This is a genomic window from Bradyrhizobium sp. USDA 3311, assembly GCF_054062495.1.
This window is the reverse complement of the sequence record NZ_JBSSFI010000001.1, coordinates 4304833-4757290: the sequence shown is the minus strand read 5'-3', so window position 1 is coordinate 4757290 and position 452458 is coordinate 4304833. Positions and strand designations below refer to the sequence as shown.

425 protein-coding genes, 14 pseudogenes and 1 riboswitch (2 of these 440 running past the window's edge) are annotated in these 452458 nt (G+C 63.9%); of the genes and pseudogenes, 176 read left to right on the top strand and 263 right to left on the bottom strand.

The annotated features are described in order from the left end of the window. Both recA and ACVWW6_RS22530 read right to left on the bottom strand, forming a co-directional pair. Nucleotides 1–702, bottom strand: the 5' portion of a protein-coding gene (recA, locus tag ACVWW6_RS22535; RefSeq protein ID WP_011088499.1) for a recombinase RecA. It extends 387 nt beyond the left edge of the window; only the first 702 of its 1089 coding nucleotides appear in the window; its start codon is at nt 700–702; the stop codon falls past the left edge of the window. Between the two features lie 620 nt (nt 703–1322). Further along, nucleotides 1323–1532 (bottom strand): hypothetical protein, encoded by a 210-nt coding sequence (locus ACVWW6_RS22530; RefSeq protein WP_011088501.1) that lies wholly within the window; start codon nt 1530–1532, stop codon nt 1323–1325. Between the two features lie 1260 nt (nt 1533–2792). Here ACVWW6_RS22530 and ACVWW6_RS22525 point away from each other — a divergent pair. Beyond that, entirely contained in the window at nt 2793–3035 is a 243-nt protein-coding gene (locus tag ACVWW6_RS22525) for a DUF6894 family protein (RefSeq protein ID WP_456681394.1), read from the top strand. 11 nt (nt 3036–3046) lie between these two features. Here the strand turns inward: ACVWW6_RS22525 and ACVWW6_RS22520 are convergent, their stop codons facing one another. After that, on the bottom strand, nt 3047–3280 hold the full coding sequence (locus tag ACVWW6_RS22520) for a hypothetical protein (protein ID WP_456681393.1): 234 nt from the start codon (nt 3278–3280) through the stop codon (nt 3047–3049). A 330-nt stretch (nt 3281–3610) separates the two neighbouring features. Between ACVWW6_RS22520 and ACVWW6_RS22515 the strand changes: the two genes are divergently transcribed. Then, nucleotides 3611–3778, top strand: a complete 168-nt coding sequence (locus ACVWW6_RS22515; RefSeq protein WP_053815136.1) for a hypothetical protein — start codon at nt 3611–3613, stop codon at nt 3776–3778. 752 nt (nt 3779–4530) lie between these two features. Here ACVWW6_RS22515 and ACVWW6_RS22510 read toward each other — a convergent pair. Together ACVWW6_RS22510 and ACVWW6_RS22505 are read right to left on the bottom strand one after the other, a co-directional pair. Then, entirely contained in the window at nt 4531–4770 is a 240-nt protein-coding gene (locus ACVWW6_RS22510) for a DUF2798 domain-containing protein (protein WP_028173338.1), read from the bottom strand. A gap of 101 nt (nt 4771–4871) precedes the next feature. Further along, nucleotides 4872–5123 carry a hypothetical protein gene (locus ACVWW6_RS22505; RefSeq protein WP_162185873.1) on the bottom strand — a complete coding sequence of 84 codons (252 nt, stop codon included), beginning with the start codon at nt 5121–5123 and terminating at the stop codon, nt 4872–4874. 520 nt (nt 5124–5643) lie between these two features. On the opposite strand from ACVWW6_RS22505, the gene ACVWW6_RS22500 reads away from it, so the two are divergent. Next, on the top strand, nt 5644–5832 hold the full coding sequence (locus ACVWW6_RS22500; RefSeq protein WP_060908170.1) for a hypothetical protein: 189 nt from the start codon (nt 5644–5646) through the stop codon (nt 5830–5832). 142 nt (nt 5833–5974) lie between these two features. After that, complete coding sequence (locus ACVWW6_RS22495; RefSeq protein WP_011088507.1) at nt 5975–6208, top strand: DUF6894 family protein; 234 nt, start codon at nt 5975–5977, stop codon at nt 6206–6208. Nucleotides 6209–6217: 9 nt separating this feature from the next. On the opposite strand, the gene ACVWW6_RS22490 is transcribed toward ACVWW6_RS22495, so the two are convergent. Both ACVWW6_RS22490 and ACVWW6_RS22485 read right to left on the bottom strand, forming a co-directional pair. Then, nucleotides 6218–6472, bottom strand: coding sequence for a hypothetical protein (locus tag ACVWW6_RS22490; RefSeq protein WP_038967182.1), 255 nt, complete (start codon nt 6470–6472; stop codon nt 6218–6220). Between the two features lie 95 nt (nt 6473–6567). Next, nucleotides 6568–6867: a hypothetical protein gene (locus ACVWW6_RS22485; RefSeq protein ID WP_028173335.1), complete on the bottom strand. Its 300-nt coding sequence runs from the start codon at nt 6865–6867 to the stop codon at nt 6568–6570. 355 nt (nt 6868–7222) lie between these two features. On the opposite strand from ACVWW6_RS22485, the gene ACVWW6_RS22480 reads away from it, so the two are divergent. Further along, entirely contained in the window at nt 7223–7687 is a 465-nt protein-coding gene (locus tag ACVWW6_RS22480) for a PaaI family thioesterase (RefSeq protein WP_027548603.1), read from the top strand. A gap of 120 nt (nt 7688–7807) precedes the next feature. Here the strand turns inward: ACVWW6_RS22480 and ACVWW6_RS22475 are convergent, their stop codons facing one another. Further along, entirely contained in the window at nt 7808–8101 is a 294-nt protein-coding gene (locus ACVWW6_RS22475; protein ID WP_028173333.1) for an HdeA family protein, read from the bottom strand. A 184-nt stretch (nt 8102–8285) separates the two neighbouring features. Between ACVWW6_RS22475 and ACVWW6_RS22470 the strand changes: the two genes are divergently transcribed. Then, on the top strand, nt 8286–8528 hold the full coding sequence (locus tag ACVWW6_RS22470) for a PilZ domain-containing protein (protein WP_404521858.1): 243 nt from the start codon (nt 8286–8288) through the stop codon (nt 8526–8528). 57 nt (nt 8529–8585) lie between these two features. Here ACVWW6_RS22470 and ACVWW6_RS22465 read toward each other — a convergent pair. Both ACVWW6_RS22465 and ACVWW6_RS22460 read right to left on the bottom strand, forming a co-directional pair. After that, a pseudogene (locus tag ACVWW6_RS22465) lies at nt 8586–8828 on the bottom strand (hypothetical protein); the annotation flags it as partial. 155 nt (nt 8829–8983) lie between these two features. Next, nucleotides 8984–9217 (bottom strand): hypothetical protein, encoded by a 234-nt coding sequence (locus tag ACVWW6_RS22460; RefSeq protein ID WP_028173331.1) that lies wholly within the window; start codon nt 9215–9217, stop codon nt 8984–8986. 152 nt (nt 9218–9369) lie between these two features. On the opposite strand from ACVWW6_RS22460, the gene ACVWW6_RS22455 reads away from it, so the two are divergent. Together ACVWW6_RS22455 and ACVWW6_RS22450 are read left to right on the top strand one after the other, a co-directional pair. Further along, nucleotides 9370–9774 (top strand): hypothetical protein, encoded by a 405-nt coding sequence (locus ACVWW6_RS22455; protein ID WP_038967179.1) that lies wholly within the window; start codon nt 9370–9372, stop codon nt 9772–9774. Between the two features lie 385 nt (nt 9775–10159). Next, complete coding sequence (locus ACVWW6_RS22450; protein ID WP_038967178.1) at nt 10160–10492, top strand: hypothetical protein; 333 nt, start codon at nt 10160–10162, stop codon at nt 10490–10492. 80 nt (nt 10493–10572) lie between these two features. Here ACVWW6_RS22450 and ACVWW6_RS22445 read toward each other — a convergent pair whose 3' ends face one another. The 4 genes from ACVWW6_RS22445 to ACVWW6_RS22430 all read right to left on the bottom strand — a co-directional run bounded on the left by ACVWW6_RS22445 (nt 10573) and on the right by ACVWW6_RS22430 (nt 15579). Beyond that, nucleotides 10573–10929 carry a carboxymuconolactone decarboxylase family protein gene (locus ACVWW6_RS22445; RefSeq protein ID WP_011088514.1) on the bottom strand — a complete coding sequence of 119 codons (357 nt, stop codon included), beginning with the start codon at nt 10927–10929 and terminating at the stop codon, nt 10573–10575. Between the two features lie 10 nt (nt 10930–10939). After that, entirely contained in the window at nt 10940–14164 is a 3225-nt protein-coding gene (locus tag ACVWW6_RS22440; RefSeq protein ID WP_456681392.1) for an efflux RND transporter permease subunit, read from the bottom strand. Further along, nucleotides 14161–15150 (bottom strand): efflux RND transporter periplasmic adaptor subunit, encoded by a 990-nt coding sequence (locus ACVWW6_RS22435; protein ID WP_038967177.1) that lies wholly within the window; start codon nt 15148–15150, stop codon nt 14161–14163. Before ACVWW6_RS22435 ends, ACVWW6_RS22440 begins: the two co-directional genes overlap by 4 nt. A gap of 129 nt (nt 15151–15279) precedes the next feature. Then, nucleotides 15280–15579: an ArsR/SmtB family transcription factor gene (locus ACVWW6_RS22430; protein WP_236842090.1), complete on the bottom strand. Its 300-nt coding sequence runs from the start codon at nt 15577–15579 to the stop codon at nt 15280–15282. Nucleotides 15580–15696: 117 nt separating this feature from the next. Here ACVWW6_RS22430 and ACVWW6_RS22425 point away from each other — a divergent pair, with 117 nt between their 5' ends. From ACVWW6_RS22425 to ACVWW6_RS22400, 6 genes and pseudogenes are all read left to right on the top strand, one after another. Continuing rightward, entirely contained in the window at nt 15697–16983 is a 1287-nt protein-coding gene (locus tag ACVWW6_RS22425) for an NAD(P)/FAD-dependent oxidoreductase (RefSeq protein ID WP_456681391.1), read from the top strand. Then, a complete protein-coding gene (gene trxC, locus ACVWW6_RS22420; RefSeq protein ID WP_011088519.1) occupies nt 16980–17423 on the top strand; it encodes a thioredoxin TrxC in 444 nt (147 codons plus the stop codon). The genes ACVWW6_RS22425 and trxC overlap by 4 nt, the downstream gene beginning before the upstream one ends. Nucleotides 17424–17451: 28 nt before the next feature. Beyond that, a complete protein-coding gene (locus ACVWW6_RS22415; protein WP_011088520.1) occupies nt 17452–17655 on the top strand; it encodes a YgaP family membrane protein in 204 nt (67 codons plus the stop codon). Nucleotides 17656–17697: 42 nt separating this feature from the next. Beyond that, nucleotides 17698–18087, top strand: coding sequence for a DUF302 domain-containing protein (locus tag ACVWW6_RS22410; protein WP_011088521.1), 390 nt, complete (start codon nt 17698–17700; stop codon nt 18085–18087). A gap of 28 nt (nt 18088–18115) precedes the next feature. Beyond that, nucleotides 18116–19557: pseudogene (ccoG, locus tag ACVWW6_RS22405) on the top strand (cytochrome c oxidase accessory protein CcoG). A gap of 163 nt (nt 19558–19720) precedes the next feature. Further along, complete coding sequence (locus tag ACVWW6_RS22400; protein ID WP_456681390.1) at nt 19721–20890, top strand: GNAT family N-acetyltransferase; 1170 nt, start codon at nt 19721–19723, stop codon at nt 20888–20890. A gap of 7 nt (nt 20891–20897) precedes the next feature. Here ACVWW6_RS22400 and ACVWW6_RS22395 read toward each other — a convergent pair whose 3' ends face one another. The 6 genes from ACVWW6_RS22395 to xylB all read right to left on the bottom strand — a co-directional run bounded on the left by ACVWW6_RS22395 (nt 20898) and on the right by xylB (nt 27875). Beyond that, on the bottom strand, nt 20898–21563 hold the full coding sequence (locus tag ACVWW6_RS22395; RefSeq protein WP_456681389.1) for a DsbA family oxidoreductase: 666 nt from the start codon (nt 21561–21563) through the stop codon (nt 20898–20900). A 71-nt stretch (nt 21564–21634) separates the two neighbouring features. Then, a complete protein-coding gene (locus ACVWW6_RS22390; RefSeq protein WP_028173321.1) occupies nt 21635–22456 on the bottom strand; it encodes a helix-turn-helix domain-containing protein in 822 nt (273 codons plus the stop codon). A gap of 241 nt (nt 22457–22697) precedes the next feature. Further along, entirely contained in the window at nt 22698–23645 is a 948-nt protein-coding gene (locus ACVWW6_RS22385; RefSeq protein WP_028173320.1) for an ABC transporter substrate-binding protein, read from the bottom strand. A gap of 101 nt (nt 23646–23746) precedes the next feature. Beyond that, complete coding sequence (locus ACVWW6_RS22380; RefSeq protein ID WP_011088527.1) at nt 23747–24787, bottom strand: ABC transporter permease; 1041 nt, start codon at nt 24785–24787, stop codon at nt 23747–23749. Next, nucleotides 24780–26303, bottom strand: a complete 1524-nt coding sequence (locus ACVWW6_RS22375; protein ID WP_028173319.1) for a sugar ABC transporter ATP-binding protein — start codon at nt 26301–26303, stop codon at nt 24780–24782. Before ACVWW6_RS22375 ends, ACVWW6_RS22380 begins: the two co-directional genes overlap by 8 nt. Before the next feature lie 126 nt (nt 26304–26429). Beyond that, entirely contained in the window at nt 26430–27875 is a 1446-nt protein-coding gene (xylB, locus tag ACVWW6_RS22370) for a xylulokinase (RefSeq protein WP_028173318.1), read from the bottom strand. Between the two features lie 199 nt (nt 27876–28074). Here xylB and ACVWW6_RS22365 point away from each other — a divergent pair, with 199 nt between their 5' ends. Together ACVWW6_RS22365 and ACVWW6_RS22360 are read left to right on the top strand one after the other, a co-directional pair. Next, nucleotides 28075–28305: a hypothetical protein gene (locus tag ACVWW6_RS22365; RefSeq protein WP_182872579.1), complete on the top strand. Its 231-nt coding sequence runs from the start codon at nt 28075–28077 to the stop codon at nt 28303–28305. A gap of 52 nt (nt 28306–28357) precedes the next feature. Next, nucleotides 28358–28626: pseudogene (locus ACVWW6_RS22360) on the top strand (hypothetical protein). 131 nt (nt 28627–28757) lie between these two features. Here ACVWW6_RS22360 and ACVWW6_RS22355 read toward each other — a convergent pair. Next, complete coding sequence (locus ACVWW6_RS22355; RefSeq protein WP_011088531.1) at nt 28758–29318, bottom strand: SET domain-containing protein; 561 nt, start codon at nt 29316–29318, stop codon at nt 28758–28760. Nucleotides 29319–29481: 163 nt separating this feature from the next. Between ACVWW6_RS22355 and ACVWW6_RS22350 the strand changes: the two genes are divergently transcribed. Further along, on the top strand, nt 29482–30087 hold the full coding sequence (locus tag ACVWW6_RS22350; protein WP_430640428.1) for a hypothetical protein: 606 nt from the start codon (nt 29482–29484) through the stop codon (nt 30085–30087). A gap of 22 nt (nt 30088–30109) precedes the next feature. On the opposite strand, the gene ACVWW6_RS22345 is transcribed toward ACVWW6_RS22350, so the two are convergent. Further along, the gene (locus tag ACVWW6_RS22345; protein ID WP_028173314.1) at nt 30110–30838 is read right to left on the bottom strand and encodes a TetR/AcrR family transcriptional regulator; all 729 of its coding nucleotides are present in this window, start codon (nt 30836–30838) and stop codon (nt 30110–30112) included. Between the two features lie 104 nt (nt 30839–30942). On the opposite strand from ACVWW6_RS22345, the gene ACVWW6_RS22340 reads away from it, so the two are divergent. From ACVWW6_RS22340 to ACVWW6_RS22315, 6 genes and pseudogenes are all read left to right on the top strand, one after another. Then, on the top strand, nt 30943–32340 hold the full coding sequence (locus tag ACVWW6_RS22340) for a carotenoid oxygenase family protein (protein WP_182872086.1): 1398 nt from the start codon (nt 30943–30945) through the stop codon (nt 32338–32340). Between the two features lie 144 nt (nt 32341–32484). Beyond that, nucleotides 32485–32748 carry a hypothetical protein gene (locus tag ACVWW6_RS22335; RefSeq protein ID WP_161534343.1) on the top strand — a complete coding sequence of 88 codons (264 nt, stop codon included), beginning with the start codon at nt 32485–32487 and terminating at the stop codon, nt 32746–32748. A gap of 76 nt (nt 32749–32824) precedes the next feature. Beyond that, a pseudogene (locus ACVWW6_RS22330) lies at nt 32825–33401 on the top strand (hypothetical protein). A gap of 12 nt (nt 33402–33413) precedes the next feature. Continuing rightward, the gene (locus ACVWW6_RS22325) at nt 33414–33968 is read left to right on the top strand and encodes an inner membrane-spanning protein YciB (protein WP_011088537.1); all 555 of its coding nucleotides are present in this window, start codon (nt 33414–33416) and stop codon (nt 33966–33968) included. A 106-nt stretch (nt 33969–34074) separates the two neighbouring features. After that, nucleotides 34075–34371 carry a hypothetical protein gene (locus ACVWW6_RS22320; RefSeq protein WP_011088538.1) on the top strand — a complete coding sequence of 99 codons (297 nt, stop codon included), beginning with the start codon at nt 34075–34077 and terminating at the stop codon, nt 34369–34371. 12 nt (nt 34372–34383) lie between these two features. Further along, nucleotides 34384–35304: an SH3 domain-containing protein gene (locus ACVWW6_RS22315; RefSeq protein ID WP_060908191.1), complete on the top strand. Its 921-nt coding sequence runs from the start codon at nt 34384–34386 to the stop codon at nt 35302–35304. A gap of 181 nt (nt 35305–35485) precedes the next feature. On the opposite strand, the gene ACVWW6_RS22310 is transcribed toward ACVWW6_RS22315, so the two are convergent. After that, nucleotides 35486–37141, bottom strand: coding sequence for a fumarate hydratase (locus ACVWW6_RS22310; protein WP_060908192.1), 1656 nt, complete (start codon nt 37139–37141; stop codon nt 35486–35488). A 247-nt stretch (nt 37142–37388) separates the two neighbouring features. Between ACVWW6_RS22310 and ACVWW6_RS22305 the strand changes: the two genes are divergently transcribed. The 3 genes from ACVWW6_RS22305 to ACVWW6_RS22295 all read left to right on the top strand — a co-directional run bounded on the left by ACVWW6_RS22305 (nt 37389) and on the right by ACVWW6_RS22295 (nt 39124). Further along, complete coding sequence (locus tag ACVWW6_RS22305) at nt 37389–37868, top strand: hypothetical protein (protein WP_182872088.1); 480 nt, start codon at nt 37389–37391, stop codon at nt 37866–37868. A 291-nt stretch (nt 37869–38159) separates the two neighbouring features. Next, a complete protein-coding gene (locus tag ACVWW6_RS22300; protein ID WP_165448166.1) occupies nt 38160–38333 on the top strand; it encodes a hypothetical protein in 174 nt (57 codons plus the stop codon). Nucleotides 38334–38449: 116 nt separating this feature from the next. Then, nucleotides 38450–39124, top strand: coding sequence for a methyltransferase family protein (locus tag ACVWW6_RS22295; protein WP_011088543.1), 675 nt, complete (start codon nt 38450–38452; stop codon nt 39122–39124). A 312-nt stretch (nt 39125–39436) separates the two neighbouring features. Here ACVWW6_RS22295 and ACVWW6_RS22290 read toward each other — a convergent pair whose 3' ends face one another. Together ACVWW6_RS22290 and ACVWW6_RS22285 are read right to left on the bottom strand one after the other, a co-directional pair. Further along, nucleotides 39437–40144 carry a glutathione S-transferase gene (locus ACVWW6_RS22290; protein WP_182872089.1) on the bottom strand — a complete coding sequence of 236 codons (708 nt, stop codon included), beginning with the start codon at nt 40142–40144 and terminating at the stop codon, nt 39437–39439. Nucleotides 40145–40222: 78 nt separating this feature from the next. Beyond that, complete coding sequence (locus ACVWW6_RS22285; protein ID WP_456681388.1) at nt 40223–40897, bottom strand: lectin; 675 nt, start codon at nt 40895–40897, stop codon at nt 40223–40225. A gap of 316 nt (nt 40898–41213) precedes the next feature. On the opposite strand from ACVWW6_RS22285, the gene ACVWW6_RS22280 reads away from it, so the two are divergent. The 4 genes from ACVWW6_RS22280 to ACVWW6_RS22265 all read left to right on the top strand — a co-directional run bounded on the left by ACVWW6_RS22280 (nt 41214) and on the right by ACVWW6_RS22265 (nt 44730). Next, nucleotides 41214–42215: an NrtA/SsuA/CpmA family ABC transporter substrate-binding protein gene (locus ACVWW6_RS22280; RefSeq protein ID WP_182872091.1), complete on the top strand. Its 1002-nt coding sequence runs from the start codon at nt 41214–41216 to the stop codon at nt 42213–42215. A gap of 14 nt (nt 42216–42229) precedes the next feature. After that, nucleotides 42230–43054 (top strand): ABC transporter permease, encoded by an 825-nt coding sequence (locus tag ACVWW6_RS22275; RefSeq protein ID WP_456681387.1) that lies wholly within the window; start codon nt 42230–42232, stop codon nt 43052–43054. 20 nt (nt 43055–43074) lie between these two features. Further along, complete coding sequence (locus ACVWW6_RS22270) at nt 43075–43914, top strand: ABC transporter ATP-binding protein (RefSeq protein ID WP_179883755.1); 840 nt, start codon at nt 43075–43077, stop codon at nt 43912–43914. Between the two features lie 90 nt (nt 43915–44004). After that, entirely contained in the window at nt 44005–44730 is a 726-nt protein-coding gene (locus ACVWW6_RS22265) for a Crp/Fnr family transcriptional regulator (protein ID WP_028173302.1), read from the top strand. Nucleotides 44731–44740: 10 nt separating this feature from the next. On the opposite strand, the gene atzF is transcribed toward ACVWW6_RS22265, so the two are convergent. From atzF to flgB, 9 genes and pseudogenes are all read right to left on the bottom strand, one after another. Then, nucleotides 44741–46126 (bottom strand): allophanate hydrolase, encoded by a 1386-nt coding sequence (atzF, locus tag ACVWW6_RS22260; protein ID WP_182872093.1) that lies wholly within the window; start codon nt 46124–46126, stop codon nt 44741–44743. 169 nt (nt 46127–46295) lie between these two features. Further along, nucleotides 46296–47285 (bottom strand): Tim44 domain-containing protein, encoded by a 990-nt coding sequence (locus tag ACVWW6_RS22255; RefSeq protein WP_182872094.1) that lies wholly within the window; start codon nt 47283–47285, stop codon nt 46296–46298. A 471-nt stretch (nt 47286–47756) separates the two neighbouring features. Continuing rightward, nucleotides 47757–50342 (bottom strand): cell cycle histidine kinase CckA, encoded by a 2586-nt coding sequence (gene cckA, locus ACVWW6_RS22250; RefSeq protein WP_182872095.1) that lies wholly within the window; start codon nt 50340–50342, stop codon nt 47757–47759. Between the two features lie 154 nt (nt 50343–50496). Further along, a complete protein-coding gene (gene flhB / locus ACVWW6_RS22245) occupies nt 50497–51576 on the bottom strand; it encodes a flagellar biosynthesis protein FlhB (protein ID WP_182872096.1) in 1080 nt (359 codons plus the stop codon). A gap of 7 nt (nt 51577–51583) precedes the next feature. Continuing rightward, a pseudogene (gene fliR / locus ACVWW6_RS22240) lies at nt 51584–52355 on the bottom strand (flagellar biosynthetic protein FliR). A 17-nt stretch (nt 52356–52372) separates the two neighbouring features. Then, nucleotides 52373–52636 (bottom strand): flagellar biosynthesis protein FliQ, encoded by a 264-nt coding sequence (gene fliQ / locus ACVWW6_RS22235; RefSeq protein ID WP_011088555.1) that lies wholly within the window; start codon nt 52634–52636, stop codon nt 52373–52375. Nucleotides 52637–52754: 118 nt separating this feature from the next. Beyond that, complete coding sequence (gene fliE, locus ACVWW6_RS22230; RefSeq protein WP_011088556.1) at nt 52755–53063, bottom strand: flagellar hook-basal body complex protein FliE; 309 nt, start codon at nt 53061–53063, stop codon at nt 52755–52757. A 16-nt stretch (nt 53064–53079) separates the two neighbouring features. Beyond that, the gene (flgC, locus tag ACVWW6_RS22225; protein ID WP_007602149.1) at nt 53080–53505 is read right to left on the bottom strand and encodes a flagellar basal body rod protein FlgC; all 426 of its coding nucleotides are present in this window, start codon (nt 53503–53505) and stop codon (nt 53080–53082) included. A gap of 39 nt (nt 53506–53544) precedes the next feature. Next, on the bottom strand, nt 53545–53949 hold the full coding sequence (flgB, locus tag ACVWW6_RS22220; RefSeq protein WP_011088557.1) for a flagellar basal body rod protein FlgB: 405 nt from the start codon (nt 53947–53949) through the stop codon (nt 53545–53547). A gap of 351 nt (nt 53950–54300) precedes the next feature. Here flgB and ACVWW6_RS22215 point away from each other — a divergent pair, with 351 nt between their 5' ends. Then, nucleotides 54301–55281, top strand: coding sequence for a flagellar biosynthetic protein FliO (locus tag ACVWW6_RS22215; protein ID WP_456681386.1), 981 nt, complete (start codon nt 54301–54303; stop codon nt 55279–55281). Continuing rightward, nucleotides 55278–56030: a flagellar type III secretion system pore protein FliP gene (gene fliP, locus ACVWW6_RS22210; protein ID WP_028173298.1), complete on the top strand. Its 753-nt coding sequence runs from the start codon at nt 55278–55280 to the stop codon at nt 56028–56030. The genes ACVWW6_RS22215 and fliP overlap by 4 nt, the downstream gene beginning before the upstream one ends. A gap of 54 nt (nt 56031–56084) precedes the next feature. Here fliP and ACVWW6_RS22205 read toward each other — a convergent pair whose 3' ends face one another. The 3 genes from ACVWW6_RS22205 to ACVWW6_RS22195 form a co-directional block, all read right to left on the bottom strand. Beyond that, entirely contained in the window at nt 56085–59840 is a 3756-nt protein-coding gene (locus tag ACVWW6_RS22205) for a tetratricopeptide repeat protein (RefSeq protein WP_456683172.1), read from the bottom strand. Nucleotides 59841–60146: 306 nt separating this feature from the next. Beyond that, the gene (locus tag ACVWW6_RS22200) at nt 60147–61010 is read right to left on the bottom strand and encodes a tetratricopeptide repeat protein (protein WP_038967162.1); all 864 of its coding nucleotides are present in this window, start codon (nt 61008–61010) and stop codon (nt 60147–60149) included. 53 nt (nt 61011–61063) lie between these two features. After that, on the bottom strand, nt 61064–61720 hold the full coding sequence (locus ACVWW6_RS22195) for a FecR family protein (RefSeq protein WP_097532197.1): 657 nt from the start codon (nt 61718–61720) through the stop codon (nt 61064–61066). A 381-nt stretch (nt 61721–62101) separates the two neighbouring features. Between ACVWW6_RS22195 and ACVWW6_RS22190 the strand changes: the two genes are divergently transcribed. Continuing rightward, a complete protein-coding gene (locus tag ACVWW6_RS22190; protein ID WP_456681385.1) occupies nt 62102–67372 on the top strand; it encodes a DUF5801 repeats-in-toxin domain-containing protein in 5271 nt (1756 codons plus the stop codon). A 22-nt stretch (nt 67373–67394) separates the two neighbouring features. Here the strand turns inward: ACVWW6_RS22190 and ACVWW6_RS22185 are convergent, their stop codons facing one another. The 5 genes from ACVWW6_RS22185 to fliL form a co-directional block, all read right to left on the bottom strand. Then, nucleotides 67395–67595, bottom strand: a complete 201-nt coding sequence (locus ACVWW6_RS22185) for a hypothetical protein (RefSeq protein WP_039185590.1) — start codon at nt 67593–67595, stop codon at nt 67395–67397. A gap of 662 nt (nt 67596–68257) precedes the next feature. Further along, nucleotides 68258–69019 carry a MotE family protein gene (locus tag ACVWW6_RS22180; protein WP_011088566.1) on the bottom strand — a complete coding sequence of 254 codons (762 nt, stop codon included), beginning with the start codon at nt 69017–69019 and terminating at the stop codon, nt 68258–68260. A gap of 10 nt (nt 69020–69029) precedes the next feature. Further along, the gene (locus ACVWW6_RS22175; RefSeq protein ID WP_028173291.1) at nt 69030–69476 is read right to left on the bottom strand and encodes a DUF6468 domain-containing protein; all 447 of its coding nucleotides are present in this window, start codon (nt 69474–69476) and stop codon (nt 69030–69032) included. Beyond that, nucleotides 69473–70675 carry a flagellar motor switch protein FliM gene (gene fliM, locus ACVWW6_RS22170; RefSeq protein ID WP_011088568.1) on the bottom strand — a complete coding sequence of 401 codons (1203 nt, stop codon included), beginning with the start codon at nt 70673–70675 and terminating at the stop codon, nt 69473–69475. The genes ACVWW6_RS22175 and fliM overlap by 4 nt, the downstream gene beginning before the upstream one ends. A 29-nt stretch (nt 70676–70704) precedes the next feature. After that, nucleotides 70705–71205: a flagellar basal body-associated protein FliL gene (gene fliL, locus ACVWW6_RS22165; protein ID WP_182872099.1), complete on the bottom strand. Its 501-nt coding sequence runs from the start codon at nt 71203–71205 to the stop codon at nt 70705–70707. 385 nt (nt 71206–71590) lie between these two features. Between fliL and flgF the strand changes: the two genes are divergently transcribed. From flgF to flgH, 4 genes are read left to right on the top strand one after another with little or no spacing between them, the layout of a single operon-like run. After that, the gene (gene flgF / locus ACVWW6_RS22160) at nt 71591–72352 is read left to right on the top strand and encodes a flagellar basal-body rod protein FlgF (protein WP_182872100.1); all 762 of its coding nucleotides are present in this window, start codon (nt 71591–71593) and stop codon (nt 72350–72352) included. Between the two features lie 16 nt (nt 72353–72368). Then, complete coding sequence (flgG, locus tag ACVWW6_RS22155) at nt 72369–73157, top strand: flagellar basal-body rod protein FlgG (RefSeq protein WP_011088571.1); 789 nt, start codon at nt 72369–72371, stop codon at nt 73155–73157. A gap of 10 nt (nt 73158–73167) precedes the next feature. Beyond that, nucleotides 73168–74310 carry a flagellar basal body P-ring formation chaperone FlgA gene (gene flgA, locus ACVWW6_RS22150; protein WP_182872101.1) on the top strand — a complete coding sequence of 381 codons (1143 nt, stop codon included), beginning with the start codon at nt 73168–73170 and terminating at the stop codon, nt 74308–74310. Nucleotides 74311–74313: 3 nt separating this feature from the next. Further along, on the top strand, nt 74314–75078 hold the full coding sequence (gene flgH / locus ACVWW6_RS22145) for a flagellar basal body L-ring protein FlgH (RefSeq protein ID WP_011088573.1): 765 nt from the start codon (nt 74314–74316) through the stop codon (nt 75076–75078). Between the two features lie 275 nt (nt 75079–75353). On the opposite strand, the gene ACVWW6_RS22140 is transcribed toward flgH, so the two are convergent. Continuing rightward, nucleotides 75354–76133 carry a 2-keto-4-pentenoate hydratase gene (locus ACVWW6_RS22140; protein WP_028173289.1) on the bottom strand — a complete coding sequence of 260 codons (780 nt, stop codon included), beginning with the start codon at nt 76131–76133 and terminating at the stop codon, nt 75354–75356. A gap of 108 nt (nt 76134–76241) precedes the next feature. Continuing rightward, nucleotides 76242–77270, bottom strand: coding sequence for an SDR family oxidoreductase (locus tag ACVWW6_RS22135; RefSeq protein WP_182872103.1), 1029 nt, complete (start codon nt 77268–77270; stop codon nt 76242–76244). Nucleotides 77271–77366: 96 nt separating this feature from the next. Between ACVWW6_RS22135 and ACVWW6_RS22130 the strand changes: the two genes are divergently transcribed. After that, on the top strand, nt 77367–77765 hold the full coding sequence (locus ACVWW6_RS22130; protein ID WP_171901106.1) for a winged helix-turn-helix transcriptional regulator: 399 nt from the start codon (nt 77367–77369) through the stop codon (nt 77763–77765). Between the two features lie 486 nt (nt 77766–78251). On the opposite strand, the gene ACVWW6_RS22125 is transcribed toward ACVWW6_RS22130, so the two are convergent. From ACVWW6_RS22125 to ACVWW6_RS22115, 3 genes are all read right to left on the bottom strand, one after another. Then, entirely contained in the window at nt 78252–80666 is a 2415-nt protein-coding gene (locus tag ACVWW6_RS22125; protein ID WP_430640422.1) for a cytochrome c3 family protein, read from the bottom strand. Between the two features lie 75 nt (nt 80667–80741). After that, entirely contained in the window at nt 80742–81011 is a 270-nt protein-coding gene (locus ACVWW6_RS22120; protein ID WP_110117331.1) for a hypothetical protein, read from the bottom strand. A 370-nt stretch (nt 81012–81381) separates the two neighbouring features. After that, nucleotides 81382–84063, bottom strand: coding sequence for an arylsulfatase (locus tag ACVWW6_RS22115; protein WP_456681384.1), 2682 nt, complete (start codon nt 84061–84063; stop codon nt 81382–81384). Nucleotides 84064–84465: 402 nt separating this feature from the next. On the opposite strand from ACVWW6_RS22115, the gene ACVWW6_RS22110 reads away from it, so the two are divergent. Next, nucleotides 84466–85515 carry a SphA family protein gene (locus ACVWW6_RS22110; RefSeq protein WP_182872582.1) on the top strand — a complete coding sequence of 350 codons (1050 nt, stop codon included), beginning with the start codon at nt 84466–84468 and terminating at the stop codon, nt 85513–85515. 482 nt (nt 85516–85997) lie between these two features. On the opposite strand, the gene ACVWW6_RS22105 is transcribed toward ACVWW6_RS22110, so the two are convergent. The 9 genes from ACVWW6_RS22105 to ACVWW6_RS22065 all read right to left on the bottom strand — a co-directional run bounded on the left by ACVWW6_RS22105 (nt 85998) and on the right by ACVWW6_RS22065 (nt 95010). Beyond that, nucleotides 85998–86981: a SphA family protein gene (locus ACVWW6_RS22105; RefSeq protein ID WP_182872583.1), complete on the bottom strand. Its 984-nt coding sequence runs from the start codon at nt 86979–86981 to the stop codon at nt 85998–86000. A 42-nt stretch (nt 86982–87023) separates the two neighbouring features. After that, entirely contained in the window at nt 87024–87965 is a 942-nt protein-coding gene (locus ACVWW6_RS22100; protein WP_182872105.1) for an HlyD family secretion protein, read from the bottom strand. After that, nucleotides 87962–88207, bottom strand: coding sequence for a DUF3302 domain-containing protein (locus tag ACVWW6_RS22095; protein ID WP_182872106.1), 246 nt, complete (start codon nt 88205–88207; stop codon nt 87962–87964). The genes ACVWW6_RS22100 and ACVWW6_RS22095 overlap by 4 nt, the downstream gene beginning before the upstream one ends. Beyond that, entirely contained in the window at nt 88204–89607 is a 1404-nt protein-coding gene (locus tag ACVWW6_RS22090; RefSeq protein ID WP_182872107.1) for a DUF1254 domain-containing protein, read from the bottom strand. The genes ACVWW6_RS22095 and ACVWW6_RS22090 overlap by 4 nt, the downstream gene beginning before the upstream one ends. Nucleotides 89608–89618: 11 nt before the next feature. Continuing rightward, the gene (locus ACVWW6_RS22085) at nt 89619–90617 is read right to left on the bottom strand and encodes an HAD family hydrolase (RefSeq protein WP_182872108.1); all 999 of its coding nucleotides are present in this window, start codon (nt 90615–90617) and stop codon (nt 89619–89621) included. Nucleotides 90618–90674: 57 nt separating this feature from the next. Further along, entirely contained in the window at nt 90675–92351 is a 1677-nt protein-coding gene (locus ACVWW6_RS22080) for an arylsulfatase (RefSeq protein ID WP_182872109.1), read from the bottom strand. Then, entirely contained in the window at nt 92348–93325 is a 978-nt protein-coding gene (locus ACVWW6_RS22075; RefSeq protein ID WP_182872110.1) for a formylglycine-generating enzyme family protein, read from the bottom strand. Before ACVWW6_RS22075 ends, ACVWW6_RS22080 begins: the two co-directional genes overlap by 4 nt. 20 nt (nt 93326–93345) lie before the next feature. Further along, nucleotides 93346–93576, bottom strand: coding sequence for a hypothetical protein (locus tag ACVWW6_RS22070; protein ID WP_182872111.1), 231 nt, complete (start codon nt 93574–93576; stop codon nt 93346–93348). Nucleotides 93577–93981: 405 nt separating this feature from the next. Continuing rightward, on the bottom strand, nt 93982–95010 hold the full coding sequence (locus tag ACVWW6_RS22065; protein WP_182872112.1) for a helix-turn-helix domain-containing protein: 1029 nt from the start codon (nt 95008–95010) through the stop codon (nt 93982–93984). An 834-nt stretch (nt 95011–95844) separates the two neighbouring features. On the opposite strand from ACVWW6_RS22065, the gene ACVWW6_RS22060 reads away from it, so the two are divergent. Next, nucleotides 95845–96114 carry a hypothetical protein gene (locus tag ACVWW6_RS22060; RefSeq protein ID WP_456681383.1) on the top strand — a complete coding sequence of 90 codons (270 nt, stop codon included), beginning with the start codon at nt 95845–95847 and terminating at the stop codon, nt 96112–96114. Here the strand turns inward: ACVWW6_RS22060 and ACVWW6_RS22055 are convergent. From ACVWW6_RS22055 to ku, 4 genes are all read right to left on the bottom strand, one after another. Then, complete coding sequence (locus ACVWW6_RS22055) at nt 96111–96275, bottom strand: hypothetical protein (protein WP_182872114.1); 165 nt, start codon at nt 96273–96275, stop codon at nt 96111–96113. The two genes, ACVWW6_RS22060 and ACVWW6_RS22055, sit on opposite strands and share 4 nt — an antisense overlap. A gap of 190 nt (nt 96276–96465) precedes the next feature. After that, on the bottom strand, nt 96466–96762 hold the full coding sequence (locus ACVWW6_RS22050) for a hypothetical protein (RefSeq protein WP_182872116.1): 297 nt from the start codon (nt 96760–96762) through the stop codon (nt 96466–96468). A 237-nt stretch (nt 96763–96999) separates the two neighbouring features. After that, on the bottom strand, nt 97000–97728 hold the full coding sequence (locus ACVWW6_RS22045; protein WP_182872117.1) for a DUF72 domain-containing protein: 729 nt from the start codon (nt 97726–97728) through the stop codon (nt 97000–97002). A 45-nt stretch (nt 97729–97773) separates the two neighbouring features. Beyond that, nucleotides 97774–98700 (bottom strand): non-homologous end joining protein Ku, encoded by a 927-nt coding sequence (gene ku / locus ACVWW6_RS22040; RefSeq protein WP_182872118.1) that lies wholly within the window; start codon nt 98698–98700, stop codon nt 97774–97776. A 166-nt stretch (nt 98701–98866) separates the two neighbouring features. Between ku and ACVWW6_RS22035 the strand changes: the two genes are divergently transcribed. Beyond that, entirely contained in the window at nt 98867–99085 is a 219-nt protein-coding gene (locus tag ACVWW6_RS22035; RefSeq protein ID WP_182872119.1) for a hypothetical protein, read from the top strand. Between the two features lie 140 nt (nt 99086–99225). Here the strand turns inward: ACVWW6_RS22035 and ACVWW6_RS22030 are convergent, their stop codons facing one another. Further along, the gene (locus tag ACVWW6_RS22030; protein WP_182872120.1) at nt 99226–99393 is read right to left on the bottom strand and encodes a hypothetical protein; all 168 of its coding nucleotides are present in this window, start codon (nt 99391–99393) and stop codon (nt 99226–99228) included. Between the two features lie 412 nt (nt 99394–99805). Here ACVWW6_RS22030 and ACVWW6_RS22025 point away from each other — a divergent pair, with 412 nt between their 5' ends. After that, on the top strand, nt 99806–100006 hold the full coding sequence (locus ACVWW6_RS22025; protein ID WP_092088362.1) for a hypothetical protein: 201 nt from the start codon (nt 99806–99808) through the stop codon (nt 100004–100006). A 53-nt stretch (nt 100007–100059) separates the two neighbouring features. Here the strand turns inward: ACVWW6_RS22025 and ACVWW6_RS22020 are convergent, their stop codons facing one another. Both ACVWW6_RS22020 and ACVWW6_RS22015 read right to left on the bottom strand, forming a co-directional pair. Then, nucleotides 100060–100446, bottom strand: coding sequence for a response regulator (locus ACVWW6_RS22020; protein WP_018643616.1), 387 nt, complete (start codon nt 100444–100446; stop codon nt 100060–100062). A gap of 117 nt (nt 100447–100563) precedes the next feature. Then, entirely contained in the window at nt 100564–100929 is a 366-nt protein-coding gene (locus tag ACVWW6_RS22015) for a PRC-barrel domain-containing protein (protein WP_018643617.1), read from the bottom strand. A 158-nt stretch (nt 100930–101087) separates the two neighbouring features. Between ACVWW6_RS22015 and ACVWW6_RS22010 the strand changes: the two genes are divergently transcribed. Continuing rightward, nucleotides 101088–101279: a hypothetical protein gene (locus tag ACVWW6_RS22010; RefSeq protein WP_182872121.1), complete on the top strand. Its 192-nt coding sequence runs from the start codon at nt 101088–101090 to the stop codon at nt 101277–101279. Nucleotides 101280–101472: 193 nt separating this feature from the next. On the opposite strand, the gene ACVWW6_RS22005 is transcribed toward ACVWW6_RS22010, so the two are convergent. From ACVWW6_RS22005 to hspD, 4 genes are all read right to left on the bottom strand, one after another. After that, nucleotides 101473–102705 carry a glycosyltransferase family 4 protein gene (locus ACVWW6_RS22005; RefSeq protein WP_011087973.1) on the bottom strand — a complete coding sequence of 411 codons (1233 nt, stop codon included), beginning with the start codon at nt 102703–102705 and terminating at the stop codon, nt 101473–101475. Continuing rightward, nucleotides 102702–102923, bottom strand: a complete 222-nt coding sequence (locus ACVWW6_RS22000; protein ID WP_456681382.1) for a hypothetical protein — start codon at nt 102921–102923, stop codon at nt 102702–102704. Before ACVWW6_RS22000 ends, ACVWW6_RS22005 begins: the two co-directional genes overlap by 4 nt. 10 nt (nt 102924–102933) lie before the next feature. Continuing rightward, on the bottom strand, nt 102934–103263 hold the full coding sequence (locus ACVWW6_RS21995) for a hypothetical protein (protein WP_011087974.1): 330 nt from the start codon (nt 103261–103263) through the stop codon (nt 102934–102936). A gap of 67 nt (nt 103264–103330) precedes the next feature. Continuing rightward, the gene (gene hspD / locus ACVWW6_RS21990; RefSeq protein WP_028160472.1) at nt 103331–103786 is read right to left on the bottom strand and encodes a small heat shock protein HspD; all 456 of its coding nucleotides are present in this window, start codon (nt 103784–103786) and stop codon (nt 103331–103333) included. A 481-nt stretch (nt 103787–104267) separates the two neighbouring features. On the opposite strand from hspD, the gene hspE reads away from it, so the two are divergent. From hspE to ACVWW6_RS21970, 4 genes are all read left to right on the top strand, one after another. Further along, on the top strand, nt 104268–104720 hold the full coding sequence (gene hspE / locus ACVWW6_RS21985; RefSeq protein ID WP_028160471.1) for a small heat shock protein HspE: 453 nt from the start codon (nt 104268–104270) through the stop codon (nt 104718–104720). A gap of 93 nt (nt 104721–104813) precedes the next feature. Continuing rightward, on the top strand, nt 104814–105305 hold the full coding sequence (locus ACVWW6_RS21980) for an Hsp20/alpha crystallin family protein (protein WP_182872123.1): 492 nt from the start codon (nt 104814–104816) through the stop codon (nt 105303–105305). Between the two features lie 53 nt (nt 105306–105358). After that, a complete protein-coding gene (locus ACVWW6_RS21975; protein WP_011087978.1) occupies nt 105359–106075 on the top strand; it encodes an ETC complex I subunit in 717 nt (238 codons plus the stop codon). 44 nt (nt 106076–106119) lie between these two features. Continuing rightward, nucleotides 106120–106443, top strand: a complete 324-nt coding sequence (locus ACVWW6_RS21970) for a DUF2905 domain-containing protein (RefSeq protein WP_231166505.1) — start codon at nt 106120–106122, stop codon at nt 106441–106443. Between the two features lie 79 nt (nt 106444–106522). On the opposite strand, the gene ACVWW6_RS21965 is transcribed toward ACVWW6_RS21970, so the two are convergent. Next, the gene (locus ACVWW6_RS21965) at nt 106523–106726 is read right to left on the bottom strand and encodes a hypothetical protein (RefSeq protein ID WP_011087980.1); all 204 of its coding nucleotides are present in this window, start codon (nt 106724–106726) and stop codon (nt 106523–106525) included. A 273-nt stretch (nt 106727–106999) separates the two neighbouring features. On the opposite strand from ACVWW6_RS21965, the gene groES reads away from it, so the two are divergent. The 9 genes from groES (at nt 107000) to ACVWW6_RS21920 (ending at nt 114966) form a co-directional block, all read left to right on the top strand. Next, nucleotides 107000–107314 (top strand): co-chaperone GroES, encoded by a 315-nt coding sequence (gene groES / locus ACVWW6_RS21960; RefSeq protein ID WP_028171493.1) that lies wholly within the window; start codon nt 107000–107002, stop codon nt 107312–107314. A gap of 48 nt (nt 107315–107362) precedes the next feature. After that, nucleotides 107363–108985 (top strand): chaperonin GroEL, encoded by a 1623-nt coding sequence (groL, locus tag ACVWW6_RS21955; RefSeq protein WP_011087983.1) that lies wholly within the window; start codon nt 107363–107365, stop codon nt 108983–108985. A gap of 202 nt (nt 108986–109187) precedes the next feature. Beyond that, nucleotides 109188–109535: a hypothetical protein gene (locus ACVWW6_RS21950; RefSeq protein WP_011087984.1), complete on the top strand. Its 348-nt coding sequence runs from the start codon at nt 109188–109190 to the stop codon at nt 109533–109535. A gap of 592 nt (nt 109536–110127) precedes the next feature. Further along, nucleotides 110128–110586 carry a small heat shock protein HspA gene (gene hspA / locus ACVWW6_RS21945; protein WP_011087986.1) on the top strand — a complete coding sequence of 153 codons (459 nt, stop codon included), beginning with the start codon at nt 110128–110130 and terminating at the stop codon, nt 110584–110586. 166 nt (nt 110587–110752) lie between these two features. Next, nucleotides 110753–111679: an RNA polymerase sigma factor RpoH gene (rpoH, locus tag ACVWW6_RS21940; RefSeq protein WP_456681381.1), complete on the top strand. Its 927-nt coding sequence runs from the start codon at nt 110753–110755 to the stop codon at nt 111677–111679. 525 nt (nt 111680–112204) lie between these two features. Next, nucleotides 112205–112666, top strand: a complete 462-nt coding sequence (gene hspB, locus ACVWW6_RS21935; protein ID WP_456680111.1) for a small heat shock protein HspB — start codon at nt 112205–112207, stop codon at nt 112664–112666. A gap of 84 nt (nt 112667–112750) precedes the next feature. Next, nucleotides 112751–113251 carry an Hsp20/alpha crystallin family protein gene (locus ACVWW6_RS21930; RefSeq protein WP_011087990.1) on the top strand — a complete coding sequence of 167 codons (501 nt, stop codon included), beginning with the start codon at nt 112751–112753 and terminating at the stop codon, nt 113249–113251. Between the two features lie 72 nt (nt 113252–113323). Beyond that, nucleotides 113324–114439: a trypsin-like peptidase domain-containing protein gene (locus ACVWW6_RS21925; RefSeq protein WP_011087991.1), complete on the top strand. Its 1116-nt coding sequence runs from the start codon at nt 113324–113326 to the stop codon at nt 114437–114439. Between the two features lie 62 nt (nt 114440–114501). After that, nucleotides 114502–114966 carry a hypothetical protein gene (locus tag ACVWW6_RS21920; RefSeq protein WP_011087992.1) on the top strand — a complete coding sequence of 155 codons (465 nt, stop codon included), beginning with the start codon at nt 114502–114504 and terminating at the stop codon, nt 114964–114966. A 224-nt stretch (nt 114967–115190) separates the two neighbouring features. Here ACVWW6_RS21920 and ACVWW6_RS21915 read toward each other — a convergent pair whose 3' ends face one another. The 3 genes and pseudogenes from ACVWW6_RS21915 to ACVWW6_RS21905 form a co-directional block, all read right to left on the bottom strand. Further along, nucleotides 115191–115607 carry a hypothetical protein gene (locus tag ACVWW6_RS21915; RefSeq protein WP_011087993.1) on the bottom strand — a complete coding sequence of 139 codons (417 nt, stop codon included), beginning with the start codon at nt 115605–115607 and terminating at the stop codon, nt 115191–115193. A 15-nt stretch (nt 115608–115622) separates the two neighbouring features. Continuing rightward, a pseudogene (locus ACVWW6_RS21910) lies at nt 115623–115818 on the bottom strand (hypothetical protein). An 11-nt stretch (nt 115819–115829) separates the two neighbouring features. Continuing rightward, nucleotides 115830–116183: a nuclear transport factor 2 family protein gene (locus ACVWW6_RS21905; RefSeq protein WP_283815072.1), complete on the bottom strand. Its 354-nt coding sequence runs from the start codon at nt 116181–116183 to the stop codon at nt 115830–115832. A gap of 240 nt (nt 116184–116423) precedes the next feature. Here ACVWW6_RS21905 and ACVWW6_RS21900 point away from each other — a divergent pair, with 240 nt between their 5' ends. Next, on the top strand, nt 116424–116819 hold the full coding sequence (locus ACVWW6_RS21900) for a hypothetical protein (RefSeq protein WP_182872124.1): 396 nt from the start codon (nt 116424–116426) through the stop codon (nt 116817–116819). A 71-nt stretch (nt 116820–116890) separates the two neighbouring features. After that, complete coding sequence (locus ACVWW6_RS21895; RefSeq protein WP_182872125.1) at nt 116891–117235, top strand: hypothetical protein; 345 nt, start codon at nt 116891–116893, stop codon at nt 117233–117235. A gap of 241 nt (nt 117236–117476) precedes the next feature. Here ACVWW6_RS21895 and dksA read toward each other — a convergent pair whose 3' ends face one another. Together dksA and ACVWW6_RS21885 are read right to left on the bottom strand one after the other, a co-directional pair. Then, nucleotides 117477–117842 carry an RNA polymerase-binding protein DksA gene (dksA, locus tag ACVWW6_RS21890; protein ID WP_008554760.1) on the bottom strand — a complete coding sequence of 122 codons (366 nt, stop codon included), beginning with the start codon at nt 117840–117842 and terminating at the stop codon, nt 117477–117479. A 215-nt stretch (nt 117843–118057) separates the two neighbouring features. Continuing rightward, nucleotides 118058–118669: an NAD(P)-dependent oxidoreductase gene (locus ACVWW6_RS21885; protein ID WP_182872126.1), complete on the bottom strand. Its 612-nt coding sequence runs from the start codon at nt 118667–118669 to the stop codon at nt 118058–118060. A gap of 149 nt (nt 118670–118818) precedes the next feature. Here ACVWW6_RS21885 and ACVWW6_RS21880 point away from each other — a divergent pair, with 149 nt between their 5' ends. After that, nucleotides 118819–119190, top strand: coding sequence for a winged helix-turn-helix transcriptional regulator (locus ACVWW6_RS21880; protein ID WP_028173285.1), 372 nt, complete (start codon nt 118819–118821; stop codon nt 119188–119190). A gap of 157 nt (nt 119191–119347) precedes the next feature. Here the strand turns inward: ACVWW6_RS21880 and ACVWW6_RS21875 are convergent, their stop codons facing one another. Next, the gene (locus tag ACVWW6_RS21875) at nt 119348–119761 is read right to left on the bottom strand and encodes a flagellar assembly protein FliX (RefSeq protein ID WP_028173284.1); all 414 of its coding nucleotides are present in this window, start codon (nt 119759–119761) and stop codon (nt 119348–119350) included. A 269-nt stretch (nt 119762–120030) separates the two neighbouring features. Between ACVWW6_RS21875 and ACVWW6_RS21870 the strand changes: the two genes are divergently transcribed. From ACVWW6_RS21870 to ACVWW6_RS21855, 4 genes are all read left to right on the top strand, one after another. After that, a complete protein-coding gene (locus tag ACVWW6_RS21870; RefSeq protein WP_028173283.1) occupies nt 120031–121155 on the top strand; it encodes a flagellar basal body P-ring protein FlgI in 1125 nt (374 codons plus the stop codon). Further along, complete coding sequence (flgJ, locus tag ACVWW6_RS21865; RefSeq protein WP_182872127.1) at nt 121155–121523, top strand: flagellar assembly peptidoglycan hydrolase FlgJ; 369 nt, start codon at nt 121155–121157, stop codon at nt 121521–121523. Before ACVWW6_RS21870 ends, flgJ begins: the two co-directional genes overlap by 1 nt. Before the next feature lie 11 nt (nt 121524–121534). Continuing rightward, nucleotides 121535–122032, top strand: a complete 498-nt coding sequence (locus tag ACVWW6_RS21860) for a hypothetical protein (protein ID WP_011088582.1) — start codon at nt 121535–121537, stop codon at nt 122030–122032. Nucleotides 122033–122192: 160 nt separating this feature from the next. After that, nucleotides 122193–122552 (top strand): hypothetical protein, encoded by a 360-nt coding sequence (locus ACVWW6_RS21855; RefSeq protein WP_060908205.1) that lies wholly within the window; start codon nt 122193–122195, stop codon nt 122550–122552. A gap of 222 nt (nt 122553–122774) precedes the next feature. Here ACVWW6_RS21855 and flaF read toward each other — a convergent pair whose 3' ends face one another. The 5 genes from flaF to ACVWW6_RS21830 all read right to left on the bottom strand — a co-directional run bounded on the left by flaF (nt 122775) and on the right by ACVWW6_RS21830 (nt 133451). Continuing rightward, complete coding sequence (flaF, locus tag ACVWW6_RS21850) at nt 122775–123143, bottom strand: flagellar biosynthesis regulator FlaF (protein WP_008554779.1); 369 nt, start codon at nt 123141–123143, stop codon at nt 122775–122777. Nucleotides 123144–123437: 294 nt separating this feature from the next. Next, the gene (locus ACVWW6_RS21845) at nt 123438–125729 is read right to left on the bottom strand and encodes a DUF1522 domain-containing protein (RefSeq protein WP_456681380.1); all 2292 of its coding nucleotides are present in this window, start codon (nt 125727–125729) and stop codon (nt 123438–123440) included. A 217-nt stretch (nt 125730–125946) separates the two neighbouring features. After that, nucleotides 125947–128220 carry a DUF1522 domain-containing protein gene (locus ACVWW6_RS21840; protein WP_456681379.1) on the bottom strand — a complete coding sequence of 758 codons (2274 nt, stop codon included), beginning with the start codon at nt 128218–128220 and terminating at the stop codon, nt 125947–125949. A 325-nt stretch (nt 128221–128545) separates the two neighbouring features. Next, nucleotides 128546–130819, bottom strand: a complete 2274-nt coding sequence (locus ACVWW6_RS21835) for a DUF1522 domain-containing protein (protein ID WP_182872129.1) — start codon at nt 130817–130819, stop codon at nt 128546–128548. 358 nt (nt 130820–131177) lie between these two features. Then, nucleotides 131178–133451, bottom strand: coding sequence for a DUF1522 domain-containing protein (locus ACVWW6_RS21830; RefSeq protein WP_182872130.1), 2274 nt, complete (start codon nt 133449–133451; stop codon nt 131178–131180). A 321-nt stretch (nt 133452–133772) separates the two neighbouring features. On the opposite strand from ACVWW6_RS21830, the gene flbT reads away from it, so the two are divergent. Beyond that, nucleotides 133773–134213: a flagellar biosynthesis repressor FlbT gene (gene flbT, locus ACVWW6_RS21825; protein WP_027548407.1), complete on the top strand. Its 441-nt coding sequence runs from the start codon at nt 133773–133775 to the stop codon at nt 134211–134213. A 103-nt stretch (nt 134214–134316) separates the two neighbouring features. Here flbT and ACVWW6_RS21820 read toward each other — a convergent pair whose 3' ends face one another. From ACVWW6_RS21820 to ACVWW6_RS21780, 9 genes are all read right to left on the bottom strand, one after another. Beyond that, nucleotides 134317–135816 carry a pyridoxal phosphate-dependent decarboxylase family protein gene (locus ACVWW6_RS21820; protein ID WP_182872131.1) on the bottom strand — a complete coding sequence of 500 codons (1500 nt, stop codon included), beginning with the start codon at nt 135814–135816 and terminating at the stop codon, nt 134317–134319. Beyond that, a complete protein-coding gene (locus ACVWW6_RS21815; protein WP_182872132.1) occupies nt 135813–137066 on the bottom strand; it encodes an ATP-grasp domain-containing protein in 1254 nt (417 codons plus the stop codon). Before ACVWW6_RS21815 ends, ACVWW6_RS21820 begins: the two co-directional genes overlap by 4 nt. A 1-nt stretch (nt 137067) precedes the next feature. Then, nucleotides 137068–138711, bottom strand: a complete 1644-nt coding sequence (locus ACVWW6_RS21810; RefSeq protein ID WP_182872133.1) for a hypothetical protein — start codon at nt 138709–138711, stop codon at nt 137068–137070. After that, the gene (locus ACVWW6_RS21805; RefSeq protein ID WP_182872134.1) at nt 138701–139483 is read right to left on the bottom strand and encodes a hypothetical protein; all 783 of its coding nucleotides are present in this window, start codon (nt 139481–139483) and stop codon (nt 138701–138703) included. The genes ACVWW6_RS21810 and ACVWW6_RS21805 overlap by 11 nt, the downstream gene beginning before the upstream one ends. Before the next feature lie 71 nt (nt 139484–139554). After that, entirely contained in the window at nt 139555–141438 is a 1884-nt protein-coding gene (locus ACVWW6_RS21800; protein WP_182872135.1) for a flagellar protein, read from the bottom strand. A gap of 21 nt (nt 141439–141459) precedes the next feature. Continuing rightward, a complete protein-coding gene (flgK, locus tag ACVWW6_RS21795; RefSeq protein WP_060908213.1) occupies nt 141460–143343 on the bottom strand; it encodes a flagellar hook-associated protein FlgK in 1884 nt (627 codons plus the stop codon). Nucleotides 143344–143377: 34 nt separating this feature from the next. Then, a complete protein-coding gene (locus tag ACVWW6_RS21790; protein WP_456681378.1) occupies nt 143378–145642 on the bottom strand; it encodes a flagellar hook-basal body complex protein in 2265 nt (754 codons plus the stop codon). 270 nt (nt 145643–145912) lie between these two features. Further along, the gene (gene msrB / locus ACVWW6_RS21785) at nt 145913–146425 is read right to left on the bottom strand and encodes a peptide-methionine (R)-S-oxide reductase MsrB (RefSeq protein WP_038967753.1); all 513 of its coding nucleotides are present in this window, start codon (nt 146423–146425) and stop codon (nt 145913–145915) included. Nucleotides 146426–146508: 83 nt separating this feature from the next. After that, a complete protein-coding gene (locus tag ACVWW6_RS21780; protein WP_182872138.1) occupies nt 146509–147966 on the bottom strand; it encodes an NAD(P)/FAD-dependent oxidoreductase in 1458 nt (485 codons plus the stop codon). 195 nt (nt 147967–148161) lie between these two features. Between ACVWW6_RS21780 and ACVWW6_RS21775 the strand changes: the two genes are divergently transcribed. Both ACVWW6_RS21775 and ACVWW6_RS21770 read left to right on the top strand, forming a co-directional pair. After that, the gene (locus tag ACVWW6_RS21775; RefSeq protein WP_028173270.1) at nt 148162–148698 is read left to right on the top strand and encodes a SixA phosphatase family protein; all 537 of its coding nucleotides are present in this window, start codon (nt 148162–148164) and stop codon (nt 148696–148698) included. Between the two features lie 65 nt (nt 148699–148763). Beyond that, nucleotides 148764–149189 carry a universal stress protein gene (locus tag ACVWW6_RS21770; RefSeq protein WP_011088599.1) on the top strand — a complete coding sequence of 142 codons (426 nt, stop codon included), beginning with the start codon at nt 148764–148766 and terminating at the stop codon, nt 149187–149189. 738 nt (nt 149190–149927) lie between these two features. On the opposite strand, the gene ACVWW6_RS21765 is transcribed toward ACVWW6_RS21770, so the two are convergent. After that, entirely contained in the window at nt 149928–150164 is a 237-nt protein-coding gene (locus ACVWW6_RS21765) for a DUF1127 domain-containing protein (protein ID WP_028173269.1), read from the bottom strand. 183 nt (nt 150165–150347) lie between these two features. Here ACVWW6_RS21765 and ACVWW6_RS21760 point away from each other — a divergent pair, with 183 nt between their 5' ends. Continuing rightward, entirely contained in the window at nt 150348–151691 is a 1344-nt protein-coding gene (locus ACVWW6_RS21760) for an aminotransferase-like domain-containing protein (RefSeq protein WP_028173267.1), read from the top strand. 71 nt (nt 151692–151762) lie between these two features. Here ACVWW6_RS21760 and ACVWW6_RS21755 read toward each other — a convergent pair whose 3' ends face one another. Then, nucleotides 151763–152362: a YdcF family protein gene (locus tag ACVWW6_RS21755; protein WP_182872139.1), complete on the bottom strand. Its 600-nt coding sequence runs from the start codon at nt 152360–152362 to the stop codon at nt 151763–151765. A gap of 62 nt (nt 152363–152424) precedes the next feature. Next, nucleotides 152425–153012, bottom strand: a complete 588-nt coding sequence (locus tag ACVWW6_RS21750) for a hypothetical protein (RefSeq protein ID WP_011088603.1) — start codon at nt 153010–153012, stop codon at nt 152425–152427. Between the two features lie 91 nt (nt 153013–153103). Here ACVWW6_RS21750 and ACVWW6_RS21745 point away from each other — a divergent pair, with 91 nt between their 5' ends. After that, nucleotides 153104–153538, top strand: a complete 435-nt coding sequence (locus ACVWW6_RS21745; protein ID WP_011088604.1) for a hypothetical protein — start codon at nt 153104–153106, stop codon at nt 153536–153538. A 5-nt stretch (nt 153539–153543) separates the two neighbouring features. Here ACVWW6_RS21745 and ACVWW6_RS21740 read toward each other — a convergent pair whose 3' ends face one another. The 3 genes from ACVWW6_RS21740 to ACVWW6_RS21730 form a co-directional block, all read right to left on the bottom strand. Then, a complete protein-coding gene (locus ACVWW6_RS21740; protein WP_097532209.1) occupies nt 153544–155943 on the bottom strand; it encodes a bifunctional diguanylate cyclase/phosphodiesterase in 2400 nt (799 codons plus the stop codon). A 113-nt stretch (nt 155944–156056) separates the two neighbouring features. Next, a complete protein-coding gene (locus ACVWW6_RS21735; RefSeq protein WP_182872140.1) occupies nt 156057–157466 on the bottom strand; it encodes an MFS transporter in 1410 nt (469 codons plus the stop codon). 236 nt (nt 157467–157702) lie between these two features. Next, nucleotides 157703–158209, bottom strand: a complete 507-nt coding sequence (locus tag ACVWW6_RS21730) for a YciE/YciF ferroxidase family protein (protein WP_011088607.1) — start codon at nt 158207–158209, stop codon at nt 157703–157705. Between the two features lie 429 nt (nt 158210–158638). On the opposite strand from ACVWW6_RS21730, the gene ACVWW6_RS21725 reads away from it, so the two are divergent. The 8 genes from ACVWW6_RS21725 to garD all read left to right on the top strand — a co-directional run bounded on the left by ACVWW6_RS21725 (nt 158639) and on the right by garD (nt 170051). Next, nucleotides 158639–159721 carry a lysylphosphatidylglycerol synthase transmembrane domain-containing protein gene (locus ACVWW6_RS21725; RefSeq protein ID WP_097532212.1) on the top strand — a complete coding sequence of 361 codons (1083 nt, stop codon included), beginning with the start codon at nt 158639–158641 and terminating at the stop codon, nt 159719–159721. 101 nt (nt 159722–159822) lie between these two features. Beyond that, the gene (locus ACVWW6_RS21720) at nt 159823–161775 is read left to right on the top strand and encodes an SGNH/GDSL hydrolase family protein (RefSeq protein WP_028173262.1); all 1953 of its coding nucleotides are present in this window, start codon (nt 159823–159825) and stop codon (nt 161773–161775) included. 328 nt (nt 161776–162103) lie between these two features. Continuing rightward, a complete protein-coding gene (locus ACVWW6_RS21715; RefSeq protein ID WP_028173261.1) occupies nt 162104–163444 on the top strand; it encodes an MFS transporter in 1341 nt (446 codons plus the stop codon). A 123-nt stretch (nt 163445–163567) separates the two neighbouring features. Then, nucleotides 163568–164473 carry a LysR substrate-binding domain-containing protein gene (locus tag ACVWW6_RS21710; RefSeq protein ID WP_011088611.1) on the top strand — a complete coding sequence of 302 codons (906 nt, stop codon included), beginning with the start codon at nt 163568–163570 and terminating at the stop codon, nt 164471–164473. 123 nt (nt 164474–164596) lie between these two features. Continuing rightward, complete coding sequence (kdgD, locus tag ACVWW6_RS21705; RefSeq protein ID WP_011088612.1) at nt 164597–165541, top strand: 5-dehydro-4-deoxyglucarate dehydratase; 945 nt, start codon at nt 164597–164599, stop codon at nt 165539–165541. Between the two features lie 24 nt (nt 165542–165565). Beyond that, nucleotides 165566–166924, top strand: coding sequence for a glucarate dehydratase (gudD, locus tag ACVWW6_RS21700; RefSeq protein WP_011088613.1), 1359 nt, complete (start codon nt 165566–165568; stop codon nt 166922–166924). Nucleotides 166925–166947: 23 nt separating this feature from the next. Beyond that, complete coding sequence (locus ACVWW6_RS21695; RefSeq protein WP_011088614.1) at nt 166948–168396, top strand: aldehyde dehydrogenase family protein; 1449 nt, start codon at nt 166948–166950, stop codon at nt 168394–168396. Between the two features lie 113 nt (nt 168397–168509). Next, entirely contained in the window at nt 168510–170051 is a 1542-nt protein-coding gene (gene garD, locus ACVWW6_RS21690) for a galactarate dehydratase (RefSeq protein ID WP_011088615.1), read from the top strand. A gap of 3 nt (nt 170052–170054) precedes the next feature. Here the strand turns inward: garD and ACVWW6_RS21685 are convergent, their stop codons facing one another. Together ACVWW6_RS21685 and ACVWW6_RS21680 are read right to left on the bottom strand one after the other, a co-directional pair. Beyond that, the gene (locus tag ACVWW6_RS21685) at nt 170055–170795 is read right to left on the bottom strand and encodes a hypothetical protein (protein ID WP_011088616.1); all 741 of its coding nucleotides are present in this window, start codon (nt 170793–170795) and stop codon (nt 170055–170057) included. A 5-nt stretch (nt 170796–170800) separates the two neighbouring features. Then, a complete protein-coding gene (locus ACVWW6_RS21680) occupies nt 170801–171691 on the bottom strand; it encodes a MipA/OmpV family protein (RefSeq protein WP_038967744.1) in 891 nt (296 codons plus the stop codon). A 340-nt stretch (nt 171692–172031) separates the two neighbouring features. Here ACVWW6_RS21680 and ACVWW6_RS21675 point away from each other — a divergent pair, with 340 nt between their 5' ends. The 3 genes from ACVWW6_RS21675 (at nt 172032) to ACVWW6_RS21665 (ending at nt 174533) form a co-directional block, all read left to right on the top strand. Beyond that, complete coding sequence (locus ACVWW6_RS21675; protein WP_028173254.1) at nt 172032–172712, top strand: response regulator transcription factor; 681 nt, start codon at nt 172032–172034, stop codon at nt 172710–172712. Next, nucleotides 172709–174073, top strand: a complete 1365-nt coding sequence (locus ACVWW6_RS21670) for a sensor histidine kinase (RefSeq protein WP_456681377.1) — start codon at nt 172709–172711, stop codon at nt 174071–174073. The genes ACVWW6_RS21675 and ACVWW6_RS21670 overlap by 4 nt, the downstream gene beginning before the upstream one ends. 190 nt (nt 174074–174263) lie before the next feature. Further along, nucleotides 174264–174533, top strand: coding sequence for a hypothetical protein (locus tag ACVWW6_RS21665; protein WP_179883758.1), 270 nt, complete (start codon nt 174264–174266; stop codon nt 174531–174533). Between the two features lie 176 nt (nt 174534–174709). On the opposite strand, the gene ACVWW6_RS21660 is transcribed toward ACVWW6_RS21665, so the two are convergent. After that, entirely contained in the window at nt 174710–175066 is a 357-nt protein-coding gene (locus tag ACVWW6_RS21660) for a hypothetical protein (RefSeq protein ID WP_028173251.1), read from the bottom strand. 401 nt (nt 175067–175467) lie between these two features. Here ACVWW6_RS21660 and ACVWW6_RS21655 point away from each other — a divergent pair, with 401 nt between their 5' ends. After that, nucleotides 175468–176568, top strand: a complete 1101-nt coding sequence (locus ACVWW6_RS21655) for a hypothetical protein (RefSeq protein WP_271553913.1) — start codon at nt 175468–175470, stop codon at nt 176566–176568. A 115-nt stretch (nt 176569–176683) separates the two neighbouring features. On the opposite strand, the gene ACVWW6_RS21650 is transcribed toward ACVWW6_RS21655, so the two are convergent. Next, entirely contained in the window at nt 176684–177298 is a 615-nt protein-coding gene (locus ACVWW6_RS21650) for a DUF2147 domain-containing protein (RefSeq protein ID WP_028173249.1), read from the bottom strand. 106 nt (nt 177299–177404) lie between these two features. Continuing rightward, a complete protein-coding gene (locus tag ACVWW6_RS21645) occupies nt 177405–178433 on the bottom strand; it encodes an NAD(P)/FAD-dependent oxidoreductase (RefSeq protein ID WP_011088624.1) in 1029 nt (342 codons plus the stop codon). Nucleotides 178434–178611: 178 nt separating this feature from the next. Here ACVWW6_RS21645 and ACVWW6_RS21640 point away from each other — a divergent pair, with 178 nt between their 5' ends. After that, nucleotides 178612–179079: an acyl-CoA thioesterase gene (locus ACVWW6_RS21640; protein WP_060908223.1), complete on the top strand. Its 468-nt coding sequence runs from the start codon at nt 178612–178614 to the stop codon at nt 179077–179079. 18 nt (nt 179080–179097) lie between these two features. Here the strand turns inward: ACVWW6_RS21640 and ACVWW6_RS21635 are convergent, their stop codons facing one another. After that, nucleotides 179098–179418: a 2Fe-2S iron-sulfur cluster-binding protein gene (locus ACVWW6_RS21635; RefSeq protein WP_011088626.1), complete on the bottom strand. Its 321-nt coding sequence runs from the start codon at nt 179416–179418 to the stop codon at nt 179098–179100. A 170-nt stretch (nt 179419–179588) separates the two neighbouring features. After that, nucleotides 179589–179963, bottom strand: coding sequence for an Hpt domain-containing protein (locus ACVWW6_RS21630; RefSeq protein ID WP_028173247.1), 375 nt, complete (start codon nt 179961–179963; stop codon nt 179589–179591). Here ACVWW6_RS21630 and ACVWW6_RS21625 point away from each other — a divergent pair. Beyond that, the gene (locus ACVWW6_RS21625; protein ID WP_456681376.1) at nt 179962–180219 is read left to right on the top strand and encodes a hypothetical protein; all 258 of its coding nucleotides are present in this window, start codon (nt 179962–179964) and stop codon (nt 180217–180219) included. The two genes, ACVWW6_RS21630 and ACVWW6_RS21625, sit on opposite strands and share 2 nt — an antisense overlap. 143 nt (nt 180220–180362) lie before the next feature. After that, complete coding sequence (locus ACVWW6_RS21620; RefSeq protein WP_028173246.1) at nt 180363–186074, top strand: apolipoprotein A-IV repeat region-like domain-containing protein; 5712 nt, start codon at nt 180363–180365, stop codon at nt 186072–186074. A 68-nt stretch (nt 186075–186142) separates the two neighbouring features. Here ACVWW6_RS21620 and ACVWW6_RS21615 read toward each other — a convergent pair whose 3' ends face one another. From ACVWW6_RS21615 to ACVWW6_RS21585, 7 genes are all read right to left on the bottom strand, one after another. Next, on the bottom strand, nt 186143–186796 hold the full coding sequence (locus ACVWW6_RS21615) for a response regulator transcription factor (protein WP_011088629.1): 654 nt from the start codon (nt 186794–186796) through the stop codon (nt 186143–186145). Then, nucleotides 186793–190365, bottom strand: a complete 3573-nt coding sequence (locus ACVWW6_RS21610; protein WP_456681375.1) for a hybrid sensor histidine kinase/response regulator — start codon at nt 190363–190365, stop codon at nt 186793–186795. Before ACVWW6_RS21610 ends, ACVWW6_RS21615 begins: the two co-directional genes overlap by 4 nt. Nucleotides 190366–190491: 126 nt before the next feature. After that, nucleotides 190492–191982, bottom strand: a complete 1491-nt coding sequence (gene mctP, locus ACVWW6_RS21605) for a monocarboxylate uptake permease MctP (RefSeq protein WP_456681374.1) — start codon at nt 191980–191982, stop codon at nt 190492–190494. Next, nucleotides 191972–192148, bottom strand: a complete 177-nt coding sequence (locus ACVWW6_RS21600) for a DUF3311 domain-containing protein (RefSeq protein WP_011088632.1) — start codon at nt 192146–192148, stop codon at nt 191972–191974. Before ACVWW6_RS21600 ends, mctP begins: the two co-directional genes overlap by 11 nt. A 225-nt stretch (nt 192149–192373) precedes the next feature. Beyond that, complete coding sequence (locus tag ACVWW6_RS21595; RefSeq protein ID WP_182868907.1) at nt 192374–193252, bottom strand: MlaD family protein; 879 nt, start codon at nt 193250–193252, stop codon at nt 192374–192376. Between the two features lie 19 nt (nt 193253–193271). Then, nucleotides 193272–194054, bottom strand: a complete 783-nt coding sequence (locus tag ACVWW6_RS21590; protein WP_028173242.1) for an ABC transporter ATP-binding protein — start codon at nt 194052–194054, stop codon at nt 193272–193274. A 2-nt stretch (nt 194055–194056) separates the two neighbouring features. Continuing rightward, nucleotides 194057–195190 (bottom strand): MlaE family ABC transporter permease, encoded by a 1134-nt coding sequence (locus tag ACVWW6_RS21585; RefSeq protein WP_060908225.1) that lies wholly within the window; start codon nt 195188–195190, stop codon nt 194057–194059. Nucleotides 195191–195324: 134 nt separating this feature from the next. Between ACVWW6_RS21585 and dgcA the strand changes: the two genes are divergently transcribed. After that, a complete protein-coding gene (gene dgcA, locus ACVWW6_RS21580; RefSeq protein ID WP_161534305.1) occupies nt 195325–196320 on the top strand; it encodes an N-acetyl-D-Glu racemase DgcA in 996 nt (331 codons plus the stop codon). Here the strand turns inward: dgcA and ACVWW6_RS21575 are convergent. After that, nucleotides 196290–197486: an MFS transporter gene (locus ACVWW6_RS21575; protein WP_456681373.1), complete on the bottom strand. Its 1197-nt coding sequence runs from the start codon at nt 197484–197486 to the stop codon at nt 196290–196292. The two genes, dgcA and ACVWW6_RS21575, sit on opposite strands and share 31 nt — an antisense overlap. Before the next feature lie 75 nt (nt 197487–197561). On the opposite strand from ACVWW6_RS21575, the gene ACVWW6_RS21570 reads away from it, so the two are divergent. Then, complete coding sequence (locus tag ACVWW6_RS21570; protein WP_456681372.1) at nt 197562–198971, top strand: hypothetical protein; 1410 nt, start codon at nt 197562–197564, stop codon at nt 198969–198971. Nucleotides 198972–199253: 282 nt separating this feature from the next. Here ACVWW6_RS21570 and ACVWW6_RS21565 read toward each other — a convergent pair whose 3' ends face one another. Further along, entirely contained in the window at nt 199254–199613 is a 360-nt protein-coding gene (locus ACVWW6_RS21565; RefSeq protein ID WP_456681371.1) for a hypothetical protein, read from the bottom strand. A 147-nt stretch (nt 199614–199760) separates the two neighbouring features. Continuing rightward, complete coding sequence (locus ACVWW6_RS21560) at nt 199761–200204, bottom strand: RbsD/FucU family protein (protein ID WP_060908228.1); 444 nt, start codon at nt 200202–200204, stop codon at nt 199761–199763. Nucleotides 200205–200391: 187 nt separating this feature from the next. Between ACVWW6_RS21560 and ACVWW6_RS21555 the strand changes: the two genes are divergently transcribed. Then, the gene (locus tag ACVWW6_RS21555; protein WP_456681370.1) at nt 200392–202185 is read left to right on the top strand and encodes a caspase family protein; all 1794 of its coding nucleotides are present in this window, start codon (nt 200392–200394) and stop codon (nt 202183–202185) included. Nucleotides 202186–202267: 82 nt separating this feature from the next. Here ACVWW6_RS21555 and ACVWW6_RS21550 read toward each other — a convergent pair whose 3' ends face one another. From ACVWW6_RS21550 to thiD, 4 genes are all read right to left on the bottom strand, one after another. Then, nucleotides 202268–203251, bottom strand: coding sequence for a threonine/serine dehydratase (locus ACVWW6_RS21550; RefSeq protein ID WP_097532231.1), 984 nt, complete (start codon nt 203249–203251; stop codon nt 202268–202270). 63 nt (nt 203252–203314) lie between these two features. Further along, nucleotides 203315–204388 (bottom strand): glycosyltransferase family 4 protein, encoded by a 1074-nt coding sequence (locus tag ACVWW6_RS21545; RefSeq protein WP_456681369.1) that lies wholly within the window; start codon nt 204386–204388, stop codon nt 203315–203317. Beyond that, complete coding sequence (locus ACVWW6_RS21540; RefSeq protein WP_456681368.1) at nt 204388–205200, bottom strand: UDP-2,3-diacylglucosamine diphosphatase; 813 nt, start codon at nt 205198–205200, stop codon at nt 204388–204390. The genes ACVWW6_RS21545 and ACVWW6_RS21540 overlap by 1 nt, the downstream gene beginning before the upstream one ends. A gap of 216 nt (nt 205201–205416) precedes the next feature. After that, entirely contained in the window at nt 205417–206217 is an 801-nt protein-coding gene (gene thiD / locus ACVWW6_RS21535; protein WP_011088646.1) for a bifunctional hydroxymethylpyrimidine kinase/phosphomethylpyrimidine kinase, read from the bottom strand. Between the two features lie 309 nt (nt 206218–206526). Between thiD and ACVWW6_RS21530 the strand changes: the two genes are divergently transcribed. Both ACVWW6_RS21530 and ACVWW6_RS21525 read left to right on the top strand, forming a co-directional pair. Then, nucleotides 206527–208506 (top strand): hybrid sensor histidine kinase/response regulator, encoded by a 1980-nt coding sequence (locus tag ACVWW6_RS21530; RefSeq protein WP_244651813.1) that lies wholly within the window; start codon nt 206527–206529, stop codon nt 208504–208506. A 124-nt stretch (nt 208507–208630) separates the two neighbouring features. Further along, the gene (locus tag ACVWW6_RS21525; RefSeq protein ID WP_014493934.1) at nt 208631–208876 is read left to right on the top strand and encodes an Lrp/AsnC ligand binding domain-containing protein; all 246 of its coding nucleotides are present in this window, start codon (nt 208631–208633) and stop codon (nt 208874–208876) included. A gap of 3 nt (nt 208877–208879) precedes the next feature. Here the strand turns inward: ACVWW6_RS21525 and ACVWW6_RS21520 are convergent, their stop codons facing one another. Continuing rightward, on the bottom strand, nt 208880–209803 hold the full coding sequence (locus ACVWW6_RS21520) for a c-type cytochrome (RefSeq protein ID WP_456681367.1): 924 nt from the start codon (nt 209801–209803) through the stop codon (nt 208880–208882). A 154-nt stretch (nt 209804–209957) separates the two neighbouring features. On the opposite strand from ACVWW6_RS21520, the gene ACVWW6_RS21515 reads away from it, so the two are divergent. After that, on the top strand, nt 209958–210377 hold the full coding sequence (locus ACVWW6_RS21515; protein WP_011088650.1) for a CHRD domain-containing protein: 420 nt from the start codon (nt 209958–209960) through the stop codon (nt 210375–210377). A 76-nt stretch (nt 210378–210453) separates the two neighbouring features. On the opposite strand, the gene ACVWW6_RS21510 is transcribed toward ACVWW6_RS21515, so the two are convergent. After that, nucleotides 210454–210705, bottom strand: a complete 252-nt coding sequence (locus tag ACVWW6_RS21510; RefSeq protein WP_171901080.1) for a hypothetical protein — start codon at nt 210703–210705, stop codon at nt 210454–210456. Between ACVWW6_RS21510 and ACVWW6_RS21505 the strand changes: the two genes are divergently transcribed. Continuing rightward, entirely contained in the window at nt 210688–210918 is a 231-nt protein-coding gene (locus tag ACVWW6_RS21505; RefSeq protein WP_231166541.1) for a VF_A0006 family four-cysteine protein, read from the top strand. The two genes, ACVWW6_RS21510 and ACVWW6_RS21505, sit on opposite strands and share 18 nt — an antisense overlap. 9 nt (nt 210919–210927) lie before the next feature. On the opposite strand, the gene ACVWW6_RS21500 is transcribed toward ACVWW6_RS21505, so the two are convergent. From ACVWW6_RS21500 to ACVWW6_RS21450, 11 genes are all read right to left on the bottom strand, one after another. Then, nucleotides 210928–212211: a cystathionine gamma-synthase family protein gene (locus tag ACVWW6_RS21500; RefSeq protein WP_110116661.1), complete on the bottom strand. Its 1284-nt coding sequence runs from the start codon at nt 212209–212211 to the stop codon at nt 210928–210930. 148 nt (nt 212212–212359) lie between these two features. Further along, nucleotides 212360–213649 carry a serine hydroxymethyltransferase gene (locus ACVWW6_RS21495; protein WP_456681366.1) on the bottom strand — a complete coding sequence of 430 codons (1290 nt, stop codon included), beginning with the start codon at nt 213647–213649 and terminating at the stop codon, nt 212360–212362. 33 nt (nt 213650–213682) lie between these two features. Then, a riboswitch (ZMP/ZTP riboswitch) is annotated at nt 213683–213768 on the bottom strand. A gap of 196 nt (nt 213769–213964) precedes the next feature. Continuing rightward, on the bottom strand, nt 213965–214414 hold the full coding sequence (locus ACVWW6_RS21490; protein WP_028173227.1) for a cytochrome c: 450 nt from the start codon (nt 214412–214414) through the stop codon (nt 213965–213967). Between the two features lie 125 nt (nt 214415–214539). Then, on the bottom strand, nt 214540–216849 hold the full coding sequence (locus tag ACVWW6_RS21485; RefSeq protein ID WP_182868931.1) for a xanthine dehydrogenase family protein molybdopterin-binding subunit: 2310 nt from the start codon (nt 216847–216849) through the stop codon (nt 214540–214542). A 229-nt stretch (nt 216850–217078) separates the two neighbouring features. Then, entirely contained in the window at nt 217079–217603 is a 525-nt protein-coding gene (locus tag ACVWW6_RS21480) for a GNAT family N-acetyltransferase (RefSeq protein ID WP_271553938.1), read from the bottom strand. Between the two features lie 58 nt (nt 217604–217661). Then, complete coding sequence (locus ACVWW6_RS21475; protein WP_456683171.1) at nt 217662–217796, bottom strand: DUF1127 domain-containing protein; 135 nt, start codon at nt 217794–217796, stop codon at nt 217662–217664. Between the two features lie 405 nt (nt 217797–218201). After that, nucleotides 218202–219731, bottom strand: coding sequence for a murein biosynthesis integral membrane protein MurJ (murJ, locus tag ACVWW6_RS21470; protein ID WP_456681365.1), 1530 nt, complete (start codon nt 219729–219731; stop codon nt 218202–218204). A 187-nt stretch (nt 219732–219918) separates the two neighbouring features. Beyond that, nucleotides 219919–221070: a DegT/DnrJ/EryC1/StrS family aminotransferase gene (locus tag ACVWW6_RS21465; RefSeq protein ID WP_039185625.1), complete on the bottom strand. Its 1152-nt coding sequence runs from the start codon at nt 221068–221070 to the stop codon at nt 219919–219921. A 51-nt stretch (nt 221071–221121) separates the two neighbouring features. Further along, nucleotides 221122–222126, bottom strand: coding sequence for a Gfo/Idh/MocA family oxidoreductase (locus ACVWW6_RS21460; protein WP_456681364.1), 1005 nt, complete (start codon nt 222124–222126; stop codon nt 221122–221124). Between the two features lie 185 nt (nt 222127–222311). After that, complete coding sequence (locus ACVWW6_RS21455; RefSeq protein ID WP_271553943.1) at nt 222312–223724, bottom strand: mannose-1-phosphate guanylyltransferase/mannose-6-phosphate isomerase; 1413 nt, start codon at nt 223722–223724, stop codon at nt 222312–222314. Nucleotides 223725–223731: 7 nt separating this feature from the next. Continuing rightward, the gene (locus ACVWW6_RS21450; RefSeq protein ID WP_271553944.1) at nt 223732–224721 is read right to left on the bottom strand and encodes an SDR family NAD(P)-dependent oxidoreductase; all 990 of its coding nucleotides are present in this window, start codon (nt 224719–224721) and stop codon (nt 223732–223734) included. 221 nt (nt 224722–224942) lie between these two features. Here ACVWW6_RS21450 and ACVWW6_RS21445 point away from each other — a divergent pair, with 221 nt between their 5' ends. Beyond that, the gene (locus ACVWW6_RS21445) at nt 224943–225902 is read left to right on the top strand and encodes a lysylphosphatidylglycerol synthase transmembrane domain-containing protein (RefSeq protein WP_271553945.1); all 960 of its coding nucleotides are present in this window, start codon (nt 224943–224945) and stop codon (nt 225900–225902) included. Nucleotides 225903–225937: 35 nt separating this feature from the next. Then, nucleotides 225938–226933, top strand: a complete 996-nt coding sequence (locus tag ACVWW6_RS21440) for an MraY family glycosyltransferase (RefSeq protein ID WP_439711373.1) — start codon at nt 225938–225940, stop codon at nt 226931–226933. Here the strand turns inward: ACVWW6_RS21440 and ACVWW6_RS21435 are convergent. From ACVWW6_RS21435 to rfaD, 6 genes and pseudogenes are all read right to left on the bottom strand, one after another. After that, nucleotides 226921–227810 (bottom strand): annotated as a pseudogene (locus ACVWW6_RS21435) (NAD-dependent epimerase/dehydratase family protein). The gene ACVWW6_RS21440 and the pseudogene ACVWW6_RS21435 overlap by 13 nt on opposite strands. Then, entirely contained in the window at nt 227807–229027 is a 1221-nt protein-coding gene (locus ACVWW6_RS21430) for a glycosyltransferase family 4 protein (RefSeq protein ID WP_456681358.1), read from the bottom strand. Before ACVWW6_RS21430 ends, ACVWW6_RS21435 begins: the two are co-directional and overlap by 4 nt. 2 nt (nt 229028–229029) lie before the next feature. Continuing rightward, a complete protein-coding gene (locus tag ACVWW6_RS21425; RefSeq protein WP_271552924.1) occupies nt 229030–230940 on the bottom strand; it encodes an SDR family NAD(P)-dependent oxidoreductase in 1911 nt (636 codons plus the stop codon). Between the two features lie 84 nt (nt 230941–231024). Next, on the bottom strand, nt 231025–232311 hold the full coding sequence (locus ACVWW6_RS21420; protein WP_271553665.1) for an O-antigen ligase family protein: 1287 nt from the start codon (nt 232309–232311) through the stop codon (nt 231025–231027). Then, entirely contained in the window at nt 232308–233792 is a 1485-nt protein-coding gene (rfaE1, locus tag ACVWW6_RS21415) for a D-glycero-beta-D-manno-heptose-7-phosphate kinase (protein WP_271553667.1), read from the bottom strand. Before rfaE1 ends, ACVWW6_RS21420 begins: the two co-directional genes overlap by 4 nt. 12 nt (nt 233793–233804) lie before the next feature. Further along, nucleotides 233805–234785, bottom strand: a complete 981-nt coding sequence (gene rfaD / locus ACVWW6_RS21410) for an ADP-glyceromanno-heptose 6-epimerase (protein WP_271553669.1) — start codon at nt 234783–234785, stop codon at nt 233805–233807. 159 nt (nt 234786–234944) lie between these two features. Here rfaD and waaF point away from each other — a divergent pair, with 159 nt between their 5' ends. Further along, nucleotides 234945–236015, top strand: coding sequence for a lipopolysaccharide heptosyltransferase II (waaF, locus tag ACVWW6_RS21405; protein ID WP_271553671.1), 1071 nt, complete (start codon nt 234945–234947; stop codon nt 236013–236015). Nucleotides 236016–236193: 178 nt separating this feature from the next. On the opposite strand, the gene ACVWW6_RS21400 is transcribed toward waaF, so the two are convergent. Next, entirely contained in the window at nt 236194–237231 is a 1038-nt protein-coding gene (locus tag ACVWW6_RS21400; RefSeq protein WP_271553673.1) for a glycosyltransferase family 4 protein, read from the bottom strand. Nucleotides 237232–237358: 127 nt separating this feature from the next. Here ACVWW6_RS21400 and galE point away from each other — a divergent pair, with 127 nt between their 5' ends. The 3 genes from galE (at nt 237359) to ACVWW6_RS21385 (ending at nt 241030) form a co-directional block, all read left to right on the top strand. After that, nucleotides 237359–238372 carry a UDP-glucose 4-epimerase GalE gene (gene galE / locus ACVWW6_RS21395; RefSeq protein ID WP_028173210.1) on the top strand — a complete coding sequence of 338 codons (1014 nt, stop codon included), beginning with the start codon at nt 237359–237361 and terminating at the stop codon, nt 238370–238372. Nucleotides 238373–238490: 118 nt separating this feature from the next. Further along, nucleotides 238491–240293 (top strand): ABC transporter ATP-binding protein, encoded by a 1803-nt coding sequence (locus tag ACVWW6_RS21390; protein ID WP_271553676.1) that lies wholly within the window; start codon nt 238491–238493, stop codon nt 240291–240293. A 35-nt stretch (nt 240294–240328) separates the two neighbouring features. Further along, nucleotides 240329–241030 (top strand): fumarylacetoacetate hydrolase family protein, encoded by a 702-nt coding sequence (locus tag ACVWW6_RS21385; protein WP_110116673.1) that lies wholly within the window; start codon nt 240329–240331, stop codon nt 241028–241030. 67 nt (nt 241031–241097) lie between these two features. Here the strand turns inward: ACVWW6_RS21385 and ACVWW6_RS21380 are convergent, their stop codons facing one another. The 4 genes from ACVWW6_RS21380 to ACVWW6_RS21365 form a co-directional block, all read right to left on the bottom strand. Beyond that, nucleotides 241098–241556 (bottom strand): YybH family protein, encoded by a 459-nt coding sequence (locus ACVWW6_RS21380; protein WP_162603656.1) that lies wholly within the window; start codon nt 241554–241556, stop codon nt 241098–241100. Between the two features lie 12 nt (nt 241557–241568). After that, complete coding sequence (locus ACVWW6_RS21375) at nt 241569–242498, bottom strand: aspartyl/asparaginyl beta-hydroxylase domain-containing protein (RefSeq protein ID WP_456681363.1); 930 nt, start codon at nt 242496–242498, stop codon at nt 241569–241571. Between the two features lie 145 nt (nt 242499–242643). Further along, nucleotides 242644–242799, bottom strand: coding sequence for a hypothetical protein (locus ACVWW6_RS21370; RefSeq protein WP_165448167.1), 156 nt, complete (start codon nt 242797–242799; stop codon nt 242644–242646). 145 nt (nt 242800–242944) lie between these two features. After that, on the bottom strand, nt 242945–243868 hold the full coding sequence (locus tag ACVWW6_RS21365; protein WP_271553681.1) for a LysR family transcriptional regulator: 924 nt from the start codon (nt 243866–243868) through the stop codon (nt 242945–242947). A 213-nt stretch (nt 243869–244081) separates the two neighbouring features. Here ACVWW6_RS21365 and ACVWW6_RS21360 point away from each other — a divergent pair, with 213 nt between their 5' ends. From ACVWW6_RS21360 to ACVWW6_RS21350, 3 genes are read left to right on the top strand one after another with little or no spacing between them, the layout of a single operon-like run. Continuing rightward, on the top strand, nt 244082–244792 hold the full coding sequence (locus ACVWW6_RS21360; protein WP_110116677.1) for an SDR family NAD(P)-dependent oxidoreductase: 711 nt from the start codon (nt 244082–244084) through the stop codon (nt 244790–244792). A gap of 19 nt (nt 244793–244811) precedes the next feature. Continuing rightward, nucleotides 244812–245048 carry a tautomerase family protein gene (locus ACVWW6_RS21355; RefSeq protein WP_028173203.1) on the top strand — a complete coding sequence of 79 codons (237 nt, stop codon included), beginning with the start codon at nt 244812–244814 and terminating at the stop codon, nt 245046–245048. 32 nt (nt 245049–245080) lie between these two features. Then, nucleotides 245081–246313 carry an MFS transporter gene (locus ACVWW6_RS21350; protein WP_271553685.1) on the top strand — a complete coding sequence of 411 codons (1233 nt, stop codon included), beginning with the start codon at nt 245081–245083 and terminating at the stop codon, nt 246311–246313. Nucleotides 246314–246338: 25 nt separating this feature from the next. On the opposite strand, the gene ACVWW6_RS21345 is transcribed toward ACVWW6_RS21350, so the two are convergent. The 7 genes from ACVWW6_RS21345 to ACVWW6_RS21315 all read right to left on the bottom strand — a co-directional run bounded on the left by ACVWW6_RS21345 (nt 246339) and on the right by ACVWW6_RS21315 (nt 254021). Further along, nucleotides 246339–246980, bottom strand: a complete 642-nt coding sequence (locus ACVWW6_RS21345) for a phasin family protein (RefSeq protein WP_231166542.1) — start codon at nt 246978–246980, stop codon at nt 246339–246341. Continuing rightward, nucleotides 246949–247611, bottom strand: coding sequence for a nucleotide-binding protein (locus tag ACVWW6_RS21340; protein ID WP_271553687.1), 663 nt, complete (start codon nt 247609–247611; stop codon nt 246949–246951). Before ACVWW6_RS21340 ends, ACVWW6_RS21345 begins: the two co-directional genes overlap by 32 nt. A 142-nt stretch (nt 247612–247753) precedes the next feature. After that, entirely contained in the window at nt 247754–249220 is a 1467-nt protein-coding gene (locus ACVWW6_RS21335; RefSeq protein ID WP_271553688.1) for a flavin-containing monooxygenase, read from the bottom strand. Between the two features lie 51 nt (nt 249221–249271). After that, entirely contained in the window at nt 249272–249691 is a 420-nt protein-coding gene (locus ACVWW6_RS21330) for a nuclear transport factor 2 family protein (RefSeq protein WP_011088684.1), read from the bottom strand. A 169-nt stretch (nt 249692–249860) separates the two neighbouring features. After that, nucleotides 249861–251282, bottom strand: coding sequence for an adenosylhomocysteinase (ahcY, locus tag ACVWW6_RS21325; protein ID WP_011088685.1), 1422 nt, complete (start codon nt 251280–251282; stop codon nt 249861–249863). A 123-nt stretch (nt 251283–251405) separates the two neighbouring features. Then, nucleotides 251406–252602, bottom strand: coding sequence for a methionine adenosyltransferase (gene metK, locus ACVWW6_RS21320; RefSeq protein WP_011088686.1), 1197 nt, complete (start codon nt 252600–252602; stop codon nt 251406–251408). A 63-nt stretch (nt 252603–252665) separates the two neighbouring features. Continuing rightward, nucleotides 252666–254021, bottom strand: coding sequence for a hypothetical protein (locus tag ACVWW6_RS21315; RefSeq protein ID WP_028173200.1), 1356 nt, complete (start codon nt 254019–254021; stop codon nt 252666–252668). Nucleotides 254022–254187: 166 nt separating this feature from the next. Here ACVWW6_RS21315 and ACVWW6_RS21310 point away from each other — a divergent pair, with 166 nt between their 5' ends. Next, a complete protein-coding gene (locus ACVWW6_RS21310) occupies nt 254188–255906 on the top strand; it encodes a caspase family protein (protein WP_456681362.1) in 1719 nt (572 codons plus the stop codon). 125 nt (nt 255907–256031) lie between these two features. On the opposite strand, the gene ACVWW6_RS21305 is transcribed toward ACVWW6_RS21310, so the two are convergent. From ACVWW6_RS21305 to ACVWW6_RS21280, 6 genes are all read right to left on the bottom strand, one after another. Then, nucleotides 256032–257150, bottom strand: a complete 1119-nt coding sequence (locus ACVWW6_RS21305; RefSeq protein ID WP_011088689.1) for a cobalamin-independent methionine synthase II family protein — start codon at nt 257148–257150, stop codon at nt 256032–256034. A gap of 21 nt (nt 257151–257171) precedes the next feature. Then, on the bottom strand, nt 257172–257888 hold the full coding sequence (locus ACVWW6_RS21300) for an ABC transporter ATP-binding protein (RefSeq protein ID WP_110116682.1): 717 nt from the start codon (nt 257886–257888) through the stop codon (nt 257172–257174). Further along, nucleotides 257881–258636, bottom strand: coding sequence for an ABC transporter ATP-binding protein (locus ACVWW6_RS21295; protein ID WP_271553694.1), 756 nt, complete (start codon nt 258634–258636; stop codon nt 257881–257883). Before ACVWW6_RS21295 ends, ACVWW6_RS21300 begins: the two co-directional genes overlap by 8 nt. After that, complete coding sequence (locus ACVWW6_RS21290; RefSeq protein ID WP_271553695.1) at nt 258633–259661, bottom strand: branched-chain amino acid ABC transporter permease; 1029 nt, start codon at nt 259659–259661, stop codon at nt 258633–258635. The genes ACVWW6_RS21295 and ACVWW6_RS21290 overlap by 4 nt, the downstream gene beginning before the upstream one ends. 8 nt (nt 259662–259669) lie before the next feature. Then, entirely contained in the window at nt 259670–260539 is an 870-nt protein-coding gene (locus tag ACVWW6_RS21285) for a branched-chain amino acid ABC transporter permease (protein WP_011088693.1), read from the bottom strand. A gap of 192 nt (nt 260540–260731) precedes the next feature. Further along, a complete protein-coding gene (locus ACVWW6_RS21280; RefSeq protein ID WP_271553698.1) occupies nt 260732–261910 on the bottom strand; it encodes an ABC transporter substrate-binding protein in 1179 nt (392 codons plus the stop codon). 528 nt (nt 261911–262438) lie between these two features. Between ACVWW6_RS21280 and ACVWW6_RS21275 the strand changes: the two genes are divergently transcribed. After that, complete coding sequence (locus ACVWW6_RS21275) at nt 262439–262723, top strand: hypothetical protein (protein WP_271553699.1); 285 nt, start codon at nt 262439–262441, stop codon at nt 262721–262723. A 160-nt stretch (nt 262724–262883) separates the two neighbouring features. Here ACVWW6_RS21275 and purU read toward each other — a convergent pair whose 3' ends face one another. Continuing rightward, nucleotides 262884–263747, bottom strand: coding sequence for a formyltetrahydrofolate deformylase (purU, locus tag ACVWW6_RS21270; protein WP_271553700.1), 864 nt, complete (start codon nt 263745–263747; stop codon nt 262884–262886). A gap of 159 nt (nt 263748–263906) precedes the next feature. On the opposite strand from purU, the gene ACVWW6_RS21265 reads away from it, so the two are divergent. Continuing rightward, nucleotides 263907–264746, top strand: a complete 840-nt coding sequence (locus ACVWW6_RS21265) for a uroporphyrinogen-III synthase (RefSeq protein WP_011088697.1) — start codon at nt 263907–263909, stop codon at nt 264744–264746. A 17-nt stretch (nt 264747–264763) separates the two neighbouring features. On the opposite strand, the gene ACVWW6_RS21260 is transcribed toward ACVWW6_RS21265, so the two are convergent. Further along, nucleotides 264764–265444 carry a redoxin domain-containing protein gene (locus tag ACVWW6_RS21260; protein WP_028173193.1) on the bottom strand — a complete coding sequence of 227 codons (681 nt, stop codon included), beginning with the start codon at nt 265442–265444 and terminating at the stop codon, nt 264764–264766. A 21-nt stretch (nt 265445–265465) separates the two neighbouring features. Next, nucleotides 265466–268786, bottom strand: coding sequence for an adenylate/guanylate cyclase domain-containing protein (locus ACVWW6_RS21255; protein ID WP_456681361.1), 3321 nt, complete (start codon nt 268784–268786; stop codon nt 265466–265468). A gap of 505 nt (nt 268787–269291) precedes the next feature. Here ACVWW6_RS21255 and ACVWW6_RS21250 point away from each other — a divergent pair. Further along, a complete protein-coding gene (locus ACVWW6_RS21250; protein WP_271553702.1) occupies nt 269292–270542 on the top strand; it encodes an MFS transporter in 1251 nt (416 codons plus the stop codon). A gap of 9 nt (nt 270543–270551) precedes the next feature. On the opposite strand, the gene ACVWW6_RS21245 is transcribed toward ACVWW6_RS21250, so the two are convergent. Continuing rightward, nucleotides 270552–271226, bottom strand: coding sequence for a Crp/Fnr family transcriptional regulator (locus ACVWW6_RS21245; protein WP_011088702.1), 675 nt, complete (start codon nt 271224–271226; stop codon nt 270552–270554). Nucleotides 271227–271563: 337 nt separating this feature from the next. Here ACVWW6_RS21245 and ACVWW6_RS21240 point away from each other — a divergent pair, with 337 nt between their 5' ends. The 6 genes from ACVWW6_RS21240 (at nt 271564) to ACVWW6_RS21215 (ending at nt 278681) form a co-directional block, all read left to right on the top strand. Further along, on the top strand, nt 271564–272385 hold the full coding sequence (locus tag ACVWW6_RS21240; protein WP_011088703.1) for an ABC transporter ATP-binding protein: 822 nt from the start codon (nt 271564–271566) through the stop codon (nt 272383–272385). Beyond that, nucleotides 272382–274313 carry a long-chain fatty acid--CoA ligase gene (locus tag ACVWW6_RS21235; protein ID WP_271553703.1) on the top strand — a complete coding sequence of 644 codons (1932 nt, stop codon included), beginning with the start codon at nt 272382–272384 and terminating at the stop codon, nt 274311–274313. The genes ACVWW6_RS21240 and ACVWW6_RS21235 overlap by 4 nt, the downstream gene beginning before the upstream one ends. A gap of 79 nt (nt 274314–274392) precedes the next feature. Further along, nucleotides 274393–275286 carry a branched-chain amino acid ABC transporter permease gene (locus tag ACVWW6_RS21230; protein WP_011088705.1) on the top strand — a complete coding sequence of 298 codons (894 nt, stop codon included), beginning with the start codon at nt 274393–274395 and terminating at the stop codon, nt 275284–275286. Nucleotides 275287–275289: 3 nt separating this feature from the next. Next, on the top strand, nt 275290–276363 hold the full coding sequence (locus ACVWW6_RS21225) for a branched-chain amino acid ABC transporter permease (protein ID WP_011088706.1): 1074 nt from the start codon (nt 275290–275292) through the stop codon (nt 276361–276363). Nucleotides 276364–276409: 46 nt separating this feature from the next. Next, nucleotides 276410–277690 carry an ABC transporter substrate-binding protein gene (locus ACVWW6_RS21220; RefSeq protein ID WP_271553705.1) on the top strand — a complete coding sequence of 427 codons (1281 nt, stop codon included), beginning with the start codon at nt 276410–276412 and terminating at the stop codon, nt 277688–277690. Between the two features lie 151 nt (nt 277691–277841). Continuing rightward, complete coding sequence (locus tag ACVWW6_RS21215) at nt 277842–278681, top strand: ABC transporter ATP-binding protein (protein ID WP_271553706.1); 840 nt, start codon at nt 277842–277844, stop codon at nt 278679–278681. A 65-nt stretch (nt 278682–278746) separates the two neighbouring features. Here the strand turns inward: ACVWW6_RS21215 and ACVWW6_RS21210 are convergent, their stop codons facing one another. Next, complete coding sequence (locus ACVWW6_RS21210) at nt 278747–279898, bottom strand: AGE family epimerase/isomerase (protein WP_271553707.1); 1152 nt, start codon at nt 279896–279898, stop codon at nt 278747–278749. 86 nt (nt 279899–279984) lie between these two features. Between ACVWW6_RS21210 and ACVWW6_RS21205 the strand changes: the two genes are divergently transcribed. Further along, nucleotides 279985–281208 carry a phenylacetate--CoA ligase family protein gene (locus ACVWW6_RS21205; protein WP_271553708.1) on the top strand — a complete coding sequence of 408 codons (1224 nt, stop codon included), beginning with the start codon at nt 279985–279987 and terminating at the stop codon, nt 281206–281208. A gap of 486 nt (nt 281209–281694) precedes the next feature. Here ACVWW6_RS21205 and ACVWW6_RS21200 read toward each other — a convergent pair whose 3' ends face one another. From ACVWW6_RS21200 to ACVWW6_RS21190, 3 genes are all read right to left on the bottom strand, one after another. After that, nucleotides 281695–282081, bottom strand: coding sequence for a hypothetical protein (locus ACVWW6_RS21200; protein WP_456681360.1), 387 nt, complete (start codon nt 282079–282081; stop codon nt 281695–281697). A gap of 441 nt (nt 282082–282522) precedes the next feature. Continuing rightward, the gene (locus ACVWW6_RS21195) at nt 282523–282660 is read right to left on the bottom strand and encodes a hypothetical protein (RefSeq protein ID WP_271553712.1); all 138 of its coding nucleotides are present in this window, start codon (nt 282658–282660) and stop codon (nt 282523–282525) included. 370 nt (nt 282661–283030) lie between these two features. Continuing rightward, the gene (locus ACVWW6_RS21190) at nt 283031–283582 is read right to left on the bottom strand and encodes a D-glycero-alpha-D-manno-heptose-1,7-bisphosphate 7-phosphatase (protein WP_271553715.1); all 552 of its coding nucleotides are present in this window, start codon (nt 283580–283582) and stop codon (nt 283031–283033) included. A 232-nt stretch (nt 283583–283814) separates the two neighbouring features. Between ACVWW6_RS21190 and ACVWW6_RS21185 the strand changes: the two genes are divergently transcribed. Beyond that, nucleotides 283815–284084, top strand: coding sequence for a hypothetical protein (locus tag ACVWW6_RS21185; RefSeq protein ID WP_456681359.1), 270 nt, complete (start codon nt 283815–283817; stop codon nt 284082–284084). A 298-nt stretch (nt 284085–284382) separates the two neighbouring features. On the opposite strand, the gene fcl (ACVWW6_RS21180) is transcribed toward ACVWW6_RS21185, so the two are convergent. After that, entirely contained in the window at nt 284383–285324 is a 942-nt protein-coding gene (fcl, locus tag ACVWW6_RS21180) for a GDP-L-fucose synthase (RefSeq protein ID WP_271553717.1), read from the bottom strand. After that, nucleotides 285305–286375, bottom strand: a complete 1071-nt coding sequence (gene gmd, locus ACVWW6_RS21175; protein WP_271553718.1) for a GDP-mannose 4,6-dehydratase — start codon at nt 286373–286375, stop codon at nt 285305–285307. Before gmd (ACVWW6_RS21175) ends, fcl (ACVWW6_RS21180) begins: the two co-directional genes overlap by 20 nt. A gap of 521 nt (nt 286376–286896) precedes the next feature. Here gmd (ACVWW6_RS21175) and ACVWW6_RS21170 point away from each other — a divergent pair. Together ACVWW6_RS21170 and ACVWW6_RS21165 are read left to right on the top strand one after the other, a co-directional pair. Beyond that, on the top strand, nt 286897–288807 hold the full coding sequence (locus ACVWW6_RS21170; RefSeq protein ID WP_271552924.1) for an SDR family NAD(P)-dependent oxidoreductase: 1911 nt from the start codon (nt 286897–286899) through the stop codon (nt 288805–288807). A gap of 2 nt (nt 288808–288809) precedes the next feature. Further along, nucleotides 288810–290030 (top strand): glycosyltransferase family 4 protein, encoded by a 1221-nt coding sequence (locus tag ACVWW6_RS21165; RefSeq protein WP_456681358.1) that lies wholly within the window; start codon nt 288810–288812, stop codon nt 290028–290030. Nucleotides 290031–290094: 64 nt separating this feature from the next. On the opposite strand, the gene ACVWW6_RS21160 is transcribed toward ACVWW6_RS21165, so the two are convergent. From ACVWW6_RS21160 to ACVWW6_RS21120, 9 genes and pseudogenes are all read right to left on the bottom strand, one after another. Continuing rightward, nucleotides 290095–291033 (bottom strand): NAD-dependent epimerase/dehydratase family protein, encoded by a 939-nt coding sequence (locus tag ACVWW6_RS21160; RefSeq protein WP_271551628.1) that lies wholly within the window; start codon nt 291031–291033, stop codon nt 290095–290097. Between the two features lie 30 nt (nt 291034–291063). Then, the gene (locus tag ACVWW6_RS21155; protein WP_271551630.1) at nt 291064–292227 is read right to left on the bottom strand and encodes a glycosyltransferase family 4 protein; all 1164 of its coding nucleotides are present in this window, start codon (nt 292225–292227) and stop codon (nt 291064–291066) included. After that, nucleotides 292224–293150: an NAD-dependent epimerase/dehydratase family protein gene (locus ACVWW6_RS21150; RefSeq protein WP_271551632.1), complete on the bottom strand. Its 927-nt coding sequence runs from the start codon at nt 293148–293150 to the stop codon at nt 292224–292226. Before ACVWW6_RS21150 ends, ACVWW6_RS21155 begins: the two co-directional genes overlap by 4 nt. Before the next feature lie 42 nt (nt 293151–293192). Beyond that, the gene (locus ACVWW6_RS21145) at nt 293193–293762 is read right to left on the bottom strand and encodes an acyltransferase (RefSeq protein WP_271551634.1); all 570 of its coding nucleotides are present in this window, start codon (nt 293760–293762) and stop codon (nt 293193–293195) included. Next, on the bottom strand, nt 293759–294610 hold the full coding sequence (locus ACVWW6_RS21140) for a methyltransferase domain-containing protein (RefSeq protein WP_271551636.1): 852 nt from the start codon (nt 294608–294610) through the stop codon (nt 293759–293761). Before ACVWW6_RS21140 ends, ACVWW6_RS21145 begins: the two co-directional genes overlap by 4 nt. Nucleotides 294611–294890: 280 nt before the next feature. Beyond that, nucleotides 294891–295127, bottom strand: a pseudogene (locus ACVWW6_RS21135) (glycosyltransferase family protein); the annotation flags it as partial. Continuing rightward, nucleotides 295124–295363 carry a hypothetical protein gene (locus ACVWW6_RS21130; protein WP_271551638.1) on the bottom strand — a complete coding sequence of 80 codons (240 nt, stop codon included), beginning with the start codon at nt 295361–295363 and terminating at the stop codon, nt 295124–295126. The gene ACVWW6_RS21130 and the pseudogene ACVWW6_RS21135, both read right to left, overlap by 4 nt. Before the next feature lie 14 nt (nt 295364–295377). Next, entirely contained in the window at nt 295378–295770 is a 393-nt protein-coding gene (locus ACVWW6_RS21125; protein ID WP_456681357.1) for a hypothetical protein, read from the bottom strand. 29 nt (nt 295771–295799) lie between these two features. After that, nucleotides 295800–296045: a hypothetical protein gene (locus ACVWW6_RS21120; protein ID WP_271551642.1), complete on the bottom strand. Its 246-nt coding sequence runs from the start codon at nt 296043–296045 to the stop codon at nt 295800–295802. Between the two features lie 11 nt (nt 296046–296056). Here ACVWW6_RS21120 and ACVWW6_RS21115 point away from each other — a divergent pair. From ACVWW6_RS21115 to ACVWW6_RS21105, 3 genes and pseudogenes are all read left to right on the top strand, one after another. After that, nucleotides 296057–296217, top strand: a pseudogene (locus tag ACVWW6_RS21115) (phenylacetate--CoA ligase family protein); the annotation flags it as partial. 539 nt (nt 296218–296756) lie between these two features. Continuing rightward, a complete protein-coding gene (locus ACVWW6_RS21110; RefSeq protein WP_442870049.1) occupies nt 296757–297011 on the top strand; it encodes a hypothetical protein in 255 nt (84 codons plus the stop codon). Between the two features lie 63 nt (nt 297012–297074). Continuing rightward, nucleotides 297075–297500, top strand: coding sequence for a hypothetical protein (locus tag ACVWW6_RS21105; RefSeq protein ID WP_456681356.1), 426 nt, complete (start codon nt 297075–297077; stop codon nt 297498–297500). A 13-nt stretch (nt 297501–297513) separates the two neighbouring features. Here ACVWW6_RS21105 and fcl (ACVWW6_RS21100) read toward each other — a convergent pair whose 3' ends face one another. From fcl (ACVWW6_RS21100) to ACVWW6_RS21065, 8 genes are all read right to left on the bottom strand, one after another. Beyond that, nucleotides 297514–298455, bottom strand: a complete 942-nt coding sequence (gene fcl / locus ACVWW6_RS21100) for a GDP-L-fucose synthase (RefSeq protein ID WP_271551648.1) — start codon at nt 298453–298455, stop codon at nt 297514–297516. Beyond that, a complete protein-coding gene (gmd, locus tag ACVWW6_RS21095; protein ID WP_271551650.1) occupies nt 298436–299506 on the bottom strand; it encodes a GDP-mannose 4,6-dehydratase in 1071 nt (356 codons plus the stop codon). Before gmd (ACVWW6_RS21095) ends, fcl (ACVWW6_RS21100) begins: the two co-directional genes overlap by 20 nt. 741 nt (nt 299507–300247) lie before the next feature. Beyond that, on the bottom strand, nt 300248–300574 hold the full coding sequence (locus tag ACVWW6_RS21090; RefSeq protein ID WP_456681355.1) for a hypothetical protein: 327 nt from the start codon (nt 300572–300574) through the stop codon (nt 300248–300250). A gap of 35 nt (nt 300575–300609) precedes the next feature. Next, a complete protein-coding gene (locus ACVWW6_RS21085; protein ID WP_271551655.1) occupies nt 300610–300852 on the bottom strand; it encodes a glycosyltransferase in 243 nt (80 codons plus the stop codon). A 584-nt stretch (nt 300853–301436) separates the two neighbouring features. Then, the gene (asnB, locus tag ACVWW6_RS21080; RefSeq protein ID WP_271551659.1) at nt 301437–303335 is read right to left on the bottom strand and encodes an asparagine synthase (glutamine-hydrolyzing); all 1899 of its coding nucleotides are present in this window, start codon (nt 303333–303335) and stop codon (nt 301437–301439) included. Nucleotides 303336–303426: 91 nt separating this feature from the next. Next, nucleotides 303427–304140 carry an FkbM family methyltransferase gene (locus tag ACVWW6_RS21075; RefSeq protein ID WP_271551661.1) on the bottom strand — a complete coding sequence of 238 codons (714 nt, stop codon included), beginning with the start codon at nt 304138–304140 and terminating at the stop codon, nt 303427–303429. 2 nt (nt 304141–304142) lie between these two features. Further along, a complete protein-coding gene (locus ACVWW6_RS21070) occupies nt 304143–305651 on the bottom strand; it encodes an oligosaccharide flippase family protein (RefSeq protein WP_271551663.1) in 1509 nt (502 codons plus the stop codon). Then, the gene (locus ACVWW6_RS21065; protein ID WP_271551665.1) at nt 305632–306546 is read right to left on the bottom strand and encodes an FkbM family methyltransferase; all 915 of its coding nucleotides are present in this window, start codon (nt 306544–306546) and stop codon (nt 305632–305634) included. The genes ACVWW6_RS21070 and ACVWW6_RS21065 overlap by 20 nt, the downstream gene beginning before the upstream one ends. Before the next feature lie 587 nt (nt 306547–307133). Between ACVWW6_RS21065 and ACVWW6_RS21060 the strand changes: the two genes are divergently transcribed. From ACVWW6_RS21060 to ACVWW6_RS21050, 3 genes are read left to right on the top strand one after another with little or no spacing between them, the layout of a single operon-like run. Beyond that, entirely contained in the window at nt 307134–308072 is a 939-nt protein-coding gene (locus ACVWW6_RS21060) for a glycosyltransferase family protein (RefSeq protein WP_271551667.1), read from the top strand. 17 nt (nt 308073–308089) lie between these two features. Then, a complete protein-coding gene (locus tag ACVWW6_RS21055) occupies nt 308090–309421 on the top strand; it encodes an O-antigen ligase family protein (RefSeq protein WP_271551669.1) in 1332 nt (443 codons plus the stop codon). A gap of 4 nt (nt 309422–309425) precedes the next feature. Continuing rightward, nucleotides 309426–310259, top strand: a complete 834-nt coding sequence (locus ACVWW6_RS21050) for a glycosyltransferase family 2 protein (protein WP_271551671.1) — start codon at nt 309426–309428, stop codon at nt 310257–310259. 589 nt (nt 310260–310848) lie between these two features. Here ACVWW6_RS21050 and ACVWW6_RS21045 read toward each other — a convergent pair. Continuing rightward, nucleotides 310849–313410 (bottom strand): M10 family metallopeptidase C-terminal domain-containing protein, encoded by a 2562-nt coding sequence (locus ACVWW6_RS21045; protein ID WP_456681354.1) that lies wholly within the window; start codon nt 313408–313410, stop codon nt 310849–310851. A 200-nt stretch (nt 313411–313610) separates the two neighbouring features. On the opposite strand from ACVWW6_RS21045, the gene ACVWW6_RS21040 reads away from it, so the two are divergent. Together ACVWW6_RS21040 and ACVWW6_RS21035 are read left to right on the top strand one after the other, a co-directional pair. After that, nucleotides 313611–313913, top strand: coding sequence for a hypothetical protein (locus ACVWW6_RS21040; RefSeq protein ID WP_271551677.1), 303 nt, complete (start codon nt 313611–313613; stop codon nt 313911–313913). Between the two features lie 161 nt (nt 313914–314074). Next, nucleotides 314075–315268, top strand: coding sequence for a CaiB/BaiF CoA transferase family protein (locus ACVWW6_RS21035; RefSeq protein ID WP_271551680.1), 1194 nt, complete (start codon nt 314075–314077; stop codon nt 315266–315268). Between the two features lie 94 nt (nt 315269–315362). Here ACVWW6_RS21035 and ACVWW6_RS21030 read toward each other — a convergent pair whose 3' ends face one another. The 4 genes from ACVWW6_RS21030 to ACVWW6_RS21015 all read right to left on the bottom strand — a co-directional run bounded on the left by ACVWW6_RS21030 (nt 315363) and on the right by ACVWW6_RS21015 (nt 319631). Continuing rightward, nucleotides 315363–316271: an outer membrane protein gene (locus tag ACVWW6_RS21030; protein WP_244647611.1), complete on the bottom strand. Its 909-nt coding sequence runs from the start codon at nt 316269–316271 to the stop codon at nt 315363–315365. Between the two features lie 87 nt (nt 316272–316358). After that, nucleotides 316359–317876 carry a tripartite tricarboxylate transporter permease gene (locus tag ACVWW6_RS21025; protein ID WP_028173162.1) on the bottom strand — a complete coding sequence of 506 codons (1518 nt, stop codon included), beginning with the start codon at nt 317874–317876 and terminating at the stop codon, nt 316359–316361. A gap of 12 nt (nt 317877–317888) precedes the next feature. Continuing rightward, nucleotides 317889–318431: a tripartite tricarboxylate transporter TctB family protein gene (locus tag ACVWW6_RS21020; RefSeq protein ID WP_097532284.1), complete on the bottom strand. Its 543-nt coding sequence runs from the start codon at nt 318429–318431 to the stop codon at nt 317889–317891. A 225-nt stretch (nt 318432–318656) separates the two neighbouring features. Further along, nucleotides 318657–319631, bottom strand: coding sequence for a Bug family tripartite tricarboxylate transporter substrate binding protein (locus ACVWW6_RS21015; protein ID WP_271553551.1), 975 nt, complete (start codon nt 319629–319631; stop codon nt 318657–318659). A 1147-nt stretch (nt 319632–320778) separates the two neighbouring features. On the opposite strand from ACVWW6_RS21015, the gene ACVWW6_RS21010 reads away from it, so the two are divergent. After that, on the top strand, nt 320779–321048 hold the full coding sequence (locus tag ACVWW6_RS21010) for a hypothetical protein (protein WP_456681353.1): 270 nt from the start codon (nt 320779–320781) through the stop codon (nt 321046–321048). Nucleotides 321049–321416: 368 nt separating this feature from the next. Here the strand turns inward: ACVWW6_RS21010 and ACVWW6_RS21005 are convergent, their stop codons facing one another. The 4 genes from ACVWW6_RS21005 to ACVWW6_RS20990 all read right to left on the bottom strand — a co-directional run bounded on the left by ACVWW6_RS21005 (nt 321417) and on the right by ACVWW6_RS20990 (nt 326112). After that, nucleotides 321417–322214 carry an enoyl-CoA hydratase/isomerase family protein gene (locus tag ACVWW6_RS21005; protein ID WP_271553554.1) on the bottom strand — a complete coding sequence of 266 codons (798 nt, stop codon included), beginning with the start codon at nt 322212–322214 and terminating at the stop codon, nt 321417–321419. 42 nt (nt 322215–322256) lie between these two features. After that, nucleotides 322257–323456: a pyridoxal-phosphate-dependent aminotransferase family protein gene (locus ACVWW6_RS21000; RefSeq protein WP_028173158.1), complete on the bottom strand. Its 1200-nt coding sequence runs from the start codon at nt 323454–323456 to the stop codon at nt 322257–322259. A gap of 117 nt (nt 323457–323573) precedes the next feature. Continuing rightward, complete coding sequence (locus ACVWW6_RS20995) at nt 323574–324857, bottom strand: MFS transporter (RefSeq protein WP_271553555.1); 1284 nt, start codon at nt 324855–324857, stop codon at nt 323574–323576. 52 nt (nt 324858–324909) lie between these two features. Further along, entirely contained in the window at nt 324910–326112 is a 1203-nt protein-coding gene (locus ACVWW6_RS20990; protein WP_456681352.1) for a pyridoxal-phosphate-dependent aminotransferase family protein, read from the bottom strand. Nucleotides 326113–326243: 131 nt separating this feature from the next. Between ACVWW6_RS20990 and ACVWW6_RS20985 the strand changes: the two genes are divergently transcribed. From ACVWW6_RS20985 to gspG, 5 genes and pseudogenes are all read left to right on the top strand, one after another. Then, nucleotides 326244–326981: a GntR family transcriptional regulator gene (locus ACVWW6_RS20985; protein WP_271553557.1), complete on the top strand. Its 738-nt coding sequence runs from the start codon at nt 326244–326246 to the stop codon at nt 326979–326981. 104 nt (nt 326982–327085) lie between these two features. Then, complete coding sequence (locus ACVWW6_RS20980) at nt 327086–330061, top strand: FAD-binding and (Fe-S)-binding domain-containing protein (RefSeq protein WP_456681351.1); 2976 nt, start codon at nt 327086–327088, stop codon at nt 330059–330061. Continuing rightward, nucleotides 330054–330482 carry a GlcG/HbpS family heme-binding protein gene (locus ACVWW6_RS20975; protein WP_271553559.1) on the top strand — a complete coding sequence of 143 codons (429 nt, stop codon included), beginning with the start codon at nt 330054–330056 and terminating at the stop codon, nt 330480–330482. The genes ACVWW6_RS20980 and ACVWW6_RS20975 overlap by 8 nt, the downstream gene beginning before the upstream one ends. 1894 nt (nt 330483–332376) lie before the next feature. After that, complete coding sequence (locus ACVWW6_RS20970; protein ID WP_271553560.1) at nt 332377–332775, top strand: MarR family winged helix-turn-helix transcriptional regulator; 399 nt, start codon at nt 332377–332379, stop codon at nt 332773–332775. A gap of 200 nt (nt 332776–332975) precedes the next feature. After that, nucleotides 332976–333439, top strand: a pseudogene (gene gspG / locus ACVWW6_RS20965) (type II secretion system major pseudopilin GspG). Nucleotides 333440–334416: 977 nt separating this feature from the next. Here the strand turns inward: gspG and ACVWW6_RS20960 are convergent. The 3 genes from ACVWW6_RS20960 to ACVWW6_RS20950 all read right to left on the bottom strand — a co-directional run bounded on the left by ACVWW6_RS20960 (nt 334417) and on the right by ACVWW6_RS20950 (nt 335481). Beyond that, complete coding sequence (locus ACVWW6_RS20960) at nt 334417–334761, bottom strand: hypothetical protein (RefSeq protein WP_271553561.1); 345 nt, start codon at nt 334759–334761, stop codon at nt 334417–334419. Nucleotides 334762–334919: 158 nt separating this feature from the next. After that, a complete protein-coding gene (locus tag ACVWW6_RS20955) occupies nt 334920–335147 on the bottom strand; it encodes a hypothetical protein (protein ID WP_271553562.1) in 228 nt (75 codons plus the stop codon). Then, on the bottom strand, nt 335101–335481 hold the full coding sequence (locus tag ACVWW6_RS20950; RefSeq protein WP_271553564.1) for a hypothetical protein: 381 nt from the start codon (nt 335479–335481) through the stop codon (nt 335101–335103). The genes ACVWW6_RS20955 and ACVWW6_RS20950 overlap by 47 nt, the downstream gene beginning before the upstream one ends. Before the next feature lie 452 nt (nt 335482–335933). On the opposite strand from ACVWW6_RS20950, the gene ACVWW6_RS20945 reads away from it, so the two are divergent. Further along, nucleotides 335934–336074, top strand: coding sequence for a hypothetical protein (locus tag ACVWW6_RS20945; protein ID WP_271553565.1), 141 nt, complete (start codon nt 335934–335936; stop codon nt 336072–336074). Between the two features lie 270 nt (nt 336075–336344). On the opposite strand, the gene ACVWW6_RS20940 is transcribed toward ACVWW6_RS20945, so the two are convergent. From ACVWW6_RS20940 to ACVWW6_RS20920, 5 genes are all read right to left on the bottom strand, one after another. Beyond that, nucleotides 336345–336809, bottom strand: a complete 465-nt coding sequence (locus ACVWW6_RS20940; RefSeq protein WP_271553566.1) for a DUF433 domain-containing protein — start codon at nt 336807–336809, stop codon at nt 336345–336347. A 163-nt stretch (nt 336810–336972) separates the two neighbouring features. Next, nucleotides 336973–338526: an AAA family ATPase gene (locus tag ACVWW6_RS20935; RefSeq protein WP_271553567.1), complete on the bottom strand. Its 1554-nt coding sequence runs from the start codon at nt 338524–338526 to the stop codon at nt 336973–336975. After that, nucleotides 338523–339122, bottom strand: coding sequence for a hypothetical protein (locus ACVWW6_RS20930; RefSeq protein ID WP_271553569.1), 600 nt, complete (start codon nt 339120–339122; stop codon nt 338523–338525). Before ACVWW6_RS20930 ends, ACVWW6_RS20935 begins: the two co-directional genes overlap by 4 nt. A 91-nt stretch (nt 339123–339213) precedes the next feature. Continuing rightward, nucleotides 339214–340065 carry a metallophosphoesterase gene (locus ACVWW6_RS20925; RefSeq protein WP_271553570.1) on the bottom strand — a complete coding sequence of 284 codons (852 nt, stop codon included), beginning with the start codon at nt 340063–340065 and terminating at the stop codon, nt 339214–339216. 258 nt (nt 340066–340323) lie between these two features. Next, nucleotides 340324–341205, bottom strand: coding sequence for a hypothetical protein (locus ACVWW6_RS20920; RefSeq protein WP_271553571.1), 882 nt, complete (start codon nt 341203–341205; stop codon nt 340324–340326). Nucleotides 341206–341425: 220 nt separating this feature from the next. Between ACVWW6_RS20920 and ACVWW6_RS20915 the strand changes: the two genes are divergently transcribed. Continuing rightward, the gene (locus ACVWW6_RS20915) at nt 341426–341632 is read left to right on the top strand and encodes a hypothetical protein (protein WP_271553572.1); all 207 of its coding nucleotides are present in this window, start codon (nt 341426–341428) and stop codon (nt 341630–341632) included. A gap of 191 nt (nt 341633–341823) precedes the next feature. Here ACVWW6_RS20915 and ACVWW6_RS20910 read toward each other — a convergent pair whose 3' ends face one another. The 7 genes from ACVWW6_RS20910 to ACVWW6_RS20880 form a co-directional block, all read right to left on the bottom strand. Beyond that, nucleotides 341824–342249, bottom strand: coding sequence for a hypothetical protein (locus ACVWW6_RS20910; protein ID WP_271553573.1), 426 nt, complete (start codon nt 342247–342249; stop codon nt 341824–341826). Nucleotides 342250–342482: 233 nt separating this feature from the next. Next, the gene (locus ACVWW6_RS20905; protein ID WP_456681350.1) at nt 342483–342962 is read right to left on the bottom strand and encodes a hypothetical protein; all 480 of its coding nucleotides are present in this window, start codon (nt 342960–342962) and stop codon (nt 342483–342485) included. An 89-nt stretch (nt 342963–343051) separates the two neighbouring features. Then, a complete protein-coding gene (locus ACVWW6_RS20900; RefSeq protein ID WP_456681349.1) occupies nt 343052–343414 on the bottom strand; it encodes a hypothetical protein in 363 nt (120 codons plus the stop codon). Between the two features lie 244 nt (nt 343415–343658). Further along, a complete protein-coding gene (locus ACVWW6_RS20895) occupies nt 343659–343820 on the bottom strand; it encodes a hypothetical protein (RefSeq protein ID WP_271553577.1) in 162 nt (53 codons plus the stop codon). A 231-nt stretch (nt 343821–344051) separates the two neighbouring features. Further along, on the bottom strand, nt 344052–346160 hold the full coding sequence (locus tag ACVWW6_RS20890) for a MobA/MobL family protein (protein ID WP_456681348.1): 2109 nt from the start codon (nt 346158–346160) through the stop codon (nt 344052–344054). A gap of 1940 nt (nt 346161–348100) precedes the next feature. Continuing rightward, nucleotides 348101–348883 (bottom strand): enoyl-CoA hydratase/isomerase family protein, encoded by a 783-nt coding sequence (locus ACVWW6_RS20885; protein WP_028173134.1) that lies wholly within the window; start codon nt 348881–348883, stop codon nt 348101–348103. Nucleotides 348884–349013: 130 nt separating this feature from the next. Further along, complete coding sequence (locus ACVWW6_RS20880; protein ID WP_271553579.1) at nt 349014–351101, bottom strand: molybdopterin-dependent oxidoreductase; 2088 nt, start codon at nt 351099–351101, stop codon at nt 349014–349016. 251 nt (nt 351102–351352) lie between these two features. Here ACVWW6_RS20880 and ACVWW6_RS20875 point away from each other — a divergent pair, with 251 nt between their 5' ends. The 6 genes and pseudogenes from ACVWW6_RS20875 to ACVWW6_RS20850 all read left to right on the top strand — a co-directional run bounded on the left by ACVWW6_RS20875 (nt 351353) and on the right by ACVWW6_RS20850 (nt 357635). Then, the gene (locus ACVWW6_RS20875; protein ID WP_271553585.1) at nt 351353–352309 is read left to right on the top strand and encodes a tripartite tricarboxylate transporter substrate binding protein; all 957 of its coding nucleotides are present in this window, start codon (nt 351353–351355) and stop codon (nt 352307–352309) included. Between the two features lie 15 nt (nt 352310–352324). Then, nucleotides 352325–352792 carry a (2Fe-2S)-binding protein gene (locus tag ACVWW6_RS20870; protein ID WP_271553580.1) on the top strand — a complete coding sequence of 156 codons (468 nt, stop codon included), beginning with the start codon at nt 352325–352327 and terminating at the stop codon, nt 352790–352792. Next, the gene (locus tag ACVWW6_RS20865; protein ID WP_271553582.1) at nt 352789–354915 is read left to right on the top strand and encodes a xanthine dehydrogenase family protein molybdopterin-binding subunit; all 2127 of its coding nucleotides are present in this window, start codon (nt 352789–352791) and stop codon (nt 354913–354915) included. Before ACVWW6_RS20870 ends, ACVWW6_RS20865 begins: the two co-directional genes overlap by 4 nt. Continuing rightward, entirely contained in the window at nt 354912–355610 is a 699-nt protein-coding gene (locus ACVWW6_RS20860) for a molybdate ABC transporter substrate-binding protein (protein WP_060908297.1), read from the top strand. Before ACVWW6_RS20865 ends, ACVWW6_RS20860 begins: the two co-directional genes overlap by 4 nt. 324 nt (nt 355611–355934) lie before the next feature. Continuing rightward, on the top strand, nt 355935–356360 hold the full coding sequence (locus ACVWW6_RS20855) for a CBS domain-containing protein (protein ID WP_110116746.1): 426 nt from the start codon (nt 355935–355937) through the stop codon (nt 356358–356360). A gap of 211 nt (nt 356361–356571) precedes the next feature. Then, nucleotides 356572–357635, top strand: a pseudogene (locus ACVWW6_RS20850) (IS110-like element ISBj4 family transposase). A 559-nt stretch (nt 357636–358194) separates the two neighbouring features. Here ACVWW6_RS20850 and ACVWW6_RS20845 read toward each other — a convergent pair. The 6 genes from ACVWW6_RS20845 to ACVWW6_RS20820 all read right to left on the bottom strand — a co-directional run bounded on the left by ACVWW6_RS20845 (nt 358195) and on the right by ACVWW6_RS20820 (nt 363666). After that, complete coding sequence (locus ACVWW6_RS20845; protein ID WP_456680778.1) at nt 358195–359544, bottom strand: IS701 family transposase; 1350 nt, start codon at nt 359542–359544, stop codon at nt 358195–358197. 85 nt (nt 359545–359629) lie between these two features. Beyond that, nucleotides 359630–360436 carry an SDR family NAD(P)-dependent oxidoreductase gene (locus ACVWW6_RS20840; protein WP_011088796.1) on the bottom strand — a complete coding sequence of 269 codons (807 nt, stop codon included), beginning with the start codon at nt 360434–360436 and terminating at the stop codon, nt 359630–359632. A 78-nt stretch (nt 360437–360514) separates the two neighbouring features. Beyond that, nucleotides 360515–361807 carry a TRAP transporter large permease gene (locus ACVWW6_RS20835; RefSeq protein ID WP_011088797.1) on the bottom strand — a complete coding sequence of 431 codons (1293 nt, stop codon included), beginning with the start codon at nt 361805–361807 and terminating at the stop codon, nt 360515–360517. After that, entirely contained in the window at nt 361798–362346 is a 549-nt protein-coding gene (locus ACVWW6_RS20830; RefSeq protein ID WP_182869048.1) for a TRAP transporter small permease, read from the bottom strand. Before ACVWW6_RS20830 ends, ACVWW6_RS20835 begins: the two co-directional genes overlap by 10 nt. Nucleotides 362347–362412: 66 nt before the next feature. After that, a complete protein-coding gene (locus ACVWW6_RS20825; protein WP_182869050.1) occupies nt 362413–363384 on the bottom strand; it encodes a TRAP transporter substrate-binding protein in 972 nt (323 codons plus the stop codon). A 21-nt stretch (nt 363385–363405) separates the two neighbouring features. Further along, the gene (locus ACVWW6_RS20820; protein WP_182869052.1) at nt 363406–363666 is read right to left on the bottom strand and encodes a response regulator; all 261 of its coding nucleotides are present in this window, start codon (nt 363664–363666) and stop codon (nt 363406–363408) included. Between the two features lie 356 nt (nt 363667–364022). On the opposite strand from ACVWW6_RS20820, the gene ACVWW6_RS20815 reads away from it, so the two are divergent. Then, nucleotides 364023–364799 (top strand): cyclase family protein, encoded by a 777-nt coding sequence (locus tag ACVWW6_RS20815; RefSeq protein ID WP_182869054.1) that lies wholly within the window; start codon nt 364023–364025, stop codon nt 364797–364799. A 10-nt stretch (nt 364800–364809) separates the two neighbouring features. Here the strand turns inward: ACVWW6_RS20815 and ACVWW6_RS20810 are convergent, their stop codons facing one another. Both ACVWW6_RS20810 and ACVWW6_RS20805 read right to left on the bottom strand, forming a co-directional pair. Beyond that, a complete protein-coding gene (locus tag ACVWW6_RS20810) occupies nt 364810–365538 on the bottom strand; it encodes a Crp/Fnr family transcriptional regulator (protein WP_011088801.1) in 729 nt (242 codons plus the stop codon). Between the two features lie 502 nt (nt 365539–366040). Next, on the bottom strand, nt 366041–366754 hold the full coding sequence (locus ACVWW6_RS20805; protein ID WP_456681347.1) for a helix-turn-helix domain-containing protein: 714 nt from the start codon (nt 366752–366754) through the stop codon (nt 366041–366043). 149 nt (nt 366755–366903) lie between these two features. Between ACVWW6_RS20805 and ACVWW6_RS20800 the strand changes: the two genes are divergently transcribed. Beyond that, nucleotides 366904–367221: a c-type cytochrome gene (locus ACVWW6_RS20800; RefSeq protein WP_011088803.1), complete on the top strand. Its 318-nt coding sequence runs from the start codon at nt 366904–366906 to the stop codon at nt 367219–367221. Nucleotides 367222–367227: 6 nt separating this feature from the next. On the opposite strand, the gene ACVWW6_RS20795 is transcribed toward ACVWW6_RS20800, so the two are convergent. Genes ACVWW6_RS20795 through ACVWW6_RS20785 form a run of 3 tightly spaced genes read right to left on the bottom strand, consistent with a single transcriptional unit; the run spans nt 367228 to nt 370253 of the window. After that, the gene (locus tag ACVWW6_RS20795) at nt 367228–368331 is read right to left on the bottom strand and encodes an ABC-type transport auxiliary lipoprotein family protein (protein WP_011088804.1); all 1104 of its coding nucleotides are present in this window, start codon (nt 368329–368331) and stop codon (nt 367228–367230) included. 3 nt (nt 368332–368334) lie between these two features. After that, nucleotides 368335–369114 (bottom strand): ABC transporter ATP-binding protein, encoded by a 780-nt coding sequence (locus tag ACVWW6_RS20790; RefSeq protein ID WP_028174476.1) that lies wholly within the window; start codon nt 369112–369114, stop codon nt 368335–368337. A 2-nt stretch (nt 369115–369116) separates the two neighbouring features. Beyond that, nucleotides 369117–370253 carry an ABC transporter permease gene (locus tag ACVWW6_RS20785; RefSeq protein ID WP_182869056.1) on the bottom strand — a complete coding sequence of 379 codons (1137 nt, stop codon included), beginning with the start codon at nt 370251–370253 and terminating at the stop codon, nt 369117–369119. 174 nt (nt 370254–370427) lie between these two features. Here ACVWW6_RS20785 and ACVWW6_RS20780 point away from each other — a divergent pair, with 174 nt between their 5' ends. Further along, nucleotides 370428–370703, top strand: a complete 276-nt coding sequence (locus tag ACVWW6_RS20780; protein WP_011088807.1) for a hypothetical protein — start codon at nt 370428–370430, stop codon at nt 370701–370703. Further along, complete coding sequence (locus ACVWW6_RS20775) at nt 370704–371192, top strand: phage holin family protein (protein WP_028174474.1); 489 nt, start codon at nt 370704–370706, stop codon at nt 371190–371192. Between the two features lie 110 nt (nt 371193–371302). Here ACVWW6_RS20775 and ACVWW6_RS20770 read toward each other — a convergent pair whose 3' ends face one another. Both ACVWW6_RS20770 and ACVWW6_RS20765 read right to left on the bottom strand, forming a co-directional pair. Next, entirely contained in the window at nt 371303–373996 is a 2694-nt protein-coding gene (locus tag ACVWW6_RS20770; protein ID WP_456681346.1) for a bifunctional acetate--CoA ligase family protein/GNAT family N-acetyltransferase, read from the bottom strand. Nucleotides 373997–374066: 70 nt separating this feature from the next. Then, nucleotides 374067–374906, bottom strand: a complete 840-nt coding sequence (locus ACVWW6_RS20765; protein WP_182869060.1) for a universal stress protein — start codon at nt 374904–374906, stop codon at nt 374067–374069. 193 nt (nt 374907–375099) lie between these two features. Between ACVWW6_RS20765 and ACVWW6_RS20760 the strand changes: the two genes are divergently transcribed. The 3 genes from ACVWW6_RS20760 to ACVWW6_RS20750 are packed head-to-tail and all read left to right on the top strand — an operon-like array spanning nt 375100 to nt 378630. Continuing rightward, on the top strand, nt 375100–376083 hold the full coding sequence (locus ACVWW6_RS20760) for a zinc-dependent alcohol dehydrogenase family protein (protein ID WP_182869062.1): 984 nt from the start codon (nt 375100–375102) through the stop codon (nt 376081–376083). A gap of 24 nt (nt 376084–376107) precedes the next feature. Then, on the top strand, nt 376108–377640 hold the full coding sequence (locus ACVWW6_RS20755; RefSeq protein ID WP_182869064.1) for a bifunctional aminoglycoside phosphotransferase/ATP-binding protein: 1533 nt from the start codon (nt 376108–376110) through the stop codon (nt 377638–377640). A 15-nt stretch (nt 377641–377655) separates the two neighbouring features. Beyond that, complete coding sequence (locus ACVWW6_RS20750; protein WP_304564204.1) at nt 377656–378630, top strand: CHAD domain-containing protein; 975 nt, start codon at nt 377656–377658, stop codon at nt 378628–378630. Here the strand turns inward: ACVWW6_RS20750 and ACVWW6_RS20745 are convergent. Continuing rightward, nucleotides 378627–380468 (bottom strand): PHA/PHB synthase family protein, encoded by a 1842-nt coding sequence (locus ACVWW6_RS20745; protein ID WP_456681345.1) that lies wholly within the window; start codon nt 380466–380468, stop codon nt 378627–378629. The two genes, ACVWW6_RS20750 and ACVWW6_RS20745, sit on opposite strands and share 4 nt — an antisense overlap. A gap of 210 nt (nt 380469–380678) precedes the next feature. Here ACVWW6_RS20745 and ACVWW6_RS20740 point away from each other — a divergent pair, with 210 nt between their 5' ends. After that, complete coding sequence (locus ACVWW6_RS20740; RefSeq protein WP_060912623.1) at nt 380679–381407, top strand: CBS domain-containing protein; 729 nt, start codon at nt 380679–380681, stop codon at nt 381405–381407. Nucleotides 381408–381435: 28 nt separating this feature from the next. On the opposite strand, the gene ACVWW6_RS20735 is transcribed toward ACVWW6_RS20740, so the two are convergent. The 3 genes from ACVWW6_RS20735 to ACVWW6_RS20725 all read right to left on the bottom strand — a co-directional run bounded on the left by ACVWW6_RS20735 (nt 381436) and on the right by ACVWW6_RS20725 (nt 384250). Beyond that, entirely contained in the window at nt 381436–381894 is a 459-nt protein-coding gene (locus ACVWW6_RS20735; RefSeq protein WP_370204556.1) for a RidA family protein, read from the bottom strand. Nucleotides 381895–381916: 22 nt separating this feature from the next. Beyond that, nucleotides 381917–383608 carry a benzoate-CoA ligase family protein gene (locus ACVWW6_RS20730; protein WP_456681344.1) on the bottom strand — a complete coding sequence of 564 codons (1692 nt, stop codon included), beginning with the start codon at nt 383606–383608 and terminating at the stop codon, nt 381917–381919. A gap of 150 nt (nt 383609–383758) precedes the next feature. After that, nucleotides 383759–384250: a MarR family winged helix-turn-helix transcriptional regulator gene (locus ACVWW6_RS20725; protein WP_011088818.1), complete on the bottom strand. Its 492-nt coding sequence runs from the start codon at nt 384248–384250 to the stop codon at nt 383759–383761. A 277-nt stretch (nt 384251–384527) separates the two neighbouring features. Here ACVWW6_RS20725 and ACVWW6_RS20720 point away from each other — a divergent pair, with 277 nt between their 5' ends. Further along, nucleotides 384528–385703 (top strand): ABC transporter substrate-binding protein, encoded by a 1176-nt coding sequence (locus ACVWW6_RS20720; RefSeq protein WP_028174465.1) that lies wholly within the window; start codon nt 384528–384530, stop codon nt 385701–385703. A 27-nt stretch (nt 385704–385730) separates the two neighbouring features. Then, on the top strand, nt 385731–386186 hold the full coding sequence (locus ACVWW6_RS20715) for a cupin domain-containing protein (protein ID WP_456681343.1): 456 nt from the start codon (nt 385731–385733) through the stop codon (nt 386184–386186). Nucleotides 386187–386281: 95 nt separating this feature from the next. Here the strand turns inward: ACVWW6_RS20715 and ACVWW6_RS20710 are convergent, their stop codons facing one another. From ACVWW6_RS20710 to ACVWW6_RS20700, 3 genes are all read right to left on the bottom strand, one after another. After that, a complete protein-coding gene (locus ACVWW6_RS20710; protein WP_161534088.1) occupies nt 386282–387532 on the bottom strand; it encodes a flavin-dependent oxidoreductase in 1251 nt (416 codons plus the stop codon). A gap of 187 nt (nt 387533–387719) precedes the next feature. Then, on the bottom strand, nt 387720–388556 hold the full coding sequence (locus ACVWW6_RS20705) for an enoyl-CoA hydratase family protein (RefSeq protein ID WP_011088822.1): 837 nt from the start codon (nt 388554–388556) through the stop codon (nt 387720–387722). A gap of 43 nt (nt 388557–388599) precedes the next feature. Next, the gene (locus ACVWW6_RS20700; RefSeq protein WP_110116760.1) at nt 388600–389361 is read right to left on the bottom strand and encodes an SDR family NAD(P)-dependent oxidoreductase; all 762 of its coding nucleotides are present in this window, start codon (nt 389359–389361) and stop codon (nt 388600–388602) included. A 196-nt stretch (nt 389362–389557) separates the two neighbouring features. On the opposite strand from ACVWW6_RS20700, the gene ACVWW6_RS20695 reads away from it, so the two are divergent. The 5 genes from ACVWW6_RS20695 to ACVWW6_RS20675 are packed head-to-tail and all read left to right on the top strand — an operon-like array spanning nt 389558 to nt 395289. Continuing rightward, nucleotides 389558–390376 (top strand): alpha/beta fold hydrolase, encoded by an 819-nt coding sequence (locus ACVWW6_RS20695; protein ID WP_182869074.1) that lies wholly within the window; start codon nt 389558–389560, stop codon nt 390374–390376. Between the two features lie 7 nt (nt 390377–390383). Continuing rightward, nucleotides 390384–391673 carry an acyl-CoA dehydrogenase family protein gene (locus tag ACVWW6_RS20690; RefSeq protein ID WP_110116762.1) on the top strand — a complete coding sequence of 430 codons (1290 nt, stop codon included), beginning with the start codon at nt 390384–390386 and terminating at the stop codon, nt 391671–391673. 2 nt (nt 391674–391675) lie between these two features. Beyond that, complete coding sequence (locus ACVWW6_RS20685) at nt 391676–393211, top strand: class I adenylate-forming enzyme family protein (protein WP_161534085.1); 1536 nt, start codon at nt 391676–391678, stop codon at nt 393209–393211. Further along, nucleotides 393208–394293, top strand: a complete 1086-nt coding sequence (locus tag ACVWW6_RS20680) for an NAD/NADP octopine/nopaline dehydrogenase family protein (RefSeq protein WP_456681342.1) — start codon at nt 393208–393210, stop codon at nt 394291–394293. The genes ACVWW6_RS20685 and ACVWW6_RS20680 overlap by 4 nt, the downstream gene beginning before the upstream one ends. 3 nt (nt 394294–394296) lie before the next feature. Next, complete coding sequence (locus tag ACVWW6_RS20675; RefSeq protein WP_028174457.1) at nt 394297–395289, top strand: 3-hydroxybutyryl-CoA dehydrogenase; 993 nt, start codon at nt 394297–394299, stop codon at nt 395287–395289. Here the strand turns inward: ACVWW6_RS20675 and ACVWW6_RS20670 are convergent. The 6 genes from ACVWW6_RS20670 to ACVWW6_RS20645 form a co-directional block, all read right to left on the bottom strand. Next, nucleotides 395286–396332 carry a M29 family metallopeptidase gene (locus ACVWW6_RS20670; protein ID WP_028174456.1) on the bottom strand — a complete coding sequence of 349 codons (1047 nt, stop codon included), beginning with the start codon at nt 396330–396332 and terminating at the stop codon, nt 395286–395288. The two genes, ACVWW6_RS20675 and ACVWW6_RS20670, sit on opposite strands and share 4 nt — an antisense overlap. 38 nt (nt 396333–396370) lie before the next feature. Continuing rightward, the gene (locus ACVWW6_RS20665; protein WP_011088830.1) at nt 396371–397138 is read right to left on the bottom strand and encodes an ABC transporter permease; all 768 of its coding nucleotides are present in this window, start codon (nt 397136–397138) and stop codon (nt 396371–396373) included. Beyond that, complete coding sequence (locus ACVWW6_RS20660; RefSeq protein ID WP_028174454.1) at nt 397135–397920, bottom strand: ABC transporter permease; 786 nt, start codon at nt 397918–397920, stop codon at nt 397135–397137. The genes ACVWW6_RS20665 and ACVWW6_RS20660 overlap by 4 nt, the downstream gene beginning before the upstream one ends. Then, complete coding sequence (locus ACVWW6_RS20655) at nt 397917–398762, bottom strand: ABC transporter ATP-binding protein (RefSeq protein WP_028174453.1); 846 nt, start codon at nt 398760–398762, stop codon at nt 397917–397919. Before ACVWW6_RS20655 ends, ACVWW6_RS20660 begins: the two co-directional genes overlap by 4 nt. A gap of 125 nt (nt 398763–398887) precedes the next feature. Then, nucleotides 398888–400582, bottom strand: a complete 1695-nt coding sequence (ilvD, locus tag ACVWW6_RS20650) for a dihydroxy-acid dehydratase (RefSeq protein WP_182869080.1) — start codon at nt 400580–400582, stop codon at nt 398888–398890. 77 nt (nt 400583–400659) lie between these two features. Further along, on the bottom strand, nt 400660–401643 hold the full coding sequence (locus tag ACVWW6_RS20645) for an ABC transporter substrate-binding protein (protein ID WP_179883816.1): 984 nt from the start codon (nt 401641–401643) through the stop codon (nt 400660–400662). A 177-nt stretch (nt 401644–401820) separates the two neighbouring features. Here ACVWW6_RS20645 and ACVWW6_RS20640 point away from each other — a divergent pair, with 177 nt between their 5' ends. Continuing rightward, a complete protein-coding gene (locus ACVWW6_RS20640; protein WP_179883811.1) occupies nt 401821–402729 on the top strand; it encodes an NAD(P)-dependent oxidoreductase in 909 nt (302 codons plus the stop codon). A gap of 25 nt (nt 402730–402754) precedes the next feature. Here the strand turns inward: ACVWW6_RS20640 and ACVWW6_RS20635 are convergent, their stop codons facing one another. The 5 genes from ACVWW6_RS20635 to ACVWW6_RS20615 all read right to left on the bottom strand — a co-directional run bounded on the left by ACVWW6_RS20635 (nt 402755) and on the right by ACVWW6_RS20615 (nt 407029). After that, nucleotides 402755–403318 (bottom strand): flavin reductase family protein, encoded by a 564-nt coding sequence (locus tag ACVWW6_RS20635; RefSeq protein ID WP_011088836.1) that lies wholly within the window; start codon nt 403316–403318, stop codon nt 402755–402757. A gap of 9 nt (nt 403319–403327) precedes the next feature. Continuing rightward, nucleotides 403328–404557 carry an acyl-CoA dehydrogenase family protein gene (locus tag ACVWW6_RS20630; protein WP_161537024.1) on the bottom strand — a complete coding sequence of 410 codons (1230 nt, stop codon included), beginning with the start codon at nt 404555–404557 and terminating at the stop codon, nt 403328–403330. A gap of 185 nt (nt 404558–404742) precedes the next feature. Continuing rightward, nucleotides 404743–406005 (bottom strand): CaiB/BaiF CoA transferase family protein, encoded by a 1263-nt coding sequence (locus ACVWW6_RS20625; protein ID WP_271553660.1) that lies wholly within the window; start codon nt 406003–406005, stop codon nt 404743–404745. A 246-nt stretch (nt 406006–406251) separates the two neighbouring features. Further along, complete coding sequence (locus tag ACVWW6_RS20620) at nt 406252–406650, bottom strand: GNAT family N-acetyltransferase (RefSeq protein ID WP_456681341.1); 399 nt, start codon at nt 406648–406650, stop codon at nt 406252–406254. 79 nt (nt 406651–406729) lie between these two features. Next, nucleotides 406730–407029 carry a hypothetical protein gene (locus ACVWW6_RS20615; RefSeq protein WP_456681340.1) on the bottom strand — a complete coding sequence of 100 codons (300 nt, stop codon included), beginning with the start codon at nt 407027–407029 and terminating at the stop codon, nt 406730–406732. A 581-nt stretch (nt 407030–407610) separates the two neighbouring features. On the opposite strand from ACVWW6_RS20615, the gene ACVWW6_RS20610 reads away from it, so the two are divergent. Continuing rightward, a complete protein-coding gene (locus ACVWW6_RS20610) occupies nt 407611–409146 on the top strand; it encodes an FAD-dependent monooxygenase (RefSeq protein ID WP_456681339.1) in 1536 nt (511 codons plus the stop codon). 150 nt (nt 409147–409296) lie between these two features. On the opposite strand, the gene ACVWW6_RS20605 is transcribed toward ACVWW6_RS20610, so the two are convergent. Continuing rightward, nucleotides 409297–409638 carry a hypothetical protein gene (locus ACVWW6_RS20605; protein WP_456681338.1) on the bottom strand — a complete coding sequence of 114 codons (342 nt, stop codon included), beginning with the start codon at nt 409636–409638 and terminating at the stop codon, nt 409297–409299. A 908-nt stretch (nt 409639–410546) separates the two neighbouring features. On the opposite strand from ACVWW6_RS20605, the gene ACVWW6_RS20600 reads away from it, so the two are divergent. Continuing rightward, nucleotides 410547–411029, top strand: coding sequence for a pilus assembly protein N-terminal domain-containing protein (locus tag ACVWW6_RS20600; RefSeq protein ID WP_456681337.1), 483 nt, complete (start codon nt 410547–410549; stop codon nt 411027–411029). Nucleotides 411030–411250: 221 nt separating this feature from the next. Here ACVWW6_RS20600 and ACVWW6_RS20595 read toward each other — a convergent pair. Together ACVWW6_RS20595 and ACVWW6_RS20590 are read right to left on the bottom strand one after the other, a co-directional pair. Next, a pseudogene (locus tag ACVWW6_RS20595) lies at nt 411251–412599 on the bottom strand (transposase). A gap of 494 nt (nt 412600–413093) precedes the next feature. Continuing rightward, nucleotides 413094–414032 (bottom strand): metallophosphoesterase, encoded by a 939-nt coding sequence (locus ACVWW6_RS20590; RefSeq protein ID WP_456681336.1) that lies wholly within the window; start codon nt 414030–414032, stop codon nt 413094–413096. Nucleotides 414033–414246: 214 nt separating this feature from the next. Here ACVWW6_RS20590 and ACVWW6_RS20585 point away from each other — a divergent pair, with 214 nt between their 5' ends. Then, complete coding sequence (locus tag ACVWW6_RS20585; protein WP_097532615.1) at nt 414247–414735, top strand: CDP-archaeol synthase; 489 nt, start codon at nt 414247–414249, stop codon at nt 414733–414735. Between the two features lie 6 nt (nt 414736–414741). On the opposite strand, the gene ACVWW6_RS20580 is transcribed toward ACVWW6_RS20585, so the two are convergent. Continuing rightward, nucleotides 414742–415680 (bottom strand): metallophosphoesterase, encoded by a 939-nt coding sequence (locus ACVWW6_RS20580; RefSeq protein WP_456681335.1) that lies wholly within the window; start codon nt 415678–415680, stop codon nt 414742–414744. A gap of 275 nt (nt 415681–415955) precedes the next feature. Between ACVWW6_RS20580 and ACVWW6_RS20575 the strand changes: the two genes are divergently transcribed. From ACVWW6_RS20575 to ACVWW6_RS20565, 3 genes are all read left to right on the top strand, one after another. After that, nucleotides 415956–416162, top strand: coding sequence for a hypothetical protein (locus ACVWW6_RS20575; RefSeq protein ID WP_060908345.1), 207 nt, complete (start codon nt 415956–415958; stop codon nt 416160–416162). 163 nt (nt 416163–416325) lie between these two features. Next, nucleotides 416326–416517 (top strand): hypothetical protein, encoded by a 192-nt coding sequence (locus ACVWW6_RS20570; RefSeq protein ID WP_456681334.1) that lies wholly within the window; start codon nt 416326–416328, stop codon nt 416515–416517. Nucleotides 416518–417049: 532 nt separating this feature from the next. Next, nucleotides 417050–417352: a hypothetical protein gene (locus ACVWW6_RS20565; RefSeq protein ID WP_456681333.1), complete on the top strand. Its 303-nt coding sequence runs from the start codon at nt 417050–417052 to the stop codon at nt 417350–417352. A 139-nt stretch (nt 417353–417491) separates the two neighbouring features. Here the strand turns inward: ACVWW6_RS20565 and ACVWW6_RS20560 are convergent, their stop codons facing one another. After that, a complete protein-coding gene (locus tag ACVWW6_RS20560) occupies nt 417492–418235 on the bottom strand; it encodes a choice-of-anchor tandem repeat GloVer-containing protein (RefSeq protein WP_456681332.1) in 744 nt (247 codons plus the stop codon). A gap of 199 nt (nt 418236–418434) precedes the next feature. On the opposite strand from ACVWW6_RS20560, the pseudogene ACVWW6_RS20555 reads away from it, so the two are divergent. Next, nucleotides 418435–419103 (top strand): annotated as a pseudogene (locus tag ACVWW6_RS20555) (SOS response-associated peptidase). Nucleotides 419104–419201: 98 nt separating this feature from the next. Here ACVWW6_RS20555 and ACVWW6_RS20550 read toward each other — a convergent pair. Further along, entirely contained in the window at nt 419202–419450 is a 249-nt protein-coding gene (locus ACVWW6_RS20550) for a hypothetical protein (RefSeq protein WP_027545907.1), read from the bottom strand. Between the two features lie 353 nt (nt 419451–419803). Here ACVWW6_RS20550 and ACVWW6_RS20545 point away from each other — a divergent pair, with 353 nt between their 5' ends. Then, a complete protein-coding gene (locus ACVWW6_RS20545; protein ID WP_060908348.1) occupies nt 419804–420826 on the top strand; it encodes a methyltransferase in 1023 nt (340 codons plus the stop codon). A gap of 147 nt (nt 420827–420973) precedes the next feature. Here the strand turns inward: ACVWW6_RS20545 and ACVWW6_RS20540 are convergent. Then, a pseudogene (locus ACVWW6_RS20540) lies at nt 420974–422358 on the bottom strand (IS1182 family transposase). Between the two features lie 144 nt (nt 422359–422502). Between ACVWW6_RS20540 and ACVWW6_RS20535 the strand changes: the two are divergent. After that, nucleotides 422503–422736: an integrase core domain-containing protein gene (locus tag ACVWW6_RS20535; RefSeq protein WP_060908349.1), complete on the top strand. Its 234-nt coding sequence runs from the start codon at nt 422503–422505 to the stop codon at nt 422734–422736. A gap of 201 nt (nt 422737–422937) precedes the next feature. Here ACVWW6_RS20535 and ACVWW6_RS20530 read toward each other — a convergent pair whose 3' ends face one another. Then, the gene (locus ACVWW6_RS20530; RefSeq protein ID WP_097532620.1) at nt 422938–423504 is read right to left on the bottom strand and encodes a hypothetical protein; all 567 of its coding nucleotides are present in this window, start codon (nt 423502–423504) and stop codon (nt 422938–422940) included. Nucleotides 423505–424058: 554 nt separating this feature from the next. Here ACVWW6_RS20530 and ACVWW6_RS20525 point away from each other — a divergent pair. Beyond that, a complete protein-coding gene (locus ACVWW6_RS20525) occupies nt 424059–425123 on the top strand; it encodes an IS110-like element ISBj4 family transposase (protein WP_370204754.1) in 1065 nt (354 codons plus the stop codon). Nucleotides 425124–425651: 528 nt separating this feature from the next. Here the strand turns inward: ACVWW6_RS20525 and ACVWW6_RS20520 are convergent. Then, complete coding sequence (locus ACVWW6_RS20520) at nt 425652–426125, bottom strand: GNAT family N-acetyltransferase (protein ID WP_162603689.1); 474 nt, start codon at nt 426123–426125, stop codon at nt 425652–425654. Between the two features lie 309 nt (nt 426126–426434). Further along, nucleotides 426435–426629, bottom strand: coding sequence for a hypothetical protein (locus ACVWW6_RS20515; RefSeq protein WP_161534046.1), 195 nt, complete (start codon nt 426627–426629; stop codon nt 426435–426437). Between the two features lie 331 nt (nt 426630–426960). Between ACVWW6_RS20515 and ACVWW6_RS20510 the strand changes: the two genes are divergently transcribed. After that, entirely contained in the window at nt 426961–427146 is a 186-nt protein-coding gene (locus ACVWW6_RS20510) for a hypothetical protein (RefSeq protein WP_028174439.1), read from the top strand. Nucleotides 427147–427212: 66 nt separating this feature from the next. Here ACVWW6_RS20510 and ACVWW6_RS20505 read toward each other — a convergent pair whose 3' ends face one another. From ACVWW6_RS20505 to ACVWW6_RS20490, 4 genes are all read right to left on the bottom strand, one after another. Continuing rightward, nucleotides 427213–427386, bottom strand: a complete 174-nt coding sequence (locus ACVWW6_RS20505; RefSeq protein ID WP_456681331.1) for a DUF3606 domain-containing protein — start codon at nt 427384–427386, stop codon at nt 427213–427215. Between the two features lie 97 nt (nt 427387–427483). Further along, nucleotides 427484–427675: a DUF3606 domain-containing protein gene (locus ACVWW6_RS20500; protein WP_161534044.1), complete on the bottom strand. Its 192-nt coding sequence runs from the start codon at nt 427673–427675 to the stop codon at nt 427484–427486. A gap of 159 nt (nt 427676–427834) precedes the next feature. Further along, nucleotides 427835–428083, bottom strand: a complete 249-nt coding sequence (locus ACVWW6_RS20495; RefSeq protein WP_236842103.1) for a phytanoyl-CoA dioxygenase family protein — start codon at nt 428081–428083, stop codon at nt 427835–427837. 58 nt (nt 428084–428141) lie between these two features. Next, a complete protein-coding gene (locus ACVWW6_RS20490) occupies nt 428142–428435 on the bottom strand; it encodes a hypothetical protein (protein WP_456681330.1) in 294 nt (97 codons plus the stop codon). A gap of 94 nt (nt 428436–428529) precedes the next feature. Between ACVWW6_RS20490 and ACVWW6_RS20485 the strand changes: the two genes are divergently transcribed. Then, nucleotides 428530–429882 (top strand): NRAMP family divalent metal transporter, encoded by a 1353-nt coding sequence (locus ACVWW6_RS20485; protein WP_456681329.1) that lies wholly within the window; start codon nt 428530–428532, stop codon nt 429880–429882. 153 nt (nt 429883–430035) lie between these two features. Here ACVWW6_RS20485 and ACVWW6_RS20480 read toward each other — a convergent pair whose 3' ends face one another. Further along, on the bottom strand, nt 430036–430224 hold the full coding sequence (locus tag ACVWW6_RS20480; RefSeq protein ID WP_028174437.1) for a hypothetical protein: 189 nt from the start codon (nt 430222–430224) through the stop codon (nt 430036–430038). Nucleotides 430225–430400: 176 nt separating this feature from the next. On the opposite strand from ACVWW6_RS20480, the gene ACVWW6_RS20475 reads away from it, so the two are divergent. Continuing rightward, the gene (locus tag ACVWW6_RS20475) at nt 430401–431615 is read left to right on the top strand and encodes a mandelate racemase/muconate lactonizing enzyme family protein (protein WP_456681328.1); all 1215 of its coding nucleotides are present in this window, start codon (nt 430401–430403) and stop codon (nt 431613–431615) included. Between the two features lie 6 nt (nt 431616–431621). Here ACVWW6_RS20475 and ACVWW6_RS20470 read toward each other — a convergent pair whose 3' ends face one another. The 4 genes from ACVWW6_RS20470 to rocF all read right to left on the bottom strand — a co-directional run bounded on the left by ACVWW6_RS20470 (nt 431622) and on the right by rocF (nt 434960). After that, complete coding sequence (locus ACVWW6_RS20470) at nt 431622–431906, bottom strand: hypothetical protein (protein WP_011088860.1); 285 nt, start codon at nt 431904–431906, stop codon at nt 431622–431624. Nucleotides 431907–432020: 114 nt separating this feature from the next. Beyond that, entirely contained in the window at nt 432021–432563 is a 543-nt protein-coding gene (locus ACVWW6_RS20465; protein ID WP_456681327.1) for a c-type cytochrome, read from the bottom strand. Then, on the bottom strand, nt 432550–433818 hold the full coding sequence (soxC, locus tag ACVWW6_RS20460; protein WP_456681326.1) for a sulfite dehydrogenase: 1269 nt from the start codon (nt 433816–433818) through the stop codon (nt 432550–432552). Before soxC ends, ACVWW6_RS20465 begins: the two co-directional genes overlap by 14 nt. Nucleotides 433819–433982: 164 nt before the next feature. Beyond that, nucleotides 433983–434960, bottom strand: a complete 978-nt coding sequence (gene rocF / locus ACVWW6_RS20455; protein ID WP_028174433.1) for an arginase — start codon at nt 434958–434960, stop codon at nt 433983–433985. Between the two features lie 276 nt (nt 434961–435236). Here rocF and ACVWW6_RS20450 point away from each other — a divergent pair, with 276 nt between their 5' ends. Further along, nucleotides 435237–435497 carry a hypothetical protein gene (locus ACVWW6_RS20450; protein ID WP_097532407.1) on the top strand — a complete coding sequence of 87 codons (261 nt, stop codon included), beginning with the start codon at nt 435237–435239 and terminating at the stop codon, nt 435495–435497. A 27-nt stretch (nt 435498–435524) separates the two neighbouring features. Here the strand turns inward: ACVWW6_RS20450 and ACVWW6_RS20445 are convergent, their stop codons facing one another. Both ACVWW6_RS20445 and ACVWW6_RS20440 read right to left on the bottom strand, forming a co-directional pair. Next, on the bottom strand, nt 435525–438263 hold the full coding sequence (locus tag ACVWW6_RS20445; protein ID WP_404521577.1) for an EAL domain-containing protein: 2739 nt from the start codon (nt 438261–438263) through the stop codon (nt 435525–435527). A 61-nt stretch (nt 438264–438324) separates the two neighbouring features. Beyond that, on the bottom strand, nt 438325–439542 hold the full coding sequence (locus ACVWW6_RS20440; protein ID WP_456681325.1) for a FecR family protein: 1218 nt from the start codon (nt 439540–439542) through the stop codon (nt 438325–438327). 130 nt (nt 439543–439672) lie between these two features. Between ACVWW6_RS20440 and ACVWW6_RS20435 the strand changes: the two genes are divergently transcribed. The 4 genes from ACVWW6_RS20435 to ACVWW6_RS20420 all read left to right on the top strand — a co-directional run bounded on the left by ACVWW6_RS20435 (nt 439673) and on the right by ACVWW6_RS20420 (nt 443044). Continuing rightward, entirely contained in the window at nt 439673–441469 is a 1797-nt protein-coding gene (locus tag ACVWW6_RS20435) for a ShlB/FhaC/HecB family hemolysin secretion/activation protein (RefSeq protein ID WP_456681324.1), read from the top strand. 152 nt (nt 441470–441621) lie between these two features. Then, complete coding sequence (locus tag ACVWW6_RS20430) at nt 441622–442452, top strand: alpha/beta fold hydrolase (protein ID WP_011088868.1); 831 nt, start codon at nt 441622–441624, stop codon at nt 442450–442452. A gap of 78 nt (nt 442453–442530) precedes the next feature. Continuing rightward, nucleotides 442531–442692 carry a hypothetical protein gene (locus ACVWW6_RS20425; RefSeq protein ID WP_456681323.1) on the top strand — a complete coding sequence of 54 codons (162 nt, stop codon included), beginning with the start codon at nt 442531–442533 and terminating at the stop codon, nt 442690–442692. Between the two features lie 37 nt (nt 442693–442729). Next, on the top strand, nt 442730–443044 hold the full coding sequence (locus ACVWW6_RS20420; RefSeq protein ID WP_097532413.1) for a c-type cytochrome: 315 nt from the start codon (nt 442730–442732) through the stop codon (nt 443042–443044). A gap of 194 nt (nt 443045–443238) precedes the next feature. Here ACVWW6_RS20420 and ACVWW6_RS20415 read toward each other — a convergent pair whose 3' ends face one another. From ACVWW6_RS20415 to ACVWW6_RS20405, 3 genes are all read right to left on the bottom strand, one after another. Then, nucleotides 443239–443580 (bottom strand): phasin, encoded by a 342-nt coding sequence (locus ACVWW6_RS20415; protein WP_011088870.1) that lies wholly within the window; start codon nt 443578–443580, stop codon nt 443239–443241. A gap of 138 nt (nt 443581–443718) precedes the next feature. Then, on the bottom strand, nt 443719–443904 hold the full coding sequence (locus ACVWW6_RS20410) for a hypothetical protein (RefSeq protein ID WP_028174427.1): 186 nt from the start codon (nt 443902–443904) through the stop codon (nt 443719–443721). Between the two features lie 387 nt (nt 443905–444291). After that, nucleotides 444292–444756 (bottom strand): hypothetical protein, encoded by a 465-nt coding sequence (locus ACVWW6_RS20405; RefSeq protein WP_456681322.1) that lies wholly within the window; start codon nt 444754–444756, stop codon nt 444292–444294. Nucleotides 444757–444952: 196 nt separating this feature from the next. On the opposite strand from ACVWW6_RS20405, the gene ACVWW6_RS20400 reads away from it, so the two are divergent. Next, nucleotides 444953–445309 (top strand): hypothetical protein, encoded by a 357-nt coding sequence (locus ACVWW6_RS20400; RefSeq protein WP_028174425.1) that lies wholly within the window; start codon nt 444953–444955, stop codon nt 445307–445309. A 50-nt stretch (nt 445310–445359) separates the two neighbouring features. On the opposite strand, the gene ACVWW6_RS20395 is transcribed toward ACVWW6_RS20400, so the two are convergent. Both ACVWW6_RS20395 and ACVWW6_RS20390 read right to left on the bottom strand, forming a co-directional pair. Beyond that, entirely contained in the window at nt 445360–445935 is a 576-nt protein-coding gene (locus ACVWW6_RS20395) for a hypothetical protein (RefSeq protein ID WP_279081811.1), read from the bottom strand. A 46-nt stretch (nt 445936–445981) separates the two neighbouring features. Continuing rightward, on the bottom strand, nt 445982–446509 hold the full coding sequence (locus ACVWW6_RS20390) for a GcrA family cell cycle regulator (RefSeq protein WP_038966712.1): 528 nt from the start codon (nt 446507–446509) through the stop codon (nt 445982–445984). A gap of 166 nt (nt 446510–446675) precedes the next feature. On the opposite strand from ACVWW6_RS20390, the gene ACVWW6_RS20385 reads away from it, so the two are divergent. Both ACVWW6_RS20385 and ACVWW6_RS20380 read left to right on the top strand, forming a co-directional pair. Continuing rightward, nucleotides 446676–447284 carry a S24 family peptidase gene (locus ACVWW6_RS20385; RefSeq protein ID WP_011088876.1) on the top strand — a complete coding sequence of 203 codons (609 nt, stop codon included), beginning with the start codon at nt 446676–446678 and terminating at the stop codon, nt 447282–447284. Between the two features lie 101 nt (nt 447285–447385). Continuing rightward, a complete protein-coding gene (locus ACVWW6_RS20380) occupies nt 447386–447661 on the top strand; it encodes a hypothetical protein (protein ID WP_038966713.1) in 276 nt (91 codons plus the stop codon). A 39-nt stretch (nt 447662–447700) separates the two neighbouring features. On the opposite strand, the gene ACVWW6_RS20375 is transcribed toward ACVWW6_RS20380, so the two are convergent. Continuing rightward, the gene (locus ACVWW6_RS20375; RefSeq protein ID WP_011088878.1) at nt 447701–448675 is read right to left on the bottom strand and encodes a quinone oxidoreductase family protein; all 975 of its coding nucleotides are present in this window, start codon (nt 448673–448675) and stop codon (nt 447701–447703) included. A 223-nt stretch (nt 448676–448898) separates the two neighbouring features. Between ACVWW6_RS20375 and ACVWW6_RS20370 the strand changes: the two genes are divergently transcribed. From ACVWW6_RS20370 to ACVWW6_RS20360, 3 genes are all read left to right on the top strand, one after another. Then, nucleotides 448899–449099: a hypothetical protein gene (locus ACVWW6_RS20370; protein ID WP_028174421.1), complete on the top strand. Its 201-nt coding sequence runs from the start codon at nt 448899–448901 to the stop codon at nt 449097–449099. 147 nt (nt 449100–449246) lie between these two features. Next, nucleotides 449247–450194 (top strand): AAA family ATPase, encoded by a 948-nt coding sequence (locus ACVWW6_RS20365; protein WP_027545880.1) that lies wholly within the window; start codon nt 449247–449249, stop codon nt 450192–450194. A gap of 5 nt (nt 450195–450199) precedes the next feature. Then, a complete protein-coding gene (locus ACVWW6_RS20360) occupies nt 450200–451576 on the top strand; it encodes a vWA domain-containing protein (protein WP_456681321.1) in 1377 nt (458 codons plus the stop codon). A gap of 26 nt (nt 451577–451602) precedes the next feature. On the opposite strand, the gene ACVWW6_RS20355 is transcribed toward ACVWW6_RS20360, so the two are convergent. Further along, nucleotides 451603–451785 carry a hypothetical protein gene (locus tag ACVWW6_RS20355; protein ID WP_025576443.1) on the bottom strand — a complete coding sequence of 61 codons (183 nt, stop codon included), beginning with the start codon at nt 451783–451785 and terminating at the stop codon, nt 451603–451605. Between the two features lie 353 nt (nt 451786–452138). Here ACVWW6_RS20355 and ACVWW6_RS20350 point away from each other — a divergent pair, with 353 nt between their 5' ends. Continuing rightward, nucleotides 452139–452360, top strand: coding sequence for a hypothetical protein (locus tag ACVWW6_RS20350; protein WP_038966715.1), 222 nt, complete (start codon nt 452139–452141; stop codon nt 452358–452360). Nucleotides 452361–452367: 7 nt separating this feature from the next. Here ACVWW6_RS20350 and ACVWW6_RS20345 read toward each other — a convergent pair whose 3' ends face one another. Then, nucleotides 452368–452458, bottom strand: partial view of an NCS2 family permease gene (locus ACVWW6_RS20345; protein ID WP_011088882.1) — the 3' portion only. Its footprint extends 1301 nt past the window's final position; 91 of the gene's 1392 nt are visible here — the last part of the coding sequence; its start codon lies beyond the right edge, outside the window; its stop codon occupies nt 452368–452370.

Below are 452458 nucleotides of genomic sequence, written 5' to 3'. Positions count from 1 at the left end.
GAGGCGGACGGAGGCGTAGAACTTCAGCGCGTTGCCGCCGGTGGTGGTCTCCGGTGAGCCATACATCACACCGATCTTCATGCGGATCTGGTTGATGAAGATCACCATGGTGTGGGACTTGTTGATGGACGCCGTCAGCTTGCGCAGCGCCTGGCTCATCAACCGCGCTTGAAGTCCCGGCAGCGCATCGCCCATCTCGCCCTCGAGCTCGGCCTTCGGCACCAGCGCCGCGACCGAATCGACCACCAGAACGTCCACCGCACCCGAGCGCACCAGCGTGTCGCAGATTTCCAGCGCCTGCTCGCCGGTGTCCGGCTGCGAAATCAGCAGCTCGTCGATGTTGACGCCCAGCTTGCGCGCATAGACCGGGTCGAGCGCGTGCTCGGCGTCGATGAAGGCACAGATGCCGCCCTTCTTCTGCGCTTCCGCCACCGTGTGCAGCGCCAGCGTGGTCTTGCCCGAGGATTCCGGCCCGTAGATTTCCACGACGCGCCCCTTCGGCAGGCCGCCGATGCCGAGCGCAATGTCGAGCCCGAGGGAACCGGAGGACACCGCCTCGACATCCATCGACCGGTCGTTCTTGCCGAGCTTCATCACCGAGCCCTTGCCGAACTGGCGCTCGATCTGGGAGAGCGCGGCGGCCAGAGCTTTACTCTTGTCCATGGAAGATCCTTCGACGATACGCAGGGCAGTTGCGGACATTGGGTCGTGCTCCTTATGGCGAGGATTCGCTAGGGGGACAAACGATTGGCGAGGCGGGCCGGCGATAAAAGCAATGTACCCTATTTGTTCCTGGTTCGCAATATGTTCTTTTGCGGACTTCGGTACTGTCCGTATTTAACCCCCAGTGTCCTAAGCTGAATTCGGAAATGTCCTAATTTGTTCTTGATCGGACACAACCTGTTCATGCGCGTTTAGGATTAACTCGTTATGGGTGTAGCGTATAAGGGCCGGGGCGTTCCGCCAGAAGAACACCCTGGCCACCAGAAGAACACCCTGAAACGTTCACTTTGGAACAGAAGGCAGGCTGACTGCATATTAAGCTCGCAAGAACTCAAACCCTGCGGTTAGGACCCGTAGAGACCAAGACGAGGTTGTGTCATGAGGCAGCGCCGTCGTTTCACGCAAACCGTCCCTCTTGAGGAGCGACTTTCCGAAGAAGCGAAACGTCTCCGCGAACGGGCCAAAGCCCTCCCCCATGGTCCTCAACGAGAGGACCTCCTGCGCAAAGCCCGCCAAGCCGAGATCGGCTCGCACATGAGCGAGTGGCTCACATCGCCGGGGCTTCAACCGCCAAAGCCAGCGTAGGCGCAAGGCACGCCTCAGGTATCGAGTTGCCCGGCATAGATCCGGATTCGTCCCGGCGTGGTCATTCGCAGCCTGCCCTGAAGAAAGACCATGTAGCCTAGCGCGATCAATCGGGCGCGATGTTTGGCAGGGATCGCAGGCGCAGCGCTATTTGCAGCCGCATGACCGACCGCGAGCAAAGAGGCGAACTCTTCATGGGTGAGCTTTTTCGCTTTTGCGGTCATGACCTCAGCATGAACCGTTTCGGCGATCCTGCATGTTCGGTTTTGCTCAGATCCCTAGAAATAAAGGCCGCCTCAGCTGGCGGCCAGTAGCCCTGTTTGTCGGCGGCTTCTTCGCTGATTCACAGTGTCCCGGGCTGAATGACGTTGGGGTCCTTCTGGAGTTCGATCGCCATTAAACCGAATTGGGTCCTGATTCCCCCTCCGCTGGTGTCCTGCTCCGGCACAATGAACCTTGGCATAGGGTGTGCAGACGAAGGATTACCGGGGTTTTGCATCATCCCCCCTGGGGCTGGAAAGCCGCCGCCCGCGCCATATTTGAGCGGGCGGCGTTTTTATTTGCGGACAGCAAAAGGCCCCAACTCAAGGGGAACGGGGAGCTGGGGCCAAGGTACCGGGCCAGCCAAGGCTACCGCCGGCCCAGGCGCATCAACATGCACCAGGGCGCCATCCCCGGGCGATGGGGCAATCGGCTTAGTCAGGATTTGCAAGCGAGTGCCCCACATGCAGCGGCCCCGCCTCGCTGGATGCGCGGTGGGGCCGCCTGCTCTCCGGACTGGGGCTGGATCCGTCCGGTGGGCCAATTCAGCCTATGCCCGTTAGCGGGAAGTCGTGACTGCTCAAAAGGGGCATCCCTCGAGTGTCCCAATTCGGTATTGCGGGTGTCCCAATTGGACAGCACCCGGATTTTGGTACTGGCAGGAGCGGCAAGGAACCGTCCAAGCCACTCGCCTCGAGTTAAGGCCGTGGCAGTGGCCGGCGTCAGCGGCCGGTTTGAAGATCGCGGAGGCTGATTTGCTTTCGTTGACTTTTCCCGAGGTGGTCAAGATTGACCATGTGTCCGGCAGAGGACATGTCAGACTGTGCCGTCACCGCGCGCCCCCTGGCTTTGATCGGTGATGAGAACGCCACCAGCGCTCCCGTCTCCTCCGGAAAGGAGCAGCGCCATGCAGCGACGCCATGTCAAGCACACCACGTCCCTTGAAGAGCGCCTTGCCGAACAAGCGCAACGACTCCATGCGGAAGCCAGATCGCTTCCACCAGGCATCGAGCGTGAGCGTACAATCCGCAAAGCCCGGCAAGCCGAGATCGGCGCTCACATCAGCGAGTGGCTGAGATCGCCCGGACTGCAACCGCCGGATTGAAGGCTGCAACCAACTGGCAGCCAACTCATTGTCCCCCATCACCGGCCGGGGCTCTGCCGTAGGCGCCGGTGACTGAGAGAGATGCGCGCTCCCGCCTGCATTCTGGAGAGCGCCTGCGATGGCCATCTATTACTTCGACCTGCGCGACGGGGACGAGATTGTTCCCGACGAAGAAGGTGTAGAATTGCGAGACCTGCTCGCGGTGCAGGAAGAAGCCGCCCGCGCGCTCGCCGGCCTCTCGTGGGACTCCGTGCAAAACTTCAAAGGCGCGCAAAGTCACAGGATGTCGATTGAAGTCAGGGACACGCATGGCCCTGTGATGCAGGTCAGGTTCGTCTTCGATATCAGCAGGCGGCAGTGAGACCGCTTCGGTCAGATCTCTTCAACCCGAAGAGGAACGACCACGTCCAACGGCCTGCCTTCATTGTGGCCCGGCCAGTTGCCCCAGATAACCCTCGCGTCGAATGAACGGCCGCGGCACATGACCTTGATCGTGTCGCCAACGACGGGTGCCTCGCCCTGGAACAGATTTTCGTCGACCCGAAGCTCGCGCTCCGTCACCAGTTCTCCGCTCTTGAGACAAATGCGCTTCACCCAGTACGCCATTGGAAGATCGACTCCATCTTGAAGGCTCCCTCGGTTGGCGGCCTTCCAGGTTTCACACGGGCCTAATTTGGTTCTGCCGCTTCGTCGCCGCGCTCCCTCAAGGCGGCCTTTTCGAAATGGGCGAGCGAGGCAGCCAGCGCAATCCGTTCGCGATCTCATCGTACTGCACCAGCCCGGAGCTGGAGCAAGAGCGTCCTTTTTCGACTCAAGCTGACGTGCATCAAAGGCGCATGAGCAGGGCGCCGTCATGCTTCCGCAATCTTGCGGCATCGAACCTTTTCGCGGTCTGCGGCTTCTCTGGATTGGACCGCAACAGTGGGGATCTCGGTCATGACGGAAAACGCGCACCAGGATGCAACCAGGCGCAATCATCTGCTCGAGGCGGCGCATGAGGAGATGGTCAAGTTCGAGCGGAAGGAAAACGAGTTCCGCAAGAGGGATCGCCAGGAGCGTGCCGCCGAGCTCCACCTGCCCCTGGACGTGATCAAGGTTCATTAGCGAGCCCGGCATCACGCGTCGGCCATGCCCGCCTCACGGCCGATTGCGCGCGAAAGGTACCTAGATACTACTTCTAAATCATTGATCGAACAGCGAAATCCCCAGCCCGCCTACTGTGCATGGGGTTGTTTTCCAATTTCTTGAAAGACAGTGCCAGCCGCCGGCGCATGCCGGCCTTGCCCCGCTGCCATCTCCCCACCCGCGCATGCCGGCCGGACCTACATCAGCGCCAGCAGCCCGATGCCGATCACCAGCACGACGAAGCCAATCGCCGTCGCGGCGGCGAACGACCGCTCTACGTTATCCATGATGCCACCCCGTTGCCGGCGTGCCACGTTTCCCCCATGGCAGCACCGGACCTTGCGGAATCTCGCTTGCGGCTGTGGCTCGAGTGTTGCGATCGGGTGACCAAATTGGGACCGGTGCGGGGCCAGTCTGCGGCTCTCTCCCGCGCGGGCCTCGATGCCGCCGTCAGGCACCCGTAAGCCTGATCGCCTAATGTCGTCCCGCCCGGTGGACCAACACCGGGCCTCCATACCCAACCGACGACCCCGCTCACCCCCGAGCGGGGTTTTCTGTTTGCGGGCATGGGTGGGCGCCGGCCAGGATTCGATTCGCGGACTTGTCAGGCTGTCGTAAGCTCAGCCCGCTAGGGTCGTCGGGCTTATGGTGTTGCAGCCCAGCACCTCAGCCTCCAATAACCTCTGACCCGCCTGGCTCTCCCCGGGCGGGTTTTTTTCACGCCGGCCGGTTCACGAGCCCCTCTCCTCCCGCGTCAGCCGCAGCGAGAAGGCGCGGATCGCGGGCGCCGCCAGCAGCACCACGGGCAGCATCGCGGCCCATGCAATCAGCCATGACACCATCCAGTGCCGGGCGAACAGCATCGCGCCGTCAGCGGGCAGGCTGGCGATCCCCGCCGCGATCAGCGAGGTCAGTCCGGACTGGAGGACACCGAAGACGAAATGACTGTAGCGGCGGGGAATGCCGAGCATGACGCGCCCATGTTGCTTGCCGTCACGAGGCCAAGCAAGGCACATGCCGGGGCCCGCATCGCGGCGGGCCTGGACTCTTCCCGTTCGATCGGGATCGTCAGTCAGTGCCGCGCGTTGGACAGCGGCGCGCCCCGCATCGGCTCGGTGCGATCGGAGCAGCACGACAATCCTTCGAAGCGCCAGAAGGTGACGAGGCTGGCCTCGCCGCACTCTTCGCAGACGAGCGTCTCGTCACCGAGCATGAAGCGGCCGCGCCTGAATGTCGGGGACGACGCCGGATGCCGGCAATGCGGACAGACCAGCGAGAACTTCCGTACACCCCAACGTAACGCAAGACGCCTCAGCCAGTTCACGCGGTCCTCTTCGCTGACGGCGTGCTCGTGCCGTGCTTCGATGTCAGCACAGCATAGGTGCCCGGCACGCAAAAGTGGAAATGCTTCAAGCGCACATGCTCGCTTCGAATAGCCGCGCCCGCACAGTTGCGGTTCCTCACATCTGCGATGGAGCGCAGGATGTCTCGCCGCTCCCGCGTTCAACCTGGCATGTCGCCTGCGGCCATCGACGCGACGATTCCCGGCGCTGAGTCCTGGAGCAACCCATCGTTAACCGATGGCCATCGAATGGCCCCGTGGTTCTCCGACCATGAACAGAGTTCCTGAGCCGCGCTCAGCTGCATCAGCGCAGCGGGCGATGGACTTGCACCGCTTGGCGGGCTGGCATCTTTCGGAATGCGATTTCGTTTGCTTCGGAGCGCGCGCGCTTTCGAAATTTCCGTGAACTGTCCAAGGCTTAACAGCGGATTTTGCTTGTCCCGGGAATATAATCACGCTCACCATGTTAGAGTGATCGAAGGTAAATCGTGGGGAGGTAACCATGAATCACAGGGGCATCGAGTTCACCGTCGCCAAGACGGCCATTCCTGGAATCTGGCAATGGCAGTTCCGAATCGGCGAGCAGGTCAAGACCGGCAAGACCGAGACCAAGATCGACCAGCTGGCGATCCGGCGGGTGCAGCTGCGCATCGATCGGGAACTGAAGGCCATCGGGCGCAAGACAGCCTGAACAACACGGCCTGAACCGGACGCACCAGATCGGCGGCGCCCCGGCGCATCCCGTAGCCGCCCGGAATTGATCTGCCTGTGGTTTGGGATTGCACTGCGCGCCACGGCCTTGGGGGCGGGGCCGTCACGCGATCGGGCCAGCCATGCCGCTCTATTTCTTTCGAATCCGAAACGGCCGCTATTCCGGCTGTGCGGACCAGGCGTCGGAATTTGCCGATCGCGATTTGGCCTGGAAGGAGATGACCAGCGCCTGCGCCGACATGGCCGCTGGCATCGCCCGCAAGCTCCAGGAAAACTCCGAATGGCACATGGAGCTCCTGGACGAGGCCAAGGAGCCGGTGTTCCGCATCCGCATCGTCGCCGAGACGCTCGACTAGACGCGGACCTCAATCTGCGCTGGGCAGCCGCCGCATGGTGAATTCGATGTCGCCGCCGGGCAGCTCGCGCCAGGTCTCGACCGCGCTCATATAGCCGGCCTTGGGGTAGCGGGCGAAGAAAGCCTGCGCCCTCGCCCGCGCCGCCGCGCGCGGCAGCGTGAAAGTCTCGCGCAGATAGCCGTCGCCGGTGCGCTCGCCCGGCTTGCCGCCGATCCTGCGCCGGCGCGCCATCCGCTCGGCGAGATCTCGCGGACGATCGGCCATGACCTGTCCTCCTCTACGCAACACCTAATGTAGGGAGCGGGCCGGACGATGAGGAGTCCCGGCCGAAAGGCGCATGCCGCCTCCGGCCGCCAGCTTCAGTTGGCGGCCGTGCCGGTCTTGGTCTTCTTCGGCGCGCCGGTGGTTGCGGCGGACGCCTTCGGCGCAGCCTGCTTCGGCGGATCGGAGCGCATGCCGCCCCAGGGGTCGTTGGACGCCTTGGCGTCCGGAATCTTCTTCAGCGTTTCCTTGTAGGCCTTGTCACGCTCGGCTTCCGCGGCCTTCTCCTCCGGGGTCTTGCCCGGGCCCTCCTGCAGCAAATTGAGATTGGGCATTTGCGCGTAGGCCGGTCCCGCCAGCACGGCCAGCAGCACCGCCGCCATACGGAAAAGCTTCATCTTTGACTCCTTAGACCATTCATGGAGGCGCGGATCGCCCGTGCCTTGTCATCCCAGTGCGGCCGCTGAGGGGCCGCAGGAACCGCTACGATCGGCACGATTTCGGCGCGTGCAGCCAGTCGTCCCAGATCGGGCCGCACCTGGTGCACCCGTTCAGCGCCAGACCAAGCGCAAGCAGACAAAAGACGAGGACATACCGACGCAACATAACCCACCCTTACCCAACCAAGGCATCATATCGGGCGAAGTCGGGCATTTTCAAGCCGACCGGACCGGCATCAGACCGGGTGACTTTGCCGCGCCGATCCGCGCAGAATGGCCGAAACATCCGGCAACAATGGAGGACACGACAGCAATGCCATCGCAGCCAGAAGCCGAGTTCGGCATCACCGAGGCCAGACGCATCCTCGGCGAGGTCTTTGCACCCTGGGTCCAGGATCTCAACCTCTCGGTCGAGCGCATCGAGCACGCGCAGCCCGCGGATGCGCCGGACTGGCAGCCGGGCGCGCTGCTCCGGATGGCATTTTCGGAGCGGCTGTGCCGGAACGGCGGCGTGGTCTGCGGCCAGGCGCTGATGGCCCTCGCCGACACCGCGATGGTGATCGCAATCCTCGCCGCCAATCGCGGCTACCGTCCGATGACCACGGTCGACCAGACAACGCATTTCATGCGCGCCGCCACCTCGTCGGACGTGCTCGCAGACGCCCGCGTGGTGCGGCTCGGGCGCACCATGAGCTTTGGCCGCGTCACGCTGCTCTCGGCCGCCGACAACAAGCCGGTGGCGATGGTGTCGAGCGCGTTCGCGATGTTGCCGGGATGAGCCCCACGAAAAATGAAGAGAGCCGCGTGAACGCAAGGCGCATCGCGGCTCTCCATCACGTTCGCATCGAAGCGAGAGGCCGAAGCGCGATTGCGTCCGCACTTCAGTCCGCTTCAAGAGTTACTTGCCGAGGATCTCGTCCGCCGCGGTGACGACGCTGACGGTCGGATTCTTTCCGCAATAGGCACCGAACTTCTTGGCGTTCTCGATGAACACCTCGGTGTCGATGATCGCGTTGTCCTCGTCGCCCTTGTACCAGCCGTCCATCCAGGTCAGCACGACCGCGATGTTGTCTTCGCCGCTCTCGAGGAACTGCTTGCAGGTCATGGTCGAGAGGTCCCACTTGACGGCGTGGGCGGGCATCGACGACAGCGAGAGCGCTGCGGCGAACAGGATCGAAAGCATGGTCTTCATCGGAATCTCCATCGGCGCGTAAGGCCACAAAGGAAAGGCTTGTGAGGAAAGTCGTCGGGACGTGACTGACCGCTTCAACGTCGTAAACGAAGTCTGAAGCGCTGTGCAAATAGCGCCAGTATTGAGTTTAGTTCAACGTAATTTCTATGCACTACTTCACAATCATCATTGTGGATTAACGCAGATGACCGAGAAGCGTGCAGCCCAACGTTACCGTGTTTTCAAGGGTGGAACGATCACCTTTGAAAACAACGGCATCGCGTGCACCGTGCGAAACATGTCCGCGGGCGGCGCGGCGATCGACCTCGAGACCCCCGTCACATTGCCGCAATCGTTCACACTCTCGATCGCGCGCGACAATTTCGTGCGGACTTGCCGCCCCGTATGGCGCAGCGACAGGCGCGTCGGTCTCGCTTTCGTGCAATAGCGCGCACGATGTGAACGACTGTTCGTATCGCATCCACAATGCGGTTATGAGTGCCTGCTACGATGGCAGCGGCGCAAGGCGCAGGCCCGCCATCGCGCGTGCGATCGCCGACGATGCCGCAAACTCTTGCACTGGGACGTTCGAGATCATCGGCGGCGCCGAGCGCCGGAGAATCCTGCCGGCCGTCAGATCGACTGCGACCATCTCGCTCTCGACCGGCCACATCGGCTCGCCGGTGTCCGGGTCGAGCACGACGACAAGACCCTGCCTGGTCGGCCGGATCACGGCGTCGCGCCGACTGTCGCCAGTATCGAGGCGTGCCCGCTATCGTTCGGGCGCTTGTCGCCCCATCGCCACCCCGACGCTTCTCACGCGTTGCCCGGCCGCGACGACGACAAGAACAGCGCGATGCGAGCGGTCAAACGGCACAGGCGTGTCGCCAGTGCCCATCGCGCTCATTTGGGCTTCTTGGCAGGTTCAGGCGGACGGGCTCCGCTCCACGGATCGTACTTCTCCTTGGGCTCCGGAATGCGCTCAAGCGCGGCCTTGTAGGCCTTCTCGTCGACCTTGGGCTTGTTGTCCGTCTTCTGGGCGCCTTCGTTCGGCTGGCGTCTGCCGCCACCCATCTGCGCCTGCGCCGAGGCAACCGTCAGCGCCAGCACCGCCGCCGCTATGACCAAAATCCTCATCGGTGCAATCCCCCTCGTCTGGGATACAAACTAGCCCGCAATCCCGTAATAGCAAATGCCGGGGGTTCCAGGCCTTCAGCAAATCTTGATCGGCCGGGATTTTGCCAGATCGCATTCGTGCCTATCTGTTGGCCCGCGGGGGACCTTCACGGATGTTGCGGATCATTGCTCATGCGGCGCTGCTGGCCGGCGCGCTCGCGCTCGGTGCCTGCGGCTTTGCCGACAGCCGCGCGCCGGTGCCCGAGTTCATGCGCATGAAGGAAACCGAGCAGCCACCGCCCGAGCCGCCCCCCGACGTCAAGCGCGTGGTGCGCGAGCAGATCGATGTCGTCTTCGTCAACACGTCCTATCCGCGCGAGGTGCACGTCGCCCCGCCGCATCGTGAGGTGCGAGGACCCGGCTGGACGGCCTGCGTCCGCGCGCAGCTCACCTCCGCAACCGGCTCCGCGCTCGGCGCCCAGACCTACATCGTGACCATCAGCGGCGGAAAGGTCGTCGATCGCCGGCGCGCGGAAGCCGACGACATCTGCGGGACCGAGACCTACGAGCCGATCTAGAAACAAGCGGCGCCGTCAGCTCTGTGTAAGGTGGAATATCCTGAGGGCATCCCAGACCAGATCGGCCTTTCCGCTCGCTCAAGCTGCATCATGAAGAGCAATCGCGATACCGGCAGTTGAGGGTGAATGTCATTTGGACGTGCGCCGTTAAGGCAGGCTTGGACGATCATGGCGGCCGTCGGCATCCAGTAGCGCTTCAGCCTCCCCCAGAAAGGAAATCGGCAAACGGCTCCAAGCAATCATGATGATTCGCCGGATTGATGGGTTTCGCCCCCGGGAACATTGCCGACGTGCCAAATCCAGTTCCGGGAAAATCCTGCATTTGGGCCGGAACGATCGCCGCCTCCCATTCTTGTTACCGCAGTGGGCAGTTTCGGAGGAGGATATGATGCGGACATTTTCGATTGCACTGCTGGCGGGCGTCGCGGCCCTCGCTGCGGCGAGCGGCGCGAAGGCTGCCGACATCTACACGACCAGCGAATACGCCAACCCCGATCTCATCCAGGAAGTCCGGCTCGTCTGCGATGACGCCGGCAATTGCTATCGTACCCGCGGCGGGGCGCGCGTGATCGTGCGCGACTCCTACAACACCATGCCGCGCGAGCGCTATTATGAGCGCCGCACCTATCGCGACTGGGACGACGGCCCGCGAGGCGGCGTCGGCATTCGCGCGCCCGGTGTCAGCGTGGGCGTCGGTGTCGGCGGCGACCGCTGGTAATCATTAGAACCAAGACGGATGGGACCGGACGAGGCAACTCGCCCGGTCCCATCACATATGATTGCATCCGGTCACAGGCGTCAGGCGGCAACCGATTGCTGCTGAAATTGCTCGTAGGCTGCGATCGCATCGGCGGCGTACATCAGCGACGGCCCGCCGCCCATATAGACCGCCATGCCGAGCGTCTCCTCGATCTCCTCGCGCGTTGCACCGAGCTTGACAAGGGCCTCTGTATGAAAGCCGATGCAGCCGTCGCAATGCGCCGCGACGCCGAGCGCCAGCGCCATCAGCTCTTTGGTCTTCTTGTCCAGCGCGCCGTCACGCGTCGCGGCCTGGGCGAGCGCGGCAAATCCCTTCATGGTGTCGGGAATGTCACTCCGCAGCTTGCGCAGATTGGCGGAGATATTCCGGGTGATATCAACGTAGTTCTTGTCCATCAAATCCTCGCTAGCTGAATTTAGTCGTCGTGGAAGCCGCCTTGTGCGGCGTGCGCAGGGCGACGTAGATCGCAGGGATGACGAGCACGGTGAGCAGCGTCGAGGACGCGAGCCCGAAGAGAAGCGAGATCGCCAATCCCTGGAAGATCGGATCGAGCAGGATGGTCGCGGCGCCGATCATGGCGGCAAGTGCGGTCAGCAAGATCGGCTTGAAACGAACGGCGCCGGCTTCAAGCACGACCTCACGAAGCGACTTGCCTTCCCCGCCACTGTGCCGGATGAAATCGACAAGCAGAATCGAGTTGCGCACGATGATGCCGGCAAGCGCGATGAAGCCGATCATCGAGGTGGCCGTGAACGGCGCGCCCAGCAGCCAATGTCCCACCAGGATGCCGATCAGCGTCAGCGGGATCGGCGTCAGGATCACGAGCGGCAGGCGGAAGCTCTTGAACTGAGCGACGACCAGCACGTAAATGCCGAGAATGGCTGCACCGAAGGCGGCACCCATATCGCGGAACGTCACCCATGTGATCTCCCATTCGCCGTCCCACAGCAAAGTGGGACGGGATTCATCGGTCGGCTGACCGTGCAGGCTGATCGCAGGCTTCGGCAGATTGCCCCAATCATGCGCATCCACGCGATCCGCAACAGCCAGCATGCCGTAGAGTGGCGCTTCAAAACGCCCGGCAAGCTCAGCCATCACCATGTCGGCGAAGCGCCCGTCGCGGCGGAAGATCGTCGGCGAGCCCTCCTCCATGGTCGCCTTCACGACCTGGCCCAGCTCGACGACCGTCTTGCTGCCGGGCAGCGTGTTGGCCGGCACCGGTGTCGAGGCCAGAGCCTCGTCCCAGACCAAGTGGCGCTTGCCGAGATGCACCGCGATCTCGATCGGGTTGCGATCCTCGCCACGATGCGAGTAGCCGATCGAGATGCCGCCGAACAATGCCTGGATCGTGTCATAGACATCGCGCTGCTCGACGCCGAAAAACTCGAGCCGGTCCTGGTCGATCGACAGCCGCAGCCGCGGCCGCTTCTCGCCGATGGAATCGTCCACATCGACGATGAAGGGGACCTCGGCAAAGACCTTCTTCAGCTCGGCCGTCACAGCGCGGCGCGTCGCGGCGTCGGGACCGTAGATTTCGGCCAACAGCGTCGCCAGCACCGGCGGCCCGGGCGGCACTTCGACCACCTTGATGCTGGTGCCCTTCGGGATGTCAAGCGCCTTCAGCCTTTGCCGCAGCTCCAGAGCGATATCATGGCTTGCCCGATTGCGCTCGCCGCGGGCAGCCAGGTTGACCTGCAGCTCGCCCATCTCTGGCTTCTCGCGCAGATAATAGTGCCGCACCAGGCCGTTGAAATTGAACGGCGCCGGCGTGCCGGCATAGGATTGTAGCGAGGTTGCCTCCGGCAATTGCCGCGCGATCTCCGCCGCGCCGAACAGCGTGCGCTCGGTCGCCTCCAGGCTCGCCCCTTCCGGAAGGTCGACCACAACGGCGATTTCCGACTTGTTGTCGAACGGCAGCAGCTTCACCGTGACCGACTTGGTCGCGAACAGCATCATTGACAGCAGAGTCGCTATGCCGACGCCGAGCAGGAATGTCCAGGCGGCGCGCTTACTCCGAACGATGGGAGTGGCAAAACGCCGATAGAGCCGCCCCAGCCGCCCTTCCTGGTGGCCGGCCTCGATCCCTGCAACCTCAGTTTTCGGCGCCAGCTTGAGCATGAGCCAAGGTGCTACGACCATCGCTACAAAGAAGGAGAACAGCATCGCCGCCGAGGCATTCGCCGGGATCGGCGCCATGTAAGGGCCCATCAATCCAGAGACGAACAGCATCGGCAACAGCGCAGCGACCACCGTGAGCGTGGCAACGATAGTCGGGTTACCGACCTCCGCCACCGCCTCGATCGTCGCCTGCAATCTCGGCCGGCCGTCGCGCATGCCCCAATGCCTCGCGATATTCTCAACCACGACGATGGCGTCATCGACCAGGATGCCTATCGAGAAGATCAGCGCGAACAGACTGACCCGGTTGATGGTGTAACCCATCAGATTGGCCGCGAACATCGTGAGCAGGATGGTCGTAGGAATGACGACGAAGGTCACAACCGCCTCGCGCCATCCGATCGCGATCGCAATCAGCACTACGATCGAGACCGTGGCGAGCCCAAGGTGGAATAGGAGTTCGTTGGCCTTCTCGTTGGCAGTCTCGCCATAGTCGCGCGTCACCGTTACCTGAACGTCGTCGGGAATGAGGCGCCCCTTCAATCCCTCGAGGCGCCGGCCGATGTCGGCCGAGACCACGACTGCATTGGCGCCGGCGCGCTTGGCGAGCGCCAGGCTGACCGCGGGTACACGCGTCCACTGTCCCTTCTCGTCGCGCGCGTCGTTCCAGACCCGATGCTCGGCCGTATTTGGTCCGATGATGACGGAAGCGACGTCCTTGACATAGACCGGCCGACCGTCGCGCGTCGAGATCAAGAGCAATCCAATGTCGGGAATGCCCGCGAGCGTCTGGCCGGCCGCGACATTGCGCACGACGCCGGCATCGCGGACCTGGCCAGCCAGGAACGAGCGATTGGCGTCCTTCACCTTGGCCACGAGCTGCTGCAGCGTGACGCCGAACAGCGACAATTTTTCCGGATCTGGCTCGACCCTGATCTGCTGCGCCGCGCCGCCAGAGATGTAGGTCAGTCCGATGCTGTCGATCTTTATGAGCTCCGAGCGCAGCTTGTCGGCGAGCTCGAACAGGTCCTTGTCCGTCCAGCGCCCGGCCGCCTCTGGCTTCGGCGCCAGTGTCAATACCGTCACCGCGACATCATTGATGCCACGACCGACGATCAGCGGTTCGGGGATGCCGACTGGGATGCGATCGATATTGGCGCGGATCTTCTCATGGACGCGGAGGATCGCATCCTCCGACTTCGTTCCGACCAGGAACCGCGCGGTGACCATCACGCGGTCGTCCTCGGTCTGGCTGTAGACATGCTCGACGCCGTCGATGCCCTTGACGATCGCTTCCAGCGGCTTCGTGACGAGTTCAACTGCGTCGGGACCGCGCAAGCCATCGGCATTGACGCGGATATCGACCATTGGCACGCTGATCTGCGGCTCTTCCTCACGCGGGATCACCACGACGGCGATGATGCCGACCACGAGCGCCGCGAGCAGGAACAACGGTGTCAACGGCGAGGCGATCGTCGCCTTGGTAAGCCGGCCCGAGAGTCCGAGATTCACGGCCGCACCAATTGGTCGCCGGCACGGATGCCGGACAGGATCTCAAGCCCATCGGGAAGCGCGGGCGTCGGCAGCTCGCGACCGCGCTGCACCGGCACGTCGACAACCCCGCCCGCCTTCTGAAGCCGCACGTAGTCGATGCCGAACCGGGTCGTCACATAGCCTGCCGGAATGACGAATGCCTGCCGCAGGCCGCCGGAGATCCACACCCGCAGCCGATCCCCGACGAAGTATTCGCCGAGACCCTGGACGCTGGCGTCTGCAATGACACGACCTTCTTCGATCTGCGGGTAGACGAGATCGATAACGCCCCATTTGGATGCATCCTCGCCAAGCTCGGCGCCGTCGACCCGAATCCTGTCGCCGGCCTTGAGCAGACGCGCGTGCCGCTCCGGCACCCGCAACCGCAACTTGAAGTGCTGTTGCGCGACGGTGACGATCGCGTCGCCGGACATCACCACAGAGCCAACAGTCACGAGCTTTCTCAACACCCGGCCACCGGAAGGCGCCAGCACCTGACCCTCGCTGAGCTGCTGCGCGATCACGGCGCGCTCGGCGGTCTTCGCGCGCAGCCCGTTCTCGGCGACGTTCAGCGCGGTCCTCGCCTCGTCAAGCTTGACGCGCGGGAGGGTGCCGCGTTCGACAAGGCCTTCGATCCGCGAGAAATCGATCTGCGCCTGATTGGCTTGAGCCTGGAGCGCCTCGATCTGCGCATCGAGGGCCTTCATCTGAAGGGCCAGCTTCTCGTCACCAATGATCGCGATCGCCTGGCCGGCAGTAACAGGATCCCCTTCCCTGACATTGAGCTGGACCACAATTCCGCCGATACGTCCGCGCGCGGGCACCACGCTGACACTCTCCACCGTTGCAAACACGGCCTTTTCGTCTGCGACGGGGTGCTGTGTCACGGTGAACGCTTCCGCAGCGGCGAGACCGGTCTGCAGGGCGGTGGCCGCAAGAACCGCCAACAATCCTAGGAGTCGCATGGGGCGTGTCCGGGCGATCATGGAACCATTACACCGCGGCGCGGTGTCCTTGTGTGTGATTTCGTTCAGCTTTATCGGGGTCGCGCGTTGATCTTGCTCAACGCGCCGCAACTTGAGCGCTCGTAGATTTCACTTCGACCTTGCGGATTTGGGTGCACAAAACACCTGATAGAGCGTCTTCAGGATCTCGCGGGCCGGCTCGCTCGCGATCGAATAGAAAATCGTCTGCGCGTCGCGACGTGATGACACAAGGCCATCCTTGCGGAGGAGCGCAAGATGCTGAGAGACCGTGGAGTCTCGCAGGTTCAGGAACTCGGCGAGTTCGCCGACCGAGCGCTCACCCTCGATGAGCTGGCAGATGATGAGAAGCCGGTGGCGGTTGGAAAGCGCCTTCAACAGGTCGCTCGCCTGGTCGGCCGCCCGCTCCATGGTTTCGCTATCTATTTTCATACTTGCGTATATACGAATTTATGAATATCTTGTCAAGCGTCGCGGCAGAACAGCCAGGCCCAACTGGCGGAGCCGCTTATCCAACGGAGGTAACCCATGGCGGAAGTTGTCGTAATTGGAGCCGGTCTTAGCGGGACGCTGATGGCCTATGAATTGCTGCCCCAGCTCGGAAAGGACGATCGTCTGAGCGTGATCTCGCAGGGCGCTATCTATCACTTCGTCCCATCGAACCCCTGGGTCGCGGTCGGCTGGCGAAAGCGCGATGAGATCGAGATCGATCTCGTTGACATCATGAAGCGCAAGGGCGTGCGGCTGCTGACGCAGGGCGCCAAGCGCCTGCACCCGACCGAGAACCGCGTCGAACTCGGCGATGGCACGTCGATCAACTACGACTATCTGGTCGTCGCGACGGGGCCCGAGCTTGCCTTCGACGAGATTCCCGGCCTGGGCCCGCAAGGCCACACGCAATCAATCTGCCACGTCGATCACGCCTCGCACGCCAAGGACGCATTCGAAAAGCTCGCAGCCCGTCCCGGCCCGGTCGTGATCGGCGCGGTCCAAGGGGCCTCCTGCTTCGGCCCGGCGTACGAATTCCTGTTCATCCTGGAAACCGAGTTGCGCCGGCGCAAGCTACGCGATCAAGTCCCCATGACGTTCGTCACCTCGGAGCCCTATGTCGGCCACCTCGGCCTGGACGGCGTCGGCGACACCAAGGGCCTTCTCGAAGGCGAGATGCGCGAGAAGCACGTCAAGTGGATTACAAACGCACGCGTCAAGGGCGTCGAGGCGGGCAAGATGGTCGTCGAAGAGCTCGGCGAGGGCGGCGCGGTGCACAAGACACACGAGCTGCCCTTTGCATATTCCATGATGCTGCCCGCGTTCCGCGGCGTCGAGGCGGTTCGCGGCATCGACAAGCTGACCAACCCGCGCGGCTTCGTAATAGTCGACAAGCACCAGCGCAACCCCGCCTTCCCAAATGTCTTTGCCGTCGGCGTCTGCGTGGCAATCGCGCCGGTCGGTGCAACGCCGGTGTCGGTAGGCGTGCCGAAAACCGGCTTCATGATCGAATCCATGGTGACCGCGACTGCGCTGAATATCGGCGCCCTGCTCCGGGGCAAGGAGCCGAGCGCACAGCCGACCTGGAATGCGATCTGCCTTGCCGATTTCGGCGATTCCGGCGTCGCCTTCCTGGCGCAACCGCAGATTCCGCCGCGTAACGTCAACTGGTCGTCCAAGGGCGAGTGGGTGCACTACGCCAAGGTCGCCTTCGAGAAATATTTCCTCCGCAAGATGCGACGCGGCGAGAGCGAACCGTTCTATGAACGCTTCCTGCTCGACAAGCTGAACATCGCCAAGATCAAGGAGGTCCGGACGGGCACATGAGCGAGACACGCCAGATCGTCTGTGGGCATTGCGGGCGGACCAACCGCCTGCCAGCCGAGCGTACGCCGGAAGGCGCGCGCTGCGGCGCCTGCCACCAGCCGATGTTTACCGGCCATCCCATCGAGGTGGACGAGGAAGCCTTTGGACGTCATGTCGTCAACAGCGACATTCCCGTTCTGGTCGACGTCTGGGCGCCCTGGTGCGGGCCATGCCGCGCCATGGCGCCGATGTTCGAACGCGCCGCGCAGCAACTGGAGCCGCAGATCCGGCTGTTGAAGCTCAATTCGGACAACGCTCCTGCGTTGTCGTCGCGCCTCAACATCACCGGCATCCCGACCTTGCTGCTGATGCGCGGCGGACGCGAGATCGCCCGCCACGCCGGCGCGATGGATGCACGCAGCATTGTGGCTTGGACTCAAGCCAGCCTGACCCGTTCGTAACGCCAACATAGTCAAAGAGGAGCATGCCATGAATGTCGACAAAGCCGTTCTCGCCTTCGCAGGTTTCGTCGTCCTGCTTGGACTCGCACTGGGCACCTACGTGAATGCGTACTGGTATCTGCTGACGGCGTTCGCCGGGCTGAACATGCTGCAGGCCTCGTTCACGGGCTTCTGCCCCGCTGCGATCGTGTTCAAGAAGCTCGGCCTGAGCAGCGGCTGCGCGTTCTCTTGAGCGCGACGCGGCGAAGACAGCCCAATTCCACGGAGACAGTCCATGACCTATCACTTCTCGAAAACGGTCGACCTGCCGTTCGACGCAGCGGTTGCGGCCACGACCGCAGCGCTGAAGCACCATGGCTTCGGCGTGCTCACCCAAATCGACGTCAAGGATACCCTGAACAAGAAACTCGGGGCCGAGTTTCGACCCTACCTCATCCTCGGAGCATGCAATCCCAAGCTCGCCTATGAGGCGCTGACCCTCGAGGACAAGATCGGTACGATGCTTCCCTGCAACGTCGTAGTTCAGCAGCGGGAGGGCGGCAAGGTCGAGATTTCGGCAGTGGATCCTGTCGCCTCGATGGCGGCGATCGAGAATCCGAAGCTCGGCGCCGTCGCCGGACAGGTTCGCGAGCTGCTGAAGCAAGTCGTCGCCGAGATTGCGTGAAACCATTCGCAGATTGCAGAGGCCGACCATGAGCGACGACACCTTCATCGAGGGACCTCTCTACGAGAAGCGGAAGAAGGTCTATCCGCAATCCGTCCAGGGCCCTTTCCGCCGCATCAAATGGGCGATCCTCTGCGTCACGCTCGGGACCTACTATCTCCTGCCCTTCGTGCGCTGGAATCGCGGACCCGGCCTGCCGGACCAGGCGGTGCTGATCGATCTTCCGCATCGGCGCTTCTACTTCTTCTTCATCGAGCTGTGGCCGCAGGAGGTCTACTATTTCACCGGGCTCTTGATCATCGCGGCGATGACGCTGTTTTTGATGAACGCGGTCGCCGGCCGGCTGTGGTGCGGCTACATGTGCCCGCAGACGGTGTGGACCGACCTGTTCTACGCGGTCGAGCGCTGGGTCGAGGGCGACCGGCGCGAGCGCATGCAGGGCGACAAGCGCTACTGGACGTTCGATCACATCCGGAAGGTCGTGCTGAAGCACTTTCTCTGGATCATGATCGCCTGGTGGACCGGCGGCGCCTGGGTGCTGTATTTTTCCGACGCGCCGACGCTGGTGAAGGAGCTCGCCACCTTCCAGGCCCCGTTCATCGCCTATCTCTGGATCGGCATCCTCACCGCCACGACCTATGTCTTTGCCGGTCACGCCCGCGAGCAGATGTGCATCTACATGTGTCCGTGGCCGCGCATCCAGGCGGCGCTGACCGACGAATGGGCGCTCAACGTCACCTATCGCCGCGACCGCGGCGAGCCGCGCATGTCGGTGAAGAAGGCGGACGCGGCCCGCGCGCATGGCGATCGCGCCGGTGACTGCGTCGATTGCCATCAGTGCATAAATGTCTGCCCGACCGGCGTCGACATCCGCAACGGAATCCAGCTCGGCTGCATCCAGTGCGGCCTGTGCATCGACGCCTGCGACAACGTGATGCGCGAGATCGGCCGGCCCGCCGGCCTGATCGGCTACGATACCGACATCAACATGCAGCGCCGGCGAGAGGGCAAGGCGCCGCTCTACCGCATCATCCGTCCGCGCACGCTGACCTATGCCGCGGCCATCGCCATCGTCGGTGGCATCATGCTCTATGCCCTCGCGACGCGTACGACGATGGACGTCAACGTGCTGCATGAGCGCAATCCCCTCTTCGTCCAGCTCTCGGATGGCGGGGTGTGCGCAACGACTACACCGTCCGTATCCTCAACAAGGGCGCGCAGCGATCGTTTGCGCTCGAGGTCTCCGGTCTGCCCGGCGCCACCGTTCGCATCGCCGGCATCGAAGCCGGCTCCGACGGCAAGCCCGTCATCGAGGTCGGGCAGGATCAGACCCGCGAGGTCAGGCTGTCGGTGCAGGTCGGTCCCGGCGACCTGCCGAAGACCTCCCGCGACGTCGGCATCGCCATCACCGACACCGCCGGTGGCGGACGCGCAAGCGCCCGCGATCATTTCGTGCCGGGCGAGCAGTAGCTCCCACATGCCATGGCGCATCCGGCGGCTGCCGCCGGATGCTGAACGAGACGTTAACACTACCGCTCGAATTGAAGCGGTATCCCAACGGGATTTTCCAATCTTTGCGCTAAGGATGACCGCGTAACCCGGGCTCAGCCCGCGTGAACGGGGACGACGGGACGTGGTCGACATCGCGCACCAGGCAGCGATCAATCCGGCATCGGCAAAGCATGCCACGACGACGCGCGCGCTCGTCCCGCTTGATGCAATTGAAGCCGGCCAATGGCGCGCGCTTGCGCAGCGGGCGGTCGAGCCGAACGGATATTACCTGCCCGCCTGGGAACTCGCCGTCAGCGCGACCGCGCGCGGCCGCACGGGGGCCTCGGCACTGCCCGCATTCGACGGATCTTCGACGCGACTGATCGGGCTGATGCCGGTGATCTCGCTGTGGCGGGCATGGAAGATTCCCCTGCCCGCGTTGGTGAGCGCGCATCCCTATGGCACGCTGTGCAGCCCGCTGATCGACCGCGACGCGCCGATCGAGGCGGCGACGCGTCTGCTGCAGCAGGCGCGAGAGACCGGCGCGCATGCGCTCGTGCTGAACGACGTCGCGCTCGACGGCGCGGCCATGGCGTCGCTCAAACAGGCTCTCAATCGCGACGGCCTGAAGCCGCGTGTTCTCAGCTCCTACATCCGCGCCAGCCTCGATGCGACGCAGGACGGCGAGACGCTGCTGCGCGAGGCGCTCGGCGCCAGGAAGCTCAAGGAGCTGCGTCGCCAGCGCCATCGTCTCGAAGAGCACGGCCCCGTCGTGTTCGAGGTCGCGCGCCGGCCTGACGAGATCGGGCCCGCACTCGAAGCATTCTTGCAGCTCGAAGCCAGCGGCTGGAAGGGCAAGCGCGGCACCGCGCTGATCCAGCATGCGGGCGATGCGACCTTCATCCGCCGCGCGGTGCCGGCGCTGGCAGAGACCGCGCAGTGCGAGATCGTCACGCTGCGCGTCGGCACGATTCCGGTCGCCGCCGGCATCGTGCTGCGCCATCAGGACCGCGCCTTCTTCTTCAAGCTCGGCATCGACGAACGCTTTGCAAGATATTCGCCGGGCGTGCAGCTCACGCTCGACCTCACCCGTCGCCTCTGCGCCGACCCCGCCATCGCCAGCGCGGATTCCACCGCGAGCGCCGACCACCCCATGATCAACCCGATCTGGCGCGGGCGCTTTGCGATCGGTGACGTGCTGATTCCGCTGCGGCGGAACGATCCGGTCGTGCCGCTCGTTCACGCAGCACTGGTCGGCCTCAACGCCGCGCACGAGGCCGCGCGACGCGTGGTCCGCCGCCTCCGCAAATAAGCGAAACCTACTCCGCCGCCTGCGCGTTGATCTCCGCCGAGACCTGGCGGATGGCGCGGGCGAGCAGGTTCGGGTCCTGCGCACCGGAGACGGCGTATTTCTGCGCGAAGACGTAGGTCGGCACGCCGGAGATGCCCTTCTCGGCGGCTTCCTGCGCGTCGGCCGAGACGCGCGCGACGTCCTCGTCGGTGGCAAGGCGCTTGCGCACGTCGTCGGCATCGAGGCCGACATCGGCGGCCGCCTGCACCAGCACGTTGACGTCGGTGAGGTCGCCGCCATCGCGGAAGTAGAGCTCCATCAGGCGCTGCTTCATCTCGGGCGCCTTGCCGATCGCTTCCGCCCAGAGGATCAGGCGGTGACAGTCGGTCGTGTTGGGCTGACGTGCGACCAGCTCCGGCTTGTAGACGAGGCCCTCTTCGCTCGCGGCCGCGACGACGCGCCCCGCAATGCCCTTATAGGCCTCGACCGAGCCGAACTTCTGGGTGAGATAGTCCTCGCGGCTGATGCCCTCGCGCGGCACCCACGGATTGAGGAAAAAGGGGCGGAAATTCAGCCTGACCGGAACGTCGGGCACGAGCGCCAGCGCGCTTTCGATGCGATGCTTGCCGATATAGCACCACGGGCACACCACGTCGGAGACGACGTCGATCTGGAGCGGTTTCAGCGTGCTCATGTCAGGCGCCTCCTTCGGGCACTTTAAGGGTTCGCCCAAAGATAGGCCGAACCCGGCCCGAGGCAAGAGCGCTATGTCATAGCTGCTGCCATCTGCTTCAGCCGCTCCGCGGTACGCTCGTCGGCCGGAAAGAACGTCTCCAGCGCAAGCTCCGACAGGGTGATGTCCACGGGCGTGCCGAACACCATGGTGGTGGAGAAGAAACTTAGTATCTCGCCGTTGTGGCGCAGCTTGAAGGGGATGGCGACATTGTCGCTCGACAGCGGCGCCGAGCGTGCCGGGATCGGGTAGCTCTTCAGGTCGTTGTAGAGCTTGATCAGCTCCGGATCGGCCGTTGCCTCGCATTGCCGGTGCAGCCGCTCCAGCAGATGCCCGCACCACTCCGCGAGATTGACCGTGCGCGGCGCCAGCGCCTCGGGATGAAACGCGAGCCGCAGCACGTTGAACGGTTGGCCGAGCAGCCGCTGCGGAATGCCGTCGAGCAACGGCGCCACCATGCGGTTTGCGGAGACCAGGTTCCAGTGCCGGTCCACCGCGAGCGCCGGATTGGGCTCGTGAGCCTTGAGGACGAGGTCGATCGCCTGGCGGGCTGATTTCAAGGCGGGATCCTCCAGCGCGCGCTGCGGAAACGCCGGCGCAAAGCCGGCGGCGACCAGCAGCACGTTGCGTTCGCGCAAGGGCACGTCGAGACGTTCGGCGAGCCTCAGCACCATGTCGCGCGAGGGCGCGGCGCGGCCGGTCTCGACGAAGCTCAGATGCCGCGCGGAAATCTCCGCCTCGCCCGCCAGATCGAGCTGGCTCATCCGGCGGCGCTGACGCCATTCGCGCAAATGGTCACCGATATGGATCGGCTGGCTGCGTTCGGCGTGCGCCGTGGATGCATGTGCGTTCATGGTCGAAAACCTAGCACGCGGATTTCAGCCCTTCCATTACCCGCGAGGTAATCGAATTGGCGCTTGAGTTCCTGAAATCGCTGGATTGCCGACGCGCGTCGATGTCCGCGCAATGGTCATGCAAGACCATTGCCGGGCATTTCCTGGGCCGTCTTCCGGCGCGCCCACGGCGGCCTCGAACGCGCAGCCTGCACCGTCCGAGCGCCACCGGCCGATAAGTCCCGCGACAGGTGCAGAATGACTACTGCGACCGATCCGACGTCCACCCCTTGTACTCGGCGACATTGTCCCGGGTCACAAGTTTCGACGGCAGGAGTTCGACGGTCGATGCCGGCTTCTGGCCATTGAGAATACCGACACCGACCTGCACGGCGCGCCGCGCCATGAAGAACGGATCCTGTGACGCGGAAGCCTGGATCTGTAGCGATGCGGGATCCTTCAGCGCGGCCTCGATGTCGGGCGCGCCGTCCACCGCGGTGATGACGATGCCGGTGCGGTTTTGCTGGCGCGCTGCGAGGTCGGTGCCGATCGCCTGCGGATCGTTGATGGCGAAGATGGCGTCGATCTTGGGGAAGCGGGTCAGGTAACCCTGCGCAACGGTGAGGCCGCCCTCGCGCGAGCCCTTGCCGTCCTGGTCGTTGGACAGCACCTTGATGCCGGGATTCTTCGAGAAGACGTTCTTGCAGCCGACGACGCGGTCGATCACGGCGGAAACCTGCGGCCCGTTCTCGATGATGACGTCGCCCTTGCCTCCCAGCTTGTCGACGATGTACTGGCAGGAAATCTCGCCGGCCTGGACGTTGTTCGTGGTCACGGTGGCATCGGCGCCTTCGGCCGCGGTGTCGACCGCGACGACGACGATACCCGCCGCCTGTGCCTTCTTGATTGCCGGTCCGATCGCCTTGGGGTCGCCGGGGTTCAACAGGATCAGGTCGACGCCGGCGGCGATGAAATTGTCGATCTGGGTGACCTGCTTGCCGAGGTCGTATTCGAAGCCGACCGTGGTGACCTTCACATTGGGATTGGCCTTCTTGGCCTCGAACTCGGCGCCCTTCGACAGCGCGACGAAGAACGGGTTGCCCAGCGAGCCGAGCGAAACGCCGATCGACTTGAGCTCCTTGGCGAAGGACGGCGCGGTGCTTAGGGCAAGCACCGTCGCGGCGCCGGCAAGCGTGATCGTCTTCAACATTGGCTTCCTCCCTGGTCTGTCTTCATCTCCGGCACGGCTGACCAGTTGCCGTACCGGAATCTCATATCGAACCACCCGCGCTCAGCTGCGCGCCGCACCTTTCAGGTTCTGGCCGAGCCTTGCAACCGGTAGCGGTCCAGCGCCACGGCGCCGATGATCACCAGGCCCTTGATCACATATTGCCAAATGTCCGAGACGCCGGTGAGGATCAGGCCATTCGACAGGACCGCGATGATCAACGCGCCGACCAGCGTGCCCCAGATCGAGCCGATACCGCCGACGAAAGAGGTGCCGCCGAGGATCACGGCGGTGATGGCGTCGAGTTCATAGGACTGGCCGAGTTGAAGACCGTTGGCCGCATAGAGCCGCGCCGCCTGCATGGCGCCGCCAAGTCCGGCCAGCAGCCCCGACGCGCCGTAAACGAAGATCAGCACGGCCCAGACCTTGATGCCGGCAAGCCGCGCCGCGCTCTCGTTGCCGCCCACCGCGTAGATGTGCACGCCGAGCACGGTCCGGCGTAGCACCAGCCACGAGACGAGGATGACGAGCAAAGCGATCACCGAGAGCCACGGGATCGAAGCAACGCCCGGAACGAGCGTCAGCGAGCCGTTGCCGATGAAAGCGTAGGGAATGGAAGGATTGAACACCGTGGTGTCGGCGCCGAGCAGCCGCGCCAGACCGCGCACGGCGGTGAGCGAGCCCAGCGTCACGATGAACGGCGGCAGGCGCAACAGCGCGATCAGCGCGCCATTGACGACACCGAAGCCGAGGCCGGTGAGAACGGCGGCAGGCAGCCACAGCGCCCCGAGCTCCGGCAGTTTCGAGATCGTCAGGCCGGCCATCGCGGACGCCGCCAGGATCGAGCCGACCGAGAGATCGATGCCGCCGGTCAGGATGACGAAGGTCATGCCCGCGGCAAGCACGGTGTTGACGGCGGCCTGCTGCAAGACGATGCCGAGATTCTGTCCGGTGAAGAAACGGCCATCCGACAGGTAATGAAAGCCGGCGCATAGCAGCAGCAGCACCGGCAGCATGCCGGCCGCGCGGATCAGAAGCCTGATGCGCTGACGCCTGGTCTCCTGGGCGGCGGCCAGGCCGTTTGCCGTGGCGGCCTTCGCCTGCGTCGATCCGTTATCAGGCATCGAGATGCTCCATCCCCGTAGCAAGTGCCATGATATCCTCCTGATTGAGCGGCGCCGTCTCGGTTCGGCTGACCTCGCCTGCGATATGTCCCGACCGCATCACGATGACGCGGTCGCAGATGCCGATGATCTCAGGCAGGTCGGACGAGATGACGAGGATCGCGGTGCCGGCCTTGGCGAGATTGTCGATGATCGAATAGATTTCCGACTTGGCGCCGACATCGACGCCGCGCGTCGGCTCGTCGAGGATCAGGATCTTTGGCGCGATGGCGAGAAGCCGCGACAAGAGCACCTTCTGCTGGTTGCCGCCGGACAGGCCCCCGGCCGGCACGCCGACATTGGCCGCGCGGATGCTGAGCCCCGCGAAGGCCCTGTCGGCGCGCTCGCGCGCCTTGTCACCATCCAGGAACCAGCCAAGCTTCGCATCGCGCCCGAGCACCGCGAGATTGATGTTGTCCAGGCATGACATGTCGAGAAACAGGCCGAGCGCCTTCCTGTCCTCCGTCAGATAGGCGATGCCGGCCTCGAGCGCCTCGCCGGGCGTGCGGATGTCGATCGGGCGGCCTTCGAGTTCGAGACGGCCCGACGTTTTTGCCGCCGCGCCGATGATGAGATGCGCAAGCTCCGTGCGTCCGGCACCGATCAGGCCGGCAAGCCCCACTACCTCGCCGGCATGCACGGTGAGCGAGCAGCCCTTGACGCGCCGGCCGTCAGACATGTCGATCGCACTGAGCACAGGGTGTCCCCGCCCCGCCTCCGGGTCATGGTCCTTCTTGTAGAAAGAGGAGACGTCGCGCCCCACCATCAGCCGCACGATGGTATCGGCCCGGATTTCCGGCTTGTCGAGCGAGCCCACGAGACGGCCATCGCGCAAGACGGTGACGCGGTCGCCGAGCGCGTAGACCTCGTCCATGCGATGCGAGATGTAGATGATGGCGAGCCCCTCGGCGCGGAGCTGACGGATCAGCGCGAACAGCCGTTCGCTCTCGCCGGCCGACAGCGCAGTGGTCGGCTCGTCCATGATCAGGATTTTCGACCTCGCGTGCAGCGCACGCGCGATCTCGACGAGCTGGCGCTGGCCCATCGACAGATGCGCCACCAATGTCGATGGCTGGAAGTCCGCGCCCAGCCGTTCCAGGATGGGGCCGACGCCCTGGCGCATGGCGCCGCGCGCCAGCAAGCCCGAGCGCGAGATCTCGCGGCCGAGATAAATATTCTCCGCGACACTGAGATTGGGAGCCAAAGACAGCTCCTGATAGATGATGGAGATGCCCGCGGCGCGGCCGCCGAGCGGGCCTTCGATCCGCACCGGCCTGCCTTCGATGCGGATCTCTCCGCCCGGATCGGGCCGGTAGGCGCCGGACAATATCTTCATCAGAGTCGATTTGCCGGCGCCATTCTCGCCCATCAGGGCATGGATTTCGCCGGGATAGACGGTGAGATCGACGGCACGCAGCGCCTTGATGCCGAAGAAGCTTTTCGAGACCCCGCGCATCTCGAGGATCGGATCGTTCATCGTGCCTCCCGACGCACAATGCGTTTCCCACCCGCGTCTCGTTTTCTCAGCGCGGTTCGCGCATTAAACAAAACGCCGCGGCACAGGGCAATACCGAACAGACGGGAAAGCGAAATCGAAACGGCGCTAGCGGCGTGGCCGATACAGTTCGCGCCAGGCGGGAAGCCGATCGGCATAGGCATCGACGAGCACGCGATCAGGCTCGAACGTCTCGACGCGTCGCGGCGGCGTGCAGACGGCGTCGATTGCCTCACCCGTGACAGCAAGACGCCCCAATCTTGCCGCACCGAACGCCGCGCCGGTTTCACCTTCGGCAAAGCGATGGATCGGAACATTCAGAACGCTTGCCAGCACCGACAACCAGAACCGGGACCGTGAACCGCCTCCGATGGCATCGGCTTCCGCGACCGCAATGCCGGCATCCGCGAGCACGTCGCGGCAATCCGCGAGCGCGAAGGCAACGCCCTCGAGCACGGCCTGCACGATCGCCTCGCGATCGGTGCCGTGGCTCAAGCCATCGAGCATGCCGCGCACGGCAGGATCGTCGTGCGGTGTCCGCTCACCCGCCAGGTAAGGCAGGAAGCTCACCGGCGAGGGCATCTGCGGGCGCGACCCAAGCGGTGCCAGCAATTCCGCCTCGGCAATGCCGAACAAGCGCGAAATCCAGGCAAGACAGGAGGCCGCGGAGAGAATCGCGCCAGCCTGAATCCACATTGCGGGAATGGCGTGGCAGAACGTATGCACCCCGCGATCCGGGTTGGCGGCGATCCTGCTCGTCGGCACCAGCAAGGCGCCCGAGGTTCCCAGCGAGATGAACGCGGTTCCCGCCCTGATCGCGCCAATGCCGACGGCACCCGCCGGATTGTCACCCGCACCGCCCGCGAAGGTCGGCCGTCTGACCATGCCCCAGCGTTGCGCGAGCTCGCTGCGCAATGTTGCCGCGGGCGCGCAGCCCTCGACCAGTCGCGGCATGTGATCGCGCGACAGGCCGGTCGCGGCCAGTGCTGCATCCGACCAGTCCCTGCGCGCGGCGTCGAGCCACAGCGAGCCCGATGCGTCCGAGACATCCTCGACGGCTTCGCCCGTCAGGACCAGGCGCAAATAGGCCTTCGGAAGCAGGACGCGTTTCGTCGCGGCAAAAACCTCGGGCTCGTGCGTCGCAATCCAGAGCAGCTTTGGCGCGGTGAATCCGGGCATCGCCTTGTTGCCCGTCGTCGCGCGCAAGGCGGGCCAGCGTTGCTCCAGGATGCGGCACTCGGCGACGGACCGCCCGTCGTTCCAGAGGATACAAGGCCGCAGCGGTCTTGCGCTCGCGTCGAGCAGCGTGGCGCCATGCATCTGGCCCGACAGTCCGATGCCTTCGACCACGGCCAACGCGCCGGCATGCGTCGCCTTCAAGGCATCCAGCGTGGCGAAGGTCGCCTCGACCCACTGCGCGGGATCCTGCTCGGAGTAGCCGGGCCGCGGCGAAGCGGTCGCGAGCGGCCGGCTTTCGCTGGCAATCACGCGCTGCGCGGAGTCGACGAGAACGGTCTTGACCGCCGAGGTGCCGAGATCGATGCCGAGATACATGGATGCGTACAATTGCCGACGCCGGATGGACGACGGCGGTCGGATGGCCCAATCAATCCAAGAAGCCTGATCGCGTCAAGGCAGGCTCTGCCATTCGTCGATCTCCAGGCCGAAAGAGCCGCAGAGCCGCCCCGCTTACCTGCGAGGTAATCGAATTCGGCGTCGCTGCGGCGCATCTTCCCTAGCACAGGAGATGACCATGATCGCGCTGCTGCTCTACCGGACCGTTGCAGACCACCTTGTTCCCTGGGCCATGGCGCTCGCCACCCGCATGCTGGCGCGCAGCCTCAACATGCCCGAGCCGCTGGTGCATTCGACCGGCGACTATGTGGTCGCACAGGTGCTCGCCTTCGAGCACGGCGTCGGCAGGAGCCTCTGCCCGTTCCGCATCGCCCGCCTGCTCCGCGCCTGGTGGCGCGGACTGCGCTGAATTCCCCCCCAAGATTCCACCCCCAAGCCCAACCCAAGCAAGGAGACCTACGATGATTGACGCATCCACCTTCCTGCGCCGCGCCCTGCTCGCCGACGTGATCTTCAGCGGCGCGGCCGCCCTTGGCTTCACTTTCGGCGCAGGCGCCTTCGCAACGTTGTTCAACCTGCCCGAAGCGCTGCTGCGCGAGACCGGCCTGTTCCTGATCGCCTACACCGCGCTGGTCGGCTGGCTTGCCGTGCCCAGGCGATCGCCACCGGTGTGTTCGCCGAGCTGCAATATGTGGGATTGCGGAAGAGCGGGCGCGTCGTGGCGGCGTGAGGCCGCATCCGCTGCTGTCGTCGCCCGGTTTAGCCGGGCGACCCAGTATTCCAGAGACGCCTGAGGGATACGGAGAAGCCGCGGCGTACTGGATGCCCCGCTTTCGCGGGGCATGACACCGCGATGAACGGCTACGCCCGCGCGCTGCCGTTGGCCTTGCCGACGGCGTGGCCGTTGAGCTTCTTCTTTTTGACGGCCTTGGCGCCTGCCTTCTTGGCCTTGGCTTCCGTGCGCGCCTTCACCTTGGCGCGTTCGGCCCGCTCCTCGGCGCGCAGCTTCTTGCGCTTGGTCTCGCAGGAGGCGCATTTGCAGCCGATCGGCTTCAGATAGGCTTTGAAGTAGTCGGTGCCGTAATCGTAGTTGATCTCGTCGCCCGGCTCGATGTTCTTGATGGCGCGGATGAAGACCTTGCGCTCGCGCGGGCGAACGTCGGACTCGGCGTTGGGCCGGCAGGAATGGTTGATGTAGCGGGCGAGGTTCTTGCGCACCGAGCCGTCGATGGTCCAGCGGCCGTTGAGCTCGAACAGATATTTGTTCTCGATCTCGTCGTGCGCAGGGATCCGCGAGTCCAGGATCGGTCCGAAATAACGGATGATCCGGGTCCCCTTCTTGATCGGTTTGGTGGCGAAGAGGCCGAGCCCGGTCTTGGAGCGGCCGACGCGATAAGGTTTGTTCGACGAAATGGCTGGCATGATCTGGAGAACGAGGACGCGAACAAGGCCGGACGGGCCCAAGCGAAGCCGCTCTTCTAGAACGATTCCGCGCCGCTGTCAGGTCTCAGGTAGGCCTGTTTGAACCTTGCCCACAATCAAGACGTCTGATGGTACGGAGTTCCCGATGCATCAAAGCCTCATGATGACCCGCATCACCACAACGTGCCTGGCCGTGTTGCTGATGTGCACCGTCCTTGGTGGCGCAAACGCCCAATCCGTGGGCAGCACGTACACTTCGACGGCGCCCAAGGACTGCCGCCAGCTCGGAAAGCCCAGCGAGCTCGACGGCAGCACGACGCGTATGTGTCCCGGCAAAGATGGCCTGATGGTGCTGATCGCCGAGGACGATCTTCGCGAGATCGTCTCGGTCGGGCGCAATCGCAAGGAAGCGGCCGAGGAACCGGCGGCCAAGATCTGGTTCGCCCCGTTCAATTCATCCGAGACCACCGTCGAGTGGCGCGCCGCCGGCCAAAAGCCGTTTGCGATCATCCAGCGCTGGCACATCGCCGACGGCAGCGATCCCGACAAGCAGGGACGGCCGAACACCAAGGCCATGCTGGTCGTGACACGGCTGCCGCCGGGCCCGGTCTGCCATGTCGCCTATGTCGATGCGATCGCCAACCCGAACGCCAATGAGCTCGCGCGCAAGGCCGCGGACGATTTCGCCCGCGGCTTCACCTGCGGCAAGGACGAGGTGAAGGTCATCGGCACGCGCGGCCGCGCCGTCGAGCTCGCGACGATGCGGTAGGGGCTGCGCCCGATCGAAGGCGCTATGTCGGCAACTTCGCTGTAATCGGCGCCGTCAGCATCACCTCAAGCAGCCGTTCGGCCGTCGTCCCCTCGGGCAGCCGCTCCAAAATATCCTTGAGCCGCCCGTCGAGCAGCAGCGTGGTGAAGCCGTGCACCATCGACCAAGCGCGCGCGATCGCGGCGCCCTGGTCGAGCGTCAGCGCGTCGCCGCTGATCTGCTCCTGCCGCATCGCGCCGATGGCGTTGGCAAGTCCGGCGAAGGAGGCTTCGGCAGCCTCGTGCAGCGAGGGCCTGGAATAGTCGAGCCGCTCGGTGCGGAACATGATGCCGTACATGCCGGGATGGGCCTGCGCATAGGCGACATAGGCTTTCGGCCGCGCCAGCGCGCGCGCGAGCGGCGTGGTCGCGGTGTCGCAGGCTGACGCCATCGCCGCGTTGAACTGGCGGAAGCCGACGGCCGCGAGCTCGCTGAGAAGGCCGGTGAGATCGCCGAAATGATGGGTCGGCGCAGCATGCGATACACCCGCCTCGCGCGCCACCGCGCGCAACGTCAGGCCCGCAAGCCCGTCGCGCTCCAGCACCCGTTCGGCGGCCTGGAGCAGCGCCTCGCGCAGCGCGCCGTGATGATACGGCGCCTCCGTCTTCGCACTCGCCGCACGGCGCACCGGGCGCGATGCCGCGGTCGACGTCGTTCTTCTGGGGGCACGCGAGCTTCGCGCCGTTTCGCCTTTGGTGTCGGTCTTGGCCATTTGCAAGCTATATGACGCAATATTGACAGTGTAAAGATTTCACTTGACCAGAACTGCCGACGCGGCTAATTGATCTTTACGATGTAAAGATAAGGGGGCACGCCGTGCAGCACGACGCCATCGCCGAGCGCCGCAACAATATCGCGCCGATTCCATTCGAGGCCGACGCGCCCTTCCTCAAGATCATCGGCGAATTGCCGCGCGAGCTGAACGGCACGCTCTTTCGCAACGGCCCCAATCCGCAATTCGACGCGCCCGGCGCGCACTGGTTCGTCGGCGACGGCATGCTGCACGCCTTCCACCTCGAGAATGGCCGCGCCAGCTACCGCAACCGCTGGGTCCGCACGCCGAAATGGCTCGCCGAGCACGACGCGGGCCGCGCTTTGTTCGGCGGCTTCGGCCGCAAGCTGCCGGATGCCCCGGCTGATCTCACCGACGGCGGCGTCGCCAACACCAACATCATCTTCCACGCCGGCAAGCTGCTGGCGCTGGAAGAAGCGCATCTGCCGACCGAGATCGAGCCGGGCACGCTGGCCACGCGCGGCTATCACAATTATCGGGGCCGCATCGCCGGCAGCTTCACGGCGCATCCGAAGGTCGATCCCGTCACCGGCGAGATGCTGTTCTTCGGTTACAACGCCGCGGGACCGCTGACGCCTGCCCTCTCCTACGGATCGATCGATGCCGCCGGCAAGGCGACGCGCTTCGAGCGGTTCGAGGCGCCCTATGCCAGCATGGTGCACGACTTCATCGTCACCGCGAACCATGTGCTGTTTCCGATCCTTCCCATCGCCGGCAGCATGGAGCGCGCGATGAGCGGACGGCCGCCCTATGCCTGGGAGCCGGACAAGGGCGCCTATGTCGGCGTGATGAAGCGCAACGGCACGGCCAAGGACATCGTCTGGTTTCGCGGCGAAGCCTGCTACGTCTTCCACGTCATGAACGCGTGGGAGGACAATGGCCGCATCATCGCCGACGTCATGCAGTTCGAGGAGGCGCCGCTGTTCCCGCATCCCGACGGCCGGCCGACCGATCCGGAGAAATCGCGCGCCCGCCATTGCCGCTGGACCTTCGATCTCTCGGGGAATACCGATCGCTTCCAGCAGACGTACCTGGACGACCTCACCGGCGAATTCCCGCGCATCGACGATCGCCGCGCCGGGCTGAAGAGCCGTCACGGCTGGTACGCCTGCGCCAATCCAAAACTACCGATGTTCGGCGCGCTGTCCGGCATCGTCCATGTCGACGGCAATGGCCGGCGGCTCGGCCACTATCTGCTGCCGGCCGGCGACACCATCTCCGAGCCGGTCTTCGTCGAACGGTCGAGCGATGCAGCCGAAGGCGACGGCTGGCTGCTCGCCGTGGTGTGGCGCGCGCGGGAGAACCGCAGCGACCTCGCCGTGTTCAACGCCACCGACATCGAGGCCGGCCCCGCCGCATTGGTGCAGCTCGGTCACCGCGTACCCGACGGCTTTCACGGCAATTGGGTGGGAGCGGCGTAGCCGTCATTCCGGGGTGCGACGAAGTCGCGAACCCGGAATCCATTTCACCGCGTGCTCTGCGGCTCGACGGATCCTCAAACACGCAATTGCGCACCGTAGCTCGACGCTTCGCGTGCCCCGGAATGACGGAAAGAGGAGTTTCCCATGCACATGCCCTCGATCACCGCCGACTGTCTCGCCGTCCTCGCCCTGGCCTGCGCCGCGCTCGCACTCTGGATGACCTGGCTGTGGCGGGGCAGCCATGGCACCTTCAACGGCGGCATCTTGCTCTCCGCCGGCTTCATGACCGGCTGCGCGCTGCCGCTCCTGTCGCGCCTGCCCTGGGCGGAATTGGCCGCGGAGGCATCGGACCAAGTCGTTGCAGGCCTTCATCTTTTGGAGGTCGCCTACGTGATTTTGACACTGTAAAGATATTGCTTGACCCACGCGCACCCCTGAAGTAGGAATCTTTCCATTGTAAAGATCGGCTCGACCGAGGCGGCCCATGACGATTTTCCTGATCCTCGCGCCCTACGGCGCCTACACCTTCCTGATGCTGGTGACGTCGGCCACGGTCAGCGTCTTCGCGGCCTCCGCGATCTGCCTCGCCACCGTGGCCATCGACGTGGCGCAGGGCCGCTCGGTGAAGATCCTGGCTGCGGGCTCGGCGATCGAGTTCGCCGCGATCGGCCTCTACCTCGCGCTGCTCGACCCCACGCTCGGCACGCTCGGCATCAAGCTGTCGGTCGATGTCGGCATCTTCGTCATCTCGCTCGGCTCGATGCTGGTCCGCCGTCCCTTCACCCTGCAATATGCGATTGAATCGGTCCCGGCCGAGACCGCGGCGATGCCCGGCTTTCTCTATGCCAATTACGTCATCACCGGCGCTTGGACCGCGGCGGCGCTGCTGATGGCGGCCGCCAATCTCGTGCTGCTCTACGTCCCCGGGCCTGCCGCTCTGGTCGAGCCTTGCGGTCGCCTTCGCCGCCCGCAACAGCGCGATCTACTTCACAAAATGGTATCCCGAGTATCGCCAGATCAAGTACGGTACGCCGGCCGCCGCGCTGCCCAACGCCCGCTGAACAGGATCGACGATGAAGGACGTATTCGCCCGCCTCGCCTCCGACTTCCTCTCCGCCATCGTCTTCCTTGTCGTCTACCTCATCACCGACAACGTCGTCCTGGCAACGTCGGTGGCGATTGCCGGTGCGATCGCGCAGGTGATCTACGCCCGCGTCAAGGGGCAGCAGCTCAACTACATGACCTATGCAAGCCTCGCGCTCGTCGTCGTGCTGGGCACGGTCACGCTACTGACCAATGATCCCCGCTTCATGCTGGCAAAGCCCTCGATCGCGCATTTCGCGATCGGCGCCATCATGCTCAAGCGCGGCTGGATGCTGCGCTACATGCCGCCGATCGTCGCTGAGACCGTTCCGGAATATGTCACCGCTGCGGGCTATGCCTGGGCGGCGCTGATGTTCGTGATCGGCGCCGGCATGATCGCGGTCGCCGCTACGGGCGATCTGAAGCTGTGGGCGTTCTACATCACGGTGGTCGCGGGCGGCGCCAAGATCCTCGCCTTTGCCGTGCAGTATGTCGTGCTCCGGCTCATCGTCACCAGCCGCCGGCGCGCCGCGGCCCGCGCCTAAATGCCTCCAATGCAGCGTTAGGCAGGCGCGCCGAGTTGGGTTATAGGCTCGCTCAGGACTGGCCGCGGATCGTCGCGGCCCGCCGGGATTTGTTCGGGAGACGGGAATGGCCGTAGACGGCAACTGGAATCTGACCATGACGACGCCGATGGGCGAGCGCAACTCGACGCTCAGCCTGAAGGCCGCGGGCGGCACGCTCACGGGCGCGCAGGTTGCGGAAGGTAACTCCGCCGAGATCTTCGACGGCAGCGTCTCTGGCGACAACGTCTCCTGGAAAGTCTCGATCGACAAACCGATGCCGCTCACGCTCGAATTCAGCGGCACCGTCTCCGGCGACAGCATCAGCGGCGAGATGGGCATCGGCCCGATGGGCAGCTTCCCGTTCACGGGCGCGCGGGCGTAAGGCCACGCAGCCATGCGCGTGCTCCGTTTCATCGCGGCGGCGATGCTGTGCGTCGTCACACAAGCAGCGCGCGCGGATGACACCGAACCGGCGTGGCGCGCAAGCGCGCTCGCCATGGTGCCGGCGGGCTTTGTGGCCGGCACCGCCTATCGGACCGACGGCTCGACCGGTTACCTCGCCGTTTATCCCGCGACATCGAATGATCCGAAGACGCCCGCAAGCGTGTTCGCCGCACGCCAGGCGCTCGTGGTCACACTGACGCCGGATGCGACGCGCGCCGTCTCAGCCGAGCTGAAGCCGCGCACCGGGCCGGACCCGGACAACGACGACACCGATTTCGCAAAACTGCACGCCGATCTCGCCGCCAAGCGTTCGTCGCTGCTCGACGGCACCGAGCCCTGCGATCTCGGCGCCTGGTCGATCGACAAGGACCCGAGCGGTCTCAACGTGCGCGCCGAGCCGTCAGTGAAGGCGCGCGTGCTCGGCACGCTGCCGCCGCCCTACCGGCTCAAGCTCGGTGGCAGCGAGAACACGCCCGACGGCGGCTGGCTGACCGAATTCCGCATCATCGGATTCAAGGACGGCTGGTTTCTGATCGAAGGCGCCAAGCCGCCGGGCAAGGACTACGAGGACGACAAGAGATATCCGCGCAGCGCGCCAAAGCCCTATGCCGGGCGCGGCTGGGTAGCCTCCAACAAGGTCGGCGCCGCCTATGCCAACGGCGCCACGCGCATGGGCGGACTGTTCCAGGCGCCCTTCGTCGATGCCAAATGGATGCCCGCCCAGCGCGAGCTCGGCGGCGCGATCGATACCGACGGCGGCCCCAAGCGCCTGCTCGCTTGCAGCGGTCTCTGGGGCCTCGTCGAGAGCCACGACGGCGTCCGCGGCTGGTGGCGCTCGCTGTGCTCCAACCAGGTCACGAATTGCAGTTGAACTCTTCCCCCTCGCTGCGCTTGCGGGGACGCGACGAGCTTCGCTCGCGCTGAGAGGGTTGGAGTGAGGGGGAGTCTCCGCGAGGACGGTGACAGTTGGACTCGTGGAGAGTCCCCGTCACCCGGACTTTGCGCGACGCGCAAAGTCCGACCTCTCCCCGCAAGCGGGGAGAGGTGAAGAGCTAGCCCAAATTCAACTCCTTGAAGAAATCATTCCCCTTGTCATCGATGATGATGAACGCCGGGAAATCCACGACTTCGATGCGCCAGATCGCTTCCATGCCGAGCTCGGGATATTCGAGCACCTCGACCTTCTTGATGCAATGCTCGGCGAGGTTCGCCGCGGCGCCGCCGATCGAGCCGAGATAGAAGCCGCCATATTTCTTGCAGGCCTCGCGCACGGCCGGCGCGCGGTTGCCCTTGGCCACCATCACCATGGAGCCGCCCGCGGCCTGGAACTGGTCCACGAAGGAATCCATGCGGCCCGCGGTGGTCGGACCGAACGCACCGGAGGCATAGCCCTCCGGCGTCTTGGCGGGGCCGGCGTAGTAGACCGGATGGTTCTTGAAGTAGTCCGGCAGCGGCTCGCCCTTCTCCAGCCGCTCGCGCAGCTTGGCATGGGCCGAGTCGCGCGCCACGATCATGGTGCCGGTCATCGAGACGCGGGTCTTGATCGGATATTTCGAGAACGTCGCCAGGATGTCCTTCATCGGCTGGTTGAGGTCGATCTTGACGACCTCGCCGCCGAGCGCCTCTTCGACCTGCGGCAGATATTGCGCCGGGTTGTGCTCGAGCTCCTCGAGATAGACGCCGTCCCTGGTGATCTTGCCGAGCACCTGGCGATCGGCCGAGCAGGACACGCCAAGCCCGATCGGGAGCGAGGCGCCATGGCGCGGCATGCGGATCACGCGCACGTCGTGGCAGAAATACTTGCCGCCGAACTGCGCGCCGACGCCGAGCGACTGCGTCATCTTGTGGATCTCTTTCTCCATCTCGACGTCGCGGAAGGCGTTGCCGTCGGGCGAGCCGTGGGTCGGCAGCGCGTCGAGATAGCGGGCCGACGCAAGCTTCACCGTCTTCATGCAGAGCTCGGCCGAAGTGCCGCCGATCACGATGGCGAGGTGATAGGGCGGGCACGCCGCGGTGCCGAGCGTGAGGATCTTTTCCTTCAGGAACGCGAGCAGGCGGTCCTTGGTCAGGACGGAAGGCGTCGCCTGGAACAGGAAGCTCTTGTTGGCGGAGCCGCCGCCCTTCGCCATGAACATGAACTTGTAGGCGTCGTCGCCCTCGGCGTAGATCTCGCACTGCGCCGGCATGTTATTGGCGGTGTTCTTCTCCTCGTACATCGAGAGCGGCGCGACCTGCGAGTAGCGCAGGTTGCGGCGCAGGTACGCATCGCGCGCGCCTTCCGACAGCGCCGCCTCGTCGTCACCGTCGGTGATGACGTTGCAGCCCTTCTTGCCCATGATGATCGCGGTGCCGGTGTCCTGGCACATCGGCAGCACGCCGCCGGCCGCGATGTTGGCGTTCTTCAAGAAGTCGAGCGCGACGAACTTGTCGTTCGGGCTCGCCTCGCCGTCCTCCAGGATCGCGCGGAGCTGCTTCAAATGGCCGGGGCGCAGGTAATGGTTGATGTCGCCGAAAGCCGCCTCCGACAGCGCCCGCAGCGCCTCGCGCGACACCACCAGCATGTCCTTGCCCAGGACCTTCTCGACCCGGATACCCTCGGACGAAATCTTCTTGTAGGGCGTCTCGTCCTTGCCCAACGGGAACAGCGGGGTGTGCTTGTAGGGCGGAACGGGCTTTGCGGGGTCGGGGAAGGCGGTGGGAGCGTTCATGGAGCGAATCTCGGGGTTTTGGAGCCCTCGCGCGGGCCCCTGGCATAGAAGCGTTCTAAGCTTTTTTGCCGTAAAGGGAAGGCGTTCCGGCGCGGTCGGGGCATCCCATTCGACGTCATGACGGCCCTTTTTCGGTCACCGTCGGCCGCCCGCAGGCGGTGATGATCGTGCCCGGCAGGCCTTGCGTCCACCCCTTGCGCTCGGCGCGCGACGAAGGTTGAATGCGCGCCCTAAGGGGCTTTTCATCATGATTTTCGAACCGAACTTCCGCGGCGCGATCCTGGTCGCCGCCGCCATCACCGGCCTTGTGACCCTCGCCTCGCCTGCCCGCGCGGACCAGTGCGATGACATCGCAAAGCAGCTTGCGAGCGGCATCGACAGGCTGAAGGTCAACTTCAAGGCCGCCAACATCATCTACCTCACCCACCCGGCGGCGAAGGAGCTCTCGCTCGGCTGCCGCGCGCAGGGGCAAAACTATTCCAACGAGCTCTATGCCAAGGGCGACCGCAAGCCGACGCCGCAGTTCTATGACCTCGTCGCGTCCGCGGCCGCGATCATCTTCACGGTGCCGAAGGACGACACCGCGAAAGGCGCGACGCGCTGCCTGAAGCGCATGGGCCTGCTCCGTGGCGACAAGGTGTCGATGCGCTTCAAGCGCCTCAACATGGATTGCTCGCGCACCAAGACGGAAGCCTCGATCGCGATCACGCGTCCGAAGGACGAGTAGGCCGGCGCGTCTGCCGCAGGCCTCGCGCTTTCCGCAGGCGCGACTCGCGTGTGTCGTAACGTCGCCCGCTGCATACTCCGTCATTGCGAGTCCCTCCGCGGAGACAGACTGGATTGCTTCGCTGCGCTCGCAATGACGGATGAGAGAGTTGGCGCCCGTTGAAATTGCACAATGACAGGCGCGAAGACGCCTCCCACCGCACCAGATCCCTCGCATTTTAACGATTGGCTTGAGGGAAATTTCGCTCCTCGCAGGACAGACTCAATTGTTTCCATGTGTGAGGATTTGTGGATGAGCGTTTCTACCGTTGCGCCGCCGCCGATCGCGATCGTGGTCCCGAGCTACGACACGACCAAGCAGCAGGACGATCAGGCCAAGACCAAGGACACCGACCCGACCTACAAGCCGCAGCCGCCCGTGCCGCTGCCGCCGGGTCAGGGCACGCGGATCGATCAGCTCGCCTGATCCGGCCTGCCGAAGTTGAAGCGCCCGATCCGGTCGATCGGGCTTTTCGCGTGTCCGGCCGCATCTTTGCCGGATAGCCGGGTTAATATGGCGCGGGATTGCCCCGGGACCTGCGCATGATCGCACGGCTCTTGTTGCAGAACACGGTCTTCGTCGTCGCGACGGGCGCGCTGCTGTTCGCGTCCGCCGGCACGCTGCAGTGGCCCGGCGCCTGGGTGATGCTGATCGCCTCCGCGCTACTCGGCCCGCTCTGCGGCTGGTGGCTCTACCGGCTTGATCCGGCGCTGCTCGCCGAGCGTCTCCGTCCGGTCATCCAGAAAGACCAGCCGCCCGCCGACAAGGCGTTCATCGCCGTGTTCGTGCTCGCGATACTGGCCTGGCTGGTCGCGATGGGCCTCGACCGGCGCCAGCTTGCCTCCGGCATGCCGCTCGCTTTGCAGGTCCTCGGCCTCGTGCTGTTCCTCGCCTCGACGCTGTTCACGATGTGGGTGTTCCGCGAAAACTCGTTCGCCGCGCCGGTGGTGAAGCTGCAAGCCGAACGCGCGCAGCACGTGATCTCGACGGGGCCCTACGCGCATGTGCGCCATCCCATGTACAGCGGCATGATCCTGTTCTTCGCCGGCGTCCCGCTGCTGCTGGGCTCGTGGTGGGGTCTTGCGATGGAGCCGCTCTTCCTCGCGCTGCTAGCAGTCCGAATCCGCATCGAGGAGCGCACGCTGCGCGAGGGCCTGCCGGGCTATGCCGACTATGCGATGCGGGTGCGCTACCGTCTGCTACCCGGCGTGTGGTGAGCGCGCATCACTGTCCCGTGCAGGAGTCGAAACTCCTAGGAAAGCGCCTGCCCTCCTCCGATCGACTGACGTCGCCGCAACCGAAGCCCGCTAGAGGGAGCCCGCACCCACGTGAACGGGAGACGCGACGATGTTCTGCAAGCCCCCCTGCCCTGACGAGCATGACCTCGCTCCCGCCCCCGATGATTCAAACGATCGATCTGGTCCGGAGCGTTCACGGGCGCTCGGGAGCCACGACGCGTTCGGGCGATTGATCGCGCCCGATACGGCCGGTCCGGAACGGGGGCTGCCGCCAGCCTCCCTCCGGACCGGCTAACTATCGAGCTCCTTGTAGCGCCGGAATATGCCCTGCTCGTTGAAGGCAATGCGACGCTCGCTCGCAAGATAGGCCTTGATGTTCGGCCGCGCGGCGACGCGGTCGTGCAGGCCGACGAGGCCCGGGATGTCTGCCTCGAACGCCTTCATGCGCCTGGGGAAGGCATAGCGCAGCCCGGCGACGATCTGGAACAGCGAGAGGTCGACATAGGTCAGCCGGCGGCCGGTGACGTAAGTGCCGCCATTGCCGGCGAGCAGCTGTTCGAAATAGCCGAGATATTTCGGCACGCGCTCGCTCCAGAACTCGGCCGTGCGCTTCTTCGCCGCAGGCCGCGCGTCCTCGTAATAGAGCGAGGGCCCAAGTGGATGATGGGTGTCGTGAACCTCCAGCACGAGATCGGCGATGGTGAGCTGGAGCTGGTGCACCCAGAGTTTGCCTGCATCCGTCTTCGGCGCAAGGGCGTGGCGGGCGCCGAGATAGAGCAGGATGTTGGCGGTCTGGCCGATGACGAGCCTGCCGGCCTTGAGGAATGGCGGCGCGAAGGGCGGTGTGCCCTCATGCGCGTCCATCATCTTCATCATCGCAGCTGTTCCGCGCGGGCCGCGCGCAACGTCGACGTAGGCCGCACCCGCCTCCTCCAGCGCCAGCCGCACATATTCGCCGCGGCCCTGAATCTCGGGCCAGTAGTAGAGCTCGTACTTCATGGAAACAGTCCGTGATTGCGTTGCGGCAAGTGTAGCACGCAACCACGAACTCGATGACGGTGGACGGTGTTCCGCGCCTCAATTCGCCGCGAAGCAATACAGCAGCCCGTCGCCACCCGTGCTCTTCAAATCGGCCTGCGAGCAGCCGCCATCGGGACCGCGCGAGGGGTGCGAGCTGTTCCACGATTTCGACGGCTCGTCGTCACGCAGGCCCCGCCGGTCGGCATGGCCGACCACCGCAGTACCTTGCGTGCTGGACGACCAGTTCTTGCAGGTCTTGTCGTCGCCGGCGGCAAATGCGGTGCCGTCGGGTTGCGTCCCCGTGAGAATGTCGTGGCGGTTCGGCGTATCGCCGACTCCGTTGGAGACCTCACCCTTCTCGCTGAGCGCCGTCTGCTTGGTCAGGTTGTTGGCGGGGCCATGAAGCTCGGCAACATCCTTGGCGATGACCGCGCCCTTCGCATTCTGCCACGGCCCCTTGCCGATGCGGTCGCGCGCGTTGACGGCCGGCTTGCCGTCGGCGGCCTGGGTCGAGAGATAGGCGCGCCAGGTTTTGGCGCCGGCGCCGACGGCCTGAGCGAGCTTCTGGCAGTGCGCATCGGCCCCTTCCAGGCCGCCGAGATCGGCACCCTTGCCCGGCCCGCTCGAGGTCACGAAGAAGGTTATATCGGCTGACTGCGCCAGCACCGATGGACTTGCGAAGACCGCGAGCGCAGCGCCCGTTGGTACGATGACCCTGGCAATAAAGTTCATCCTATCCTCCCGTTTGGTCCTGCGATTGCTCTTGGCTGGCCCGTCTTTGACCCTCTGACACGAACCCGTCACGACGGACATTATTCCGGCCGCCCACCGCGCGTCACCTCGAGCGGAGGCGCGGGACCGGCCGCCCCCGAAGGCCGTGTCGATTAATTGCTTCCCGGGACCGTAGCGCCGGGTGAGCATACCAACAGAGGCCGATCCTCAAGCGATCGCCCAGGGGAGGACGCGGGAGTCCGTTGCGGGGCCGTTCAGGGCGGCATCCGCGAGCACATCGGGGCTGCCGCCGGGCGCGGCGCGAGGGGAGATCGTCATGCACTGGAACACCGTCCGCCCAATCGCGGCAATTACCGGCTATGCCGCGCTTTGCTGCCTTGCCATCGGTCCGGGCTGCGCCTCGGCCGCGGAATTGCTCAAAGCCCGGCTGGCGCAGAACCTCGGACCGATCTCCGGCCTTGCGATCGTCGCCAAATCGAAGGGGATTTTCGAAAAGAACGGACTGGACATCACGGTCTCGAACTTCACGTCCGGCAAGCAGTGCCTGGACACCGTGATCGGGGGCGGCGCCGACATCGCGACGACGGCGGAGGCGCCGGTCACCGCTTCGGCGATGGCAAACCAACCCATCGCCTTCGTCGCCGGCATGGAATATTCCGACCTCAAGACGGTCGTCGCGGCCAAGGCCGGCGTCAAGACCAAGCCAGACCTTCGCGGCAAGCGAATCGGATTCACGGCCGGCACCGGCAGCGAGGTCTACACGGCGACTTTGCTGAAGTCGGCGGGGTTGACGCCCAAGGATGTCACCCTCGTCAACCTGCGGCCGCAGGAAATGCTGCCGGCACTGGCAGCCGGAAGCATCGACGCGATCGACACTTGGGAACCCCACATCGCCAACGCGAAGAAGGCCCTGGGCGAAGCCGTCGCTGAGCTCGATACAACGGGCACCTACTCCGAGACGTTCAACATCGTCGTCATGAGGACCTATCTGGATGCCAACCCGGCGGTGGTCGAGAAGTTCATCGCCGCACTGATCGATGCCGAGGTCTGGGTGAAGGCACATCAGGACGAAGCGATCACGGTGGTGGCGGACGCGGTCGGCATGAAGCGTGACGACCTCGCTCCGATCTGGGCCGACTATGTCTACCGGGTGCGTCTCGACGATCGGCTGATCGAGATTCTCAAGACTCACTCCGCATGGCGCCTCGAGAGCGGCAACCATCCTCCGGGAGCGGCGATGCCCGACTTCAGCAAGGTCGTCGTCGCCGAGCCACTGAAGAAGGTCGACCCCGCACGCGTCACCCTCTCGTGGAAATAGGCACCCGCACAGCCATGCAGGACGGCACTTCAGCACGACAGGAGATTGCTCTCCGGACCGACGGTCGCGGTCGGCGGCCGGATTCAGCCCGTCTTCGCCGCCTCAACATTCTGATCGGGGCGCTTTCGCTTCCCTTGTTCGTCGGCCTTTGGGAACTGGTCTCTCGTTCCGGGGCCGTCAACATGGTGCTGTTTCCGCCGCCGACGGTGGTTACTGCGGCGGTCCTCGAGTGGATACGAAGCGGACAGTTCCTTGGCGATCTGCTGGCCAGCCTCTTTCGCGTCACCACGGGGTTCATCGTGGGCGGCGCGCTCGGCATCCTGCTCGGCATCCTCACCGGCCAATTCCCTGTCATCTCGAGCTTGCTGTCCCCGCTATTCCATATCCTCCGGCCAATTCCGCCGATTGCCTTCGTGCCGATCGTCATCCTCTGGTTCGGCCTGTCGGAAGCGGGAAAACTGTTCCTCGTCGTATGGGGCGTGTTCTTCACGGTTTGGCTTTCGACCCACATCGGCGTGCAAAAGGTCGACCGCGGCCTCATTCGGGCGGCGTTGATGCTCGGCACGCCACGGCGGCAGATGCTTCAGGAGATCGTCCTGCTGGGCGCGCTTCCCTACATCGTGGTCGGGTTGCGCACCGCCGTCAGCATCTCCTTCTACACGCTTGTCGCGGCCGAACTTGCCGGCGCTTTCGCCGGCATTGTCTACAGGATCGAGATTGCGCAGCAGAATTTGCAAACGGGCCAGGTCATGGGCGGGCTCGCAGCGCTCGGGTTGATTTCGTTCATTGCCGACCGGCTGTTTTCGGCGCTTGCAGAACGTACTGTCTGGTGGCGCTGATGTCGGGACCTCGATCGATCATAAAACTGGCTCTGGCAAGTTCGCCGGCCTCCGTCGAATCGGCGCGGAAACAACCGGCCATTCAAGTCTCAAGCCTGAGCATCGTATTTGACACCAATCGCGGGCAGACCATCGCGGTGGATCGCGTTTCCTTTGACGTGGCGCCTGGCGAGTTCGTTTGCATCGTCGGGCCCTCCGGCTGCGGCAAGTCGACGGTGCTCAATACGATCGCCGGACTGGAAGTGCCGTTTGAAGGCGACATCCTGGTCGAGGGCTCGCGTGTCTACAGCCCGCGCCCCGATGTCGGCATGGTGTTCCAGCAGCCGCATCTTTTCCCCTGGAAGTCTGTCCGCAGGAACATCGCCCACGGCCCCAGGATGCTTGGGAAGTCCAGGACGGAAGCGAATGCCATCGCCGACGATCTGATCGCGATGATCGGTCTCAAGCGTTTCGCCGACGCCTATCCGAACACGCTGTCCGGCGGCATGCAACAGCGCGTGGCGATCGCGCGAGCGTTGGCCAATCAGCCCCGCGTGTTGCTGATGGACGAGCCCTTCGGAGCCCTCGACGCCCAGACCCGGGCGGTGATGCAAGACAATCTGCTGGAGCTGCGCGACCGGATCAAGGCGACGATCGTGTTCGTCACCCATGACATCGATGAAGCCATCGTGCTGGCCGACCGCGTTCTCATCATGAGCGCGGGACCCGGCCGCATCCTGCGCGAAGTCGCGGTCAAGCTGCCGCGCCCGCGGTCGAGTGCCGTCATGGTCGAGCCAACCTATCTTTCCCTCAAGAAGGATTGTCTCGACGTCATCCGCGCAGAAGGGCTGCGGGCGTTCAATCAGTCGGACGCGAGCTGATCGCCCAGAACTCGGAAATCGAGCAGCAGCCGGCAGCGCGCTGGCATGGTTCTTGAATAATCGATGCCGGGTCTCACAGTGGAGCCGGCGATGCACAGGGCGAATAGCGCGATAGCGGCAGGCGTGATGCTGGCCGAGTCGGACAATCTCGTCAGGCCGCTGCCCGGCTTGCTGGACGGTCTCAGCCGGGCCGATTGCAATCGGCTGCGTGCGATCGGACGCGAGAAGGCCCTGGAAGCCGGCCAACTCGTTTGGTCTCAGGGCGACACACAGGCCGGGATCTACCTGATCAGCGAGGGACGCATCCGCAGCTACTATGCGGCGCCGTCGGGGCGCGAGGTCACGCTCGCCTACTGGTTTCCCGGCAACTTCGTCGGCGGCCCCGATATATTCGGAACGGGCCCGCACATGTGGACATCGGTTGCGGCCGAACGCAGCCGGTTGACGTTCATGCCCGGACCGGCGCTGCGGCGGCTTGCGCTCGAATCGCCGACGATCGCCGTCGCCTTGCTGGATGCCCTGGCATTCAAGGCGCGATGCTATTCGGCGATGGCCCAGATGCTCGGGACGCGCTCGGTGACCGAGCGGCTGCACAGCCTGTTGATCTTCCTGTCGCACGTCTACGGCGTGAAGCGCGGCGGCGAGATCGTCGTCGGGATGCCGTTTACCCACGGCGATCTCGCCAATCTCATCGGCTCCACCCGCCAATGGGTAACAGTACAACTCGCGCGGCTCCAGGAGGAAGGCGTGATCAGGTACGACAGATCCGTGATTTCGATCCTGGATCTTTCGACGCTCGGGCAAGGGATGGAATAATATCCGCCCTTCAGCCGCCAGACTTCAATTCGAAAGCCGCTCGGCCTGCACTGGCCTCGAACCGCCGCGCCAGTCCGATCAGCGCGCGATCATGCCAGGCCGGCGCCAGCAGGGTCACGCCCATGGGCATGCCGTTCGGCAATGTCGCGTTCGGAACCGCCACGCCGCAGAGATCGAGCAGATTGGCGAAGTACGAGTAGTAGCCGAGGCGATTGTTGAGCGTGATCGGATCGCGATCCATCTCCTCCAGCGTGAACGGCCGCGGTGCGGTCGGGACCACCAGCGCATCGATACCCGCAAAGATCGCCTCGGCGTCGCGGCGAAGTCGGTGCAACCGGTGAATGGCACCAAACGTGTCGATCGCTGAATAGCCGGCGGCTGAGCCCAGCACGGTCCTCGTGACGTCAAGCAGGGAGCCGGAATCGATGTCCATCAGCGAAGCGATGGCCGAGTGCCGCTCCGCGACCCAGGGCCCGCTGAACATCAACTCCCCGGCCTGGCGGAACGGGGCGAAGTCCACCTCGATCGCCGTTCCTCCGATCTGCGTGAAACGCTCGCAGGCGCGCTCATAGAGCTCGCCGCATTCCGGCATGCCGAAGCATTCGAGATCGGCGGACGCGATGCGGCCGAACCGGAACGATGGCACTGTCCCTGTGGCGAAAGAAAAGGCCCTGGGCACGCGGCTGTAGGGATCTTCGAAATCGAACCCCTCGATAATTTCGATGATCGCCTCGCCGTCGCTGACGGTATTGCAGAACACCGAGACGCAATCGATCGTCGGGCAATTCGGCACCAGCCCGCGTGATGACACCAGCCCAACGGTCGGCTTGATTCCGACGATGTTGTTGAAGCCGGCAGGTATGCGGCCGGATCCGCCGGTATCGGTGCCGAGCGCGAACGCGACGTGCCCGGCCGCCACGGCGACCGCGGAGCCGGAACTGGAGCCGCCCGAAACATAGCGCGCGTCGGCAACCGACGCGCAGGGGCCATAGGGCGAACGCGCGCCAGACAGGCCTGTGGCGAACTGATCGAGATTGGTCTTTCCGAGGCAAATTGCGCCGGCCGCGGTGAGGCGTTCGACGCTGTGCGCGGAATGCCAAGGCGTGTAGCTGAACGCCGGGCATGCGGCAGTGGTCGGCATCCCCTCGACATCGATATTGTCCTTCACACCAAACGGAATGCCGAGGAGCGGAAGATTTTCGCCCGTCCGCGCGCGCGCCACCAGCTTGCGGCATTCTTCCAGTGCCTCCTCCCGCGGGCGGAGATAGATCCAGCAATTGCGGTCGCGCTCGGCCTCGATCCGGTCATACGCCGTTTCGATCGCCTCCAGCGCCGATGACGAATTCCTGGCGATGGTTTCGTGATTTGTCCTGGAGCGCGCGACAGACTGACTCACCGAATATCTCCTTCGCTGACCGGCAGGCGCGAAATTGCGGGAGCAGCGCGCGGGCAACAAGCAATTAAGTGCTTCGCCCAAATGGTCGGCCGGATCGGGGATAAATGCGGCTCAAAGAAAAAGGCGCCGTGCCGAAGCACGACGCCCTGATTGTTCAATTCGCTCGCGATCAGTTGGTCTGCTGGATCGCCGACAATTCCCAGGCGCCGCCCGGGCGTCGGGCGAAGGTCCAGACTTCGGTGACCTCACCCGGCTGCTCGCTGCCGGCAACCACAGCGCCGGTGTTGCGGTCAAGCGTCTTGTCGGTGAGCGCGAAGCGCAGCGCCACCGTGGCGTAGTCGGTCTCGCCCTCGCGCCAGGCTTCAGCGAGGTCGCCCTGCAACAGCTTCACGTTCGTGACCTTGTTGACGACGTTGCGCGCGCGGTTCTGGCCGAGGTCCTGCTCGAAATAGGAGACCATTTCCGGTGTCGCGAGCGTGTGCAGCTTGGCCACGTCCTCGTTCGACCATGCGGTCTGGACATCGCCGAGCAGGCGCTCGAACGCCTCATAGTCGACCGGCTTGATCTCGAGCGGCGCGTTGTTGGCGCCGAAACCGAAGCCGCCGAGGCCGCTGCGATAGCTCGTCTGCGGTCCCGGACCGCTACCTGCATCAGCGTTGGCATAGGCCGCCTGCGGCGTGTGGCGGCGCTGCCACCACGACATCGCCAGCCGCACCACGAACACCACGAGCACGATCTGGATGATCAGGCCCAGGATCGACGACAGGCCGCCGAGGCCGCCGAACAGGCCGCCGCCGAACAGCATGCCCAAGAGGCCTGCGCCGAGGAAGCCGGCCGCAAGGCCGCCCAGGAAACCGCCGCCGCGGCCGAACAGGCCGCCGCGCGCGGGCGCGGTCGCGGCCGAATTCATGCCTGCGCCCGGCTGGGTGTAGGTGCGGTTGAACTGCGAGGTCGAGCCCGGCGCGGTCGTGGTTGACGGCGGCGCCGAATAGGTCCGCGAGCCGCGCGAACCCGACGACATGCCGCCACCGACGCGCGCGTCGGCGGACGAGATCGCCAGCGCTGTCGGCAGCGCAAGCGCCAGCACGACGGCGATCGTCTTGAAGAGACTGCGGGAGCGTTGCGAGAAATTCATGTTCGTTTCCCAAATCCCCGGCATGGGGACGTGCCCCTAAGATGGGCAGCCGGAGCGAAAAGTGAAGCCGGTTTCGGAACTTGTAGCTGCGGCCCTCAGTCGCGGGGATGTGGCAAAAGCCCATATTCGGCGGGGGTTTGGCCGGGCCGCGCGCAAAGGGCCATGGTCGCCCGTTACCGGCGGCCTTTAGGGCTAAGGCTCCGCTTTTTCCTCGTCATTGAGCCCTTGGGACAAGGCAATCCAGTCTGGTTCCGCGGAGACAGTCTGGATTGCTTCGCCACGTTCGCAATGACGGTGTTGGGACAATTGCGCGCGGCCTCCTCGATGTCGTCCTGGCGAACGCCAGGACCCATTACCCCAAGAGGCGGTTTGGCGAAGACTGGTCGTTCGGGATTGGCAGCGCGCGCAATCGATGGATCACGCGGTATGGGTCCTGGCGTTCGCCAGGACGACGGCGGAGATTGCCGCGCGGTGTGTGCATCCCACGCGCAGCGCTCACCCCTGCTTCGTCATCGTCTCCTTCACCGCCGCCACGAGCTGGCTGAGCGTGAACGGCTTTGGCAGGAAGTCGAACTGCTGGCCCTCGGGCAAGCTCTTCTCGAACGCGTCCTCGGCGTAGCCGGAGACGAAGATGAACTTGATATCAGGGTTCTTCTCGCGCATCGCCTTTAGCAGCGTCGGGCCGTCCATCTCCGGCATCACCACGTCGGAGACGACGAGATCGATCGCACCGCTCTGCTCCTCCAGCATCTCCATTGCCTCGACGCCGTTCTCGGCCTCGACCACGGTGTAGCCGCGCGAGCGCAGGCCGCGTGCGTTGAGGGCGCGCAGGCCTTCTTCATCCTCGACGAGAAGGATCGTGCCTTGTCCGGTCAGATCGGTGCGCGGCTTCGCTTCGGCCGTGGCGGGAACGGCTTCCTTCGCGGCGCCATTGGCCGTGCTGACCACTGCCGCGGGCTGCTCGACCTGCACTTCCGGCTCGGCATGGTGGCGCGGCAGGAAGATGTGGAACGAGGTACCCTGCCCCGGCTCGGAGTCGACATAGATGAAGCCGCCGGTCTGCTTGACGATGCCGTAGACGGTGGAGAGGCCGAGGCCGGTGCCCTTGCCGACTTCCTTGGTCGAGAAGAACGGCTCGAAGATCTTGTCGCGGATGTCGGCGGGGATGCCGGTGCCGGTGTCGGCGACCTCGATCCGCACATAGTCCGCCGCCGGCATGCCCTTGTAGGCGAGCTTGCCCGCATCCTCGGTGGCGACGTTGGCGGTGCGGATGATCAGCTTGCCGCCATCGGGCATGGCGTCGCGCGCGTTCACCGCGAGGTTGACGATCACCTGCTCGAACTGGGAGACGTCGACCTTCACCGGCCAGAGGTCGCGGCCGTGGATCAGGTCGAGCTTGACCTTCTCGCCGATCAGCCGGCGCAGCAGCATGGTGAGGTCGGAAAGCGCATCGCCGAGATCCAGCACCTGCGGGCGCAGCGTCTGCCGCCGCGAGAACGCGAGCAGCTGCCGCACCAGCGTCGCGGCGCGCGTCGCGTTCTGCTTGATCTGCATGATGTCCTGGAACGACGGATCGGTCGGCTTGTGCGCGTTCAGCAGGAAGTCGTTCGCCATCATGATGGCGGACAGCACGTTGTTGAAGTCGTGGGCGATGCCGCCGGCGAGCTGGCCGACCGTCTCCATCTTCTGCGACTGGTTGATCTGGTTCTCCAGCGCGCGCCGCTCGGTGGTCTCGAGCATGTGCACGATGGCGGCTTCCGCGTCGTTCTCGGCCGCGTCGACCGGCGTGACGAAGAACTGGCCCCAGCGCTCCTTGGTTCCTTCCAGCGCCACCTCGACCGGCGCGATGTCGGCCTTGCCTTCCGCGGCCTGGTTGATGGCCGTGATCACCAGGTGGCGGTCACGTGAATTGATGGCGCGGAAGATCGACTTGCTGGCGCTGTCGAGGCCGAGGCCCTGCGCGAGCTTGGCGTAGCGCGCGTTCGCGCGCACGACGTTGCCGCCGCGGTCGACGGTGGCGATCGCCATCGGCGTGTGGTCGAAGAAGCGCATGAAACGCACTTCGGCGGCGCGGTCCGGATCGCTGCGCTCGTCGCGGGCGCGGCTGATCACGAGCGTGCGCGACGGCCCCGGCGCGCCGTCGGCGCCGAAGGCGAGCTTGTGATAGAGCCGCACCGGCATGGTCTTGCCGGTGCGCATGCGCAGGTCGATGTCGAAGACCTCGGTCTTCACCTCGCCCGGCACCGCCACGATGGAGCTGAGCAGCGAAGCGCCGTCGCCGGAAACGATGTCGGCGAGCTTCAGCCCGCCCGAGCCGATCTCGGCGAGGTCGTAATCGAGCCAGTTCGCCAGCGTCGCGTTGACGTAAGCGAGCTCGCCGGCCGGATTGACCGAGAAGAAGCCGCAAGGCGCGTGATCGAGATATTCGATCGCATGCTGGAGCTCCTGGAACACGTCCTCCTGGCGCTCGCGGTCGCGGGTGATGTCGGCGATCGACCACACCGCGTATTTCGCCTCGCGCTTCCCGGTGCCGAGCGGGCGCACCCGCATGCGCAGCCAGCGGCCCTGGCTGCCGTCATGGCCGGAGATGCGCACCTCTTCCTGCTGCCGCTTGCCCTCTCGGGCGGCCTTCAGCAGCCGGAACACGGCTTCGGAGACGTCGGGATTGCCGATGAAGACGCGCTCGACGGGGCGCACGTCCTGCGGGCCGCTAGCGCCGGTCAGGGTCAGATAGGCCGCGTTGGAATAGACCACATGGCCGCGCGGATCGGTCACGGCCAGCCCGTCGAAGCCATGATCGGCGATACGACCCACGACTGGATCGTCGAGACTGCGGTCGGCGAAGCGGATGATGCCGGCGGCGAAGGCGAACAGGTTGAACAGGCCGACCATCGCCAGCACGGCGAGGATGCCGAGGATATAGGGCTGCGCCTGCGCGCGGCCGAGCGTCATCAGCCCGACGGCGACCGCGACCAGGCCGGCGGCCACCAGCAGCACCAGCGCAATGCTGCCCGAGCGCGGCGAAGGCTCGTGCGCCGCAACGGGCTCGCGTGTGAGGTCGTGGTCGGTCTCAGCAGTCATCTCGAGCTGGCGCAGCCTGTCGGCAGAGAATCAACGCGCTGCGGCGCGCGTGGGGTCCTCCCTGCCTGAATCGGACCCGCAGGCGCAAGGGCAGCAAGGGCGAAAGGTACGCTGATTCCCAGATTACGGCCATTTCCGGTACTTTTTGGGTATTTTATCCCCGCCCGGCGCCGAATCCGCGCTTCAGCCGCATGACGTAGCCGATGACCTCGGCGACCGCATGGTAGTGCTCGGTCGGGATTTCCTGGTCGATCTCGACGGTGGCGTAGAGCGCGCGGGCGAGCGGCACGTTCTCGACGATGGGGATGTCGTGCTCGCGCGCGATCTCCCTGATCTTGAAGGCGAGATTGTCGACGCCCTTGGCGACGCAGATCGGTGCCTGCATGCCGCGCTCGTAGGACAGCGCCACCGAATAGTGGGTCGGGTTGGTGATGATCACGGAGGCCTTGGGAACCGCCGCCATCATGCGCTTCTTGGCGCGCTGCTGCCGCAGCTGCCTGATCTTGCCCTTGATGTGCGGGTCGCCTTCGGACTGCTTGAACTCTTCCTTGATCTCCTGGAGCGACATCTTTTGCCGCTGGAACCAGCTTCGATACTGGAAGAAGTAGTCGCCTATGGCGATGATCGCGAGCGCCGCGACCACCGCGCCGAGCAGATGAATGGTCAAGCTGGTGGTGGCGCCGAGCATGGCAGCCGGATCGAGCCTGACCATCGCCTCCATGCGATGCCGCTCCGGCCACAGGATCGTGCCCATGACCACGCCGAGCACGATCAGCTTGCCGAGGCCTTTCAGGAAGTTCGCGGCCGCCTGCTTGCCGAAGATGCGCTTGAAACCGGCCGCGGGCGAGAGCTTGCTGAATTTCGGCTTGAGGGATTCGGCCGACCAGACCAGGCGGTGCTGAAGCATGTTGCCGGCGACGGCCGCCAGCACCAGCATCAGCAGGGGCACCCCGATCGCCGCAAGCACGGCGAATTCGATCTGCTGCATCAGCGCCAGCAGGGCCCGGCCGTCGGTCTTGATCATCCAGGAATTGGCGAGCAGGTTGCGCATCGGCGTCACCAGCCCGCTGCCCACCGAGCCCGAGAAGGTCGAGACCACGAGCGTGCCGCCCGCGATCATGAACCAGGTGTTGATCTCCTGGCTCTTGGCGACATCGCCGCGTTCGAGCGCCTCGTCGAGGCGTTTTTGCGTCGGGTCTTCTGTTTGGCTCTCTGGATCGTTGTCTTCCGCCATCGATCACCTACTTGAGCGGCATCATCTGGTGCATGACACCGATGAAGTAGTCCAGGAAAGTGCCCATCATCGCGGTGAGCACCACGGCCAGCACCAGGAAGCCGGCGAAGATCGACAGCGGCACGCCGACGAAATAGACCTGCATCTGCGGCATCAGCCGCGCCAGCACCCCGAGCCCGATGTTGAAGACGGAGGCCGAACACCAGGAACGGTCCGGAGAGCTGCAGGCCGAGGCGGAACGCGGCGGCGAAGGCGCGCGTTGCAAGCGAGGCGACGTCGCCGCTCGACACGGTCTCGCCCGGCGAGAAGATCGCATAGCTGTCGTTCAGCGCCGCGATCACCAGATGATGGCTGTCGGTGGCGAACAGCAGCGTCACCCCGAGCATGGTCAGGAAGTTGCCGACCAGCACGCCCTGCTGTCCCTGCGTCGGATCGACCGAGGTGACGAAGCCGAGCCCCATCTGCTGCGCGATCACGGAACCCGCAACCTGGAGCGCCGACAGCGTCACGCGCGCGGTTGCCCCCAGCACGATGCCGATCGCGATCTCATGCAACATCAGCACCAGAAGCGGCGCCAGCGAGCCCATGTCGACGTGATAGGCGCTGCGATGCAGCGGCAGGATGATCAGCGTGAGCAGGAGCGCGATCGACAGCTTCACCCGCGTCGGGATGTTGGTCTCGCCCAGGCCCGGCAACAGCATCACCATCGCGCCGACCCGGGCGAAGACGAGCATGAAGGCCGCCGCAAGCGCCGGCAGCAGCGAGACGTCGATGCGCATAATCTACGCATCTTGCCTCAGCCGCCGATGATTCGCGACGATATCCGCAGCATGTGGGCGTGGAGCGAGTCGGCCATGAACGGCAGCGCCAACAGCATTGTGGCGAAGATGGCCAGAATCTTCGGCACGTAGATCAGCGTCTGCTCCTGGATCTGCGTCAGCGCCTGGAACAGCGACACGATCACGCCGACCACAAGGCCGACCACCATCAGGGGCGACGACACGATCACGATCGTCCAGATTGCATCGCGCGCGACGTCGAGGGTCTCGGGTCCGGTCATTTTCGATTTCTCACTTTGAATTGTTTGTCGTCATTCCGGGGCTCGCGAAGCGAGAACCCGGAATCTCGGGATTCCGGGTTCGGTGCTTCGCACCGCCCCGGAATGACGTGCCTAAAAATCAGATCGGCATCTTCATGATGTCTTCATACGCCGAGATCACGCGGTCGCGGACCGAGACCAGCGTGGAGACGGCAACGTCGGTGTCAGCGACCGCCGTCACCACGTCCATCACGTTGGCCTTGCCGGCGGCCATCGCCACGGTCTGCGCGTCGGATTTGCGCCCGGACTCCATGACGCTGCCGACGGCGTCCTTCAGGAGCGAGGCGAAGGACTGCCCGCTTGCTTCGCTGCCCTTGCCGGCGCCGCTGTTCTCCAGCACGCGGGCAAGGTTGGCATAGGCGTTGGCGGCGATTGTCGGTGATGCCATGGCTCAAATGTCCTGTTCAGCTCTTGAGGATGTCGAGCGTGCGCTGGATCATCCGGCGCGTCGCACTGATGATGTTGAGATTGGCCTCGTAGGACCGCTGCGCGTCGCGCATGTCGGTCATCTCGACCACCGAGTTCACGTTGGGATATTTGACGTTGCCGGTCGCATCGGCGGCCGGATTGTTCGGTTCGTATTTGGTGCGGAAGTTCGACTGGTCCGGCTTGATCCTGCCGAGGGTGACGACCTGCGCGTCGAGCGTGCGGTCGAGCGCGGAGGAGAAGGTCGGCACCTTGCGCCGGTAGGGATCGCCGCCTGCGGTCTGCGACGTCGAATCCGCGTTCGCGATGTTCTCTGAGATCACCCGCATGCGCCCGGCCTGCGCGCGCAGGCCGGAGGTCGCGATCGCCATCGAGCGGGCAAAGTCGCTGCTGTCATTGGCCATGATGCGCCTCCTCTAGCTCTTCTGTTCCGGGATCATGCTCTAGCCCTTGCCGATCGCGGTCTTGAGCAGACGCAGGCTTTTCGAATAGAGCGAGGTCGCCGCCGCGTAATCCATCTGGTTGCTGGCGGCCTTCATCATCTCCTCTTCGAGATTGACGGCGTTGCCCGCAGGGCGGGTCTCGAAGCCGGCATTCCTGTTCTGGTCGAAACCCGAGGCCGCGCCCGACGGCGTCATGTGAGACGCGCTGGTGACGGTCATTGCCAGCGGGCCCATCGACCCCGTGACCGCGCCAGCCCTGTCGAGCTTCGGCTCGACCAGGTCGCGCGGCCGGAATTTGGGCGTGTCGGAATTGGAGACGTTCTCGGACAGGACGCGCTGGCGTTCCTGATGCCACTGCATCTTGGTGCGAAGCGCCGACAGCACCGGGAGGTCGTTGATGGACATCGTCGCGGCTCCTTCCGCCTCTTCCGGACCCAGGGTCCGAAGCTAGGCAGAATTTGCCGCCTGTATGGTTAACAGGTGGTTAAGGATGTCACAGATGCATGTCCCGGGCCGGGACACGGATTCGTTCCCCCGTGATTCTACGCCTCCAAAAGTGGCATTAACCCAACCGCTTGGCGGCGCATGCACAGGCCAAGAAGTCGTTTTGGATCGGGCGATTCATAGGTTATTAAGAGTTGGGGACGGCAAAACTTGCCGTGGGACGTTAAGAGATCGCAGTTTGGGGCATCGTAGGCCGGTGGTTGGCGCGTCTGACCATTGGCACGAGAAGAGCGCCATTTCTCGGGGACAAGTATGCAAGGCAGCCCTATCACCTTCATCGTCGCGTTCATCGTCGTTCTGGCGTTGATCGGCGTCGCTGCATGGCTGGTTCGCCGATTCGCCAGCAGCCGGCTCGGCGCCAACACCCAGCGCGGCCGGATGCCCCGGCTCGCCGTGATCGATGCTGCCGCCGTCGACGGCCGGCGCCGCCTGGTGCTGGTCCGGCGCGACAATGTCGAACACCTCCTGATGATCGGCGGCCCGACCGACATCGTCGTCGAGCCCAACATCGTGCGCGCCGCGCCCGGCCGCGACCAGCTTCCGCAGCGTCCCAACGCCGCCGAACCGCCGCGCCTTGCCCCGATGCCCGATGCCGGCAGCTGGGCCGACGAAGTGCCGCGGCCCGAGATGCTCGATCATCCCGAGCCGCAAATGCCCGAGCCGCCGCCGCGGCCCGCGCGCCCGTCCTTCGCCGACGAAGTCCGCCGGCCCGCGCCCGCACTGGCCGAACGCCGCAGCGAGCCGCCGCTGGCGGGCTTTCCGCCCGAGCCGATCGCGCCGCGTCCCGAGCGCGAGCCGCGGCCTGAGCCGCTGCCGCTACCACCGCGCGTTGCCCGCAGCGAGCCGCCGCTGATGCCGCGTCCGCCGCGCCAAAGCGAGCCGGCGAAGGTGCCGCCCGTGCGCGCCGAGCGCGCGGTTGCGCCGCCGCCTCCGCCCGTGCCGCAGGCTCCGCCCGTTCCGCCGCCGCCCCCCGCTCCTGCTGCGCCCTCAAGCGCCGAACAGAATCTGGCCGAAATGGCGCAGCGGTTAGAGGCTGCGCTGCGCCGCCCGGCCTGCGAGACGGTCGCGCCTCCGGTTGCGCCGGAGCCGCCGGCCGCTCCCCCGCGCGCCGCACGCAGCGAGCCGCCGGCACCCCCGGCCCCGCCGCCGAAGCCTGCCCCGGAAAAGACCAGCTTTGAGAATCTCGAAGACGAGATGGCCTCCCTGCTCGGCCGTCCGAAGCCGTCTTCGTGAGGCTGCCGGCCCTCCCGCGTAGAGTTCTTTTTCTTTCTGTCCTGATCGGCGCGGCTTCGCTCGCAAGCCTGGCGCATGCGCAGGACATCAGCATCAATCTCGGCGGCCAGGGCGGCGGCGTCACCGAGCGCGCGATTCAGCTCATCGCGCTGCTCACGGTGCTGTCGATCGCGCCGTCGATCCTGATCATGATGACGTCGTTCACGCGCATCGTGGTCGTGCTGTCGCTCCTGCGCACCGCGATGGGCACGGCGACCGCGCCGCCGAACTCGGTGATCATCGCGCTCGCGATGTTCCTCACCTTCTTCGTGATGGGGCCGGTCCTGCAAAAATCCTACGACGAAGGCATCCGTCCGCTCGTCGCCAACCAGATCGGCGTCGAGGATGCGCTCCAGCGCGCCTCGGTCCCGTTGCGCGGCTTCATGCAGAAGAACGTGCGCGAGAAGGATCTCAAGCTGTTCCTCGACCTCTCCGGCGAGCCGCCGCCGGCCACCCCCGACGAGCTCGCGCTCCGCATCCTCATCCCCGCCTTCATGATCTCCGAGCTGAAGCGCGCCTTCGAGATCGGCTTCCTGCTGTTCCTGCCCTTCCTGATCATCGACCTCGTCGTCGCCTCCGTGCTGATGTCGATGGGCATGATGATGCTGCCGCCGGCAACGATATCGCTGCCGTTCAAGCTGATCTTCTTCGTTCTGGTCGACGGCTGGTCGCTGGTGGCTGGGAGCTTGGTGCAGAGCTACGGGGGATGAGGCGACAGCCGTCCTCAGGCGACGAAGCCGGACCTGTCTCGCGTCGCGAGATTGCTACCGCGTCATCTTGATCTGCCGCAGCGCGGGGATCTTCGGCAGCGAGCCGGTGTGGTCGGTCTCTTCCTTGGCCTGCGGCCCGGCTGGCGCGCGGGCGGTGGCGTCGGGGAAGCGCTGCTTCATCTCGCGTAGGAAGCCGTCGAGCGTGTCGACGCTCGCAGCCAGCTTGGCGATCTCGGCGAATTCGGCGCTGGAGGCCGCGGCCGGCTTGCTGGCGATGTCGAAGGCGACACGGTCGGCGCTCTCGCTCATCAGCGGCGCGTATTTCTCGCGAAAGCGCGACAGGCCAATCGAATCGTCGGCGAGCGCGTAGCCGACGGCGGCGCGGATGATGTCGCTCTTCTCCACCGCATTGAGCGGCTTGAAGTCGCGGAAGCGCTCGCCGTAATAGAGCTCGATCTGCTCGGCGGACTCGCGCCAGCGCCGCGCCGCCCAGAAGATGTCGGAGCGCAGGCGGAGCACCTCGCGTCCGGAGACGTTGGAGACGATGTCGAGCGCGAGATCGTGCCGGCCGACGTCGCTCTGCGCCCGCGCCTCCAGCAGCAGACGCTGCTGCCTGAGCTCGCCGGAGAGATCGCTGATGCGGCTCGCGCGCAGCGCCGAGATCGCCATGTCCGGCCTGCGGTTGGCGAGATAGATCATGGAAAGACGCGCGGCGACCTGGGCACGCGCGGCGCCTTCGAGGCGGTGGTCGACCTGGTATTGCAAGAGCTCGGCGGCCTGATCGAGCAGATCGATCGAGGCGAGACGGTCGGCGAGACGGCGGATCAGCTCGTCGCCGCGGCGGCCGATCGGCGTCAGCTCGCGGAACTCGTAGAACATCCCGAGCGCCTCGACCGGCGGCAGCTCGTCACCCTTGGGCCCCAGGAAGATCTGCGTGAACAGGTCGGAGGCGAGATCCTGCGCCTGGCGCGAGGCTTCCGCATTCGGCTGCAGCTTCGTCGCGGTGCGCGCCGCCGTGAGCGCGTCCCGGTAGCGCCCGTTCTCGGCATACATCTGCGACAGCATCTGGAGCGTCTTGACCTCGATCGCGTCGCCGCGCCAGGTCATCGACAGCGTCTCGAGCTCGCGCAGCGCGTCTTCCTTGCTGATCTCGTCGCGCTTCTGCCGCAACGCGATCTCGAGCTGCTTGGCCTCGGCCGCGGCCGGCCGGTCGCTCGAGGCGACCGCGAACTTGTAGTCGTCGAGCGCATCCTTGTCGTGGCCGAGCGCCTCGGCGAGCCTGCCGCGCAAAACGGCGAAGCCGGGCGCAGCCTCGGGCGATACGCCGACGATCTCGAGCTCGCTGCGCCGCTTGGAGGCGCCGGCATAGTCCTTCACCTCGAGCGAGGCGCGCATCGCGTCCATCGTCACGATGCGCTGGATGTCGAGCGGTAGCGAGGCGATCGCGAATTCGACGTTCTTGAACTTCTCGCGCGCGTCTGCCCATTTGCCCTGACGCGCATGGGCGAGCGCCTTCCAGAGCTGGGAGTCGTGGCTGTTGCCGATCACGGGATTGGCGAGGTCCTTCAGGCCCTGCGCCGGCCGGCCGATCAGGATGCTCGCGATCGCGTGCATGATCAGCGCGCCGCTCTCCTCCTTGTTGAGCGGATCGCTCAGCATCAATTCGGTCACGGCCTTGGCCTCGTGATACATCGCGCGTGACATGTAGAACTGCGCGAGGTCGAGCCGCGGCAGCGAGCGCAGCGCAGGCTCGACGGCCGAGATCGCCATGATCAGATCGCTCTGGCGCGTTATGAAGTTTTCCGACTGCCCCTTGCGCCAGGCTTCGGGGCTGAAGATCGGGCGCACCGCGGTCGGGGCGCGCTCGGCGGAGATGTCGACCGGCGACAACGTCAGTCCGCCCTTCTTGCCGAGAATGACCTTGTCGGATCCGACCTCGACGCCGACCTCGTCGGAGTTCGGCCGGATCGCGATGCCATGGGCGGATTCCAGCAGCGAGAGATCGACGAGGTCCTGACGCTTGATGAAGCCGCGCACCGGCCGCTGCGCGGTGACGACATAGAGCATGTCGCCGGCGTCGGGATCGGTGAGCTTGTGCAGCAGGCCCGGATTGGCGAAGGGAATCGCGATGTTGGCGAGCGCGGGATCGGTGATGTTGCGCGACATCATCAGCGGCAGCGGCGTCGCCTGGATCTTGTCGGCGAGCGTCAGCAGCCAGTTGGTCTCCTTGCCGACCTCCTCGCTCGTCAGCGAGTAGACCAGCGGCCGGGTGAGACGGATGCGTACCGCCTGCCCCTTGTCGAGGGGGATGCGGCCGACCTCGCCGATCATCGCCCCGCCCTTGGTCCGGATCGCCTCGACGTCGATCGGCTTCGGCGTGTCGAACACCAGCCAGACGGTATCGCCGCGGCGGAACGCCGCCGCAGGCGTTGTGACCTGAAGCGGGAACGTCACGCGCAAGCCGTCGCTGTCGCGGCGCGCATCGACGCTTGGTGCGGCCGGCTGCGGCGCGGCCGGCGCCTCGGCGGGCGCAGCTTTGGCTGCTTCCTTGACCGGCTCCTTCGCCGCTTCCTTCACGACCTCCTTGGGCGCCTCGACCATTGCCGGCTTGGCAGCCGCGGCCGGAGCTTCGGCAACAGGCGGGGTCGGCTTCGCGGCTTCCTTCGTCGCTTCCTTCGCCGCTTCCTTGGGCGCTTCCGCAGCGTGCGCACCTTCGGCCGCGGGAGCCGCCGCCGGTTTCGGCGCTTCGGCGGCGGGCATCGCGGCAGGCGCTTCCGGCTTCACCTCGGGCTTGATATCGATCTTGGCTTCGCGCGCGATCGTCTCGGAGGTCGGCGGTGCGATCTCGCGATGGGCGTCCTTCTTCTCGGCCGCCGGCTTTTCCGCGGCCGGTGCCGGTCCATGGCCTTGGCTGGCAGGCTTGGCCTGCGCAATCGCGGCCTCCGGCGTCGCAGCCGTCTTGCCCTTGTCCGGCTGGAAGGAGACGTCAACGACGTAGTTCTTCTCGTCGCGGAAGGAGTGCACGTCGGAATCGCCGATCAGCGCGATCTCGACATTGGTCTGGTCGATGTCGGCCTCCTGCTTGATCGAGGCAACGTTCGGCGGCGCGGCGACCACCGCGTCGGCGAGGTCGAAACTGAGGTTGGCGTTGAAGGCGAGCGTGAGCTTCTGCTCGTTGAGCACGGAAGACACGCCGACGCCGTCGGGCATCTCGAACACGAAGCGTACGAAGGTCGGCTGCACCGAAGCGCGCACACGGATCTGCGGACGCTTCCTGGTCTCGGCTGCGGCGCGCTGCGCACGCAGCGCCCGTTCGGCGACGCGCGCACGCTCGGCGAGTTCCTTGACCACGTCCATGGGCAGGCTCGGCGGCGGCCCCTTCCAGCCCTCGGGCAAGAGGTCGATGAAGGTGCGCTCGCCGGCATTCATGGTGTTGACGGTGACGCGCCGCGCCAGCGAGAGGCGGATGGCGCCGCCGTCGGGATCGCGGCGGGCGGAGTTGACGTAGTCGGGCGCCCCCTCCGGAACCCGGTCGACGGGCACGTCGACCGGCCGGTCGAAACGGATGATGAGAATGGAGCCGGCCGTCGTGACCTCGGAGGGAACATCCTCGCCGAGCCTGATCACGAGACGCGCGAAGCCGCCGGCGGCCGAAAAACTGGCCTCGCCCCGGATCGAGTCCGCCCGCGCCGGGCTTGCGGCGATCAGGAGGATGGTTGCCAGCGCAGGTGCGTTGCGGACATGACGCGACAGCCCCCACGCCAGGGCGCGGGCTCGCGACACAAATCCAGCGGCAGCCTTCTGCGCCATTGGCGGCATTTCTTCCGGTTCGACGACCCATACCGGCACATGGCGCCGGCACATGGCGTCGAATGTAGGTTTTGCCAATTAAGGACTTGTTAATGCTGTAAGGGCGACTTGATCCGGCTCAGCGCGTCGCGACGCCTCGCGTGTGGGCTTAGGCGTTCGCGCTCCAAATCTGGAGAGCAAGTGGTTAAGGAGACGTTAACACCACGTCGTCACCGGCGCCGGGCGGGACCGGCGCGGCCCGGGCCGCAGCCTGCCGTCTCGACAAAATCCTCCACGATGATCGACGAGCCAGATCCAGTCGTGAACTCAGTCGCGACCGACGCCATAATGCGCGAACTCGTCGCCGATGTTGCCCTGAATCGTCTTTGCAGCCGAAATGTCGGAATCTCCGCCAATCGCGTCGCCCTGCTTCAGCTTGGCAAGCCCGCGGCCAAAAAGCGCGCTCGCCAATTCCGGGGCGGCTCGCAAGGCAGAATTGTAGTCGGCGATCGCCGCACCGAACTCACCCATCTTCAGGTGAATCAGCCCGCGCGAGTCGTACACGGCAGCACTGGTCGATCCGGATTGAAGCGCTCTGTCGCAGTCCTCCAGCGCGGCCTGCCAGGCACCAAGCACCGCCCGGGTCCAGCATCGTCCGCTCCGTGCGGCCTGCGAATCCGGCTGGAGACGAATGGCCTCGTCGTAGTCATGCGCCGCGCGCTGGTGGTCATTCTTCTTCAGATAGGCTCCGGCGCGGTTGACGAAGGCAGCGACATAGTCGGGATCGAGCTTGATCGCATCATCAAAGGCTTCGATCGCGAGCTCATACTCGCCTTTCCTCAAGTAAGCCACACCGCGGTTGTTGAAGGCCTTTGCGTATGTCGGCTTGAGCGCGATCGACTGATCGAAATCGCGGATGGCTTTGTCGTAGTCGCCCTTTGCGGTGTAGGCATTGCCGCGATTGTTATAGGCGATAGCCAGAGCTGCTGTCGTACCCTGACTCGCCTCTATGAAAGCCGTGCAGGCATCGATCCGGACATCGAGCGGGGTGGCACCCACCCCGTTGCACGGTTCAATATGACTGAGATAGTTGGTCTTCACCTTGGAATTCTGGGCCGCGACTGGCAAGCCAATCAACAGCAGGACGCCAAGCGCCACTCCGCTTTTTGCGACGGACGATCTTGGTTCCATGTCAGGCCCCCGTCCCCTGAGATCTGGCGATTGCGCGGAGGCTAGAACCAGCGTTAGCACCCGCGGCAGATGTTCAGATTGAGCTTGTGCTCGGCCCTTTGCTCGGGTCGCGGCGCCCCCGTGCCGCCGGACTTCTTCAGATATTTGTTCTTGCCCTCTTCGATAAGAGTGGAAAACCTGGTGGTTCCGTCATCTGAGATTTCGACATGAGGTGTCGTGCCTCGAACGCCCATCGTGGCGACCGGCGTTTCGATCCTCATGTCGCCGGTCTTCGCAACCTGGCCGGCAACAAAGACGAACGTCCCCTTGGTCAGATTGAAGCTCGTCGAATTGGACTTTCCAGCCGGCTCGTAGACATATTCGTCCAATTTCATGCGGGCGTTGCTCGACAAGTTGAACGAAGTTCCGTCCACGAAGTTGATGCCGACCCGACTGTCGGCATCGGTTCGAACCACATCGCCCAAATAGACCGGATCGCCAATCTTGGTCTGGATGGATTCGCCCGGGACTTTTGCCTGGACAATGACAGCTCCCACATGCTCGATGATGACCGAGCCCTCGGCTGCCACAACTTTCCCGATTGGCTTTGACGACGAATCCAGGACGGCCCGCCGCGGAGAATCGCTCTGCGCCTGGACTGGGTGGGGTGACGAGGCGGCCAGCGCAAGGGCGATACCTGTCACGAGAACAGTCGCTGCGTGAGTGCGCATGGCTCACCCCTTTTTTAAGATGTTGTTTTGAGCATCCGAACGGCTCCGACGGTGTCGGCACCACCGGGCATCATGGCAGACCAGCGGCAACAAACCACGACAGGCAAACTGGTTATTCCGGATTAATCCGAACGGCTGATCGCCGTGCCCGAAAGAGCCACTATCCGTGCCGGGCAATTTCAACGAGCTTTTCCCCCGTGCCGTCAGGCGAAGCGACAGCAATTCTGCCGTGACTGGCCTGGGCGGAATTCTCGGAAACAACGACCTTCAGCGGGCCTGGCCAAGGTTGCCGGCGCAAAATTGCTCCCGATCGCGTGACGCGGCAAGCCAGCAAAGCTACGGCGATGTCTGAGGTCGACGCTGGGCAATCGAGGTCGAACAATGTCCGTCACGCCCGCTGGAAGGCCCGGGGACGAGCGCGAAGCCGCTGCGATCAGGCGTCACCGAGTGAACGCGGCCAAGAGCGGCCCTCTTGATGGACCCGTTGCGCAGATTCGCGAGCGGGCCTCTGCCGGCGGCTTCGGGATGCTGTCGCTCACGGCAATGCTCTTCTCGATGATCAAACAGGTCAAGGCCGCAGACCCGAACGTAACGTTCCTGGATGACGACGCCATCACTTACAAGGACCTTGCGCACGGTGCATACGAGCTTGTGACCAAGGAGCCGATCCCGCGGCACATCATCGTCGAGGATCCCGGCGAAACGATCGTCGTCAAAAAGGTCGGCTCCTCGGTCAGCGTGAACCAGGTCACGAACACGGCTGCTCGCATGGAGGAGTTGCGGGCGGCACAGCAGGACGCGCTTGCCAATCTGGAAGGGCGAGACCCCCACGGGTCGGGCACACCTCCTTTCGTCAAATCCCAGCCGCTACAGCCGATCAATTTCATTCCGCCCGAGGCTCCCGCGGCGCAAGATTTGCTGGCGCCTGTCTCACCGTTTTTCCTCCCTCCGCCTCTGATCATACATCCGCCGCCGACGCTGAACACCGGAGCCGGCCCGGCCGAACTCGATACCGTGGTGTTTGACACATTCACGGCGACGAGCGGGACGTTCACCGCAAGCAGCAGCAACAGTGATGCCACACTGACCTTCGGTATCAGCGGCGGCACCAACGGCAACACGGTGTTGGGCGGGGTGACGTATGATGTATCGCAAACCGGCCCCTATGGCACCCTTTACCTCAACAGCGGGAGCGGCGCCTACACCTTCGTCCCAAACAGTGATGCGATCAATGCGCTGAAGGCGCCAACGACCACAAGCTTCATTATCACGGTGGCGGATGGCTCGCTCTTGGTCAGTCAGCCCTTCCCGATCACCCTCAACGGCGTCGAAGATGCAGCCCTCATTTCCGGTACGACGACCGGCTCAGCGATAGCGGCCGGTGGCGTGGTCAATGCCTCGCCCGGCACGCTGATCGCGACCGGAACGCTCACTGATACCGATCCCGACGACCCGCCCAATACCTTTACGGCGATCGGCTCGCCGGCCGCGAGCAAGTACGGCACCTTCACGATGACAACGGCCGGCGTGTGGACCTATACGCTCGACAAGGCCAACAGTCAGGTGCAAGCGCTCCATGTAGGCGACAGTCTGACCGACAGCTTCACGGTGACCAGCATCGACGGCACCGCGCAGGTGGTCACGATCACCATCCACGGCCCGTTGGTTGAGGTGACGGACACGGCGCCCTCGCTGACGCTCAGCGAGACGCATCTGCCCGCGACGTCCCTGGACGACAACATCGCTGGCTCGGCGCCGGACACGACGCTGACGACGACGTCAGGCGACTTCTCGACGGCGTTCACCTCGGTTCAGGGGGCGGACGGTGCGACGATCAGCTACGCGCTGTCGATCACCGGTGGCAACGGCACGACATCGGGCCTGATCGACTCGCACACCGGCCAGGCCGACGTGCTGGTCCTGAACGGCAACACCATCGAAGGCCATGTTGGCACTACCGGCGGGACGCTGGCATTCACCATCACGCTTGATCCGACGACGGGGCTCGTGACCTTCACCGAATTCCGCGCAGTGACGGAGCCTTCCGGCACCAACCCGGACGGCGGGGAAGGCGTGTCGCTGACCGAAGGGACTGTGACCCTGTCGGCGACGATCACCGAAAAGGACGGCAACTTCCAGACCGCGAGCCGTGATCTCGGCAGCCGGCTGATCATCACCGACGACGGCCCGACGATTGCGGCGACGGGGACGGCTCCGTCGTTGACGCTGAGCGAGACGCATCTGACAGCTACGGCGCTGGACGACAGCATCGCCGGCTCGACGCCGGACGCGACGCTGACGACGACGTCAGGCAACTTCTCGACAGCGTTCACGTCGATCCAGGGGGCGGACGGTGCGACGATCGGCTATGCGCTGTCTGTCACCGGCGGCAACGGCATGGCGTCGGGTCTGCTCGACTCGCACACTGGCCAGGCCGATGTGCTGGTGCAAAAAGGCAATACCATTGAAGGCCATGTTGGCACCGTCGGCGGCACGCTGGCGTTCACCATCACGCTCGATCCGGCGACAGGAATCGTGACCTTCACCGAGTACCGTGCGGTGACGCAGCCTTTCGGTACCAACCCCGACGCCGGGGAAGGCGTCTCGCTGACCGCCGGGATTGTGAACCTGACGGCGACAATCACTGACAAGGACGGTGACTTCCAGACGGCGAGCCTTGATCTCGGCAGCCGGCTGACCATCACCGACGACGGCCCGACGATTGGAGGTTTTGGCATCGCAACCATCGTCGCCAAGGACGATCAAGTTGCGAACGGCACCTACAACGTGAGCTTCGGTGCGGATGGCGAGGGCGCGATGCGCGTGGCCGTCCACAATGGCACTGTTAATGGGTACGATCTGGCGACAACGGATCTGGGCGGCGGCATCACGTCGGTACACGTGACCGGGAATGGTGATGACTACACCTTCTATTATACGACCAAGGCGGTGAGCGGCGGCGTGGAGCTGGATGCGTTCTTCACCGATACAAGCGGGACGCTGAGCGATCCTTATTTTAGGCTGCTGATCAATCCAGACGGAACCTACACGTTTGACATCGAGACCGTCGGCTTCTTGCAGCAGACGACGGTGACCGGCTCCGATTTCGGAGCATCCGGCAGTGGCCAGCCGTCACTCACCGCTCCGGACGGTCTGCTCGTCATCACCGGCGATTTCAATGGTGCCCCTGCTGACGTCAAAGCGTCGAGCAACGGCATCGCGGTCGGCGACACCGGACTGCAAATGGATCAACACGAAACCTTGAATCTGGCCTTCACGCCGGTGCAAACGGACGTCAGTTTCGCGCTGACGCAGTGGCAAGGAAACGGAGCTGCGGACGTCGTCTTCAAGGTCTTTGATGGCACCAACGACATCCACGACTTCAGCATAAACATTCCAAAGCCATCGGGTGACGCCCACGTCGTGGTGAAAGAGACTTCGAATCTCGCGCTTGTAAACACTTACTCGTTTGATGGCGCAACTTCGACCTATACGCTCTACGTTGGATCGGAATTCAACCGAATAGAGGTGTCGTACGATCACGCGGTAGCCGGCAACGCTACGTTTACCGTCAACAACATCACATACAGCGAGGGATCCAGGATCCCCAGCACCGATCTGCTGTTTGACGTGACGGCCGTCGACCGTGACGGCGATGCGTCAACGACCGGCCTGCAAGTAGACCTTCTGGGCAGCACTAACGTTGCGAGTGGTGTCACCTTGAGCGATCCCCCACAGCCGGTGACGACTGCCGTCAACGGCACCAACGATGGGGCCACTCTCTCCGGGACCGCGACCGGCTCCATGATCGAGGCTGCGGGCGGCGCGCCTGGCACGCCGACCGCTTCCGGTGCGCTCACCAACACCGACGTCAATCTGCCCAACACTTTCACAGCGGTGCGCTCGCCAACGGCGAGCGACGGCGGCTACGGTATGTTCACGATGACCGCGGCGGGCCTGTGGACCTACACGCTGGACAACAACAATAGTGTGGTGCAGGCGCTCGATGTTGGCGACACGCCGACCGACACGTTCACCGTGACCAGCATCGACGGGACGACGCAGGTCGTGACCATCGCCGCCCATGGCGCCGGCGACGCCCCCAACGGTTTCGATAACCTGGCCGCTGGACCGGCCGTGACGAGCGATCCTCCCTTCGCCCCTGTGACTCACGGAAGTGAAACCATCGCGGCCGGTGGCGATGTGGGCCAGATCATCTCCACGGGCGCCGGCAAAGATACCGTCAACGGCACTGGCCAGGCTGACATTCTTCATGGCGGCTCCGGCAACGACACGATCAAAGGCAATGACGGCGATGACACGACGCACGGTGGCGCGGGAATCGATGCGGTCAACGGCAACAAGGGCAATGAAACGATCATCGGCGGATTTGGCGCCGACCAATTGACCGGCGGCACCGGGAACGACCGTTTCGTCCATTTGTCCGCGGCGGATTCCAAGGCCGGCCAGTTCGGCACCATCACCGATCTCAACCCGGGATCCGACAAGATCGACTTGACGGCTCTCGGCGGGCTTGGCTTCGTTCTCCTGGCCTTGAGCTCGGCAAGCACGTCCGTGCCGGCGCACACGATCGCCTGGCTCTACGACAGCGCGGCCAATGAAACGATCGTGTATGTCAATCCGAGCGACCAGACCCTGCACATTGGCGATTCCGGCCTGATCGAAATCCATCTGCAGGGCATTGCGACCATCGACGCGTCGGATTTCACCCTGACGCCGGCGGCGGCAGCCGTGCTGGCGGCCGGCAGCGACCCGCTCGATCTCAGCGCAACGACACAAAGCGACGCCACCGCCGTGACGACGACCAGTTCGTCCGAGACCACACTCAGCGACGGCACGCTCCTCGCTGACTGGAACGCGACGGACAGATCAACCGACCAGGCCCACAGCGTCTTTGCCAGTTCGGACCAGTTTGCATGGACCGAACATCCCAGCTTCGCCAGCTCAGACGGGGTGCAGCCGCACGCTGCAGAGATTACCAGCAGTGACGCGGCAACGCCCGCACCGAGCGGGCTGTCCACGATCTTGCACGACGAGGCCGCACCGACGGCGACCAGCTTTGTCTTCGATCAGCTAACGCTGCCCGACAGCACCGATACGACGATCGGAAACAATGACGCGATCGCCGGAAGTGCCCCCATGCCTGAGATTGCTTTCGCGGCGCTCCAAGATGCGGCCGAACAGCTCGCCCGGCACGGGCGTACGCTGGAGAAGGGCAACGAGGACCACGGTGCATCGGCTCCAGACAGCGCCCACAATGCTGCTCATGCCCACGGCGGCGCCAGTCATTCGCTTCCAAGCGAGGCAGCCGGACAGCACGATGCGCCGAAGCACGGCCCGGTGGATGTCGATCCGCCCTCTGCCGGTCATGCAGCGCACGGCTCTGCGCCTGCCGGTTCGCACCAGGTCGGCGACTCCTTTGACTTCAAGGATGGCGCTTCGCATGGCCAGGGTCCGGAGCACGGCGTCCAATTGGATGATCCCTCAGACCCGTCCGGTCATCACGAGCACGCCGAGAAAGCCCACGAATCCGAGGCGGCGTCAATGCACGAACTGTCCCCGTCGCATATTGATCCGGCTCACGGGGCAGGCACAACTGGCGCTCACGTGCTGCACGATCTGATCGTGTGACGCACACAAGGCGACCGTCTCTTCAGTGTTGCGGTCCCGCGCAATCCGGCGCGGAGGAGTTCTCTCGCTCGAGACCAGCGTCATCTTCAGCGTCGCCATCTTCCCCCTGCGGCGGCCATGCATGCTGATGGTCCAGCGCGGATGTCCAGGCGAACGTCATCGCCGCGATGAGCAGCCGATTGACGGCTTCGATTGCGCGTTCTGCTACGGACGAGTAGTTCATAGCTTCCTCCCGCGCTGCGGATTGCGAATGGCGGGAGCCTAGGACGAACTCTGCGGCGCCACTGTACTCCACTTCACATTTGTACGCGTCAACTCATCGCAGCCTCAGAAGATGCCTCTTGCTTCGGCTGCATCCGCAACGCGAGTCGACGTGCCTCGTGCGGCAAGGACGTCAAACTCGCGGCGATCACCCCACTCCCCGGCGCGTTTGACCTGCGTGCTCGGTTGCCGAACAGGCGCGCACAACCTCAGGGGTGTTGCGGTCCATCAACGACTCTGAATCAGATGTGATCATTGCGATGCGAATTCGATTGGTCAACTTTTTGGGGGAGCAATCAATGAGCGAAGAAGCCAACTGCATTGTATGTAGCCAGGCAAGAGCGGTCGTAGCCGTCTTTCCAATCGCGCGGGGTTATGCACTGAAGGTATACGAGTGCTCCTGCTGCCACAGCACCCTTCATCTCGTGACTCGAATGACGAAGGCTGCGCTGATCAAGCAGCACTGCGAGACCCTCCTTCCCGTCGAGAAACCGCTGAGCTCGGCAGGTCGCAGGGTTCAGCAGCGGTTCGCGAGCTAGACACGCAAGGCGTCTAGCCGCGTGCAGGCCGAACGACCGCGCGATTGCGCGCAGGTTGCCGTAACGCGCCGCGGCTCTCGAGCCCTCAATTCGGCTTTTGCGTCGGCTTGCCGTCGATCTTGGGCAGGTCGCCGGCCGAGGCGGATTGATCGCCGCCGCCATTAGCCCGGCGGGCCATTTCGACGGTCAGCCGCTCGGCGGCCTCCGGTGACATCAGCCCCAGGATGTCCGACATCTTTCGCGGCGCGATGGCCGAGGCGATCTCGATCAGCACGCCCATCTCGAGGCGGTCGAACACCCGCGCGGCGTCCTTCGGCTTCATGCCCTCATACATGGTGACGAGGCCCTTCATGCGCTGGGCTTCGGCGGCCTTCTGCTCGGCCTGGGTCGCGGAGATGCGGGATTCCACCGCCTTCATCTCCTCGACCTTGTTCTCGATGCGCTTCTCGGCCGATTTCAGCAGGCTCTCGCGGATGTCGATCTCGCGCTGGCGAGCCTCGATCTCCTGGCGGCGCGACTGCAACCGCTCCAGGATCGCGCGCTCCGAGGCCGAGACCTGCGGCTGGGCTTCCTCCACCTTGACCACGGTGCCTTCGGCCTTGGTCTCGGGCGCGGCCGGCTTCGGCGCCTCCTTCGGCGCGCCATGGGTCGAGCCGGTGATGTCGGGGTCTTCCCGTCCCGTCGGAAAGTTCAGATTCTCCTGCGCCCAGGACTTCTTGGCCTGGTTCGGCTGGTAGTCGAAGACATAGCCGCCATTGATCACGAGGCCCGCGACCTTGAGCGTGGCGAGACCTGCGACGGCAACCAGGACGACCGGAATGACGCGGATGTTACGAAAGGACTTCATACCCCTGACTTCATGCGGCAAGGCCGTTGGATCGTCGGCGCTCGGAGAAGGCTTCGGCCGCAGCCGCCACCGCCTTCGCCGACGAGGGCTTGGCCACGGGTACGGCAACCGTTTCCGGACTGGTCACGGGGCGCGCGGCGATCGCGATCTTGGACAGGCGCCGCACCACGTTGTCGGCTTCGCCCAGCTGCTTGTAGAGCTGGTCCGACATCTGGGTCGCCGCCGCGAGCTGGCTGCCGAGGTTCTCGTTGACGTCGCGCACGGCGAGCTTCAGCCCGCCGATCGCGCGCTCGGCGATCTCGGTCGCGGTGATCAGCTCGGCAATGACCGCCTTCAGCGAATGCTCGTCCGCCTTCAGCCGCGTCAGCCGCTTGTTCAGCAGGATGCAGTAACCGATCGTGAGCATCAGCAAGATAGCCACCAGCGTCTCGATCGCCATTCCAAGGGAGTGGTTCATGGGGCCTCCATCATCTTGTTCTGCTCGTCCACCTTCTCGAACATCGCAAGTGTCGTACTTGGCTTGCGCAGGGGTTTCGTCACCCTGATCGCGACGCGGTCGCCGACCCGGCCCATGCGTCCTTCGGTGATTGTGACGTCGCCGCAGCGCACGGTGACATTGGCATCCGCGCGCATGTCCAGCGGCAGCGTGTCGCCGACCTTCAGCCGCATCAGCTGCTTGAGCGGGATGTCGGCCTCGTAGAGCACTGCATCGACGGAGATCTCGGCCTGGCCGATCTCGGTGGCGAAATGGCCTTCCCAGACCGGGTCGCGGCCGAACTTTTCGCCCATGAACATCTGGAGCAGGACGCCCCGGATCGGTTCGATGGTCGCGTAAGGCAGCAAGAGCTCGATATTGCCGCCGCGGTCTTCCATGTCGATGCGCAGGCGCACCAGGATCGCGGCGTTGGCGGGACGGCTGATCGCGGCGAAGCGCGGGTTGGTCTCGAGCCGGTCGATCGTGAAGGTCACCGGCGACAGCGGCCGGAACGCCTGCTCGGCGTCGGCCAGCACCACCTCGACAAGCCGCTTGACCAGCTCGGTCTCGATCGTGGTGTAGGGCCGGCCCTCGATGCGGAGCTGGCTGGTGCCGCGGCGGCCGCCGAGCAGCACGTCGATCATCGAGTAGATCAGGTTGGAATCGACCGTCGCCATGCCGAAATTGTCCCACTCCTCGGCCTTGAACACCGAGAGCACGGCCGGCAGCGGGATCGAGTTCATGTAGTCGCCGAAGCGCACCGAGGTGATGCGGTCGAGCGAGACTTCGACGTTGTCCGAGGTGAAATTGCGCAAAGACGTCGTCAACAGCCGCACCAGGCGGTCGAAGACGATTTCGAGCATCGGCAGACGCTCGTAGGAGACCATCGCCGAATCGATGATCGCGCGAATGCCGGAGTGGTCGTCGAGCGTGACGTCGCCGACGGTGAAGCCGAGGAGGTTGTCGATCTCCTCCTGCGACAGCACCCGCTCGCCGGAGTTCTTGCCGGAGCCGAGGTCGCGGCTGCCGTCCTCGACCATGGCCGCCCATTGCAGGGCCATGGTCTCGGAGAGTTCGTTTTCGGCAGCGGCCTTCGCGGCCTCCGCGGGATCCTCGGAATCGAGCGAAGCCTCCCATTGGGCGGCAATCGCATCCTGGTCCATCTGCTCGTTGCCGGCCATGACGCTAGCCCATTACCTTCCCTGAGCCGTCACTGGATCACGACTTCCTTGAACAGCACAGCGCTGACCTGGACCGGCGCGACCGCCGCGTTGACACGCTTGGTCAGCTCTTCCTTGAGGCGGAAGATGCCGGCGGAGCCGTTGAGGTCGGAGGAGCGCAGCTCGCGCACATAGGTCTGGAAGATGTCGGTGACGCGCGGCATCGCCGGCTTGATCGCCTCGATCTGCTTCTCTTCCTTCAGCTCCAGCACGATCTTCAGCTTCAGATATTGCACGCGCTCGCCCGGAGCGCCGGCGAGGTTGACCATCATGTCGGGCACCTCGACGAAGGCCGGCGGCTTCGGCGGGGGCGCCGCCTCGGCATGGTGCTCGTCGTCGCCGTGGCGGAAGAAGAAGAACCAGGTCGCCGCGCCGCCGCCGAGGACGGCAAGCAGGCCGACGGTCATGATGATGAGCTTGAGCTTGTTCTTCGGGGGAGCGGCTTCCGCGCCTTCGGCGGCTGCGCCGCCTTCCGCTTCATTCTCTGCCATGGTCGCCCGGCTCGCTCATCTCTTATAGGAATCGAAAGAGCGAAGCCCCCTGGCAGACAATGACGCGATACAAATGCCCCAGCGCAATGCGCTCCTCTTGCACGCAAACGCTACGGTAATAATGGTTAACGGAACCTTTCGATTGGGCCGCCACTAGGAAAAATCTGCCGGGCAAACATGGCTAACAGAACCTTTCTGCCGCCCTTCCGCACCCTCGAAAAATCAACAAGACATTGATATTTAACAATTTTCTACGTTGGCACGGCTTTCGCTGAGAAGGGACCGAGGCCCGGGGGTTTGGGAGAACCTGACGGTCTCGTTCACGGGGTCCGCCAACGCGCTTGGGAGAGCGAGGAGGCAGATCTCACTCAGGGGAGATCTTCCGATGCAGAACGCGCTTCTGATCGGCTTGTCACGACAGATGACGTTGGAACGGCAGATGGATGTCATCGCCAACAACGTCGCCAATGCCAACACCAACGGCTTCAAGGCCGACCATTCGCTGTTCGAGGAGTTTCTCAACTCGAACGCGCGTGAGGACAATTTCGTCGGTTCCGACCGCCGGGTCTCCTATGTGCAGGACCGCGGCACCTTCCGCGACGTCGGCCAGGGGCCGATGGAGGCGACCAACAACCCGCTCGACATGGCGATCAACGGCAACGCCTTTTTCGCCGTGCAGGCCAATGGCGCCGAGCGTTACACCCGCGACGGCAAGTTCACGCTCAGCAGCACCGGCCAGCTCGTCACCTCCGACGGCAACCTCGTGCTCGGCACCGCCGGCCCGATCACCTTCCAGCCGACCGACCACGACATCAATATCGCCCCCGACGGCACCGTCACGGTGCTCGAGGGCACGGCCAAGACCGACTCGATCCGCGGCAAGATCCGCATGGTGACCTTCGACGATCCGGCCAAGCTCACCAAGCTCGGCACCAACCTCTACAGCGCCGGCTCGGCCAACCAGCAGGTCGACACCAAGTCCACCGTGCAACAGGGCTACATCGAGAAGTCGAACGTCAACTCGGTCGGCGAGATGAGCCGCATGGTCGAAGTCATGCGCAGCTACACCGCCATCGCCAATCTGCTCCAGCAGCAGAGCGACCTCCACAAATCGGCGATCGAGAAGCTCGCCGACGTTCCGGCCTGATTAGGAGATCACTGACATGCAAGCGCTCCACACCGCTGCGACCGGAATGGCGGCCCAGGAACTCAACGTCCAGGTCATCTCCAACAACATCGCGAACCTGCGCACCACCGGCTTCAAGAAGCAGACCGCGGCGTTCCAGGACCTGATCTACGAGCACGTCCGCCGCGTCGGCGCGCAGGCCTCGGACCAGGGCACCATCGTGCCTGTCGGCGTCGACATCGGCGGCGGCGTCAAGACCGTCGGCACGCCGCGCAGCATGACGCAGGGCACGCTGTCGCAGACCGGCAACGACCTCGACCTCGCGATCTCGGGCGAAGGCTTCTTCAAGATCCTGATGCCGGACGGCACCTTCCAGTACACCCGCGACGGCACCTTCCAGATGGACAACCAGGGCCGCGTCGTCACCGCGCAGGGCAACCCGGTGCAACCGACCATCACCATCCCGAACAACGCCTCCGGCCTCACCGTCAACGAGCAGGGCCAGGTCTCGGTGACGCTGCCGGGTTCCTCGACGTCGGCCGTTCAGGGCCAGCTCGGCCTGACCCGCTTCATCAACAAGGCGGGCCTCCAGCCCGTCGGCAACAATCAGTTCACCGAGACGCCCTCTTCCGGCCCGCCGCAGGACGGCACCGCGAACACCGAAGGCTACGGCAAGATCACGCAGGGCAGCCTGGAGCAGGCCAATGTCGACGTCGTCTCGGAGATGAGCGACCTGATCGCCGCGCAGCGCGCCTACGAAATGAACGCCAAGGTCATCAGCGCCGCCGACCAGATGATGCAATCGACCACGGCGCTGTTCCGCTGAGGCAATGACGATGATCCGCACCACCCTCGCCACGATCTCCGCTCTCCTGCTGCTGGCACTGCCGGCGCAGGCCGCCGACGACGTCATCGCGGCGCCGACGCTGCGCGCGAGCGTCACCGTGACCTCCGACGTGGTGCGGGTCGGCGATCTCATCGACAATGCCGGCTCGGCCGCGCTGATCCCGGTCTACCGCTCGCCCGATCTCGGCACCACCGGCGCGCTGCCGGTCGCGCATGTCCTGTCGGTGTTGCGCGCAAAGCAGGTGATCGGCGTGATGACCGGCGACATCAGGGAAGTCCAGGTCACCCGCCTCGCCCGCACCCTCGCCAACAAGGACCTCGAAAACGCGGTGGCTTCCGCGCTCGAGCGCCGCTTCGGCCTTGGCGATGCCGCCAACATCACCGTCACCTTCGACCGCGGCGTCGCCGACATGCGGCTGGACGCCTCCAACACCGGCGCGCTCCAGCCGGTCGCGACGCGTTACGACGCCCGCGGCGGCCGTTTCGACATCGCCTTCGAGATCAACAACGACAACAATCCGGCGCCGACCAAGCTGCGCTTCACCGGCACCGCGATCGAGACCGTGGAAGTGGCCGTGCTGACGCGCGACATCGACCGCGCCGACCTCCTGAAATCCTCCGACGTCGCGCTGGAGCGCCGGCCCAAGGCCGAGGTCACCGGCGAGGCCGCCTCGCGCGACCGCACCATCGGCATGCAGCTGCGCCGGCCGATGCGGGCGGGCACGCCGATCCGCGTCGCGGACATCGTCAAGCCCGACTTCGTGCAGCGCGACCAGAACGTCACCATCATCTACCAGGTGCCCGGGCTCTACCTCACCACGCGCGGCAAGGCGATCGAGAGCGGCGCCGAGGGTGACACCGTCAGCGTGCTCAACCTGCAATCCAAGCGCACGCTAACCGGCGTCGTCACCGGCCGCGGCCAGATCACGGTCCAGGGCGCGAGCCAGTCGCCGCCGATGGCGCCTGCAGTCGAGCGGACCTCCTCGCTCAAGCGTGACGAAACGCCTGCCCCTGCGGCTGCGGCCGCAGCGCTCGCCCAAAGCCTGATCCAGGCGCCCACGTCTCCGGCCCAGATCGCACAAGCCCAGATCCCGCAAGCCCGCGTCTCGCAAGCTCCAGGCAAGTCAGAGTAAGTCATGTCCCCGTTCAGTTCGGCTTTCCGTCCTCGTCGCATCGCGATCTCTGCCCTGCTGCTGGCCATTGGCGCGCTGGCAAGCGGCTGCTCCTCGATCGACCGCCTGTCGCAGATCGGCGAGCAACCGAAACTGTCCGCGATCGACAATCCGACGGCGCAGCCCGGCTACAAGCCGGTGCAGATGCCGATGCCGAAGCCGGAAGTCGCCTCCTACAATCCGAACTCGCTGTGGCGCAGCGGCAGCCGCGCCTTCTTCAAGGACCAGCGCGCCCACCAGATCGGCGACCTGCTCACCGTGACCGTGAACATCACCGACAAGGCCAACATCGCCAACGAAACCCAGCGCAGCCGCACCGCCAAGGAAGATTCGGGAATTACCGACTTTATCGGCAGCCAGACGGTCACGCAGCCGCTCAAGGTCCTGCCCGGCCGCCTTCTCACCACCGACTCGACATCCTCCGCCGACGGCAAGGGTTCGGTCAATCGCCAGGAAGCGTTGCAGACCAACGTCGCCGCGGTGGTCACGCAGGTGCTGCCGAACGGCAACCTCGTGGTCGAAGGCAAGCAGGAGATCCGGGTCAACTACGAGATCCGCGAGCTCGTGGTCGCCGGCATCGTCCGCCCCGAAGACATCCAGAGCGACAACACCATCGACTCCAGCAAGATCGCGCAGGCCCGCATCGCCTATGGCGGCCGCGGCCAGATCATGGACGTGCAGCAGCCGCGCTACGGCCAGCAGGTCATGGACGTGCTGCTGCCCTTCTAAGCCTCTTTAAGAGCTCCCACATCGTGTTCGCGAACCTAGGCGCGAACGACGATGTACTACGCGGCCTCCGGTAGCTCCCCTGCCGGAGGCCGCATGTATTTTGGCGTGGTGCGCCACACTCAACCAGGCCGGTCGTGCGATTATAGCGGCGCAGTTGCCTCAAATTCCGTCATTGCGAGCGTAGCGAAGCAATCCAGAAATGCGCCCGCGGAAGGATTCTGGATTGCTTCGTCGCAAGAGCTCCTCGCAATGACGGAGAAGCGCGGTTGCGCCCCTCACTTGAACTCCGCCTCCACCACGCCCAGCCCGTCCAGCTCCATCCGCACCTTGTCGCCGGCCTTCAGCCACAGCGTCTTCACCAGGCTCCCGGTGAGCACGAGCTGCCCCGCGTGAAGACCCTTGCCCTCGGCGGCGAGATGGTTGGCGAGCCAGGCGAGCGCGTTGTGGGGGTGGCCGAGCACGTCGGCGCCGGTGCCGTGGCCGACCTCCTCGCCGTTGACGATGGCGCGGCCTTTGACCGCCTTCAGGTCCGGCACCGACGAGCGCGGAACCGACGGCCCCAGCACGCAGCCGGCGGCGAAGAAATCGTCGGCGATCAGCGTCGGCGCGCCCATCGTCTCCCACTTCACATAGCGGTCGTCGACGATCTCGATCGCGGGATGATAGGCATCGACGGCCTCGCCGACCCATTCGGCCGTGAACGGCGCCTCGCCGGCGGCAAGGTCACGCTGCAGCCGCACCGCGATCTCGCATTCGACGCCGACCCGGACATATTTGGAAGCCGCGAGCTTCACCCCGCTATCGTGCACGCCCTTCTGGAACACGCCGCCGGCGCAGGGATGCGGGATGCCGATATAGTCCTGCATCACCTGGCTGGTGCAGCCGATCTTGTAGCCGACGAGCGGCCCGGCATGCGGCAGCAGGAGATCGTGCAGCGCACGCTGGACCTGGTAGCCCTCGGCCTCGTCGGCTGGCGGAAACTCGAGCGCCGCAAGCGGCGCATGGTTGCGGCGCGCCAGCGCGATCGCCTTTGCGGCTTCGAGAATGTTGTCCATCGGCGCCGCCTCCCACGCTACGCATTCGAGGGCGGCACTTCAGCATCCCCGCTGCGGCCTGACAAGCGCGGCCCAAAGAACGGTCCTAAGGTCGGCCAAACAGCGGCTTCACGCCCTGACCAGGCCAAGCCGGATCAGGCTCTCGGCCGTCGCGAGGATCGCCTCATCGTTGGAGCGCGGCTGCCAGCCGAGCAGCGACCGAGCCTTGGCGCTGGTGGAATGCCGCACCCTTCCGAGCATCGGCACGACCGCACGCAGCAGCGGAATCCGGTTGGCGGCCAGGCGCACCAGCCAGTCCGGCGCCTGGAGCCGTGGAACCCGGCGTGCCCTCGGTCCGAGTTCCCGCCGCAGCACCCTGGCGATATCGAGGATCGACATCGCCTCGCCGGAGACCGCGATGAAGCGCTCGCCTTTCGCCTCAGGCGCGGTCATCGCCCGCAGATGCAGGTCGGCCACGTCGCGCACGTCAACCACGCCGAAATAGACCCGCGGCACCGCCGGCATGGCGCCGTCGAGCAGCGATTTGACGATCTCGATCGAGCCGGAGAAGTCCGGCCCCAGCACGGGACCGAAAATGCCGGCTGGGTTCACGACCGAGAGCTCGAGCCCGCCGCCTTCGCGCGCCACGAAATCCCAGGCCGCCCGCTCGGCCAGCGTCTTGGATTTGATGTAAGCCTGCACGTCGGCACCTCCGAGATTGGTCCAGTCGGTCTCGTCGAACGGTTTTTCCCGCGGCTTGTGGCCATACCCGATCGCACCCAGCGACGAGGTGATCGCCACGCGCCTGACGCCGGCCTCGCGCGCGGCCCGCAGCACCCGCAGCGTGCCGTCGCGCGCCGGGATGATCATCTCGTCCTCATCCTTGGGAACACTGGTCGAGAGCGGCGAGGCAACATGGAGAACGTAGTCGCAGCCCGCGACGGCCTCACGCCACCCCTCGTCCCGGACGAGGTCGGCGGTGAAGAAGGACAGGCTCTCGGGCGATGCCGCCCCGCCCTCGCGCAGCATGGCCAGCACGTCGGCCTGCCGCTCCGGCCGGCGCACCGTTGTCCGCACCGTGTGGCCGGCGGCCAGAAGTTGCAGGACGACGTGGATGCCGACGAAACCCGACCCGCCCGTGACCAGAACAATGCTCATTGCCAAATTCCCCTCGCTGCACGGGCCGGCGAATTGGTTCCATCAAGGCCCTGCTCAAGGCGGCATCTGGTCACTATGTGCTTGCGAACAAGTAGAATGGATTTCGAGACCGGTATGGAAAACCTGACCAGTGCCTGCGACGGCGACTGCGATTGCAGCCCCGACCCTGCCGTGCTCGCCGACTTCAAGCGGGCCATCCACGCGCTCGGCGGCAAGTGGAAGCTGGAGATCCTGTTCGCGCTGATGAACGGCGCGGTCCGTTTCGGCGCATTACGGCGATCGATCGGCGGCATCACCCAGCACATGCTGACCACGCAGCTGCGCGAGCTCGAGCAGGACGGACTGGTGTCGCGAACCGTCTTCGCGGAGAAGCCCTTGAGGGTCGAGTACGAGCTGACGGATGCGGCCTACGGCCTGTTGCCGGCGTTTAAGGAAATATTGAGCTGGTCCAGGCTTTATGGGGCCGCGCGCCTCGTGGCGTCGCACCAGGCCTGATTGCAGCGATGCTTGATGCAGCTGGATCGGTGTCTCAGCGTTCGAGTCGATCCCGTTGATGCGAATCGCAAAATCTCCCGCACCTGAAGTGAAGGCTGTTTCTCATCCGAACTCACGTGAGCTCGGAGGATGTGACTCTAGCTCATTGATCGCGATTCATTTTTCGCGATTGCGGTCGCGCGTTGAAGCGCGACGGCAAGCGACGGGCAATATCCTGACCGCGGCGCGAAATGGCGCCTTGCGTCCATATGCCTCCACATTAACACTGAGTCTCCTAAACCATTGAACTTGCTTGATGTCGCCAAGAGTGAACGAGTCGGCTTTGACTTTAGGAACGGGACGATCAGCAGCTTCGGACGATTAGATCGAGTCGCCCGGTGCAACCCCTTGAAATCGTTACTTCCGGAGGACTGGCTTGCTTGCCGGCTCCGGCGGCCCTACGGGAACAGCGCGCGTCGTGCCCGGTGCGCGCGCCTACGTGCACGATCATGGAACCCAACGCTTTAGTTCCCCGATTAAGGCGGCCATGCGTGCATCGTTGGGCACCAGCTGCGCCAGTCGCTCGGCATATTCCAGCGCCGCCGTCTTGTCCCCCTTCTCTCGGCTGAACGAAATCCCTGCCGAGAGCAGCTCAAGATTATTGGGGTGGGTACGGAGGCTCTCTTTCAGTACCGCCAGGGCATCGTCGCGACGACCGGCCGAGTTGAGCCCGACCGCGTAGACGTAGGCGTAACGGGCCTGCTGAGGCTCGAGAACGGTCGCTTGCTGCAGTTCATCGAGCGCCGCTTCGTTGCGTTTCTGGCGCACCAGCGTCAAGCCTAGGGCGTGATGGAGCGCAGCGTCCTGCGCCGATGCCACTACAGCCCCACGCAGGACCTGCTCGCCGTCATTGTCCCGTCCGAGCTCTCGGTATAGGTCGGACAGGTTGATGGCGGCGCCGGCGAACGAAGGATCGAGCCGGAGCGCGGCCCGAAACTCGATCTCCGCCTGGCCCACATTAGCCTGGCGCGCGAAGAAGCTGCCGAGGGCGGTCCGCGCATCCGGCCGATCGGCGTTCAGCCTCTGCGCGGCCACGAACTCGGCCGCAGCCCGCGCGAATTTGTCCCGATCGGCCGCCGGCTGGCGAGCCGGAGGCACGGCCGCGAGCAGCTCGGCAGCGCGGATGCGCACGCCACGAACCGGATCGCCAAGTTGGGACGAGGCGAGCGGCCAAAGTTGATCGATCGCCGCTCCTTCCAATCCATCGAGCGCTCCGAGCCTCACGACCGGATCCGGATCGGAAAGGCCGCGGCGGATCAAACCGAGATCGGGCGCCTGGAGCTCGGCCAGCGCACTGGCGCGGACGAAGCCCGGTGCGTCGCCCGATCTGGCGATCGCCGCCAGCAGTGCTTGTCCGTCGGCGGCTTCGCTCCAGGCCGCATGGAATGCGGGCGCATAGGTCTGATAGCCCTGTCGCTGCGGTCCGAACCAGGTTTCGACCTGCTGCGCGGCCCATGCGGAGGACCGGTCGCGGTGGCAATCGTTGCACGCATTCGGGGTCCCTAGCTGCACCGACAGGTCCGGGCGGGGGATGCGGAATCCATGGTCGTGGCGGCGGTCGACGACCATGTAGCGGCGCTCCGGCATGTGACAGGCGGCGCAGCTTGGCGGCGGCGAGACATCGGCGTGGTGCCGGTGGGTGGGCGATTCATACCGGGCGGGTGCGTGGCACTGCGCGCAGACGACATCGCCGGGCGCCTTCAAGGAGGCACTGTGCGGGTCGTGGCAATCGCTGCAGGTCACGCCCTTGGCGAACATCTTGCTCTGCTTGAACGGGGCGTAGTTATAGGTCTCCTCATCGTCGAGCATCTGGCCGTCGGCGTGGAAGCGCTGCCGGTCGAGCAACGAGACCCGGTGAGTTTCCGAGAGCGGCCGTCCTGGCGTCCAGCCTTCCGAAAGCTGGCCGCGGCGCGCATGGCAGCGTCCGCAGGTCTCGACCTCCTTGCGCAGCGCCGGCGCGGGCACGCTACGTACCGGACTCGATGTCCCGGTGTCAGCCGACCAGGTGATGCCCGTGCGCTCATCGAACCTGACGAGGAGGCCGTTGTCGCCCTCGCGGGCTGCGGACTTCCGGTGCGCCCAGGCAACATGCCGCGACCCAGCGCCGTGGCAAGCCTCGCAGCCGACGCGGATCTCCGAGAACGTGGTCGCGAAGCTGTTCTTGTCCGGATCATAGTTCTTGTGCACGTCGGTCGAGTGGCACTCGGCGCACATGAAATTCCAGTTCTGGTTCAGCTTCGTCCAGTGCAGGGGATCGGCACGCGTGACGGCGCCCTCGGGATAAAGATGAAACCAGCGCTGGCCGCCCTGCTCTTTTGGCCGAGTATCCCAGGCAATCGACAGGGCCTGGATCCGACCGTCTGGAAACTCGATCAGATATTGCTGCAGCGGGTCGACGCCGAGCGTGTACTTCGCTTCGAAGACGGCGAGCTTGCCGTCGGCCCCGTCGGTCTCGACGAGGAATTTGTCGTCCTTACGAAAGAAGCGCGAGCGTGTGCCTGCGTAGTCGATGGTCGCATCGTTGAAGTCGCCGCGCACGGTCTGTGCGGTCGCATGATCCATGGCGTGGCGGTGCTGGGAGCCTTGCCAAAGCTTCGCTTCCGTCGCGTGGCAGCCGCTACAGGTCTGGCTGCCGACGAAGCTCGGCGCCGCCGCCGCGTGCGGCTCGATCGGAGAATCCGGTCGCGCGAAAAAGTAGAGCGCGCCGGCAGCCACAAGAGCCAACAGGCCGAAACCGATCGCCGGTCCGAGGCCGCGCTTCCGTGAGACGGGTTGAGGCCGTTGCGGCGCCTCGGGCGACAACGCCCGCTTCGCGCTCGCCTGGATCCGACGCTTGCGGTTCTTTCCGAAGCCTTTTGCCACGTCCGCCTGCCGATTCGAGTGCCTTACCTTGCATGCGCGGTCTTGGTCGGGAAAGAAGTTTGACGTGCCGTCGCATTATCGAATCGGCTCGACCTTGGCCGCCATGTCCGGCGCGCGGCTGATCCTGTAGGTCGCGTTGCTGCACTTGAGCACCCAAACCCCGTGATCGGGCTTTGATCGTCGCCGGTCGACGGTTGTACTGAGCGCCTTGTCACAGACGAAGCCTTGCGAGCGGATCTGTACCGCGAGCATGGACTGCAAGGTTTCCTGAACGGTCTCGGCACGGGAAGTCGTCGATCCAACCATCGTGCCTGCCAGCACCAGCAAACTGAGTGTCTTGTACATGTCGCTTTCCAATATCACGAGGGACCTGCAGTCGTGCAGGAACAACCGTCAAGCTCTAGTTCAACCGCTAAATCGAGAAGTCCTCGCCGTCTCCCAGTCTCCCACGCCATGAGCGACCGAGGAGGAAGAAGAATATCGCGTGCAGCGCGACCGCCGGCCACAGCAGTATGCCCGTCAACTGGCCCCCGATGCCAACATAAGCAAGGTAGATCGCCGCCAGCACGTTGTAGAGCAGCAGCGCACGATTGGATGACGTAAGGCTGCTCGCAGTGGCCGATGGCCAGGTAGCGAGCGTCAATCCTAGTAAAGCAAATCATGTGAAGTCTATTATGTGGCGGGACCGCCCGAGGCGGCCCCGCGGCATACGGCATCACTGCTTGACGCATTCCTGGACGAACTTGATACGCTCCACCATGCCGAGATCCTTCGCCTCGGCCTGCTTGCGGCAGCCTTCGCGCTTGTCGATCCGCAACTGGATCTTGTCGACGAGGCTCAGGCCGACGGTGCCGACTTGCGGCTCGGCGGAGGCCGTCTTGCCGGGATCGGCCGAAGGGCCATCGCCAGCCGCGCGCGCGGCCTCCTGCAACCGCTTGACGTCGTCCGGGCTCAGCTTCGGCCGGTCGATGTCCAGCGTGAGCTTGTTGAGCTTGCCGGTAAAGGCGAACGGCGTCTGATAGTCGTTGTCGTCAACCGGGGTGCCGGTGTCGGAGCCGATGTCGAACGCCTCGTCCCATTGCAGGATGAAAGGAAGCGTATGCTCCATCTTCTCCGTCGCCACGACGTTCCCGTCGACCTTCAGCGTTCCCGTGCCGCCCTGTCCGATGCCGGTGTAGTTCCCGAACACCATGGTGCCCGCACCGAGACCATCATACTTGAATGCGAACTCGATCACGTGCTTGCCGGGCGTCAGTTCGGCGCCCTCCCAGCGCACTCGCTTGAGATCGACTAGGTTCCAGGTGAAGACGGGCTTGTTCTTCAGGACATAGAATCCGTAGCCGCCGAAACGGCCGCCCTGGGTCACCAGCATACCCTCGGCGCCGCCCTCGGGAATCTCCACGTCGGCCTTGAAGACATAGGACGCGTTGAGCAGGCTAGGCGCATCGCCGTTCGGCAATCCGGTCATCGGACGCGACCAGGCAAAGCTGGTGCGGCCGGCACTGAGGCTCGGGCGCGGCGTGATCATACGAGTCGCTACCGACGAGTCGAGCGGCAGCACCTGGTATTTGTCCGCCTCCTTCCAGAACAGTGCCTGAAGCTCCTTCAGCTTGTCCGGATATTTGGCCGCGACGTCCTCATACTGCGTCCAGTCGTTGCGCAGATCGTACAGCTCCCAGGGATAGTCGCCGGGAGCCGGCAGCTTCGCGATCGTCACCCACGGCGGCCGCAGGACCTTGGTGCTCGCGATCCAGCCGTCATTGTAGATTGCGCGATCAGCAAACATCTCGAAATATTGCGTCGTGTGCGTCGTTGCCACATTCGCGTTCCTGGCATCGAACGTGTACATCATGCTGACGCCCTCGATCGGGCTTTGCTTGATGCCGTCGACGATGTCCGGCTGCTTGATCTGCGCGGCCTCAAGAATGGTCGGCACGATGTCGATGACGTGATGGAATTGGGCGCGGATGCCGCCCTTGTCCTTGATGACGTCAGGCCAGGACACCGCCATGCCCTGCCGCGTGCCGCCGAAATGGGAGACGATCTGCTTGGTCCAGGAGAACGGCGTGTCGAACGCCCAGGCCCAGCCGATCGACATGTGGTTGTAGGTGCGGTCGGTGCCCCAGACGTCGTAGAAATACTTGAGCTGATCTTCGACCGATGGGGTGATTTGGTTGAACATCGCCACCTCGTTGGGCGTGCCGGTCGGCTGCCCTTCCGCGCTGGTGCCGTTGTCGCCCTCGATGTAGATGACCAGGGTGTTGTCGAGTTTGCCGAGGTCGTCGATCGACTGGATCACCCGGCCGATCTCGCTGTCGGCATAGGCGACGAAGGCGGCGAAGACGTCCGCCTGGCGAATGAACAGCTTCTTCTCGTCGGCCGAAAGCTGATCCCATTCCTTGATCAGGTCCTTTGGCCACGGGGTCAACTTCGCATTTTGTGGGATGACGCCAAGCTTTTTCTGATTCTCGAAGATGGTGTCCCGCAGCTTGTTCCAGCCCTGGTCGAACAGGTGCAAGTCGCTGATCTTCTTCACCCACTCCGGCGTTGGATGGTGCGGGGCGTGCGTCGCACCGGGCGCAAACTTGATGAAGAACGGCGTATCGGGCGACAGCGCATTCATGCGGTTGACGTAGTCAATCGCTTCATCGGCCATCGCCGTCATCAGGTTCCAGCCGGGCTTGCCGACATAGGGATGGATCGGCGTTGTGTTGCGGACGAGGTTGCCGGGCTCCCATTGATTGGTGTCGCCGCCCATGAAGCCGTAGAAATATTCGAAACCCATTCCGGTCGGCCACTGATCGAACGGGCCGGCCTGGCTTGCCTGATACTCGGGTGTGTTGTGGTTCTTGCCGAACCAGGCGGTGTGATAGCCGTTGTCGGTCAGGATCCGGCCGATGGTCGCCTTGTCCTTGGTGATAATGCTGTCGTAGCCGGGATAGCCGGTCGCCTGTTCCGCGATCACGCCATAGCCGACCGAGTGATGATTGCGCCCCGTGATCAGCGCCGCGCGCGTCGGCGAGCACAGTGCGGTCGAGTGGAAGTTGGTGTAGCGCAAGCCATTCTGCGCGATGCGATCAAGGGCGGGCGTTGGAATCACCCCGCCGAACGTGCTCGGCACGCCATAGCCGGCATCGTCGGTGATGATTAGCAGGACGTTCGGTGCGCCTTTCGGCGGCACCACACGCGACGGCCAATAGGATTTTGCGTCCTTGGCATCGCGTTCGATCTTGCCGCCGAACTTTTGGGGCGGCGGCGGAAGCTGATCGCCGGGAATGGTGATGGTTGCGGCCGGCGAGCCCGGCGCAGGCGTGGTCGTTTGTGTTTGCTGTCCGATTGCGGGCGCTGACAAAGCTGACGTCAGGATCAGCACGGCAAAGGTCTTGCGAAAATTCATTGCAAAATTCCTCCGTGATGCGTGCACGCGAGAGCTGCCATTTGAAGCGCAGCAAAGTTCGCGGGCGTTGATTCAGATCAAGAAGGCCACGGCGATCTGTTCGCTTGCAGGACGGTGGATGCGCAAGCGTGATGAGGTTCATCTGCGTTGTGCAACGGAGTGGCTCGACTGATCGACGGCGCCGTCGTTGCTTCTTGTGCGGCACACAGGATCGACGAAACCGGGTGCGACGATACCGCCGCCCGCAACGTTAGTGTCGTTTCAGTTACACTACGGTGTGAACCGTCGCGACTACCACGATCGAGGTATGGCACCGCGCGACGCGCTTGCTAGGCTGCGGCCCATTCTGCGCTCAATCTCGCTGTTGGGCTGCTTCGTGGATCACCGGAGGGCACCATGAGAATGACAAAAGCCTTTGTCGCCATTGCCTTTGCCGCCATTGCGTCTGCGCCGACAGTCGCCACAGCCGACGAAGGCGGCATCAGCTTCTGGTTGCCTGGATTCTTCGGCAGCCTCGCGGCCGCCCCCGCCCAGGCGCCGGGCTGGTCGGTGACCTCGATCTATTGGCACGATTCGGTTTCCGCCGGTGGCGGCGTGGCGCGCGCACGCGAGATCGAAATCGGTCGCATCCCTGCGAACGTGACCGCCAACGTGAGCGCCAATCTCAATGCCAATCTGAATCTCGGCTTCCTGATCGGGACGTACACCTTTGCGACCCCGGTGCTGGGCGCTCAGGCCTCGGCCAGCCTGATGGGAATCTACGGCTCCAATTCCACGTCGCTGGCGGGATCGCTCACCGGGACGGTGACGGGACCTGGCGGCGGCACATTCCCGTTCTCGCGCTTCGACAGCATCGACAGCTCGCTCACGGCGTTCGGCGATTTGTACCCGACGTTCATGCTGAAATGGAACGCCGGGGTGAACAACTTCATGACCTATGTCACCGGGGACATCCCGGCCGGAGCCTATCAATCGACCCGCCTCGCCAACATTGGCATCGGGCACGGCGCGATCGACGCCGGCGGTGGCTACACATATTTCAACCCGCAGACGGGACATGAATTGTCCGCGGTGCTCGGATTCACCTACAATTTCAAGAATACCGACACGCAATATCAGAATGGCGTCGACATGCACCTCGACTGGGGCGCGTCGCAGTTCCTGACCAAGCAGTGGCAGGTCGGCATGGTGGGCTACCTCTATCAGCAGATCGGCTGCGACAGCGGCTCCGGCGACCGTGTCGGCTGCTTCCGGTCGCGCGTGGCCGGCGTCGGCCCGCAGGTCGGCTACATTTTCCCGGTCGGAGACATGCAGGGATACCTGAATCTCAAAGCCTACGGAGAATTCGCCAACGAAAATCGGCCGGCGGGCTGGAACCTCTGGCTGACGTTCAATCTGTCGCCCGCGGCGGCAACCCCGACCGCGACACCGAAGCGGATGATCACGAAGTAATGGCAACACGAATCCGTTCTTGAAGCGGACCGTCAGATCTTCTGCAAAGTGTCGGCAGACGCATTGCGCGGCGGGCGCCTATTTCCGATCGTTTCAGAATGCAGGAACGGCGTCATCGCCTCACGAGCCGCCTGGTTTCCTGATCGCGAGCAAACCCTAGTTCGCTGATGAACTTCGAAAAGCAGGTATAGGCCATGCTGGGAGTGCCGAACCGCGCGGCATCGAGAACGTTTTTCTAGTCACGCGCAGACCATCGGTTGTAGACGTGCCTTCGCACCGACCGACTCGTTCTTAAACCGCGATCGACCCGTTCTTTGGGTGGCGGCATACGAGTATGCCGCCACGTTAACAGCGGGGCGCCTAAGTGATTGAATTCGCTCGATGCCACGACGAATATACGAGTCGCCTTTGACTTTAAGAGCGGGGCGATCGAGCGCCTTTGACAATAGGATCGGGTCGCACCGTTCAACCCATTGAGATTCTTACTTGCGCAGCTTGGGCTTGTTCGCCGGCTCCGGCGGTGCCGCGGAAACCGCAAAGGTCACCCAGGTGCTCCAGGTCGAAGCCCGGTTCTCAACCTCGATATCCTTGTAGCCTTTGATGTTGAGATATCCCTGGTAGCCATCTGACATCGGAATGATGAAGCCGACCTGAGGCCCAATCCCAATCGCGCGCCCCCGGAAGCCGCCGAGCTTGGCGCCCGGGCCACTGTCGTCGGTGAGCTGCTGGTAAAAATAACCGGCAACGCCGATCTGGAAGTTCTTGCTCAGGAACTGTGAGGCCGCCCAGTCGACATGGAAGTCGATGCCGTTCTGATACTGCAAATACGGGTTCATCAGATTGTAGGTGACGCCTGCGACCGCCGAGAATTCGTGGCCGGTCTTGGGGTCGAAATACGTGTAGCCTGCGCCGAGGTCCCAAGCGACAAAGCCCAGATTGAGGTTGGCGAGGCGGTTCGGATCGTAGGTGCCGCTCGGGATGTTGCTGGTGATGTAGACCATCTCGCTGTGCACGCCCTGGTTCCACTTCAGGGAGCCCTGGTAATAGACGTCCGACAGCGTCGTCCGGTTGTCCGTCACGGCCCCGGAGATGGCGTTACCGCGTGGCCCGGTCAGCGTGGCATCGACGCCAAGCCCGACATTGCCGGGGGCGGTGACGATCCCGAAGGATGCCTGGCCGCCGAGAACCGGCGTCGGCGAGACGTAGGTAATTCCCAGCGCCAAGGCATCGCCATGCGCGTTCAAGCCCGCGACGACCGAGCCGCGCGCGCCGTTGCTGGTGACGAAGTTCTGCGAGGCGCCGGCATTGGCTTGCAGATGCAGATAGATCGACGCGTAGGCCCAGCCCGGCACGGTCGGCGTCGCGGCGAGGCTGCCGAATATCCCGGGAAGCCAGAACCCGACGCCGCCCGCATCGGCAAAAGCGGGGGAGGGAATGGCGGCGACGGCCCAGCCGAGGGTCGCCATCAGCGCGCAACGTGCCCTTTTGCTCATGATGCTCTCCCCTGCTTAGAACGGATTGACGTAGTCGATGATCGAGATCTGCCGCAGCAGAACGCGGCGGATCACGTGGCTGACCTTGACGTGGTCGGTGAAAATGGCTGCGGTCCCGGTGGCGCCCGCGGGGAGTACCTTCGCGAGTTCGGCGTCGTCGAGCGCCACCCGCACAACGAACGGGACGGTTTCGATGCCCTTGGGCGCGACCGCGGCGCCCGAGACCTGGGTCTGTCCCGTGGCGACGGCCTGCAGCACGCTCTCGACTTTTCCTGAGAGCACGCGCCCCGGAACGTATTTGAACGCGATCTCCACTGCGTCGCCCGGTGCGACGTAGCGGGCATTGATCTGGTCGATCTCGACCGCGACCTGGGTGGCGGACGTATCGATGAAGGCCATCACGGGCGCGGCTGAAAGATTTCCGACGCGGGCGCCCTTGCGCAGCGCGACGTTGGTGACGTAGCCGTCGGCCGGCGCGCGCACCACGGTCTTGTCGAGATTCCACTGGGCGTTCTGAAGCTGGGCCTTGAGCTGGTCGACCTCGGATTGCCGCTGCTCGACGTCGAAGCCGCGGCCTGCGTCCCGTTCGTACAGCGACGTCATCTGGGTCAGGCGCGTGCTCGACAGCTTGAGCTGGGCCTCGATCGCCTTTACCTGGGCGTCGTAGGGCGTGGGGTCGATCCTGAAGAGGACATCGCCCTGCTTCAGGGGCGCATTCGGCCGAACCGGAACGTCCATGACCTCGCCGGCGACGTCCGGAACGATCGAGACGGCATTGCGGTAGACCAGGGCCTTGCCTTGCGGAGCACCCCATCCCATCGGGATGAACAGGCCGATGTTCAGAAGAAGCAGCACGACAAGCGGCGAGGCCTTCCAGAACGCGTTGAACCGGATCGCGCCGACCCAGACCAGCGTGAACAGCAGCGCCAGATAGAGCGCCATGAGGGCGATCATCATGGCCGGGGCTCCACTGCCCGCTTCGCCGGGACGTCGACATAGGCCCAGATCATCGCGACGGGCCACAGCACGAAGCCGAAGATCAGCGTGATCCAGCCGGCGACTGCCACCGCTTCGGCCCATGGATGGCCGCGGCGCCGCGCGATATGCCCGGGAGTGGATCCCATTAGCCAGAAGACAAGCCCGATCACGGCGAGCACGATGATCAGCACGACCCAGGCGAAGAGATCGAGACCGCTCATTGTGCGGCGATCCTCTCGATATCGGGCAAGCGCCAGGTCTTGTCGAAGAGAGCCTTCTGCGGGCCGTAGAAGCGGAAGATGATTTCCCATCCTCCGCCGGCCTTCGTCGGCACCCAATTGGACTGCTTGCCGTCAGGAGCCTTCGGGCCGAAGAAGATGTCGGCCGAACCATCCGCATTGGTCTGCAGGCCTGGCGTGTTCGAGCCCCGGCTCGACCACTTGGTGTCCCTGATGAGACCGTGCGTGTCGCGATCGTAGACCGTGCCGGACCAGTAGAGCGACACCGGCGCGTTGGTCGGCACCGTCAGCCGGTACGTGCTGCCTCCTTCGAGCGGCCTGCCCTCCTTGTCCCGGATCGTGACGAGATAGAATTGGCCGCTGCCGAGGTGCTTCACGCTCGAGAATGCAAACGAATAGAACGCACCGCGGTCGTCGACCGGGTAGACGTTCGGCTTGGCGAAGCGATTAGCCAGCCCCTCGGTGACGTCGTGGGCAACCGGCAGCGCCCATTGTCCGCCTTCATAGAAGGGTGGCCTGAAGAGGCCTTCATACCGATGATCGAGCCACAAGCGGGCGTCCCGGGCCGCTTCCTCGAGCATCTTCTGCGCTTGAGGACCGGGATCGAACGGTTTGCCCTTTTCGATGCCGATCGCCTTGATCTGATCGATCATGGCCTTGTCGCGTTCGAGCCACGGCTCCCGCTGGATGAAGCGGTCGAGCGACCGGAAAAAGCGGACGTCGTAGGGGATCGTGCTGTCGTACGTGACGTCGACCACGTCGACAAAGGCCGTCGGCGGCGGAGCGGCCGCCTGTGACAGCGGGTAAAGTTTGATCTGCTTCGCGTAAGCGACCGCCTTTGCGACATCGGCCTCGCTGCCGCTGCCGACGTTCGAGCGCAGCAGCGCGTAACCCATGTCCGTGTCGGATGCGAGCGCGATGTAGCCGTCGAGGGTCTTCTCGGCGTAGCCGGGCGGGAGGATGAGATACTTTCCGCCCTTGCCCTTGTCCGCTCCCGCCGGTCCCACGTCATCGAGCGCGGCTTGCCAGGCATCCATGATCGTTCCGGTGATCTCGCCTCCGCTCGCCGGCGGAATTTCGAGCACCATCGGGCCGTTGCTCTTCGTGTCGATGAAAGGCATCAGGTAGACCGTGCTGGGATTGGGCGTGAGCGTCTGATTTTTCCAATCCGGAATTCGCGACCAGAATACGATCTGGTTTTCCCTGGCTCCGGCCTTCAGCGCGGCCTGCAGCATCAGGTCGAAGTTGACGGCGGGCATGCCCCAGATCACGGCTTGGATGGCGCGGCTGTGCACGAGGCTGTCGTCGGCAGAGGGGGCTTGCGCGAAGGCGGTGCTCGAAGGGCAGAGTAGTGAGAGCGTGACAAGCAGTTCTTTTCTCATGGTGAAACTCTTCAAGGCTTCTCACGAAAGATGGTCTTCCAATCCTGTTTCATATCCACGATGGTCCAGCCCTTCGCCCTGGCTTCGTCCCAGGCCTTGTCAAGCTTGCCGACCTTCGATTGCCGGTCGTAGGCGTATTCGCGCACCTCGTCAGTGTGATGCACGATGCCGGCAAAGCGCGCGCCTGATCCCGCCATGGTCCATTGCAGCATCTGATGATCGCCGTCGGAGTTGCCGAAGGCGAGGATCGGGCGACGACCGATCATCATATTGATGCCGGAGGGCTTGCCCGGGCCATCGTCGATGAACTGCACATTGGCAGTCTTCAGCAGCGACGGTTTTCCCGCGGCATCGAGCTGGTATTGCGTGACGCCGGAGGAGCCGACGACTTGCTCAGGCGGAATCCCGTAGGCCTTCTCGGCCCACACCCGCATGAACTCGACGCCGCCACCTGATACGATGAAGGTCTTGAAGCCACTGACGCGCAGATACGCCAATAGCTCGACCATCGGCTGGTAGACGAGCTCGTTGTAGGGGCGGTTGAAGCGCGGATGCCGTGCGGTCGAAAACCAGTCGGCAACGGATTTTGAGAACTCATCCGTGGGTATGCCGCTATGCGCGGCGGTCACCAGCGTCAGCAGGGCCTGCTCGCCCTGTTCGGCCAGCGCTGTCCTGTCGCCGGCGAGAAACGACTTGAATGGTTCCTGCTGCTTCCATTCGGGGTGTTTTGGCGCCATTGCCTTGACGCTGTCGAGCGCGAAGGCGGCCTGGAAATATTCAGGCTGCTCGCACCACAACGTGCCGTCATTGTCGAACACGGCGATGCGCTCTGGCACGGGCACGAAGTCCGGGTTGCCTTCGCGCGTGACCCGCCCGACAAAATCGACAATGGCCTGCCTTGCGGAACCGCTATTCCACGACGGCAACGGATCGACCTGAGCGACCGTCGCCGAAACAGGCAGAAGCACGGCCAGCAGCGCAGCGAGCGTGAAGCGGCGAGTGAAATTCATGGACTAGCTCCTCGATGCCGAGGGACGGCCGGTCCGCCGACCGTCCGACGTCCAATGCTAATGTGCGGGCTCCAGGCTCCTCTGCATCTTTTCGATAAGCTGATCGATAGAGAAACTCGACGGCCGCTGGCTCGGGGGGTATTCCTTGAAGGTCGCGAGAAAAGGTCCGACGATGGCCTGTGACGCCAGGAAAGGCGCGGGATTCGAAGTAAACCAGTCGTAGTAGGAGTTCGACGTTAGGTCGGCGCGTTCGTAGGGATCGGAGCGCAGGTCGAACATCTTCGGTACCCGCAACTTTGTGAACGGCTCAGCCCATATCCGCAGCGTACCGCTGGCGCGCTGCTCTTCGAATACGATTTTCCAGTTTTCGTAGCGCATGGCGACCAGGTCGCCGTCGTCGTTGAAGTAGACGAACTCCTTGCGTGCGCTGTTCGCCTGCTGACCCGTGAGATACGGAAGCTGATTGTATCCGTCGAGGTGCACCTTGAACGTCTTGCCACCGACCTGATGCCCCTTGAGCAGCTTGCTCTTGATCTCGGGATCGCCAGCTGCGGCAAGGAGCGTCGGCAGCCAATCCAAGCCGCTCACGATGTCATTCGATATCGAGCCGGGCTGAATTCGACCCGGCCAGCGGATCATACACGGGACGCGGAATGCGCCCTCCCAGTTGGTGTTCTTCTCGCTGCGGAAAGGGGTGGTTCCGGCATCGGGCCAGGAGTTCTGATGAGGGCCGTTGTCCGTCGTATAGAGGACGATGGTGTCGTTCGCGATGCCGAGATCGTCGAGTGCCTTCAGGACGGCTCCGACGGTCGCATCCGTTTCGATCATGCCGTCGGCGTATTCGGTTCTGGATGTCAGACCCGGCTGGTCGCGATGCGAATCTCGCACGTGTGTACGGAAGTGCATGCGGGTCGTATTGAACCAGCAGAAGAAGGGCGTGTTCGCCCGCGCCTGCCGCTGCATGAAATCGATCGCGGCCGCCGACGTTTCGTCGTCGATGGTCTCCATCCGCTTTTTGGTGAGGGGGCCGGTATCTTCGATGGTCTGCTTACCGACCCGGCCCCAGCGCGGGTGCTCGGTCGGATCGTCCCGGTCGGTCGCCTTGCAGCGCAGAACGCCGCGCGGACCGAGCGTGTCGCGGAAGCGCGTGTCGCGCGGATACGTGCGCGATTCCGGATCTTCTTCGGCGTTAAGGTGGTAGAGGTTGCCGAAGAACTCGTCGAAACCGTGCACAGTCGGAAGATATTCGTTCCTGTCTCCGAGATGGTTCTTGCCGAACTGGCCGGTGGCATAGCCCATTGGCTTGAGCAGTTCGGCGATGGTGGCGTCGTTGGCTTGCAGACCGACTGATGCACCGGGCATACCGACCTTCGACAGCCCGGTGCGAAGCGTGCACTGGCCGGTAATGAACGATGAGCGCCCCGCCGTGCAGCTCTGCTCCGCGTAATAGTCGGTGAACATCATGCCTTCCTTGGCGATCCGGTCGATGTTGGGCGTGCGATAGCCCATCAGTCCGAAGGAATAGGCGCTGATGTTGGTCTGGCCGATGTCATCTCCGAAGATGACCAGGATGTTAGGCCTGCGACTGGACGGAGCGGGACCCGCGGCCGGAGAGCCCGGTGCGGCCTTCTGCGCCTGCGCGAACGCGTCGGTTGCAATCGACGCTGCGACGAGCGCCGTTCCGCTCAGAAGGATGCTGCGGCGATTGGGATTTGACTGCTTCTTTTCGCTCATCGTTCACTCCCCTTTCTAACGACGCATCGGAAACCGACGTGACTGGTCGAAGTATCGACAGGCTCGGCGTGGCGCGCTGCAGGCCTGTAGCGACGGCAGTAATTGGGCGCGCAAAGATGCGAGCCTCCCTTCAAGACTTTCCTTGGGATCCTGATGTGAGGCTGGCAGGAATCGAAGCTGGCGCTCTCGGGACCTCCGAGCGGATTTTGCGGGATGCAACAAGGCTTCTGCGCATCGGCGTCATGCCGGGCCGACCACCAATCGGCAGTCCATTCCCAAACGTTGCCGATCATGTCGTGGACGCCGTATCCGTTGGGCGGGAAAGCCGTCACCGGCGAGGTGCGCGCGAAGCCGTCCTCGCAGCGGTTCTCCAGCGGGAAGATACCCTGCCAGGTGTTGGCCATGTGCCGACCGCCCGGATTGAACGCGTTGCCCCAGGCGAAATCTTCGCCGTCGAGTCCGCCGCGCGCGGCGAATTCCCACTCGGCTTCAGTCGGCAAATCCTTGCCGGCCCAATTCGCGTAGGCCAGCGCGTCGCTGTAGGACACATGGACGACCGGATGGTCGTCCAGATCTTTGATGTTGCTCTTGGGACCGTAAGGGCGACGCCAGGTCGCGCCCTTCATGAAAGTCCACCACTGGCTCCAATCGTTGAGATCGGTCACCCGCGAGGGCGGCGAGAACACAAGCGAGCCCGCATAGATCATCTCCGGCCGGGCGCCGGGATAGTCCTTCGGATCCGGAACGATCTGCGCCGTGGTGACGTGGCCGGTCGCGTTGACGAACGCCTTGAACTGCCGGTTGGTTACCGGCGTGCGATCGATCCAGAAGCCGTCCACGACGGCCCTGTGGCTCGGAGCCTCTTCGGGATAGTGATGGTCGGACCCCATTCGGAACATGCCGCCGGGAATCCAGATCATGTCGTCGGTCGATGCCTCACCTTGACGATCATGATCGCTCTCTGCCTGCAACATGTGGCGCCCATCCGCTGCGGCTACTGGCAATAATCCCAGAAGCCCTGCGTGCGGGAGGGATCCGTGTAGTACCAGCACATGCCGGGCGCCGGCGCAGCACCGGCCCACGCCGCTGCGGTCGCAGCGGTCACGACGCCGATCGCGGCTCCTGCCGCAATCGCGCCACCGGCGGGCCACCGATACCAGCCGGGGCGCGCCCAACGGACACCGCCGCCATTAAAGCCCGGCCGAACGACCGTCGTTCGTCGCACCGCCACGTTGCCGCGTGGCCCGACTACCGCCGTGCGGCCGCGGTATGCCGCTCCTCGGGGTCCGACGACGGCGCCGCCTCGGTGTACCACCGCACCGCCTCGCGGCCCGACGACTGCACGCCCTCCCCGTGCGGCGGCTCGTACCTCGATGGCAGCGGAACTTGTATTTGGCGCCTGGATGGCCGTTGGCGGAGGCAGGGGAGCCGCCGCGACCTTATCCAGCGATGAAACGGTCAGTGAGATTGTGAAGAGTGAGATCGAGACTGAACGACGGACAGTGCCGCAAACAATGTCACGCATGCTTCCAATTCCCTCCGGGGTCGCCCCGGGCCGAAATAAGAATTCTGGTGCGCATAGTTACGCAAACTACGTGGGCGTAGCTTAAACTCGGACGCGATCGCGGCGTTATGCGAATCGTGCCAAATCGTCAGGGGAAGAGGACGTTTTTAGATCGGGCCGCTTCTTGCGAGCGTTGCGGTGAAGCGTCTCGCGAGGGTATTCGCCGAAGAGCGCCCGATACTGCTGCGCAAAGCGACCGAATTCGAGGAAGCCGAGCTCGGTCGCGACATCGAGGACGCCGGTCTCATCGGGACTTGCCTGTCGCAGGCGGAGATGGACCATGGACAGCCGCTTCGCCCTCAGAAATTCGATCGGTCCGATCCCGAGGGCCTCGTCGAAGGCGCGATACAGGGTTCGTCGCTTGAGCTTGAGCTTCTCGCAGATCTCGGAGACGTGGACGGCCCGATTACCGTTTTTCTGGAGGTATCTTTCGACGTCGTGCACGATCCTCGTCGACGACGCGACGGGCCGCTCCCTGCCGGCCCCCGGCTCCATCGCGACGGGACCGATGAAGGCGTCGAGGACCGAGCGCTTCCAATACTCCGCGGCCGCCCCTTGAGGGATGCCGCCATGTTGCAGCCGGCCCGCAAGCAGCGCCAATAACGCGCCGAGCGCGCCAGTACGGCGATCCGTGAAGCGGAAGTGCCGGCGTTTGGTCCAGAACTCCGGATCCGAGACCTGCTGCTCGGCCGCGAACAGATCCAAGATCGCGGCCGGGTCGCACATCACGCCTGCGAAGCGTGCAGCTCCCTCGTAGAGTCTGTCATGCTCGGCTCCGGGCGGATGCATGAGGACGTCCCCAGGGAGGACGGGGTCGCCGAGGCTGCGGGATTCTCCTGAGCAGGCCAGAAGGGTCCCAACGACGATCTTGTCCGGGCTGAATACGCCGGTGGCGCGTACGCTGAGGGAAAACTGTCCGCGACTGAAAGCGACGTCCTCGATCCGTCCATGCAGGAGCTCGCCAGAAAGCCTTCCCCGCCCGAGTTGAACGATTTCGATCTGGGAGTTGCCGATCGGGTTCTTCAGAGTTTCGATGCTGTTGATGCGCTCGGAGCGCAACCGAACGTCGTCTTGCGTAGTCCAGGCCCGTCCCACCTCGCCTCTCCCTACCGATAGGTCGCGTCGTGTCGTGGCGAACCCGCGCACGGCGAGCTCGCTCGTCCTGAAGTCTCGAATTCTCCGTTCTGGAGGTGGGGGCAGCAGCCAAAGCCTGGCCCCTCGCCGAAGCGCTACGGTGCGGCGTCTGCCGGCGGCATGAGCATCTCCCTCGCAGGGGATTCCCCTGCGACACGTATTCGTTGTTCTCGCTGGCGGGGTAGACCTTAGGGGGATTAACCTGTGTTGGCAATAAGCCCGTTGGTCGCAGCATCGGCGGGGTTTGTGCGCAAAAGATACGTTGACGGAACTGGTTTCGTCGGGCGCGGCGTCATCAAACCCGCTCGTCACCGTCTCTTCAGACGTCGGGTGTCCGCGTCCCGGGCAAATCCAAGTTCGGCAACGAATGCCGAAAAGCGAGTGTAGGAGACCTTCATCTTCTGGCGGCTCATGAACTCCGCGTATAGCCGCCATCTGGTTCTTGATGGAGTAGCGCTGGAGCTCCCTCGACATCCGTACGTATTGCGCCGCGCGGCGCTCTCGCGTCCGCCTCGCCGGGCTTGTGCCCTTGGGAACCACGAGCCAGTTACCCATGCACCCCCTCCTGTTACGTCAGAGGTATTCGTCCCGCGGATACACCTTTCGCGTTTGGAAAGACAAGTTCGATCAAACAGGAGAGGGCCTCGGGCCTTTTCTGCGCCTTATGCCGTTGTGCACAGCGCCGCGGAACAAGGGGACAAGCCCCAGCCCTGCCGATTGCGAATCCCTGACCCGTGGTAACCGCTCGGAACGAGCAGGCGGGCGGAAGGATTCGTCCGGGCAGGAGCGATTCCGATGCTGATGACGAAGCAAAGACGGCCGGCGATCCGCACGCTACGCGGCTGGGCAATCAGCGTGCTGCAGGAAACAGGTGCGATTCACGAATGCGAAGAGCACGGTTGGGCGAAGGATCGCGCCGACCCTCATGCGCGCGAGCACGCATTGGACATCGCCAGGCAGGAGCCGCCAGAGGGCTTGTCTCCGGACCAGGCCGCCGCGGAATTGCGCGACGTCTTGAATTCTATCGGCGATACGTGCCCCGAGTGCCTTCCAAGTCCCGATTAGTTCGGCTGCGCTGTCGCGCCGCTCGGGCGGCAACGGATGCGGGCGAGTTCGAGCCAAGCCTGCGCGAGCTGGAGCCAGCGCTGCCGCTCGGAGCCATCTGCCAGGACGGCTTCCTTCACTGCCTCTTCCGCACGGTCCTTAGGATCGAAGTCGTCACCCATGATGCGGAACGTCGAGCCTACTAAGGTAAACGGCCAGTGGCGCTCAGCTCCGTACGAATCCGGGGGGCGGCCTCGCACGCCGCCGCCTCCGGCACCGCACTGCGGCGCATCCCGTGCGCGGCAACGTATCGAGACCATCGGACGAGATCGTCCGGATTGTACGCGCCCCTAGGCCGACCGGGCCCCCACGTCACTTGCTATCGGGCTTCTTGGCCGGCGGGCCGCTCTTGTTGCCCGGCAAACCCTTGATGTTGGAGGTGTCCTGCTGCTGCGCCGTCGGATTCTGTTGGTTCAGCGTGGTGCTGGAGCCGACCGTCTCGCTGGGCTTGGCCGCAGGACCATTTTTGTTGCCGGGTTGACCCGCGATGCCAGCGCCGGAGTTCTGGGCGCTCGGCGCGGTCGAGACGTCGGGCGTCATGGTTTGGGCAATTGCGGCCGGCGCCGAAAGCGTCAGAGCGAAGACGAGTGCGCTCGCGATAGACCTCATGACCGATCTCCTTTTTGATGCTTCGGAATCGCGTTTTGCGGCTCCGATCAGTTCGAACGTGCGGTTGCCACGCGCGTTCCTCCTATTCTCGCCCGCCTTGGAGCGCCCAGCACCTTCCTCCCCGCTGCGCGGTATTCGACGTGCAAGAAGCACTGAGCAAGATGGCTGGCAGGAAGACGCGACGAAATCGGGAAGGTCAGGCCTAGCCAAAGGCCTTCGGCAAAGACCGAAAGCCCCTCAAGCGAGCAAGTCGAGTGCGTTGTCGAGCGCTGCGCCGGCGGCCGTGTTGTCGAAGATGCACCAGGTCTCAGTAGACGACGACGCAGCACCGAGCCGCGGCTTCAGCCTCCGAAGGAACGCTCCGTCGTAGGCGGAGTAGTAAATGCGCGGCGCTCCATGCAGTCGAAAATAGCGCAGGCCTGGCCACCCGCCCGGCAGGTCGGCATCCGGCACCCGCGCGGGGTCCGCACCGACGCGGCCAAGCCGACGCTCCTTAAGCCAAGCACCGACCTCGGGCGTGAACCAACTGGCATGACGCGGCTCGCAAGCGAGAGCGGCTGATGTCCTTTCCCGCAGTGCGCCGAACAGTAATTCCGCATCGGACTTCACGAACATTTTGCGCGGGGCAAACTGAACAAGCAAAGCGCCGAGCTTCGCACCAAGCCCGGCGCTCTCTTCGATGAACCGATCGAGTTCAGCCCGTGCAAGCTGTTGCGAATGAGTGACGGACTTCGGCACCTTGACCGAAAATCGGAAATCATCCGGTGTCACGCTCGCCCACCTCTCGTACGTCGAGCGCCGGTGCGGCTTGTGAAAGGATGAGTTGATCTCGGTGGCGTTCAACACCCGTGCGTAGCGCTCAAGGTGACTACCTGCACCGCCAACCCTTTCCTTGCAGCTCTGGGGAACATTCCATCCCGCTGTGCCGAGCCGCAGCTCGGCTTTGACATGCGCGTCCTCTTCCATGTCAGTCTACAACCGCCATGGAGCGTCACCGGGTGATTCTCAACCTCAAGCCGACTTCCGCCGCGCGCCTGCTGTCGGCTTCTTCGCCGCGTCCTTCGCAGGCTTCTTGCCGGCGATCGGCATCAGCATCTCCTTCTGACCCGCGGCCGTTTTTTTCGCCTTCTTGGCAGGCTTCTTTGCAGCCCCGGTCTCGGCTGCTGCGCCCCCGACGCTCTTGCGCAGTGCGTCCATCAGATCAACGACGTTCTCGCCTTTCGGCCGATCCTTCGGCACGATCGGCTTGCCGGCCCGCTTCTGGTTGATGAGCTCGACCAGCGCGCTCTCGTAGTGGTCCTCGAACTTCTCCGGATCGAACTCCCCCGCCTTCTGGTTCACGATGTGCTTGGCGAGATCGAGCATATCCTTGGTCACCTTCACGTCCTGGATCTCGTCGAAAAACTCCTGTTCGCTGCGCACCTCATAGGGGTAGCGCAACAGCGTGCCGACCAGACCCTTGCCCATCGGCTCCAACCCGATGATGTGCTCGCGATTGGTCAGCACCACCCGCCCGATCGCGACCTTGTCCATCTCGCGGATGGTCTCGCGGATCACGGCGAACGCGTCGTGGCCGACCTTGCCGTCGGGACGGATGTAGTACGGTCGGATCAAGTAGCGCGGGTCGATGTCGGTCTTGTCGACGAACTCGTCGATCTCGATGGTGCGCGTCGATTCCAGCGCGATTTCCTCGAGCTCCTCTTTCGAGACCTCGATGAACTGGTCCTTCTCGAGCTGGTAACCCTTGACGATGTCCTCGTTGGGTACCTCGTCGCCGGTATCGGCATCGACCTTCAGGTACTTGATGCGATGGCCAGTCGCCCGGTTGAGCTGGTTGAACGAGATCTTCTCGGACTCCGAGGTCGCCGGGTACAGCGCCACGGGACAAGTGACGAGGGAGAGCCTCAAAAAGCCCTTCCAATTAGCGCGGGGGGCCATGTGACGCAGAACTCCGTTGGGGCAGGCCTGGATTCAAGACGAACGGCAGGCGCCAGTTCCGACAGCCAACCTGCCATCCCCGAGATTCATCCGACTTCGGCCACTGCGCCATGGGAATTCGGAGGGCCCCTCTTGACTCCACGGAACGGAACGGGAACATAATCGGATGAACGCCACCTCCGAGCAGGCCGGGCCGGCCCCGGACGATCTCGGGGCCACAGCCGACCAAGCCATCGAAGCCTGCGGCGGCGACCCCCGGGAGGCGGTCAAGGCGTTGTTGATCGCCCTCGACTTTCTCGAGGCCGAGGCCAACGAGCTGCGCGCGGCGGTCTCGAAAGGATATTCACGCGGGCGACATGGCCCGCAGCGGGAACGCAAGGAGTGACTGCGATGGACGTCACCCGGCGCCGTCGCGTTTTCGCGGACAGGAGACCCGTCCAGCGGCGATTTCAGCGACGCCAAACTGATCCGGAAGTTCGGCGAGGTGCCGGACGACCTCAGCGCTCTGTGACCGGCACGAGCCGATCATTCCTCACCCGGGGTGGCGGCATCGCCCGACTCGAGCAGGTTCAGCGCGGTCTCGATCTGCGCGAGCAGGCGCTTGATTTCCTCGCGCTCGTTCGGTCCGGTACCGCTCTCCAGTCGCTCCATGAGCGCCTGCTTCCGCGCAAGCAGGTTTGCGACAGCCGACACATCGCACCTCCCCATGTTTGGCATCTACAAGGGAGTTGGTGCGGCCGTGACGAACTTGCCAGTCCTGGCTCTGCGATGTCCTTCCCCAGCCCGAGCCGATTCCTTCCGGGCACTATTTCGCCGGCGGCCGCAGCGGGCCGTCCACCCACTTCCGGGCGGCGGGGTCGTGCAGCGGATCGTCGTCGCAATCGGAGCAGACGTAGCGCTCTCCGCCTCTGGCGCCCTCGTCGCGCACGAGCTTCATCGCCCGCCCGCAGTGTGGGCAAGGCTTCCGGATTGGATGCTGCAGCGACATTTGGCTTCCCCGCCTCGATCAGCGTAGTGCCCTTGCCGGGCGGGCACAAGCGATCTCTTGACGTGAGCCTCATCGACCATCGAAGATCGGCATTCGGTGATGTTGTGGGGTGGCGTCATGGAAGAGTTCTACAACGGCTTCGCGCAGCGGGCGCGCGATCTGGCGGAGAAGGCCGACCCGTTCACCAGGCGGCGGCTTCTTGATCTGGCCCAAAGGTACGAGCTCAAGAGCAGACCGGGATCGAGCTACGGACGGCCCTCGCCGCCCACGCGCGCGACCCCACCGACGGTGCTCTTCTCCGGCTCCGGCGAAGCCTGATACCGGGTCCGCTCTCGCGCTATGCGAAGCACGGTTTCCGGGCGATTTCCCGGTCAACCCGGCGATGTCGCGCCGCCGAGTAGCTGCGAGACGGCGGCAGCCAATTGCGCCGGCGCAAAGGGCTTTTGGATCAGGACGCTGCCGTCGACGCCCTGCGATTGCCAGTCAGGCGCGCTGGCGCTCGTCATGTAGACCACAGGAAAGCCAGGCGTGATTTCCCTGATCTGCCGCGCCAGCTCCCAGCCGCTTATGCCGTCACCCAGGTTGACGTCCGTCAGCAGGACTCGACATCCCTCGCGGCCATCGCAAAAGGTGCACATGGCCTCTTCCCCCGAATGGACCGAGCAGGCCTCGAAACCGCCGTCGGACAAGGCGTCCTCGACGAAGCTTGCGATGAGAGCTTCATCCTCCACGACCAGAACACGAACGGCATCACTCACTTTCAAATCTCCTCGGCGACCGAGCCGGGTCGTCTCGCGTGCGGCAGTGCGCTGGTCCGTAGTCCGGCGGAAGAGCAACCTCCGCCGTCAGCCAGCCAAGCACCGTAATGCGCCGTGTCAAGCCACCGGCACACCATAATATGCGTTCACCGAGCGCGTCGTCGCCGGGTCGCTCCAATTCCAACTGCTCTCGTCGGCGTATTTGGGGGCGCCGCGGAGCTGGTCCTGGGAAATGCCGGTGACTACATAGCCGCCGAGGTTGGTGTCGTATTTCAGCGTCTGCCATGGCAGCGGATAGTGATCGTCGCCGATGCCGAGCAGGCCGCCGAAGCTGAGCACCGCGTACGACACCTTGCCGCTGATCTTGTCGATCATGACGCGCTCGATGTAGCCGACCTTTTCGCCCTTCGCGTCGTACGCGTTCGTGCCCTCGACCTTGTCGCTGCCGATCAGGCTGAACGTCTCGCGATCTTCCATGGTCATGTTGACCTCCTGGGTGTTGTCTTCGGGAATCAACGGGGCCACGATGCCTCTGTTCCTGGCACAATCCGGGGCGAAAAGTTGATTTCCCAGGGATGAAGCGGCCGGATCGGATGACGCGCCGCAATGTGCCGGACGAAGTCGGCGAGCGGAGTTAGAGCATGGAGCTGACCGATCTGGAGCGGGATTTTCTGAGGAAGCTCCTCGGCGAATCCTGGTCAGCCCGCCGACATTTCGACCATGAAATCGTGGCGCGGCTCGTGGAGCTTGGTCTCGTGGAAACCGAGCCGCTTCCATCTGGCGATATCGAATACCGGATCACTGACGCGGGCCGAGCGGCGGCTACCGCGTAAACGTAGATCGGCAGATGCAGCAGGTCCTGAAGGGCATCGGCCGGTGATCAAAAGGGTGGAACGGAGGCAAGGCTGGGGCGGCATCGTCGGAGCTTGCATGGCACTAGGCCGCACACGCCTCAGGACCAGCCACGGGGAGTGCGGATCTTAGCGCCCTGTGATGGCGATCGCCGGACAAGGACGCCGACGGAATTCAGGCCTCCAGCCCCAGGCTCGCGCCACATCCTGAAGTTCGTTTTTGCTTCGCCCCCGCTGCGCCCTTCCGACGACCTTCTTCGGGTCGCATGATGACCTGTTCAAGCGCATCCAGCCGACCTATCGCGGGCGACCCTTCCAAACTACGCGCGGCCTTCGCGGATAAGGCGGCAACGGCCGAAATCTTGGTCTGCCGCGCAGCGTGGCTACGGAGAATGGAGTGGTAGATTTTCACGTAGTCCGATGCCATGCGACGGGAGGAGAACCGCTCCTCGAAGCGCATCCGGATCGCTTTCCGGTCCAACGCCAACAGCTCTGGAATGGCCTGCACCGCCTCATCGAGGCTTGAGACGATGCGCCCGGTCAGCCCGTCCTCGACGATCTCCGGGACCGATCCGCAGCGGAAGGCAAGCACCGGCGTTCCGCAGGCCATGGCCTCGATCATGACCAGCCCGAACGGCTCGGGCCAATCGATGGGGAAAAGCAATCCGGCCGCCCGGCCGAGAAACTCGGTCTTGGCGCTCTCGTTGATCTCGCCAACGAACTCGACGTCCGTCCCGTTCAAGAGTGGCGCGATGACCTGCTGGAAGTAGGCCTCGTCGACCTTATCAACCTTCGCCGCAATCTTAAGCGGCACGCCCGCAGCCCGCGCAATGGCAATGGCGCGGTCGGGCCGTTTCTCGGGCGAGATGCGACCAAGAAACGCAAGGTAGCCGCCCGCCGACGTCCAGGTCGACTTGTGAAGATCGACCGGGATGCCGTGATATACGGTTCCGACGAATTTCGCGCTGGGCAATGGCGCCCGTTGCGCGTTGGAGATGGAGATCAGCGGCATCTCCGAAAACCAGCGATAGAACGGCATGTGATCGGCAAGGTCCTGCCGGCCATGCAGCGTCGTCACTGTCCGTCCGGACTCCGATCGGAACAGAGGAAAGTGCAAGTAGTCGACGTGAAAGTGCAGGATGTCGAAATCGTCAGCGCGCTCCCGCACCTTGTCGAGCATCAGCGCGTGATGCGGGATCGGGTCGCGGGCGTCCGGATCGAGGCGCAACGCCCGGGGCACGCACGGAACGAGTTCGGCGGAGGTGATGGAATCGCCGCTGGCGAAAAGCGTGACCTGATGACCTTGCCTGATCAGCTCCTCGGTCAAATATGAAACGACCCGCTCCGTTCCGCCATACAGCCGTGGCGGGACGCTCTCGAAGAGCGGCGCAATCTGCGCGATCCTCATTCATTCCTCCCGTACAGCCAGTCACACCCGTTAGAGGCCGACGCCAGTTCAGTGGCCCCGAGCGCGGGGATGACCCGCGAGCCGTCGGTCTGGACGTGGCGCGCCTGCACGGGCTTCTTTCTGTCGATGCTCCAGGTCTTCGCATCCTGTTGCAACCGGCTCGTCCAGCGCTGCTCCAGACGGTCGATTACGTAACGGGGTAGACGGATATCTTCCATGGGATCCTCCTCACGCCGCCAGCACCCGCGACGTGGAAAACCGTCGCTTTGGCTTTCCGCCGGGCGGATTGCGCGGATTGCGTGGGCCGCCATCCAGATCGCATAATGCATCCAGGATGGCATCGATGCTGACAGGCGCCTTCAGTCCATGGGGCGCACGAAGCCCCGGACATGACGCAATCGCCGAAGCGTCGGAAGCCCAGGAGGCGAGGATCGCCCGCTTCTCGGCCAGCGAAAGCGATGGATGCCTAACCACGTCCTTGGGATGCTCGAAGACGGTGCCGGGGTGCAGGAGCGCTTGGAAGTCGAAGACGTTGTCGGTGGCGGTCGTCGGCCGCATGTTTTCCTCCCTTCGAAGACGAGTGGATGGACGGCCCGTAGACCGGGCCGCCGCAATACGTACTGGTTCAAGCCGCCCTGGATTCGAGCTTGTGCAGGTTGTCCGGCGTCGCTCCATTGATGGCGATCCGTCGCGGCTTCATGGCCTCGGGAATCTCCCGGACGAGTTCGATCTTGAGCAGACCGTTGTCGAAGGACGCGTTCTTGACCTGAACGTAGTCGGCCAGGTTGAACTGGCGCTTGAACGCGCGGGTCGAGATGCCGCGGTACATAAATTCGCGTTCAGTCTTGTCCGTCTTGTTGCCCTCGATCGTCACGACGTTCTGCTCGGCCGTCACCGAGATTTCGTCGGGAGAGAAGCCGGCCACCGCGAGCGAAATCTGGTAGCGATCGTCGCCGAGCCGTTCGATGTTGTAGGGCGGGTAATTGTCCTCGGTCGCGCGCTGGGCGGATTCAGCGAGGTCGAAAAGGCGGTCGAAACCGATGGTCGAACGCCAGAGCGGTGAGAAGTCGTAACTGCGCATAGCCAGATCCTCCACGGAGCAAAATGGTTACGAGCGGCACCGGACACGACCGGTGCCCGTCTCTGGATTCGCCGAGCCCGTCAGGCGCCCGGAGAGCCGCCCTGCGGCGGCGACTCGAAAATTAGAGAAACCGAGTTTGGTTTCAAGGGAGGGCCGGAAAATTTTCAGCCATCCGGGGCCGTCTAGATAACGGGCTTCCGCAGTGCCACCAGGGCGGGGCTACATGAGGCCCGCTCCGAGTCTTTGCCCGTCGTCGGCCGACGCGGCGATGTTCGACTTTCCAGGAGCCTTCGTGTGGCATGACCGGTCCGTCGGCCGGTCGCTTCTCTGTCCTACACTCCTCTTGAAACAAAATCGCCCCATCCTAGTTTTTGTGCAGCCACGCGGGAGCGTGGCGCCGGATGCCTCTCGGGTCCGGCAGACGCCATCGGGCAGAATCCGATGTTGCTCCTATCCATATTGCTCAGAGGAGGATGTGGTTATGAGAACCTACGATCTATCACCCTTCTGGCGTTCGACCATCGGGTTCGACCGCCTCTTAAATCTGGTGAACGATACGGTAGACAACGGCGACACTTACCCGCCGTATGATATCGAGCGCACCAGCGAGGACCAGTACCGGATTTCGCTGGCGCTGGTCGGCTTCACCCCGGACGACGTGGCGATCACCGCAGAGCGCTCGACGCTCACGGTCGAAGGCCGCAAGACCGACGAGGATGAACGCGACTACCTGTATCGTGGAATCTCCGTCCGGCCCTTCCGGCGCGTATTCAACCTGGCCGACTACGTCCAGGTCAAGGACGCGACGTTCGAAGACGGCCTGCTCAGGATTGCCCTGACTCGGGAAATGCCGGAGGCGCTGAAGCCGCGTCAAATCGCGATCGACGTTGCCGGCAACGACCACCAGAGGAGCGATCGGACGCAGGCGGCCTGACACTGGCTGCTGCCCATCGAACCGCTGCGCGGCTAGGTCCGCGCTGCGGACTGCTGGCCCATTGACGACCAAACCCAAGAAAGGAGGACCACAATGGCACTACGCGAACTCATTCCGTGGAACAACGGCTCCCGCAATCTGCCTGCGCGACGCACCGAGGTAGACAACCCGTTTCTCTCGCTGCATCGCGAGATGAATCGGCTGTTCGACGACGTGTTTCGCGGCGTCGATATCGGCCAGTTCGTCCCGCCGGCGACAATGGGGTGGCCGAGCGTCGAGTTCAACGAGACCGACAAGGAAGTGAAAGTTATCGCCGAGCTTCCCGGCATCGAACAGAAAGACGTCGAGGTCGAACTTGCCGACGGCGTGCTGACGATCAGCGGCGAGAAGAAGAGCGAAACGAAAGACAAGGAGCGTCGCTTCAGCGAGCGCTACTACGGACGTTTCGAGCGGCGCATTCCCGTCGACGACGTCGACCAGGATAAAGTCGCCGCGTCCTTCAAGGACGGGATCCTCACCGTCACGCTGCCGAAGTCGCCTACGGAACAGCGGAAGGTGAAAAGGATCGCAATCAACGGAAAGTAAGACGAAGCGGACGGGAGCCCAGCTCCCGCCCGCCCGGCTCGAAGGAGGCGTTCATGAACGTCACGCCTTTATCGGCACATTCGGACTTTACGGCGCGCCGGCCCGTCCCGGAGCCGGTGGTGACGAAGTCGGTATTTCCGGCGGATGCGCAGGCCGTGATCTACAAGCCTACCCCCTCGCCGATGACTTCGGGACGTGCGCGCGCCCAGCGCTGGACGCTGCGTTTCGAGCGCCGCTCGGCCCCGTACATCGAACCCCTGATGGGTTGGACCGGCGACGACGATCCCCTCTCGCAGGTCGAACTTTCGTTCCCGTCCGCCGAAGCCGCCATCGCATATGCGCGCCGCCAAGGTCTGCAATACTCAGTGGAGGGCTTGCCGGCGCAGGGGGCGAAGCCGCGCCTGATTTCGGACAATCCCGACGTTGAGGGCCCAGCCGCCAGCCAGCAGCGCCGCCGGCGGCTGGAATGGATTGAGCGGACCCTTGGGCGGGAGGTGATCCGCCACGGGTTCGGGCCTGGGGCTGAACCTGCCGAGAGCTACGCGGATCCGCACCAGGTGCTGCTGGACAGCAATCTGTCGCCAACGCGAAAGCGCGACATCCTGCGGCGCTGGGCTCTTCATGCCTCTCAGATTGAGACGGAGCACTCGAAAGGCAACTTGCTGGCGACGCCTTCCCATCTCCAGGAGGTGATCGACGCGCTACTCGATCTCGAGGAGCCGCAGATTACGGAAGCATCCTTCGAGCATGTCGACAGAAAGGCAAGCTGACTTCGAGCGCAGGTGGTCGGCCCGCTCACGGCGGGGCGCCTAACTTGGCAAAGGCCTATCGCACTCAAGCGGACGTGTTGAAGGCTAAGCGAAAGCAGGAAAAGAAGCGACGACGACCCAGGCATCTGAAATTGGCCTTTGATCTTCAAGCCGCAGGATCGGCAACAATGGCGCGCTTTCTGATTACTCTCGGCATTGTAAGTCTAATGGCCGGCCTGCTGTGGCCTTATCTCAGCCGGATCGGTCTGGGTCGGTTGCCCGGCGACGTCGTGATCGAACGGGAGAGTATGACGTTCTATTTCCCTTTGATGACATGTTTGCTTTTGAGCGCAGTGCTCAGCCTAGTCTATTGGGTCCTGAACCGCTGAAGAGCGCAGCCCAAGCGGAGCTTGGTCTGGCCATGCGTGCACCTCGCCGGTGCTTCTGGCACCGCGCCTCAGTTTGCCTTCATCTGAAATTGGCGATCGAATGGTGCTTCGCCGGCGCCATCTCCAAAGGACTCGATGCAGCGACTTGCGGGCTTGGCGGCTCAATCTCCGCCGGTTTTGACCCGTCGGACGAACCCAGAATGTACAGGAGGCCGGCGACCAACATGAGACCTGCGCACAGCACCGCCAGACCAGCAGTCACCACGTCGCGATAGTCGTCCATGTTCGTCGTTCTTGGCGGGTTCTACATTCGCTGACGCCTCAATCCGCAGTCAGCTCCGGAGCGAGGGCGATGAATGGAAGATCTCTTTCCAATTAACTGGTCGAGCCATATCCGCCGTTCAAGACCGCGGTTGGCAGTCAGACGGCCGGAGTGACAAAAATTTTTAAAAGACCTCTTGAACGGCCGTTTTTCGGATCCTAGGTCGTTTTCGCCCGGGGGCCGGTTGCCCGGACCCGGTTTTTGGACATCGCTGAACTGACATGGAGGATGTGTATGCATTTCCGCCCGCTGCACGACCGCGTGCTTGTGCGCCGCATTGATGCCGAGGAAAAGACCGCCGGCGGCATCATCATTCCCGACACCGCAAAGGAGAAGCCGCAGGAAGGCGAGATCATCGCCGCGGGCTCCGGTGGCAGAAACGAGCAAGGCCAGTTGATCCCGATCGATGTCAAGCCGGGAGACCGCGTTTTATTCGGCAAATGGTCGGGTACTGAAGTGAAGATCGACGGCCAGGACTACTTGATCATGAAGGAGAGCGATCTTCTGGGCGTGGTCGACAAGACCGGCTCGGTCAAGAAGGCCGCCTGAGCACAACTTGCGAAGCCGACAGTCATTGAGGAGAGAGGAGCAACGAACATGGCTGCCAAGGAAGTGAAATTCTCCACAGACGCCCGTGACCGGGTGTTGCGGGGAGTGGATACGCTGGCGAATGCGGTCAAGGTCACGCTCGGCCCCAAGGGGCGGAATGTCGTGATCGAGAAATCCTTCGGTGCGCCGCGCATCACCAAGGATGGCGTGACCGTCGCCAAGGAGATCGAACTGGAGGACAAGTTCGAGAACATGGGCGCGCAGATGGTGCGGGAGGTCGCCTCCAAGACGAGTGACCTCGCAGGCGACGGGACGACCACCGCGACCGTACTGGCCCAGGCCATCGTCAAGGAAGGCGCGAAATCCGTCGCCGCCGGCATGAACCCGATGGACCTCAAGCGCGGCATCGATCTGGCCGTAGAAGCCATCGTCAATGATTTGAAGGCGCACGCCAAAAAAGTCACCACCAACGAGGAGATCGCCCAGATCGCGACCATCTCGGCCAATGGCGATATTGAGATCGGCCGCTTTCTCGCCGACGCCATGCAGAAGGTCGGTAACGACGGGGTCATCACCGTCGAGGAGGCCAAGAGCCTCGACACCGAGCTCGAGGTGGTCGAAGGCATGCAGTTCGATCGCGGCTATGCGTCACCCTACTTCGTCACCAATGCCGAGAAGATGCGGGTCGAGTTCGAAGACCCCTACATCCTCATCCATGAGAAGAAGCTGTCGACCCTGCAGTCCATGCTGCCGCTGCTCGAAGCCGTCGTGCAGTCCGGCAAGCCGCTGCTCGTCGTTGCCGAGGATGTCGAAGGTGAAGCGCTCGCGACCCTCGTCGTCAACCGGCTGCGCGGCGGGTTGAAGGTCGCGGCCGTGAAGGCGCCCGGCTTCGGCGATCGCCGCAAGGCCATGCTGGAGGACATCGCGATCCTGACGGGTGGCCAGGCGATCTCGGAGGATCTCGGCATCAAGCTCGAGAACGTCACGCTCAAGATGCTCGGCCGCGCCAAGAAGGTCGTCATCGACAAGGAGAACACGACCATCGTCAACGGTGCGGGGTCCAAGAAGGACATCGAGGCCCGCGTCACCCAGATCAAGATGCAGATCGAGGAGACTACCTCCGACTACGATCGCGAGAAGTTGCAGGAGCGGCTTGCGAAACTCGCCGGCGGCGTCGCGGTGATCCGCGTTGGTGGCGCGACCGAAGTCGAGGTCAAGGAACGCAAGGATCGCGTCGATGACGCGATGCACGCGACCAGGGCGGCAGTCGAGGAAGGCATCCTGCCCGGCGGCGGCGTCGCGCTGCTGCGCGGCCTGAAGGCGCTCGATGCCATCAAGACCGTGAATGCCGACCAGAAGGCCGGCGTCGACATCGTGCGCCGCGCGATCCAGGTGCCGGCGCGGCAGATTGTGCAGAACGCCGGCGAAGACGGCTCGCTGGTGGTCGGTAAGCTGCTGGAGAACTCCAGCTACAATTGGGGCTTCAATGCCGCCAGCGGCGAATACCAGGACCTGGCGAAGGCAGGCGTGATCGATCCCGCCAAGGTCGTTCGCACCGCGTTGCAGGATGCGGCTTCCGTCGCCGCGCTGCTGATCACGACGGAAGCGCTGATCGCCGAGAAGCCGAAGAAGTCCGAGCCGGCGCCCGCAGCGCCGCCGATGGACTTCTAGTCAAGATCGAGCCCGGCCGCCACCGGCCGGGCTCAACCACTAACCAAAAGAGAAAGGAACGCAAAGCACAAGGAGACCCAGATGAGCACACGCATGCAATCTCGATCGCGCAAGAGCGGGGCGACTGTAATGCATTGGCTCATGTTCGCCCTCAGCCTTCTCACGATCGCCTGGATCAGTTTTCGACCGATTGGAGGATGAGATGATCAGAGATCAAGCCATTGTCTCCGCTCATGCGGAGAACCGCAAACAAGCCTTCGGACAGCGCGTGGTCCGCGGGATTCTCACGGCCTCGATGACAGCGGTCCTGGTCCTGCCGTCGCTGGCGGCTTGGGGGGTGGATGGCCCGCGCAGCAAGCCGGAGTCGGGGCAGGTTTTCGGGACGATCGCGCTGCCGCCGATCCCGTATCTGGATTCGATGCCCTGGTTGACGTGGGGCGCCGGCGTGAACACGTTGAAGGTCGACATGCTCCTTTCACCGATCCTGGACCCATCGGGAATCAAGCTTATGCCGGAAGACCGCAATAGGGAGAGACCAGCGATCGGCTAGTTTCATTCACTCACCGGGATGCGATCTCGACCGATTGCGCTGATCGCATCCCCCGGCCGGCTCCCCCCTCGCTATTCGATCATGTCGGACGTACTGACCAGCGTCCGGTTTCCGCCTGAGACGCTCGTATTTGAGCGGGCCGCCAGGGTCCGATCCTTCGTGGTTGAGGGCCAACGCAGAGCAATCGAGCATTGCGGCGACTTCTCAAAGCACAGGATCTCGCTGCAGAACATCGCCAAAGGCTCACCCGGTTGGTCGAACTGGCCGAAGCGGAATTGCAGCGTTTACACGCCTGACGATCGAACTCAGTACGATATTGCCGCATCGCTTACCGACGCAGGGGCGTCTGGTAAGGCCCCTGAAGACCCCTCGATGGCTTTGCCTAATTTTGAAGACGTGCTCCGTGCCTCGGTAACATTGGGTTAGTTTTCGGACAAAAATTCTCCGCTCTCTACTTGAAACCGAAAGGCGATTTGCTAGTTTTCTGCTCGCCGCGACAAGCGGTCCGGGCGCCCTAGGGGCCCGGCGGAGACGGGCGCCGGAGGTGTCCGACGCCTGCTCGTACCCATCTTGCTCCTTGGAGGATTTGGCTATGAGGACTTACAACATCAGCCCCCTCTGGCGATCAACTATCGGCTTCGACCGCGTGTTCGATCTGGTCGACGCGGCCCGGCACACCGCCGGCGAAGCCAACTACCCACCCTGCAATGTAGAACGCCTGTCTGACGACCGGTATCGGATTTCGCTGGCTTTGGCCGGTTTCTCCCCCGATGAAATCACCGTGACGGCCGAACAGAGCGTGCTCACCATCGAAGGTCGCAAGGGCGAAAAAGGACGGCGGGACTTCGTCTATCGAGGCATCTCGTCGCGACCTTTCAAGCGGCAGTTCGGTCTGGCTGCCCACGTCCGGGTCGAGGGAGCACGGTTCGACAACGGCCTGCTGCAGATCGAGTTGGTTCGCGAGATTCCGGACGCCATGAAGCCTCGCCGGATCCCGATTGACAATCTGGCCGCATCCGACGTCCAGCAGATCGAGCGCGAAGCGGCCTGACGGCTTGGTTGTTCGACGGGCTCACCACAAGGCCGAGCCGCTTACCGGCCGCCGCACCTGTGCCGGCGTGTCCGTGCGCGTGCCCCTCGATCAAGCGAGATCGAGCCGGTCGATTGAGGCCCGATGAAACGAGTCCAATTCCTTAGCTCTAATGGGGGTTTGCAAGATGTTTAACAATGCCGCTCTACCTGCCCCGTCTGTCGACGCTGGGCTGTCGAAATATCTAGTCGAGATCCGTAAGTTTCCCTTGCTCACGCCCGAGCAGGAGCTCGCCTACGCAAGGCGCTGGCGCGAGCACCGGGATCGCGACGCAGCGTACCACCTGGTGACCAGTCATCTCAGGCTCGTCGCCAAGATAGCGATGCGCTATCGCGGTTACGGCCTCCCGATCGCGGAAATTGTCTCGGAAGGAAACATTGGCTTGATGCAGGCTGTGAGGCGGTTTGATCCGGATCGGGGCGTTCGCCTTGCCACCTATGCGATGTGGTGGATCAGGGCCTCCATCCAGGAGTACATCCTGCGGTCCTGGTCGCTGGTCAAGATCGCCGCGAGCGCCAGCCAGAAAAAGCTTTTCTTCAAACTGCGGAGGGCCAAAAGCGCGATCTCTGCGCTACAGGACGGCGATTTGCGTCCGGAGCAGGTCAGGCTAATTGCTGAGCGTCTCAAGGTGGCTGAACGAGACGTTGTCGCCATGGACCGCCGCCTGCGTGGAGACGCTTCCTTGAATGTACCGATCCACGACGAGGATGAGGGCGGACAAACGTTGGATTGGCTTGTCGATCCCGCGCCGACTTGTGAAATCACGTTGGCCGAGGAGCAGGAGGCCAAGCAGCGTCGTCTGGCCCTCGCTAACGCCCTCGCCAACCTCAACGCTCGCGAACGCAACATCTTCACCGCGCGCTGGCTGAACGAGGAGTCGACGACCCTTGAAGAACTTGCCGCGGAATATGGAGTATCCCGCGAACGGGTTCGCCAGATCGAGGAGCGAGCGTTTCAAAAGGTAAAGGCTACGATGCTGACAAGTCGACATGAGGCCAATGGCCCGCCGTCTTCCCGCGCGAAAGAAATGAAGCAGGGGGTGGCTTGGGCCTAAGCCCGCAAAAAGATCACTGGACTGATCGCCATGTTTACTCCGTTGGTCATTCTTCTCGTGATGGCAAACACAGCCGCAGCGACTGGAGCAGTCGTTGTCGCCTTGCAGGCCGCGATGTTCGAGACAGGTTGTGCGGCTCGCCGGCGTTGACGGTGGAGGGAGCCGGCATCGCCAACACCGACTTGTCTTGACAACAGGTGGGATTGCGGGCGCAGCATGAGAGGCGGATCCCGTATCCTCTCCAATTCGCGGACGTCGAAAGCCAGACACGCGGTAGTTATGACTTGGTGAGCCGGAAAGTGATCGCTCTTCGCGAGAATCCGGGCGACCGCGAGCAAAACCATATCGGCGGATTCCCCGGTCGCTGAAAATCGTTGATCGCCCACTTGAAATCGAATCGGCTTTTTCTAATTTTTAGCGTGCCGCGACAAGCGGTCCGGGCGCCCTTCGAGGGCCCGGCGGAGACGGGCGCCGGAGGTGTCCGACGCCTGCTCGTACCCATCTTGCTCAGTGGAGGATTTGGCTATGAGGACCACCTACGATTTCGCTCCCCTTTGGCGGTCGACCATCGGCTTTGACCGTCTGTTAGATCTTGTGGACGCCGCGCAACAGGCCGGCACGGAGGATAACTATCCCCCATGCAACGTCGAGCGACTGAGCGAAGACCGCTACCAGATTTCGCTGGCGGTGGCGGGCTTCTCGGCCGATGAAATCGCGATCACCGCAGAACAAAGCGTGTTGACGGTCGAAGGCCGGAAGTCGGAAAAACAGCAGCGCGAGTTCCTGTACCAGGGAATTTCGTCTCGGCCCTTTAAGCGGCAGTTCAATCTGGCGGACTATGTCCAGGTCAAGGGAGCCTCGTTCGACAACGGCTTGCTGCAGATCGAACTGGTGCGCGAGATCCCCGAGGCCATGAAGCCGCGCCGGATTTCGATCAGCGGTTCGTCCGCTTCGAACGTCCGGCAGATCGACGGCAAGGCGGCCTGACCGCCACGCAACGCGCACATCAGCGAAGAACAGACTTCCGCGGCGATTCGCGGCGGAAGTCGCCTGAATTGAGGAGAACACACCATGGGTATCAAGGACCTCATTCCGTGGAATAACGGCGGACGCGAGGTCGGCATTCACCGCGGAGCCGATGTGAATCCGTTTCTTACATTGCATCGCGAGATGAACCGGATGTTCGACGAGGTATTCCGCGGCTTTGATCTTGCGCCGTTCGGATCGAGCCGGGGACTGAGCGGGCTCGGCTGGCCCCAGATCGACATCGATGAAACGGACAAGGAGGTGCGCATCACCGCTGAGCTGCCCGGCCTGGAGGAGAAGGACGTCAGTCTCGAAATCGCGAATGGAGTCCTTTCGATCTCCGGCGAGAAAAAATCCGAATCGGAAGACAAGGCACGTCGTTTCAGCGAACGATACTACGGCCGATTCGAACGGCGTATCCCGCTGGAGGGCATCGACGAGGACAAAGTCTCGGCCGCGTTCAAGAACGGCGTCCTGACCATAACCGTGCCGAAATCTGCCGAAGCCAAAAATGTCCGCCGCATCGCGATCAATCGCAATGGCTGACACTTTCCAACGTCCGGGCGTGCGATCGTCGGGACGTTGGAATTCCCCCTCTACAAAACTCGTTTACTCACCATGTCGAAGAACTCATCAGTAATAAAGGATCGACGGTTCGCCGCAGTCTTGCTCCTTTGCGCCTCTATCGCGTGGTCGCCCGTGCTCGCACAGGTTCCGGACATCAGGGGCGGCCAAATCCCGACCCTTGCGCCTGTGGTAAGGGAAACCACCCCTTCGGTCGTCAACATTTCGGTGCACGCCCGGGTCAAGGAGGACAATCCGCTCTACCGCGATCCCGTCTTTCGAGAGTTTTTTGATCTTCCCAAGCAGCTTGAAAAGGAAGTCCAGGCAACCGGCTCGGGCGTAATCGTCGACGCCGAACGCGGCTATGTACTCACCGCCAATCACGTCGTTGCGCAGATCTCTAAGGCCCAAGTCACGACCAAAGACGGACGAAAGTTCGACGCAAAATTGGTTGGGCGTGACCCTGCAACCGACGTTGCCGTTCTTCAACTGCAAGGACTAAGAGGTAACCTCAAGGCCATCCCGTTGGGTGACAGCGATCGGATCGAGGTCGGTGATTTCGTGATCGCGATCGGGAACCCCTTCGGCTTGGGTCAGACCGTAACTTCGGGAATTGTCAGCGCCCTCGGCCGAACCGGCCTTGGCAAGCAAGGGTATGAGGACTTCATCCAGACCGACGCATCCATTAATCCCGGAAATTCGGGCGGCGCCCTGATTAACCTGAGGGGACAACTTGTCGGGATCAATACGGCGATCATTTCTCCGGGCGGCGGTAACGTCGGAATCGGATTCGCTGTGCCGATCAACATGGCCCGCCGCGTCATGGAGCAGCTTGTTCAATACGGCGAAGTTCGTCGCGGCCAGATCGGCATATCCATCCGCGATCTTGGAGTCGATCTTGCGGCCAAGGAGAGCTATCAAGGGGCGCTGATCGCGGAGATTGCCAGTGGTTCGCCGGCGGAGCAAGCGGGGCTGCAAAAGGGCGACATCGTGAAGGCTGTCGATGGCACGCCGATCCGGAGCGCGTCCCAGCTTCGCAATTTGATTGGCCTTACCCCAGTCGGTAGCCGCGTCGAGCTTCGGTTCGAACGCAATGGCGCTGCTCGCAGCGCGAGCGTCGAGGTGGGTCCAGCAAAAGCTGTGCCCGTGAGACGCACGGCCGATCAATGATAAGAATGGCGCGGCGACGGGTTTTCAAAGCAGTACGGCATGAGTACTCGGGGGAGATGTAGGTGGTCAAGGATCGCAAGAGTGAAGAAGAACTGCGCCAGATGATGCTGGCGGCCGCTCGCAAGCACGAAGAGTGCGGCGAGTTGGAGGATCTTTTCATATTTGGTCCTACGCCGCGCCCCGATGCAAATTGGGGCTTTGGGATCGCCGGAAAGGACAACAAGGTATCCGTGGCCTGTTATGCGCGCCTCGACCAGATTGCCAGTGACCTGCAGGCTAAATACGAACTGCATCCGGTTAGGGCGAGCCGACGCGACATCGAAGCAAGGGTTTGGTCCCTGGTGCGTGACCATCCAACGCTCGGGGCGTCACTGTCGCGCACCGGAGGCGCTTACGAAGTCGCCACGTTCAGGGAACTGGAGGGTCGACCGAATTGGACAATGGAATGGCTCACTGATGATCGGCTGGCTAAAGCTGCCTTCGAACGGGTCGTCAGGTCCGTTCAAACGCAAATTGAGCTGGAATAAGCTGTTGCTCCTACGGTTTGAGGCGCTGGAGACCATTTGCCGGAAGCTCCCCGCGGCGTCGATCAAGAAACCCGCAAATACGTTGTCCAAGCGCTCCTGCGGGCCGCGAACGGCCATGCCAATCTGGGCGAGGTGGAGGCCGTCGCCCGGGAGGGCGTTGCGGGAAGCTGACGGCAAATCGGTGACGGACGACGCCTTCTTACGCTGGCCTGAGATGGGCTCCGTTACGAAGCCTTGGCCCTTGCCCGCGCTGCGACCAGATCGCGTCGACGCCGCTTCTGGTCCCGCTTGCGTCGGCCCGTCGCGACGGGGGATGCCGCCGGTGTCGCCGCAGGCGTCGAGGCATCGGTCGCCCGGATGGGAGGCTGCTCGGTAGCAGGCACGGCAACCGGCCGCGCCTCCATGATCTCGAGAACGGCGCGGCCTTTCTCGGTGATACGCCAGCCGCCGTCGAGCCTCTCGACGAGACCTTGCGAGAAGATGTCCAGCTCGGGCACGCGCGCAGCCAGCCGCTTAGTGCGTTCGGCCCAGTCACGTCCGCTGGTCGCCAGAATCGCCATGTCGCGCTTGAGGTCGGCCATGACGGCGAAGCCGTCCGGATAGCTCACCAGGATTTTCAGGACCGTGACCTGAAAATTCATCCCCGCCCCCTGCGCTCAGCGCCATATGGTTGGCGCCCAGGGCTTTGCGCCCGGCTCGCCTCAATCGTTCGTGGGAGATTTCGCCCTTCGTTGCGGCTTCCAAAATCTTCGAAGCGAGGTGCGCGCGCATCCCGATCTCGCACCCCGAGATGCTCTTGCAGACTTCATCGAGGACCGCACGCAAGAGTGCTGTGGTAGGCGCGTCGAACATTAGGCGACCTCCTACTTCGGAGGCGGCGGCTTGGGCATCGCCGACAGCAAACGAATCTTGAGCTTGCCGCCCTCGGTCACGTAGGTCGCCGTCCAGATACCTCCCGTCTCGATGGGCGCGCCGTTCTGATTTTTGCCTGCGAGGCGGTACGCCCCTATGGCAAGCGCCATGTCCGACCCCAGCGGCCATGCCTGGTCGACCGTGATCTCCTCGTGGTCGAACCCAGCCTTGAACGCGCCTTGGTAGAATTCCGCGATGTCGGAACGCGGACCGGCCGGATTGACGTGGATCCCGCCCGCCGCGAACAGGGCGGCAATTCCCGCACCGTCCTGCTTGTTGAAGCTTGCAGCATATTCCGAAGCGATCGCTTCGACCTTCTGCTTCGGATCGCCGCCAGATCGATCATTACCTTGCCCATCGATGGAAGAAGGATTGGGCGCTTACCGCCACTCCAGAGACCAATGTTCTTCTGAGCTTCTTCGCTCAAGGATATGAACTCGACGGCTTTGCGCACCTCTTCGACAGTGAATACCTTTTCGTGTCCTAGTTGCTTTGCGAACCAAACCGCTTCACTCGCGAATTCGTCGAGGTCGAAGCTGACCATCGTGTATTCGAACGACCTTTTGTCACAGAGGCCGTTCGCCTGGATGATGAAGCGGGCGGCAGCCCAGGGGCTGTCGTTTCGCAGTGATGTCGACCAGTTCTCTCCCAAGATCCGATCGCCCGTCATCGACTCCTACGGAAGCTTTCTCGGGGGTTTCTATCGCTATCTACAGAGAGAATATCAGCGACCCATCGGGGCTGATCCGATCGATTCGAGTACAGCCGTCGAAAGTTCCATCAATGAGACAATCGACAGTTCAGTGCTCGAGCGATGGCAGAGCGACGAAACATACAGGCCCCAGAATCTTGCGCAGTGGGCCGAACGGAAGAAGGCGGATCTGGCCAGGCTTTCCGGATCGTTGCGTGCAGACGATCTCTCGCCTGTGCCGAGCGACTAGTCGAGGGGCGCGGAATATGACCTTCATCCGGTACGAAGACACGTCTGCCGACCTCGGAGCGCCGTTAGTAGATGGAAATCAAGCGCGGAAAGCCGAGCGTCTTCGAGAAGAGAAAGAAGTTCATCCTGGAGAAGGTCGACCAGGCGCGGTCACTTGCAGACCGGGTCGCGAAGGAGCCAAAAGGCACAAACTTCGACGTGTCCTGGGCCAAATCGATCGAATGGCGTGTCGTGTCGCCATTCGTTGAGTTCGCGTGGCTGATCGACGAGCCACTTTACGACGAAGCGGGAATGCCGCGTGTTCTTCAAGTCCACGAGCTATTGGACCACCTGACAGATGGAAGGGTGCCGACCGAAGGCATGATCCCAATGATCAAGGAACTAAGAGGGGTCGAACTTCAAGGTAACTGGTACTGAAAGATCGACGCCCTGCATCGTCGCCCCTGCAGGTCCTGCTCGCGCTAATTCATTCTTAGCAAAAAATTCTTCGGCGCGCGCCCAACCGAGCGCGACCTAGAACGTTCCTCTAGGCGCGCGCCAACTGTCGGTTGAAGAGATGCCTTGGCACCAACCGACTCGTTCTTAATGCGCTACCGACTCGTTCTTTCGGTGGCGGCATAGTCCAAAAACAAAGAGCCGCATCGCTGCGGCTCTGACTCTATTCGTCGCGATAGACCTTCTCGCGTTTCTCGTGGCGCTCCTGCGCTTCCACCGAGAGTGTTGCGATGGGCCGGGCCTCGAGCCGTTTCAACGAGATCGGCTCGCCGGTGTCCTCGCAATAACCGTAGGTGTTGTCCTCGATACGCTGAAGCGCGGCGTCGATCTTGGCGATCAACTTGCGCTGGCGGTCGCGGGCGCGGAGTTCGATGGCGCGGTCGGTTTCGGACGATGCCCGATCAGCGAGATCGGGGTGGTTCACGTTCTCCTCCTGCAGGGCTTGCAGGGTGAGCTTGGACTCTTTGAGGATCTCATCCTTCCAGGCAAGGAGCTTCAACCGGAAGTACTCCTTCTGCCGGTCGTTCATGAAAGGCTCTTTTTCGGTCGGTCGGTAGTTTTTCAACTTTTCCAAGGGCGGCCTATCTGTCTAAGCAACGACTCGCAAACGGAACGGGGTCCGTTGAGCGGGGCGTTATATAGCGGCCTCCTGTGACAGACAATATTTCCCTGATCGCCCAGCCGGCGCCCCCAAGCCCTTGCACAGGAAGGTTTATCCGCAAGGGCCCGGGAGCGGCCGAAGGCCTAGTATCCGACCGTGAAACGCTGCCTCAAATGGGCCGGCCGCTCGACCTCGTCGGCAAGCGCAATGGCGTAGTCGGCGAAGCTGATCCAGCTCTTGCCGTTCGCATCTGCGAGAAGCTGATCGGTCCCGAGCCGGAACTTGGCCGTGCGCTCGCCCTCGACGAACAGCGCCGATGGCGAGATGAAGGTCCAGTTCAGTTCCTTTTCCTGCCGCAGCAGGTCGAGAAAGGCGGAGCCAGCCTCCGCCTCGGCCTTGTATTGGGCCGGAAAACCGGGAGTTGTGACCAGCTTCACGCCTGGTGCAACCTCCAGGCTGCCAGCCCCGCCAACGACGAGGTAGCGGCCGACCTTGGAGTCCTTGGCTGCCCCGATCAGCTTGAGCGCGTCGCTGGTCAGGAAGTGCACGGAACTCACGGCGACGTCGTGCCCGGCCCACAGCCTTGCGAGACCCGCCTGGTCGAGCACATCCCCCTTGGTGGGTGTGACGTTCGGCAGGGCCGCGATCTTCTCGGGGTTCCGGGCAATGGCCGTGAGGCTATGGCCGCGGCGGGACAGTTCCTTGGTGATCTCCGACCCGGCCCGGCCCGAGGCGCCGGCGACTGCGATTTTCATGGAAGGCTCCTTTGCTTCTGTGGTAACTAGCAGCGACTAGATATCTCAAAGAAAGCTGGTGTTAAGAGAGCACTTTGTGCTCACCTGATTACGCAGGAGTAACCGGCAAGCGAGCCGGCAAGCGACTTCAATGGATCGAGGACCCGAAGATGAAGCCCGACGTCTATGCAGCGAACTGCCCCACGCGCCAGATTCTCGATCGCGTCGGCGACAAATGGGCGGTGCTGATCCTCCTGCTGCTGCGCGAGGAGCCGATGCGCTTCAATCAGTTGCGTCGCACGATTGAAGGCATTTCGCAGAAGATGCTGAGCCAGGTTCTCAAATCGCTCGAACGCGACGGCCTGATCAAGCGCCGCGCCATCGCGACCGTACCGGTGACGGTGGAATATTCGATCACGCAGCTCGGGCTGACACTCGCCGCGGCCGTCGATCCGTTGCGCGATTGGGCCGAGCAGAACCTGAAGGACGTGCTCGCCGCCCAGCGCCGCTACGACGCGCAGAAGGAGGAGGAAGCGGCGTAAGCCCTTTCTCAAACGTACGCGGCGCGCTCACACGAAATTCCGCTGTCATGCCCCGGCTTGACCGGGGCATCCAGTACGCCGCGGCGTCTCGATTCAAAACTACTGTCTCTGGAATACTGGGTCGCCCGGTCAAGCCGGGCGACGACAGCCTGCCCGACTACGCCTGTCCCGCCTTCGCCAGCTCGACCTCGACGCGCAGCTCGATCTCGGAGAGCACGGAGTCCAGCCCGGGATCGCCCGAGGACGATTTCAGGTTCGCCGCAGCATCGCGCAGCCGCATCACGGTGGACGCGTCGAGATTGCCGGACAAGAGGCCCATCTTGAGATCGTCGAGCACGTCGAGCGCGGTCCTGCCGCGCGCGACCGAGCGCTTGCGGCGCTCGACCGGATCCTCCTCGATGCCTTGCAACGCGAGCAGGGCATCGATGTTGGCCGCTGCTTTCGGCGCCGCAGCCGCTCGCGTCTCCTGCGCCGACGAGGTGTCGGGCAAGACGAAGGTGCCGGAGCCCGTCCGCCTGGCCTGGCTGGCCGGCGTTCCAAGCGTGGTGCCGTTCGGTCCGTAGATGCGCATCGCAGCAATCCGGGTGATCGATGCCTCACCTTCGCTGTTTTATGGTTAACGGCGCGTAAACAGCCCGGCAAAATCTGCCGACGGGCGGCAGTTTCGCTCCTCAGGGACAACGCCCGCTGACACCGGTCGAAACAGATTTATTCAACCTATTCAGCGACCTACGCCCACTGCCCCGCGGTGGCACAGCACTCGCAAGGAAAGCGTCGGACCAGCTCGTCATGGGAGTGTCGAGGATGGTCCGAGATTTGAGGAGCCTCGGGGAGCAGAGGATGCCAGGCGTTCGTTGGGTGAGGATTGTTGGGGTGGCCTGCGCCGCGCTGTCAGCGCTGGCGCTGTCGGTCACGTCCGCAAGCGCGACCTCGCGCATCAAGGACCTCGCCAATATCGAGGGCGTGCGGCAGAACCAGCTGATCGGCTACGGCCTCGTCGTCGGCCTCAACGGCACCGGCGACACCCTCAACAACATCCCCTTCACCAAGCAGTCGCTGCAAGCGATGCTCGAGCGCATGGGCGTCAACATCCGCGGCGCCACCATCCGCACCGGCAACGTCGCCGCCGTGATGGTGACAGGCAATCTGCCGGCCTTCGCCACCCAAGGCACGCGCATGGACGTCACCGTTTCCGCGCTCGGCGATGCCAAGAACCTCCAGGGCGGCACCCTGCTCGTCACGCCCCTCCTCGGCGCCGACGGCAACGTCTATGCGGTCGCGCAGGGTTCGCTCGCGATCTCCGGCTTCCAAGCCGAGGGCGAAGCGGCGAAGATCGTGCGCGGCGTTCCGACCGTGGGGCGCATCGCCAACGGCGCCATCATCGAGCGCGAGATCGAGTTCGCGCTCAACCGGCTGCCGAACGTGCGCCTGGCGCTCCGCAATGCCGACTTCACCACCGCAAAGCGCATCGCGGCGGCTGTCAACGACTATCTCGGCGTCAAGACCGCCGAGCCGATCGATCCATCGACGGTGCAGCTTTCGATTCCGCCGGAGTTCAAGGGCAACGTCGTCGCCTTCCTCACCGAGATCGAGCAGCTCCAGGTCGATCCCGATCTCGCCGCCAAGATCGTCATCGACGAGCGCAGCGGCATCATCGTGATGGGCCGCGACGTTCGCGTCGCCACCGTCGCGGTGGCGCAAGGCAACCTCACCGTCACGATCTCCGAAAGCCCGCAGGTGAGCCAGCCCAATCCGCTGTCCCGAGGGCGGACCGTGGTCGCGCCGCGCAGCAGCGTCAGCGTCACCGAGGACGGCAGGAAGTTGGCACTCGTCAAGGATGGCGTCTCGCTCCAGCAGCTCGTCGACGGCCTCAACGGCCTCGGCATCGGCCCCCGCGACATGATCAGCATCCTCCAGGCAATCAAGGCCGCCGGCGCGATCGAAGCTGATATCGAGGTGATGTGATGCAGACGAGCATGATCAACACCCCGCGCACCGCCGCCTCCTCGGCCTTCTCGGTGGAAAGCCGCAACGGCCGGCCCGACTTCGAGCTCGCCGCCGCGCTGCAAAAGGTCTCGCCGCAGCAGCAGGCCAAGGCGCAGAAGACCGCCACCGATTTCGAGGCGATGTTCCTCAACAGCATGTTCTCGCAGATGACCTCGGGCCTGAAGGGCGAAGGCCCGTTCGGCGACACGACGGGCACCGGCGTATGGCGCTCGATGCTGACCGAGCAGTATTCCAAGAACTTCGCCAAGGCCGGCGGCGTCGGCGTCGCCACCGAGGTCTACCGCACTCTCATCATGCAGCAGGCGAAAACCGTCCGCACGGCATAAGGTCAAACGAGATGAACCAGTTCACCGCCTCACGTCAGCCGATGCAAGCGCAGCGCCCGAACACCGCGCCCGGCAACGCCCAGGCGCGCAAGCTCGCCGAAGACCTGATGGATGCGATGAGCGCCCTGCTCGGACTGATCGAGCGTGAGACCGAACTCGTTCGCGCCGGCAACGTCCGCGAAGCGATGATGCTCGAGAGCAGGAAACAGGAGCTGTCGCGAAACTATGTCGGCGCCGTCAGCCAGTTGAAGGCCAACCAGGCCCAACTCGCGAAATCGGCGCCCGAGCTGCTTTCGACGCTGCATCGGCATCACGATGCGTTCCGCGCGATGCTCCAGGTCAATCTCACCGTGCTCGCGACCGCGCACGCGGTCTCCGAGAGCGTCGTGCGCGGCGTCAATGCCGAGATCCAGAAGCGCAACGTGCCGAACACCTATACGGCCGCGGGACGCCGCGCCACTCCGGGCCCGCGCCACATCACCCCGCTCACCGTCAGCCGCTCGCTTTGAGCGCGCGCAGAAAACAAGCGACAATTTTACGAAAAACCGCGCGGCGATATCGTCGCGCGGTTAGTCACGTTTCCTTACCGGGTCTTCAAACCTGGTGTTCCATGGTTGCGCATTGAGAGGGGTTGGGATTTGACTCGGACGAGGCAACCAGGAGGCTGCCATGAGTACAGATTTCAGCATCAGGCCGGTGGGGATACCGGCCCCCGCGCAGATCATAACGACGTCGAATACGGCGGCGAACGAGGCCGTGCAAACTGATTTGCCGGTGAGCCAGACGGTCGCCGCGAGCGATACGAGCGCGCCCGTGCGCAATGATTTGCCGAACAGCGAGAACATCTCGCGGCAGGTGGTGTTCGACCAGGCCGCCGCATCCTTCGTCTTCCAGGTCGTCAACGACAGGACCGACGCCGTGGTCAATCAGTTCCCCGACGAAGCGATGCTGCGCCGGCGAGCTTATTTCCATGCAGAGGATCTGAAGTCCAAACCCTCGCGTCCGCTCAATACGGATGTCAGCGCCTGACGCTCGGGCGCCCAAAGGTCTTGTCGGGAATAGGTCGAGCCGGTCGCAGGATTGGTCACGAAGATCCTGATCTGCGCCTTGCCTGTATCCGTCAGCGTGAACCTGGCAATGCCGAAGCGGAACGGGCCGCCCTCGACGAGCCCGGGATGTTGGCCCCCGATAGAACGTTCAACTGATACACGGCCAACCAATGCGCCAGAGGTCGGCCATGACGGGCCTCCATCACGGCCGTCCGGACAGACCGGCAGCGATATTGCGATTGATCTCGATCAGCGGGCGGAAGTGATCGAACTGCGGGCTCATCTGCAGCGCCGCGGTCTGGCTCAGCACGAACACGCTGATGTTGGCGATCTTCTGGCGGACATCGATCGGCTGCGGATTGTTGTCGCGCATCGCCTCGCTCAGGAAGATCGTCCAGAGCTTGCGGTTGAACATCAGCGCCTGCATGGTCTGCTCGCTGAGCGGATCAGCGTTGTTCACCGCATCCTGGAGCTTGTTGGCGGCCTTGAGCAGGGTCTGCGCCTCGATGTCGCGAGGAGATGCGGTGGTCGTTGCAACACGCGCGTAAGCCGAGGCAGCGGAATTCGACATCAATCACACCCTGGAGGTTACCTAGCCCGTTGAACGCGCTTAAGGATTTCTTTCCCAACCCTAGGCAGCACCGCTTAAGATTTGCTTACGTGTGCGCTTGGAAGCACTCCGGATAATTACGGGTCGCGGAGTTTCTTCGTCAGCGCAAAGCTAGATGCACGCACACACGCTGTAAACTTGCTTCGCGTGATGGGCATCAATCTCAGCTAATCCTGCCTTAGCGATCTCCGTAAAAAGAACGGCGGAGCGTTAGCCCCGCCGCGATATCTCGAGTAGCGGTCTTGCGCTGCGAAATTAGCGGAGCAGCTGCAGCACGCTCTGCTGCGACTGGTTGGCGAGCGACAGCGCGGAGACCGCGATCGACTGGCGGGTCGAGAGCGCCTGGCTGTTGGCCGCTTCCTCATTGGTGTCGGCGAGCGTCAGGTTCGATGAGCCGGTCTGCAGCACGTTGATCAGATTCTTGGAGAAGTCCTGACGCACCTGCACGATCGAGAGGTTCGAACCGAGCGCCGAACCTTCCGAGCGCAGCGTGCTCGAGGCCGCGTTCAGGCTGGTCAGCACCTTGTTGGTGGCGCCGTTGTCGATGAAGTCGACGCCGTTGACGAGGTTGCTGAGGCCGAGACCTGCCGCGTTGAACACCACGCCGTTGATGCCGAGCGTGGAGCTGCCGGTTTCGTTGAAGACGAGCTTCAGCGTGTCGCCGTTGAGCAGGTTGACGCCGTTGAAGGAGGAGTCCTGCGACGTCGTGTCGATCTGCGCCAGAATGTTGTTGAACTGGTTGACCAGGTTCGAGCGCGCCGTCTGCGCGACGGGATCCTGGACCGGCGGCTGCGCGGTGGTGAAGGCCAGAATGCCGGTGATCGTGCCGCCGACCGTGCCGCCCGCAGTTGTCGAACCGAGCGTCGAGGAAGCATATTCATTGACGGTGGTCACCGTCAGCAAGCCATTGGCGTCGATCGTCGCCGTCAAATGGTTCGCCTGAAGCTGCGCATTGAGCTGGTCGAGCGTCTTGACGGTGCCGTTGGTGCCGTCGCCGAAGGTGACGTTCACCGGCGTGCCGCCGTTGAAGGAAGTGAAGGTCAGCGTCTTGCCGCTGACACCGCCAACACCGGAGGTGCGCGCCGCGGTGAAGGCGGTCGCCGTTCCCGTGTTGCCGCTGAGGCCGAACGCGTGGAGCGCGTTGCCGGTGCCGGTGATCGACAGATCGGCGTTGATGCCGGTGGAGAGCGCAAGTTGGCCGCTGCTGTTGACCGACGACGGGATCTGGCCCGCAGTGGTCGTCAGCGACGCCGCGCCGTTGAAGATGCTGGCGGTCTTGACGCCGGTGGCAAGGTCGATCGAGTTGAGCAGGTCGGTGAGCGTCGCGCTCTGGATATAGACGGTCGAGTTGCCGTTGCCGTCCGTGACGATGTTGCCGTTGACGCCACCCGAGGTCACGCTGGCCGCCGACTGTGGCGTCTGGGCGTTCTTGAAGGTGATGGTGTGACCATCGATGTTCAGCGTCGAGCCGTCCTGGACCAGGGTGCCCAGCGAGCCCGCGGTCGTCGACCGGTTCGCGGTCACGTTCGCATTGCCTGCGCCGGTCGCCGTGGTCAGACCGAGCTTGTTGAGGAAATCAGCCTTGCCGGTCACGCTCAGATCGGCGCCGGTCGAGCTCTTCAGCGTGACCTGGCCGCCGCCCGAGATGGACGATGCCACCTGAAGCGTACCGATGGGACCGGTCGAACCGCTGACAGCGATGGCCGCCGCGCCTGCGCTGATCGTTGCGGTCTTGACGCCGCTGGCGAGGTCAATCGCGCTGAGGACGTCGTTGACGGTCGCCCTGGGCGCAACCGCGGTTCCCTCATAGACGATCGAGTTGCCATTGCCGTCGGTGGCGATGTGTCCACTGGCGTCGAGACCCCAGCCGGTCGGCTGCGTCGTCGGCGGGATCCCGGTGCGGAAGGTGATGGTCTTGCCGTTCACCGTGATGGTGTCGCCGTCCGCGGGGGGCGCGCCGAAGATGGTGGATGCCGTGGTGCCGAGCAGCGTGGCGGTACCTGACAGTACGGTGGTGCCGTCGGCGGCGGTCGCGGCAAAACCGACCGCCGAGCCCGCGTTCGAACCCAGTGAGGCGCCGAGCGCGGCAGTCCCCGTCACCGGGGTCACGCCACCGGCTGCACCGGTATAGAGCACGTTGCTGTTGGCGGTTGCGCTCGCGTAGGAGGTCGTTCCGCGCAGATCGGCGGGTGTCGCACCGGGAATCGTGGTGGAGACGTTCGACTTGGTGGAGTAACCGACCGTGGTCTGCAGCGCCTGGTTGGCGATCGATTTCGCGCTGTCGATCAACTTTTGCAGCGAGGTGATGCCGGTGTTGGCGGCCTGGAGCACCTGCACACCGTTGTTGATGCCGTCGAGCAGGTTGCTGATGTCGCTCGCCCGGTTGTCCAACCCCTGCGCGGTGAAGAAGTTGGTGGGATTGTCGAGCGCCGTGTTGACCTTCTTGCCGGTTGACAGCCGCTCCTGCGTCGTGGCCAGCAAGTCGGCCGTCGACTGCAGCGACAACAGGTTCTGGCGAACTGACGCCGAGAGAACGATGTTGGACATTGGCGAGTCTTCCTCTTGAACCGGATACGAATCGGCCGCGCGGTCTCGAAAGCGGGCTTTGGTCCAGTTTTAGGAGGTGTCCTTTAAAGTATGGTTAACGCCGGTTTAAGCGATAGGGTTAATGGCGAATGAACGCCCCTGCCCGCCTCCGGACGCAAAAAAGCGGCGGGGCACAAAACCCCGCCGCTCTATTTTACCAAGTTATTTCCGCTACTTACTAGCGGAGCAGCTGGAGCACGCTCTGCTGCGACTGGTTGGCCAGCGACAGCGCGGAGACCGCGATCGACTGGCGGGTCGACAGCGCCTGGCTGTTGGCCGCCTCGACGTTGGTGTCTGCCAGCGTCAGGTTGGACGAGCCGGTCTGCAGCACGTTGATCAGGTTCTTGTTGAAGTCCTGACGGATCTGCACCACCGAGAGGTTCGAGCCGAGGCTGGACGCCTCCGAGCGCAGCGTGCTCGACGCGGCGTTCAAATTGGTCAGCACCTTGTTGGCTGCGGCGTTGTCGATGAAGTCGACGCCGACGGTCAGCGCGGCGAGGCCCAGACCCTTGGAGTTGTAGGTCACGCCGGTGATGTTCAGGCTCGACTTGCCGGTCTCGTCGAACACCAGCTTGAGCTGATCGCCATTGAGCAGGTTGACACCGTTGAACGAGGAGTCCTGCGAGGTCGTGTCGATCTGGTTCAGGATGTTGTTGTACTGAGACACCAGGTTGGCACGGGCCGTCTGCGCAACGCCATCCTGGACGGGGTTGGAAGCCGTCGAGAACGTCAGTGCCGACGTCAGCGTGCCGCCGATCGCTCCGCCGGCGGTCGTCGAGCCGAGCGTCGAGGATGCGTAGTCGTTGGAGGCCGTGATGGTCAGCAGGCCGTTGGCGTCGATCGTCGCTGCCAGGTTATTGGCCTGAAGCTTGGTGTTGAGCTGATCGAGCGTCTTGACCGTGCCGTTGGTGCCGTCGCCGAAGGTGACGTTGACCGCCGTGCCGCCGTTGAAGGAGGTGAAGGTCAAGGTCTTGCCGGCGATGCCGCCGATCCCGGAGGTGCGCGCCGCCGAGAACGCGGTCGCAGTCCCGGTGTTGCCGGCGAGGCCGAGCACGTTCAGCGCATTGCCGGTGCCGGTGATCGACAGGTCGGCATTGATGCCGGTCGAGAGCTTGAGCTGACCAGACGTATTGATCGTCGATGCAGCCTGCCCGACCGCGGTCGCGAGCGTGCCGCCACCGCTGCCGTTCAGCGAGAAGGTCTGCACGCCGGTGGCAAAGTCGATCGCTTTCAGCACGTCGGCAATGGTTCCGGTCTGCAGATAGACCGTCGAGTTGCCGTTGCCGTCGGTCAGGACGTTGCCGCTGACACCGAAGCCGCTCGGAACTGCGGGGGCGTTGCTCGAGCCAGGGACCGGCGCGTTCTTGAAGGTGATGACGTGGCCATCGACATTCAGCGACGAGCCATCTTGCAGCAGCGAGCCGAGTGAGGAGGCACTGGTCGTGCGGGTCGCAGTCACGGTGGCATTGCCACCACCCGTCGCCCCCGTCAGACCGAGCTCAAACAGGAAGTCGGCTTTGCCCGTCACGGACAGATCGGCACCGGCCGAGCTCTTGAGCGTCACGACGCCCGCAGCGGCAGTCGACGGCGATGCGCCGGAGGCGGCACCGATAGTCGCAGCACCGGCGGAGATCGTCGAGGTCTTGACACCGCTGGCGAGGTCGATCGCGGCCAGAATGTCGCCCACGGTCGCCAGCGTCGAAGTCGTGGCGGTGTCACCGAGATAGATCGTGGTGTTGCCGCTGCCGTCGGTGACGAGATGACCGCTGACACCAGAACCGCTCGGAACGGCGCTCGAAGCCGGCGCAGTGCCGGTGCGGAAGGTGATGGTCTTGCCGTTCACCGTCAGCGTGTCGCCATCCGTCGGAGCGGTGGTCAGCTTGCCGCTCGCGGTGGTGCCGAGCAGCGTGGTGGCCGACGAGATGCCGGTCGTACCGTCAGCCGCAAGACCCCCGGTACCCGCAAACGAGCCCTGGCTCGCACCGAGGGTGGTGGACGAACCTGCCGCGGTGGTGCCGCCGGCCGTGCCGTTGTACAGCACGTTACTGCTCGCCGTCGCGCTGGCGAAGCTCGTCGTGCCGCGCAAATCGGCCGCGGTCGCACCCGCGATCGTGGTGGAGACGTTCGACTTGGTGGAGTAGCCGACCGTGGTCTGCAGCGCCTGATTGGCGATCGACTTCGCGGAGTCGATCAGCTTCTGCAGCGAGGTCAGGCCGGTGTTGGCCGCCTGCAGCACCTGCACGCCGTTGGCAATGCCATCAAGCAGGTTGTTGATGTCGCTGGCGCGGTTGTCGAGCGACTGCGCGGTGAAGAAGTTGGTGGGATTGTCCAGGGCCGAGTTGACGCTCTTGCCGGTCGACAGACGGTTCTGTGTGGTGGCGAGAAGATCAGCGGTGGACTGGAGAGAGAGCAGGTTCTGACGAACCGACGCAGAGAGAACAATACCGGACATGACTCTTACCCTTCTGGCTTACGCGTCTTCGTTCGATCGCTTCTGGATCGAGTGACGCGGCCAGCGTGCCGCGACATGGCTAACAAAGGGTGAAACGAACCTCGCCTGCATAAGCGCCGGTTCACCATAAGCGGGTGGGAAGCGCAGAGTGAGATGGCAATCAGCCTGAAATCATTGGCAATTTTTTGCGCTTACGTTCCATTAACCATAACCGCTGGTTACTTTTCGGAGTGTCGCCTGCCCTCTCAAAATCTCGAGCGATAAAAGAAAAAACGGCGGGGCCGAAGCCCCGCCGCCGGATCTTGCCTGCGATGTCTGCCGCTTGTTAGCGGAGCAGCTGCAGCACGCTCTGCTGCGACTGGTTGGCCAGCGACAGCGCGGAGACCGCGATCGACTGGCGGGTCGACAGCGCCTGGCTGTTGGCCGCCTCGACGTTGGTGTCGGCCAGCGTCAGGTTGGACGAACCGGTCTGCAGCACGTTGATCAGGTTCTTGTTGAAGTCCTGACGAACCTGCACGATCGTCAGGTTCGAACCGAGCGCCGAAGCTTCCGAGCGCAGCGTGCTCGACGCCGAGTTCAGGTTGGTCAGCACCTTGTTGGTGGCAGCGTTGTCGATGAAGTCGACACCGCTGGTCAGCGCGGCGAGGCCGAGACCCTTGGAGTTGTAGGTCACGCCCGTGATGCTCAGGCTGGACTTTGCAGTCTCGTCGAACACCAGCTTGAGCTGATCGCCGTTCAAGAGGTTGACACCGTTGAACGAGGAGTCCTGCGCAGTCGAGTCGATCTGGTTCAGGATGTTGTTGTACTGGTTGACGAGGTTGGCACGAGAGGTCTGCGCAACCGTGTCCTGGACGGGGGTGGAAGCCGTCGAGAAGGTCAGCGCCGTCGTCAGCGTACCGCCGATCGCACCACCCGCGGCGCTCGAACCGATGGTCGAGGACGCGTAGTCGTTGGTGGTGGAAACCGTCAGCAGGCCGTTGGCGTCGATCGTCGCCGTCAGGTTGTTGGCCTGAAGCGCGGAGTTGAGCTGATCGAGCGTCTTGACCGTGCCGTTGGTGCCGTCGCCGAAGGTGACGTTGACCGCCGTGCCGCCGTTGAAGGAGGAGAAGGTCAAGGTCTTGCCGCTGAGGCCGCCGATGCCGGAGGTGCGAGCCGCGGTGAAGGCGGTTGCCGTGCCGGTGTTGCCGGCAAGTCCAAGCACGTTCAGCGCATTGCCGGTGCCGGTGATCGACAGGTCGGCGTTGACGCCGGTGGACAGCTTGAGCTGGCCGGAGGCGTTGATCGACGAGGCGATCTGACCGGTTGCGGGGCTCAGCGTCGCCGTGCCGTTGGCCGCGATCGAGGAGGTCTGCACGCCGGTGGCAAGGTCGATTGCGTTCAGAACGTCGGCAACCGTGCCGGACTGCAGATAGACCGTCGAGTTGCCGTTGCCGTCGGTCAGGACATTGCCACTGACACCGAAGCCGCTCGGGATCGCCGGAGCGTTGCTCGATCCCGGAACCGGGGCGTTCTTGAAGGTGATGACGTGGCCATCGACATTCAGCGAGGAGCCGTCCGAGATCAGCGTGCTCAGGGAGCCCGCGCTGGTCGTGCGGGTCGCAGTCACCGTGACATTTCCGCCGCCCGTCGCACCCGTCAGACCGAGCTCCTTCAGGAAGTCAGCCTTGCCCGTCAGGGACAGATCGGCACCAGCCGAGCTCTTGAGCGTCACAACGCCCGCGGCAGCAGTCGACGGCGATGCGCCGGAGGCAGCACCGATGGTCGCAGCACCGGCGGAGATCGTCGCGGTCTTGACACCGCTGGCGAGGTCGATCGCGGCCAGAATGTCGCCCACAGTCGCCAGCGTCGAAGTCGTGGCGGTGTCACCGAGATAGATCGTGGTGTTGCCGCCGCCGTCGGTGACGAGATGACCGCTGACACCAGAACCGCTCGGAACGGCGCTCGAAGCCGGCGCAGTGCCGGAACGGAAGGTGATGGTCTTGCCGTTCACCGTCAGCGTGTCGCCATCGGTCGGAGCGGTGGTCAGCTTGCCGCTCGCGGTGGTGCCGAGCAGCGTGGTGGCCGACGAGATGCCGGTCGTACCGTCAGCCGCAAGACCCCCGGTGCCCGCGAACGAGCCCTGGCTCGCACCGATAGTGGCGGACGAACCTGCCGCGGTGGTGCCGCCGGCCGTGCCGTTGTACAGCACATTGCCGAGCGCCGTCGCACTGGCAAAGGACGTCGTGCCGCGCAAATCGGCCGCCGTCGCACCCGAGATGGTGGTGGAGACGTTGGACTTCGTGGAATAGCCGACGGTGGTCTGCAGCGCCTGGTTGGCGATCGACTTCGCGGAATCGATCAGCTTCTGCAGCGAGGTGATGCCGGTGTTGGCGGCCTGCAGCACCTGCACGCCGTTGGCAATGCCGTCGAGCAGATTGTTGATGTCGCTGGCGCGGTTGTCGAGCGACTGTGCGGTGAAGAAGTTGGTGGGATTGTCCAGGGCCGAGTTGACGCTCTTGCCGGTCGACAGGCGGCTCTGCGTGGTGGCGAGAAGATCAGCGGTGGACTGGAGGGAGAGCAGGTTCTGACGAACCGAGGAAGAGAGAACGATACCGGACATTGAGTGTTACCCTTCTGGTACGCAACGCAACAAAACTTCGATTAGGATTAATCGATGCTCGGGACGGTGAACGCGGAGGGCTAACAAAGCATGAAGCGTGTCGCGGCAGTCCTTGTCGGGATTCACCATATGGGCGATCGACGCTGCATCTGGCTTCGCCGTATCGTCATGATCGGATGATGCTTTTTGATACACCGATGAAGCGTTTGCCACTTGTCAACCATAACTCAGAGTGAGCAATTCGCTGTACCGGAATGCATCGCTTTCATCAGCCGAGCGGCAGTCTGATGCCGGCACAAAAGAAAGCGGCGGGGCCGAAGCCCCGCCGCCATATTGGTTTTGCGATGTCTGCCGCTTGTTAGCGGAGCAGCTGCAGCACGCTCTGCTGCGACTGGTTGGCCAGCGACAGCGCGGAGACCGCGATCGACTGGCGGGTCGACAGCGCCTGGCTGTTGGCCGCTTCGGTATTGGTGTCGGCCAGCGTCAGGTTGGACGAGCCGGTCTGCAGCACGTTGATCAGGCTCTTGTTGAAGTCCTGACGCACCTGCACCACGGACAGGTTCGAACCGAGCGCCGAAGCTTCCGAGCGCAGCGTGCTCGACGCGGCGTTCAGGTTGGTCAGCACCTTGTTGGTGGCAGCGTTGTCGATGAAGTCGACACCGCTGGTCAGCGCAGCAAGGCCGAGACCCTTGGAGTTGTAGGTCACGCCCGTGATGCTGAGGTTCGACTTGCCGGTCTCGTCGAACACCAGCTTGAGCTGATCGCCGTTCAAGAGGTTGACGCCGTTGAACGAGGAGTCCTGCGAGGTCGTGTCGATCTGGTTCAGGATGTTGTTGTACTGGTTGACGAGGTTGGCACGAGAGGTCTGCGCAACCGTGTCCTGGACGGGGGTGGAAGCCGTCGAGAAGGTCAGCGCCGTCGTCAGCGTACCGCCGATCGCACCACCCGCGGCGCTCGAACCGATGGTCGAGGACGCGTAGTCGTTGGTGGTGGAAACCGTCAGCAGGCCGTTGGCGTCGATCGTCGCCGTCAGGTTGTTGGCCTGAAGCGCGGAGTTGAGCTGATCGAGCGTCTTGACCGTGCCGTTGGTGCCGTCGCCGAAGGTGACGTTGACCGCCGTGCCGCCGTTGAAGGAGGAGAAGGTCAAGGTCTTGCCGCTGAGGCCGCCGATGCCGGAGGTGCGAGCCGCGGTGAAGGCGGTTGCCGTGCCGGTGTTGCCGGCAAGTCCAAGCACGTTCAGCGCATTGCCGGTGCCGGTGATCGACAGGTCGGCGTTGACGCCGGTGGACAGCTTGAGCTGGCCGGAGGCGTTGATCGACGAGGCGATCTGACCGGTTGCGGGGCTCAGCGTCGCCGTGCCGTTGGCCGCGATCGAGGAGGTCTGCACGCCGGTGGCAAGGTCGATTGCGTTCAGCACGTCGGCAACCGTGCCGGACTGCAGATAGACCGTCGAGTTGCCGTTGCCGTCGGTCAGGACATTGCCACTGACACCGAAGCCGCTCGGGATCGCCGGAGCGTTGCTCGATCCCGGAACCGGGGCGTTCTTGAAGGTGATGACGTGGCCATCGACATTCAGCGAGGAGCCGTCCGAGATCAGCGTGCTCAGGGAGCCCGCGCTGGTCGTGCGGGTCGCAGTCACCGTGACATTTCCGCCGCCCGTCGCACCCGTCAGACCGAGCTCCTTCAGGAAGTCAGCCTTGCCCGTCAGGGACAGATCGGCACCAGCCGAGCTCTTGAGCGTCACAACGCCCGCGGCGGCAGTCGACGGCGATGCGCCGGAGGCGGCACCGATGGTCGCAGCACCGGCGGAGATCGTCGCGGTCTTGACACCGCTGGCGAGGTCGATCGCGGCCAGAATGTCGCCCACGGTCGCCAGCGTCGAAGTCGTGGCGGTGTCACCGAGATAGATCGTGGTGTTGCCGCCGCCGTCGGTGACGAGATGACCGCTGACACCAGAACCGCTCGGAACGGCGCTCGAAGCCGGCGCAGTGCCGGAACGGAAGGTGATGGTCTTGCCGTTCACCGTCAGCGTGTCGCCATCGGTCGGAGCGGTGGTCAGCTTGCCGCTGGCGGTGGTGCCGAGCAGCGTGGTGGCCGACGAGATGCCGGTCGTACCGTCAGCCGCAAGACCCCCGGTGCCCGCGAACGAGCCCTGGCTTGCGCCGAGCGTGGCGGACGAACCTGCCGCGGTGGTGCCGCCGGCCGTGCCGTTGTACAGCACATTGCCGAGCGCCGTCGCGCTGGCAAAGGACGTCGTGCCGCGCAAATCGGCCGCGGTCGCACCGGAGATCGTGGCGGAGACGTTCGACTTGGTGGAGTAACCGACGGTCGTCTGCAGCGCCTGGTTGGCGATCGACTTCGCGGAGTCGATCAGCTTCTGCAGCGAGGTGATACCAGTGTTGGCAGCCTGCAGCACCTGCACGCCGTTGGCGATGCCATCGAGCAGATTGTTGATGTCGCTGGCGCGGTTGTCGAGCGACTGGGCGGTGAAGAAGTTGGTGGGATTGTCCAGGGCCGAGTTGACGCTCTTGCCGGTCGACAGACGGTTCTGCGTGGTGGCGAGGAGGTCGGCGGTGGACTGGAGGGAGAGGAGGTTCTGACGAACCGATGCGGAGAGGACGATACCGGACATGACTCTGTTACCCTTCTGGTAAACGACGCTACTGTTACGCGTCTGCTTGGATCGAGATTGACCCAGCGACCGGCGGACCCTGGCGTCGAGACCTCTAACGAAACATGAAATGAAACCCGTGCTTTTGCCGAACGCCGCGTGATTCGGCCGGGGGAAGCCCCGCACGTCGCCGCGCCGCCGCACGGACATGGCGTTGGGAAGATTGAGTTTTTTCGCGCAAATGCGGGAGATTTACAGCTCGTTAACTAATTCCGAGCGAGAATCACGCCCTGATAAGCCGCAACGAGCGCTCGGTTACGAAAGCGTTGATGGAGAACAGGCATGGCTCTCAAGGTCGAGCTCAAACCGCACGAACGCATCATCGTCGGCAACTCGGTGATCACCAACACGGACCAGCGCGCCCGCCTCCTGATCGACGGCGAGAACGTGCCGATCCTGCGCGAGCGCGACATCCTCACCCCGGAAACTGCAAACACGCCCGCCAAGCTCGTCTATCTGGCGGTCCAGCTCATGTATATCTCGCCGGATCCGCAGACCCAGCACGGCACCTATTTCAACCTCGTGCGGGACATCGTCACCGCGGTGCCGAGCTCCTGGCCGATCATCGAAGGCATCAACAACAACATCCTGAACGGCGACCTCTACCGGGCGCTGAAAGATGCCCGCAAGCTGATCGCCTATGAGGAGAAGCTGCGAGGCCAGTACGAGGCCACGCATCCCAAGGCGGAAGCGGACAAGGACGACGTCAGCACCGCCGCCTGATCACGGCGTTCGCGCGGCCGAGCCGCGCGAACGCCAACGCTGCCCAACGACAACGGCCCCGGATCGCCTCCGGGGCCGTTGTCGTTTCGGCCATGCATCGATGCTACTGCCCCGCGAGCGGCGGCGCCTCGACCTCGATCACTCCCTCGCCAACCCGCCGTGCGCCAAAATCCAGCACCGCCGCAATCAGCGCATCGATGTCCGTCTCGTCGGTGCGGTGATTGACGATCGCGGCGCGGATCGCGAACTTGCCGTCCAGCGTGGTGCCCGATGGCGCAGCGATGCCGGATTCCTGGACATCAGCGACGATCTCGCGATTGACCGCATCATTGGCGCGGTAACGGAAGCAGACGATGTTGAGGTTCACCGGCGCCAGCAATTCCAGCCGCGGCTCGGCCAGCACGCGCGCTTCCAGATATTTTGCCAGTGCGCAGCTTCGCGCGATCACCGTGCCCAGCCGGTCGGTGCCGAACGTCTTCAGCGTGAACCAGGTCTTCAGCGCGCGGAAGCCGCGCGACAGATCGGGGCCGAGATCGCAGGGCCAGACCGTGCCCGCCGCAAGCCCCCTCGCCTCGCGGCTCAGATAGGCCGCCGGCTGCGCAAAGGCCTGCCGGTGCTGCTCGCCGTCGCGCACCAGCAGGAAGCCGGCGTCGTAGGGCACCTGTCCCCATTTGTGGAAATCGAGCGCAATGGAATCCGCAAGCTCGATGCCGCCGAGCAGCGGCGCGAGCTCGGGCGCCAGGATCGCGAGCGCGCCGAACGCGCCGTCGACGTGAAACCAGATTCCTTCCTCGCGGCACAGCTCCGCGACGGCCTTGAGGTCGTCGATCGCGCCGATATCGACCGTGCCTGCGGAGGCGACGACGAGGAACGGCTTGAAGCCAACCTCGCGATCGACGGCGATCTGCGCACGCAGCGCGGCGACATCGATGCGATGATCGGCATCGACGTCGATCTTGCGCAGCGCATCGGTGCCGAGACCGGCAATGTCCATCGCTCGCGAAATACAGCCATGCGCGGCACGCGACGTGTAGGCGGTGAGCAGCGCGCCGTCATTGCCGATGCCGTACTGCCGCGCCAGCGTACCGAGTGCGCTGGTACGCGCCACCAGCACCGCCATCAGATTGGCCATCGACGTGCCCGTGACGAAGATGCCGCTCGCACTCTCCGGGAAGGCGAACAGGCGGCGCATCCAGTCGACGATCTGGCGCTCGACCTCGATGGGCATGTGGTCGCGGCCGCCGAGATTGGCGTTGAGGCCAGCGGCGAGCATTTCCGCGAGCATGCCGACCGCAGTGCCGCCGCCATGCACCCAGCCCATGAAGCCGGGGTGGACGTTGCCGGTCGCATAGGGCGCGACATGCTCGACGAATTCGCGATAGACATCGGCGAGATCGCTTGCCTCGCGTGGCACGTCGGCCTTGAATGCCGCGCGGGCGTCATCGGGGATCGGCTGCCACACCGGACGCGCACGAATGTTGGCGATGCCGTCGATCGTCTCGTCCAGCATGCGATGGGCGAGCGCACGAAACGCGCTCCAGTCCTGCGGATCGAGCGAGGTGTCAGTGGCGGCGGCTTGCGTCTTGCGGACGATCTCGTTCATGCTGCACTCTCCTCGCCGGCCCTTGCGTGCCGCGACAGCATTGCCGTGAACGCGGCAAAGATCTTGCGCATCTGCGGCGGCTTGTATGGAAACACGGCCGGCGGATCCATGTTGTGCACGACGGCGGTGTTGTCGGCCTCGAACACCAGCAGCTCGCCGTCCTGATTCTCGGCGCAATCGACGATGAAATAGTCGAGGCCGACGCGCCGGCTCATCTCGTCGAGCGCGTGGCGATGACGCGCGGCAAATGCATGATCGAACTCGAGCATGAAGGCGGCTTCTTCAGCTCGCTTCTCTTCACTAAACGCCATGTAGGCGTTGAGATACCAGATGTCCCAGCGGTCGGCGATCGCCATGTGGCAGGCGTAGGGTTTGCCTTCGACCATGGTAAGACGGTATTTGCGGTAAAGCCCGTCGGGGCTCGCGTAGTTGACGAAGCGCGCGACGAAGAAGTCCTGCTCCTGCCGATCAGAGAGATAGGCCGCGAGCGCCGCAGCATCGTCGATCTTCGCGAGCCCGACACCGGCATGCGTGCCGCGCGGCCGCACGATCATCGGAAAGTGCAGTTCGCTCACGATGTCCTTGCAGGCGATCTTCCCTTCCGAAAGATCCGACAATTGCGCGCGCGTCACATGGACGGTCGCGGGAATGTCGAGACGGGGAATGCCCGCCAACAGCCGGTACAGCTTGTCGCGATCGAGATTGCCGATGAGCTCGGGGCGATTGAGCAACGGCCGCGGCCAGTGCGGCGCGGCCCGTTCGATGACGGCGAGCGCCTCCCGGCATTCCTCGGAATCGGATGCGACCACGATGGCGACGTCGTGATCAGGCAATGTCTCCGGCAGGCCGACGCCTTTGACCACGTAGAGCGTCAACAGCTCGATATCGGAGCCTTCGAGCAGAAACTCGATCGGCGTGTTGCCGCCCATGTCGATATCGGCCGCCAGCGCGAGCACGCGCAGGCGGGGCTTCGCAACCGCGCAAGGCGTACGAAACAATTGGTGGAAGGCGAGCACCTCGGTCTGGATCACGAGCCCGGCCTCCTTCTCTCCGAGGAGCTGGGCGATCAGCGACAGATCCAGGCCTTCGCCCGCCTCCGCCGTCCCTTCCGCGATCCGCGCCAGAAGCCGCTCGCGCAACGGATGCAGATCGCCGCCCTCGAAGGCCCGGCGCGTCAACTGCGCAAAGCCGATGCGGTCGGAATAGTCCGGCGCCGTCGCGCCGTTCGGCGCTGAAACAGGATGCAACATCTTAGACCTCGAACACAGGCTTTCCCGGCGCAGCCGCGGCACTGTCAAGCAGCAGCTCGATCTTCACCACAGCGTGGGCGATGCGATCGAGGATATGCTGCAAATTGCGTTGCGCTTGCGCGGCGTCCGCGGACCAGGCTTCGGTGACGAGCCGCGCGCCGACGCACAGCCGCAGCGCGGCCTGCGGCTTGCCGTCCGGCTGGTCAAACCGTACTGGCTGGCCGACGAGGCAGCGTTGCGCGGCAACCTGCCGATCCGCCGCACTGCCGTCGATGTCGCCGTTCATGTCACGGGCCAGGGCGCGATGCACGGCGCCGGTCTCGGCGATGGAGACCGGCTTGCCGTCGCGCAGCAGCGTGAACGGAAAGATCGTGGCTTGCGCGAATTCCTCGTCGTCCGTCCCGGACATCCCGATCGCGGCCGGAACGGCCCGAAGCGACGGGGACAGCGCAATCATGCTGTCGATGCCGGCCGCGAGCTCGGCCAGCGCCTTGGCGCGGAATGCGCCGGGGACGGCATAGTAGCTGCCGATCTCGCTGAGCGCCGCCTCCCAGCGCAGCCATTGACCGAAATTCGGCCGGCGCTCGAAGCGCGAGCGCAGCCCCGTCCAGGCCTTCGGCCAGTCGCTGCGGCCGGCATAATCGAAGAAGCCCGGCGCGATCTCGCCGATCCGGCCGAGCGAGCGCGACAGGCCTTTCGGCACCAGCAGCGCACCGCTGAAGGCGGGGCCGCCGAAAAATTTCGAGCCTGTCATCAGCACCATATAGCCGCGGTCGAGATAGCCGCGCAGCCGGCGACGGCCGAGCCGCGCCTGACAGGCATCGACGACGATTTGGACCTTGCCGGGCCAGCGTCGCGCAATCTCGTCGAGGCAGGCCACGCTCGGCGCGCGCCAGCCGAGTTTTGAAGAATCCATGATCTGCAACAGAACGCGCCGACCTTGCGCGAGGCTGGTCTCGACCGCGCGCAGCACCGCTTCATCCGCATCCGGGCGCATCGCAATGCCGGGCGCCGTGTCGAGCAGCGGCACCGCGACGCTGTCGCCGGCGAGCCCCGCCACCGCACCGTCCTTGCGGACCGAAAAGCCGCTCGCCGTCATCGTGCTGAAATGGTGCCCGCGTGCGGTATGGGGCGTCCCGCTTCCGGTCTGATCCGTGCCGACCACGATCGTCACCGGCGAGGCGCCGAGCACCGCGCGTGCCAGAAACAGGGCGTGGAGCTGGGAGTCGGTGCCGGACGGCGAGAACACGACGTCGACGCGCGGCGAGACCTGGAGGTGTCCGCGCAGCTCTTCGCGCATGTCCTCGCAGCGCGCATCGAAGGCGACCTCGACCTCGTCGAACAGGCACTTGTGCATCAGCTCTTCGCGCGCCAGCGCAGCGCGGTCATAGGCCGATTGCGAGATGACCGACGCGGTCGAGGAGGCGAAATTCCAGATCTCCGGCTCCGGAGAGGCCGCGCAGCCATAGGCGTTGACGCGGTCCTTCGGATCGAGCGTCAGGCGCGGATCTCCGCCGCAGACCAGCAGCGTGTCGAGCGGCGTGAACAGATCGCGCAAGCGGTAGCGCGAGTCGCCGTCGGACGCTCGCTCCAGGTCTGCCAGACGGGATGCGCCGACGCTCATCCCGAGAGGCTCACGCCGCATCGGCCGCCGCCGCGGGCGCCGGCGCGAATTGCGAGGCAATGTCGCCGTGGAACACCGATGGCCCAACATGGTCGAGCGAGCTCTGGATGTCGGCCCAGATCTCGCCGCCGATATCGGTCCAGCGCTTGCAGAAGGCGAAGTCCTCGGAGAGATAGGTGCCGGTGGCCGGATCGATCATGCATTCGAACAGCGCGAACCGGTTCTGGCTCGCCGCCAGCGTATCGTGCGAGTGCTCGCGGAAGAATTGCAGGCCGGCGTAGTTCGGATGGCGGCACATCGCCTCCAGCACGTGGCGCCGGATCATCAGGAAGCCGGTGCCGGCATAGCGCACGCGGGTGAAGCCGTTGACCACCACGATGCGGTCGGGGTCCTCGATCTCGAGCACGTAGTCGAGCGAAGCCGCCGGCACGTCGGCGCGGCCCGCCTCGACCGCGCGTTTCGCCTTGTCCCAGTTGACCCGCTTGATCGGATAGCAGCCCGCGACGACGTCGGCGCCGCATTCGATCAGCCGGAACACCTGCTCCGGCTTGAAGCCGATATCGGCATCGATGAACAGGAAATGCGTCGCCTTGGGATCGTCCAGGAACATCGCGGCCAGGTTGGCCCGCGCGCGCGTGATCAGGGCGTCGCCGTCGCGGAGCAGCACCTTGAACTCGAGATTGGACATGCCGTGCACGGCGCGCTGGAGCGCGAAGATCGAGCTCGCATAGATGCTCGACACCTGCCCGCCGAAGCAAGGCGTTGCCACCACCAGCTGCATCTTGTCCGACATCGAAAGCCCCGCCCCGCTCCAATCCTCACCAAGAGGTAAACAGGCATGGTTAACGGCGCCTTAACGCATCCCTACAGGAACTTGACGAGCGAGAGCTGCGCCAGCTTCGAGGTCACCTGGTAGGAGGCCTGGAGCGCGTTCTGGAGCGCCAGAATCTCGCTCGCGACCTGGTCCGGCGGGGCCGATTCCGCCTGGTCGATGATGGTCTGGAGCTGCGCCTTGGCCTGGGTCTGGCGCGTGCTCGCGTCCTTCATCGTGTTCTGGGCCATCGCGATGTCGGTCTGGATGTCCTCGATACGCTGCTGGCCCGGCTGCTGGGTCAGCGCCTGCGTCACCCGCAGGCTCAGCGCCGAGACCTGCCCGCCCGAATACTGCCCGGTCGGCGAGGTCGAGAACGTCCCGAACACGGCGATCGCCTGCAACTGCCGCCGGATCGCATCCTCGTCGGCCTGCGCGCCATATTGCACCGTGACGGAATCGTCGACCCGCGCCATCGCGGTGGAGCGCGGCGAACCGGGCCCGTCATTGCCGAGATACCATTTCACCGTAGTGGCCGAGCCATTCACCAGCGTCGTCGCCGAGCTCGCTGGCGAGGAGCCGACGCGCAGCGGCGGCTGCGTCGCGGTCACCGGCGTCGCGCTGAAACCGATCGAACCCAGCGCCCCGGTATTCGAGCTCGTGATGTTCAGGCTCGCCGCATCGTCCGTGTTGATCGTGATCGAACCGCCGTGGATCGTCGAGGGCTTCGAAGTCCCCGTGATCTGGTCGATCTTGCTCATCAGGGTCTGGATGCTGTCGCCGACATTGAGCTGGTTGCCGGTCGCACCCGAGCTGACGAAAGTGAGCGTGGTCCCGTTGACGGTGATGGTGTCGCCGGCGACGAAGCCCGGCGAGATCGAGTCCGAGGGGCTCGTGCCGGACAGCGCCGTCGCCCCACTGATCGGTGCGGGCGGAGCCGCCTGGTTGCTCTTCGGAGTACCGATCGCAGAGCTGGCCGTGTTGAAGAAATTGTCGCCGGCGGTCACGGCCGACGCTGCCACAAGCGAGGTGTTGGCAAGTTTCTTGATCGCGGTGTTCAGCGCGGTGTTGAGGTTCGCCGCGGTATTGTTCGGGTTAACCGGGACGCTTGCATCGATCGCAAAGCTGCCGAGCGGCGTCGGCGTCGCCGTCGACGCCGTCAGGTCGATCTGCTCGGTCGTACCATCAGGCAGCGTGAACTGGACGCTCAGCTTGTCGCCGTTGCTGGGATTGGTTCCGTTGAGATCGACGGAGAACGACACCGGCGAGCCGCTCGGGCCGGTGACGGTCGCGCCCGTCAACGTCGAGGAGACCGCCTTGATCTTGAGCCCGAACGGCGATCCCGCGACGTCCTCCGACACCTGCACCGAGCTTGGCGTCGGCTGCGTCTGCACCAGCCGGCCCATGCCGTTGGCGCCGAGATCGGCGGCCTGGCGCTCCGCCATGACGGCCTTGAAACCCGCCTGCGTCGTGGTGCCGTTGATGATGTCGCCGGCATCCGCGACCGACTGCGTGTTGACGGCGGTTCCGGAGAACAGATAGCGGTTGCCCGTCTGCGTGTTGAGCACGCCGACCATCGAGCCGAACTGGGCGGCAGCGGTGTTCTGCGCGACCGTCTGTCCGTTGACGTTGAGATCCTGCGCGGTGTTGGCGGAGCCCGTCTGCACCGTGTTGCGGATCTTGGTCAGCGACTGCAGCGCGGTATTGGCGAGGTTGATGCTGACGTTGACGTTGGTGATGGTGTCGGTATAGGCGGCGATGTTGGAGAGCTGCGCGCGCCCAGCGATTGCAAAGCCCTCGTTGGTGCCCATGCCGGAATAGTTCTGCGACAGCTTGCCGGTCGAGAGCTGCGTCGACAGGTCGGTGAGCTGCTGATTGATGTTGCGGATCTGCGAGCCGAGAACCGACGAGGAGTAGTTGATGCTGCTGATCGACATGTTTCAGAGCCCTGTTACTTGTTACACTTGAGCCTGGATCAACGTGTTCATCATGCTCTGCACCACCGACATCACGTGAGCGTTGGCGGCATAGGCATTCTGGAGCTGGATCAGGTTCGACATCTCCGAGTCCAGGTTGACGCTGGAGGTCGAGTTGAATTTCGCTTGCAGCGTCGAGACCACGACGCTCTGGCCCTGCTGGAGCTGGGTCGCCTGGGTCGCGGCGTTGCCCTGGATGCTCAGGAACTGCTGGAGGTAGTTCGAAACGCTGCCGGTGAAGGGCTGGTTGGCCGAGCCGAGGCCGGTCGTCGGCGAATAGGAGAACACCGCGTTGGTGAGCTGCGAATAAAGATAGTCCGAACGCGTGGTGTCGCCCGCGGGCGTCACCGGCGAGGTGTTGTAGACCGACAGCCGCGTGGGATCGCTGACCAGCTGCGTGTTCACCGCGATGCGCCCGGCAAGGCCGGTCATCTGCGAGCCCGATGCGGTGATCGCGCCGGTGTAGAGCGCCTGTCCGCCGTCGGTGAAAACCGCCAGTTGCGGGTTGCCCGAGGTCAACGACGAGATCGTCTTGCTGATCGAGGACGAGTTGACCTTGGCGAGGCCGGTGTTGTCGTCGGTCACCCGCAGCGTCGTGGCGGTTGCCGGCGACGGGGCGGCGGAGAACGACAGGTGCGAGCCTGACAGCGCGGTGTTGAGCGCCGAGGCGATCGCGCCCATGCCGCCGGAGAAGTTGACGCCGATCCGCATCGGATTGGCGTTGGTCGCATTCTGAAGCGGCAGCGCCGCCGGGTCGGTCACGTTGACGAGCGTGACCTGGCGCTGCGTGTTGGTCGTCGTGTCCGTGTAGGTGATGTTGACCGTGTTGCCCGGCGCCGCCCCGGCAAGGTCCATGTCGAACCCGGCCGGCGGGCCGGAGACGGTGCTGCCGGCCGTGGTCTTGTCGGACAGCGCGCTCGACATCGTGGCGGCGAGCTGGTCGATCTGGTTCTGCGCCTGCACCAGCGTCTGGTCGCGCAGCTTGAGGTCGGCCGCGATCTGGCCCGAGGAAACCACGTTGTTGGCGACGACGTCGACCTGCGAGCCGTTCGGAAGCCTGATGTTCAACGCGCCGACACCGGACTTGGCCGGATCCATGTTGTAGAGCGAGGTCGCCGACAGCGCACCGGCAGACGCAAAAGTAAATTGCGAGGCGAGCCCGGCGCCGACGAGCTGGATGCCTGTCGTGGTGTAGATGTTGGCCTGGTTCGAGCCGTCGGTGGTGACGCGGACGTCGACATATTTCGACAGCGTGTTGATGGCCTGGTCGCGCTGGTCCATCAGCGTCGCGGCCGAGGGGTCGTTTGCCGACAGGCCCTGGAGCTTGGTGTTGATGTCGGCGATCTGCTGCATCGACGCGTTGGCCTGCTGCGCCGAGGTGCCGAGATCCTGCTCGACGTTGGAGCGCAGCGACTGAATGCCCTTGGTGGTGACGTTGAGCTGCTGCGCCAGCGCCTGCGCCGCGCCCAGCGCAACGGTCTGCGCCGACGACGCACCCGCGCTGGTCGACAGCGCCTGCAGCGCGGTGGTGAACTTGTTCAGCGCGGTTTCGAGCGTGCCGCTGTTGCCGGGCGTGCCATAGACACTCTGAAGCTGCTTCAGGATGTTGGCCATCTGGTCGGCGTAACCGCTGCCGCCGGTCTCGGTGCGCAGCTGGTTCAGCACGTAGCTGTCGAGCTCCCGGCTGACGCCGGTCGTCATCGCCGTCGAGCCGAAGTCGCCGGTGGTGACCTCGATCTGGTTCGGCGTCTGGACGACGTAACCTGGCGTCTGCGAGTTGGCGACGTTCGAGGAGACGATCGAGAGCGCGGCCTGGTTGGCACGCAGACCGCTCATCGCACTGGCGAGGGCTGAACTCAAACCCATATCACTGGCCGCCTTTGGTTACGTCACGCGCCGATCAGCGCAATACGTTCAGGAGGTCCTGCACCATCGAATTCGCGGTCGTGATCACCTTGGTGTTGGCCGAATAGGCCTGCTGGGTCACGATCAGCTTGGTGAATTCGTCGGCGATGTCCGTGTTGGAGCCTTCCAGCGACGAGCCGCTGATGGTGCCCGATGCGCCGTCGATCGCCGGCCCTGACTGTTCGGTCGCGGCATAGGCGCCGCCGTCGAGCGCCTTCAGGTAATTGGTGCCGTTGAAGTGCGACAGCGATACCTGTGCGAGGTCAAGGTTCTGGCCGTTGGAGAAGGTTCCGACCACGAGGCCGTTGTTGTTGACGGCAACCGAGCGGAGCTGGCCCGCGGCGTAGCCGTTCTGGGTGATGGTGTTGATGGTCACCGCGCCGCTGGTGCTGGCATATTGCGTCAGCCCGCCCGAGGAGATGTTGAAGGCGACCGAGCCGAGCGCCTGTCCGCCGACGCTGACATTGTTGATGGTGATGCCCGAACCGCTCGGCGAGGTCAGCGAGCCGTCGGCGGCGAAGGTGAAGGCCTGCCCGGTGTTGACCCAGCCGACCGTCGTGCCGGTCGCATTCGGATCGGTCTGGTAGAACAGGTTCCAGGTATCGGAATGACCCGTGCCCAGCGACGCGCTGTCGGTCTTGGCCCAGCGCAATTGCAGGTTCACCGGCGTGCCCGCGGCGTTGTAGGCGGTGACCGCACCGCCGCTGATCGATTCCTTGGTGAAGGTCGCGATGTCGTTGCCGATCACGCCGCCGGTGCCGGCGGTGCCGCCACCGTCGCGGTTCTTGGTGATGGTCGAGGTGAAGCCGAGCGCGGCGAAAGCCGCACTGTTGGAGCTGGACACCGACAGGTTGGAAACGGTGCCGGTGTTCAGCGTGATCACGCCGCCGGGGCTGATCGAAGACCCCGAGGCGCCGGAGAGCGCGTCGATCTTGCCGAGCAGGGTCGTGATGTTGTCGGTGATGTTGATCTGGTTCGGACCGGAGGCACCCGAGGCCATGAAAGTCAGCGTCTGGCCGTTGACGGTGATGGTGTCGGCGGGCGGGCCTGCCGAAAAGCCGGACGAGAGCACCTCGGCGCCGCCGGCGGTCGCGCTGCCGCTCAGCACCGTGGCGCCGGTGAGCGCGGGCGAGGACAGCACGTTGCCGCCGCGCGTCACGCTGCTCATGCCGAGCGCCGTGGCTGCCGTGCCGCTGCCGATCGACACGTCGGTGCCGGTGCCGGTCGAGATCTGGATGTTGCCGCTGGCGGAGAGCGAGGCCGTAACGCCGGCGCCGCCGGCGGTCTGGATCGCGTTCAGGATGCTGGCCACCGTGGCCGTCGTGCCTGCGCCGAGACCGATCGTGGTGTTGTTGCCGACCGTCGAGACGGTGGTACCACCGTTGAAGGTGATCGTGTTGCTGCCGTTGATCGTCAGGACCTGGCCGCTCAGCGCGGTGAGAATGCTGGAGGCGAGATGCGTGCCCACGGTGTTGTCAAGGGACGTGGAGGTCGAAGCCACTGCGGACGAGTTGTTCTGGAGCGGAACCGTGCCCGTCCCCGTCGTCGACGAATAGGCCGAGCGGATGTTGCCGGTGGCGGCTGCACCGGACACCGTCGCGCTGGTATAGGGCGCGGGCGGCGTGCCCACCGGCAGCGGGTTGGCCTGGAAGTCCGACGGGTTCAGGCCGCCAGCCGCCAGCAGCGTCTTGCTGGCTGCGGTCGAGCTCGCCGCCGTGTTCGGCTGGGTCGGCAGGTTCGCCGCGTACTGGATCGAAGTGGTCGCCTGCGCCGGAATGAAGTTGTTCTGGAATTTCAGGACCGTCGCCACGTTGCCCTGAGGGTTGCCGGTCTTCGGGTCGACCGTGACGCCCATCAGGTAGTAGCCGGCGCCGTTGACCAGATTGCCGTTGGAATTGAGCTGGAAGTCGCCGCGGCGGGTGTAGTAGGTGACGCCGCCGAACTGCGGCAAGTTGTCGACGACGCTAGTCGCCTTCTGGATCGAGAAGAAGCCGTCGCCGGTGATCGCCATGTTGGTCGCGACGGAGGAGGACGAGATCGTGCCCTGGGTGGTGATGGTCGCTTTCGCGTTGGCCGTCACACCGCCCGCGACCTGCTTGCTCGGCACCGAGGCGTCCGGGATGAGATCGACGAAGCTGGTCCCGATGCCCTTGTAACCGGTGGTGGATGAGTTCGCGATGTTGCCGGAAATGTTCTGAAGCGCGTAGGACTGCGCCTGCAGACCACCCACCGAGGTGTTCATTGCATCGAAGATACCCATAACTTTGTCTCCAAATCCGATCTCGGCGGCCGGTCGACCAGGGCCGCAGTCGGGAGAGACAGTCGCAAGGGCTATGCCAAGGCGGGTATTTCTATGAAATCAATGGCTTAAATGAATGGACCCCGGTCGGATGACCGGGGCACAATTGCCGGGCCGGCAACAATTGCCGGGGCATCGGGTCATTCCGGGGCGGTCCGCAGGACCGAACCCGGAATCTCGAGATTCCGGATTCGATGCTCACGCATCGCTCCGGAATGACTCCAGCGAGAGCTACGTCGCGGACGCGGCGGCCGGGTGGAAAACCAGCCCGAAACCGTCGATGCAGTAGCGCAATCCAGTGGGCTTCGGACCGTCGTCGAAGACGTGGCCGAGATGGCCACCGCAGCGCCGGCAATGCACCTCGGTGCGGAGCATACCGTAGGTCCGATCCTCCGTCTTACCGACATTGCCCTCGATCGGCTGGTAGAAGCTCGGCCAACCAGTGCCGCTCTCGAACTTGGTGTCGGACGCAAACAGCGGCAGGTCGCAGCCGGCGCAGGCGAAAACGCCCTTGCGGTGCTCCTTGAGCAGCGGGCTTGAGCCGGGCCGCTCGGTGCCGTGATTGCGCAAAATCTCGTATTGCTGCGGCGTGAGCTGGGCACGCCATTCGGCCTCGGTCTTCGTGATCTCGAACGTTTCCGCGGCCTTCTCGCCGGCCTCGGCAGGTGTCCCTCTCAGCCAGCGGAAGGCGGAAAGGCCGAACAGGCCGGCGACAGTCGTTAGCAGGATGCGGCGGTCAAACATCTCATTCTCCGTGCGCGAGTCCACGCCCTGAGATACGGGTTCTAGCGGCCGACGTTACACGTCCAGGCGCGATTTTTCTCAACTTATTGCGAGACGCTGTCGTCGTGCGAGGCCGGTTCCAAGGCTTCAGTCGCGGGTTTCGGCGGCGGGGCCGGTCGCGGCCGTACACCCGGCGGCGGACGGCGCGGACCGGTGCCGGCAGCCCGGTTGGCTTCGGCCAGCCGCGCCTCGCGTTCCCTGTCCTTGACCCGCGCCCGCTCGCGGTAGCGGGCGAGCGTGCCTGCGGCGGCGGAGCTCGTCCTGCCCCAGATCCCGACCAATTGACCCGCGACCCGTCCGGTCGCACCGCCCGCCCAGACCAGCTCGAACGGCGAAAACAGCCGCCAGCGCTCGTCGCCCCACAGGATGCTCCGCGCGATCATCTGCCCGGCCATGGCCGAGGTGTTCATGCCCTGGCGGCCGAACCCGCTCGCCACCCACAGGCCTTTGCGCAACTGGCCGATCTGCGGCATGCCGTGCACGGTCTGGCCGGTCGCGCCGCCGAACATATCGGTGATCTCGACATTGCCGAACTGGGGGAAGATCGACCGGATCCGCCGCCTGACGCCGCCTGTAAAGCGCTGCGGCCGCGCGGCCCAGGTGGTTTCCGGGCTCTCCCACATCAGCCGGTCGCCGTCGACGATGCGGAAATGATCGACGCCGTCGGAATCCATCACCGCTCCCTTGAAGGCGATGATCTCGTGCACGCGCTCGCCGAGTGGCGCGGTGATGCCGGCATAGCGCCAGACCGGCAGCAGCGTCTCCGACAGGCGCCTCAAGGGCGCGCCGAGATGGATGTTGCCGGCGAGCACGATGTGCGTCGCGCGCAGCCGCGCCGACGGCGTGACGATCCGCTTACGGATGCCGGAATGGTCGATGCTGACCACCGGCGTATCCTCGAAGATGCGGGCGCCGGCCCGCCGCGCCAGCGCCGCAAGACCATGCACGTATTTGCGGCCGTCGACTTGAAACGCCTTGGGATAGTACACGCCGTGGAAGTAGCGATCAGTCTTGAGCACGTCGCGGACGCGATCGACCTGCCAGCCCTCGACCTCGGTGTCGAAATCCTCATTCAGCATCTGCAACCGGCTGATCAACCGGTCGCCGGTATCGACGTTGGAGACCTCGAGCACGCCGTCGCTCGGGGCGATCCCCGGCATGTTCTCTTCGGTGGCGTTGGCGCGGACGAACTCGGCGCCCTCCTTCGACAGCGTCCACAATTCGCGCGCGTCCTCGAAGCCGATGCGCTCGATCAGGTCGGTGAGCGGCAGCGCAAAGCCCGGCATCACGGTGCCGAGCTGGTTGCCGGAGGCGTTCCAGCCGATATGGCGCCCCTCGAGCACCGCGACACTGGCCCCGAGCCGGGCCGCCTCCAGTGCAATGGAGAGCCCGGCAAGCCCTGCCCCGATCACGCAGATATCGGCATCGAGATCGAACGACAGCCGCGCGCGCTCGCGAAAGCCGGCTTCTTCCTGGGACACGCTTGTGAAAGTCTCGCTCATATCGTTTTCTTAGAGCATGATCCGGAAAAGTGTGCAGCGGTTTTCCGAAAAGATCATGCTCAGAACAGAAATTTAAAGCGCGATGAGGGGTTGTCCAAATCTCATCGCGCTTTAAAGGACCGATCGGGCGCTTGTCACCTTGTCCTCAACCGGCGCCTGTAGATTATTCTGGACGTGCAACGATTCGAGAGTGCCATGCGCCGTTTGATGCTGCTGCGTCACGCCAAGACCGAGACTGACGCGCCGAGCGGCCGTGACCAGGATCGCCGGCTCGACGACCGCGGCCACAGGGATGCCGCCGAAATCGGCGACTGGATCGCCTCCCATCCCCCCTTCCCCGATACCGTGCTGGTGTCGCATGCCGTCCGCGCCCGGCAGACCTGGGACATCGCCTGGGCGACGATGAAGGGCCGCGTCCCCGCGCCTGAGGTCGAGGTCCTGCCGGAACTCTACGGCGCCGATCCCGCGCAGATCCTAAAATCCATTCGCACTGCAACCAACCCGGGCAACCCGAAGCGGCTGCTGCTGGTCGGCCACAATCCCGGCATGCACGAGATCGCCTTGATGCTGATGGGCGGCGGCGATCCGGCCGGCGCCAAGGCGCTCACCCACAACCTGCCCACCGCGGGGCTTGCGATCTTCGACTTTGACGTCAAGGATTGGGGGGACGTGGCCTACCGCCGCGGCAAGCTGGTGCTGTTCGTCAGCCCCAAGCTGCTTCGATCGGGATGAGACCCGCGGGTCTCGACCGGTTGATGCAGCTGATCGAGAGCTGACTGGAAGATTTGGAGGCGCAGATGTTCAAGTCCATCCTCGTGCCCATCGACCTCGCCGACACCGATCTCGCCAAGCCGGCGATCGCGACCGCGGCAACGCTGTCGCAGACCTGGAGCGGCACCGTGCGCCTGCTCAACGTGCTGCCGATGACGCCGGTGATGCTGGCAGAATACGTGCCGGCCGATTTCGACGAGCAGCAGCGCCAGACCTCGGAGGAAGCGCTCGCCATCGTCGCGCGCGAATCCGGCATCGAGGCCTCCCACATCTCCAGCGTGGTCCGCCAGGGCGGCATCTACCACGAGATTCTGGAGGAAGCCGTGCACATGAAGGCCGATCTGATCGTGATGACCTCGCACCGGCCGGCGATGCGCACCTATTTCCTCGGCTCCAATGCCGGGCACGTGGTGCGCTACGCGAAGTGCTCGGTGCTGGTGGTCAGGCACTGAGGGCTGCTCCGTAGCCTGTTGTTCCGGGCTACAAGCCCTTGCGTTGCCCGTCGGGCAAAACACCCAAACGGCAGGTCAATTCCCGCCGCCCAAAATATTCCACTTTACCGAAATTCGGAAGCGGCGTATGTGTCGCCTCACTCCGGCCCAAGGAAGAGGGGCGTATCGCGATCGTCACGAACGCGGGCCGGGCGGCGGTGGACGCTAGTTGCATCGGCGCGAAGGGTTTCGCAGGGCGGGCAACCGTGAGCGAGGACGTCGCGCACACGACCGGTGTGATCGGCGTACGGCCAAATCGTGTCGTCCTGGCGCCCGGGGTCTGTGCGCCAAGTCCTGCGGTGATGTGTGCGGCCCGACCGGACCGCGCGCGTCAGCCATCCGCAAGGCGACGGGGGCAATAGTGCATCGCTCCCCGGGGAGAGCACGACATAAGCCGTTCCAACCATTGCGCAGGGAAGGCCGGGATGTCTCGGTTGCCCTGTTTCCCCGCTGTGCATCGTAGCGCAATCTGCACCTCGCATGGCGCTCAATGGGAGCCAGCCGGCTCCCGGCCTTCCCTGCGCCCTCTTTCATTGGGCGTGACGCGACGAAGCAAAGCTCGGGCGAAACAAGCCGCGAGGATGCGAAAGTGTGTCTGCGAGTGAGATATGAGTTGATAGAGCGATGCCCGTGCCCGCACTCCGTCATTGCGAGGTCACCGCGCCCAGATCTACCGGGCACGGCGCACGTCAAAACACGTTACAGATACCGCGTCATCTCGGCTTTGAACTGCCCGTAGACCGCGTCCTCGATCTGGCTGCGCGTGATCCCGATGTCGCGCAGGGCGTGGTCGTCGAGTTCGCTCAGCGTCTTGACGGCGGAGCGGCGCTCCAGGCGGTCGAACAGCGCATGGATGGCGCTGGCGAGAGCGCGGAAAAATCCGCTCGACGAGGATGGGCGTAAACTCCGCCCGGCAGCTTGCGAGATCGTGGTCATTTTTCTTCTCCGGCCTATTGTCCACGCGGCGAAGCGGGCGCCGTTGGCGCAGACGCTGGAGCGCCTGCACCTCATTTGCCATAGGATTGCTCTCGCTCTCCTCGGCTCAACGCGGACCTTGATGGAACTTAAATGCTCCAGTACATTGCTCGGAGCAAGGAAAACATTGCTCTCGGTGCAATAATGTCCAAGTTCGAGTATGTGAAGCTTGCCGATGCCATTGCCTCGGATATCTCTAATGGCACGTTAAGGCCCGGCGACCGGCTGCCTCCGCAGCGCAATTTTGCCTATGACCGTGGCATTGCGGTCTCGACCGCGAGCCGGGTTTATACGGAATTGCTCCGCCGCGGCCTCGTGGTCGGCGAAGTCGGCCGCGGCACCTTCATCTCCGGCGACATCAGGCGCGAAGTCGAGGCGCTGAGCGAGCCGCGCGACGCGCGGATCGACTTCGAGGTCAATTATCCGTTATTGCCGCAGCAATGGGCCATGATCGCCAAGAGCCTTGCCGGGCTCGAGCGCGTCGACGCGCTGGAATCCGCGCTGCGCGTCTCGACCAGCACAGGCACCAAGAGCGCGCGCAATGCGGCGGCCGCCTATCTCGCGCGCAAGGATTTTGCGCCGCAGGCCGAGCAGATCGTCTTCACCGCCAACGGCAAGCAGTCGCTCGCGGCCGCGCTCACGGCGCTCGTCCCCACCGGCGGCCGCTGCGGCGTCGAGGCGCTCACCTACCCTTACGTCAAGAGCATTGCGGCGCGGCTCGGCGTGACGCTGGTCCCGATTTCGATGGACGAGCATGGCGCGCGGCCCGACGCCATCCAGAAGGCGCATCGCGAGGCGCACCTGTCGGCGCTCTATCTCCAGCCCATCATCCAGAACCCGCTCGGCGTCACCATGAACGCGACGCGGCGCGCCGACATCATGCGCGTCGCCGAGAAGCTCGATCTGACCATCATCGAGGACGCCGTCTACGGCTTCCTCGCCGACGACACGCCGCTGGCCGCGCTCGGGCCGGACCGCTGCATCGTGATCGACAGCCTGTCGAAGAAGGTCGCGCCGGGCCTTGCGCTCGGCATCCTCGTCACCCCGCCGCGTCTGCGCGAGAGCGTGATGAGCGCGGTTCGCACCGGCGGCTGGATCGCCTCCGGCCATGCGCTCGCATCCGGGCAGCGGCTGATGGCCGACGGCACCGTCGCCGAGTTGACGCGCCTGAAGCGCATCGACGCCGCGCGCCGCCAGCAGACCGCGGCCAGGCTGCTGGCCGGCTACCAGTTCGCCGCCGACCCGCGCTCCTATCATCTCTGGCTCACGCTACCGCCGCACTGGCGTTCGCAGACCTTCGTTGCCGCAGCCGCCAGGCGCGGCATCGCGCTGACGCCGTCCTCGACTTTTGCAATCGCGCATGGTCACGCGCCGAATGCGGTGCGTCTCGCGCTCGCCCCGCCCACGTTCGAGCAGCTAGATTCAGGCCTGCGCACGCTCGTCTCGCTGCTCGGCACCAAGGAAGAGGACTTTGACTCGACGGAGTAACCTGAGCGTTTTCGAGCGAAGTGGATACCGGTTCGCGTAAAGAAAACGCGTCAAAACTAGAATCTTGCCCGTCAGCCCTCCGGCCATTCCGCGATAAAGCCCCTCGCCTTGTACGGCTCGATCTTGTCCCATTCATGCAGAACACGACGGCGAAATTCGACATCGGTGTGCCAGAGCGCGCGCGGCGTCGCAAAGCTGTCGACGGTGAGCAGCATCTTCTCGACCTCGGGCCAGTGCCGGTGCAGCGTCATCGGGTAGCGACGCGCGGTCCAGGTGTTGCCGAGGCAGATCACGCTGCGGATATTTTGCAGCCCAAGCGCCGCGTCGATGACCGGCAGCGAGAAGATCACGTTCTCGCCGGTATTCGTCGCGCCATGCTCCTCGAGTATCCCGTCCGCCGGAATGCCCGCCGCGACCATCGCCGCCTTGATGATGGTGCACTCGGATTGCTCCGAGCCCGGCGTCACGCCGCCGCTGACAATCGACCAGCGGAACAAGCCCTCGCGCCACAGCCTTGCGGCGGTGTCGGCGCGGAGTGCGATGTCCTCGCGGGTGCCGAACATGAACAAGAGGTCGGCCGTCCGGAGCGGCGTGTCGATCAGATGCGTGCGGTTGATCCTGGCGATCTCATCCGCCGCAGGCCGGCGCGTGCTGCAATCCATCACTGACATGGCCGCACGATGCGACACCGGCACCGGGGTGCGAAGTCACGTTTGATTGCGGCCGATTGCAGCTAAGGCAACAAGGCCTTCGGCACGCGATCGAAGCTGTAGCTCTGCGGCTGGTTGCGCCGCACGAAGCCGCCGACCTGCCAGGCGAACAGCGCGGCAAAGCCGAGGATGAACAACGCGCCGGCGAAGGCGTCGATCATGAGCGCGCGGATCAGGAGCCCAGTCATCGCCACCGTCAGCACCGCCATGAACGCCAGCACCGCGGCATAGGTGTTGCGGCCGAGGCCTGCCGTCAGCACCGCGCGGCTGCCTGCTTTCGCCATCCGCGCATGGAGCTCGACGATGAAGTCGCGAAAGCCATTGTCCTGCGGCGCCATCAGCGCCGCAGTCTGCCAGCTCGTCGACAGGATCGCGATGCGGCCGCCACCGCTGCGGCTGACATCGGCGCGAAAGCGATGCTGCTGCATCGACACCGGGCGGAACGACAACCGGATTGCGCTGATCTCGTCGTAGCGCCACAGGCCGGAACGGCCGCCGATGTGCCAGGACAGCCCCGCGTCGGTCAGCTCGAAACGATGCGCCGAACCGATCAGCGACGCCTTGTAGGCATAGCTCGCGCCTGGGGCGCCCTGCGCGTCCGAAACCCGCATCTCGACAATCGATCCCGTCTGCAATCCCGACCGCGCAATCCGGTCTGCGACCCGCTTGCGCGGTCGCCCTCGCCCATCCTACAAGCGGGGCATGGCTGAGACGACCTTTTTTCCGCGCCGCCTGATTCTCGGGGCTGCCGTGATCTGCGGCGTGCTGCTCGCGCTCGCGGTGCACATGCTGGGCGCGCGCTACGGGCTCGACCTCGGCGGCCTCTGGCGCTCCGACACGCATGAGTTCATTCCGGCAGGCGCTGCGATCGCCTGGTGGCTGATCGCCACGGTCGGCTTTTCCGGCGGGTATTTCACGGCGACATTGATGCAGAGCGCCGCCCACGGCCAGATCCCGCAACGGATGCGGCAATTCCTGATCGCGGTCGGCGTGCTCCTGCTTGCGGGCGCCGGCCAGGTGGCCTCGGCCCCGAGCCCGATCCCGACGGTCTCGGGCGTGCTTGCCGGGCTCGCCGCGCTGTGCCTTGGCGCCGTGATGGCATTCTGCGGCGCGCATTTCGCGCTGCGCCGCGGCTAGCCTTTCTAGGCCGAGGCGCGCAGCCGCGGGCGCTCCAGCATCAACGCCACATCCGAGGCAGGCCGCGGCTTGCTGAACAGATAGCCCTGCGCCTGGGTGCAGCCCTCGCGCCTGAGCAGCTCGAGCTGCGCGTCGTTCTCGACACCTTCCGCGGTGGTCACGATGCCGAGGCTGCGGCCGAGCCCGGTCACGGCGCGGATGATCGCCATGGAATCCTCCCGCGTCGCGAGCTCCGACACGAAGGAGCGGTCGATCTTGATCTTGTCGAACGGGAAGCTGCGCAAATAGCTCAGCGACGAATAGCCGGTGCCGAAATCGTCGAGCGAGATCCGCACCCCCATGGCGCGCAGCTCGTGCAGGGTGGTCAGCGTCGCCTCGCTATTCTGAAGCAGCACGGATTCGGTGATCTCGAGCTCGAGCCGGCGCGCCGGCAGTCCCGAGACGGTCAGCGCCGCGGTCACGGATGCGATCAGGTTCGGATTCCTGAACTGCACCGGCGACAGGTTGACCGCGACATCGACATCGTCGGGCCAGGTGGCCGCGTCGGTGCAGGCGGAACGCAGCACGAATTCGCCGAGCTGGACGATGAGTCCGGTCTCCTCGGCCAGCGGAATGAAGTTGATGGGGGCGATCAGGCCGCGCTGCGGATGGTTCCAGCGCAGCAACGCCTCGAAGACGACGACGCGACCACTGGCGACGTCGCGGATCGGCTGATAGTACGGCTGGAACTCGTCGCGTTGCAGCGCTGCGCGGAGATCCATCTCCAACAGACGGCGCGCCTGTGCGCGCGCATCCATGCCGGTCTCGAAGAAGCGGTAGGTGCCGCGGCCGTCCGCCTTTGCGCGGTACAGCGCAAGGTCGGCGTTCTTCAGAAGCTCGTCCGCGTTGCTGCCGTCCTGCGGCGACAGCGAGATGCCGATCGAGACACCGATGACGATCTGATGGTCGTCGATCTCGTAAGGCGCCGAGATCACCTCGACGAGGCGGCCGGCAAGGCACCTCGCTGCGGCTTCCTCCGACCGTCCGATCTGGACCACTGCGAATTCGTCGCCGCCAAGCCGCGCCACCGTGTCGCTCTCGCCGACGGTGGCCTTCAGCCTGCGGCCGACCTCCTTGAGCAGCGCGTCGCCGATGGGATGGCCGAGCGAGTCGTTGATGTCCTTGAAGTGATCGAGATCGAGGCAGAGCACCGCGAGCTGGTCGCCCGAACCCGTCCGGCGCAGACCCTGCTCGAGCTGCTCGTGGAACAGCACGCGGTTCGGCAGACCGGTCAGCGCGTCATGACGCGCCATGTGCGAGATCTTCGCCTGCGCCTCCAGCCATTCGGTGATGTCCTCGAAGGTCGCGACCCAGCCGCCGCCCTGCATCGGCTGGTTGACGACCCGGATGGAGCGGCCGAACCGGTTGACGACCTGGCTGGTCGTGCGGCCCTCGCGCGCGTCGACCACGAGGCGCGCAAAGAATTCATCCGCATCGCCCTGCCACTGGCCCTTGGCCTGCTCTTCCCGCAGCACGTCGACCAAGAGGCGGCCGGTCAGCGCGATATCGGTGCGACGAAGCATCGCCGCGTAGCGCTCGTTGAACAGCATGATCTTGCCGTCCGCGTCGAACATGCACAGCCCCTGCGACATGTTCTCGAGCGCGGTATCGAGCACGACCTGCTGGCGTCCCAATTCGCCCTTGGCGCGGCGGTCGAGCACAGCCGCTGCGAGCGCGATCGCGATGATCGCGACGGCCGCGCTGGCGGTGAGGACCGACAAGGAGGCCGGCGGGATCGACAGGCCGCTGATGACGATCGAAGGATCCGGCGTCAGCTCCACGGCGCCCATGGCGGTGAAATGATGCGAGACGATGGCGACGGTCAGCAGCACCGTCGCACCGAGCGCATTCGCCACGCCGTCGCGCCGCCCCGCGACGACCAGCGCAAGCGATCCAAAGACGATACCGAGAACGATCGAGACCGCCACGGTGTCGGTCGCCCAGCCGATGCGCGCGGGAATCTCGAGCGCCATCATGCCGGTGTAATGCATTGCGGCAACGCCGCCGCCAACGACGGCGCCACCGAGCGCGACCGGAATCGTCCGCGTCGCTGACACCGAGATGCTCAGCCCGACGAAGGTGACCGCAATCGCGAAGATCAGCGACAGAACGGTCACGGGGATGTTGTAGGCGCCGCCGGCGCCCGGCCCGTAGGCCTGCATCGCGATGAAATGGGTTGCCCAGATGCCGCAGCCTGCGACGACGGCGTCCAGCGCGATCCACGATACGCGAGCACCGCCGCTTGCCGCACGCGCGCGCTGGAACAGGCTGATCGCCGCCGCGCTCGCGAGCAGGCACACTGCGCCGCCGAGTGCGACGAGGCGCCAGTCATGCTGGTCCGTGAGACAGTAAAGAACTTGATACATTGCCGGCCCCTATCCGACCCGCACTAGAGCGGGCAGAGATGGACAGTCGGTAACCGGCTATGTGCTGGGTTCGGCGATGGTGAACGGAAGATGTGTGCGTTTGCTCACATTGTTCATCTTCGCGAAGGCGCGCCGATCCCGATCACGGCGGCGGCGAGCAGCAGGACGGTGGCCGATACCACCAGCGATGCGTGCAGGCCGGTCATGAATGCACCTTCCGAGGCCACCAGCGAGCCGAACAGCGCAACGCCGAGCACGCTGCCGGTCTGCCGCGTCGCGTTCAGGACGCCCGCCGCGATGCCGGAGCGCGCCTTCTCGACGCTGCCCAGCAGGGTCGAGGTCAGCGGCGGCACCAGCAGCCCAAGTCCGCCGCTGATCGCGATCATCTGCGCGCAGATCATCCAATAGCTCGTGTCAGCCTCGATCCAGATCAGGCCGAGACAGCCGAGCGCCGAGATAAAGGCGCCGACGACAATGGTCGGGCACGGACCGACGCGCTCGGCGAGGCGCGGCGCCAGCAGATTGACCGGGAGCACCGCGGCCATCATCGGCACGAAGGCAAGTCCGGTCCACCACGCCGACAGCCCGTTGATCCTCTGGAAGTACAGGCTGAGCACGAAGATCAGGCCGTAGATCGCGATGTTCACGAGCAGGCCGACGAGCGCGGTCAGGGTAAACAGCCGGTGACCGAACAGGGACAAGGGCAGCATCGGCTGCGCCGCGCGGCTCTCCCGCCAGACGAACAGCACGGCGAGGACGAGGGCTGAAGCGAAGGCCGCGAGCACGGCCGGATGGTCCCAGCCAAGCGCGCCGCCCTCGATGATCGCGCCGGCGAGCGCCCCCAGCGCGCCGATTGCCGCAAGCTGGCCGGGCAGATCGATCTCGCGCGAGGGCGCGCGCGTGGTCTCCGTCGCATAACGCCAGCTCAGCCAAAGGCCCATGAGGCCGATCGGAAGGTTGACGAGAAAGATCGCGCGCCACCCGACCAGCGTGATCAGCGCGCCGCCGACGAAGGGGCCCGCGGTCAGCGCTAGGCTCGCTCCGGCAGCCCAGATCGCGACGGCGCGGCCGCGCGCGCGGTCGTCGGCATAGGCATGATTGAGCAACGCCAGCGAATTCGGCACCAGGATCGCCGCCGCTAGGCCCTGGACCAGTCGTGCCGCGATCAGCACGATTGCATTGGGGGACGATGCACAGGCGAGCGAGGCCGCAGTGAAGATGGCGAACCCGGCCATGAAGACGCGCTTGGCGCCGATCCGGTCGCCGAGTGCGCCGGCCGTCAGGATGAAGGCGGCAAAGGCAATGGTATAGGCGCTGACGACCCATTGCAGCTCGGCGACACCGCCGCCGAGCGTCGTGCCCATCGCGTCGAGCGCGGTGTTGACGATGGTGACGTCGAGCTGCACCACGCCATAGCCGAGGCTCATCGCGGCCAGCGTCAGGGAGGTTGCAGGACGAGATGAGGCGCGCGGCGCGCCGGCTCCGTCGTCGAAGGCTTCGTATTTGATGGTGCTTGCTCGCATGCTGCCACCTCGGTTGCAGCCCCACGCGACATATAGGCTTCCGGCCTGCCGCCATGTTTCGACAACGGCCGAAGGATGGATGTGTGGCGAGCGTGCCCACCCGAAACTCGGCGTCGTCGCCCGCGCAGGCGGGCGATCCAGTACTCCGCAGCCGCGCGCGGGGAATGACGACGGCCGAGGCAAGGGCAAAAGCGCCGCGCGAACCACCGCGCGGCGCTTTCCTGCCTACACCAGCGCTAGCTCGCCGCGCGCAGATTCACCTTGCTCTCGGCGAGCGCCGTGAGCTTCTTGTCGGTCGCCTTCTCTTCCTCGAGCGTCTTGGCGAGCACGGCGGCGCAGTCGCTCCGGCCGAGCTGCTTGGCCCAGGCGATCAGGCTGCCGTAACGCACGATCTCGTAATGCTCGGCGGCCTGCGCCGCATTGATCAGCGCAGCGTCCAGCACCGCCTTGTCGGCGACCTCGCCGGCGGTCTCGTCGGCCTCCTCGATGATGCCGTCGATCGCCGGGCAGTCGACCGCCTTCACCTGTGCGCCGTGCATCTTGAACACTTCCTCGAGCCGCTTGACGTGCTGCTTCGTTTCCTCGAGGTGCGTCAAAAAGCCCTTTTTCAGCTGCGGGTCGGTGGCCTTGTCGGCCATCTTCGGCAGCGCCTTGGTGAGCTGCTGCTCGGCATAGTAGATGTCCTGGAGCTGGTGCACGAACAGGTCGTTCATGGTCTTGATGTCTTTTGTGAACAGTCCCATCGTTCCGATCCTCTTGGGTTTCGGGAACACGGGGGGCACCGGCTCGCACGAATAGCCGCATATTCCCGCCATGTTCGATTGCTGATGGGGCGCTAACGGGCACGCGGCATCGACGTTCCAAAAAAGCCGGCATCGCTTGCGCTGGAACAATGCCGCGGACGGCACGATATGAAAGCATGCCAACATACGAACGCGCGGGCTTGGCCGGTTTGGCGACTCATATGCTTAACGCGCGTCCGATGTGAACCACATATGACAAAAGTCGCCGGTCCGGCACAGAACCTATCCTTGTCAAGGGCTGCACAAGTCACCGTTTTTGTCTTAAATGAGCAGGATCATGCCTAGCGATCGACGCCTGCCTTTGGCAACCATCGCGCCCGACTGGCCAATGCCTGGCCTTGTCGGTCTTGCCCCCTGCCGGGAGGATGAATGCACGGACTGCTGCCCGCGTTGAAGCGCGGCTTCAAGAGATGGATTGGCTGGCGACGGCTCGGAATTGCCGCGAGCGTCTTCATCATCGCCTTCGCAATCACCACGCTGGTGCGGACCCTCAAAGGTATCGATACCGGCGTCATCCTGACCGCATTGACCGAGATTCCCCGCGGGAATATCGGGCTAGCGGCGATCTGCGTCTTCTTCGCGTTCTGTACGCTGACCTTCTACGATTTTTTTGCACTGCGAACGATCGGCAAGAAGCACGTGCCCTATCGCATTGCAGCGCTCTCCAGCTTCACGTCCTATTCGATCGGCCACAACATCGGCGCCACCGTCTTTACCGGCGGCGCGATCCGCTTCCGGATCTATTCGGATTACGGGCTGAACGCGATCGACGTCGCAAAGATCTGCTTCCTGTCGGGCCTGACCTTCTGGCTCGGTAACATCTTCGTGCTCTCGATCGGCATGGCCGTCCATCCCGATGCCGCCTCCTACATGGATCAGCTGCCCTCGTCGATCAACCGGCTGATCGCGTTCGGCGGCCTCGCCTCGATCGGCGCCTATCTGGTCTGGCTCTGCATGGGCGAGAAGCGCCGCGAGCTCGGCCAGAAGGGCTGGAAGGTGGTGTTGCCTTCGGCGCCGCTGACGCTGGTTCAGATCCTGATCGGCGTGGTCGATCTCGGCTTCTGCGCCACGGCAATGTACCTCTTGATACCGGCCACTCCGCCGATCGACTTCCTGTCGCTGGCGGTCGTGTTCATCCTGGCGACGCTGCTCGGCTTTGCCAGCCATGCCCCCGGCTCGATCGGCGTATTCGATGCCGCCATGCTGGTGGCGCTGCCGGAATTCGGCCGCGAGCAGCTTCTGGCGACGCTGCTGGTGTTCCGCCTGCTCTATTTCGTGATCCCGTTCGGCCTCGCCATCTCCATCATGGGCACGCGCGAGCTCTGGATGAACGTGGTCGAGCCCTGGCAGGAGCGACGGCGGCTGGCGGAGGCCTGCGCCCAGGCCAACCTGCCCAAGCAGGTGGCGGCAATGGAGCGCGAGCGGTCGCTGCGACAGGCCAGCAAGCGCTAGGGCGCTGGACGGCGCCCGCAAAAATCGTCAGACAAGGTTGCGGGCGGGGGGAGCAATCCTCTCTTATTTCCGCCTCAACTTTGCCGTTGAACACGCGGGCCATGATCCGACCATCTCTTCGCACCTTCTTCGCGGGCGCCCTGCTGCTTGCCGGGATTTTGACCGCTTTGCCGCCCGAGCGCGCAGTCGCGCAGGACGCCGGCGCCATGCAGATCAATTGGGAGGTGCGCAACCGCTTCCGCCTGTTCCGCGAGGAGCGCGACTTTCTGCTTCATGTGGAGAACGCGCGTAACCGCAGCATCCTCGCCGCCGAACAGTCGCTGGAGCTCCAGAGCGAGGGCCGCGGCTGGGCCCGCAACATGGTCAACCGGCTCTGCATCGACCTCCAGGGCCGGGTCAACCAGCCCTGCACCCGCGACAACGTCAAAGAGAATTACCTCACCCCGATCGACCATCCGGTGACCGTGCGCCTGACCGGCGCGGTGCCGGTCGGCGCCACCTGCGCCTGGTCGTTCGACGACGGCGACGGGCCGCAGACCTCGACCTTCGACTGTGCCGAGCCGGTCAATCTGCGCGTCCGCTACGGCCGGCAGACGGTCGCGAGCGTCGACGTCTCCTCCGGCTCCGATCCGACCCAGCGCGTTCAGACCGAGATCCAGGTCCGCGACATCTTCGTCGCCGGCCTCGGCGACAGCATCGCCTCGGGCGAAGGCAATCCCGACCGGCCGCTGGCGCTGTCGGACGAAGGTTTCTGCTTCCGCTCCTATCTCGGCACCGCCGGCGCGCAGTACTACCGGCCGAGCCGCGCCGGCTATAAAGGCGGCCGCGCCTGCGAGGCGCCGGATACGCTCGCCAACTGGCAGCGCTACGGCGCGCTCTGGTTCAACTCCCCCTGCCACCGCTCGCTCTACAGCTACCAGGCCCGCACCGCGCTGGCGCTCGCGGTGCGCTACACCCACATCGCGGTGACCTTTCTGCCGCTCGCCTGCACCGGCGCCAGCATCGGCGACGGGCTGCTCGGCTCGCAGCGCGCCCGCGAATGCGCGCCCAGCAAAAACGGCAATTGCCAGACCAGCGTGAACGCGCAGGTCGCCGAGCTGCGCGAGGCGCTCACCGCGGCGAAGAAGCGCCAGCCGGACCGCACGCTCGATCTCGTGCTGCTCTCGATCGGTGCCAATGATGTCTACTTCTCGGGTCTCGTCGCCGACGTCATCGTCGACACCGCGACCGAGCGCGCGCTGTTCCGCCGCTCCGGCGTGATGGCGAGCGTCGACGATTCCCGCGATGCGCTGGCGCGCGAGCTGCCGCAGAATTTCGTCAAGCTGCGCGAGGCGCTGAAGCCGCTGGTCGGCGGCGACCTCTCGCATGTGGTCTATGTCTCCTACGCCAATCCGGCGCTTGCCGATGGCGGCGTGCCCTGCCGCGGCGGCCGCGCCGGCTTCGACATTCATCCGTCCTTCAACGCCGATCCGCAGCGCCTCGCCCGCGTCTCGACCTTCGTCGACACCGAATTCCTGCCTCAGTTGAAGGGGCTCGCCACCTGCACCCGCGGCGCGCTGTGCCGCGATCCCGAAGCCGACCGCATGACGTTCGTCGATGCGCATCAGGCAGCGTTCGCCGATCACGGCTTCTGCGCGCATGCGGGCAACGATCCCGAATTCGACCGCACGTGTTTTGCCGAGAACGGCCAGAGCTTCAATCCCGATATCGTGAGCGCGGCGAGCCAGCCGATGCTGTGCGGCCGCGGCGCCTCCGAGTATCGCGCCTATCTGCCGCGCGCGCGCTGGATCCGCGACGCCAATGACAGCTACTTCGCCGCGATGACCTATCCGCAAGGCCTGCCGGCCGCGAGCCAGCCGACCGACATCCACGACGCCACCTGGGGCGTGCTCTCCGCCGTCTATGGCGGCGCCGTGCATCCAAGCGCCGAAGGCCACGCCGCGATGGCGGATGCGGCGCTGCCGGCCGCAAGCAGCGTGCTCGGGCTGGACGCAGTACCGCCGCCCGTGACGCGGGGACTGCTGCCGCAGCTGCTACCGAGCGCGCGGCAATAGAAGCAAGAGCGAGCGCTCTCCACACCGTCATTGCGAGCGCAGCGAAGCAATCCAGAGTCCATCCGCCGAAAGATTCTGGATTGCTTCGCTGCGCTCGCAATGACGCGCTATGAGTACGAATACTCTCTCTCCCCGAGTCGTCCTGGCTTTCGCCAGAACGACGATTGGGACGAGCGCGGTCTCCATCCTCACGATCGTTCCCTCCCACCTGCCGTTCCATCAATCCAAAAACGGCATCGATCGATACTCCCTTGAACTTGGACACTTTGCCGCGCGCGCCTCTAGGAGTCGTGGTGAGGAAACATTTCGAGTTCTAAGGAGGCGCGTGATGAGCGCAGTGGTGTCCGCAGCGGACGTGAGGAGGTCTCGCGTCAGGCTGTTCATCGTGACCATGTTGTTCCTGGTCACGACCGTCAACTACGCCGACCGCGCCACGCTCTCGATCGCGGGCCCCGCGCTCTCCAAGGAGCTGCATCTCGATCCCGTCGCGATGGGCTGGATCTTCTCGGCCTTCGGGTGGTCCTATGTGATCGCCCAAGTGCCGGGCGGCTGGCTGCTCGACCGCTACGGCTCGCGCCTCGTCTATGCCTTCAGCATCATCGTCTGGTCGCTGTTCACGCTGATGCAGGGCTGGGTCGGCTTCCTCAGCGCCGGCGCTGCCATCGTCGTGCTGTTCGCACTCCGCCTCCTTGTCGGCGTCGCGGAAGCGCCGTCCTTCCCCGCCAATGCCCGCATCGTCGCCGCCTGGTTTCCCGGCAACGAGCGCGGCACCGCGTCCGCCTTCTTCAATTCGGGACAGTATTTCGCGACCGTGATCTTCGCGCCGCTGATGGGCTGGATCGCCCACGATTACGGCTGGCGCTACGTGTTCTTCGTGATGGGCGCGCTCGGCGTGATCATGGGTCTCGTCTGGATCAAGACCATCTATGGCCCGAAGGAGCATCCCGGGATCAACGAGGCGGAGTTCGACTACATCAAGGAGGGCGGCGCGCTGGTCGATCTCGACGCGCCCAAGGAAGAACGTGCGCCTCAGTCCGGCTCCGGGTGGGACCACATCCGCCAGCTGCTCTCCAACCGCATGATGCTCGGCGTCTATCTCGGCCAGTACTGCATCAACACGCTGACCTATTTCTTCCTGACCTGGTTCCCGGTCTACCTCGTCAAGGAGCGCGGCCTGTCGATCCTGCAGGCCGGCTTCGTCGCGACGCTGCCGGCGCTGTGCGGCTTCATCGGCGGTGTGCTCGGCGGCATCATCTCGGACGCGATCCTGCGCAGCACCGGTTCGCTGACCATGGCGCGCAAGATTCCGATCGTCGGCGGCATGCTGCTGTCGATGTCGATCATCGCCTGCAACTATGTCGACGGACATGCACTGGTGGTCGGCTTCATGGCGCTCGCCTTCTTCGGCAAGGGCATCGGCGCGCTCGGCTGGGCTGTCGTCTCCGACACCTCGCCGAAGGAAGCCGGCGGCGTCTCCGGAGGCCTGTTCAACACCTTCGGCAACCTCTCCTCGATCACCACCCCGATCGTGATCGGCTACATCCTGGCCGCGACCGGCTCCTTCAATGGCGCGCTGCTGTTCGTCGGCGCCAATGCGCTGGTCGCCGCGTTCGCCTATCTCGTCGTGGTGGGCAAGATCGAGCGGGTGGTGCTCAAACGTTCCTCCTGAGGGCTCCCGCGGGAGCTTGACCAGGCAACTCAACGGCGGCTCACAAAGCCGCCGTCTTTGTTTTGGGGATGATCGATGCTAGAAGTGCCGGGGAAACGCCTTATTCATCTAAGGCATGTATCGATGTTCGACCTCAACCAGCTCCGCTGTTTCGTCACGGTGGCGGAGGAACTGCATTTCGGCCGTGCCGCCGCGCGGCTGAACATGACCCAGCCGCCGTTGTCGCGGCAGATCCAGGTGCTCGAGCACATCATCGACGCGCCGCTGCTGGAGCGCACCAGCCGTTCGGTGCGCCTGACGCCGGCCGGCCGCAGCTTCCTGCCGGAGGCGCGGCGCATCCTGAAGCTTGCGGAAAGCGCCTCGCAGGTCGCCCGCCGCATCGCGCTGGGCAAGACCGGCTCGCTCAAGATCGGCTTTACGGCGGCGGCCGCCTACGGCTTCCTCCCCGAGCTGGTCGCGGCCTGCCGCGCCAAGCTGCCCGAAGTCGATTTCTCGCTGAAGGAGATGGTCTCCGGCGACCAGTTCGAGGCGCTCAGCTCCGGCCAGATCGACGCCGGCCTGCTCAGGCCGCCGATCGCGCGCCCCGAAGTGGCCAGCCGCCGCGTCGTCGCCGAGCCCCTGCTTGCCGCGATCCCGAAGAAGCATCCGCTGGCGAGCGCCGACAGCATCACCATCAAGGATTTCGACGACCAGCCCTTCGTGATGTATTCGCCCTATGAGAGCCGCTACTTCCACGATCTCCTGGTGGCGCTGTTCACCCGCGCCGACGTGCTGCCGCGCTATGTCCAGCATCTGAGCCAGATCCACTCGATCCTCGCCATGGTCCGCGCCGGCCTCGGCCTTGCCATCGTGCCGGCCGCGGCCGCAAGCCTGAAGATCTCCGACGTGCGGCTGCGGCCGCTCAAATTGCGCACGCGCGTCCCGGTCGAGCTGTTCATGGTCTGGCGCCGCGACGACGAGAATCCGCTGCTGTCGGCGCTGGTCAAAATCGCCGGTGAATTGTCCTCCGCGGAGACCATGGAAGATTGATGCTGATTTCGCATCGGTCGATATAGGCTTTGGCTTGGACGCGCATCGAACGGTCTCCTAAACCACGGCGCATGGACGCGCAGGCTTGCGTCCTCCACAACACGCAATTAGGGAGCCGCGCCCATGAGCAAGATGACCCCGCAGGAAATGGCCCAGACGATCGGATCGGGCCTCCTGTCCTTCCCCGTCACGCCGTTCAAGGCGGACTACTCCTTCGACGAGGCGACCTACCGCGCCAACATGGACTGGCTGTGCGGCTATGACGTCGCGGGCCTGTTCGCCGCGGGCGGCACCGGCGAGTTCTTCTCGCTGACGCCGACCGAGGTCCCGCAGATCGTCAAGATCGCCGTCGAGGAGACCAAGGGCCGCGTGCCCGTCCTCGCCGGCACCGGCTACGGCACCGCGATCGCCCGCGAGATCGCTGTTGGCGCCGAGAAGGCCGGCGCCGACGGCCTGTTGCTGCTGCCGCCCTATCTCACCCATTCCGAGCAGGACGGCCTTGCCGCCCATGTCGAGGCGGTCTGCGCCGCCGTGAAGATCGGCGTCATCGTCTACAACCGCGACAACGCCATCCTTCAGCCCGACACGCTCGCCCGTCTCGCCGAGCGCTGCCCGAACCTCGTCGGCTACAAGGACGGCATCGGCGACATCGAGCTGATGACCCGCGTCTACACCAAGCTCGGCGACCGCCTCACCTATATCGGCGGCCTGCCGACCGCGGAAACCTTCGCGCTGCCCTATCTCGACATGGGCGTGACGACCTACTCCTCGGCCGTGTTCAACTTCGTTCCGGAATTCGCGACCAACTTCTACGCCGCGGTGCGCAAGCGCGATCACGCCACGATCCATGCCGGGCTGAAGGACTTCATCCTGCCGCTGATCGCGATCCGCAACCGCAAGAAGGGTTATGCGGTCTCCATCATCAAGGCCGGCATGAAGGTGATCGGCCGCGACTCCGGCCCGGTCCGCCCGCCGCTGACCGATCTCACCGAGCAGGAGATTGCGGAGCTGACCGCGCTGGTCAAGAAGCTGCCCGCCATCCGATCGTCACAACAGGCTGCAGAATAACAAGACAACAGGGAGGAGCATGCGATGGCCCAGACTGACATCTCCGGCGCGCCAGTCGCCGGCGCACCGGTCGTCACGGCGATGCAGGTGATCCCGGTCGCGGGCCGCGACAGCATGCTCCTCAACTTAAGCGGCGCGCATGCGCCGTTCTTCACCCGCAACATCGTCATCCTCACCGACAATGCCGGCCACACCGGCGTCGGCGAGGTGCCGGGCGGCCAGAAGATCTGGCAGACGCTCCAGGACGCGCGCGATCTCGTGATCGGCAAGACCGTCGGCGCGATGAACAACATCCTCGCCGACGTCCGCACCGCCTTCGCCGATCGTGACGCCGGCGGCCGCGGCAAGCAGACGTTCGACCTGCGCGTCATGATCCATGCGGTCACGGCGATCGAGTCCGCGCTGCTCGACCTGCTCGGTCAGCATCTCAACCTGCCGGTCGCCGCGCTGCTCGGCGAAGGCCAGCAGCGCAAGAGCGTCGAGACGCTCGGCTACCTCTTCTTCGTCGGCGATATCAGCAAGTCCAGGCTCGACTACGTCACGGGCGAGACCGGCAAGGCGGAGTGGTTCAACCTCCGCCATCAGGAGGCGATGACGCCGGAGACCGTGGTGCGGCTCGCGGAAGCCACCCACGATCATTACGGCTTCGCCGATTTCAAGCTCAAGGGCGGCGTGCTCCGCGGCGAGCAGGAGATCGAGGCCGTCACCGCGATCGCCAAGCGCTTCCCCAACGCGCGTGTCACGCTGGACCCGAACGGCGCCTGGTCGCTCGACGAGGCTGTCAGCCTCTGCAAGGACATGCACGGCATCCTCGCCTATGCCGAGGACCCCTGCGGCGCCGAGGCCGGCTTCTCCGGCCGCGAGATCATGGCCGAGTTCCGCCGCGCCACGGGTCTGCCCACAGCGACCAACATGATCGCCACCGACTGGCGCCAGCTCTCCCATGCGCTGCGTCTCGGCGCGGTGGACATTCCGCTGGCCGATCCCCACTTCTGGACCATGCAGGGCTCGGTGCGCGTGGCCCAGACCTGCCGCGACAACGGCCTGACCTGGGGCTCGCACTCCAACAACCATTTCGACATCTCGCTCGCGATGTTCACCCATGTCGGCGCCGCCGCCCCCGGCAAGGTCACCGCGATCGACACCCACTGGATCTGGCAGGATGGCCAGGCGCTGACCAGGGAGCCGCTCCGGATCAAGGGCGGCAAGATTGCGGTCCCCGACAGGCCGGGCCTCGGTATCGAAATCGACAGGGCGGCCATCGACGCCGCGCATGACCTCTACAAGCAGCATGGACTCGGCGCCCGCGATGACGCTATTGCCATGCAGGACCTGATCCCCGGCTGGACCTTCGACGACAAGCGTCCCTGCCTCGTTCGGTAAGAAACTTTCCCTGGAGGAATGATATGACTGCGATCCTGAAAAACTTCATCGGCGGCGAATGGGTCGACGGCTCCGGCGTCACCAGGAACATCAACCCCTCCAACACCAACGACCTCGTCGGCGAATATGCCAAGGCCGACAAGGCACAGACCGAGAAGGCGATCGCAGCCGCAAAGGCCGCCTTCCCCGGCTGGGCGCAGTCGACCCCGCAGGTGCGCTACGACGCGCTGAACAAGATTTCTCTCGAAATCCTCGCCCGCAAGGAAGAGCTCGGCCGCCTGCTCGCCCGCGAGGAAGGCAAGACCCTGCCCGAAGGCATCGGCGAGGTCGCGCGCGCCGGCCAGATCTTTGCGTTCTTCGCCGGCGAAGCGCTGCGGCTGATCGGCGAGAAGGGCGCATCCGTCCGCCCCGGCCTCGACGTCGAGCTCACCCGCGAGCCGATGGGCGTCGTCGGCATGATCACGCCCTGGAATTTCCCGATCGCGATCCCGGCCTGGAAGATCGCGCCGGCGCTTTGCTACGGCAACACGGTCGTGTTCAAGCCTGCCGAGCTGGTGCCGGGCTCGGCGCATGCGCTGTCCGAGATCATCACCCGCTCCGGCATTCCGGCGGGTGTGTTCAACCTCGTCGTCGGCTCCGGCTCCGTGGTCGGCCAGACCCTGCTCGATCACCCCGACGTCGCCGCGATCTCCTTCACCGGCTCGGTGCAGACCGGCCGCAAGATCGCGCAGGCCTGCGTGCTGTCGAACCCGATGAAGAAATTCCAGCTCGAGATGGGCGGCAAGAATCCGCTGGTCGTGCTCGACGATGCGGACCTCAAGACCGCCGTCGAGGTCGCCGTCAACGGCTCCTACTTCTCGACTGGCCAGCGCTGCACCGCCTCCTCGCGTCTGATCGTCACCGAAGGCATCCATGACCGCTTCGTCGCCGCGATGGCCGAGCGCCTGAAGGGCCTGTCGGTGGACGACGCGCTCAAGGCCGGCGTGCATATCGGCCCCGTCGTCGACCAGAGCCAGCTCGACCAGGACCTGCGCTACATCAAGATCGGCCAGGACGAAGGCGCAAAGCTCGCCTTCGGCGGCGAGCTGCTCCAGCGCGAGACGCCCGGCCACTACCTCCAGCCGGCGCTGTTCACCGAAGCCAACAACAACATGCGCATTGCGCGCGAAGAGATCTTCGGCCCGGTCGCCGCCGTCATTCGCGCCAAGAACTACGAGGAAGCGCTCGCGATCTCGAACGACACCGAGTTCGGCCTCGCCTCCGGCATCTGCACCACCAGCCTGAAATACGCCTCGCACTACAAGCGCAACAGCGAGTCCGGCATGGTGATGGTCAACCTGCCGACCGCCGGCGTCGACTATCACGTGCCGTTCGGCGGCCGGAAGGGCTCGAGCTACGGCGCCCGCGAGCAGGGCTCCTATGCCCGCGAGTTCTACACGACGGTGAAGACCGCTTATACCTATCCGGGTTGAGACATCGTAGGGTGGGCAAAGCGAAGCGTGCCCACCACTTACGCTCGGTGTGAAGACGGTGGGCACGGCGCGTTGCGCCTTTGCCCACCCTACGATTTCGGAGGCAAGCGCAGATGGACCAGTCAGTCGCAGCGAAAGAGCAGTCCCGCTACATCAAGCTCAACGAGCGCGACAATGTCGCGATCGTGGTCAATGATTTCGGGCTTCCCGCCGGCTCCCGCTTCGCCTGCGGCCTGACACTGCGCGCCTTCGTGCCGCAGGGGCACAAGACGGCGCTGGTCGACATCGCGGAAGGCACACCGATCATCCGCTATGGCGAGGTGATCGGCTACGCGCTCTCGCCGATCCTGGCCGGCGAATGGGTGGATGAGGCGCGCATTCGCATGCCGGAGGCCCCTGCCCTCGACAAGCTGGAAATCTCGACCGCCGTGCCCGCTCCGCTGCCGCCGCTCGAAGGCTTCACCTTCGAGGGCTACCGCAATCCGGACGGCTCGGTCGGCACCAAGAACATCCTCGGCATCTCCTCCTCCGTGCAATGCGTCAAGGGCACGATGGAATATGCGGTGAAGCGCATCCGCGCCGAGCTCTTGCCGAAATACCCGAACGTCGACGACGTCGTGCCGCTGACGCACGCCTATGGCTGCGGCGTCGCCATTAACGCGCCCGACGCGGTGGTGCCGATCCGCACGCTGCAGAACCTCGCGCTCAACCCCAATTTCGGCGGCGAAATTCTGGTCATCAGCCTCGGCTGCGAGAAGCTCGCGCCCGAGCGGCTGGTGCCGGAAGGCATCAGCGATGCCATCGTCCGCATGCAGGACGAAGCCTTCGACGGTTTTGGCGCGATCGTCGATGCGATCATGACACAGGCCGAAGCGCGCCTGAAGATTCTCAACAAGCGCACCCGCGAGACCTGCCCGGCCTCCGATCTCGTCATCGGCCTGCAATGCGGCGGCAGCGACGCGTTCTCCGGCGTCACCGCGAACCCCGCGGTCGGCTTTGCCGCCGACCTCCTAGTGCGCGCCGGCGCCACCGTGATGTTCTCGGAAGTCACCGAGGTGCGCGACGCGATTCAGCTCCTGACGCGACGCGCCATCAACGAGGATGTCGGACGTGCCTTGGTGCGCGAGATGGCCTGGTACGATTCCTACCTAGCCCGCGGCGGCGCCGACCGCAGCGCCAACACCACGCCCGGCAACAAGAAGGGCGGCCTCGCCAACATCGTCGAGAAATCATTGGGCTCGATCGTCAAGTCCGGCTCGTCCGCCATCACCGGCGTGCTCTCGCCCGGCGAGAAGGCGACGCAGAAGGGCATGCTGTTCGCGGCAACGCCTGCCTCCGACTTCATCTGCGGCACGCTCCAGCTCGCCTCCGGCATGACCTTGCAGGTGTTCACCACCGGCCGCGGCACGCCCTACGGCCTTGCGGCAGCGCCTGTGATCAAGGTCGCGACCCGCAGCGAGCTCGCGCGGCGCTGGAAGGACCTGATCGACTTCGATTCAGGCAGCATCGCCACCGGCGAGAAGACCATCGAGGAATGCGGCTGGGACCTGTTCCGCCTGATCCTCGACGTCGCCTCCGGCCGCACAAAACCGTGGTCGGATCGCTGGGGCATCCACAACGACCTCACGCTGTTCAATCCGGCGCCGGTGACCTGAGAGTCACGGACTGTCGGTCAGGTGCATGTCGCCCAGCGTGATGGGCAGGCTGCGCGTGATGAGGTCCGCAATCGCCGCGCGCAGCCGTTCGCCCGAAGCCGAACCGCCGAACGTCTCGTCAACCGGCCCGCTCGGGCCGGCGAGCCGGAGGGTGCCGGTGTTGTCGAGCGGCGCAGCCGCCCGCTTCTCGATCACGTCGAATGACTTGCCGTCGATGACACGCACCTCGTACAGCGCGTGGATCAAACCGTAATCCGCAAGCAGCGTCCGGTATTCGGCGAGCCCGACACCCTCGACGTTGCGGCCGTTTCCAAGCTTCGATCTTGCCCTTGTGATGACGATGTACGCATCCAGCCCCTGTGGCGTGACATCGCTGCGAACCAGCTCCTTGAACGGATCGCTGCGCAGGAGATTGACGGGCGCGACCGCCGAATCCCTGATCGCGGCGAACGCGGCGCGCCTGTAGCTCACGGCCTGCACGCGGAAGCGTGGGCTCAGCAGCCTCGTCGCCTGCTGGACGATCATCTCGTCCAGCCCCCACGCGCTGATCGAGGCGCTTTGCCCGGTGTTGCCGAGCGCGGTCAGGCCGGCCTGCGTCAGGCTCATCTCCTCGCCGATGGCCGAGACGATGCCGACGGTCTTGATCGCCTGGAGCCGGCTCGCGCGCGTCTCGAACGCCGCGGCGGCACTGAGGACGACGGAAGTCACCGCAAGGGCGATCCATAGAACAACATGACGGCGCATGACGACTATCGAATCCTGAAGTCGAACGAATAGGACGCACCGAGGCCGATCGTGGTCTGGTTCGACGATCCACGCAGCCTCACCAGCGGACTGTCCGCGGCGTCGCCAAGCAGCTTCTCGTATTCGACATAGGCATGGACCTCCCACTGGGGATTGATGCGATAGGAGATCTGGCTGCCGAAGCCGACCGAGTGCGCACCACCCCTGGCATCGTACGTCGGCAGTCCCGACGCCAGCGCCTGCGCCGCATCGACGCCGAAATACGGCGCGGTCGCCTTGGTGCTCTTCCAGGTGAAGCGCGGGCCGGCCGAGATCGTGAGCCTTTGAATCAGCGGCACAATGACGTCGGCGGAAACGTCGGCCACGGTGCCGGTATGGCCACCCAGGCCCTGACGCAGTTCGCTGCGCAGACGCAACCAGTCGACCGGATAATATTCGACGAAGCCGCCGAGCTCGTATGCGGCCTTGACGTCGCCGAGACCGGTCAGCTCGGAATATTTGTCGCTCTTGCGCGACGAGACGTATTTGAACGCAGGCCCTGCGCGAAAATTGCCGACGTCGAGCAGCGCAATGCTGGCGCTGTCGCGGGGGCCGCGAAACTGGTCGAACGATCCGGCGCGGCGAATGGAAAAGATCGGGATCGGGCGGAATTTTCCGTTGTCCGATCCGACGAAGTCTGGCGTGTATTCGCCGCCGATGCCGACCATGACGGTCCAGTTGCCGGAGGGCGAGGGCAGCATCGGCAGGTCGAACGGCGGGGCCGGGAGCGTGAACGCGGTCTGCGCCGATGCAGACTGAGGGATCGCGATCGCGCCGAGTGCGGCAAGGAATACGCTCAGCAAGCTCTGCTGCGCGCGCGTCGCATGATCGAGAGCGGCTTCGTCAAGATGCTTCATTACGGGGCCCCGGACCGGCCCTGCTGGCCGGTCGACTGGTGTGGTCAGGAGCCCAGCATGTGATCCGGCAAAATTGCCCCAAGATTGCAACGGGCAACCGTCCCTGCGACATTCCGCGCGCCAGATGCGCCGCCGGATCAACATTGCCCGAACATTGCCCGGGCCACGTTCACGCTCCTAACTTTGACCGCGCGCGAGGTGAGCGCTCTCGTCCCTGCCTTTTATTCGCCAAGCTCGCTGCCTTAAAGGGAACCTCGCGCACGAACCGAACTGCCGGAATTCGGCCAGGGAGCGTCAAGGTCGGGGTTTTGTTGCCCCAGCAGAGTCAAGGACGACCCGCGTGCGCTCCCTCGTGATCGAAGACGAACCGCAGATCGGCGCCTATGTCAGCCGCCTGCTCGGGCAATTGCACGGCGTCGTCGACCTTGTCGGCTCGATTGCCGATGCCCGGCAGGCGCTGGACAACTTCAAATACGATCTCGCCATCGTCGACCGGATGCTGCCGGACGGCGATGCGCTCGAGGTGGTCACGGCGCTGAGCCGGTCGCCGGAACGCCCCGCCATCATCATGCTGACGTCCAAGGACGCCAAGGAGGATGTCGTCGACGGCCTCAACGGCGGCGCCGACGACTATCTCGGCAAGCCGTTCGAGCCGCAGGAATTGATTGCGCGAGTGCGCGCCGTCTTGCGCCGGCCTCGCCTGCTCGCACCCGCGGTGCTGTCGCTCGGCAATGTCGAGCTGCATCTCGGCAGCAACGAGGCGGTGGTCGCCGACACCAAAATCCTGCTGCGGCGACGCGAGGCGCTGATCCTCGGAGCGCTCCTCATGCGCCGCGACCGCGTCATCACCCGCGCCGCCCTGATCGAGGAGATCTACGGTTTCGACGACGAGATCGAATCCAACACGCTCGAAGCGCAGGTCTCACGCCTCAGGAAGAAGCTGGCCGCGCTCGGCGGCGACGTCGAGATCCGCAGCATGCGCGGCATCGGCTACATCCTGCGGCTGGCAACGCCGCGATGACGTCGATCGCCCGGACCTTTGCGCTGTCGCTCGGCATCGCCGCGACGACGATTTTCCTGATCATGCTCGGCCTCTTCATCTGGCGCTATCCGATGGAGGAACGCGAGTTCAGGGCTTGCCGGGTCGTGGCCGCCGTTCTCGATCGCGCCACCATGGTCGAAGGGCAAAACCTGACGGTGCGCCCGACCCCCGCCCTCGAAGAGCTGAAGGCGGACAGCCCGAACCTCTGGTACGTCGTGTCCGCAGGCGACATGGTCAGCGAGTACGGCAGCGAACGCCGGCCGGCCCTCCCCTTCGCGTTTCCCTATCACGGGCCTGTCGGCTCATCGGTCTTCAGCACGCTCGACCAGAAGAGCACCTTCTGCCTCGCCGTCGTGCAAAGGGGTTCGCTGCAGATCGCGATGATGGTCGGCGAGCCTCACGTCCGTTTCGCCCGGCTTGCAAGAAACTTTCTCATCCGCAGTGTCTTTTCGATCACGCTGCTGGCGCTGGCCTTTGCCGCGACCGTTGCCGTCGGCGCGGCGCTGGCCGCGCGTTTCGTCTCACGCGGTATCGAACGGGTGGCGCTTCGCGCGCTCGCAATCGACCCTGCAGCACCGCAAGGTCTGATCTCCCTGTGCGAGGTCCCTCGCGAGCTGAAGCCGCTGGTCGAGGCGCTGAACCGCGCCTTTGGCGAGATCGACGCCTATATCAGGATGCAGCGCCGCTTTCTCGGCAATGCCACCCATCAGCTCCGCACGCCTTTGACGCTGCTGCGCGCGAAGATCGACGACGTGCCCGATCCAGCCCTGAAGGTCGAGCTGGTGCGCGACGTCCGCCGCCTCACCTCGCTGGTGTCCGCCATGCTCGACCTCGCGCGCCTGCAAAATCACGCGATCGAGAAGCGGCCGATCGACCTTGCCGAGATCACGCTGGACGTGCTGGCCGATTTCGGCCCCTCGGCGCTGGACGCCGGCATAGAGCTTGCGCTGGAGCGGGCCGACCAGGGACCGTTGCTGGTGCAGGGCGTGGACGCCGCCATCCGCAGCGCGCTCGCCAATCTCGTCGGCAACGCACTCATCCACGCCCGCGGCGCGCGACGCATCACCGCCACGCTCGATCGCGGCAGCATCTCGATCCACGATGACGGCGCGGGCCTGCCCGACGATGCGGAGCACAAGTTGCTGGAGCCGTTTCAGACCGGCAACAGCGCGGGCGACGGCGCCGGGCTCGGCCTGTCGATCGTCCGCGAGATCATGGCCGCCCACGGCGGCGAGCTGGTCATCTCCTCCGAGCCCGGCCGCGGCACGACGATGCGCCTGTGCTTTCCCGAGGCCGCAGCGACGACCAGGTCCCGGCAGCTCGATCTGCAAACGCGCTAGCGATCGCCTCGGCCCTTCCGTGAAACCGTCCGGAAACATTGGCGCGGAAAACTTCTTCCGCGTTTCGCGCCTGTCGCATCACGCAATCAAATAGAGCGCCGGCGGCGATCGAATGCTCGCACACCAGCGAACCTGTTGCGACATCGATGCGACCAAACCTCCGATTGCCATCTTTCACGGAGATTTTCCAATGCGTGTTCTCTCGATGATTGCCATTGCCGGCGCGATGATTGCGAGCTCGGCCGGGGCGTTCGCCGGCGAGCTTCCTTCTTACGAAATGAAGTCGTTTCCGATCTCGGCAACGCAGGTGCAGGTGCTCGGCGGCGCCGGCGTCGAGGAGCAGTCGGCTTCGCCCGCGATGACCGTCGCCGGCATGCCCGCCTCGCCCGCGCAAGTCTCGGTGCTGTCGCCGCGGGTCAAGCGGCTCGCGAGCGCCGGTTCGGCGAGCGAGGCGCGCTAAGCGTCCGTCACCGGACAACGATCGCATCGTTGAGCTGAAGTTTCCACAACGTCATGGCCGGGCACGTCCCGGCCATCCACGTCTTGCCGAGGCCACTCAGAACGTGGATGCCCGGGACGAGCCCCGGGCATGACGAACCTCTTCCGCGCCGTCAGGAGTTCGGCGCTCGCACGTTTCTACGTCATGCTGCCCGGCATGAAGCAGCGCACGCGCGGATGGCCGTCGATATAGTGCTTCCACACCATGGTCCGGCCGATCTTGTTCGGCTCGGTGATCACGGCACCGTCGGGCACGACCACCCATTCGTCGTCGAGATGCACACGGTAACGCCCCTTGTCGGATTCCCAATCGACATCGGCGACCACGTAGCCGTCGGCATCCGAGCAGCATTGTCCGTATTCGCTGCGCAGGCTCTCGAACCAGGGCTTGAGCGGCGAGTTGGCGTAGCGGCCGTCGTCGCGCGCCAGCGCCGAGGTCGCAAGCAGCGCCATCAGCCCCAGCGGCGCCGCCGCACATAGTCTGGCAAGTCGCATGTCGTCTTCCCGCAGATCGCAATCAGCGCCGCGAGGGACAGGCGCCGCCGTCGGCCCTCCGCACGGTGGCGGCAGGCGTGGAGACGGCGACTCGCTCCCCAGCGGCTTTGCGACAGCTATGCAAATCCGGCGCCAGCGCGCATTCCGGAGAACTACTGCTCGCACGGTGTTGCCCATGTCGGCACGCACGTCCTGCATGCTCCGGGTGCCGGCGATTTGTCGCGCATTTTCGAGGCTTTCCTTGTCGCACCTCAACGTGTACGAACGTGGCCGCGAAACCTATCGCATTTGTTTAACCAGCTGTTTCGATTAGAGAAATCAGGTGACGGCGTGACTGGCATTGGACCGGCAGCGCTATGAGTTCGAGAGAGTTGCTCCCTGGCCAGCAGGACGCGACCGATTTGCCCGCAAACGAGGTGCAGTTTGCGCTGGTGATTTCGCGCATGCTGGAGACGGTGAAGGATGATCCGGAGTTCAGGCGGCAGCTCGTCTACGATCTTGCCCGCTACAAGCTCCAGGAGCAGTTCACCTACGCCGACGCCAAGAACATCGACCAGATGAAGCGGGCGCTCGAGGTCGCAATCGAGGAGGTCGAGAAGTTCTCGCGTGAAGAGGCGCCGCTGGAGCGGTTGCCGCAACATCAACTCACATCGGCGAAGGCGGGTGAGACAGGCGGCCCACTTCTGTCCGCCGACGCTCCCGTCCTGCGATCGGCGATCGAGACATCCAGGCGGCCTGCGATCTCAGGTCCGCTCTGGCCGGTGATGAAGCGTACGGGGGCCATCCTGCTTGCCGCCGGCGCCATCGTTCTTCTCATCTCGCAGCGAGACCATATCGCCGCGCTGCGCCGGCTGGTTTCGTCCCAGGCCCAGGAGATCGCGCTGGTCCCGCCCAGACCGGAGACGACGATCACGGTCAGCAAGCCGGAAATGGTGACCGCCGTCGCACCGCCGTTGAAACCGACGCGCGTGCTTCCAACCGACTACGGCGTCTACGCCTTGATCGACGACAAATCGCTGGCGGAGTTGAATGCGACCGGCGTCATGGCGCCGGACATGCGCGTCGCGATTTCACCGGAGTTCAAGAAGCCCGATCGGCCGCATCTGCCGAACGGCCGCGTCAAATTCATCGTGTTCCGCCGCGACGCCGCACATGCGATTTCCGAACGCGTCGAGGTTCGGGTCGTGGCGAAGATCGCCAGGGAGTTTTCGACCGACGCCGCAGGCAAGACGCTGAATGGCGGAGACGACGTCGGCGTCATCCGCAACTTCGCCTATCCGTTCCGGGTGTCACCGATTCCAGGGACACCCGAGATGCACGAGCTTCACACCGGCGATTCAGAGCTCGAACTTGCGCCCGGACATTACGTCCTGAGCCTGGGCACGCAGGCCTATTATTTCCAGGTCGACGGCGAGATCACCGATCCCCGGCAATGCCTCGAGCGGGTCGTTGCCGGCAACGGCACCTTCTATGCGCCGTGCAAGAAGGCGCGGACGTATTAGCGCGCCTCGGCATTGAGGCACCGTCACCCCCGCACAACTGCGAAGCCGTTGCGCGGGGATGACGGGACTACTGTTCGCAAAAATGCAATGGGGGCGGAACTAAGAGTGCCGCAGCCTACTGCTTCGGCGCCGGCGCCATCATTGCGCCGCCCTTCTTCGCCGCGGGCGCGGGTGCGGGCTTGGTCGCTGCGGCCTGTGCGGGCAGATATTTGGCGACGATGGCGGGATCGACCTGCGCGATGTTGGCGTCCGGCAGGCGCGTCCAGGTCTCGTCCTTGCCGAACAGGGAGATGCCGAGGAAGCCGCGCATGGTCAGGGTCTGGCCATCGGGGCTCACCGTCATCTTGGCCTTCCAGATATTGCCGTCGCGCGGATTGACCACGTTACCGCCATCATACTTCAACCCGTCGCGCTTCATGTCGCGGATGAAGGACAGGCCTAGCACCGGCGCGTTCTTGCGATCGTCCGTGCACTTCGCACAGACCTCGTTCGGATCGTCGCCGGGCCGCGGGAACGTCTTGGCGATCACGCCTTCGAACACACCGTTGTGGTCGACGAAGAGGAACCATCCCACCGTCTTGCCGTCTTCGACCTTCTGCCAGAGCCCTGCGGCGGTTGGCTGGGCCGACGTCGCAACCGGGGCTTGCGCCGCAGCCGGGCTCACCGCGCCGAGCGACAGCGCGAGCGTGAGGAGCGAGAGCAGCCGAAAGCTGGGAAACGGATTCCGCATTATGATCACCTTGCTATTCCACGACTGGAATGGCCGCAGACTACGGCGATTTCGCGAACGGTTCCAGCACCAGAAACATGGGGCATCCTTCCCGCCCCGCTCGCGGTCAGCTGACCCCGAGCTTCTTTTGCAGGCTGGAGGACGAGGTCGTGTACTGGAACACGAGCCGCTTCTCCGGATAGACGTAGCGATGGGCTTTTTGCGACATCAGCGCGCCCTCGTGGAAGCCGCACAGGATCAGCTTGATCTTGCCGGGATAGGTGTTGATGTCGCCGATGGCGAAGATGCCTGATATGTTGGTCTCGAACGCGGATGTCTCGACCGGCACCAGATTGTTCTCCAACGCAATGCCCCAGTTCGCGACCGGACCGAGCTTCATGGTCAGCCCGAAGAACGGCAGCATGGCATCGCAGGCGATCTCGGTGACGTTGTTGTCGTTGCCCTTGATCGTCGCGCCGGTCAGCTTGCCGTCAGTGCCGGCGAGCGAAGTGACCTGGCCGAGCCGGAGATCCATCTTGCCGGCCGCGACCAGCGCGCGCATCTGCTCGACGCTGTGAGGGGCTGCGCGAAATTCGTCGCGACGGTGCAGAAGCGTGATGCGCTTGGCCACCGGATGCAGATTGAGCGTCCAATCGAGCGCGGAATCGCCGCCGCCGACGATCAGCACGTTCTTGTCGCGGAACGTCTCCATCTTGCGCACGGCGTAATGCACCGAGGTGCCTTCATAGGCTTCGATGCCCGGCACCGGCGGACGCTTGGGCTGGAACGAGCCGCCGCCGGCCGCGATCACCAGCACCTTGCATTCGAACACCTTGCCGGCATCGGTGGTGCAGCGAAATGCGGGATCGCCGATCTTCTCCACCGTCTCGACCATCTCGCCGAGATGGAAGGTCGGATGGAACGGCTTGATCTGCTCCATCAGCGCGTCGGTGAGCCCCTGCCCCGAAACATGCGGAATGCCGGGAATGTCGTAGATCGGCTTTTCCGGATAGAGCTCGGCGCACTGGCCGCCGACCTTGTCGAGGATGTCGACGAAATGGGCCTTCATATCGAGAAGGCCGAGCTCGAAGGCGGCGAACAGACCGCAGGGGCCGGCGCCAATAATCAGCACATCGGTTTTGATCACGTCGCTCATGTCGTCTCTTTATCGTTATCGGTTGGACGGCGCCCTTTGGGCCGAGGTGACCCTGCCTGTCTAGCCAACGGGGATGGATCAGGGAAGGCATAAAAGCGGGAGCGCCCCGCAACCGCGCCCACTTGCCGGGTCAAAATAACTGGGCTGTAACGAGGCTGGATATGACGGAGATCAATCGGTGAACGCACCAAGCCGCCTCGATACGACGCCGCGCCTGGAGGACTACCCCTACCGCCTCAGCGACAACGTCCGCTTCGGCGATCTCGATCCCAACCAGCACGTCAACAACGCGGTCTATGCCACCTATTTCGAGACCGGCCGTGTCACCCTGATGAAGAGCCCGGACTACGGGCTGACGCCGCCGGGCCTCGCCTGGATCATGGTGCGGCTCGACATCCATTTCCGCGCCGAGCTGCACTGGCCGAACACGATCGAGCTCGGCCTCGGCGTGGTGAAACTGGGACGGACGTCAGTGACCTTCGAGCAGGTCGTGTTCTCGCAGGGAAAATGCATCGCCTCGGCGACGTCGGTCGGCGTCATGCTCGACGAGGCGACGCGGCGGCCGGCGCCGCTGGCCGCGGAGATCGTCGAGAAGCTCAGACCCTGGCACAAGCGCGGCATCGAGGTCGCGCCGCCTGGCACCTGATGCAGGGGGACGGTCGGATCAGGCCTGGCGTTCCGGCGTCGACACGACCAGCCCGTCGAGCTCGTCGGAGACCTTGATCTGGCAGGACAGGCGCGAGTTCGGGCGCACGTCGAAGCCGAAGTCGAGCATGTCCTCTTCCATCGGCGTCGGGCTGCCGACCTTCTCGCGCCAGGCTTCGTCGACATAGACATGGCAGGTCGCGCAGGCACATGCGCCGCCGCATTCGGCCTCGATGCCGGGAATGCTGTTGCGGATGGCGGCTTCCATCACGGTTGCGCCGTTCTCGATTTCCACCGTACGGGTTTCGCCCTTGTGGTCGACAAAGTGAATCTTGGCCATGTGTGCTCGTGCTGCCGCGATGTTGGGAATGAAGGAGGGTCCGGGCTGTCCTATAACGGGTCGGTTAGCCCGGCGCCATAGCGTTTTGATGCGAGCTGGATCCCGGTTTGCGGGCAGAAAACGCGTCAAAACAAAAGACTAGAGACACCGCCGTTTGCGGGGTTGCCGGCCTAGTGCTTCAGGATCGCCTCGATGGCGGCGCGGGCCTCGGCCACGGCCTCCTTCAGCGCGGCGAAGGCGTGGTGCCGGTCGTGGCCGGTCCGGATCGCGGTCTCCAGGTGAGCGGCGGCATCCGCTACCGCAAAGGCGCCGATTCCGCGGGCCGAGCCCTTGAGCTTGTGCGCGAGCGCGCCGGCCTCGGCCGGCAAATTGGTCATCGCGGCGAGCAGGCGAACCGCCTGCTCGGCGAACATTGCGAGCACTTCCTGCTCCAGCTCGGCGTCGCCGAGCGTCATGCGGGAGAGGTGGTCGAGATCGAGCGGGCTGTCGACGGGCGCAAGCGGGGGCGAGGGCATCCATTCCATCCGTTGCAGTTCAGGCGTCATGGCGCAGGACCCCGGCATCGCGCGACGGTTCCGCCGGTTCGGCGGTGCGGTTCCTCCTAGCCAAGCATGGAAATGGTTAACGAAATGTTTGGGCCGCTTTACGCAAATCCGCCCGTTTATTGACGAAAAGTTGCCGCAATCGGCCGAGTCCAGTGGAGAATTGCATTTATTGCTAAGGCGTTACGGCCCGATCCTGTTAACGATGATTAAGATTGTCTTAATCGCGGGCATTTCATTCGCGACGCTCTGCCAATAGGATGTTGGAGAAATTGGCGGACAAGCCGTCCGGGTGGGGACGGCTGAAAGATCCGCGCAAGCGGCATGATCCGGTCTGTGGGCTTGCGTAGCGCGCGGGGCTCGCGGGGGGACGCGTACAAGTAACGAGGGCTCGGACTGAACATGGCGAACACTCCGAAAAAGGTCAAAGACCCGACAGAAGTTGCGCTTTCTGCGATCCAGGAAGCCCTGAACATCAGCGACACCGCTGCGGACACCAGCCGCAACGCCTCGATGCGCAACGAAACGGCGTCTTCGGTGGCGCCCCCGGAGCCCCCGATCTTTGACGAGCCGAGCTTCGAGCCGCGCCCTGCCGCGAACGAGCGGGCCACCGTGTTCGATACGATCGAGGAGCCGCGCTCGACGCGCCGCGCCGCCAACGACGACCGCGAGACCATCGGCCAGCTGCTCCAGGCGCTCCAGAAGGGCCGCCCTGCCCGCAGCGTCTATACCTTCGCCACCATCTTCGCCGGCGTCTGGCTCGCGGCCTGCGCCGCGCTGACCGTCGGCTTCCTGCCCTCGATCCAGGCCGCCATGGGCCAGAGCGGCGGCGTGCTCGTCATCGCCGGCCTGATCGCGATGTTCTTCGCGCCGATCATGCTGTTCTATTTCCTCGCGAGCCTGGTCTGGCGCGGCCAGGAAATGCGCATGATCGCACAGGCGATGGCGCAGGTTGCGATCCGCTTCTCCGAGCCGGAAGGCTCGGCCTCCGATTCCATGGTCACCGTCGGCCAGGCCATCCGCCGCGAGGTCGCGGCGATGGGCGACGGCATCGAGCGCGCGATCGCGCGCGCCGGCGAGCTCGAGACGCTGGTCGCCAACGAGGTCGCAGCGCTGGAGCGCGCCTACTCCGACAACGAGGTGCGTATCCGCGCCCTGCTCCAGGACATCGCGCATCAGCGCGACAACCTGGTCGGCCAGGCCGAGCAGGTCCGCAGCGCCATCTCCGGCGTGCAGATCGACCTGCGCCACGACATCGCGCTGATCTCGGACGCGATCGCCTCGCGCGTCGACGAGGTCGCCAAGAGCATCACCGGCGCTCTCGAAGAGCGCGGCGCCCACATCACCGGCGCCTTGAGCAATGCCGGCGACAACATGATCCTCGCGCTCGGCGAGCGCGGCGGCGACCTGCTCGACCGCCTCGAGGAAGCCAGCAACGAGACCACGCGCGCCGTGCTCGACGCCAGCGAGCGGCTGACCACCAGCCTCAACTTCAAGACCGGCCACGTCCACGACGAGTTCGTCGACCTCGCCGACCGCGTCCACGAGATGCTGAACGAGCGCATCGACCGCATCACCGGCGAGTTCGAGCAGCGCTCCGCCGCGATCGTCGACGGCATCTCCGAGCGCACCGAGCAGGTGCACGACAGCCTGAAGAATTCGTCGGACTCCCTGCTGCTCGAGCTCGAGCTGCGCTCCAACGACCTCTCCGCCAAGATCGACGATGCCGGCAACCGGCTCGCCAACCAGATCATGACCTCCGGCGACAAGGCGAGCGACGCGCTCGACGCCACCGTCAACACCCTGGTCGCCAAGGTCGTCAGCCAGACCGAGACCGCGCACGACTCGCTGTCGCTCCAGATGAGCGCGTTCGACGAACTGGTGAAGAACCAGGGCACCGAGCTGGTCGAGAAGTTCGCCCGCGATTCCGGCACGCTGGGCGCGCTGATCACCCGTCACATCTCCGAGTTCGACCGCACCGTGAAGACGTTCGGCGGCGAGGTCGTGGAGCGCATGGGCCAGCGCACGCAGGACATTGCCGAGACGCTGAAGACCTATGTCGACAATTTCGACACCCGCTTCACCTCGCACGGCGGCCGGATCACGGCCGTGCTAGACCAGCGCCTGATGCAGTTCGAGACCACGGTCGGCGAACGCGTCGCCAACCTCGATGACTCGCTGAACGGCAAGATCACCAGCCTCGACAGCACGATCGACGGCCACATCAAGACCTTCGACGAGCAGCTCGGCGGCCGCGTCACCGCGCTCGAACAGTCGTTCGACACCCGCGCGAGGTCCGTCACCGAGACCATCGACGGACGTCTCAACACGCTCGCCGCGTCACTGACCGACGGTGCCGCGCAGGCGATCCAGTCGATCGACTCCCGCCTCACCCATCTGACGACGTCGCTGACCGGAGGCGCCTCGCAGGCGCTCGAGTCCATCGACTCCCGCCTGACCAGCCTCACGACGACGCTGACCGACGGCGCATCCCAGACGATCCAGACGATCGATACGCGCCTGACGCACCTCACGACCACGCTCACCGGCGGCGCGTCGCAGGCGCTCGAATCCATCGACTCCCGCCTCACCTACCTGACCAGCGCGGTGACGAACGGCGCCTCGCAGGCCGTGCAGTCGATCGACTCGCGCCTCAGCCTCCTGACCTCGACCCTCACGGACGGCACCGCGCAGGCGATCGAGGCGGTCGACCGCCGCATCACCGGCGTCACCGAGATCATCGACGGTCGCAGCATGCACCTGACCGACACGGTCACGGCGCGCTTCCAGGACATCCACCAGGCCATCGAGACCAAGGTCGGCTCGGTCGCCAGCGACATCGACGTGCGCGTGGCGCAGTTCGAGGACCTGCTCGGCTCGCGCGTCGAGGCAGTCGCCGGCCGCATCGAGAGCAGCGGCCGCCAGGCCAGCGAGGACATGATGTCCCGCGCCGAGATGATCTCGACCGCGATCCGCTCGCATGTCGAGGACGCCGAGCGTTCGCTCACCAACCTCGTGGTCAACACCAGCGAGACCATCCAGACCGGGGCGCGCACGGCGCAGCAGTCGCTGATGACGGTCTCCTCCGACGTCAACGCCCAGCTCAAGATGACCTCCTCCGAGGTCGAGCGCGCGCTGACCGCGGTCGGCACCGGTGCCGCGAACTCGATCCTGACCAGCGCCCGCGAAGCGCAGTCGACGCTGGTTGCCGCCTCGGGCGATGCCTCCAACCAGATCAAGGGGCTCGCGGCCGACGTCGAACGCACGCTGTCGGCGGCCGGTTCTGCGACCGCAGCCTCGATCCTGGCCGGCGCCCGCGAGGTGCAGACCACGCTCGTCACCGCCTCCTCGGATGCCGCCACCCACGTCAAGACACTCACCGCCGACGTGCAGCGCTCGCTGTCGCTGGCCGGCGCCACCACGGCGGAATCCATCACCGCCGGCGCCCGCGATGCGCAGAGCGCGCTGATCGCGGCCTCCAGCGAGACCGCCAACCAGATCAAGGCGCTGTCCTCGGACGTGCAGCGTTCGCTCTCGATGGCCGGCACCGCGACGGCCGAGACCATCACGACCGGCGCCCGCGAGGCGCAGAACACCCTGGTCACGGCGTCCTCGGATGCGGCGAGCCAGGTCAAGTCGCTCGCGGCCGAAGTGCACCGTTCGCTCTCGCAGGTCGGCCAGTCGACCGCCGAGACGATCACGACCAGCGCCCGCGACGCCCAGAGCACCCTGCTCGCGGTCTCGGCCGAACAGACCAGCCAGGTCCGTTCGCTCGCGGCCGAGATGCAGCGCGCGCTGGCGACCGCCGGCGGCGCCACCATCGAGGCGCTCACCAGCGGCGTGCGCGAGGCCCAGGGCACGCTGATCTCCGCTTCGACGGACGCGGCAGGCCAGATCAAGTCGCTGACCACGGACATCGAGCGCACGCTGACCGCGGTCGGCGCCGACACCGCCTCGACCATCCTCAACAGCGCGCGTGAGGCGCAGACCTCGCTGACCTCGACCTCGGCGGATGCCGCGAGCCAGATCCGCACGATCTCGACCGAGATCGAGCGCGCGCTGAGCGCGGCCACCGCGAACGCGACCAACGACATCCAGACCAGCGCGCTCAACGCCCAGAACGCGCTGATCTCCGCCTCCAACGAGGCGAGCTCGCGGGTCAAGTCGAGCTCGGCCGACGTCGAGCGCTCCGTGCTCGCCGCCAGCAGCAGCTTCGGCCAGGCCATGACCGGCAAGACCGACGAGATCGTCACCTACGTGCAGCAGCAGGCCGACCGTCTGTCGAACATGATCGACGCCAAGCGCGGCGCCCTGGTCGATGCGATCGGCTCCAAGACCAGCCAGCTCACGCTCGACATCGACCGCGTCACCTCGGACGCGCTGAAGTCGATCGAGACGCGCGGCCATGCGTTCTCGCAGACGATGATGGGCAACGGCTCCGAAGTCGCCCGCACCATCAATGCGGCGAGCGAGATGGCCACCGGCGCGGTCGGCAAGTCGCTCAAGGACCTCGAGCAGGCTTCGCGCGCGGCGATCGACCAGTCGCGCCAGGTCTCGATCGCGGCCGTCACCGAGATGCAGGAGACCAGCAAGATCCTGCGCACCGACACGGTCGCCCTGTTCGAGCGTCTGCGCGAAGGCAACATCCTCCTCCAGGAGGTGCTGACCGGTGCGCACGACAACCTCAACTCGCTCGAGCGGGCGCTGGTGACGCGCGTTGCCGACTTCGTCTCGGCGATGAACGACGTCACCTCGCGCAACGGCGCTGCGACGCAGAACCTGGAAGACCAGCTCAACGTCTTCAACACGAAGACCACGCGGGCGCTCCAGGATCTCGGCGAGCTGTCCACCCAGTTCGACGCGCACGGCAAGGCGCTCGTCGAGGCCGCCCAGGTCGTCGAGCTGAGCAACAAGAACACCACCGCTTCGCTCGCCGAACGCAAGCAGGCGCTGGAATCGCTCGTCACCACGATCGACCTGCGCACGGCCGATCTCGACCAGCGCCTGTCGCGCTTCACCGGCCTGCTCGATGAATCGCTGGCCGCGGCCGAAGAGCGCGCCCGCGACATCGCCCGCGTCGTCGCGGAGACCGCCGGCGCAGGTTCCGCCGCAATCACCCGCCAGTTCGAGGCGGTGCGCGCGGCCTCCGAGGAAGAGCACCGGCAGACCCTCGACGCCATGCACGACATCTACCGCCAGACCACCGACGAGGCGGATGCGATGTTCAAGCAGTCGACGGAGAAGTTCTCCAACCTCGTCTCCAGCATGAAGCAGATGGCCTTCGAGATGCACAACGAGCTCGAAGCCACCCGCAACGAGCTGCGCCGCGGCGTGCTCGAGATGCCGCAGGAGGCCGCCGAGAGCACTGCGCAGATGCGCAAGGTGATCGTCGACCAGATCGAGGCCCTCGCCGAGCTCAACCGCATCGTGGCCCAGCATGGCCGTGGCCTCGACGTCTCGACGGCGGGCCGCGCCAGCGTGCAGCGCCAGGAAGAGCCGCTGCTGGCGGCCGTCGGCGCTCGCAGCACCGAGACCCGCCTGCGCGACACCGGCAGCGCCTCGACGCTGCCGCCGCCGGACCTCGGCATGCCGGCCACTTCGCGCCGCACCGAAGCTCCGCCGGTTGCGCCGGCTGGCAACGACCAGGGCCGCGACGGCTGGCTGTCGGACCTCTTGAACCGCACCGACGCCAACCAGGGCGCTCCGAACGGCCGCGAGGCCCCGCGCGGCCGCCAGCCTGCACCGGCTCCGCAGCCGCAGGCTCCGCAAGGTAGCAGCAATCCGCTGGAATCGCTGTCGCTCGACATCGGCCGGCTGATGGACCGCAACCTCGCCGCCGAGATGTGGGACCGCTACCAGCGCGGCGAGAACAAGGCCTTCACCAAGCGCCTCTACACGCCCGCCGGCCAGAAGGCCTTCGACGAGGTCGCCCGCAAGTATCGCGCCGACCGCAACTTCAAGGGCACGGTCGACCGCTATGTCGCTGAGTTCGAACGCCTGCTCGACGAAGTCGCCCGCGACGGCCGCGGCCCGCAGGAGCTGCGCGGCCACCTGACCTCGGAGACCGGCCTGGTGTACACGCTGCTCGCGCACGCGGCGGGACGGCTGGGGTAACACTCAAGCCAATCGCGAATAAAAAACGGAGGCCTCGCGGCCTCCGTTTTCGTTTGGATGTCCTGGGCTCAATTGCCGCCGGGCTGGCCGAACGACAGCCGCTCGGCCAGGACGGCGGCCTGCGTGCGTGAGCCGACGCCGAGCTTGCGCAGGATGGTCGAGACATGGCCCTTCACCGTCTGCTCGGCAATGTCGAGCTCGCCCGCGATCTGCTTGTTGAGCTTGCCCTCGACGATCATCGCGAGAATGCGGAGCTGCTGCGCCGACAGCGTGGCCATGCGCGCGGCCAGCTCGACATCGGCGCTCTGGATCGAGCCCCGTCCCCCGACATTGGGCGGCATCCAGATTTCACCGGCGAGGATTTTTGTGATCGCGTCGGCCATCTCCGGCAGGCTGAGCGATTTCGGGATATAGCCGGACGCGCCATAGGCAATGGCGCGGCGGATCGTGGCGGCATCCTGCCGCGCCGAGATGATCGCGACCGGCACCGTCGGGAACTGCGCCGACAAGATGAACAGCGCGGCAAATCCCTGAATGCCCGGCATCGTCAGGTCCCACAGGATCAGGTCGATCTCGTCGGACTGGGATGACAGCACGCTCAGCGCCTCGTCGAGCGACTGGCAGGCGACGATGTCGAGATCCGGCAGCACGGTCGAAAGCGCGCTGCGCAAAGCGGCCTGTACCAGCGGGTGATCGTCACCGATGAGGATGCGCATGGTCACGCCGGGGATGTCCTCTGTTTCGCTCCGAACTGCCGGCTCAGGGCTTCGCCGCCGAGGAAGCGCCGCAGCGCCGCCGGTTTGACCGGCTTCGACAGGATCGCGCAGCCGCGTGCCCCGGCCTCCTTGCGCACCGCCTCACTGCGATCGGCGGTGACGACCAGCGCGCGGACGTCGCGACCCGACTTCTGCCTGAGATCATCGAGAAAGTCCAAGCCGCTGCGGCCGCCATCGAGGTGATAATCGAGCAGCACGATATCCGGCGGACTGGCCGCGGCAGCGAGCATCGCTCCGTCAGCGTCCGCGGCGACCAGCACATGGTGCCCCCATCCGCCGAGCAGTGCCGTCAGGCCATCGAGAATGGTCACATCATTGTCGAGGCACAGGATCGTCATCGCGCGCTCGGCGGCCGCGGGCGCCGGGCTTGCCGGCTTGCGCTGAAGCGATGTCCCCGCGCCGCGCGCCAGCGGCACCGTGACGGCAAAGCCGGAACCGCGTCCCGGCCGCGATCGGACGTCGACGGCGTGGCCCAGCAGCCGCGAGACACGATCCACGATCGCAAGGCCGAGGCCCAGGCCCTTCTCCGGTCCGGGCGCGAGACGCTGAAACTCCTCGAAGATCCGCTTCTGATCCTCCGCCGCGATCCCGACGCCGGTGTCCCACACTTCGATGCGCAGGTCGCCGCCGCGCCGCCGGCAGCCGAGCAGGATACGGCCCTTGGGCGTATAGCGCAGCGCGTTCGACAGCAGGTTCTGGAGGATCCGCCGCAACAGATGCGGGTCGCTGCGCACCGCGAGCCCGCAATCGACGACGCGCAGGACAAGCCCGCGCTCCCGCGCCATCGCCGAGAACTCCACCTTCAGCTGCACGAGCAGATCCGCGATCGGGAATTCGAACGGCTCGGCACGAACGGCGCCGGCATCATAGGAGGAGATGTCGAGCAGCCTGTCGAGCACATGTTCGGTCGAGCGTAGCGCCGTGATCGCGCTGCTCGCCAGGTTGCGCTCCTTGTCGACTCCGCCCGATGATGCGGAGATGTGCAGACTCTCGTCGAGCGCGGACAGGAACAACCGCGCCGCGTTCAGCGGTTGCAGCAGATCGTGGCTGGCCGCCGCCAGGAAGCGGGTCTTGCCGAGATTGGCCTGCTCGGCCTCCGCCTTGGCCCGCTCGAGCGCCTCGGTCCGCTCACGGACACGCAGCTCGAGATCCTCATTGGCCCGCCGCAGTGCTTCCGCCGCGCGGTGACGCTCGGTTACGTCGGTATAGGTCGATACGTAGCCGCCCTCCGCGATGCGATCGTAGACGATCTCGAGCACGGTGCCATCCGGCCGCTTGCGCTCGTACAGATAGGGCCAGCTCTGCGTGGCGACGTCACGATTGACCAGGAGTGCGGCGAATTCGGATGCGGCATATTCGCCGCGCTCGACGTTGAAGGCGATCAGGTCCGCCAGCGGGAGGCCGACACGCACGAAGTCCGGAGGCAGGTCCAACAGCGCGATGAAGCGGCCGTTCCAGGCCGTGATGTTGAAATCGGCATCGAACGCGCAGATGCCCTGCGGTACGCTTTCGAGCGTGCTCTGCAAAAGCGTGCGGTTGAAGCGCAACGCCTCGGAGGCCTCGTCCAACATCGCCATCGCCTCCCGCCGCGACAGCGAGTGCCCTTCCAGCGAAGCTGCGATCACCACGCGCGCCGACGCCGCGCCGATTGCGCCGGCGAGAAGGTTCTCCGTGAATCGGATCGAGTCGAGATCGACGAGACCCGATGGGTCGAGACGCGGCCCGGTACCGGTCGTGCGGGAGGCGAGATAGCCGTCGAAAGCCGCCGAGCCCCGCTCCACGCCGACAAAACGCAGCGTCAGCGCGCGGAGATCGTCGAGGCGAACCACCACGCGCGAGGACAGCTTCGGGACCATCTCGCGAACGACGCCGTCGGCGAATGCGGCGGCCTGGTTGCGCTCGACGGTCGATTGCCGTCCGAGCGTCGAGAATGCCAGAAAACAGACGAGGTTGGCCGCAAGGCTCCACAGCGTCGCATGCGAGATCGGATCGAGCCCGTCGATACCGAACAGCGCGTTTGGCTTGAGCCAGGCGAGCTGCCATGGGCCCAGGCGAACGATCTCCCCGACCGCGGGCCAGAGCGGCGCGGCCGAGGGAAGCAGCAGCGTATAGGCCCAGATGCAGAATCCGGCCGCGATCCCGACCGACGCGCCGACCTTGTTGGCGCGCGGCCAGTACAAGCCACCGACGAATGCCGGTCCGAACTGTGCGACGGCGACGAACGACAACAGACCGATCACGGTCAACGGATAGGCCTGGTTGACCAGGCGGTGCGTCAGATAGGCGAGCAGCAGGATGCCGAGGATCGAGAGCCGGCGCACCGCCACCAGCACGGAGGTCATCGGCCGGCTCTGCGCACGCAGGCCGAAGAACCGCGAGCGCAGCAGCAGCGGCATGATGACATCGTTGCAGAGCATGGTGCTGAGCGCGACGGATGTCATGATCACCATGCCGGTGGCGGCCGACAGACCGCCCAGGAAGGCGATCAGGCTGACGGTGCTCGCGTCCGCCGCGATCGGCAGCGAGATGACGTAGGTGTCGGGGTCCATCATGGCGCCGAACCTGGCGAGCCCCGCCGCAGCGATGGGCAGGATCAGCAGGCTGAACAGCGCAAGATAGGCCGGGTAGAGCCACGCCGCGGTGCGCGTATGCGCCGGCGCCTCGTTCTCGACCACGGCCACGTGAAATGCCTGCGGCAGGCAGAGGAAGGCGATAGCCGAGATGATGATCGTCGAAGGCCAGACCGGCTGCATCGGGTCGAAGCTCAGGATTCCCGTCAGTTGCGGATCCGATTGAAACTGCGACAGCAGGGCGCCCGGCCCGCCGGACAGCCCGAACAGCACGAACAGCGCGACAATCAGGAACGCGATCAGCTTGACGACGCTCTCGAACGCGATCGCGAGCATCAGCCCGCGATGATGCTCGCTGGCGTGGACATGCCGGACGCCGAACACGATCGCGAACAGCGCCATCGAGGCGGCGACGCCGAATGCGGAGTCCTGCCAGAACCGCAGCGCCTCGCCGCCCGCCCGCTCCGGCTGGAGGATCAGATAATCGAAGCTCTTGCCGACGGCCTTGAGCTGAAGCGCGATATAGGGAAGCACGCCAAGCAGCGATGCGAGCGTCACGAAGGCCGCGAGTACCTGGCTCTTGCCGTAGCGCGCGGCGATGAAGTCCGAAACGGAGGTGACGTTCTGCGCCTTCGCGATCGCGATGACCTTGGACAGGAGCGTCTGGCCGAACAACAGCACCAGGGTCGGGCCGATGTAGATCGTGGCGAAGTCCAGTCCGCTGGTGGCGGCACGCCCGACCGATCCGTAGAAGCTCCAGGAGGTGTTGTAGACCGCAAGCGTCAGGCAATAGCTGATCGCGGCCGCCCAGGAATTTGGCGAGACCAGCGGCCCACCTGCGCTCCGCCGATCGCCCCACCAGGCCACCAGGAACAGCGTGGTCACATAGCCGGCAGCGACCGCAAGAACGAACCACGCCTGCAAGACATCCTCACCCGAGACCATCCGATCCGCCCCCGACGAGCGGCCGGAGCGCCGGGGCGGATACTAGAGCGTTTTCAATCGCATGGAAGGCTATTCATGCCGGAGGGATTGGCGGCCGGAGATCTCCGGCCGCCGGTGAGGCCAACCTCAGGCTGCCTCGCGGGACAGCCGCTCCTGCGGCATGCGCTTGAGCACCAGGTTGACCACGACGGCAACCACGATGTTGAGGGCGAGCGCCAACAGACCGGTGTAGATCGCAACCGGGCCAGCCCCGAGGTCAATGCCGTGCAGCGGCTTCAACCCGTCCGACCAGGCCAGCCACGATCCACCTGCGAGGCCGACGGCCCAGCCGGCCAGGAGCGCGGTGCTCGAGAACCAATTCAGATAGAGGCCGAACACCAGCGCCGGCAGCGTCTGCAGGATCCAGAGGCCTCCGAGCAGCTGCAGGTCGAGCGCGAACTGCGTCGGCATCAAGAGGATGGCGAGCAGCGCGCCGACCTTCACCAGCATGGAAGTGATCTTGGCGACCTTCGCCTCGCCTGCCGGCGTCACCTTCGGATCGATCCACACCTTCCAGAAGTTGCGGGTGAACAGGTTGGCCGCGCCGATGCTCATCACGGCCGCCGGCACCAGCGCGCCGATGGCGATGGCGGCGAAGGCAAAGCCCGCGAACCAGCTCGGAAACAGCGTCTTGAACAGCGCGGGCACGACGTCGTTGTTGCTCGCGAGCTTCAGTCCCGCCGCATGTCCCATGTAACCCAGCAACGCAAGCAGGCCGAGCAGCAGCGTATAGGCCGGCAGCAGCATCGCATTCTTGCGAATGGTGTTGCCGCCGGACGAGGCAAAGATGCCGGTCAGCGTGTGCGGGTACATGAAGGCGGCGAGCGCCGAGCCGAGCGCCAGCGAGGCGTAGGGCACGACCTGTGCCGGTGACAGCAGGATGCCGCCCGAGCCCTTGGCGGCGAATGCCGCATCCGCCGCGGTGAAGATCGCGCCGTAGCCGCCGAGCTTCGACGGCACGATCGCGATCGCGGCGATCACCACGATGTAGATCATGATGTCCTTGACGAAGGCGATCAGCGCCGGCGCGCGCAGGCCCGACGAATAGGTGTAGAGCGCCAGCACCAGGAAGGCGAGGACGAGCGGCACCTCGCCGCTCAGCCCCAGCGCCTTGATCGCCACCTCCATGCCGATGAGCTGGAGTGCGATGTAAGGCATCGTCGCAAGCACGCCCGTCGCCGCAACGGCGAGCTCGAGCCCGCGCGAGCCGTAAGCACCGCGAACCACGTCGCCTGCGGTGACGTAGCCGCGCTCCCTGGCGACCTTCCACAACACCGGCATCACCGCGAATACGAAGGGATAGACGATGATGGTGTAGGGAAGCGCGAAAAAGCCGTAGGCGCCGACCGCATAGACCAGAGCCGGAACGGCGATCACCGTGTAGGCGGTGTAGAAGTCGCCGCCGACCAGGAACCAGGTGATCCAGGTCCCGAACTTGCGGCCGCCGAGGCCCCACTCGTCGAGATGGGCGAGCGTCTCCGGCTTGCGCCAGCGCGCTGCGACGAAGCCCATGCCGGTGACGAGGACGAACAGTGCGAGGAAAACGGCGAACGCCGCGCTATCGACATTAGTCAGCACGACGCACGCTCCTGTAGACGATGTAGGTGAGCAGCGAGGTCAGCGGCACCCAGGCGAGCTGGTACCAGTAGAAGAACGGGAAGCCGAACAGCTGGGGCTCCCGGATATTGTAGAACGGCACGATCATCAGGCCGACGAACGGCAACAACAGCAATAGGCGTACCACGCGCTCTCCTCCCCTGTGAGTGAAACGACGCGCGTCCTTGGCGCGCGACTTGAGCGCGATATAGCTGACATCGCCGCTGGCCCCGCCCCCTACCTTGGCTCGGCCAGACCCCCATACTTTCGTATCGTCACCGGACTCTCGCCGTCCTGAGCGGCGCGCACGCCGCGGTCATCGCGCGACGCCGATGCGTGTCGCGCGTGAGACGAATGATGGACGGAGGGACCGCTACTGCCGCTTGCGCTCGCTCGCCGCCGGCTTCGGCGGCTCGGCTGGCGGTGGGGCGGCTGCCGGCGCGCTGTTGCTGGCGCCGAACAGCACGCGGGTCGGGTTGCGGTCGAAATTGTTCACGGCGCGGCTGATGTCGCCGAGGGTGCGGCGGCCGTCCGAGATCAGCAATCCGGAGCGCTTGTCGAAATCGTCGGCGAGTTCGCGGATCGACTTCACCGCCTGGAACAGCTCGCCGCCGTCCTTGCCGCCGGCGAGCGTGTTGAGGCCGAGCATGAGGTTGTCGGCCTTGAGCATCACGCCGTCGACCTTGGCCATCACGCCGTCGATCTTCTCGGAGTTGCGCGCGAGCGAGTTGGTGAATGTCTCGAGGTTCTTCAGCGAGTTCTTCACCGATTCCTGATTGTCGGCGACGATCTTGTTGATGTTCTGGAGCGTGCCGCGGATCGCCTCGGTGACGTCCTGGAGCTTGTTGGGATCGGCCGTCAGCGTCGGGATGCCGTCCTCGTCGAGCGGCGGCGGGGGCGCAGCCTCCTCGCCGCCCTTGAGCGAGATTGCGGCGACGCCCGTCAGGCCCTGGAATTCGAGGCCGACCAGGGTGTCCTTGCGGATCGGGGCGTTGTTCTCGACCATGGCGAGTGCGACAACCCGCCGCGGGTTGTCGAGCTTCACCGAGACCACTTCACCCACCCGGATACCGTTGAAATTGACACTGCCGCCGTTGCGCAGGCCCGCCGCCGGGCCTTCGAACACCACGCGCAGGGGACTGCGCTGCTTGGTGGTGTGCAGCGACTGGAACCACAGCACGAAGCCGATCGCCGCGGCAATCACTGCCAGCGTGAACGATCCGATCAATACGTAATTCGCCCGCGTTTCCATCAGGTACTCCGGCTACCACTCAGCCCATGACCGCGCGGGCGCGCTTGCCATGGAAATATTGCCTCAGCCAGGGATGCTGCGAGGCCTGCATGTCGGCGATCGACCCTGCCGCAATGATCTTACCGTTCCCTAAAACGGCGATGCGGTCGCAAGCGGTGTAAAGGCTGTCGAGGTCGTGCGTTACCATGAAAACGGTCAGCCCCAAAGTGCGCTGGAGCGTCCTGACCAGCTCGTCGAAGTCGCCGGCGCCGATCGGGTCGAGGCCCGAGGTCGGCTCGTCGAGGAAAACGAGGTCCGGATCGAGCGAAAGCGCGCGTGCGAGCGCCACACGCTTGATCATGCCGCCCGAGAGCTCCGACGGGAAGCGCTCGGCGACCTCGGGCTTCAGGCCCACCATGGTCAGCTTGGCCATGGTGATCTCGTCCATCAGCCGCTGCGAGACGCGCAAGTATTCGCGCATCGGGAACTGGATGTTCTGCCGCACGGTGAGCGAGGAGAACAGCGCGCCCTGCTGGAACAGCACGCCCCAGCGCCGCTCGACGTTGCGGCGCTGCGAGGTGTTGGAGGAATCGAGGTCGACGCCGAATACCTCGATGGAGCCTGCCACCTTCGGCACGAGGCCGATGATGGTGCGCGTCAGCACCGACTTGCCCGCGCCCGATGGGCCGACGAAGCCGAGGATCTCACCGCGCTTGACGTCGAGGTTGAGGCCGTCGAGCACGCGCGTCGCGCCGAACTGCACGGTGATGTCGCGGACGCGGATGATGGGATTTTGGATCCCGTTTTGGGTTTCCTGGGCCATCGTCACATCCCGATCGAGGCGAAGAAGATGGCGAAGACGCCGTCCATGACGATGACGAAGAAGATGCCCTTCACCACCGACGCGGTGGTGTGCTGTCCCAGCGATTCCGCGCTGCCCTGCACGGCGAGCCCTTCGACGCAGGCGACGATGCCGATCACGGCGGCCATGACCGGCGCCTTGACGATGCCGACGATGAAATGGTCGATCGAGATGGCATCGCGCAGCCGAAGCAGGAAGGCTTCGGGATCGACGCCGCCATAGAGCCAGGCGACGAGCCCGCCACCATAGAGCGCGGCCATGGCGCCGAGGAAGGCGAGGATCGGCAGCGCCAGCACCAGGGCCAGCATGCGCGGCAGCACCAGCACCTCGATCGGGTCGAAGCCCATGGTGCGCAGCGCGTCGATCTCCTCGCGCATCTTCATCGAGCCGAGCTCGGCGGTGTAGGCGCTGCCCGAGCGGCCCGCGACCATGATGGCGACCAGGAGCACGCCGATCTCGCGCAGCACCAGCACGCCGAGCATGTCGACGACGAAGATGTCGGCGCCGAACCTGCGGAAATGGAAGATGCCCTGCTGGGCGATGATGCAGCCGATCAGGAAGGTGATCAGCACGATGATCGGCACCGCGCGCCAGCAGACCTGCTCCATGTGATGCACGGTCGAGGTCAGGCGGAACGAGCGCGGATGGATCAGCACGCGGCCGCCCGCCGCGAGCACCGCGCCGAGCATGTCGATCAGGCCCGCAACCGTCCCGGCGACCCCCGCCACGGCCCGGCCGATCTGCTCCAGCATGCCGGTGATGGTGATCGTGCCGGCGTCGACCACCGGCGTCGCCCTGACCCGCCGGACCTCGTCGACGAGGCTCGAATAATTGGCGGAGAGACCCGCGATCTGCGCCTCGACGGTGCCCTGGGTCAGGCTGCGGCGCAGCCGCTCGATCAACCACGCACCGAAGGTGTCGAGCTTGGCGACCTCGGAGACGTCGATGAAGATGCTCTGGGGGCTGCCGGCCAACTTCTCGGCATCCGCCACCATCCGCTCCAGGACCGGCGCGAAGCTCGCGGTCCAGGTTCCGGTGGCGCAGAGTGCCAGCGCATTGCCCTTCGCAATCCGTTCCAGCTTCGGATCGCTGCTCAAGATGTCCGCTCCCGTGCCGGGGCGGAGGAAATCAGATAGTTGCGCACGCGCCCTTACCCGGAGAAGGTATCCCCAACTGGTTAATGTTAGTTGCTAGAGGTAACTAGCAGGTTCAGATTTCGCCAGAGTTCAAAATGACTTCCAGCAAAGTTCCGGCACTTCGGGCGCGAATCGAGCGCTTTCCCATCGCCGGCAGTTTCACCATCAGCCGGGGCGCCAAGACCGAGGCCGTGACTGTTGTGGCCGAAGTGAGCCAGAACGGCCTCACCGGCCGCGGCGAATGCGTGCCCTATCCCCGCTATGGCGAGACCCCCGAGGCAACCCTGGCCGCCGTCCAGGCCATGCAGGCAGCCGTGGCAGGCGGTATCACCCGGCAGGCGCTGCAAGCCGCCATGCCGCCGGGCGCCGCCCGCAACGCGCTGGATTGTGCCCTGATCGACCTCGAGGCCAAGGCGGCGGGCCTGCGGGCCTGGAGCCTGCTGGACCGCCCGATCCCGGGCGAGCGCACCACCGCCTACACGATCTCGCTGGGCACACCCGAGGCCATGGCCGCGGCGACCGCGAAAGCGGCGCACCGGCCGCTGCTCAAGATCAAGCTCGGCGGCGACGGCGACGACGCCCGCATCGCAGCGGTGCGCAAGGCCGCCCCAGAGTCCGAGCTGATCGTGGATGCCAACGAGTCCTGGACCGAGGCCAATCTGGAGCACAATCTCGCCGTTTGCGACGCCGTCGGCGTCACCCTGGTCGAGCAGCCGCTGCCGGCCGGCAAGGACGACGCGCTGGCGCGGATCAAGCGGCCGCTCGTGGTCTGCGCCGACGAGAGCGTGCACGACCGCAGCTCCCTCGCCCCCCTGCGCGAGCGCTACGACGCCGTGAACATCAAGCTCGACAAGACTGGCGGCCTCACCGAGGCGCTTGCGATGGCGGATGCGGCGCAGTCGCTCGGCTTCGAGATCATGATCGGCTGCATGGTCGCAACCTCGCTGTCGATGGCCCCCGCGATGCTGGTGACGCCGCAGGCGCGCTTCGTCGATCTCGACGGCCCGCTGCTGCTGGCGCGCGACCGCGATCACGGCCTGCGCTATGACGACAGCCTGGTCTATCCGCCCTCCCCCTCGCTGTGGGGATGAGCCTTGAGCCGGTGTCGCGCCGACCAGATCACGAGCGCGCCGGCCGCGGCCATCGCGGCCATCACGTAATACAGGCCATCGCCGATGCGGGCGTAGATCGCGCCTGACGCGATCGAGGTGGTTGCGCCCAGCAACCCGTTGCAGGCGGCATAGTAGCCCTGCCCCCGCGCGATCTGATGCGAGGGCACGCGCTGCACCAGCAGATTCATGGTGCCGACCATGGTCATGCCAAAGGAGAGGCCGTGGCCGAGCTGCACGATCGCGAGCAGCGCCAGCGACGGCTCGCTGGCGGTGACGATCCAGCGCACCACGGCGCTCAGTCCCCCGATCGCCATCAGCGAGGACGGATGCAGCGAGAAGCGCGGCGACAGTGCGAACACGACGATCTCGGCGATCACACCCAGCGTCCACAGCCCCGCGATCGTCAGCCCGCCGTGACCATGGAGCTGCCAGGTGATGGCCGAGAACGTGTAAAAGGCGATATGGCTGCTCTGGATCAGCGCCGCCGAGGCGATCACGGCCCAGAAGCCGGCATCGTGCAGCAGCGCCTTGCCGGCATGCGTCTCCGTCGTCCTCCGCCCGAGATCGTCGAGCGGCTGAAGCCGCAGGCTGGCGAGAACCGCAACGACGGCCCACACGACGATCACCCAGATCAGGTCGCGCGCCGCGATGCTGTCGACGAGATAGCCGCAGGCGAGCGAGCCGGCGGCGAACGCCGCCGAGCCCCACAACCGCAAGGGTCCGTAATCGAGTCCGTAACGGGCGACACCGCGCAGCGCATAGGCGTCGGTCAGCGGCATCGTCGGCGTCCACATCATGCAGGTCAGCGCGTAGATCAGGAACAGCGCCAGCGGCTGCTGCTGCAGGCCGACGGCCGCAAATCCGATCGCGGTCGCCAGCACCGACACCATGATGCCGGCGCGAATGGCATGTCGCTTTTCGGCGAAGGCCGCGACCTGCGGCAGCGTGGTGAAGCGCGTGATCGCCGGCAGCGCGTTGATGAGGCCGATCCAGGCCGCGTCGATACCGATCGCCTTCAGCCAAACCGGGAAGAAGGGCATATGCGTGCCCAGGACCGCGAAGAAGGCCGAGTAGAACAGGGCAAGGCTCACGGCGAATCGCCGCTTCACGGCGGCTTGCGTGGGGATTTGTGATTCGCCTGCCATCAAACCAATTGCGATTCGGTCGATATCGTGGTGATCGTTACAGTAACGCGCGGTGATTTGCGCGACGAGATTGTCATGGCCAACGAAGCATTCGCCCTCTCGCCCATGTCTGCCCGCGCGGCCGAGCCGAACGAGCAGGATTACGACGCGATCCGCGAAGCCTTCATGGAGACCGCGCGCGGCCGCTGGTTCCTCGGCGAATATGCCAAGCGCAACCGCAATGCCGACACCAGCATGGTGCTCGATGCGGTCGCCAAAATCGAAGAAACCCTTGCGGCACAGCGACAACCCGTCGTCGAGGACCGCCTGCCCGAGGCGCTGGTCGAGATCCGCCGCGCTGTCCGCGAGGCCGAGACGATCGCGATCGCAGCGTTCGACTCCGCGGCGATCGAGGCGAGCCTTGCCCCGATCCCGCGCGGCGTGCGCATCATCAAGGAGATCTCCTGGCGCTGGCGCGAGATCGGCGCCGACGGGCGAATCTGCGACCTCATTGATTCGCAGCTCGCCTCGATCGAGGCCGCCTGCGGACAGGTTTCGACCCTCGATCCCCGCACCGAGCTCAAGGCCGCATTCGATCTGCTGAGGGATCGGGTCGAGCAGCTCGATGCCGACGGCGACGCAACGCCGCAGGCGACGGCAGTGCGTTCCCCGGCAGCTCCGGTGCAGGAAGCACCGCCGTCCGTCGCAGAAGCTTCGCCTCTCAAGGCCGCGCCCGCCGCGATGGCGAGCGAAACCGCCGTGGCTTTTGAGGAGCCGTCGCAGGACATCACGGTGGCTGCCGAGCCCGAAGCCGCCGCTGAGACGGCCGGCGACGCTGAAGCGTTCGCAATTGCCGAGCAGGCAATGGATGCCGCCGTCGAGCCGGAGATTGCAGCCGAAAGCCCGATCGCGCTCGAAGATGCCGCCCCGGAAGACGCCGCTTTCGAAGAGCCCGTCGCGTTCGCGGAAGTTACCGACGAGTTTTCACTCGACGCCGCCGCGGAAGCCGAGGACGAAGCCGTGCTCGCGGCCATCGCGCTGGAGATGGCCGCGCCCGATCCTGATTTCGACGAGATCATCGAGCCGGTCGAGATGGCAGCGGCCATCCCCGAGCCGATGATCGCGGAGGTCGCCGCGCCCGTTGCTGCCGTGCTTCGGGAGCCGGCCGCGCCGGAACCCGCCGCCGCGCCGATCGTGGAGGCGCACGCAGAAGAAGCGCCGATCGCGATGGAATCGCTGGCGCGCCTCACCAATGCCATCGCGGAAGCCGCCGCCGAAGTGATGGAGCAACCCGCCCCGGCCATGGCGGCCACGGCCTCATTCGCAGCCGCGCCGACCGCGCCGCTGCCGATGCCCTCGCCCTTGTCGGCGTCCTTGTCCGAGTCCTCGCTTGGCGCCACCATCCTCGCCAGCGGCATCCTGCAAAAACCCCGCGCGGCCGCCAACGACCCGCTCGCGCCGATCCGCCGCATGACCCAGGCCGAGAAGATCGCGTTCTTCTCGTAAGGCGGGCGCACACTCTCTCAACATCGTCATTGCGAGCGCAGCGAAGCAATCCAGAGTCTTTCCGCGGCCACAGTATGGATTGCTTCGCTCCACTCGCAATGGAGGCGCCGTTGGCCCCGTCATCCTGCGGTGCGAGCCTTGCGATGCGAAGCATGGCAAGCCGAGCCTCGAAGGATGAACGGCCCCGATGCAGCCGGGCCGTCGCCCTTCGAGGCTCGCCGAAGAGGCGAGCACCTCAGGGTGACGGTGATAGATGGACGCTCGCAATGGTGACGATCAGCATCACCCGCAATTCCACACCGCGCCGATCGGTGTCCGCGTCCAGCACGGGCCAAAGCTGCCGCCATTGTAGCGGCCGCCGCCGAAGCCGGGGCGGCCGAAATAATGCCACTCGCCATCCCAGCGATAATACTGGGGAACCGGATCGATGTACCAGTGGCGCCGGTCGTTGCGCGCAAGGCGGCGCATCGCGTCCTTCTGCTTATAGAGCGGAATGCTGTTGCTCAGCGGCTGGCGATAGCCCGGCAGGAAGCCGTAGCCGTGCCAGACCGGCTTGGGGCGCTTTTGAGCGGGCTCGGCGGGCGCGACGGCCGGCAGCAGAGACAGGATGACAGCAATGAATAGACACATAAGGCGCGACATGGATTGACCATAGACAGCCGGTTGCGAGATGACCATTCAAATTCGAGTGCAGAACTGTTTGCAGCCATGCGCAGGAAATCGCAGACGGGAATTGCGTCACACCCTGCGTGAGGAGCGGCGATCTGTTGATCGAACGCAAGGCGTCCGCTAACCGATCACGCCCTTGCGGATCAGGAAGCATCCATAGCCCCTGCTGTCCCCGACCTGCACGACGCCAAAGCCCGCCGCCGCCGCGCGATAGAAATCTGGACGCGCCAGCTTGCCGGGAGCGACAGTGCGGCCGGCGGCGCGCTCGATTTCCGCGAGCACCGCGCGCTGCACGTCGGGCACGCGATCGGGATCGTCCACCGGCATCATCACGCGCACCGGATCAGGATCGAAATCGTCGAGCGGATAGACCGACATGATGGCGCGGGCGGCGGTCTCCATGCGCATGCCCGGCAGCTGGATCAGGCGCAGCGAGGATGTCGCAGCGGCGATACGCGTTGCCGGATGATTGGCGTCGACGAAAACGAGGTCGTCGCCATGGCCCATCGAGGCCAGGAGCCAGAGCAGGTCGGGCGTCAGGATCGGATCGATCGATTTCAGCATGTGACGGCATTTCCCCTGAAGGCTTGTCTTTCGCCGGCGAAACCGGCCATTCACCATAGCAGGTTCCAAGCGTGATTCAGATCACGCTGCCACCCATGGTGACAGGGATCACGGACCCCGGGCTCGAACGCGGCCAGGCTTCCTCGCAACCAATCTCGCATCGAGATCAGTGCCAGAGGAGCACGCCATGTTCCGCCTAAAGCCTTTCCTGATGACTGCAGGCCTCCTGGGAAGCCTGCTCGGCTTTGCCTGCGGGCCTGTTTCCGCGCAAGTCGCCCCGGTCGAGCCGGCCCCCACCGCGCTGCAAGGCCCTGAGCAGCGGGTGGCGCTGGTGATCGGCAATTCGAACTACCAGAACGCGCCGCAGCTCCAAAACCCCGACAACGACGCCGAGTCGATGGCGAAGTTCCTGAATTCGGCCGGCTTCGAGGTGGTCGCCGCGACCGACCTCACGCAGAACGACATGCTCCGCGTGGTGCAGGACTTTTCCGCCAAAGTCTCCGCGCGCGGTCCGAACACGGTGGCGATGGTCTATTACGCCGGTCACGGCGTGCAGCTCGCCGGCGAGAACTATCTCGTTCCCGTCGACGCCAGGGTCTCGAGCCCGACCGAGCTCGTCAACAATTCGGTGCGTCTGGTCGACGTGATGTCGACGCTGGAGACGATCCCGAGCCGCATGCGCATCGTCATCCTCGATGCCTGCCGCAACAACCCCTTCCCCTCCGTGAACGATGCCGGCCGCGGCTTGGCAATCGTCGATGCGCCGAACGGCTCGATCGTGGGTTACTCGACCGCGCCGGGCGCCGAGGCACTCGACGGCACCGGCGGCCACAGCCCCTACACCCAGGCCTTCCTGAACGTCGCGCGCGAGCCCAACGTGCCGATCGAGCAGCTGTTCAAGCGCGTGCGCCTCGCAGTGAACCAGACCACGAGCGGTGCGCAGATCCCGTGGGAGAGCTCTTCGCTGACGTCGGACTTCACCTTCTTCGGCGACACCGCCGTCGCAGCCAGCCGCGCCCCCGTGAATGCGCCCGTCGTGCAGATGGCCTCCAACCTGCCGAGCCGCTCGACGCGCCAGGCCTATGACTACGTCGTGTCAGAGGGACGGCCGGAGTACTATCAGGAGTTCATCCAGATGTACCCGCACGACCCGCTGTGCGATCACATCCGCTGGCTGCTCAACAACCTCCTGCTCACGCAGGCCTGGCACAAGGCGGTGCTCGCGAACTCGCCGCTCGGCTACCAGACCTTCTACGACAGCTATGGCAACAGCCCCTACGCCGTGTCCGCGCTGAAGCTCGCCGCGCAGCCGAAGCTGATCCCGCTGATGCAGGCGACGAAGTTCATGGCCCCGCAGAACATTGCGCCGACCTTCAAGATCGGCAATCTCGGCCAGCCCAAATACATGCCGCTGCAGCAGGGCAATGGCGGTGGTCAGATCAACGGAAATCTGCCGGTCGTGCAGAAGCCCGTGGACGGCAACGTCATCGGCAAGCTCGGCAATGGCGGCCAGATCGTCAACCTGCCGGCCGGCAACAACCAGCCGAACGGCACGCCGTCGCAGCCCCCGGGCAAGATCGTCACCCTGCCAGCGCCGACCAACACCACCAACAACAATGGCGGCATCGGCAAGATCGTGACGCTGCCCGCGACCAACAACACGCCGAACGCCGGCAATGGCACCGGCACCCCCGGCAAGATCGTGAGCATGCCGGTGAATGTCGGTAAGGGCGGTTCAACGTTCGAGACCAAGCCGGTCAATATTCAGACTCAGAACAACCCGATCCGCATCAACAACGGCGTGAATCTCAACAACAGCCCGGTGAACAAGGTGCAGGTCCAGAACACCCAGCAGAACAACCGCCCGCAGTTCAATACGACCAACCGCATGGTCAACAACGGCGGCAACAACTTCCGGCAGTCGATGAACCAGGCGCCCGCCACGAGCGGCGGCAACAATCTCCGCGGCTTCATGCACTGATCGCGGCAAGAAGCGCAGACGACAAAGGGGCGGAGCAGTGATGCTCCGCCCCTACGCATGTCAGGAAATAAGGCGAGAAGAATCAGGCCACGAGCTCGGCGAACAGATCGGCATCGACATTGCCGCCGGAGAGGACGATGACGACGTTCTTGCCGGCGACGTCGAGACGCCCCGCGAGCAGCGCGGCAAGGCCGACGGCCCCTCCCGGCTCCACCACCAGCTTCAGCTCGCGATAGGCGAACGCCACCGCCGCACCGACTTCCTTGTCCGATGCGGTGACGCCGCGCGCGAGCAGCTTGCTGTTGATCGCAAATGTCATCTCGCCGGGGATCAGCGCCATCAGCGCGTCGCAGATGGTGCGGCCCGCCGGCCCATGCGGCTCGCGATGGCCGGCGGTCAGCGAAAGGCCGTGATCGTCGAACGCCTCCGGCTCGGCAACCACGACCTGCGCCAGCGGATATCGCGCCTTGATCGCGGTCGCGACGCCGGCGATCAGGCCGCCGCCGGAGGCCGGTGCCACCACGATGTCGGGGCTAAGGCCCAGCGTTGCCATGTCGTCCGCGATCTCCCGGCCGGCGGTGCCTTGGCCAGCGATCACGAAGGGATCGTCATACGGCCTGACCAGCGTCGCGCCGCGCTTCTCGGCGATGCCGCGCGAGATCGCCTCGCGGTCGTCGCGATCGCGGTCGTACAGCACGACCTCGGCGCCGTAGGATTTGGTGCGCTCGCGCTTGGACAGCGGCGCGTCCGCGGGCATCACGATGGTCGCCTGCATGTCGAGGATCTTGGCCGCGGCCGCCACGCCCTGGGCATGGTTGCCGGAGGAGAAGGCCACGACGCCGCCGGCGCGCTTGTCCTGCGGGATCGAGGCGACCTTGTTGAAGGCGCCACGGAACTTGAAGGAGCCGGTGCGCTGGAGCATCTCCGGCTTCAGGAACACTTTTGCGCCGACGCGCTCGTTGAGCACGGGAAAGGACAACAGCGGGGTGCGGATGGCGAAGGGCGCGATCACGCGTGCTGCGGCATCGATATCGGCGGGGCCGATCGGAAGGGGCTGTTCGGTCATACTCAACCTTATCGCGCCCATTGAGCGACGGGCAAGACACCTCCCCGCGAGGATTTTTCTTCTTCAGGCGACGAAGCGTGGCTGTTCCGCGCCGTTCCGGCCGGGCAGCACCGCGCCGACCGCCTTTATGCTGTCGATAAAGGCCCTCGCCGAGGCTTCCCAAGTGTAATTGGCAGCGAATTCGACGCAATCCTGCCGGGAGATGCCGAGCGCGGTGAAGCAGGCATTGCGCAGATCGTGATCGAGGGCCCCGACCGGCGCATCGCCGATCACGTCGCGGGGGCCCTTCACCGGGAAGGCCGCGACCGGCAGCCCGCTTGCCAGCGCCTCGAGCAGGACCAGGCCGAACGTGTCGGTCTTGCTGGGGAACACGAAGACGTCGGCGGCCGCGTAGATGTCCGCCAGCGCCTCGCCGTGCTTCTCGCCGAGGAAGATCGCGTCGGGATAGGCCTCTTCGAGCGAAGCCCGCGCCGGGCCGTCGCCGACGACCACCTTGGTGCCCGGCAGCTCGAGGTCGAGGAACGCCTCGAGATTCTTCTCCACCGCGACGCGGCCGACCGAGAGGAACACCGGGGTCGGCAGGCAGAGATCGATCGCGCGGGGATGGAACAGATGCGTGTCGACGCCGCGCGGCCACAGCACGACATTGGCAAAGCCGCGCTCGGTCAGCTCGCGGGCGAGCGCCGGGGTCGCCGCCATCACGGCGCGGCTGGGCGCATGGAAGCGACGCAGCGCCCGCCAGATCAGGGATTCCGGAACCGGCACACGGGCGCGGACATATTCAGGGAAGCGGGTGTGGAAGCTGGTCGTGAACGGCAGCTTGCGCTGGCGGCAATAGCGGCGGACCATCAGGCCGATCGGCCCTTCGGTCGCGATATGGATGCTGTCGGGACGGGCTTCCGCGATCAGCTTGGCGATCCGCGCCGGACGCGGCATCGCGAGCCGCACGTCGCGATAGCTCGGCATCGCGAAGGTGCGGAACGATTGCGGCGTCAGGAAATTGAACTCGACGCCAAGACCTTCAACGCTAAGACCTTCAACGTTAAGCCCTTTGGCGGCGTCAGCAAGCTTGGTTAGCGTCCGAACCACACCGTTGACTTGCGGGTGCCAGGCGTCGGTCGCGACCAGGATGCGCATCAAGCGGCCCTTGCTGCGACCTGCGGGACGGCCGCCGGCTTTTGCGCCTGATCCGCCCAGGTGATGATCTCGAAATGGCCGTCGTCGTGCTCGACCAGCGCGGTGCAGCTCTCCACCCAGTCGCCGCAGTTCATGTAGCGGATGCCGGCCTCGTCGCGGATCACGGCATAGTGGATGTGGCCGCAGATCACGCCGTCGGCGTCGTGACGGCGCGCTTCGGCGGCAAGCGCCTGCTCGAACGCGCCGATATAGTTGACGGCGTTCTTGACCTTCTGCTTGGCCCATTGCGACAGCGACCAATAGGGCACCTTGAACATGCGCCGGAAGAAGTTGACGAAGCGATTCATCTGGATCGCGAAGTCGTAGGCCTTGTCGCCGAGATGGGCGAGCCAGCGCGCGTTCTGCACCACGAGGTCGAAGATGTCGCCGTGGATGACGAGATAGCGCTTGCCGTCCACGCCGGTGTGGACGGTGTTCTCGACCACGTCGATGCCGCCGAAATGCGTACCGTAATAGTTGCGCAGGAACTCGTCGTGATTGCCGGGGATGTAGATCACCTTGACACCCTTGCGCGCCTTGCGCAAAAGCTTCTGCACGAGGTCGTTATGCGATTGCGGCCAGTGCCAGCTCGATTTCAGCGCCCAGCCGTCGACGATGTCGCCGACGAGATAGATCGTCTCGGCGTCATGGTAGCGCAGGAAGTCCAACAGAAGGTCGGCTTGTGAACCGCGGGCTCCGAGATGAACGTCGGAGATGAACAAGGTGCGAAAGCGCCTTTCAGGGCTTTCGTCACTCACATCGTAGCTTCCCATGCGACAGCCTGTAACAATATCCCGTGACAGGGGGATGACCGATTGAACCTTTGAGGCACCCTCAGATACGAATCAAACCTCGCCTCGCCCTCCCCGCGAATATCAGTCGCATGCGACAATCAGGCGACACGAAGCGGCCATGGCTGTCCGCAAAAGCCCGGTCCCCGTCGCCTTGTTGGTTAACGGCCGGGGCCGGCGCGCAGCTCGAAGCCGGCGTCAGTAAAATTTGTGAAAATGATGGATCGGCCCGTGGCCGTGGCCGACGCCGAAGCGGTCGGCAGCGGCAATCGCGGCGCTGATCCAGGCCTTGGCGTTGCGCACCGCCTGCTCGAGAGTCTCGCCCTTGGCGAGACCCGCTGCCACGGCGGAGGACAGCGAACAGCCGGTGCCATGGGTGTTTTTGGTCGCGACGCGGGGCGCGGCGAGCGCGATCGTGCTTTCGGACGTGACGAGATAGTCGATGCTCTCGGCGCCCTCGCCGTGTCCGCCCTTGATCAGGACCGCACGGCAGCCGAGCGCCAGCAGCCGGCGCCCCTGGCCTTCGATCCCGGCCTCGCTGGCCGCGGCGGGCTCGCCGAGGAGAGCTGCCGCCTCCGGCAGGTTCGGCGTGATCACCGAGGCCAGCGGCATCAGTCGCATGCGCAGGGCTTCCACGGCTTCGGACGCCAGCAGGCGGTCGCCCGATGTCGCGACCATCACGGGATCGAGCACCACATGGCGCGGCTTCCAGTGCGCCAGCGCGGCTGCGATCGCATCGATGCTGGCGGCCTGGGCCACCATGCCGATCTTCACCGCGCCGACGTCGAGATCGGAGAACACCGCATCGATCTGCGCGGTGACGAAATCAGCCGGCACCGCATGAATGCCGGTGACGCCGCGCGTGTTCTGCGCCGTCAGCGCCGTGATCGCGGAGGCGCCGTAGACGCCGAGCGCCGCGAAGGTCTTCAGATCCGCCTGGATGCCGGCGCCGCCGCTTGAATCGGAACCTGCAATGGTGAGAGCCACGGGCGTCGTCATCGCCGGATACATTGGTTTGAGAGGGACACCGCCATGCCTGTCCTAGCGTGCCGCGGATGCGCCAGCAAGCCGGGCCGGCCGCGGGCGCCGCGACGAGCTAACCTATGCCGGTCCGGCCCCGGCGAATCAGCCGGATAAAGGCCCGGCCGCCTTGTCGTCCCGCGAGTGTGCACATCCCGCGAAAATATGCCTTCGGCATAGCCCGGCCTTGGCGCCCATCCCGGCGAGTGAGACGTTTATTGGCGGATTCGTCCAGCGATGCCATGTTGCGGGCCGGCCCCGGCCGCAATCCTCTCGGGAAGCAATCACATGTTGGCCTACCTCGAACGTATCCTCGACTCCTCGATGCTCTCCCCGCACGGCATCTGCCTGCTCTGGGAGCCCGAGCTGATATGGCTGCATGTCGTTTCGGATGCCTGCATTGCGCTTGCGTATTTCTCGATCCCGTTTGCACTCGCGATCCTCGTCACCAAGCGGCGCGACCTCGAATTCGGGTGGGTCTTCTGGGCGTTCGCCGTCTTCATCATGGCGTGCGGCCTGACGCATGTGCTGTCAATCTACACGCTCTGGGTGCCCGTCTACGGCGTCGAGGGCATCGTCAAGGCGCTCACCGCCGTGGCGTCGGTCATCACCGCGGGAGCGCTCTGGCCGCTTCTGCCGAAGATCCTGACCATCCCCTCGCCGTTCGAGCTCCGGCAGGTCCAGGCCGCGCTCGAGGAGGAGGAGAGCAAGAACCGGGATGCGGCCCAGCTCCTCGGCCAGGTTCGTGAAGCCCAGCGCGCGCTGCGCGAGAGCATGACACGCCTCACCGCCGTCGTCGAGACCGCGGTCGACGGCGTCATCCTGTTCGACGCGCAAGCCCGCATTCTCCTGTTCAATCCCGCCTGCGAACGGTTGTTCGGCTATCGCGCCGACGAGGTCATGAATCTCGACATCGGTATGCTAATGTCCAATGAGGAGAGGCCCTCATCCACGGGTCATACGCTGCGCATCGCAACCGGGGAAGCCGCCGGTGTGCGCAAGGACGGATCGACCTTTCCGATGGATCTGTCGGTGGGCCAGGCGTGGCAGGACGGCGAGCTGATCTACGTCGGCATCGTCCACGACCTGACCACGCGCAAGCTGACCGAGCAGCAGCTCCAGCAGGCGCAGAAGATGGAGACGGTCGGCCAGCTCTCCGGCGGCATCGCCCACGACTTCAACAATCTGCTCACCGTCATCATCGGCAACGCGGAGTTTCTCAGCGAGCAGCTCAGGGCCCGTCCCGACCTCAGGCGCTTCGCCGACGACATCTGCCAGTCGGGCGAACGCGGTGCGGAGCTGACGCAGCGGCTGCTGGCGTTCAGCCGGCGCCAATTGCTGCAACCCCGCGCGATCGAGTGCCGCGAGCTCTTGACCTCCATGCACAAGCTGCTCAAGCGCACCTTGCGCGAAAACATCGAGATCACGACGGCGTTCGGCGCCGGCTCCATCCTCGCCTTCGCCGACCGCGCCCAGCTCGAATCCGCCGTGCTCAATCTCGCGCTCAACGCGCAGGACGCCATGCCGGCGGGCGGGCATCTCACCCTCAGCACCGAGCTCACCGCGATCGACGAGCACTATCGCGTCCAGCATCCGGAGGTGGAGTCCGGCAGCTACGCCCTGATCTCGATCACCGATGACGGCGAGGGCATGACGCCTGACGTCATCGAGCGCGCCTTCGAGCCGTTCTTCACCACCAAGGAGGTCGGCAAGGGCTCGGGCCTCGGCCTCAGCATGGTCTACGGCTTCGCCAAGCAATCAGGCGGACACGTCTCGATCTACAGCGAGCCGGGCCTCGGCACGACGGTCCGCATCTACCTGCCGCATGCCGGCGGCGAGCAGTCGCTCGCCGACATCGAGGCGCGCGAGGAGGCTGCGCCCCGGGGGCACGAAACGATCCTGGTCGCCGAGGACGATCCGTTCGTCCGCTCCTCCGTCACGCTGCGCGTGGAGGCGCTGGGATATCGCGTGGTCGCGGCCGTCAACGGCAAGGAGGCCCTGCAGCAGCTTCGCACCAACCCGGCCATCGACCTCCTGTTCACCGACATCGTGATGCCCGGCGGAATGAGCGGCTGGGAGCTCGCCGACCAGGCCCGGCGCATCCGGCCCGGACTCCCGGTCGTGTTCTCCTCCGGCTATGCCCTGGAGACGCTGGTCGAGCAGGGCCGCGCGCACGCGCAATCGATCGTCCTGACCAAGCCCTATCGCAATGCCGAGCTGGCCCGGCGGCTCAGGGAGGCGTTTGCCGGCGCGCCCCTGCCCTCCTAGAGGGCCTTGTAGAGGGGCTTGGCCAGGACCAATCCTTCCGGCAGCCACGAGGCGGCAAGTTCGCTTGCCAAGCCCCCCCGGTTTTGGCCTATTAGCCGCCAGATATGCCTTCGGAGTGACTGCAATGGTTCCCTTTTTCGTCCAGATCAAATGCAAGCTCGGCCAGTCCTATACGGTCGCCAATGCGCTCGCCGAAGCCGAGATCGCCTCCGAGATCTACTCCACGGCCGGCCATTACGACCTGCTGGTGAAGTTCTACGTCGACAAGGACACCGACATCGGCCACTTCATCAACGAAAAGGTGCAGGTGCTGCCCGGCATCCAGGACACGCTCACCATCATCACCTTCAAGGCGTTCGGCGCGAGCTAGCCTCTAACCAGCATCCTTGCGTTTCGGGCGCGGCGGTCCGTCCACCGGCGGCAGCGACTTGAGGTAATCCGCCATCGCCGCAATGTCCTCATCCGACAATTGCGAGGTGTTCTTGATCACGCGCGCCATCGCGCCGCCGGCGCTGTCGCCCTCGGGCAATTCGCCGGTCTTCAGGAAATTGGCGATATCCTTCACGCTCCATTCGCCGATGCCCTTTTGCGTGATGTTCGGCACCCACCCCTCGCCTTCCGGATTGGGCCCGCCGGCGAAACGCTGCGCGGTGATGATGCCGCCGAGCAGATTGCGCGGGCTGTGACACTCCGCGCAATGGCCGAAGCCGTTGACGAGATAGGCGCCGCGATTCCATTGCGGCGAGTGCGTCGCGCCCGCGACGAACGGCCCGCTCTGCATGAACAGCAATTTCCAGATGCCGACATTGCGGCGGATGTTGAAGGGAAACGGCAGGTCGTGGTCGCGCACCCTGCCGGACACCGGCGGCAGCGTCTTCAGATAGGCGAAGAGATCGCGAACGTCCTCCACCTTCGCCAGATGATAGGACGTGTAGGGAAATGCCGGGAAGTAGTGCTGGCCCTCGGGCGACACGCCGCGCATCACGGCGCTGACGAATTCGGTCTCGCTCCAGCGCCCGATGCCGTCGGCGGCATCGGGGGAAATGTTGGGCACGTAGAACGTGCCGAATGGCGAGCCGAACGCCAGGCCCCCGCCGAGCCGCAAGCGGTCGGGCTGGTTGGGCACGGCATGGCAGGAGGAGCATCCGCCGGCATTGAAGATCTCCTGCCCGTTGGCAAGATCCGGCGCCCGGGATGGCAACGGCACGGCCGATGCGGCCGGCGCCGTCAGCCACCAATAGACGCCGAAGCCTGCAACGGCAGCGATCAGCATGACAAGAATTGTTCGTCGCAGCATCGAGGTATCCCGTGGAGATCGGCCGAACTTACGGATTCGCCGGTGGCCGCTCCAGCCACGAATAATTTAGATGGTTTGAGCTCGATCCGGGAATAAACTCCTGCGCGCACTGTTTGCAAGTTGACCGCAATCAGACGTCAACAGGGAGAGACCCATGAACAAAGCAATTTTTGCCACGCTGGCACTCGGAGCTGCCGTCGCGTTCGCCGCCCCGGCCAGCGCGGAGAAACTGAAGGCGACGCTGGACGGCAAGTCCGAGGTGCCCGCCACCACCACCAGCGGCACCGGAACGGCCGATCTCGACTATGACGCCGCCAGCAAGAAGCTCTCCTGGAAGGTGACCTATTCCGGCCTCTCCGGCCCCGCCACCGCCGCTCATTTCCACGGGCCCGCCGAGGCCGGCAAGAACGCCGGCGTAGCGATCGCGATCCCGAATGCGACGTCGAGCCCGGTCGAGGGCTCTGCGACGCTGACCGACGCGCAGGCCGCCGATCTGCTGGCCGGCAAGCTCTACGTCAACATCCACACGGCGGCGAACCCGGGCGGCGAGATCCGCGGCCAGGTGACGAAGTAAGCGAAAACGCGGCTTCGTCGCGGAAAGGCCGGACGCAGGGAGGGAGCGTCCGGCCTTTTCGATTCGGGCGAGGACCTTAACGTGCGGGAATGTCCGAACCTCGTGCCTTGCCAGCCTCGCGCGTTCCGCCGTAAACTTCGGCCTCACCAATCTCCAGAGTGGCACCGTGCGGCTCGTTTCCAGCGTTCTCGATCGGCCCGGCGACGCCGGCATCAGAAGATCGGCGCGCGCGCCGTGGCACGTTGTGCCAGGCCTCGTCGCCGCCGGAGCGTTTCTTTGCTTCTTCGGACCGGTGCTCGCGCAGAGCGACATGGAAAAGCAAGCTCAATGCGAGCTGTCCGCAATCCGCGATACACGATCGCCCCTTGCCGTGCAGTACATCCGCTCCGCCTGCAACTGGCTCGTCGTCAACGGCGATTCCCTGTTGAACGCATCCAGCAAGGGCTATTACGTCTGCCTCGTGCGGCAGCTCTCGGGCGCGCAGAGCAACGAGGCTGCCGCGGCGATCATGTCGGCATGCCGCGCGTCCAATCCGCTTTGATCCCCCCGCTCAAGCCGCGTTCAGCGCCTGCGCGAGGTCCGCGATCAGATCCGACGGGTTCTCGATGCCGATCGACAACCGGATCGTGGAATCGAGCACGCCGATCTTCTGGCGGATGTCGGCGGGAACGCCGGAATGGGTCATCGTCGCCGGCAGGCTGGCCAGCGACTCCGTGCCGCCGAGGCTCACCGCCAGCTTGAGGATTTGCAGCGCGTTGAGGAATTTGACCGCGGCCTCCTTGCCGCCGGCGATGTCGAACGAGAACGTCGATCCCGCCCCCAGGCACTGCCTCGCAAACACACGCCCCGCCGGCGATGCCTCCTCGTGATGACCGAGATAGTGGACCTTGGCCACCTTGGGATGATCGCGCAAATAAGCCGCCACGAGGCGCGCATTCGCATCGGCTTTTTCCATGCGCAGGCTCAGCGTCTCGAGCGAGCGGTTGATCATCCAGCAGGAATGCGGATCGAGCTGGGTGCCGATGGCGCCGCGCAGCGCCTTGATGCCCTTCATGATCGCCTTCGCGCCGAGCGCGGCGCCCGCGATCAGGTCGGAGTGACCGCCGACATATTTGGTCAGCGAGTACAGCGAAAGGTCCGCGCCATGCTCGATCGGCCGCTGAAACACCGGCCCGAGCAGCGTATTGTCGCAGGCGATGATCGGCGTATGCCCCTGGGCCTTTCCGATCGCGTCGGCGATGCGGCGGATCATCGCGACGTCGACGAGGCCATTGGTCGGGTTGGCCGGGGTCTCGATCAGGATCATCGAAACCCGGCCCTTGCCCATCGCCTCCTCCGAGGCCTGCTTGACCGCCGCCTCGTCGATGCCGTCGGCAAAGCCGATAGCGCCGATCGACAGGCGCGCAAGCGTGTTGGTCAGCAGGGTTTCCGTCCCGCCATAGAGCGGCTGGGAGTGCAGGATGACGTCGCCGGGGCGCACGAAGGCGAGGATCGTGGTTGCGATGGCCGCCATGCCGGAGGAGAACAGCGCGCAGCTCTCGGTGCGCTCATAGACCGCGAGCCTGTCCTCGACGATTTCGCTGTTGGGGTGGTTGAAGCGCGAATAGACCAGGCCCGCGCCCATCCCCTCCGGCGGCTCGCGCCGGCCGGCGACGTAGTCGAAGAAGTCCTGCCCGTCTTCGGCGGTCTTGAACACGAAGGTCGAGGTCAGGAACACCGGCGGCTTGATGGCGCCTTCCGACAGTTGCGGATCATAGCCATAGGTCAGCATCAGCGTTTCCGGATGCAGCATATGGTTGCCGATGTGGGTCTTCGACGGAAAGGGTTTTACCATGGCCAGTCTCGCTGTTGACTAGGATCCGCGCCGCGCGTTGGAACTCCAAACATCGTGAGGCAATCGGGAGCGAGATGCGCCGGCATCCAGCAGGTCGAATCAACGCCGCGGCGGCTCGACCGAAGATAACCACTCTGAGAACGATCCGTCAGGCCTTCGGAACAGAATTTGCTCCGGACACCACGCCCGGAACAGGAAAAGCCCGGCACATCTCGACGCACTCTGACCTGAGGCGCGCGACGACCACATCGTTGCCGTTCGCCTGCAAAGCCGCCGCAATGAACTCGCCGATACGACGCATTTCGGGTTCTGCCATGCCACGCGTAGTCGCCGCCGGTGTCCCAAGGCGAATACCGCTCGGCCTGAGCGGCGGCCGCGGATCGTCCGGAATCACTTGCTTGTTCGTGGTGATGGCTATGGCATCAAGCACATCCTCGGCTGCCCGCCCGTCCAGTCCGACGGACGCTGCCGTATCGACGACCATCATGTGATTGTCCGTTCCGTCCGTGACCAGCTTCATCCCGCGCTCCATCAGCGCTCCGGCAAGAACCTTCGCGTTGCGCAAGACCTGCCGCGCGTAAACCTTGAAATCCGGGGTCGCCGCCTTCTTGAGCGTCACGGCAATCCCGGCCACGACGTTCATGTGAGGTCCGCCCTGCAAACCGGGAAATACGGAAGCATCGATCCGAGCGGCATTTTCTTTCCGGCATAGGATGATCCCGCCCCGGGGGCCGCGCAGTGTCTTGTGGGATGTCGTCGTCATGACGTCGAAGTCGGCATCAAGCGGATTGCGCATGACATTCGCGGCAACCAATCCGCCATAGTGGCTCACGTCAGCCATCGTGAGCGCGCCAACTTCGTCGGCAATACTCTTGAATGCCGCATAGTCCAGGTCGCGCGGATAGGAGCTGTAACCGCACAACACCATCTTCGGACGCGCTTCACGCGCAATCGCGCGCAATTCGTCGAAATCTATCGCGCCGCCGTTTGACGGGGCCGTCTTGTAGCGAATGAAGTTGAACAAACGCCCCATGTGGGATACCGGCGCGCCGTGGGTGAGATGACCGCCATGGGACAGGTCCATGGCGAGAATGGTGTCGCCGGGCTCCAACAGGCCGAGATAGACGGCCTGATTCATCGGCGATCCGGAAAGAGGCTGAACGTTGGCGTGCTCGGCACGAAAAAGCGAGCAAGCCCGCTCGCGTGCGAGGCGCTCGATTTCGTCCGTATACTGCTGGCCGCCGTAGTATCTGCGTCCCGGATATCCCTCGGAATATTTATTGGTGAAGACCGATCCGAGCAGCTCAAGCACCTCCGGGTAGGTGTAATTCTCGGACGGAATCAGTTCGACGCCGTCCTGTTGGCGGCGCTCTTCCCCCGCAAGGGCGGCGGCGATCTCTTGATCATTGATGGACAGTTCGTTGCGAAATGACGGCATGCTCGGGCTCCTCAACACGCTGTTTTTCCAGCAGATTGGTGCCCAGGCGATCGGCGTCAGAACCCTTCGCGCTTCACCGTGGTCGATTCCACGTTAGCTCGCCAGTCGCGCGATAGGACGAATGAGCACGGAGACTCTTCGTAAAGTAAAGCTTAGCCGACCTGCGGACCTGCAGCAACTACCGGTTCCCGCAGGCCGTGCCGGCTGAGGCAACGCTCGGAGCCGCATGAGCGAAGCGACATGCGGGGTCACCATTCCCGGATATCGCTGCGCTCATCCGGGCTTCGAGGTCGAGCGTGGAAAAAAGTGAGGTGGCTACTTCAACTTCAGCCGATACGTCTCGTGGCAGTCGGTGCAACGATCGTTGATCGCGGTATAGGCGGCCTTGAGGCTCGCGACGTCGGTGATCTTGCCCTTGACCTGCGCGATCGCCTTCTGCACCGGCGGGATCTTGGAGTCGAAATCGGCCTTGTTCTTCCAGACCTTCGGCGAGGCCCCATAGGTCGCGTTCACCACGTCCTGCTTGGGATTGACCTCGAAGGTCTTGGCGATCTTGGCGACGTCGGTCTCGAGATTGGCGATCGCCTCGTCGGCGGCCTTCTGGTCGTAGGGGATATCGCCCTTGGTCATCTTCAGGATGACCGTATAGAGGCTCTTGGCCTGCGAGCGCATCAGATTATCCTGTTGAACCGCGACCTCCTGCTGCGCCATCACGGCGCCCGCGCCCAATAGCAGGGTCGTCACGACAATCATCGTCCGTTTCATTGGTTAGTTTCTCCGACTCGCAAATGCCTTGGGATTGGACCCTCCACCCGCTTCACGGGAGTCGCGATCCATCCATGGATAGAACCCCGCGCGGGGCGTTTATTCCCGCGCGGCAGGATTGTGGCTTACAGGCTGTGACGGCGACGGTGCTCGCTGATGGCGATCCACACCCGTTCCGGGGTCGCCGGCATGTCGATGTGGTCGATCTTGTACTCGCGCCAGAGCCCGTCGACGATGGCGTTGACGACGGCCGGACAGGAGCCGATCGCGCCGGCCTCGCCCGCCCCCTTCACGCCCATGGGATTGGTCTTGCATGGAACGTTGGCGGTCTCGAACACGAAGTCCGGACCATCAGCCGCCCGCGGCAGCGCGTAGTCCATGAAGGTCGCGGTGATCAGCTGGCCGTCACCGGCCCCGTAGACCACCTGCTCCATCAAGGCCTGGCCGATGCCCTGCATGGCGCCGCCATGCACCTGCCCGGCGAGCAGCAGCGGGTTGAGCGTCTTGCCGAAATCGTCGACGATCACGTAGTTGACGATCTTGATGATGCCGGTCGCCGGATCGATCTCGACCTCCGCGACATGGGTGCCGTTGGGATAGGTGCCGTCGGCGCTGGCGAAGGTGGCGCTGCCGTTCAGCTTCGACGGATCGGCGCCCGGCCGCTTGGCGAGATCGGCGAACGAAATCGAACGATCGGTGCCGGCGATGCGCAACACGCCCTCCGATATCTCGAGATCGCCGGCGCTGGCTTCCAGCGCCTGCGCCGCGATCTCCTTCAGCTTTTGCCCGAGCTCGCGCGTGGCGCGCTCGACGCTGACGCCGCCTGACGGGATCGAAGCCGAGCCGCCGGTGCCGAGACCGGTCGCGATCTCGTCGGTATCGCCCTGACGGACGTGGACGCGCTCCGGCGCCACGCCGAACTGCTCGGCGACGATCTGCGCATAGGCGGTCTGGTGCCCCTGTCCGCTCGACTGCGTGCCGATCAGGACAGTGACGTCGCCATTGGGATCGAGGCGGACATTGGCCGTCTCCTCACCCATCACGCCGCAAATCTCGACATAGCTCGCAAGGCCGATGCCGCGAATGAGCCCCTGCTTCTTGGCCGCCTTGGCGCGCTTGGGAAACTCCTTCCACTCGGCGATCTCCATGGCGCGCTTCAGATGCGCGGCGAAGTCGCCGGAATCATAGACCTTGCCCGTGGCCGTCTTGTACGGCAGCGCCTTTGGCTGGATGAAGTTCTTGCGGCGGATGGCGTCCGGCGTCATGTCGAGCTTTCGCGCGCACGCGTCCACGAGGCGCTCGATGACATAGGCCGCCTCGGGCCGGCCCGCGCCGCGATAGGCATCGACCGGCACGCTGTGGGTGAAGATGGTGCGCACCCGGCAGTGGAAGGCCTGGATGTCGTAGAGGCCCGGCAGCATGCCAGCGCCGCCATGCGGGATATAGGGCCCGAAGGTCGACAGATACGCGCCCATGTCGCCCATCAGGTCGCAATCCATCGCGAGGAACTTGCCGTCTTCAGTCAGCGCCATCTTCGCGGTCGTGACGTTGTCGCGGCCCTGCGCGTCGCCCATGAAATGCTCGGAGCGGTCGGCCGCCCATTTCACCGCCTTCTTCAGCTTGCGCGCCGCGACCGCCATCAGGGCGTATTCGCGGTACGGAAACAGTTTTGTGCCGAAGCCGCCGCCGACGTCGGGGCAGATCACCCGCATCTTCTCGGTCGGGATGTTCAGCACGTTCTGGCAGAGAATGTCGCGCAGGCGATGGCTGCCCTGGCTGCCGACCGTCAGCGTCAGATGGTCGCGCTTGGCGTCGTATTCGCAGACCGCCGCGCGCGTCTCCATGAAGCTTGCGACCACGCGCGGATTGACGATGGCGATCTCGGCGACCGCATGCGCCTTGGCAAAGGCAGCTTCGGTCGCGGCTTTGTCACCAATCGAAACATCGAACAGCACGTTGCCGGCCTTGTCCGGCCAGACCTGCGGCGCGCCCTTCTTCACGGCATTGACGACGCCGGTCACCGCCGGCAGCGGGCTCCATTTGACCTCGATCGCCTCGATCGCGTCGCGGGCCTGGTCGATGGTCTCGGCGACCACGAAGGCGATGGAATCGCCGACATGGCGCACTTCATCCTTCGCGAGGATCGGGTATGGCGGGCCGGTGAAGGGATCGGTCTCGAGATTGAACAGGCAGGGCAGATTGCCGAGATCCCCAACGTCGGCGGCGGTCAGGATCAGCGCGACGCCGGGCAGCGTACGGGCGCGGCTCGCATCGATGGTGTATTTAGCATGCGCGTGCGGCGAGCGCAGCATCAAGCAGCGGAGCGCAGCCTGCGGCGCGTAATCGTCGGTATAGCGGCCCTTGCCGCGGATGAGCGCGTCATCCTCCTTGCGCAGCACACTTTGGCCAACGCCGAACTTGATGGGAGCAGCCATTTTTTATCCCGTTCTCATGGTTGTTTTGCCGGCATATTGCCGTGGAAAAAGTGGCAAGGCAAATGGCTTTAGGCGTGAACGTTGATCGCAGGCCGGGAAAAGCACCGTTCATCCGTAAGCGGAATTTGCTTGGAAAGGCTGAAGTCCGCTCATTTCCCGTGGGTCCGAGGATTCGGCGCTCCGTCGCTGCGCCCGGTTTCCGACCAGACCAGGCCATGCCAAATCGAATTCAGCGGATGAATTTCTTCATCATAAGGTACTGGTCGTACGTGATATCCCCGATGCGGATGGCACCAGGATCGGTGCCGTAGACTTCGAACCCGTTCCGCTTGTAGATCTTGATTGCAGCGGTTGCTGTTAACAAGACGGCAAGATGTACCTGTTCGACACGTGCCTCGGCATGGGCAAGAATCTCTTTGATGAGCCGATCTCCGACACCTTTCCCTTGATCGTTTTCTCTTACATAGACCGTGAAGATTTGACCCCGGTGCTGCGATCTCTTGTAGGGTGAGACATAGAGGCCCGCGACGCCGATCAAGCTCCCGGATTCAAACGCGCCAAGAATAGTGCCGCTGAGCCAATGGCGATAAGCCATCAACATCGCTTCACCGCCTTCGTCCTCTTCAGGAGAACCAAACGTTTGAGGGTACTTCTGAAGCGCCTCCGCGCGAATTTCGCGAAAGAGATCCAGGTCATCGACAGTCAATCGCCGGACTTCTACGTCCGCCTGAGCAATAGCAACATGTGACGTCATGATCGCCACCTTTCTATTGTAATGGCGCGGGATCGCATGGGCAGAGATTTATGGTCCGTTACATCACGCCACGGCCCCACAGGCCCGCCGTGCCATCTCTAAGCCTGTCTACTGCGCGTTCAGGCGTGAAGTAGTCGATCTCGCCACGCGTCAGACCAATATCCATCAGTTCCCTGTCACTCAGGGCCTGCAAGGAGACGCGCGGGCTCTGACGCCGATCCCGAAATGCAAGCCAATATCGCTTAAGCAGGCTCAAGACGATGGAGAGGTCGAGGCGAAGCCGCGCAGCATCACCCCCCCGTCTCGGAGGTGATGTTAGTCTGTTGCGGTGGCATGGGACGCTCCTGCTGTTGTGCCGGCAGGGAGCGTGGCCAAACAAAAGGCCCCGTCCGATGCCGGCGGGGCCTGGTGGAAAGATGTCGTCGTCGAATTCCTAGCGCGCGACTCCTCCCACGGCCCAGCCGAAGCGGGTCACGTGCATCGAGTTGATGTTGCGCACTGATTTGATCATGAGGCGACCGTACCACAGCAATCGTGCAAAATCAAGGGATGTGCGGAGGTCACTTACACCCTCGAGGCGAGTGCTACGCTCCGGCGCCTAGCCGCGCACCAGCGCGATCAGCCAGCGGCGGCCGAACAGAACGAGGATCGCGAGCGCATAGACGATCGTGCCCCCGACGGCCAGCAGGACCAGAGCCAATTCGTCCCGGAAGGCGTGCACGGAGGCAAGAGCGGCCGGGCTGAAGCGCGCAATCAGCAAGAAGGCCGCAGCGAGGATCAATCCGGTCAGCAGGAACTTCGCGAGCGACAGTAGCCAGGCGCGGTCCGGCACGAGGAAGCCTCGGCGTACCGCGAAGAACAGCACCAGCAAGAGATTGGTCCAGACGCCGACGGCGGTCGCCAGCGCGAGGCCGATCTGGGCCAGCGATCCCATCAGGGCCACCTTCAACGCAACATTGACGGCGATGCCGGTCAGAGAGGCGCGCACCGGCGTTGCGGTGTCCTTGCGGGCATAGAAGGTCGCGACCGCGCTGCGGATCAGCACGAAGGGGATCAAGCCGATGGCATAGGCGGCGAGCGTGGCGCCGGCGGCGGCGGCATCCGCCTTGGAGAACGCGCCGCGGGCGAACAGTGCGCGCATGATCGCATCGGGCACGGTGATGAAGGCCGCGACGAACGGGATCGAGAACAGCAGCGTGAAGTCGAACGCGCGGCGTTGCGCCTTCATCGCGCCGTCATGGTCGTTCGCGGTGATGCGCCGCGACATCTCCGGCAGCAGCACCGTGCCGATGGCGATGCCGATGACGCCGATCGGGAGCTGGTTGAGGCGGTCGGCATAATACAGCGCCGACAGCGCGCCCGCGGGCAGGAAGGTCGCGATGATGGTGTCGGCAAACAGCGCGACCTGCGTGCCCATCGAGCCCAGAGTCGCCGGCCCCAGCGCCTTGAAGAAGCCGAGAACGTCTTCGTCGAGCTTCAAGGGCGCAAAGCGCGGCAGGCCGCCATGGCGGGCGAGATCGCCGGCGAGCAGGAAATATTGCAGGAAGCCCGAGATCAGGACGCCCCAGGCCGCGGCGTGGCCCGCGGTCGGAAACCAGACGGCAACTGCCAGCGTCATCATCATCGCGACGTTGAGGAAGATCGACGCGGCCGCGGCGCTGGCAAAGCGCTGCATCACGTTGAGCATGCCGCCATAGAGCGTCACCAGCGTGATCAGCAGCAGATAGGGAAAGGTGATCCGGGTCAGCTCGATCGCAAGCTTGCGCTGCTCGGCATCCTCACTGAAGCCGGGCGCCAAAATGCTCATGGCCTGCGGCATGAACAGCCAGGCGGCGATGAGCAGCACGACTTGCGAAGCCAAGAGCAGCGTGAAGATGCGGTCGGCGAACAATTTGGCCGCCCCCTCCCCGCGCTCGCCATGGACATGCGCATAGGCCGGCACCCAGGCGGCGTTGAACGCGCCCTCGGCGAAGATCGCGCGGAAATGGTTCGGCAACCGCAGCGCCACGAAAAAGGCGTCGGCCACCGGGCCGGCGCCGAGGATCGCCGCGAGCATGATGTCGCGGGCAAATCCCGTCAGCCGCGAAAGCAGCGTGTAACCACCGACCGTGAAGATGCGTCCGAGCATGCGTCTGTTTTAGAGCATGGCGAGATCAGGTCTAGGTGCAAACCGCGAGGACGGTATGCTCCCTCCCCCGCTCGCGGGGGAGGGTTGGGGAGAGGGTGTCTCAACAAGAAAGACTCCCCCAGAGGAGAGAACCCTCACCCGGCGCTTCGCGCCGACCTCTCCCGCGAGCGGGAGAGGTGAACCAAGATCAACCCGCAATCGCCCCGCGCACGGCGGCGATGATTCGCTCCTGATCGGCTTCGGTCAGGTAGGCGTGCATCGGCAGGCTGATGACGTCCTGCGACAGGCTCTCGCAACCCGGCAACCCGCCCTCGGCGACCGGATACTGCTTGTAGGCGGTCTGCTGATGCATCGACTTGCCGTAATAGATCGCGGTCGGCACGCCCTGGGCCTTCAGCGCCGCGGCAAAGCCGTCACGGTCGGTCCCCTCGGGCAGGCGGATGGTGTACTGCGCCCAGACCGAGGTGTTACCGGGGCTAAGGCGCGGCACGGTGACCACGTTGCTGAGCCCGCGCTCATAGCGTTCGGCAACCCGGTTGCGGGCAGCGATCTCGTCGTCAAAAATCTTCAGCTTCTCGATCAGGACCGCAGCCTGCATGGTGTCGAGCCGGCCGGTGAGGCCAAGACGGACGTTGTCGTATTTGTCGACGCCCTGCCCGTGCACGCGGATGCTGCGCAGCGTCGCCGCGAGTTCGTCGTCATCGGTGAAGATCGCGCCGCCATCGCCAAAGCAGCCGAGCGGTTTTGCCGGGAAGAAGCTGGTGGCGGTAGCAAGCGCCAGGGTGCCGAGCTTGCGGCCCTTGTAGCTCGCGCCAAACCCCTGGGCGGCGTCGTCGAGCACGAACAGGCCTTCGGCCTTTGCGATCTCGGCGATGGCGTCGTGATCGGCGGGCTGGCCGAACAGGTCGACCGGAATGACCGCTGCCGGCTTGAGGCCGGCCTTGCGGGCGGACGCGATGCCGCGCTTGAGCGATTCCGGGCTCATGTTGAAGGTCGCCTCGTCCACGTCGACATAGACCGGCGTCGCGCCGGTCCGCGCCACCGGCGAGGCGGTCGCGATGAAGGTGAAGGACGGACACAGCACGGCATCGCCGGGCCCGACATTCTTCGCCATCATCACCATCAGGATCGCGTCGGTGCCGCTGGCGCAGCCGATGACGTGCTTGGCGCCGCAATAGGCCGCGAGCTGCTTCTCGAGCTCGGCGACCTCAGGGCCGTTGACGAACTGGCAATGGTCGAGCACGCGCTTGACGGCCGCATCGAGCGAGGCGCCGAGCCGGCGGCGCTGCGAGCCGACGTCGATGAAGGGAATGGGTTCGGACCGCAGATGCTGGTTCATGGCGCCTTGCTGATTGTCTTGCGAAGTTTGGGAAGCCGACATGGATGGAGATCAGCCGGCGACGCGGCGCGGACCCTTGCGGGCGAGCGACGTCGCGGCGGGACGCGACGGCGTCTCCAGGCACTGCGTGGCGATCTCGAGGCTGGCAACGCCCTCATCGCCCGTGACCGCCGGCGTCTCGCCGTGGCGTACGGCCTTGAGGAACGCGATCAGCTCGGCGCGCAGCGGCTCGTCATGGCCGACAGGCAGATGCCGCATCGAGTAGCTGCCGTCGGGCTTGAAGCCGAAGCACTCGGTGACCTGGCGCGTCAACAGATCGCCCATCACGTATTTGCCGCGGGTCGCGACCGTGACGCTGCGTGCCTTGAACGGCGTCAGCCAGTTGGTGTTGATGTGGGCGAGCACGCCGTTGGCGGTGCGGAACTGGAGCAGCGCGATGTCCTCGCGCTCGGCGACCGCGCTCGACAATTGCGGCTGCACCTCAACGATGTCGGATTCGGTGAACCAGCGGATCAGGTCGATGTCGTGCACGGCGAGGTCGATGACGACGCCGACATTGGACATGCGCGGCGGGAATGGACCGACGCGGGTGATCGCGATCGAGAGGATGTCCTCACCCGCGATCGCCTGCTTGACCGCGGCGACCGCCGGATTGAAGCGCTCGACATGGCCGACCATCAGCGTGACGCCAGCCTTTTGCGCGGCGGCGACGATCTCACGGCCTTCGGCGACCGTGGAGGCGATCGGCTTCTCGACCAGCACGTGGATGTTCTTGGCGATGCAGGCGAGCGCGACCTCGTGATGCAGATGGGTGGGCGCTGCGATGGTGACGGCATCGACGCCGGCGGCCAGGAGCTGGTCGAGCGTCTCGAAGCCCTGGCAGTTGGCAAGCTCGGTGGTGCGCGTCAGGTGCGTCGGCGAGGGATCGACCACGCCGACGAGGGTGACGCCGGGAAGACCCGCGAGCACGCGCGCATGGTTGCTGCCCATCACGCCCGCGCCGACGACACCGACGCGCAAGCCTGCTTTGGCAGGTGCTGACCCTTTGGAACTCATCTGAGCAAACCCCGATTCAACCGCAAATCCCCGGGCCGCTTCTAGCACGGGCGCCACATTTGTGGCGAATGCAGAGCTTCCGGCCCGGACACGATTTGATTCAAAAAGTTACACGTTCTCCGGGCCTTAAGCCGCTGAAAGATACTGCTCTTTCGGCCCGGGTCGCGTGATTCGGAGCCTGCTGGTTACGACCTTTGATAGTCGTCTTCAATCCGGATGATGTCGTCTTCCCCGAGATAGCTGCCGGTCTGGACCTCGATGAGTTCCAGCATGATTTTACCGGGATTCTCCATCCGGTGCACGGCGCCCATCGGGATGTAGATCGACTCGTTCTCGTGCACCGTCTTCACGGTCTCGTTGACGGTGACCCGCGCCGCGCCGCGAACCACGATCCAGTGCTCGGCACGGTGATGGTGCTTCTGCAGCGACAGCCGCCCGCCGGGCTTGACCACGATGCGCTTGACCTGGTGACGCTCGCCATTGTCCACCGACTGGTAGCTGCCCCAGGGCCGATGCACCTTGAGATGCTCCTCGGTGACCTTCGGCGCGACCGCCTTGAGCTTGGTCACCAGGCGCTTCAGGCCGTTGGCATCCTTCTGGCGCGAGACCAGGACCGCATCGGCGGTCGCGACCACGACGAGATCGTCGACGCCTTCGAGCGCGACCAGCGCGGAATCGGTGGTGACGTTGCAGTTGCGCGAATCCTCGAACACGGCGGCGCCGTGCGCGGCGTTGCCCTGCGCGTCCTTCTCCGACAATTCCCAAACCGCGTGCCAGGAGCCGACGTCGGACCAGCCGCAGGACACCGGCACGACGGCCGCGCGCGAGGTCTTCTCCATCACCGCGTAGTCGATCGAGATCGCCTTCGCCGAACCGAACGCCTCGGGCTCCAGCGTCACGAAGCCGAGATCGCGGCCGGCGTTGGTGACCGCATTGGAGACCGCCTCCACGCTCGCCGCATCGACCTTGCGGTATTCGTCGAGCAGGACGGTCGCCGGGAACATGAAGTTGCCGCTGTTCCACAGGTAGCCCGAATTGACGTAGTCGGCCGCCTTCACCGCGTCCGGCTTCTCGACGAAGCGCGCGATTGCGTGCACCTCACCGGAGATCACCTCGCCCAGGCTGATATAGCCGTATTCGGTCGCCGGCCGCTCCGGCTTGACGCCGAAGGTGACGATGCGCCCGGCGCTCGCGGCGGTGAGGCCTTCGCGGCAGGCCGCGACGAAGGCGGCCTTGTCCTGCACCACGTGGTCGGCGGCGAGCGCGAGCACGATCGCCTCACTGACGCGGTTCTGCGCGAACACCGCGCCGGCGGCGATCGCAGGGCCGGAGTCGCGGCGCATCGGCTCGAGGATCACGTCGGCCTCGATGCCGATCTCGGCGAGCTGCTCCAGCACCATGAAGCGATAGGACGCATTGGTGATGACGATCGGACGATCGAACAGCGAGGCGTCCGAGACGCGCAGCAGCGTGTCCTGGAAGGTCGAGCGCGAACCGAACAGCGGCAGGAACTGCTTGGGGCGCACCTCGCGCGAGGCCGGCCACAGCCGCGTGCCGGCACCGCCGCACATGATCAGGGGGATAATGCGTTTGTCCATCGTCATCTCAAACCTTGAAGTAGTCCCGATACCAGGTGACAAAATTACGAACCCCGTGCTCGATCGGCGTTGACGGTGCAAAGCCGGTGTCGCGCATCAGGTCCTCGACATCCGCGAACGTTTCCAAAACGTCTCCCGGCTGCATCGGCAGCAATTCTTTGATCGCCGTCCGACCCAGCTCCTGCTCCAGAAGTCCGACGACATGCATCAGCTCCTCGGGGCGGTGGTTGCCGACATTGTAGACCTTAGACGGCGCATTTGCGGCAGCCGGGTCATCGGCGGGCACCCGATCGATCAGCTTGGACACGACACGGGTTACGTCGTCAATATAGGTGAAGTCGCGTCGCATCCTGCCATGGTTAAAGAGCCGGATCGGCGTCCCCGCCATGATCGCGTTCACGAACAGAAACATGGCCATATCGGGCCGTCCCCACGGGCCGTATATGGTAAAGAAGCGCAAGGCCGTGACCGGCAGCCGGTAGAGATGGCTGTAGGACTGCGCCATCACTTCGTTCGCCTTCTTGGTCGCGGCGTAGAAGCTCACCGGATGATCGGTCCGGTCCTGCACGGCAAATGGCAGTTTTGTGTTGGCGCCGTAAACGGAGGATGACGAGGCGTAGACCAGATGACGACAGCCGTTGTTGCGGCAGCCCTCCAGCACGTTGAGAAAGCCCTGGAGATTGGAATCGGCGTAAGCCTGCGGATGCTCGATCGAGTAGCGCACGCCGGCCTGGGCGGCCAGATGCACGACCTTGGCAAACCCGTGTTCTCCAAACAACGCCGCAATGGTCTCGCGGTCGGCCAGATCGGCCTTGACGAACGAGAAGCGGGAATCGCTGCGCAACAGCTCGAGCCGCGCCTGCTTCAGCGCCGGGTCGTAATAGCTGTTGAGATTGTCGAGCCCGATCACGGGCCGACCTTCGGCGAGCAGCTGCCGGGCGACGTGAAAGCCGATGAAGCCGGCGGCACCCGTGACCAAAATCGCCTGATCCATCATCCTGTTCCCAAGGGATCCCTAGCTCGATCGCCTGCGGCGCTTCTTTAGCCGCCGCATCGAGGGGGTCGCAATAGCCCCGCCGCCCGCCATGACGGGTCACGATAACCGCGCATGATAACCGCTATTGCAAGATCGGCGCCAAGACCATACCAAAGCGGCCTAATTCGGCGCCTGGCGTCGGGTTGCCTCAAATCTTCGCAAACCCTGTTCATGCGGGCGAGATGCGCCGAATCCTGCTGTCGACGGCCAAGATCCTGATTTCCGCAGCGCTGCTCTACCTGGCGCTGCGCAAGGTCGATCTGTCCGAACTTTTGTCGCGCTTCACCGTAACCAGCCTGTTCTGGATCGGCATCGCGATCGCCGTCACGTTCCTGCAAATCTTCGTCGGCGTGCTGCGCTGGCGCCAGATCAGCGCCGAATGCGGTGCGCCGCTCGAGCTCGGCCGGGCCATGCGCTACAACGTGATCGGATCCTTCTTCAACCAAACCCTGCCGTCCGCGATCGGCGGCGATGCGGTCCGGCTGTGGCTGGTCGCGCGCGCCGGCGCCGGCTGGCGGGCGGCCACTTACTCCATCTTCGTCGATCGCGCGATCGGCCTCGTCGCGCTCGCGATCCTCATCGTCGCGAGCCTGCCGTGGAGCTACACCCTCATCACCGATCCGCATGGACGCTCGGCATTGCTGCTCGTCGATCTTGCGGCGCTCGCGGGCGGCCTCGGCTTCCTGGTCTTCGGCGCGCTGAAATGGCAATGGCTGAAGACGTGGTGGGCCACCCATCACATCCACGCCTGCGCGGTGATCGCGAACCGCGTGATCTTCAGCCGCAGGCGCGGGCCGATCGTTGCGATCCTGTCCCTGACCGTGCATGGGCTCGCCGCCGTCGTCGCCTGGTGCGTCGTGCAGTCGATCGCCGCTCCGGTCCGCTTCAGCGACGTCTTCCTGCTCGTGCCGCCGGTGATGCTGATCACGATGATGCCGATCTCGATCGCCGGCTGGGGCCTGCGTGAAGCCACGATGGGCCTGGCGTTCGGCTTCGCGGGACTTGCCGCCAGCGAGGGCGTCAACGTCTCGCTGCTGTTCGGCGCCGTGTATTTCATCGTCGGCGCGATCGGCGGCCTGGTCTGGATCCTCAGCGCGGAGAAGGCCGCACAAGGGTCGGCTCCGATCGGAGTGCCGGAGTGACGACGTTCGTCTCGGGTCCGGGACCTGCGGCGGGATTGGTGTTGCTCGCACTTGCGCCAGCCGTGCTGGCTGCGCTGATCTCCGCCTGCATCACCTGGCGGAGCATGCCGCTGCTGCAACGTTACGCGTTGGCACGTCCGAACGCACGCTCGTCACACAGGATTCCGACTCCGCAAGGCGCGGGCATCGCGGTTGTCGCGGCCACCCTGCTGGTGGCTGCAACCTGGGCAGCCTGGACTCACGGCTCGATTCCCCTGCCCCTGATCGGCTCCGCTGTGCTGATCGCTCTGGTCGGACTTGTCGATGACATCAGGCCGTTGCCGGTCGCGCTGCGTCTGTTGTTGCAGGCGGGAGCCGTGGCCGCCGTCGTATTCACGACGCCCGAGGCGCTGCGGATCGTTCCAGCCCTGCCGCTTGCTTTTGAACGCATCCTCATTCTCATCGGCGGCGTCTGGTTCGTGAACCTCGTCAACTTCATGGACGGGCTCGACCTCATGACGGTGGTGGAGGTGGTGCCAATAACGGCCGCGCTCGGATTGCTCGGATGGTATGGCGACCTATCTCCGTCCGCCGGCCTGCTCGCCACGGCACTGTGCGGCGCCATGCTCGGCTTTGCACCGTTCAACAAGCCGGTCGCAAAAGTCTTCCTGGGCGACGTCGGCAGCCTGCCGATCGGCCTTCTGCTCGGCTGGTGCCTGCTGGACCTCGCCTGGCACGGGCAGCCGGCCGCGGCGCTGCTGCTGCCGGCCTATTACCTCGCGGATGCCACCATCACGCTGTTTCGCCGCATCGCCCGCCGCGAGCAATTCTGGTCGGCGCACCGCTCGCACTTTTACCAGCGCGCGACCGACCATGGCTTCAAGGTCCCGCAGGTGGTCGGCGAGGTGTTCGCGCTCAATCTGGTGCTGGCGCTGCTGGCGATCCTCACCGTGCGCGCCGGTTCGATCACGGTCACGATCGCCTGCCTGCTCGCAGGCGCAATCGCCGTCGGCTTCGTCCTGCGGCGCTTCTCCCGCCCTCAGGCGTCCTGAGCCGACAGCGCGAGCTGCAAACCCTCGTCGAGGGAGACCTGCGGCTCCCAGCCGGTTGCGATCGCCTTGGAGATGTTGAGCTCGAGCGAACCGATCAGGTTGTCGTGCGTATCCTGCCGGCCGATCATCGTGAGGAGCGTGCCGAGCAGGTCCGGCGGCATGCCGAACAGCCGCGGGCTCTTGCCGGACGCTTTCGCCAGGCGCTCGATGAATTCGGGCGTCGAGACCTGCTCCTTGTCCGCCACCAGGAAGATCTCGAAATTGCTGGCGGGGTCGGGATGGGCGAGCCGGCGCAGGATGAACGACGACAGGTTCTGCACGGCCAGGAAGGCGCGGTGATTGTGGATCGCGGCAAAGGGCAGCGGCAGCCCGAGGCTCACCGCGCGCGTCAGCAGCGCGAAATTGCCCTTGGCGCCAGCGTCCTCAAGCCCGCCTCGGCCGCGGCTTTGGACATGCCGTAGAGGCCGCGCGGCGTCAGGATGTCCTTCTCGCTGAACGGTGCGCGGCCCTCATTGCTGCGGCCGTGCACGAGAACGGTGCTGACGAAGATGAACTGGCGCACGCCGGCCGTCGCCGCCGAGTGCGCCAGATGCAGCGTGCCGGCGATGTTGACGTTGCGGTAGAGCTGGACCGCGTGCTCCTCGTGCTTGTGGTGCACGCGCGCGGCGAGATGGACGACCGCGTCGACCCCTTCGAGCGCGGCCTGCCAGTCGGTCTCCGGACCGATCGTTTCGATCACGACCTCGTCGTCGGCACCGGTCGGTCTGCGCACGGCGCGGCGGACCGACCATCCCTGACGTGCGAGGGCGGGCACGACATGACCGCCGACGAAGCCGCTCGCTCCCGTGACCAGCACGACCGGTTTGCGTTCTCTCATCGTTGCTCCGACAGGTCCGGGTTGCGCAACAATTCTTCGACCAGGGCGGCATAGGCGTTCATCGCGGTGGCGCGGTCGAACTTCGATGCCGCCTTCACCGCGCGCTCCGCCATGGCACTGTCGTCGGAACGCGACGCCGCGCGGATCGCCTCGGCGAGCTGGTCGGCGCGGCCCGGCGTCACGACCCAGCCGAGCCCGTTCTCCACCACCGTCAACGCAGCCTCGGCCTCCGGCTCGGACGCCAGCACCACGGGGCGGCCGACCGCCAGCAGATTGTAGAACCGGCTCGGCACCGACACCCCCGCAACGTCCTTCCGGTACGGAATGATCCAGAGATTGGCAGCCGCCAAAAACGCCTCGAGCTCGGCATCCTCGACCCGCGCCACGAAGGAGACATTGGGCAGGTTCGCGGCCGCCTGCAACTGCTGCAGCCGCGCAAAGCCGATGCCCCAGCCGGAGAGCAGGAAGTGAATATCCGCCTCGCCCTTCAGGAGGCGCGCCGCCTCGAACACGATCTCCGGGTCATGGGTGAAGCCGAGATTGCCCGACAGGCCGACGACGAAACGCGCGGGAATCGCCTTGCGGAACGGATTGTCCGGCGACAGCGGACGCGGCCCGGGCGCGATCGTCGCCCAGTTCGGGATGAAGCGGATCTTGTTCCGCCTCATGCCGGCATAGCTCAGCAGCGGCCGCTCCGCATCGCGGCCGATGGTGATGACGGCATTGAGCGCGCGGAACATCAGGTTGTTGGCGAAGCGCATCGTCCGCGTCACCATCGAACCGGGCTTCAGCAGGCCCGCCATCACCAGCACGTCGGGGAAGAGGTCGTGCATGATCAGCGCCGAGCGGGCGCCCTTGAGCCTTGCCGCGGCCGCCACCGCATAAGGCAGCATGAACGGTGCGGTGACGGTGAGCACGACGTCCCCTCGCTTCAGCTCCCGGACCAGTGCGAGGAACGTACGCGACGCGAACAGCAGCTCGGAGGCGCCGCGCCGCACCAGCGCCGCCTTCCCCGCCATCCGGTTCCTGATCGCGACGACGCGCGGCCTGCCCGGGCCGGTCTGCGCGGCCGGCAGCGCGCCTGGTGAGCCCGACAGCACCACGACCTCGTGGCCTGCGGCAAGGCGGCAGGCAATCTCGGCCATGATCGCCGCGGTCGTGCTCGTATCCGGCGGATAATGCTGGCTCGCGACGACGATCTTGCCTTGAGACTGCATGGTCAGGCCGCGGTCGACCCGAATTCCGGAACTGCATCCTTCAGGATGGTCCTGATGGTGGCGCGATCGTCGCGCGCGATCGCCTGCTCGAGCGCCGCGATCCACTTGCGCAGCGTCTGCATCGGCGGCTCGTTCGGCTGCGCGGCCATGATGCCGGCGACGCCGATCTCGCGGGTCGGCTCCTCGGAGGCGAACAGGATCTCGTGCAGGCGCTCGCCCGGCCGCATGCCCGTGAACACGATCTCGATGTCGTAGCCGGGTTGAAGGCCGGAGAGACGGATCATGCGCTCGGCGAGATCGACGATCTTCACCGGCTGGCCCATGTTGAGCACGTAGACCGAGACGTCCGACCGCTGCGTTCCGAGCGCATGCGTCGCCGCCGTGATGACGAGATCGCAGGCCTCGCGGATGGTCATGAAGTAGCGGACCATGTCGGGATGCGTCACCGTCACGGGGCCGCCGGCCTCGATCTGGGCCTTGAACTTCGGCACCACCGAACCGTTCGACGCCAGCACATTGCCGAACCGGACCGAGATCAGCCGCATCGGCCTGGCGCCGCCGCTGCCCGCGGAGAGATCATGGTCGAGCGCCTGGCAGTACATCTCGGCGAAGCGCTTGGTCAGGCCGAGCATCGACACCGGCTCGATCGCCTTGTCGGTCGAAATCATCACCATGGCTTCGGCGCCGGCGCTCTGGGCGGCGTCGGCAACGTTGATCGAGCCGAAGATGTTGGTCTTGACGCCCTCGCTCCAGTCGCGCTCCAGGATCGGCACGTGCTTGAGCGCTGCGGCATGGAACACGATGTCCGGCTTGAACTCGGCCATCAGGCGCATGATGCGCTCGCGGTCGCGGATGTCGGCGATGCGCCCTTCGACCGCAGCGGCCGAGCCCTGCGCGGCCAGCGTCTCCGTCACCGCGTAGAGCGCCGGCTCGGAATTTTCCACGATCAGCAGGCGCGCGGCGCCGAAGGCCACGACGCGCTCGCAGATCTCCGAACCGATCGAGCCGCCGCCGCCGGTGACGATCACCGCCTTGCCCCTGATCAGGGCTTCGAGCCGCGCATAGTCGATCGTCTCGCTCGGCCGCAGCAGCAGGTCCTCGACCGCGACGGCGGTGAGGCGGGGCGTATCGCCGCTCTCCAGCGAGGGCATGCGATTGATGATCACGCCCAACTTGCGCGCCCGCATCAGGATCGATTCCGGGTGCGCGTCCGGCTCGAATGCCGACGGCGTCATGATGAGGCGCGCAATCGGCTTGTTGCGCTTGGCAAAGTCGCCGATCACGTCCTCGATATCGTCGATGCCGCCCAGCACCGGAACGTTGCGGATGAACTGGCCGCGATCCGAGCTCGACGGCGACAGCACGCCGACCGGCCAGATTCGCTTGATCGCTCCGCTCTCGATGCCGCGGAGCAGCACCTCGGCATCGGCGGCGCGGCCGATCAGCAACGTCGGCGCGGCATCCTCGGTCCTCGCATGGCGCCGCACCCGCGTATAGCGGAAGTAGCGGTAGGTCATGCGCAGCGCGATGAGGAAGGAGATCTCGAGGAACCAGTAGAGGACGATCGTCACCTTGCCGAGGAAGAAGGCGCCGCGGACATTGGGGGCGACGAAGATGTAGTCGAGTACCAGGAGGGCAACCGTCAGCACGCTCGCGACGCGGATGATGTTCAGCGCGTCGGGCAGCGAGATGAAGCGCCATTTCGTCGTGGTCAGGTTGAAGACGAAGAAGACGACCACGCTGAAGGCGAGGAAGTAGGGCAGGATCTGGAACAGCAGCGGCAGGCGGTCGTAGAAGCCGTCGCCGCCTTCAAAGCGCAGATAGAAGGCCGCGAACAGCGCCGCGGTGGTCGCCAGCAGGTCGTGGAGCGCGATCAGAAAATTGCGCAAGGTGAGATGCGATAGACGCGTCATCCGACGACCGATGAATATCCCGTTAGGTGCAACCTGACCGCGCTGATAACCCATCTCGACCGGACTTGCCAGCCGCGCGGCCGCTCAGGAACCGGCTTCCCCCACCTTCGCCCCGCCCTGTTGTGCCTGGAGCACGATGCCGCCGGCGACACCGACGCCGATGACGTACATCCAGCCCTCGTGGAAGTCGAACAGATGGGAGTTGAACAGCGAGGTGAAGATATTCTGCACGACGACGAGAAGGCCGACCCAGTTGGCAAGCCCGTCGCCACGAAACAGGAGAAGATGGAGGATCCAGATCGCGTAGAGGACGACGACGCCGATGACACCCCATTGCACGGCGACGTTCAGCGTCTGGTTGTGCGGATTGCCGATCACCTCTGCGGAAGCCAGGTACTGTCCGCTGGGTGTCGCGGCGCGCTCGAACAATCCGCGCGTTGAACCCGTGCCGTGTCCCACGATCGGCGCCTCAACGAAGAAGCCGAGAGATTTGCGCCAGAACTCGAGCCGCAAGCCCGCCGAGGTCGGCTCGCCCTTCTCAACATAGCGCGTGTACTCGTCGGCAAACCTGTCGGCGGTCTTGCGCAATTGCGGCGAGGCCTGCCAGGCGAGAACGGCGCCGGCGATCAGAGCGGCCGCGATGATCGCGATGCTGCGCCACCTCAAATGAAGCAGCGCGAATACGCCGACCATGATCGGAACCGTGACGAGCGCGGTGCGCGACACCACCACGAAGGCCATGTTGACGAAGAAGCTCAGCGCCAGCGCCGCGAGCAGCCCGGCGAACCAGTAGCGCTTCTGGCGCAGCAGCATCACGATCGGATAGGCAAGCGCCACCGCGCAAAGCGTGAATTCCTGGCTCTGGTCGATGTAATTCTTGACGAAGATGCCGCGTTCAACGCGGTCGCTCTTCAGCGCGAGGTCCGGGTAGAAGGCGACGATCCACGACATCACCGACAACAGCGCGCAGGACACCAGGAAGGCGATGAACACCCAGTTTCCGCGCCGCGAGCGCTCGAAATGATAGAGCAGGACCGGAAGCACGAGCAGCTTGACGGTCGGATTGACGGCATAGAAACGCGCGCCCCAGGTGGCGTCCGACCACAGCGTTCCCACCAGCGCGAGCAGGACCAGCGCGATCGGCGCAACGCAGATCGGACGCTTGAGCGACTGCACGAACGCGCGGACGTCGAGGAACGGCACCATGCACAGCAGCATCAGGGCGTTGAAGATGCCCGCAAGCGACGTCGACCAGGGCAGCGAGGCCGCGGTGAGGATGGCAAACAGATCGACGGTCTCGCTCCAGGCCGCCGGGCTGCGCAGGCGCCGCCACAGCATCTGGCTCGCCGTCTCGCGGGCAAGTGCCGTCACTTGGCCCCTCCCCGCGCGCGATGCACCAGCGCCGTCGTGCTGAAACCCTGGAGGATGTCGACCAGCACGACCACACCGCCGGCGGCCTCGACGACCTCATGGCCGACCACCTGCTCGAGGGTGTAGTCGCCGCCCTTCACCAGCGCAGCGGGCTTGATCCGGGTGATCAGGTCGATCGGCGTGTCCTCCTCGAAGATGACGACGAGATCGACCGCTTCGAGCGCGGCCAGCACCTCGGCACGGGCGCGCTCGTCCTGGACCGGACGGTCGGCGCCCTTCAGCCGCCGCACCGAGGCGTCGCTGTTGAGGCCCACGACCAGGCGGTCGCAGGCGCCGCGCGCCGCGGTCAGCACCTTGACGTGGCCGGGATGCAGGATGTCGAAGCAGCCATTGGTGAAACCGACCCGCAAGCCCTGCGTGCGCCATTCCGCGAGCTGCGCGTCGAGCGCCGCCGGCTCGAGCACGATCTTCTCCTCGGCCGCGAGATAGGCGTGCGGCAGGATCTTTCGCCGCAGCTCGGCTGTGCTCACAATGGCGGTGCCCAGCTTGCTGACGGCGACGGAAGCGGCGGCATTGGCCACGCGCAGCGCCGTGTCCCAGTCCGCGCCCGCCGCGAGCGAGACCGCGAGCGCGGCGGCGACGGTGTCACCGGCGCCGGAGACGTCGCGCACCTTCACCGGGACGGCCGGAACGTGAACGGCCGCGCCGTTGCGCGGCACCAGTGTCATGCCGTGCTCGCCTTGCGTGACGAGGATCGCCTCGCAATCGGCGAGCCGCATTACGTCCTCGCTGGCATCGACGATGCTCTGCGGCGTGTCGGCGCGGCTGCGGGTGGCCTCGGCAAATTCCTTGCGATTGGGCGTGAGCAGCGTCGCGCCGCGATAGATCGCCCAGTTCAGGCTCTTGGGATCGACGATCACCGGCTTGCCGAGCTTTCGTGCGGCGTCGATGGTGTGGCGGATCACCCGCGCCGTCAGCACGCCCTTGGCGTAGTCGGACAGCAGCACGATGTCGGCGCGCGCGATCTGCGGCAGGATCGCCTCGATCAGCTTCGCCTCGACCTCGTCGGAAGCAGGCTGCGCCTGCTCCCAATCCGCGCGCAGCATGTGGGTGGAGAAATGCTCGGAGACGAAGCGGACCTTTCGCGTGGTCGGCCGCGACGGATCGCACACCAGCACGCTTTCGATGGCAGCCTGGTCCGCAAGCGCGGCCGCGAGCCGCTTGCCCGCATCGTCCTCGCCGACGAGGCCGACGAAGATGCAGCGCGCACCGAGCGAGGCGACATTGCGCGCGACGTTGCCGGCGCCGCCGATATGGATCTCGCTGCGCTGGGCAACGATGACCGGCGTCGGCGCTTCCGGCGAAATCCGCGACACCTCGCCATAGACGAACTCGTCCAGCATGATGTCGCCGATGCAGAGCACCGTGCGGCCTGAGATCGTTTGCGCGAGGGCGTCGAAATCGAGAATGGGCGTCGGCATGATCCTGGAGCCTCAGCGGAAGCGGTCGGGCCGGTCGAGATAATCCCCGACATAGGCCTTCACCGCATCCTCGAGCGTCGTGAAGCCGCCGTTATAGCCGGCGCGGCAGAGGCGATCGACCTCGCTTTGGGTGAAGTATTGATAGCTGTTGCGGATCTGTTCGGGCATGTCGATATATTCGATGTTGGGCCTCGCCCCGAGCGCCGCATAGGCAGCCAGCATCAGATCCTTGAAGCTGCGCGCCTTGCCGGTGCCGACGTTGAACAGCCCGGACACCGAGGGCGTTGCCAGCAGCCACATGATGACGCGCACGACGTCGTCGACATAGATGAAATCGCGGCGCTGGTCGCCGTCGGCAGTGCCTTCGCGATGCGACTTGAACAATTGCACGACGCGGCCCGCCTTGACGTCGTCGAAGCGCCGCGCCAGCACGCTCATCATCGAGCCCTTGTGGTACTCGTTGGGGCCGAACACGTTGAAGAATTTCAGGCCGGCCCATTGCGGCGGGAGCTTCTCGCCGCGCGCGACCCGTTCGGCTACGGCGAGATCGAACATATGCTTGCTCCAGCCGTAGAGGTTCATCGGCCGAAGTTTTTTCAGCGCAAGGACCGAGGCGTCGTCGTCAAAGCCTGTCTCGCCGTCGCCATAGGTCGCCGCCGAGGAGGCGTAGATCAGCGGCACCGCATTCGCCGTGCACCAGTCGAGCAGGCGCATGGAGAGGCGGAAATTGGTTTCGAACACGAGGTCGCCGTCGGTCGCGGTGGTCGCGGAAATCGCCCCGAGATGGATCACGGCGTCGAGCCTGCGGCCCTTCAGCCAGTCGGACAGCTCGGCCGGGGGGACGATATCCACAAGCTGGCGCTTGGCGAGATTGCGCCACTTGCCGTCGGTGCCGAGGAAATCACAGACGGCGACGTCGCTGCGGCCGGCGTCGTTCAACGCAGCCACGACATTCGACCCGATAAAACCGGCTCCGCCGGTCACCAGCAACATTCCAACTACCCTGCCCGATGTTTGCGGCCCGATCCCTGCCGTAGCGCATCATTTGCCAAAGTGTAAGCATTTTGGGACCAGCGCTCTCCCGGCTTTACCTGCCGGCCCGGAGCGGCTAACCGAACCGCCACATCAGCTCGCCGTCGGTCCTATTAACGAATGAACAGAGATTCGCAACTTAGTGGAAGCGCAGATCGGAGCGACACCCGCCCGATCCTGATCGTTCCCTACATGTGGATCGGCGATTTCGTCCGAAATCACACCGTGGTGCGGGTCCTGAAAGAGCGCTGGCCGAACCGGCCGGTCGATCTCCTGACCACGTCCCTGTGCGCCCCGCTGGTCGACTACATGCCCGGCGTGCGCGCTGGCATCGTCTGGGACCTGCCGCGCAGCCGGCTCGCCGTTGGCCGCCAGTTCGGCCTGGCAAAGCTCCTGCGCGAGCGGAACTACGGCACGGCCCTGGTGCTGCCCCGAACCTGGAAAGCGGCCATCGCGCCCGCGCTGGCCGGCATCCCCGAGCGGGTCGGTTTCGTCGGTGAGTTCCGGTTCGGCCTCCTCAACCGCTGGCGCTGGGGCGAAAAAAAGCTGCCCCGCTTCATCGACAAGAACGCCGCCCTGGCCCAGCCCGACGGCGCGCCCCTGCCCCCGGAATGGCCGGTGCCGCAATTGCGGGTCCCGGCCGAGGACATCGTCCGTTGGCGGCAGGCCAATGGCCTCAGCGCCGGGGCAGCCGTGGCGCTTGCCCCCGGCTCGGTCGGCGTCTCAAAGCGCTGGACCTACTATCCGGAGGCCGCCCGCTTGCTGGTCGAGCGCGGGCTGGAGGTCTGGGTGGTCGGTGGCCCGGCGGAAAAGGGCCTCGCCCAGGAGATCGTCGCGGCCGGCGGCCGGGGGGTGAGAGACCTCACCGGCACGGACCTGCGCAACGGCGTGCTGGCCATGGCCGCGGCGGGCGTTGCCATCTCCAACGATTCCGGCCTGATGCACATCGCAGCCGCGCTCGGCACGCCCACCATGGGCATCTTCGGCCCGACCAGCCCCTACCTCTGGGCCCCCCTCAACGGCCTTGCCGCGACCCTGGTCCAGGACAAGAGCGTCCTGTCGTGCCAGCCCTGCCAGAGCACCATCTGCAAGATGAACGACCATCGCTGCATGCGCGATATCGCGGCGTCGGAGGTGGTGGCGATCGCGCAAAGGGTGCTGAGTGAGGCGAGCGCGCGCGTTACGACTTGAGGCCATTGGGGCTGCGCCGATGATGACATCCTGCCAGTGTCTTGCCCGACGAGTCAAATCGGCTTCGTAAAATCCGCAGCGCGGCGACCCCGCCGCCAAGCCATTGATTCCGATGGCACCGGCTACTGTGCATGGGGTTGTTTTCGCGGTTTTTGTTTGGGGACGCGACAGCGGCGCCTCAGAGCAGCGGCCGATAGACCTCGCCGATCCGCGCCGCTTCGGCATCGAGACTGAACTTTGCAAGCACCCGCGCCCGTCCGCGCTCGCCCATCGCAGTGGCCGCCGTGACGTCCTGCATCAGCGGCTCGAGCGCCGCTGCGAGCGCATCGGCATCGCCCGTCGGGATCAGCACGCCCGTCACGCCATCCTCCACCACGAGCTCGGCCGCACCGGCGCGCGCGGCGACCAGCGCGCTGCCGGCCGCCATCGCCTCGATCAGCGTGAGGCCAAAGCCCTCATTGCGCGAGGTGAAGGCATAGATCGTCAGCCGCTGGTACCAGCGCTGCACCGCTTCGATCGGCAGCTCGCCGGTGATGACGATGCGCGACTGCAGGCCGGCGGCCTCGATGCGCTTCCTCAGTTCGTTCGCGAAGGGCGTCTGCTCGGGCGTGACCTGACCGACGATGACGGCGGTGAAATCCGGATAGCGCGGCAGCAGCCGGCACATCGCATCGACGAATACGTCGGTGCCCTTCTGCGCGCGCACCCGGCCAAAGCAGCCGATCGCGTAGCGGCCCGGCAGCGCGGCTTCCGCGAAGGCAGCCGTGCGATCGGTCGGCGGCGCATAGACGTCGGTGTCGACGCCATGCGGGATCACGGTGGCCTTCACCTTCAGGAACGAGGCCGAGATGTCCGACGTCGCGATGATCGCGTCCATCCGGCGGATCAGCCATCGCGTGATCCAGCTGTGGTGCCGCTGCGCCGCCGAGGTGAACACGAGCTTCAGCGGCCAGCCGAGCGCGCGCAGCACGACGCCGGCGATCATCTCGTTGTTGCGGCGCGCATGCCAGATCAGCGGCGTCTTGCGGCGCCATAGCTTGAGGAAATCGGCACCGCTCAGGCGCGCGATCCCCTCCGGCGCGTCGGAGCCGAACCACGCCGCGCGATACAGTCTTGCCAGCCGCGGCGCCACCATCCGGTTGGTCGCGGTGACCCCGGAATAGCGCCTGTGCAGATTTGGCACGATCACTTGCAGATCGTCCGGGGGATTCGCCACGTCACGCTCCGTTTAGCGGACCCCCTATACGCAACATTAAGCATAGTGACCAGTTCAGCCGCGCCGAAACCCCCTCTTCACCGCGCAAACGTTAACTTGGCGCGTTGCTCGAAGACGGGTGAGATCAATGACTGTTCTAGTCACCGGCGGCGCCGGCTATATCGGAAGTCACACGGTCCTGGCGCTGGCGGAAGCCGGCGAGGACGTCGTCGTGATCGACGATCTCTCCACCGGTTTCTCCGCCTATCTGCCGGAGGGCGTGCCGCTGTTCATTGGCGACGCCGGCGACGAGAACCTGCTCGAGGGTGTGATCGCCCAGCACAACATCGAGAGCATCATCCATTTCGCCGGCTCGGTGGTCGTGCCGGATTCGATGCGCGATCCGCTCGGCTACTACCGCAACAACTTCATGACTGCGCGCAACCTGCTCAACGTCGCGGTCAAGCGCGGCATTGGCCGTTTCATCTTCTCCTCGACCGCAGCGGTCTACGGCGATCCTGACCAGGTGCCGGTGCCCGAACACGCGCCGACGCGGCCGCTGTCGCCCTACGGCTCGTCCAAGCTGATGACCGAGATCATGCTGCACGACGTCGCCGCCGCCTACGGCATGCAATACGTGACCCTGCGCTACTTCAACGTCGCGGGCGCCGATCCGCAGGCCCGCATCGGCCTTGCCACCGTCGGTGCCACGCATCTGCTCAAGATCGCGGTCGAGGCCGCGACCGGCCAGCGCGCCAAGATCGACGTGTTCGGCACCGACTATCCGACCCCGGACGGAAGCTGCATCCGCGACTTCATCCACGTCACGGACCTCTCGCAGGCGCACCGCTCGGCGCTCGCTTACCTGCGCAATGGCGGCGCCTCGACGACGCTTAATTGCGGCTATGGCCGCGGCTATTCGGTGCTGGAGACCATCGACGCGGTGCGCCGGGTTTCGGGCCGCAGCTTCGCCGTGCAATACGCCCCGCGCCGGCCCGGCGACATCATGACCATGGTCGCCGACACCAGCCGCATCCGCGGCCTGCTCGACTGGAAGCCGCAATATGACGACCTCGAGACCATCGCAGCCCATGCGCTGGCCTGGGAGGACAAGCTGTACCGCGAGCGCCACGGCGAGCTCCGCCACGCCGTCTCGGCCTAGATTCCATCCGGACGCAAGCCCTTAATTGGGCTTGAAAAACCTCGCTTTAGCGGGCACAGAGGCCCTTCGATCCCTGACGCGCGGGCAGGCTTTGTCCTGCGCCGTCAATGGACTACGGATGGCCCAGTTTCCAAAGAAAATCACCGACGATCCCTATACGGCCGCGGTCCTGATTCGCCGCCTGGTCACGGAACAGGGGATCGTCTATTGGCGGCGTTACCTTGCCGCCTTCGCGCTGATGGCGCTTGCCGCCGGATCGACCGCGGGCGCGACCTACGTGCTCGGCCAGGTCATCAACCAGGCCTATGTCGACAAGAACATCCCGGGCATCGCGATGTTCTCGGGCATCACGGTGATCCTGCTGTTCATCAAGGGCGTGGCGACCTACGGCCACATGGTGATCCTGACCAAGATCTCCAACGCGATCCTCGCCACCAACCAGCGCCAGCTGTTCGCCAAGCTGATGCGCGAGAGCATCGGTTTCTTCTCCGAGCGGCATTCGTCCGAATTCCTGGCGCGGCTGACGGCCGGCGCCAAATCCATCACCGACGTGCTCAACATGCTGGTCAACGCCATCGGGCGCGACTTGCTAATGCTGCTCGCCATGATCGGCGTGATGGTGTGGCAGGACCCGCTGATGTCGTTCATCGGCCTCGTTGCAGTGCCGCCGGCGATGCTGGTGCTGCGCAAGCTGGTCAAGCGCATCAAGGGCCTCGCCTTCAACCAGTTCACCGGCACCGCCGACATCATGGAGACGATGCAGGAATCGCTGCAAGGCATCCGCACCGTCAAGGCCTTCACGCTCGAAGAGACCATGCAGAAGCGCATCGACGAGAACATCGCGATCGTCGAGCGCAACGCCAACAAGATGGCCCGCGTCGCCAACCGGTCGAATCCGCTGATGGAGATGCTCGGCGGCTTCGCGGTCGCCGGCTGTCTCCTTTACGGCGGCTACAGCGTGGTCGCGCTCAACGCCACGCCCGGCGCGTTCTTCTCGTTCATGACCGCCTTCCTGATGGCGACCGAGCCGGCCAAGCGGCTGGCGCGGCTCAACATCGACCTCAACAGCCAGCTCGTCGGCGCGCGCATGCTGCTGGAGGTCGTCGACAGCCCGGCGAGCGAGCACTCCGACGACGACAAGCCGGCGCTGAAGCTGTCGGACGCGCGGATCGAGCTGCGCGACGTCAGCTTTTCTTATCGCGCTGGCGAGACCGTCCTCAACCGCATGAGCTTCACCGCCGAGCCCGGCAAGGTCACCGCGCTGGTCGGCCCCTCCGGCGGCGGCAAGTCGACCGTGCTGGGGCTGCTGTTGCGCTTCTACGAGGTGACGCAGGGCGACATCGTCATCGACGGCCAGTCGACCGGCGCGGTCTCGCGCAAGTCGCTGCGGGCTCAGACCGCCTATGTCGGCCAGGACGTCTATCTGTTCCGCGACACCATCCGCAACAACATCGCCTTCGGCAAGCCGGGCGCGACCGAAGACCAGATCATCGATGCCGCGAAAGCGGCCTGCGCGCATGATTTCATCATGAGCTTCCCGCTCGGCTACGACACGCCGGTGGGCGAGCACGGCACACAGCTTTCGGGCGGCCAGCGCCAGCGCATCGCGGTCGCGCGCGCGCTGGTCAAGAACGCACCGATCATCCTGCTGGACGAAGCCACCGCCGCGCTCGACTCCGAGTCCGAGAAGCAGGTGCAGGAGGCGATCGAGCATCTCTGCCAGAACCGCACCACCATCGTGATCGCGCACCGCCTGCACACCATCATGCATGCCGATAGCATCCTGGTGGTCGAGGGCGGCGAGATCGTCGAGCGGGGCCGGCACGACGAGCTGCTGCGCCGCTCGGGCCGCTACGCCTCGTTCTTCCGGTTGCAACATCACGACGCCGGCACTCTGGCGCCGATCAGCGCAACCGCATAGAGTTCCCTTTACCCCAAGAGCAGCGAGACCGCTTCATGAACGCCGCCTCCTACGTCATCCCGCTTCCGCCCCAGGCTTCGCTTCCCGTCGTCGGTGAAAGCGGCCGCTATCCGGTGCGCCGCATCTGGTGCGTCGGCCGCAACTATCTCGAGCACATCCGCGAGATGGGCAATGACGAGCGCGCGCCGCCGTTCTTCTTCGCCAAGCACGCCGACATGCTGGTGCCCGATGGCGCCACCATCCCCTATCCGCCGCTAACCAAGGACCTGCATCACGAGGTCGAACTGATCGTCGCGATGAAGAGCGGCGGGCTGAACATTCCCGCCGACAAGGCGCTCGACCATGTCTACGGCTACGCCGTCGGCATCGACCTCACCCGCCGCGACCTCCAGATCGCCTCGCGCAAGAAGGAGCGTCCGTGGGAGATCGGCAAGTCGTTCGACTATTCCGCGCCCTGCTCCGCCGTGCAGCCGGCCGCGAAGATCGGCCATCCCGCCAAGGGCAAGATCTGGCTCACGGTCAACGGCAAGGAGGCGCAAAAGGGCGACCTCACCGAGCTGATCTGGAACGTGCCTGAAATCATCTGGCAGCTCTCGCAGCAGGTGAAGCTCGCCGCCGGCGACATCATCATGACGGGCACGCCGGCCGGCGTGTCGCAACTCCAGCCCGGCGACAAGCTCGAATGCGGCGTCGACGGCGTCGGCACCCTGAAGGTCTCGATCGGTCAGCCGGAATAGGCTGCACGACATCTCGAAATCGAAAAGGCCCCGGACATGTCCGGGGCCTTTTCTGTTCGGATCGCATCTACCGGGCCTTCACCGGCCGATTGGCGTGGCTCGCCTGCGGCACACCGCGATTGAGCGACATGTGGGAATGCACGCACAGCCAGCCGTCGGCGGTTTTGGAGAACACCATCGTCGCCCGGCCCGGACGCGGAAACGCGCTGCCGTCGGGATGATAGCCCGTGCTCGTCCACGGCGCGATCACGGTTGCCATCGCGCCGTCGGGGGATGCCAGAACCGAGGTCTGCTCGAGCACGAAACGGAAGTCGGCCGTCTTCGGCCAGACGTTGTCCCATTGCGTTGAGACCCATTGGTCGAGGCCCGGGATGACATCGTTGTGCGTGCCGAAAGCAAGCACCTCGGGATGAAACAGCGGCCGCGCCGAAGCGTAGTCGACCTCACGGACATAGCCCGCGAAGGTTTCCAGCCACTGGCGGAAGAATTGCACTATCTCGGTGTTCGCGGTCGGCAAGGGGACCATTCGCACCTCGGTTTACCGCAACGCCGACATCACGATCAGACCGAGGATCAGCGCCGTCAGCGAGTATTTCAGCGTGTAGTAGACGTTGCGGTTCCACTCCTTGACCTTGCGGCTGGCGAGATGGATCTCGTAAAGCTTGCCGAACACCTTGTTGAGCACGCCGACGCTTTCGCCGTCGACGTTCTGGGTCGCCGATGCCTTGACGATGTGATGGCTGACCCAGCGGTTGATCGCGGTCATGAAGCCGAACTTCATCGGGCGCTCGACGTCGCAGAACAGGATGATGCGATTGACGTCGGTCGCGTTCTCCGCGCTGTGGATGAAGGTCTCGTCGAACATGAAGGCCTCGCCGTCACGCCAGACGCATTCGACGCCGTCGACCAGGATGCGGCACTTGTTCGAGTTCGGCGTGACGAGGCCGAGGTGATAGCGCAGCGAGCCGGCAAAGGGATCGCGGTGCGCGCCCAGCCTGCCGCCGGGCGGCAGCATCGCGAACATCGCGCCGTGCACGCTCGGAATCGAATTGAGCAGCTCCACCGTATTCGGGCACAGCGTGCGCGCCGACGGCAGGAAGTCGTCGTACCATTTCAGGTAAAACCGCTTCCAGCCGCTCTTGAAGAACGAGTAGAAGCCCCAGTCGTTGTTCTTGGCGGCTGCGCGGATGAAGCCTTCGTCGAACAGGCGCACGGCCTCGTCGCGGATGGTCTCCCAATTCTCGCTGAGCGGCTTGAGTTCGGGAAACTGCTCGACCGGGATCACCGGCTTGTTCGGCACCGCCGAGCCCGCATACATCAGCACATTGTAGGGGGCGAGATAGGTCGAGTGATCGCCAAGCTGGCGCGCGAAGCGCAGCCGTTGCTTGCCGCGGAAGTGAACGTAGATTGTCGATGCCGCGAGTACATACAGAATGACGAGTTGCGGCGCAAAAAGCTGTTTCAGCATTTCCCCAGTTCCCGAGTGACCCAGCCGGGGACGTGATCTACTCCGAGCCGGCCCGACCGGCAAGATATTCGCCGGTAGGTTGCAATCACGCTGGGGAGAGCGGGGGTACGGAACCTGGGGCTGAAACCGGCCGAAACGAGCCGAACTACGCCCGCGCCAGTGCCTGGAGACCCTTGAAGGTCAGGCGCTTGGGGTCGGTTACGCCGGCGAGATAGAGCCTGCGGATGAACGCGATGACGGCGTCGCGGTCGCAATCGGTCAGCGCGACGACGGCGTCGACCGCGATCTTCTGGGCTTCCATTGGGCTCACCTCGGCCTTGCGAGTAACCCCGGCCGAGACAGGCTAGGACTCATCCGTTAAATCCGCGTTAACCGTCAGGGCAGCATCGCCGATTCAGCCCGGCAGCCGTATACGCAAAACAACGCATTGCCGGGCGCGCAGCGGCTCAGCGCGCATTGATGCTCTTCTTCAGCAGCGCGAACTGCTTCTTCAGCCGAGGCACGGCAAAGTCGGTGAACGCCCGCACCTTGGGCACCGAGAGCCGCCCCTGCGGGCAGATCAAATGCGCGGGCATCTCCGGATCCTGGTCGGCGGCCAGTACGATCTCGAGCTCGCCGCGCGCGACCTGCTCGGCGACCTGGTACGAATACATCCGCGCGACGCCGCGCCCGGCGACCGCGGACGCCACGGCCGCATAGGTGCTGTTGACGACGAGCCGCGGCGTGAATTGAACCGTGCGGGCTGCCGACGAGCCCGCCTGTGGCGCGAAGGTCCAGGAATTGGGCAGATGCGCCATCGCCACGATCTGATGCTTGGCGAGATCGCCGGGCTCGGTGATGCGCGGATGCTGCTTTAGATAGCGGGGAGCAGCCACCACGACACGGCTGATCTCGCCGATCCGCATCGCCACCATCGCCGAATCCGCGAGATGGCCAATGCGAAGCGCGATGTCGACGCCCTCCTCGATCAGGTTGACCGCGCGGTCGAACAGCAGAAGCTTTGCCGACACGGTCGGATAGGCGTCGAGAAACGCATCGAGGATCGGCCGCAGCACCATCTCCCCCGAGACCACCGGCGCCGTGATGGTGAGCAGGCCGCGGGGAGCCGCGCGCGGCCCGGCCGCGAAGTCGTCGGCCTCCTCCAGCTCGGTGAGCACGCGGCGGCAGATCGCGACATAGCGCTCGCCTTCCTCGCTCAGCTTGATCGACCGCGTCGTCCGGTGCAGCAGCTCGGCGCCGACCCGCTCCTCCAGGAAGGCGATGGCGCGGCTCACCGCCGCCGGCGAGCGGCCGAGCTTGCGCCCGGCGGCGGCGAGGCTGCCCTCGTCCACCGCAAGGACGAACACCTTCATCGCATCCAGACGATCCATACGCTTCCCGCCGCACCATCAAATTCCGGTGACAAGCTAGGCGTTCGCCCGCGCCGCGACAACCGCCGCCGCGGCCGATCCGGCATTCGTTCGCGCCGCGTAACAGTGTCTGCCGGACAACGTGTATTCGCAGCCGGGCCGCCGCGGCGTACCTCAGCGCGCAGGCCAGCAGCCGCTGGCACAGGTTCTGAAACCCAACAACAGGAGTCCGTCATGGGTATCGAGCAGAAGGTCGCCATCATCACCGGTGCATCGCAGGGCATCGGCGCCGCCCTGGTCCAGGGTTTTCGCGATCGCAATTATCGCGTCGTCGCAACGGCGCGCTCCATCAAGCCGTCGGGCGACGACGACGTCCTCGCCGTTCCCGGCGACATCGCCGACCGGGCCACCGCCGAGCGCGTGGTTTCGCAAGCCGTCGCCCGCTTCGGCCGCGTCGACACGCTGGTCAACAATGCCGGCATCTTCGTCGCAAAGCCGTTCACGCAGTACACCGCCGAGGACTACGCGGCGGTGATGGGCACCAACGTCGCCGGGTTCTTCAACATCACGCAGCTCGCCATCGCCGAGATGGAGAAGCAGGGTTCTGGCCATATCGTGCAGATCACGACGACCCTGGTCGATCACGCCAATTCCAACGTGCCCTCGGTGCTGGCCTCACTGAGCAAGGGCGGCCTCAACGCCGCGACCAAATCGCTCGCGATCGAATACGCGAGGCGCGGCATCCGCGTGAACGCAGTGGCGCCCGGCGTCATCAGGTCGCCGATGCATCCGGTTTCGACGCATGCCGAGCTCAGCGCGCTGCATCCGGTCGGCCACATGGGCGAGATGTCCGACATCGTCGATGCCGTGCTCTATCTCGAGGGTGCGTCCTTCGTCACCGGCGAGATCCTGCATGTCGACGGCGGCCAGAGCGCCGGCCACTGAGCGCGAGAGGAGAGACACCATGCCCATCGTCACCATTCAAGTGACCCGCGAAGGAACGACGCCGGGCGCGGCGTCGCTCACGGCGGAAGAGAAGGCCGCGCTGATCAAGGGATCGAGCCAGCTCCTGCTCGACGTGCTCGGCAAGCCGCTCGATTCCACCTTCGTCGTGATCGAGGAAGTCGACACCGACAATTGGGGCTGGGGCGGCCTGCCCGTGCCGGAATTCCGGCGTCGCCGCGCCGCCCAGACTGGATGATCCGCGCGCGATCGAGCGCGCAGGAGGATGACATGACCAACGCAGATACGAAGCAGCAGGTTGAGACCCGGCCGCATCAGCGGCCGGGATCGGAATCATGGCAGATTTGGCGATATGCGGTGGCGGGCTTGTCCGCCTCGCTGGTCGGACTTGGCCTCGCCCGCTTCTCGTACACGCCTCTGATCCCGGCGCTGATCGCGGCAAAGTGGTTCAGCGCGTCGGATGTCGTCTATCTCGGCGCGGCGAATCTTGCCGGTTACCTTGCGGGCGCACTCGCGGCCCGGGCCGTCGCCACCCGCGTCGGCGCGGTCGGCGCGTTGCGTGCGATGATGCTGCTCGCAACGCTCTCTTTCTTTGCCAGCTCCGCCCCGGTGTCGTTCTCCTGGTTCTTCGCCTGGCGCTTCCTGTCGGGTCTCACCGGCGGCGTCATCATGGTGCTGGCGGCGTCCGTCATCCTGCCGCACATTTCGGCCGCGAGGCGCGGCATCGCCGGCGGCGTGATCTTCGCGGGCGTCGGCCTTGGCGTCGCCGCGTCGGGCACGCTGGTGCCGCTGCTGCTGCAACAAGGCCTGCAGCAGAGCTGGTATGGTCTTGGCGCCCTCTCCGCCCTGCTCACCCTCGCAAGCTGGTGGAACTGGCCTGCGGAAACGAAGGCTAGTGCTGCGCCTTTGCATCACGCGAAGCACCACCATGCATCGACGGCGGCCCGCGCGCTGCTGGTCCAATACGGCCTCGACGCGGTGGCGCTGGTGCCGCACATGGTGTTCATCGTCGATTTCGTGGCGCGCGGGCTCGGCCAGGGCATTGCCGCGGGATCGCGCTACTGGGTGCTGTATGGTCTCGGCGCGATCGTCGGCCCGCTCGTCACCGGCCATCTTGGCGACCGGTCAGGCTTCGGTCCGGCGCTGCGCGCAGCCTTCCTGATCGAGGCGGCGGCCGTGCTGCTGCCGACCGTCAGCACCGCGCCGGTTTCGCTGATCGTGTCGAGCATCGTGGTCGGCGGCTTCACGCCCGGCATCGTGCCGCTGGTGCTCGGACGAATCCACGAGCTGGTCCCGCACGCAACCGAGCAGCAGCGCGCGACATGGAGCCATGCCACCACCAGCTTTGCGCTGTTCCAGGCGGCCGCGGCTTACGGCTTCTCCTGGATCTATGCGCAGACCGGGGGCGACTATCTCGTGCTGTTCGGTTTAGGCGGCGGCGCAGCGGTCCTGGCGCTCGCGATTGATCTCGGCCTCGCACTGATCGTCCCGCGCAGATCCTGAGCGCGATGACGGCAGGCGAGCGGTGCTACCCGGCACCGGGCTTTGTCATGATTTGAGCAAGCGATCGCAGCAGCTCGGTTTGCTTCAGGACCAACTCACATTGCTGTCGCGCATGCGTGCTCGACAGCTCAACCAACTCCGCCAGGGTTCTCGCACGGCCCAACTCCCGCGCATACTCCAAGGTCGCGCCCGCATTGACTTTCATCAGTTCGAGCACGACGACGCGACACTCAGCCGCCGTTCCAATTGCCTCGATGAGGTGGCCTTCTCCGGCGGCGATTCCATTGGCCTCCGATGCCACATCGGCCAGCCGTGGCTTGGCGAGGTCCCTGGCATAATCCAGCGCAGCGTGAGCACCAGTCTTCATGCCGTCCAAAGCACGCGCCTGACAATCCTTGGCGATGTCCACCATGAGATCAATGGTGGTAGTGCCCGGAGGTTCAGGTCTTGCAGCGATGACGCCGGCCGCTTCTTGTACCGGAACAGTCATCGGAGCGGGCGCAGCTTGCGCGATCTGCGGCGCATCTTGCAGGACGGCGGAGACCGAGCCCGGCGGCATCGCCAAGCCCTCGTCGACGGCGCGGCTCACTTCGGCCGCCAGCTCCACCAGCGAGCGACGCCCGGCGCGTGCAACGTCAGCAGGCTGTCTTGAGCGCGGCTTGCCCATGATCATTCGACTCCACGATAAGGCGCTCCGAGATCCAACCCCACAGGGCCGCAATTTCCTCCGAGGCTTTTCCCTCCGGCGCGTACTCGGTTACGCCCAGCCCTGCCCCGAGCGCATCCTGGTGGTCGTTGCGCTGCCCAATGAAGGGGAGCGCAAGCAAGCCGAGCGAGTTGAGCGACGTGGCAGCTTCGCTCAACCGGCCCCCCCGTGTGGGCGCCTGATTGAGGATGAAGGCAAACCGGCGATCGAGCCTGCGGGTAGCGATCAGCGTTGGTATTGCGGCTTCGATATCGGCCGGGCTCGGACGAGCCGGGATGAGACAAAGATCGGCACTGGCAATGGCGCGCGCCGCCAAGGCATTGTTCGTGGCAGCTGTGTCGATGATTGCGAGCCCAACCCCTTCGGCCTTGAGGCGGGATATCACCGGCTCGATTTCGCTGGGATCGGTGACGCAATCGACGCGAGGATAGGGCTTCTCACGGCGCCCTTTCCATCTCGAGATCGTACCTTGCGCATCCGCCTCAATGAGAGCGACGCGCTCGCCGCGCTGCATCGCTGCCACCGCCAGCCCAACGGACAGCGTGCTCTTGCCGCTTCCGCCTTTCTGCGTGACCAGAGCAAGGATGTACATGTTCCGCGTTCTCCTCAGGACGGCAACAACGTGGAACTCAGACACCGCCGGAAATAAACTTCTTGCAGCGCAAAAATTCTACCCCAAGTCGCGATTCGTCTCAAGCGATCGCGAGCCTCTCCCGGTAATTTACGTAGCAAGATCAGGAGTATTGCATCACACCGTCGTCGATCCGGCCGAAGCGCAAGGAGACGATGTCGAGGGCATAGTTCTGGTACAGCCGCCACGGCTGCTTCGAGCCCTGCTTCGGCATCTTGGCGACCGAGCGCTGCACGTAACCCGAGGTGAAATCGAGCGACGGCTGCGCGGTGATCGTCGGATCGTCATTGTGCGGCATGCACTGGCGGAAATTGTGCCGGTCCATGTAGTTGATGAGCCGGCAGACATATTCGCAGGTGAGATCGCATTTCAGCGTCCAGGACGCGTTGGTGTAGCCGAAAGCCGACGCCATGTTGGGCACGTCGGCATACATCATGCCCTTGTAAGTCAGCGTATTGGCGAAATCGACAGCGCGGCCGTCGACGCTGATCTCGAGACCGCCGACGACCTGGAGCACCAGCCCCGTCGCGGTGACGATGATATCGGCCGCGAGCTCCCGGCCGTCCTTCAGGCGGATCCCGTCGCGGGTAAAATTGTCGATCTCGCTCGTGACGACGGAAGCCCGCTGCTCGCGGATCGCCTTGAACAGGTCGCCATCCGGCACGAGGCACAGCCGCTGGTCCCAGGGATTGTAGCGCGGCGTGAAATGGGTCGCGACGTCGTAGTCCGGGCCGAGCGCCATCTGCACGCCTTTGAGAATGAGGTCCTTCACCTTCGCGGGCCTGCGCCGGCTGAGCTGGAAGAAGAACATCCCCCACATCACGTTGCGCCAGCGGATCAGATGATAGGCAAGCCGCGCCGGCAGGTTGCGGCGCAATTTGTTGGCGACGGGGTCCTGCGCCGGACGCGACACCACATAGGTCGGCGAACGCTGGAGCATGGTGACCTGCGCCGCCTTCTTGGCGAGCTCCGGCACCAGCGTCACCGCGGTCGCGCCCGAGCCGATCACGACGACGCGCTTGCCGGCGTAGTCGATGTCCTCGGTCCATTTCTGCGGATGCACGATGCGGCCGGCGAAATCCGCCGCGCCCTTGAACTCCGGCGTATAGCCCGCCTCGTATTTGTAATAGCCCGAGCACATGAACAGGAAATTGCAGGTGAAGCGCACGACCTCGGTCGCGCCCTCGCCCGTGATGCGCTCGGCCTCCACGGTCCAGCGCGCATCCGACGTCGACCACGCCGCACGCTTAACGCGATGGCGGAAGCGGATGTGCTTCGCGATGCCGTTCTCGGCCGCGGTTTCGCGCACATAGTTCAGGATCTGCGGCCCGTCGGCGATCGCCTTCGGATCAGTCCAAGGCTTGAACGAATAGCCGAGCGTGAACATGTCGCTGTCCGAACGGATGCCGGGATAGCGGAACAGATCCCAGGTGCCGCCGATGCAGTCGCGGCCCTCGAGAATGACGTAGCTCTTGCCCGGGCACTTCGCCTGAAGATGATAGCCCGCGCCGATGCCGGACAGGCCGGCACCGACGATCAGCACGTCGACATGTTCTTTGGCTTCGGCCATCGCGTTTCTCCCTCCACACAGGATGGGCGGCGCCGCGCCGAATTGCAACCGTCAGGTCGCTGCGGCGACCACGCAGGCCGTATCGAAATACTCGTAGAATTCGATCGCCTTGCCGTCCTTGAAGCGCCAGAAATCGAGCTTGGGCGTTTCGGCGAGTTTTCCGGTCCGCTTGTTGATCCAGGCGCAGGAGCCTCGCGCGACGACCGCGTCGCCCTGCGCCACGTATTCATTTATCGTGTAATGCTGCATGCTCCACTCGGACAGCAGCGTGTCGAAATAATCGCGGAGCTTCACGCTGTCGTGGTATTCCGTGGCAAATGCCAGCGGCTCGACGCCGCGCGGGATCGAGGCAAAGTTGATCTTCGGAGCAACGACGACGTCGAACCAATGGTCGACGCTACCTCCCTTGCTCTCGTTCCACCGGTGATAGGCGTCCTGCAAGATCTTGACGTTAGCGGCCTCGTTGGACATCGCACTTCCTCCACAATGCTTTCGGTGTCAGACAATATGTGCCGGGCAATGGGCCGCCCGCTGCAAAGGTGGCAGGCTTTTTCTGGCTCTACCTGAGAGCGTATCAGACGGGTGGGCAACAAAAAAGCCCCGGATCGCTCCGGGGCTTTGATGTTTCGATGAGGCTGGCTCAGTAGCGGTAGTGATCGCTCTTGTACGGGCCTTCCTGCTTCACGCCGATATAGTCGGCCTGGTCCTTGCGCAGCTCGGTGAGCTTGACGCCGATCTTGGCGAGGTGGAGGCGCGCGACCTTCTCGTCGAGGGTCTTCGGCAGCACGTAGACTTCCTTCTTGTACTTGCCGTCCTTGTTGTTGGCGAACAGCTCGATCTGCGCCAGCGTCTGGTTGGTGAAGGACGCCGACATCACGAAGGACGGATGACCCATCGCGTTGCCGAGGTTCACGAGGCGCCCCTCCGACAGCATGATGATGCGGTGCTTGTCGGGGAATTCGATCTCGTCGACCTGCGGCTTGATGTTGGTCCACTTCAGGTTACGCAGACCCGCGATCTGGATCTCGTTGTCGAAGTGGCCGATGTTGCAGACGATGGCGCGATCCTTCATCGCGCGCATGTGCTCGATGGTGATGATGTCCTTGTTGCCGGTCGCGGTGACGAAGATGTCGGCGCGCGGGGCGGCGTCCTCCATGGTCACGACCTCGTAGCCTTCCATCGCGGCCTGGAGCGCGCAGATCGGATCGACTTCGGAGACCATCACGCGGCAGCCGGCCTGGCGCAGCGAGGCGGCCGAGCCCTTGCCGACGTCGCCGAAGCCCGCGACCATCGCGACCTTGCCCGACATCATCACGTCGGTGCCGCGGCGGATGCCGTCGACCAGCGATTCACGGCAGCCATAGAGGTTGTCGAACTTGGACTTGGTGACGCTGTCGTTGACGTTGATCGCCGGCCACAGCAGCGTGCCGGCCTTCTGCATGTCATACAGACGATGCACGCCCGTGGTGGTCTCTTCGGAAACGCCCTTGATGCTCTTGGCGATCTCGGCGAAGTAGCCCTTCGGCTTTTCCTTGAGCTGCTTCTTCAGAAGCGCGAAGAAGACTTCCTCTTCCTCGGAGCCGGGCTTGTCGAGGAAGGCGGTGTCGCCGTTCTCGGCACGCAGACCGAGATGGACGTACATGGTGGCGTCACCGCCGTCATCGAGGATCATGTTCGGATGACCGCCGCCGTGCCAGTCGAACAGCTTGGCGGTGTAGTCCCAGTATTCGGTCAGCGTCTCTCCCTTGACGGCGAAGACGGGAATGCCGGCGGCCGCGATCGCGGCGGCAGCGTGGTCCTGCGTCGAATAGATGTTGCAGGAGACCCAGCGAATGTCGGCGCCGAGTGCTGCCAGCGTCTCGATCAGCACCCCGGTCTGGATCGTCATGTGCAGCGAGCCGGCGATGCGCGCGCCCTTCAGCGGCTGCTTCGGGCCGAACTCCTCGCGGGTGGCCATCAGGCCGGGCATCTCGGTCTCGGCGAGCGAGAGTTCCTTGCGGCCGAAATCGGCGAGCGAAATGTCCTTGACGATGTAATCGGTGAAGCCGGGCTTCGCGTTCATAGGGGGTTCCTGTTTGTTTGACTCGTCATTCCGGGGCGCTCGCGAAAAGAGCGAACCCGGAATCCGGAGGATCGAGATTCCGGGTTCGCCGCTGTCGCGGCGCCCCGGAATGACGCAAGTGAACTAGAGCGCGCGCTTCAGCTGCTCGACGAGATCGGTCTTCTCCCAGGAGAAGCCGCCCTCGTTGTCGGGTGTACGGCCGAAATGGCCGTAGGCCGAGGTGCGCGCGTAGATCGGGCGGTTGAGGTCGAGATGGCTGCGGATGCCGCGGGGCGTGAGATCCATCGCCTGCGCCGCCGCCTTCTCGAGCTGTTCCTCCGGCACTTTGCCGGTGCCGTGGGTGTCGATGTAGATCGACAGCGGCCGCGCCACGCCGATGGCATAGGCAAGCTGCAGCGTGCAGCGGTCGGCGAGACCGGCAGCAACGATGTTCTTGGCGACGTAGCGCGCGGCGTAGGCCGCAGAACGGTCGACCTTGGTCGGATCCTTGCCGGAGAACGCACCGCCGCCATGCGGGGCCGCGCCACCATAGGTGTCGACGATGATCTTGCGGCCGGTCAGGCCGGCGTCGCCGTCGGGACCGCCGATGTAGAACTTGCCGGTAGGGTTGATGTGCCAGATGGTCTTCGGCGTGATCCAGTCCTTCGGCAGCGCCTCGCGCACATAAGGCTCGACGATGTCGCGCACCTGGCTGGAGGTGAGGTCCGGCACCAGATGCTGGTGGGAGACCACGATCTCGCGCACGCCGACCGGCTTGCCGTTCTCGTACTGCACGGTGACCTGGCTCTTGGAATCCGGGCCCAGCACCTTCTCGCGGCCGGAGTGGCGCGCTTCGGAGATGAGGCGCAGGATCTTGTGGGCGTAGAAGATCGGCGCCGGCATCAAGTCAGGCGTCTCGTTGGTGGCGTAACCGAACATGATGCCCTGGTCGCCCGCGCCTTCTTCCTTGACCTCACCCGGCTGAAGCGCGTCGACGCCCTGGGCGATGTCGGCCGACTGCGGATGCAGCAGAATCTCGATGTCGCAGGTCTTCCAGTGGAAACCTTCCTGCTCGTAGCCGATGTCCTTGATCGCGGCGCGCACGACGCCCTCGATCTGCTCGTTGGTGACGGACTTCGGGCCGCGGGTCTCGCCGGCGATCACGACCTTGTTGGTAGTCGCGAGCGTTTCGCAGGCGGCGCGGATTTGCCACGGGTCGATGCCGGCTTTCGGCCCCTCGCGGTAGAACAGATCGACGATTTCATCGGAGATCCGGTCGCAGACCTTGTCCGGATGGCCCTCGGACACGGACTCGCTGGTGAAGAGATAGGACGCGCGCATCAAGAAACCCCTTGTTCCGCCACTGCACGGCGGTTCGTTTGCGATGTTTACCTTTGGATTATGTCAATCACGCCGGCGCGAGATGACGTAGGATTCGTCAAGAAACCAGAGCCCGTTGTACTTTCTCAGCACGTCCCTGGCGGCATCCAGAGTGCGGCCGTTTTGAGTCATTTCTGCCAACCGGTCGTCCTCGATCTGAGCGACATACACCGCCGCATTCCACGCTGCAAAGGCCGTCGAGGTTCCGATAGTACCCGTCACCTCGTTGGGCAGCGCTTCCATATCATACCTGAAGATCGAGCGGTTGTCCGCGTAGGCATTAAAATTTAGGTCGCGGCCCAACGATCCGAGCTCGTACTTAACTGCGCGCAATAGCTCATGACGACTGACCGCGAAAGGATTTTCTCCGGGCCAGATTGCCTGGATCATTTCCATGCCCGGATCGTGACCATGGGAGTGAATACCGATCAGGCGCCCCCCCGGCCGCAATGCCCGCGCCAGAGGCGCAATGATCCGCTTTGCCCGGAAATTGACCGAGGACAGCGCACGGTATGGCTGGGATGCAATAACGAGGTCGAAATTGGCCTCGGTCTGGCCCGGCCGCGGAATGGTCGAATCCAGCAGGAACCGGTGATCCTCGCGATAGAGCACCAGGACGACCGGCCGCTCGTAGAGCGGCATGGCCGTGCGCGGGCTGATCGCGGCGCGCCAGTTCTGCTCCAGGAACGGCCGCAGCTCTGCGATCTGCTGCTCGAACTCGCCCGACGAGGCGCCACGTAGCGGAACCTCGTGCCAGACGGTGGCGGCCGCCGCTGCGGGCGATGCCGGCGTGAGCCAGGGCGCCTCCGAATAGAACATGTTGGTGAAGACGAACACCGACGCAGGATGCTCGAAAATGCGATCCGGCACCTTCTCCAGCGTCAGGCGCAGGTCCTCGAGACTGAGCTCCTTGCCGGCGACATAGAACGGCATGTGCGGAAAGCGCTGGTGCGTCGCGCGCAGCACCCGCGCCAGCACCGTGCCGTCGCCGACGCCGGCGTCGAACAGGCGCAGCGCCGGCGGGCGCGGATGGATGGCGGCCAGTTCCAGCGCAACCCGGTCCGCGATCACCCGCTTTTCGCTACAGGTGTGGACGAACAGCAGATATTTCTGCCGGTTCTCGAAGAAACGGAAATTACCACGCGGATCGCGCTTTTCCGGAGGCACCTGAAGGCCTCGTGGCGGCGGCACGCCGCCGGCCATCGACGCCGCCATATAGGCCTGGATCCGCTCCAGCGTGTCGATGGTGATGCGCTTTCCCTCGCGCAGGCGATGCACCAGCTTCCCATCGTTCACCGCGCGCCGGCCAAACGTCGATTCCGCCATATCCGCCTTGCGGCAGAACTCGGTGATCTGGCTCAGGATTTCGTCGTTTTTCATGAGTGGGAAGGTGGTGGGCAGCGATGTTGGGTCCCACCTCTTAGCAAAGTCTGCCCACCGGGGGAATACCCTCGCTTGCTTCACCCCAGGTCCAACGACGGGAGCGTGAACCCCGGCGCACCGCCGGGCAACAAACAAGCACTTCTCCTCTTACGGGACGACCGCCATGCGCCGCCTGCTCGTCGCGCTCTGCCTGCTCACCGTCGTGCTGGGGTCGACGTCCGCCCTGGCGCAGGCGCGCAACCAGCTCGGGCCGCTCTGCACCACCGAGACCACCCCGGCGGACAAGATGGTCGACGCCTGCACCAAGATCATCGCGCTGAAGGTGTTCAAGGGCGAACAGCTCGCGACCGTCTATTTCTGGCGCGCGGTGGGCTGGAACAAGAAGGGCGACTACGCCAAGGTCATCACTGATGCCACGGAGGCGATCCGGCTGCAGCCGACCCAGGCGGTCTATAACCTCAGGGGCTCGGCCTATTACGACAAGGGCGACTACGACATCGCGATCGCCGATTTCGACGATGCGCTGAAGCTCGGACCTCCCAGCGGCATCATCTTCCACAATCGCGGCAACGCCTGGCGGGGCAAGCACGACTACACCAAGGCGATCGCCGACTACGACATGTCGATCAAAGCCGATCCGAAATCGGCGTTCTCGTTCCAGAACCGCGGCATCTCGAAAGAAGGACTCGGCGATCTCGAGGGCGCGCTCGCCGACATCAACCAAGCGATCCGGCTCGACCCGACGCTGCCGCAGCCGCTGATCAACCGTACCTCGATCTGGCGCGCCAAGGGCGATCTCGATCGCGCCATCGCCGATGGCAGCGAGGCGATCCGGCTCGCCGAGAAAAAGCCGCCGGCCAACATCATGACGCCGCCGAACAGCGTGCTCATCTCGGGCTATACTCATCGCGCGCTGGCCTATGAAGCGAAAGGCGACTACGCCCGCGCACGCGACGACTACAAGGCGACGCTGGCGATCGTGGCGTCGGACGCCGGCAGCAAGGCCAACCAGGCGACCGCAAAAGTGCGGCTGTCGCTGGTGAGCGATGCAGCTGTGCCGATCCCGCGCGATGCGCCCTCGCCCACGACGCAGCCGACAGCGGCCCCTGCCCCGCAGCAGACCGGCGCGGCATCCGCGCCCTCGCCTGCTCCGGCCGTGCGCGGCACGCGCATGGCGCTGATTATCGGCAACGGCGCCTATGCGCATGTGAAGGCGCTGCCCAATCCACCCAACGACGCCCGCGCGGTCGCCAAGAGCCTGCGCGACATCGGCTTCACCGTGTCGGAGGGCGTCGACCTCGACCGCGCCGCGATGCAGAAGATGACGCGCGACTTCCTGCGCGAGGCGGCGCGGGCGCAAGTCGCCGTGGTCTACTATGCCGGCCATGGCGTGCAGGTGAACGGCCGCAACTATCTCATTCCCGTCGACGTCGAACTCAAGCCGGGCACGGCCATGACAGAGGCGATGATCGACATGGACACGATCATGGCCGGCCTCGACGATCAGGTCCGCACCAACATTTTGATTTTCGATGCCTGCCGCAACAACCCGATGGCACAACAGGTGGCTTCAGCCTCTGCCAATCGCAGCATCGAGGGCGCCTCGGGCCTCGCGGCTCCAACGAGCCTCGGCGCCGGGGCGACACTCGGCGCCGGCACGCTGATCGCTTTCGCCACCGCACCGGGCCAGGTCGCGCTCGACGGCGACGGCGCCAACTCGCCGTTCTCCGCCGCGCTGTCCCGTCATATCGGCACGCCCGGGCTGGAGGTGCAGCAGATGCTCACGCGGGTGCGGGCGGAAGTGGTCTCGACTACGAAGAACAAGCAAGTGCCGTGGTCGAATTCGTCGCTGCTGGGTGAGGTCTACCTGGCGGAGAAGTGACGATGCGCTTGCGCATCGTCATCCCGGGATGGTGCGCAAGCACCACACCCGGGATCTCGAGATCCTCAGGTGCGCAAGCGCGCACCATAGTTCGCGCTACGCGCGCCCCGGGATGACGCTGTGCCTCAGTTGCCCCACACTTCCTTCGCGATCTCCACCGCAAGGCTCAGCTTGGCCCACTGCTCTTCCTCGGAGAGGATGTTGCCCTCCTCGGTCGAGGCGAAGCCGCATTGCGGGGACAGTGCGAGCTGCTCCAGCGGCGCGAACTTGGCGGCTTCTTCCAGACGGCGCTTGATGTCGTCCTTCTTCTCGAGCTCACCGAACTTCGAGGTGATGACGCCGACCACGACGACCTTGTTGCCCTTGGGCAGGAAGCGCAGCGGCTCGAAACCGCCGGCGCGGTCGCTGTCGTACTCCAGGAAGTAGCCGTCGTAATTGGTGCCGGCGAGCATGGTCTCGGCCACCGGCTCGTAGCCGCCCGAGGAGATCCAGGTCGAGCGGAAATTGCCGCGGCAGACATGTGTCGTCACCACCATGTCGGCGGGCTTCTCGGCCAGCGCGTAGTTGATGATGCGCGCATAGATCTGCTGGAGACCGTCCGGATTGTCGCCGCGCTCGCGCGCCTTCTGCAATTCGTCCGGCGAGCAGAGATAGGCCCACACGGTGTCGTCGAACTGGAGATAGCGGCAGCCGGCGTCATAGAACGCCTTCACGGCCTTCCGATAGGTCTTGCCGAGGTCCTCGTAGAAGGCATCGAGATCGGGATAGACGTCCTTGGAGATCGACTTGCGGCCACCGCGGAAGTGCAGCACCGCCGGCGAGGGGATCGTCATCTTGGCGGTGACGTGGGCCTGGTCGGCGCACTTCTTCAGGAAGCGGAAATGGTCCAGCATCGGGTGGTCGTCGGGGAAGTCGAGCTTGCTGATCACGCGGACCGCATCGTGACGGGTCTGCACGCCGGCGAACTGGATGCCGGTGTCGGGGTGAAACAGCTCGCAGCCGGTGAGCTTGGCCAGAAAGTCGAAATGCCACCAGGAGCGGCGGAATTCGCCGTCGGTCGCAAGCTTCAGCCCGACCGAGGCCTGCTTGTGCACGACCTTCTCGATCTCCATGTCCTCGATCTTGCGCAGATCGTCGGCCGAGATCTCTCCCTTCTCAAGCCTGGCGCGGGCTTCCTTGATCTTGGCGGGGCGCAGGAGGCTGCCGACCTCATCGGCACGGAAGGGGGCTTTGGTTCGCTGCATTCTTGAACTCCCGAGGATTTTTTAGTGGGCCGCCGCCCCTGCGACTCCGAGGTGGCGCTCCAGGACCGAGGGGTCGGCCTTCAGCGCGGCGCTCGGGGCGTCGTGGACGATCGTTCCGCGTTCCAATATCACAACACGGTCGGCGAGCCCCAGAATCTTTTGCGCATTCTGCTCGACGATGATCGAGCAGATGCCGCCGGCGCGGGTGATGGCCCCGATCGCCTTCAACAGCTCCTCGACGATGATGGGGGCAAGGCCCTCGGTCGGCTCGTCCAGCAGCAGGACCTTCGGGTTGAGGGTCAGCGCGCGGCCGATCGCCAGCATCTGCTGCTCGCCGCCGGAGAGCTGGTTGCCAAAATTGCCCCGCCGCTCCTTCAGCCGCGGAAACATCTCGTAGACCTTCTCGACCGTCCAGGGACCGGGCTGGGCCACCGCGGTCATGTTCTCCTCGACCGTGAGCGAGCGGAAGATATTGCGCTCCTGCGGCACCCAGCCGATGCCAGCGCGCGCCCGCTGGTCGGGTCGGAGCGTGGTGACATCCGTGCCGGCGAGCGCGACGGTGCCGGAGAAGCGGCGGGTGACGCCGACGATGGAGTTGATCAGCGTGGTCTTGCCGGTGCCGTTGCGTCCGAGCAGCGCCAGCACCTGCCCTTCGGCGAGGCGCAGGGACATCTTCGGCAACACCACCGCCTCGCCATAGCCCGCGCGCAAGGCTTCGATCTCGAGCAGGTCAGACATTGACCGCCTCCTCGCCGAGATAGACCGCCTTGACCTGCGGGTCGCGCGCGACCTGCTCGGGCGGGCCTTCTGTGAGCAGCGCGCCGGAGACCAGAACCGAAATCCGGTCGGCGAAGGAGAATACGAGATCCATGTCGTGCTCGATCAGCAGCACCGTGACGTCGCGCGGCAGGCTGCCTACGACGGCGAGAATGTCGTGGCGCTCGCTCTCGGGCACGCCGGCGGCGGGCTCGTCGAGCAGCAGCACGCGCGGCTTGGCCGCGATCGCGACCGCGATCTCGAGCAGGCGCTGCTTGCCGTAAGGCAGGGTCACGGTCTCTTCGTTCATCACATCGAGAAGATGGAAGCGCGTCAGGAGATCGGCGATCTCGCCGTTGACGTCGCTGCGCGTGCCCATCCGCCGCCACCAGTCGCCGCCATGGCCGAGGCGCTCGGAGACGGCAAGGCCGATGGTCTCGAGCGGGGTCAGGTCGGGATAGAGCTGGTTGATCTGGAACGTGCGCGACAGGCCGCGCAGCACGCGCTTGTGCACCGGCACGTCCGTGATGTCCTGGCCTTCCAGCAGGATGCGCCCGGAGTTCGGCTTCAGCACGCCGGTGAGCTGGTTGATGACAGTGGTCTTGCCGGCGCCGTTCGGGCCGATCAGCGCGTGGCGGGCGCCCTGCTCGATTCTGAGCGAGAGATCGCGGGTGACGCGCAGGCCGCCGAACTGCTTTTCGAGGTTCTGGGTTTCGAGCGCGATGGTCATGCGTCGCTCTCCGGCACGGCGACGACCGCCTTGCGACCGGCAACCTGCTTGATGATCAGGTTCGGCACATACAGCACCCAGCGATGCAGGCGCTGGCGGCCGACCAGCACGATCACGACCAGCACGAGGCCGATCCAGAACTGCCAGTATTGCGGGGTGATGGTGGAGAACAATTCCTGGAGCATACGGAACACCACCGCGCCGACCAGCCCGCCATAGAGATAGCCGGTGCCGCCGATGACGAGCACCAGCATCAGGTCGGCGGAGCGTTCGAAGGCAAACACGTCGAGCGAGGCGATCGCGGTGGTCTGGGTGAACAGCGCGCCTGCGATGCCGGCATAGAACGCCGCCAGCGTATAGATCGCGATCAGGCGCCGGTTGACGGGGATGCCGATCGCCGCGGCCCGCAGCGGATTGTTCTTGATCGCACGCAGCGACAGGCCGAACGGCGAATGCACGACGCGGCGGGCGAACAGGAACAACACGAACAGCACGGCCAGCGAATAGAAGAAGCCGGCCTTGCCGAACATGTCGAACGGAATCTCGCCAAAGATCGGCTGCATCTCGATGCCCTGCAGGCCGTCGGTCCCGCCGGTGATGTTGGAGAAGCGCTCGGCGAGCGCCTCCAGCAGCAGCGCGATGCCGAGCGTCACCATCAGCCGGGTGAGATCGACGCCGCGGATCACGAGGAAGCTGGTGGCGAAGCCCAGCACCATCGCGGCAATGCCGGCCAGGATCAGCGCAAGCACGGGCTCGTTGACGATCCCGTGAAGAGCAAGCAGCCCCGCCGCATAGGCGCCGACGCCGAAGAAGGCGGCGTGGCCGAGCGAGACGATGCCGGCATAGCCGAGGATGAGATCGAGCGACATCGCAAACAGCGCCAGCCGCAGGATGTCGGTCATGATCAGATAGCGCGTGGGAAATGCAAAGCCGCAGGCCAGCACGATCAGCCAGAAGGCGACTTCGCCATAGTGCCAGCGCGCATGGCGCTGGGCGTGATAACCGACGTCGGAGGAGGCGCTCATCGGCGAACTCAACGCGCGGCCGTGCGGCCGAACAGGCCGTTCGGGCGCCAGATCAGGATCACGATCATCATGGTGTAGATCACGAAGGGGCCCATCTTCGGCACGTAGTACTTGCCGGCGACGTCGCCGATGCCGAGCAGGAGCGAGGCCAGGAACGGGCCGGTGATCGAGGACGAGCCGCCGACGGTGACCACGATCAGGAAGTAGATCATGAACTTCAGCGGGAAATACGGGTCGAGGCCGAGGATCTCGGCGCTGAGCGCGCCACCGAGGCCGGCGAGCCCGCAACCGAATGCAAACGTGAAAGCGAACACCTGCGGCACGTTGATGCCGAGGCCGCTGGCGGCGCGCGGATCGTCAACGGCGGCGCGCAGCCGGCTGCCGAAACGGGTCTTGGCCAGCACCATCTGGAGCGCGATGGTGAGCAGACCGCAGATCACGATGATCATCAGCCTGTAACGGCCGATGCCGACGCCGAACAGGTCGAACTGACCCTGGAGCGCGGCCGGCAGGTTGATGAAGACCCGCGACGAGCCCTGGATGTAGTCCACGGCCGCGACCGACATGAAGGTCAGGCCGATGGTGAACAGCACCTGGTCGAGATGGCTGCGCGTATAGAGATGGCGGTAGAGCGTACGCTCGAGCACGATGCCGATCGCCGCCGACGAGACGAAAGCGAGCGGCAGCGCGGCGAAGAACGGCCAGCCCATCCGGTTGACCAGCACCATGCAGACATAGCCGCCGGTCATGGCGAAGGCGCCGTGGGCGAGGTTGACGAAGTTCATCAGGCCGAGCGTGACCGCGAGCCCGCAAGCGAGCACGAACAGCAGCATGCCGTAGGCAACGCCATCGAACAGGTTGGTGAGGATAGAGGTCATCGTCTCAGCTTGGGTTATCGGTCATGGCCGGGCAAAAGCACGAAGTGCGTCTTCAAACAAATGTCCCGGCCATCCACGTTCCTGTTTCGGCTCTCGCGTGGATGCACCGGTCAAGCCCGGGCATGACGAGAGCGGGGCGCGAGATCCCGGGCTCGCGCCAATGCGCGCCCCGGGATGACGCGCTTTCGCGCGTCACTTCTTGGTCTTGCCGAGGTCCTTGACGGCTTCGAAGGTCGCGAACTCGACGTTGTAGAGCTCGCCGTCGACCTTCTCGACCTTGCGGATGTAGATGTTCTGCACGATGTCGCGGGTCTCGGGGTCGATCGAGATCGGGCCGCGCGGGCTCTCCCATTTCTGGCCCTTCATCGCCTCGACCAGCTTGGTGCCGTCGGTGTCGCCACCGGTCTTCTTCAGCGCCTCGTAGATCAGGTGGATGCCGTCATAGCCGCTCACCGCCATGAAGCCCGGACGAGTGCCGAAGGCCTTCTTGTAGGCCGCGACAAAATCCTTGTTCATCGCGGACGGATGCGCCGCCGAATAAAGGTGCGCGGTGACCGTGCCGAGCACGGCATCGCCCATGTTGTTGAGGAGGTCGTCGTCGGTGACGTCGCCCGGTCCGATCACCTTGATGCCGGCCTTGTCGAGGCCACGCTCGGCATACTGCTTCATGAAGTTGCCGCCCTGACCGGCCGGCACGAACACGAAGATCGCGTCGGGCTTGGCGTCCTTCATGCGCTGGAGGAACGGCGCGAAATCGGGATTCGCGAGCGGCGTCTTGACCTCTTCGACCACCTCACCGCCGCCGGCGGTGAAATTCTGCTTGAAGAAGTTCAGCGCGTCGTTGCCCGGCGCGTAGTCCGAGGTCAGCGTCGCCACCTTCTTGATGCCGTTCTTCACCGCCCAGTCGGCGATGATGGTCGAGGACTGCGCCAGGGTGAAGCTGGTGCGCACGATGTAGGGCGAGCGCTCGGTGATGATGGAGGTGCCGGCCGCCATCACGACTTCCGGAATCTTGGCCTGCGTTGCCAGCGGCGCGGCGGCGAGGGCTGCCGGCGTCACGCCGAAGCCGGCGATGAAATTGACCTTGTCGTTGACGATCAGCTCTTGCGCAGCGGTCTTGGTCTTGTCGGGAATCGCGGCGTCGTCCTTGAGGATGATCTCGATCTTCTTGCCGGCGACGGTGTCGCCCTTCTGCTGCATGTAGAGCTTGATCGCGTTCTCGATCTGCTTGCCGGTCGAGGCCTGGCCGCCGGTCATCGGCAGGATCAGGCCGACCTTGACAGTGTCCTCGGCCCTGGCCGGCGCGACGGTTACCAGGCCTGCAACGGCGGCCACCGCGGCTGCCCAAGAAAGTTGTTTGCGTTCGAACATCAGAGTGTCCCTCCCCTTGATTCCTGACCTCTTGTGCGGCGAACCGAGTGCCCGGTCCTTGCCTCACTCTAGCTCATGCGCGAGCCTTATCGCGCGCCACATGGCGTCCTTGGCGCCCCCCTTGTCAATCGGACGTTTGGCGACCATTCGGCGCAAGCCGAGCGTCCCGATTTCCGACGGCGGGGAGTGATGTCGCTGTTACGTCGAGGTGACCCGAACGCCCCGACCTTGGCCGCTTTTATTTGTACGATTGTACAAATAAAATGGACCTGTCAACGAAAAAGCCCCCTCGCCGGGCCAAGCCACGTTGTCGCGAGGCCGGCGCCGCAGTCTAGAAGCGCGACGGGCCGCGTGGATGGAAGATTTCGTCTTTCTTTTGCAGAATTGGTACATCTGGGGCCTCGCCCCGGCTCCAACCCGGTAACTTATTACCTACCTCGAATAAGTCTATTTTACCTTGTTGAAGGCTACTCTCGCGGCGCCAGCCTGACCCGGCGTCCAACCAGACCGAACCAGCGCGCCCCCACAATGCCCAAGCCTTTCCGCTCCCTCCTGCCCCTCCTCGCGCTTGCCGTGGGGCTGTCCGGCTGCGGCACGGTCAATGAGAAGCTGTCGGCCGGCATCGGCGATTACGTCCCGCAATGGGCCGGCGGCCTGCCGGCCGACGCCCCGCCGCGGGCAGGCACGCCGCAATACGACGCCTACATGAAGGAGCGCGAGCGCAAGCGGCTGCTGCCGGCGGCCGATCGCGAGAAGGAAGAGCAGGCGCAGAAGGGCGCGACGGGCACTCCGTCGAGCGGCGCGGTGCGCTAGGTCGGTGCGCTCCCTCGCCCCGCTTGCGGGGAGAGGGTTGGGGTGAGGGGGAGTCTCCACGGGGACGGTGACAGTTGGAGTCGCGGAGAGTCCCCTCACCCGGATTGCATCGTCGATGCAATCCGACCTCTCCCCGCAAGCGGGGAGAGGTGAAACAACATCAATCCATAAACACCACGGTCTTGCGGCCGTTGGGGATGACGCGGTCGTCGAGATGGTAGCGGATCGCGCGCGCCAGCACGCGGCGCTCGATGTCGCGGCCCTTGCGGACGAGATCTTCGGGCGTGTCGCGGTGGCTGATGCGCTCGACGTCCTGGTCGATGATCGGGCCCTCGTCGAGATCGCGCGTGACGTAATGCGCGGTGGCGCCGATCAGCTTCACGCCGCGCTCATGGGCCTGGTGATAGGGTTTTGCGCCCTTGAAGCCGGGCAGGAACGAGTGGTGGATGTTGATGCAGCGCCCCGACAGTTTGGCCGACAGATCGTCCGACAGGATCTGCATGTAGCGCGCGAGCACGACGAGATCAGTTCCGGTCTTGGCGACGAGATCGAGGATCTGCGCCTCCTGCTCGCGCTTGCTCTCCTTGGTCATAGGCAGATGGTGGAACGGGATGCCGCCGAAATCGAGCCCGGCATAGACCTCGCGCGGATGGTTGGAGACGATCGCGGTCGGGACCATCGCCAATTCGCCGGTGCGCCAGCGATAGAGGATGTCGACCAGGCAATGGTCGGACTTCGACACCAGCAGCATCACCTTGCGATGCGCGGCGCGGTCGCGCATCTGCCACTCCATGCCGAAGCGCTCCGCGATCGCGGCAAAGCCGGTCTGGAGCGCGGTGAGCTCCACGGCGAGATCGGCCGCGGTGAACACCACCCGCATGAAGAACTTCTTGGTCTCGACGTCGTCGAACTGCTGGGCGTCGAGAATGTTCTGTCCGTTGTGGGCCAGGAAGGTCGACACCGCCGAGACGATGCCGGGGCGATCCGGACAGGACAGGGTCAGGACATATTGATGATCGGGCATGGCTCTTGATGAAGGTTTGGGCAAATGATGCGGAACAACTCGCGATTTGCGCCCTGCTCTATCACCGACCCCGCCCTTACGCCAATCCCAAGACTTGCTTCTACGTAAAGTGCAGAGTCAGGATGAACGGACCATTGCGATTTGTACCGGAGCACGCCCATGGCCGACCGCTTGAACGGCTACCGCATCCTGATCCTGGAAACGCGCGAGGAGGCGCAGTTCTCAAAGCTCCTCGCCGAGCAAGGCGCCGATGTCGTGCAGTGCCCGATGTTCACCATCCACGATGCGCCGGACCCGGCCCCGGTCGAGGCCTGGATCCGCCGCGCCATCGACAGGCCGTTTGACGATCTCGTGCTGATGACCGGCGAAGGCCTGCGGCGGATCATGAAGCTCGCGCGGACCCGTGGTCTCGACCAGGCTCTGGTCGCGGCCCTCGCCAAATCGCGAAAATTCACCCGCGGGCCGAAGCCCGGCAAGGCGCTGCGCGAGATCTCGCTCGAGGCGCAGCAGACCACGGAGAAGCCGACCACCGAGGGCGTGATCGAGATGCTGGGCAAGCTCGACCTGAAGGGGCGGCGCCTCGGCCTCCAGCTTTATCCGGACAAGGACCACAGCACCCTGACCGGCGCACTCTCGGCGCAAGGCGCCGAGGTCGATACCGTGCTGCCCTATGTCTACGATTCAAAGGCGGCGGATGCCAACATCGTCGCCGCCATCGACGACATGGCGGAGGGACGGATCGATTCCATCGCGCTGACCAATCTCGGCCAGGTCCGCCGCCTGATCGAAGCCGCAAAGGCACATGGCAGCGAAGCGAAGTTGCGCGCAGGGTTGGAGCGGACGCTGATTGCGTCGGTGGGCCCTGCGGTGTCGGGGGAGCTCGCCGCGCATGGCCTGCGCACAGACATCGCACCGGCGGAAGATGCGTATTTCATGCGGCCGCTGATTTCGGCGATGGCCGCGGCGCTCGCCGAGAAACGGCCGAAGGTGGCGGGTTAATCACCAGGCGACGATGCCTAGCTTGCCACCTGCGAGGCGGCCGACATCAACTCCTGGGGGCTCGGAGCCCCGAACATGCGCTGGCCGCCTTCAGGAACCTCGGTAAAGGTCCAGCGCACGATCCCCTCGCGATCGAGCAGGAACTGGCCGAACAGCTGGCCCTGGCCGGTTGCCGCCATGCGCTGATCGGCCTCCATCATCTCGTAGCCGTCCTTGTTGTTGAGGTATTCGGCAGCCGCCAGCCGATTCATCGGCCCCGGCGTTTCGCCGGGCATATCGACCTGCATGCTCATGACGACGTCCATACCCACCTTGCGGGGCCACTCGGTCTCGTGGTCCGTAAACTCGAGATTGGGCAGGCCGAACGCGCGGTGCGAGACCCGCTCGGGGTCGGACGCGGCGAGCAGATTGGGCAAGGGATGATAGCGGAAGTAGAGCCGCGCGCGTTCGATCGGCGTATTCACGACCGTGAGACTTTCGACGCCCTTGTCGCGCAGCGCTGCGCCAAGTTGCGCCTGTGCCGCGATATGGCGCCGACAGAACGGGCAGTGCAGCCCGCGAAACAAGCCGATCAATATCGGACTATGCCCACGAAAATCCTGGAGCGCGATCGTTCCATCGCGTGTGATGGCGTCCAGCACGATGTTCGGTGCGCGATCGCCCGGTTGAAGCGGTCCGTCGACATGAAGTTCTGACATGGTTGAACTCCTTCATATGACCTAGTCGAGAAACGGCAGTACGATCAGCCCGGCGGGATCAAGCCCGTGGCGGGCGCAGACATCATGGGCCAGCGCGAAATATCGGTCGGCCTCGGGCATGTCGCCTCGATCAAGGCTCAGCGTGGCGAGACCATCATAGCATGGAAAAAGCTGCTGCGGTTCGCCGGTTTCGTTCGCCACCTCGATTGCCTCGTTGTAGCAGAGGGCGGCCAGATCGGGGCGGAAATGGCATTGATGGATTTGCCCGAGCACGATCAAGGGCACGGCGAGATGCTCGCGCTGATCGAGCGCGCGGTCGATTTCGATCGCCTTTTCGGCAGCCGGCACCCCTTCTTCGGTACATCTGTCCGTGAAGGTGCAACAAGCAACGGCAAAATTGGCAAGAAGACGCGCCTGGAAGCCAAGATCCCCGATCCGACGCGCGACATCGAGTCCACGCCGGCAGACCTCCACGGCTTTCGCCGCGTCGACAATCGTGTAGAGCACACCGAGATTGGTAAAGCCGCGGCAGGCTACGTTGAGGAGGCCGGCAGTTTCGGCGGCTGCAACACTTTGCTCCACCTCGCGCACCGCCTCCTCGTGTCGTCCAAGCCGCGCCAGCGCAACCCCCTTGGTGTTGAGGGCCTCCGCAATGGCACGTGCCGCCTCGAGCCTTCCCTGCTCGTCCGCGTCCGCCGGTACGGACCGTGCATAGCCGAGCGCCTCGTCTGCCCATCTTGCGGCGGCCACGTGATCGCCCGTCCGAAACGCGAGACGGCCGCGCTCCTGCAAGAGATGCGCCCACTCGATGGGCGCGTCGATCCCTCCAAGCAGGTTGGCCGCCTCGGCGTAATGCGTCTCTGCCTTGATCCGCTTGCCGGCGCCCCACAGCAATCGGCCAAGCTTGCGAAGAATTCGCGCTTCGCTGATCCGGTCCTGTAGGGCGCGGTGCCCCTCCAACGCGCTCTGATAGTGCTCCTCGGCCGTGTTCCGGCGGCCAGCCGCGCCACAGAGGTCCGCGATCCGCTCGTATAGAACCAGACGTTCCGGCTCCCGTTCGCCGCCGGCCAACAGCACGGCGAGGGCCTGTTGGTAGAGACGGATGGCATCGTCATTGGCATAGCTGGCGCGTGCGCGATCGCCGGCCGCGCGCAGATAGCGCGCGCCTTTCGGCTTGCTCGCGCTCAGACTGAAGTGATGTCCGAGCAGTATGAGATCTTCGAGGCGCTCGGGCTCTTGGCCATACAGCCTCTCGAGCGCCCCACCAATCCGTCCATGAAGCTCGATCCGGCGCTGCAGAAGCAGGTTTTGATAGATCACGTCCTGAAGCATGGTTTGCGTGAAGCGGTAGGTCCGCAGCGAAATCGAATTCGAGCCCGCGATCTCCTCGACGATTTCCGCGTCGCACAGAAGTTCGAGCCCTGCTTCGACCCTTGCCGGCTCGGTTGCCGCCGCACCGAGAGCAGCCGCATCAAAACGCGGGCCGATCACCGCGGCCTCCTGTGCCAGGCGGCGCACCTGATGCGGCAACCGGTCGAGACGCGCCAGCAACAACGCCTGAATGCTTGCCGGAATATCGGCGGCGGCTTCATCCCACGTCATCCGCCACTGCACGCCGTCGCGCTCCAGGGCGCCGGCTTCGATCAGGCCGCGTATGATCTCCTCGAGGAAAAGCGGATTGCCGCCGGCGCGATCGAGGATTCGACTGAACAGACGTCCCGGTGGTTCACGCCAACCGTGACTGAAATAGGCCGCGAGCAGCCTTTGTCCGTCGGCGTCCCCAAGCGGGGGCAGCCGGAGGGTTGCGTGACTGATCCTGCTCGAACCGAACTGGTCCAGTTCCAGCATCGGCCGATGCGTAAACAACAGCATCAGCCGCGTCCGCTCCAGTCGGTCCATCAGGAAGCGCAACGCTTCAAGCGACACCGCATCGGCCCAATGCAGATCCTCGACGATGATCAGCAGTGGCGACAGTGCCAGGCGGCGTTCGAAGACGGTGCGAATCGCGAAGAATATCTGCCGGCGGAGCTGTTCGGGCTCGACATGCCTGAGCACGGCGTTGGGGTCGCCGAGGCCGAGTACGTGCAGATAGAGGGGCATCAGGCGGTCGGCCTCGTCGGTCGCGAGGCCCAGCTCCGATAGCGCTTCGGCGACCTTCGCCTCCGCCTCTGTGGCGCCCGCCTTCTGCGCGATGCCATAGGCGCTGCGCAGCACGGCGGCGAGTGTGCCGTAGGACTGTTCGCCGAGCGGCGAGCACGCCGCCTGCCGGATCGCCACGCCTGCGAATCGATCCTGATCGCGGATGCGGGCGACGAACTCCCTGACCAGGCGCGTTTTCCCGATGCCGGCCTCACCGACCAGCCGCACCAGTTGAGCCGCGCCGCCGCACGCGAGATCAAGGCTGCCGATCATGCGCGCAAGCTCGGCGTCGCGCCCGATCAACGGCGCATTGAGGCCCAGCGTGTCGAGACCTCGCGCCGCACGGGGCGTGTCGAGCGGCTCATTCAGACGGTGGACCAGTACGCTGCCCATCTTGCCCTTGAGCGAGACCTCGCCAAGCGAGTCATAGGAGAACGCATGCCGCGTCAGACGGTGGGTCAACGGCCCGACCAGTACCTCGCCCGGAGCCGCCATCGATTGTAGTCGCTGGGCGGTATTCACCGTGTCACCGGTCACCGAATAGGATTTGGCAACGCCCGCACCGAGCCCGCCCGCGACGACGTGCCCGGTGTTGATGCCGACATGGAGCAGCAGCGGTGAACCTGCATACGCCTTCGCGCGTTCGCTGAGGCGCGCCGTCCGGTCGATCATGTCGAGAGCAGCGCGCACCGCCCGCTCTGGGTCGTCCTCGTGCGCCGCCGGCGCACCAAACAGAGCAAGCAGCGCATCGCCGATGAATTTGTCCACGAAGCCGCCAAAGCTTTGCACCGCGGCCGTCAACTCCTCGAACAACCCGTTTTGAAGCGTCTGCATGACCTCGGGGTCGAGCCGCTCGCTCATCGCAGTGAAGCCGCTGAGGTCGGCAAACAGCACGGTGATGGTGCGGCGGTTCGCCTCGCTGTCGATCTTGTCCAACTGAGGTCGAAATGCGGCTTGGGCCTCCTCCGCCGGCGCGAGCGGCGGAGAGGAGGACCGGATCGGGAGCGTCGTCGGGCTCGTCCGCGCCGATGCCTGCCCGCCTGTGGGGGTCTCAGAGACGAAGGCGCCGCATTTCGGGCAATAGGCGAAATCCGGCGCGCATGGAAAGCCGCAGCCAGGGCACGCGTTCGGCTGCCTCGTGCCGCACTTCGGGCAGAAGGCAAAGCCGCTCTGGACCTCTAAACCACAGCAAGAGCAGTTCATGGGTCAAGACCTCGCGGAAGCCGCGATGGTGCCATCTCCTGGACCTGCCGGACGGGCCCAGGAACCCGGCAAGCATGGGCTCGTCGCACGGGAAGAGCAAGCGGTGGTCGGTTAACGGCCGCGCGCGCGGCCTCACCCCTCCCCGCAACCGGACCGTCTTTCGGTGCTGAGGATAGACACCCCCGGCGATCGTCGCCCGCGCTTATTTCGGCCTCTCCGACGAGCTTTCGCGCAAGCCACACCGCCTCGCCATAGCGGGTCTCCTTCGCGAGCGACGTAGTGCGCTGCATCAAGGCGAGCATGTCCTGCGGACCCCCCTGGGAAGGCGACACGACGACGCTCACGAGAAACAGCGACCCCAGAAGCCGCGCGGCAAACCTTGTGGCGTTCGAGCGGGTTGGTATGCGGCAGCGCTGATTGACACGAGCAGTGTCAGCGCTACGTTGCCGGATTAGAAAGAACAAGAATAAGGGCAGGGAATCGCCGTGAAACCCGTCATTGCATCTTGAGCACATCCGCGCTCGCGCCATTCCGCATCCGCAACTATCGCTTCCAGTGGCCGTCCGACCTGCTCACCTCCTGGGCGTTCGAGATCGAAACGCTGGTGCTCGGCTGGTACATCCTGGTCGAGACCGGATCGGTGCTGCTGCTGACCATTCTCGCCTCGCTGCAATATGTGGGAACGCTGGTTGCGCCGGTGCTCGGGATGATCGGCGACCGCATGGGTCATCGCGATCTCCTTGTCGTGCTGCGCCTCACCTATACGGCGCTCGCCTCGACCATCATGGTGCTGGCACTGACCGGCCGTCTGGCGCCACTCAACGTCATGATCATCGTTGCAATCATGGGCCTGATCCGCTCCTCCGATCTCGGCATTCGCAGCGCGCTGCTCGCCGACATCATGCCGGCCAAGCAGCTGGTGGGCGCGATCGGCCTGTCACGGACGACCCAGGACAGCGCCCGCATTGCCGGAGCGCTGACAGGCGCCGGCCTCTTCGCCGTGCTCGGCATTGGGTTGGTGTATGCGGCAGTCGCCAGCCTCTACCTCGTGGCCGCGATTCTCATGTCCTGCCTGACCCGACCGGAAAGGACCGTTGCCACGATGGACCTGCCGGCGAACAGCCGCGCCGTTTCAAAACTGCTCGACGAGCTGAAGGAAGGGATTGTCTACGCCTGGAATGGCCCTGGAATGGGCGCCGCGCTGTGCGTCGCCTTCCTCGCCAATCTCACCGCATTTCCCTTCACGGGCGGATTGCTGCCCTACATCGCGCGGGACATCTTTCATACAGACCAGACCGGGCTCGGCTATCTCTCGGCCAGCTTCGCCGTCGGCTCGCTGATCGGCTCCATCACGCTCAGCCTGGTCGGCGGCCTGCGCATTGCCCGGCTTCTGATCGGCGCGACGCTGGCCTGGTACGCCATGCTGCTGGTGTTCGTCGAAATCAGGACCATGCCGGTGGCCATGGCCTGCCTCGCTCTCGCCGGCATCGCCCAGAGCATGTCGATGATATCGGCCGCCGTGATCCTGATGCGCACGGCGAGCGCGCATCTGCGCGGCCGTGTCATGGGCGTCCGCATGATGGTGATCTACGGCTTGCCGCTCGGATTGCTCGCGGCCGGCAGCCTGATCGACCTCATCGGCTATTCCGCGACGGGCTCGCTCTATGCCGTCTCGGGGTTCATCGCGATGGCGGCGATCGCGGTGCGCTGGCGCGCGGACCTCTGGCCCCTGCACGCCCCCGCCAATGCGCGATGACGGGGCGCCCTAGTCCCCGTACCCGCGCAGCCGCTCGATATCGAGGATGGTGACGCCGCCATATTCGAGTCGCAGCAGGCCCTCCTTCTCCAGCCGGTTCAGCGCGCGATTGGCGTTCTGGCGGGACATGCCGGAGAGCGCCCCGATCTCCTCCTGGGTGATCTCCAGATGCGCGGTCGATTCCGGATAGAGGATCGGGTTGAACAACGAGGCGATGCCGCGCGCGAGGCGCGAGGTCGCATCGAGCGTACGGTTGACCTCGAGCATGCCGATGAACTGGCCGAGCCGCTCGTTGAGCTGGCGGACCAGGAAGCGGTTGAAGCCGACGCTGTTCTCGAACAGCCACATGAAGGCGCTGCGCTCCATCAGCGCGACACGGCTGTTGCGCAGCGCGACCACGTCGTAGCGGCGCGGCTCGTTCTTGAGCACGCTGCCCTCGCCGAACCAGGCCCCCGCAGTCAGCCCGGCAAGGCTCGCCTCCTTGCCGTCGCGCGACACCCCGCCCATCCGGGCAAGGCCAAAGACCATGCCGGCCCAATAGCCGAACGTGTCGCCGCGCATGAACACAGCCTCGCCGATGCCGTAGGACCGCTCCGTGATTCCGGCGCGAGCGACCTCGATCTCCGCTTGCGTGAGCTCGCGCGACCAAGCGGCGATGCGCTTCAGTTGATCCTCTGAAATCATGATCCCGAAGCCAGCCGCACCGTTTCGTCACTCCGCCCTTCTGTTGCACTGCAACACGACCGCATCGACCGCCATCCGACGAAAGATGAAGGCCGCCTCGCCTGAAAAACTTTGTCGCAGAATTGTCAGGCCGGAGACATTTCAAAATAGCGCTTTCCCCTATTGAGGGCCACCTCGGGCGATGCGGCTTTTGATCCCTAACGGGAGCGAGAGCCTCGCGGGTCCGGTCGAGACCAATAGCTGCATGGTCTGGCCGGCACGACCGTACTAGGATCGCCCGACAGGAACCGACGAAGAGCGCCACAGAAAGCGCCATCACCGGGGAGGGACTTGTTTGGTGGCTACCAGTCTTGAAGTGCGCGGCGTGTCTTTGCGGTTCGGCGGCGTCCGTGCGCTGACCGATGTCGGCTTCGCCATCAAGGAGGGCGAGCTGTTCTCGATCATCGGCCCCAACGGGGCCGGCAAGACCTCGATCGTGAACTGTATTTCCGGCCGCTACAAGCCGACCGAGGGCCAGCTGTTCTATCAGGGCCGCGACATCACCGGCCTGACGCCGAACGCCCGCGCCTCGCTCGGCATCGGCCGCACCTTCCAGAACCTAGCCCTGTTCCACCACATGAGCGTGCTCGACAACATCATGGTCGGCCGCCATCACCTGTTGAAGAACAATTTCCTCACGGGCTCGCTCTACTGGCTCACCGGCGCGCGCAAGGAAGAGCTCGCGCATCGCCGCAAGGTCGAGGAGATCATCGACTTCCTCGACCTCCAGTCGGTGCGGAAAGCGCAAGCCGGCACCCTCTCCTATGGCCTGCGCAAGCGCGTCGAGCTCGCCCGCGCCATGGCGCTGGAGCCGCGCCTCATCCTCCTCGACGAGCCGATGGCCGGCATGAATTTCGAGGAGAAGGAGGACATGGCCCGCTACATCGTCGATCTCAACGAGGAATTCGGGATGACGGTGGTGATGATCGAGCACGACATGGGCGTGGTGATGGACATCTCCCACCGCGTCATGGTGCTGGATTTCGGCCGCAAGATCGCCGAGGGCGATCCGGGTGCGGTGCTCGCCGATCCCCACGTCAGGCGCGCCTATCTCGGCGAGGAGGACGAGGTGCTGGTCGATCCGGACGATGCGCCGCCGGCGCAGGAGAGCGCGGCATGATGGATTATGCAGGCCGCGTCGCGCAGGCCGATACCTATCCCAAAATGCTCCGGCTCAACGCCAGGGAGCATGGCAACGAGATTGCGCTGCGCGAAAAGGATCTCGGGCTGTGGCGTGTCTTCACCTGGAACGACTACCAGACGCGCGTGCGCGATTTCGCGCTCGGCCTCGTCGAGCTCGGCCTTGGCCACAACGACGTCATCGGCATCATCGGCGACAACCGGCCGGACTGGGTCGCCGCGGAAATCGCCACCCACGCGATCGGCGGCCTGAGCCTCGGGCTCTACCGCGACGTGCTGGACGAAGAAGCCTCCTATCTCCTCAATTACGGCGAGGCGCAGCTGGTCTTCGCCGAGGATGAGGAGCAGGTCGACAAGTTGCTCACCCTCGCCGACCGCGTGTCGCGGCTGAAGCACATCATCTATTCCGACCCGCGCGGCATGCGGAAATATGACGACCCCAGGCTGCTGTCGGCGGAGAAATTCGCCGAGCTCGGCCGCGCCCGCGCTGCGCGCGAGCCTGGGCTTTACGACAAGCTCGTCGACGCCACCAAGGGCGAGGATGTCGCGATCCTCTGCACCACGTCAGGCACCACCTCGCATCCAAAACTCGCAATGCTCGCCGCCGGCCGCGTGCTCGGCCATTGCGCGACCTATCTCGCCTTCGATCCGAAGGGACCCGACGACGAATACGTCTCGGTGCTGCCGCTGCCGTGGATCATGGAGCAGGTCTATGTGCTCGGCAAAGGCCTGCTCTGCCGGATGAAGATCAACTTCGTCGAAGAGCCCGACACGATGATGAACGATCTGCGCGAGATCGCGCCGACCTTCGTGCTGTTCGCCCCGCGCGTCTGGGAATCGATCGCCGCCGACGTCCGCGCCAAGGTGATGGACGCCACGCCCTTCAAGCAGCGCCTGTTCGATATCGGGATGAAGTCGGGCCTGGCCGCGCTTGCTGACGGCAAGCGCTCGGGCTTTGCCGACGCCATCCTGTTTCGCGCGCTGCGCGACCGGCTCGGCTTCACCCGCCTGCGCTCGGCTGCGACGGGCGGCGCGGCGCTCGGGCCCGATACCTTCAAGTTCTTCCAGGCGATGGGCGTGCCGCTGCGCACTCTCTACGGCCAGACTGAGCTGTTGGGAGCCTACACGCTGCATCCCGAGGGCAAGGTCGATCCTGACACCACGGGCGTGCCGATGGCCGACAGCGTCGAGATCCGCATCGACAATGCCGACGTCCACGGCGTCGGCGAGATCGTGGTGCGGCATCCCAACATGTTCCTCGGCTATTACAAGAACCCGGAGGCAAGCGTTGCCGACATCAAGGACGGCTGGATGCTGTCGGGCGATGCCGGCTATTTCAACGCCAACCGGCAGCTCGTCGTCATCGACCGCATCAAGGATCTCGCCGAGACCTCGCGCGGCGAGCGCTTCTCGCCGCAATTCATCGAGAACAAGCTGAAGTTCTCGCCCTATATCGCCGAAGCCGTGGTGCTCGGCGCGGGCCGCGACGCGCTCGCGGCGATGATCTGCATCCGCTACTCCATCATCTCGAAATGGGCGGAGAAGAACCGCCTCTCCTTCACGACCTACAGCGACCTCGCCTCGCGGCCCGAGGTTTACACGCTGCTCCAGAAGGAGGTCGAGACCGTCAACGCCACGCTGCCGCCGGCGCAGCGCATCTCGCGCTTCCTGCTTCTCTACAAGGAGCTCGATGCCGACGACGGCGAGCTCACCCGCACGCGAAAGGTTCGCCGCAGCGTCATCAACGAGAAATACGCCGGCATCATCGACGCGATCTACCGCGGCGATGCCGTCATCCCCGTCGACACCGTGATCCGCTTCCAGGACGGCACCACGCAGAGGGTGCGCACCGCGCTGCGGGTGGTGGATCTGGGCCGACCCGGGCAATTGGCGGAGGCGGCGGAGTGATGTCGCTTCCAATGCAGACCGCACCAGCAATCGATCCCCCCTCCCTGCGCAAGCGGGGAGAGGCGAAGGATAGCATAACATGAACACCGCCTTCCTCATCCAGCTCCTGGTCAACGGCCTCGTGGTCGGCACGCTCTATGGCGTGGTCGCGATGTCATTCGTGCTGATCTACAAGGCGACGCAGGTCGTCAATTTCGCGCAAGGCGAGCTGCTGCTGGTCGGCGCCTGGGTGTGCTGGGCCTTGCTTGCGAAATACCAGGTGCCGTTCTGGATCGGCATGCCGATGACGCTGGTGTTCATGTTCGTGTTCGGCATCGCCATCCAGGTCCTGATCCTGCGGCCGATGATCGGCGAGCCCATCATCTCGGTGATCATGGTGACGATCGGCCTCTCGACGGTGCTCCAGGCCACGCTGAAATGGATGTTCGGCGTCAACCCGCAGCCGTTCCCGCGCGTGTTCGAGAGCCAGTCCGTCAGCTTGTTCGGGCTTCAGATCCAGACCGTCTATGTCATGAGCCTGGTGGTCTCGGTCGCCATGATGATCGGCATGGCCTGGTTCTTCCGCGCATCCAAATACGGCCTTGCGATGCGCGCCACCGCGTTCAACCAGCAGGTCGCGCAGTCGCTCGGCATTTCCGTGAAAAGCGTGTTCGCGATGGCCTGGGCGATCTCGGCAACGGTGTCAGCGGTCGCCGGAGTCGTGGTCGCCGTGGTGAACGGGGTGTCCTCGGGCCTCGCCGCCTACGGCATCAAGGTCTTTCCGGCGGCGATCCTCGGCGGGCTCGATTCCGTCGGCGGCGCCGTGCTCGGCGGCATCATCATCGGCTTGCTCGAGAACGTCGCGCAATATGTCGACAGCGAGTATCTGCACTGGGGCAATCTCTACGAGATCGCACCGTTCTACGTCCTCATCATCGTGCTGATGATCAAGCCCTACGGCTTGTTCGGCACCCACGACATCGAGCGGATCTGACCCATGGCCGGCCCTGCCCTCATACCTGCTGGTGATTTCCGCACCTCCTATGCGGCCGACACCACGATCTTCCCGACGGCGACCAGCCGCAATTTTGCGATCGTAGGCGTGCTGCTGCTCTGCCTCGTGCCGCAATTCCTTGGCGGCTACTGGCTCAGCATTCTGATCCAGATCGGCATCTTCTCGATCGCGGCGCTCGGGTTGAACATCCTGGTCGGCTTCACCGGCCAGATCTCGATCGGGCATGCCGCCTTCTTCCTGCTCGGTGCCTTCACCTCGGCCTACATCTCCAACAATGCGCCGATCCCGGTGTTTTTCGCGATCCCGCTCGCAGGCGTCGTCACCGCGCTGGTCGGGCTGGTCTTCGGCATTCCGGCGGCGCGGCTGAAGGGACTCTACCTCGTCATCGCGACGCTCGCCGCGCAATATATCCTGCTCGACTTCTTCTCGCGCGCCGAATGGTTCACCGGCGGCTCGGTGCCGGCCAGCGCCAATCCGTTCTCGATCTTCGGCTTCACGTTGCGCGGCGACAAGCAGTATTTCTACGTCGTGCTGGCCTATGTGCTGGCGAGCTACATCCTCGTCACCAATCTGATGCGCACGCGCGACGGCCGCGCGCTGGTGGCGATCCGCGACCATTATCTCTCCGCGGAGATCATGGGCATCAACCTCACCAAATACCGCACGCTGTCGTTCGGCCTCGCCGCCTTCTTCGCCGGCATCGCCGGCGCGCTCTATGCGCACTACCAGCTCGTGGTCTCGCAGGAAGGTTTCGGCATCGAGCGCTCGATCCTGTTCCTGGCGATGATCATCATCGGCGGCACCGGCTCTATCATGGGCACGCTGATGGGCACCGCCTTCGTGGTGCTGCTGCCGGAGTCGATGGAATTCCTCAGCATCTACTTGAAGGGCGGCGCGATCGACAAGGCGCTGTCGCTCAACAACAACATCACCTTCCTGCGCGAGATCGCGATCGGGGTGATCATCATCGCGTTCCTGATGTTCGAGCCTGACGGGCTCGCGCATCGCTGGCGGCAGATCAAGGCGTACTGGAAACTCTACCCGTTCTCGCATTGAGAACGGGCAACTTACTAACCAACGAATAAACAGGAGGAGGCAACCAATGAAGACAAAATCCTTTTTGAGCACTGCATCGCTCGCGCTGGTGATCGCATTCTCGGCGAGCGCGCAGGCGCAGATCGCGATCGGGCATCTCGCCGACTATTCCGGCGGCACCTCCGACGTCGGCACGCCCTACGGCCAGGCGGTCGTCGACACCTTCGCCTGGGTCAACAAGAACGGCGGCGTCGGCGGCAAGCAGCTCAACGTCGACACCAACGACTACGGCTACCAGGTGCCGCGCGCGATCGCGCTCTACAAGAAATGGTCGGCTCCGGACAGCAAGGTCGCAGCGATCATGGGCTGGGGCACCGCCGACACCGAGGCGCTGACCGGCTTCCTCGCCCAGGACAAGATCCCCGATCTCTCCGGCTCCTATGCCGCCGCGCTGACCGATCCCGAAGGCGTCAGCGGCAAGGCCAAACCCGCTCCTTACAATTTCTTCTACGGCCCAAGCTATTCGGACTCGCTGCGCGCGATGCTGATGTGGGCGGCCGAGGACTGGAAGGCCAAGGGCAAGCCCGGCAAGCCGAAATTCGTGCACATGGGCGCCAACCATCCTTATCCGAACGCGCCGAAGGCCGCAGGCGAAGCCATGGCGCAGGAGCTCGGCTTCGAGGTGCTGCCGCCGCTGGTGTTCGCGCTCACACCGGGTGACTACAGCGCGCAGTGCCTGAGCCTGAAATCCTCCGGTGCCAACTACGCCTATCTCGGCAACACCGCGGCTTCCAACATCTCCGTCCTGAAGGCTTGCAAGACCGCCGGCGTCGAGATTCAGTTCCTCGGCAATGTCTGGGGCATGGACGAGAACGCCGCCAAGACCGCCGGAGACGCCGCCAACGGCGTGATCTTCCCGCTGCGCACCGCGGTGAGCTGGGGCGGCGATGCGCCCGGCATGAAGACGGTGATGGAGATCTCCAAGATATCCGACCCCACCGGCAAGGTCTACCGGCCCGTGCATTACGTCGCGGCGGTCTGCTCGGCGCTCTACATGAGGGAGGCGCTCGAGTGGGCTGCCAAGAACGGCGGAGCGACCGGCGAGAACGTCGCCAAGGGCTTCTACCAGAAGAAGGACTGGGTGCCGGCCGGAATGGACGGCGTCTGCAATCCCTCGACCTGGACCGACAAGGACCACCGCGGCACGCTGAAGGTCGACCTCTATCGCACCAAGATCGCGGGTGCGACCGACGGCGACCTCAACGATCTCATGGCCAAGGGCACGATCAAGCTCGAGAAGGTCAAGACCGTCGAGCTGCCGCGCAAAGCGGAATTGCTGGGGTGGTGATTTCGATCTCGGACGTCATGGCCGGGAAAAGCGCGAAGCGCGTCTTCGCGCAGACGTCCCGGCCATCCACGTCTGACCAATCGGCACGAAGAACGTGGATGCCCGGGACAAGCCCGGGCATGACGAGCGCACCAAATTGGCGGCACACCTAATGACCGAAATTCACGAAGCCACTCGTCCCTCGCCCAGTATAGTGCCCGCGCCACCCCTTCTCGGCGTGCGTAATATCGAGGTCGTCTATGACGACGTCATCCTGGTGCTGCGCGGCCTCAGCCTCGACGTGCCCAAGGGCGCGATCGTGGCGCTGCTCGGGGCCAATGGCGCCGGCAAGTCGACGACGCTGAAGGCGATCTCGGGGCTGCTTAAGACCGAGGACGGCGAGGTCACGCGCGGCGAGATCCTGTTCGAGGGCGAGCGGATCAACGGCACCGATCCCGACAAGATCGTCCGCCGCGGCATCTTCCAGGTGATGGAGGGCCGCCGCATCATCGCCGACATGACGTCGCTGGAGAACCTCAAGCTCGGCGCCTTCACCCGCAGGGACCGCGAGGTCGATGCCGACATCGACATGGTCTTCAACTATTTCCCGCGCCTGAAGGAGCGCACCGGCCTTGCCGGCTATCTCTCCGGCGGCGAGCAGCAGATGCTCGCGATCGGCCGCGCGCTGATGGCACGCCCCAAGATGATCCTGATGGACGAACCGTCGATGGGCCTGTCGCCGCTGCTGGTGAAGGAGGTGTTTTCCATCATCCAGAAGATCAACCGCGACCTCGGCGTCACGATCCTGCTGGTCGAGCAGAACGCGCGCGCCGCGCTGTCGGTGGCGAGCCACGGCTACATCATGGAGCAGGGCAAGGTCGTGCTCGACGGCACCGCGGACGAATTGCGCGACAACGAGGACGTCAAGGAATTCTACCTCGGCGGCGCCGGCGACCAGCGCAAGAGCTTCAAGAACCTCAAGAGCTTCAAGCGGCGCAAGCGCTGGCTTTGACAAAGCGTTTTCAAGCGAAGTGGGAACCGGTTCGCGTGAAGAAAACGCGTCAAAACAAAAGAGTCTTACTCCAACACCTGCTCCGCTTCCGTGACTGCGCAGAGAACATGATAGAACGACGACGCAGGAATGGTGTCGACCAGCGATTTGCCGTCGCGATCGAACTGGTCGTACCAGCCGCCCCGCACGGGATGGCTGAGATAATGCCGCTCGAGCCGCACCAGGGCCGCGCGGGCCTCATCCGCGGCGCCCGCCTCGCCGGACTCGGCCTGTGCAATCCACGCCTTCGCGATCTCGGTCTGCGGCCACAGCCGGCGCGTGCTGCGGCGGATGTTGCCGGTGGCATCACCCTCGTCGATCAGGCAGCCCGTCGCCTCGTCGCGATAGCGCAGCGCGGTCGCCAGCAGCTCCGCACGCCGCTGCCCGGTCGGGCAGCCCGTGATGCGCTCAAATCCCTTCAGCAGCCAGACCCACTCCGCCTGATGGCCAGGCTCGACGCTGACCGGCTCGATCTTCGACCAATCCTCCTCGAAGTACTCCGACAAGACGTGCCTCTGCTTGTCGTAGAGGTTGGCGAGGAACAGCGCGAAGAACTCGCCGGCGCGATTCTGGAACGACAGATCGTGGGTCGCGTCGAAGCACGCGATCATCGCCTCGAACAGGTGCATGTGCGGGTTCTGCCGGCGCGGCAGCGAGATCGGCAACCCCTCGTGGACGCCGCCGTGCGGCGAGCGCAGGTGGCCGTCGAGGAAGGCGAGCAGCGTGTCGATCTCGGCGCGAACCTGCGCGTCCTTGTCGAGCACATAGACGGTCGCAAGCGCAAACAGAATGAAGGCGTGGTCGTAGGCGTCGCGCCGACCATCCATCACAGCGCCCTCCGGCGTCAGCCGGTGCACATAGCCGGGCCTGCCGTCGGGCGCCTTCGCGCGTGCCAGCAGGTGCTCCAGCCCCTTCAGCGCGATGGCGCGCCCCTCGGGATACCAGCCCATCTGTGCCGCCTTGGCGTAGCAGTAGATCTGGCGGGCCTGCACGAACACGCGCCGCGGCGCGGCGGCATCCGCCGTGCCGTCGCGGTGCAGCCGGTCGATGAAGCCGCCCGCGACAGGGTCCCAGCCGACGGTCGACCACAGCGGCATGGCGTCGTCGATCATGCGGCGCTTCAGGCGCGCGACGACGCCAGCCGTCTCCTCCGCCGCCTTGATCCGTTCGTCCGCCATCTCGCGCTCTCCACATCCCGACAATGGCCGTCTGATACCCATGCCAGCGGCGGCGAGCAACGGATGCCAACCCGGAAAGATCAGCCATGACCGCCCATTACGACGCCCTCGAGACGCGCGAGCAAGCCGCGCGCGAGGCCGAGCTGTTTTCGCGCCTGCCGGGCGTGCTGCGCAGCGCGATGACGGCGCCCGCCTATGCCGAGCGGCTCAAAGGTGTGGATCCGGCCACGGTGACCACGCGCGCGGCGCTGGCGCGCCTGCCGGTGCTGCGCAAGTCGGAACTGCCGGCCCTGCACAAGGCCTCCGCGCCCTTCGGCGGCTTCGTGGCGGCGGCACCGGGCTCGTTCGCCCGGCTCTTCACCTCCCCGGGCCCGATCTTCGAGCCGGAGGGCCGGCAGGCCGATCCCTGGCGCGGGGCACGGGCGCTGTTCGCGGCCGGGTTCCGGCCCAATGACATCGTGCTCAACACCTTCAGCTACCACCTCACCCCCGGCGGCTTCATCTTCGATGCTTCGGCGCGCGCGCTCGGCTGCGCGGTGATCCCGGCCGGGCCCGGCAATACCGAGCAGCAATTCGAGCTGATCGAGGCCTACCGGCCGGTCGGCTATAGCGGCACGCCCGACTTCCTGAAGATCCTGCTCGATGCAGCGGCGACCGCGGGCCGCGACGTCTCCTCGATCAAGCGTGCGCTGGTCTCGGGTGCGGCCTTCCCGCCCTCGCTCCAGGCCGAGATCAAGGCGCGCAGCATCGACGCCTACCAGGCCTTCGGCACCGCCGATCTCGGCCTCATCGCCTTCGAGACGGAGGCGCGCGAGGGCATGGTCGTGAACGAAGGCCTGATCATGGAGATCGTCAAGCCCGGCACCGGCGATCCCGTTGCGGAAGGCGATGTGGGCGAGATCGTCGTCACCTCGCTCGACCCGCACCATCCCTGGATCCGCCTCGCGCTCGGCGACCTCACCGCGGCGCTGCCGGGCCCGAGCAGATGCGGTCGCACCAACATGCGGATCAAGGGCTGGATGGGCCGCGCCGACCAGACCACCAAGGTCAAGGGCATGTTCGTCCGTCCCGAGCAGGTCGCCGAGATCAGCAAGCGGCATTCCGCACTCGGCCGCCTGCGTCTCGTCGTCACGCGCCAGGACGAGACCGATGCGATGACGCTGAAGGCGGAAACGGCGGCAGCAAGCGAGGCTCTGCGCGAGGAGATCGCGGGCACGCTGCGGATGGTGACCAAGCTCGGTGGCGCGGTCGAGCTGGTCGGCCCCGGCACATTGCCGAATGACGGCAAGGTTATCGCGGACGAGCGGTAACGCTAGAAACCCAATTCCCCGCGAACAGGGAATTCTGCAGGGAAAAATATCTCGCGCAGGGGCTGCGACGGCGTCAAACATGCGCTAATTGCCTTGAAATCTTGAGCATCTGGGCAGCGAAGCCGCGAAACGGAACAGGGAAATTGCGGTGGAGAACAAGGAATCTGTTCGCTGCGAGCACGGAACAGTATTCGCACGATTAGACCGTCGTTCTACGGTCCGCATTAGCCCGGTGCTGAGCTCATGGGTACGGCACCAAGAAGCCGAAATAGGGCGATGGGCACGGGCTGCATCTGAAATTGAGTTTCATCGAGCGGATCGCGCTGGCCCCGGGAATGGACACGTGCCACGCCCTTTGCTGTTGGTGAGAGCTCGGGCATGACCAGGTTATGGAGCGACGCTTGGCTAATTGCGCATCCCTTGGTCAGCCATCCGGCGTATCGGGCAGCCGGGTCTCCTGTCTCTTGCAGAACGCCCGCACCATGATTAGGAGCCCTCGTTGTCGCCCCCTGAGGATGCTTCGTATTCCTTGCGGGGCTTCGTGAGGATCGAGTCGAGCGTCCCTGGCTGGCTCTCGCTCTGGTCGACCTCTTGTCCTCTCATCCGGCGCGCCCATCGCCTCAGCGCGTCGTAGCCCTCAAGCAACGGCGGCGTTAACGAGAAGAACATTCCAAGGCCCATTGCGATGATTATGTGCCGCAGCGATGGAGGAGGATCATCGTCCGGTTGGCGATCGTCGGCCCTGACGGCTGCCAGCCTGAAAGCTCCGGCTCTTTGACCGGAAGCTCGTGGCTTGCGCGGCGGGATCATGACAACGACGAACAAGACGTTAATCAACACCCAGACACCGAGTACGATCAATAGCGTCCGCATCAACTAAATTCCAGTTTGGGCGATGGAGAAAGAGACTGGTTCTGAACTAAAATATTTTAGTACCGAAGTATTTCTAATGCCAACGCAATACTGACAAACCGCTATCACGAATGATCTTAAGCTTACTGCTGCTCAATCGGTGTGCAGGTATTTCTCGCGGTCTTCGTCGCCCGATTCAGCTGCCTTCGCGTACGGCTAATCGGATCGGCGCGCCGACGCTTGTCCAGTTCGTGCTCACGCCGATCGAGCAGCGGCCCACACTTTTCGCCCTGGCGAGGATGCGGGCGACCATAAGTACAACGAGATATCGAGCGAACACGCTATTCGGGGCACTTACGTTGACCGCTTAGTGACCGTGGATGGTGAGAGGCGCTTTCTAATCGAAGCAAAAGCAATCGGCGTTGAGCTAAAAGACAGTCATGTGAAGCAGGCGATAGTCGGCTATCTGAAACTCGAATCGGGCCAGTGAGGAACCTCATTGGTGGGCCGGGATCGACGCAAGCTCTGGCGCACCATCGCGTAGCGCACAAAAAGGCCGATGGTGATGGCGACAGCCAGCAATGGGAAGATATAGTTCATGTAGGTCTCCAAGACATCGAAGTAGCGATACATACCGTCCAATTGGGTCGATTCCACAGGCTCGACAGTTAATCAGCTGCCTGGGGGCCATCGATCTTGTGGTCCTCGTCAGTTGTTCCGCTTCCCGCGTTTGAGCCTGCGGCTGTCGGGAAAGGGCAACTCCCCCCTGAACGTTCAAGATCGACAGAGCTCTCATTGTTAGCCCCAATCACCGCCGAGTTCAGACGTAGCCTAAAACCTCTCAGGGAATCCTGAGCCCTGGCTAATCCGGATCTTGAAAAGATAGCCATGCCTTTATGCAAGGACTGAATGAATTCGGCAAAACCAGAACCTAAAGTACATTCCATAAGGTAAGCCCTGCCGATAAGTCTCAATCCGCTGTTCCCGCGGCCCGCGGTGTGACCGTGCGGGAATCGTTGGACCAATCAGCCAACAACGGGGTGATGAACGTATGGAGGTTTGACCCATCGAACAGATAGGCTGGAAGTCCGGCCGCTTGCGCCGCAGCAAGGTCACTCTGCTTGTCCCCGATCATGAAGCTAGCATCGATATTCACCTCGTACCGCTCAAGCAGGCCTCTAATCATCCCTGGCTGCGGCTTACGACAGTTGCAGAGGACACGGTAGCGCTCAATCAGGCCGTCGGGGTGGTGGGGGCAGAACTCAAACGCATCGATATGCGCACCAACGATAGCAAGCTCGCGCGACATCCATTCGTGAAAATTGCGAACATGCCGCTCCTCGTAAAACCCCCTCGCAATTCCTGATTGGTTCGTTACGACAAAAGCAAAATACCCGGCGTGATTAACTGCTCTTACGGCCTGTTGGGCTCCTTCTACCCACCGGATCTTGTCCGGATCAAAAGCATAGCCATCGTCCTCGTTGAGGACGCCATCGCGGTCAAAAAAAACTGCTGGACGCATTAAATCTCACTGGCCCAAGTTGGATGGGAACACGGGCGATCTTCCGACAATCCCTGCTTCATATCAATACTGCAGGGCTCTTCAATATCAAGGCAAGGCGCCCGCGCCTGGAGGCGGTCAGGCCGTCGATATGTCGACCGCCCATCAACGGGCCGGTCTTGCAGCGATCTACCTTCGAACCCGGCGCGCGGCTACATGGCCAAACTTTCCTACCACATAGCAGCGCTGCCGCATGCTGCGGCACAAGCTACTCAGCGCATACCGCCAAAAGGCCGTCGAGAAGTCACCCCGACGCATCGATGTGCCGGGCATGCCTTGGCACTTACAAGACGCCGCGGAGATCGAGACGGTCAAGAACGTACTTGATTTGCAGCTCAGCCCATCTTCCGCAGCCGACATTGAAGCCAAGCTTCGATCCTACGGATTCGATCAGCGCACCCTGAACACAGAAGTCTGTGTCCAGGCCAGAGAGATCTTGTCCCTGTGTTTGAAGCGCCGCTGAACGGAACTAAACTACGACGTCTGCTGCTGCTAAAGGAGATCTCGGGCGCCCGAGCACCGCTATGCATGGATCTAGATCGTCTTTGACATGGAACGCTTTTACCATGTCGTTGCTTCTTGGCATCTTGCAAAGCTTACCTTTTCAACGGAGAAATCGACGGAAAGATAAGCAGCCAAAGCGATATCCGTGCCGCGCAAAGCACATTAAGATCACGGAAGATTTGTCGCGAATCTGGCGGAATGATCCGTTCGAGAAATCGATCATCTTTCGCAATCATGATCACTCGCAATCGCTGCATTTACTTATGCGACAAATACGTTGCATAGGCGAGCTTCAGGCCATGCTCAAGGGATGTCGTTGCGCGCCAGCCGAGCTTTGCGAGCCGGCTGACGTCGAGCAGCTTGCGCGGCGTACCGTCGGGCCGCGAGGTGTCGAAAGAGATCTCGCCGCTGTAACCAACGACCTCGGCAACGACGCGCGCGAATTCGGCGATGGTGATGTCCTCGCCGGTGCCGATATTGACCAGTTCCGCACCGGAATAGGTCTTCATCAGGTGCACACAGGCATCGGCCATGTCGTCGACATAGAGGAACTCGCGCCGCGGCGTGCCGGTGCCCCACACGACGACACCCTTGGCACCCGCAACCTTCGCCTCGTGAAAGCGGCGGATCAGCGCGGCGACGACGTGGCTCATCTCAGGGTGATAGTTGTCGCCGGGGCCGTAGAGATTGGTCGGCATCACGCTGATGAAGTCGCATCCATACTGGCTGCGATAGGCCTCGGCCATCTTGATGCCGGCGATTTTTGCAATTGCATAGGGCTCGTTGGTCGGCTCCAGCGGACCTGACAGGACCGAGTCCTCGCGCAGAGGCTGGGCTGCCAGCTTCGGATAGATGCAGGAGGAGCCGAGAAACATCAGCTTTTCGACGCCGTTCCGATGCGCGGCGTGGATCACGTTCGCCGCGATCGCGATGTTGTCGTAGATGAACTCGGCGCGCAGCGTGTTGTTGGCGACGATGCCGCCGACTTTCGCCGCCGCGAGGAACACGACCTGCGGCCGCACCTTTGCGAACCAGTCGAACACGGCGGCCTGGTTGCAGAGATCGACCTCGCGACGGTCCGCGGTGACGAGCTTGACATCCTCTCCTGCGAGCCGGCGCACCAGCGCGCTGCCGACCATGCCGCGATGGCCGGCGACGTAGACGCTTCTGCCCTTCAGCTCAAACGGAGCGTTTGTCATGGGCAGCGTCCCGTTTCGCCTGTGCCAGATCGCTCGCCATCATCTCCTCGACGAGCTGGGCAAAGCTCCGCTTCGGCTTCCAGCCGAGCACCTCGCGCGCCTTGCTGGCATCACCGATGAGGAGATCGACCTCGGTCGGGCGGAAATAGGTCGGATCGATCTTCACCACCGTCTTGCCGCTCTTGGCATCGACACCGGTCTCCTCGACGCCTGCGCCACGCCAGGCGATGCGCCGGCCGACCTGCGCGAACGACAATTCGACCATCTCCCGCACCGAGCGCGTCTCACCGGTCGCGAGCACGAAGTCGTCGGGCTTGTCGGCCTGGAGGATCATGTGCATGCCCTCGACATAGTCCTTGGCATGCCCCCAGTCGCGCTTGGCCTCGAGATTGCCGAGATAGAGCGTCTCCTCCAATCCCACCTCGATGCGGGCGACGCCGCGCGTGATCTTGCGCGTGACAAAAGTCTCGCCGCGGATCGGGCTCTCGTGGTTGAAGAGGATGCCGTTGGAGGCGAACATGCCGTAGGCCTCGCGGTAGTTCACCGTGATCCAGTAGCCGTAGAGCTTGGCGACGCCGTAAGGAGAGCGCGGATAGAACGGCGTCGTCTCCTTCTGCGGGATCTCCTGCACGAGACCGTAGAGCTCGGAGGTCGAAGCCTGGTAGAACCGCGTCTCCTTCTCCATGCCGAGGATGCGGATCGCCTCCAGGAGGCGCAGCACGCCGATCGCATCGGCATTGGCGGTGTATTCCGGGCTCTCGAAGCTCACCGCGACGTGGCTCTGGGCGGCAAGATTGTAGATCTCGGTCGGCCGGATCTGCTGCACCAGGCGGATCAGATTGGTCGAGTCGGTCATGTCGCCGTAATGCATCAGGAACGGCACGTTACCGACATGCGGGTCCTGATAGAGGTGATCGACCCGCGCGGTGTTGAACGACGATGAACGCCGCTTGATGCCGTGCACGACATAGCCGAGCGATAACAGATAGTCGGCGAGATAGGCGCCGTCCTGGCCGGTCACGCCGGAGATCAAGGCCACCCGCTTCGTCATACGTTCCTCTGAGCGCGAAATACAATGCTAAATTTGCCACTGATACCATTTGAACATTACCGCGGTCTCGTCAACCCGGAGCACCACCTCCAAATGGAACACTCGAGGTCCGGAACAGCGGTAAAGAAGGAGGTCGGACCAGCTTAACGATTCTCCCGAGCAAGCGGCGTAGCCGGGCTGTGAGGCTCACTCGATGAAGAGGCGATACCGTCAGGAAAACTTCTATACGCGACCTATCTAGGGGCCTTAAGCCGGCGATAGAGAGCACGCTGACCGATAAATTGACTACCGAGAAAGTTCGCGCTGGCATCCGGCGGAGCCTGCAGGTAGCATAGTTGTAACGACATCAATAGTTGTCTCCTCATTCCTGCTTAATTGAGCCAATTGCGGCAGCTACGGGTTCGGGGCATTTAGCCCTTGAGAACCTTGCAACCGCCGATGGATCGTGAGATTTTCAGATACCTTTTTCTCTTTGGGCAAAGCCGTCGCACCGGTAGATGCGAATCCGAGATGAGCGCACTATGACGCGTCTATCGCATCTCACCTTGCGCAATTTTCTGATCGCGCTCCACGACCTGCTGGCGACCACCGCGGCGCTGTTCGCGGCCTTCTATCTGCGCTTTGAAGGCGGCGACGGCTTCTACGACCGCCTGCCGCTGCTGTTCCAGATCCTGCCCTACTTCCTCGCCTTCAGCGTGGTCGTCTTCTTCGTCTTCAACCTGACCACGACGAAATGGCGCTTCATCTCGCTGCCCGACGCGCTGAACATCATCCGCGTCGCGAGCGTGCTGACGGTTGCCCTCCTGGTACTCGACTACATCTTCGTCGCCCCCAATGTCCGCGGCGCCTTCTTCCTCGGCAAGGTGACGATCGTCCTCTACTGGTTCCTCGAGATCTCCTTCCTCATCGCGCTGCGCATGACCTACCGCTACTTCCGCTATACGCGGGTGCGGCGCCATGCGAGGACCGAGGATGCCGCGCCGACGTTGCTGATCGGCCGCGCCGCCGATGCCGAGGTGCTGCTCCGCGGCATCGAGAGCGGAGCGATCAAGCGAATCTGGCCGGTCGGCGTGCTGTCGCCGTCGAGCTCGGATCGCGGCCAGTTCATCCGCAACGTTCCGGTGCTGGGCGGCATCGACGATATCGAGGACGTGATCGGCGACTTTGCCAAGCGCAACAAGCCGATTGCGCGCCTCATCATGACGCCGTCGGCATTCGAGCCGGACGCGCACCCGGAATCGATCCTGATGCGGGCGCGCAAGTTGGGCGTGATCATCAATCGCATGCCCTCGCTGGAGAGCGGCGATACGCCCCGCCTCACCGCCGTCGCGGTCGAGGACCTGCTGCTGCGGCCGAGCGAGACGATCGACTATGCGCGGCTCGAAGCCCTGATCAGGGGCAAGGCGGTGATCGTCACCGGCGGCGGCGGCTCGATCGGTTCGGAGATCTGCGAGCGCGTCGTGGCCTTCGGCGCCGCGCGCCTGCTGATCGTGGAAAATTCCGAGCCGGCGCTCTACGCGGTGACGGAGACGCTGGCCGCGCAGGGCTCGGCCGCTGCGGTCGAAGGGCGCATCGCCGACATCCGCGACCGCGAGCGCATCATGCGCCTGATGGCCGAGTTCAAGCCGGACATCGTGTTCCATGCCGCAGCGCTCAAGCACGTGCCGATCCTGGAGCGCGACTGGAGCGAGGGCGTCAAGACCAACATCTTCGGCTCGATCAACGTTGCCGACGCCGCCCAGAGCGCCGGCGCCGAAGCCATGGTGATGATTTCGACCGACAAGGCGATCGAGCCGGTGTCGATGCTCGGCCTGACCAAGCGCTTCGCCGAGATGTACTGCCAGGCGCTCGACCATGATCTCTCCGCGGGCAGCGGCGGCGCCAGGCCGATGCGGCTGATCTCGGTCCGGTTCGGCAATGTGCTGGCGTCGAACGGTTCGGTGGTGCCGAAGTTCAAGGCCCAGATCGAGGCCGGCGGCCCCGTGACGGTGACGCATCCCGACATGGTCCGCTACTTCATGACCATCCGCGAGGCCTGCGATCTCGTCATCACGGCGGCGACGCATGCGCTCGGAACGCAGCGGTCGGACGTCTCGGTCTACGTGCTCAACATGGGCCAGCCGGTGAAGATCGTCGATCTCGCCGAGCGCATGATCCGTCTCTCCGGCCTTCAACCCGGCTACGACATCGAGATCGTGTTCACGGGCATGCGGCCGGGCGAGCGCCTGCACGAGATCCTGTTCGCCTCCGAGGAGCCGACCCGCGAGATCGGCGTCGCCGGCATCATGGCCGCGCAGCCGAACGAGCCGCCGATGCAGACGCTGCGCAAGTGGATCGCGGCGCTCGAGCAGGCGATCGCGCGCGACGATCGCGCCACCATCAGGACCATCCTGAAGGATGCAGTTCCGGAATTCGGGTCGACCGCGGCCTGACCATGCAGTCTCAAGGCAAGATCGTCGTCGCGAGCCAGCATTATCCGCCGGATACGAGCACGACCGCGGCGATCATGGCCGAGATTGCCTGCCGCCTTGCCGCAGGCCACGAGGTCGTGGTGCTGTCGGGCTCACCAGGCGCGCTGCCGGCCGCGCAGACCGGCCCGGGCAGGCCGCGCGTCGTCGCGATCAGGAACCGGATGGCGGGGAAGGCGGCGCTGGTGCGGCGCGGCGCCTCCGAGCTGCTGTTCGCGTCGCGTACGTTCCTCGCACTGGTCCGGGAGCTGAAGCGAGGGGACGTCGTGCTCACCGTCACCGCACCGTTCATGCTGCCTTATGCGGTGGCGGCCGCGGCAAGGCTCAAGGGCGCCCGCTCGGCGCTGATCATGCACGACCTCTTCCCCGACGTGCTGGTGATGGCGGGCCTGCTGAAGCCCGGTTCGATGGTGACGCGGACGATGCGCTTCGCCAACAACCTGATGTTCCGCGCGCTCAATGCCGTCATCACCATCGGCCGCGATGCGGAGCGGCCGCTGCTGAGCTATGCCGGCATGAGGCGGAACAAGATCCGCTTCATCCCGAACTGGGCGACGATCGCGCCCGGGCCGCGTCCGCTGTCGCCGGACAATCCGTTCCGCAAGGCGATTCCCGCGCGTTTCGTCGTCGGCCTGTCGGGCAATCTCGGCTTCACCCATGACCCGGAGATCGTGTTCGAGGCGGCGCGCCTCCTGAAGGGCGAGGCGGATATTCACTTCCTGCTCTCCGGCTGGGGCATCGGCTTTGCGCGGCTGCAGCAGTTGCAGGCGGCCGCGAACCTGCCCAATGTCTCCTTCGTGGCGCGGGTCGAGGATGCCGAGCTCGAGGCGTTTTTGGCGGCTGCCAATCTCTGGATCATTCCGTACCGGAAGGACGTTGCGGGGGTGTCGGTGCCGAGCCGGTTCTACAATCTGCTGGCGGTCGGCCGCCCCGTGGTGCTGGCGTCCGAGCCGGAGGCCGAGGCTGCGTTGACGGTGGTGGAGAACGGGCTCGGCTGGGTCGTGACGCCGGGCCGCGCCGACCAGCTCGCCGAGGCGATCCGCGCGGCGTCGCGTTCCGACGACAGTGCCATGGCGGAGCGCGCGGTGAAGGCGGCATCGAAGTTCGACCGCGCCACCGCGATGAACGCCTATGCCGCCCTGGTCGAAGAATTGTTGCGCAACCCGGACCTGTCGGAGCAACGATGAGAGAACGCACAACGATGTTTCGCCGGTGTCGGCTGAGCAGCTGCCGGACTTACCCGTAAGGCGTCTAGGGCGAGGCCGATGTGCCGACCGCCAGCCGCAATCCTTGCGTCATGCTGAGCGGCGGCGTCCAGCCCGTCGATAGCGCGGCGGAAGTGTCAATCTCCATAGATCCTACCAAGCTGTAGCGCAGCTCTGGCCTCATCGCTTGGACAGCGAGCGTCAGCACCCTCAAGGGCACCGGCAACAGGATGGCGGTCCGGTTCATCGCCTGTCCGATCCGACGAACGAAAGCAGTGGTCGAAATCTGCTCGTCGTCGGCGACCAGATAGATCCGGTACGGAGGCGGCACCGGCAGGCCGACGAGATGCGCGACAAAGGACGCGAGATTCTGCACGCTGACGAACGCCCGCTTATTATGGACGAGACCAAGCGGAAGCGGGATCCGCCGTCTGATTGCGCCAACGAGGTGACGGAAATTACCGAGCGCTTCGCGTCCATACACCAGTGGCGGGCGCACCACAGCTACCCGCATCTTGGATTGAGACGCCAGGCCCTGCAGCGCGGCCTCGGCCGCCGCCTTTGACCGTCCGTAAACGCCGCGCGGCACCACTGCGTCGTCCGGCGTGAACGGCCCTCGCCCATCGGTCGAGCTTCCGTTGACCAGGATCGTGCTCAGGAAAACGAACCGGGACACCCCCGCCCGCACGGCGGCTTGGGCCAGTTGCATCGTCCCCTGCGTATTCACCGCGTCGTACAGCTCAGCGGCGTGCTCTTCATTGGGGTGATGCACACGGGCGGCTAGATGAACCACCGCGTCCACTCCCGCAAGCGCGGCGTCCCAAACGGTCGCCGGACCGATCGAGCCGACCACCACGTCGTTCTCTCCGGCCCGTCCGGCGCGTAGCGCTCGGCGAACAAGGTAACCGCGGCTCTCGAGCAACGGGACGAGATTGCGTCCGACAAATCCGGTTGCGCCGGTGACGAGGACGACCTGTTGATCCATGGCGGTGCGTGCTCCAGCAAGTCCGGTTCGTTATCGATGCGTTCGAACGGTCTGTTCGATGGTCGAGACGAAACTCTCGGCGAACTCCCGCACTCGCTCGCCCAGTTGATCGTTCATCTCGCGCACTACAAAGACAGGATGCGCGAAATCTTGCAGATGGGCGGCGAGCCCCGGGGCGTCATCCGTGTCGAAGTAGTGCGCGCGCTGTTCCGCCTGCTCGCGGTGCACGTCGATATCGGACAGCACCATCGGCACGCCGAACGACTTGGCCTCCTCGACCGTGGTGCTCCAGCCCTCGAAACGCGAGGGATTGACTAGCGCTGCGCTGGCACGCAGAAGGGCATAGACTTCCGCGAGCGGGATCATGCCGAGGTACCGGAACTGCTGCGCAAGACCGCGCTCTGCCGCTTCACGAAGAATTTGATCCAAATATTCCGGTTCATTCGGATCGCTGCCGCCGGATGCCACGACAACCGGACGGACACCTCGCTCCGCGAGTAACGCGAGCGCCTCAAGGACGATTCTGTGGTTCTTGTGACGCCAGAACTGGTTGGGGACATAGAAATAGGTTCTCGGCAGATCATACTTCTGGAGCACCTGTACCGGATCCAGCTTGAGCAGCTCGGCCGAAGGCTCGCTGGCGAATCTCACGACGGAGGTTCGGCCCTTGGTGCGCGGATAGTAGGAAAGGCAATCGCGTTCGGCGCTGCGGCTGCTCAGAATGATGGTGCGGCCGGACAGGACCTGCAGCTGAAAACCCATTTCACGCCGGCGCCTCGCCTTATTCGAGAACAGATGTGGAAGTTGCCGATGCTGCAGGTCGGGGATCCAGGCAACGGTCGGATAGGGAGAGCTCCATCCGAAGAAGTGGGCGTTCTCCCAGACTGCATCGATCTTGTGGCTGCGAAAGCTGGATATCGCACCGCGATCCTGAGCGAACACGGTCGGCAGCAACGACGTCAGCGCGGGGCGATCAAAATTCGCGGAGCAAACGATCTCGGCAGCCGGGACCTGTCGGATGGGGGCGAGTTCGCCGGCGTCGTGACCTTCGGCCGCGAACACCACAGGCGTAACAGCGCCCGGGCAGTAGTTTGCAAGCGCATTAAACAGGTTGAGCTGGTAATTGTAACCGCCCGCCCAGGCCTTGCGAGAAATCAAGGTGAAAGCGAGCCGGATCGGGCGAGCGACGCTCAATGGGCTTGCTCCTTGTACCAGCTCACATACTGGACGATGCCGTCCTCGACTGGGATGCGCCAGTTAAACGGCAAGGCGGCGAGTTGCCCGGCGTCGGCGACAAGACTGAACGGATCTCCGGCGCGGACCGCGCCCGAAAACCGCACCGCGATGTTGCCGCCCCAGGCTTTCGTCACCAAACGGGCAATCTCCGCGACACTGGTCGCGACGCCGCTACCGCCATTCAGCACCTCTAGGGACACCTCATCAGCTCTCGCCAGCCGTGCAATCAGCTGCACGACATCCCTTACATCGGTCCAGTCGCGCACCTCGTTACCCGTTCCGCCGAGCACGAGCTCCCGCTGGCCTTGCCCGAGCCGCAAGCAGAGGTCCCACAACAGCTGCTTGCGCAGCAAGGGACCGTAGACCGAAAACAAGCGGATGATGGTCGCGCGGATGCCGAACGAATTCGCGTAGCTGCGGCAGAGCTGCTCCATGATCAGCTTGTGATGACCATAAGGTGACATCGGTTGCGTGGTGGCCTGCTCCGAAATTGCGCCGGCATGTTGCGCACCGTAAACCGCGGCGCTGGAGGTGACGACCAGCCGGCACTCGCGCGCGGAACGGCGCAGCCATTCCAGCAGGCTCGCCGTCGCGGCAACGGTTCGGGAGAAGTCCTCGTAGGGCTGCTCGATCGAACGCGCGACCGATGAGCCGCCGGCGAGGTGGAAGATGGCGCTCGGCGTGCCGCCAAGTTGAACCAGGCCGTCCAGATTTGGCGCGTTGATCTCGCCGTTGATCCAGCCCATCAGTCCAAGCTGCTGCCGGTCCGTCTCATCGATCGTACCGTGACCCACGCCATACACGCTCTCGCCCTCCCGGGCGAGGTGATCTATGAGGTGACGGCCGATAAAGCCGTTGCCGCCTGTGACCCAGACGCTCATGAGGCGCGCTCGCGGAAGCCCAGGAAGATGCAGCCGGCCGGATTACGCATGGGAGCCGCCAACGCGTCCGACCACGACAGCCGGATTCCCTGCGACGATGGTATCCGCCGCAACGTCCTTAGTAACGACCGCGCCCGCCCCAATTACCGCGCGCGCGCCAATTTGGACGCCTCGCAGAACATAGGCGCCCGCCCCTACCCAGGTGTCGTCCCCGATCGATACTGGCCGGTCGTCCAGATCGATTTCAGAAGGATGGCCTTTCGTGAAGATCTCCCTGATCTGCTTATGCCGAGCCTGATGATCGATCGGATGCGTAAGATTGTCGAACAGGTTGGCTCCATGTGCGACCAGCACGCGGTCACCGAGGGATATCGAGCAGCCCGACCAAATGCGCGCGCCTTCGCCAACATAACACCAAGAACCGATCTCGATTTGTCCGCCATGAGCGAACGTAAGCAGCTCGCCGCGGATTATGCTGTGCTCACCGATGCGGATAGATTTGGTATCGCGACGGATATTCCGGATCCTCGCGGTGCTCAGAAGGCGGGCGCCGGCGCCGAGCTCGCAAGTCGGGCGCCCTAACAGTCGTTGCAGCAGGAGATCGAGGTTCATTTGGTCATTTGGATGCAGGCGATAGCACGCGCACACCCGGCCTTGTCGTCTGCACGCCCACGCCCGCTGTGAGGATCGAACGCGGTCGCATTCTCGACTGCGGACTGTGATGCCCTTTCCCAGCCCTGCTGGCGGTAACTAAAGAATTCAACCTGATGGCTGGACGGTCCGAACGTATTGATGAGCTGCTCCAGCATTTGGGCATCGAACAGCTGGAACCAGCCGAAATTCTCATATCGGCCGTAAGGAACAGTGAGGAAGCAACGGCCGCCCGACCGAACGATGCGCTTGAATTCGGTTATCGCCGCCGAGAAGCCAAACCGGTCGCTCTCGGCCTTGCTGCGATCGCTTGTGTACAATAGCGTGTTGTCGAGGCCGACGTGCTCGAGCGTCGAGATACAAATCAGCGTGTCGAACAACCCGTCCTGGAACGGACTTTTGCGGAAGTCTCCGAAAACGTATGAGTAGCCTTTGTTCCAGTAGCACCGCTTTTCCGGAGCCAGGGTCATCAAGGTCAAATCTGCCTTGTCCAAGGGATCCCGGCTCAGAATGTATTCGTGGTTGAGGGTCGAGCCCGCGTCCAGAACTTTTCCGAGCTGGCCCGTCGCTCTAAGGCACGAGAACAGCCATGGATACTCCACCACGCGCTCATCGAGCCCGACGCCGAAGCCCGCTGGGAGCGCGGTATTCCGGCGAACGGTGCTCTCGTCGATCGCCTGCACGACTGCCCGCTTCTTCCGGGTATAATAGCCCAGGCTCCACGGCGGACAGCCTCTCAAAGCATGTACCGGCAACAGCGTAGCGTCCAGTAGCTCTTTTGCCTTGAATAGGGCACCATCCACGTGCATCTGTTCGCCTCCTATGCGGCGATGGCCGAGAAGAAGCACGAAAGTGCCCCGTTCCTAATGGTATCGCTCGCTTGCTTGAACAGCATCGGATTATATCATGCAAGCGGAACCAGCGACATGGGTCCGCTCGGCTCGGGCTTGTACCGGCCACCTCACTATATGCGGGCCACCAGGTCCACGAAATCACGCCACTGGCGCGGCTTTGTGTAGATAGGTTCAATTCGTCCCGGCCGCGCTCGGCGACCTCAGCCGACCGGGGCCAGTTCTCCAGGGCCTGCGAAATTGTCGGTGCCGCAAGCTCGGCCGCCCCATAGGTCTGGATGGTCACGCCTGCAGTCATACCGGGCGGGTAATTCCCTTTGTCCGAAACCAGGGGTGCGCCGCACCCCATCGCCTCGAAGCAACGCATGTTCCCGCGATCGGTCCCGGCCATGTCGATCGCACCGTTAAGCACAATTTTCGACGCCCCGAGAGGCTCGTAGAAGCGCCGTCCGAATACCGGTGGGCGGACGATCATGGCCACGGCTCGTGGTGGAGCGCGACCTCGTACGCGCCGGCAAGACCTGCCACTTGCTTCAGCGTTCTGGCCCGCGCGGAAGGGTGTCGCGAGTAGCCGCCGACGAAGAGGACATCGATCGGCCGCTCCCCCCGGGCATACTCGTTCATGATCGGATCGAGCGCCGGAAAAAACGGTTCGGCGCGGCAACCTTTGCTTCGCCAGGATTCGAGGATCGACGGAAAGTTGCCCAGCACCGCACCATAAGCGGTCAGGTCGGCGCTGCCCGAGGGAGCGGCGCGCCAGCAGAGCGTTTTCGGACATATCCTGGCAGCTTGCGCACAAAGGCGCTCGGAAAGCGCACCTCGAGATTGTAGAAAACCTCCGTCCTGTGATGCTCGATCTGGGCGAGCAGAATCTCTTCGAACGAGGCGTTATGAAGCCCGTTTTCGTGCGCCCACAACCGCTGCAAAATCTCATTGTCTGCATTGGTAAACAACGCGTCATCACTCCGGTCAAGCACCGGCACCAAAAAATGCAATGCGCCGAGGCGATCCGCGATAAAGGCGTCCAAGCGCTCCCTGAACGTGTTCAACCCCTTCGCGGGGTGATTGAAATGCGTGAGATAGGAAGGGTAAACGCCACTGTTCTGAAAAAGATGCATCGTTCAGGCCGCTTCGCTGGCGCTCGAGTTCATGCTTGCAAGCGTCGGGGGTGTCCCCCACTTGCGATTTCGATTTCTAACGAGCCAAAGGAACGATCGTCATCGGCCTGTTCTTCTTCGGCGGCGTGCAGTTCTTCTTCCTCGGCGTGCTCGGCGAATACATCGTTGCGATCTTCAACCAAGTCCGGCGGCGGCCGATCGTCGTCGAGCGCGAACGGGTCAATTTTTGACTGCGCTTTCGATGTTGGTCGATCAGCGATCCGCCAAGCCGACATCGACCGTGCTGGCGCCGTTCGCGGCCGGGTTCCGCCCGGATGACGTCGTGCTCAACACCTTCAGCTACCACCTTACCCCGGCGGCTTCATCTTCGATTCGTCGGCGCGTGCGCTTGGCTGCGCGGTGATCCCGGCCGGTCCCGGCAACACCGAACAGCAGTTCGAGCTGATCTAGGCCCACCGGCATGCAGTTGGGGTCAACGATCTGGGTCTGGTTGCCTAGCGGAGCGAGCCCGGAACGTGCGGTTGGCCGCGTAGCCGATGCCGTTATACGTCTCCGGGGCCGTCAGAGCGGCGCTGAGCGATCAATCCTTGCGGCGGGCAAGGAAGGGCGGGCACAGCACCAAAGCGTCATAGGCGCCTTCCTCCCACGTCGAGAACGCCCCCTGCCCTTGGGAACATGGGGCGAAACCTCATTAAGCGGATCGCCCTGCCCGAGCTGAGTGTTGAAGTTCTGGGACGGCTCCCGTTCATGGATGACCGCGACCACAGGCCACGGAACGCCAGCCTTGGCCCTGCGGGTGGCGTTCGCCTAGCTTAGGGCGTTGAGATCGACTGCCATAGGCTCTCCTCGCCAGAAAGGCGATTTCAGGGGTTTTCGCTGCGGGGTTGTGGTGGTAGGAAGGCGCCACACTTGGGCGGGGGGCGGATGCGTTATCGTTTCTTGATTCGATTCGTGGCGCCGCTGCGCTTATTGTCGTAACGGCTCACTTGCACTACACCGCGCCTCCTGAGACGTGGTTTTTCCGCCTCCAAGGGCTGCGCATTTTCAATCAGTCGGTCTTCGCGGTAGCTATATTTTTCGTTCTGAGCGGCCTTGTTCTCTTCCTCCAAATAGAAGGAGAGAAGGTCAATTACGCCCGCCTCGTTATCCGGCGCGCCTTTAGAATTTTCCCGGCGTGCATTTTCGCAGCGACGGCTTCCTATGCGATCTATCTGCTTTGGGTGTGGCGATTGGTTCAATGAGGTGAGTTGGCCACGGGGCATTTCACTGGATTCGTACCTTCACCATGTTGCTTGACGGTCCCGATGCACTTCTACCCCCCGATCTGGAGACTCATCATTGAATGGCGCGTGTCGCTTGCTTTCCCGGCGATGGCGTTGCTGTTCGTGTGGTCGCTGTGGGCGACTGGCATTATCGCCATAGCAGCCGCACTTGCTATCTCAATGCCTCCGGTCTCGCTGATCATGGCGGGGGCCTTCGATATTCCCGGCCCCTACTTCTATGCGGCGTTTTTCAGCACGTTCTTTGTTGCTGGGACTTTCATCGCTGCGTACCGCCTTCGCCTCGTTCTGTTCTTTCGCAGATGGCCTCTTGCGCGCCACGCCTTGCTGGCCGTCTGCATCTATTATTTGTGTTTGCGGTCAACGTCTAATGATCCGTCCGCAACGACCGCGGCTTGCGGGATAAGAGATCACCGTGCTCAAAACGGAGTCTACGGACATCGCGGATAAGGATGTGCTCAAGCTACCTATGCGAGAAATAGGCTTCGTAAGCACGCTTCACACCGTCGGCGAGCGGGGTCCGCGCAGTCCAGCCGAGTTGCGCGAGGCGGCCGACGTCGAGCAGCTTGCGCGGGGTGCCGTCGGGACGTGAGGTGTCGAAACTGATCTCGCCGCGATAGCCGACGACGGAAGCTACGACGCGTGCGAATTCGGCGATGGTGATGTCCTCGCCGGTGCCGATGTTGATCAGCTCGGCGCCGGAATAGGTCTTCATCAGGTGCACGCAGGCGTCCGCCATGTCGTCGACATAGAGGAACTCGCGTCGCGGCGTGCCGGTGCCCCAGACCGCGACGCTCTTTGCGCCCGCAAGTTTTGCCTCGTGAAAGCGGCGGATCAGAGCGGCAACCACATGGCTGTACTCGGGATGATAGTTGTCGCCCGGTCCATAGAGATTGGTCGGCATCACGCTGATGAAATCACATCCATACTGGCTGCGATAGGCTTCCGCCATCTTGATGCCCGCGATCTTGGCGATGGCATAGGGCTCGTTGGTGGGCTCGAGCGGGCCGGTCAGCACGGCATCTTCGCGCAGAGGCTGGGCTGCCAGCTTCGGATAGATGCAGGAGGAGCCGAGAAACATCAGCTTTTCGACGCCATTTTGATGAGCGGCGTGGATCACATTCGCGGCGATCGCGATGTTGTCGTAGATGAACTCGGCGCGCAGCGTGTTGTTGGCGACGATGCCGCCGACCTTGGCGGCGGCGAGGAAAACCACCTGCGGCCGCACCTTTGCGAACCAGTCGAACACGGCGGCCTGGTTGCAGAGATCGAGCTCGTTCCGTGCGACGGTGAGAAGCCGCACGTCCTCCCGGGCCAGCCGGCGCAGAAGCGCACCGCCGACCATGCCGCGATGGCCGGCGACGTAGACGCTCTTGCCCGTCAGCTCAAACGGTGCGTTTGCCATGGGCGGCGTCCCGTTTCGCCTCCGTCAGATCGCTCGCCATCATCTCCGCGACGAGCTCCGCAAACGTCCGCTTTGGTTTCCAGCCCAGAACCTCGCGCGCCTTGCTAGCGTCGCCGACGAGGAGATCGACCTCGGTGGGGCGGAAATAGGTTGGATCGATTTTCACCACTGCCTTGCCGCTCCCGGCATCGACGCCTGTCTCGTCGACGCCCTTGCCGCGCCATTCGATGCGGCGGCCAACTTGTGCAAACGCTAGCTCGACCATCTCGCGTACCGAGCGGGTCTCGCCGGTGGCGAGCACGAAGTCGTCCGGCTTGTCCGCCTGTAGGATCAGATGCATGCCCTCGACATAGTCTTTGGCATGGCCCCAGTCGCGTTTGGCCTCCAGATTGCCGAGATAGAGCGCGTTCTCCAGACCCACCTCGATGCGAGCGACGCCGCGGGTGATCTTGCGGGTGACAAAGGTCTCGCCACGGATCGGGCTTTCGTGGTTGAACAGGATGCCGTTGCTGGCGAACATGCCATAGGCTTCGCGGTAATTCACGGTGATCCAGTAACCGTAGAGTTTTGCCACGCCGTAAGGCGAGCGCGGATAGAACGGCGTGGTCTCCTTCTGTGGGATCTCCTGCACCAGGCCATAAAGCTCGGAGGTCGAGGCCTGGTAGAAACGCGTCTCCTTCTCCAAGCCGAGGATGCGGATCGCTTCCAGGAGCCGCAGCACGCCGATCGCATCGGCATTGGCGGTGTATTCCGGGCTCTCGAAGCTGACGCCTACATGACTTTGGGCAGCGAGATTGTAGATCTCGGTCGGCCTGATCTGCTGCACCAGGCGGATTAGGTTGGTCGAGTCGGTCATGTCGCCGTAGTGCATCAGGAACGGGACGTCGCCGACATGCGGATCCTGGTAGAGATGATCGACGCGCGCGGTGTTGAACGAGGACGAGCGCCGCTTGATGCCGTGCACGACATAGCCAAGCGACAGCAGATGCTCGGCGAGATAGGCGCCGTCCTGGCCCGTCACGCCGGTGATCAGAGCGACCCGTTTGGTCATGGCCTGACTTGTTCCCATAGCATGTGAAATAAGGATGGACGCCGACAAGGCGCCAAGCGAAGCATGTTCTTGCGCTCTTCTTGGACATATCGCCAGTCGGGGTCAACCCCCGGTGCGCAGACGTGGTTCGCGGCCCCGGGGCGCCCCACGACCGATTGGCCCGCAGACAACCGCGCTACCCGCCAATCCAATGGATGGCGCTTCCCAAACATGATACTGAGAAGCACCGCGCGATTGGGCTGCATTGCCCGCTCGCTCCCGAGAAACCCAACAGTTAAGCCCGAATGTCCCGAAACCAAGAGAGCACGGCGAAAAACCACGTGCTGCGCCCTGCAGTTTTTTTCGACCGCGATGGCGTCCTGAACGTCACAGCGAATATCTCTTCGACAGCTCGCCCCGGATTATGCCGTTGGCACCAATCGCGATGCAATCGCTATCGCCGCGTATGTTACGAATTCGCGCAGTTCGCAGCAATCGCGCGGATCCAAGACTGCAGGTGGCGCGCCCGAAAAAGCGCTGCAGGTGGTAATCAACATTCATCCTATTAGCTGGATGCAGGCAATTGTACGCGCGCAGCCGGCTCTGTCATCAAGCCGACCCCGTCCGCTGTGCGGATCAAAAGCGGTCGCGTTGATAACTTGCATTTTCGAAGCCCGCTCCCACCCCGTTTTATTATATTGAAAGAATTCCAAATCGAACGATGAGGGCGAGAAGGTTTCGATTAAAAGCTGCATCATTTCCTTATCGAACACCTGAAACCACTCGAAATTTTCCTATTTTCCGTACGGGACCGTTAATCGTCGATCCTGCATCGAGCATCCGACCAAGTGAACCGTCACTGCGTCTCAGCTGATGAAATAACCGCGGATATTCGACGACTCTTTCATCCATCGCGATGCCGAAAGAATCCGGAAGCGGCCGACCAATCTGCACGGCCATCTTATCAATTGCAGCTTCAATAAGCGATTTCTTCCTTGTATAATAGCCGAGCGACCAAGGTGGGCGCCCTCTCAAAGTGTAGAATGGAGACGCCGCCGCATCCGCCATTTCCTTCAGTTTGAAAAACACTCCGTCAACGTGCCTAAGAACCCTCTAGAGCCTTTTCAAGAGCGTTCTAAATAGGACCCACTTCGCTCTTTGCTATACAAATCGCTTATATTGTTTCGTCCTTTGCCAGCTATCTTTCTCACATCGCTCCAGTTGGCTTGGCACTGTTCTATCTGGTCGAGGCAGTTCCCGCCTGTCTCGTAAGTCAATATCGTTTCGCCCACATCCATTCCTTCCGGATACTTGCCTGCATCCGATAGAAGCAACGCGCCGCAGCCAATGGCTTCGAAACAGCGCATGTTCCCCCGATCGTTGCCAGCGCGGTATGATGTCGCGAATAGCCTCCGACAAAAAGGACATTGATCAACCGGTCGCCATGTCCATATTCTACCATCGAAGGGTCGAGCGGGGGGAAATAGCTCTGCTCGACAACCTTTGCTGCGCCAGGATACCAGAATCGAAGGAACGTTTCCAAGCACCGCGCCATAGGCTGTTAAATCTGCGTTGCCCGATGGTGCGGCCCGCCAACAGAGGGTCTTCTTGACCCCCCGGTAGCTTGCGAACAAACGAACTCGGGTACCGCACGGGATCTAGGTTGTAAAAAACCTCAGTCCGATGGCTCTCAATTTGAGCGAGTAATATGCTTTCAAGCGACGGTTTGCCTGGCATACCCTTTTCGCGCGTCCATTGACGCTGCAAGATTTCATCGTCGCCGTTCGTGAAGAAGGCATTGGAGTTTCCTTCGAGCACCGGTTTCAAGAAATGCAGTGCACCAAATCGATCGGCCAAAAAGATCCGGCGTCGCTCGTCGAAACTAGGCGCTCCAGACGCGGCGCCTTAGATATGACGGATAAAGGCCGCTGTTTTGGAACAAACGCATAATTCAAGCGAGCCTCGCAAGCATCCATTTCATGTTCAGATACGGCCAAACCCGTCCGACCGATTCCCAATCCCAGGCCTTCGATGCCGTCAAGCGGCTGACCGCCTTGCGTAATGCAGGCTCGTCCACCAGCTCTGCGAATGCCGGAACGTTCTTATCGAGCAAGCTAGCCGTCCAGCCGGCAAGAGGCCCGTTCAACCACTCCGGCATCGGCGAGTTAAACCCCACCTTCCGGCGTCCCATGCGGATGGACTCCGGCATCTGATGTTCCATTGCCCGCCGCGCAATGACTTTCGTGTAGCCACTGGAGGATTTGCTCGTCTCCGGCAACGCCATCGTGTAGGTAACCAAGCGCCAGTCCATGAAGGGCATCCGAACCTCGATGCCATGGGCCATCGAGAGGCGATCGTAGTTTCGCAGGATTGTCGGCAATACGGTGCCGTGAAACATTCGATAGAGGCGGCGGTTGAACGAGCCCCAATCGCGCGGCAGCACGTCGTCATCACCCACAAGACTGAACTGGCGGGGAATTTGGCGCAGTCCGCCGCGCAAGAAATACTGCCCCTGACGCTTGATCATCAGCGCCCTCAACAGATCCACACCGCGCCTGGTCAGCGCTGAATTCGAGGAAACTCCCGCTAGGGCATTTCTGATCCAGAAAGCTCCGTATTGCCCCCCCTGGAAATAGCCCCCCATCAACTCATCGGCCCCGTGGCCATCGATCGACACCGACACGTTCTGGCGTCTGAGTTCGCGATAGATCAACCAGATCGCACTCGGAAGCCCGATATAGACGTCATCATTGTCGTCGAGGATTTGGTCCAGGTCCGTCAGAGCGTCCGTCCGACCGATCTCAAGGTAGGTCGGATCGACTTCCGCCCACGCGGCCGCCTCCTCGGCCATTGGCCGCTCATCGTTCGATGCGCCTGGAAATGTCGCGACAAAGGCGTGGCGCCACGATGTGCTGTCGCGCGGTCCCATCCCGGCCTTTTCGTGCGCCGCCATGGTGCAAATCACCGCCGATGAATCAAACCCTCCCGACAAGCAAGTCCCGATGGGCACGTCGCTGCGCATCCTTAGCGCGACGGCATCCTGGAACAATTCGCGAAAGCGTTCGACGCGTTCGGCTTCGGTTTTCGGCACCGCCGGCAAATGATCGATGGTGCGCCACCAGCGTCGGATCTCCAGCTGCCCGTGACGCAGCCACAAGCAATGGCCGCTCTGCAAGCGGCGCACTTCTTGGCAGAGGGTCCGCTCGCTACCTTCGACTCCGAAGGCATCCAGCAAAAGCCGCCGCGCCACGTCGACATCCAGCGACGTCCCGATCAGTCCGCTTCGCACCAGGGCGCGCTGCTCCGACGCGAAAACGAAGCGCTCCGGCGACATCGCATAGAGAAGCGGCTTGATGCCGAAGCGGTCGCGCGCGAGGAACAGTTCCCTTGTTTCGGTGTCGTAGATTGCCAGCGCCCACATTCCGTTGAAGCGCAGCAACATCCCTTCCCGCCACTCTCGCCACGCTGCAAGAATAACCTCGGTATCAGATTGAGTGCGGAAGATCGCACCCCGCGCCTCGAGTTCGCGCCGAAGCTCGAGGAAATTGTAGATTTCGCCATTGAAGACGATCACATGGCGACGATCATCCGACAACATCGGCTGGTAGCCGCCCTCTCCCGGATCGATAACCGCCAGCCGGCGATGACCCATGGCGACATCGCGATCAGCACTGAACCAGGTTCCCGCGCCGTTCGGGCCGCGATGCGCCAAGAGGTTCGTCAAGCGCGATATCGCCGCCTGCTCAATCGCGTTGCCACGGAAATGAACGATACCCGCAATCCCGCACATGACTAAAAGACCTTCGCTGACAAAAGGCGGCTCGCAATCACACACATCTCCCGCCAACATGTCGCGTCATACGGCCCGCTTCGCGAAACGGCAACGACTATCACGAAATGCTGGCCGCCAAGGCAGTGTCTCATCCTTCTGTCGCCGAGGACTATCCGAGCTTCTTGAACAGTGCGTCCATGAAGATGACGTGGCCGTCCCCTGCAGTGAATTGCTCTATGGCTCCGGCGAAACGATGTCCCGTCTCGCCCAGAAGTTTGCTCAGGTCTTCAAAGGTTGGAGCTCCCTTGTAGAGCTCGTCAAAGGAAATCTCGACGATCACCGCCCTCGCCGCCGCTATCGTTTTCCTGCCTCCCGCAATGACTTCGGCTTCATAACCCTGAACATCTATCTTGATCACGAGATCTTCGAGCGGTGGCGTCGGGAATTCGACGCACACGCCGTCCAGCGTCCGGACTTCGACGGGAACGCTGGTCTGAGCACGAGTTTGGGGAAAGAGCTCCTCACACATCCCAGTCGTCGGCATCAGCGACGACGACGGCGAATGCTCGCTATGGAAGTGCATGTTCACCACGCCTTGCCTGGCCCCGAGCGCGAAGTTCAGGGCGGTCATGCGACCGTCACTGTCCCGTTCCATGCCTTTCAAGAGCTTGTATGCCGCGGGAAGCGGCTCGAAGCACCAGATCTTCGCGCGGGGAAACCGGTTGAGCGCCACACGCGCGAACTGTCCCGTATTGGCTCCGATATCCAGCACATTTCGTACGTTTTCGCCCGAAAGTCCGAGAAGCGTTTCTTTCGGATGCTTGGACAAGCGTTCGATGTGAAGATCAAACTTGGCGAGAAATGCAGTGGCGAGGTGCTTCATGCTCATATGTCAACGGCCTTCGTTCCGCCATGCCGCTTTAGCGACGGCAGCAAACTATCGCGTATCAGCCTTGTTGAGGGATTGGTCAAGACGGCCAATCCGATCACGAGCGTCCCGCCAGCCAACCCCGCCAGCGCACTTGTCGATGTGCCGAGCGACGCGCGCATAGCGAAATAGAATGTCAGGCTTGCTATCGGCGCAACGACGCAAAGAATTGCAAAGCGCAGATCCGAAGGCCGCCACAGATGTTCCGACCCGCCAAGGCTGTTGGCATGCACCATTCGCATGCACCAAACGCTTCCGACGACGAGCCCGGACGTGACGCCGACAACAACTCCGCGCTCGCCGGCGAGCAGGCTGAATGCATAGGCAAGAACGGAACTGCCAACGGAGATCAGCAGGTGGGAAACGATGACGGGAGACAGGTATCCCGCGGCGGTCGCCAGGAAGTAGGAGGGCGCGCTCAAAATGTTGATGGTCCAACCTACGCTGAGTACCGCAACGAAGACGACAAAAGAATCGTTGCTCTTGCCTATCCACAGTATTGCGATCAGGGGAGCCGACACGACAAGGAATGCCATCGTCGGCAGCGAGAAGAAGAGCGTCATGGACAAGGCCGAGCGATAGGCAGCCAGAAGCTCTACGCGAGAGAGCGCGGAAAGCCGGGCAAAGTAGGGCGACATGACCTGATTTGCCATGACGATCAGGTTTCTCGCCTGCTGGAGCAAGCGAGAGGCCATATCGTAGTAGGCGACAGCGTCGAGCGTTTCGACCCTGGCCAAGATGATCCGGGTAGCTGGCTCAAATACCAACATGGCAAGGCCTGCAACATGCAACTTCAATCCGTAGGCGAAGAGCAGGCGCATGTCCTTGCGCCCGGCTCTTCGTGGCACGAAACGAAATCCCGGAAGGCTGCGCTTCAGATGCAAGGCAGAAACTGCGATCGAAACAACGTGTTGGATGATCTGCGCCCATGCGACACCGAGAAGTCCGTAGACCGGCACAAGGGATACGGTTGCCGAGAGCATGACCAGGGTCGCGGTGATGTTTGCATAGGATCGCTGGTCGGTACGAAAAACCGCCGTAAGCGCATTCAGATAAACTTGCCCCATCGTCATGACCGCAAGCAGCACCAGCGCCCATGGGACCAGCGCTTGCGCTTCATGCGAGGAACCTTGGACGGATAACGGGATCAAGAACCGCAATGCTGCGGCCGAGACGAGGCCCAACGGCGCAAGTAGAACGAGAGTCCCCACGACTGCGGAATCGACCAGATCCGGCGATCGCCGAGGGTCATCGGTCTGCAATGGAAGGTAACGTATCAATCCCCTCGACAGCCCGAGATCGGCGCCGCGTCCAATCGCGGCGATGCTGAAAACGACTGCCCAAAGACCGACCTGATCCGAGCCGAGAGCACGCAGGAGGTACCCGTACAGAAATGCGAGTGCGACGCCCTGGATAACAACATCGGCCAGGGAGGCTATCGCCTGCCTAGTGACTGTCGCGCGCATCGATAAAGCCCAGCTTGTCGCGCGGTACAAACATCAGATTGGTATAACCATACCTGACCTGGGTCTGGTGTGGCCTGGGGCCACTTCTTGATGCCTCAAACGCGACGTAACCGCGGGGAAGCAGCCATTCAACGATGGATCGCGAAGCGGGAACGTTCGGAAGGTCGAAATCGCCGAATTCTGCGATGACGACAGGCTTGTATTTCGCAAGCGATTGTTCGGCACCGATCAAAACCCTCAGCTCGGCGCTCTCCGCATCGATCTTCATGACGTCGATGCGTTGATGGCCCAGCTCGTTCCAGATGTCGTCGAAGCGGCGCGCCCGAACATCGACAGGGATTCCGGTTCGCTCGAGCCCGCGTCCAACGAATGCAGAGTTGAACGATGAATGCGCATCCCCGTAGTCGCGAAACTCGAGTGTTTTTTCCTCATCGAAAGCGGCGTACTCGACGACGCTTGCGCAACCGGCTCCGATGGAGCCGGAAAGGTTCGCGCTCAGCAGGCTGCGTGTCCGCGGCATGGGCTCGAACGCAACCACATGCCCGCTCCCTCCGACGAGCCGCACGGCAAGTTTCGAAAAAAACCCAAAGTGAGCGCCAATATCCACAAACGTGTTGCCCTCGCGCAGAGCTGCAAGCAAGAAACGGCAAACGTTCTCATCGTAATAACCGAAGCGATAGATCATTGCCGAAACCGGCTCGGGAACCACAACCCGCATCGTCTCGCCCCAGAACGTTTGGGCAGGAACTTCCTTGACGCGCCCGAGCGTCCGCAGAAAAGCAGGCGTCACAGCGCGCAGGGGGTCGGCGACCAGTCGCTGTATCCGTGACGCATGCCGCCGGGCGACTGCAGCCTCAAAAGCTTCGGCAAGTTCTCCGCTCAGGCTTCGCGACACGACCAACTCCTAGTCACCACCTGCCCCTCAAGGTCTATATGTGGGTCATAACGAGGTTCGCTTGGATCGTCTACCGCGAATAATTGCCGCTAACGGTCCGCCTGATCGATGGGTTCATGGGATCGTTGGGGACCTTCCTTGCCGAGATCGCAGGAGCTCCCGCCGGTCGGGGCCAATCTAGGATGCGCTGGTCCCCCGAGTTCTTGGACCAGCCTCAGTGCGAGTTTTCCGGCCAAGCACTGGGCGGGGCCCTGGCCAACGATGAAGCCCCGGTCTATAGAGCAACAGATCGCGTCCGCCTTGCAGCGGACGGAGACAGCAATCTCGGTCGAGGAGGCGCGCCAATCTCACGTACGGGGCCCGGAGATGATCTACTTCGTTCGGGCACGCCTCGAAATCGAGAAGCGCGTGCATCAATTGAAGACTGCATAGCGCAATTCCAGCACTGCGACCGGCTGCTTTAGTGAGAGATCGCCGCGAAGTTCATTTAACCTTCATCAACAACCTGCACTTCTTGACAGACTATCGCAAGCGGTCGAAGGATGGATCGGCAAAACCTGAATTCGAGGGAACGGAACAACTGCTTAATGGCTGCTCCGATTGCACTTTTCGTTTTTCGACGGCCTGACAAAACGAGAGCCACGCTGGCATCTCTTGCTCGCTGCAGGGGGATAGAAAACACAGATTTGTATATTTTCTGCGACGGTCCTCGCGGCACGCGCGACGAGCAGGCGGTCGCGGATGTGCGCGCCATCGTCCAGGCCTTCGACCATCCACGAAAGACCCTCGTCATCTCGACTGAGAACCAGGGCCTCGCCCGCTCGATCATCGCCGGTGTCACTCGCTTGTGCGAACAATACGGCCGCGTCATTGTTGTCGAAGACGACCTGACCGTCTCACCTGCATTTCTTGACTATATGAATACCGGCCTCGATACCTTTGCAGATGATCCACGCGTCATGCAGATCTCTGGATTTGCGTTTGCGCGAAGCAACGCATCGCCGAACTCGACAGCACGGTTTTTGCCAGTCACGACGTCTTGGGGCTGGGCTACATGGGAACGATCGTGGCACGATTTTGATCCCGATGCCCGAGATACCGATGCCTTGCGCTCCAACTACGCGCTTAGATCGCGCTTCGACCTTGGTGGACTATTTGGCTATTACGACATGCTACAGAGGCAAGAAGCGGGCCGCATAGATAGTTGGGCAATTCGATGGTACTGGGCGGTGTTCCGCCGAGATGGGTTAGTGCTCTACCCTCCCATCAGCCTCGTTCGGAATGATGGGCTCGACAGCTCGGGAACTCATACGTCCCGTTCAAAACTGCTATGGCGAGGCCTAAATCACGAGTTACCGGAATCGTTGCCGCCGATGCCTGACCAGGTGGCGATCAATCATGCGGCACTTGCTGAGCTTGCCAGCGTTGTAGATCCCCTCTTCTATCGGCGAGTCAGAAACGTTTTGCGATGTCTCGTTTTCCGCGTCAATCTGTCGTTGCAAAATTCAAAGCGAAGACCAAGTTAGTTTGAGAGCCGTGAACGATGAGCGGAATTATATTTCAATTACTCGGCCTTACTTTGCTGAGTCTTTTGCCGATCGCATCATTGGTGTATTTTTCTTCGTTACAAGTATTAGGTATCAATCACGAATCCTCGTATTTTGCCGTATGGTCTGTAATTGTTTGGTTTATACCTTTGGCTCTCCTTCTGCCGAATTTTATTCGTCGCCAGATGACAATTACAGCAATAGACGTTATGTTCTGCCTAGTTTCTGTCTTGCTTGCTGTCCATCTTAAGGTTTTCACGCTCGCTGCAGGCCTGCGCGATTGGGTCCTCCTCGTGACGTTCTGGATCGGCCCTTACGCTGCAGCGAGGCTCGTTTCCGTGCAAGACATAACGCGCTTTCTCAAGATCCTCGGCGCGATAACGCTGACAGTAAGCGCTGCAACGATCGCGTGGCAGATCTCAATGCAGTTGACGGTGGGAAATAATTTGCGACCGCTAATGCTGGGTATTAATCACGGCGTACTAATTGTAGCCCTTGCGCTCGGCATGTTCGTCACGATCCAAGCCAGCGGCGCGTCCGAGAAGAAGTCGAGTGCAACCTGGATGAGGCCCATTATCGCCGCACTGGTTACCGCGGAGCTCGTGGTACTGGGGGCACGCGGCGTCGTTATTGCGATTATCGCGAGCAGCTTGCTAATGGTACTAGCGCCTGTCCGCGATGGACGCCGCGGGCGTATCGCAGCTTTCGCCGCGATTCTTATCGGAGCCTCGCTCGCACTGATATTGAACAACGTTGCCCGCGACTTCATGGTGCGTGCCTATCTGCCGCTAGAACAGCCGGCCGGCGCCGGCATTCCGACAGAGAGTCTGAAAGCCGACGTTCCGAGAGAAAGTGTAAAACAAGTATCGAAGGAGGAGTGTGATAAACTCAGCAAAATGGTTGATTCGACGCCGATTCGGCTTTGGCTGATTCGGGAAGGCTTTTCACTTTTTCAAGACACGCCGGTATTCGGAATCGGGTTCGATAATTTCGCCGCCTACACTTGCCCAGGCAGCTTTCCGCATAGCACTATTTTACAAGCCTTCGTCGAGATGGGCGCTATCGGGGGCATTGCGTACGTGCTAATGCTCGGCGCAGCAACATTCTCGTTGATTGTCTTGGCGATCGACCGGACAAGTCGCTCAGCGATTGTTGTGCTCGCGTTGCTCTCATTCTTTATAATTCTCGATCAGTTCTATGGACGAATTCCGTTGTCATCGACAATTGGTCTCTTTCTGGGCTTTTCAGCAACACTCGTTACGAGATCCGATCTTCCATACTTGCGCGGCTGGCACATTCGAAGTTCTGAAAAACTCTGGGTGAGATAAGCCAATGATGACTATGACGAATGACGAAGCTTTCCCTGGGACGATCGCCTCCTTCCCGACCCTGTCGATTATCACGCCGTCCTTCAACCAAGCGACTTTCTTGCCCCAGACGCTCGACAGCGTTCTTAAACAGAAATATCCAAAGCTCGAATACATTGTCATCGACGGTGGTTCCACAGATGGGTCCCGCGAGATTATAGAAAGCTACAGTGACCGCTTGACATTTTGGGTTAGCGAGAAAGATCGGGGCCAAGTGCACGCTCTCAACAAGGGATTGCAGCGCGCCACTGGCGACTGGGTAGGCTGGCAAAATTCCGACGATTTCTATTTGCCCGGAGCTTTTGAATCCTTTGCCGTGGCCACTCAACGCTATCCCGATGCCGATATCGTTGTAGCCGATATCGTCCTCGTCGACGAGGCCGGCACGCCGATCCGTGATGTCAGATACGTCAAGCCAACCTACGAAAGCGTATTCGCGGAGGGCATGTTGCTGGCAAATCAGGCCGCGTTCTGGCGCCGGGCGCTGCACGAGCGCGTTGGGTTTCTCGATGAGCGGTACAATTGCTCATTCGATTATGATTGGTTCATTCGCCTCCTAAAGTGTGGACGCGCGGTCCATGTTCGGGAACATTGGGGCTGTCTTCGGTATCATGACCAATCGAAGACGAGTGTCCTTGCCGAACATTTTGCGAAGGAGAACCTGGCAATTCGTGGTGGGCACGCACCGTCAGGCTTGAGCGTCGCCTACTCCCAATTGCGCCGCCTCGCCCTGACGCTTGCCCGCGGCGATATTGGATACGTAATGCGCGGCTTACGGCGGCGCACTGGCGGTAAATAGGCGCGGAGGCAAGAATGACCGCCTGAGGTTTCGTTTGACTTTCAAAATTGGCGCTGACGAAATTCTGTTGATGCGTGACCGTGGCAGAGGCTTTGTACGCTTCGCTGTGGTCGTGACCTGCTGAGCCGCAACACTCACTATCGAGCGGGTGTATCCCTTAGATGCGGCCGGACTTTTATCGGATAGACCGCGCCACTTCGCCTGGCGCACCAATCCAGTCGAAATGGCATTCTCGAAACCGAAGGAGCGTTGCGCACCGGCTCTGCCCGCACCGCGCGGACGCCTTGCAGGCAATCGCCCACGCACCGAATGTCGAAATTATCTCACCGCCGCTGGCCGTCATCAGTGCCGGGCCATCTCTGAAATCTGAAATGTTGCTGATGGTGGAAGCAGATCATCTTGATCGAGCCTGGCCGCCAAGCGCGCGGATATCGCCACGGCATGAAGACGTTCCGGTGCGAGAGGTCGCAGTGTAGGCCTCGCCGCCATCGGTCCATTTGCGCTCAGCTTCGTTTCAACAGATGCGCCGACTAATGGAGGGCGGCGGCGCTCGTCAACCTTAAGCTTATTCTTTGTGAGGTCCGTACTCCTATCCAATCATAAAGTGTCCAATAACTTGATCGACCCAATGTAAGCCGGAGGCGCTGCTGTCATTTATTGCATCGGCACTGGAAGGAAATAACCACGCCATCTCTTTCACTTCGCTTGAGAAGGCCCTCTTCGGGCCAAGTAAATCATAGACCTGATCCAACTGAGATTTGGTCATCGGTGAGCTCCCATCAACGGGCTCCTCCGTCTGAATGGACAGAAATTGAAATGTGTTGTTGTTCGCGGACGTATGACTGGCGGTTGCGACTAGAACGCCGATCGTGCCGTCCCCATTGAGGTCCTGATGGAAGGTGGTCTCAAGCGATTCCAACGCGGTGCTGGTTCCGGACACAATGCCGGTCAGGTTGGTGAGATAGTGGCCACTGCTGTCCGTGCTCCACACCGTGTAAGCATCCGTGCCAGGCACCTTCCAAGCAAAGTCAAAACCGCTCGCCGTTTGCTCCGCCCCGATCGGCGCCCACGGCGCAAACTGACCCGACACAACGGCTGAGCCACCATACGTTAGCTCAGGGCCGGTGGCGCCAAGGTAATAATTGCTGCCGACCTGAACCAGGCTCGTCAATCCAACCGACTCGATCGTCATGGTCGGTAGGCCGATCGTGCCGTCCCCATTGAGGTCCTGATGGAAGGTGGTCTCAAGCGATTCCAACGCGGTGCTGGTTCCGGACACAATGCCGGTCAGGTTGGTGAGATAGTGGCCACTGCTGTCCGTGCTCCACACCGTGTAAGCATCCGTGCCAGGCACCTTCCAAGCAAAGTCAAAACCGCTCGCCGTTTGCTCCGCCCCGATCGGCGCCCACGGCGCAAACTGACCCGACACAACTGCTGAGCCACCATACGTTAGCTCAGGGCCGGTGGCGCCAAGGTAATAATTGCTGCCGACCTGAACCAGGCTCGTCAATCCAACCGACTCGATCGTCATGGTCGGTAGGCCGATCGTGCCGTCCCCATTGAGGTCCTGATGGAAGGTGGTCTCAAGCGATTCCAACGCGGTGCTGGTTCCGGATACGATCTCCGTCAGATTTGCAACGTAATTCCCATTCGCGTCGGTGCTCCACACTGTGTAATTGTCAGCACCAGGTATCTTCCAGGCGAAGTCGAACCCGCTTGCAGTCTGTTCCGCGCCTATTGGCACCCATGGAGAAAACTGACCGCTCACGACGGCCACTCCGTTGTACTTCAGCATTGGCCCGGCGCTACCAAGCTCAAAGTTGTTCGCGACTTGGAGCAGACTCGTTAAGCCGAATGACTCGATTGGGACAGGAACTAGCTGGCTGATGAGCATCGCACTCGACAGAGTATTGTCAGCAAACTGGAAGCTATCAACACCATTGACGGTATCTGTACCGTCCGGCGAACCGGAGCGCTGGTCGCTCAAAGTGAAAGTCTGAGTGGCTGCATTGTAAGATATGGCGTAGCTGGCCTCGTTGCCCGAATATACCGCCGTATCGGTGCCCGAGCCACCGATGATAGTGTCGTTGCCGCCGCCGCCGGTGATCGTGTCGTTGCCAGAGCCGCCGTTCAGCGTGTTCGCGATGACGTTGCCGACGATGGTGTCGTTGCCGGAGCCACCGATGGCGTTGTCGATGTAGGAGCGCGCATCGTTGTTGTAGAGATAGGCGTTGTAGACATTGCCCGACGCGTAGTGGCCACTTCCGAGATAGGCCAGCTGAACCGACGAGAACACGGACGAGGCGCCTGGATTGAGGTTGATGCTCAGGTTCGTCGTGTAATTCGACAGGTCGTAGGTATCGACGCCGCCACCATCCCAGATCGTCTCGAAGATGCGGTTGGCCGAGCCGCCGGCGCCGCCATTGTCGGCCGGCTGGCCGACGCCGTTGATGAATTCCTGGCCGGTGGTCGTGCTCCAGGTATAGACGGTGGCCCCGCTCTGGGTCGTGTAGTTCGCGCCATACATCGTCTGCAGCGCGAGGATATCGTTGGCCATATAGGTCTGCGGATATCCATAGACTTCGTTGGTGTAGCCGGTCAGCGGCCCGCCGACATAGCTGCGATAGCTCATGACGGTGTATTCGCTGTCGTCATGCGCGCTTGGCACAGCGACGTTGGCGACGCCACCTGTTTCCTGGCTGTGCTTGAGGCCGAGGGCGTGGCCGAGCTCGTGCAGCGCGGTCGTGAAATAGTAGTTGCCGAGCGCGGCGAGCGAGTAATTGTACTGAGTCCCGAACCAGACATCGCCGCCGGACGCGTAGTTGCCGGGGTAATAGGCGTAGGAGGTCGGATTGGCCGACGGCGACTGCGCGACCATGATGTCGGCGCCGTTCGTGCCCGCGTACTGGATGCTCGCGTTGGTGTAGCCGAGGATCAGCCCGATCGCGTAATTGATCGCCGCCTGCATCTGTATGGGCGCCGAGGCAAAGCCCGACGTCGTCGGCTCACTGCCGCCGCCGGTGTACGGATTGGCGTAGTCGCTGGGCGAGTCCGGAAAGCTATAGGTGATCGTGCCGGACCATTTGACGCCCGACAGCATGCCGTCGATATCTGCGTTGTTGGTCCTACTGACCGTGACGGCGGTGGCCAAGGGAATCTCCGAAGCAGCTAGCCCCGCGCGATTCGGGGCGCGGACAGATGATTCTAGCTTGAGAGTTAAACGTTTGGTTTAAATTGGGCGACCAAGCCCGGCTCTCGTCCATAAGGCCGTGTTAGCCATCATACCCCGTAATCATACGGACCGGGACAAGAACTGAGGTTCCGCTACACGCGTGATCTGCAAGGGAAATCATGAAACTACGTGCACTCTCGGCCGGTCTGTTCGGCGCCCTGGTGGCGATCGCCGGGCCGGACCATCGCCCCTTCGGAGGACTGCCTATCATGGCCGGCAAAGCCAACGCGGACGACAACGGCAAGGCGATACGCGCGCCATCGGTTCCGCCCGCCCGCGACCCCTCGGCGGCGGTCGCCGAGGAATACGAAGCCGCCCGTCGGACGGGAACGCGGGAGGCGTTCGAGCTCTTCATCGCACGCCACGGCGATGACCCTCTGGCCGCGCAGGCGCGTGCCGAGCTGAAACGCCTGCGGCGCTGATCCCTTTCACGCAGCACAGCAAGCTGCGTCAGGCCAGATCAGGTCAGGCAGACCCCCGTCAGGCACTGCATTTCGACAGGCGGCATCCGCGTCGGCCCAGACTTGTCGCACGAGCTTTGGGCACTATGGTAGGCCCGCAATCTGTCCCGGAGCCTTTCAAGATGCCCTTTCCGCATGCCTCGGAAGCCCTGTCGCGCTTCACCGTGCTCGATCTGACCCGTGTCCGGTCCGGGCCCACCTGCGTGCGGCAGCTCGCAGACTGGGGCGCCAACGTGATCAAGATCGATGCGCTGACCGAGGATGCCGGCGGTGAGCAGCCGGGCGGACCGCGGCGGGGCTCCGACTTCCAGAATTTGCACCGCAACAAGCGGGCGATGACGCTGAACCTGAAGGACGAGCGCGGGCTCGCGGTGTTCAAGCGCCTCGCCGCCAAGGCCGATGTCGTGGTCGAGAATTTCCGTCCCGACGTGAAGAAGAAGCTCGGCATCGACTATGACAGCCTCGCCGCGATCAACCCGCGCATCGTCTATGGCAGCATTTCCGGCTTCGGCCAGGACGGCCCCTATCACAAGCGGCCAGGCTTCGATCAGATCGCGCAGGGCATGGGCGGGCTGATGTCGATCACCGGCGCGCCGGGTGAAGGCCCGATGCGGGTCGGCATTCCCGTCGCCGACCTCACCGCTGGCCTGTTCTGCGCCATGGGCATCCTGACCGCGCTGCTCGAACGCGAGGTCTCGGGCAAGGGCCAATGGGTGCAGACCTCGCTGCTCCAGGCCCAGATCTTCATGCTCGACTTCCAGGCCGCGCGCTGGCTGATGGAGAAAGAGGTCGCCAGGCAGGCCGGTAACAACCACCCGACCAGCATCCCGACCGGCGTGTTCAAGACCTCGGACGGCTACATCAACATCGCCACCACCGGCGGGCGGATCTGGGAGCGCTGCGCGCAGGCGATCGGCGCGCCGGAGCTCTACAGCCATCCGGACTATGCGACCGCGCCGGCCCGCTCGAAGAACCGCGACGCGCTCAACGCCGAGATCGAGAAGCGCACCGTGACGAAGTCGACCGAGACGTGGGTCCAGGAGTTCAACGACGCTGGTGTGCCCTGCGGGCCGATCTACGCCATCGACCAGATGTTCGAGGACGCGCAGGTCAGGCATCTCGGCATCGCGCAGGATGTGCCGAGCGACGAGGACCGCCACATCCGCCTGGTCGGCCAGCCCGTGACGCTGTCGCGCACGCCGAGTAAGATGGTGGCGCGGCCACCGGAGTTCGGCGAGCAGACGGAAGAGGTGCTGGCCGAGTTCGGTTTCGGTAAGGAGGAGATCGCGGAGCTCAGGCAGCGCAAGGTGGTGTAAGCGAACGCCGAGGCGCCCGGACTTCGAACCATGAAAAAAGCCCCGGATAACCAGGGCTTTTCCATCCGTAACTGCCTGCCGATCAGTACTTGGCTCAGTACTTGGCGACGACCGGGCCCGCCGTGAACTGGTAGTTGAAGCCAGCACGGAGGATATGGTCGCGGAATTTGACGTCGATGTCATTCCCTGTCCCGGCGAAGTAGGTCTTGGTGCCGAGATCGATGTAGAGATATTCTAGCTTCGCCGACCAGTTGGGTGCGAACTTCTTCTCCAGGCCTGCGCCGAGCGTCCAGCCCACCCGGGTCCGGCTTTCCGACACTGTCGCGCCGGTGGCCGATATGGGCGCGCCGACGGGGTCGTTGCCATCGAACGCCTGAAGCGTAAGCGTCGGCGTGCTCGAGAACTTGACCTCGCCGACCGCCAGACCGCCGGTGGCATAGAGCAGCAAGCTCGGATCAACGAGGAAGCCGCCTCGTCCACGGAAGGTTGCGAACCAGGGAAAATCGGTGCTGGTCGCCGTGGACGCCGTGACACCAAACCTGCCGATTCGGATCGTGCCTAGCACGTCGTTCGATCGCCCGCGTTCGCCGGTGCCTTGAATGTCGGCCTCGACGCCGACGACCCATTTCCGGTCCAGCTGCCAATTGTAGCCAACTTGGCCGCCGCCGAGGCCGCCATCCACGTTCTGCTTGGCCGTGCCGATGGATCCCGCGGGAAAGGGCGCGCCGATCACAGCCGTCGCGGTCGTCCTGCCCCAGCTATAGCCGCCGTTCAAACCCGCATAAAATCCCGTCCAGTTATAACCGGGATCGACGATCGGCGGCGCCTTCACATAGGGCCTCGCCGCCAGATCGGCGGCCATCGCGTTCGTCCCAACCAGCGAGGCCGCTGCCGCAATTCCCATCACAATCCGCTTCATAACTTCGCCCCTGCCACAAAAACCAAAATCTGGATGGGACCATACGCCTTCGGTTCCAGCGCGGCTGTCGCGCGGCGGCAACATTTGGAAACAATCGGATGACGCCAGGACTTGGACTGCGACGTCATCGACAAACTAAGCTTTTGATCTACTTATAGTTTAAGAGCGAATTTACCGTGATGCGGTTTTCGCCCGTTGCGTCCATCCGAAGTGGCCCAGCAGGCCATCGATCAGCGGCCAGAACAGAAGCAGAATCGCTAGCGTGGTAATCGACCCGACCAGCCCGTTCGCCCAGAACACTCTGAGGTCGCCGCCGGAGCCGATCATCGACAGGCGGAATGCGTCCTCGGCACGGTTGCCGAGGACGAGGGCGAGCGTAAACGGCGCCAGCGGAATTCCGATCTTCTTGAAGACGTAGCCAACGACGCCGAAGCCCAGCATCAGCCAGATGTCGAACATCGCGTTCTGGATCGCATAGGCGCCGATCGCGCAGGATACCACGATCATCGGCGCCACCGCCGCAAAGGGCACGCGCAGGATCGATGCGAAGATCGGCACCGTCGTTAGCACCAGCACGAGGCCGACGACGTTGCCGAGATACATCGAAGCGATCAAGCCCCAGACGAAATCCTTGTGCTCGACGAACAGCAGCGGCCCCGGATTGAGCCCCCATACCATCAACCCGCCGAGCAGGATCGCGGCTGTGCCGGAGCCGGGAATGCCGAGCGCCAGCATCGGCAGCAGCGCCGCGGTGCCGGAGGCGTGCGCCGCCGTTTCCGGCGCAAACACGCCCTCGATGCGACCCTTGCCAAAACTCTCCGGATCCTTGGAAAAGCGCTTGGCGAGATTGTAGCCCATGAAGGAGGCCGCGATCGCCCCGCCCGGGGTGATGCCGAGCCAGCAGCCGATGAAGGAGGAGCGCAGCAACGTCACCCAGTATTTCGGCAGGTCCTTCCAGACACCGAGCACGACGCGCAGCGAGATGCTTGCCGCGTGGCCGCGCAGTGCCAGCCGCTCCTCCATCGTCAGCAGGATCTCGCTGATTCCGAACAGGCCGATGACGGCGACGAGGAAGTTGATACCGCGCAAGAGCTCGGCCGAGCCGAAAGTCATGCGCAGATTGCCCGACACCGTGTCCATACCGATGCCGGCGAGCAGCAGCCCCAGCGACATCGAGATGACCGTCTTGTGCTTGGCCTCGCGCCCCAGGCCAACGAAGGAGCAGAAGGTGAGCAGATACACCGCGAAGAACTCGGGCGGGCCGAACTTCAACGCAAAGGACGAGATCATCGGCGCGAGGAAGGTGATCAGGAGCACTGCGACCAGCGAGCCGATGAAGGAGGACGTGAACGCCGCGGTCAGCGCCTCCGCCGCCCTGCCCTGCTGCGCCATCGGATAGCCGTCGAAGGTGGTCGCGACCGACCAGGCCTCGCCCGGGATGTTGAACAGGATCGAGGTGATCGCGCCGCCGAACAGCGCGCCCCAGTAGATACAGGACAGCATCACGATGGCGGAGGTCGGGTCCATCGTGAAGGTCAGCGGCAACAGGATCGCAACGCCGTTGGGGCCGCCGAGGCCCGGCAGCACGCCGACGAAGATGCCGAGCACCAGCCCGACCATCATCAGCACGAGCGTCTTCCACGTCAGCAGGACGGCGAAGCCGTGAAGCAGGAGACCGAGAGCTTCCATCGCGGGTCCGTCCTAGTGGCCGAAGGCCGCTTCGAGCGGCCCCTTCGGCATGATGACGTCGAAGGCGATGTCGAAGGTGACGAACATGATCGCCGTGAACAGGAAGGCGGTGAGCAGCGACTTCCACAGCGCGATCTTGCCGACGAGGCGCATGAAGGCCGCAATCAGCAAGAAGCTCGCGACATAGAGGCCGAGGAACTGCGTCACCAGACAGAACAGCAGCGTCGGCACGAACACCGCCATCACGCGGCGGGCCTGCGCGCGCGTGACGAAGCTTCCGGACGCCGCGCGGCGCGCGACGAGCGCCGCGATCAGGCCGTAGAGGCTGCCGCCGCCGAGGATGACGGAGAGATAGAACGGGAAATAGCCGGGCTCGGGCCCGGTTGCGTCCCAGGAAGCCCCGGTGCGCCAATTGTCGTAGCCGAGCGTGACGGCCAGCGCGAGCAGCAGGAGGCAGACAAGGATTTCGATCGTGCCTGAGCTGACGATGGAGGGCGAGTCCTCTTCAGGCGCGGTCGGATCGTCGACGACGATTTCTATATCGGTTTGGGACATGTGCTGCTTTGCAAAGCCGGAATGATGTCACCTCGCCCCCGCTTGCGGGGAGAGGCAGAGGTCGCATCCGCGGCCGTTTTCTAGGACGCCGAAGCAAAGCCTCGGCTATGGCGAAGCGCCGGGTGAGGGGGACTCTCGGCACGGACGGGGAAAGCTGGACTCGCCGAGACCGCCCCTCACCCCTGCCCTCCCCCGTAAGAACGGGGAGAGGGAAAAGAGAGACGGCTACTTCGCGACGAATCCGGCTTCGATCATCAGCGCCTTGTTGATGGCATCGTCCTCCTCGAGGAATTGCACCATGTCCTTGCCGGTGAGGAAGATCGGCTTCAACGCCTGTTTCTCCATGTAGTCCTTGTACTCGGCGGTCTGCGTCACCTTGTGGAACAGCTCGACATAGAAGGCCTGCTGCTCGGCCGTGACCTTGCCGGGCAGGAACATCGCGCGCAGCATCAGATACTGGACGTCGACGCCCTCCTCCTTGCAGGTCGGGATGTCGGCCCAGGACTGCGTGTCCGTCACCTTGCTGGTGTAGAAGATGCGCTCCTTGTCGAACACGCAGAGCGGACGCACCTGGCCGGCGCGCCAGACTTCGAGGTTTTCGCTGGGGTTGTTGACGTTGGCCTCGGTATGGTTGCCAACGAGCTGGGTCGCGGCCTCGCCGCCGGACTTGTAGGGCAGATAGGAGAATTTCGCGCCGGTCTTCTGCTCCAGGAACACGGTCAGCACGTGATCCTCGCGCTTGGAGCCGGTGCCGCCCATCTTGAACGGCGAGCTCGCCGCCTTCGCGGCCTCGACGAATTCCTTTACCGTCTTGGGACCGGCGCTGTTGTCCCACAGCACGAACTGGTCGAGCGCGATCACCGAAACCGGGGTCAGCTCACGCCAGTTGAACGGGATCTTCGCCGACATCGGCAGCATGTAGATCAGCGAATAGGCGATCAGCACCTTGTTGGGGTCGCCCTCGCTGGACTTCATGTACATCAGCGCTTCCGCGCCCGAGGCGCCGCCCTTGAGCGAGACGACCATCGGCTGCTTCATCAGATTGTTCTTCTGGATCGCGGCCTGCATCATTCGCGCCATCTGATCGGAAGCACCGCCCGCACCGGCCGCCACCACGATCTCGACCGGTTTGGTCGGTTCCCAGCCGGCAAAAGCCGGTGTGCCACAAAGCGCGGCCGCCAGCACGATCGTGGCCTTCATTCCATGTCCCACGTGCGTCTTCCCTAATTTCTTGTTCGGATTGGAAATTCAAAGATGAATTCAGCGCCATTGTGCTGGCGAATCCGGCTGGATTCAAGCCACGCGGCGCAACATTGCTTATGACTTTGGGATGAGAACAACTTATTCAAAAATTGAGTAGAATAAGTCAATTACTACATTGAGCAGCAAGCGCACGGTCCATGAGTGTCGTTGTGCCGGCGACAGAAACTTAGATGTTGATGAGGTCTGAGCAAGACCTGCGACCGCCCCCCTGATCCACGGAGTGTCGACGTCCGGAGGGGCTAGGGAGACGGTCGCTATGGGCGCGCGTGCGAAGGGTTAGGGCCCAGTTGCGAACAAATGATGACAAGTATCGGAGCCCATGCCGTCCGTTCGATCGAATTCAAGACGACAGCTTGACGAAAGAAAGAACGATGCGATACCCCGCCCCGCGCTGGACGCGGCATCACCGCAGTTCGCCGACAGCCTATTCGCAGATCTGTTAAAACCCCGAAGTGTCGGTTCGAGCGGATTTGTCGAAGACAATAGTTGGTAGAAATATGCCGCAGCTTCTTTACATTAACGAGAGATTTGGCCACGACGCGACAATTGTCTTAGACAGCGGAGACGCCTGTTGGATCTCTGTTGGTAAAAAGGGAGTCCTAATACGGTCTCACAAGCATAGCTTCTGGGGCGGATTGCTGGGAGGCCTTTTTGGTCTGAAGCTCTATGAGGAGCGGGATGTCTACCAAGCGCTACAAATTGCGCAAGCTCTCACGGCAACGTATCGGTCGGTTCCACAAATTGGGTGCAAGGACGTGATACTGAAAGCTTTCTGTACAGCAGTTTGGCACTGCTCTTCACCCGCACGAGTCAAGGTCGCATTAAATGAGCCGGCGCGGCCCGAGGAGTAACGTTGCTGTCCGTCAGCTCCGCTTTTTAAGGCCAATTTTGGTTCCGTGCCCCGAAACGACCTACAGCCGAACAGCTCCCCGCATCAGCTTGTATACGTCTGTGCAATATCGTGCTTACGATTGTCTGGCCCAACCACACTCCTGAAATATGGGTGCAAGGGAGAGTGTTAGCTTGGATCGCAACCTCGAGCGGAGGAAAACGCGGTGGAGAGTGCAGTGGGGAGTGCCCGCCCGTGCCGCTGGCGGCATGGCAAGAGCAGCTGCGCTATCATGATGACGAGCGGCGGGGGATTGCTCGCAAGGCCGTTAAAGCCCGCTGGGCGCGACATTTGCCGCAGGCGGCGCATGAAGGCGTCATTCGATTTGGAGACATCGAGATTGAGGCTGCCGTTCTGAACGATGGGCAGCGAGTGATCACGTACAGTGGCTTCATGATGGGCCTAGGTCGCCCCTCCAACGGACGTCAGCATCACCGGGCGGCGTCATACTGCCTTCTCTTTTGACATTGCAGAACCTAGAACCCTTCATCGGCGAAGACTTTGCTGTGATCGCTAAGCAGATTGAATTCCGCACTAAGCAAGGCGCTAAGGCGTTCGGCTACTCAGCGAACTTGCTTCCGGAGGTCTGTGATGTCTTTGCGCGCACCCAACGCGCCGGAGTCCTAAACGCCACCCAGCGTTACATCGCTGACCGCGTATGAATTATAGCAGAGCAGCTCCAAGGCTCTGGTACGCTACGCCTCATTGATAAAGCTATGGGTTATCAAAAAGTTAGTGAGAAATAGGCGCAGCAAAGGGCCTGAACGCCAATCGGCCCAGGAACTCCCGGACGGGAACAGCGGGCTTCGAGAGTTGCAGTATCAATCTGGTTTTTACTTACCCTTCCAGACCGGCGTCCGCTTGTTGAGGAAGGCGTCCATGCCCTCGCGGAAATCTTCGCTCATATAGGCCTTGAGGATCAGGTCCTCACCCTCTTCGCGCGACAGCGTACGGCGGATGCGGCGGACCGCTTCCTTGGTCGCCTCGAGCGTGAGCGGCGCGTGGCTTGCGACAAGCTTTGCGGTCTCGTCGGCGCGACGCTGAAGCGTCTCGGCGTCGGGCACGACCTCGTTGAGCAGGCCGAGGGCGAGCGCTTCCGGCGCCTCGACCAGCCGCGCCTTGAAGATCAGATCCTTGGTGCGGGCAGGTCCCACCAGTGCGACGACGCGGCTGATGTTGGACATCGACAGGCAGTTGCCGAGCGTACGCGCGATCGGAAAGCCCATTCGCGTCGTCTCAGTCCCGATGCGGAGGTCGCAGCAGGCCGCAATGCCGGCGCCGCCGCCGGTGCAGGCGCCGGCGATCGCCGCGATCACGGGCACGCGGCACTGCTCGAGCGTGCCGAGCACGCGGTCGATGCGGGCCTCGTAATCGAGTGGATCCTGCGCGGTCTTGAACGCGCGGAATTGCGAGATGTCGGTGCCGGAGGCGAACGCCTTGTCGCCGGCGCCGGTCAGGATCAGCGCCTTGATCGAGCGGTCGGCGTTGATCTCAAGGCAGATCTCCGCCATGCGGTCATACATGGCGAAGGTCATTGCGTTGCGCGCCTGAGGGCGGTTGAAGGTGATCCGCGCGATGCCGTCCTGGACGGAGTAGAGCAGGTCTTCGTTGGTCGTCGTCGGTGCGTTCATCGCGCGCTCACTTTCCAGGTTAGTTCAGGCCACCTGCGCCTTCTAAGCTACTTGGGCCTTGGCCATCGGCACCACATCGCGTCCCTTCAGGACGTCCATGGCCGCCAACACGCCGCCGCTCCGGTGCGGAATCTTTGCAAGATCCAGGCCCATCTCGACGCCGGCGAGCGTGCCCATCAGCATCAGATCGTTGAAATGGCCGATATGGCCGATGCGGAACACCTTGCCCTTGACCTTGTTCAGGCCCGTGCCGAGCGACATGTCGAAGTTTTCCAGCACCACCTTGCGGAAGGCGTCGGCGTCGTGTCCATCCGGCACGCGCACGCCGGTCAGCGCAGGGGAATGCGCGGCAGGATCGGCGCACTGCGTTTCCAAGCCCCAGACCTTGACCGCGGCGCGGGTCGCCGCGCTGTGGCGCTTGTGGCGGGTCCAGACGTTCTCCAGCCCTTCCTCTTCCAGCATCTTGACCGCTTCGCGCAAGCCGTAGAGCAGATTGGTCGCGGGCGTATAGGGGAAGGTGCCGAGCTTGTTGAAGCTGATGACCTCCTGCCAGTCCCAATAGGAGCGCATGCCCGGGTTGGCCTTGGCAACGGCGAGCGCCTTCTCCGAGACGGCGTTGAAGCCGAGGCCGGGCGGCAGCATCAGGCCCTTCTGGGAGCCTGCGACCGAGACGTCGATACCCCAGGCGTCGTGCTCGTATTCCATCGAGCCGAGGCCGGAGATGGTGTCGACCATCAGCAGCGCCGGATGCTTGACGCGGTCGAGCAGCTTGCGCACCTCCAACGGCGGCGTCACGCAGCCGGTCGAGGTCTCGTTGTGCACGACGCAGACCGCCTTGATCGTGTGCTGCTTGTCGGCGGCAAGGCGCTGCTCGATCTCGGCGAGATCGGCACCATGGCGCCAGTCGCTCGGGATGAAGTCGACGTCGAGCTTGAACTTGTCGGCGATGCCGCGCCACAGCACGGCGAACTGGCCGGTCTCGCACATCAGGACCTTGTCGCCGGGCGAAAACACGTTGACCATCGCCGCTTCCCATGCGCCGGTGCCGGACGAGGGGAAGATGATCACGGGCTGCTTGGTGCGGAACACGCGCTGCATCGCGGCAAGCACGCCGAAGCCGAGCTCGGCGAACTCCGGACCGCGATGGTCCAGCGTCGGCATGTCCATCGCCCGCAGCACGCGGTCGGGCACGTTGGTCGGTCCTGGAATCTGTAGGAAATGCCTTCCAGTATGCACGGTCATCGGCGTCCTTCCCGGTCTTGCCTTGATTTTGATGGCCGCCGAATAGCACCATTTGACCGGCTTGTCCCCTCTCCTTAAGGCCCCTCCCATGCATCGGCGGCGGGCCTCCGCCGCCCCCTATTCCGCGGCCACCACCTTTCCGGACGGCAGCCTCCCCTCGACCTCCGCGAACGGACGCTCTGGATGCATCAGGAAGGCGGAAAAGCCGCCGAGCAGCAGCAGCCCCATCGACATCAGGAACGGCAGGTACCAGTTGCCGGTCACGTCGATCACGAAGCCCGCGACCAGCGGGGAGACGATGGCCGCGAAGGCCGAGCCGGTGTTCATGATTCCCGAGGCGGTCCCGGAATATTTCGGGGCGATGTCCATCGGGATCGACCACATCGGACCGATCACCAGTTCAGCGCAGAAGAAGCCGGCCGACAGGCACAGCGCGACGATGGTGATGTCGTGGACGAACAGGATCGGAAACAGCGAGAGCAGCGCCCCCGCAAATCCCGCAACGGTGACGCTGAGCCGCGCCAAGCGGACATTGCCGGTGCGGTCGAGGATCTTGTCAGACAGCACACCGCCGACGCTGTCACCGACCACGCCGGCGAAGAAGACGCCGGAGGCGAACAGCGCCGAGTTCTTGATGTCGAGACTGTAGTTGTTCTTGAAGAACAGCGGCAGCCAGTTGAGGTACAGCCACAGGCACCAGCCGTAGCAGAAATAGGTCAGCGTCACCGGCCACATCCGGCCGAGCAACGGTCCCCACGGCACGCGCGGCCGCTCACCGGTCGGGCGCGGCGGCAGCGCGGCGAGCTCGGCTTCGGTGATGGAGGCATGCTCTTTCGGCTCGTTGCGGAAGTACCAGACCCAGATCACGCCCCAGACGAGGCTAACGAAGCCGAGCACGACGAAGGCGCCGCGCCAGGTCAGCCAGAGGATCAACAGCGCCACCACGGGCGGCGTCACGGCATTGCCGAGCCGGGCGAAGGAATGGGTGAGGCCTTGCGCGAAGCCACGGCGGTTCGCCGGCGTCCAGTATTGCATTGCGCGCGTCGCGGTCGGGAACGTCGCGCCCTCGCCGAAGCCGAGCGCGAAACGCGCGACGAACAGCGCGGCAAGACCGTTGACGAAGCCGGTCATGATGGTCGCGGCCGCCCAGATCATGCCGCACCAGAACAGCGTCTTGCGCGGGCCGAAATGATCGCCGACCCAGCCGCCGATCACCTGGAACAGCAGATAGGGATAGGCGAAGGCGGAGAAGACGAAGCCGAGCTGGGTGTTCGAGAGGCCCAGCTCCTTCTGGATCTCGCTCGCCGCAGTGCCGATGTTCACCCGGTCGACATAGGTGATGAAGTACATCGCGCAGAGCATCGCCAAGACGACATGCGTGGCCTTGAACCGAATTCCCATCTCCACCCTCGCTGATTGCTTTTTATGATTGGCCTTGCGTGTCCCGCGCGATCTAGGTGCCGACCCCTTTCAGATGCGGCGATGCGTTGCCCTGCGGGCGCTGCTCCAACAGCTTCATCGCGACATCGACGCCGCCCGAGCGATGCGGCACGCCGGCAACCGACAGGCCCATCTCCACGCCGGTGAGCGCGCCGAGCAGGGTGAGCGCGTTGCATTCGCCGAGATGGCCGATGCGGAAGACCTTTCCGGCGACCTTCGAGAGCCCGGAGCCGAGCGACATGTTGTAATTGTCGAGCACGACTTTCCTGAACTGATCGGCGTCATGGCCCGGCGGCATCAGCACGGCCGTGAGCACCGGCGAGAACTCTGAAGGCTCCTGGCAGAGCACTTCGAGGCCCCAATGATTGACGGCGGCGCGGGTCGCGGCAGCTAACCGCTGATGCCGGGCGAAGACGTTGTCGAGCCCCTCTTCGAGCAGCATCGTGATCGCCTCGCGCAGGCCGTAAAGCAGATTGGTCGCCGGCGTGTAGGGGAAGAAGCCTTTTGCGTTCGGCTTCAGCATCTCCTCCCAGTCGAAATAGGAGCGCGGCATCTTGTTGGTCTTCGCCGCTGCACGCGCCTTCTCCGAGATCGCGTTGAAGCCGAGGCCGGGCGGCAGCATAAAGCCCTTCTGCGAGCAGCTGACGCTGACGTCGACCTTCCACTCGTCGTGGCGGTAGTCGACCGAGCCGAGCGAGGAGATGGTGTCGACCATAAGTAGCGCGGGATGCGAGGCGCGATCGATCGCGGCGCGGATCTCGGCGATGCGGCTGGTCGCGCCGGTCGAGGTCTCGTTGTGCACGACCATCACGGCCTTGATCGCGCGCGCCTTGTCCTCGGTGAGCTTCGCCTCGATCAAGGCGGGGTCGGCGCCACGCCGCCAGTCGCCGGGCACGAAATCGACCTCGATGCCGAAACGGCTGGCCATCTGCCGCCACAGGGTGGCGAAATGGCCGGTCTCGACCATCAGCACCCGGTCGCCCGGCGACAGCGTGTTGACGATCGCGGCCTCCCAGGCGCCGGTCCCCGACGAGGGGAAGATGATGACCGGACCCCTGGTCTGGAAGATTTTCTGACTGCCCTCGAGGACGGTCCGGCCGAGCTCGCCGAATTCGGCGCTCCGGTGGTCGATCACAGGCATGTCCATGGCGCGCAGGACGCGCTCGGGGACCGGGCTTGGGCCCGGAATCTGAAGGAAATGGCGTCCCTGATGCATGAAACCTCCCTGTCGGCGAATTCTGCCGGCTCTGCAGGTTATTTTGCATTCATTTTTTGTCATTTCAATCGAATTTTGGTATTCGATTGTGGACGTCGACGCGACCAGACGGGCAAACTACTGTGCTGCAAATGAAATCCACGATTCCCGACACTGGGGTTCCGATCACCCCGCCCGCCACAAATGGCGGCGACCGCCAGGAGGCCTCGCTCCATGGCGAGATCCTGCTGCGGCTGCGCGACTACGTGGTCGAAGGCAACATTCCCGACGGCGCGCGCGTTCCCGAGCGCCAGCTCTGCGAGATGCTCGGCATCTCCCGCACGCCCTTGCGTGAAGCGCTAAAGGTCCTTGCCGCCGAGGGGCTGATCGAGCTGCTGCCCAACCGCGGCGCTCGCGTCCGCCAGCTCAGCCAGCGCGACCTGGAAGAGCTGTTCGACGTCATGGCGGGACTGGAAAGCCTCGCCGGACGCCTTGCCTGCGAGGCCATTACGGATGAGGAAATCACCGCGATCGAGCAGCTGCATTACGAGATGTACGGCCACTATCTGCACCGCGACATGCACGGCTATTTCCAGACCAACCAGCGCATCCACGAGAGCATCGTCGCAGCCGCGCGCAACGAGACGCTGAAGACCGCCTACGCCAATTTCGCGGGAAGGATCCGCCGCGTCCGCTACTCCGCCAATTTCGCCCGCAAGCGGCAGCGCTGGGCGGAAGCCATGCGCGAGCACGAGGCCATCCTCGATGCGCTGCGCCGCCGCGCCGGCAGCGAACTCAGCGACATCCTGTTCCAGCACCTGCGCAACAAGCGGACGGCCGCGATCGAGCACCTGACCGAGCCCCAAGAGGACGCGCCGGCCTCGCCCTGACGGGCGGCCGGCTTGCTCATTTTGAATTCATAATATAATCGGTCGTGAACAATAATGAATAACTCAGCAAGGCTGAGCTTCGCTGGGTCAGTCCGGGATCAGGGATGACAAACGCCTCCTCGCTCGAACGGCGCCTGCGGTCGGAATTGACCGGCGACGTCCTGTTCGACCGCTTCAGCCGCGGCCGCTACGCCACCGACGCCTCGTTCTACCAGATCGTGCCGGCGGGCGTGGTCGTGCCCAAGACCATGGACGAGGCGCTGCGGGCCCTGGCGATCGCCCGCGACGAGGGCCGCAAGGTCACCCCGCGCGGCGGCGGCACCTCGCAATGCGGCCAGACCGTCAATGACGGCCTCGTCGTCGACCTCTCCAAGCATCTCAACCGCATCCTGTCGCTCGACGTCGAGGGCCGCACCTGCGTGGTCGAGCCCGGCATCGTGCTCGACGACCTCAACCGCCAGCTCAAAAAGCACGGCCTGTGGTTTCCGGTCGACGTCTCCACCGCCTCGCGCGCCACCATCGGCGGCATGGCCGGCAACAATTCCTGCGGCGGCCGCAGCTTGCGCTACGGCACCATGCGCGACAACACGCTGTCGATGGAGGCGGCGCTTGCCGACGGCACGCTCAGCCGCTTCGGCGAGGTGTCGCGCGATCTCTCCGACGTCGAGGCCAGCGACAGCGCGCGCGCCCTGTTCCGCGACATGCTCGATCTCGGCACCCGCGAGGCCGATGAGATCGCCGCGCGCTTTCCAAAGGTGCAGCGCCGCGTCGGCGGCTACAATCTCGATGCGCTGGTGCCGCGCAACGCGCCGAACAACATGGCGCACCTGCTGGTCGGCTCCGAAGGCACCCTCGCCTTCACCACCAAGGTCGAGCTGAAGCTCTGGCCCGTCATCCGTAACAAGGCGCTGGGCGTCTGCCATTTCGGCAGCTTCTACGAGGCGATGGATGCGGCCCAACATCTCGTCAAACTCAAGCCGATCGCGGTCGAGCTGGTCGACCGCACCATGATCGCGCTCGGCCGCGACATCGCGATGTTCAGGCCGATCATCTCGGCCGCGATCAAGGGCGATCCGGACGCCGTGCTGGTGGTCGAGTTCGCCGAAGAGAATCAGGCGGACAATCTCCTGCGCCTGAAGCAGCTCAACGAGCTGATGGGCGATCTCGGCCTCGGCTGGAATAACGACACGCGCAAATGGGGCGGCGTGGTCGAGATCACCGAGCCGGCGCTGCAGAGCGGCATCGCCGATTTCCGCGCCGCCGGCCTCAACGTCATGATGTCGATGAAGCAGGAGGGCAAGCCGGTCTCCTTCGTCGAGGACTGCGCGGTGCCGTTGCCCCATCTCGCCGACTACACCGCGCGGCTGAACGAGGTTTTCGCAAAACACGGCACCAGCGGCACGATGTATGCGCATGCCTCCGAGGGCTGCCTGCATGTGCGCCCGGTGCTGAATTTGAAGCTGGAGAAGGACGTCAAGGCGATGCGCGCCATCGCGGAGGAAGCCTTCGCGCTGGTGCGCGAGTACAAGGGCTCGCATTCCGGCGAGCACGGCGACGGCCTGGTGCGCTCGGAATTCCACGAGACGATGTTCGGCGAACGCCTCGTTGCCGATTTCAGGGAGGTGAAGCAGCGCTTCGATCCCGATGGCGTCCTCAATCCCGGCAAGATCGTCGATGCGCCCAGGATGGACGACCGCTCGCTGTTCCGCTTCAAACCGGACTATCGCGTCGCTGACTTCAAGACGAAACTCGACTGGTCCGCCTATCCCGGCGCCGGCGGCGGTTTCCAGGGCGCGGTCGAGATGTGCAACAACAACGGCGCCTGCCGCAAGCTCGAGGGCGGCGTGATGTGCCCGTCCTACCGCGCGACGCGCAACGAGAAAGACGTGACGCGGGGGCGCGCCAACACCTTGCGGCTCGCGATCTCCGGCCAGCTCGGCCCGAACGCGCTGTCCTCGGACGAGATGATTGAGACGCTCAAACTCTGCGTCTCCTGCAAGGCTTGCCGCCACGAATGCCCGACCGGCGTTGACATGGCCAAGATGAAGATCGAGGTGCTCGCCGCCCGCGCAGCCACCCACGGCCTGACGCTGCGCGACCGCCTGGTGGGCTATCTCCCGCGCTATGCCGGCCTCGCCTCGCGCTTCGCGCCGCTCGCGAATTTGCGCAATCACAGCCCGTTGCTGCAAAAACTGTTCGAGCGCTTTGCCGGCATCAGCGCGCGCCGGGCGCTACCCGCCTTCCGCAGCGACGTGTTCGCGCCGCCTGCGGAAACGGTCGGCCCGGAGAGCGGTCGCGAGGTCGTGCTGTTCGCCGATACGTTCAATCGCATCTATGAGCGCGAAAATCTCGATGCCGCGCTGCGCGTGCTCGCGGCCGGCGGTTATCGCGTGCATCTGCCCAGGCCCGCGGGTGGCAGTCGCCCGCTCTGCTGCGGCCGCACCTTCCTCTCCGCGGGTCTCGTCGACGAGGCCAGGTCCGAGCTGGACCGGCTGGTGGCCGCCTTCGCGCCCTTCGCCGCGCGTGGCGTGCCGATCGTCGGTCTCGAGCCTAGCTGCCTGCTGACGCTGCGCGACGAGCTTTCGTCGCTGCGCAAGGACGATGACGCCAAGGCCATCAGTGCCCATGCGCTGACCTTCGAGGAATTCCTGGTGCGCGAAGCCCAGGCCGGCCGGCTGCAACTGCCGCTCGGTACCGTCGCCGACAAGGCCGTGGTGCACGGCCATTGCCACCAAAAATCCTTCGGCGCCTTCAGGCCAGTCGAGCAGGTGCTGCGGCTCGTTCCCGGCCTTGAGGTCGAGACCATCGAGTCCAGCTGTTGCGGCATGGCGGGCGCCTTCGGCTATGGCGCTGAGACCTATGACGCCTCGATGGAGATGGCCGAGCTGTCGCTGCTGCCCGCCGTGCGGCGCGCAGACGAGGCGACGCTGGTCGTCGCCGACGGCACTTCCTGCCGGCACCAGATCCACGACGGCACAAAGCGCGAAGCGCTTCACGTCGCGCGCGTGCTGGCGATGGGCCTCGATCGCGCCAAGACCAATTCCCCTTCTCCAGCTGCAAAGGAACCCAACCATGGCTGAACTGACGCTCGACACCGCCCGTAAGATCCTCGACGCCGCCTTCGCAAAGTCCACCGAGCTGAAGCTGAAGCCGCTCGTCGTCACCGTCCTGGACGCGCGCGGTGTGCTCAAGATCGCAGCAGCCCAGGACGGCACCAGCCTGATGCGCGCCGAGATCGCGCACGGCAAGGCCTATGGCGCCCTCGCCATGGGCATGGGTTCGCGCGCGCTGTACCAGCGCGCGCAGGAGCAGACCTATTTCATCGACTCCGTGAACACGATTGCCAAGGGCGCGCTGGTGCCGGTCCCCGGCGGCGTGCTGATCATGGACGGCACAACGCTGCTCGGCGCCGTCGGCGTGTCCGGCGACACCTCCGACAATGACGAAGCCTGTGCCATAGCCGGCATCGAGGCCGCGGGGCTAGACGCCAAACCGGGATAGCGCGCGCCCGCTTCGTACGCCAAGCACAAGAATGCGTCTATGCCGAAAGTTGCCTGCCGGTTGAGGGAAAACACGATAAGCAGCTCACGCCCCGCTACTGGGCAGCCCGACCGCCCGGCACGGCATGGCGGGAGGTTGCCGCCGGCGGGCAGGTTCGGACCATCGATAGGGGCCGCGATCTCGAAAACCACGCTTGTCTCGTCACTAAGACCCGCCGTGTGAGAATTACGGACCGGCTGAAGAAGCTCACCTGTCGAAGTCTGCCAGAGTGTTGGTAGTGGCCGACTGCAGTGTCCTAACCGTACGCCACCGGCACATTCGTCTGAATCGCGGCCACGCCAACCTATCTCTATCCTCTCCACCGCAGTCGCGCGGCGCACCGGGCACGAACTCTCCTGTTGGGATAAGCCTCCACCAGAGGATCCGTTGTCTATGACCGTCGTGGCATGGAAACCGCAGCCGGCGGACGTTTGCTTGGACTTTAGATTGCGATCGGGAGCACCGATTGCAAGCGTCTGCGGCACAGCGGCCAAGCCAAGTGGAATCCAGCCAATCCAAAGTCAGCGCTTGGCCGCGCTGCCAGCTAACTCCATCGCTAAATCTAAAGCTGCGATCCCGATTTGGTCTGCAGGATGCGATTTGCAGCGTCGATCCATCCAACCGACGATCGCGGCGAAATCGCCGCCACCTACAATTTCCCTATCACCACTAACATTTAGTCCGCTAATAAAGCCAACGACCCAAGATTCAAAAGCGCCCTTGACAACGGCGCTCTTGGCTCTGTTCGTCCAGGCCGTGCACGATTGAGACCCAGCACCGACAATCGTAGCGCCGGCCCCGAGTGGATTTGTCGGCAGCAGCAACAAGGCGACTAACACTAACAACCTCAGCATCTGATCGGTGACCTATCGCTAGAAGCAACCTACTGATCTATAGCGCATCTGCCAGTCTTATCGATTGGCCGTTCTGGGCCGCGAGAACGGCGATCCGATCGTAAATTTACTCGGCAACCGGCCCCGAAGGCGTCTCCAGCCCGCCTCGATTGGCGCGACGTCCTGCTCCACCTGAGCGATCGAGGACTGGCGATGCGCTTGCTGTCGCTCGAGTAAAGCAGAAAATGGGCCTGCGTGGCATCCTAGTCTATTGCCATTGCGGCCATCATGTTGCTCTGAGCACTGATCGCTGGTCGGATGATGTTCGGTCATCAGCCGCTCAATTTCGTCACGGGCGGCCTGTCGGGCGCGCCCGAGCGCTTGGAAGAACTGCTCGGAGGAAATGTCGGTTCGACCGTAAAGCTCACCAGCAGAATCCGCTGGCCGTTCTATGGGCGAGTTTGCAAGTGGCGTGCTATACACGCTGTCAGCCTTGGCATCTTGAAAACCCTTTATGGTGCAGGTTAGGCCGAGCGGAATTGCAACTTCCGTTTCGGCTCGATTTTCTGTAAACTGAAAATATGAAGAAATCAATTTCCGTAAACAAAAAATCTCGAGGGCGTCCGAAGAAGGCTGGTGGGGTCTATCCCGTCTCCGCTGTCCGATTGTCGCCCGATGTCGCTACTGCCGTCGACAAATGGGCCAGCGCACAGGCGGACCTTCCCTCACGCTCCGAAGCCATCCGCCGGCTGGTCAAGATTGGGCTGAAAGCAAAAAAATGAACTTGTTGCGACGCGGCCTTTTTTGATTTGAGCATCATGATAAACGTCACCGGAACTACTCGATTCTAGCCGTGCTGAACCCGAACACAATTGTGGCCGTCGATGGAGCCGGAGAAGGCAGGCGATAGGAGACGCATCGCCAAGAGACTGAGGCGGCCGCGCGTCGCAAGGCCACCGCGAGCCGCGCCAGCCGCAGAACCGGCCGGGCCAGCGGTGCTAGCCCCTGCGGATCTATCCCATTTGCTCATCGATCGCATCCGGCGGGCACAACTTTGGATGTTCAAAGATGTCAGCCGCCGGCTCGCGGCCTTTGAGATCGGCCCGTCGCAATTCTTCGTGCTGTCCATGATCGAGGCCAATCCGGGCGCCAATCAGTTCGCCATCGCGCAATCGCTATCGATTAATCGCGCTGGAATCGGAAGGCTAGTGGACGATCTGGAGCGGCACGGTCTGGTGCAGCGCTCCGCCTCTGCCGTCAACCGCCGCTACTACGTGCTTTATCTGACCGAAGCCGGCGCCGCACTCTTAGGCCGCTTACGGCCGGCGATCGCCGGATGCGAGACGGCGATCGCCGAAAGGATTGGACCGCGCCGCTTCAGGGAAATGCAACGTGCGCTGGACCGGATGCGGGATCCCTGAAGGAAGCGCAGCCATCATCCGCGCGGCATTCTCGTCAGAAAGCGGACCTCTAGCTGCGACCATAGCTTGCCTCGATCGAGCGCATGATTGCGCATGCGGAGCCAACTCCTGAGTCGCGGTGTGGGTCAAAGGCTGAGCGGCGTCAATCCACTGTCCAAGCGAGTTTTTCTTGCGGTCTCCTAGCAAGGTCAGGTCGAGTAATGCGCCAACGTCAGCATCGTTTGAATCCGTCAAACCGCTCCCTTCACCGCCTTTTGGTACAGCAGGACGGCTTCACGCTCGTTGAAATGCTCGTCGTGACTACCATCATAGGTCTCGTCGTGGGCCTCGTCGGCCAACCATCTTTCGGAATCGAAAATCAAGGCAGCCAGAATTCAAATCGAAGGCTTCGCCCAGGCGCTTGACCTGCATTATCTCGACAATGGCACGTATCCGGCGACTGGTGTTGGATTGGCTACGCTTGTGCAGAAGCCGACCAATGTCGAGCGCCGGAACGGCCCTTACTTGAAAGGCAACGTGGTTCCGAACGATCCCTGGGGCAAACCCCTATACGTATGCATTTCCGGGGACGCATGGGTTAGCGTATGACCTCGCATCCCTTGGAGCTGACAGTCGCGAGGGGGGCACCGAGCAAGCTGCCGATATTGCCAACTGGCAGAAATAGTGCGCGTCGCCCGACGACTCACAATTGGGACACATGATGTGCTGTCGGCAGAGCTCTGGGCGCCCGGCCGTTCGATTTCGAGCACGATACGCCCGTCCCCATCACGACCCATCGCGGCTTCGATCTCCGCCGGTGCAGGGCTTCTACTCTGCCCGAATCGTCGTTGGTGCTTCTTAAATCGGGAAACACCGCCCCGCGACAGCTACAGCGGCCGCCGAGCCGACTAGCGAACTCGTAGGGCCGCCACGCCTCGTCGGGGACGTTTGGCATTCGCCATCACGTGCTGCGCGAGGAGGCGGCGTGCACTCTTCTCCTCGCTATAGGTCTTATCGGTCGGGATCAGCCTGGCTCCGTCTACGATGTACCAATATTTGACCCAGTTTGGACGTCCGTCCTTGAATGGGGGCGTATGGAGTACAAGCTTGGGCCGAGCCGCAACGGGCTTGGCAGCATTTCGACTCATCGGACAACTCCTTGGCGACATCAGGGGATTGAGGATCACTTGGCGGCTTAGTCGGACCTCTGGAGCGAGAAGAGTCAATAACGCCCGACGAGGGATGCGGGGAAAACCGATATTTTGCGCCGCTCCGCGGCCGGGGCACTCCGGTTTAGTTCCGGAGGCTGGGAGCGAGCTTATTCGGCCACAATGAACATCCCGGTAGCGTGCCGAGCGACCGCCTTTTCGGGCCCGAGGTAGCGGCGACCAACAATCTCCACTCTGGTTCGACAATCACAGGGACCGGAGCCGAATCGAGGTAGGGTTGCCGACGTGTTTGTTACAGTCGGCCGGATCGGCTCCCATCGCGACAACCTCTTCGACGGCAGCCGGCAGTTCGCATATTTCTTCGTCGGAGTTCGTTCGTAGCGTGCTTGCGTGCTAAGTTGCACGAGCGTGGTCAAGGTCAGCGGCTGGGCGGAGAGATCGAGATGGACGAGATTGGCGCAGGCGAGCGCCATCACCGTCGGCGCGGGATCGCTTACTTGAGCAGTTGGCCGAGCGGCATTGGCCCCTCGTCGAGGAGGACCTGCATGATGCGAATGCGCAGCCCGATCGGAATAGTCACGTCGCAGTAGGACCAGACCAGGTTCGCGTTGGCGCGGCGCGGTTCGCGCCGAATATCTTCGGCCGTCAAAACAAGCGGCTTGAGCTGGAGTTCACTTAGCGCGATCAACATGAGGCCCTCGTCCTCGAGGTCGCGCATGCGCCGCGCTGGGACAACGTCAAGGAAATAGGGGCCATCCTCATAGTTGACGACGACCGCATCGATCGTGACCTGCGCCAACGCAACGCGGGCTGAGGCGACGTAATCGATGGACCGCACCCGCGATCGAGGGAGGCCTGGACCAGTGCATCGCGCAGCGCCGGGTGTCGCACCGGGATCGCGGTCGTGGTCTTGATCGAGACGAAGAGAGCGGTGAGGCCCTCGGCCTCTTTTGTGTCGTACATGACCTTGAACGTTCACTCATAAGTGCTCTGCCTTCAGATCTCGATGATCAGGTTGGGATCAAAGCTCCGGTTGTCCCAGGTACGCTGTTGTGGCATCCAGGGTCCGTAGCCCTTGGCGTTCGACGCCACGCGCGTTGCACCGATGACGGTGTCATCGGACTCGTGGGTATGGCTGTAGACCCAGAGATCGGCGGACCTTAAGGCGCCGCGCCCGTCATCCGCCGCCGGCCGCATCGAGGCCGTCGCTGCGGTAGGCCGCATTGAGGATATCGTCCGGCCTCGGGGGATCTGACGGTGCCAAAGCAGCGCCAGGATGCGGGGCGTGATGGGTGATCACGACCAGCTTGCCCACGCGCGGCTTGCGCATCTCCAGTTCGAGGAACGCGCGGGCCTGCCGGTGCCGGGCCAGCACGTGGCTTGGCCGGAAGCGCTCGACATAGCGCCCGATCCTAACCTTGCGGAAATCATTCATCCGTTCGACCGCGACCATCATGGCGCGATGCGGATCGCCGAACAGGTCGAAGTCCGTCCAGATGGTTGCGCCGGCGATCGAGTCGTATCCCTCGGCCGGAACGCGCCGCACCAGGGCGCCCACCAGAGATATTTAGGCTTCCGCGGAATCAATCGCAGTCTCCTTCATTGGAAGCAAGATTTGTGATCTCCTTCGAGGCCCCTGCAACCAAAGCCCAAGCCGACTGGGCATGCGTGGCCGTGAGCGACGCGTTGGGCCTTTGCGTGAAGGCAGGTGTTCGAAGACGCGAAATGGATCACAGAGGCTCAATAAGTCAGCGAGCAACTTTATTACCTCGGTTAGTGTCTATCGCGCAGGCATAATGCCGGTATTATACAGGCATCATACGGTGCGATCGGATCTTTGCGAATCAATGCAGACACTTGCGAGGCTCGAATGATGTCTCCAAGCGCGCACGAAAATTGCCCGAGATCCTGATTTCGACGTGAACGAAGCACGCAGCTCGGCAAGACGTCCTCTTCCCTTCCCAAAGTCGTGATCGGGCCTCGCGTGCAAGCCAGGACTGAGCTTCGATCTTGGGGGTGATCGATATCTGCGCCGTGGTCCGGCTCGGCGAAGGGCCGGCCGGGGATTTCGTCGCGGCTGCCGCCGGTCGCGAGTTCAATGGCTTGCGCCTCGGGTTCGTCGCGCACGATCCCGAGGAGCGCGGACAGTGATCCGAGAGAGGATCGCGGCGCTCAGCGGATAGGTACGGCTCCTTCGACTGCTTGTCTTTGCGATTTTGCGGGAAGCGATCTTGCTCGCCGCGAAGGCGTTCGAGCCCCAGCGGCCGTGAGCTATTCTCCATGGAGGAGACCCAATGCAGCCGTGAGGTCGTTTAACCCGAAAACGTCCATCTGTACCTAAGCTCTCCCTCTCCGAGCCGAACATTGTGACGTAGCCGTGTGCAGGTAGTCCGGTCGCTCTTGATGGAGACAAGGGTCATTTCAGCCCCGCTTCACCACCGGCGCATCGCGCTCGAGCAGACGGCAGGCCTGCTGCAGGGCAGTTTTGATCTCATCCGGTGAGAGCGAGGGATAGTCCACGCGCACGATCTCGTCGGCCGATCTGTTGGCCAGTGTCGCGAAGACCGGCCCCGGCGGCACGCGCGTGCCCCGGAAGACCGGATTGCCGCTCATTACGCCGGAGTACCGCACGATGACCGGCTCATCCGCCGAGAGGCTGCCGGCAATGGTCTCGATAATTGCGATCCGAGCGAGGAACTCCAGCGTGGATTCGCCGGCTTTGCTCTGGCCGCTCCTGATCCGGCGCATCATTCCCGGCGTGACGAGATGAACCCTAGTTCCGAGAATACCGGCGATCATCGCCTTAGCGGTGAACATCTCGGCGGAATCTCTGCGCAGGACGAGCAGCAACTCGCCCTCGCATACTTGGGCATCCAGCAATCTCATGATAAGACCTTGCATAAACGGCTTGTCCGAATTTCGTGGGCTTGCCGACGCTGGACGGGGCGCTCTGGGAGGCCATCGCTAACGTCGAGGGCGATACTACCGGCCCGCGGGGAGCGTTCTGCAGGCACATTGACGAGGCCGATATTCACAGAGCCCACCATCTTCAATTTCTCGCCGCCCGCAGATCGCGCTCGCGCAGGATCGCCTCCACCATGCGGCGCAGCTGCCGCAACGAGCCGCCCCTCCAGTTGTGCGCGATCGCGGCGCGCTCGGTGCCGTCCAGCGGCGGGACCCAAACGGCATCGAGGCCGCGCTCCCGCGCGAGATCGACCATCACGGCCGGCAGCAGGGCGTCGAGGTCGTCGGGAGCCGGGCTCGGAAACGTCACCACGCGAAACCTGTCGCGGATCGGCGAGGGCAGCGGATCGAGGCTGTTCGCCGTAGCTATGTAGGAAACGTGCGAGACATCGACAGGCGTGAGCAAGGCCGGATCGGGAAAGCGGGCACTGGTCTCGGGCTCGAGAAAGGCGAGCAAGGCGTCCCAAAGCCGGCCATAGTCGGAGCGTGTGCCGGCCTTCTCCAATTCGTCGATCAACACGAGCGGATTGGCGATTTTGCCTTGTGCGATCGCCAGAAATGCGTGGCAGGGTTCGGCGGAATTCCAGCGCCTGTCCGTACCGCCGAACACGGCGCCGTCGGCGCGCGCGGCATCCTCCCGCCAAATGCTGACGCCGAGGGTCTCACCGAGCCGTCGGGCGAATCGGCTCTTGGCAGCGCCGGGCGGGCCGACCAACAGCAGGGGGCGCAGGTGGACCGTCGCACGGCCGACGAGATCGGCGAGCGCGAAGTCGATCACGTTCATCGCCCAGGGAAACTCGAATGCCAGCGCGTTGCGGACCTTGTGCAACGGCGGCGCCTCGATCAGCGGCAGGGGCGTGTTGATGGCATGCTTGAGAGGGACCAGGATTTCCTTGAGCTTGGTGTTCTTCATCTCGAGTTCGGACAGGCGGGCGACCATGACGTGGCGCTTGGGAATGGCTTTCGCGTCGACGCTCGCCGGCGCCTCCCCGCCGGCGGACATCTCGTCCTCCTTCTCAGCTTTCTGCCGGTACGCTTCCTCGAACTGCTGCCGGATCTTTGCCTTTGCAGCAGCGAGGCGGCGCTCGACCATGCGGCCTCCGAGGTAGATCGCGTTCGCCGCTGCCGAAAGGCTGCCGGACAGCATTCCTGTGCAAGCCGGCAGCGCTGCCCAACCGAAGGTGAACTGCTCGATATCGCAGCTGAGCTCCTTCTCCACATGCCCAAGGGTCTCATAAAGAGCGTGAACCAGTGCTTTGCCGACCCTTTGGTGCTCCTCAAGCTGATGAGAACTGCGCGGCGTCGGCAGCGACAGCAACCGGACGCAGTCGGCCAGGCTCCGCAAGTTCGGCTCGTCTCGCGTGACGGCACGATGATCGAGTTCGGCTGCGAGTGCCACTCCGGCATCAAACGTTCGCTCCGAGGCCCAGGCGGCGCTGTGCGGCAGCTGCGGGCACAACTCATGGATCTCTGCGATCAGTCGCTCCGAGACATGCTGGGCTCCGTTGGTGCTCAGCACGGCGTAGCGCAGGAGGCGCGGCAGTCCCTTCAGGCGCTCATCACAATCAGCGGAATCGGCTGCCGCACCCGTCGAGACAACGTCTTCAACCGGCCGGTCGGCTTCGTCGTCAGAGCTCATGCGCGGTCCGCGCAGCATCGCACAAGCGTGGCGGGGCTCAGCGGCTGCGTGAGCAGATCGAGAGAGACAAGATTGGCGCAGGCGAGCGCCATCACCGCCGCGGCGGGATCGCTTTCGGCGGCCACGGCCTTGAGCAACTGGCCGAGCGGCATTGGGCCCTCATCGAGCAGGACTTGCAGGATTTGCAGGCGCAACCCGATCGGAACGGGCACGTTGTTGTAGGACCAGACCAGTTTCGCATTGGCGTGGCGTGGCTCGCGCCGGATCTCCTCAGTGGTGAGCTCAAGCGGCTCAAGTTTGAGGTCATCTCGCGCGATCAGCACGAGGCCTTCGTCATCGACGTCGCGGATGCGCTGCCCCGGGACGACGTCGAGGACATAGCGGCCATTCTCTCGCTGGATGATGACGGCATCGAGCGGGACCTGTACGGAGGCGACCCGGGCGGAGGCGATGTAATCGATGGACCGCACCCGCGGATCGAGGGAGGCCTGGATCAGCGCATCGCGCAGCGCCGGGTGTCGTACCGGGACCGCGGTCGTGGTCTTAGCGGAGACAAAAAGATCGGTGGGGCCCTCGGCCTGTTTTTCGTCGTACATGATGTTACTTTCTCACTCGTACAAGGATGGACGAAAGCGCGTTGCTCCCGTCCGGTTGTCATCGAGATCAGCCATGGCTTGCTCCTGCCCTTCAGATCTCGACAATGCAGTTCGGGTCGAAGCTTAGGTTGTCCCAGGTGCGCTGCTGCGGCGGCCAGGGGCCATAGCCCTTCGCGTTCGAAACTACGCGCGTTGCTCCGATCACGCGGTCCTCGGATTCGTGCGTATGGCCGTAGATCCAGAGATCGGCGGGCTTTAGCGCCCCTCGCCCGTCATTCGCCGCCGGCCGCATCAGGGCCGTGAGATCGCTCCGGTAGGCTGCGCTGAGGATCCCGTCCGGGCTTGGTGGGTCGGAGAGCGCCAAGCCCGCGCCGGGATGCGGGGCGTGATGGGAGATCACGACCAGCTTTCCCGGACGAGGCCTGCGCATCTCCGCTTCGAAGAACGCGCGGGCCTGCATGTGACGCGCCAGCGCGTAAGTCGGCCGGAAGCGCTTGGAATAGCCGCCGATCCTAATCTTGCGAAAATCGACCATCCGCTCGGCCGCGACTGCCATGGCCCGATGCGGGTCGCCGAACAGATCGAAGTCCGTCCAGGTCGTAGCGCCAGCAAAGGTGACGTCGCCGATCCGAATGGAGTCGTGCTGCAGAAAATGGACGTTCGTGCCTATTGCTGCCGCTCTCGCCTTCTCGATCGTCCGGTCTAGATCGGCGCCGTAGTACTCGTGGTTGCCGGCCACGTAGATCACCGGCCGATCCGCGACCCGTTCGAGCAGCCACCTCACCCCACGTTCGGCGCGCGGGATGAGATCGCCGGCCACCACCATGACGTTGAAGTCCGGCTGCGCATCACCGGCCGGCAGGTCCCAGCCCTTCGTCAATTCCACGTGTAGGTCCGATAAGATCCACAAGCGCACGTCAGTCCTCGTCATCATCATCATCATCGAGACGCTCGGCCCGAAGCAGTGCCGCGACGAGCCCCCTCGGGCAGCTCATCGACAGAAGGCGCAACACCACATCCGCCGATCCGCAAAGCCGACAATTGTGACGGTGCGGTGTGTATTCGCACTCGCCTTTGCCGGAGCAGGAGGGGCACTGGAATCGGGCCATCACTGTCGCTCCGGTTCGCCCGCAGGCGACGAACTCTCGCTCGACGAGTCGCTCACGCTGTCGCAGACCGGCGCGTTTGCGTGGAACAGAGCTCATTGCTGAGTGGCCGATGCATCCAGGCCGCAGGTTGCGCAAGTCCGGCTCGCGCGTATGGCGGCGAGGCGGATGGCCTCTTCGATTCTCGCTCTGGTGTCGCCCGAGACCTCGCCGACCCACCTGATCAAGAGCAGGCCCAGTTTCTCGTCGATACGCGTGAACTCGAAGGTTTCGTTCTCCCCCAATGCGGCTTCGATCATGCCGCAGAGCTGCTCAAGGACATCGCGCCAGCCCTGTCTGCAGCGCGGATAGCCAGGCGACGATATCGGCTCGCCCTGCGGGAACTGGAACAGACAAGGATGCGCCTGCATCACATCGGCCTGCCAACTCTCGGTCACAGCCGTCTCAGGCCTGCCTGCCTCCACGATCGTCGGATCCTCGTCGAGGAAGCGGTCGTCCTCGCGGTCGTAACGCCGCGCCACAATGCGGTAGCCATCGGCCGCCCGGACGCGAACGAGATGGACGTTCTCCTGGCCAGACGGGGCCGGGATCAGCTCGCCTTCCACGTGGTTGACGCAACGGATCATGGAGGCTTGACCGAGGATGCACAGCCGCCCCTCCTCGCCACAGGACTCGCAGGTGCAGGCGGAGCGTGCCTTGGCAAGCGCGACGGCCTCGTGAAGCCCGGCGACCGTCTCGGGCGATACGTCACCACGCCAATAGACCCGTAGCGCTGCGGATTTTTTTACAACCTGGCTGATCCGGATCGTCTCGCCCGGCTGCAGGGCCGCTTCCATGCGCCTGCAGAGGCGACCGAGCAGATCGCGCCAGCCATCGCCGACGTCGGCCTTCACCTTTGGCGGGTCGCTAACCGGGTCGAACAGATCCGGATGCGCCAGCACGAACTCGAGCCGCCAGTCACGCTCCACATTCGCCATTGCAGACCTCCTGCCGTCGTCATTGCAGCGGGGAACAAATCATAAACATCAACCTATGTCAACGTTCATATATATACAAATACATATATTTAAGTCTGGAGCGCCCATCTTCATATATCCAAAGCCACCTATGGCCATTTGGCAAAACCCCGCCTAGATTGGACGCGCCCAAGGATTCGCTGAGGTGCGAATCCTTGCCCCTTCAGCGCCGGAGAGGCTCATGAGTGACGCAAGAAAACCCACAAAGAAAAGCAAGGCGCCGACCGGGCAGCAAAAACGAAACTTCTTTGCCACCCTGTCCGCCGACGTGATCAAGTCGATCAAACGGGCTGCCCTCGATGACGACACCACGGCGTCGGAGATTTTGAACGAGGCTGCCCGGGACTGGCTCGAACGGCGCAGGCACAAGACATCCAAGGCTGGCTAGTCGAGAGCCATGCGCCATCGGCACGCTCGCCTCGGAGACTGCGCTCAAAGTAAGCACGACTGCTTCGGCGCGCTGCGTGCATGACGTGGCAGCGCCCGGCTCGACGCGCTCCATCAGAGCTCCGATCCCGCCGGTGCCGGCCGGTCGAGCCCGCACCATGTCGGCCTTGAGGCTGGACGCGAGCCGAACAGTCATGCCCGGCTCTCCCTACCGGCGCGCGGGACATCGAATGCGCGCAGCGCGTTCAGCACCGCCTTCTCGGACGGCGCAAAGCCGCCGCGGAGAGCCGGCTGGCCGCAGCGGAAGTCGAACCAGGATGCGCACATCAAATCGGCGCGGCACGGATCGGGCTCGGCGCGATCGATGACATGGGCAAGCACAATCGCGCATCTGGGCTCGCCCTCGAGCGCAAGGCGGAGCACGGCCGTCAACGCAATGTCGGTCTTGATGCCGCCGAGCCGCCTGATCGGCATCAAGGACAGCACCAGCGCGATCGCGGCATCCACATTGCCTTGCAACGCCGGCTCGACCTCGGCCCCCTCGATCAGCCTTGCGACCTGCTCGAGCGCGGAGCAGATGGCGAGGAACTCCGTCGCCCGAAACGCGTCCGCAGGCATCGACCGCCACCAACGTAGCGGCGCGATCTGAACCAGGGCGCGGACAACCGGCGAAGTGGTCGGGGATCTTCGCAGCGTTGCCATCGCGCGGAAGCTTCGCGGTCCCACTGCAGGCGACGCTGATCCCGACGAGCGTGCCGCCGTCGCCGGCATGATCGGAAAGACCGGCCGCACTAATTTGCCGGGGCTCCTGCCCCGGCGTCATCATGGAATTGGACATTTGGCGAGCCCTCCTACGTCGCGCGCCCGATCGGCGGCGCATTGCGGGGGAGCACCCACTTGGTGCCGGCGACATGAGCTCCGGCCACGAACTTTGCCGCGACCGCTGCGCTGAAGAAGCACCAATCGACTTGGAAGCGCAGGCGATCCGTCACACCAGCGATCGGAACCACGACGTCCCGGGCTAGCAGGTCGGCGCGCAGCCTCTTGATGTTCTTCCGCAGGCTGTGGGTCTCCGTCGCTCGCAGCTCCGAGCCAGCCGCGACGACGAACCCCTGATCGGCGTGGTAGCCGCGGGCCCAGATGCCGCGATAGTCAAATGCGAACTCTTCGGGCACCGGTCGTGTCGGGCAGGCGATCTCGACGGCTTCCTTCGCATCGTCGCTGTCATCGCCCTTCCCTTGCGCGGTCGGCTGGCTCAGGAGATTGCCGTCGACAACCCGGCATCCGGCGTCGAACAGGAGGCGCCGGGCCTGCGTCGCGAGCAGCTCCAAGGTTGCGGTCTGTTCGAGCCGCCAGGGCAGAACCCGCGGCTCCACGGTGTTGGCGAGGCGAACCAGCCCCGCCTCTCTGGCGAGTTCGCTCAGACGGTGCTCCAGGTAGAGCCGCGTCGACCAGTCCTCGTGCGCGGCTCCTCCTGCGCATGGATCAGGAAGACATCGCTGGCGAAAGCTTTGGCGGGATCCACCACGTGCTCGGCGATGCATTTCATCGCGTAATGACTCTGGCCGAGGTAGGCTTGGCCGCCCCCTGTGAGCAAATAGCAGGCAGACCATTGGTCCATGCTCGCCGAAAGCCGCCTCGCCATCTCCATTGGAAACGTCGTGACCGCGAGCCGGCCCGCCGGATCGCTGATCAGGCGATAGCCTTCGATGCCGCCGAAGGGGCGATAAATGGTGTGGGTGCAGGGCTGAAGCTGCAGGGTCATCTCGGAAGAAAACTTCATCGATCGATCTCTCTATGTTTGAGAGATCGCAAAGCACGACATCGGACGGGCTGACGCGCCGCCGAACGCCTGCCGGACTTGGCAGGGGGCGGGCTGTCATCGCAGCTTGCGTGGCCTGTCTCGCAAGAATCGCGACGCCAGGATTGGTGGCGCTAGCAAGCGGGATCGCCAATGCATGCAACGGACCGGGACCGATCCACGCGACGCCGTCGCGCCGCATGTCGTCGAGCCTCGCGATCGGTGCCTAGCTGATGGTGGCGGCGATGACGGAAAGGGAGATGCCGCCCGCGGTGGGCCCGACATCGGGCACGACAGCGCAGCCGCCGGTCACACAGGACCGGACATAGCGCAGCAGAGAGTACGCGAGAAGGAACGCCGAATCGGCGTTATAGTGATGCCTAGCCATAATGACTCCTAGTCGGTCGTTGTGGTCAGGCCGTCGTTTGGTGTTGGCGCACCGGCGGCGGCCGCCTTCGCGAGGGACGCGAAGTCAGACCAATATGTTGCCTGCGCGCGGAAAATTCCAGCACGCCGCAGCCCTCGTTCGACATGCATGGTTAACGACAGCTCTCGAGACAGGTGTTCTGCCTGGCAAGCGTGAGCTGACGCGGGGCCGCAATTTCGCAGGGTCGGAACGTCAAGGACGCGGCGCTTGGTAGTCGAGCTCCTCCGTCTCGACCGCATCACCACTGGCCGCGCTGATTTCGGTGGGCCACTGCGGGATCGGCTGGGGACGCCTCGTCGGCAGCCGAGGCCTCGCGCTCCCAGGGGAGCTGATGCCGTCACGCCGAAGCCCGGACGATTGCCGGATCTTCCGACGCAGGAATTCGTCAAAGTCCTCCTGATATTGTCGCTGCCGCCTAGCGTCGGCCTCGAGTTCACGCGCATCGCGCGCCAGCGTAATTGGATCGGGTTTGACCATCCACGAGTCGTCGTCCGGCAGCGGTTCCAGACCTTCGAAAGCCTCGGACGACGAACCGGCGGTTCGGCTCGCATCCTCACCAGCGGCCACACGCCGGCTGTCAGTGCCCGGCGTCGCGATGGGCGCAACCGCTGAAGCCAGGCCGGCGAGCTCGCGCGACAGGTGGAGTGGAGCAGTGCGCGGCACCCTCAGGTCCGCCGGCGATCGAGGAAGGTTGTTGGAGGCGACACCCAGTCGGGGCGGCCGGGGGTCCTCTCTGCGATGTCCGGACATCCGAGCGATTGCCTCGGACGAGGAAGCAGCCGTTCGCCTCACATCCCCACCAGCGGCCACGCGCCGGCTGTCGGTGCCCGGCGTAGCGATGGGTGCAACGGCGGATGCCGGATCGGCGACATCGCTCGACTGGACCGGAGCGGCGTTCGGCACCACCAGATTTGCCGGCTGTTGAGGATGATCTTCGCAGACCACATCCACTTGCCGGGGAGCATCGAGGGCTTCATCCGCCTGCGTGCCAACCTTGTCCGCCTCAAAGTTCGCAAAGAATTCTGCGGCGATCCCGAGCGGATCATGGCGGGCAATCGCGGCCTTCATCTCGCCGAAGAATTCCCGCGCAATGAGGTCCCGGGCGGAGGTGCTGGGGGCGCGATTGACCATGAACACGCCTTCGGAGGCGGCCGCGATCGCCAACAAGTCGGCAAGGCGTGCACCTCCCTCCACCACCAGGGCCGGCCAGTCGAGCTCGCGCACGAACCGCGCCACGATTGCAGCATCCTCCGAATTGCCCGTTGCCGCGATCCTGAACGCGTGGCCGTCGAAGGAAACAGAGCTCCCGCGCAGCGCCACCGCCGGCGAACCCAACCGCGCATGCAGCTGGTAGCCTGCCTTCTGCGCCGCATCCGCGAACTGCATCCTGAGTTTGCTTGCCCGCTTGTTGTCGACAGAATACACGGCCGCGTTTGTCACGATCACGCCCCCATCCTCTGGCCCCGGAACTTGCTTCGGCGCTTCGTGTTTTTGCTTCAGCTCAGGGTTCTCCACCAGCTGTTCGATCGCCTCAACCTCCCTGCCCTCGTTGCTCGCGCAAACCATCCGGCGCGGCCGCCGCGCCTTCGGAATTCCCGCTCCCTTCGCATCGTTACGGCGCGGATCGACGTACGCGTCGATGCCTAGGACCGCGCAGCCAAGCGTGAGCCTCCCCCCGAGGAGGGCCCGCGCGTACCGCCCTTGGTCGCGCCTGAACAGCGTATTCCACCTTTCTTCCTTCAGGCCGAAACCGTGTTGCTCCAGCGTGCGTTGCGCGAGCCAGCCGTGAGCGTGCGGGTTCAGTTTGCCGTCGCTTGCAACGACGCACTCAACATCGAGCCGCACCGCCATGCCTCGCTCGACGAAGGGCAGTAGCGCGAACGCCGCAAGCGGCAGTAGCAACATGCGCGGGACCGCGCGTGGGAGGCTGAAATCAACAATTCGACCCTCCTGCCCGTCCCACCGCTTTTCGGTGCACACGGCCGCGCTGCGAAAATACTCCCAGTTCTCGAACGCCTCCGGCGCGCCCATCGGTAGCAACACGCCGCCTCCGACCCGGCAATCGGCATAGCGCCGGTAATCGACGCGACCGAAGCGATCGGTCACCCACGTGCAAGTCTGATACGCGAACCTATGGCGGGCGGTATAGCCCTTGGTCGGCTGCACAACACCGAAGTGGATAGAGCCGCTGAATGACACGGTTGCCTCCGACACATAATGGACGGTCGTCGTCGTCTGGCAACGGGCTAACATCTCACCCTGCAAGTCCCTAACAGACACGGCTCGATAGGCCGCGCTCATCACGATTGAAATCCAAGCCGGCCAGTGGTGATCCCTCTTCGCAATTGAGTTTTCACAGCAGAAAGGCGTGCCGTGTGTCGCCGCAATGCTCCGCGACGTGCCCACGAAAATGGAGATCGAGGTCGGCGTCACTTGTCCCTTAGCGTCGACCTTTTGCCGATGATCGGAAGCAACTCAGGCGCGTACGGTGGCCTAACCATCCTGCTGTCAGACGACCTCACCGTGCCGCAGTAGGGCTTTGAGGAACCCAAAATCGCCAAATACGAAAACTTTTCGCATTTGGCGATTTTCCAGACCTGCAAGCCATTGTAATCAATGGCGAAATACCGATCGCACCGTATAGTGCGGGTATTATGCGGGCATAATGCGGGCATTATACCGGTGCGATCGGCGTTCCGAACCGCCCACAAATGCCTAATGGCGGACAGCCGACTGTAACCAGCTGTCTCCATTCGCGCATTCGCGGTCCAGGCAAGCCGGCTTGGCTGGCCTACGTAGGCGTACCTTGTCGCCCCATTCGCCACCGCGTGGCGAAATCAAGCAACACAGGCCGCCAACCGAATTGCAAAATTGCAAAGAGAGCCGGTTCAATAAGGTCGCGAGCCGGCGCCAACTGCCGACGGATAGACCATGTGTCGGCGTCAGCACAGCTGCGCGTGAGAATTGGCTTTCAAGAAGCTCGAGGCCTAATGACATGTTAGGCCTCCCTGGCCGCTGGCTTGGGCATCGCGCTCAAGACCGCAGGACCAGCAGGAGATCGCAAACCCGGATCGAGCGGGGACCGTGATCATGGCGGCCCCCCAACAATTTCCTTCCCTGCAGGGAAATCCAGGGTGGCAAATGCCGCCGCTCATGCACGTGAAGGGCCTACCTGCGAGGCCCGAACACAGACCCGGGACAATTCGTCGGGACAGAATGAGCCAGTGTCCTGATTGGCACCAGCACCGGCGACTTTCCACGTCTGTAGAATGCTCCGCAAAGGGCCGCCAGTGGGCGCGCCCAAAGCGCGCCTATAAGATCGCGCAACCGAATAGGCCCTGGCCGTCCGGACAATTTCTCATGTGGCGCAAAGTGGGCGCGAAGATATGAGCCTCAGGCGGCGGGCAGCCGACGCACCAACGGCAGGCGCACGCGAGCTCCGTTCTGCCGCAGGTCGAGGCGCTCGCGCAGGCTCTTCACAAAATGCCGATCGTGTGTGCGAGGTTTATCGCCCAGAAACTTCTGCAAAGGGCAGTAAATCGCAAAATGTTGCCCATCAGATCGGAGCTCCCTGGAGCACCCGTATTGAGCCTTGGAAGATCGCTCCACCTCTGAGCATCGGAAGTGTGCTCCGAGCTGACGGTCTCCGAGACTTTCCCGCTTTGTTAACCATCGGCATTGAGATGTTGTTGTTCGACACGATCCCGTGTGCTACATGAGCGCTCGATTGTAGAAACCCTTACGCCGCGCGAGGTGTGGGGGAGGTTGAAAGTGCAATAACATAGTGCTTTCTGTACAATCGATGTTGTAACCCCGTAACGGGGTGGCAAGAGAGCGTCTCTCCGGAGGCGCTCTTTTTTGCTTTCATCCAGCCGGAAAGGCGGACGAGCGCATCGAAGGCCGCGTTTTGTCCGTTCAAGTACGTCGTGTCGGGCACGCCTCAACTGCCCTCCAGCATCGTCACGGCCGCGCTTCGACTGCTTCGCCTGATCGTTCGAGGCGCGAATCACGCTGGCGTCAGGCATCAGTGGCGCACACAACGTCCTCTTCGGCTGGCGGCTTCCCTGAGAAGCGGATCCGGATCTCTGAGCCCCCGAGCCTACTTCAGCTTTATCGTCTGCTCGCCGGCTTGTTGACGAGCCGCTTTTGTTCGACCGGAAAGCCCCATGTTTAGCTAGCGCCAATGGACAAGAAGCGCTTTCCTGACGCTGCCAGCCGAGACGGAGGCTGCAGCACGGCATCTATCTTCCCGGCCAACTCGGCTTGCGCTTCTCGCTGAAGGCCTTCAGGCCCTCCTTGGCGTCCTCGGTCATCGCCAGCAGTGCGATCTGGCTCTCGGTGTAGGCGATGCTTTCGTCGAACGACATCGAGGCAATCGCACGCATGGCGTATTTGCCTCGGCGGATCGCGGTCGGGGATTTGTCGACGATACGGCCGATCAGCCAGTCGACCTTGGCATCGAGCTCGGCCGTCGGCACGACGTAGTTGAGCAGGCCGGCGTCCTTCGCCGCCTTCGCATCGAACGGCTCGCCTGTGAGTGCCCATTCATTGACGAGGCGCCGCGATGCGATCTCCTGCAACAGGCTCAGCACCTGCATCGGAAACACGCCGACCTTCACCTCCGGCAGGCCGAAGATGACGTGATCGGCCGCCACAGCCATATCGGTCATGCACAGCAAGCCAATGCCGCCGGCCATGCAGACGCCGCCGACCCGCGCGATCGCGGGCTTGGTCGCGTTCTGCGACAGGCGCAACAGATCGGCGTAGTCGACATTCGGCCTGGAGAAATCCATCGCAAAGGCCGCACCGGAATTCTGCAAGTCCGCGCCAGCGCAGAACGCCTTGTCGCCCGCGCCCGTCAGCACGATGACGCGGACGTCCTTGTCGTCATGCGCATCGCGATAGCCTTTGGTGATGCCGGCGATGACGTCGCCGTTCAGCGCGTTGCGCTTCTCCGGCCGGTTGATGGTGATCCAGAACGCCTGCCCGCGCTTCTCGGTGACGACGGCTGTGGTGTCGGTCATGGCACGCTCGCTTCCTTGCTCCCGTTTTGCTGCCATTTGCGGCAGGTCGGGCGAGAGGTGCAAGCGCAAACTGCGGCGCAGCGCCGCTTTAGCGCCTCGACACAAATTGCAAGGCAATCGCCATGCGCGCTCAGGTGGCCGCTTTCCTGATCCAGACCTTGTTGTCGTGGAATGCAGCGCCGCCGATCGGGGCGATGGTGTCCGCACCGGTCAGCGTGTTGATGCCGCGACCGCCGATATGATTCTTGTTCGGATGAACGGACTCCGCAATCAGGACGCCGCGCCGCACGCCCTCGAACAGCGTCGCAATCAGCGTGGTCTCGCCGCGGGTGTTGCCGAGCGTCACGGCGTCGCCGTCGGCGATATCGAGGGGGGCTGCATCCAGCGGGTGGATCATCACGCTCGCTTTGCCCTCGCGCGCCTGTGAGGACGGCGTCTCGTTGAACGTGGTGTTGAGGAAGCTGCGCGAGGGGCTGGTCGCAAGCCTGAACGGATGGGCCTGGTCGGCATGCTCGATCACCGCCCAATGGTCGGGCAGTGACGGCATCTGGTCGACATCGCCCATCGTCTGGCCGAACGGCGGATGCGCCCAGTCCGCCCTGAAATGGAATTTGCCGTCGGCATGGCCAAAGCCGTCGAGGAAATGCGCGGTGCGGAAATCCGGTTGCAGATCGCGCCAGATGTCGGCTTCGAGGCCGGCGATGTCGCCGTGGTTGCTGAGCTTCAGCGTTGCGTCGATCAGTTCGCGCGGCGTCATCTCGAAGCCCTGATGCCTGGCGCCAAGCCGCGGTGCCAGCGCCTGCAACACCTGGTGGTTTGAGCGGCATTCGTCGGGCGGGTCGATCAGCTTGGGTCCAACCGAGATGTGTTGATGGCCGCCGCCGTAATAGAGGTCGTCGTGCTCCATGAACATGGTCGCCGGCAGCACGATGTCGGCCATCAGCGCTGTCTCGGTCATGAACTGCTCGTGCACCGCGACGAACAGATCCTCGCGCGCAAAGCCTTGGGCTACCAGCGCCTGCTCCGGCGCCACCGTCATCGGATTGGTGTTCTGGATCAGCATCGCCTTGACCGGTCCCTTGCCGAGCAGGGCCTCGGCGTCGCCGGTGAGGATGCGGCCGATCTTCGACTGGTCGAGCGCACGCGTGGTCCGGTCGATCGCGTCGTGGCCCTCGATGATGGCCTCGTTGAAGTGCCACAGCGCGTAATTGTTGAAGAAGGCGCCGCCGCCTTCATACTGCCAGGCCCCGGTCACCGCGGGGATGCACAGCGCGGCATGCATCTGCGTCGCGCCGTTGCGCGAGCGGGTGAAGCCGTAGCCGAGGCGGAGGAAAGTTCGCTGGGTCTCGCCGACCAGCTTGGCAAACGCCTCGATCTCGGACACCGGCACGCCGCAGATCGCCGAAGCCCATTCCGGCGTGCGCGTCTTCAGATGCGCCTCGAGCTCGGCAGGGCAATCGGTATACTTGTCCATGTAGGCGCGGTCGGCATAGCCGTCGCGGAACAGGACATGCATGACGCCGCAGGCGAAGGCGCCGTCGGTGCCGGGACGCAGGATGATCTTGATGTCAGCCTGCTTCATGGTCTCGTTGTCGTAGATGTCGACGGCCGCGATCTTGGCGCCGCGCTCCTTGCGCGCCCGCGCGGCGTGCGTCATCACGTTGACCTGGGTGTTGACCGGATTGGTGCCCCAGATCACGACGAGGTCGGAGAGCGCCATCTCGCGCGGATCGACGCCGGCGATCTTGCCGGTGCCGATCGCATATCCAATCCGCGCGACATTGGCGCAGATCGTCTGATAGAAGCGCGAATATTTCTTCACATGCGTGAGGCGATTGAGACCGTCGCGCATCACCAGCCCCATCGTGCCGGCGTAGTAGTAGGGCCAGACCGATTCCGCGCCGAACTCGCGCTCGGCCTGGTTGAACCGATGTCCGATCTCGTCCAGCGCCTCGTCCCAGGAGATGCGCGCGAACTGCCCGGAGCCCTTCGGCCCGGTGCGGCGCATCGGATACATCACCCGTTCGGGGTGATGGATACGCTCGGCATAGCGGGCGACCTTGGCGCAGACGACGCCGGCCGTATAGGTCTGCTTCTTCGAACCGCGGACGCGGCCGATGCTGCGGCCTTCGACCACCTCGACATCGAGGGCGCAGGCTGAGGGGCAATCGTGCGGACAGGTCGAATGGCGGATTTCGATCTTGGCGTGCTGGTTCATGTCCCAGTTCGTAACACCAAAATACCGGCCGGCCGAGAGCATTTATCCGGCAACGCCCATGCGATTTGCTCAAACCGCACGCGCGGCCGGTTCCTGCCGAAAGCACGAAATCCGGCCCGGCCACACCGAAAGCCGCCCGATATTCCCGGCGCGATCGACTTTGTGAGGCGTCGACAGTCCGCGTTCCCTGCCGCTACAGTGCACCCAACAAGAACGATATCAGGGAGGTGGGCGTGACGGCCCGACAATTCATGCTGGCGCTGGCCGCCGGCCTGCTCGGCGTAGCCGCCGCAGCCCCCTCATTGGCGCAGGATTATCCCACGCACGCGGTCCGAATCGTCGTGCCCTTCGGCGCCGGCGGGCCGGCCGACGTCGCGGCCCGGCTGATCGGCAACGCGCTCCAGGAGAGTTTTGGCCAGCCCTTCGTGGTCGAGAACCGCACCGGCGCGGGGGGCGTCATCGGCACCGTCGAAGCGGCGAAGTCGCCGGCCGACGGCTACACGCTGTTGATGATGTCCAACACCCAGACCGCAAATGAATCGCTGCTGACGCCGGAGCAACGCAAATATGAGCTGATGCGCGACCTCGCGCCGATCGCGCCGGTGAACTATTCCGATCTCGTCCTCGTGGTGAACCCGCAGGTTCCGGCGAAGACGCTGCAAGAGTTCATCGCGCTCGCCAAATCACAACCGGGCAAGCTGAACTACGCCTCCTCCGGCCAGGGCACGCCCTATCACATGGCCGGCGAGCTGTTCAAAGCGATGGCGGGCATCAACGTCGTCCACGTGCCCTACCGCAACAGCGGCGAGGCGCGCAGCGGCGTGATCGGCGGGCAGGTGCAGATGATGATCGACGCCGTGCCGGCGATGGCGCCGAACATCGCCGAGAACCAGGTCCGCGCACTCGCCACCACCGGCAAGCAGCGTTCAACGGTGCTGCCGAACGTGCCGACCGCGGGCGAGGCCGGCACAGCAGGCTATGAGGCCACGATCTGGCTGGGCCTGATGGCGCCGGCCGGCACGCCGAAGCCAGTCATCGACAAGCTCAACGCCGCCGTGAACGCGATGGTGAAACGTCCGGACATCGTCAAGCTCTGGACCGCGCAGGGTGCCGTGCCCATGTCGATGACGCCGGAGGAATTCGACAAGTTCCTGCGCGGCGACATCGAGAAATGGGCCAATGTCGTCAAGAAGTTCGACAAGTCCTGAGGCCGTAGAACGACCATGCCGATTCAATTCCAGCTCAACGGCACGGCGACGGCTGTGGACGCGGATCCGGATCAGACACTGCTCGATGTTCTGCGCGGCCGCCTCGGCGTCACCGGTCCGCATTTCGGCTGTGGCGCCGGTGAGTGCGGGGCCTGTCATGTCATGGTCGGCGATCGCGCGATGGCCTCCTGCGACATGCCGATGTGGTCGGTCGCCGGCAAAGATGTCGTCACGATCGAAGGTCTCGGCACGGCGGAGCAGCCACACGCCTTGCAACGCGCCTTCATCTCCGAACAGGCGATGCAATGCGGCTATTGTGTTTCCGGAATCCTGATCAGTGCGGCGGCGTTGCTGAAGCGCAATCCGTCGCCGACGGAGGCCGAGGTCAGAACGGCGCTCGACCGCAACCTGTGCCGCTGCGGATCGCATAACCGCATGGTCCGCGCCGTGCTGCGCGCGGCCTCGGAGATGGCCACCCCATGACGCCCCCTGCCCCGAAACTGCCGGTCAGCCTCGTGACCAACCCAAGACTGTCATCCTGGGTACAGTTCACCAGCGACGGCCGCGTCGCGATCTCGCCCGGCAAGGTCGAGATCGGCCAGGGCATCGTCACGGCGCTGGCCCAGATCGCCGCGGACGAGCTCGACGTCGATATCGGCCGAATCGAAATGATCCGCGCCTCGACCGCAACCAGCCCGAACGAAGGCGTCACCTCGGGCAGCCTTTCGATCCAGCAATCCGGCCGCGCGCTGCGCCATGTTTGCGCCGAAGTGCGCGAGCGCTTCCTCGCCGCGGCGTCGGAACGCCTCGGCGTCGATGCCTCGCGGCTCGATGTCGATGACGGCACGATCTCGGGTCCCGGCAATGTCAGGACCAGCTATTGGGAGCTGGCGGGCGACGTCTCGCTCGACCAGGATGCCACTGCTGGCGCGACTGCGAAGGCCGCCGCCACGCGTGCCGTAGCAGGGCATTCGATCCAGCGCGTGGACATTCCCGACAAGGTGTTCGCACGGCCGCGCTTCATCCACGACCATGCGCTGCCGGAACTGTTGCACGGCCGCGTGCTGCGGCCGGACATCTCGGGTGCCAAATTGACCGCGCTCGACGAAACAGCCGTGCGCACCGTTCCGGGCCTCGTCGCGATCGCTCGCGACGGCAGTTTCGCCGGCGTGGTCGCCGACAGCGAGGTGGCGGCGGCAGCCGCGCTGAATGCCCTGCGCAAGGGCGCGACATGGTCGGCCGGCGAGCCGCTGCCCGACGAAAACGATCTGGCGGGCTTCCTGAAGAGCCAACCGGTCGAGACGACCACCATCGACACCAGATCGGCCGCGTCGCCACAGAAGGCCGCGCGCACTCTCCGCCGGCAATACACCCGCCCCTATATCGCGCATGCCTCGATCGCGCCGTCCTGTGCGATGGCGCGGTGGGAGGGCGATCGTGTCCACGTCTGGACCCACAGCCAGGGCGTCTATCTGCTGCGCGCCGATCTCGCGATCGTGCTCAGGCTGCCGGCAGAAAACATCGTCGTCGAGCACATGGAGGGCGCCGGCTGCTACGGGCACAATGCGGCCGACGACGTCGCGCTCGATGCCGTGCTGCTGGCGAAAGCGGTCGACGGCCGTCCGGTCCGGGTGCAGTGGTCGCGCCACGACGAGATGTCCCACGCACCGTTCGGCGCGGCCATGGCCATCGAGATCGAGGCCGATCTCGATGCGGACAACGAGATCGTCGGCTGGCGCCATGCGATCTGGAGCAACGGCCACGCGGCGCGGCCGGGACGCGCGGCACAGCCGGCGCTGCTCGCGGCAACCGAGATCGCAAATCCCTATCCGCGCATGATCTCGACGAACCCGCCGGCGGCCAATGGCGGCGGCGGCGACCGCAATTCCGTTCCGCTCTATGACCTCCCGGCCTGGACGATCACGAGCCACCGCTTGCTGACCATGCCGGTGCGCACCTCGGCGCTGCGGACCCTGGGCGGGCAAGGCAACGTGTTCGCCATCGAATCCCTGCTCGACGAGATCGCCGCCCTGCGCGGCGAAGACCCGATCGCGTTTCGGCTGCGCCATCTGCGCGACGAGCGTGCGAAGGACGTCATTCGCGCCGCCGCCCGACGCGCGCGGTGGAAGCCCGAAAAGCGAACCGGTATCGGCTACGGCGCCGGTTTTGCCCGCTACAAGAACACGGGCGCCTATTGCGCCGCGATTGCCGAGATCGAAGGCACTGACGATATCCACGTGAGGCGGCTGACGCTGGCGGTCGATGTCGGCGAAGCCATCAACCCGGACGGCGTGATCAACCAGATCGAGGGCGGCGCGATCCAGGCGACGAGCTGGGTGTTGAAGGAGCGCGTCCGCTTCGACCGGACGCGCATCACATCGACATCGTGGACCGACTATCCGATCCTGACCTTCAGCGAGGTGCCGGCGGTGGATGTCGAGATCATCCAGCGGCCGGAGATCGAGCCGGTCGGCGCCGGCGAAGCCGCACACGGCCCGGTGACGGCGGCGATCGCGAACGCGGTCCACGATTGCCTCGGCGTGCGCGTGCGCGACCTGCCGATCACGCGCGACAAGATCATCGCAGCCATGGAGCTTGCATCGTGACGACAGTGAATATTCTGAGCGGCGGCGCGGCGCAAGGCCTGGTGCGCGGCCTCAGCGAGGCCTTCAAGACGCAGACCGGGTTCGGCATCGACGGCGAGTTCGGCGCGGTCGGCATCATGGCCGACAAGCTGCGTGCGAGCACGCCGGCCGATCTCGTCATATTAACGCAGGCGTTGCTCGCGAAACTTGCCGAGGAGAAGCTCGTCGTCCCCTCCTCGATCGCAGATGTCGGCAGCGTTGAAACCGCGCTGGCGGTCCGCAACCGCGATCCCAAGGTGGCCGTGAAGACTGAAGCCGACCTGCGCGAGGTCCTGCGTGCCGCAGACGCCATCTATGTGCCCGACACCAGGGCTTCGACCGCGGGCCAGCACGTCGCAAAGGTCCTGGATCAACTCGGCATCGCCTACGAGGTCGCATCGCGTCTCAAGATATTCCCGAACGGCGCGACCGCGATGCGGGAGCTTGCGACATCCACCGCGCAAAGGCCGCTCGGTTGCACCCAGGCGACCGAGATCATCGCGACCGACGGCATTGCGCTATCGGGATCGCTGCCGCCGGGCTGCGAACTGGTGACGACGTACACGGCCGGCGTGACCACGCGCGCCGCACACCCGAAGGAAGCCGCCGCGCTGATCGCTTTGCTGACCGGCGCGGACCGAAAGGAGCTGCGCCAGCGCGCGGGTTTTGCCGGCTAGGGCGGGCGCGCACTCATAAACTTGCGCTGCACTTCGTATGAGGTCCGCTCTGCCTCTGATAGCGGCGCGTTGGCGCACCTCACCTCAGGGTCCGAGATGGGCCAAGAGCAGCCATTGGCATAGTCTGCAAGCCAAATTTGTCCAGCTGGTCGTCGCAGCCGAATGCCCGCGCTTTGACGTAGATCAAATCAGACTTAGCCATTAGTAGTAATTTAGTTTTCGCATGGCGCGCATAGTTTAACGCGGCACGGTGTTCAAGCGTCTGTGTCAAACCAATAGGCGGCCTGCTGGGAAACGACGCTTTTCGAAGGGCGGAGAATTTCGATGACGGTCCGCCAGTTACTCAATGAAAAAGGGCATGATGTTTTTACAATTGGCCCGGACAACACCGTCCTTGAGGCCATACAAAAGATGGCTGACCAGAATGCTGGTTCTTTAGTTGTAATCGAGGACGGAAACCCCATTGGCATCATTACCGAACGACATTACGCACGGAACGTGTTTTTGAAAGGACGTGCATCCCCTACAACTCGTGTCCGTGACATTATGGAGGCGAAGGTTTTATACGCTCACCTTGATCAAACTGTGGAAGAATGCATGGCCGTTATGACTGAGAAGAGAGTTCGCCACCTTCCCGTTATTGATCAGGGCAAATTGATCGGAATTGTATCGATTGGAGATTTGGTAAAAAGCATAATCAGTAAACAAGAATTCGTCATTGACCAGTTGGTACAATTTATTCACCGCTAATGCGGATCGACTATCGCGCCGATCGCGCTTCTGATGTTTTCCGCTTTTGGTGATGGTTAATCGCGAAGAAATCGCCTTGTTTCCTGCAATCGAAGTTGAGTGTAGCCCTGCTCGGGCGGGGCTTCATAGAGTCCGCTAATGGGATGGTCCGGCCGTGCTCCTGCCCCGCCAGCGATAAGCTGGCCAGGGGCGCCAAGACAAGGAGCACGCCATGTCCCAGACACCCAGTACCGGGATCGCCGTGATCGGCATCGATATCGGCAAAAACTCGTTCCACGTCGTGGGCCACGATACGCGCGGCACCGTCGTGCTGCGGCAAAAGTGGTCGCGTGGCCAGGTCGAGGCGCGGCTCGCCTTATGCCGCCTTGCCTGATCGGCATGGAAGCCTGCGTCGGCGCACATCATTTGAGCCGCAAACTCGCATCGTTAGGTCACGATGCCAGGTTGATGCCGGCCAAATATGTCCGCCCTTATAGCAAAGGACCGAAGAACGACTTCAATGACGCCGAAGCGATTGCCGAAGCCGTGCAGCGCCCGACGATGAAGTTCGTGGCGACCAAGACCGCGGAGCAACTGGATCTGCAGGCGCTGCATCGGGTGCGCGAGCGGCTGGTGTCGCAACGCACCGGCATCATCAACCAGATTCGCGCCTTCATGCTGGAACGCGGGATCGCGGTGCGCCAGGGTATCGGCTTCCTGCGCACAGAATTGCCCACCATCCTTGCGACGCGCACCGATGCCCTGTCGCCACGCATGTTGCGTGTCATCGAGGAGTTGGCAGGCGACTGGCGTCGGCTGGATCAGCGCATCGATAGCCTCTCCGGCGAGATCGAAGCACTGGCCCGTCAAGATCAGGCATGTTCGCGCCTGATGACGGTGCCTGGCATCGGGCCGATCATTTCGAGCGCCATGGTGGCCGCGATCGGCACTGGAGACGTCTTCTCCAAAGGCCGTGACTTCGGCGCCTGGCTCGGGCTGGTGCCCAAGCAGATCTCGACGGGAGACCGCACGATCCTCGGCAAAATCTCAAGGCGCGGCAATCGCTACCTCCGCGTTCTGTTCGTCCAGGCGGCATGGGTGGTGCTGGTCAGGATCAAGAACTGGGAACGTTACGGACTCAGATCCTGGATCGAAGCCGCCAAGAAGCGATTGCACCACAACGTGCTGGCGATCGCACTCGCCAACAAGCTTGCCCGCATCGCCTGGGCGGTGCTGGCTAAAGGACGCGCCTTCGAGCTGACAAGGACCAACGATGCAGGCGTCCGACCCGCTTGATCGTCGCGCCGTGCTCGGCGCGGTCAAGGCGCGGCCTGGCAACGCCGGAGCCAGCCGCAAGCAAAGCGCAACGGCCGGCCTTGACCGCCCGTGCGCGCGACGCGACGCACGTCCTGCGGGCCGGGACGAAGGAACGGCCCCTGGCTCGAACACAGGAACTGCGAGGTAGGAGGAGCAAGCGATGACGTAACCCCATCAACAGGTTCCAGCCGAGGTCTGCGAGAGGATGAGACGAGATGGAGGTTCGGTCTTCCCGGCGCATGCGAACACTGGTGACCCAAATGGCCCAATCGAGGCCTGTCCGCTAATGAGAACGCACGCGCGCTGATATCCATGATGGCCCGGAGCAAATGCTCCAATCAAAGGCCGGATACATTGATGCAAGACCACTCACCACCTGATCGACGAATCTCTTGCTACGCACGGCCGGACCATACATCAGGGTCACAAGCCGCCGATCACGCTCAAGGTGGCAGACTTCCGCTTTGCGTTGGTAAGCCGACTTTATGAGTATACGCCCTAGCACTACTTTGGCAGAATGTGTTTTCGCCGCTGTTTTTCAAGGATTTGCTTTCGGCAATATGGGCACTGCTGGGGCGGCGGCCGAAGGATGAGATCGACGATGGCGTGACGTACGGCGGGCATGGTTGGTTGAGGCGGAGGCCCGTTGATTCTTTTTTTTCCGCCCCGCGTTTGCGAGGCGACGATGTTGCAGGAAGGCGTAGGCAATCATTGTCATAAGGGCGTGGCGATGAAGACCTTGCCATGATCGCCCTTCGAAGTGATCAAGTCCAAGTTCCTCCTTCAACTGTTGATGCGCCTGCTCACAAATCCACCGTGCCTTGATGGTGGCGGCCAGCGTGCGCAGATCCGTCATCGCCGGAAGATTGGCGAGATAGTATTTCTTCTCTCCCGAGGCGCGTTGCTCGCCAATGAGCCAGGCTTCGTCGCCTGGGAGATGCTGCTGACCTTTATCCCATATCCGCTGCGGAGGGCCGTCGGCGGTCCGGACACGGAGAGCAGCAAATCGGGCTTTGAGCCGACCTTTCGTCCCGCTACGCCAACTCACGGTTTTCCATTTGGCGCTGGCCAGCATTTGTTCTGCCGCAATCGATAAGATATCGGGCACGTGGTGCTTTCGTGGTTTCCCGCGGACTTTGGTAATCGGCCAAATGAGCTTCACATCGACCGGATACACTTTCAGGTGCCGAGGGATGCCGACAGCCCAGGCCAGCCCGCGCTCTGTTAGCCCTTGTCGAAACGGTGCGCTGAGGCCGTATCCTGCATCCGCCAGCACACATCCAAAGCGCACGTTGGCTGCCATCGCGCGGTCAATCTCGGCCAAAGCAATCTCCGGCTTGGACCGTGGCGTTCGGTGTTCGACTGGCACGCGAGCGCGCTTCAAACGAGACATGTCGCTTGTCCAACTGTCAGGCAAAAAGAGACGTAACGCGACCATCACTGGCACTTCGCCGCGCGCAAGCGTTAAAGACACCAGCGTTTGGCAATTTGCCGTTTTACCGAGAGCCGACGCGTATTGAGCCGCAACACCGACCGAGCGCTCACCCTTCTTCGGCAGTGAGGTGTCATCAATAACCAGCACCGCATCGCTGCCGCCGACAAGTCGGTCCGCCTGGTTGAGCAGCTCTGTCTCCAGCGGCGTCGCGTCCCAGACACCGTCCGCAATGAAATGGTGCAACTGGTCGTAGTTGCTCGTGGCAAGGCGTTCCGCCATCGGCTGAACGCTCTTGCGATCGCCAGGACCGATCAATCCCGCAACATATAGAGGACACATCCGCTGTCGGGTCTTATGACCCAGCCGGTCCAAGAACGGCATCAGCCAGCGTTCGAGTTCGTCTTCCCATCCCGGCATGGTCAGCCCTCCAAGAGCCGACCACCCATGAATCATTGAAAAATTGATTCGGGAATCCAATAAATCGAGGTGAAATCAACAATCTGCCAAAGTAGTGCTAGACTAGGCGCAGATCGTCGCCCTATTTGTGCAGCTGGGTGAGACCGGTCGGCGGCCCGTCGACGGCGGTCCAGCCGCCATCGACGAACAGCGTGCTGCCGCTGACATAGCTGGCGGCGTCCGAGGCGAGATAGGCCACCGCCGTTGCGACCTCGTCGGCGCTGCTCCAGCGGTTGAACACGGTGTGGCCGGCGTAGAGATTGTAGATGTCGGGCCGCTGCTTGAACGGGCCGGTCAGCGCGGTCTCGGCGATGCTCGGCGCGATGGCGTTGACGCGCACGCCGGCATGACCGACCTCGGAGGCAAAGCCCTTCACCAGGAGGCCGATCGCCGCCTTGGTCGAGCCGTAGACGCCAAGGCCCGGTTCGATGGTCACCGCGCGCACCGAGGAGCAGGCGATGATGCTGCCGCCCTTCTGCCCGACCATGATGCGGCCGAAAGCCTGGAAGAACCAGACCGTGCCCTTGACGTTGAGGTTAAGGACACGGTCGAGATCCTCCTCGGTGTAGTCGAGGATGGTCTTGCGGATGTTGAGCCCGGGCGTCGTCACGGCAATGTCGAGCCGCGGGAACTTCTGCATCACGCTCTTGGCGAGCGCGTTGACGTCCGCAGCGATCGCGGCGTCGCAGCTAGCAGCTTCCGCCCAGCCACCCTTGTCGCGAATGCCCGCGGCGGTCGCTTCCGCTGCATCGAGCGCCCGATCGGCGCAGACGACACGGGCGCCGAGCCCGGCCAGTGCTTCGGCCGACGACTTGCCGATGCCCGAGGCGGCGCCGAGCACGACGGCCGTCTTGCCGGTGAGATCGAAGAGCTTGCGATAGTCGGTCACGGACAGATTCTCCCTGTTGTTGTGACGCAAACTACGCAAGCGCGGTGCGCCGGCCAAGTGCCGGCGCGCGCACGGCAGCTATCCCTTGTATCCCATCAGCAGGCGCGGCAGCCACAGCGAGAATGCGGGAACGTAAGTGACGAACATCAGCGCTGCGATCAGCGCGGCGTAGAACGGCAGGATGGTGCGCATCACCGCGCCCACCGAGATGCCGCCGATGGCGCAGCCCACGAACTGCGTCGTTCCGACCGGCGGAGTGTTCAGCCCCAGCGCGCAGTTGATCAGCATCAGCATGCCGAACTGCACGGGATCCATGCCCGCCTTCATCGCGATCGGCAGGAAGATCGGAGTGCAGATCAGGATGGTCGCCGCCATGTCCATGAACGTGCCGAGCACGAACAGGATGACGTTGATGAGCAGGAAGATGATCCAGGGCTGCGTGGATACCTTACTCATCAGGTCGCCGGCGAAATCGGCCACCTCGTAGAGTCCCATCAGATACTGGAACATGGTGGAGACGCCGATCAGCAGCAGCACCACGCCCGTCGTCTTCACCGCCTTCGCCGCGGCCCGCAGGAAGTTCGGCAGGGTCATGGTGCGGTAGATGAAGAACGTCAGCAGGATCGTGTAGGTGACCGCGACCGCTGCGGATTCAGTTGCCGTGAAGACGCCGGACAGGATGCCGGCCAGAATGATGCCGACGATCAGCAGGCCGGGCAGCGCCGCCGCGAAGGAACGGAAAACCTCGGACCAGCCCGGAAACTTGCCGGCCGGATAGCCGCGCTTCACCGCGACCGCGTAAGCGGCGACCAGCATGCACACCATCAGCACGAGCGCCGGCAGAAGGCCTGCGGCGATCAGCGCGCCGATCGAAACCTTGCCGCCGGCGGCCAGGGCATAGATGATCATGTTGTGGCTGGTCGGCATCAAGGCTCCGACCAGCGAGGCGTGGGTGGTGACGTTGACGGCGTAGTCGGTGTCGAATCCTTCCTTTTTCATCATCGGGATCATCACCGCGCCCATCGCCGACACGTCGGCCACGGGCGAACCGGATACGCCGCCGAACAGCGTGCAGGCGACCACGTTCGACATGCCGAGCCCGCCGCGGATGTGTCCGACGAGATTCTTGGCGAGCTGCACGATCTTGTCGGCGACGCCGCCATGCAGCATCAGCTCACCGCTGAAGACGAAGAACGGAATGGCGAGGAACGAGAATATGTTCATCCCCGACATCATCTGCTGGAAGATGACGGCAACCGGCAGGCCCTCGTAGAGGATGGTGCAGATCGCCGAGAGGCCGATCGCGAAGGCGACCGGGACGCCGAGGATCAGGAAGCCGAAGAAGGAGGCGCCGAGGATGATCAGTTCCATGAGGGGACGACCTCTTCGCCGCGCAGGAGAGCAATGATGTGCTCGATTGAAAAGGACACGATCAGGACGCCGGAGGCGATCAGCGGGACGTAGCGGATGACCTCGGGAAGGCCGAGATTGGGAATCTTCACGGTGCCGACCGACGCCCCGAGGATCCAGCCATTGTAGGCCATCGCAACGCCGAACAGGGCGACCAGAACGTGGATCACGAGCTCGATCTTCTCGCGCACATTATCCGGAAGCATCACCAGCAGACTGTCCATGCCGATGTGTCCGGCATCGCGCACGCCGACGGCGGCGCCGATCAGCGTGACGTACAGGATCAGGACCAGCGCAAGGTTCTCGGTCCAGGTCGGGCTGGAGTTGAGCACGTAGCGTCCGAACACCTGGTAGAACACGATGGTGACGATGACGAGCAGGCCGGTCACGGACAGATACATGCCCACACGCGCAACGGGGGCATTGATCCGCGACAGCAGGCCGGTGGACGGGCGTCCGGCGACCTCCTGCTCGTGGCTTGCGACGTGTGGGTCTGTCATCGCGCGTCTCCTTCGCGAGGGCCCGGCGTCACCTGGCGGCGATACCGGACCCGATCCGCCGTGTTCTTACTTCGTATCCTGGATGCGCTTGACGAGGCTCTGCAGCTTCTCGTCGCCGGCGAACTTCTGGTACACAGGCTTCATCGCGTCGACGAATTCCGCCTTGTTGGCGATCGTGACGACCTGAACACCGGCCGCCTCGACGGTCTTGCGGGACGCCTGCTCACGCTCGTCCCAGAGCTTGCGCATGACCGGCACCGATTCCTTGGCGGCCTTGCGGATCATCGCCTGATCCTCCTTGCTCAGCGTGTCCCAGACCTTCTTGGACATCACGAGAACCTCGGGCGCCAGAGAGTGCTCGGTGATGTTATAGAACTTGGCTGCCTCGAAATGGCGCGAAGACTCGTAGGAAGGCCAGTTGTTCTCGGCCGCGTCCACCAGACCCGTCTTGAGCGCGGTATAGACCTCGCCATACGGCATCGGCGTCGGGTTGGCCCCGAGGCTCTGGATCATGCCGACCCACAGGTCGGATTGCTGGACGCGGATCTTCAGGCCCTTGAGGTCCGCGAGCGACTTGACCGGGGCCTTGACGGTGTAGATGGAGCGGGCGCCGCTGTCGTAATAGGCAAGGCCGACCAGGCCCGCGGGCTCCATCGCCGCCAGTATCTCGTCGCCGATCGGCCCGTCAAGGACGGTGCGCATGTGCTGCGTGTCGCGGAAGACGAAGGGCAGGCACAACGCGATGGTCTCAGGCACGAAGTTGTTCAGCGGCGATGCGTTGATCCGCATCATGTCGAGCGCGCCGATCTTGAGCTGCTCGATGGTGTCCTTCTCGGAGCCCAGGGCGCCGTTGGGAAACACCTTCACGCCGAGCTTGCCGCCGCTCGCGGTCGCGAGCTGCTTGCCCATGAACTTGACGGCCTCGACGGTCGGATAATCGGCGGGATGGATGTCGGCGGAGCGGAAATCGCGTGCGGTCGCCAAGGGCGCTGAGACCGCCAGCACAGCGGCTGCGATGATACCGGTGAGTGTCTTCATCTGGGCTTCCTCCTGAGTTGATTATGTCGTTGTCGGGCAGATGCTGCGCGCCGCCCTGGGTCGCTCCACTTCAGGTGTAAAGTCAAGCGTTACAAACGCACCACCTTGGTAGGATTGCACGGCGGAGTCGAGCGGATTTGACTGCTTCATGATCGCCGGCGCGGAAGGCGCGGCCTTCATCGCGCTGCCTCGGGCGGGGGCCTGCGCGGCAAGTGCTCCCTGCCCTCGCGCCTCGCCATCGGCCAATGCCGGATGCGGGCGAACGACGCTCGTCGTGTCCATGGATGTTCCTCTCGGTTTGTGCTCGACCGCTATTGATTGCGGCTTGGAGGTTCGGACGAGACGGTCGTCCTTCCCGGCGTACGCGCTGCGTCGGCGCGATGTCGCCAATGTCGTCCCTAGGGCGGGCGGCATTCTGAGTCCAAGCCAAATCCGGCATCGATCGATGCCGGACTTGCATCGATCGATGCCGTGCCGCCCCGGCAAGGCAAGCGGCAGATGCTTCCCTTTTCCCGAAATGGCCCGATTGTTTCGGGCGTGAGGCGGGCTCTCGGCTTACCGGAGCGTTACTTGACGCCACCGGTGCAGCCCCCACAAAATGCTCCGAAACAGACCGGACCATCTCGAAGGGAATGCCCATGCCGCGGACACTGATCGATATCTCCGTGCCGCTCAGAAACGACGTGACGTCCGACCCGCCGGGCAATCACCCGACGATCCACTACATCGATCACCAGCAGGGCCTGCCGCGCATGCTCCAGTTCTTCGACGGCCTCAAGGCGCAGGACCTGCCGGACGGCCAGGGCTGGGCCGTCGAGCAGGTCTCGTTGTCGACGCATAACGGCACGCATCTCGATGCGCCCTGGCACTTCCACCCGACCATGAATCGCGGCGAGCGGTCATGGACGATCGACGAGGTGCCGCTCGAATGGTGCTTTCAGCCCGGCGTGAAGCTCGACTTCCGGCACCTGCCCGATGGTTATGTCGTGACCGCCGCCGACGTCGAGAAGGAGCTCAAGCGCATCGGCCACACGCTGTCGTCGCTGGAGATCGTCGTCGTCAACACCAGCGCCGGCGCCAAATTCGGCCAGGCCGACTACGTCAATTCCGGCTGCGGCATGGGTTACGAGGCCACCATGTATCTGCTCGAGCGCGGCGTGCGGCTGACCGGCACCGACGGATGGAGCTGGGACGCTCCGTTCGTCTACACCGCGAAGAGATATGCCGAAACAAAAGACGCCGGCCTGATCTGGGAAGGCCACAAGGCGGGACGTCACATCGGCTATTGCCACCTCGAGAAGCTACACAATCTTGATCGATTGCCGCCGGCCGGGTTCACGGTCTCATGCTTCCCGGTGAAGATCGAACGCGCCTCCGCGGGCTGGACCCGCGCGGTCGCCATCATCGACGGTTAGGCGAACGCAATCACTCGCCGCCGAGGCCGCTTTCGGCGAGCTCGCGCAGCGCATCGGTATCGAGCACGACGATGGCGCCGTGCTCGAGGCGAACCCAGTTGCGTCCGGCCCAGGCGCGCAATTGCTTGTTGATGCTCTCGCGCGTCATCCCCACCATCTCGCTGATTTCCTGCTGGGTGATGGCGAGCGTACCGCTGCCGGAGTCGAACTTGCGCTCTTCGGTGAGACCGAGCAGTGCGCTTGCGAGCCGGCCCGGAAGATTTTGCAGGATCACCTGCTCGACCTGCTGGCTGGTCCAGCGCAGCCGCGCGCAGAGCAGCTCGATGAATTTCATCGCCAGCGCCGGCTGGCTCTTCACGAACGGCAGGAAGTCGCGGCGATCGATGATGTAGAGCTCGCAATTGGTGTTGGCGGTCGCATCCGCCGAACGCGGCGCACCGTCGAGAACCGCGATCTCGCCAAAGATTTCTCCGGGACCGATGAGATTGAGAATGGCATTCCGCCCGTCGGGCGAGGAGGAGGATATCTTTACCGTCCCCGAGATCACCGCGAACAGGTTGTTGCCGGGGTCGCCCTTGGCGGCGATCGTCGCACCGCGCTTCACGGTGGTGTGCTTGGCGTAGCGGCAGAGCTGATCGAGCGCATCCGGCTCCAGATCCGCGAAGATCGGGTGCTTGCGCAGGACCGATAATTTGTTCGCCGCCGATTGTCGGGGGTCGCCGGTCTTGTCCTGAGGCACGCCGCTGGGCTCCTAAGACTGCGAGGCACTGGAGTTCCTGCGTAGTCAGTGTTGCCCGGCATTTCAACCGGAAAGCATGCGCGCGCTTTAAGGCAAATGCGGCGAAAATGCCCGCCGCCCGGCTCAAGGGCGGCATCCGAAGGATGCGCCAATGCGTCCCAGTCGATGCAGAGTTGCAGGCACCGCACGCCGCGATTGCGTTGAGGCGCTGCCGGACAGCCAAGAGCCGGCCGGGCGAGCGTCGGCGCTTAGCGCGTCAGAGGAGGCTTACGATCAGGGGCTTCAGCGCTTGGAATCGGGGTCGAGCCGGCCCGCGCTGGTTTGTCGGTCCGCCCATGCCAGAGCTGCGGCGAAAGTGACGAAGATCGCCACGACGACAATGGTCATCAGCAACGCGTCAATAGGCATCATGCTCCTCCCGGGTGTTGAGGGGCATTATTTGCGGCCGGCGCCCACCGTCATTGATCGGGATCAAAAATCCGAGAGCATCGTGAAAAGCCTGTCAGGCCGCGGCCAAGGCCTCGACGCGAGCCGGGTCGAGCAGGCTGATACCGCCATGAATGATGGCGATCGCTCCGTGGCGTTCAAGCTTGGTAAAGGTGCGACTGACGGTCTCGATGGTCAGGCCGAGATAATCGGCGATGTCCTGCCGGCTCATCGGAAGTGGAACCGTGTCGGACGCCCCCTTGAGCGCGAGCAGCCGCTCGCGCCAGCCAAGCAGAAAAGCCGCAACCTTCTCGTCCGCCGAGCGGCGGCCGAGCAAGACCATATGGTCGCGTGCCTGGCTCAACTCGCGAATGGCCAGCTCGTTGATCCGCCTGAGCAGTTGCGGCCGCTCCTCGATGAAACGCCCGAAGGGCGCCTTCGCGAACTGGCACACGGTCACCGCGCCGATTGCATCGGCGGAAAAATTGTGGCGGCCGGACAGATTCATCCCCAGGAAATCGCCGGGCAAGGCGAAGCCGACGATTTGCCGCCGGCCGTCGGGGAGCAGCTTGTACAGCCGCATGACGCCTTCGAGAACGTTGTAGAACGAGGTCGTGATGTCCTCCTCGGAGAACACGGTCTCGCCTGAGGAAAAATGGACACCGCGTCCGAGATGCTCGAATTCCCTGAGCTCGGCCGCATCCAGCGACGAACAAACCGCCGATGTGCGTATGGCACAATCGCTGCAGAAATGCCCGTTTGGTTCAATCATGACCACGGAAGGCTTCATCCACCGCTCCTACAGCTCCGCCCCCCGGCCGAGTCCGCCATACGCACCCGCATTTTACTGCACCCTCACAAACGCGGTTGACCCAGATCAATTCTGGCGGGTCTCCTCTCTCTATTCTGCGCCGAGAGTTCGACGGGATCCCGCCTTCCATGCTTCACCATGCGCTCCGCCAGGGCCTGATTGGCCTCTTTCTGATCACGCCAGCGCTGGCGGCACCGACCGCCGAACAACGCGGAAAGGCCTTTGCACGGGCCAATTGCGCGCGCTGCCACGCGATCGACCGCGTCTCCGAGAGCCCGCTCAAGATCGCCCCGCCGCTGCGCACGCTGCACCGGAATTATCCGATCGCGACCCTTGGCGAGGCGCTGGCCGAAGGCATCTACACGGGCCACGCCGACATGCCCGCCTTCGAGCTCAGTCCGGACCAGATCCACGACCTCCTATCCTACCTCAAGACGCTGGAATAGGCGGCCTCACACCGCCAGCACCGTCCAGCCGATCAGTTCCTTGGCGATGCGGGCGAAAGCCGCGTCGAACGCTGCGACCGCAGCGGCCGGTTCGACCTTGTCGAGCTTCTCACTGGTCTCGACGAGGCGGGACGCGACCACCTTGCCGTTCTTGTCGACGATCCGCGCCGATAGTCCGATCTCGACCCTTGTCTCGCCGTCCGTGGCAATCCGGAAGCGTCTGATGTCGATCAGCAGTTGGTAGTCCGCCTGCCCGAGATCGCTCGTGCGCAACGGCGCATGGGCGATGTCGTAGTTCTCGAAGCTGTCGATCAGCCGCGCCTGCACCAGCTTTGGAATGCTGTCGGCCCAGAGGAAATCGGCAAAGCCTGGATTATCCCCGACCGGCGCAAACAGCATGCGCTGGGTCTGGAGCATCGCGACCGCGGTCGGCTCGGGAATGGCCAGCGACGCAGAAAGCGTCTTGGCGGCCGGTCCGAGGTTCTGCGGCGTGCGCAGGTCATAGGTGATCTTCTGCGCCGGCGCGCCGCCGCCGGTCATCTTCTCGAGACCCGCCAGGATGCCGTCGAGCTTGCCGGTGTTGCGCGCGAGCCCGTCGGAGAACGTCTTGAAATTCGCGATGGTGTCCTTCAGCGGGCCGGAATTGTCCTCCAGCACCGAATCCACCCGTCGCAGCGCATCGCGCGCCGCCTGCGTCATGCTCTGGCCGGCGCCGGCCTCGGCGATCAAGGTCAGGGGCTCGCCGGATTTGGCGACGATCATGCCGCCCTCCAGTGTCACCACCGGCACGCCGGTCAGCCCCTGGAAATCGAGCCCGACCCTGGTGTCGGCGCGCACCGGCGTGGCGGAGGCAACCGAAATCGTCGCATTGACGAAGCGCGGATTGTCCGGCGCGAGCCCCAGCTGGGCCACCTCGCCGACGCGGATGCCGTTGAACAACACGCCGGCGCCAACCAGGAGCCCCGGTACCGGTCCCTGGAATTGCACATGGTAGTTCGTGCGCGGCCCGATGCCGCCGGTGTTGTTCAGCCAATAGATGAAGCCGAACACCGCGAGGATCGCGGCCAGCACGAAGGTGCCGATCAGCACGTAGGGAGCGCGGGTTTCCATGTCTCATCTCATCTCGTGTTGCAGCATCTGCGAGCGCTTGCCGTGGAAATAGGCGCGCACCCAGGGATGCTCGGATTGCAGCAGGTCGCGCATCGGGCCAATCGCAACGATCTTGCCGTCGGCGAGCGCGGCCACGCGGTCGCAGACCGTGGTGAGGCTGGCAAGATCATGGGTGACCATGAACACGGTCAGTCCCAGGGTCTTTTGCAGCGTCTTAATGAGCGCGTCGAAATCGCCGGCGGCGATCGGATCGAGGCCGGAGGTGGGCTCGTCCAGGAACAGGATCGGCGGATCGAGCGCGAGCGCGCGCGCCAACGCCACGCGCTTGGTCATGCCGCCGGACAGCTCCGCCGGATATTTGTCGGCGTCCTGCGCCCGCAGCCCGACCATTTCGAGCTTGGCGATCGCGATCTCGTCCATCAGCTCCTGCGACAGGACGAGATTTTCGCGCAGCGGAAACTGGACGTTCTGGCGGACCGTCAGCGAGGAGAACAGCGCGCCCTGCTGGAAGAGGATGCCCCATGTCGCGGCCGCGCCTTGCGTGCCGCGGTCATGCGTGCCGCCGATCTCGTGCCCCATGACCTCAATGGTACCGCTTCGGCGCGGGATGAGGCCGATGATGGTTCGCATCAAGACCGACTTGCCGCCGCCGGACGCTCCCACCAGCCCGAGAATCTCGCCCTTGCGAACGTCGAGCGAGAGATGGTCGAGCACCGTCTGGCGGCCGAAGCCGACCACGAGGTCGCGGACGCGGATCGCGAACTGTTCCTGCGGTTCGCCCATCGTCACATCCCGATCGAGGCAAAGAAGATTGCGAACAGGCCGTCGAGCACGATCACCAGGAAGATCGACTTGACCACCGACGTCGTCGTCTGCCGCCCCAGCGACTCGGCACTGCCCTTGACGCGCAAGCCCTCGCTACAGGCGACAATCCCGATCACCAGCGCCATGAACGGCGCCTTCAGGATGCCCACCTCGAAATGGGTGACGGAAATGGCCTCATGCAGCCGTGCGATGTAGATCGCCGGCCCCATGTCGCCGTAGAACTGCGCGACCAGGCCGCCGCCATAGAGCGCGGCAATCGATCCGATGAAGGCGAGAATCGGCAGTGCGATGACCAGCGCCGCAACACGCGGCAGGATCAGGACGCCGACGGGATCGAGCCCCATCGTCGACAGCGCGTCGATCTCCTCGCGCATCTTCATCGAACCGAGCTCGGCGGTGTAGGCGCTCCCCGACCGGCCGGCGACCATGATGGCGACGATCAGAACGCCTAGCTCGCGCAGCACGAGGATGCCCACCATATCGACGGTATAGGACTCAGCACCGAACCTGCGGAAATGGAAGAATCCCTGCTGGGCGATAATGGCGCCGATCAGGAAGGTGATCAGCGCGACGATGGGAATCGCCTGCCATCCGATGCGGTAGAGCTGGTAGACCAGCGACGTCAGCCGCAGCGACCGCGGCCGGCGCAGCACACCGAAAATGGCCATGAACAATGCGCCGAGCATTTGCAGGAAGATCGTAATGTCTTCCCGCGCGCCGACCGTGGACTTGCCGAGATCGCCGAGCCTGAGCAGAAGCGGATTTGGCGCAGCTGCCGGCGCCGGCGTGTGGCGGTTAACCTCACGCACCTCGTCCATCAGACCGCTGAAATGATCGGCGACGCCGACGAATTCGGCCGATCTGCCTGACGTTGCGGCCCTGCGCGACAGCTTCTCCAGGACCCAGGCGCCGAGCGTATCCAGCGCACTGACGCCCGACATGTCCAGCGTCACGGCCCTGGATCGATCGACATCCGCGCCGACCGAGCGGGACAGAGTTTCGAGCATCGCCACATTCGCCGCGGTCCAGGACCCTTGCGGGCGCAATTTCAGCCCCTCGCCAGACGGCGTTGCCAGCAACAGCGGTTCGGAGTTCACGCTTCCACCTCATCGGGACAATCGGTCCCCATTCAGCCGCCACTTCTAGGCCAGCGTGTGGCGGGCGGTTTGACCTGTCTCAAGGGCAGGCCCCTGCCCACCCCTTGACGCAAATCAAGCGCGGTCACGCCGGCGGGTCTTAGGTTCGCTCCATTCAATGGAGACATCAAATCCATGTTCGACAGCGACAGGATGAGCGAAGAACTGCGGACGTTGAAGGTGGACGTCACCCGCCTGCTGAGCACGGCCGGCGAGGAAATGTTCGAGAGTTCGAAGGACCGCGCCGAGGCTCTGGCCGATCAGATCAAGGCCGCGCTTGCCGAGCTCGGCGAAACCGTCAGCGACGAGCAGGAGCAGCTTCAGGGCCTCATCGCGGAGCGCCCGATGACGTCGCTCGCCTCCGCCTTCGCGCTCGGCGTCGTCGTCGGCTTCATGCTGAGGAGACACTAGGTGAATACCGAGAACGTCGTCAAACATCTGCGCGTGCTGTGGCGGACCGACAGGATCATCGCAGACATCAGGCTGCGCCATCTGCTGGTAGGCCTCGGCCTGCGCGCCTTTGCGGCATTGATCGCGGCATTCGGGCTCCTGATGCTGGAGCTGTCGGCCTATTTCGCGCTGGTCCAGATCTGGAGCGCAATTGCGGCAGCGGCCATCCTCGGCGCCGTCAATTTTGCCATCGCGGCGGTCCTCTTCGTCATCGCCGGGCGGGCTCCGTCCGGCCGCGACATCGAGCTCGCCAATGAAATTCACGGCGCATCCATCGAGGCCCTTCAGCTCGAGGCGCGCGCGCTCCAGACCCAGGTGTCGGGCGCGGTGCATCATCCGCTGAGCACGATCGTGCCGGTGCTGGTGCCGCTGATCGCGATCATCGTCAAGAGCCTGCGGAAAACGACCAAGGAGACTGCCGCTGCAACGTCGGCCGAAGCGCGCTCCTGAAGCGCGATGAGATTGGGATGAATCGTCATCGTGCTTTGGGTTGTTGTTTGAGCATGATCTTTTCGGAAAACCGACACGCACTTTTCCGGATCATGCTTTAGCCGGCGCGCTCAGAGCTTCAGCCGGACGTCGCAGATATCAGGCTCGGTCGGATCCGGCTTGACCTCGAAACCGAGCTGCCGGCACATTTCGAGCATCACGGTGTTCTCCTGAAGCACGTCGCCCGATATGGCCTTCAGCCCTTCGGATCTCGCATAGTCGATGATCAGTTGCATCAGGGCCCATCCAAGCCCCCTGCCCTTGAGATCGGACCGCAGCAGGATCGCGTATTCACCGCTCTCGTAGATCGAGTCCGAATGGAGCCGGACCACGCCGACCATCTCGCCAGTAGCCTCATCGAATGCGATGAAAGCCATCGCGCGCGCGTAGTCGAGCTGGGTCAGGCGCGCGATGAATTCGTGGGTGAACTCCTTCATCGGCGCGAAGAAGCGCAGGCGGAGGTCGTGAGGCGTCACATGACGCAGGAACTCGTGGATGGTCGGCTCGTCGTCAGGGCGCAACGGCCGCGCGAAGATGCGCCAATCGTCCTTGAGCTTGAGGCGGCGCTCCCACTGCGAGGGATAGGCGCGAACGGCGAAATTGGCGGGGCCTGAGCCGGCAAACTTCCGCTGCGACGGCCCCACCGCGACACGGGCGTCGACTGCCGTCACACCGGTCTCGTCCGCGAGCAGCGGGTTGATGTCGAATTCGCGGATCCCAGGGATATCGGCCGCCATCTGGGCGAGCTTGACCAGCACCATGGCGACGGCGTCCTGCTTGACGGCCGGCACGTCCCGGTAGGCGCGCAGCAGCCGCGAGACCCGCGTGCGGTCGATCAAGTCGCGGGCGAGTTGCACATCGAGCGGCGGCAGCGCCAGCGCCCTGTCATTGATGATCTCCACCGCCGTTCCGCCCCGGCCGAAGACGACGACGGTGCCGAACGTGGGATCGTCGGCAAGACCGAGGATCAGCTCGCGCGCCTTCGCCTTGACGACCATCGCCTGGACGATGACGCCGCCGATACGGGCCTCGGGCCGCAGCTTCCTTGCCCGGGCGAGAATATCGGAGGCAGCCGCACGCACCGCCTCCGGCGTCGTCAGATTGAGCACGACGCCGCCGACATCTGATTTGTGCACGATGTCGCGCGACATGATCTTCAGCACGACGGTGGCACCTTGCGCGAACATCTCGTTCGCGTACGCCACGGCCTGCTCGACGTCGGCCGCGGCATAGGTCGGCACCATCGCGATGTCGTAGGCTTCGAGCAGGTGCTTGATCTCGACAGGCTCGAGCCATTTGCGGTCATCGGCGATGGCTGCGGCTACGATCTGCCTGGCCGCCCGGGCGTCAGGCACGAACGTGTCGGGCATTGCAGGGGGAACCTGGCTCAGTTCCTCGACCACTTCGCGGTGCCGGACCAGATGCATGAAGCCGCGCACCGCATCGTCCTCGGTCGGATAGTTCGGAATGCCCCCGCCGGAGAGCGTCTGAATGATCGCTTGATCGGCCCCGACCCAGGCGGCAAGCACCGGCTTTGCCCAACTGCGGTGCTTCTCGCGATATTTGCCGACGAGCTCCGTCACGGTCCTCGCGATGTCGGAAGCCGAGGCGATCGCCGTCTGCACGTTGAGGACGAGAACTGCGTCATTGTCGGGGTCGGCGAGCAGCACCTCGAGCGCCGCCGCGTAGCGCGCTGCATCGGCATCGCCCACGATGTCGACGGGATTTGCGCCGGACCAGGTCGGCGGCAGCGCGTCATCGAGTTTCTTGCGGGCATCCGGCGAGATGGACGCGGGAATTCCGCCAAGCTCGACCAGTCGATCGACGGCGAGGACACCGATGCCGCCGCCATTGGTCAGAATGGCGAGGCGCTTTCCGGTCGGCGATTCGACCCGGCCGAGCGTCTCGGCGCAGTCGAACAGCTCGCGCAGATCGGAGACCCGCAGGACGCCCGCGCGGCGGAACGCCGCGTCATAGACGGCGTCGGCGCCCGCGAGCGCGCCCGTGTGGGTCGCGGCCGCCTTCGCACCCTGCGCCATGCGGCCGGACTTCACCACGACAACCGGCTTCACACGCGCCGCGGCGCGTGCCGCCGACATGAATTTACGCGCGTCCTTGATGGCCTCGATATAGAGCAGGATCGCACGGGTCTTGTGATCCATCGCGAAATAGTCGAGCAGGTCGGCAATATCGACGTCGATCTGGTCGCCGATCGAGACGATGCCGGAGAAGCCGACGCCGCGCTGCGCGGCCCAGTCCACCATGCCGGCGGCGATCGCGCCGGATTGCGAAATCAGCGCGAGATTTCCAGCTCCCGGCATGTGCGCGGCAAAACTGGCATTGAGGCTCACGCCGGGCATCATGATGCCGAGGCAGTTCGGCCCGATCAGCCGCATGCCGTATTTGCGAGCCGCGGCGATCACGGCCTCTTGCAGCGATCCCGGCCCATGGCCGAGTCCGGCCGTGACGATCAGTGCGCCCGCCGAGCCGCGCCGTCCGGCCTGGTCGATGATGCCGGGAACCTCCCGGGCCGGCGCGGTGATGACCACGAGCTCGGGCACGAATGCCAGCCTGTCAAGGCTCACCACTGCGGCAACGCCGCTGATCTCGGCATGGCGCGGATTGACGAGGCCGAATTGTCCCGTGAATTCAGCCTTGCGAATGTTCTCCAGAACGGCGCGCCCCACGGAAACCGGACGAGCGCTCGCCCCGACAAGCGCAACCGAACGCGGCGACAGCAGGTTCTTCAGACGATAGGTGGACATGAAAGCAAATGCGCCCCGTCGGTGGCGGTTCCGATGGTTGAAAGATCAGGCCGGCAAGCTGGCGGCGAGCCTAGTGCGAGATCATAACCCAGCACGGTGGCTGGCCAATGACAGTCTTTGTCACACCACCCCAGACAATCTCGTTCAGGCGCGAATGATGATAGGCGCCCATCACGATCGCATCGATGGCATTGGAATTTGCCCAACTTCCGAGCACCTTGCCGATCGAGCTGCCGCCGCCTTTCGCCGTCTCGAACGAGGCCTGGACACCGTGCTCGCTCAAATGATCGACGAGGGCGGTCCCGGATTGCACGATCGTGTCGGTCTTGTCGTCGGCCACGGTCACCACGCGGACCGAGGCCGCAGCCTGAAGGATCGGCAGCGCGTCACCGACCGCCCGCGCCGCGCGCGCGGAGTGATCCCAAGCGATCATGACTTTCTCGAATTCCGGTCGCAGCACGTCCACATGCTGCTCCGGGCAGAGCAGCAGCGGCCGCCCGGATTCAAACAGGATCGTCTCGATGATGTGCTCCGTTCGGCTGTCGTGCGGCTTCACGGGAACCAGCGTGAGATCGCTGAAACGCGCCTGTTCGGCCAGTATCGACGCAATCTGGTCCGCCGGCACCTTGCCCGACCGGCTTTGGGTCCGAACGTTGGCGCGAGCCGCCGCATCAGTGAAGGCATTCAGAAGATGCTGCACATCGTCTGCTCCAAGGGGCCCCTTTGCCACGGCGGCATCGGGATCATCGGGGAGCAGCACCATCGGCCGCACGAAAACGTCTTCCTCGAGCGCGAGCGCGGTGATCCTGGCGCCGAGGTCGGCGGCGACTGCCACGCATTTCTCGATCGCAGCAACAGCCGGTCCGCGCGGCTGGCCGACAAGCGGCAGAAAAACGTCCTTCAGGGGCATCGGGGTTCTCCTTGCCACCAGAATAGGCCGGCTTTCGTCAACACCATTGATCCTCATCAAGCCTTTTGATCCTCAACAAGCCTTGGGGAACCGTCCAGACGGGCAAAGGCGAGCATTGAGGGAGGTCAAGGACTGGCCCCGCGCTGTCATTCTATGGATAGTTCGATCGGAGCGGTTCGCCCCGGAGAGACTGATGCGTGCGATGGTGTTGGCTGCCCCGCGAGCACGGCTGCGGATGGAGGAGCGCCCCGATCCAATCCCCGGCGAAGGTCAGATCCGGGTGAGAGTCAGCGCCTGCGGCGTCTGCCGGACCGATCTTCACGTCGTCGACGCCGAATTGCCCGGCATCCGCTACCCGATCGTACCTGGCCATGAAATCGTCGGCCGTATCGATCTCGTCGGCCCCGATGTCGCAACGCATGCGCTGGGTGACCGGGTCGGCATTCCCTGGCTCGGGTTCACCTGCGGAAACTGCCGGTTTTGCCGGGAGGGCATGGAGAACCTCTGCGACCGCCCGCTCTTCACCGGTTATACAAGGGACGGCGGCTATGCAACGCACGTGGTCGCCGATGCGCGCTATGCCTTTCCGCTGGGCGAGGCCGGCGACGACGTGGCTCTCGCCCCTCTGCTGTGTGCAGGCCTGATCGGCTGGCGTTCGCTGGTCCTCGCCGGCCAGGCTGAGAGGCTGGGCATCTACGGCTTCGGCGCCGCCGGCCATATCGTCGCGCAAGTCGCGGTCTGGCAGGGGCGCTCTGTCCACGCGTTTACACGGCGCGGCGATCTGGCCGCACAGGACCTCGCCCGCCGGCTCGGCGCCGTCTGGGCGGGCGCCTCGGACGAAATTCCCGACACACCGCTCGACGCCGCCATCATCTACGCCCCCGCCGGCGAGCTCGTGCCGGCCGCGCTGCGCTCCGTTCGCAAGGGTGGCCGCGTGGTCTGCGCCGGCATCCATATGAGCGACATTCCGAGCTTTCCGTACGACCTGCTCTGGCAGGAACGGCAGCTGATCTCCGTTGCCAATCTCACCCGACAGGACGGTCTCGATTTTCTCAGGATCGCTCCGCAGGCGGGCGTGCGCACCGAGACGACCGCATTCCCGCTCGATCAGGCCAACGAAGTTCTGGACATGCTGCGGAATGGACAGATTCTTGGCGCCGCCGTGCTCAGACCCTGACCTTATCTCGGAATACCAGCTTCGATGACAGACGAAACGGCTGCCCAGGAACGGATCTTCACGGCGCTCTGCGCGCATCCGGGCGTGACACGGATCGATACGCATGCCGCGTCGGTGTTTCTCGACGGTAGCCGCGCGCTGAAGATCAAGCGGTCTGTCCGGTTTCCGTTCCTCGACTATTCGACGCTCGAGAAACGCAAGACGGCCTGCGAGGAGGAGATCAGGATCAACCGGCCGCTGGCGCCGCAGATCTATCACCGCGTCGTGGCGATCACCGAGGAGCCGGACGGATCGCTGCAGGTCGACGGCCGCGGCCGGCCGGTCGAGTATGCGGTCGACATGTCCCGCTTCGACGAAACCCGGACGCTGGATCATCTGGCGAAGGCCGGCCCGCTGGATGCGAACCTCGCTTCGGCTGCCGCTGATGCCATCGTGGCGTCGCACGCGATGGCACCTCGCGCCGACGGCACGGCATGGGTTGCCTCCATCCCCGGCCTCGTCGATGGAAACGGCGACGGCTTGCGGAAGGGCAACCATCTCGAAGCCGAAGAGATCGAGCAACTCGGCGAAGCCTCGTACACGATATTGCAGCGCCTGCGGCCGCTGCTCGAAGAACGCGGCCGTCAGGGATACGTGCGCCGCTGCCACGGCGACCTGCATCTTGCGAATATCGTTGCGATCGACGACCAGCCGGTGCTGTTCGACGCGATCGAGTTCGATGCGAGAATCGCAACTGTCGACGTGCTCTACGACCTCGCGTTCACGCTGATGGACCTGCTGCACCATGGTCAACCGCTCGCAGCCAATATCGTCCTGAACCGGTATCTCGCCGCAACGCCGCCCGAAAACCTCGATGCGCTCTCGGTCCTGCCGCTGTTCATGTCCATTCGCGCGGCAATCCGCGCCCAGGTGGCGCTGGCGCGGCTGACGCGGCCCGATGCCGACCGGACAGGAATTCTTCACGAGGCGCGCCGCTACTTCGATCTCGCCCGGGCTCTGATCCACCCGCCCACCCCGCGCCTGATTGCGGTCGGCGGACTATCGGGCACCGGCAAGTCCGCCCTCGCCCGCGCGCTGGCACCCAACGTCGCGCCGCAACCGGGAGCCGTCGTGCTGCGCAGCGACATCATTCGCAAGCAGCTGTTTCAGGTGGAACACACCCACCGGCTGCCGACGTCCACGTACCGGCCCGAGGTCACGGCACGCGTCTACGAGGTCCTGGTGCAGAGCGCCCGACAGGTGCTGGCGCAAGGCCATTCCGCGATCGTCGATGCCGTCTTTGCAAGCGAGTCCGAACGGGAGCAACTGGCCGCCATGGCCCGCCAATGCAACGTGCCGCTGAGCGGACTATTCCTCGTCGCCGACCTCGCGACCCGTCAGGCGCGCATCGGCGGCCGCCACGGCGATGCCTCCGACGCCACGCAAGAGGTTGCTGCGCAGCAAGAGCACTATAATATCGGCCATGTCGATTGGGCGACCATCGATGCATCCGGGACACAAGAGCAGACGCTCCAGCGCTGCCGGGACGCAATCGCAGGGCAAAATAAGGCAATCTGATTGACGCGGGCAAGGATGTCGCAACCCACCACGAGTTCGACCGCGACCGCGCGCGCCAAGCCGGCGACGCGGCGCAATGCCCTGCCCGGCCGCCTCAGCCCCGGCATGGCCTGCGATACGGCGTTCCGGATCATCGCCCGCCGCCACCTCGGTGCGGTCCTTGCCCAGCACGACGGCACTTGCCGCGGCGATCCCGACGCGCTGCACCAGATCCGCATCGCACTGACGCATCTGCGCACCGCCATCCGCTTCTTCTCGCCCATGGTGGACGACACGCTGCGGCCGAACGTCTGGGCCGAGCTGAAATGGCTCAACAGCCAGCTCGGCCTGGTGCGGGATCTCGACGTGGCGATCGAGCGGGTCGTCGCCGAGAGTGGCGACGAGCTCGCCGTGATCGCCGAGCTCCAGCACTGGGACGAGAAGCGCGCCGAGAGCCACCGCCTGCTCGTGCGCGCGCTGCAATCCGCGCGCTACAAGCGCCTGGTCGAGCAGACCTCGGCGTGGATCGAGAGCGGGCCCTGGTCGACCCGGCGCAGCAAGGAAGCCGTCAGGTTGCGCCGTTGCTCGCTCGCCGACCACGCGACGGCGCGGCTGACCGAGTGGGAAGAGACGCTGCTCAGGAAGGCCAGGAAGCTGCGCAAGCTCGATGTCGAGAAACGACACAGGTTGCGGCTTCTCAACAAGCGGCTGACCTATTCGATCGAGTCGCTTACGGACCTGTTCGATGACGATTCCCTGGCGAAGCAGAAGTCCATCCTCAAGCAATTGCGCAAGGCACAGAGGTCCCTCGGGCAATTGAACGACGATGCGCGCGGGCAAGCGCTGGCAGCGTCGTTGAACGGCGCCGGCCCCGAGGCCGGCATTCGCTTCCTCGACCGCAAGCGGGAAAAGAGGCTGCTGCGAACCGCCTCTACGGCCTACCGGAAACTGGACAAGGCCAAGCCCTTCCGCTCGTCAGACCTTGCTCCGAACGCGGAGCCCAAGGATTAGCTGTGGACGTAGTCTCCCGGCGCGTCGGGCAGACCGTCAGCACCCCCGACACCGATCGACGGTGGATCACAGGGCTCACCTGAGCGCGCCGCCAGCCATTGAGCCCATTCCGGCCACCACGATCCCTCAACACGCGGCGCCAGCTTCAGCCACTCGTCCGGGCCGACATACGGCGCATCCGCGGCCTTGGTCATGACCTGATAGGTGTGCCAGGGCTCGTCAGGAGGCGCGACGACGCCGGCATTATGGCCGCCGTTGGTCAACAGGAAGGTTACGTCGGCATCAGCCTGATAGTGGATCTTGTAGACGGATCGCCACGGCGCCACGTGGTCGGCGAGCGTGCCCACCACGAACATCGGCGCGTGAATGTCGGAGAGCGAGACGCTCCTGCCCTCGACGCGATAGCGGCCTTCGGCCAGATCGTTGTCGAGGAACAGCTTGCGCAAGTACTCTGAGTGCATGCGATAAGGCAGCCGCGTGGCATCGGCGTTCCAGGCCATCAGATCGCTCGGCTGCGAACTCTCGCCCATCAGATAGTCACGCGACAGCCGCGACCAGATCAGCTCGTTGGAGCGCAGCAGCTGGAACGCACCGGCCATCTGTGTCGTGTCGAGATAGCCGCGCTGCCACATCATGTCTTCGAGGAAGGCGACCTGGCTCTCGTTGATGAAGAGCGTCAATTCGCCGGCCTCGGTGAAGTCGGTCTGGCCGGCAAGGAGCGTGATGGTGCCGAGACGGCCATCGCCGTCGCGCGCCATGGCCGCCGCGGCGATCGACAGCAACGTGCCGCCCAGACAGTAGCCGAGCGCATGGGTCTTCCGATCGGGCATGATCCGGCCGATCATGTCCAGCGCGGCCATCACTCCCAGCTTGCGATAGTCGTCGAAGGCAACATCCCTGTCCTTCGCATCCGCATTGCGCCAGGAGATCGCGAACACGGTGAAGCCTTGACCGGTCAGATACCGGACCAGGGAATTTTGCGGCGACAGATCGAGGATGTAATACTTCATGATCCAGGCCGGCACGATCAGGATCGGCTCGGGTCGCACTTGCGCGGTCGTGGGATGATACTGGATCAGCTCGATCAGATCGTTGCGGTAGACGACCTTGCCGGGCGTAGCTGCCACCGTCTTGCCGACGACGAACTGCTCGTCACCCGCCGGCTTCGAGACAGAGAGCAGCCGCATCAGATCGCTGCACCAGTTCTGCCAACCGAACACAAAATTCTCGCCGCCGCTCTGGAACGCCTTTTCGAGAACCTGCGGATTGGTGGCCGCGAAATTCGACGGCGCCAGCATGTCGAGCATCTGGCGCACCGAGAACTCGACGACGGCTTCGTTTGCATGCGACACGCCACGCACGCCGGTCGTGGCATCGTGCCACCAGCGCTCCGAGAGCAGGAACGCCTGCGCAAGCAGATTGAACGGCGCGGTCTCCCATTGCGGGTCCTTGAAGCGACGATCGCGTCCCTGCGGCTCAATCACGGACCACGGCTTTTGCGAGGTCGCGTGCGCGACGGCTTGCAGGAGCATACCGGTATCGCGAAGACCGTTACGGAACATCTGCATCCGGCGCTCCGGCGCCGCGGCAAGATGCGTGCTCCAGTCGAGCCAGGCGAGCGACAAGGCCACAGGCGAAATCCCGCCCGTGAACCGCGCCAGCATCGCATGAAACGCGCGGTCGAAAGGGTACGGCTCCGATGCAGGCAGGGAATTGGCGACGGCCGGCTTCTCAGGGATCCTTTCGGGGATCGTCGCAGGGGCTTCGGCAGCCGAATTGGCGGGGAGAGCCTGTGCCGGCGGCTCTTCGGCCCGTGGAAATACCTTCACGACGCTCATGGCTGAATGATCCTGCGGGCTTCTGGTCTATGTCGGCAGCAGGATATGGCGACGCTTCCGATACGTGTTGAGCTGCATCAAATCCGGGCACGGATCACAATTGCTCAACCAGGGAGAAACGGCCTGGATCGCTTGACCTGAGTCAAACCACACCCCGACAGCCGGGCTAGGTTTTGCGCATTGAAATTCGACAAGCCAGCGGAGTCGTCCATGCGCGCCCATCAGATCATGACCCGGTCGGTCATCTCGGTCACCCCCGATACCAGCATCGTCGAGGCGGCCAACATCATGCTGAAGCGGCACGTCAGCGGCCTCACGGTGGTCGACGACACCGGCAAGCTCGTCGGCGTCGTCTCGGAAGGAGACTTCATCCGCCGCAGCGAGATCGGCACCGGGCGCAAGCGGGGGCGCTGGTTGCGGTTCATCCTCGGTCCGGGCAAATCGGCCAGCGACTTCGTCCACGAGCACGGCCGCAAGGTCTCGGAGGTGATGACCGCCTCGCCCGTGACCATCACCGAGGACACGGCACTCGCGGAGATCGTCGACCTCATGGAACGGAACAACGTGAAGCGCCTGCCGGTGGTACGCGGCGACATGGTCGTCGGGATCGTGTCCCGCGCCAACCTGTTGCAGGCTGTCGCAGGGCTCGCCCGCGAGGTGCCCGATCCGACGGCCGATGACGATCATATTCGCAACCGCATCATCGATACCATGGAGAAGAACGATTGGTGCCCGTTCGGACTCAACGTCATCGTTCGCGACGGCATCGTTCACCTCAGCGGCGTCATCACCGAAGAACGCGCACGGCAGGCCGCGGTCGTCGCGGCGGAGAACGTCGAGGGCGTGAAGAAGGTGCACGACCATTTGTGCTGGGTCGACACCATGTCCGGCGTTTATCTAAACTCGCCCGAGGACGACGACCTCGCCAAAGCGAGCTAACAAGGCAAGCTGAGGGAGCAAACGCGGCTCAGCGGGGAATGACGGCGGTGGCCTCGATCTCGACGCGCGCCGCCTTCTCGACCAGCCGTACCACCTGAAGCAGCGCCATTGCCGGATAGTGCGCACCGAAGACGGCACGGTAGACCTTGCCGAGCTCCTTCAGGTTCGCGAGGTATTCGTCCATGTCGACAACGTACCAGGTCAGACGCACGAGATGCTCAGGGCGTGCGCCGGCCTCAGTCAGGATCGCGGCAATGTTGCTCAGGGCCTGCTGGACCTGCGCGACAAAGCCGTCCGCGAGACGCTCTTCGGCATCCCAGCCGATCACGCCGCCGGTGACGACGATCCGCCCGTCGGCGGCCATGCCGTTGGCGTAGCCTTTCGGCACCGGCCAGCCGGCCGGCTGGAGGATCTGCGCCGCCGAAGGCGTGACCTTCTCATCGGCGGTCGACAGCACCGCGAGCTGCGGGCCTTTCGGCGTTGTCACGGACAAATGCTCCGTCCTTCCCTCATTCTGCCGCAACGCCCGACGACGTCGCCGCAGCCTGAGCCAGTTGCCGCAGGGCAAAACGCTTCAACTTGCCGGTCTCGGTCTTCGGCAATTGCGTCACAAACTCGATCGCGCGCGGGTACTTGTAGGGCGCGATCTCGCGTTTGACATATTCCTGCAACTCGGCCGCAAGTTGGGCACCCGGCGTTACGCCGGGCGCGGCGATGATATAAGCCTTCACGATCATTCCGCGTGCCTCGTCCGGTGCGCCAACCACACCGCACTCGGCGACGGAGGGATGCGTCAGCAGCACCGCCTCGACATCAGTGCCTGCGATGTTGTAGCCGGCCGACACGATCATGTCGTCGGAGCGCGACTGGTACCAGAAATAGCCGTCGTCATCCATCAGGTAGGTGTCGCCGGTGATGTTCCAGCCATTCTGGACGTATCTGCGCTGCCGTTCGTCCGCGAGATAGCGGCACCCGGTCGGACCGCGAACCACGAGGCGGCCCATCGTCCCAGTCGGGACGTCATTGCCGGCGTCGTCGACGATCTTCGCCTCATAACCCGGCACTGGCTTGCCGGTTGCGCCCGGACGGATCTCGTCCTCGGTCGCGCTGATGAAGATGTGCAGCATCTCGGTCGAGCCAATGCCGTCCATCAGCTTGATGCCGGTGGCCTTGAACCAGGCATCGAATGTCGGCTTGGGCAGTGTCTCGCCAGCGGAGACGCACTTGCGAAGCGAAGAAATGTCCCGGCCCGGAAGCTTGCCGATCATGGCGCGATACGCGGTCGGCGCGGTGAAACAGACCGTGGTCTTGTACTGCTCGATCGCCGTCAGGATGTCGTCCGGCGTCGTCTTCTCCAGCACGACGAAGGAGGCGCCGATATGCATGGGGAACAGCACGCCGCCGAAGCCGAACGTGAAGGCGAGCGGTGCGGAGCCGACGAAACGATCCTTCTGCTCGGCGCGCAAGATGTTGCGCGCGTAGCCGTCGCAGACGGCCAGCATGTCGCGGTGGAAATGCATGGTGCCCTTGGGATCGCCGGTCGTGCCCGACGTGAAGGCGATCAGGCAGACGTCGTCGGAGGCGGTATCGACGGCCTTGAACTCCGGGCTTGCGTCGGCGATCAGCGCCTCGAGCGAGTCGGCCGCGCCGTTACCCCAATAGACGGCCTGCTTGAGACCGGGCGCCGCGGCTTTCGCCTTCTCCATCTCGTCAGCGAGCTTTCCGTCGCAGAGCGCCAGCGTGATCTCCGCCTTCTGGATCGGATAGGACAGCTCCTTGGCGCGCAGCAGCGGCATCGTCGCGACGCAAATGCCTCCGGCCTTGATCACCGCAAGATAGGTTGCGACCATCATCGGATTGTTGGCAGAGCGCAGCAGCACGCGCCCGCCGGTCACGAGACCAAGCTTGCCGACCAGAACATTGGCGATGCGATTCACGAGTGCTTGCAGCTCGTGATAGCTGTAGCTGACCGCGGGGCTGATAACGCAAGGCGCGTCGCCATGGCCCTCTTCGACCCAGCGATCGAGGAAATAGCCGACGCAGTTCAATCGCGGCGGATATTGCAGCTCCGGCCGCGTGAAGATGAAATCGGGCCAGAGCTCGCGCGGCGGCAGATGTTGCCGTGCGAACGTATCGACATGGGCCGTCGCAGCATTGCCGTCAGACGAGCCCGACATTTGAACCTTGGCGGCGTTGGCCATCGCACGCTCCTTTGCGCATGGAAGCACCCGGCAAGCACTAACTTGGAAACATTTTAGGCTTAAAACAATTTGGTGCAATAGTGGATTTTGGGCATCCCATGCATTTTCTAGCGGCAAGGTGGGATTGGCGGGCGCATCGGCCCGCGGGACCTACGCCCGGCGGCGGCCAGCCGACTTCTGCGCCGACGCCTTGGTCTTGGCGAGGAGCCGCATCAGCTCGCGCACATCCTTCGGCGTCAGGTCGGCGAAGAGATCGGCGATCCAGGTCTCGTGTTCCGCCGCCATCCGGCGAAACTCGGCGCGCCCGAGCTTTGTCAGGCGGATCACCTGGACCCGGCGGTCGGTCTCCGACGTGCGCCGGTCGAGATGGCCGGATTCCACCAGACGTTCGACGAGGCCGGTGACGTTGCCGTTGGAGACCATCATGCGCTTGGAGACATCGGACAGCGTCATGCCATCGGGCGCCTTGTCGAGCTGTGCCATCAGATCGAAACGGGGCAACGTGACGTCGAACCGCTGCCGCAGGCGGCCGCGGACTTCGCCCTCGATCAGGGTCGTGCAGGTAAGCATACGCAGCCACAGCCGAAGCTCTTCGGCGTGGTCCTCCGGCGTCTCGACGGCCTTGGTCTCGGAATCAAGCATCTGATGCAGTCATTGACGGCCGGCATTGGCGCCAGCACGGATTCCCAACGTTTTGAGCTTCAAATAAATTGAAGCCGGCCGCAAGTCCAAAGCTGCAGCAATCGACCGCACGTCGATTTCTTTAGGCTTCAAGTAATTGGCGCGCCGCTTGCATGCTCGCTGCCTCGCGAGATGGCGGCGTCTTGAGCTTTGCTTGCCGCGGCAGCCATCATCGGCATAAGCTTGTATTGGAGTACGCGGCTTGCAGCGCAGGCCCTGATGTCACGGGGGACAGACCATGAAGACGCAAACGACCTTGGCCGCAGCCGCCTTGCTGCTCGGCACGGCAATGAGCCCCGCCCTCGCCCAGGAGAAGATCAAGCTCGGTGTGATCGTGACCCTGTCGGGACCCGCCGCCGCGCTCGGCCAGCAGGTTCGCGACGGCTTTGCACTCGCGGTGAAGGATCTCGGCAGCAAGATGGGCGGCCGCGATGTCGAGGTCGTGGTGGTCGACGACGAGCTCAAGCCGGACGCAGCGGTGACCAAGGTCAAGGGCCTTCTGGAACGCGACAAGGTCGACTTCGTGGTCGGGCCGATCTTCTCCAACATTCTCCAGGCGATCCACCGCCCCGTGACGGAATCGAAAGTCTTCCTGATCAGCCCCAATGCCGGCCCGTCGACTTTTGCCGGCAAGGACTGCAGCCCGTTCTTCTATGTGACCTCGTACCAGAACGATCAGGTTCACGAGATCCTCGGCAAGGTCGCGCAGGATCGCGGCTACAAGCGCATGTATCTGATGGTGCCGAACTATCAGGCCGGCAAGGACTCGGTCGCCGGCTTCAAGCTCGACTACAAGGGCGAGATCGTCGAGGAATCCTACATGCCGCTGAACACGCTGGACTTCCAGCCGGAGCTTTCCAAGATTTCCTCGCAGAAGCCCGATGCGCTCTTCACGTTCATGCCGGGCGGTCTCGGGGTTAATCTCGTGAAGCAGTACAGGCAGGCCGGCCTTGCCGATAGCATTCCGGTGCTCTCGGCTTTCACGGTGGATGAATCGACCCTGCCGGCGCAACAGGACGCGGCCGTCGGCATGTTCGGCGGCGCGAACTGGGCACCCAATCTCGACAATCCCCAGAACAAGAAATTCGTCGCGGCCTATGAGGCTGCCTACAACGGCGTGCCCGGCACCTACGCCTTCCAGGCCTATGACGCCGCCATGCTGATTGACAGCGCCATCAAGGGCGTGAAGGGCGACCTCTCCAACAAGGACGCCGTTGCGGCTGCCCTGAAGAAGGCCGACTTCACCTCGCTGCGCGGCGCCTTCAAGTTCAACACCAACGGCTATCCGATCCAGGATTTCTACCTGACCAAGGTCGCCAAGCGTCCGGACGGCAAGTTCCAGACCGAGATCGTCCAGAAGGTGTTTGAGAACTACGGCGACCGCTATGCCAAGGACTGCAAGGCGGTAAACTAAGCCGCATCGCGTTACGGGAGGACTGCAATGAAGAGCGAAATCACCGGCATCACACGGGCCAATGAGGGCATCCAGGGCATTTCCTGGAACATCCTCGGCCAGACCTATGTGCCGAAGAGCTATGCCGAGAACAGCTTCTCCTGGCACGCAACGCTGCCGCCGGGCACATTCGTGCCACCGCACATTCATCCCGACCAGGATGAGTATCTCTACATGCTGGAGGGCAAGCTCGATTTCATGCTCGGCAATTCGGAGGCACAGGCAACCGCAGGCGACCTGATCCGCCTCGGCATGGGCGTGCCGCACGGCATCTTCAACAAGTCGGAGCAGACCGCAAAAGTGCTGTTCTGGGTGGCGCCGAGCCGCAAGCTGTTCGACCTGTTCTGGGGCCTTCACAACATGAAGGAGCAGAAGCCTGAGGACGTGGTGGCGATGGCCGCCGAGTTCAACATCCACTTCCTGCCGCCGCCTCCCGGCGGCTAGCGGCACGGCCCCGGAAAAGCGCGCGGCGGTTTTCCGGAAGGTCTTGCTCAATCAAAAACCAAAAGGGCGATGATGGTTCATCGCCCTTTTGCGTCTCAGGCGCGCACCGCCGCGAGCCCCGGCACCGCAGCGAAGCCGGCCTTGGTGGCATAGCCGCGCACGATCGCCTCACGCTGGGAATAGCTCAGAACGTTGTCGACATTGTCGAAGCCATCAGGCGCAAGCTGCTCGACGGCGTCGATGACCCCTTCGGGGCCGCCGCGCCGGTTGGAGCGAACGATATCGGCGGTCATCGGCAAGCGCTTCTTCTCATATTCGACCAGCGCCTGACGCGGATGCTCGGCGCGCACCAGCGCGTCGGCAAGGCACCGCGCATCGAGGATCGCCTGCGAGGCGCCGTTCGAGCCGACCGGATACATGGGATGCGCGGCATCGCCGAGTAGCGTGACGCGTCCCGAGGACCAATAGGGCAAGGGATCGCGGTCGCAGGTCGGATATTCGTAGAACTCAGGCGTTGCCGAGATCAGGCTTTTCACATCGATGTAGGGCACCGAGAAGCGCGCCACATGCGGCATCAGTTCCTCGCGCCGGCCCGGACGCGACCAGTCCTCTTTCCGCGGCGGCGGCGCATTGCCCTCGCCGACCTTCACCAGCACCGCCCAATTTGTGAGACGGCTCGCGGGGCTCGAGCCCTCCGCGATCGGGTAGATCACGACCTTGGCGTTGAGGCCACCGGCCACGATCATGGATTTGCCGGTGAGGAACAGCGGCCAGTCGCGCGCGCCGCGCCACAGCATCAGGCCGTTCCAGCACGGCGGTCCTTCGTTCGGGAACAGCGTGTCGCGCACGCGCGAATGGATTCCATCGGCACCGATCAGGATATCGCCGCGCGCCGTGTGGATGTGTGCGCCTGAGCGATCGAAGAAGTAAGCCGTAACGCCGCCTTCGTCCTGCGTGAACGCACCAAGACGGCAGCCGGTGTGGATTGCCTCCGCCCCGAGCCGCTCCTCGACGGCGCGATGGATGACGCCCTGAAGGCGACCGCGGTGGATCGAGAATTGCGGCACGTCGTGCCCCGCGTCGATGCCGCGGGCTTCGCGCCAGACCTCCTGGCCATGGCGGTTGAGGTAGTAGAGCTGATCGGTGCGGATCGCGACGTCGTCAAGCTTCTGCAACAGGCCAAGGCCGGCAAGCTCTCGCATGGCGTGCGGCAGCGTGTTGATGCCGACACCAAGCTCGCGAATGGTGTCGGCCTGCTCGAAAACCTCGCAAGCGATGCCGCGCGAGCGCAGCATCAATGCCGTGGTGAGACCTCCGATACCGCCACCGACGATAATCGCCTTCATCGCCCTTACTCCACTCGAAATACGCCAGGCAATGAGGTTAACGTCGCATGGGCGGTCACTCCGCCGCAAGCGGCTTTGTCGCCTCCACCTTGAGCTTGGCCGGGGTCTTGGGCTTAGCCTTAATGCTCAGCTCCCAATTTCGCGCAAGTCCCCATTGCTGGCCCCTCCACGGCTAAAAGCAACCGCCTTAGTCGCCCCTGAAGACCGGCTTGACCTTGTTGGCGAAGGCCTGGAAGGCACGCTCGAAATCCGCTGTGGTCATGCACAGGGCCTGAGCAACGGCCTCCGCCTCGATCGCCTCCTCCACCGACATCGCCCATTCCATCGCCAGCATCCGCTTGGTCATGGTGTTGGCGAAGGTCGGCCCTTCGGCGATCTGCTTTGCCAGGAGCTGCGCCTGGGGCAGCACCTGCTCCGGCGTGACGATGCGGCTGAAGAAGCCCCAGCGCTCGCCCTCCTCCGCGGTCATGAACCGGCCGGTATAGAGCAGCTCCGAGGCCCGGGACTGGCCGATGATCCGCGGCAGGATCGCGCACGCCCCCATGTCGCAGCCGGCGAGGCCCACCTTGTTGAACAGGAACGCGACCTTGGCCCCGCTCGCGGCAAGGCGCATGTCCGACGCCATGGCGACGATCGCACCGGCGCCCGCGCAGATGCCCTCGACCGCGGCCACGATCGGCTGCGGGCACGCCCGCATCGCCTTGACGAGGTCTCCCGTCATGCGGGTAAAGGCAGTGAGCCCCTTGGTATCCATCTTCACGAGCGGGCCGATGATCTCGAACACATCGCCGCCGGACGAAAAGTTGCCGCCGGCGCCGCTGACAACGATCGTCTTGACCGCATCGTCGAACGCGCAGGCGCGGAAGAAATCAGTGAGCTCCCGGTAGCTCTCGAAGGTCAGCGGGTTCTTCCGCTCGGGACGATTGAGCGTCACCGTGGCAACGCCGTCGACCACGGCCAGCAGGAAGTGCTGCGGCGAATAGTCCGCGAGCGGCAGGGTCACGGGATTGGCTGGTCTGCTCATACGATCTCCTTAGCTTCCTCGTTCCGGGCCTGCGTCGCGCACGCTAGATCTCACCGCCGGCAACGGCAATCGCCTGCCCCGTGATCGCGCCGGCACCCTCGCCGCACAACCAAAGCACGGCGTCGGCCACCTGCTGAGGCGAGATCAGCCGCCCTTGCGGGTTGTGCTTGGCGAGCTCGGCGATCGCCTGCTCGCGGGTTCGCCCTGTCTTCTTCATGATGTTTTCGATGCTGCCGGCGACCAGATCGGTGTCCGTGAAGCCGGGACACACCGCATTAACGGTCACGTTGCTGCCGGCCATCTCGAGGGCGAGCGAGCGCACGAGACCGACCACTGCATGCTTGGCCGCGGTGTACGCGCTGACATAGGCGTAACCCTTCAGCCCCGCCGTCGACGCCACCGCGACGATGCGGCCATAGGGGCGATCCTTCATCCCCGGCAGTACGGCGCGAACGGCATGGACCACGCCCATGAAATTGACGTCCATCATGCGCGCAAACAGGGCGCTGTCCGATTTGGAGAACGGTGCGGACTCCGCACTGCCCGCGTTGGCGATCAGAATGTCGATCGGCTTTCGCGCATGCGCCTCCGCGATGGCTGCCTTCAGCGCAGCTTCGTCCGAGACATCGGCGACAGCTGCAAAATGCGCCGCTCCCGCGCGGACCGCCTCGTCCAGAACTGCGGCATTCCGGCCAAGCACCGTCACGGTGGCGCCGGCGCCGACGAGGGATGCTGCAATCGCGCGGCCGATTCCACGGCCGCCACCGGTTACCAGTGCGTGCGGCGAGTGCGGCAATCCGGACATGCGCTGGCTCCTTGGGATCTGCTGATCGTGCCTCCGATATATTTTAACCTTCAAACTTTTGCAACGACGGCGCCAGTCGACGTCGCGAAAGCCCACGCGGGAAAGACCGGCCCGAAAATTGCTTTAAGTATAAAATTATCTCTTCCCATCGACGATAGGCCTGTTAGCATCGCGGGGCCCAGCAAGAGGATATCGCGTGCCGCAACCTGCGCCGATGATAACAAAGGACGGACGCTTCGCCTATGAAGCCACCGGCGATCCGGGCGCGATACCCTTGATTTTCCTGCATGGGATTGGCGGCGCGGCGCGCGCCTGGCGGCACCAGCTTGCCACATTCAGCGACCGCTTCCGCGCGATCGCATGGGACATGCCGGGCTATGGCGGATCGGCGCCGCTTGCCCGCGTCAGCATCGCTGCCCTGGCCGATGCGCTCCAGCAATTCATCGAGCAGCTCGGCGTAACAAGGCCCATTCTGGTCGGACATTCGATCGGCGGCATGATCGTCCAGAAATGGCTGGAGCAATCGCCGAAACTGGCGCGCGCGGTCGTGCTGGCGCAGACCAGCCCGGCGTTCGGCAAGGCCGATGGCGACTGGCAGAAATCGTTCATCGCAGCGCGGCTCGGACCGCTCGATCGCGGCGAGACGATGAGGTCGCTGGCGCCCTCGCTGGTGAAGGAGCTTGTGGGGGACACTCCTGATCCGGAAGGGATGGAACTTGCGCGTGCCTGCATGGGAAGCGTGCCCGAAGCGAGCTATCGCGCCATGATGCTGGCCTTGATCGGGTTCGATCAGCGCAGCACGCTCAAGGATATTTCCGTGCCGACGCTGCTGCTGTCCGGCTCCAAGGACAACAACGCACCAGCGCCCATGATGGCGAAGACGGCGACCTACATTCCCTCGGCTCAATATGTCGAGCTGGCCGGCGTCGGCCATCTCGCGAACCTCGAACGTCCCGAGGCCTTTGACGAGGCGCTCGGCAAGTTCCTGGACTCCGTCGTTGCAAAACACAGGTGACTGCGCAATGACCATGCAAGTCAGCAAGACGATCGGCGCGAGTGACAAGGTCGTGCTCGATGCACCGATCTTCGATCCCGTCGCGTTCCGCCTGAGCGACGAACAGGCCGGCATCATCGCGCGCGCCCGCGAGATCGGCCAGAGCGTGTTCGCCGGGCGCGCTGCGACCTACGACCGCGAGGCGATCTTTCCGACCGAGAATTATCGCGACCTGCATCGCGTCGGCTTGCTCGGCATCGCCGTCCCCAAGAAGCACGGCGGCCTCGGCGCGAACTACCAGACTTATGCGTTGGCCGCAGCCGAGATTGGCCGCTATTGCGGCGCGACAGCACTGACCTGGAACATGCATGTCTGCTCCACCCTGTGGTCGGGCCCCCTCGCGGACGATCTCGACATGGACGCGGAGACCCGCGCCGAGCACGAGCGGCGGCGCGCCGTCCACTACAAACGCATCGTAGAGGACGGCGCGATCTATTCGCAGCCCTTCTCCGAAGGCGGTGCGGCGGCCGCCGGCGGCGTCGCCTTCGGAACGCAGGCAAAGCCCGTGAAGGGCGGCTGGATCGTCAACGGCAAGAAGATCTTTGCATCGCTGTCCGGTCACGCCGACTATTACGGCGTGCTCTGCACCGAAATCGAGGAAGGCCATAAGGCCTCGCGCCGCAACACGCTTTACCTCGCAATTCCGGCGAAGTCGCAGGGCGTTTCCGTCGTCGGCGATTGGGATCCGCTCGGCATGCGCGGAACGGTATCGCGAACGCTGCTGTTCGAGGACGTGTTCGTCCCGGAGGATTCCGCGCTGATGCCACGCGGCGTCTATTTCCAGGCCGCGATGCGCTGGCCGCACATGTTCCTGACGCTGTCGCCGACCTATATGGGTCTCGCGCAAGCGGCCTATGATTTCACCGTGCGTTACTTGCGCGGCGAGGTGCCGGGCATGCCGCCGGTCAAGCGACGGATGTACCCGACCAAGCAGATCGCGGTCGCGCAGATGCAGATCAAGCTCGAGCAGATCAAGTCGATCTGGTTCCAGGCCGTCACGGAGGCGCGCGCCAATCCGAGCAAGGAGCAGGTGCTGCGCGCCTACGCCGCGCAATATTCGGTGATGGAGGGGGCCAATGAGCTCGCCGCACTCGCGATCCGCACCTGCGGCGGCCAGGCGATGCTTCGCTCGCTCCCGCTGGAGCGGATCTATCGCGACAGCCGCTGCGGCTCGCTGATGCTGCCCTGGACGGCCGAGCTCTGTCTCGACCGTATCGGGCGCGAGGCGCTGTATGAGGCTGGCGAAACGGACGACTGACGGTGGACCTCTGTAGTCTGATCGACCGCAACGCGGCGTTCGCGCCAGACAAGACGGCTATCGCCTTCGAGGGGGAGCGGCTGAGCTACGCGGCGTTTGCCGCGCGTATCGAGCAGACCGCCACGGCCTTGAAGCAGGAGCTCGGCGTCGGCCGGGGCGATCGCGTCGCGATCCTCAGCCTGAACCGGCCGGACTATCTGGTTCTGCTCTATGCCTGCGCGCGGCTCGGGGCGATGCTGGTGCCCTTGAACTGGCGGCTGGCGATCGCCGAACAGCTCTTCATTCTCACCGATGCGGGCGCCAAGGTCCTGGTGCTCGAGCAGGCATTTGAGGGAGTTCTTTCCGAGCTCGTGCGGGCAGCGCCGGGGACATCCGTTGTCGGCCTCGACTTTGCGCCGCCGCGCGGCACGACTTTCGAAAGCCTGCTGGCGCATAGCGACGGCTCCAGCCGAAATCCGCACACCGACCTCTCTTGCCCGCTCCTCATCGTCTACACATCAGGGACCACCGGCCGGCCGAAGGGCGCGGTGCTGCGTCAGGAAGCGCTGTTCTGGAACGGCGTCATGAGCCAGCACATGCACAGCATGACGTCCGACGATCACGTGCTGACGGTGCTGCCGTTGTTCCACGTCGGCGGTCTCAATATCCAGACCACGCCGGCGCTTCAGCTCGGCGCGACCGTCACGATCCACGCCCGCTTCGCGCCGGATACGGCGCTCGCATCGATCGCGCGCGATCGCCCCACGCTGACGGTGATGGTGCCGGCCATCATTCAGGCCGTCAGCGAGCATCCCGCCTGGACCACGGCCGATCTCTCATCGCTCAAGGCCGTGGCCACCGGTTCGACCATCGTGCCGCCGCACCTGATCGACCGCTTTGTCGCGCGCGGCGTTCCCGTGCTTCAGGTTTATGGCTCGACCGAAACCTGCCCCATCGCGATCTATACGCGGCTTGGCGGCGATCTCTCGCGAGAGGGATCAACCGGACTTGCGGGCCTGTGCTGCGAAGCGCAGGTGATTGATCAGGCCGGCCGTGAGGTGCCGGCGGGCACGCCAGGGGAGATCGCGGTGCGCGGCCCCAACGTGTTCTTCGAATATTGGGGTAATGCGGACGCCACGCACGATGCGCTGAACGATGGCTGGTATCGCACCGGCGATATCGGCCTCTGCGACGCCGACGGTTACTTCTGGATCCGCGACCGCATGAAGAACTTGATCATTTCCGGCGGGGAGAATGTCTACCCGGCCGAGGTCGAGCGCGTCCTGTTGGAACACCCCGATGTCAGCGAATGCGCCGTGATCGGCAGGCCGGACCCGCGCTGGGACGAGGTACCGATCGCCTATGTGATCCGGCGATCCGGCTGTCGGCTCGAAGCGGAGGAACTGAGGGCGCATCTCCAGGCGCAGCTTGCGCGCTTCAAGGTTCCGCGCGAGATCGTCTTCGTCACCGACCTGCCGCGCACGGCGCTGGGCAAGGTCCAGCATTTTCTGCTGAAGCAGCTTGATGCGCAATCGCGCGCACGGGGAGAGACATCTTGAAGATTGCAGTTCTGGGCGGAGGAAACGGCTCTTTCGCGGCCGCGGGCGATTTTGCGCTGTCGGGACATGAGGTCCGGCTCTGGCGCCGCGACAGGGATCAGGTCGCCGCGCATCGCGCCGACGGCTCGCGCATTCTGGTGAAGGACCATAACGGCCGCCACGACATGAAGCTGGCGCTGGTGACGACCGACATCGCCGAAGCCATGGACGGTGTCGAACTGATCCTGTGCCCTGCCCCTGCCTTCGCACAGCCGGATATTGCCAGGCTCGTCGCACCGCACCTGCGGGACGGCCAAGTCGTGTTTCTGCCGCCCGCGACATTCGGCTCGATGATCTTCGCGAAGGCTGCGCAGGACGCCGGCAACCAGGCCAAGGCGAGCTTTGCCGAAACCGGCACGCTGCCCTGGCTCACCCGCAAGCACGGGCCGTTCGAGGTCGCGATCACGATCCGCGCGAAGCGGCTGCCGGTTGGCGTCTTTCCGCTCGACCGGGCGCCGCACGCGCTCGACGTGATCGGACGCGTCTTCCCCGACGCAATCGAACCATGCGGAGATGCACTGTCCGGCGCGCTGATGAATGCAGGACCGATCATCCATCCGCCGCTGATCGTGATGAACGCCGGCCCGATCGAACATTTCGAACGATGGGACATCCACAAGGAAGGAACCCAAGCCTCGATCCGCCGGGTGACCGACGCGCTCGACGCCGAGCGGATCGCGGTACGGGAGGCGCTCGGCTACGGTGCACCGCATTTCCCGCTCGCTCACCACTACGCGGAGGGCGAAATCTGGATGTACGGTCGCGGCTCGCATGACCGGCTGACGGACTCCGGCGACTGGCGCGAACGCATCGTGCTGACCGAGCACCGCTACATGCGTGAGGACTTGCGGCTTGGATTGTCGCTGCTGGTGTCCGTCGCCGGCCTTGCGGGCGTGGCTACGCCGCTGGCCAAGGCCTTCCTCGCCATCGGTGGCTCGATCTGCGGTGAGGATTTTGCCCAAGGCGGCCGAACGCTCGATACGCTGGGTCTCGGCGGCCTCGGCAAGGCCAAATTGCAGACGCTGCTTCGCAATGGATTCTGATCGATGACCAGTCGCGCCAACATCGCATGTCTCGGAGCCGGCCGCATGGGGCGCGGCATCGCCGTCGCGTTCGCCTATGCCGGGCACAGGGTCACGATGATCGACGTCAAGCCCCGTTCCGCCGAGGACTTCGCCAAGCTGGAAGCGGATGCGCTCGGCGAAATCAGGAAGACATTCGCGAGCCTCTCGAACCTGGGGCTGCTGACCGCGGCAGATGTCGATCCGCTCATCGCGCGCGTCTCGGTTGTGACGGCTAGCCAGAGCGGCGCAGCGCTTGCCGACGCCGGAATGGTTTTTGAGGGCGTCCCTGAAGTCGTCGAACTCAAGCGGGAGGTGCTGGGGGCGGCCTCAAGACAGGTAAAGCCCGACACGATCATTGCATCGACCACGTCGACCATTCTAGTCGACGATCTGTCCGGCGCGATCATGAACCCTCGCCGCTTTCTCAACGTCCACTGGCTCAACCCGGCCTATCTGATCCCGCTGGTCGAGGTTTCGCCCGGCAAAGCCACCGATCCAGCCATCATCGAGGAGGTCAAGGCGCTGCTTGAAGGGATCGGCAAGGTTCCGGTGGTCTGCGCGGCGACGCCCGGCTTCATCGTCCCGCGCATCCAGGCGCTGGCCATGAACGAGGCCGCGCGCATGGTCGAGGAAGGCGTCGCCAGCGCGGAGGAGATCGACAAGGCGATCCGCTACGGCTTCGGCTTCCGCTACGCCGTGCTAGGGCTGCTCGAGTTCATCGACTGGGGCGGCGGCGATATCCTCTACTATGCGAGCCGTTATCTCGAAGGTGCCCTCGGCAGCGACCGCTATCGCGCGCCGGACGTCATCTCGCGCAACATGCACGAAGGCCGGATCGGCCTGCGAACCGGCGCAGGCTTTCTCGATTATTCCGGGCTCGATGTCGACGCCTATCGGGCCAAGCGGCTTCAGGCCATGGTCGACCTGCTCCGGCATTTCGAGCTGGCTCGCCCGCCAGTGCTCGACCGCGACTAACCGAAGACGTCCTGAAGCACGCCGTCCCGCACAACCGCGACGCCGTCCAGCTCGATAGTGGTTCCCATCATCGGCAGGTCGAAATGACCCGCCGTGTAGCGGCCGGCGAATTCGTTCGCGCCGGTCGAGAACAGGAAATTGCCGGAGACCGCACGTATCTCCGTGCCATTGGTGTCGCGCTGATCGTACATCGACAGTGCTTCATAGCGCGCGCCAGGGTTCATGCCGAAACCGACATGCGATACGGCGTAAGCCTCGCGATCGCCCCAGGCGGCAAGATAAGCACGCATCATTGCGGCATCCGTGCCCTCCCCTTCCAGCTCGACGACGTAATCGTCCTTCAACGTCATCTTCACAGGTGAAGTCAGGTAGCGCTTGAATGTCAGGTTGATGTCGCCGGGCGCCATCACAAGCGTACCGTTGATCGTCCCGCTCTTGGGAAAGCTGACGACGATGCCGCCCGGCCAATGCGCGAGCGTGCCGGGCTTGTCGGTCCAGCCCCACACGCCGACCGTTGAAGCACCGACCATGTCCACGTCGAGCGCCGAGCCGGCTTTCGAGGTGACCCGCATCCGCTTGGTCCCGCGCAGCATCTTCGCCGCCGCGCGAACGCGCTTCTCGAGTGCGGGGTCCGGCACCATCCGCTCCAGCGCCTCCGGGTGCTCGTTGGAGATCACCAGGATCCGCGCGCCTGCCTTGAGGATCTCGGGCGTCTCCACCGCGTGCATCAGGCCCTCGATGGTGCAATCAACCACAAAGCCGGCCTGCTGAAGCGCGCTGATTACCGGGCCGAGCCGTTGGATCGCCTCGCTCGCGCCTGTCGAACGAACCGGAACGATATTGCGATTGCGCGGCGTCGGCATCACCACATGAAATGGCCGCGCGCCCATCCGCAGCAGCGCGAGTTCCGCCAGATGTACATTCAGCGCACGCGATTGCGTCTCCGAGAGGATCGCCGCGGTATCGCCGGCCTTGACGGCGCATCGTTCGAAAATCTCACAAAATGCGTCGATCCATTTTGCTTCGATGCGATCAGCCAGCATGGTTCACTCCCGGTATCGTGGTTTCTTGTTCCGTCAGATCACGCTTCGGGAAAGCCCCGTAGGAGGTACGATCGCACGACGCCCAGCAGCGCGTTCAAGATCAACCCGAGCAGCGAGATCGTGATCAGCGGCACGAACATGTCGACGGCCTGGAACGTCCGGGCCGCCGTGACGAGGGCATGACCCAGCCCGTCCGTCGACGTGATCATCTCGGCCAGAAACACCACGATGCAGGAAATGACAAGGCCGATCCGGCAGCCGGTCAGGATCGACGGCATCGCCGCCGGCAGCACCACCTTGAAAAGGACTTCATAGCGCGGCGTTCCCGCCGCCATGGCCGACCAGATCAGCTTCTGCTCGACGGTCGAGGCGCCGTAGTAGGTGGACAACAGAATAGGGAACAGCGCATCCGCGGCCACCAGCGTGATCTTCGATCCGTGGCCGAAGCCGAGCAGCAGCAGGAGCGCCGGATAGAGCGCAACCTTTGGCAACGGCGCCAACACGCGGACGATCGGCCGAACCACAGCATCGATCGCGGGACTGGCAGCAGCCGCGATGCCGATGCTGACACCAAGCACGACCGCAATCGCGAAGCCGGCAAACAACCGGATCAAGGTCGCCGCGATCTCCTGCTGAAATGTCCACGTCACGAGCTGCTGGAGCAACCGGCTGAAGACGAACCCGGGCGGCGGCAGCAGGACCGCAGGCGCAAAGCCGAATGACACCAGGCCTTGCCAAACCGCGATCACCAGCACGATTGGCGCGATTCCGAGAAGGACATTTGATGGGAGAATACGCGGCGTCATGAGAAGCTCAGCGGTATGTCGAACTGAGGCTCGGACCAGCGCACAAGCCTTGCGCGGACCCGCTCGAAGATCGCATCGAGGCAGATTCCCATCGCTCCCACGATGATGATCATCGCAAAGACGGTGTCGTACTGACCCATGTCGAGCGCGTTGAACAGGATGTTGCCGGCGCCGGACTGGCGGGCAATCATTTCGCTGGTGATCATTGTGATCAGCGCCAGCACCAAGCCCGTGCGGCATCCAGTCAGGATCTCCGGCAGCGCCGCCGGCAACACGATGCGAACCAACCGTTGCAAGGGCGAGAGCCCCATGGCCGCACCTGACCACAGCATCTTTTCTTCGACCGCCCTGGCGCCCTCGAAGCTATGATAGATCACGGGCAGGCTGACGCCGAGAAAGATCACCAGCGTTTTTGCGATATCACCGACCCCCAGCCACAGCATGATGATCGGCATCAAGGCCGCTTTCGGTACCGGGTAGATCACCATCAGAAGCGGATTGAAGAAGGCCGCAACTGCGCGGCTGCGTCCCATCAGCAGGCCGAGAGGAATCGAAACAAGCACTGCAACACCGAACCCGATTGCCATGCGGCGGAGCGAGGCCAGGATATTGATCAGCGACTCCTTGTCGCCGAGAATATCCGGAATCGCCCGGATCGCCTCGATCGCCGTCGGAAAGCTGTCGTTCTTCAGCGCGATCGAGGCGACCTGCCATATCGCCAGCAGCCCGATGCAGGCGAACACCGGGGCAGCACGTCTGGCGGAGGTAGCCAGCAATGTCATGACGGCGATCCGGTCTCGTCGACCTCGTCGAACATGCGCTCGATGTCGACGACGTACTTCTGGTAGCGCGGATCGAGCAACAGCTCGTTGCGGCGGCGCGGCCGCGGCAGATCGATGTCGATCACCTGCCGGATGCGGCCCGGAGATTTCGACATCATCACGACCTTGTCCGACAGGAAGACGGCTTCGTCCACCGAATGTGTGACGAACAGCACCGTCTTGCGGTCGCGCTCCCAAATGTTCAGGAGATCGTTCTGCAAGCGCGTCCGGGTGTGAGCGTCGAGCGCGCCGAACGGCTCGTCCATCAACAGCACTTCGGGATGGTAGGCGAGCGTTCGAGCCAGCGCCACGCGCTGCTTCATGCCGCCCGACAGCTCCTTGGGATAGAAGTTCTCGTAGCCCTTGAGGCCAACCATCTCGATCAGCGCCCGGCTCTGCGCTTCGGCCTCAGGGGTCCGCACGCCCTGCTGACGCGGCCCGTACATCACATTGCCCAGCACGGTCTTCCAGGGGAAGAGCGCAAACTCCTGGAACACCGGCCCGCGATCAGGACCGGGTCCTGTGATCGCCTGTCCCTTGATCTTCGCCGCGCCACTGGTCGGGCTGACGAAGCCCCCGACGATGTAGAGCAGTGTCGACTTGCCGCACCCCGACGGACCAAGGATGGAGACAAAGGCGCCCTCGTCGATCGTCAGCGAGATCTCCGATAGCGCCAGATGATCCTTGCGCGACGAGGTCTGAAAAACCTGCGAGACGCGGTCGATCTCGATGATCGCAGAAGCCGGCTTTTGTGGCGTCACCGCTCCCACCCATTCGCTCGATCTCGAAGGCACGACCTTCATCCCGTCTCCCACTTCACCCGCGCACGAACGTCGCGCAACTTGTCTGCTGGATGTCCTCCGTCAGCGGCAGGAGCTTAGCAAGAAACTTGCCAGAAAGGTTGCCGTTCTCGCACAGGTACGCCGCGTCATTCGAACCAGGGCCATTCTGCCGGCCCCTCATGGGTAACCGCTCCGCCCGGCGCCTGGCCGACCAGTCGCGCATATTTTGCGAGCGCGCCTGCGCGGTGACGCGGCGGACGTGGTTTCCAATCACGTCGGCGCGCCGCGAGCTCCGGCTCGTCGACCAGCATATCCATACGCCGGTTTGCAGCATCAATCCGGATCTTGTCGCCGTCGCGAACGAGGGCCAACGGACCGCCAACGAATGCTTCGGGGGACACGTAGCCGATGCACATGCCGCGGGTCGCGCCGGAGAACCGCCCGTCGGTGATCAGGGCCACCTTTTCGCCCATGCCCTGCCCGTAGATCAGCGCGGTGACGCCGAGCATCTCGCGCATGCCGGGGCCGCCGACCGGCCCTTCGTTGCGGATCACCAGGACCTCACCTGCCTTGTAGCTGCGGTCACGAACCGCTGCGACACAGGCCTCCTCATCCTCGAAAACGCGCGCGACACCCTCGAAGAACTGGCTCTTCAAACCTGCGACCTTGATGACCGCACCGTCCGGACAGAGGTTGCCCTTCAGCACCGCGACACCGCCATCCGGCATGATCGGCGCACTTGCCGCGTAAACGACCTCGCCGTCCGGCGCGTTGGCCGCGCCATATTCTTCGGCAAGCGTGCGGCCGGTGATGGTGATGCAGTTACCGTCGATGTGACCGTTTCTGATCAACTCCTGGATCACTACGGCGGCGCCACCTATGTCGTAGACATCCTTCGCCGTGTATTTGCCTCCGGGCCGCAGGTTTCCGATCAGCGGCGTCCTGGCAAAGACCTCGCCGACATCGTCGATCGTGAATGCGATGCCGGCCTCGTTCGCGATGGCGGGCAGATGCAGCGCGGCGTTGGTCGAGCCGCCCGTAGCGGCGACGATCGCCGCGCCATTCTCCAGCGATTTCCGCGTCACGATGTCTCGTGGCAGCGGCCCGCCGCGTTCCAGCATTTCCATGATCAGCCGCCCGGCGCGTCGCGAGATCTGCGCGCGCTCGGCGTAGACACCGGGTACCATCGAGACGTTGGGAATGGTCAGCCCCACCGCCTCCGATACCATTCCCATGGTGTTCGCAGTAAACTGGCCGGCGCACGCACCGATGGTCGGCAGGCAGGCGCGCTCGATCCGCTCCAGTGTGGCGCCGTCGATCTCTCCGGTCATGAAGCTGCCGACAGCCTCATAGGAGTCGAGCACTGTCAGCGTTCGCCCGTCCACGCGCCCCGGCAGCGAACTGCCGCCGTAGATGAAAATCGACGGCACGTTGCAACGAACCATGCCCATCATCACGCCGGGAAGCGTCTTGTCGCATCCGCCGTATCCGATCAACGCGTCATAGGCGAGGCCATGAATGACAGCCTCGATCGAGTCGGCGATCAGCTCGCGTGAAAAGAGGGAGAACTTCATTCCCTCGTGATTCATGCTGATCCCGTCGGAGACCGACACGGTCGAGAATTCGCGCGGCGTGCCGCCGGCCTCCTCGATACCCGTCTTGGCCGCGGCCACCTGGAAGTCGTGGGTCATGTTGCAGGGCGTCTGCTCGCCCTTCATGCTGACAATGCCAACCATCGGCTTGGCGATTGCCGCATCGTCCAGCCCCATTGCGCGCATGAATGCGCGGTGCGGGGCCCGGTCGAGGCCGTCGGTCGTTATCCGTGATCGCAACTTCTTCATATTTGCATCATCTTCGTGCGATGTCCCGCACGCGGCGGGACATTGCCACTTCGTCTCTCAAAAGACGGCGCGAACACTTATTGCAGCGGTGCGACGATCGTCGGATGCTTGAATTGTGCGACGTCCAGCTTCGGCAGCATTCCTGTCTCCGCGTATATGTCCAGCATCTTCTGGATCGCGGGGAAGTTCGGCGCCGCCCCCGGATCGCGACCAAAGTCGTTGTCCTTGAGCAGGTAGGTCTCGAGCACCGGAACAGGCGCTTTCAGCACCTCGGACACGACCTTCAGGGTCTCTTCGCGGTTCGCCAGCGCCTTCTTCATGCCCGAAGTGATGTCGCGGACATAGGCTTTGACCAGCTCCGGGTTCTTGTCGACGAAATCGGCACGGCAGGCTTCCAGGATGTGCACGATGTTCGGCATCGCCTGGGACAGCGAGAACAGTTTCCTTGTGCCACCCTTTGCTTCAGCGCGGGCGGCAAACGGCTGATTCATGTTGACCGCGTCGACGCGGCCCTGGCGCAACGCGTCCTCGGAGACGGCAAAGCCGACCTCGACCAGCTTGATATCCTTGGCCGGATCGACGCCATTCTGCTTCAGGAGCAGGTTGAAAGGCCCTTGCGTGCCGCCGCCGATCACGGAAATGCCGACGGTCTTGCCCTTGAGATCGGCAATGGTCTTGATTGGCGAGTCATCCATGACAGCCCAGTAGACCGAGAAGCCGCCGGGCTTCTCAAAGACGTGCTGAGCCACGATGTAAGCCTTGAGATTGCCGCCGACCACGCCGTTGGAGAGCGACAGCGGTGCCTGCGTCGCGCAATCCAGTGCGCCTGCCGCCAATGCCTGCGTCATCGGCGCGGTGCCCTGAAATTGGGTCCATTCAATGTTGTAGGTCTTGCCGATATTGGGAAATTCAGCCGGCCTGCGCATCATCCAGTATTTGGATTCCTCGGCCGGGATGGTCCAGCCAACGCGGATCGTCTGCTGCGCCCGTGAGGGGCTTGCGCCCGTAATCAGGGCCGCCACCGCCCCCGTCGCCAGCATCAACCTCGAAACCGTTCGCATCGCGCCCACTCCGTTGCTCCGGCGCCGACCGGCACCACCCAACCCGACCGGCCCAAATGTTTCATGGTTCAAACAATCAGGCAAGCCATGCAAGCGGTCCGGTTTCGCCGCGGGACGCGCCATGTATGGTAAAGCGGCGGTCGCGTGACGTTGTGCTGCGACAGGAGGAAGCAACCTATGGCTGATGCGAGCAAGGCAAACCCGCAACGCGACGAGCGGTTCGGCTATCTCGGCCTTGGACTCATGGGAACGCCCATGACCCGGCGCCTGCTCAAGGCCGGCTATCAGGTCAGTGTTTGGAACCGATCAGAGGGCAAGGTCGCTCCACTCGTCGAAGCTGGCGCAAGGCACGGAGCCAGGCCCCGCGACGTTATGGCGAGCTCGGACATCGTCTTCATGTGCGTGACGGATGCCGCGGCCGTGGAAGAGGTGATTTTCGGAGCCGAAGGTCTTTCAACCGCTCCCGGCGCGGGCAAGCTCGTCGTCGACTTCTCGTCAATCCATCCCGACGCCGCGCGCGACCTCGCAACGCGACTGAAAGCTGCGAACGGCGCAGGCTGGATCGATGCACCGGTGTCCGGTGGCACCAAGGGCGCCGAGGAAGGCACGCTTGCCATCATGGCCGGTGGAGACGCTTCCGACATCGAGAGGGTGAGGCCCTATGTGCTGACTATGGCCCGCAGGTTCACTCACATGGGCCCCACCGGCGCCGGTCAGACCGCAAAGCTCTGCAACCAGGTGATCGTCGGATGCGCGATGGCCGTTCTCGCGGAAGCAACGCGTCTCGCCGTGAACGCCGGAATTGATGCCAATCGGCTGCCCGAAGCGCTCGCGGGCGGCTTTGCGGATTCGATCCCGCTTCAGCTCTTCGTCCCGAGGATGGTCCAGGGCATTCACTCACCGCCGCTCGGCCATATCGCCACGATGCTCAAGGACCTCGATACGGTTGCCGATGTCGCGCAGACGACGTCGACACCGGTGCCGATGGCTACGCTTGCGGGACAGCTCTTTAGGCTGGCCAAGGCCGCGCGAGGCGCGGATGCGGACGCGCTGGAGATCTACAAGCTTTCAGCAACAGAATATTGAGCCACAGGGTGCGACCTGAAACGCGTTACGGTGTTTTCTTGCGTTCATCGTTGGCCACGAACCGGCCATACGCCCCGCGTGCAAACAGCAATGTATCCTTGGCATTGTAGGCATAGGCCTCGACCGCCCCAAGAAAGATCACATGATCGCCGCCATAATAGCGGTTGACGGAACGGCATTGAAAATTGGCGACGCTCTCGGCAAGCACGGGAGCGTTGCCGAGCCCCGGCGTCCAGTCGACGCCAGCGAATTTATCGTCGGACGATTTCGCGAATATATTTGCGAGCGCCTGTTGCGAAGCGCCGAGCACGTGGACGGCAAAATGGCTCGCGTTCTGAAACACGGTCAGGCTCGAAGAATAAACTCCGAGGCTCCAGAGGACGAGAGGAGGATTCAAGGAGACCGATGCAAAGGAATTGCAGGTGATGCCATAGGGTCTTCCGTCGGGGGCCACGGCAGTGATGATCGTGACGCCTGTTCCGTAGGTGCCGAGCGCGCTGCGAAAATCACGGGGATCAATTGGCGAGCTGTCGCTCGCGAGCTCGTTGGCTGGATCTGGAACGGCCGGCTGCTTCGGCAGATCATTCATCGGCCGGCCTCACAGCGTGAGATTCTCGGACGGCAGGCCCAGTGCCACGCGTCCATAATTGGTCCCGGCCGCATCGAAATTGAATGCGAGATGCGAGTTGATCGCGTGCGCATCGCGAAACTGCCGCTGCAACACGCCCGCCGTGAAGAGCCCGCGCGCCCCGCTCGCCGCAAATAGCATTGAGACCGCGTCGGTACATAGATTGACCGAGAAAGCACCGTCACGTCGGTACCTGGTCTTGGTCGCCATGTCTGGAATGTGGCGGCGTCGTGCATCCTCCATGGCATCGATACACGCCGAACGCATGGTCCGACGTGCAGCGTCGATCTTGGCCGAGGCCTCCGCGATCTTGATCTGCGTGCTTTGGAAATCGCTCAGCTTGGCGCGGTTGTAGGTGGAAATGCGATGACGGACGACCTCGATATAGTCGTTCAGGCACGCCTGCGCGTTCCCCAGCGCGACGCCGGACAGGACGTAGGGAAACAGCGAGAACACGGGTAGCGCGTATAACGGATTGGGATTGACCTTGCTTCCGGGCGTCGGGCCGCCGGCAAGCTCACCGACGGCAACCGTCATATGGTCGGCCACGAAGGCCTCCCTGACCTCCACGTCGCAAGACCCCGTACCGCGCAATCCTGCGACATTCCAGGTGTCGAGCACCTTGTAGTCATGTTTCGGAAGCAAGAAGATCCGGTATTCGATGCCGTCTGCTTCGTCATCAGAGGAAACCACGCTTGCGAGCATGTTCCATTCGCAAGACGCAACGCCCGAGGAGAACGGCCAGCTTCCGTGCAATTGGTATCCGCCCTCGACCCTCGTGGCGCGGCCCGCAGGAAAGATGAATGAGGATGCAATCAGCACATCCGGGTCGCTGCCCCAGACCAGATCCTGCGCCTTTTGCTCGAACATGCCGAGCATCCAGTGATGGCTCGCCAGATTGGCGAGATTCCAGGCCGCCGACGCGTCCGCTTGTCCGAGAAGATCGGCGCAATCAATCAGGGCGACATAGTCGAGTTCGGCGCCACCAATGCGCTTGGGCTGGAGCATCCGGAACAGGCCGGAGTCGTGCAGATCCCGTTCGGTCTCCGGCGGAAGGTAGCGTAGCTCTTCGGTTCGGGCCGCCCGTTCTCGCAGTCGTGGCACGAGCGCCCGAGCCTTCGCGATCATTGCCGCATAGGCGCGTTCGCCGGATTCCGGCCCCGCAGGCTGGCCTACACTGGGTTCTTGACCAGGCGCCATTCGCATCCCTCGCTTTCCCACACTTATGCGGCGGGAACCTTGCCAAATCAAGCCGATGCAACACTAACACAATGGCGTCGCCCTGAACCCGGGCTGCTTGAAAGGATGCGATGTCGCGACCAGCCGTGTCGCAAAGCAGCGATCGGTACGCCGCGAGCCCGCCCCTCAAGGTTAACCACTCGGGCTCAAACCCCGGGCTTGCCGGATCCAAAGACCCCCCTCTGGGTGAGCTCCGTGATCCGACGCTGGTCGTAACCCAGCGTGTCGCGCAAGACGTTCTCGGTATGCTCGCCCAACAGGGGGGCGGCAACCGGATCAATCGCGCCGGTCAGACTCATGGAAATCGGCGTTTCGATGTTGGGGACCCAGTCCGCCGTAGGATGCGGAATCCGGCTCAAGCGATGGCGGTCGCGGGCCTCGGGCGCGTTAAAGCCCTCTTCGACGGTGCGGAGATAGCCGACCGGAATGTTGGCCAGCTTCATTTTCGCCATCCAGTTCTCGAGGGTATCGCTCGCAAAGACCTCCGCAATGGCTGCCCGCAAGAGCTCCTTGTTCTCGGAGCGTGCTTTGCGCGTCGCAAATTGCGGATCGGTGATGAGGTCGGGCCGGTTCAGCACCTCGACGACCAGCCGGCGATAGAGCCGGTCGTTGGCGCAGGCCATGTAGAGCGGTCCATCGGAAGCCTCGTAGACGCCGACGGTGGGAGACCCGCTCGGCGAATTGCCGAACCGTCCGGGGTTCTCACCGTTGATCAGATAGGCCATGCCGTAGAAGCTCGTCATCGCCATGGCGATGTCGAACAGGGCCACCTCGACATGCTGGCCGCGGCCGAACCGATCCCGCGCCAGCAGGGCCAGAAGGATAGCGTTGCAGGCCGTCATCCCGGTCGCAATATCCACGATGGGCGGGCCGGTGCGGACTGGAGGACCGTCGGCAAATCCGTTGAGCGACATGAAGCCGCTTTCCGCCTGTGTGATCGGGTCAAAACCGGGACGCGAAGCGAACGGCCCGGTGCGCCCATAGGCGGAAATCGAGCAATAGACCAGCCGAGAATTGCGCGGCGCGACCGCTTCGTAGTCGAGGCCAAATTTCTTCATGACCCCGCTCGAAAAATTCTCGACGACCACGTCGGCTTTGCGGATCAGATCCAGCGCGATCTCGCGAGCTTCGGGCACGGCGAGGTCGAGTGCGATACCGCGCTTGTTGCGGTTCAGGCTCAGATAAGCGGCGCTCTCGCCGCCGGTTTCGGCGTGTTCATACGCGCGCGTGTCGTCGCCGCCGTCCGGGTTCTCGATCTTGATGACGCGCGCGCCGAAATCGGCAAGCGTCTGGGTGCACGCCGGCCCAGCAACCACCCGCGTGAAATCGACGACCAGCAGACCATCGAGCGCCGTAGGCCCTCCCGCCACTCGCGACGAACGTTCCGGCAATTGAGGCTTGGTGGACATCGATAGCGCTCCCTTACATCGGCTTATAATCGCCGAATTTCCTGCAAGGGGAAACTTAAAGCCCGGCGCCGCCGACTTCGCAAGTGCTTCAGCCACATCGTCTGAAAACGCAAAAAGGGCCCGGCAGCTGTCAAGCTGCCGGGCCTCTCGACATTATGGGCGTGCAGGCCTGCACCGCGTCTCGCGCGCCCAGTTCTACGCCGCGAACGCCGCGTTCCGCATCACGGGAAACACCGGCTCCCCAACTCAGCGCAGCCGCTTTCGCCAGTAAAGCGTATGCGACCAAGTCCAGGGTACCTCGGGCTCATAGAGCCGATAGCCGGGTTGTCCGTTGTATCCGAGACGATGCTGCCACATCCGATGCGCCGCCCCCTCGCCTCGATCGCCCGCATCAGCCTGAGTTGAACCCCCGCCCCCAATGTCGACGTAGGACACCGACCTGGAGAAGTACCCGCTGTTTCGCGCATACGTCGACGTCAGAACGCCGGCGAAGGCGACCGGATCATCATTGTGATAGGCGAGCCACAACGTACCCAACTCGAATTGCGGCATGACGGCACAATCGAAGAATGTGAGCCGGTGCAGATCGCCGAGGGTCTCGGCGGTCTCCTCGTCGTCCGCATGGACCATGCGAATTCTGTACATCGAATGCCCCATACATCGGTTGCCCAACGGGACTGGCTGCTCCTGAGCGCGAACGACGGCGGCCTCGCGCCGTGTACATCTATTTGCCCAATACGACCTTGACGCCGAGCCAGACAGCCCCCATCAGACCGGTGGCAATCACCGTGATCACCACCTTGAATGTGTAGCTTTGCGCCTGCTCCACACTCTTCCGCCAGCGTCGCAGGTGCTGAAAATCCGCCCGCAGCTCCTTCCGGTCATCATCTTCGATTCCAAAAGAAGCCAGCACCGACGCCACCGCCTTCAATACGATCGCATCGATGCTCTCCTGCTGGAATCTGTGTTGCTCAGCCAGCGTTTCGGCGACAAGTGCCTTGATTTCGTCTTCCGGCATCTTCACCGCTTGATGATCCTTGCAACATTTTCAAAGCCGCGCTTGGCGAAGTAGAAGGAAACCACGAGATTGGCGGTAATCGGCGCAAAGCCCGCCAGAGCATCAGTGGAGCCAAAGCCAAGAACAGACCAGGAGCTTTGCGAAATAGAGCGCCACGCAATAAGCCCATCAGCTTGCCCGGCTCGTACCAGTGCCCGATCTCCGCATCCCAAAGGTCGCAGCGGCGCGGCGCACGTTGCTCTCGCCGCGGGCCGACGTTCGCGCGTGGACGGCCAGCAATGGTTCGGACGACGGCGCGCCGATCGGCGCTCCAGGTTTGACGAGTGCGTGGCCGCAATGCGTTGCCGCCGTCCGATTCCGAAATCGAGAACGAAAAAACCCGCGGCGGATGCTCTCCGCGCGGGTCAATCAAACTCGTCTCGATGTTGGCATTCTGCCAGTGCCTTGCCCGACGTGTCAGACACCGAGGGCCGCAAAAGAAGGACAACCTTCCTCCCACTTAGATATGTGGTGCGCGAGGGGCTTGCTTCAAGTCCCCGACCTTCGCGTAGAACCCCCGCCCCAGCAACAAGTCGAGGGATCACGACATGCCCGTACTGCTTCCGACATCCCGCTCGCGCGGCCGGATCGAGCAAACCCGCGCCCGGAACTCGGCGCTGACCGACCATGCCGTGGTGATCGCCGGCGGCGGCCCGACCGGCCTGATGCTGGCCGCCGAGCTCGCGCTCGCGGAGGTCGACGTCGCCATCGTCGAGCGGCGCGCGGATCAGGCCCTCGTCGGCACGCGCGCCGGCGGGTTGCACGCGCGCACCATTGAGATCCTCGATCAGCGCGGCGTCGCGGATCGCTTCCTGCGCGAAGGGCAGATCGTCCAGCTCGCCGGCTTCGCCTGGACCAGGCTCGACATCAGCGATCTCCCGACCCGGCACGCTTACGGACTGGCGCTGCGGCAGAGCCACATCGAGCGCATCCTGGCCGCGTGGGTCGAGGAGCTCGCGGTCCCGATCTATCGGAACTTCGAGGTGACGGGCTTCGTTCAGGACGAGACCGGCGTCGACGTCGCGCTGTCCGGCGGCGAGACGTTGCGGGCGAACTATCTGGTCGGCTGCGACGGCGGCCGCAGCCTGGTGCGCAAGACCGCCGGCATCGATTTCGTCGGCTCTGGTCCCACGCTCAGCAACCTCATGGCCGAGGTCGAGATAAGCGAGGCGCCGGCCTGGGGCCTGCGTCACGACGCGCTCGGCTTTCACGGCCTCAGCAAAACGGAGAGCGGGCGCGTGCTGGTCGTCGTGACGGAAGCGACACTCGACCGCAGCGGCGAGCCCACGTTTTCCGATCTCAGCGAGGCCCTCGTCGCCGTCTACGGCACCGACTTCGGCCTCAAGAATCCCGCCTGGATCTCCCGCTTCACCGATGCGGCGCGGCAGGCCGCCTCCTATCGCAGGGGACGCGTGCTGCTCGCCGGCGATGCCGCACATATCCATCACTCTGTGGGTGGGCAAGGCCTCAACACCGGCCTGCAGGACGCCGTCAATCTCGGCTGGAAGCTGGCGCAGGTCGTCAAGGGCACGTCCCCCGGCAGCCTGCTCGACAGCTATCATGCCGAACGCCATCCCGTTGCCGCGCGCGTGCTGCGCAACACCATGGCGCAAATCGCCCTGCTCCGCCGCGGCGACGACAGCCTCAAGGCCGCGCGTGAGGTGGTGTCCGACCTGCTCGGCATGGACGAACCGCGCAAGCGCTTTGGCGCGATGATGAGCGGCCTCGACATTCGCTACGGTCTCGGCGAGGGCCATCCGCTGCTCGGACGCCGCATGCCCGACCTCGACCTCGTCACACCAGGCGGTTCGCAGAGACTATTCACCCAGCTGCAGAGCGCGCGTCCCCTGCTGCTCAATTTTGGCAAGCCGGACTGCACCGACATCGCACCCTGGGCGGATCGCGTCGGCGTCGTCGACACCAGCTACGAGGGCCCTTGGGAGCTTCCAGCGATCGGGCCGGTCGCAGCGCCTGAAGCCGTATTGGTGCGGCCCGACGGACATGTGGCGTGGGTGGGCGACGAACGTCAGCGCGGCCTTGCGGCCGCGCTGACACTATGGTTTGGGCCGCCTGTCGCGACATAGCAAACCGAGCTCATCCACCCCATCGAAACGAACAAAGCCCGCGGCATCCCCGCGGGCTTGATCCAAATTCATTTCGATGATGCCCTTCTGCCAGTGTCCTGCCCGACGTGTCAAACCTGATTTCGCGAAGACAATCGCCGTGGAATCCGGTCATTGCAACTTCTTCTCGGGAGGCAAGATGCTTTGCGACGCCTCCGGAGGCTCCGCTTCGTCAATCTCGTCAGCGATTGCCGATGAATGGTCCGGATGGACGATGACGCGTTCGATCCGATGCAGCAATTCGAGCGGTGCATTGTCAGTGGTCAAAGGCTGCACCGGCTTACCCCAACCTCGATCGAGAATCGCATTCGCGGCAGCAACGTGCGCAAACGCATTTGCTGTCTCTCTCAGCATGATTGCGGCGAGCACGTTGAGGGCGGCTTCCCGTCTTGGTTCTTGCCAACGCCTCAATGTCTGCCAGCGTTTGCGCCCTGAAACCGTCGCTGACGACATGCTGCGCGACGGGGAGATACAATTCAGTCCTTCTCTTCAACCTTCCCATTTCAAACCTCATACCAAAAAAGCAATCGCCTCTCCGGAAATAAAACTCCCGCGACGGATTGCTCCGCGCGGGCTGAACCGAACTCTTCGACGATGCCTTCTGCCAGTGTTTTGCCCGACGAGTCAAACCTTGGCTGCCAGCACACCCTCCAGGAGGTCCGGCTCGCATTCACGAGTGGACGCAAGGTCAGTTACCCTCCTTGTCAGCGAAGGGCCAGAAGGCGACGTCTCGAAGGTGGGACTGATAATGTAAAAGGCCGCCCAAACCGAGGCGGCGTCGAGCGCCCATAGGATGGTGGTCCGCCCTGGGAACATTCGGCCAGCCTCGGAATGGGATGATGGTCATCCTAGCTATCTTGCTGCTTTGGGCCTGGCTTCGGCGAAGCACCTAAGTGTAGCCCGACGCCACTCTGACGGCATCAAAAGCGCCTCTGTTTGAGTACCTCTTAATGGTAGGCGCTCGATCTACCGCTTGTTCGCGACGATCGGCATGATGCAGGCAAATGACAAGGGCCAATGGTGAGGATTTGGTGATGCGCTGGCTTGCGATCGGACTGAGTTTCCTGACCTTCACGGGCGTGGCGGCGGCTCAGCCTCGAACTAGCTCTGAAGCGCAGTTTGCTACAGCGTACAAATACGAAACTCGCGCGGAACGCGAAGCTGATCGCAATAGGACGAGAAGCTGTTGCGATTTTACTGAGCGGCTGCAGTACATCCCGCGGCACGATGGCAGGCTAGTGTCCGAACTAGGAAGGGAGATGCCGACCCGACTGATCTGCCACGACCCAGACTTCAAACGGTGAGAACGGCGTCAGTCCGCGTGCCGGAAGCCGGTTGACATATTTCAGGAGGGTTCTCTTATGTTGTTTTCAGGATTTTGGCGATGCTGTGCAATTGTAACGTTGATGCTGCTGCCCCACGGCGCGTTCGCCCAGCCGCCGGAAGAAGTCTCCATCCCAGCAGAAGACACGATCAGGCTACAGCCCGGTCAGATACGAATCTTCCACTTTGACGATGCTGTGAAGGATATCGGTACGCCTGTGGACAACATCGTGGAGATCACGCCGCAGTCTGACCGTATATTCACCTTTAGGGGGCTCGCGTCGGGCGAAACTGTTGTGACTGCCCGATCCGACGACGGTCGCGTGGTCCATCGGATGCGGGTCGTCGTCGGAGGCAATCTGGTGAAGGTGTATGGCTTGGCGGAGGAACCGGACTATGTCGGCTTCATATGTGACGAGTACGGCTGTGGTCGCGGTGAGTCCGGTCAGGCTAAGGCCAGCTCGACGACGATACGTAAACCATTGCGCGGCGGTGGCTTCATAGAAAAGAACTATCAGTAAGATCAGGCGGCAGCGACGAAGGACCGAACGTCGAATAGCAGTTCGTTCAAGGAGTCAAATGGCCGCTTCGGGTCTTGGTTGTGTGGAAACGGATAATTCGGAAGCGACCGTGGTTGGCAATAGGTGCAGGCCGCCGATGTTTTGGCGTCGGATCGTCTAACAGGCGGCCAAGATCGCTATAGCGCCGTGCTTTGCCGCTTTTGGACGCCCTTATCCGTCCCTTAGCTTGCGCGGATAGCTGCAATCCGGCTCGGTCTGCCGACGATGTTCATCACCCGTGTGAGGTTATAGGCGAGGACATGCAACGCCATCTCGGCGGCCACGTTCCGTAGGCGCTTCATCAGGAAGTGGGTCGCGCCCATGCGGGCCTTGATCGTGCCGAAGGGATGCTCGACCGTCTCGCGCCGCGTCCGCATGGCGTCCGGATTGGAATCGAGCCGTCTCTGGACCTCCTCGACCACGTGCTCATGCTCCCAGCGCGTGATGCGGCGCTCCTTGGACGGCGTACATTGGCTCTTGATGGCCCAGCCTTGGCACGCCGCTGTCGACCAGTAACGGCGCAGCGTCATTCCATGCTCGATGTTGGTGTAGTGATAGGGCAGCAGCTGGCCGGATGGGCAGCGGTAGACGTCCTCATCAGACAGGTAGGCGAAGTCCTGTTTGCCGAACCGGCCCTCCGCCTTGGCGTTCGACGTCATGGGCTTGGGCAAGGTGACTGCAACGCCAGCCTCTTCGCAGGCTAATATCTCCTCTCCGTCGAAGTAGCCACGGTCGTTGCCGACGTTTATAACCTCGTGCGTAACGATCAGATGGTGTTTCGGTGTCCATTGCGACCTGGACATTGTAGCCGACGACGCCCGATCCGCGTCCGCTGGTGGCCATCGAACGGGCATCCGGATCGGTGAGCGACATCTGTTGATCCGGCGTGTTGCGCATCTGCGCATCAAGCACTTCCAGGCGGCTCATCTCCTGCTTCAGCCGAGCGATCTTTGCTGATCGCTTCCGATGGCTCCTGCCGATCGGCGCTATAGAGTTGACGCAGATATCGACCGACGCTTTCCTCGATCTGCGCCATCCGCCTCGCCATCTTGGCATGCGTGAAGTTGCGGTCGCGGTTGTTCACCGCCTTGAACTTGCTGCCGTCGATTGCGACGCTTGGGGTCTGCAACAGGCCCATTTGCCGGCATAGTGCAATGAACTTCGCAAAAACCTTCCGGATCGCCGCACCATTGTCCTTCCGGAAATCGGCGATCGTCTTATGATCGGGAGCTAGGCGGCCGATCAGCCACATCACCTCGATATTGCGGCACGCCTCACGTTCCAGGCGGCGACTGGACTGCGCCCGATTGAGGTAACCGTAAATGTAAAGCTTCAAGAAGGACTGCCGGATGATAGGGGGCCGGCCCGTCTCCTTGGCGATCGCACGCTCAAACCCCATTCCATGCAGGTCGAGCGCCTCGACGAACACATCGATCACATGGACCGCGTTGTCCTCGCTTACCCAATCCTCCAGACATTCCGGCAAGAGCGTCAGCTGGGATCTGTCCGCGCCTTCAACGAAGCGTCCCACCCGTATCCCCCATCAGGAAACGGAGGAATCGACTCGTGGCTTTTCACACAGCCAGGGTCAACAGGCGCCGTCCTGACCGCCGCCGGTTGCGTCCGCTCTACCGCGACAACCGGACGATTTCAGAGCCGGTCTGTGCTTCGCGTTCGGGCCAGAAGAGACTTATGCATTGAGCAGATTGCGAGTTGAATGACTGCGCCCAGCACCTTCGTGCCGTGGAGGAGCTATTCGCAGGACCCAACCTTACATTGGCCTATGACTTGTTCGAGCCTCGTTTCGAAAACGGCGTCAGCGTGGGAAAGCAGGAAATACTTCGAAACGAAATATCAGGCAGCACGCTGCCATTCTCCCCTTCACCGGTGCCATAGGCCGGTTTAGAAGGAAGTCTCGGTTGCCGAGAGCTGCCTCGGGTGTTGGGGCATTTTTAGTCGGCGAGCTACTTCCCTCCTGACTCTTGTTTCAGGCTCATGTACGTGATGAACCGTATGAGGTCAGCGTCAGCCGCGGCGTAGACTGTGCAAGGTAATTTCCGGCGGGCAATTGAGGCGCACGGGAACGACGCTCGAGCCCGCACCAACGGAAGTATAGCCGGTCATATCTCTGTACTGCCAAGGCCCAGCCCCCATCCGTCTTGGTAGCACCGCCTCGAGCTTGATGGGAATGGATCCGGGGAGACAAATCTGACCGCCGTGGGTGTGTCCGCTCAGCATCAGATCAAAGTTGGCATGCGCAGCCTGACGATAGACCTCCGGTGTGTGAGACAACAAGATCGAGAACTCACCGCGGGGTATCGAGAGAGCGGCCTTTTCGATGTTGTCCACTCTGAAGAAATGTGCATCGTCGATTCCCGCCAGATAGATCCGTTGGTCCTTGCGAACGATTGTTTCGCATTCGTTGAGCAGCACGCGAATGCCCATAGTTTCAAGCCCTGGGACCATTTGAATCGTATCGTGGTTGCCGAGCACCGCATAGATTGGCTGTTTCAGATGAGTTGCCACTCGCGCGACGCCATCCAGCGCGGGCTGGAACGGCCCAACAGTCCGCCCCCGATAATCGCCAGTAAGGACACACACATCGTACTGCATGCTGCCAACCAGCTCGATGAGCCTGCTCATGGCAACTTCATTCATATCCACGTGAAGGTCGCTAATGTGCAGAATGGTGAAGCCCTCAAAGAGGGGCGGTAATGTCTTAAACCTCATTTCGTTTCGTTTGACGAGAATGCGTCCTGCGTTCTGTCGTGCACGCCAGTAGAGCCCTGTTGCCTTCAGAACATTTCGAATGATCCACTCGGCCCAAGATGAGTTTTCAAGGTGAAAAAATGTGAGGCCCTGGCCAAATACCTGAGCTTCGTGATCTCTTTCAATCCCCAATCGCTGCCGGGCGTGGAGCGGCCCGAGACGGATCTCGAGTTTGTGCAGAATGTCTTCGTCCACCAGCTAGTCCTTTCGAACGGCCTCCGGGCAGATATGGCGAATTCTCATGAGGCCAAGGTCAACCCGACAGTGGCTAATTCCCACGCTTCCATTGAATGTCGCGCTGGGTCATTTGGCTCGTGCACTGCAGCAAACTGCATCGCTATTCGATCACGTCGGCGCAGCCGAGCAGCGACGGCTTCAAGGATGAGCAACTATAAGCTAAGCTGAAGAAATGCAACTTCTGCATATTCTGCAATTATTAGTTTTAATGACGTTAGCGAACGGCGCACCGATCGTTGCAAAGAAGATTTTTGGCCCACGTTTTTCCTTTCCGCTGGATACCGGCACCGTATTTTTTGATGGGAGGCCGTTGTTTGGGCCATCGAAAACCATCCGCGGTATTTTGATTTCAGTCCTCATCACGACAGCAAGCGCCCCGCTTATCGGTCTGGATCTGACGATCGGTGCAATCGTAGCGGGCGCGACTATGGCGGGCGATTTGTTCTCCAGTTTCGTGAAGCGCCGCCTAAACTACCCGCCGAGCAGCCAGGCGCTCGGGCTCGATCAGGTTCCCGAATCCCTATTTCCGATGCTGGCATGCCGCGACGCGCTTTCATTGACGATCGCAGACATAGCGCTTGGCATCGGGATCTTTTTTATCGGCGCGCTACTTCTGTCTCGTTTTCTATTCCGAGCCCACCTGCGCGACGAACCATATTAGCCCCCGTTAGCCCAAACGAAGGCAGTGCAGGGTGATTTCTGGTGGACAGTTGAGACGAACAGGAACGACGCTCGATCCAGCGCCCACAGAGGTGTAACCAGCCATGTCGTGATACCGCCAAGCTCCTGCCCCCATCCGTCGAGGCAATACTGCATCAAGTATGATCGGAATAGATCCTGGCAGACAGATCTGCCCACCGTGCGTATGCCCGCTCAGCAACAACTTAAAATCGGCATGAGCCGCCTGACGATAGATCTCCGGTGTATGTGACAATAAAATGGAGAACTCGCCATACGGGATTTGCAATGCAGCCTTTTCGATATCGTCGGCCTTGAAGCAGTGGGCGTCATCGATCCCGGCTAGATAGATTTGCTGATCGCCGCGCACAATCGCCTCACTCTCGTTGAGCAGCATACGTATTCCCATGGCCTCCAGCCCCGGAACCATTTGGATGGTATCATGGTCGCCCAGAACTCCATAAACGGGCTCCTTTAGATGAGCTCGCAGTCGTGCGACGCCGTTCAAGGTTGCCTCGAACGGTCCAAAGTTCTTCCCCCGATAGTCGCCGGTTAGAACACATAGATCGTAGCGCATGTCGCCGACGAGTTCGATCAGGCGCTGCATGGCAGCTTCATTCATGTCCACATGCATGTCGCTAAGGTGGAGTATGGTGAAGCCGTCGAAAAGCGGTGGCAACTCCTTGAATATAACATCATTGCGTTTGACGAGAATGCTTCCTGTATTTCGGTGTCCGCGCCAGTAGAGACCGGTCAGCTTAAGCGCAGTTCGAATGACCGAATGGACTGGATACCAGCTCCTTATGTGAAAGGAGAGGAGGCCTCGGCCGAAGATTTGTGCCTCGTGGTCCGTCTCGATACCCAATCGCTGTCTGGCATGGAGCGGTCCGAGACGTTCCTCCAATTTGCGCAAGATCACTTCGTCCATGGAACAACTTCCTCCGAAATCGGCTCGACCTTCCATAGACTTGCGGTACCGGCGCACGGTTTCACGCTGCCTTGAGCAGGCCTCGGTTGATATAGTCACCGAGATGGCAAAGGCCTGGCTCTCCTTTCCGCGCAATAGACATCGTGAATTCATAAGCCATCAGCTCCGGTCCGCTTTGGTTTACCAGATCCCTTAAGCCTTCTCGTCCGCGAGCATGCAATGGTGGCTGCAGATCGGGGACAAATCCCGACAGGGAAGCGCCAGGGTCAGGCCGCATGGCGGCCTGGCCCGCCATCTCAGAAATGCAATGCCTACAAAACAACGCCACAAACGTCAAAACGCAAGAAATCAAAAGCGCGCTCGTTGCCATCCTCCTCGGCACCGATGCTATCGGTGCCACGCGAAACCTGATTAATATGGTCGCAGTATCCGTCGTCTCGGGCACGGTTCTGCTCGGGCTTCTTGCTGCCAAGCATTTTTGACGAGCAGCAATCGCGTATGCTTTGTTATGGCAGAACTCTGCCTTTGGGCGACTAGTCGCGTTCTCATCTTGACCGGACTGCTTGGGCTGCCACTATCGAGGTGGGGTTAACCCCTTCATTTTTACAGAAAATAATTGCGACTACGCCCGTCGGGAGATGGACGATGACCGAAGAAAGAATTGCTCGTCTACGGACCCATAAGAACAACATCGATCGGTATCGGCGCTTGCTCAAGACCAAGTTGAGTGAGGTTGAACGGCAATACCTCGAAAAGAGGCTTTCCGAAGAACAAGCTGCAATGAGAGTACATTTGAGCGCGGCTGAGCCGCCACCGATTATGGTCGCCCCGAAATGACCACCTCCGTTGCGCAAGCGACGCGGCTTAAGCGCGCATCGCTCGTTGCGATGAGAGCTTTCAGCCGATGAGTAGCGGCACCCGCTCTTTTCGGCTCGTCGTCGCAACGAACCAGATCGCCCGTTTCTGGAGTGTTAAAGCCGACAAGACGGTAGGTCCTACCTTCAATCCTTACGGTCTCGCCGTCGATCACCTCGATTGCTTGAGATACTCCGTCATAGCGCGGTGTCGCGCGAGGCGTATCTGGCCAGGCCAAGAACTTTGCGACGGCAACAAACGCGAAAACGCTCGCGGCTGACGCGCCTAAGATTGTGAGCCAGCCTAGGAATGTGCGGCGGCTTCGAAAGGGAATCACGGTCATTGTTTGCCATGCTGATCGGGGCCTCTGCAAGAAATTCTGGCCGTCTCTTCTCTGATAGCTAGATAAGAAACCGCCCCTGCTTTGAGTACCTCTTAATGGTACGCGCACGGTCTACCGTTTGTGCGCCACGAGCGGCATGATGGCGGCACAGTACGCCTTGAGGTAACGACCATGGCCAACGACCGCCTCGTGGAGCCGCCGCCGATCCCCCGCATCCGCAAAATCGGCATCGTCGGGACTGCACTCCTCTTGCTCGTGCCAATGGGCGCCTCCAGCGATCTTGGCGCGGGAGCGCGCATTTCTGAAGGGTTCGAACCGTTCGAGAAATCAGCGAATGAGCGCGTCGCGCATGCCTTCGATGAATTTAAGGATCTCACATCTATCCCTGACGAGCTGAAGACTGCACTGGCGTCGCTGAGCGAGAGCTTTCAGAGCCCGAAGAAACCGCAGGTTCAGGCTGAAGGCAATGAATGACCTGATCTGAAGGCTGCTACCGTTCGCACATCAGATGCCTTGGAAGAAGTGGCCCATTGGACGACTCGGGACAGCTGAAACGTCCGCTACGCGCGCGTACTGCGATTGCCGCATCTAACTCAGAAGCAGACATCGGATTTCACCTTTCGCGAATCTGAGAAGGGCCCAATAGGCGACCTCGGATTAACTTCCGAACATGCCCGCGGCAGCGATCTTGAATACTGTACCGTCGTTGGACACACCGCTCCTTGCGCCACCTTCGGTCGTGCCAAGCACGTTTCCGGAAGCGTCGCGTATCAATGTTCCTGTCGGCCTTCCGCCATCGGCGGATCCCCGTAAAACAATGCAGCACGACCTCACGCCAGCCTGTCGGTGTAGGGACCAATTTGAAGACCGTGCCAAAACCGTTCATATCGGGCTTGTCGCCCCCGGATTTGGTCGTGCCGTAAAGTGCGCCGGATTCCCCGACAACGAGCCGACTGTTCGGGACCTGCCCATCGCCAACTTCGCGCTTGAAATGATAGAGCACCTGTTCGGACCACTCGCCGCTGACAGATGGCGTCAGCGAAAACCCGACACCCCCGCCAAATTTGCCGCCGCCGCCTGTCGTGCCATACAGCGTTCCGCCAGTGCCAAAGGTCAGTCCCGCCATTGGTAGGCATCCACCAAAGCAATTTGAACCATCCAACTGCCGAAATGTTTGGATCACCGATTCCTCCCATCCGTGATCAGTTGGAGTGAGTTTGAAGACGGTGCCAAGCCCATCTTTCCCGCCGCCGCTCGTCGTGCCGTAAAGTACGCCTGTACGGTCCATCGCAAGACCACCGTTCGGATAGGCCCCGTCGTTGTCACCGGCAGAACGTGGAGGACCGTCATCGTCCATCCCTCCTGGCCGGAACTCAGCTTGAAGACGATGCCGGCATCCGCTCCGCCCTGGCCTGTTGTCGTGCCATAGAGCGATCCAGAAGTATCGGGGATGAGTTCAGGACGCGCAGTCCCAGAGCATCACGCCATACAAGTGGGGGTTCACCCAAACGAAGAGCGCTAGAGTCCCAAGTGTCAGACCTTCCAAGTAGGCAGTTATGTGCAATCTCTATTCGATCGCCACCAACCAGGCCGCGATCGCCGACCTCTTCCGAATCGTCCGCCGTTATGAAGGCAACCTGCCGCCGATGCCGGGCGTGTTTCCGGATTACCCTGCGCCAGTCATCCGGGACGTAGGCAACGGCGAACGCGAACTGGTGATGATGCGATGGGGCATGCCGCCGCCGCCGCGCACTGGTGGCCCGCCTGTGACCAACATTCGCAACACCTCGTCACCGCATTGGCGCTTGACTCAAGCCGGAGCGCCGCTGCCTCGTGCCGGTTAATGGCTTTGCCGAATATGCGCCGGAGCCCAATCAGGAGACGAAGAAGAAAGATGTCGTGTGGCTTGCACTCGCCGAGGCACGACCGCTGTTCGCGTTCGCCGGCATCTGGACGACCTTCAACGGTGACCGCGGCACGAAGTCAAAGCCGATTCCCGGACCGCATCAGGTCTATGGCTTCCTCACCACGACGCCGAACGCGATCGTCGAGCCGATTCATCCGAAGGCGATGCCGGTGATACTAACTACAAACGAGGAGCGCGACGTTTGGCGGGCGCGGTGGGATGAAGCCAAGGCGCTGCAACGGCCCCTCCCGACGAGCGGTTAACGATCGTGGCTCGCGGAGCCGATAAGGAAGATGTGGCGGCTATTGGTGTGGGATAGCTGGCCCAAGTGCAGATCGCCGGCCCCGCCTCGATGGCAGCGAGCGCGGCAGTATTGGAGCAACGGGTGATGTGCGGGAACATTGGCCGCGGACGTCCCTACTCCTCCGCCAGCTTCCGCTCGATATAAGCGTCCACCGTTTCGGCAAACGAGCGCTGCACGCCGACCGCGAGGTCGTGCTGGTCGAGCGCATCGCGCTGGAGCACACGCAGGCCGCGCCCGCGGGCGCTGACCGGCGCCGTGTTCAGATATTGATCGATGGCGCCCTTGGCGATCGGGATGGCCTTCGGATCTCCCCTTGCGATCAGGAGCCGCAAGAGGCTCTGGCATTCGGCCAAGCCGGGCATGGGATCAGCGCCTTCAGCCTTGCTGTGATTTCGGCTTCGGCCGCTTGACCGGCTGGGTGTGGGTGCCGAACAGCGCCAACAGGAACGCGACTTCTTCCTTCGAACCGATCTGGATCATGATTGTCTCCTTATCGCTTGGTTGGTCGAGGCCGACGGAAAAGGAGTTCAGGACAATCGGGTTTCAGGATTGTTTCAGGCGTGTTTCGTCGGGGCCGCCACGTTGCAGATGGCCGCCTGGAGACAAAGCGGAACATCCGCACCGTCGGCCACCACGTCCGCCAAGGACCACGGGCGGAAGTAGTCGGCGACCCGGCAGCCGTGTATGCTGGTTGTTTTCGCTTTGGAGAATTGCCATGACCGCCAATACTCCTGAACAGCTGCCGCCGCACATCCAATTGATCCAAATGGGAGCGGCGGCTACTTCAAGAACCGTTTGCGTCGCTGCAAAGTTGGGACTAGCCGATCAGCTCGCATCTGGGCCGAAGAGCGCTTCGGAACTAGCTGGTCCGATGCAGGTGCATGCACCGTCACTGCATCGATTGATGCGCACTCTAGCGAGCCTGGGCATCCTGACAGAGCAATCGGCGCAGCGTTTTGCGTTGACTACCTTGGGCGAGGCTCTGAAGACCGGTGCGCCGGGCTCTGCAAGATCGTCCCTGCTTGTTTTCGGGAGTGCCTGGCAGCGCGGTGCTTGGGATTATATGGAATACTCTGTTCAAACGGGCAAACCAGGCTTTGACAAAGCGCACGGTATGCCATTTTTCGAATATCTCGCACATCATCCAGAGCAGGCATCGCTATTTAGCGAGACAATGATCGGCCTCCATAATCAGGAACCTCCTGCCGTCGCTGCTGCATATGGATTTTCGGCTTTCAAGACCATCGTTGACGTTGGCGGTGCGACCGGCAACATGCTGGCCACTGTGCTTTCCCGTCATGATGGACCGCGCGGCATCCTGTTCGATCGTCCGCATGTCGTGACTGACGCGCCGGCATTGCTAACTGCCCGGGGTGTAAGCGACCGGGTGACGATAGTGCCTGGTGATTTTTTCCAGAGCGTCCCTGCCGGGGCGGACGCCTACATTCTTTCGCACATCATTCATGACTGGGACGAGGACCAGTGTCTCACGATCCTTGGCCACGTCCGCAAGGCAATGCCCCCCGACGCACGGCTGCTTGTCGTCGAAATGGTTCTTCCATCCGGCGATGCAGCTCATCAGGGAAAGATGCTCGATATGGCAATGCTGGTGCTGCTGGGAGGGCAGGAAAGAACGGAGTCCGAGTATGCATCACTTCTTGGCAAAGCCGGTCTTCGCCTGACGAGGGTCGTGCCCACCAATTCAGCGGCAAGCATCCTCGAAGCAGTGGTGGCTTGAGCGAGAGACGTTTGACGGATGTCCGCTGTGGGTCTTGGTCGTGAAAAAAACACCGTTCCCTGGGGAAGTCGGTGAGAAGCTAGGACCGGCTTGGTCTCAGGCCACGATCGCAGCCATCAGCTGCTTGCTCCCGACGATGTTCAAGACTCACGTCAGATTATAGGCCAGGACCGAGAGTGCCATCTCGGCGGCTACTTTTGGGAGGGTTTTGGTGAGGAAGTGTGTCGCTCCCAAGCGAGCCTTCATCGTGCCGAACGGATACTCGACTGTCCTCGCGACGCTGTCGCATTGCCTGTGGGTTTGCATCGAGTCGCTGCTGCACCGCCTCGAGCAGATGCTCATGCTCCCATCGCGTAATCCGCCGCTCTGGCCCGGTCGTACATTGCGATTTGAGCGAACAATTTTGACAGACTGTGGTCCAGTAACGCCGCAGCATCTTGCCGTCTTCTTCGCTTGTGTAGCGATACGGCAGTCGCTCCCCAGCTGGACCGCGATAGGCGTCCTCCCCTGGCAAATACGCAAAGTCCTGCTTACCGAAGCGCCCCTCGGATTTGGCGCCAGACGTCTGCGGCTTAGGCAGCGTTACCGTGATGCCGGCCTCGTGGCACGCGAGAATCTCCGGGCTGTTGAAGTAGCCGCGATCGGCTACAGCTTCGAGTGTCTCGGTCTTTAGAACAGCCTTCGCCTGCTTGGCCATATTGGTGAGTTGTGCCCGATCTGAACCGCTGTTCGTCACCTCGTGCGTCACGATCAAATGATGTTCGGTGTCGACGGCGACCTGCACGTTGTAACCGACGACGCCGGAGCCGCGGCCGCTGGTTGCCATCGAGCGGCTGTCGGGATCAGTCAGGGAGATTTGCTGATCCAGCGAAGCAAGCATCTGCTTCTCGTAGACAGCAAGCTTGCCCATTTCCTCCTTCAGCTTCGTCAGCTTCTCGGTCAGCCTCGTCACCTTGGCGGCCAGCGCCTCCGTCGGCTCCTGCCGGTCGGCCACGTCAAGTTGGCTCAGATAGCGCGCAACGCTCTCCTCCAGCCGGGCTCGCCGCCGCTCCACCTTCGCCCGCTTGAAGTTCTTGTTCCCGGTTGTTCGCCGCTTTGAATTTGCTGCCATCGATGGCGACGCTCGATGTCGCGAGGAGACCCATTTCACGGCAGAGTTCGACGAAGCGTGCACATACCTTGCGCCAAGCCATTGTCTTTGCGGAAGTCCGCGATCGTCTTGTGATCGGGAGTGAGCCGGCCCAGCAGCCACATGGCCTCGACATTGCGTCCGGCCTCTCGTTCGAGCCGTCGGCTCGACTGCACCCGGTTCAGGTAGCCGTAGATGTAAAGCTTCAGGAGAACCGAGGGATGGTATGACGGCCGACCGGTCGCCGCCGGCTCCACTCCCTCGAAGCTTAACTCGGCCAAATCGAGCGCATCGACGAATACGTCGATCACGCGAACAGGGTTGCTCTCGTCAATGAAATCATCGAGGCATTCGGGCAATGCGTCCGCTGCCCACGATCCGCCTGCTCAACGAAGCGCCTCATCAGCTTCCCCCGCAGAATCACGAGGGAATCATAGCAAAGCAGCGGCGTTTTCACACAGCCAGGGTCAAAAGCTGGCGTCGCAGTCGCAGCGGCTAAGTCCGCAAGGGTGAGAAGCGGCCATGCGGAGCTCTCTGGAAATGCCCGATGCTGCCATCATGCCAGTGTTTTACCCGACGGAGCGCCAAGGCTGAAAGCTTCATGAAAACACTCAAGGCCGAACAGATTAACGGCAAAGCCTTTGCCGACCTCAGCGACGCCCGCCGCCACATCAACAGCTTCATCGCGGAGGTCTACAACAAGGAGCGCCTGCACTCGGCGCTCGGATATCAGTCGCCTCTTGAGTTCGAAACCGCGTTCGCGCAAAACAACGTGCGGTAACGCACGTGACAACCCCGCTGTCACTGTAATTATCGTGTCTCACTTCAGGGGTGCAGTCCAGCACTGTCACCGTAATCACAGGAGCGGACCATCTGACCTAAATCATGAACAGAAGAAGAGCCCAGCTGTGGTGGGCTAGGCTCTCGTTCAGCGATTGATGGCCGCCTCAACACCATCTTTACGGCGACATCGGGTTCAGGATCACTTGATTTCCCAGGACGTGTTGTGCGGGATGTCCATCGCAAAATAATCGCCAGAGCCAGCCAACGCAGGCATAGCTATGCACGCAAATGGTTCGCTTCCGGTGATGCCCTTATACTTACCGGTGCCGCCGGTGATGATATGCGTTCCACAATCCATCTTCGGCTGGGCCTTGTCGAGGTCTCGAGTATCGAAGGTCGAGAAAATCTTGTCGCCGTCGCTGTCGGCGAGCACGCAAGCTCCGTCAATGTATTTCTTGTCTCCGGACGCGACGTTCAGCGCCACGCAGCGTGCTGACATCTTGTCCAGCATCTTCTCCCCCTTCATGTTTTGAGTGGTCCCGACCGCCTCCAGCGTAGTGGCCTTGCCGAGTTCGGCGGTGTCAATGCTCATCAAGGGCCGAAAAATAAAGTGCGTCACATAAGGAGTAGTCCCCTTCTTTTCAATCGGCTCTCCCGCCACAGCCGCGGGGGCAAAGGACACGAGCGCTACAGCAAAAGCCGTTGCTTTGGTGAGTCTCATCGCTGCGGTGAATGTGGGGACTCTGCGCACGTTGATGAAGTTCATGAGTGCCTCCTTAGATCAAGCGGCGGTTCAGGTCTCCGCCGTGAACTGCCGCGAGTTGAAATCGACCTGCGTATGCTTTCTCCTGTCAAATCGAGTTGCACGCCGGCGCCGAGCGTCAACGTGATCATGCTTTCATAATGCTTCGCCTTGGACTGACGAAGTATGTGGGGATGGTGGCTCCAATCATCGGTTTTGACCTCAATACAGGGCTCGACCGAACGACCTGGAATGTTCACATAATAGCACGGAACGCGGCGGACGTCAGCGTCATGCCCAGAAAACGCAGCGCGCACCGTCAGCTATCCTGACCGAATGCGCTATACAAAATGCAATTCTCCTGCTGTTCGGATGAAGCACGGTGCACATGGGTGCAGCGACTCTGTGCCGCTCTTCATGCTTTGCGTCGTTCCGCTTGCAACTCAGGAGGTGAGCATTGAGCGACGTCGATTTCCGCAGCCACCAATATCCGCAATATCCGCTAATGGGATGGTCCGGCCGTGCTCCTGCCCCGCCAGCGATAAGCTGACCAGGGGCGCCAAGACAAGGAGCACGCCATGTCCCAGACACCCAGTACTGCGATCGCCGTGATCGGCATCGATATCGGCAAAAACTCGTTCCACGTCGTGGGCCACGATACGCGCGGCGCCATCGTGCTGCGGCAAAAGTGGTCGCGTGGCCAGGTGGAGGCGCGGCTCGCCAATATACCGCCTTGCCTGATCGGCATGGAAGCCTGCGTCGGCGCACATCATTTGAGCCGCAAACTCGCATCGCTTGGTCACGATGCCAGGCTGATGCCGGCCAAATATGTCCGCCCCTATAGCAAGGGACCGAAGAACGACTTCAATGATGCCGAAGCGATTGCCGAAGCCGTGCAACGCCCAACGATGAAGTTCGTGGCGACCAAGACTGTAGAGCAACTGGATCTGCAGGCGCTGCATCGGGTGCGCGAGCGCCTGGTGTCGCAACGCACCGGCATCATCAACCAGATTCGCGCCTTCATGCTCGAACGCGGGATCGCGGTGCGCCAGGGTATCGGCTTCCTGCGCACAGAATTGCCCACCATCCTTGCGACGCGCACCGATGCCCTGTCGCCACGCATGTTGCGTGTCATCGAGGAGTTGGCAGGTGACTGGCGTCGGCTGGACCAGCGCATCGATAGCCTCTCCGGCGAGATCGAAGCACTGGCCCGTCAAGATCAGGCATGTTCGCGCCTGATGACGGTGCCTGGCATCGGGCCGATCATTTCGAGCGCCATGGTGGCCGCGATCGGCACTGGAGACGTCTTCTCCAAAGGCCGTGACTTCGGCGCCTGGCTCGGACTGGTGCCCAAGCAGATCTCGACGGGAGACCGCACGATCCTCGGCAAAATCTCACGGCGCGGCAATCGCTACCTGCGCGTTCTGTTCGTGCAGGCGGCATGGGTTGTGCTGGTCAGGATCAAGAACTGGGAACGTTACGGACTCAGATCCTGGATCGAAGCCGCCAAGAAGCGATTGCACCACAACGTGCTGGCGATCGCACTCGCCAACAAGCTTGCCCGCATCGCCTGGGCGGTGCTGGCTAAAGGACGCGCCTTCGAGCTGACAAGGACCAACGATGCAGGCGTCCGACCCGCTTGATCGTCGCGCCGTGCTCGGCGCGGTCAAGGCGCGGCCTGGCAACGCCGGAGCCAGCCGCAAGCCAAGCGCAACGGCCGGCCTTGACCGCCCGTGCGCGCGACGCGACGCACGTCCTGCGGGCCGGGACGAAGGAACGGCCCCTGGCTCGAACACAGGAACTGCGAGGTAGGAGGAGCATGCGATGACGTAACCCCATCAACAGGTTCCAGCCGAGGTCTGCGAGAGGATGAGACGAGATGGAGGTTCGGTCTTCCCGGCGCATGCGAACACTGGTGACCCAAATGGCCCAATCGAGGCCTGTCCGCTAATGAGAACGCGCGCGCGCTGATATCCATGATGGCCCGGAGCAAATGCTCCAATCAAAGGCCGGATACATTGATGCAAGACCACTCACCACCTGATCGACGAATCTCTTGCTACGCACGGCCGGACCATACATCACAAGCTGGCGTCGCAGTCGCAGCGGCCAAGTCCGCAAGTGTGAGAAGCGGCCACGCGGGGCTCTCGAGAGTGGTCGATGGACATGTGCTAGTTGGCGAGAACCTTGGTCATGCACCAGAACGGAACATCGGTTTGCCCGTGCTCACCGGCAACCTGCTCCATGATGTCCGCTTTGTGATGCCAGCCCATGCGCTCGTAGAAGCGGCGCGCACGGTCATTGCCAACGACACAGTGCAGTTCTGCCTCGGCAATGCCGCCCTTGGCCATCTCAATTTCAGCGGCTGTCAGCAGACTTGACGCAACGCGCGTCCCTCGATGTGGCATCGCCACAAAAAGTTGGCCCAAAAGCTGGCCTCTCCACGCCGAAAACGCCACGACCTCTTCGTTCAACTCCGTTACCAAAGTCGAATGCAGGAGTGCCGTCATCCTTTCCAGGAAAAATTCCATGGACCGACGGATAATTTCTGCGTGGGGCATGAAGGGAGCCTGGGTCTCGTGCCAAACCGCGTGATAGAGAGCGGCCACCCGAGAGATATCTGACGCGTGGGCACGACGGATCATCGCGCTTTCTCCGGTAAGCCGAAGGACGGGTAGAGCGCAGCGAAACCCATCATCCGCTGCATGTGACCGAGCACGCCGCTATCGTCTTCATCGGGTGGGACCGAGCGATGGGTTTCGCAAATGCTCTACCCATCCTACGCGCTGTGGCAATCCTGACATCATGCCAGTGTTTTGCCCGACGGAGCAAACTCTATTTAAATGCAGCAAATCGGATTTGGCGGAATGACAAGGCGGAACATCCGCCCGTCGGCCACCATGTGCGCGAAGGGCCCCAAGAGGCGAGATCCGAAACCGTCAACGATCGCGCTCTCACTGCCTCTGGATGATGTTGGCCGAGCTGGTTGGCTGCGGTGGCGACGCTTCCTGGACCTGCGCAAGGTAGGCCTTGTCGTAATACTCCAGGGCGAGGATATGCATGGCCCTCGCTTTTTCCGGGTCGGATTCTGCCAGAGCCATCCGGGACGCGATTTCGGCTTGCTTCAAATAGTACTCGGCGGTCGGCACGATGGTTTCCCCCAACGACGCCACCTAACGCACAGAATTGCAACTTGTTCCCGGGATGGATTCAAATTTCCGAGGCGGGCTTACCTGTTCTGTTCGGGGTCAAGAGCTGGCGTCGCAGTCGCAACGGCCAAAGTCCGCAAGGGCGAGAAGCGGCCATGCGGGGCTCGCTGGAAAATGCCCGATGCTGCCATCATGCCGGTGATTTGCCCGACGGAGCAAACTTTATTCAAATGCAGCAAATCGGATTTGGCGGAATGAAATCTGTTCGCGTCAGGCTGGGACATGCCCTCCCAGGAGGGCGCAACCGGAAAGGTTTTCGGAGAGATCGCCGATGTACTACGTCGCCGCCGCACTGCTGGGGTTATCGGGACTGTTCTATTCCGCGAGCCATCACGAGCTCGGCCAGTTCGGCGCGGACGTGTGCCGCTACGGCGGCACGTTCTGCGACAATCCGGTGGTCGTCTTCACCGGCGCGGCGCTGGCCGCGGTCTGGGGCATGTTCGTCAGCGTCAAGTAGCCGGACGCGAAGTTCACGTCTCGTTGTTCTCATGGCGCTCGCGCACGATGCTGTCGGCGACATGCCCTACCCTGCGAGCTCCTTGCGGACGGCCGCGGCCGAATTGCCGACCTTGTCGACGGCCCTTTGCAGCTCCTCCTTCGACACGCCGAGCGCATGGGTCCAGTATTTGACCTCGAAGGCCTCGTCCATGTTGATCTTGCTGCGGTCCGGCTGCTCGCGCTTCGTCAGATTGTCCATCGGCCAATTCCTCGCTTCCTGAAAACGGGAAACGTCGTCGTCGGCGCGCTGTTCCTAATCCGGCTGCCGGCTTCGCCAGCGCGGTCAGGCCGGCGGCTTACGCCTCCGGCTTGCCGGGCCTCGCAGCGGCCGCTTCCTTGACGAGGGCCGAGATCGAATTGCCAGACTTGCGAAGGGCGTCGGCGAACTGATCGGGCGACAGCTTGAGGCGCTTGCGCAGGGTCTTCACCTGCACCTTGTCGCTCAAGTCGAGCGCATTGCGAAAATTGGCCGGCTTGAGCCTGTTCATGACTGTCTCTGCTGGTGAGGGGTGAGGCCGAACCGCGACAAGGCGGGCTTGACGCCGCCGTCGCCGCGATGGTGACTGTCCCGCTCCTTGCGAAGATTCCGTCGCCGCGGAGACAACATGCGCGATGAAGCGACGTTCCTCCGCATCCGGAATTATCGCTCAGGAGGGGATAAACACCTCGCTGGTGTCCATGCGCACGTTGCGGACGGCGCGACAGGCCTCAATGCTCGCCCGATCGCCCACCGGCATGAAGCTCAGCAACAGCGAGCGCCGCCGCGCGCCGGAGCGGTTGCAGGTCGCCCCATGCGGCAGATCGGCGTCGAACACCAGGATGTCCCCCGCCTCGCCGGCCGTCACGAGCGACAGGGTCTCGTCGGGCGCGCCGCGGTCGAGATGACGCGGGACCACGCGCGTTGAGCCATTGTCCGGCCGTAAGCATCGAGGAAGACCAGGGCGGCGACGGCCTTCATGCCGGCGCCATCGCGATGCAGGGGCTGGTGGCCGCCGCCAGCAGCGGCGGCAGGCGACAGGTCCGCTGCACCGTCGGATCGAGATCGACAAGGGCGTGGCGCCAGCCGGCGCCCCGGGGGGCCGCCCACTGGTCGCCGGTGCCCACGCCGGACTCGAAAGCCGCGCGCAACCCATCGCGCCACGCCGCGGGGACTGCGCCGCGCAGCAGAAGATAACCGTCACGGTCGAGAGCCGCAGCCTGCTCAGCCTTCAGGGGATCGACCTTCGTGGGCGCCGGATCGCGGTTCATGGCGCTCCCTACAGCCTCAACGTGCCGTTCGCAAGGGCTGGCAGCATCGGCTTCAGCAGACGCACGACGCTCATTGTGCAGGAACTTTGCGGCCATGAACGCGCTTAAGATCAGGATTCGCAATTCCGGAAGGTCCGCCCTGAAACACCGCCCCGCCAAGCACGACAGCGCCGACGCACCGACGAAGTCCGAGCCGACGCTGCTGCAACGACTGGGTCCCGGCCTCGTCACCGGGGCGGCGGACGACGATCCATCCGGCATCGCCACCTATTCGCAGGCCGGCGCGCAATTCGGCTACGGGCTGCTCTGGACGGTGTTTCTGACCACGCCGTTCATGATCGCCATTCAACTCGTCAGCGCGCAGATCGGCCGGGTCACCGGAAAAGGGCTTGCCGCCAACGTGATGCGGATCGCGCCGCGCTGGGCGGTGCTGGCGCTCGTCGCCATGCTCGTCGCCGCCAACACGTTCAACATCGCCGCCGACATCGCCGCGATGGCCGAGGCGCTCTCGCTCGTCATCGGCGGTCTCAACCACGAGCACGCGCTGATCTTCGCGGCGGGCTCGACCCTGCTCCAGGTGTTCCTGCCCTATCGCCGCTATTCGCCGGTGCTGAAATTCCTCACCCTGGCGCTGTTCGCCTATGTCGCGACCGCCTTCACCGTGGAGATCCCGTGGAGCACCGCGCTGCTCGCCGCGGTGTGGCCGAAGGCGAATGTCAGCGCCGATTATTTCATGATGGTGGTCGCCGTGCTCGGCACCACCATCAGCCCCTATCTGTTCTTCTGGCAGGCCTCGCAAGAGGTCGAGGAGATGAACCAGGGCAAGCGCGACCAGCCGCTGCGCGAGGAGACGCGGCGCGGCGGCGCCCCTGAAATCGCGCGCATCAAGGCCGACACCACGTTCGGCATGCTGCTGTCGAACGGCATCGCCTTCTTCATCATCCTGACCACGGCCGCCGTGCTGAACGCCAACGGCGTCACCCACATCAATTCGGCGACGGAAGCGGCCGAGGCGCTGCGGCCGCTCGCCGGCGACTTCACCTTCGCCCTGTTCGCGCTCGGCATCATCGGCACGGGCCTGCTGGCGATCCCGGTGCTGGCGGGGTCGGCGGCTTACGGTGTTGCGGAAATCTTCGGCTGGCGTGCCACGCTCGAGGCAAAGCCCGACGAGGCCGCCGGCTTCTACACCATCATCGCGGCCGCGACCGCGATCGGCTTCGGCCTCGGCTTCACCGGGATCGACTCGATCCACATGCTGGTCTGGAGCGCCGTGCTCAACGGAATCGTCGCCGTTCCGATCATGGCGATGATGATGCTGATCGTCTCGAGCCGCGCGATCATGGGCCGTTTCAGGGCCCGGTCGTGGCTGGTCGCGCTGGGCTGGCTCGGCACCGCGCTGATGGCGCTGGCAGTCCTCGCTCTGCTCGGCTCGTCAGTGGTTCGCTGACTAACCTTGCGACAGTGCCGCCGAAACCTGCGATGCGATGATGAAGGCCGCAAACACGGCCGGCACGCTGATGAGCCGCAAGAACTGGTCTATCGAAAGCATCGCTGTCCCCCCAAGACAACTGCAAAGACAAAAGCGCCTTCGCTCGCCGCGCTACTTCACCCCTTGCGCAACGTGCTGATCGGCCGTCAGAAACTGATCGGAAATAGCGGCCCCGCTGATTGTGAGCAGCGCCAGAAGCGAGATCATGCCCAGAAATTTCATGGGTGGAGGGTCGGTCCCGATTGTGGCCAAAAACGTCAGCGCCCGGCGCATTTTCGCGACGATCCCCGGAAAGATCATGGCCGTCCCATCGGATCCCACGGCATTTCCCCGCCAAAGAGGGGCGAGAGGCAGCCTCGGCCGCAGCGCTGCGGGCTTCACGCCGGTCCATGGTTGGCCTAACAGTTGCCGTCAGGACCGGGCCTTGCGACCTGGCCACAAGAAAAACAAAGTCCCGCTGGGCGACAGGGAGCGACATGACCAAATCGTCAAAAGCAACAAGCCTTGAAATCCTTGCCTGCGATGCCGGCTGGCGAAACTACCACTTCGTCAAGCTGACGACCGACGACGGCATCGTCGGCTGGAGCGAGTTCGATGAAGGCTTTGGCTCACCGGGCGTCGGCGCGGCGATCCAGCGCCTGTCCACCCGCATCATCGGGCAGAATATCTTCCAGCATGAGCGCATCTACGCCGAGCTGTTCGCCGCCACGCGCCCCGCCGCTGGCGGGGTGGTGGCCCAGGCGCTCGGGGCGATCGAGAACGCCCTGCTCGATGCCAAGGCGAAGTGCCTCGGCGTGCCCTGCTACGAGCTGCTCGGCGGCAAGATCCGCGACCGTGTCCGGGTCTACTGGTCGCATTGCGCGACGTGGCGGATCAATCATCCGTCCTGGTACAAGCCGCCGATCGAAAGCCTCGACGGCGTCAAGGCGATGGGCCGCGAGGTACGCGAGAAGAAGTTCACCGCGCTCAAGACCAACATCTTCTCCTACGACGACGGCAAGCCGACCGGCTGGCGGCCCGGCTTCGGTTCACCTTTCGAGCCCGAGATCAACGTGGACCGCAAGATCCTGCGCGACCTGCGCATGCATCTGGAAGCGATCCGCGACGGCGCGGGCCCCGACGTCGACATCCTGCTCGACTGCAATTTTAACGCCAAGACCGAGGGTTACCTGAAGATCCTGCGCACCATCGCGGACCTCGACATGTTCTGGATCGAGATCGACAGTTTCAATCCGGAAGCGCTCGGCTACATCCGCAGGCAGAGCCCGCATCCGATCTCGTCCTGCGAGATGCTGCTGGGCTTGCGCGAATTCCTGCCCTATTTCCATGAGCAGGCGATGGACGTCGCGATCATCGACACGCCCTGGAACGGCGTCTGGCAATCGATGAAGATCGCATCAGCCGCGGAAGCGTTCGAGGTCAACGTCGCGCCGCATAATTTCTATGGCCATCTCTGCTCGATGATGAACGCGCATTTCTGCGCGGCCGTTCCGAACCTGCGGATCATGGAGATCGACATCGATCGCCTGTCCTGGGACCGCGAGCTGTTCACGCATGAACCGGAAATCGAGGACGGCCATCTGATCATTCCGGACCGGCCCGGCTGGGGCACCGAGCCGAACGAAGAAGCGCTGCGCGCGCATCCGCCGAAGACGAACGGCGGTCTTCTCAACTATGGTCGCAAGAGCTGACGGGGACTACGGCGTCACGGGATTGACGGTCGGGGACGTCTTCGGCCCCGGCCGCTCCGGCTCGACCGGCGATTTCGGTTCGGTGGGAAGCACCTTGGCGCCGGCGGCGTGTGCAGCCTCGCCCGTGGTTGCATACATCGCGACATGGGCCGGCTGCGTCTTGGCCCGGCTCCACGGCCCATGATCCACGACCAGCATCGCAGCAATCGTCAAGGCGGCCACGATCAACGCGATCACGCCGGGATGGCGAAGCGCCTTGGACATGGAGTTAGCGAAGCGATCAGCTGCCATCGAAGGATCCGTGCTTTTTTCCTCTCGCAGGTTAATTCAATGACGTCCCGCGAGTTCCGCCTTCGCCGAAGCAAGTTCCAAGCCAACGCAGGGAACCTCGTCCCCCGCGCGCGTTCACTTTTTGATGTCGGGCCGCGCATCGCCGACAAACCTGTCGCGGTTCGGCATCTTCACGGCCGCAAGCGATTTCGCGTCGAGCGTCGCGTCCGCTCCCACTAGCCCGTTCAGGTTCAGGACATAGGCCGATACCGCATAGACATCCTCATCGCTTAGCGATTGCGGCGCGTTCTGCGGCATGGCGCGACGGATATAATCAAACAGCGTCGGCGCATAAGGCCAATAGCTGCCGACGGTGCGAATGGGCCTGGCCGTTCCGATCGTACCTTGCCCGCCGGCGAGCCGATCACCCAAGCCGCCCTCGCCTTTTTCGCCGTGACACGAGGCGCATTGTTGAGCGAACACTTCACGGCCACGGCTGACTGAACCACTCCCGTTCGGCAGATTGCTGCCGTCGCGCCCGATATCGATATTCCAACCCGCGATCTCGGCGGACGTCGCCGGCCGACCGATGCCATAAGGGCTTTGCGCCTGCGCAACGCTCCCAAAGGTGCACAGCATGATTGCTAGCGCGATGCCGCAAATCTCACGCCAGCGCATTGGTCACCTCGCCGTCCGCCGCGATGCGCCAGGGCCAGACCGCATTGTTGTGGTAGAAATAATTCTCGCCGCGCACTGCGAGCAGTTCGGCCAGCGTCGGCTGCACATAGCCGGTCTCGTCAATGGCGCGGCTCTGGATCACCGCGGGCTTGCCGTCCCATTGCCACGGCAAACGGAAGCGTGTCAGCGCACGCGTCAGCACCGGCTCTTGCAATCGCGCGTTCTGCCAGCTCCTCCCGTCGTCGACGGACACCTCGACGCGGGCGATCTTGCCGTGCCCGCTCCAGGCGATGCCGGTGACCTCGTGGAAGCCGGGCGCGCTCAGACGCTGACCGCCGGAGGGACGGGTGATGATCGACTTCGCTTCCATGTAGAAGGAGAACTCCCGCGCCGTGCCGTCGGACAGGAGATCGGTGTATTTCGAAGTCTCCTCGCGCGAATACACGGGCTCGGCAGTCACATGCAGGCGGCGCAGCCATTTCACGCTCATGTTGCCTTCGAAGCCCGGCAGGAACAATCGCAGCGGATACCCTTGCTGCGGTCGCAGCCGCTCGCCGTTCTGGCTGTAGACCAGCATGGCGTCCTCGAGGCATTTCTCGATCGGAATGCTGCGCGTCAGCGCGGCCGCGTCGGCCCCCTCGGCAACCACCCATTTGGCCTCCGGCTTCAGCCCCGCCTCCTGAAGCACCAGCTTAAGGCTGACGCCGGTCCATTCCGCGCAGCTCACCAGGCCGACGAGATCCGATGCCGTCTTGCCATACGGCTTGGTGTAACCGGGATTGCCGGAGCATTCGAGAAAGTGGATGCGCGACTCTGACGGGAAGCGCCGCAGATCGTCGATGGTGAAGATCAGGGGCCGTTCGACAAGGCCGTGGAGCATCAACCGGTGCTGCGCCGGATCGATGGTCGGGACGCCGCCATGATGCCGCTCATAGAACAGCCCGTTCGGCGTAATGATGCCGTCGAGCTCCTGCAAGGGCGTCCGGCTGGACGCCGAAATGTATTGCTTGAGAGCCTTCGAGATGTTCTTGACGACGCCCTTCTCGAAGGGCGATGGCGCACCATAGAGCTGACCTCCCGTCGGCTCGCCCGGTGCCTTCATCCATTCGGGAACATTGGGCGGAAGATTGTCGGTCTCCGCAGCAGCAGTGCTTGTGCCGAGAACGGCGCCGCCGACCGCGGCCGAGCCGGCAGTCAGGAAGCGACGACGAGTGGTCGTCACGGGATCATCGTCGGCATGTGTCGTGCTGCTCATTGCGGGCCCCCGGCTGGCGCTGAGACCGCATCAAACATTCTGACGACGGCATTTGCAATTCGCAGCTATTTCAAAAGCAGGCGATTTCGATCAGCGTTGATCTAAATCGCCCGGCAACAACAGCAGTTCCTTTCCTTGCAGCGCACAATCGCCGTCCGCCCGATTCACTCGCCCGGCGCGATCGCATTGCTTGGCGTCGGCCGGTCGGTGATCTGCTGCCCGAACAGGCTGCCGATCAGCTCGACCGCGGTCCGCGCGGTTCGACCACGTTCGTCCAGGAATGGATTGAGCTCAACGATGTCGACCGACCCCACCACGCCGGAATCGTGCAGCAGCTCCATGATCAGATGTGCCTCGCGATAGGTCGCTCCGCCCGGCACCGTGGTTCCGACCCCGGGCGCCACGCATGGATCGAGGAAATCGACATCGAAGCTGACATGCAGCACGCCATTGCTCGCCTTGACCCGCTCGATCACACGGCGGATCAGCACGGCGACGCCGAACTCGTCGATCTGGCGCATGTCGACAACCCTGATCCGGCGTGCGCGCATCAGCTCCTTTTCGAGCTTGTCGATCGACCGCGCGCCGAACAGATCGAGCCTGTCAGGATCGATCGACGCACGCGGGTCATCGCCGAGCAGGCCGTCGAGGCCCGGCTCGCCACACAGAAACGCGGCGGACATGCCATGCATGTTCGCCGTGATCGTCGTTTCCGGCGTATTGTAGTCGGCATGCGCATCGAGCCAGAGCACGAACAGCTCGCGTCCGCGCTCCTGCCAATGGCGCGCCATGGCATTGACCGAGCCCATCGACAGCGTGTGATCGCCGCCAAGGAAGATCGGGAGCGCACCGGTTTTCGCGATCTCGTAGCCTCTGCGGCTCAGCACGCGTGTCCAGCGCTGGATTTCGCGGTAATGATTGGCTTTTTCGGGCGGCCTGTCTGCGAGGTCCCTGACCTCGGCCGCCGTGAGATCGCCGTAGTCGACGACCTCGAAGTCCAGGCTCTCGAGCAGCGTCGCAAGGCCGGCGGTGCGCAGCGCCGCCGGGCCCATCAGGGTGCCGCGCTGCGAGGCCCCCATGTCGATGGGCGCGCCGAGCAAGGCGATGCGCCGGGCTCGATCCGGCATGGTCCGATCGGTCACGGCAGTCTCCTGACATCCACAAGATCGTGCCAGCCTAACAGAGATTCGTACCCGTCGTTTCACGGGTATTTCCCGGTGAAAAGACGCCGAGCGAGAAGCCGTCCCGGAACAAAATCCCGCGCGCCGCATTTCCCCTGCAAGGCCGGCACCCGCCGTACATTACGGCGCCTGTCGCGGATAGCCAAAGGTCTTCGGACCCGCTGTTCAAAACGAGCGCTCGCGCGGATAGCCAAAGGTGCCGGCCTCATTCACCTCGTCAGAGCGGAGTTTACGAATTTGAGCACCGAAATTCCGCAGCCCCCGTCCCAGCCCGGCATGGCCGAGCGCGCCATCGACGCCGCGGCCGACGTCTCCCACACGATCGGCGAGGTCGCCGGAGGCTTGCGCGCCGCTGTCGACCGCTTGGCGCATGTCATCGACGAAGCTCGAAAGCCGGGTAAACCGCTCGCGACGGTCGCCGCGATCACACGTGAAGCGCCGCTCGCGAGCCTGTTCGTCGCCTTCCTGTTCGGGGTTGCCATCGCCCGCCGGCGTTAGCAATGAAGCTTGCGTGGCGTGAGTCAGCTAGGCAGCGGTGACGGATCGGGGCTGGGTCAGGAACTGCCGTTCGAACGCATCCGCGGGCATCGGTCGACCGAAGAAATAGCCCTGCCCTTCCTCGCATCCCATGCTGACCAGGAAGTCGGCCGTGGCACGGTTCTCGATGCCCTCGGCCACGACGGTGAGCCCGAGTTGCTTGCTGAGGCCGATGGTCGAACTGACGATCGCGGCATCGTCGGAATCGGCGAGCAGATCGAGCACGAACGACCGGTCGATCTTGAGCCCGTCGAGCGGAAATTTCTTAAGATAACTGAGGCTCGCGTAGCCGGTGCCGAAGTCATCGAACAGGACGCGGACGCCGAGCTCCTGGATCCGCTTGAACATGTCGAGCACGCGGCCCTCGTCATGGAGCAGGATATCTTCGGTGACTTCGAGCTCGAGCAGCGCCGGCGTCAGCCCTGTTGCGCCGAGCAAGGCCGCAGCCGCATGCGCGAGATCGCCGGATTGTAGCTGCGACGGCGAGAGGTTGATCGCGACGCGCACGCTGTTGCCGGACAATTCCCACGCACGCGCCTGCCGGCAGGCCGTCTCCATCACCCAGTTCGCGATCCGCTCGGACAGCGCTGAGGTATTGACCACCGGCATGAACTCCCCGGGGGAGACGTAGCCGCGCACGGGATGCCGCCAACGGATGAGCGCTTCAGCCCCGACCAGGCCGCCGTCGACCAGGCGAACCTGCGGCTGGTAGAACAGTTCGAATTCGCCGCGATCCGCGGCAAGCGCCAGTTCGCTCTCAAGCGTCAGACGGTTCTGCAATTCCTGCCTGATCGCACTCTCGAAGATCACGTGGCTGCCGCGTCGCGTCGCCTTGGCGCGGCTCAGCGCGAGATGGCCGTTGCTCAGGAGGTCGTCCGCGTTGTGTCCACCGTCGGGATAGACGGCAACGCCGATGCTGATCCGGACTCGGTGCTGCCGTGTGCCCGTTACAAGCGGCGCTTCGAACGCGCGCGCGATCCGCTCGGCGAACGCCACAATCGGCTCGCCAGCCTCCGCACAATCAAGTGCGATGGCGAATTCGTCGCCGCTGAGCCGGGCGACCACCGCCTTACCAGCGATTTCGGTCCGGAGCCGCTCGGCGACGGACTGCAGCACGAGGTCGCCGGCCGAATGTCCAAGCATGTTGTTGATCTGCTGGAAGCCGTCGAGCCCCAGCACGAGCAGTGCGACGTCGGAAGACCGCCGCTCCGCCGCGGCGATCAGACCGGTAAGGCCGGCATGCAGCATGTTGCGGTTGGCAAGACCCGTCAGCGCGTCGTGTTCGGCGAGATATCTGACGCGTTCGACCTCGCGCTTGCGGACCGAGATGTCGCGCAGGATCGCTCCATACTGGAAACCGTCCGTTCCCTGCCAGCCCGAGAAGCTCGCTTCGACGGGGAAGGTTTCACCGTTCTTGCGCCGGCCCTCGAACTCGACGACGACCGCCCCGCCGGGCACGAGGAGCGCCTGGCGTGCGGCATCGCGCATGGACGGCCTTGCGTCGCCGTCCGTCGGCACGGCGCACAGCGTGTCGAACGGGCGGCCGATGATCTCGGCCGGCATGTAGCCGAAGATCACGCTCGCGCCGGGATTCCAGACCGTGATCCGGTGATCCTCGTCGGTGCAGACGAGACCGTCGCCGAGCGACATGGCGATGCGATGAAAGCGGCTCTCGGCGATGCGTCCCAGGAGACCGCGGAAATCGATCTCGTCCAGCGCGATCGCCGTCAGATAAGCGATGATCGCGATGTGGAATAGCGATGTGTCAACGACGAAGGGCCATCTTGCCTGCACGAGGGCCGCGGTCAGCTCGACCGCCGCTCCGGCCGCGATGAGGACCGCAACGCGATATCCCGATGCGAAGCGGCGCCACGAATACATCATGAGCAGGCAGATCACACCCAGGCCGAGGATCATGCCGGCATCGGACGTCCAGCGCAGCATCCGGTGCTGGAGGATCGATTCCGCCGCCAGCGCCTGGAGGACGGGCCCCGAGACGATGCCGCCATTCGGAACGCTGAACCGGTCGCCCAGCTCGAGCGCGGTCGCACCGACGATGATCTTCTTGTCTCTGAGCTTGTCGAGTGTCGCGGTATCGCCATGCAGCACGTCGACAAAGGAGACACGCGGAATGGAGGCCGCCCGAATACTGAAGTCGATCAGGAAGGAGGATCGCCGATTGGCGTCCTGCCCAGCCAGCACGATGGCCATCGACGGCATAAAGGCGTCGCCGAGCCTCTCGCCGACCGGATAACGGCGAACGAGCCCGTCGGATTCGACCGCGACATTGACGACGGCCGGCCACGACTGGTTGCTGAACGGCTTCAGGGGGCGATTGACGTGAGCTGGGCCACCATTCGGCGCCGGCTGCTTGAAGGACGGCAGGATCGTCGAGCCGCCGACCTCCCGAAGCGCCTTGACGAACGCCTCGTCGGAGGCCGGTTCCGAGGGCGTGCTGAAATCGACATCGAAAGCCACCTCCTGCGCGCCGGCGCTTTCGAGTTTGTGCAACAGCTCTGCGTGGAGCCGGCGCGGCCAGGGCCACACCCCGATCTGGTCGATCGAGGGCGCGTCGATGGACACCACGACGACATTGCCGCTTGCGGCACGCGATTGCCAGGCAAACCGCAGATCGGTGAGCGCATTGCGCAGCGCGCCATGCCATCCCGTGGACAGCACGACCGCCAGCGCGATCACGACAAGAATATGCGGCCGATGGCGTTTCACTTTGTTCCCCTGCACCGGCGGTACCTGCGGCCAGGCGCTCCCCTATGCCGACGACACGGTCCTAGTGATGACCCCTGCCCCAATACCAACCGTAGTGGTGGCCATGACTGCCGTTACCGTTGTCGCCGTTATTCCCGTTCCCGCTGTTCCCGTTGCCGTTGTTGCCATTATTGCCGGTGCCACCGCTTCCATTGCTGGTCGCGCCAGTCCCGTTGCTTCCGCTCCCAGAGCTTCCTCCGGACACATCGCCGGTCGACCCGGCAGTGGTCGCAACGGTCGTCGTCGCACTTGACGACGAAGATGTGGCACTGGCCGCAGATACACTGCTGCTGACGGTGACCGCCGTTACGGTGGAGCTGTTGGCGGCTGTGGTCGTGGTGCTCGCCTTCGTGTCGCTCCAGACCGTCTCGGTACCGGTGCTGGCGTTGGCGTTGCGCACGTGCCCCGGCGCAATTGCACCGTGGGCGAGCCCATGCGTGACCTTGTGGACGTTCAGCTTGACCTCGCCGAGCGAGCTGGAGATGCGCGCGACGCCGCCTTTGGGCGCCTGACCGCCAACCGCCTTGGTCCCCTTGTCGATCGGACCCAGCGCATGGATCGCATGGCCGCTCGCCGCGTTGCGCGGCGCCGACAATCCCGATTTCGGCACAGGAATTCGCTCGATCGTCGAGGCGCGCGGCTTGCCATGTTCGATCGGATTGAACGTCCCCGCGCCGCTCAGGCTGAGGCCGGGCTTGCCATGCTCAAAGGCCGTGGCCGCTTGTCCGGGCATGACCTGAGCGATCTGTCCCGTCTTGAAGTCTGAGACTTCGACCTGGCCGCGGAGCACGCCGACCCTGGTGCTGCCCGCATTCACGGTGACGCTGAACTGCGTTCCCTTGACCACGGCGGCGAGGTAGGGCGTCTCGACCTCGAAATGCTTGACGTTACGCTTCTCCACCTCGAGCAGGATCGAACCTGACTGCTGGATGATCGTGGTCGAGAGACCTTCCTTCTTCTCGGCCGGCAAGCCGACCACCGAATTGGGAGATATCAGTATCGTTTCCTCGCCGCGGACAAGCAGCACGCGTCCGGTACGTCCGGTGCGAATGGTATCGCCGGGCTTGAGCGCCTCCTGCTGATTCAACGACACCTGCTGCGCGCCGTTGGTGGCGACCCAGACCTCGCCGGCGGCTTTGCTGACCGACCAGACGCCATCCTCCGCCGCGAGTGCACCGGAAGCCATTCCCAGGATCAGCGCCGCCGCGAAGGCGCACCGCATTCCAATTCTGCCGAGCATCACGATCCTCAGTCCGCGTTACGTCCGGGCCTGAGGGGTATTCGAAATCACTCAAGAGAGGATTAGCAGGAAGAGGTCAGTGGAACTGCCGCATTAACCATTCATTGACCATAAAAACCTATGAAAAATCATGCGGCTAACGAACCCTTACCGCCCCGTGGCGATCGCTCCGTCAAATTACGGAGAGAGGTTTGCTGCGCGCGTTGAGAAGCGGCATTTCGCTACCACATTGGCGTTGCTGGTACCGCTTTTTGCGGGAAGTCCGCAATCATTCGCACAACAGGCGAACCAGCCGGGTTTTGATCCGCGCCAGCCCGAGAAATACTTTGAAAACCAAACCGAGCGGGAAACACTGAGCCGGCCTCCAGTCAAGCTACCGACGGTCGGCCACGCCAACACCGGTGGCGATACCAGGCCTCAGTTCGTGCTGCGCGGTCTCAAGGTCAGCGGCGCCCACGCCATCTCTCGCGACCGCATCGCCGCGGTCTACCAGACTTATCTCGGCAAGAAGGTCTCGCAGGCGGATCTCGCCGCGGTCGCCGGCGCGATCAGCGACCTCTACCGCGCCGACGGCTTCCATCTGAGCCGGGCCGTCGTGCCGCCGCAGGACATCGCCGACGGCATGGTCCGGATTCAGGTGATCGAGGGCGCCATTGTCCAGGCCGATTTGAAGGGCGATGGCGCCGAGCAGTTCGGCGTGAGGCCGATGCTCGGACCGGTTCTGGCCGAGCAGCCATCGCGCCTGGCAACGCTCGAACGCCAGCTTTTCCTCATCAACGGCAGGCCGGGCGTCCGGATCACCGATACCGCGTTGGAGGAGATCGGCGGTGCGACCGGCCGCTTCCGCCTCACCGTCTATTTGAAGACGTGGCACGTGTTCACATCGTTCGGCCTGGACAATCTCGGCTCGTCCTCGGTCGGGCCCTGGCAGACCTATGCGACCGGCGCGTTCAACTCCTACCTCACGCCCGGCGATACGCTGGCGGTCAACCTGTCGACCATTGCCAACGACCCGCGCGAGCTCGGCTTTGCGCGGCTGTCCTATGACGCACCCGTCGGCGTCGACGGCGTGCGCCTCGGCGCGTCCGTCCTCTACAGTGCGGTCCGGCCAGGCGACGCCCGCCGCCTCGACAGCGACATCACCACGACCGAAGCTTTCGAGGTGCGGGCAAGCACCGTGCCCTTCATGTCGCAATCGTCGGCACTGACGCTTACCTTGGCTGGGAACTTCAGCAACGTGTCCGAGCATGACCTTTACGGTCCCTGGTACAACGACCATGTCCGGACCGCGAGCCTGACCGCCGACTATCGGCTCCAGGATCGCTTCGGCGGTACCAATTTCGCGACGCTGACCTACCGTCAGGGCCTCGACGTCTTCGGCGCATCGCATTTCGACGACGATCTTTTGTCGCGCGACGGTGCGTCATCGAACTTCTCGGTGCTGAATCTCTGGTTCACGCGCTACCAGTCGCTCAACGATGCCTGGTCGCTCAAGCTCTCGGCGGCGAGCCAGACTGCATCGCGGCCGCTGTTCACCTCGCAGCAGTTCTATCTCGGCGGCGCGGCCTTCGGCCGGGGCTACGGCGCAGCCGAGATCAGCGGCGACAACGGTCTTGCCGGCTCGCTCGAGTTGCGCTTCGACCAGAAGCTCAATTTCCGCTACTGGACCGGCTACCAGCTCTACGCCTTCGGCGACGCCGGCGCAGTCTGGAACGACGGCTACCGCCTGAGCGACGGCCTGTCGCTGACATCAGCCGGAGCCGGCGCACGGTTCTTCCTGTGGGACGATCTCCAGGCCGATCTCGGCGTGGCCGTCCCCTTGAGCTACCGCGCACCGGACAACGAGCGCCGCAGCCCGCGTTTCCTGTTCACGCTGTCGAGCGCATTCCGGCTCTGCCCCGAACGCGGCAGGAGCGGCTGCCTCTAGCTGCAAAGCCCTCATGCCGCGTACCCGGCATGCGGCCCTTTTGCGGCCTTGCGCACAGACTTGCCTAAATTTAATCCCGTAACCTGCTCACGATCGCTCGATCCGGGCGCTTGCAGTGACCATTTTCAGTCGAAAGCGATTGGGACGGAACCATGAAGAGGGTGTTTGCAATTCTGGCGTTTCTTTGCGTCCTCGGCGTCGGCGAATATTTCGTCGTCAGCCGGTTTGCGATCCGCCATGAGCTTTTGACCCTGTTCGATGCCTCGCGCCAGCGGCCGATCTCGGTCGAAATCGCGGTGCGGCGCGACTACGAGACCAAGGCCAATCTCGGTCTCTGGAAGCTGCCGCTCGCCATCATCAGCAACGGCAATACCGTCAAGGCCACCGAGTATTCCTTCCTCGCCAACGCGCTCGCGGCGCGCGGCTATCTCGTTGCCAGCATCCAGCAGGACCTACCCAGCGATCCACCACTAATGACCCATGTCGGCCAGCAATATGTCGGCCGGCGTGAAGTCTATATCCGCTGCGAGGCCAACATCCTCTTCGCCCTGGGCGAACTTAAGAGGCGGCAGGAGAACGCCGACTACGACCACATCACCCTCGTCGGCCATTCCAACGGCGGCGACGTGTCCATGTATGTCGCCCATCAGCACCCGGAGCTGGTGTCGAAAGTGATCACGCTCGACAATCTTCGGGTGCCTTTCGTGCTCAGCGACAACTTGAAGATCTTGTCGTTCCGCTCGAAGGATCCGCATTTCCTGACCGACCCGGGCGTGCTGCCGACGCCGGAAGAGGCCAAGGCGCGCGGCATCGACATCGTCCACACCGGTGCGCAGCACACCGAGATGAGCGATCGCGGGCCCGACGCGGTCAAGGAGAAGATCCAGGCGACGCTCGACCGCTTCCTGCGCGACAGCGCCAGCAGCGCGCTCGCCCCGGCCGATACGAAAAGTCCGATGATCATGAACCCCGGCGACTATTAGCCGGGGACGCCTTGCGGCAGATCAAGGCGGCTCCGGGCCGGCCACGATAGACACGGTCTCACAATCTCGGAGAGGCACGTGTCGCACTACATCGAAAGCCTTGATACGAAACGGCTGGGCCTGCCCACGACAAGGACGCCTGGATTCGTGCGGCATCTGTATCGTTCGACCCGCAGGCTGCTGCGGTCGATCATCGCCCGCATCGATCTCTCCCAATTTCCGGGCTCGTGCTGCGGATGAGCACAGTGGCTGCAAGCGAACGCACGAGGGTTGCCCGATGCACCTGCATTTGAGAGGAATTTGCCTGGTACTTGCCGTGGCCTCGAGTTCCTCGTCCGCTCTCGCCGCCGATGCCGGTCACGGTGCCGACCTCGCCAAGCGCTGGTGCGCAAGTTGCCATGTCGTGGCCAATGGCCAGGCGGTAGCCAGCGCCGACGTCCCTTCCTTTGCATCCGTTGCGCGCCGGCCGGACTTCAGTTCGGAGAAGCTCGCCTTCTTCCTGCTCGACCCGCATCCGAAGATGCCGAGCTTTCCCTTGAGCAGGACCGAAGCCGGCGACCTCGCGGCCTATATCGGATCACTGCGTCCATAGAGCGCCGGCCAATCGCGACACTTGTCGCAAAATGCAAATCCCTGCCGGAGGACCGACAGGGATCAGCAGAAAGGATGATGGACGGCGAATGAGAAACCATTCGGTGGCCCATCATGGACCTGCACCAGCATCGAAATGCGGATCTCAATGCTGCGCAAGATCAATTTGTAGGCACGCAGCGCGCAAACCAGGAATCAGGATTTGCCCTTGCCCGGCTGCATGAGACTGCCGGTCATCTGGCGCATGTGGTCTCCGGCGCTGGTGAACTGGCTACGCAGGAAGTCGGACTGGATTCGCATCGCTTCCTGAAGGTCGGTGGCATGAACAAGCTTGCGCGCGTGCTCAAACGCCGACTTCATGTTCTGCTCGGTAAAAGCGAGCGCCTGCTTTGACACCTCCGTCCCTGCTCCCGGAACGGATGACATCGATTTGGTGGCGGCATCGAAAAACATGCCGAATGCCTGTTCCGCCTGGTCGATCGTCTTTTCGGCTAGGTCGCGCAGTTCGGCCGGAACTTCGATTTTTGGTTCGATCATGGTCGCACTCCTCCCTTTTTCTTAGCTGAATACCACACTTGCCGGACCACCTTCCAGCGGCGCCCCCGGGGCAAACGTCCCCGGCGGCCCGGCTCGGGCAGGAAAATCAAGGAAAAGGCGTAAGATGCGCGGTCCAGCTCAGGACAGGGGGTGTTCGGGAAGGACTTCTTCGGTGGCGAGGTCTTCAACGAGCTTGATGACCTCGAAACGCTGGCGAGGCGCGAGCTTCAAAAAAGCACGGAGCAGGCGCAGGCTTTCGACAGTGCCGCTCGCCGGCGCGCCGAGCTTGAGGTGCAGTTCAGCCGCGAAATTGAGGTTCTTCATCTCGCACCTATGACCAGCATCGGCCTTCCTGATCCGACATCGTCTCACTCGAGAGCCGAACACCATAAGCGGGCGCCATGGTGAGGACGAACTTTCGGCCAAGGGGGCCCCGGCGGGTTAGCACGCTCAACTACATATCCGAATGGGCGGGCTCAACCGAACAGGTTGTAGTTATGCCAAGAAACAACCCTTCCGGCAAGCCCGACCAGCGGCCTAGCGATGCTTCGTCTGCATCGCACCACCGCAATTCCGGATAACAGGAATATGGACCGTCGTCACCCACCTGCGTCAAGAAGCGGCATCAGTCACGCACACGGCCCTGATCGCTGTCAACCTGCGCAGCATTTCGCCTTGTTTCCGGCGTGAATGGGCATTGACGGAGGCGATCTAACGCTTCTTGAGCGTATACACGTAATTGTTGAGTCCCACCTCGGCGGTTGTATCGTCGACGAAATGAACGTCGATCTCGCAGCCGGTCTCCAAAGTCCGGATCGGGGCGCCAGCGAAGCCGAGCGAGGCGGCAAGCGCCTTGGGATCGGCCTTCTTGTCGGCACGTCGCATCTCGTCGAATGCGCCCTGGAAGATCATGTCGGGGCCATAATCCGTCACCTTGTACTGCGGCTTGGCGCAGGCAAAGGGGCGCGGTCCCGAGATTTCATTCGCCTTCAGGACGACTGTCTTGCCCATCAGACGTGCCCGCTCGGTGTCGTCGGGCTTGCGTTGCGGATCGGCCCATGGCGCGACCACGGCAGCCGTGAGTGTCCAGCTTCCGATGTAGAAGGGATCTGCCGCCGCAGCGGCGCCTGCGGCACCGACAGACACGAGAAGGCAAACAGTTGCGGCGAATTTCATCTGACGTATCCCCTTGAGCCTTCGGCTTGGACTCGCCTCTTCGCTTCAAGGTTCATCGTTTCCGACATGTTTCTGCCGATGAACCGCTGTTCAAGATCGGACGACCAAGCGTTGCGATACGGCCACGCAGATCACGGGCGCCATGGCTGACGGATTCAACCGATTCGGGCGCGCGTCAGCACCAAAGGACGACGGCATGCTTTCTCGCTGCGATCTCATCAAGGGCGCCGCGGTTGCGCTTCTCACCCTCTCGATACAAGGCGCATGGGCGCAGGAGACCAAGATGAATCTGTTCAAGATCGTGACCATCAAGGACGAAATCGTCGTCGGACTGTCGGCGGAGGAGCTTCAGGCGCTCGGCGGCAATGATGCGAGCGCGATTGCGCACGCGCTGGCGCAGAAGGGTGACCTCACCGTCTGGCAATACAACGTGCATCGCGGCCCGAACGGCGAATTGCAGCAGGCGCCGACCGCCAGGATCGGGCTTTTGGCCAACGCCTCGCTCCGTGTCGAGCCCTACACGACGCCTTACCAGATTGTACCGCATCCGTAAGCAGCAGGCAGACAGGCACGCCGGCGGCCGAGACCGCCGGCGTGCCGCGATCATCTGCGCTGGTCTGCACGCCGTGTCCCGGCCTCCGTCGCAAAGCCGTAGATCAGTGCCAGCCGGTCCAGGCATTCGCGAAACCGCCGCGCAAAATAGTCGTTCCAGCGCTGCGTACGGACGGCGCGCCGCTGCCCGATCTGATCCATGGTCAGACCCAGGACCAGCACGTCGTGCACCAACGCGGCGCCGTCGGTGCCGAGTTCGCGCTCGACCCGGTTGAGCCGCAGCACCGCCTGCCGCTGGCTCTCGGTGACGGGCTCGCGTGAGCGGGCGCCATCGACATATTCGCGGGTTGGGTCCATCGCCTGAGGCCCCCGCTCCGCCCGCTCCCAATCGTTCTGGAAGGCGCGCCCGCCGCGGTATTGAGCCTCGTCGATCTGGTGGTGCGAGTGCAGACGGCCGAGCGGATCGCTGCGGATCGACCGGATCGCCATAATCTTCTCGCCGGGATCGAGCGCCAGCGGATTGTCGACCTCGACCTCTGCCACTTCCGCATTGAATGGCACCTCGCGCGACCGCCGGTCGTAGATCTGTGCCAGTTTGTAGGATCTGTTGCGTCGGACACGTCCCACTCGGATACTCCTTGCAAGATTGACGATTGATCGGCTGAGCGCACTTTCAGGCGGCGGAGACCAGCCTCAGCACGACGGGACCCGCGACACGGGCGGAGGCAGCCCCGGAGCGGCGCGTCAGGCGCGCATGCGGCGCGCAATAGCTGGAGCCCGGCTGGCGCGGGTGGCCGCAGAAGGCGATCTCCTCCCCGTCCTTGTCGCCGCCATAGGGGTAGCGGCAGTCGGCCTTCGCAAGTTCGACCAGCTGGACAAGGCGCGGCTTGACGCCGACACAGCGCAACTTGACCTGCGCGGCCGGCTTCAGTGCGGACTTCGGCGGCAGATTCAGTAACGCCGGCCGGCGCGGCGAGAGCAGACCGGCCTCGCCCGGCAGAGACGGCGCGATCGACGGGCTCATCACCCATTGCGGCGCAACGAGTCCGAGCCGCTTGGCGCGGCCGGCGACCGCGCTGCGCGTGTAAGCCGTTCCAAACCTTGCGTTAATCTGCCTTCCGATCTCCGCATAAGACATTCCCTTGAGAAAATAGTCGCGAAGCGCGTCGGAGTGCTCCGACGGCCAATGACCCGGTTCCATGCTGCTGTCCTGTGATGCACCCCCTCCGATCGCACGACCGGGAGGCGAAACACACATTCCGGTATTCCGAAGCGAGAGTCAAGTCGGAATTCTGATATTCATAATTGCATCAATTCCGAATTTCGGATTACAAGAGGCGAGACGATGGACAATCGAGGGAATCACCATGTTGGACGTTGCGATGATCGAGCGGGGCCTGGAAAAGACAGGCAAAAGCAAGGGCGGCCTGGCGGCAGCCATGGGCGTGCGCCCCGGCGCGGTCTCGGAGATTCTTGGTGGCGAGCGCCTGGTGAAGGCCTCGGAGATCATTCCGATCATGGAATATCTCGAGCTCAATCTCGCGCCGATCATGGGGCGCGTGGGCGCCGGCGCCGTGATTGAGCCGGATTATGAGCAGGTTCCCCCGGAGGGGCTCGGCGACATCGCGCTGCCGTTCCCGATCATGGAAGAGACGATTGCATTCGAGATCGTGGGCGATTCGATGCTGCCCAAATACGAGAGTGGCGACGTGATCGTGGTCTACAAGGACCAGCGTCATCCGCTGTCGAGCTTCTACGGCGAAGAGGCCGTGGTCCGGCTCAAGACCGGCGAACGCTATTTGAAGACCATCGAGCGGGGCAAATCCCCTTCCGTCGTCAATCTCAACAGCTTCAACGCCAAGCCGATCGTCGGCGTCAAGCTCGACTGGGTCGGGGAGATCTGCCTCTCCATGCCCAAGGGTCAGCTCGAACGGCTGCGCGCCAAGTCGGCGCGCCCGCGCAAGAAGGGCAAGTAGGCTACCGATTTCTGATTTTTGGAAATCGAACTTGACTTAATTCTGCTTTTCGGAAATACTCTGCCGTGCCCCCGACCGTCGGGGCACGGCAGGATCGTTCCATGCAGTATTTCGTCGTGATGATCGACTACGGGCGGCGCGGCCGCGAGGCGGTCGTCGACCCTGAAATCACGAGGCGCGAGGTCATCTCCCGTGTGGCCTCGGGTGAATACCGGAACATCTCGTTCATCCACGAGATCGCGGAGAACTCGGTCGAGGACGTCACCGACGCCATCCTGGCCGAGGCCACCCTTCCCCACGTTCCGCCTGGAGATGTCGACCTCCAGGCAAGCCGCCTCGATCACGCCCGCGACCTGCGCAAGCACGAACGGACGTGACGCGGGCCCGGTCGGTCTGCGTCAGCGTCCGGCAGAACGTCACACCAGGAGCACGGTCGATCCCGTCGTCTTGCGCGCGGCGAGATCGGCATGCGCCTTGGCCGCGTCCTTCAGCGGATAGGTCTGGTGAACCTCGATCTTGACCGCGCCGGACTTGACCACGTCGAACAGCTCGCCCGCCATCGCCACCAGGCTCTCGCGCTTGGCGGCATAGGTGAACAGCGTCGGACGGGTGACGTAGAGCGAGCCCTTCTGGGCGAGCAGGCCGAGATTGAGCGGCTCGACCGCACCGGAGGACTGGCCGAACAGCGCAGCGACACCGAGCGGTGCGAGGCAGTCCAGCGATTTCAGGAACGTGTCCTTGCCGACGGAGTCGTAGACCACCGGCACCTTCTTGCCGCCCGTGATCTCGTCGACGCGCTTCACGAAATCCTCGCGCGTGTAAATGATGACATGGTCGCAGCCATGTGCCTTGGCCAGCTTTGCCTTCTCGTCGTTGCTGACGGTGCCGATCACGGTCGCGCCGAGATGCTTGGCCCACTGGCTCAGGATCAGGCCAACACCACCAGCCGCGGCATGGAGCAGGATCGTGTCGCCGGCTTTCACCCGGTAGGTCTGCCGGATCAGATATTGCGTCGTCAGCCCCTTCAGCATCATCGCCGCCGCCGTCTTGTCGTCGACGCCGTCAGGCAACTTCAGCAGACGATCGGCGGGGATCAGCCGCGCCTCGGAATAGGCGCCAAGCGGCGAGGCGCCATAGGCGACGCGATCGCCCGGCTTCAGATCGGTGACACCCGGGCCGATCTCCTCGACGATGCCCGCCGCCTCGCTGCCGAGCCCGCTCGGCAGCTGCGCCGGATAAAGACCCGAACGGTTGTAGATGTCGACGAAGTTGAGACCCACGGCGGTGTGGCGGATGCGCGCTTCGCCCGGTCCGGGCTTTCCGACACTGACCTCCTCCCAGACCAGGACTTCCGGCCCGCCGGTCTTGTGAAAGCGAATGGCATGCGTCATGGGGTTGCTCCCTTATCGTTGCAGTGAGGGTCCGAGAACCGGATCGGCCTGTGAAATAGGCATTTTATCTGCCCGTTACAGTACAGAGACGTAACAAGAATGTCACAGCAAACGACAAACGCGCGCCGTTCCGCCTCTGTTCGAAAGAGTTGATGACGGCTCCGGGGCAACCGGCAGTAGCTTTTGCGCGGGGTTTGGTGGTCGCCTGCGAAGGAGAGCCGAGATGCCAGCTTATGTACAGCATCATCAGGATATCGAGATCGCGCCTGTGATTTGCCCCACGTGCATGGGGTTCCTGCCGATGTATGTGCGCGAGGTCGAACCGCATTGGAGCCTTGCCAAGATCGACTTCGTCTATGAATGCGCCGATTGCGGCGCCGAGGTCCGGCAGACGATCCGGAAGCCGGCGCTGCTCCGGCACTGACCGCGCGATCGGCAGACCGCTCAAGTATTTGCGTTAAGCGGAAAAAACGCCGTTCACGCGGGTCTGATGTCTCCCAAACGAGACTTGTTCTTTGCCCGGAACGCAGGCAGAACAAGCCTCAAGCAAGACCTTTGGGAGCGCCAATTCGTGGCTGAACAGAAGCCCTCGACCGCGATCGAGGCAGTGGAGAGCGGCCTCGCCGCGCAAGGCTATATTGCCAGCCGGCAGATCGCGACCGCCGTCTATTTGTCGCAGCAGATCGAGAAACCGATCCTGGTCGAGGGCCCTGCAGGCGTCGGCAAGACCGAGCTTGCCAAGGCGATCGCTGCCTGGCGCGGCATGAAGATGATCCGCCTGCAGTGCTACGAAGGCCTCGACGAGGCCAAGGCGCTCTATGAGTGGAAATACGCCAAGCAGCTTCTCTATACGCAGATCCTCAAGGACAAGCTCGGCGAGGTCCTCGGCGGCGCGCAGACGTTGCACGCTGCGCTCGATCAGCTCCACGATTTCGGCGACGTGTTCTTCTCCAAGGAGTTCGTCGAGCCGCGGCCGCTGCTCCAGGCGCTCGAGCAGCCCGGCGGCTGCGTGCTGCTGATCGACGAGATCGACAAGTCGGACGCCGAGTTTGAATCGCTGCTGCTGGAAATCCTGTCCGACTTCCAGGTCACGATCCCCGAGCTCGGCACCGTCTCCGCCATTACACCACCGACCGTGATCCTCACCTCCAACAGCGAGCGCGACTTGGGCGATGCCCTGAAGCGGCGCTGCCTGCATCTGCATATCGGCTTCCCCGAGCAGCGGCTGGAGGAGCGCATCGTCGAGAGCCGCGTGCCCGGCATCTCGCAGACGCTGCGCCGGCAGATGGTCGGGTTCATCCACGAGATCCGCTCGCTGGACTTGAAGAAGCTGCCCTCGGTCAGCGAGACCATCGACTGGGCACGCGTGCTGGTGCTGCTTCAGGCCTCCGAGCTCGACACGGAGATCGTCAAGGACACGCTCAACGTGCTCCTGAAATACGAAGCCGATATCGAGGCGGCCCAGCCCCAGGTCACGACCTTCATTGCCAAGGCAGCACGATCCAACGTCTTCGGTTGACGCCGATGCGCGAGAACATCCATCGTTTCTTTCGGGCCGCACGTGGCGCGGGCGTACACGTCTCGCCCGCCGAAAGCATCGACGCGATGCGCGCGGTCGCGCAGGTCGGCTTTTCAGACCGAACCATCCTGCGCGACACCCTGCTTCTGACGCTCGCCAAATCGCAGGACGAGAAACTCGCGCTCGTCGACTGCTTTGATCTGTTCTTCAGCCAGCCGGAGCCGCGGCAGGAGCAGCCCGAAGGCACCGACGAGGATGCCTCGCAGGAGACGGATCAAGCCCCCTCTTCCGGCGCGTCCAGTGATGCGGGCGGCGGTTCGCCGCAGGAGGGACTAGGCGCGCTCGCGCAGATGCTGCTGTCGCAGGATCGCAATGCGATCGCGGCAGCGATCGCCAGCGGGGCCGGCGCCGCGTCCCTGTCCGACATCCGCTATTCCACGCAGCGCGGCATCTTCTCCAGCCGCATCCTCGACGCCATGGGCCTGCAGCGCCTGCGCGACGAACTCGATGAGCTGACCGCAACCAATCCCGCGCTGGCCGAGCGCCTGCGCGCCGCGCTCGACGCCTTGCGCGAAGCGGTCCGCGACACCGTCTCCCAGGGGCTTGCGCTCTATGCCCGCGAAGAGGCCGAAAACCTGCGCAACGAGATCCTGCGCAACGCGCCGCTTGCGCGGATCGAGCGGCGCCAGGTCGCCGAGATGCGCGCCCTCATCCGCCAGATCGCGCGCCGCCTGCGCGAGCGCTATTCCAAGCCGCGCAAGCGCCAGCGCCGCGGGCATCTCGACGTCCGCCGCACGCTGCGCCGCAATGCGGCCTGGGGTGGTGTGCCCTTCCTCACGGCGTGGAAGCGCAAGCATCGCGACCGGCCGAAAATCGTCGCGCTCTGCGACGTCTCCGGCTCGGTCGCGCAGGTCTCCGATTTCTTCCTGCTCCTGATCCACTCGCTGCACGAGGTGGTCGACGACGTCCGCTCCTTCGCCTTCTCCTCACATCTGATCGAGGTCAGCGACATTCTGGAATCGAAGTCGCCGGAAGAGGCGATGGCCGAGATCATGTCCAAAGTCGGCTTCGGCTCATCCGACTACGGCTCGTCGCTGGTCGATTTCGAGAAGGATTTCATGAGCGCGCTGACGCCGCAGACCACGGTGATCGTGCTCGGCGATGCCCGCAGCAACAATCTCGATCCGCGCGCCGACATCCTGCGCCGGATCTCCGAGCGCTCGAAGCGGCTGGTCTGGCTCAATCCCGAGGGGCGGCTCGCCTGGGGTTTTGGCGATTCGGAGATGCCCCGCTATGCGACCTTTTGCAGCGTGGTGCGCCAATGCGCCACCGCGCACCAGCTCGAGCGCGCAGTGTCCGATATCGTGGCGACTTATCAGTAGACGGGGATCACGTCCGTCGTCTGGCGTCAGGCGGCAGCCAACTCGGCCTGGACGAGGTTGCACTCTCGAAAGTGATAGGCGATTTCGTCGAGCGCGCGCTGCTCCCATTCCTGGGCCTGCGCGAGCCAGAACATCCGGCGCTCCGAATCCAGCGCGGCGCGCTCCCGGCACAGGAATTCCTGACTGCGAATTTCCACCAGCCTGTTCATGCACTCACACTCCAGTTGTGTGAAGCCAATCCCCTGCGAATCAACCTAGCAGAGTCCCGTACCCCTCGCCTCACGATTTCTGTGCATATTGCGACGCAGAATGGGACAGCAATGCTTGCCGTGCACTGCGGTAGCTTTCACCACACGATCAACAGCCAATCATCAATTAGTGATCGCAGGTCGGGACGATAGTCGTGCGCGAACGATCTTAACTCTTGTGGCGCAACGAAGTGCGGCAATTCGTGAAGAGATGTTCCAAGCAGCTCACCGAATTCCCGACTCATTGTCGTCGCATGGTCTTCATGCAGCGCCGTTAACAGAGGCGCGCGAACGGTACGATCGCTTGAGGCAATATGAGCAACGATTTCGACTTCGATCTTTCACCCGACCAGTGGGAAGCACTGAAGGCGCTTCGCAATCCGGTGTCGAATGGTCGCCTCGCGAAGGCTTATGTCGTCGAAAGCCTCGTCAAGCTCGGCCTTGTTGTCGTCGATGACGGCGCGCCCGCGATGACACCGGCCGGCCGCAAGGCGCTGGTGCGCGGATCGTGCAAATTGCTGGATCTCGCGGCGTAAGCGAACATCAAAAGATCTGGGCGATCACGATCGCGTAAGCGATGAACACGGCGCCGAGCCCCCACACCATCGCCGGAATCTGCGACCGCCGGCCGACT

Bases quoted from the DNA above. Each gene is read 5' to 3' on its own strand.
- ACVWW6_RS22530 (WP_011088501.1), bottom strand. From the start codon at position 1,532: ATGACCGCAAAAGCGAAAAAGCTCACCCATGAAGAGTTCGCCTCTTTG.
- ACVWW6_RS22525 (WP_456681394.1), top strand. From the start codon at position 2,793: ATGGCCATCTATTACTTCGACCTGCGCGACGGGGACGAGATTGTTCCC.
- ACVWW6_RS22520 (WP_456681393.1), bottom strand. From the start codon at position 3,280: ATGGCGTACTGGGTGAAGCGCATTTGTCTCAAGAGCGGAGAACTGGTG.
- ACVWW6_RS22515 (WP_053815136.1), top strand. From the start codon at position 3,611: ATGACGGAAAACGCGCACCAGGATGCAACCAGGCGCAATCATCTGCTC.
- ACVWW6_RS22510 (WP_028173338.1), bottom strand. From the start codon at position 4,770: ATGCTCGGCATTCCCCGCCGCTACAGTCATTTCGTCTTCGGTGTCCTC.
- ACVWW6_RS22500 (WP_060908170.1), top strand. From the start codon at position 5,644: ATGAATCACAGGGGCATCGAGTTCACCGTCGCCAAGACGGCCATTCCT.
- ACVWW6_RS22495 (WP_011088507.1), top strand. From the start codon at position 5,975: ATGCCGCTCTATTTCTTTCGAATCCGAAACGGCCGCTATTCCGGCTGT.
- ACVWW6_RS22490 (WP_038967182.1), bottom strand. From the start codon at position 6,472: ATGGCCGATCGTCCGCGAGATCTCGCCGAGCGGATGGCGCGCCGGCGC.
- ACVWW6_RS22485 (WP_028173335.1), bottom strand. From the start codon at position 6,867: ATGAAGCTTTTCCGTATGGCGGCGGTGCTGCTGGCCGTGCTGGCGGGA.
- ACVWW6_RS22480 (WP_027548603.1), top strand. From the start codon at position 7,223: ATGCCATCGCAGCCAGAAGCCGAGTTCGGCATCACCGAGGCCAGACGC.
- ACVWW6_RS22475 (WP_028173333.1), bottom strand. From the start codon at position 8,101: ATGAAGACCATGCTTTCGATCCTGTTCGCCGCAGCGCTCTCGCTGTCG.
- ACVWW6_RS22470 (WP_404521858.1), top strand. From the start codon at position 8,286: ATGACCGAGAAGCGTGCAGCCCAACGTTACCGTGTTTTCAAGGGTGGA.
- ACVWW6_RS22460 (WP_028173331.1), bottom strand. From the start codon at position 9,217: ATGAGGATTTTGGTCATAGCGGCGGCGGTGCTGGCGCTGACGGTTGCC.
- ACVWW6_RS22455 (WP_038967179.1), top strand. From the start codon at position 9,370: ATGTTGCGGATCATTGCTCATGCGGCGCTGCTGGCCGGCGCGCTCGCG.
- ACVWW6_RS22450 (WP_038967178.1), top strand. From the start codon at position 10,160: ATGATGCGGACATTTTCGATTGCACTGCTGGCGGGCGTCGCGGCCCTC.
- ACVWW6_RS22445 (WP_011088514.1), bottom strand. From the start codon at position 10,929: ATGGACAAGAACTACGTTGATATCACCCGGAATATCTCCGCCAATCTG.
- ACVWW6_RS22435 (WP_038967177.1), bottom strand. From the start codon at position 15,150: ATGCGACTCCTAGGATTGTTGGCGGTTCTTGCGGCCACCGCCCTGCAG.
- ACVWW6_RS22430 (WP_236842090.1), bottom strand. From the start codon at position 15,579: ATGGAGCGGGCGGCCGACCAGGCGAGCGACCTGTTGAAGGCGCTTTCC.
- ACVWW6_RS22425 (WP_456681391.1), top strand. From the start codon at position 15,697: ATGGCGGAAGTTGTCGTAATTGGAGCCGGTCTTAGCGGGACGCTGATG.
- trxC (WP_011088519.1), top strand. From the start codon at position 16,980: ATGAGCGAGACACGCCAGATCGTCTGTGGGCATTGCGGGCGGACCAAC.
- ACVWW6_RS22415 (WP_011088520.1), top strand. From the start codon at position 17,452: ATGAATGTCGACAAAGCCGTTCTCGCCTTCGCAGGTTTCGTCGTCCTG.
- ACVWW6_RS22410 (WP_011088521.1), top strand. From the start codon at position 17,698: ATGACCTATCACTTCTCGAAAACGGTCGACCTGCCGTTCGACGCAGCG.
- ACVWW6_RS22395 (WP_456681389.1), bottom strand. From the start codon at position 21,563: ATGAGCACGCTGAAACCGCTCCAGATCGACGTCGTCTCCGACGTGGTG.
- ACVWW6_RS22390 (WP_028173321.1), bottom strand. From the start codon at position 22,456: ATGAACGCACATGCATCCACGGCGCACGCCGAACGCAGCCAGCCGATC.
- ACVWW6_RS22385 (WP_028173320.1), bottom strand. From the start codon at position 23,645: ATGTTGAAGACGATCACGCTTGCCGGCGCCGCGACGGTGCTTGCCCTA.
- ACVWW6_RS22380 (WP_011088527.1), bottom strand. From the start codon at position 24,787: ATGCCTGATAACGGATCGACGCAGGCGAAGGCCGCCACGGCAAACGGC.
- ACVWW6_RS22375 (WP_028173319.1), bottom strand. From the start codon at position 26,303: ATGAACGATCCGATCCTCGAGATGCGCGGGGTCTCGAAAAGCTTCTTC.
- xylB (WP_028173318.1), bottom strand. From the start codon at position 27,875: ATGTATCTCGGCATCGATCTCGGCACCTCGGCGGTCAAGACCGTTCTC.
- ACVWW6_RS22365 (WP_182872579.1), top strand. From the start codon at position 28,075: ATGATCGCGCTGCTGCTCTACCGGACCGTTGCAGACCACCTTGTTCCC.
- ACVWW6_RS22355 (WP_011088531.1), bottom strand. From the start codon at position 29,318: ATGCCAGCCATTTCGTCGAACAAACCTTATCGCGTCGGCCGCTCCAAG.
- ACVWW6_RS22350 (WP_430640428.1), top strand. From the start codon at position 29,482: ATGACCCGCATCACCACAACGTGCCTGGCCGTGTTGCTGATGTGCACC.
- ACVWW6_RS22345 (WP_028173314.1), bottom strand. From the start codon at position 30,838: ATGGCCAAGACCGACACCAAAGGCGAAACGGCGCGAAGCTCGCGTGCC.
- ACVWW6_RS22335 (WP_161534343.1), top strand. From the start codon at position 32,485: ATGCACATGCCCTCGATCACCGCCGACTGTCTCGCCGTCCTCGCCCTG.
- ACVWW6_RS22325 (WP_011088537.1), top strand. From the start codon at position 33,414: ATGAAGGACGTATTCGCCCGCCTCGCCTCCGACTTCCTCTCCGCCATC.
- ACVWW6_RS22320 (WP_011088538.1), top strand. From the start codon at position 34,075: ATGGCCGTAGACGGCAACTGGAATCTGACCATGACGACGCCGATGGGC.
- ACVWW6_RS22315 (WP_060908191.1), top strand. From the start codon at position 34,384: ATGCGCGTGCTCCGTTTCATCGCGGCGGCGATGCTGTGCGTCGTCACA.
- ACVWW6_RS22310 (WP_060908192.1), bottom strand. From the start codon at position 37,141: ATGAACGCTCCCACCGCCTTCCCCGACCCCGCAAAGCCCGTTCCGCCC.
- ACVWW6_RS22305 (WP_182872088.1), top strand. From the start codon at position 37,389: ATGATTTTCGAACCGAACTTCCGCGGCGCGATCCTGGTCGCCGCCGCC.
- ACVWW6_RS22300 (WP_165448166.1), top strand. From the start codon at position 38,160: ATGAGCGTTTCTACCGTTGCGCCGCCGCCGATCGCGATCGTGGTCCCG.
- ACVWW6_RS22295 (WP_011088543.1), top strand. From the start codon at position 38,450: ATGATCGCACGGCTCTTGTTGCAGAACACGGTCTTCGTCGTCGCGACG.
- ACVWW6_RS22290 (WP_182872089.1), bottom strand. From the start codon at position 40,144: ATGAAGTACGAGCTCTACTACTGGCCCGAGATTCAGGGCCGCGGCGAA.
- ACVWW6_RS22285 (WP_456681388.1), bottom strand. From the start codon at position 40,897: ATGAACTTTATTGCCAGGGTCATCGTACCAACGGGCGCTGCGCTCGCG.
- ACVWW6_RS22280 (WP_182872091.1), top strand. From the start codon at position 41,214: ATGCACTGGAACACCGTCCGCCCAATCGCGGCAATTACCGGCTATGCC.
- ACVWW6_RS22275 (WP_456681387.1), top strand. From the start codon at position 42,230: ATGCAGGACGGCACTTCAGCACGACAGGAGATTGCTCTCCGGACCGAC.
- ACVWW6_RS22265 (WP_028173302.1), top strand. From the start codon at position 44,005: ATGCACAGGGCGAATAGCGCGATAGCGGCAGGCGTGATGCTGGCCGAG.
- ACVWW6_RS22255 (WP_182872094.1), bottom strand. From the start codon at position 47,285: ATGCCGGGGATTTGGGAAACGAACATGAATTTCTCGCAACGCTCCCGC.
- cckA (WP_182872095.1), bottom strand. From the start codon at position 50,342: ATGACTGCTGAGACCGACCACGACCTCACACGCGAGCCCGTTGCGGCG.
- flhB (WP_182872096.1), bottom strand. From the start codon at position 51,576: ATGGCGGAAGACAACGATCCAGAGAGCCAAACAGAAGACCCGACGCAA.
- fliQ (WP_011088555.1), bottom strand. From the start codon at position 52,636: ATGACCGGACCCGAGACCCTCGACGTCGCGCGCGATGCAATCTGGACG.
- fliE (WP_011088556.1), bottom strand. From the start codon at position 53,063: ATGGCATCACCGACAATCGCCGCCAACGCCTATGCCAACCTTGCCCGC.
- flgC (WP_007602149.1), bottom strand. From the start codon at position 53,505: ATGGCCAATGACAGCAGCGACTTTGCCCGCTCGATGGCGATCGCGACC.
- flgB (WP_011088557.1), bottom strand. From the start codon at position 53,949: ATGTCCATCAACGACCTCCCGGTGCTGTCGGCGCTTCGCACCAAGATG.
- ACVWW6_RS22215 (WP_456681386.1), top strand. From the start codon at position 54,301: ATGCAAGGCAGCCCTATCACCTTCATCGTCGCGTTCATCGTCGTTCTG.
- ACVWW6_RS22205 (WP_456683172.1), bottom strand. From the start codon at position 59,840: ATGGCGCAGAAGGCTGCCGCTGGATTTGTGTCGCGAGCCCGCGCCCTG.
- ACVWW6_RS22200 (WP_038967162.1), bottom strand. From the start codon at position 61,010: ATGGAACCAAGATCGTCCGTCGCAAAAAGCGGAGTGGCGCTTGGCGTC.
- ACVWW6_RS22195 (WP_097532197.1), bottom strand. From the start codon at position 61,720: ATGCGCACTCACGCAGCGACTGTTCTCGTGACAGGTATCGCCCTTGCG.
- ACVWW6_RS22190 (WP_456681385.1), top strand. From the start codon at position 62,102: ATGTCCGTCACGCCCGCTGGAAGGCCCGGGGACGAGCGCGAAGCCGCT.
- ACVWW6_RS22185 (WP_039185590.1), bottom strand. From the start codon at position 67,595: ATGAACTACTCGTCCGTAGCAGAACGCGCAATCGAAGCCGTCAATCGG.
- ACVWW6_RS22180 (WP_011088566.1), bottom strand. From the start codon at position 69,019: ATGAAGTCCTTTCGTAACATCCGCGTCATTCCGGTCGTCCTGGTTGCC.
- ACVWW6_RS22175 (WP_028173291.1), bottom strand. From the start codon at position 69,476: ATGAACCACTCCCTTGGAATGGCGATCGAGACGCTGGTGGCTATCTTG.
- fliM (WP_011088568.1), bottom strand. From the start codon at position 70,675: ATGGCCGGCAACGAGCAGATGGACCAGGATGCGATTGCCGCCCAATGG.
- fliL (WP_182872099.1), bottom strand. From the start codon at position 71,205: ATGGCAGAGAATGAAGCGGAAGGCGGCGCAGCCGCCGAAGGCGCGGAA.
- flgF (WP_182872100.1), top strand. From the start codon at position 71,591: ATGCAGAACGCGCTTCTGATCGGCTTGTCACGACAGATGACGTTGGAA.
- flgG (WP_011088571.1), top strand. From the start codon at position 72,369: ATGCAAGCGCTCCACACCGCTGCGACCGGAATGGCGGCCCAGGAACTC.
- flgA (WP_182872101.1), top strand. From the start codon at position 73,168: ATGATCCGCACCACCCTCGCCACGATCTCCGCTCTCCTGCTGCTGGCA.
- flgH (WP_011088573.1), top strand. From the start codon at position 74,314: ATGTCCCCGTTCAGTTCGGCTTTCCGTCCTCGTCGCATCGCGATCTCT.
- ACVWW6_RS22140 (WP_028173289.1), bottom strand. From the start codon at position 76,133: ATGGACAACATTCTCGAAGCCGCAAAGGCGATCGCGCTGGCGCGCCGC.
- ACVWW6_RS22135 (WP_182872103.1), bottom strand. From the start codon at position 77,270: ATGAGCATTGTTCTGGTCACGGGCGGGTCGGGTTTCGTCGGCATCCAC.
- ACVWW6_RS22130 (WP_171901106.1), top strand. From the start codon at position 77,367: ATGGATTTCGAGACCGGTATGGAAAACCTGACCAGTGCCTGCGACGGC.
- ACVWW6_RS22120 (WP_110117331.1), bottom strand. From the start codon at position 81,011: ATGTACAAGACACTCAGTTTGCTGGTGCTGGCAGGCACGATGGTTGGA.
- ACVWW6_RS22115 (WP_456681384.1), bottom strand. From the start codon at position 84,063: ATGAATTTTCGCAAGACCTTTGCCGTGCTGATCCTGACGTCAGCTTTG.
- ACVWW6_RS22110 (WP_182872582.1), top strand. From the start codon at position 84,466: ATGACAAAAGCCTTTGTCGCCATTGCCTTTGCCGCCATTGCGTCTGCG.
- ACVWW6_RS22105 (WP_182872583.1), bottom strand. From the start codon at position 86,981: ATGGCGACCCTCGGCTGGGCCGTCGCCGCCATTCCCTCCCCCGCTTTT.
- ACVWW6_RS22100 (WP_182872105.1), bottom strand. From the start codon at position 87,965: ATGATGATCGCCCTCATGGCGCTCTATCTGGCGCTGCTGTTCACGCTG.
- ACVWW6_RS22095 (WP_182872106.1), bottom strand. From the start codon at position 88,207: ATGAGCGGTCTCGATCTCTTCGCCTGGGTCGTGCTGATCATCGTGCTC.
- ACVWW6_RS22090 (WP_182872107.1), bottom strand. From the start codon at position 89,607: ATGAGAAAAGAACTGCTTGTCACGCTCTCACTACTCTGCCCTTCGAGC.
- ACVWW6_RS22085 (WP_182872108.1), bottom strand. From the start codon at position 90,617: ATGAATTTCACTCGCCGCTTCACGCTCGCTGCGCTGCTGGCCGTGCTT.
- ACVWW6_RS22080 (WP_182872109.1), bottom strand. From the start codon at position 92,351: ATGAGCGAAAAGAAGCAGTCAAATCCCAATCGCCGCAGCATCCTTCTG.
- ACVWW6_RS22075 (WP_182872110.1), bottom strand. From the start codon at position 93,325: ATGTTGCAGGCAGAGAGCGATCATGATCGTCAAGGTGAGGCATCGACC.
- ACVWW6_RS22060 (WP_456681383.1), top strand. From the start codon at position 95,845: ATGCTGATGACGAAGCAAAGACGGCCGGCGATCCGCACGCTACGCGGC.
- ACVWW6_RS22055 (WP_182872114.1), bottom strand. From the start codon at position 96,275: ATGGGTGACGACTTCGATCCTAAGGACCGTGCGGAAGAGGCAGTGAAG.
- ACVWW6_RS22050 (WP_182872116.1), bottom strand. From the start codon at position 96,762: ATGAGGTCTATCGCGAGCGCACTCGTCTTCGCTCTGACGCTTTCGGCG.
- ACVWW6_RS22045 (WP_182872117.1), bottom strand. From the start codon at position 97,728: ATGGAAGAGGACGCGCATGTCAAAGCCGAGCTGCGGCTCGGCACAGCG.
- ku (WP_182872118.1), bottom strand. From the start codon at position 98,700: ATGGCCCCCCGCGCTAATTGGAAGGGCTTTTTGAGGCTCTCCCTCGTC.
- ACVWW6_RS22035 (WP_182872119.1), top strand. From the start codon at position 98,867: ATGAACGCCACCTCCGAGCAGGCCGGGCCGGCCCCGGACGATCTCGGG.
- ACVWW6_RS22025 (WP_092088362.1), top strand. From the start codon at position 99,806: ATGGAAGAGTTCTACAACGGCTTCGCGCAGCGGGCGCGCGATCTGGCG.
- ACVWW6_RS22015 (WP_018643617.1), bottom strand. From the start codon at position 100,929: ATGACCATGGAAGATCGCGAGACGTTCAGCCTGATCGGCAGCGACAAG.
- ACVWW6_RS22010 (WP_182872121.1), top strand. From the start codon at position 101,088: ATGGAGCTGACCGATCTGGAGCGGGATTTTCTGAGGAAGCTCCTCGGC.
- ACVWW6_RS22005 (WP_011087973.1), bottom strand. From the start codon at position 102,705: ATGAGGATCGCGCAGATTGCGCCGCTCTTCGAGAGCGTCCCGCCACGG.
- ACVWW6_RS22000 (WP_456681382.1), bottom strand. From the start codon at position 102,923: ATGGAAGATATCCGTCTACCCCGTTACGTAATCGACCGTCTGGAGCAG.
- ACVWW6_RS21995 (WP_011087974.1), bottom strand. From the start codon at position 103,263: ATGCGGCCGACGACCGCCACCGACAACGTCTTCGACTTCCAAGCGCTC.
- hspD (WP_028160472.1), bottom strand. From the start codon at position 103,786: ATGCGCAGTTACGACTTCTCACCGCTCTGGCGTTCGACCATCGGTTTC.
- hspE (WP_028160471.1), top strand. From the start codon at position 104,268: ATGAGAACCTACGATCTATCACCCTTCTGGCGTTCGACCATCGGGTTC.
- ACVWW6_RS21980 (WP_182872123.1), top strand. From the start codon at position 104,814: ATGGCACTACGCGAACTCATTCCGTGGAACAACGGCTCCCGCAATCTG.
- ACVWW6_RS21975 (WP_011087978.1), top strand. From the start codon at position 105,359: ATGAACGTCACGCCTTTATCGGCACATTCGGACTTTACGGCGCGCCGG.
- ACVWW6_RS21965 (WP_011087980.1), bottom strand. From the start codon at position 106,726: ATGGACGACTATCGCGACGTGGTGACTGCTGGTCTGGCGGTGCTGTGC.
- groES (WP_028171493.1), top strand. From the start codon at position 107,000: ATGCATTTCCGCCCGCTGCACGACCGCGTGCTTGTGCGCCGCATTGAT.
- groL (WP_011087983.1), top strand. From the start codon at position 107,363: ATGGCTGCCAAGGAAGTGAAATTCTCCACAGACGCCCGTGACCGGGTG.
- ACVWW6_RS21950 (WP_011087984.1), top strand. From the start codon at position 109,188: ATGATCAGAGATCAAGCCATTGTCTCCGCTCATGCGGAGAACCGCAAA.
- hspA (WP_011087986.1), top strand. From the start codon at position 110,128: ATGAGGACTTACAACATCAGCCCCCTCTGGCGATCAACTATCGGCTTC.
- rpoH (WP_456681381.1), top strand. From the start codon at position 110,753: ATGTTTAACAATGCCGCTCTACCTGCCCCGTCTGTCGACGCTGGGCTG.
- hspB (WP_456680111.1), top strand. From the start codon at position 112,205: ATGAGGACCACCTACGATTTCGCTCCCCTTTGGCGGTCGACCATCGGC.
- ACVWW6_RS21930 (WP_011087990.1), top strand. From the start codon at position 112,751: ATGGGTATCAAGGACCTCATTCCGTGGAATAACGGCGGACGCGAGGTC.
- ACVWW6_RS21925 (WP_011087991.1), top strand. From the start codon at position 113,324: ATGTCGAAGAACTCATCAGTAATAAAGGATCGACGGTTCGCCGCAGTC.
- ACVWW6_RS21915 (WP_011087993.1), bottom strand. From the start codon at position 115,607: ATGAATTTTCAGGTCACGGTCCTGAAAATCCTGGTGAGCTATCCGGAC.
- ACVWW6_RS21895 (WP_182872125.1), top strand. From the start codon at position 116,891: ATGGAAATCAAGCGCGGAAAGCCGAGCGTCTTCGAGAAGAGAAAGAAG.
- dksA (WP_008554760.1), bottom strand. From the start codon at position 117,842: ATGAACGACCGGCAGAAGGAGTACTTCCGGTTGAAGCTCCTTGCCTGG.
- ACVWW6_RS21885 (WP_182872126.1), bottom strand. From the start codon at position 118,669: ATGAAAATCGCAGTCGCCGGCGCCTCGGGCCGGGCCGGGTCGGAGATC.
- ACVWW6_RS21880 (WP_028173285.1), top strand. From the start codon at position 118,819: ATGAAGCCCGACGTCTATGCAGCGAACTGCCCCACGCGCCAGATTCTC.
- ACVWW6_RS21875 (WP_028173284.1), bottom strand. From the start codon at position 119,761: ATGCGCATCTACGGACCGAACGGCACCACGCTTGGAACGCCGGCCAGC.
- ACVWW6_RS21870 (WP_028173283.1), top strand. From the start codon at position 120,031: ATGCCAGGCGTTCGTTGGGTGAGGATTGTTGGGGTGGCCTGCGCCGCG.
- flgJ (WP_182872127.1), top strand. From the start codon at position 121,155: ATGCAGACGAGCATGATCAACACCCCGCGCACCGCCGCCTCCTCGGCC.
- ACVWW6_RS21860 (WP_011088582.1), top strand. From the start codon at position 121,535: ATGAACCAGTTCACCGCCTCACGTCAGCCGATGCAAGCGCAGCGCCCG.
- ACVWW6_RS21855 (WP_060908205.1), top strand. From the start codon at position 122,193: ATGAGTACAGATTTCAGCATCAGGCCGGTGGGGATACCGGCCCCCGCG.
- flaF (WP_008554779.1), bottom strand. From the start codon at position 123,143: ATGTCGAATTCCGCTGCCTCGGCTTACGCGCGTGTTGCAACGACCACC.
- ACVWW6_RS21845 (WP_456681380.1), bottom strand. From the start codon at position 125,729: ATGTCCAACATCGTTCTCTCGGCGTCAGTTCGCCAGAACCTGTTGTCG.
- ACVWW6_RS21840 (WP_456681379.1), bottom strand. From the start codon at position 128,220: ATGTCCGGTATTGTTCTCTCTGCGTCGGTTCGTCAGAACCTGCTCTCT.
- ACVWW6_RS21835 (WP_182872129.1), bottom strand. From the start codon at position 130,819: ATGTCCGGTATCGTTCTCTCTTCCTCGGTTCGTCAGAACCTGCTCTCC.
- ACVWW6_RS21830 (WP_182872130.1), bottom strand. From the start codon at position 133,451: ATGTCCGGTATCGTCCTCTCCGCATCGGTTCGTCAGAACCTCCTCTCC.
- flbT (WP_027548407.1), top strand. From the start codon at position 133,773: ATGGCTCTCAAGGTCGAGCTCAAACCGCACGAACGCATCATCGTCGGC.
- ACVWW6_RS21820 (WP_182872131.1), bottom strand. From the start codon at position 135,816: ATGAACGAGATCGTCCGCAAGACGCAAGCCGCCGCCACTGACACCTCG.
- ACVWW6_RS21815 (WP_182872132.1), bottom strand. From the start codon at position 137,066: ATGTTGCATCCTGTTTCAGCGCCGAACGGCGCGACGGCGCCGGACTAT.
- ACVWW6_RS21810 (WP_182872133.1), bottom strand. From the start codon at position 138,711: ATGCGGCGTGAGCCTCTCGGGATGAGCGTCGGCGCATCCCGTCTGGCA.
- ACVWW6_RS21805 (WP_182872134.1), bottom strand. From the start codon at position 139,483: ATGTCGGACAAGATGCAGCTGGTGGTGGCAACGCCTTGCTTCGGCGGG.
- ACVWW6_RS21800 (WP_182872135.1), bottom strand. From the start codon at position 141,438: ATGTCGATCAGCAGCATCAACTACTCCTCGTCGGTTCTCGGCTCGCAG.
- flgK (WP_060908213.1), bottom strand. From the start codon at position 143,343: ATGGGTTTGAGTTCAGCCCTCGCCAGTGCGATGAGCGGTCTGCGTGCC.
- ACVWW6_RS21790 (WP_456681378.1), bottom strand. From the start codon at position 145,642: ATGGGTATCTTCGATGCAATGAACACCTCGGTGGGTGGTCTGCAGGCG.
- msrB (WP_038967753.1), bottom strand. From the start codon at position 146,425: ATGTTTGACCGCCGCATCCTGCTAACGACTGTCGCCGGCCTGTTCGGC.
- ACVWW6_RS21780 (WP_182872138.1), bottom strand. From the start codon at position 147,966: ATGAGCGAGACTTTCACAAGCGTGTCCCAGGAAGAAGCCGGCTTTCGC.
- ACVWW6_RS21775 (WP_028173270.1), top strand. From the start codon at position 148,162: ATGCGCCGTTTGATGCTGCTGCGTCACGCCAAGACCGAGACTGACGCG.
- ACVWW6_RS21770 (WP_011088599.1), top strand. From the start codon at position 148,764: ATGTTCAAGTCCATCCTCGTGCCCATCGACCTCGCCGACACCGATCTC.
- ACVWW6_RS21765 (WP_028173269.1), bottom strand. From the start codon at position 150,164: ATGACCACGATCTCGCAAGCTGCCGGGCGGAGTTTACGCCCATCCTCG.
- ACVWW6_RS21760 (WP_028173267.1), top strand. From the start codon at position 150,348: ATGTCCAAGTTCGAGTATGTGAAGCTTGCCGATGCCATTGCCTCGGAT.
- ACVWW6_RS21755 (WP_182872139.1), bottom strand. From the start codon at position 152,362: ATGTCAGTGATGGATTGCAGCACGCGCCGGCCTGCGGCGGATGAGATC.
- ACVWW6_RS21750 (WP_011088603.1), bottom strand. From the start codon at position 153,012: ATGCGGGTTTCGGACGCGCAGGGCGCCCCAGGCGCGAGCTATGCCTAC.
- ACVWW6_RS21745 (WP_011088604.1), top strand. From the start codon at position 153,104: ATGGCTGAGACGACCTTTTTTCCGCGCCGCCTGATTCTCGGGGCTGCC.
- ACVWW6_RS21740 (WP_097532209.1), bottom strand. From the start codon at position 155,943: ATGTATCAAGTTCTTTACTGTCTCACGGACCAGCATGACTGGCGCCTC.
- ACVWW6_RS21735 (WP_182872140.1), bottom strand. From the start codon at position 157,466: ATGCGAGCAAGCACCATCAAATACGAAGCCTTCGACGACGGAGCCGGC.
- ACVWW6_RS21730 (WP_011088607.1), bottom strand. From the start codon at position 158,209: ATGGGACTGTTCACAAAAGACATCAAGACCATGAACGACCTGTTCGTG.
- ACVWW6_RS21725 (WP_097532212.1), top strand. From the start codon at position 158,639: ATGCACGGACTGCTGCCCGCGTTGAAGCGCGGCTTCAAGAGATGGATT.
- ACVWW6_RS21720 (WP_028173262.1), top strand. From the start codon at position 159,823: ATGATCCGACCATCTCTTCGCACCTTCTTCGCGGGCGCCCTGCTGCTT.
- ACVWW6_RS21715 (WP_028173261.1), top strand. From the start codon at position 162,104: ATGAGCGCAGTGGTGTCCGCAGCGGACGTGAGGAGGTCTCGCGTCAGG.
- ACVWW6_RS21710 (WP_011088611.1), top strand. From the start codon at position 163,568: ATGTTCGACCTCAACCAGCTCCGCTGTTTCGTCACGGTGGCGGAGGAA.
- kdgD (WP_011088612.1), top strand. From the start codon at position 164,597: ATGAGCAAGATGACCCCGCAGGAAATGGCCCAGACGATCGGATCGGGC.
- gudD (WP_011088613.1), top strand. From the start codon at position 165,566: ATGGCCCAGACTGACATCTCCGGCGCGCCAGTCGCCGGCGCACCGGTC.
- ACVWW6_RS21695 (WP_011088614.1), top strand. From the start codon at position 166,948: ATGACTGCGATCCTGAAAAACTTCATCGGCGGCGAATGGGTCGACGGC.
- garD (WP_011088615.1), top strand. From the start codon at position 168,510: ATGGACCAGTCAGTCGCAGCGAAAGAGCAGTCCCGCTACATCAAGCTC.
- ACVWW6_RS21685 (WP_011088616.1), bottom strand. From the start codon at position 170,795: ATGCGCCGTCATGTTGTTCTATGGATCGCCCTTGCGGTGACTTCCGTC.
- ACVWW6_RS21680 (WP_038967744.1), bottom strand. From the start codon at position 171,691: ATGAAGCATCTTGACGAAGCCGCTCTCGATCATGCGACGCGCGCGCAG.
- ACVWW6_RS21670 (WP_456681377.1), top strand. From the start codon at position 172,709: ATGACGTCGATCGCCCGGACCTTTGCGCTGTCGCTCGGCATCGCCGCG.
- ACVWW6_RS21665 (WP_179883758.1), top strand. From the start codon at position 174,264: ATGCGTGTTCTCTCGATGATTGCCATTGCCGGCGCGATGATTGCGAGC.
- ACVWW6_RS21660 (WP_028173251.1), bottom strand. From the start codon at position 175,066: ATGCGACTTGCCAGACTATGTGCGGCGGCGCCGCTGGGGCTGATGGCG.
- ACVWW6_RS21650 (WP_028173249.1), bottom strand. From the start codon at position 177,298: ATGCGGAATCCGTTTCCCAGCTTTCGGCTGCTCTCGCTCCTCACGCTC.
- ACVWW6_RS21645 (WP_011088624.1), bottom strand. From the start codon at position 178,433: ATGAGCGACGTGATCAAAACCGATGTGCTGATTATTGGCGCCGGCCCC.
- ACVWW6_RS21635 (WP_011088626.1), bottom strand. From the start codon at position 179,418: ATGGCCAAGATTCACTTTGTCGACCACAAGGGCGAAACCCGTACGGTG.
- ACVWW6_RS21625 (WP_456681376.1), top strand. From the start codon at position 179,962: ATGGCGCAGGACCCCGGCATCGCGCGACGGTTCCGCCGGTTCGGCGGT.
- ACVWW6_RS21630 (WP_028173247.1), bottom strand. From the start codon at position 179,963: ATGACGCCTGAACTGCAACGGATGGAATGGATGCCCTCGCCCCCGCTT.
- ACVWW6_RS21620 (WP_028173246.1), top strand. From the start codon at position 180,363: ATGGCGAACACTCCGAAAAAGGTCAAAGACCCGACAGAAGTTGCGCTT.
- ACVWW6_RS21610 (WP_456681375.1), bottom strand. From the start codon at position 190,365: ATGGTCTCGGGTGAGGATGTCTTGCAGGCGTGGTTCGTTCTTGCGGTC.
- ACVWW6_RS21595 (WP_182868907.1), bottom strand. From the start codon at position 193,252: ATGGAAACGCGGGCGAATTACGTATTGATCGGATCGTTCACGCTGGCA.
- ACVWW6_RS21590 (WP_028173242.1), bottom strand. From the start codon at position 194,054: ATGGCCCAGGAAACCCAAAACGGGATCCAAAATCCCATCATCCGCGTC.
- dgcA (WP_161534305.1), top strand. From the start codon at position 195,325: ATGACTTCCAGCAAAGTTCCGGCACTTCGGGCGCGAATCGAGCGCTTT.
- ACVWW6_RS21575 (WP_456681373.1), bottom strand. From the start codon at position 197,486: ATGGCAGGCGAATCACAAATCCCCACGCAAGCCGCCGTGAAGCGGCGA.
- ACVWW6_RS21570 (WP_456681372.1), top strand. From the start codon at position 197,562: ATGGCCAACGAAGCATTCGCCCTCTCGCCCATGTCTGCCCGCGCGGCC.
- ACVWW6_RS21565 (WP_456681371.1), bottom strand. From the start codon at position 199,613: ATGTCGCGCCTTATGTGTCTATTCATTGCTGTCATCCTGTCTCTGCTG.
- ACVWW6_RS21560 (WP_060908228.1), bottom strand. From the start codon at position 200,204: ATGCTGAAATCGATCGATCCGATCCTGACGCCCGACCTGCTCTGGCTC.
- ACVWW6_RS21555 (WP_456681370.1), top strand. From the start codon at position 200,392: ATGTTCCGCCTAAAGCCTTTCCTGATGACTGCAGGCCTCCTGGGAAGC.
- ACVWW6_RS21550 (WP_097532231.1), bottom strand. From the start codon at position 203,251: ATGACCGAACAGCCCCTTCCGATCGGCCCCGCCGATATCGATGCCGCA.
- ACVWW6_RS21545 (WP_456681369.1), bottom strand. From the start codon at position 204,388: ATGCGCATCCTGGTCGCGACCGACGCCTGGCACCCGCAAGTCAACGGT.
- ACVWW6_RS21540 (WP_456681368.1), bottom strand. From the start codon at position 205,200: ATGGGAAGCTACGATGTGAGTGACGAAAGCCCTGAAAGGCGCTTTCGC.
- thiD (WP_011088646.1), bottom strand. From the start codon at position 206,217: ATGACGACGCCCGTGGCTCTCACCATTGCAGGTTCCGATTCAAGCGGC.
- ACVWW6_RS21530 (WP_244651813.1), top strand. From the start codon at position 206,527: ATGTTGGCCTACCTCGAACGTATCCTCGACTCCTCGATGCTCTCCCCG.
- ACVWW6_RS21525 (WP_014493934.1), top strand. From the start codon at position 208,631: ATGGTTCCCTTTTTCGTCCAGATCAAATGCAAGCTCGGCCAGTCCTAT.
- ACVWW6_RS21520 (WP_456681367.1), bottom strand. From the start codon at position 209,803: ATGCTGCGACGAACAATTCTTGTCATGCTGATCGCTGCCGTTGCAGGC.
- ACVWW6_RS21515 (WP_011088650.1), top strand. From the start codon at position 209,958: ATGAACAAAGCAATTTTTGCCACGCTGGCACTCGGAGCTGCCGTCGCG.
- ACVWW6_RS21505 (WP_231166541.1), top strand. From the start codon at position 210,688: ATGGAAAAGCAAGCTCAATGCGAGCTGTCCGCAATCCGCGATACACGA.
- ACVWW6_RS21500 (WP_110116661.1), bottom strand. From the start codon at position 212,211: ATGGTAAAACCCTTTCCGTCGAAGACCCACATCGGCAACCATATGCTG.
- ACVWW6_RS21495 (WP_456681366.1), bottom strand. From the start codon at position 213,649: ATGCCGTCATTTCGCAACGAACTGTCCATCAATGATCAAGAGATCGCC.
- ACVWW6_RS21490 (WP_028173227.1), bottom strand. From the start codon at position 214,414: ATGAAACGGACGATGATTGTCGTGACGACCCTGCTATTGGGCGCGGGC.
- ACVWW6_RS21485 (WP_182868931.1), bottom strand. From the start codon at position 216,849: ATGGCTGCTCCCATCAAGTTCGGCGTTGGCCAAAGTGTGCTGCGCAAG.
- ACVWW6_RS21480 (WP_271553938.1), bottom strand. From the start codon at position 217,603: ATGACGTCACATGTTGCTATTGCTCAGGCGGACGTAGAAGTCCGGCGA.
- murJ (WP_456681365.1), bottom strand. From the start codon at position 219,731: ATGCTCGGACGCATCTTCACGGTCGGTGGTTACACGCTGCTTTCGCGG.
- ACVWW6_RS21465 (WP_039185625.1), bottom strand. From the start codon at position 221,070: ATGAACCAGCATCTGCGGTCCGAACCCATTCCCTTCATCGACGTCGGC.
- ACVWW6_RS21460 (WP_456681364.1), bottom strand. From the start codon at position 222,126: ATGAGTTCCAAAGGGTCAGCACCTGCCAAAGCAGGCTTGCGCGTCGGT.
- ACVWW6_RS21455 (WP_271553943.1), bottom strand. From the start codon at position 223,724: ATGGACAAACGCATTATCCCCCTGATCATGTGCGGCGGTGCCGGCACG.
- ACVWW6_RS21450 (WP_271553944.1), bottom strand. From the start codon at position 224,721: ATGATGGATCAGGCGATTTTGGTCACGGGTGCCGCCGGCTTCATCGGC.
- ACVWW6_RS21445 (WP_271553945.1), top strand. From the start codon at position 224,943: ATGCGCCGAATCCTGCTGTCGACGGCCAAGATCCTGATTTCCGCAGCG.
- ACVWW6_RS21430 (WP_456681358.1), bottom strand. From the start codon at position 229,027: ATGCAGTCTCAAGGCAAGATCGTCGTCGCGAGCCAGCATTATCCGCCG.
- ACVWW6_RS21425 (WP_271552924.1), bottom strand. From the start codon at position 230,940: ATGACGCGTCTATCGCATCTCACCTTGCGCAATTTTCTGATCGCGCTC.
- rfaE1 (WP_271553667.1), bottom strand. From the start codon at position 233,792: ATGCCGACGCCCATTCTCGATTTCGACGCCCTCGCGCAAACGATCTCA.
- rfaD (WP_271553669.1), bottom strand. From the start codon at position 234,785: ATGTTGCTGGTGACCGGCGGAGCCGGTTTTATCGGGTCGAATGTCGTG.
- waaF (WP_271553671.1), top strand. From the start codon at position 234,945: ATGAACAGAGATTCGCAACTTAGTGGAAGCGCAGATCGGAGCGACACC.
- galE (WP_028173210.1), top strand. From the start codon at position 237,359: ATGACTGTTCTAGTCACCGGCGGCGCCGGCTATATCGGAAGTCACACG.
- ACVWW6_RS21390 (WP_271553676.1), top strand. From the start codon at position 238,491: ATGGCCCAGTTTCCAAAGAAAATCACCGACGATCCCTATACGGCCGCG.
- ACVWW6_RS21385 (WP_110116673.1), top strand. From the start codon at position 240,329: ATGAACGCCGCCTCCTACGTCATCCCGCTTCCGCCCCAGGCTTCGCTT.
- ACVWW6_RS21380 (WP_162603656.1), bottom strand. From the start codon at position 241,556: ATGGTCCCCTTGCCGACCGCGAACACCGAGATAGTGCAATTCTTCCGC.
- ACVWW6_RS21375 (WP_456681363.1), bottom strand. From the start codon at position 242,498: ATGCTGAAACAGCTTTTTGCGCCGCAACTCGTCATTCTGTATGTACTC.
- ACVWW6_RS21370 (WP_165448167.1), bottom strand. From the start codon at position 242,799: ATGGAAGCCCAGAAGATCGCGGTCGACGCCGTCGTCGCGCTGACCGAT.
- ACVWW6_RS21365 (WP_271553681.1), bottom strand. From the start codon at position 243,868: ATGGATCGTCTGGATGCGATGAAGGTGTTCGTCCTTGCGGTGGACGAG.
- ACVWW6_RS21360 (WP_110116677.1), top strand. From the start codon at position 244,082: ATGGGTATCGAGCAGAAGGTCGCCATCATCACCGGTGCATCGCAGGGC.
- ACVWW6_RS21355 (WP_028173203.1), top strand. From the start codon at position 244,812: ATGCCCATCGTCACCATTCAAGTGACCCGCGAAGGAACGACGCCGGGC.
- ACVWW6_RS21350 (WP_271553685.1), top strand. From the start codon at position 245,081: ATGACCAACGCAGATACGAAGCAGCAGGTTGAGACCCGGCCGCATCAG.
- ACVWW6_RS21345 (WP_231166542.1), bottom strand. From the start codon at position 246,980: ATGGGCAAGCCGCGCTCAAGACAGCCTGCTGACGTTGCACGCGCCGGG.
- ACVWW6_RS21340 (WP_271553687.1), bottom strand. From the start codon at position 247,611: ATGTACATCCTTGCTCTGGTCACGCAGAAAGGCGGAAGCGGCAAGAGC.
- ACVWW6_RS21335 (WP_271553688.1), bottom strand. From the start codon at position 249,220: ATGGCCGAAGCCAAAGAACATGTCGACGTGCTGATCGTCGGTGCCGGC.
- ACVWW6_RS21330 (WP_011088684.1), bottom strand. From the start codon at position 249,691: ATGTCCAACGAGGCCGCTAACGTCAAGATCTTGCAGGACGCCTATCAC.
- ahcY (WP_011088685.1), bottom strand. From the start codon at position 251,282: ATGAACGCGAAGCCCGGCTTCACCGATTACATCGTCAAGGACATTTCG.
- metK (WP_011088686.1), bottom strand. From the start codon at position 252,602: ATGCGCGCGTCCTATCTCTTCACCAGCGAGTCCGTGTCCGAGGGCCAT.
- ACVWW6_RS21315 (WP_028173200.1), bottom strand. From the start codon at position 254,021: ATGAAAAACGACGAAATCCTGAGCCAGATCACCGAGTTCTGCCGCAAG.
- ACVWW6_RS21310 (WP_456681362.1), top strand. From the start codon at position 254,188: ATGCGCCGCCTGCTCGTCGCGCTCTGCCTGCTCACCGTCGTGCTGGGG.
- ACVWW6_RS21305 (WP_011088689.1), bottom strand. From the start codon at position 257,150: ATGCAGCGAACCAAAGCCCCCTTCCGTGCCGATGAGGTCGGCAGCCTC.
- ACVWW6_RS21300 (WP_110116682.1), bottom strand. From the start codon at position 257,888: ATGTCTGACCTGCTCGAGATCGAAGCCTTGCGCGCGGGCTATGGCGAG.
- ACVWW6_RS21295 (WP_271553694.1), bottom strand. From the start codon at position 258,636: ATGACCATCGCGCTCGAAACCCAGAACCTCGAAAAGCAGTTCGGCGGC.
- ACVWW6_RS21290 (WP_271553695.1), bottom strand. From the start codon at position 259,661: ATGAGCGCCTCCTCCGACGTCGGTTATCACGCCCAGCGCCATGCGCGC.
- ACVWW6_RS21285 (WP_011088693.1), bottom strand. From the start codon at position 260,539: ATGACCTCTATCCTCACCAACCTGTTCGATGGCGTTGCCTACGGCATG.
- ACVWW6_RS21280 (WP_271553698.1), bottom strand. From the start codon at position 261,910: ATGTTCGAACGCAAACAACTTTCTTGGGCAGCCGCGGTGGCCGCCGTT.
- ACVWW6_RS21275 (WP_271553699.1), top strand. From the start codon at position 262,439: ATGCCCAAGCCTTTCCGCTCCCTCCTGCCCCTCCTCGCGCTTGCCGTG.
- purU (WP_271553700.1), bottom strand. From the start codon at position 263,747: ATGCCCGATCATCAATATGTCCTGACCCTGTCCTGTCCGGATCGCCCC.
- ACVWW6_RS21265 (WP_011088697.1), top strand. From the start codon at position 263,907: ATGGCCGACCGCTTGAACGGCTACCGCATCCTGATCCTGGAAACGCGC.
- ACVWW6_RS21260 (WP_028173193.1), bottom strand. From the start codon at position 265,444: ATGTCAGAACTTCATGTCGACGGACCGCTTCAACCGGGCGATCGCGCA.
- ACVWW6_RS21255 (WP_456681361.1), bottom strand. From the start codon at position 268,786: ATGAACTGCTCTTGCTGTGGTTTAGAGGTCCAGAGCGGCTTTGCCTTC.
- ACVWW6_RS21245 (WP_011088702.1), bottom strand. From the start codon at position 271,226: ATGATTTCAGAGGATCAACTGAAGCGCATCGCCGCTTGGTCGCGCGAG.
- ACVWW6_RS21235 (WP_271553703.1), top strand. From the start codon at position 272,382: ATGATGGATTATGCAGGCCGCGTCGCGCAGGCCGATACCTATCCCAAA.
- ACVWW6_RS21230 (WP_011088705.1), top strand. From the start codon at position 274,393: ATGAACACCGCCTTCCTCATCCAGCTCCTGGTCAACGGCCTCGTGGTC.
- ACVWW6_RS21225 (WP_011088706.1), top strand. From the start codon at position 275,290: ATGGCCGGCCCTGCCCTCATACCTGCTGGTGATTTCCGCACCTCCTAT.
- ACVWW6_RS21220 (WP_271553705.1), top strand. From the start codon at position 276,410: ATGAAGACAAAATCCTTTTTGAGCACTGCATCGCTCGCGCTGGTGATC.
- ACVWW6_RS21215 (WP_271553706.1), top strand. From the start codon at position 277,842: ATGACCGAAATTCACGAAGCCACTCGTCCCTCGCCCAGTATAGTGCCC.
- ACVWW6_RS21210 (WP_271553707.1), bottom strand. From the start codon at position 279,898: ATGGCGGACGAACGGATCAAGGCGGCGGAGGAGACGGCTGGCGTCGTC.
- ACVWW6_RS21205 (WP_271553708.1), top strand. From the start codon at position 279,985: ATGACCGCCCATTACGACGCCCTCGAGACGCGCGAGCAAGCCGCGCGC.
- ACVWW6_RS21200 (WP_456681360.1), bottom strand. From the start codon at position 282,081: ATGCGGACGCTATTGATCGTACTCGGTGTCTGGGTGTTGATTAACGTC.
- ACVWW6_RS21195 (WP_271553712.1), bottom strand. From the start codon at position 282,660: ATGAACTATATCTTCCCATTGCTGGCTGTCGCCATCACCATCGGCCTT.
- ACVWW6_RS21190 (WP_271553715.1), bottom strand. From the start codon at position 283,582: ATGCGTCCAGCAGTTTTTTTTGACCGCGATGGCGTCCTCAACGAGGAC.
- ACVWW6_RS21185 (WP_456681359.1), top strand. From the start codon at position 283,815: ATGCTGCGGCACAAGCTACTCAGCGCATACCGCCAAAAGGCCGTCGAG.
- fcl (WP_271553717.1), bottom strand. From the start codon at position 285,324: ATGACAAACGCTCCGTTTGAGCTGAAGGGCAGAAGCGTCTACGTCGCC.
- gmd (WP_271553718.1), bottom strand. From the start codon at position 286,375: ATGACGAAGCGGGTGGCCTTGATCTCCGGCGTGACCGGCCAGGACGGC.
- ACVWW6_RS21170 (WP_271552924.1), top strand. From the start codon at position 286,897: ATGACGCGTCTATCGCATCTCACCTTGCGCAATTTTCTGATCGCGCTC.
- ACVWW6_RS21165 (WP_456681358.1), top strand. From the start codon at position 288,810: ATGCAGTCTCAAGGCAAGATCGTCGTCGCGAGCCAGCATTATCCGCCG.
- ACVWW6_RS21160 (WP_271551628.1), bottom strand. From the start codon at position 291,033: ATGGATCAACAGGTCGTCCTCGTCACCGGCGCAACCGGATTTGTCGGA.
- ACVWW6_RS21150 (WP_271551632.1), bottom strand. From the start codon at position 293,150: ATGAGCGTCTGGGTCACAGGCGGCAACGGCTTTATCGGCCGTCACCTC.
- ACVWW6_RS21145 (WP_271551634.1), bottom strand. From the start codon at position 293,762: ATGAACCTCGATCTCCTGCTGCAACGACTGTTAGGGCGCCCGACTTGC.
- ACVWW6_RS21140 (WP_271551636.1), bottom strand. From the start codon at position 294,610: ATGCACGTGGATGGTGCCCTATTCAAGGCAAAAGAGCTACTGGACGCT.
- ACVWW6_RS21125 (WP_456681357.1), bottom strand. From the start codon at position 295,770: ATGCATCTTTTTCAGAACAGTGGCGTTTACCCTTCCTATCTCACGCAT.
- ACVWW6_RS21120 (WP_271551642.1), bottom strand. From the start codon at position 296,045: ATGTCGGCTTGGCGGATCGCTGATCGACCAACATCGAAAGCGCAGTCA.
- ACVWW6_RS21105 (WP_456681356.1), top strand. From the start codon at position 297,075: ATGCACTTCTACCCCCCGATCTGGAGACTCATCATTGAATGGCGCGTG.
- fcl (WP_271551648.1), bottom strand. From the start codon at position 298,455: ATGGCAAACGCACCGTTTGAGCTGACGGGCAAGAGCGTCTACGTCGCC.
- gmd (WP_271551650.1), bottom strand. From the start codon at position 299,506: ATGACCAAACGGGTCGCTCTGATCACCGGCGTGACGGGCCAGGACGGC.
- ACVWW6_RS21085 (WP_271551655.1), bottom strand. From the start codon at position 300,852: ATGCGCTGTTTCGAAGCCATTGGCTGCGGCGCGTTGCTTCTATCGGAT.
- asnB (WP_271551659.1), bottom strand. From the start codon at position 303,335: ATGTTGGCGGGAGATGTGTGTGATTGCGAGCCGCCTTTTGTCAGCGAA.
- ACVWW6_RS21075 (WP_271551661.1), bottom strand. From the start codon at position 304,140: ATGAAGCACCTCGCCACTGCATTTCTCGCCAAGTTTGATCTTCACATC.
- ACVWW6_RS21070 (WP_271551663.1), bottom strand. From the start codon at position 305,651: ATGCGCGCGACAGTCACTAGGCAGGCGATAGCCTCCCTGGCCGATGTT.
- ACVWW6_RS21060 (WP_271551667.1), top strand. From the start codon at position 307,134: ATGGCTGCTCCGATTGCACTTTTCGTTTTTCGACGGCCTGACAAAACG.
- ACVWW6_RS21055 (WP_271551669.1), top strand. From the start codon at position 308,090: ATGAGCGGAATTATATTTCAATTACTCGGCCTTACTTTGCTGAGTCTT.
- ACVWW6_RS21050 (WP_271551671.1), top strand. From the start codon at position 309,426: ATGATGACTATGACGAATGACGAAGCTTTCCCTGGGACGATCGCCTCC.
- ACVWW6_RS21040 (WP_271551677.1), top strand. From the start codon at position 313,611: ATGAAACTACGTGCACTCTCGGCCGGTCTGTTCGGCGCCCTGGTGGCG.
- ACVWW6_RS21035 (WP_271551680.1), top strand. From the start codon at position 314,075: ATGCCCTTTCCGCATGCCTCGGAAGCCCTGTCGCGCTTCACCGTGCTC.
- ACVWW6_RS21030 (WP_244647611.1), bottom strand. From the start codon at position 316,271: ATGTTGCCGCCGCGCGACAGCCGCGCTGGAACCGAAGGCGTATGGTCC.
- ACVWW6_RS21025 (WP_028173162.1), bottom strand. From the start codon at position 317,876: ATGGAAGCTCTCGGTCTCCTGCTTCACGGCTTCGCCGTCCTGCTGACG.
- ACVWW6_RS21020 (WP_097532284.1), bottom strand. From the start codon at position 318,431: ATGTCCCAAACCGATATAGAAATCGTCGTCGACGATCCGACCGCGCCT.
- ACVWW6_RS21015 (WP_271553551.1), bottom strand. From the start codon at position 319,631: ATGAAGGCCACGATCGTGCTGGCGGCCGCGCTTTGTGGCACACCGGCT.
- ACVWW6_RS21005 (WP_271553554.1), bottom strand. From the start codon at position 322,214: ATGAACGCACCGACGACGACCAACGAAGACCTGCTCTACTCCGTCCAG.
- ACVWW6_RS21000 (WP_028173158.1), bottom strand. From the start codon at position 323,456: ATGACCGTGCATACTGGAAGGCATTTCCTACAGATTCCAGGACCGACC.
- ACVWW6_RS20995 (WP_271553555.1), bottom strand. From the start codon at position 324,857: ATGGGAATTCGGTTCAAGGCCACGCATGTCGTCTTGGCGATGCTCTGC.
- ACVWW6_RS20990 (WP_456681352.1), bottom strand. From the start codon at position 326,112: ATGCATCAGGGACGCCATTTCCTTCAGATTCCGGGCCCAAGCCCGGTC.
- ACVWW6_RS20985 (WP_271553557.1), top strand. From the start codon at position 326,244: ATGAAATCCACGATTCCCGACACTGGGGTTCCGATCACCCCGCCCGCC.
- ACVWW6_RS20980 (WP_456681351.1), top strand. From the start codon at position 327,086: ATGACAAACGCCTCCTCGCTCGAACGGCGCCTGCGGTCGGAATTGACC.
- ACVWW6_RS20975 (WP_271553559.1), top strand. From the start codon at position 330,054: ATGGCTGAACTGACGCTCGACACCGCCCGTAAGATCCTCGACGCCGCC.
- ACVWW6_RS20955 (WP_271553562.1), bottom strand. From the start codon at position 335,147: ATGCGGCCTACCGCAGCGACGGCCTCGATGCGGCCGGCGGCGGATGAC.
- ACVWW6_RS20940 (WP_271553566.1), bottom strand. From the start codon at position 336,809: ATGAGATTGCTGGATGCCCAAGTATGCGAGGGCGAGTTGCTGCTCGTC.
- ACVWW6_RS20935 (WP_271553567.1), bottom strand. From the start codon at position 338,526: ATGAGCTCTGACGACGAAGCCGACCGGCCGGTTGAAGACGTTGTCTCG.
- ACVWW6_RS20930 (WP_271553569.1), bottom strand. From the start codon at position 339,122: ATGTACGACGAAAAACAGGCCGAGGGCCCCACCGATCTTTTTGTCTCC.
- ACVWW6_RS20925 (WP_271553570.1), bottom strand. From the start codon at position 340,065: ATGATGATGATGATGACGAGGACTGACGTGCGCTTGTGGATCTTATCG.
- ACVWW6_RS20920 (WP_271553571.1), bottom strand. From the start codon at position 341,205: ATGGCGAATGTGGAGCGTGACTGGCGGCTCGAGTTCGTGCTGGCGCAT.
- ACVWW6_RS20915 (WP_271553572.1), top strand. From the start codon at position 341,426: ATGAGTGACGCAAGAAAACCCACAAAGAAAAGCAAGGCGCCGACCGGG.
- ACVWW6_RS20910 (WP_271553573.1), bottom strand. From the start codon at position 342,249: ATGCCTGCGGACGCGTTTCGGGCGACGGAGTTCCTCGCCATCTGCTCC.
- ACVWW6_RS20900 (WP_456681349.1), bottom strand. From the start codon at position 343,414: ATGAAGTTTTCTTCCGAGATGACCCTGCAGCTTCAGCCCTGCACCCAC.
- ACVWW6_RS20895 (WP_271553577.1), bottom strand. From the start codon at position 343,820: ATGGCTAGGCATCACTATAACGCCGATTCGGCGTTCCTTCTCGCGTAC.
- ACVWW6_RS20890 (WP_456681348.1), bottom strand. From the start codon at position 346,160: ATGAGCGCGGCCTATCGAGCCGTGTCTGTTAGGGACTTGCAGGGTGAG.
- ACVWW6_RS20885 (WP_028173134.1), bottom strand. From the start codon at position 348,883: ATGACCGACACCACAGCCGTCGTCACCGAGAAGCGCGGGCAGGCGTTC.
- ACVWW6_RS20880 (WP_271553579.1), bottom strand. From the start codon at position 351,101: ATGAACCAGCACGCCAAGATCGAAATCCGCCATTCGACCTGTCCGCAC.
- ACVWW6_RS20875 (WP_271553585.1), top strand. From the start codon at position 351,353: ATGCTGGCGCTGGCCGCCGGCCTGCTCGGCGTAGCCGCCGCAGCCCCC.
- ACVWW6_RS20870 (WP_271553580.1), top strand. From the start codon at position 352,325: ATGCCGATTCAATTCCAGCTCAACGGCACGGCGACGGCTGTGGACGCG.
- ACVWW6_RS20865 (WP_271553582.1), top strand. From the start codon at position 352,789: ATGACGCCCCCTGCCCCGAAACTGCCGGTCAGCCTCGTGACCAACCCA.
- ACVWW6_RS20855 (WP_110116746.1), top strand. From the start codon at position 355,935: ATGACGGTCCGCCAGTTACTCAATGAAAAAGGGCATGATGTTTTTACA.
- ACVWW6_RS20845 (WP_456680778.1), bottom strand. From the start codon at position 359,544: ATGATTCATGGGTGGTCGGCTCTTGGAGGGCTGACCATGCCGGGATGG.
- ACVWW6_RS20835 (WP_011088797.1), bottom strand. From the start codon at position 361,807: ATGGAACTGATCATCCTCGGCGCCTCCTTCTTCGGCTTCCTGATCCTC.
- ACVWW6_RS20830 (WP_182869048.1), bottom strand. From the start codon at position 362,346: ATGACAGACCCACACGTCGCAAGCCACGAGCAGGAGGTCGCCGGACGC.
- ACVWW6_RS20825 (WP_182869050.1), bottom strand. From the start codon at position 363,384: ATGAAGACACTCACCGGTATCATCGCAGCCGCTGTGCTGGCGGTCTCA.
- ACVWW6_RS20820 (WP_182869052.1), bottom strand. From the start codon at position 363,666: ATGGACACGACGAGCGTCGTTCGCCCGCATCCGGCATTGGCCGATGGC.
- ACVWW6_RS20815 (WP_182869054.1), top strand. From the start codon at position 364,023: ATGCCGCGGACACTGATCGATATCTCCGTGCCGCTCAGAAACGACGTG.
- ACVWW6_RS20805 (WP_456681347.1), bottom strand. From the start codon at position 366,754: ATGAAGCCTTCCGTGGTCATGATTGAACCAAACGGGCATTTCTGCAGC.
- ACVWW6_RS20800 (WP_011088803.1), top strand. From the start codon at position 366,904: ATGCTTCACCATGCGCTCCGCCAGGGCCTGATTGGCCTCTTTCTGATC.
- ACVWW6_RS20795 (WP_011088804.1), bottom strand. From the start codon at position 368,331: ATGGAAACCCGCGCTCCCTACGTGCTGATCGGCACCTTCGTGCTGGCC.
- ACVWW6_RS20790 (WP_028174476.1), bottom strand. From the start codon at position 369,114: ATGGGCGAACCGCAGGAACAGTTCGCGATCCGCGTCCGCGACCTCGTG.
- ACVWW6_RS20780 (WP_011088807.1), top strand. From the start codon at position 370,428: ATGTTCGACAGCGACAGGATGAGCGAAGAACTGCGGACGTTGAAGGTG.
- ACVWW6_RS20770 (WP_456681346.1), bottom strand. From the start codon at position 373,996: ATGTCCACCTATCGTCTGAAGAACCTGCTGTCGCCGCGTTCGGTTGCG.
- ACVWW6_RS20765 (WP_182869060.1), bottom strand. From the start codon at position 374,906: ATGCCCCTGAAGGACGTTTTTCTGCCGCTTGTCGGCCAGCCGCGCGGA.
- ACVWW6_RS20760 (WP_182869062.1), top strand. From the start codon at position 375,100: ATGCGTGCGATGGTGTTGGCTGCCCCGCGAGCACGGCTGCGGATGGAG.
- ACVWW6_RS20755 (WP_182869064.1), top strand. From the start codon at position 376,108: ATGACAGACGAAACGGCTGCCCAGGAACGGATCTTCACGGCGCTCTGC.
- ACVWW6_RS20750 (WP_304564204.1), top strand. From the start codon at position 377,656: ATGTCGCAACCCACCACGAGTTCGACCGCGACCGCGCGCGCCAAGCCG.
- ACVWW6_RS20745 (WP_456681345.1), bottom strand. From the start codon at position 380,468: ATGAGCGTCGTGAAGGTATTTCCACGGGCCGAAGAGCCGCCGGCACAG.
- ACVWW6_RS20740 (WP_060912623.1), top strand. From the start codon at position 380,679: ATGCGCGCCCATCAGATCATGACCCGGTCGGTCATCTCGGTCACCCCC.
- ACVWW6_RS20730 (WP_456681344.1), bottom strand. From the start codon at position 383,608: ATGGCCAACGCCGCCAAGGTTCAAATGTCGGGCTCGTCTGACGGCAAT.
- ACVWW6_RS20725 (WP_011088818.1), bottom strand. From the start codon at position 384,250: ATGCTTGATTCCGAGACCAAGGCCGTCGAGACGCCGGAGGACCACGCC.
- ACVWW6_RS20720 (WP_028174465.1), top strand. From the start codon at position 384,528: ATGAAGACGCAAACGACCTTGGCCGCAGCCGCCTTGCTGCTCGGCACG.
- ACVWW6_RS20715 (WP_456681343.1), top strand. From the start codon at position 385,731: ATGAAGAGCGAAATCACCGGCATCACACGGGCCAATGAGGGCATCCAG.
- ACVWW6_RS20710 (WP_161534088.1), bottom strand. From the start codon at position 387,532: ATGAAGGCGATTATCGTCGGTGGCGGTATCGGAGGTCTCACCACGGCA.
- ACVWW6_RS20705 (WP_011088822.1), bottom strand. From the start codon at position 388,556: ATGAGCAGACCAGCCAATCCCGTGACCCTGCCGCTCGCGGACTATTCG.
- ACVWW6_RS20700 (WP_110116760.1), bottom strand. From the start codon at position 389,361: ATGTCCGGATTGCCGCACTCGCCGCACGCACTGGTAACCGGTGGCGGC.
- ACVWW6_RS20690 (WP_110116762.1), top strand. From the start codon at position 390,384: ATGACCATGCAAGTCAGCAAGACGATCGGCGCGAGTGACAAGGTCGTG.
- ACVWW6_RS20675 (WP_028174457.1), top strand. From the start codon at position 394,297: ATGACCAGTCGCGCCAACATCGCATGTCTCGGAGCCGGCCGCATGGGG.
- ACVWW6_RS20670 (WP_028174456.1), bottom strand. From the start codon at position 396,332: ATGCTGGCTGATCGCATCGAAGCAAAATGGATCGACGCATTTTGTGAG.
- ACVWW6_RS20665 (WP_011088830.1), bottom strand. From the start codon at position 397,138: ATGACGCCGCGTATTCTCCCATCAAATGTCCTTCTCGGAATCGCGCCA.
- ACVWW6_RS20660 (WP_028174454.1), bottom strand. From the start codon at position 397,920: ATGACATTGCTGGCTACCTCCGCCAGACGTGCTGCCCCGGTGTTCGCC.
- ACVWW6_RS20655 (WP_028174453.1), bottom strand. From the start codon at position 398,762: ATGAAGGTCGTGCCTTCGAGATCGAGCGAATGGGTGGGAGCGGTGACG.
- ilvD (WP_182869080.1), bottom strand. From the start codon at position 400,582: ATGAAGAAGTTGCGATCACGGATAACGACCGACGGCCTCGACCGGGCC.
- ACVWW6_RS20645 (WP_179883816.1), bottom strand. From the start codon at position 401,643: ATGCGAACGGTTTCGAGGTTGATGCTGGCGACGGGGGCGGTGGCGGCC.
- ACVWW6_RS20640 (WP_179883811.1), top strand. From the start codon at position 401,821: ATGGCTGATGCGAGCAAGGCAAACCCGCAACGCGACGAGCGGTTCGGC.
- ACVWW6_RS20635 (WP_011088836.1), bottom strand. From the start codon at position 403,318: ATGAATGATCTGCCGAAGCAGCCGGCCGTTCCAGATCCAGCCAACGAG.
- ACVWW6_RS20630 (WP_161537024.1), bottom strand. From the start codon at position 404,557: ATGGCGCCTGGTCAAGAACCCAGTGTAGGCCAGCCTGCGGGGCCGGAA.
- ACVWW6_RS20625 (WP_271553660.1), bottom strand. From the start codon at position 406,005: ATGTCCACCAAGCCTCAATTGCCGGAACGTTCGTCGCGAGTGGCGGGA.
- ACVWW6_RS20620 (WP_456681341.1), bottom strand. From the start codon at position 406,650: ATGTACAGAATTCGCATGGTCCATGCGGACGACGAGGAGACCGCCGAG.
- ACVWW6_RS20610 (WP_456681339.1), top strand. From the start codon at position 407,611: ATGCCCGTACTGCTTCCGACATCCCGCTCGCGCGGCCGGATCGAGCAA.
- ACVWW6_RS20605 (WP_456681338.1), bottom strand. From the start codon at position 409,638: ATGTCGTCAGCGACGGTTTCAGGGCGCAAACGCTGGCAGACATTGAGG.
- ACVWW6_RS20600 (WP_456681337.1), top strand. From the start codon at position 410,547: ATGTTGTTTTCAGGATTTTGGCGATGCTGTGCAATTGTAACGTTGATG.
- ACVWW6_RS20585 (WP_097532615.1), top strand. From the start codon at position 414,247: ATGCAACTTCTGCATATTCTGCAATTATTAGTTTTAATGACGTTAGCG.
- ACVWW6_RS20580 (WP_456681335.1), bottom strand. From the start codon at position 415,680: ATGGACGAAGTGATCTTGCGCAAATTGGAGGAACGTCTCGGACCGCTC.
- ACVWW6_RS20575 (WP_060908345.1), top strand. From the start codon at position 415,956: ATGGCGGCCTGGCCCGCCATCTCAGAAATGCAATGCCTACAAAACAAC.
- ACVWW6_RS20570 (WP_456681334.1), top strand. From the start codon at position 416,326: ATGACCGAAGAAAGAATTGCTCGTCTACGGACCCATAAGAACAACATC.
- ACVWW6_RS20565 (WP_456681333.1), top strand. From the start codon at position 417,050: ATGGCCAACGACCGCCTCGTGGAGCCGCCGCCGATCCCCCGCATCCGC.
- ACVWW6_RS20560 (WP_456681332.1), bottom strand. From the start codon at position 418,235: ATGGACGATGACGGTCCTCCACGTTCTGCCGGTGACAACGACGGGGCC.
- ACVWW6_RS20550 (WP_027545907.1), bottom strand. From the start codon at position 419,450: ATGCCCGGCTTGGCCGAATGCCAGAGCCTCTTGCGGCTCCTGATCGCA.
- ACVWW6_RS20545 (WP_060908348.1), top strand. From the start codon at position 419,804: ATGACCGCCAATACTCCTGAACAGCTGCCGCCGCACATCCAATTGATC.
- ACVWW6_RS20535 (WP_060908349.1), top strand. From the start codon at position 422,503: ATGCTGCCATCATGCCAGTGTTTTACCCGACGGAGCGCCAAGGCTGAA.
- ACVWW6_RS20530 (WP_097532620.1), bottom strand. From the start codon at position 423,504: ATGAACTTCATCAACGTGCGCAGAGTCCCCACATTCACCGCAGCGATG.
- ACVWW6_RS20525 (WP_370204754.1), top strand. From the start codon at position 424,059: ATGTCCCAGACACCCAGTACTGCGATCGCCGTGATCGGCATCGATATC.
- ACVWW6_RS20520 (WP_162603689.1), bottom strand. From the start codon at position 426,125: ATGATCCGTCGTGCCCACGCGTCAGATATCTCTCGGGTGGCCGCTCTC.
- ACVWW6_RS20510 (WP_028174439.1), top strand. From the start codon at position 426,961: ATGTACTACGTCGCCGCCGCACTGCTGGGGTTATCGGGACTGTTCTAT.
- ACVWW6_RS20505 (WP_456681331.1), bottom strand. From the start codon at position 427,386: ATGGACAATCTGACGAAGCGCGAGCAGCCGGACCGCAGCAAGATCAAC.
- ACVWW6_RS20500 (WP_161534044.1), bottom strand. From the start codon at position 427,675: ATGAACAGGCTCAAGCCGGCCAATTTTCGCAATGCGCTCGACTTGAGC.
- ACVWW6_RS20490 (WP_456681330.1), bottom strand. From the start codon at position 428,435: ATGAACCGCGATCCGGCGCCCACGAAGGTCGATCCCCTGAAGGCTGAG.
- ACVWW6_RS20485 (WP_456681329.1), top strand. From the start codon at position 428,530: ATGAACGCGCTTAAGATCAGGATTCGCAATTCCGGAAGGTCCGCCCTG.
- ACVWW6_RS20480 (WP_028174437.1), bottom strand. From the start codon at position 430,224: ATGATCTTTCCGGGGATCGTCGCGAAAATGCGCCGGGCGCTGACGTTT.
- ACVWW6_RS20475 (WP_456681328.1), top strand. From the start codon at position 430,401: ATGACCAAATCGTCAAAAGCAACAAGCCTTGAAATCCTTGCCTGCGAT.
- ACVWW6_RS20470 (WP_011088860.1), bottom strand. From the start codon at position 431,906: ATGGCAGCTGATCGCTTCGCTAACTCCATGTCCAAGGCGCTTCGCCAT.
- ACVWW6_RS20465 (WP_456681327.1), bottom strand. From the start codon at position 432,563: ATGCGCTGGCGTGAGATTTGCGGCATCGCGCTAGCAATCATGCTGTGC.
- soxC (WP_456681326.1), bottom strand. From the start codon at position 433,818: ATGAGCAGCACGACACATGCCGACGATGATCCCGTGACGACCACTCGT.
- ACVWW6_RS20440 (WP_456681325.1), bottom strand. From the start codon at position 439,542: ATGCTCGGCAGAATTGGAATGCGGTGCGCCTTCGCGGCGGCGCTGATC.
- ACVWW6_RS20435 (WP_456681324.1), top strand. From the start codon at position 439,673: ATGCGGCTAACGAACCCTTACCGCCCCGTGGCGATCGCTCCGTCAAAT.
- ACVWW6_RS20430 (WP_011088868.1), top strand. From the start codon at position 441,622: ATGAAGAGGGTGTTTGCAATTCTGGCGTTTCTTTGCGTCCTCGGCGTC.
- ACVWW6_RS20420 (WP_097532413.1), top strand. From the start codon at position 442,730: ATGCACCTGCATTTGAGAGGAATTTGCCTGGTACTTGCCGTGGCCTCG.
- ACVWW6_RS20415 (WP_011088870.1), bottom strand. From the start codon at position 443,580: ATGATCGAACCAAAAATCGAAGTTCCGGCCGAACTGCGCGACCTAGCC.
- ACVWW6_RS20410 (WP_028174427.1), bottom strand. From the start codon at position 443,904: ATGAAGAACCTCAATTTCGCGGCTGAACTGCACCTCAAGCTCGGCGCG.
- ACVWW6_RS20405 (WP_456681322.1), bottom strand. From the start codon at position 444,756: ATGAAATTCGCCGCAACTGTTTGCCTTCTCGTGTCTGTCGGTGCCGCA.
- ACVWW6_RS20400 (WP_028174425.1), top strand. From the start codon at position 444,953: ATGCTTTCTCGCTGCGATCTCATCAAGGGCGCCGCGGTTGCGCTTCTC.
- ACVWW6_RS20390 (WP_038966712.1), bottom strand. From the start codon at position 446,509: ATGGAACCGGGTCATTGGCCGTCGGAGCACTCCGACGCGCTTCGCGAC.
- ACVWW6_RS20385 (WP_011088876.1), top strand. From the start codon at position 446,676: ATGTTGGACGTTGCGATGATCGAGCGGGGCCTGGAAAAGACAGGCAAA.
- ACVWW6_RS20380 (WP_038966713.1), top strand. From the start codon at position 447,386: ATGCAGTATTTCGTCGTGATGATCGACTACGGGCGGCGCGGCCGCGAG.
- ACVWW6_RS20375 (WP_011088878.1), bottom strand. From the start codon at position 448,675: ATGACGCATGCCATTCGCTTTCACAAGACCGGCGGGCCGGAAGTCCTG.
- ACVWW6_RS20370 (WP_028174421.1), top strand. From the start codon at position 448,899: ATGCCAGCTTATGTACAGCATCATCAGGATATCGAGATCGCGCCTGTG.
- ACVWW6_RS20360 (WP_456681321.1), top strand. From the start codon at position 450,200: ATGCGCGAGAACATCCATCGTTTCTTTCGGGCCGCACGTGGCGCGGGC.
- ACVWW6_RS20355 (WP_025576443.1), bottom strand. From the start codon at position 451,785: ATGAACAGGCTGGTGGAAATTCGCAGTCAGGAATTCCTGTGCCGGGAG.
- ACVWW6_RS20350 (WP_038966715.1), top strand. From the start codon at position 452,139: ATGAGCAACGATTTCGACTTCGATCTTTCACCCGACCAGTGGGAAGCA.